This is a genomic window from Bradyrhizobium sp. USDA 4354, assembly GCF_054060315.1.
In genome coordinates this window covers 899,816-1,357,560 of record NZ_JBSSDC010000001.1, presented here as the reverse complement: position 1 = coordinate 1,357,560, position 457,745 = coordinate 899,816, and the positions used below count along the sequence as shown (strand labels likewise).

411 protein-coding genes, 4 tRNA genes, 1 other RNA gene, 11 pseudogenes and 1 riboswitch (2 of these 428 running past the window's edge) are annotated in these 457,745 nt (G+C 64.5%); of the genes and pseudogenes, 241 read left to right on the top strand and 186 right to left on the bottom strand.

Annotated elements, in window-relative coordinates; all coding sequences use genetic code 11:
• A protein-coding gene (locus ACVIIV_RS06380; RefSeq protein WP_456743441.1) for an alpha-amylase family protein crosses the window boundary here: on the bottom strand, nt 1-1,048 show its 5' portion. Its footprint begins 653 nt before the window's first position; only the first 1,048 of its 1,701 coding nucleotides appear in the window; its start codon is at nt 1,046-1,048; its stop codon lies off the left edge, out of view.
• A gap of 276 nt (nt 1,049-1,324) precedes the next feature.
• On the opposite strand from ACVIIV_RS06380, the gene ACVIIV_RS06375 reads away from it, so the two are divergent.
• Nucleotides 1,325-1,813, top strand: a complete 489-nt coding sequence (locus tag ACVIIV_RS06375; RefSeq protein ID WP_456748674.1) for an MmcB family DNA repair protein — start codon at nt 1,325-1,327, stop codon at nt 1,811-1,813.
• Between the two features lie 157 nt (nt 1,814-1,970).
• On the opposite strand, the gene ACVIIV_RS06370 is transcribed toward ACVIIV_RS06375, so the two are convergent.
• A complete protein-coding gene (locus ACVIIV_RS06370; RefSeq protein WP_456743440.1) occupies nt 1,971-2,525 on the bottom strand; it encodes an ActR/PrrA/RegA family redox response regulator transcription factor in 555 nt (184 codons plus the stop codon).
• Between the two features lie 102 nt (nt 2,526-2,627).
• A complete protein-coding gene (locus tag ACVIIV_RS06365; protein WP_456748673.1) occupies nt 2,628-3,950 on the bottom strand; it encodes an ActS/PrrB/RegB family redox-sensitive histidine kinase in 1,323 nt (440 codons plus the stop codon).
• Nucleotides 3,951-4,069: 119 nt separating this feature from the next.
• On the opposite strand from ACVIIV_RS06365, the gene ACVIIV_RS06360 reads away from it, so the two are divergent.
• The 4 genes from ACVIIV_RS06360 (at nt 4,070) to ACVIIV_RS06345 (ending at nt 8,296) form a co-directional block, all read left to right on the top strand.
• The gene (locus ACVIIV_RS06360) at nt 4,070-4,873 is read left to right on the top strand and encodes an ABC transporter ATP-binding protein (protein ID WP_456743439.1); all 804 of its coding nucleotides are present in this window, start codon (nt 4,070-4,072) and stop codon (nt 4,871-4,873) included.
• Nucleotides 4,874-4,973: 100 nt separating this feature from the next.
• Entirely contained in the window at nt 4,974-5,789 is an 816-nt protein-coding gene (locus tag ACVIIV_RS06355; protein WP_456743438.1) for an ABC transporter permease, read from the top strand.
• A 121-nt stretch (nt 5,790-5,910) separates the two neighbouring features.
• The gene (locus ACVIIV_RS06350; protein WP_456743437.1) at nt 5,911-7,239 is read left to right on the top strand and encodes a polyhydroxyalkanoate depolymerase; all 1,329 of its coding nucleotides are present in this window, start codon (nt 5,911-5,913) and stop codon (nt 7,237-7,239) included.
• A gap of 217 nt (nt 7,240-7,456) precedes the next feature.
• Nucleotides 7,457-8,296, top strand: coding sequence for a M48 family metallopeptidase (locus ACVIIV_RS06345; RefSeq protein WP_456743436.1), 840 nt, complete (start codon nt 7,457-7,459; stop codon nt 8,294-8,296).
• 326 nt (nt 8,297-8,622) lie between these two features.
• Here the strand turns inward: ACVIIV_RS06345 and ACVIIV_RS06340 are convergent, their stop codons facing one another.
• On the bottom strand, nt 8,623-10,827 hold the full coding sequence (locus ACVIIV_RS06340; protein WP_456743435.1) for a transglycosylase domain-containing protein: 2,205 nt from the start codon (nt 10,825-10,827) through the stop codon (nt 8,623-8,625).
• Nucleotides 10,828-10,994: 167 nt separating this feature from the next.
• Here ACVIIV_RS06340 and ACVIIV_RS06335 point away from each other — a divergent pair, with 167 nt between their 5' ends.
• The gene (locus ACVIIV_RS06335) at nt 10,995-11,420 is read left to right on the top strand and encodes a DUF1330 domain-containing protein (protein WP_456743434.1); all 426 of its coding nucleotides are present in this window, start codon (nt 10,995-10,997) and stop codon (nt 11,418-11,420) included.
• A gap of 166 nt (nt 11,421-11,586) precedes the next feature.
• On the opposite strand, the gene ACVIIV_RS06330 is transcribed toward ACVIIV_RS06335, so the two are convergent.
• Both ACVIIV_RS06330 and ACVIIV_RS06325 read right to left on the bottom strand, forming a co-directional pair.
• The gene (locus ACVIIV_RS06330; protein ID WP_456743433.1) at nt 11,587-12,813 is read right to left on the bottom strand and encodes an ABC transporter substrate-binding protein; all 1,227 of its coding nucleotides are present in this window, start codon (nt 12,811-12,813) and stop codon (nt 11,587-11,589) included.
• A gap of 134 nt (nt 12,814-12,947) precedes the next feature.
• A complete protein-coding gene (locus ACVIIV_RS06325; protein ID WP_456748672.1) occupies nt 12,948-13,304 on the bottom strand; it encodes a DUF1304 domain-containing protein in 357 nt (118 codons plus the stop codon).
• Nucleotides 13,305-13,386: 82 nt separating this feature from the next.
• Between ACVIIV_RS06325 and ACVIIV_RS06320 the strand changes: the two genes are divergently transcribed.
• Nucleotides 13,387-13,932 carry a methylated-DNA--[protein]-cysteine S-methyltransferase gene (locus ACVIIV_RS06320; RefSeq protein ID WP_456743432.1) on the top strand — a complete coding sequence of 182 codons (546 nt, stop codon included), beginning with the start codon at nt 13,387-13,389 and terminating at the stop codon, nt 13,930-13,932.
• Nucleotides 13,933-14,013: 81 nt separating this feature from the next.
• On the opposite strand, the gene ACVIIV_RS06315 is transcribed toward ACVIIV_RS06320, so the two are convergent.
• Nucleotides 14,014-16,803, bottom strand: coding sequence for a [protein-PII] uridylyltransferase (locus ACVIIV_RS06315; RefSeq protein ID WP_456743431.1), 2,790 nt, complete (start codon nt 16,801-16,803; stop codon nt 14,014-14,016).
• Between the two features lie 188 nt (nt 16,804-16,991).
• Here ACVIIV_RS06315 and ACVIIV_RS06310 point away from each other — a divergent pair, with 188 nt between their 5' ends.
• From ACVIIV_RS06310 to ACVIIV_RS06280, 7 genes and pseudogenes are all read left to right on the top strand, one after another.
• Nucleotides 16,992-17,963: an aliphatic sulfonate ABC transporter substrate-binding protein gene (locus tag ACVIIV_RS06310; protein ID WP_456743430.1), complete on the top strand. Its 972-nt coding sequence runs from the start codon at nt 16,992-16,994 to the stop codon at nt 17,961-17,963.
• A 214-nt stretch (nt 17,964-18,177) separates the two neighbouring features.
• Nucleotides 18,178-19,224, top strand: coding sequence for an IS110 family RNA-guided transposase (locus ACVIIV_RS06305; protein ID WP_456743055.1), 1,047 nt, complete (start codon nt 18,178-18,180; stop codon nt 19,222-19,224).
• A gap of 373 nt (nt 19,225-19,597) precedes the next feature.
• Nucleotides 19,598-20,443 (top strand): annotated as a pseudogene (locus ACVIIV_RS06300) (ABC transporter permease).
• Nucleotides 20,444-20,447: 4 nt separating this feature from the next.
• Nucleotides 20,448-21,233 (top strand): ABC transporter ATP-binding protein, encoded by a 786-nt coding sequence (locus ACVIIV_RS06295; RefSeq protein WP_456743429.1) that lies wholly within the window; start codon nt 20,448-20,450, stop codon nt 21,231-21,233.
• A gap of 55 nt (nt 21,234-21,288) precedes the next feature.
• Complete coding sequence (locus ACVIIV_RS06290) at nt 21,289-21,798, top strand: OsmC family protein (protein ID WP_456743428.1); 510 nt, start codon at nt 21,289-21,291, stop codon at nt 21,796-21,798.
• A 198-nt stretch (nt 21,799-21,996) separates the two neighbouring features.
• Nucleotides 21,997-22,806 carry a hypothetical protein gene (locus ACVIIV_RS06285; protein ID WP_456743427.1) on the top strand — a complete coding sequence of 270 codons (810 nt, stop codon included), beginning with the start codon at nt 21,997-21,999 and terminating at the stop codon, nt 22,804-22,806.
• Nucleotides 22,807-23,205: 399 nt separating this feature from the next.
• Nucleotides 23,206-24,882 (top strand): methyl-accepting chemotaxis protein, encoded by a 1,677-nt coding sequence (locus ACVIIV_RS06280; RefSeq protein ID WP_456743426.1) that lies wholly within the window; start codon nt 23,206-23,208, stop codon nt 24,880-24,882.
• Between the two features lie 114 nt (nt 24,883-24,996).
• Here the strand turns inward: ACVIIV_RS06280 and mutS are convergent, their stop codons facing one another.
• Nucleotides 24,997-27,735, bottom strand: a complete 2,739-nt coding sequence (gene mutS / locus ACVIIV_RS06275) for a DNA mismatch repair protein MutS (RefSeq protein ID WP_456743425.1) — start codon at nt 27,733-27,735, stop codon at nt 24,997-24,999.
• 215 nt (nt 27,736-27,950) lie between these two features.
• Here mutS and pcaF point away from each other — a divergent pair, with 215 nt between their 5' ends.
• From pcaF to ACVIIV_RS06245, 6 genes are all read left to right on the top strand, one after another.
• The gene (gene pcaF, locus ACVIIV_RS06270; protein ID WP_456743424.1) at nt 27,951-29,159 is read left to right on the top strand and encodes a 3-oxoadipyl-CoA thiolase; all 1,209 of its coding nucleotides are present in this window, start codon (nt 27,951-27,953) and stop codon (nt 29,157-29,159) included.
• Nucleotides 29,160-29,310: 151 nt separating this feature from the next.
• A complete protein-coding gene (locus ACVIIV_RS06265) occupies nt 29,311-30,204 on the top strand; it encodes a dioxygenase family protein (RefSeq protein WP_456743423.1) in 894 nt (297 codons plus the stop codon).
• Between the two features lie 122 nt (nt 30,205-30,326).
• Entirely contained in the window at nt 30,327-31,028 is a 702-nt protein-coding gene (pcaH, locus tag ACVIIV_RS06260; RefSeq protein ID WP_456743422.1) for a protocatechuate 3,4-dioxygenase subunit beta, read from the top strand.
• Complete coding sequence (gene pcaG / locus ACVIIV_RS06255) at nt 31,029-31,631, top strand: protocatechuate 3,4-dioxygenase subunit alpha (RefSeq protein WP_456743421.1); 603 nt, start codon at nt 31,029-31,031, stop codon at nt 31,629-31,631.
• A 261-nt stretch (nt 31,632-31,892) separates the two neighbouring features.
• A complete protein-coding gene (locus ACVIIV_RS06250; RefSeq protein WP_456743420.1) occupies nt 31,893-33,581 on the top strand; it encodes a methyl-accepting chemotaxis protein in 1,689 nt (562 codons plus the stop codon).
• Nucleotides 33,582-33,657: 76 nt separating this feature from the next.
• Complete coding sequence (locus ACVIIV_RS06245; protein WP_456743419.1) at nt 33,658-34,722, top strand: phosphotransferase; 1,065 nt, start codon at nt 33,658-33,660, stop codon at nt 34,720-34,722.
• Nucleotides 34,723-34,944: 222 nt separating this feature from the next.
• Here ACVIIV_RS06245 and ACVIIV_RS06240 read toward each other — a convergent pair whose 3' ends face one another.
• Genes ACVIIV_RS06240 through ACVIIV_RS06230 form a run of 3 tightly spaced genes read right to left on the bottom strand, consistent with a single transcriptional unit; the run spans nt 34,945 to nt 38,159 of the window.
• Nucleotides 34,945-36,501, bottom strand: coding sequence for an MDR family MFS transporter (locus ACVIIV_RS06240; protein ID WP_456743418.1), 1,557 nt, complete (start codon nt 36,499-36,501; stop codon nt 34,945-34,947).
• 19 nt (nt 36,502-36,520) lie between these two features.
• The gene (locus ACVIIV_RS06235) at nt 36,521-37,684 is read right to left on the bottom strand and encodes an HlyD family secretion protein (protein WP_456743417.1); all 1,164 of its coding nucleotides are present in this window, start codon (nt 37,682-37,684) and stop codon (nt 36,521-36,523) included.
• Nucleotides 37,677-38,159 (bottom strand): MarR family winged helix-turn-helix transcriptional regulator, encoded by a 483-nt coding sequence (locus ACVIIV_RS06230; RefSeq protein WP_456743416.1) that lies wholly within the window; start codon nt 38,157-38,159, stop codon nt 37,677-37,679. The genes ACVIIV_RS06235 and ACVIIV_RS06230 overlap by 8 nt, the downstream gene beginning before the upstream one ends.
• Before the next feature lie 159 nt (nt 38,160-38,318).
• Here ACVIIV_RS06230 and ACVIIV_RS06225 point away from each other — a divergent pair, with 159 nt between their 5' ends.
• From ACVIIV_RS06225 to ACVIIV_RS06205, 5 genes are all read left to right on the top strand, one after another.
• Nucleotides 38,319-38,813: a Fur family transcriptional regulator gene (locus ACVIIV_RS06225; RefSeq protein WP_456743415.1), complete on the top strand. Its 495-nt coding sequence runs from the start codon at nt 38,319-38,321 to the stop codon at nt 38,811-38,813.
• Between the two features lie 36 nt (nt 38,814-38,849).
• On the top strand, nt 38,850-39,803 hold the full coding sequence (locus ACVIIV_RS06220) for a DMT family transporter (RefSeq protein ID WP_456743414.1): 954 nt from the start codon (nt 38,850-38,852) through the stop codon (nt 39,801-39,803).
• Nucleotides 39,804-39,815: 12 nt separating this feature from the next.
• Entirely contained in the window at nt 39,816-41,099 is a 1,284-nt protein-coding gene (gene ispG / locus ACVIIV_RS06215) for a flavodoxin-dependent (E)-4-hydroxy-3-methylbut-2-enyl-diphosphate synthase (protein WP_456743413.1), read from the top strand.
• Between the two features lie 271 nt (nt 41,100-41,370).
• Nucleotides 41,371-42,267, top strand: a complete 897-nt coding sequence (locus ACVIIV_RS06210; protein ID WP_456743412.1) for a TauD/TfdA dioxygenase family protein — start codon at nt 41,371-41,373, stop codon at nt 42,265-42,267.
• A gap of 209 nt (nt 42,268-42,476) precedes the next feature.
• On the top strand, nt 42,477-44,099 hold the full coding sequence (locus ACVIIV_RS06205; protein WP_456743411.1) for a toll/interleukin-1 receptor domain-containing protein: 1,623 nt from the start codon (nt 42,477-42,479) through the stop codon (nt 44,097-44,099).
• Between the two features lie 186 nt (nt 44,100-44,285).
• On the opposite strand, the gene ACVIIV_RS06200 is transcribed toward ACVIIV_RS06205, so the two are convergent.
• Nucleotides 44,286-45,041, bottom strand: a complete 756-nt coding sequence (locus tag ACVIIV_RS06200; protein ID WP_456743410.1) for an outer membrane protein — start codon at nt 45,039-45,041, stop codon at nt 44,286-44,288.
• 326 nt (nt 45,042-45,367) lie between these two features.
• Between ACVIIV_RS06200 and ACVIIV_RS06195 the strand changes: the two genes are divergently transcribed.
• On the top strand, nt 45,368-45,595 hold the full coding sequence (locus ACVIIV_RS06195; RefSeq protein ID WP_456743409.1) for a hypothetical protein: 228 nt from the start codon (nt 45,368-45,370) through the stop codon (nt 45,593-45,595).
• 3 nt (nt 45,596-45,598) lie between these two features.
• The gene (locus tag ACVIIV_RS06190; RefSeq protein WP_456743408.1) at nt 45,599-46,411 is read left to right on the top strand and encodes an N-acetylmuramoyl-L-alanine amidase; all 813 of its coding nucleotides are present in this window, start codon (nt 45,599-45,601) and stop codon (nt 46,409-46,411) included.
• Nucleotides 46,412-46,484: 73 nt separating this feature from the next.
• Here the strand turns inward: ACVIIV_RS06190 and ACVIIV_RS06185 are convergent, their stop codons facing one another.
• From ACVIIV_RS06185 to ACVIIV_RS06175, 3 genes are all read right to left on the bottom strand, one after another.
• A complete protein-coding gene (locus tag ACVIIV_RS06185) occupies nt 46,485-48,092 on the bottom strand; it encodes a Na+/H+ antiporter (protein WP_456743407.1) in 1,608 nt (535 codons plus the stop codon).
• A 49-nt stretch (nt 48,093-48,141) separates the two neighbouring features.
• A complete protein-coding gene (gene bla, locus ACVIIV_RS06180; protein WP_456743406.1) occupies nt 48,142-48,999 on the bottom strand; it encodes a class A beta-lactamase in 858 nt (285 codons plus the stop codon).
• 213 nt (nt 49,000-49,212) lie between these two features.
• Complete coding sequence (locus tag ACVIIV_RS06175) at nt 49,213-49,587, bottom strand: nuclear transport factor 2 family protein (RefSeq protein WP_061020581.1); 375 nt, start codon at nt 49,585-49,587, stop codon at nt 49,213-49,215.
• 95 nt (nt 49,588-49,682) lie between these two features.
• Between ACVIIV_RS06175 and ACVIIV_RS06170 the strand changes: the two genes are divergently transcribed.
• Together ACVIIV_RS06170 and ACVIIV_RS06165 are read left to right on the top strand one after the other, a co-directional pair.
• The gene (locus ACVIIV_RS06170) at nt 49,683-50,111 is read left to right on the top strand and encodes a GFA family protein (protein ID WP_456743405.1); all 429 of its coding nucleotides are present in this window, start codon (nt 49,683-49,685) and stop codon (nt 50,109-50,111) included.
• Between the two features lie 182 nt (nt 50,112-50,293).
• Nucleotides 50,294-52,111 carry a caspase family protein gene (locus ACVIIV_RS06165; protein WP_456743404.1) on the top strand — a complete coding sequence of 606 codons (1,818 nt, stop codon included), beginning with the start codon at nt 50,294-50,296 and terminating at the stop codon, nt 52,109-52,111.
• Nucleotides 52,112-52,157: 46 nt separating this feature from the next.
• Here ACVIIV_RS06165 and ACVIIV_RS06160 read toward each other — a convergent pair whose 3' ends face one another.
• Nucleotides 52,158-52,850, bottom strand: coding sequence for a DUF1345 domain-containing protein (locus tag ACVIIV_RS06160; RefSeq protein WP_456743403.1), 693 nt, complete (start codon nt 52,848-52,850; stop codon nt 52,158-52,160).
• 9 nt (nt 52,851-52,859) lie between these two features.
• Nucleotides 52,860-53,783: a polyprenyl synthetase family protein gene (locus tag ACVIIV_RS06155; protein ID WP_456743402.1), complete on the bottom strand. Its 924-nt coding sequence runs from the start codon at nt 53,781-53,783 to the stop codon at nt 52,860-52,862.
• Between the two features lie 161 nt (nt 53,784-53,944).
• Here ACVIIV_RS06155 and mtgA point away from each other — a divergent pair, with 161 nt between their 5' ends.
• From mtgA to ACVIIV_RS06140, 3 genes are all read left to right on the top strand, one after another.
• Nucleotides 53,945-54,619 (top strand): monofunctional biosynthetic peptidoglycan transglycosylase, encoded by a 675-nt coding sequence (gene mtgA / locus ACVIIV_RS06150; protein WP_456743401.1) that lies wholly within the window; start codon nt 53,945-53,947, stop codon nt 54,617-54,619.
• 168 nt (nt 54,620-54,787) lie between these two features.
• Complete coding sequence (gene rpmF / locus ACVIIV_RS06145) at nt 54,788-54,970, top strand: 50S ribosomal protein L32 (protein ID WP_456743400.1); 183 nt, start codon at nt 54,788-54,790, stop codon at nt 54,968-54,970.
• 141 nt (nt 54,971-55,111) lie between these two features.
• A complete protein-coding gene (locus ACVIIV_RS06140) occupies nt 55,112-55,762 on the top strand; it encodes a hypothetical protein (RefSeq protein WP_456743399.1) in 651 nt (216 codons plus the stop codon).
• A gap of 228 nt (nt 55,763-55,990) precedes the next feature.
• Here ACVIIV_RS06140 and ACVIIV_RS06135 read toward each other — a convergent pair whose 3' ends face one another.
• The gene (locus tag ACVIIV_RS06135) at nt 55,991-56,251 is read right to left on the bottom strand and encodes a hypothetical protein (protein WP_456743398.1); all 261 of its coding nucleotides are present in this window, start codon (nt 56,249-56,251) and stop codon (nt 55,991-55,993) included.
• Between the two features lie 221 nt (nt 56,252-56,472).
• Between ACVIIV_RS06135 and ACVIIV_RS06130 the strand changes: the two genes are divergently transcribed.
• Complete coding sequence (locus ACVIIV_RS06130; protein WP_456743397.1) at nt 56,473-58,167, top strand: EAL domain-containing protein; 1,695 nt, start codon at nt 56,473-56,475, stop codon at nt 58,165-58,167.
• 239 nt (nt 58,168-58,406) lie between these two features.
• Here the strand turns inward: ACVIIV_RS06130 and ACVIIV_RS06125 are convergent, their stop codons facing one another.
• The 7 genes from ACVIIV_RS06125 to ACVIIV_RS06095 form a co-directional block, all read right to left on the bottom strand.
• Nucleotides 58,407-59,915, bottom strand: coding sequence for a tripartite tricarboxylate transporter permease (locus ACVIIV_RS06125; protein WP_456743396.1), 1,509 nt, complete (start codon nt 59,913-59,915; stop codon nt 58,407-58,409).
• A gap of 4 nt (nt 59,916-59,919) precedes the next feature.
• Complete coding sequence (locus tag ACVIIV_RS06120; protein WP_456743395.1) at nt 59,920-60,405, bottom strand: tripartite tricarboxylate transporter TctB family protein; 486 nt, start codon at nt 60,403-60,405, stop codon at nt 59,920-59,922.
• 190 nt (nt 60,406-60,595) lie between these two features.
• The gene (locus tag ACVIIV_RS06115) at nt 60,596-61,573 is read right to left on the bottom strand and encodes a tripartite tricarboxylate transporter substrate binding protein (RefSeq protein ID WP_456743394.1); all 978 of its coding nucleotides are present in this window, start codon (nt 61,571-61,573) and stop codon (nt 60,596-60,598) included.
• 205 nt (nt 61,574-61,778) lie between these two features.
• Nucleotides 61,779-64,643 (bottom strand): PAS-domain containing protein, encoded by a 2,865-nt coding sequence (locus ACVIIV_RS06110; RefSeq protein WP_456743393.1) that lies wholly within the window; start codon nt 64,641-64,643, stop codon nt 61,779-61,781.
• 324 nt (nt 64,644-64,967) lie between these two features.
• A complete protein-coding gene (locus tag ACVIIV_RS06105; RefSeq protein ID WP_456743392.1) occupies nt 64,968-65,843 on the bottom strand; it encodes an acyl-CoA acyltransferase in 876 nt (291 codons plus the stop codon).
• 41 nt (nt 65,844-65,884) lie between these two features.
• The gene (locus tag ACVIIV_RS06100; protein WP_456743391.1) at nt 65,885-66,865 is read right to left on the bottom strand and encodes an amino acid--[acyl-carrier-protein] ligase; all 981 of its coding nucleotides are present in this window, start codon (nt 66,863-66,865) and stop codon (nt 65,885-65,887) included.
• A 91-nt stretch (nt 66,866-66,956) separates the two neighbouring features.
• On the bottom strand, nt 66,957-68,174 hold the full coding sequence (locus ACVIIV_RS06095) for an acyl-CoA dehydrogenase family protein (RefSeq protein ID WP_456743390.1): 1,218 nt from the start codon (nt 68,172-68,174) through the stop codon (nt 66,957-66,959).
• 358 nt (nt 68,175-68,532) lie between these two features.
• Here ACVIIV_RS06095 and ACVIIV_RS06090 point away from each other — a divergent pair, with 358 nt between their 5' ends.
• The 3 genes from ACVIIV_RS06090 (at nt 68,533) to mtnA (ending at nt 70,996) form a co-directional block, all read left to right on the top strand.
• Entirely contained in the window at nt 68,533-68,805 is a 273-nt protein-coding gene (locus ACVIIV_RS06090; protein ID WP_456743389.1) for a phosphopantetheine-binding protein, read from the top strand.
• A 193-nt stretch (nt 68,806-68,998) separates the two neighbouring features.
• On the top strand, nt 68,999-69,874 hold the full coding sequence (locus tag ACVIIV_RS06085) for an S-methyl-5'-thioadenosine phosphorylase (RefSeq protein ID WP_456743388.1): 876 nt from the start codon (nt 68,999-69,001) through the stop codon (nt 69,872-69,874).
• Between the two features lie 18 nt (nt 69,875-69,892).
• The gene (mtnA, locus tag ACVIIV_RS06080; RefSeq protein WP_456743387.1) at nt 69,893-70,996 is read left to right on the top strand and encodes an S-methyl-5-thioribose-1-phosphate isomerase; all 1,104 of its coding nucleotides are present in this window, start codon (nt 69,893-69,895) and stop codon (nt 70,994-70,996) included.
• Nucleotides 70,997-71,105: 109 nt separating this feature from the next.
• On the opposite strand, the gene ACVIIV_RS06075 is transcribed toward mtnA, so the two are convergent.
• Nucleotides 71,106-71,741, bottom strand: a complete 636-nt coding sequence (locus tag ACVIIV_RS06075) for an HAD-IA family hydrolase (RefSeq protein ID WP_456743386.1) — start codon at nt 71,739-71,741, stop codon at nt 71,106-71,108.
• 109 nt (nt 71,742-71,850) lie between these two features.
• Between ACVIIV_RS06075 and ACVIIV_RS06070 the strand changes: the two genes are divergently transcribed.
• Both ACVIIV_RS06070 and ACVIIV_RS06065 read left to right on the top strand, forming a co-directional pair.
• The gene (locus ACVIIV_RS06070; protein WP_456743385.1) at nt 71,851-72,609 is read left to right on the top strand and encodes a S1 family peptidase; all 759 of its coding nucleotides are present in this window, start codon (nt 71,851-71,853) and stop codon (nt 72,607-72,609) included.
• Nucleotides 72,610-72,734: 125 nt separating this feature from the next.
• Nucleotides 72,735-74,237, top strand: coding sequence for a flavin-containing monooxygenase (locus ACVIIV_RS06065; RefSeq protein WP_456743384.1), 1,503 nt, complete (start codon nt 72,735-72,737; stop codon nt 74,235-74,237).
• A 258-nt stretch (nt 74,238-74,495) separates the two neighbouring features.
• Here ACVIIV_RS06065 and ACVIIV_RS06060 read toward each other — a convergent pair whose 3' ends face one another.
• Together ACVIIV_RS06060 and ACVIIV_RS06055 are read right to left on the bottom strand one after the other, a co-directional pair.
• Nucleotides 74,496-75,422 carry a response regulator gene (locus ACVIIV_RS06060; RefSeq protein ID WP_456743383.1) on the bottom strand — a complete coding sequence of 309 codons (927 nt, stop codon included), beginning with the start codon at nt 75,420-75,422 and terminating at the stop codon, nt 74,496-74,498.
• Complete coding sequence (locus ACVIIV_RS06055) at nt 75,406-78,777, bottom strand: hybrid sensor histidine kinase/response regulator (protein ID WP_456743382.1); 3,372 nt, start codon at nt 78,775-78,777, stop codon at nt 75,406-75,408. The genes ACVIIV_RS06060 and ACVIIV_RS06055 overlap by 17 nt, the downstream gene beginning before the upstream one ends.
• Before the next feature lie 169 nt (nt 78,778-78,946).
• On the opposite strand from ACVIIV_RS06055, the gene urtA reads away from it, so the two are divergent.
• The 9 genes from urtA (at nt 78,947) to ACVIIV_RS06010 (ending at nt 90,183) form a co-directional block, all read left to right on the top strand.
• Nucleotides 78,947-80,206, top strand: coding sequence for an urea ABC transporter substrate-binding protein (gene urtA, locus ACVIIV_RS06050; RefSeq protein ID WP_100235887.1), 1,260 nt, complete (start codon nt 78,947-78,949; stop codon nt 80,204-80,206).
• A gap of 127 nt (nt 80,207-80,333) precedes the next feature.
• Nucleotides 80,334-81,260 (top strand): urea ABC transporter permease subunit UrtB, encoded by a 927-nt coding sequence (urtB, locus tag ACVIIV_RS06045; RefSeq protein WP_456743381.1) that lies wholly within the window; start codon nt 80,334-80,336, stop codon nt 81,258-81,260.
• A 17-nt stretch (nt 81,261-81,277) separates the two neighbouring features.
• Complete coding sequence (gene urtC / locus ACVIIV_RS06040) at nt 81,278-82,420, top strand: urea ABC transporter permease subunit UrtC (RefSeq protein ID WP_456743380.1); 1,143 nt, start codon at nt 81,278-81,280, stop codon at nt 82,418-82,420.
• Between the two features lie 64 nt (nt 82,421-82,484).
• The gene (gene urtD, locus ACVIIV_RS06035; protein WP_456743379.1) at nt 82,485-83,240 is read left to right on the top strand and encodes an urea ABC transporter ATP-binding protein UrtD; all 756 of its coding nucleotides are present in this window, start codon (nt 82,485-82,487) and stop codon (nt 83,238-83,240) included.
• 68 nt (nt 83,241-83,308) lie between these two features.
• Nucleotides 83,309-83,998, top strand: coding sequence for an urea ABC transporter ATP-binding subunit UrtE (gene urtE / locus ACVIIV_RS06030; RefSeq protein ID WP_456743378.1), 690 nt, complete (start codon nt 83,309-83,311; stop codon nt 83,996-83,998).
• Between the two features lie 28 nt (nt 83,999-84,026).
• A complete protein-coding gene (fmdA, locus tag ACVIIV_RS06025) occupies nt 84,027-85,256 on the top strand; it encodes a formamidase (protein WP_456743377.1) in 1,230 nt (409 codons plus the stop codon).
• Between the two features lie 92 nt (nt 85,257-85,348).
• The gene (locus ACVIIV_RS06020; RefSeq protein ID WP_456743376.1) at nt 85,349-85,726 is read left to right on the top strand and encodes an FmdB family zinc ribbon protein; all 378 of its coding nucleotides are present in this window, start codon (nt 85,349-85,351) and stop codon (nt 85,724-85,726) included.
• A gap of 43 nt (nt 85,727-85,769) precedes the next feature.
• Complete coding sequence (locus ACVIIV_RS06015; RefSeq protein WP_456743375.1) at nt 85,770-86,810, top strand: aliphatic amidase; 1,041 nt, start codon at nt 85,770-85,772, stop codon at nt 86,808-86,810.
• A 346-nt stretch (nt 86,811-87,156) separates the two neighbouring features.
• Entirely contained in the window at nt 87,157-90,183 is a 3,027-nt protein-coding gene (locus tag ACVIIV_RS06010) for an autotransporter outer membrane beta-barrel domain-containing protein (protein WP_456743374.1), read from the top strand.
• Between the two features lies 1 nt (nt 90,184).
• On the opposite strand, the gene ACVIIV_RS06005 is transcribed toward ACVIIV_RS06010, so the two are convergent.
• The 4 genes from ACVIIV_RS06005 to ACVIIV_RS05990 form a co-directional block, all read right to left on the bottom strand.
• Nucleotides 90,185-91,012 carry an MlaD family protein gene (locus ACVIIV_RS06005; protein ID WP_456743373.1) on the bottom strand — a complete coding sequence of 276 codons (828 nt, stop codon included), beginning with the start codon at nt 91,010-91,012 and terminating at the stop codon, nt 90,185-90,187.
• Nucleotides 91,013-91,170: 158 nt separating this feature from the next.
• On the bottom strand, nt 91,171-93,387 hold the full coding sequence (locus tag ACVIIV_RS06000; protein WP_456743372.1) for an acetate--CoA ligase family protein: 2,217 nt from the start codon (nt 93,385-93,387) through the stop codon (nt 91,171-91,173).
• A gap of 143 nt (nt 93,388-93,530) precedes the next feature.
• Entirely contained in the window at nt 93,531-94,100 is a 570-nt protein-coding gene (locus tag ACVIIV_RS05995; protein ID WP_456743371.1) for a class GN sortase, read from the bottom strand.
• Nucleotides 94,101-94,193: 93 nt separating this feature from the next.
• Nucleotides 94,194-96,455 carry a marine proteobacterial sortase target protein gene (locus tag ACVIIV_RS05990; RefSeq protein ID WP_456743370.1) on the bottom strand — a complete coding sequence of 754 codons (2,262 nt, stop codon included), beginning with the start codon at nt 96,453-96,455 and terminating at the stop codon, nt 94,194-94,196.
• A gap of 187 nt (nt 96,456-96,642) precedes the next feature.
• Here ACVIIV_RS05990 and ACVIIV_RS05985 point away from each other — a divergent pair, with 187 nt between their 5' ends.
• A complete protein-coding gene (locus ACVIIV_RS05985; RefSeq protein ID WP_456743369.1) occupies nt 96,643-97,413 on the top strand; it encodes a helix-turn-helix transcriptional regulator in 771 nt (256 codons plus the stop codon).
• Between the two features lie 122 nt (nt 97,414-97,535).
• On the opposite strand, the gene ACVIIV_RS05980 is transcribed toward ACVIIV_RS05985, so the two are convergent.
• Nucleotides 97,536-99,086, bottom strand: a complete 1,551-nt coding sequence (locus ACVIIV_RS05980; RefSeq protein WP_456743368.1) for an acyl-CoA synthetase — start codon at nt 99,084-99,086, stop codon at nt 97,536-97,538.
• Nucleotides 99,087-99,354: 268 nt separating this feature from the next.
• On the opposite strand from ACVIIV_RS05980, the pseudogene ACVIIV_RS05975 reads away from it, so the two are divergent.
• The 8 genes and pseudogenes from ACVIIV_RS05975 to ACVIIV_RS05940 all read left to right on the top strand — a co-directional run bounded on the left by ACVIIV_RS05975 (nt 99,355) and on the right by ACVIIV_RS05940 (nt 109,269).
• Nucleotides 99,355-100,492, top strand: a pseudogene (locus ACVIIV_RS05975) (acyl-CoA dehydrogenase family protein).
• Between the two features lie 133 nt (nt 100,493-100,625).
• Complete coding sequence (locus ACVIIV_RS05970; protein WP_456743367.1) at nt 100,626-101,789, top strand: acyl-CoA dehydrogenase family protein; 1,164 nt, start codon at nt 100,626-100,628, stop codon at nt 101,787-101,789.
• Entirely contained in the window at nt 101,789-102,445 is a 657-nt protein-coding gene (locus ACVIIV_RS05965; RefSeq protein WP_456743366.1) for a glutathione S-transferase family protein, read from the top strand. Before ACVIIV_RS05970 ends, ACVIIV_RS05965 begins: the two co-directional genes overlap by 1 nt.
• A 206-nt stretch (nt 102,446-102,651) precedes the next feature.
• Nucleotides 102,652-103,452, top strand: coding sequence for a helix-turn-helix domain-containing protein (locus tag ACVIIV_RS05960; RefSeq protein WP_456743365.1), 801 nt, complete (start codon nt 102,652-102,654; stop codon nt 103,450-103,452).
• A gap of 198 nt (nt 103,453-103,650) precedes the next feature.
• Entirely contained in the window at nt 103,651-104,517 is an 867-nt protein-coding gene (locus ACVIIV_RS05955) for a 3-keto-5-aminohexanoate cleavage protein (RefSeq protein WP_456743364.1), read from the top strand.
• Between the two features lie 114 nt (nt 104,518-104,631).
• Nucleotides 104,632-106,248, top strand: coding sequence for an acyl-CoA carboxylase subunit beta (locus tag ACVIIV_RS05950; RefSeq protein WP_456743363.1), 1,617 nt, complete (start codon nt 104,632-104,634; stop codon nt 106,246-106,248).
• Nucleotides 106,245-108,221 carry an acetyl/propionyl/methylcrotonyl-CoA carboxylase subunit alpha gene (locus ACVIIV_RS05945; RefSeq protein ID WP_456743362.1) on the top strand — a complete coding sequence of 659 codons (1,977 nt, stop codon included), beginning with the start codon at nt 106,245-106,247 and terminating at the stop codon, nt 108,219-108,221. The genes ACVIIV_RS05950 and ACVIIV_RS05945 overlap by 4 nt, the downstream gene beginning before the upstream one ends.
• Before the next feature lie 295 nt (nt 108,222-108,516).
• A complete protein-coding gene (locus tag ACVIIV_RS05940) occupies nt 108,517-109,269 on the top strand; it encodes a hypothetical protein (protein ID WP_456743361.1) in 753 nt (250 codons plus the stop codon).
• 137 nt (nt 109,270-109,406) lie between these two features.
• On the opposite strand, the gene ACVIIV_RS05935 is transcribed toward ACVIIV_RS05940, so the two are convergent.
• From ACVIIV_RS05935 to ACVIIV_RS05895, 9 genes are all read right to left on the bottom strand, one after another.
• Nucleotides 109,407-111,188: an adenylate/guanylate cyclase domain-containing protein gene (locus ACVIIV_RS05935; protein ID WP_456743360.1), complete on the bottom strand. Its 1,782-nt coding sequence runs from the start codon at nt 111,186-111,188 to the stop codon at nt 109,407-109,409.
• A 196-nt stretch (nt 111,189-111,384) separates the two neighbouring features.
• A complete protein-coding gene (locus ACVIIV_RS05930) occupies nt 111,385-111,771 on the bottom strand; it encodes a nuclear transport factor 2 family protein (protein ID WP_456743359.1) in 387 nt (128 codons plus the stop codon).
• A gap of 179 nt (nt 111,772-111,950) precedes the next feature.
• Entirely contained in the window at nt 111,951-112,937 is a 987-nt protein-coding gene (locus ACVIIV_RS05925; RefSeq protein ID WP_456743358.1) for an ABC transporter ATP-binding protein, read from the bottom strand.
• A complete protein-coding gene (locus ACVIIV_RS05920) occupies nt 112,934-113,941 on the bottom strand; it encodes an ABC transporter ATP-binding protein (RefSeq protein ID WP_456743357.1) in 1,008 nt (335 codons plus the stop codon). Before ACVIIV_RS05920 ends, ACVIIV_RS05925 begins: the two co-directional genes overlap by 4 nt.
• Nucleotides 113,941-114,834 carry an ABC transporter permease gene (locus ACVIIV_RS05915; RefSeq protein WP_456743356.1) on the bottom strand — a complete coding sequence of 298 codons (894 nt, stop codon included), beginning with the start codon at nt 114,832-114,834 and terminating at the stop codon, nt 113,941-113,943. The genes ACVIIV_RS05920 and ACVIIV_RS05915 overlap by 1 nt, the downstream gene beginning before the upstream one ends.
• Before the next feature lie 9 nt (nt 114,835-114,843).
• Complete coding sequence (locus ACVIIV_RS05910; protein ID WP_456743355.1) at nt 114,844-115,791, bottom strand: ABC transporter permease; 948 nt, start codon at nt 115,789-115,791, stop codon at nt 114,844-114,846.
• 136 nt (nt 115,792-115,927) lie between these two features.
• Nucleotides 115,928-117,526, bottom strand: a complete 1,599-nt coding sequence (locus ACVIIV_RS05905) for an ABC transporter substrate-binding protein (protein WP_456743354.1) — start codon at nt 117,524-117,526, stop codon at nt 115,928-115,930.
• Between the two features lie 411 nt (nt 117,527-117,937).
• Nucleotides 117,938-119,488, bottom strand: coding sequence for an AMP-binding protein (locus ACVIIV_RS05900; protein ID WP_456743353.1), 1,551 nt, complete (start codon nt 119,486-119,488; stop codon nt 117,938-117,940).
• A gap of 17 nt (nt 119,489-119,505) precedes the next feature.
• On the bottom strand, nt 119,506-120,660 hold the full coding sequence (locus ACVIIV_RS05895; RefSeq protein WP_456743352.1) for an iron-containing alcohol dehydrogenase: 1,155 nt from the start codon (nt 120,658-120,660) through the stop codon (nt 119,506-119,508).
• A gap of 484 nt (nt 120,661-121,144) precedes the next feature.
• On the opposite strand from ACVIIV_RS05895, the gene ACVIIV_RS05890 reads away from it, so the two are divergent.
• From ACVIIV_RS05890 to ACVIIV_RS05880, 3 genes are all read left to right on the top strand, one after another.
• Entirely contained in the window at nt 121,145-122,344 is a 1,200-nt protein-coding gene (locus ACVIIV_RS05890) for an efflux RND transporter periplasmic adaptor subunit (RefSeq protein ID WP_456743351.1), read from the top strand.
• A complete protein-coding gene (locus tag ACVIIV_RS05885) occupies nt 122,341-125,499 on the top strand; it encodes an efflux RND transporter permease subunit (RefSeq protein ID WP_456743350.1) in 3,159 nt (1,052 codons plus the stop codon). The genes ACVIIV_RS05890 and ACVIIV_RS05885 overlap by 4 nt, the downstream gene beginning before the upstream one ends.
• A 296-nt stretch (nt 125,500-125,795) precedes the next feature.
• Complete coding sequence (locus ACVIIV_RS05880) at nt 125,796-126,989, top strand: ABC transporter substrate-binding protein (protein WP_456743349.1); 1,194 nt, start codon at nt 125,796-125,798, stop codon at nt 126,987-126,989.
• A gap of 158 nt (nt 126,990-127,147) precedes the next feature.
• Here ACVIIV_RS05880 and ACVIIV_RS05875 read toward each other — a convergent pair whose 3' ends face one another.
• Genes ACVIIV_RS05875 through ACVIIV_RS05860 form a run of 4 tightly spaced genes read right to left on the bottom strand, consistent with a single transcriptional unit; the run spans nt 127,148 to nt 131,748 of the window.
• A complete protein-coding gene (locus ACVIIV_RS05875) occupies nt 127,148-127,537 on the bottom strand; it encodes an MAPEG family protein (protein WP_456743348.1) in 390 nt (129 codons plus the stop codon).
• 26 nt (nt 127,538-127,563) lie between these two features.
• The gene (locus tag ACVIIV_RS05870; protein WP_456743347.1) at nt 127,564-128,646 is read right to left on the bottom strand and encodes a lipocalin-like domain-containing protein; all 1,083 of its coding nucleotides are present in this window, start codon (nt 128,644-128,646) and stop codon (nt 127,564-127,566) included.
• Nucleotides 128,636-131,098, bottom strand: coding sequence for an ABC transporter permease (locus ACVIIV_RS05865; protein WP_456743346.1), 2,463 nt, complete (start codon nt 131,096-131,098; stop codon nt 128,636-128,638). Before ACVIIV_RS05865 ends, ACVIIV_RS05870 begins: the two co-directional genes overlap by 11 nt.
• Complete coding sequence (locus ACVIIV_RS05860) at nt 131,095-131,748, bottom strand: ABC transporter ATP-binding protein (RefSeq protein WP_456743345.1); 654 nt, start codon at nt 131,746-131,748, stop codon at nt 131,095-131,097. The genes ACVIIV_RS05865 and ACVIIV_RS05860 overlap by 4 nt, the downstream gene beginning before the upstream one ends.
• Before the next feature lie 145 nt (nt 131,749-131,893).
• Between ACVIIV_RS05860 and ACVIIV_RS05855 the strand changes: the two genes are divergently transcribed.
• Complete coding sequence (locus ACVIIV_RS05855) at nt 131,894-133,219, top strand: MFS transporter (RefSeq protein WP_456743344.1); 1,326 nt, start codon at nt 131,894-131,896, stop codon at nt 133,217-133,219.
• Nucleotides 133,220-133,404: 185 nt separating this feature from the next.
• Here the strand turns inward: ACVIIV_RS05855 and ACVIIV_RS05850 are convergent, their stop codons facing one another.
• From ACVIIV_RS05850 to soxX, 10 genes are all read right to left on the bottom strand, one after another.
• Nucleotides 133,405-134,610 (bottom strand): MFS transporter, encoded by a 1,206-nt coding sequence (locus tag ACVIIV_RS05850; protein ID WP_456743343.1) that lies wholly within the window; start codon nt 134,608-134,610, stop codon nt 133,405-133,407.
• Between the two features lie 192 nt (nt 134,611-134,802).
• Nucleotides 134,803-134,961, bottom strand: a complete 159-nt coding sequence (locus tag ACVIIV_RS05845; protein ID WP_456743342.1) for a hypothetical protein — start codon at nt 134,959-134,961, stop codon at nt 134,803-134,805.
• 88 nt (nt 134,962-135,049) lie between these two features.
• Nucleotides 135,050-136,087 (bottom strand): MBL fold metallo-hydrolase, encoded by a 1,038-nt coding sequence (locus ACVIIV_RS05840; protein WP_456743341.1) that lies wholly within the window; start codon nt 136,085-136,087, stop codon nt 135,050-135,052.
• Between the two features lie 326 nt (nt 136,088-136,413).
• Nucleotides 136,414-136,869 carry a DsrE family protein gene (locus tag ACVIIV_RS05835; RefSeq protein WP_456743340.1) on the bottom strand — a complete coding sequence of 152 codons (456 nt, stop codon included), beginning with the start codon at nt 136,867-136,869 and terminating at the stop codon, nt 136,414-136,416.
• Nucleotides 136,866-138,617 (bottom strand): thiosulfohydrolase SoxB, encoded by a 1,752-nt coding sequence (gene soxB / locus ACVIIV_RS05830; protein WP_456743339.1) that lies wholly within the window; start codon nt 138,615-138,617, stop codon nt 136,866-136,868. The genes ACVIIV_RS05835 and soxB overlap by 4 nt, the downstream gene beginning before the upstream one ends.
• A gap of 55 nt (nt 138,618-138,672) precedes the next feature.
• On the bottom strand, nt 138,673-138,978 hold the full coding sequence (locus ACVIIV_RS05825; protein ID WP_456743338.1) for a hypothetical protein: 306 nt from the start codon (nt 138,976-138,978) through the stop codon (nt 138,673-138,675).
• Entirely contained in the window at nt 138,975-139,838 is an 864-nt protein-coding gene (gene soxA, locus ACVIIV_RS05820) for a sulfur oxidation c-type cytochrome SoxA (protein WP_456743337.1), read from the bottom strand. Before soxA ends, ACVIIV_RS05825 begins: the two co-directional genes overlap by 4 nt.
• Nucleotides 139,838-140,149, bottom strand: coding sequence for a thiosulfate oxidation carrier complex protein SoxZ (gene soxZ / locus ACVIIV_RS05815; RefSeq protein WP_456743336.1), 312 nt, complete (start codon nt 140,147-140,149; stop codon nt 139,838-139,840). The genes soxA and soxZ overlap by 1 nt, the downstream gene beginning before the upstream one ends.
• Nucleotides 140,150-140,162: 13 nt before the next feature.
• Nucleotides 140,163-140,654, bottom strand: coding sequence for a thiosulfate oxidation carrier protein SoxY (soxY, locus tag ACVIIV_RS05810; protein ID WP_456743335.1), 492 nt, complete (start codon nt 140,652-140,654; stop codon nt 140,163-140,165).
• A 25-nt stretch (nt 140,655-140,679) separates the two neighbouring features.
• Nucleotides 140,680-140,973: a sulfur oxidation c-type cytochrome SoxX gene (gene soxX, locus ACVIIV_RS05805; RefSeq protein ID WP_456748671.1), complete on the bottom strand. Its 294-nt coding sequence runs from the start codon at nt 140,971-140,973 to the stop codon at nt 140,680-140,682.
• Nucleotides 140,974-141,265: 292 nt separating this feature from the next.
• Here soxX and ACVIIV_RS05800 point away from each other — a divergent pair.
• A pseudogene (locus tag ACVIIV_RS05800) lies at nt 141,266-141,938 on the top strand (DUF938 domain-containing protein).
• Nucleotides 141,939-142,062: 124 nt separating this feature from the next.
• Nucleotides 142,063-143,160, top strand: coding sequence for an ISAs1 family transposase (locus tag ACVIIV_RS05795; protein WP_456742655.1), 1,098 nt, complete (start codon nt 142,063-142,065; stop codon nt 143,158-143,160).
• Nucleotides 143,161-143,347: 187 nt separating this feature from the next.
• On the opposite strand, the gene ACVIIV_RS05790 is transcribed toward ACVIIV_RS05795, so the two are convergent.
• Nucleotides 143,348-145,414 carry a prolyl oligopeptidase family serine peptidase gene (locus ACVIIV_RS05790; protein WP_456743334.1) on the bottom strand — a complete coding sequence of 689 codons (2,067 nt, stop codon included), beginning with the start codon at nt 145,412-145,414 and terminating at the stop codon, nt 143,348-143,350.
• Between the two features lie 208 nt (nt 145,415-145,622).
• Here ACVIIV_RS05790 and ACVIIV_RS05785 point away from each other — a divergent pair, with 208 nt between their 5' ends.
• Nucleotides 145,623-146,870, top strand: a complete 1,248-nt coding sequence (locus ACVIIV_RS05785; protein WP_456743333.1) for an MFS transporter — start codon at nt 145,623-145,625, stop codon at nt 146,868-146,870.
• Between the two features lie 192 nt (nt 146,871-147,062).
• The gene (locus ACVIIV_RS05780; RefSeq protein ID WP_456743332.1) at nt 147,063-148,295 is read left to right on the top strand and encodes an MFS transporter; all 1,233 of its coding nucleotides are present in this window, start codon (nt 147,063-147,065) and stop codon (nt 148,293-148,295) included.
• Nucleotides 148,296-148,419: 124 nt separating this feature from the next.
• Here ACVIIV_RS05780 and ACVIIV_RS05775 read toward each other — a convergent pair whose 3' ends face one another.
• Together ACVIIV_RS05775 and ACVIIV_RS05770 are read right to left on the bottom strand one after the other, a co-directional pair.
• Nucleotides 148,420-148,911: a VOC family protein gene (locus ACVIIV_RS05775; RefSeq protein WP_456743331.1), complete on the bottom strand. Its 492-nt coding sequence runs from the start codon at nt 148,909-148,911 to the stop codon at nt 148,420-148,422.
• Between the two features lie 90 nt (nt 148,912-149,001).
• Nucleotides 149,002-149,547 carry a carboxymuconolactone decarboxylase family protein gene (locus ACVIIV_RS05770; RefSeq protein ID WP_456743330.1) on the bottom strand — a complete coding sequence of 182 codons (546 nt, stop codon included), beginning with the start codon at nt 149,545-149,547 and terminating at the stop codon, nt 149,002-149,004.
• Nucleotides 149,548-149,686: 139 nt separating this feature from the next.
• On the opposite strand from ACVIIV_RS05770, the gene ACVIIV_RS05765 reads away from it, so the two are divergent.
• Nucleotides 149,687-150,901, top strand: a complete 1,215-nt coding sequence (locus ACVIIV_RS05765; protein ID WP_456743329.1) for an acyl-CoA dehydrogenase family protein — start codon at nt 149,687-149,689, stop codon at nt 150,899-150,901.
• 151 nt (nt 150,902-151,052) lie between these two features.
• Nucleotides 151,053-152,192, top strand: a complete 1,140-nt coding sequence (locus tag ACVIIV_RS05760) for an acyl-CoA dehydrogenase family protein (protein ID WP_456743328.1) — start codon at nt 151,053-151,055, stop codon at nt 152,190-152,192.
• Between the two features lie 267 nt (nt 152,193-152,459).
• Here ACVIIV_RS05760 and ACVIIV_RS05755 read toward each other — a convergent pair whose 3' ends face one another.
• The 10 genes from ACVIIV_RS05755 to ACVIIV_RS05710 all read right to left on the bottom strand — a co-directional run bounded on the left by ACVIIV_RS05755 (nt 152,460) and on the right by ACVIIV_RS05710 (nt 163,910).
• Entirely contained in the window at nt 152,460-153,497 is a 1,038-nt protein-coding gene (locus ACVIIV_RS05755) for an amino acid ABC transporter substrate-binding protein (protein ID WP_456743327.1), read from the bottom strand.
• A gap of 87 nt (nt 153,498-153,584) precedes the next feature.
• Entirely contained in the window at nt 153,585-154,178 is a 594-nt protein-coding gene (locus ACVIIV_RS05750; RefSeq protein WP_456743326.1) for a L,D-transpeptidase, read from the bottom strand.
• 366 nt (nt 154,179-154,544) lie between these two features.
• Nucleotides 154,545-155,519 carry a hypothetical protein gene (locus ACVIIV_RS05745; RefSeq protein WP_456743325.1) on the bottom strand — a complete coding sequence of 325 codons (975 nt, stop codon included), beginning with the start codon at nt 155,517-155,519 and terminating at the stop codon, nt 154,545-154,547.
• A gap of 103 nt (nt 155,520-155,622) precedes the next feature.
• Entirely contained in the window at nt 155,623-156,186 is a 564-nt protein-coding gene (locus tag ACVIIV_RS05740; protein ID WP_456743324.1) for a redoxin domain-containing protein, read from the bottom strand.
• 31 nt (nt 156,187-156,217) lie between these two features.
• Nucleotides 156,218-156,916 carry a cytochrome c biogenesis CcdA family protein gene (locus ACVIIV_RS05735; RefSeq protein WP_456743323.1) on the bottom strand — a complete coding sequence of 233 codons (699 nt, stop codon included), beginning with the start codon at nt 156,914-156,916 and terminating at the stop codon, nt 156,218-156,220.
• Nucleotides 156,917-157,319: 403 nt separating this feature from the next.
• Complete coding sequence (locus ACVIIV_RS05730) at nt 157,320-157,931, bottom strand: sigma-70 family RNA polymerase sigma factor (RefSeq protein ID WP_456743322.1); 612 nt, start codon at nt 157,929-157,931, stop codon at nt 157,320-157,322.
• Nucleotides 157,932-158,366: 435 nt separating this feature from the next.
• Nucleotides 158,367-159,104, bottom strand: coding sequence for a response regulator (locus ACVIIV_RS05725; protein ID WP_456743321.1), 738 nt, complete (start codon nt 159,102-159,104; stop codon nt 158,367-158,369).
• Nucleotides 159,105-159,114: 10 nt separating this feature from the next.
• A complete protein-coding gene (locus tag ACVIIV_RS05720; RefSeq protein ID WP_456743320.1) occupies nt 159,115-160,860 on the bottom strand; it encodes an ATP-binding response regulator in 1,746 nt (581 codons plus the stop codon).
• Nucleotides 160,830-162,830, bottom strand: a complete 2,001-nt coding sequence (locus tag ACVIIV_RS05715) for an ATP-binding protein (protein ID WP_456748670.1) — start codon at nt 162,828-162,830, stop codon at nt 160,830-160,832. Before ACVIIV_RS05715 ends, ACVIIV_RS05720 begins: the two co-directional genes overlap by 31 nt.
• Before the next feature lie 84 nt (nt 162,831-162,914).
• Nucleotides 162,915-163,910, bottom strand: coding sequence for a TRAP transporter substrate-binding protein (locus ACVIIV_RS05710; protein WP_456743319.1), 996 nt, complete (start codon nt 163,908-163,910; stop codon nt 162,915-162,917).
• A gap of 294 nt (nt 163,911-164,204) precedes the next feature.
• Between ACVIIV_RS05710 and ugpB the strand changes: the two genes are divergently transcribed.
• From ugpB to ACVIIV_RS05655, 11 genes are all read left to right on the top strand, one after another.
• Nucleotides 164,205-165,530: a sn-glycerol-3-phosphate ABC transporter substrate-binding protein UgpB gene (gene ugpB, locus ACVIIV_RS05705; RefSeq protein WP_456743318.1), complete on the top strand. Its 1,326-nt coding sequence runs from the start codon at nt 164,205-164,207 to the stop codon at nt 165,528-165,530.
• A 224-nt stretch (nt 165,531-165,754) separates the two neighbouring features.
• Entirely contained in the window at nt 165,755-166,714 is a 960-nt protein-coding gene (locus ACVIIV_RS05700) for an aminoglycoside phosphotransferase family protein (protein WP_456743317.1), read from the top strand.
• 363 nt (nt 166,715-167,077) lie between these two features.
• Nucleotides 167,078-168,700 carry an ABC transporter substrate-binding protein gene (locus tag ACVIIV_RS05695; protein WP_456743316.1) on the top strand — a complete coding sequence of 541 codons (1,623 nt, stop codon included), beginning with the start codon at nt 167,078-167,080 and terminating at the stop codon, nt 168,698-168,700.
• A 187-nt stretch (nt 168,701-168,887) separates the two neighbouring features.
• Nucleotides 168,888-169,901, top strand: coding sequence for an ABC transporter permease (locus ACVIIV_RS05690; RefSeq protein ID WP_456743315.1), 1,014 nt, complete (start codon nt 168,888-168,890; stop codon nt 169,899-169,901).
• An 11-nt stretch (nt 169,902-169,912) separates the two neighbouring features.
• On the top strand, nt 169,913-170,812 hold the full coding sequence (locus ACVIIV_RS05685) for an ABC transporter permease (protein WP_456743314.1): 900 nt from the start codon (nt 169,913-169,915) through the stop codon (nt 170,810-170,812).
• Between the two features lie 94 nt (nt 170,813-170,906).
• Nucleotides 170,907-172,757 (top strand): dipeptide ABC transporter ATP-binding protein, encoded by a 1,851-nt coding sequence (locus ACVIIV_RS05680; RefSeq protein ID WP_456743313.1) that lies wholly within the window; start codon nt 170,907-170,909, stop codon nt 172,755-172,757.
• A gap of 30 nt (nt 172,758-172,787) precedes the next feature.
• The gene (locus ACVIIV_RS05675; protein ID WP_198964123.1) at nt 172,788-172,967 is read left to right on the top strand and encodes a DUF4089 domain-containing protein; all 180 of its coding nucleotides are present in this window, start codon (nt 172,788-172,790) and stop codon (nt 172,965-172,967) included.
• A 7-nt stretch (nt 172,968-172,974) separates the two neighbouring features.
• On the top strand, nt 172,975-174,369 hold the full coding sequence (locus ACVIIV_RS05670) for an AtzE family amidohydrolase (protein ID WP_456743312.1): 1,395 nt from the start codon (nt 172,975-172,977) through the stop codon (nt 174,367-174,369).
• 12 nt (nt 174,370-174,381) lie between these two features.
• Nucleotides 174,382-174,777, top strand: a complete 396-nt coding sequence (gene hpxZ, locus ACVIIV_RS05665; protein ID WP_456743311.1) for an oxalurate catabolism protein HpxZ — start codon at nt 174,382-174,384, stop codon at nt 174,775-174,777.
• Nucleotides 174,774-175,526, top strand: a complete 753-nt coding sequence (locus ACVIIV_RS05660) for a GntR family transcriptional regulator (protein WP_456743310.1) — start codon at nt 174,774-174,776, stop codon at nt 175,524-175,526. The genes hpxZ and ACVIIV_RS05660 overlap by 4 nt, the downstream gene beginning before the upstream one ends.
• 100 nt (nt 175,527-175,626) lie before the next feature.
• Complete coding sequence (locus ACVIIV_RS05655; protein ID WP_456743309.1) at nt 175,627-175,836, top strand: hypothetical protein; 210 nt, start codon at nt 175,627-175,629, stop codon at nt 175,834-175,836.
• A gap of 18 nt (nt 175,837-175,854) precedes the next feature.
• Here the strand turns inward: ACVIIV_RS05655 and atzF are convergent, their stop codons facing one another.
• Both atzF and ACVIIV_RS05645 read right to left on the bottom strand, forming a co-directional pair.
• The gene (atzF, locus tag ACVIIV_RS05650; RefSeq protein ID WP_456743308.1) at nt 175,855-177,663 is read right to left on the bottom strand and encodes an allophanate hydrolase; all 1,809 of its coding nucleotides are present in this window, start codon (nt 177,661-177,663) and stop codon (nt 175,855-175,857) included.
• Nucleotides 177,664-177,847: 184 nt separating this feature from the next.
• Entirely contained in the window at nt 177,848-178,354 is a 507-nt protein-coding gene (locus ACVIIV_RS05645; RefSeq protein WP_456743307.1) for a MarR family winged helix-turn-helix transcriptional regulator, read from the bottom strand.
• 138 nt (nt 178,355-178,492) lie between these two features.
• Here ACVIIV_RS05645 and ACVIIV_RS05640 point away from each other — a divergent pair, with 138 nt between their 5' ends.
• Entirely contained in the window at nt 178,493-180,343 is a 1,851-nt protein-coding gene (locus tag ACVIIV_RS05640; RefSeq protein WP_456743306.1) for a feruloyl-CoA synthase, read from the top strand.
• Nucleotides 180,344-180,715: 372 nt separating this feature from the next.
• On the opposite strand, the gene ACVIIV_RS05635 is transcribed toward ACVIIV_RS05640, so the two are convergent.
• The gene (locus tag ACVIIV_RS05635; RefSeq protein WP_456743305.1) at nt 180,716-181,222 is read right to left on the bottom strand and encodes a MarR family winged helix-turn-helix transcriptional regulator; all 507 of its coding nucleotides are present in this window, start codon (nt 181,220-181,222) and stop codon (nt 180,716-180,718) included.
• A gap of 83 nt (nt 181,223-181,305) precedes the next feature.
• Here ACVIIV_RS05635 and ACVIIV_RS05630 point away from each other — a divergent pair, with 83 nt between their 5' ends.
• The 3 genes from ACVIIV_RS05630 to ACVIIV_RS05620 are packed head-to-tail and all read left to right on the top strand — an operon-like array spanning nt 181,306 to nt 184,119.
• The gene (locus ACVIIV_RS05630) at nt 181,306-182,514 is read left to right on the top strand and encodes a cytochrome P450 (RefSeq protein ID WP_456743304.1); all 1,209 of its coding nucleotides are present in this window, start codon (nt 181,306-181,308) and stop codon (nt 182,512-182,514) included.
• Nucleotides 182,515-182,525: 11 nt separating this feature from the next.
• Nucleotides 182,526-182,849 (top strand): 2Fe-2S iron-sulfur cluster-binding protein, encoded by a 324-nt coding sequence (locus tag ACVIIV_RS05625; protein WP_456743303.1) that lies wholly within the window; start codon nt 182,526-182,528, stop codon nt 182,847-182,849.
• 58 nt (nt 182,850-182,907) lie between these two features.
• Nucleotides 182,908-184,119 (top strand): ABC transporter substrate-binding protein, encoded by a 1,212-nt coding sequence (locus ACVIIV_RS05620; RefSeq protein ID WP_456743302.1) that lies wholly within the window; start codon nt 182,908-182,910, stop codon nt 184,117-184,119.
• Between the two features lie 287 nt (nt 184,120-184,406).
• Here the strand turns inward: ACVIIV_RS05620 and ACVIIV_RS05615 are convergent, their stop codons facing one another.
• Nucleotides 184,407-185,669, bottom strand: coding sequence for an NAD(P)/FAD-dependent oxidoreductase (locus ACVIIV_RS05615; RefSeq protein WP_456743301.1), 1,263 nt, complete (start codon nt 185,667-185,669; stop codon nt 184,407-184,409).
• A 308-nt stretch (nt 185,670-185,977) separates the two neighbouring features.
• On the opposite strand from ACVIIV_RS05615, the gene ACVIIV_RS05610 reads away from it, so the two are divergent.
• A complete protein-coding gene (locus ACVIIV_RS05610; RefSeq protein ID WP_456743300.1) occupies nt 185,978-187,150 on the top strand; it encodes an ABC transporter substrate-binding protein in 1,173 nt (390 codons plus the stop codon).
• 204 nt (nt 187,151-187,354) lie between these two features.
• Here the strand turns inward: ACVIIV_RS05610 and ACVIIV_RS05605 are convergent, their stop codons facing one another.
• The 10 genes from ACVIIV_RS05605 to ACVIIV_RS05560 all read right to left on the bottom strand — a co-directional run bounded on the left by ACVIIV_RS05605 (nt 187,355) and on the right by ACVIIV_RS05560 (nt 197,583).
• Nucleotides 187,355-189,226, bottom strand: a complete 1,872-nt coding sequence (locus ACVIIV_RS05605) for a bifunctional sugar phosphate isomerase/epimerase/4-hydroxyphenylpyruvate dioxygenase family protein (protein WP_456743299.1) — start codon at nt 189,224-189,226, stop codon at nt 187,355-187,357.
• A complete protein-coding gene (locus ACVIIV_RS05600) occupies nt 189,223-190,281 on the bottom strand; it encodes a Gfo/Idh/MocA family protein (RefSeq protein WP_456743298.1) in 1,059 nt (352 codons plus the stop codon). Before ACVIIV_RS05600 ends, ACVIIV_RS05605 begins: the two co-directional genes overlap by 4 nt.
• Nucleotides 190,278-191,015, bottom strand: a complete 738-nt coding sequence (locus ACVIIV_RS05595; protein WP_456743297.1) for an ABC transporter ATP-binding protein — start codon at nt 191,013-191,015, stop codon at nt 190,278-190,280. Before ACVIIV_RS05595 ends, ACVIIV_RS05600 begins: the two co-directional genes overlap by 4 nt.
• Nucleotides 191,016-191,025: 10 nt before the next feature.
• Nucleotides 191,026-191,769 (bottom strand): ABC transporter ATP-binding protein, encoded by a 744-nt coding sequence (locus ACVIIV_RS05590; protein WP_456743296.1) that lies wholly within the window; start codon nt 191,767-191,769, stop codon nt 191,026-191,028.
• Nucleotides 191,766-192,764: a branched-chain amino acid ABC transporter permease gene (locus ACVIIV_RS05585; protein ID WP_456743295.1), complete on the bottom strand. Its 999-nt coding sequence runs from the start codon at nt 192,762-192,764 to the stop codon at nt 191,766-191,768. Before ACVIIV_RS05585 ends, ACVIIV_RS05590 begins: the two co-directional genes overlap by 4 nt.
• Entirely contained in the window at nt 192,761-193,636 is an 876-nt protein-coding gene (locus tag ACVIIV_RS05580) for a branched-chain amino acid ABC transporter permease (protein WP_456743294.1), read from the bottom strand. Before ACVIIV_RS05580 ends, ACVIIV_RS05585 begins: the two co-directional genes overlap by 4 nt.
• A gap of 251 nt (nt 193,637-193,887) precedes the next feature.
• A complete protein-coding gene (locus tag ACVIIV_RS05575; protein ID WP_456743293.1) occupies nt 193,888-195,018 on the bottom strand; it encodes an ABC transporter substrate-binding protein in 1,131 nt (376 codons plus the stop codon).
• A gap of 55 nt (nt 195,019-195,073) precedes the next feature.
• On the bottom strand, nt 195,074-195,952 hold the full coding sequence (locus tag ACVIIV_RS05570) for a shikimate dehydrogenase (protein WP_456743292.1): 879 nt from the start codon (nt 195,950-195,952) through the stop codon (nt 195,074-195,076).
• 132 nt (nt 195,953-196,084) lie between these two features.
• Nucleotides 196,085-197,023, bottom strand: a complete 939-nt coding sequence (locus tag ACVIIV_RS05565) for a LysR family transcriptional regulator (protein WP_456743291.1) — start codon at nt 197,021-197,023, stop codon at nt 196,085-196,087.
• Between the two features lie 383 nt (nt 197,024-197,406).
• Nucleotides 197,407-197,583, bottom strand: a complete 177-nt coding sequence (locus tag ACVIIV_RS05560; protein ID WP_456743290.1) for a hypothetical protein — start codon at nt 197,581-197,583, stop codon at nt 197,407-197,409.
• Between the two features lie 168 nt (nt 197,584-197,751).
• Between ACVIIV_RS05560 and ACVIIV_RS05555 the strand changes: the two genes are divergently transcribed.
• From ACVIIV_RS05555 to ACVIIV_RS05515, 9 genes are all read left to right on the top strand, one after another.
• Nucleotides 197,752-198,489 carry a helix-turn-helix transcriptional regulator gene (locus ACVIIV_RS05555; protein ID WP_212379558.1) on the top strand — a complete coding sequence of 246 codons (738 nt, stop codon included), beginning with the start codon at nt 197,752-197,754 and terminating at the stop codon, nt 198,487-198,489.
• A gap of 85 nt (nt 198,490-198,574) precedes the next feature.
• Nucleotides 198,575-199,231 carry an acyl-homoserine-lactone synthase gene (locus ACVIIV_RS05550; protein WP_456743289.1) on the top strand — a complete coding sequence of 219 codons (657 nt, stop codon included), beginning with the start codon at nt 198,575-198,577 and terminating at the stop codon, nt 199,229-199,231.
• Nucleotide 199,232: 1 nt separating this feature from the next.
• A complete protein-coding gene (locus ACVIIV_RS05545) occupies nt 199,233-199,451 on the top strand; it encodes a hypothetical protein (protein WP_456743288.1) in 219 nt (72 codons plus the stop codon).
• Nucleotides 199,452-199,742: 291 nt separating this feature from the next.
• Complete coding sequence (locus tag ACVIIV_RS05540) at nt 199,743-200,660, top strand: branched-chain amino acid ABC transporter permease (RefSeq protein ID WP_456743287.1); 918 nt, start codon at nt 199,743-199,745, stop codon at nt 200,658-200,660.
• Nucleotides 200,657-201,601 carry a branched-chain amino acid ABC transporter permease gene (locus ACVIIV_RS05535; protein WP_456743286.1) on the top strand — a complete coding sequence of 315 codons (945 nt, stop codon included), beginning with the start codon at nt 200,657-200,659 and terminating at the stop codon, nt 201,599-201,601. The genes ACVIIV_RS05540 and ACVIIV_RS05535 overlap by 4 nt, the downstream gene beginning before the upstream one ends.
• Nucleotides 201,594-202,361 (top strand): ABC transporter ATP-binding protein, encoded by a 768-nt coding sequence (locus ACVIIV_RS05530; RefSeq protein ID WP_456743285.1) that lies wholly within the window; start codon nt 201,594-201,596, stop codon nt 202,359-202,361. The genes ACVIIV_RS05535 and ACVIIV_RS05530 overlap by 8 nt, the downstream gene beginning before the upstream one ends.
• Nucleotides 202,354-203,067, top strand: coding sequence for an ABC transporter ATP-binding protein (locus tag ACVIIV_RS05525; protein WP_456743284.1), 714 nt, complete (start codon nt 202,354-202,356; stop codon nt 203,065-203,067). Before ACVIIV_RS05530 ends, ACVIIV_RS05525 begins: the two co-directional genes overlap by 8 nt.
• Before the next feature lie 284 nt (nt 203,068-203,351).
• Nucleotides 203,352-204,083 (top strand): helix-turn-helix transcriptional regulator, encoded by a 732-nt coding sequence (locus ACVIIV_RS05520; RefSeq protein ID WP_456743283.1) that lies wholly within the window; start codon nt 203,352-203,354, stop codon nt 204,081-204,083.
• Between the two features lie 139 nt (nt 204,084-204,222).
• Entirely contained in the window at nt 204,223-206,514 is a 2,292-nt protein-coding gene (locus ACVIIV_RS05515) for a TonB-dependent siderophore receptor (RefSeq protein WP_456743282.1), read from the top strand.
• 49 nt (nt 206,515-206,563) lie between these two features.
• On the opposite strand, the gene ACVIIV_RS05510 is transcribed toward ACVIIV_RS05515, so the two are convergent.
• The 3 genes and pseudogenes from ACVIIV_RS05510 to ACVIIV_RS05500 all read right to left on the bottom strand — a co-directional run bounded on the left by ACVIIV_RS05510 (nt 206,564) and on the right by ACVIIV_RS05500 (nt 210,201).
• Entirely contained in the window at nt 206,564-206,911 is a 348-nt protein-coding gene (locus ACVIIV_RS05510) for a hypothetical protein (protein ID WP_456743281.1), read from the bottom strand.
• Between the two features lie 312 nt (nt 206,912-207,223).
• The gene (locus ACVIIV_RS05505) at nt 207,224-208,660 is read right to left on the bottom strand and encodes a glutamine synthetase family protein (RefSeq protein ID WP_456743280.1); all 1,437 of its coding nucleotides are present in this window, start codon (nt 208,658-208,660) and stop codon (nt 207,224-207,226) included.
• A 181-nt stretch (nt 208,661-208,841) separates the two neighbouring features.
• Nucleotides 208,842-210,201: pseudogene (locus ACVIIV_RS05500) on the bottom strand (aromatic ring-hydroxylating dioxygenase subunit alpha).
• Between the two features lie 114 nt (nt 210,202-210,315).
• On the opposite strand from ACVIIV_RS05500, the gene ACVIIV_RS05495 reads away from it, so the two are divergent.
• Both ACVIIV_RS05495 and ACVIIV_RS05490 read left to right on the top strand, forming a co-directional pair.
• The gene (locus ACVIIV_RS05495) at nt 210,316-211,101 is read left to right on the top strand and encodes an IclR family transcriptional regulator domain-containing protein (RefSeq protein ID WP_456743279.1); all 786 of its coding nucleotides are present in this window, start codon (nt 210,316-210,318) and stop codon (nt 211,099-211,101) included.
• A 65-nt stretch (nt 211,102-211,166) separates the two neighbouring features.
• Entirely contained in the window at nt 211,167-211,499 is a 333-nt protein-coding gene (locus ACVIIV_RS05490) for a PRC-barrel domain-containing protein (RefSeq protein ID WP_456743278.1), read from the top strand.
• 36 nt (nt 211,500-211,535) lie between these two features.
• On the opposite strand, the gene ACVIIV_RS05485 is transcribed toward ACVIIV_RS05490, so the two are convergent.
• Complete coding sequence (locus ACVIIV_RS05485; RefSeq protein WP_456743277.1) at nt 211,536-211,931, bottom strand: group II truncated hemoglobin; 396 nt, start codon at nt 211,929-211,931, stop codon at nt 211,536-211,538.
• A 250-nt stretch (nt 211,932-212,181) separates the two neighbouring features.
• Nucleotides 212,182-213,090 (bottom strand): helix-turn-helix transcriptional regulator, encoded by a 909-nt coding sequence (locus ACVIIV_RS05480; protein WP_456743276.1) that lies wholly within the window; start codon nt 213,088-213,090, stop codon nt 212,182-212,184.
• A gap of 135 nt (nt 213,091-213,225) precedes the next feature.
• On the opposite strand from ACVIIV_RS05480, the gene ACVIIV_RS05475 reads away from it, so the two are divergent.
• From ACVIIV_RS05475 to boxB, 5 genes are all read left to right on the top strand, one after another.
• Nucleotides 213,226-214,767, top strand: a complete 1,542-nt coding sequence (locus tag ACVIIV_RS05475) for a benzoate-CoA ligase family protein (protein ID WP_456743275.1) — start codon at nt 213,226-213,228, stop codon at nt 214,765-214,767.
• Nucleotides 214,768-214,900: 133 nt separating this feature from the next.
• Nucleotides 214,901-215,983, top strand: coding sequence for an ISAs1 family transposase (locus ACVIIV_RS05470; protein WP_456742802.1), 1,083 nt, complete (start codon nt 214,901-214,903; stop codon nt 215,981-215,983).
• Between the two features lie 196 nt (nt 215,984-216,179).
• Entirely contained in the window at nt 216,180-216,998 is an 819-nt protein-coding gene (locus ACVIIV_RS05465; RefSeq protein ID WP_456743274.1) for an alpha/beta fold hydrolase, read from the top strand.
• A gap of 131 nt (nt 216,999-217,129) precedes the next feature.
• Nucleotides 217,130-218,818 carry a 2,3-epoxybenzoyl-CoA dihydrolase gene (gene boxC, locus ACVIIV_RS05460; protein ID WP_456743273.1) on the top strand — a complete coding sequence of 563 codons (1,689 nt, stop codon included), beginning with the start codon at nt 217,130-217,132 and terminating at the stop codon, nt 218,816-218,818.
• Between the two features lie 149 nt (nt 218,819-218,967).
• Nucleotides 218,968-220,419: a benzoyl-CoA 2,3-epoxidase subunit BoxB gene (boxB, locus tag ACVIIV_RS05455; protein WP_456743272.1), complete on the top strand. Its 1,452-nt coding sequence runs from the start codon at nt 218,968-218,970 to the stop codon at nt 220,417-220,419.
• Nucleotides 220,420-220,593: 174 nt separating this feature from the next.
• On the opposite strand, the gene ACVIIV_RS05450 is transcribed toward boxB, so the two are convergent.
• Both ACVIIV_RS05450 and ACVIIV_RS05445 read right to left on the bottom strand, forming a co-directional pair.
• Nucleotides 220,594-221,403 (bottom strand): SDR family oxidoreductase, encoded by an 810-nt coding sequence (locus ACVIIV_RS05450; RefSeq protein WP_456743271.1) that lies wholly within the window; start codon nt 221,401-221,403, stop codon nt 220,594-220,596.
• 169 nt (nt 221,404-221,572) lie between these two features.
• Nucleotides 221,573-222,631 (bottom strand): polysaccharide deacetylase family protein, encoded by a 1,059-nt coding sequence (locus ACVIIV_RS05445; RefSeq protein ID WP_456743270.1) that lies wholly within the window; start codon nt 222,629-222,631, stop codon nt 221,573-221,575.
• Between the two features lie 164 nt (nt 222,632-222,795).
• Here ACVIIV_RS05445 and ACVIIV_RS05440 point away from each other — a divergent pair, with 164 nt between their 5' ends.
• The 13 genes from ACVIIV_RS05440 (at nt 222,796) to phoB (ending at nt 234,760) form a co-directional block, all read left to right on the top strand.
• Entirely contained in the window at nt 222,796-224,190 is a 1,395-nt protein-coding gene (locus ACVIIV_RS05440) for an OmpA family protein (protein ID WP_456743269.1), read from the top strand.
• A gap of 2 nt (nt 224,191-224,192) precedes the next feature.
• A complete protein-coding gene (locus ACVIIV_RS05435) occupies nt 224,193-224,489 on the top strand; it encodes a hypothetical protein (RefSeq protein ID WP_456743268.1) in 297 nt (98 codons plus the stop codon).
• A 101-nt stretch (nt 224,490-224,590) separates the two neighbouring features.
• On the top strand, nt 224,591-225,181 hold the full coding sequence (locus ACVIIV_RS05430; RefSeq protein WP_456743267.1) for a TetR family transcriptional regulator C-terminal domain-containing protein: 591 nt from the start codon (nt 224,591-224,593) through the stop codon (nt 225,179-225,181).
• Nucleotides 225,178-226,083, top strand: a complete 906-nt coding sequence (locus ACVIIV_RS05425; RefSeq protein WP_456743266.1) for a haloalkane dehalogenase — start codon at nt 225,178-225,180, stop codon at nt 226,081-226,083. The genes ACVIIV_RS05430 and ACVIIV_RS05425 overlap by 4 nt, the downstream gene beginning before the upstream one ends.
• A gap of 11 nt (nt 226,084-226,094) precedes the next feature.
• Nucleotides 226,095-226,463 (top strand): GNAT family N-acetyltransferase, encoded by a 369-nt coding sequence (locus ACVIIV_RS05420; protein ID WP_456743265.1) that lies wholly within the window; start codon nt 226,095-226,097, stop codon nt 226,461-226,463.
• A gap of 489 nt (nt 226,464-226,952) precedes the next feature.
• Nucleotides 226,953-228,008: a lysylphosphatidylglycerol synthase domain-containing protein gene (locus ACVIIV_RS05415; protein ID WP_456743264.1), complete on the top strand. Its 1,056-nt coding sequence runs from the start codon at nt 226,953-226,955 to the stop codon at nt 228,006-228,008.
• A 33-nt stretch (nt 228,009-228,041) separates the two neighbouring features.
• On the top strand, nt 228,042-229,334 hold the full coding sequence (locus ACVIIV_RS05410) for an ATP-binding protein (protein ID WP_456743263.1): 1,293 nt from the start codon (nt 228,042-228,044) through the stop codon (nt 229,332-229,334).
• 149 nt (nt 229,335-229,483) lie between these two features.
• Complete coding sequence (pstS, locus tag ACVIIV_RS05405) at nt 229,484-230,497, top strand: phosphate ABC transporter substrate-binding protein PstS (RefSeq protein ID WP_456743262.1); 1,014 nt, start codon at nt 229,484-229,486, stop codon at nt 230,495-230,497.
• 158 nt (nt 230,498-230,655) lie between these two features.
• The gene (gene pstC, locus ACVIIV_RS05400; RefSeq protein ID WP_456748669.1) at nt 230,656-231,645 is read left to right on the top strand and encodes a phosphate ABC transporter permease subunit PstC; all 990 of its coding nucleotides are present in this window, start codon (nt 230,656-230,658) and stop codon (nt 231,643-231,645) included.
• A gap of 1 nt (nt 231,646) precedes the next feature.
• The gene (pstA, locus tag ACVIIV_RS05395; RefSeq protein ID WP_456743261.1) at nt 231,647-232,492 is read left to right on the top strand and encodes a phosphate ABC transporter permease PstA; all 846 of its coding nucleotides are present in this window, start codon (nt 231,647-231,649) and stop codon (nt 232,490-232,492) included.
• A complete protein-coding gene (gene pstB, locus ACVIIV_RS05390; RefSeq protein WP_456743260.1) occupies nt 232,489-233,310 on the top strand; it encodes a phosphate ABC transporter ATP-binding protein PstB in 822 nt (273 codons plus the stop codon). The genes pstA and pstB overlap by 4 nt, the downstream gene beginning before the upstream one ends.
• 11 nt (nt 233,311-233,321) lie before the next feature.
• Nucleotides 233,322-234,038, top strand: coding sequence for a phosphate signaling complex protein PhoU (gene phoU, locus ACVIIV_RS05385; RefSeq protein WP_456743259.1), 717 nt, complete (start codon nt 233,322-233,324; stop codon nt 234,036-234,038).
• Between the two features lie 14 nt (nt 234,039-234,052).
• Complete coding sequence (phoB, locus tag ACVIIV_RS05380; protein WP_008143479.1) at nt 234,053-234,760, top strand: phosphate regulon transcriptional regulator PhoB; 708 nt, start codon at nt 234,053-234,055, stop codon at nt 234,758-234,760.
• 235 nt (nt 234,761-234,995) lie between these two features.
• Here the strand turns inward: phoB and ACVIIV_RS05375 are convergent, their stop codons facing one another.
• Nucleotides 234,996-235,508 carry a GcrA family cell cycle regulator gene (locus ACVIIV_RS05375; protein ID WP_024337097.1) on the bottom strand — a complete coding sequence of 171 codons (513 nt, stop codon included), beginning with the start codon at nt 235,506-235,508 and terminating at the stop codon, nt 234,996-234,998.
• A 459-nt stretch (nt 235,509-235,967) separates the two neighbouring features.
• Between ACVIIV_RS05375 and ACVIIV_RS05370 the strand changes: the two genes are divergently transcribed.
• From ACVIIV_RS05370 to ACVIIV_RS05360, 3 genes are all read left to right on the top strand, one after another.
• Nucleotides 235,968-237,176, top strand: a complete 1,209-nt coding sequence (locus ACVIIV_RS05370) for an acetylornithine transaminase (protein ID WP_456743258.1) — start codon at nt 235,968-235,970, stop codon at nt 237,174-237,176.
• A complete protein-coding gene (argF, locus tag ACVIIV_RS05365; RefSeq protein ID WP_456743257.1) occupies nt 237,176-238,111 on the top strand; it encodes an ornithine carbamoyltransferase in 936 nt (311 codons plus the stop codon). Before ACVIIV_RS05370 ends, argF begins: the two co-directional genes overlap by 1 nt.
• A gap of 208 nt (nt 238,112-238,319) precedes the next feature.
• Entirely contained in the window at nt 238,320-239,327 is a 1,008-nt protein-coding gene (locus tag ACVIIV_RS05360; protein WP_456743256.1) for an Hsp33 family molecular chaperone, read from the top strand.
• A 132-nt stretch (nt 239,328-239,459) separates the two neighbouring features.
• On the opposite strand, the gene apaG is transcribed toward ACVIIV_RS05360, so the two are convergent.
• A complete protein-coding gene (apaG, locus tag ACVIIV_RS05355) occupies nt 239,460-239,852 on the bottom strand; it encodes a Co2+/Mg2+ efflux protein ApaG (RefSeq protein WP_024337101.1) in 393 nt (130 codons plus the stop codon).
• Between the two features lie 211 nt (nt 239,853-240,063).
• Here apaG and ACVIIV_RS05350 point away from each other — a divergent pair, with 211 nt between their 5' ends.
• From ACVIIV_RS05350 to ACVIIV_RS05340, 3 genes are read left to right on the top strand one after another with little or no spacing between them, the layout of a single operon-like run.
• Nucleotides 240,064-241,320, top strand: a complete 1,257-nt coding sequence (locus ACVIIV_RS05350) for an OpgC domain-containing protein (protein ID WP_456743255.1) — start codon at nt 240,064-240,066, stop codon at nt 241,318-241,320.
• Complete coding sequence (locus tag ACVIIV_RS05345) at nt 241,320-242,099, top strand: SGNH/GDSL hydrolase family protein (protein ID WP_456743254.1); 780 nt, start codon at nt 241,320-241,322, stop codon at nt 242,097-242,099. Before ACVIIV_RS05350 ends, ACVIIV_RS05345 begins: the two co-directional genes overlap by 1 nt.
• 12 nt (nt 242,100-242,111) lie before the next feature.
• A complete protein-coding gene (locus tag ACVIIV_RS05340; RefSeq protein ID WP_456743253.1) occupies nt 242,112-243,104 on the top strand; it encodes an SGNH/GDSL hydrolase family protein in 993 nt (330 codons plus the stop codon).
• 76 nt (nt 243,105-243,180) lie between these two features.
• Here ACVIIV_RS05340 and ACVIIV_RS05335 read toward each other — a convergent pair whose 3' ends face one another.
• Nucleotides 243,181-244,368, bottom strand: a complete 1,188-nt coding sequence (locus tag ACVIIV_RS05335; RefSeq protein ID WP_456743252.1) for an O-succinylhomoserine sulfhydrylase — start codon at nt 244,366-244,368, stop codon at nt 243,181-243,183.
• 75 nt (nt 244,369-244,443) lie between these two features.
• Nucleotides 244,444-244,523: riboswitch (SAM riboswitch) on the bottom strand.
• A gap of 81 nt (nt 244,524-244,604) precedes the next feature.
• Here ACVIIV_RS05335 and ACVIIV_RS05330 point away from each other — a divergent pair.
• A complete protein-coding gene (locus ACVIIV_RS05330) occupies nt 244,605-245,741 on the top strand; it encodes a 2'-deoxycytidine 5'-triphosphate deaminase (protein ID WP_456748668.1) in 1,137 nt (378 codons plus the stop codon).
• Nucleotides 245,742-245,789: 48 nt separating this feature from the next.
• Here ACVIIV_RS05330 and ACVIIV_RS05325 read toward each other — a convergent pair whose 3' ends face one another.
• The gene (locus ACVIIV_RS05325; RefSeq protein ID WP_456743251.1) at nt 245,790-247,049 is read right to left on the bottom strand and encodes an IS4 family transposase; all 1,260 of its coding nucleotides are present in this window, start codon (nt 247,047-247,049) and stop codon (nt 245,790-245,792) included.
• A gap of 293 nt (nt 247,050-247,342) precedes the next feature.
• Here ACVIIV_RS05325 and ACVIIV_RS05320 point away from each other — a divergent pair, with 293 nt between their 5' ends.
• The 3 genes and pseudogenes from ACVIIV_RS05320 (at nt 247,343) to ACVIIV_RS05310 (ending at nt 250,523) form a co-directional block, all read left to right on the top strand.
• A complete protein-coding gene (locus ACVIIV_RS05320) occupies nt 247,343-247,756 on the top strand; it encodes a PAS domain-containing protein (RefSeq protein ID WP_456743250.1) in 414 nt (137 codons plus the stop codon).
• 104 nt (nt 247,757-247,860) lie between these two features.
• Nucleotides 247,861-248,914 (top strand): annotated as a pseudogene (locus ACVIIV_RS05315) (hypothetical protein).
• Between the two features lie 166 nt (nt 248,915-249,080).
• Entirely contained in the window at nt 249,081-250,523 is a 1,443-nt protein-coding gene (locus tag ACVIIV_RS05310; protein WP_456743249.1) for an MATE family efflux transporter, read from the top strand.
• Here the strand turns inward: ACVIIV_RS05310 and ACVIIV_RS05305 are convergent.
• The 5 genes from ACVIIV_RS05305 to ACVIIV_RS05285 form a co-directional block, all read right to left on the bottom strand.
• Nucleotides 250,520-251,002, bottom strand: a complete 483-nt coding sequence (locus ACVIIV_RS05305; RefSeq protein WP_456743248.1) for a hypothetical protein — start codon at nt 251,000-251,002, stop codon at nt 250,520-250,522. The two genes, ACVIIV_RS05310 and ACVIIV_RS05305, sit on opposite strands and share 4 nt — an antisense overlap.
• Before the next feature lie 113 nt (nt 251,003-251,115).
• Entirely contained in the window at nt 251,116-251,517 is a 402-nt protein-coding gene (locus ACVIIV_RS05300) for an SRPBCC family protein (RefSeq protein ID WP_456743247.1), read from the bottom strand.
• A gap of 265 nt (nt 251,518-251,782) precedes the next feature.
• Nucleotides 251,783-252,142 (bottom strand): VOC family protein, encoded by a 360-nt coding sequence (locus ACVIIV_RS05295; protein ID WP_456743246.1) that lies wholly within the window; start codon nt 252,140-252,142, stop codon nt 251,783-251,785.
• Nucleotides 252,143-252,198: 56 nt separating this feature from the next.
• Nucleotides 252,199-253,038 carry a helix-turn-helix transcriptional regulator gene (locus tag ACVIIV_RS05290; protein ID WP_456743245.1) on the bottom strand — a complete coding sequence of 280 codons (840 nt, stop codon included), beginning with the start codon at nt 253,036-253,038 and terminating at the stop codon, nt 252,199-252,201.
• Nucleotides 253,039-253,133: 95 nt separating this feature from the next.
• Nucleotides 253,134-253,712 (bottom strand): methylated-DNA--[protein]-cysteine S-methyltransferase, encoded by a 579-nt coding sequence (locus tag ACVIIV_RS05285; RefSeq protein ID WP_456743244.1) that lies wholly within the window; start codon nt 253,710-253,712, stop codon nt 253,134-253,136.
• Nucleotides 253,713-253,886: 174 nt separating this feature from the next.
• Here ACVIIV_RS05285 and ACVIIV_RS05280 point away from each other — a divergent pair.
• The 3 genes and pseudogenes from ACVIIV_RS05280 to ACVIIV_RS05270 all read left to right on the top strand — a co-directional run bounded on the left by ACVIIV_RS05280 (nt 253,887) and on the right by ACVIIV_RS05270 (nt 255,225).
• Nucleotides 253,887-253,960: transfer RNA gene (locus ACVIIV_RS05280), tRNA-Gly, on the top strand.
• 184 nt (nt 253,961-254,144) lie between these two features.
• A complete protein-coding gene (locus ACVIIV_RS05275) occupies nt 254,145-254,726 on the top strand; it encodes a helix-turn-helix domain-containing protein (protein ID WP_456748667.1) in 582 nt (193 codons plus the stop codon).
• A 24-nt stretch (nt 254,727-254,750) separates the two neighbouring features.
• Nucleotides 254,751-255,225, top strand: a pseudogene (locus tag ACVIIV_RS05270) (GNAT family N-acetyltransferase).
• Nucleotide 255,226: 1 nt separating this feature from the next.
• On the opposite strand, the gene ACVIIV_RS05265 reads toward ACVIIV_RS05270, so the two are convergent.
• Nucleotides 255,227-255,754 (bottom strand): DUF1003 domain-containing protein, encoded by a 528-nt coding sequence (locus tag ACVIIV_RS05265; protein WP_456743243.1) that lies wholly within the window; start codon nt 255,752-255,754, stop codon nt 255,227-255,229.
• A gap of 118 nt (nt 255,755-255,872) precedes the next feature.
• On the opposite strand from ACVIIV_RS05265, the gene ACVIIV_RS05260 reads away from it, so the two are divergent.
• The 8 genes from ACVIIV_RS05260 to ACVIIV_RS05225 all read left to right on the top strand — a co-directional run bounded on the left by ACVIIV_RS05260 (nt 255,873) and on the right by ACVIIV_RS05225 (nt 264,599).
• A complete protein-coding gene (locus ACVIIV_RS05260; RefSeq protein WP_456743242.1) occupies nt 255,873-256,916 on the top strand; it encodes a LacI family DNA-binding transcriptional regulator in 1,044 nt (347 codons plus the stop codon).
• 82 nt (nt 256,917-256,998) lie between these two features.
• Nucleotides 256,999-258,453, top strand: a complete 1,455-nt coding sequence (gene xylB / locus ACVIIV_RS05255) for a xylulokinase (RefSeq protein WP_456743241.1) — start codon at nt 256,999-257,001, stop codon at nt 258,451-258,453.
• On the top strand, nt 258,454-259,776 hold the full coding sequence (gene xylA / locus ACVIIV_RS05250) for a xylose isomerase (RefSeq protein ID WP_456743240.1): 1,323 nt from the start codon (nt 258,454-258,456) through the stop codon (nt 259,774-259,776).
• Nucleotides 259,777-259,788: 12 nt separating this feature from the next.
• On the top strand, nt 259,789-260,547 hold the full coding sequence (locus ACVIIV_RS05245) for an ATP-binding cassette domain-containing protein (RefSeq protein WP_456743239.1): 759 nt from the start codon (nt 259,789-259,791) through the stop codon (nt 260,545-260,547).
• Nucleotides 260,547-261,629: an ABC transporter permease gene (locus ACVIIV_RS05240; protein ID WP_456743238.1), complete on the top strand. Its 1,083-nt coding sequence runs from the start codon at nt 260,547-260,549 to the stop codon at nt 261,627-261,629. The genes ACVIIV_RS05245 and ACVIIV_RS05240 overlap by 1 nt, the downstream gene beginning before the upstream one ends.
• A 95-nt stretch (nt 261,630-261,724) precedes the next feature.
• The gene (locus ACVIIV_RS05235; protein WP_456743237.1) at nt 261,725-262,657 is read left to right on the top strand and encodes a sugar-binding protein; all 933 of its coding nucleotides are present in this window, start codon (nt 261,725-261,727) and stop codon (nt 262,655-262,657) included.
• A 109-nt stretch (nt 262,658-262,766) separates the two neighbouring features.
• Nucleotides 262,767-263,744, top strand: coding sequence for an aldo/keto reductase (locus tag ACVIIV_RS05230; protein WP_456743236.1), 978 nt, complete (start codon nt 262,767-262,769; stop codon nt 263,742-263,744).
• Nucleotides 263,745-263,747: 3 nt separating this feature from the next.
• Nucleotides 263,748-264,599 carry an amidohydrolase family protein gene (locus tag ACVIIV_RS05225; RefSeq protein ID WP_456743235.1) on the top strand — a complete coding sequence of 284 codons (852 nt, stop codon included), beginning with the start codon at nt 263,748-263,750 and terminating at the stop codon, nt 264,597-264,599.
• Between the two features lie 64 nt (nt 264,600-264,663).
• Here the strand turns inward: ACVIIV_RS05225 and ACVIIV_RS05220 are convergent, their stop codons facing one another.
• Together ACVIIV_RS05220 and ACVIIV_RS05215 are read right to left on the bottom strand one after the other, a co-directional pair.
• Nucleotides 264,664-265,893, bottom strand: coding sequence for an ABC transporter substrate-binding protein (locus tag ACVIIV_RS05220; protein ID WP_456743234.1), 1,230 nt, complete (start codon nt 265,891-265,893; stop codon nt 264,664-264,666).
• A 115-nt stretch (nt 265,894-266,008) separates the two neighbouring features.
• Entirely contained in the window at nt 266,009-266,935 is a 927-nt protein-coding gene (locus ACVIIV_RS05215; protein ID WP_456743233.1) for a methyltransferase domain-containing protein, read from the bottom strand.
• 131 nt (nt 266,936-267,066) lie between these two features.
• Between ACVIIV_RS05215 and ACVIIV_RS05210 the strand changes: the two genes are divergently transcribed.
• The 5 genes from ACVIIV_RS05210 (at nt 267,067) to ACVIIV_RS05190 (ending at nt 272,477) form a co-directional block, all read left to right on the top strand.
• Nucleotides 267,067-268,104, top strand: a complete 1,038-nt coding sequence (locus ACVIIV_RS05210) for a ligase-associated DNA damage response exonuclease (RefSeq protein ID WP_456743232.1) — start codon at nt 267,067-267,069, stop codon at nt 268,102-268,104.
• Entirely contained in the window at nt 268,101-269,759 is a 1,659-nt protein-coding gene (locus ACVIIV_RS05205; protein ID WP_456743231.1) for a cisplatin damage response ATP-dependent DNA ligase, read from the top strand. The genes ACVIIV_RS05210 and ACVIIV_RS05205 overlap by 4 nt, the downstream gene beginning before the upstream one ends.
• A gap of 324 nt (nt 269,760-270,083) precedes the next feature.
• Nucleotides 270,084-270,389 (top strand): DUF6460 domain-containing protein, encoded by a 306-nt coding sequence (locus ACVIIV_RS05200; protein ID WP_027575165.1) that lies wholly within the window; start codon nt 270,084-270,086, stop codon nt 270,387-270,389.
• A gap of 26 nt (nt 270,390-270,415) precedes the next feature.
• Nucleotides 270,416-271,150: an MBL fold metallo-hydrolase gene (locus ACVIIV_RS05195; protein ID WP_456743230.1), complete on the top strand. Its 735-nt coding sequence runs from the start codon at nt 270,416-270,418 to the stop codon at nt 271,148-271,150.
• 1 nt (nt 271,151) lies between these two features.
• Nucleotides 271,152-272,477, top strand: coding sequence for an MATE family efflux transporter (locus ACVIIV_RS05190; protein ID WP_456743229.1), 1,326 nt, complete (start codon nt 271,152-271,154; stop codon nt 272,475-272,477).
• Nucleotides 272,478-272,601: 124 nt separating this feature from the next.
• On the opposite strand, the gene ACVIIV_RS05185 is transcribed toward ACVIIV_RS05190, so the two are convergent.
• Both ACVIIV_RS05185 and ACVIIV_RS05180 read right to left on the bottom strand, forming a co-directional pair.
• Nucleotides 272,602-273,699, bottom strand: coding sequence for a quinone-dependent dihydroorotate dehydrogenase (locus ACVIIV_RS05185; RefSeq protein WP_456743228.1), 1,098 nt, complete (start codon nt 273,697-273,699; stop codon nt 272,602-272,604).
• Complete coding sequence (locus tag ACVIIV_RS05180) at nt 273,696-274,040, bottom strand: DUF952 domain-containing protein (protein WP_456743227.1); 345 nt, start codon at nt 274,038-274,040, stop codon at nt 273,696-273,698. Before ACVIIV_RS05180 ends, ACVIIV_RS05185 begins: the two co-directional genes overlap by 4 nt.
• 212 nt (nt 274,041-274,252) lie before the next feature.
• Here ACVIIV_RS05180 and ACVIIV_RS05175 point away from each other — a divergent pair, with 212 nt between their 5' ends.
• Both ACVIIV_RS05175 and ACVIIV_RS05170 read left to right on the top strand, forming a co-directional pair.
• The gene (locus tag ACVIIV_RS05175) at nt 274,253-274,909 is read left to right on the top strand and encodes a S24 family peptidase (RefSeq protein WP_456743226.1); all 657 of its coding nucleotides are present in this window, start codon (nt 274,253-274,255) and stop codon (nt 274,907-274,909) included.
• A 126-nt stretch (nt 274,910-275,035) separates the two neighbouring features.
• Nucleotides 275,036-275,788: a carbonic anhydrase gene (locus ACVIIV_RS05170; protein WP_456743225.1), complete on the top strand. Its 753-nt coding sequence runs from the start codon at nt 275,036-275,038 to the stop codon at nt 275,786-275,788.
• Between the two features lie 209 nt (nt 275,789-275,997).
• Here the strand turns inward: ACVIIV_RS05170 and ACVIIV_RS05165 are convergent, their stop codons facing one another.
• The 5 genes from ACVIIV_RS05165 to ACVIIV_RS05145 all read right to left on the bottom strand — a co-directional run bounded on the left by ACVIIV_RS05165 (nt 275,998) and on the right by ACVIIV_RS05145 (nt 280,422).
• Nucleotides 275,998-277,641 carry a lysine--tRNA ligase gene (locus ACVIIV_RS05165; RefSeq protein ID WP_456743224.1) on the bottom strand — a complete coding sequence of 548 codons (1,644 nt, stop codon included), beginning with the start codon at nt 277,639-277,641 and terminating at the stop codon, nt 275,998-276,000.
• A gap of 184 nt (nt 277,642-277,825) precedes the next feature.
• A complete protein-coding gene (locus tag ACVIIV_RS05160) occupies nt 277,826-278,761 on the bottom strand; it encodes a transporter substrate-binding domain-containing protein (RefSeq protein WP_456743223.1) in 936 nt (311 codons plus the stop codon).
• A gap of 220 nt (nt 278,762-278,981) precedes the next feature.
• Nucleotides 278,982-279,572 carry an SCO family protein gene (locus ACVIIV_RS05155; protein ID WP_456743222.1) on the bottom strand — a complete coding sequence of 197 codons (591 nt, stop codon included), beginning with the start codon at nt 279,570-279,572 and terminating at the stop codon, nt 278,982-278,984.
• Between the two features lie 24 nt (nt 279,573-279,596).
• A complete protein-coding gene (locus ACVIIV_RS05150) occupies nt 279,597-279,731 on the bottom strand; it encodes a hypothetical protein (RefSeq protein ID WP_456743221.1) in 135 nt (44 codons plus the stop codon).
• A gap of 169 nt (nt 279,732-279,900) precedes the next feature.
• A complete protein-coding gene (locus ACVIIV_RS05145; RefSeq protein ID WP_456743220.1) occupies nt 279,901-280,422 on the bottom strand; it encodes a hypothetical protein in 522 nt (173 codons plus the stop codon).
• Between the two features lie 265 nt (nt 280,423-280,687).
• On the opposite strand from ACVIIV_RS05145, the gene ACVIIV_RS05140 reads away from it, so the two are divergent.
• The 7 genes from ACVIIV_RS05140 to ACVIIV_RS05110 all read left to right on the top strand — a co-directional run bounded on the left by ACVIIV_RS05140 (nt 280,688) and on the right by ACVIIV_RS05110 (nt 288,121).
• Nucleotides 280,688-282,346 (top strand): FAD-binding dehydrogenase, encoded by a 1,659-nt coding sequence (locus ACVIIV_RS05140; protein WP_456743219.1) that lies wholly within the window; start codon nt 280,688-280,690, stop codon nt 282,344-282,346.
• A 15-nt stretch (nt 282,347-282,361) separates the two neighbouring features.
• Nucleotides 282,362-283,267: an alpha/beta hydrolase family esterase gene (locus tag ACVIIV_RS05135; RefSeq protein ID WP_456743218.1), complete on the top strand. Its 906-nt coding sequence runs from the start codon at nt 282,362-282,364 to the stop codon at nt 283,265-283,267.
• 96 nt (nt 283,268-283,363) lie between these two features.
• A complete protein-coding gene (locus tag ACVIIV_RS05130) occupies nt 283,364-283,714 on the top strand; it encodes a RidA family protein (RefSeq protein WP_456743217.1) in 351 nt (116 codons plus the stop codon).
• 112 nt (nt 283,715-283,826) lie between these two features.
• Nucleotides 283,827-284,192, top strand: a complete 366-nt coding sequence (locus ACVIIV_RS05125) for a nuclear transport factor 2 family protein (protein ID WP_456743216.1) — start codon at nt 283,827-283,829, stop codon at nt 284,190-284,192.
• Between the two features lie 77 nt (nt 284,193-284,269).
• The gene (locus ACVIIV_RS05120; RefSeq protein WP_456743215.1) at nt 284,270-286,846 is read left to right on the top strand and encodes a ligase-associated DNA damage response DEXH box helicase; all 2,577 of its coding nucleotides are present in this window, start codon (nt 284,270-284,272) and stop codon (nt 286,844-286,846) included.
• A gap of 53 nt (nt 286,847-286,899) precedes the next feature.
• Complete coding sequence (gene pdeM, locus ACVIIV_RS05115; RefSeq protein ID WP_456743214.1) at nt 286,900-287,571, top strand: ligase-associated DNA damage response endonuclease PdeM; 672 nt, start codon at nt 286,900-286,902, stop codon at nt 287,569-287,571.
• Nucleotides 287,572-287,689: 118 nt separating this feature from the next.
• Complete coding sequence (locus tag ACVIIV_RS05110) at nt 287,690-288,121, top strand: hypothetical protein (RefSeq protein WP_456743213.1); 432 nt, start codon at nt 287,690-287,692, stop codon at nt 288,119-288,121.
• 131 nt (nt 288,122-288,252) lie between these two features.
• Here the strand turns inward: ACVIIV_RS05110 and ACVIIV_RS05105 are convergent, their stop codons facing one another.
• Together ACVIIV_RS05105 and pyrE are read right to left on the bottom strand one after the other, a co-directional pair.
• A complete protein-coding gene (locus tag ACVIIV_RS05105; protein WP_456743212.1) occupies nt 288,253-289,014 on the bottom strand; it encodes a DUF2865 domain-containing protein in 762 nt (253 codons plus the stop codon).
• A 250-nt stretch (nt 289,015-289,264) separates the two neighbouring features.
• Complete coding sequence (gene pyrE, locus ACVIIV_RS05100) at nt 289,265-289,828, bottom strand: orotate phosphoribosyltransferase (protein ID WP_456743211.1); 564 nt, start codon at nt 289,826-289,828, stop codon at nt 289,265-289,267.
• A gap of 172 nt (nt 289,829-290,000) precedes the next feature.
• Here pyrE and ACVIIV_RS05095 point away from each other — a divergent pair, with 172 nt between their 5' ends.
• Complete coding sequence (locus ACVIIV_RS05095; RefSeq protein WP_456743210.1) at nt 290,001-290,627, top strand: glutathione S-transferase family protein; 627 nt, start codon at nt 290,001-290,003, stop codon at nt 290,625-290,627.
• A 163-nt stretch (nt 290,628-290,790) separates the two neighbouring features.
• On the opposite strand, the pseudogene ACVIIV_RS05090 reads toward ACVIIV_RS05095, so the two are convergent.
• The 3 genes and pseudogenes from ACVIIV_RS05090 to ACVIIV_RS05080 all read right to left on the bottom strand — a co-directional run bounded on the left by ACVIIV_RS05090 (nt 290,791) and on the right by ACVIIV_RS05080 (nt 296,076).
• Nucleotides 290,791-291,427, bottom strand: a pseudogene (locus ACVIIV_RS05090) (LysE family translocator).
• 248 nt (nt 291,428-291,675) lie between these two features.
• A complete protein-coding gene (gene polA, locus ACVIIV_RS05085; protein WP_456743209.1) occupies nt 291,676-294,753 on the bottom strand; it encodes a DNA polymerase I in 3,078 nt (1,025 codons plus the stop codon).
• A 255-nt stretch (nt 294,754-295,008) separates the two neighbouring features.
• A complete protein-coding gene (locus tag ACVIIV_RS05080; protein WP_456743208.1) occupies nt 295,009-296,076 on the bottom strand; it encodes an acyltransferase family protein in 1,068 nt (355 codons plus the stop codon).
• A 192-nt stretch (nt 296,077-296,268) separates the two neighbouring features.
• Between ACVIIV_RS05080 and ACVIIV_RS05075 the strand changes: the two genes are divergently transcribed.
• The 6 genes from ACVIIV_RS05075 to ACVIIV_RS05050 all read left to right on the top strand — a co-directional run bounded on the left by ACVIIV_RS05075 (nt 296,269) and on the right by ACVIIV_RS05050 (nt 303,195).
• Entirely contained in the window at nt 296,269-297,585 is a 1,317-nt protein-coding gene (locus ACVIIV_RS05075) for a UDP-glucose dehydrogenase family protein (protein ID WP_456743207.1), read from the top strand.
• Nucleotides 297,586-297,727: 142 nt separating this feature from the next.
• Nucleotides 297,728-300,202 (top strand): ATP-dependent helicase HrpB, encoded by a 2,475-nt coding sequence (gene hrpB / locus ACVIIV_RS05070; protein WP_456743206.1) that lies wholly within the window; start codon nt 297,728-297,730, stop codon nt 300,200-300,202.
• Nucleotides 300,203-300,329: 127 nt separating this feature from the next.
• Nucleotides 300,330-300,842, top strand: coding sequence for a TIGR02281 family clan AA aspartic protease (locus ACVIIV_RS05065; RefSeq protein ID WP_456743205.1), 513 nt, complete (start codon nt 300,330-300,332; stop codon nt 300,840-300,842).
• 61 nt (nt 300,843-300,903) lie between these two features.
• The gene (locus ACVIIV_RS05060; RefSeq protein WP_456743204.1) at nt 300,904-301,200 is read left to right on the top strand and encodes a nucleotidyltransferase family protein; all 297 of its coding nucleotides are present in this window, start codon (nt 300,904-300,906) and stop codon (nt 301,198-301,200) included.
• Nucleotides 301,190-301,537, top strand: coding sequence for a HepT-like ribonuclease domain-containing protein (locus tag ACVIIV_RS05055; RefSeq protein ID WP_456743203.1), 348 nt, complete (start codon nt 301,190-301,192; stop codon nt 301,535-301,537). Before ACVIIV_RS05060 ends, ACVIIV_RS05055 begins: the two co-directional genes overlap by 11 nt.
• A 158-nt stretch (nt 301,538-301,695) precedes the next feature.
• Nucleotides 301,696-303,195, top strand: a complete 1,500-nt coding sequence (locus ACVIIV_RS05050; protein ID WP_456743202.1) for a phosphomannomutase/phosphoglucomutase — start codon at nt 301,696-301,698, stop codon at nt 303,193-303,195.
• A 165-nt stretch (nt 303,196-303,360) separates the two neighbouring features.
• Here the strand turns inward: ACVIIV_RS05050 and ACVIIV_RS05045 are convergent, their stop codons facing one another.
• From ACVIIV_RS05045 to ACVIIV_RS05005, 9 genes are all read right to left on the bottom strand, one after another.
• Nucleotides 303,361-303,870 carry an Lrp/AsnC family transcriptional regulator gene (locus tag ACVIIV_RS05045; protein WP_456743201.1) on the bottom strand — a complete coding sequence of 170 codons (510 nt, stop codon included), beginning with the start codon at nt 303,868-303,870 and terminating at the stop codon, nt 303,361-303,363.
• A 98-nt stretch (nt 303,871-303,968) separates the two neighbouring features.
• On the bottom strand, nt 303,969-304,886 hold the full coding sequence (locus ACVIIV_RS05040; protein WP_456743200.1) for a sugar kinase: 918 nt from the start codon (nt 304,884-304,886) through the stop codon (nt 303,969-303,971).
• Between the two features lie 13 nt (nt 304,887-304,899).
• Nucleotides 304,900-305,844, bottom strand: a complete 945-nt coding sequence (gene nudC, locus ACVIIV_RS05035) for an NAD(+) diphosphatase (RefSeq protein WP_456743199.1) — start codon at nt 305,842-305,844, stop codon at nt 304,900-304,902.
• A 10-nt stretch (nt 305,845-305,854) separates the two neighbouring features.
• Nucleotides 305,855-306,274 carry an HIT domain-containing protein gene (locus tag ACVIIV_RS05030; protein WP_100236798.1) on the bottom strand — a complete coding sequence of 140 codons (420 nt, stop codon included), beginning with the start codon at nt 306,272-306,274 and terminating at the stop codon, nt 305,855-305,857.
• Nucleotides 306,275-306,550: 276 nt separating this feature from the next.
• Complete coding sequence (locus ACVIIV_RS05025; protein ID WP_456743198.1) at nt 306,551-307,678, bottom strand: muconate cycloisomerase family protein; 1,128 nt, start codon at nt 307,676-307,678, stop codon at nt 306,551-306,553.
• Nucleotides 307,675-308,430, bottom strand: a complete 756-nt coding sequence (locus ACVIIV_RS05020) for an SDR family NAD(P)-dependent oxidoreductase (RefSeq protein ID WP_456743197.1) — start codon at nt 308,428-308,430, stop codon at nt 307,675-307,677. Before ACVIIV_RS05020 ends, ACVIIV_RS05025 begins: the two co-directional genes overlap by 4 nt.
• Nucleotides 308,430-309,236 (bottom strand): amino acid ABC transporter ATP-binding protein, encoded by an 807-nt coding sequence (locus ACVIIV_RS05015; protein ID WP_456743196.1) that lies wholly within the window; start codon nt 309,234-309,236, stop codon nt 308,430-308,432. Before ACVIIV_RS05015 ends, ACVIIV_RS05020 begins: the two co-directional genes overlap by 1 nt.
• Nucleotides 309,233-309,895, bottom strand: coding sequence for an amino acid ABC transporter permease (locus ACVIIV_RS05010; RefSeq protein ID WP_456743195.1), 663 nt, complete (start codon nt 309,893-309,895; stop codon nt 309,233-309,235). Before ACVIIV_RS05010 ends, ACVIIV_RS05015 begins: the two co-directional genes overlap by 4 nt.
• A 124-nt stretch (nt 309,896-310,019) precedes the next feature.
• Nucleotides 310,020-310,877, bottom strand: coding sequence for a transporter substrate-binding domain-containing protein (locus tag ACVIIV_RS05005; RefSeq protein WP_456743194.1), 858 nt, complete (start codon nt 310,875-310,877; stop codon nt 310,020-310,022).
• 185 nt (nt 310,878-311,062) lie between these two features.
• Here ACVIIV_RS05005 and ffs point away from each other — a divergent pair.
• From ffs to ACVIIV_RS04980, 5 genes are all read left to right on the top strand, one after another.
• Nucleotides 311,063-311,159, top strand: an RNA gene (gene ffs / locus ACVIIV_RS05000) — signal recognition particle sRNA small type.
• 95 nt (nt 311,160-311,254) lie between these two features.
• Entirely contained in the window at nt 311,255-313,078 is a 1,824-nt protein-coding gene (locus ACVIIV_RS04995) for a DNA polymerase III subunit gamma/tau (protein ID WP_456743193.1), read from the top strand.
• A gap of 28 nt (nt 313,079-313,106) precedes the next feature.
• A complete protein-coding gene (locus ACVIIV_RS04990; RefSeq protein ID WP_061879603.1) occupies nt 313,107-313,427 on the top strand; it encodes a YbaB/EbfC family nucleoid-associated protein in 321 nt (106 codons plus the stop codon).
• Between the two features lies 1 nt (nt 313,428).
• Nucleotides 313,429-314,031 carry a recombination mediator RecR gene (gene recR / locus ACVIIV_RS04985; RefSeq protein WP_456743192.1) on the top strand — a complete coding sequence of 201 codons (603 nt, stop codon included), beginning with the start codon at nt 313,429-313,431 and terminating at the stop codon, nt 314,029-314,031.
• A gap of 27 nt (nt 314,032-314,058) precedes the next feature.
• A complete protein-coding gene (locus ACVIIV_RS04980) occupies nt 314,059-314,493 on the top strand; it encodes a hypothetical protein (RefSeq protein ID WP_456743191.1) in 435 nt (144 codons plus the stop codon).
• Nucleotides 314,494-314,624: 131 nt separating this feature from the next.
• Here the strand turns inward: ACVIIV_RS04980 and ACVIIV_RS04975 are convergent, their stop codons facing one another.
• Nucleotides 314,625-315,980, bottom strand: coding sequence for an AmpG family muropeptide MFS transporter (locus ACVIIV_RS04975; RefSeq protein WP_456743190.1), 1,356 nt, complete (start codon nt 315,978-315,980; stop codon nt 314,625-314,627).
• Between the two features lie 182 nt (nt 315,981-316,162).
• Complete coding sequence (locus tag ACVIIV_RS04970; protein WP_456743189.1) at nt 316,163-317,359, bottom strand: DNA recombination protein RmuC; 1,197 nt, start codon at nt 317,357-317,359, stop codon at nt 316,163-316,165.
• Nucleotides 317,360-317,530: 171 nt separating this feature from the next.
• Between ACVIIV_RS04970 and def the strand changes: the two genes are divergently transcribed.
• The 3 genes and pseudogenes from def (at nt 317,531) to truA (ending at nt 320,002) form a co-directional block, all read left to right on the top strand.
• A complete protein-coding gene (def, locus tag ACVIIV_RS04965; protein ID WP_456743188.1) occupies nt 317,531-318,058 on the top strand; it encodes a peptide deformylase in 528 nt (175 codons plus the stop codon).
• A 143-nt stretch (nt 318,059-318,201) separates the two neighbouring features.
• Nucleotides 318,202-319,125, top strand: a complete 924-nt coding sequence (gene fmt / locus ACVIIV_RS04960) for a methionyl-tRNA formyltransferase (protein WP_456743187.1) — start codon at nt 318,202-318,204, stop codon at nt 319,123-319,125.
• 138 nt (nt 319,126-319,263) lie between these two features.
• Nucleotides 319,264-320,002: pseudogene (gene truA / locus ACVIIV_RS04955) on the top strand (tRNA pseudouridine(38-40) synthase TruA).
• Nucleotides 320,003-320,138: 136 nt separating this feature from the next.
• On the opposite strand, the gene dapE reads toward truA, so the two are convergent.
• The 11 genes from dapE to rpmH all read right to left on the bottom strand — a co-directional run bounded on the left by dapE (nt 320,139) and on the right by rpmH (nt 329,815).
• Complete coding sequence (gene dapE / locus ACVIIV_RS04950; protein WP_456743186.1) at nt 320,139-321,317, bottom strand: succinyl-diaminopimelate desuccinylase; 1,179 nt, start codon at nt 321,315-321,317, stop codon at nt 320,139-320,141.
• Complete coding sequence (locus tag ACVIIV_RS04945) at nt 321,314-321,958, bottom strand: DUF805 domain-containing protein (RefSeq protein WP_456743185.1); 645 nt, start codon at nt 321,956-321,958, stop codon at nt 321,314-321,316. Before ACVIIV_RS04945 ends, dapE begins: the two co-directional genes overlap by 4 nt.
• Before the next feature lie 243 nt (nt 321,959-322,201).
• Entirely contained in the window at nt 322,202-323,047 is an 846-nt protein-coding gene (gene dapD, locus ACVIIV_RS04940; RefSeq protein WP_260373963.1) for a 2,3,4,5-tetrahydropyridine-2,6-dicarboxylate N-succinyltransferase, read from the bottom strand.
• Nucleotides 323,048-323,282: 235 nt separating this feature from the next.
• A complete protein-coding gene (locus ACVIIV_RS04935) occupies nt 323,283-323,975 on the bottom strand; it encodes a pyrimidine 5'-nucleotidase (protein ID WP_456743184.1) in 693 nt (230 codons plus the stop codon).
• A gap of 14 nt (nt 323,976-323,989) precedes the next feature.
• Nucleotides 323,990-324,976 (bottom strand): DUF1036 domain-containing protein, encoded by a 987-nt coding sequence (locus tag ACVIIV_RS04930; RefSeq protein ID WP_456743183.1) that lies wholly within the window; start codon nt 324,974-324,976, stop codon nt 323,990-323,992.
• 197 nt (nt 324,977-325,173) lie between these two features.
• On the bottom strand, nt 325,174-326,061 hold the full coding sequence (gene argB, locus ACVIIV_RS04925; RefSeq protein ID WP_456743182.1) for an acetylglutamate kinase: 888 nt from the start codon (nt 326,059-326,061) through the stop codon (nt 325,174-325,176).
• A gap of 205 nt (nt 326,062-326,266) precedes the next feature.
• Complete coding sequence (locus tag ACVIIV_RS04920; protein WP_456748666.1) at nt 326,267-326,632, bottom strand: DUF423 domain-containing protein; 366 nt, start codon at nt 326,630-326,632, stop codon at nt 326,267-326,269.
• The gene (yihA, locus tag ACVIIV_RS04915) at nt 326,632-327,285 is read right to left on the bottom strand and encodes a ribosome biogenesis GTP-binding protein YihA/YsxC (protein ID WP_456743181.1); all 654 of its coding nucleotides are present in this window, start codon (nt 327,283-327,285) and stop codon (nt 326,632-326,634) included. The genes ACVIIV_RS04920 and yihA overlap by 1 nt, the downstream gene beginning before the upstream one ends.
• A gap of 114 nt (nt 327,286-327,399) precedes the next feature.
• Entirely contained in the window at nt 327,400-329,250 is a 1,851-nt protein-coding gene (yidC, locus tag ACVIIV_RS04910; RefSeq protein WP_456743180.1) for a membrane protein insertase YidC, read from the bottom strand.
• Nucleotides 329,251-329,266: 16 nt separating this feature from the next.
• A complete protein-coding gene (rnpA, locus tag ACVIIV_RS04905) occupies nt 329,267-329,653 on the bottom strand; it encodes a ribonuclease P protein component (protein WP_456743179.1) in 387 nt (128 codons plus the stop codon).
• 27 nt (nt 329,654-329,680) lie between these two features.
• The gene (rpmH, locus tag ACVIIV_RS04900; protein ID WP_008542748.1) at nt 329,681-329,815 is read right to left on the bottom strand and encodes a 50S ribosomal protein L34; all 135 of its coding nucleotides are present in this window, start codon (nt 329,813-329,815) and stop codon (nt 329,681-329,683) included.
• 349 nt (nt 329,816-330,164) lie between these two features.
• On the opposite strand from rpmH, the gene ACVIIV_RS04895 reads away from it, so the two are divergent.
• The 4 genes from ACVIIV_RS04895 to ACVIIV_RS04880 all read left to right on the top strand — a co-directional run bounded on the left by ACVIIV_RS04895 (nt 330,165) and on the right by ACVIIV_RS04880 (nt 333,480).
• Nucleotides 330,165-331,664: an ATP-binding protein gene (locus ACVIIV_RS04895; RefSeq protein WP_456743178.1), complete on the top strand. Its 1,500-nt coding sequence runs from the start codon at nt 330,165-330,167 to the stop codon at nt 331,662-331,664.
• Nucleotides 331,665-331,926: 262 nt separating this feature from the next.
• Nucleotides 331,927-332,003 (top strand) — tRNA-Arg (locus ACVIIV_RS04890).
• Between the two features lie 84 nt (nt 332,004-332,087).
• Nucleotides 332,088-332,444, top strand: coding sequence for a 6-carboxytetrahydropterin synthase QueD (gene queD / locus ACVIIV_RS04885; RefSeq protein WP_456743177.1), 357 nt, complete (start codon nt 332,088-332,090; stop codon nt 332,442-332,444).
• Nucleotides 332,445-332,577: 133 nt separating this feature from the next.
• Nucleotides 332,578-333,480, top strand: a complete 903-nt coding sequence (locus tag ACVIIV_RS04880) for a hypothetical protein (RefSeq protein ID WP_456743176.1) — start codon at nt 332,578-332,580, stop codon at nt 333,478-333,480.
• A 45-nt stretch (nt 333,481-333,525) separates the two neighbouring features.
• Here ACVIIV_RS04880 and ACVIIV_RS04875 read toward each other — a convergent pair whose 3' ends face one another.
• The gene (locus tag ACVIIV_RS04875; RefSeq protein WP_456743175.1) at nt 333,526-334,317 is read right to left on the bottom strand and encodes a phytanoyl-CoA dioxygenase family protein; all 792 of its coding nucleotides are present in this window, start codon (nt 334,315-334,317) and stop codon (nt 333,526-333,528) included.
• 225 nt (nt 334,318-334,542) lie between these two features.
• Nucleotides 334,543-334,869, bottom strand: coding sequence for a hypothetical protein (locus ACVIIV_RS04870; protein WP_456743174.1), 327 nt, complete (start codon nt 334,867-334,869; stop codon nt 334,543-334,545).
• A gap of 188 nt (nt 334,870-335,057) precedes the next feature.
• On the opposite strand from ACVIIV_RS04870, the gene ACVIIV_RS04865 reads away from it, so the two are divergent.
• From ACVIIV_RS04865 to ACVIIV_RS04840, 6 genes are all read left to right on the top strand, one after another.
• The gene (locus tag ACVIIV_RS04865) at nt 335,058-335,207 is read left to right on the top strand and encodes a hypothetical protein (RefSeq protein WP_456743173.1); all 150 of its coding nucleotides are present in this window, start codon (nt 335,058-335,060) and stop codon (nt 335,205-335,207) included.
• A 233-nt stretch (nt 335,208-335,440) separates the two neighbouring features.
• Nucleotides 335,441-337,582: a GumC family protein gene (locus ACVIIV_RS04860; protein ID WP_456743172.1), complete on the top strand. Its 2,142-nt coding sequence runs from the start codon at nt 335,441-335,443 to the stop codon at nt 337,580-337,582.
• A gap of 2 nt (nt 337,583-337,584) precedes the next feature.
• Nucleotides 337,585-338,736: a glycoside hydrolase family 5 protein gene (locus ACVIIV_RS04855; protein ID WP_456743171.1), complete on the top strand. Its 1,152-nt coding sequence runs from the start codon at nt 337,585-337,587 to the stop codon at nt 338,734-338,736.
• A gap of 59 nt (nt 338,737-338,795) precedes the next feature.
• Entirely contained in the window at nt 338,796-340,355 is a 1,560-nt protein-coding gene (locus ACVIIV_RS04850) for a hypothetical protein (protein WP_456743170.1), read from the top strand.
• 129 nt (nt 340,356-340,484) lie between these two features.
• Nucleotides 340,485-341,738, top strand: coding sequence for a GGDEF domain-containing protein (locus ACVIIV_RS04845; protein ID WP_456743169.1), 1,254 nt, complete (start codon nt 340,485-340,487; stop codon nt 341,736-341,738).
• A gap of 200 nt (nt 341,739-341,938) precedes the next feature.
• Complete coding sequence (locus ACVIIV_RS04840; protein ID WP_456743168.1) at nt 341,939-343,258, top strand: aminotransferase class V-fold PLP-dependent enzyme; 1,320 nt, start codon at nt 341,939-341,941, stop codon at nt 343,256-343,258.
• Between the two features lie 15 nt (nt 343,259-343,273).
• Here the strand turns inward: ACVIIV_RS04840 and ACVIIV_RS04835 are convergent, their stop codons facing one another.
• From ACVIIV_RS04835 to ACVIIV_RS04790, 10 genes and pseudogenes are all read right to left on the bottom strand, one after another.
• Entirely contained in the window at nt 343,274-343,705 is a 432-nt protein-coding gene (locus tag ACVIIV_RS04835) for a TA system VapC family ribonuclease toxin (RefSeq protein WP_456743167.1), read from the bottom strand.
• Nucleotides 343,702-343,947 (bottom strand): hypothetical protein, encoded by a 246-nt coding sequence (locus ACVIIV_RS04830; protein WP_456743166.1) that lies wholly within the window; start codon nt 343,945-343,947, stop codon nt 343,702-343,704. Before ACVIIV_RS04830 ends, ACVIIV_RS04835 begins: the two co-directional genes overlap by 4 nt.
• Before the next feature lie 83 nt (nt 343,948-344,030).
• Nucleotides 344,031-345,053, bottom strand: coding sequence for an LLM class flavin-dependent oxidoreductase (locus ACVIIV_RS04825; RefSeq protein ID WP_456743165.1), 1,023 nt, complete (start codon nt 345,051-345,053; stop codon nt 344,031-344,033).
• 195 nt (nt 345,054-345,248) lie between these two features.
• Nucleotides 345,249-345,716 (bottom strand): hypothetical protein, encoded by a 468-nt coding sequence (locus tag ACVIIV_RS04820; protein ID WP_456743164.1) that lies wholly within the window; start codon nt 345,714-345,716, stop codon nt 345,249-345,251.
• A gap of 213 nt (nt 345,717-345,929) precedes the next feature.
• A complete protein-coding gene (locus ACVIIV_RS04815; protein WP_456743163.1) occupies nt 345,930-346,613 on the bottom strand; it encodes a class I SAM-dependent methyltransferase in 684 nt (227 codons plus the stop codon).
• Nucleotides 346,614-346,640: 27 nt separating this feature from the next.
• Entirely contained in the window at nt 346,641-347,099 is a 459-nt protein-coding gene (locus tag ACVIIV_RS04810; RefSeq protein WP_456743162.1) for an Rrf2 family transcriptional regulator, read from the bottom strand.
• An 83-nt stretch (nt 347,100-347,182) separates the two neighbouring features.
• Nucleotides 347,183-348,053: pseudogene (locus ACVIIV_RS04805) on the bottom strand (L,D-transpeptidase).
• Between the two features lie 733 nt (nt 348,054-348,786).
• Complete coding sequence (locus tag ACVIIV_RS04800; protein WP_456743161.1) at nt 348,787-349,020, bottom strand: hypothetical protein; 234 nt, start codon at nt 349,018-349,020, stop codon at nt 348,787-348,789.
• Nucleotides 349,021-349,361: 341 nt separating this feature from the next.
• Complete coding sequence (locus tag ACVIIV_RS04795) at nt 349,362-349,589, bottom strand: hypothetical protein (protein WP_456743160.1); 228 nt, start codon at nt 349,587-349,589, stop codon at nt 349,362-349,364.
• Between the two features lie 596 nt (nt 349,590-350,185).
• A complete protein-coding gene (locus tag ACVIIV_RS04790; protein ID WP_456743159.1) occupies nt 350,186-351,160 on the bottom strand; it encodes an ABC transporter substrate-binding protein in 975 nt (324 codons plus the stop codon).
• Nucleotides 351,161-351,760: 600 nt separating this feature from the next.
• Here ACVIIV_RS04790 and ACVIIV_RS04785 point away from each other — a divergent pair.
• Entirely contained in the window at nt 351,761-353,383 is a 1,623-nt protein-coding gene (locus ACVIIV_RS04785) for an alpha-amylase family protein (RefSeq protein ID WP_456743158.1), read from the top strand.
• Nucleotides 353,384-353,461: 78 nt separating this feature from the next.
• Here ACVIIV_RS04785 and ACVIIV_RS04780 read toward each other — a convergent pair whose 3' ends face one another.
• From ACVIIV_RS04780 to ACVIIV_RS04745, 8 genes are all read right to left on the bottom strand, one after another.
• Complete coding sequence (locus ACVIIV_RS04780; protein ID WP_456743157.1) at nt 353,462-353,839, bottom strand: PRC-barrel domain-containing protein; 378 nt, start codon at nt 353,837-353,839, stop codon at nt 353,462-353,464.
• 1,312 nt (nt 353,840-355,151) lie between these two features.
• Nucleotides 355,152-355,397 (bottom strand): hypothetical protein, encoded by a 246-nt coding sequence (locus tag ACVIIV_RS04775; RefSeq protein ID WP_456743156.1) that lies wholly within the window; start codon nt 355,395-355,397, stop codon nt 355,152-355,154.
• Between the two features lie 480 nt (nt 355,398-355,877).
• Nucleotides 355,878-356,663 carry a histidinol-phosphatase gene (gene hisN / locus ACVIIV_RS04770; protein ID WP_456743155.1) on the bottom strand — a complete coding sequence of 262 codons (786 nt, stop codon included), beginning with the start codon at nt 356,661-356,663 and terminating at the stop codon, nt 355,878-355,880.
• 327 nt (nt 356,664-356,990) lie between these two features.
• Nucleotides 356,991-357,584: a MarR family winged helix-turn-helix transcriptional regulator gene (locus ACVIIV_RS04765; RefSeq protein ID WP_456743154.1), complete on the bottom strand. Its 594-nt coding sequence runs from the start codon at nt 357,582-357,584 to the stop codon at nt 356,991-356,993.
• Nucleotides 357,585-358,273: 689 nt separating this feature from the next.
• Complete coding sequence (locus ACVIIV_RS04760) at nt 358,274-358,678, bottom strand: VOC family protein (protein ID WP_456743153.1); 405 nt, start codon at nt 358,676-358,678, stop codon at nt 358,274-358,276.
• A gap of 603 nt (nt 358,679-359,281) precedes the next feature.
• Complete coding sequence (locus ACVIIV_RS04755) at nt 359,282-361,300, bottom strand: YgiQ family radical SAM protein (protein ID WP_456743152.1); 2,019 nt, start codon at nt 361,298-361,300, stop codon at nt 359,282-359,284.
• Between the two features lie 190 nt (nt 361,301-361,490).
• On the bottom strand, nt 361,491-362,798 hold the full coding sequence (locus ACVIIV_RS04750) for an amidase (protein WP_456743151.1): 1,308 nt from the start codon (nt 362,796-362,798) through the stop codon (nt 361,491-361,493).
• Nucleotides 362,795-363,835 (bottom strand): LacI family DNA-binding transcriptional regulator, encoded by a 1,041-nt coding sequence (locus ACVIIV_RS04745; protein WP_456743150.1) that lies wholly within the window; start codon nt 363,833-363,835, stop codon nt 362,795-362,797. Before ACVIIV_RS04745 ends, ACVIIV_RS04750 begins: the two co-directional genes overlap by 4 nt.
• A 204-nt stretch (nt 363,836-364,039) precedes the next feature.
• On the opposite strand from ACVIIV_RS04745, the gene ACVIIV_RS04740 reads away from it, so the two are divergent.
• The 6 genes from ACVIIV_RS04740 (at nt 364,040) to ACVIIV_RS04715 (ending at nt 369,999) form a co-directional block, all read left to right on the top strand.
• Nucleotides 364,040-364,981, top strand: a complete 942-nt coding sequence (locus ACVIIV_RS04740) for an ABC transporter permease (protein WP_456743149.1) — start codon at nt 364,040-364,042, stop codon at nt 364,979-364,981.
• 14 nt (nt 364,982-364,995) lie between these two features.
• The gene (locus tag ACVIIV_RS04735) at nt 364,996-365,889 is read left to right on the top strand and encodes an ABC transporter permease (RefSeq protein WP_456743148.1); all 894 of its coding nucleotides are present in this window, start codon (nt 364,996-364,998) and stop codon (nt 365,887-365,889) included.
• Entirely contained in the window at nt 365,886-366,875 is a 990-nt protein-coding gene (locus tag ACVIIV_RS04730; RefSeq protein WP_456743147.1) for an ABC transporter ATP-binding protein, read from the top strand. Before ACVIIV_RS04735 ends, ACVIIV_RS04730 begins: the two co-directional genes overlap by 4 nt.
• Complete coding sequence (locus ACVIIV_RS04725) at nt 366,872-367,930, top strand: ABC transporter ATP-binding protein (protein WP_456743146.1); 1,059 nt, start codon at nt 366,872-366,874, stop codon at nt 367,928-367,930. The genes ACVIIV_RS04730 and ACVIIV_RS04725 overlap by 4 nt, the downstream gene beginning before the upstream one ends.
• Nucleotides 367,927-369,492 carry an ABC transporter substrate-binding protein gene (locus tag ACVIIV_RS04720; RefSeq protein WP_456743145.1) on the top strand — a complete coding sequence of 522 codons (1,566 nt, stop codon included), beginning with the start codon at nt 367,927-367,929 and terminating at the stop codon, nt 369,490-369,492. Before ACVIIV_RS04725 ends, ACVIIV_RS04720 begins: the two co-directional genes overlap by 4 nt.
• A gap of 369 nt (nt 369,493-369,861) precedes the next feature.
• The gene (locus tag ACVIIV_RS04715; RefSeq protein WP_456743144.1) at nt 369,862-369,999 is read left to right on the top strand and encodes a hypothetical protein; all 138 of its coding nucleotides are present in this window, start codon (nt 369,862-369,864) and stop codon (nt 369,997-369,999) included.
• 6 nt (nt 370,000-370,005) lie between these two features.
• Here the strand turns inward: ACVIIV_RS04715 and ACVIIV_RS04710 are convergent, their stop codons facing one another.
• Nucleotides 370,006-370,686 (bottom strand): GntR family transcriptional regulator, encoded by a 681-nt coding sequence (locus ACVIIV_RS04710; protein ID WP_456743143.1) that lies wholly within the window; start codon nt 370,684-370,686, stop codon nt 370,006-370,008.
• A gap of 7 nt (nt 370,687-370,693) precedes the next feature.
• Entirely contained in the window at nt 370,694-372,106 is a 1,413-nt protein-coding gene (locus ACVIIV_RS04705; protein WP_456743142.1) for an FAD-binding oxidoreductase, read from the bottom strand.
• A 178-nt stretch (nt 372,107-372,284) separates the two neighbouring features.
• On the opposite strand from ACVIIV_RS04705, the gene ACVIIV_RS04700 reads away from it, so the two are divergent.
• The 9 genes and pseudogenes from ACVIIV_RS04700 to ACVIIV_RS04660 form a co-directional block, all read left to right on the top strand.
• Nucleotides 372,285-373,169, top strand: a complete 885-nt coding sequence (locus tag ACVIIV_RS04700; protein WP_456743141.1) for a dihydrodipicolinate synthase family protein — start codon at nt 372,285-372,287, stop codon at nt 373,167-373,169.
• Nucleotides 373,170-373,381: 212 nt separating this feature from the next.
• A complete protein-coding gene (locus ACVIIV_RS04695) occupies nt 373,382-375,709 on the top strand; it encodes a TonB-dependent siderophore receptor (RefSeq protein ID WP_456743140.1) in 2,328 nt (775 codons plus the stop codon).
• 2 nt (nt 375,710-375,711) lie between these two features.
• Nucleotides 375,712-376,897, top strand: a pseudogene (locus ACVIIV_RS04690) (PepSY-associated TM helix domain-containing protein).
• A gap of 80 nt (nt 376,898-376,977) precedes the next feature.
• Nucleotides 376,978-378,336: a DUF1963 domain-containing protein gene (locus ACVIIV_RS04685; protein WP_456743139.1), complete on the top strand. Its 1,359-nt coding sequence runs from the start codon at nt 376,978-376,980 to the stop codon at nt 378,334-378,336.
• A 108-nt stretch (nt 378,337-378,444) separates the two neighbouring features.
• Nucleotides 378,445-379,677, top strand: coding sequence for a rhodanese-like domain-containing protein (locus tag ACVIIV_RS04680; protein WP_456743138.1), 1,233 nt, complete (start codon nt 378,445-378,447; stop codon nt 379,675-379,677).
• A 293-nt stretch (nt 379,678-379,970) separates the two neighbouring features.
• The gene (serA, locus tag ACVIIV_RS04675) at nt 379,971-381,215 is read left to right on the top strand and encodes a phosphoglycerate dehydrogenase (protein ID WP_456743137.1); all 1,245 of its coding nucleotides are present in this window, start codon (nt 379,971-379,973) and stop codon (nt 381,213-381,215) included.
• 122 nt (nt 381,216-381,337) lie between these two features.
• Nucleotides 381,338-382,357 (top strand): patatin-like phospholipase family protein, encoded by a 1,020-nt coding sequence (locus tag ACVIIV_RS04670; protein ID WP_456743136.1) that lies wholly within the window; start codon nt 381,338-381,340, stop codon nt 382,355-382,357.
• Between the two features lie 3 nt (nt 382,358-382,360).
• Nucleotides 382,361-383,815 (top strand): GntP family permease, encoded by a 1,455-nt coding sequence (locus ACVIIV_RS04665; protein WP_456743135.1) that lies wholly within the window; start codon nt 382,361-382,363, stop codon nt 383,813-383,815.
• A 96-nt stretch (nt 383,816-383,911) separates the two neighbouring features.
• Nucleotides 383,912-384,339 (top strand): annotated as a pseudogene (locus ACVIIV_RS04660) (tannase/feruloyl esterase family alpha/beta hydrolase); the annotation flags it as partial.
• 51 nt (nt 384,340-384,390) lie between these two features.
• On the opposite strand, the gene ACVIIV_RS04655 reads toward ACVIIV_RS04660, so the two are convergent.
• Nucleotides 384,391-386,115 carry an ATP-dependent Clp protease adaptor ClpS gene (locus tag ACVIIV_RS04655; protein WP_456743134.1) on the bottom strand — a complete coding sequence of 575 codons (1,725 nt, stop codon included), beginning with the start codon at nt 386,113-386,115 and terminating at the stop codon, nt 384,391-384,393.
• Nucleotides 386,116-386,310: 195 nt separating this feature from the next.
• Here ACVIIV_RS04655 and ACVIIV_RS04650 point away from each other — a divergent pair, with 195 nt between their 5' ends.
• The 6 genes from ACVIIV_RS04650 to ACVIIV_RS04625 all read left to right on the top strand — a co-directional run bounded on the left by ACVIIV_RS04650 (nt 386,311) and on the right by ACVIIV_RS04625 (nt 393,534).
• Entirely contained in the window at nt 386,311-386,760 is a 450-nt protein-coding gene (locus ACVIIV_RS04650; protein WP_456748665.1) for a MarR family winged helix-turn-helix transcriptional regulator, read from the top strand.
• 14 nt (nt 386,761-386,774) lie between these two features.
• Entirely contained in the window at nt 386,775-387,545 is a 771-nt protein-coding gene (locus tag ACVIIV_RS04645) for an enoyl-CoA hydratase (protein WP_456743133.1), read from the top strand.
• A 122-nt stretch (nt 387,546-387,667) separates the two neighbouring features.
• Nucleotides 387,668-389,749 carry a methyl-accepting chemotaxis protein gene (locus ACVIIV_RS04640; RefSeq protein ID WP_456743132.1) on the top strand — a complete coding sequence of 694 codons (2,082 nt, stop codon included), beginning with the start codon at nt 387,668-387,670 and terminating at the stop codon, nt 389,747-389,749.
• Nucleotides 389,750-390,170: 421 nt separating this feature from the next.
• Nucleotides 390,171-391,109: a dihydrodipicolinate synthase family protein gene (locus ACVIIV_RS04635; RefSeq protein WP_456743131.1), complete on the top strand. Its 939-nt coding sequence runs from the start codon at nt 390,171-390,173 to the stop codon at nt 391,107-391,109.
• Between the two features lie 347 nt (nt 391,110-391,456).
• Nucleotides 391,457-392,857, top strand: a complete 1,401-nt coding sequence (locus ACVIIV_RS04630) for a selenium-binding protein SBP56-related protein (protein ID WP_456743130.1) — start codon at nt 391,457-391,459, stop codon at nt 392,855-392,857.
• An 83-nt stretch (nt 392,858-392,940) separates the two neighbouring features.
• Nucleotides 392,941-393,534: a hypothetical protein gene (locus tag ACVIIV_RS04625; RefSeq protein WP_456748664.1), complete on the top strand. Its 594-nt coding sequence runs from the start codon at nt 392,941-392,943 to the stop codon at nt 393,532-393,534.
• A gap of 3 nt (nt 393,535-393,537) precedes the next feature.
• Here the strand turns inward: ACVIIV_RS04625 and ACVIIV_RS04620 are convergent, their stop codons facing one another.
• From ACVIIV_RS04620 to ACVIIV_RS04610, 3 genes are read right to left on the bottom strand one after another with little or no spacing between them, the layout of a single operon-like run.
• The gene (locus tag ACVIIV_RS04620; protein ID WP_456743129.1) at nt 393,538-394,236 is read right to left on the bottom strand and encodes a DUF1045 domain-containing protein; all 699 of its coding nucleotides are present in this window, start codon (nt 394,234-394,236) and stop codon (nt 393,538-393,540) included.
• A gap of 18 nt (nt 394,237-394,254) precedes the next feature.
• Entirely contained in the window at nt 394,255-395,448 is a 1,194-nt protein-coding gene (locus tag ACVIIV_RS04615; RefSeq protein WP_456743128.1) for an alpha-D-ribose 1-methylphosphonate 5-triphosphate diphosphatase, read from the bottom strand.
• Complete coding sequence (locus tag ACVIIV_RS04610) at nt 395,445-396,116, bottom strand: transferase hexapeptide repeat family protein (RefSeq protein WP_456743127.1); 672 nt, start codon at nt 396,114-396,116, stop codon at nt 395,445-395,447. The genes ACVIIV_RS04615 and ACVIIV_RS04610 overlap by 4 nt, the downstream gene beginning before the upstream one ends.
• Before the next feature lie 174 nt (nt 396,117-396,290).
• On the opposite strand from ACVIIV_RS04610, the gene phnC reads away from it, so the two are divergent.
• The 4 genes from phnC to phnE (ACVIIV_RS04590) all read left to right on the top strand — a co-directional run bounded on the left by phnC (nt 396,291) and on the right by phnE (ACVIIV_RS04590) (nt 399,901).
• Nucleotides 396,291-397,100 carry a phosphonate ABC transporter ATP-binding protein gene (gene phnC, locus ACVIIV_RS04605; protein WP_456743126.1) on the top strand — a complete coding sequence of 270 codons (810 nt, stop codon included), beginning with the start codon at nt 396,291-396,293 and terminating at the stop codon, nt 397,098-397,100.
• Nucleotides 397,101-397,163: 63 nt separating this feature from the next.
• The gene (gene phnD, locus ACVIIV_RS04600) at nt 397,164-398,099 is read left to right on the top strand and encodes a phosphonate ABC transporter substrate-binding protein (protein ID WP_456743125.1); all 936 of its coding nucleotides are present in this window, start codon (nt 397,164-397,166) and stop codon (nt 398,097-398,099) included.
• Nucleotides 398,100-398,171: 72 nt separating this feature from the next.
• Nucleotides 398,172-399,056 carry a phosphonate ABC transporter, permease protein PhnE gene (gene phnE, locus ACVIIV_RS04595; protein WP_456743124.1) on the top strand — a complete coding sequence of 295 codons (885 nt, stop codon included), beginning with the start codon at nt 398,172-398,174 and terminating at the stop codon, nt 399,054-399,056.
• Nucleotides 399,053-399,901, top strand: a complete 849-nt coding sequence (phnE, locus tag ACVIIV_RS04590; RefSeq protein ID WP_456743123.1) for a phosphonate ABC transporter, permease protein PhnE — start codon at nt 399,053-399,055, stop codon at nt 399,899-399,901. The genes phnE (ACVIIV_RS04595) and phnE (ACVIIV_RS04590) overlap by 4 nt, the downstream gene beginning before the upstream one ends.
• Nucleotides 399,902-400,029: 128 nt before the next feature.
• Here the strand turns inward: phnE (ACVIIV_RS04590) and phnF are convergent, their stop codons facing one another.
• On the bottom strand, nt 400,030-400,758 hold the full coding sequence (gene phnF / locus ACVIIV_RS04585) for a phosphonate metabolism transcriptional regulator PhnF (protein ID WP_456743122.1): 729 nt from the start codon (nt 400,756-400,758) through the stop codon (nt 400,030-400,032).
• A 119-nt stretch (nt 400,759-400,877) separates the two neighbouring features.
• Between phnF and phnG the strand changes: the two genes are divergently transcribed.
• The 9 genes from phnG to ACVIIV_RS04540 are packed head-to-tail and all read left to right on the top strand — an operon-like array spanning nt 400,878 to nt 407,856.
• Complete coding sequence (gene phnG / locus ACVIIV_RS04580; RefSeq protein ID WP_456743121.1) at nt 400,878-401,354, top strand: phosphonate C-P lyase system protein PhnG; 477 nt, start codon at nt 400,878-400,880, stop codon at nt 401,352-401,354.
• 4 nt (nt 401,355-401,358) lie between these two features.
• Nucleotides 401,359-401,967 (top strand): phosphonate C-P lyase system protein PhnH, encoded by a 609-nt coding sequence (phnH, locus tag ACVIIV_RS04575; protein WP_456743120.1) that lies wholly within the window; start codon nt 401,359-401,361, stop codon nt 401,965-401,967.
• A gap of 3 nt (nt 401,968-401,970) precedes the next feature.
• On the top strand, nt 401,971-403,074 hold the full coding sequence (locus ACVIIV_RS04570; protein WP_456743119.1) for a carbon-phosphorus lyase complex subunit PhnI: 1,104 nt from the start codon (nt 401,971-401,973) through the stop codon (nt 403,072-403,074).
• Nucleotides 403,071-403,967: an alpha-D-ribose 1-methylphosphonate 5-phosphate C-P-lyase PhnJ gene (locus ACVIIV_RS04565; RefSeq protein WP_456743118.1), complete on the top strand. Its 897-nt coding sequence runs from the start codon at nt 403,071-403,073 to the stop codon at nt 403,965-403,967. Before ACVIIV_RS04570 ends, ACVIIV_RS04565 begins: the two co-directional genes overlap by 4 nt.
• Nucleotides 403,960-404,757, top strand: coding sequence for a phosphonate C-P lyase system protein PhnK (gene phnK / locus ACVIIV_RS04560; protein WP_456743117.1), 798 nt, complete (start codon nt 403,960-403,962; stop codon nt 404,755-404,757). Before ACVIIV_RS04565 ends, phnK begins: the two co-directional genes overlap by 8 nt.
• Before the next feature lie 8 nt (nt 404,758-404,765).
• On the top strand, nt 404,766-405,464 hold the full coding sequence (phnL, locus tag ACVIIV_RS04555) for a phosphonate C-P lyase system protein PhnL (protein WP_456743116.1): 699 nt from the start codon (nt 404,766-404,768) through the stop codon (nt 405,462-405,464).
• 5 nt (nt 405,465-405,469) lie between these two features.
• Entirely contained in the window at nt 405,470-406,627 is a 1,158-nt protein-coding gene (locus ACVIIV_RS04550; protein ID WP_456743115.1) for an alpha-D-ribose 1-methylphosphonate 5-triphosphate diphosphatase, read from the top strand.
• On the top strand, nt 406,624-407,220 hold the full coding sequence (phnN, locus tag ACVIIV_RS04545) for a phosphonate metabolism protein/1,5-bisphosphokinase (PRPP-forming) PhnN (RefSeq protein WP_456743114.1): 597 nt from the start codon (nt 406,624-406,626) through the stop codon (nt 407,218-407,220). The genes ACVIIV_RS04550 and phnN overlap by 4 nt, the downstream gene beginning before the upstream one ends.
• Nucleotides 407,221-407,244: 24 nt before the next feature.
• On the top strand, nt 407,245-407,856 hold the full coding sequence (locus tag ACVIIV_RS04540) for a pyridoxamine 5'-phosphate oxidase family protein (RefSeq protein ID WP_456743113.1): 612 nt from the start codon (nt 407,245-407,247) through the stop codon (nt 407,854-407,856).
• A gap of 177 nt (nt 407,857-408,033) precedes the next feature.
• On the opposite strand, the gene ACVIIV_RS04535 is transcribed toward ACVIIV_RS04540, so the two are convergent.
• Nucleotides 408,034-408,765 (bottom strand): SDR family NAD(P)-dependent oxidoreductase, encoded by a 732-nt coding sequence (locus ACVIIV_RS04535; protein WP_456743112.1) that lies wholly within the window; start codon nt 408,763-408,765, stop codon nt 408,034-408,036.
• 391 nt (nt 408,766-409,156) lie between these two features.
• Here ACVIIV_RS04535 and ACVIIV_RS04530 point away from each other — a divergent pair, with 391 nt between their 5' ends.
• Complete coding sequence (locus ACVIIV_RS04530; protein ID WP_063693420.1) at nt 409,157-409,378, top strand: hypothetical protein; 222 nt, start codon at nt 409,157-409,159, stop codon at nt 409,376-409,378.
• A gap of 21 nt (nt 409,379-409,399) precedes the next feature.
• Nucleotides 409,400-410,353 carry an aliphatic sulfonate ABC transporter substrate-binding protein gene (locus ACVIIV_RS04525; RefSeq protein ID WP_456743111.1) on the top strand — a complete coding sequence of 318 codons (954 nt, stop codon included), beginning with the start codon at nt 409,400-409,402 and terminating at the stop codon, nt 410,351-410,353.
• Between the two features lie 294 nt (nt 410,354-410,647).
• Here the strand turns inward: ACVIIV_RS04525 and ACVIIV_RS04520 are convergent, their stop codons facing one another.
• The 4 genes from ACVIIV_RS04520 to ACVIIV_RS04505 all read right to left on the bottom strand — a co-directional run bounded on the left by ACVIIV_RS04520 (nt 410,648) and on the right by ACVIIV_RS04505 (nt 414,435).
• Nucleotides 410,648-411,151 carry a DUF6496 domain-containing protein gene (locus ACVIIV_RS04520; RefSeq protein ID WP_456743110.1) on the bottom strand — a complete coding sequence of 168 codons (504 nt, stop codon included), beginning with the start codon at nt 411,149-411,151 and terminating at the stop codon, nt 410,648-410,650.
• A 67-nt stretch (nt 411,152-411,218) separates the two neighbouring features.
• Entirely contained in the window at nt 411,219-412,001 is a 783-nt protein-coding gene (locus ACVIIV_RS04515; RefSeq protein WP_456743109.1) for an alpha/beta fold hydrolase, read from the bottom strand.
• Between the two features lie 4 nt (nt 412,002-412,005).
• Nucleotides 412,006-413,301, bottom strand: coding sequence for an O-acetylhomoserine aminocarboxypropyltransferase (locus tag ACVIIV_RS04510; RefSeq protein WP_456743108.1), 1,296 nt, complete (start codon nt 413,299-413,301; stop codon nt 412,006-412,008).
• A 327-nt stretch (nt 413,302-413,628) separates the two neighbouring features.
• Nucleotides 413,629-414,435 carry an IclR family transcriptional regulator gene (locus tag ACVIIV_RS04505; RefSeq protein WP_456743107.1) on the bottom strand — a complete coding sequence of 269 codons (807 nt, stop codon included), beginning with the start codon at nt 414,433-414,435 and terminating at the stop codon, nt 413,629-413,631.
• 141 nt (nt 414,436-414,576) lie between these two features.
• On the opposite strand from ACVIIV_RS04505, the gene ACVIIV_RS04500 reads away from it, so the two are divergent.
• Genes ACVIIV_RS04500 through ACVIIV_RS04475 form a run of 6 tightly spaced genes read left to right on the top strand, consistent with a single transcriptional unit; the run spans nt 414,577 to nt 419,194 of the window.
• A complete protein-coding gene (locus tag ACVIIV_RS04500) occupies nt 414,577-415,542 on the top strand; it encodes a Bug family tripartite tricarboxylate transporter substrate binding protein (protein WP_456743106.1) in 966 nt (321 codons plus the stop codon).
• Nucleotides 415,543-415,545: 3 nt separating this feature from the next.
• Nucleotides 415,546-416,163 (top strand): flavin reductase family protein, encoded by a 618-nt coding sequence (locus ACVIIV_RS04495; protein WP_456743105.1) that lies wholly within the window; start codon nt 415,546-415,548, stop codon nt 416,161-416,163.
• Nucleotides 416,164-416,215: 52 nt separating this feature from the next.
• Entirely contained in the window at nt 416,216-417,076 is an 861-nt protein-coding gene (locus tag ACVIIV_RS04490; protein ID WP_456743104.1) for a fumarylacetoacetate hydrolase family protein, read from the top strand.
• Nucleotides 417,077-417,079: 3 nt separating this feature from the next.
• Entirely contained in the window at nt 417,080-417,883 is an 804-nt protein-coding gene (gene hpaH, locus ACVIIV_RS04485) for a 2-oxo-hept-4-ene-1,7-dioate hydratase (protein ID WP_456743103.1), read from the top strand.
• 25 nt (nt 417,884-417,908) lie between these two features.
• Complete coding sequence (locus tag ACVIIV_RS04480) at nt 417,909-418,304, top strand: RidA family protein (protein WP_456743102.1); 396 nt, start codon at nt 417,909-417,911, stop codon at nt 418,302-418,304.
• Between the two features lie 14 nt (nt 418,305-418,318).
• Complete coding sequence (locus ACVIIV_RS04475) at nt 418,319-419,194, top strand: amidohydrolase family protein (RefSeq protein ID WP_456743101.1); 876 nt, start codon at nt 418,319-418,321, stop codon at nt 419,192-419,194.
• 16 nt (nt 419,195-419,210) lie between these two features.
• On the opposite strand, the gene ACVIIV_RS04470 is transcribed toward ACVIIV_RS04475, so the two are convergent.
• Entirely contained in the window at nt 419,211-419,939 is a 729-nt protein-coding gene (locus ACVIIV_RS04470) for a helix-turn-helix transcriptional regulator (RefSeq protein WP_456743100.1), read from the bottom strand.
• 171 nt (nt 419,940-420,110) lie between these two features.
• The gene (locus tag ACVIIV_RS04465; protein ID WP_456743099.1) at nt 420,111-421,118 is read right to left on the bottom strand and encodes an LLM class flavin-dependent oxidoreductase; all 1,008 of its coding nucleotides are present in this window, start codon (nt 421,116-421,118) and stop codon (nt 420,111-420,113) included.
• A 214-nt stretch (nt 421,119-421,332) separates the two neighbouring features.
• Here ACVIIV_RS04465 and ACVIIV_RS04460 point away from each other — a divergent pair, with 214 nt between their 5' ends.
• The 4 genes from ACVIIV_RS04460 to ACVIIV_RS04445 all read left to right on the top strand — a co-directional run bounded on the left by ACVIIV_RS04460 (nt 421,333) and on the right by ACVIIV_RS04445 (nt 423,985).
• Nucleotides 421,333-421,836, top strand: a complete 504-nt coding sequence (locus tag ACVIIV_RS04460) for a Twin-arginine translocation pathway signal (RefSeq protein ID WP_456743098.1) — start codon at nt 421,333-421,335, stop codon at nt 421,834-421,836.
• Nucleotides 421,837-421,848: 12 nt separating this feature from the next.
• A complete protein-coding gene (locus tag ACVIIV_RS04455) occupies nt 421,849-422,487 on the top strand; it encodes a ferric reductase-like transmembrane domain-containing protein (RefSeq protein ID WP_456743097.1) in 639 nt (212 codons plus the stop codon).
• 124 nt (nt 422,488-422,611) lie between these two features.
• A complete protein-coding gene (locus tag ACVIIV_RS04450; protein WP_456743096.1) occupies nt 422,612-423,400 on the top strand; it encodes a class I SAM-dependent methyltransferase in 789 nt (262 codons plus the stop codon).
• 108 nt (nt 423,401-423,508) lie between these two features.
• On the top strand, nt 423,509-423,985 hold the full coding sequence (locus tag ACVIIV_RS04445) for a Crp/Fnr family transcriptional regulator (protein ID WP_456743095.1): 477 nt from the start codon (nt 423,509-423,511) through the stop codon (nt 423,983-423,985).
• A gap of 891 nt (nt 423,986-424,876) precedes the next feature.
• Here ACVIIV_RS04445 and ACVIIV_RS04440 read toward each other — a convergent pair.
• The 3 genes from ACVIIV_RS04440 to ACVIIV_RS04430 form a co-directional block, all read right to left on the bottom strand.
• Nucleotides 424,877-425,344, bottom strand: coding sequence for a nuclear transport factor 2 family protein (locus ACVIIV_RS04440; RefSeq protein WP_456743094.1), 468 nt, complete (start codon nt 425,342-425,344; stop codon nt 424,877-424,879).
• A gap of 864 nt (nt 425,345-426,208) precedes the next feature.
• A complete protein-coding gene (locus ACVIIV_RS04435; protein WP_456743093.1) occupies nt 426,209-426,559 on the bottom strand; it encodes a RidA family protein in 351 nt (116 codons plus the stop codon).
• A gap of 68 nt (nt 426,560-426,627) precedes the next feature.
• Nucleotides 426,628-426,702 (bottom strand) — tRNA-Thr (locus ACVIIV_RS04430).
• Nucleotides 426,703-427,018: 316 nt separating this feature from the next.
• Between ACVIIV_RS04430 and ACVIIV_RS04425 the strand changes: the two genes are divergently transcribed.
• The 5 genes from ACVIIV_RS04425 (at nt 427,019) to ACVIIV_RS04405 (ending at nt 431,029) form a co-directional block, all read left to right on the top strand.
• Nucleotides 427,019-427,219 (top strand): hypothetical protein, encoded by a 201-nt coding sequence (locus ACVIIV_RS04425; protein WP_456743092.1) that lies wholly within the window; start codon nt 427,019-427,021, stop codon nt 427,217-427,219.
• Between the two features lie 16 nt (nt 427,220-427,235).
• Complete coding sequence (locus ACVIIV_RS04420) at nt 427,236-428,942, top strand: FAD-dependent oxidoreductase (RefSeq protein ID WP_456743091.1); 1,707 nt, start codon at nt 427,236-427,238, stop codon at nt 428,940-428,942.
• A 128-nt stretch (nt 428,943-429,070) separates the two neighbouring features.
• Nucleotides 429,071-429,379, top strand: coding sequence for an EthD family reductase (locus ACVIIV_RS04415; RefSeq protein WP_456743090.1), 309 nt, complete (start codon nt 429,071-429,073; stop codon nt 429,377-429,379).
• Nucleotides 429,380-429,571: 192 nt separating this feature from the next.
• Nucleotides 429,572-430,081: a hypothetical protein gene (locus ACVIIV_RS04410; protein ID WP_456743089.1), complete on the top strand. Its 510-nt coding sequence runs from the start codon at nt 429,572-429,574 to the stop codon at nt 430,079-430,081.
• Nucleotides 430,082-430,204: 123 nt separating this feature from the next.
• The gene (locus ACVIIV_RS04405; RefSeq protein ID WP_456743088.1) at nt 430,205-431,029 is read left to right on the top strand and encodes an alpha/beta fold hydrolase; all 825 of its coding nucleotides are present in this window, start codon (nt 430,205-430,207) and stop codon (nt 431,027-431,029) included.
• Between the two features lie 176 nt (nt 431,030-431,205).
• Here ACVIIV_RS04405 and ACVIIV_RS04400 read toward each other — a convergent pair whose 3' ends face one another.
• Nucleotides 431,206-431,847, bottom strand: coding sequence for a TetR/AcrR family transcriptional regulator (locus tag ACVIIV_RS04400; protein ID WP_456743087.1), 642 nt, complete (start codon nt 431,845-431,847; stop codon nt 431,206-431,208).
• Nucleotides 431,848-431,934: 87 nt separating this feature from the next.
• Between ACVIIV_RS04400 and ACVIIV_RS04395 the strand changes: the two genes are divergently transcribed.
• The 10 genes from ACVIIV_RS04395 to ACVIIV_RS04350 all read left to right on the top strand — a co-directional run bounded on the left by ACVIIV_RS04395 (nt 431,935) and on the right by ACVIIV_RS04350 (nt 438,277).
• Nucleotides 431,935-432,873: an SDR family oxidoreductase gene (locus tag ACVIIV_RS04395; protein ID WP_456743086.1), complete on the top strand. Its 939-nt coding sequence runs from the start codon at nt 431,935-431,937 to the stop codon at nt 432,871-432,873.
• A 26-nt stretch (nt 432,874-432,899) separates the two neighbouring features.
• The gene (locus ACVIIV_RS04390; protein WP_456743085.1) at nt 432,900-433,559 is read left to right on the top strand and encodes an NAD-dependent epimerase/dehydratase family protein; all 660 of its coding nucleotides are present in this window, start codon (nt 432,900-432,902) and stop codon (nt 433,557-433,559) included.
• 86 nt (nt 433,560-433,645) lie between these two features.
• Nucleotides 433,646-434,089: a DUF2948 family protein gene (locus ACVIIV_RS04385; RefSeq protein WP_456743084.1), complete on the top strand. Its 444-nt coding sequence runs from the start codon at nt 433,646-433,648 to the stop codon at nt 434,087-434,089.
• A gap of 242 nt (nt 434,090-434,331) precedes the next feature.
• Complete coding sequence (gene hisD / locus ACVIIV_RS04380) at nt 434,332-435,627, top strand: histidinol dehydrogenase (protein WP_456743083.1); 1,296 nt, start codon at nt 434,332-434,334, stop codon at nt 435,625-435,627.
• A complete protein-coding gene (locus tag ACVIIV_RS04375) occupies nt 435,624-436,121 on the top strand; it encodes a UPF0262 family protein (RefSeq protein WP_456743082.1) in 498 nt (165 codons plus the stop codon). Before hisD ends, ACVIIV_RS04375 begins: the two co-directional genes overlap by 4 nt.
• A 72-nt stretch (nt 436,122-436,193) precedes the next feature.
• Nucleotides 436,194-436,661: an arsenate-mycothiol transferase ArsC gene (locus ACVIIV_RS04370; protein WP_456743081.1), complete on the top strand. Its 468-nt coding sequence runs from the start codon at nt 436,194-436,196 to the stop codon at nt 436,659-436,661.
• Nucleotides 436,662-436,815: 154 nt separating this feature from the next.
• The gene (locus ACVIIV_RS04365) at nt 436,816-437,445 is read left to right on the top strand and encodes a Maf-like protein (RefSeq protein ID WP_456743080.1); all 630 of its coding nucleotides are present in this window, start codon (nt 436,816-436,818) and stop codon (nt 437,443-437,445) included.
• Between the two features lie 122 nt (nt 437,446-437,567).
• Nucleotides 437,568-437,750, top strand: coding sequence for a DNA gyrase inhibitor YacG (gene yacG / locus ACVIIV_RS04360; protein ID WP_456743079.1), 183 nt, complete (start codon nt 437,568-437,570; stop codon nt 437,748-437,750).
• 186 nt (nt 437,751-437,936) lie between these two features.
• Nucleotides 437,937-438,012: transfer RNA gene (locus ACVIIV_RS04355), tRNA-Phe, on the top strand.
• Between the two features lie 31 nt (nt 438,013-438,043).
• Nucleotides 438,044-438,277: a hypothetical protein gene (locus ACVIIV_RS04350; RefSeq protein ID WP_456743078.1), complete on the top strand. Its 234-nt coding sequence runs from the start codon at nt 438,044-438,046 to the stop codon at nt 438,275-438,277.
• Here the strand turns inward: ACVIIV_RS04350 and ACVIIV_RS04345 are convergent.
• Complete coding sequence (locus ACVIIV_RS04345; RefSeq protein ID WP_456743077.1) at nt 438,243-439,166, bottom strand: LysR family transcriptional regulator; 924 nt, start codon at nt 439,164-439,166, stop codon at nt 438,243-438,245. The genes ACVIIV_RS04350 and ACVIIV_RS04345 overlap by 35 nt on opposite strands.
• A 103-nt stretch (nt 439,167-439,269) precedes the next feature.
• Between ACVIIV_RS04345 and ACVIIV_RS04340 the strand changes: the two genes are divergently transcribed.
• The gene (locus ACVIIV_RS04340; RefSeq protein ID WP_456743076.1) at nt 439,270-440,091 is read left to right on the top strand and encodes an NAD(P)H-dependent oxidoreductase; all 822 of its coding nucleotides are present in this window, start codon (nt 439,270-439,272) and stop codon (nt 440,089-440,091) included.
• Between the two features lie 323 nt (nt 440,092-440,414).
• On the opposite strand, the gene ACVIIV_RS04335 is transcribed toward ACVIIV_RS04340, so the two are convergent.
• From ACVIIV_RS04335 to ACVIIV_RS04305, 7 genes are all read right to left on the bottom strand, one after another.
• Complete coding sequence (locus tag ACVIIV_RS04335; RefSeq protein WP_456743075.1) at nt 440,415-440,585, bottom strand: hypothetical protein; 171 nt, start codon at nt 440,583-440,585, stop codon at nt 440,415-440,417.
• Nucleotides 440,582-442,027, bottom strand: a complete 1,446-nt coding sequence (locus tag ACVIIV_RS04330) for an amidase (RefSeq protein ID WP_456743074.1) — start codon at nt 442,025-442,027, stop codon at nt 440,582-440,584. The genes ACVIIV_RS04335 and ACVIIV_RS04330 overlap by 4 nt, the downstream gene beginning before the upstream one ends.
• Nucleotides 442,014-443,363 carry a TRAP transporter large permease gene (locus ACVIIV_RS04325; RefSeq protein WP_456743073.1) on the bottom strand — a complete coding sequence of 450 codons (1,350 nt, stop codon included), beginning with the start codon at nt 443,361-443,363 and terminating at the stop codon, nt 442,014-442,016. Before ACVIIV_RS04325 ends, ACVIIV_RS04330 begins: the two co-directional genes overlap by 14 nt.
• Nucleotides 443,360-443,962 carry a TRAP transporter small permease subunit gene (locus ACVIIV_RS04320; RefSeq protein WP_456743072.1) on the bottom strand — a complete coding sequence of 201 codons (603 nt, stop codon included), beginning with the start codon at nt 443,960-443,962 and terminating at the stop codon, nt 443,360-443,362. Before ACVIIV_RS04320 ends, ACVIIV_RS04325 begins: the two co-directional genes overlap by 4 nt.
• A gap of 111 nt (nt 443,963-444,073) precedes the next feature.
• Nucleotides 444,074-445,201: a TRAP transporter substrate-binding protein gene (locus ACVIIV_RS04315; RefSeq protein WP_456748663.1), complete on the bottom strand. Its 1,128-nt coding sequence runs from the start codon at nt 445,199-445,201 to the stop codon at nt 444,074-444,076.
• Nucleotides 445,202-445,690: 489 nt separating this feature from the next.
• On the bottom strand, nt 445,691-446,110 hold the full coding sequence (locus tag ACVIIV_RS04310) for a CBS domain-containing protein (RefSeq protein ID WP_456743071.1): 420 nt from the start codon (nt 446,108-446,110) through the stop codon (nt 445,691-445,693).
• 114 nt (nt 446,111-446,224) lie between these two features.
• Entirely contained in the window at nt 446,225-446,695 is a 471-nt protein-coding gene (locus ACVIIV_RS04305; RefSeq protein WP_456743070.1) for an aminoacyl-tRNA deacylase, read from the bottom strand.
• A 690-nt stretch (nt 446,696-447,385) separates the two neighbouring features.
• Between ACVIIV_RS04305 and ACVIIV_RS04300 the strand changes: the two genes are divergently transcribed.
• From ACVIIV_RS04300 to ACVIIV_RS04270, 7 genes are all read left to right on the top strand, one after another.
• Nucleotides 447,386-448,018 carry a DUF1326 domain-containing protein gene (locus ACVIIV_RS04300; protein ID WP_456743069.1) on the top strand — a complete coding sequence of 211 codons (633 nt, stop codon included), beginning with the start codon at nt 447,386-447,388 and terminating at the stop codon, nt 448,016-448,018.
• Nucleotides 448,008-448,859, top strand: a complete 852-nt coding sequence (locus tag ACVIIV_RS04295; RefSeq protein ID WP_456743068.1) for a DUF2182 domain-containing protein — start codon at nt 448,008-448,010, stop codon at nt 448,857-448,859. The genes ACVIIV_RS04300 and ACVIIV_RS04295 overlap by 11 nt, the downstream gene beginning before the upstream one ends.
• Before the next feature lie 286 nt (nt 448,860-449,145).
• Nucleotides 449,146-451,785: a bifunctional diguanylate cyclase/phosphodiesterase gene (locus ACVIIV_RS04290; RefSeq protein ID WP_456743067.1), complete on the top strand. Its 2,640-nt coding sequence runs from the start codon at nt 449,146-449,148 to the stop codon at nt 451,783-451,785.
• A gap of 291 nt (nt 451,786-452,076) precedes the next feature.
• A complete protein-coding gene (locus ACVIIV_RS04285; protein WP_456743066.1) occupies nt 452,077-452,325 on the top strand; it encodes a hypothetical protein in 249 nt (82 codons plus the stop codon).
• A 185-nt stretch (nt 452,326-452,510) separates the two neighbouring features.
• On the top strand, nt 452,511-453,173 hold the full coding sequence (locus tag ACVIIV_RS04280; protein ID WP_456743065.1) for an FABP family protein: 663 nt from the start codon (nt 452,511-452,513) through the stop codon (nt 453,171-453,173).
• Nucleotides 453,174-453,192: 19 nt separating this feature from the next.
• Nucleotides 453,193-453,900 (top strand): RibD family protein, encoded by a 708-nt coding sequence (locus ACVIIV_RS04275; protein ID WP_456743064.1) that lies wholly within the window; start codon nt 453,193-453,195, stop codon nt 453,898-453,900.
• 9 nt (nt 453,901-453,909) lie between these two features.
• On the top strand, nt 453,910-455,181 hold the full coding sequence (locus ACVIIV_RS04270; protein WP_456743063.1) for a flavin monoamine oxidase family protein: 1,272 nt from the start codon (nt 453,910-453,912) through the stop codon (nt 455,179-455,181).
• 54 nt (nt 455,182-455,235) lie between these two features.
• Here ACVIIV_RS04270 and ACVIIV_RS04265 read toward each other — a convergent pair whose 3' ends face one another.
• The 4 genes from ACVIIV_RS04265 to ACVIIV_RS04250 all read right to left on the bottom strand — a co-directional run.
• Entirely contained in the window at nt 455,236-455,547 is a 312-nt protein-coding gene (locus ACVIIV_RS04265) for a hypothetical protein (RefSeq protein ID WP_456743062.1), read from the bottom strand.
• 294 nt (nt 455,548-455,841) lie between these two features.
• Nucleotides 455,842-456,189: a DUF3088 domain-containing protein gene (locus tag ACVIIV_RS04260; protein ID WP_456743061.1), complete on the bottom strand. Its 348-nt coding sequence runs from the start codon at nt 456,187-456,189 to the stop codon at nt 455,842-455,844.
• A 126-nt stretch (nt 456,190-456,315) separates the two neighbouring features.
• Entirely contained in the window at nt 456,316-456,894 is a 579-nt protein-coding gene (locus tag ACVIIV_RS04255) for a hypothetical protein (protein ID WP_456743060.1), read from the bottom strand.
• A gap of 202 nt (nt 456,895-457,096) precedes the next feature.
• On the bottom strand, nt 457,097-457,745 hold the 3' portion of the coding sequence (locus tag ACVIIV_RS04250) for a tetratricopeptide repeat protein (protein WP_456743059.1). Its footprint extends 665 nt past the window's final position; only the last 649 of its 1,314 coding nucleotides appear in the window; the start codon falls outside the window, past its right edge; its stop codon occupies nt 457,097-457,099.

The window sequence follows — 457,745 nt, the reverse complement described above, 5'->3', positions numbered from 1 at the left end:
GCATCGGTGCGAGCCGCCGGCGGATGCCGCGGTCGTAGAGCTGCATGTCCTTGTCGGGGCCGAAGCATTTGAAAACAATGTCCCGCTGCGCCTTGGTCAGGCGCCCCAGATCGAGCTCGTCGTGATTGCGCAGGAACAGGCCCCATTGCGCTGTCGCCGGCCGCGGTTTTGTCGCCTTCAACGCCTTCGCCAGCGGACGCGAATCGGCGGATGCCAGCGCGTAGAACAGATGCTGGTTGACCTGGAAGTTGAACATCATGTGCATGCGGTCGGCGTCGCGGCCGAAATATTCCATGTCCGTCTTCGGCAGCACATTGGCTTCCGCGAGGATGATGGCGTCGCCCTGCCGCCATTGCAGGAATTCGCGGAACGCACGCAGCATGTCGTACTGCTCGACCGGCTTCTTCACCTTCGCGCCCTTGGTCGCGATGACGAACGGCACCGCGTCCATACGGAAGCCGCAGACGCCGAGCTGAATCCAGAAGCCCATGATCTTCAGGATCTCGGCCTGCACATGAGGGTTCGAAGTGTTGAGATCGGGCTGGAAGTCGTAGAAGCGGTGGAAGTACCAGGCACCGGCTTCCTTGTCGCGCGTCCAGGTCGATTTCTGCACGCCGGGAAACACCATGCCCTTGTCGGCGCCGGCCGGCTTCTTGTCGGACCAGACGTACCAGTCGCGATAGTACGAGTTCTTGTCGCGCCGCGCTTCCTTGAACCAGTGGTGCTGGTCCGAGGTGTGGTTGACGACGAGGTCGATGATGATGCGGATGCCGCGCTGCTTGCAGCCATGGGTGAACTCGACGAAATCGCCGAGCGTGCCGTAGCGGGGATCGACGCTGTAATAATCGGCGACGTCGTAGCCGTCGTCGCGGCCGGGCGAGGTCTGGAACGGCATCAGCCAGATCGTGGTGATGCCGAGCCCGTGCAGATAGTCCAGCCGCCGTAACAGGCCCTTGAAATCGCCGATGCCGTCGCCATTGGCATCCATGTAGGAGCCGACGGAGAGGCAATAGATCACGCCGTTCTTGTACCAGAGATCGTCGATCATGCGCGAGCAGCCCCGTGGTCCGCCGAGGCGCGGCGGCAGCGTGATAAGTGCGTGGGGGAGGGGAGGTTCCCGCGCTCTCGCCTCACACTTGCTGTCGTCCCCGCGAACGCGGGACCCATATCGCGTGATCTATCGGTCGTGGGCCGGTCGAAGTACAGAACGACGAGTCTGCACCAAACTTCCCCGCGTTCGCGGGGACGACAGCTGAATATGGGGCCGCAGTTCGCTTCCATCGAACAGTGTCCGCCCCCTACGGAATCGGCTATCCTTCCCCCCATGGACAACACTGCCCGCATCACCCTCGTGCCGTCACCCGACCGCCGCCAATCCGAGACGGCGCTCGCGATCGCGCGTGGCACGGCGCGGCTGCTGCGCTCGCTCGGCTTCTCCTGCATCAGCGAACTGCCGTTGCCGTCGGGCCGGCGCGCCGATCTCGTGGCGCTGAACGAGCGCGGCGAAATCTGGATCGTCGAGATCAAGTCGTCGGTCGAGGATCTGCGCGCCGACCAGAAATGGCATGAATACCGCGCTCATTGCGACCGGCTGTTCTTCGCCTTCACGCAGGATCTGCCGTGCGAGATCTTCCCTGATGACACCGGCCTGATCATCGCCGACGCCTATGGCGCGCACCTGCATTGCGAGGCGCCCGAGCACAAGCTGGCTGCCGCCACGCGCAAGCAGATGACGGTGCGCTTTGCGATGGCGGCGGCCTTGCGGATCAACCGCCTGGTCGACCCGCAGGGGCACGCGGATTTTTGGGAATAGGACGGTCTCGTGTCCCGGACGCGCTGCAGCGTGAAACGCTGCTGCGCGGAGCCGGGACCTAGAAAGCGGCAATATCCCTGAAGTCATGGGCCCCGGCTCTGCAGCGCACCGCTGAAGAAGCGCTGCGCTGCGTCCGGGGCACGAGTGCTACGAAAACTTACCTTGGCGCGCGCTTGGCCAGAATTCGCTGCAAGGTGCGGCGGTGCATGTTGAGCCGGCGCGCCGTTTCCGAAACGTTGCGATTGCACATCTCGTAGATGCGCTGGATGTGCTCCCAGCGGACGCGGTCGGCGGACATCGGGTTGGCCGGCAGCTCGGATTTCTCCGCGCTGGTCGAGAGCAGTGCCGCGACGACGTCGTCGGCGTCCGCGGGCTTGGAGAGGTAATCGATCGCGCCCATCTTCACTGCGGTGACGGCGGTGGCGATGTTGCCATAGCCGGTCAGCACGATCGCGCGCGCATCCGGGCGCTTCTTCTTCAGCGCCGAGACCACGTCGAGGCCGTTGCCGTCGCCGAGCCGCAAATCCACCACCGCGAATGCCGGCGCCGACTTGCCGATCTGGGCCAGTCCGTCCGACACGGTGTCGCATGATGTCACGGCAAAGCCCCGTGTCTCCATGGCGCGCGACAGCCGCTCCAGAAACGGCTTGTCGTCCTCTACGATAAGAAGCGAGCGGTCGCTCTGTTCGTTCAGTTCGGCGATGGCGTTCAAGGTGTTGTCCTCTCTCCAGCGCATTGACATATGGCGTCGCAATCGCGCGGTGCCAAGGCGGCAAATAGTCGGTCCGCCCCGTTGTGCGACGCAAGGCCGCGGCTATCCTATTGTTTCTTCGAGCGTCTCGATAGTCTCAAAACGCTGCCTGGGCCACGTGATCTGAACCACCGCACCGTGGTCCGGAAAGATCCGGTTGGTAAACGAGACCTTGGCGCCGGTGCGTTCGAGCAAGGTGCGCGCGATGAACACGCCGAGGCCCAGGCCACGCCGTTCGCCGCCGCCGTCGTCCTGGGTGCGTCGCCGCGACAGATAGGGCTCCCCGATCCGATTGAGGATATCGGGCGGAATGCCCGGTCCGTCGTCGGAGATCACGAGTTCGATATTGTCCTTGTTCCACCAGGCGTTCACCTCGACGGTGGTGCGGGCGAAATCGACCGCGTTCTCGACGATGTTGCCAATGCCGTAGAGAATCGCCGGATTGCGCGAGCCGACCGGCTCGGCCGCCGCGGCCACTGCGATCCGCACCTTGATATCGACGCCGAAATCGCGGTGCGGGGCCACCACCTCCTCCATCAGCTCCGACAGCTTCATGCGATCGAACGGGGCGCCGGTAGAGGAGAGCTGGGTGATCTTGCTGAGGATGTCGCGGCAGCGCTGGGTCTGCTCCCGCAAGGTCTTCAGGTCGGCGGCAATGGTTGCGTCCTTCACCGTCTTTTCCAGCTCGCGCGAGATCAGGAAGATCGTCGCGAGGGGCGTGCCAAGCTCGTGCGCGGCGGCGGCAGCGAGACCGTCGAGCTGGGTCAGGTGCTGCTCGCGTGTCAGCACCAGCTCCGTTGCGGCCAGCGCGTCCGCAAGCTTGCGCGCCTCCTCGGTCACCTGGAACGAGTAGAGGCTGGTGACGCCGATCGCGAGTGCGATCGAGAGCCAGACGCCGACGAGATAGATCGGCGGCAGCACCAGCGGATCGTCGGAATCCCACGGCAGCGGAAAATGGAAGAAGAACAGGATCGACGCGCAGGCAACCGCGAGCAGGCCGAGCCCGAAGGTGAAGCGGGCCGGCAGCGCCGTGGCCGAGATCAGCACGGGCGCGAGGAACAGGAACGAGAACGGGTTCTGCAGTCCGCCGGTGAAGAACAACAGACCTGCCAGCTCGACGATGTTCAGCGCGAGGAGGCCAGCCGCCTGCATCGGCTCCAGCCGCTGCATCGGATTGGCCGAGGTCTGGAGCGCCAGATTGAGCGCCGCCGACAGGGCGATGATGCTGACACAGGGGACGATCTCGACATTGAACTCCAGTCCCTGTGCCACGATGAAGATCGCGGCGAGCTGACCCAGCACCGCAAGCCAGCGCAGCCGCAAGATCGTGTCCAGCCGGATATGCCGCTGCGCGTGGCGGAAGTCGGAATCGGCAATTTCGGTCATATCGGCCAATGTGGCGGTGCCTTCTAAGGTCACGAACGATGGGCTGACGGAACCACCGGATGACAAGCGCTTACATCAAGCCTTGCGCTCCCCGATGCAATAGCAGAAGAACGGCCAGCATGACCGAGAATGACAAGGCTTCAAGTCGGCCGACTGTCGCGGATCGCAGCTCGTCCGCGGCCATCGCGGTCGATCACCTCGTCAAGGTCTACAAGCAGACCCGCGCCGTCGACGATATCTCCTTTTCGCTTCCGCGCGGCAGCATCACCGGGCTTCTCGGCGGCAATGGCGCCGGCAAGACCACGACCATCGCGATGATCATGGGCCTGGTGCTGCCGACCTCCGGCCGCGTCCAGGTGCTGGGGCATCGGATGCCCGAGGACAGCGCTTCCGTGCTGGGGCGGATGAATTTCGAAAGTCCCTATGTCGACATGCCGATGCGGCTCACGGTGCGACAGAACCTCACCGTGTTCGGCAAGCTCTATGCGGTGAAGAACCTCACCAGCCGCATCGCGAAGCTTGCCGAGGATCTCGACCTCATCGATTTCATCGATCGCGCCAACGGCAAGCTCTCCGCCGGGCAGAAGACCCGCGTTGCGCTGGCGAAAGCGCTGATCAACCAGCCGGAGCTGCTGCTCCTGGACGAGCCGACCGCCTCGCTCGACCCTGATACCGCTGACTGGGTGCGCGCGCATCTGGAGCGCTACCGCCGGGACAACAACGCCACCATCCTCCTGGCCTCGCACAACATGCTCGAGGTCGAGCGGCTCTGCGATCGCGTCATCATCATGAAGCGCGGCCGCATCGAGGACGACGATACGCCGGAAGCGATCATGGCCCGCTACAACCGCACCACGCTGGAGGAGGTGTTTCTGGACGTTGCGCGCGGCCGGGTGAACGGCGCGAAGGAGGCGGCGAGGTGAGGGCTACGGGCGCTGCTTTCGTCATTGCGAGCGAAGCGAAGCAATCCAGAATCTTTCCGCGGAAGAATTCTGGATTGCTTCGTCGCAAGGGCTCCTCGCAATGACGCTGTCCCTTCACCTCGGCATCTCCGTCCATCGCATCGGCGCGATGATCCTGCGCTATTGGTACCTGCTAATGTCATCCTGGCCGCGGCTGCTCGAGCTGCTCTACTGGCCGGCGCTGCAAGTCATCACCTGGGGCTTCCTCCAGCTCTACATCGCCGAGAACGCCAATTTCTTCGCGCGCGCCGGCGGCACGCTGATCGGTGCCGTGATCCTGTGGGACATCCTGTTCCGCGGCCAGCTCGGCTTCTCCATCTCATTCCTGGAAGAGATGTGGGCGCGCAACATCGGCAACCTCATGATGAGTCCGCTGAGGCCGATCGAGTTTCTGCTGTCGCTGATGGTCATGAGCCTGATCCGGCTTGCGATCGGGATCATCCCGATGACGCTGCTCGCGCTGGTCCTGTTTCACTTCAACGTCTATGCCCTCGGCCTGCCGCTGATCGCCTTCTTCTGCAATCTGATCTTCACGAGTTGGTCGGTCGGCATTTTCGTCTCGGGCCTGGTGCTGCGAAACGGCCTCGGTGCCGAGAGCATCGTCTGGACCTTGATGTTCGCGATCCTGCCGCTGGCCTGCGTCTATTATCCCGTCAGCGTGCTGCCTACCTGGCTGCAATACGTCGCCTGGGCGTTGCCGCCGACCTACGCCTTCGAGGGAATGCGCGCGCTCCTGATCGAGCACACCTTCAGGACCGATCTGATGCTGGAGGCGTCGGCCATCAACGCGGTGCTTTTGGTTGCATCTTTTGGGGCATTCCTTGCCCTATTGCGCAGCGCCAAAAAGCACGGCTCCCTGCTCTCGGGCGGCGAATAATGTCACTTTCCCGTGGATTCATGGTGATTTGGCCGTTTCGGCTACGTAGATGTACGGAACCATGCATTGACGCAATATTGCGCATTCGGCAGTATGTTGCGATGCGAAGAGGAATATAACGATGCCCATTGGTGAGTTCGGCGGCGCGCCGCCCCTGGCGGCAGAAGGCAGTCCGGTCCTGACGACGCCGATGTACTGGATGTACGAGATGGCTCACGCCTCTCTCAATCCGGCCCGTGCGGTCACCGACGCGACCAAGCTGCTGTTTCAGAATCCGCTCAATCCCTGGACGCGCACCGAGGTCGGCAAGTCGGTCGCCGCAGCCTGCGAATTGTTCGAGCGCACCACGCGCCGCTACGGCAAGCCGGAATGGGGTCTCAACGACACCGAGGTCAACGGCATCCGCGTTCCCGTCGAAGTCCGTTCGGTCTGGGAAAAGCCGTTCTGCAAGCTGCTCTACTTCGATCGCAAGTTCGCCCGCCCACTGCGCAGCCCGCAGCCGCGCGTGCTGATCGTGGCGCCGATGTCCGGCCATTATGCGACGCTTCTGCGCGGCACGGTCGAGGCTTTCCTGCCGGCGCATGAGGTCTACATCACCGACTGGGCCGATGCCCGCATGGTGCCCTTGAGCGAAGGCCGCTTCGATCTCGACGATTACATCGACTATGTCATCGAGATGCTGCACGTCCTCGGCGGCAACACCCATGTGATGGCGGTGTGCCAGCCCTCCGTGCCCGTCGTCGCGGCCGTCTCGATCATGGAAGCGCGCCGCGATCCGTTCGTGCCGACCTCGATGACGCTGATGGGCGGCCCGATCGACACCCGTCGCAATCCGACCGCGGTGAACAATCTCGCCCAGGAGCGCGGTATCGACTGGTTCCGCAACCACGTCATCACCAAGGTGCCGTTCCCGCATCCGGGCATGATGCGCGACGTCTATCCGGGATTCCTGCAGCTCAACGGCTTCATCAGCATGAATCTCGACCGGCATATGGATGCCCACAAGCAGCTGTTCGCCAATCTGGTGAAGGGCGACGGCGACCTCGTCGACAAGCATCGCGACTTCTATGACGAATATCTCGCGGTGATGGATCTCTCGGCCGAGTATTACCTGCAGACCGTCGACACCGTATTCGTGAAGCACTCGCTGCCGAAGGGCGAGATGACCCATCGCGGAACCCGCGTCGATCCCTCCAAGATCAAGCGCGTCGCGTTGATGACGGTCGAAGGCGAGAACGACGACATCTCCGGTCTCGGTCAGACCGAAGCGACGCACGCATTGTGCAGCGCGATTCCCGATCATCGCCGCGTTCATTACGTCCAGAAGGGCGTCGGACATTACGGCGTGTTCAACGGATCGCGTTTCAAGTCGGAGATCGTGCCGCGGATTCACGACTTCATGGTTTCGGCTGCGAATCCGACTTCGTTGCAGGCACTCGCGGCTGAATAATCGCGTTTTTCGGCTTTCCCGTCGAAAATGTGCCCCCTGTCGGAGGCTCCGGCAGGGGTAAGTTCCCGCCAAATTCGCGGTATTTAGGTAGCCTCATAGGAGTGAGTCGGCACTCACCCCTTGGGGGTGCCGCATGCGTATAGCGGGGGCGAAAATTGATGGTTCCAACCCCAGTCTGTAGGGTCTCCCGGACGCCTGACCGCTGTATATTGGGCAAATGATTTGTTTTTGCGCCGAGCGCTTTCCCTGGCGGCGGTTATGGCAGAATCCGGGCGCTCTCCTGCCCCCCGGACTGACAGACATGGCCACTCGCGCACTCCTCTATCGTCGGCCCCACGAACCGAAGACCCTCGTCATCACCCACGGATCGCAATTTTTTGCCATCCGATTGCGTCGGCACCGCCGCGCGCGCCGCTACACGCTCAGAATTCATCCGAGCGATCGCGAAGCCATCCTCACCATGCCGCCGCGCGGCACGCTCGCGGAGGCCAAGGATTTCGCACAGCGTCACGGTGCGTGGATCGCCGCACGTCTCGGCCGCTTGCCGAAGGCCGCGCCCTTCCAGCCTGGCACGGTGATACCGCTGCGCGGCACGGCCCACCGCATCGTGCATCGCGCCGGCCAGCGCGGCACGGTGTGGACCGAGACGCGCGATAGCGGTGAACGCATCCTCTGCGTCGCCGGCGGTCTCGAGCATGTCGACCGCCGCGTCAGCGACTTCCTCAAGCGCGAGGCGCGCCGCGACCTGCAGCGTTCGGCGGAGGCCTATGCCGCCGAGCTCGGTGTCAGGGTCAAGCGGCTCTCGATCCGCGACCAGTCCAGCCGCTGGGGCTCCTGCACCTCGGCCGGCTCGCTGTCGTTCTCCTGGCGCCTGATCCTCGCACCGCCCTTCGTGCTCGACTATCTCGCCGCCCACGAGGTCGCCCATCTCGTCGAGATGAACCACTCGGCGCGGTTCTGGCGCGTCTGTGGCAAGGTGTGTCCCTCGATGGAGCGCGCCAAGAAGTGGCTCGACACCCACGGGAACGATCTGCACCGGTATGGGGTCGAGGATTAGGCCGGGCTGCGAACCCAGCAAACACTGTCATCGCCCGCGCTGGCGGGCGATCCAGTACGCCGCGGCATCCGTTGTGAATCTCAATGTCTCTGGAATACTGGATTCCCCGCCTCCGCGGGGAATGACAGGAGAGGGTGGTGCGCTGTTCACCGCGTCTCGCTCGATTCTCGCCACACTTCGCGACGATTGCGCCGCGTGCCTGATTTACCCCGCCGCATCAAACGTTTCGAGCGGTCCACCCGCATCGCGCCAGCAATCACCTTCTACTGTGCATGGGGTTGTTTTCGCAGTTTTTGTTTTGAGGCCCCGTGGCTCTCACCCCCAAGCTATCGGTTTCCGCCGAACAGCCGGTCCATCAGCCAGCCGTCCAGCCCTGCTGCCGCTTCCGGCCGCACATTGGCGCGCGTCGGGGGCGGCGGGCGATAGCCGGTATTCGCTGGTTGTCCCGCCGCTGTTGGTGGCGACACTTGCGAGGCCGCCTGCGCGAGATTCGACAGGCCCCAGCCGCCCGGTGCGCTCGGCAAGTTCGCCACCGGCACGCCCTCGTGCGCAGTGCGCATGAAGCGCGTCCAGACTTCGACCGGCAGGCCGCCGCCGGTCGCCTTCTTGGTCGGCGAGTTGTCGTCATTGCCGAGCCAGACGCCGGTGACGAGGTTGGCGGTGTAGCCGATGAACCAGGCGTCGCGGTAATCCTGGCTGGTGCCGGTCTTGCCGGCCGCCGGCCAGCCGGGGATCTCCGCCTTCTTGGCGGTGCCTGATATCAGCGTCTCCCGCATCATCGTGTTCATCATGCCGACATAGCGGGGGTCGATGGCCTGGTTGCGCTCGTCGGGCTGACGCATGTAGAGCAGCTTGCCGCCGAGCGTCCTGATCCTTGTGACGACATGCGGCGCCACTGCGAAGCCGCCGTTGGCGAAGGGCGCGTAGGCGCCGACCAACTCGACCATCGAGACTTCCGACGTGCCGAGCGCGATCGAGGCGTTGGGCTCGAGCTTGGAGGAGATGCCGAGCCGGTGCGCGGTGCGTACCACGTTCTTCGGCCCGACCTCGAGCCCGAGGCGGATGGCGACGGTGTTGAGCGACATCGCCAGCGCCTGCGTCAGCGTCACCGCACCGAAATATTCATGGGTGTAGTTCTCGGGTCGCCAGCCCTTGACCTCGATCGGCGCATCCTGGCGCATGGTATCGGGCGTCAGCCCCTGCTCGAGCGCGGTGAGGTACACGAACGGCTTGAACGAGGAGCCCGGCTGCCGCTTGGCGGTGACCGCGCGGTTGTACTGGCTCTCGGAATAGTTCCGCCCGCCGACCAAGGCGCGCACGGCACCATCGGGCGTCATCGCCACCAGCGCGCCCTGGCTGACATTGAACTTCACGCTCTTGGCCGCGAGCTCGTCGATGATCGCGGCTTCCGCCACGCTCTGCAGTTTCGGATCGATCGTGGTCTCGACCTTGATGCTCTCGTCGATCTGGCCGACCAAATCGTCCAGCACCTCGCCGATCCAGTCGGCGACGTAGTTCACCGTGCCGGCGCCGGCCGGCTTCACGTTGTAGGAGGGATGGCCGATCGAGGCCTTCGCCTGCGCGTCCGTGATGAATTTCGCATCCGCCATCGCCGCGAGCACGATCTGCGCCCGCGCTTCGGCGCCCTCAGGGTTGCGGTTCGGCGCAAGGCGGGACGGCGACTTGACGAGGCCGGCCAGCATCGCGGCTTCCGCGATCGTCACGTTCTTCGCCGACTTGCCGAAATATTTCTGCGCGGCGGCTTCGACGCCGTAGGCGCCGGAGCCGAAATAGACGCGGTTGAGATAAAGCTCCAGGATCTCGTCCTTGGAGTGCTTGCGCTCCAGCCAGATCGCGAGCTCCACCTCCTGCAGCTTGCGCTGCATGGTGCGCTCCTGGGTCAGGAACAGGTTCTTGGCGAGCTGCTGCGTCAGCGTCGAGCCGCCCTGCGAGACGCCGCGATGAAGCACGTTGGTGACCAGCGCGCGCAGGATGCCGACCGGGTCGATGCCGAAATGCGAATAGAAGCGGCGGTCCTCGATGGCGATGAACGCCTTCGGCAGATACGGCGGCAGATCCTTCAGCGCGACATTGGCCCCGGCCATCTCGCCGCGCTGCGCCAGCATGCTGCCGTCGATGCCGACGATTTGGATCGTCGGCGGGCGCTTGGGAATCTCCAGCGACTGGATCGGCGGCAGATGAGCGCCGACATAGATCACGACGCCGATCACGGCGATGACGCCCCATAGGCTCAGCACCGCGCCCCAATAGACCAGGCGACCGATGCTGAATCCTCCCCGCGACTTCGCGCGCCGCTTGGCGCCGCTGCGGCTGGCTTGCGCTTTCCGTTCGCGTGGCGGCTCGTCGCCGGCATCCTCGCTCTTGCGCCTGGCGGATGTTTTCGCAGACTTCTTCGGCTTGTCGTCGCCGCCGGGAACACGGTCCGCGGCCGTCAGGCGCAGATCGGCGAGTGCCGCGGGCAAGCCGAACAGCGGCTCCTTCCGCGCACCCTTTTTCTTTCCCCACGCCATACGCAATACGCCCGGTCAGCCCGCCCCGCCGCACGCTAGCGGTCGCTGTTTAAGGCCCGGTTACCCAGACCTTAACGCGCAATTAGGAGGTAGGGCATTCGCCCGCTGCAGTTCCGCTGCTTTGGCGCCGGAGCTAGGATCGCCCGCATCAAAAAAGAGGGAGCGCCATGGGCCATATCGATCCGACCAAGGAAACCTTCGCGCAATTCCGGGAGAACGACCGCCCGGGCCCGATCCACATGCTCAACCTCGTGCGCCTGCGCAAGGACGCGGCCTATCCGGACGGCCGCAAGGCCAGCGGCGCGGAAGCCTACGCGGCCTATGGCCGCGAGAGCGGCCCGGTGTTCGAACGCCTCGGCGGCCGCATCGTCTGGCAGGGCAAATTCGAGCTGATGCTGATCGGCCCGCAGGAGGAGCGCTGGGACCATTGCTTCATCGCCGAATATCCAAGCGTTGCCGCCTTCGTCGAGATGATCCGCGATCCGGTCTATCGCGAGGCGGTGAAGCACCGCCAGGCCGCGGTGGAGGATTCGCGGCTGATCCGGCACGCCGTGCTGCCGGTGGGGAAGAACTTTGGGGAGATACCAGAGTAGGAGCCGCCCCGAGCGACAAGCTCTACCCGTCATCCCCGCGCAACGGCGAAGCCGTTGTCGCTGGAGGTGCCGAAGAGGCGAGCACCTCAGGGTGACGGTGATGGATCGAGCCAAAAAAATCGGCGGCCCGCAGGCCGCCGATCGTGTCGCGAAATTCAAACAACTGCTAACCCGACGGGCCCGTGTCCTCGATGATCGGTCCAAACAGCTCCCAGCGTTCGCCGTTGAACTTCATCATCTGCATCTGCTTGTTGACGCGATAGTCGTTCGGTCCGGTGGTGATCTTGATGCCGGGCAGCGCCAGGCTCGGCGTGTAGCCCTTGATGTTGGCGACCTGCTTCATCACGTTCTCGCGCGTCAAATCGTCGCCGCATTGCTTCAGCACCTGCACCAGCAGTTCGGCGACCGAATAGGCGTAGGTGTTGACGGTGTTGAGCTTGTCGCCCTCCGGGAAATACTTGTCCATGAAGGCGAAGAAGGCCTTCACGCCCGGATCGTCCTTCCACTGGGGATCGCCTGGATCCTTGCCGTAATTGGTCGAGATGATGCCCTTGGAGATGTCGAGGCCGGCCGGCTTCAGCGTCGCCGACACCGGGCTCGCGTTGATGTCGAGGATGTGCACCGGGCTCCAGCCGAGATCGGCGAGCTTCTTGATCGCCTGCGCCGCGAATTTCGGCGTCGAGGCGTCATAGAACAGGTCAACCCCCATCGACTTCAGCTTGACCACCTGCGAATCGACGGTCGGATCGGTGACCTCGTAGGAGACCTCGCCGACGATCATGCTGGCGGCCTTGTTGCCCAGACCGCTCTTGAGGCCGGCCAGATAATCGCGGCCCATGTCGTCGTTCTGGTAGAGCACGCCGATCTTGGCGTTGGGATGATTGGCGAGAATGTATTTTGCGTAGATCCGCCCCTCGGACACGTAATTGGGATTGTAGGCGATGGTCCAGGGAAAGTTCTGCGGATCGTTGAAGCGCGCGGCGCCGGTCGAGGCGAGCAGCTGGGGGACCTTCTTGCCGTTGAGGTACTTCTGCACGGCGGCGTTCGCGGCCGTGCCGATCAGCTGGAAGGTGAACAGCACTTCGTCGCCTTCGACGAGCTTGCGCACCTGCTCGACGGTCTTCGGCGGCGAATAGGCGTCGTCATATTGGATCAGGTTGATCTTGCGGCCGTTGATGCCGCCCTGATCGTTGATCATCTTGAAGTAAGCGGCCTGGGTCTTGCCGATATTGGCGTAGACGGAATAGGCGCCAGAGAACGGCACGGTCTGGCCGATCTTGATCTCGGTGTCGCTTGCGCCGGTGTCGTATTTCTTCTGAGCGAGGGCCTGGCTGGTCGAGACTGCGAAGGCGAGCGCCGCCGTGGCAGCTATGAAGGCTCTGCGATTGTTCATATCGGGTTCTTCCTCCTGACGGAATTTTCGGCCGATGGTCTTTTTCCGTTGATTGCAACGGTCGCCATCGCTGCCGAAGATTGTGGAGCAAGGTTCGCCGCCGCGCAAGGATCGTGGCGCTGCGCCGTAGCGTTTCAGGCGAGAAACAGTGCCATCAGCGCGATGGCCGCCGGCAGCGCCTGCACGATCAGAATCCGCGTGCTGACGGTCGCCGCGCCATAGGCTCCGGCCACGATCACGCAGAGCAGGAAGAACACCTTGATCTGGAGCGCGAAGGCCAGGTTGCCATGGACGAGGCCCCAGACCAGGCCGGCAGCGAGGAAGCCGTTATAAAGGCCTTGATTGGCGGCCAGCACTTTCGTGATCGCGGCCTTCTCAGGCGAATTCCGAAACACCTTCAGGCCGAGCGGTTTGTCCCAGAGAAACATCTCCAGGACCAGGAAGAAGACATGCAGCGCCGCGACCAGCGCCACCAGGACATTGGCGATCAGGATCAAGGTGAGCTCCCCCAAGCGTCAGCTTTCGGGTGGACGTTAGCACGGCCGGCGTGGCAAGTGCGAAGGAAGTGTTTCGATGCATGGTGCCGCAATGGTCACTCGGGCAAATAAAACGCCTGTCAGCTTCGGCCTCGATCGCCTGGCGACGCCGATCGGGATCGCGCTGCTCGTCACGGATGCCGGGGGCGCGTTGCGCGCGCTCGATTGGGAAGATTACGAGCTGCGCATGCGCGGGCTCCTGCGTCTGCACTACGGCAACGTGAACCTGACGGATCGACCCGCGCCCGCAGCCATACGAGCCGCACTCTCCGGCTATTTCGAGGGCGATCTCGGCCAACTCTCGAGCATCGCATGGCGCATTGCCGGCACGCCGTTCCAGCAAAAGGTCTGGACCGCGCTTGCGCAAATCCCTGCCGGCACCACGCTGAGCTACGGTGCACTCGCCGCAAAGATCGGCATGCCCAAAGCGATTCGCGCCGTCGGCCATGCCAACGGCTCCAACCCGATCAGCGTGGTGCTGCCGTGTCATCGCCTGATCGGTGCGGACGGTTCGCTGGTGAAGTACGGCGGCGGGCTGGAGCGCAAGCGGTGGCTGCTGCGGCACGAGGGTGTGGCGGTCTAGGTCTCTCCCCATCGTCATTCCGGGTGCGCCGCTGTGCGGCGCCCCGGAATGACAAATAGAGGGAGGTGCGCGCCCGTCCGCTCACGCCGCCGGCTGCACCGCCTTGTCGCCCGCCATTACATGGGTCAACGCGCTCTTGATCGCGGCCTGCCGCGTCGGCGCGTTGATCTGCGCGCCCAGGAGGTCGGTGACGTAGAACACGTCGCGCGCGCGCTCGCCGAAGGTCGCGACATGGGCTGAGGCGATGTTGAGATTGAGCTTGGAGATGGCCGTGGTCAGCTCGTAGAGCAGGCCGGGCCGGTCAAGGCCGGAGACCTCGATCACGGTATAGCGGTCGGACCACTGGTTGTTGATGGTCACTTCCGGCTCGATCACGAACGGCCTCGCCTTGCTGCGCACGGTGCGCCGTGCCACGGCCTCGGGCAGGCGCAGCTTGCCCTCCAGCACGTCCTCGATCATCTCGCCGATGCGCGTGGCCCGCCTTCCCTCGTCCTCGTCGCGGTCGTATTCCCTAGAGATCGAGATCGTGTCGAGCGCGCGGCCGTCGGTCGTGGTGTAGATCTGGGCGTCGACGATGTTGGCGCCGGCCGAGGCACAAGCGCCGGCGATGATCGACAGCAGCCAGGGATGGTCGGCCGCGAAAATCGTGAGCTCGGTGACGCCGCGCACCTCGTCGAAGCCGACATTGATCGCCAGCTTGTGGCCGGCCTGCTCGCTGGAGCGGACGAAGCGGGCGTGGCGGATCTTGCGCGGCAGCTCGACCTTGAGCCAATAGGCCGGATAATGCCGGCCGATATAGGCATCGAGCTCGTCCTTCGGCCATTCGGCGAAGGCCATGCGGAATTCGGCGTGCGCAGCCGCAAGGCGTTTTCCGCGGTCGACTTCCGAGAAGCCGCCTGTGAGCACCGGCTCGGTCTCATAATATAGCGAGCGCAAAAGCTGCGCCTTCCAGCCGTTCCAGACGCCGGGACCGACACCGCGGATGTCGGCCGTGGTCAGGATGGTCAGGAGCTTCATCTGCTCGACCGACTGCACCACGGCGGCGAAATTCTCGATGGTCTTGCGATCCGAAAGGTCGCGCGACTGCGCGACCGTGGACATCGTCAGGTGCTCCTCGATCAGCCATGCCACCAGCTCGGTGTCGGCCGGGCTGAAGCCGAGCCGCGGGCAGAGCCGACGGGCCACCTTGGCGCCGGCGACCGAGTGATCCTCCGGCCGGCCCTTGGCGACGTCGTGCAGCAGCGTTGCGATGTAGATCACCGCGCGGTGCTCGGGCCGGGTCTTGCGCATGAGGTCGCTGGCGAGGGCGAACTCCTCGATGCCGCCGCGCTCGATGTCCTGGAGGAAGCCGATGCACCGGATCAGGTGCTCGTCGACGGTGTAGTGATGATACATATTGAACTGCATCATCGAGACGATCTTGCCGAAGGCGCGGATGAAATGGCCGAGCACGCCGGTCTCGTTCATCCGCCGCAGCACGATCTCCGCGTTGTCGGAGGTCAGGATCTCCATGAACAGCCGGTTCGCCTCGGGATTTTCGCGCAAGCCCGCGTTGATCAGGCCGAGCGAGCGCGTCACGTCGCGCATCGCGTCGGGATGGAAGGCGAGGTTGTTCTTCTGCGCGAGGCGGAAGATGCGGATCAGATTGACCGGGTCGTGCTTGAACACGTCGGGCGCGGCGACGTTGATGCGGTTGTTGTCGACGATGAAGTCGTCGCTGTCAGGGACACGCCGCTTCACCGCGCTCGGTCGCAACCGCGCCATCATCCGGCTCAGCACCGGGGCGGGCTTGGCCTGCTGGTCCTCGAGCTTGGCGCAGAGGATGGCCGTGAGGTTGCCGACTTCCTTGGCGACCAGGAAGTAGTGCTTCATGAAGCGCTCGACGTCCTGCATGCCGGGATGCGAGGTGTAGCCGAGCCGTATCGCGATCTCGCGCTGGAGGTCGAAGGAGAGGCGCTCTTCGGCGCGGTTGCAATAAAAATGCAGATTGCAGCGTACCGACCAGAGAAAATCGGCGCAGCGGCGGAAGCTGCGATATTCCTGCGCGTCGAACACGCCGCGCCCGACCAGCTCGTGGGTATCGCGCACGCGGTAGACGTATTTGGCGATCCAGAACAGCGTGTGCAGGTCGCGCAAGGCGCCCTTGCCGTCCTTGACGTTGGGCTCGACCAGATAGCGCGACTGGCCGCCGCGGCGGTGCCGTTCCTCGCGCTCGGCGAGCTTTGCGGTGACGAATTCCGACGCGGTGCCCTGCACGACTTCCTTGTCGAAGCGCTCCACCAGCTCCTCATAGAGCGGCTTGTCGCCGGTGAGGAAGCGCGTCTCCAGGATCGCTGTGCGGATCGTCATGTCGCCGCGCGCCTGCCGGATCGATTCGTCGACCGAGCGCGTGGCGTGACCGACCTTCAGCCCCATGTCCCAGAGGCAATAGAGGATCGCTTCGGCGACCTGCTCGCCCCAAGCGGTCTGCTTGTAGGGCAGGATGAAGAGCAGATCGATGTCCGATTCCGGCGCCATCAGGCCGCGGCCGTAGCCGCCGGTCGCCACGACCGCCATGCGCTCGGCGCCGCTCGGGATCGGCGAGCGGTAGAGATGACGGGTCGCGGCCGAATACAGGATGCGGATGATCTCGTCCTGCACGTGGCACAGCCGCTCGGCGCAGCGGCGGCCGTGGCGGTCCTTCAGGAGGATCGCCTGGGCTGCGGCGCGCGCCGCGATCAGCTCTGCCTTGAGCAGTTGCGCCATCGCCGTGCGGAACGCGTCCTCGCGCCCCTCGTGCTTCTCGGCAAGGGCATCGACCGCGGCGGTGATCCGCGCGGTATCGAAGCGCTCGTCCACCTGTGGCTTCTGCTCAGTCGCGACGCTGTCCATGTCTCACCGGATATAAGAGGTGACAGGCGCTGTCACCCGCCATTCTCTGGCAATAGGCGTTCCATGCTGGAAAGGCGCGGCCTGGGGCAAATCTGTTCTCGGCCGGCGCGCTTTCGGGGGGCGGATTTTCTCGTTGACCTCTAGATATAACTCATTGAAAAACAATGAAGTTTTTCAGGAGGCTGAGCATGGCTGGGATTGCACGACGTATTCTTCTGGCGGGGGTTGTGGCGCTCGCATTGACCCCCGCGGCCAAGGCGGCGGACCCGCTCAAGGAAATCCGCATCGACTGGGCGACCTACAATCCGGTGTCGCTGGTCCTGAAGCAGAAGGGGCTCCTGGAGAAGGAGTTCGCCAAGGACGGTATCACGGTCACCTGGGTGCAGTCGGCCGGCTCCAACAAGGCGCTCGAATTCCTCAACGCCGGCTCGATCGATTTCGGCTCGACCGCGGGCTCGGCGGCGCTGGTCGCCCGCATCAACGGCAACCCGATCAAGTCGATCTATGTCTATTCGCGTCCCGAATGGACCGCGCTGGTGACCGGCAAGGACTCCAAGATCGCTGGCGTTGCCGATCTCAAGGGCAAGCGCGTCGCGGTGACGCGCGGCACCGACCCGCACATCTTCCTGGTGCGCGCGCTGCTCAGCGCCGGCCTCACTGAAAAGGACATCACGCCGGTGCTGCTCCAGCATGCCGACGGCAAGACCGCGCTGATCCGCGGCGACGTCGATGCCTGGGCCGGGCTCGATCCCATGATGGCGCAGGCCGAAGTCGAGGAAGGCTCAAAACTGTTCTATCGCAAGGCCGACGCCAACACCTGGGGTGTCCTCAATGTGCGCGAGCAGTTCTTGAAGGACTATCCCGACATCGCTCGCCGCGTCCTCGCGGTTTACGAGGAAGCGCGCAAATATTCGCTGGCGAATTACGACGAGCTGAAGAAGACCTTCATCGCCGTCACAAAACTTCCCGAGCCTGTCGTCGACAAGCAGCTCAAGGAGCGCACCGAGCTCACCCACAGCCGCATCGGCGCGCCCCAGCGCGAGTCGATCCTCGCCGCCGGTCTCGCGCTCCAGCAAGCCGGCGTCGTCGATGCCAAGGTCGACGTCAAGGCGACGCTGGACGCCCTGGTCGACGACCAGGTCCCGCTGCCAACGAATTGATCTGCGTGGAAGAGGCACACGCGCGCAACAACCTCCGCCGTCGTCCCGGGCAAGCGTAAGCGCAGACCCGGGACCCATGGGCGTGGTTGTTGCGCGAGCGGTCACTCCGAGTCCTCGTAACCACACCTTCCTGTGGTTGATGGTGTGGACGGCCCCCTACGGCATCAGTTGTGCCAGAATGAGGTTGTCACACACTCATTCACAGGAGCCGTCCGTGAGCCAGATTATCCGCATTGGGATGGATACGTCGAAGTATATTTTTCAACTCCATGGCGTTGATGCGTCAGAGCAGATGGTGCTGCGCAAACGGCTCAGCCGCAAGGCGATGCTGGAGTTCTTTGCCAAGCTGCCGCCGACGGTGATTGTGATCGAGGCTTGCGGGGCCGCGCACTACCTGGCGCGGGAGCTTGGCAGGCTCGGGCACACGGTCAAGCTGATCGCGCCGCAACTGGTCAAGCCGTACGTGCCGCGCAACAAGAACGACGGGCGCGATGCGGAGGGACTGTGTGAGGCGGCGAGCCGGCCGCGGATGCGCTATGTTCCGGTGAAGACGGCCGAACAGCAGGCAGCGCTGATGCTGCTGGGCGTACGCGAGCAATTGGTCGCGCGTCGCACCCAGCTCTCCAATACGATCCGCGGTCATGCGGCGGAGTTCGGTTTGATCGCAGCCAAGGGGCTGGACAAGCTCGCTGCGTTCCTGGCGGCGATCAAACAGGACGATCGCGTTCCAGCGCTGGCTCGCGAGCTGTTTGCGTTGCTCGCTCGCCAATATGACCAGGTGCAAGTCGAGCTGAAGGCGGTCGAGGCCAAGCTGCTGGCCTGGCATCGCGCCGATGCCTTGAGCCGGCGCCTAGCGCAGATCCCGGGGATTGGTCCGGTCACCGCCGCAGCGCTGGTCATGAAGGCGCCAGATCCGCACGCCTTCCGCTCGGGCCGGCTGTTCGCAGCCTGGCTCGGTCTGACCCCAAAGGACCATTCCACCGCCGGCAAGACCAGGCTCGGCAAGATTACCCGCGCCGGCGATGAGAGATTGCGTCAGCTGCTGGTGGTCGGAGCGACCTCGGTGGTCAAGCAAGCGACAGCGAAAGGCTCTGGCCCGCATTGGCTCGTCGAGCTCTTGAAGCGCAAGACACCGAAGCTTGCTGCGGTGGCACTCGCCAACAAGATGGCCCGCATCGCCTGGAAGCTGATGACGACTGGACAGGAATATGACAGCGCGCGGCTGGATGCCCGAGCCGACCAAACGGCAGCCGCCGCGTAGTTGAGAGATTCGGCCGACCGGCGGGTTCACCCACCGGCCGAACCGGAGCTGCAAGAGCAGAGGAGATGGTGCGATCGATCGACCGATGATGCGAGCAAATCCGTGGGACCCATTGGCCGATCAAGGTCGCGTGGTTGATTCGAGCTCGTGTCGCGGAAACCATCTTGGCCAGCGGTCTCACACGCCGAACCAACAGGCCGGACATATGGATGCAAGCGATCCGATCAAAACCTTCACAAAGCTCTTGTGCCACGGGGGCCGTCCACATATGGGTCCCGGATCGGCGCGCGCTTAAGGCGCGCTTGTCCGGGACGACACCTGATAGCCTAGCAACAGTGTTGCAATCCCACCCCAGACGCGCTTCCTACCGGCCATGATCTCCGACGCGCCAGTCCTGCAACAATCCTCCGATATGGCCGAGAGCGCCGCCGCGCCTTCGCGGCTGTCGCGCTATGCGCGGCCGGTGCTGGGGCTGCTGCTGCCGCTGACACTCGCGCTGGGTTGAGAACTCGTGGTCTGGCTCGGCTGGTCCAACGGGCGCCTGGTGCCGCCGCCCTCGCGCATCTTCACCACGATCGCTGACCTCGCCCACTCCGGCGAACTGATCCGTCACATCACTGCGACGCTGTGGCGCGTCGGCCTCGGGTTTGCGTTCGGCGTCATCGCAGGCACGCTGCTCGGCGCCATCTCCGGTTACTGGTCGCTGGCGCGCCGGCTGCTCGATCCGACCGTGCAGGCCTTGCGCGCGATCCCCTCGCTCGCCTGGGTGCCGCTGTTCATCCTCTGGCTCGGCATCTTCGAGACCTCGAAGGTCGCGCTGATCGCGGTTGGCGTGTTCTTCCCGGTCTATCTCGGCGTCATGGGCGCGATCCTCTCGGTCGATCGCAAGATCGTCGAGGTCGGACGCACCTTTCGCCTCTCGGGATTCGCCATGATTCGCCGCATCCTGTTGCCCGCGGTGCTGCCGGCCTATGTCGTGTCCCTGCGCGTCGGTCTTGGCCTGGGCTGGATGTTCGTGGTCGCAGCCGAATTGATCGGCGCCTCCGAAGGCCTCGGCTATCTCCTGCTCGACGGCCAGCAGCTCGGCAAGCCCGCGCAGATCCTGGCCGCGATCGTGATCTTCGCCATCCTCGGCAAGCTCACGGATTGGCTGATCGAGGTCGCCGCCGCGCCCTTCCTGCGCTGGCAGGACGCCTTCGGGCGGGCAAAGGGAGCTTGAGGCGATGCTGGCGCTCGACCGGGTCAGCAAGACCTATCCCAACGGCGTTGAGGCGCTGGCGCGCTTCTCCGCCGAGATCAGGCAAGGCGAGATCATCGCCATCATCGGCGGCTCCGGCTGCGGCAAATCAACATTGCTCCGCGCCATCGCCGGCCTCGACCGCGCCAGCTCAGGCACGGTGACGCTCGACAGCGAGGCGATCAGTTCGCCCCATGCCAAGATCGGCATCATCTTCCAGGAGCCGCGGCTCTTGCCCTGGCTCAGCGTCGCCGACAATATCGGTTTCGGCCTTGCCGATCTGCCCGTGGCCGAGCGGCGCGAGAAGGTGGCGCGTGCGCTCGAGCGCGTCGGGCTCACTGACAAGGCGCAGGCCTGGCCGCGCGAGCTCTCCGGCGGCCAGGCACAGCGGGTTGCGATCGCGCGGGCGCTGGTGCCGCAGCCGGAGGTGCTGCTGCTCGACGAGCCGTTCTCCGCGCTCGACGCCTTCACCCGCCGCGACCTCCAGGATCATCTGCTCGACCTCTGGGCTGATACGCGGCCGACGCTCATCCTCGTCACCCATGACGTCGACGAGGCCGTGGTGCTGGCCGACCGTGTGCTGGTGATGCGGCCGCGACCAGGGCGGCTGTTCGATCAGATCGAGATCAATCTCGGCCGGCCGCGCGACCGCAATTCGCAGCTGTTCGAGAATTTCAAGCGCGGTGTGCTGACGTCACTCGACCGTTCGCTCGACCGCAGCGTGCCCGACCGCGACGCAACCCAGGGTCCCGGTCAAGCCATGTGGTGGTGACAATCTCGCCCCGAGCCGGTACATCGACAGGCGTCATGTCCCGGGAGAGAACAAAATGGACGCTGCCCAACTGCGCCAGATGCAAGCCCCGATCAAGGAGCGCTACAAGACCGATCCCAAGGCCGCGCTGATCACGCTGAAGGCCAACGGCTCCACCGATAGCGAAGGCATCGCCTGCAAGGTCGAGACCGGCCGCGCCATCGCGATGGCTGGTCTGCACCCCGCCACCGGCGGCTCCGGCCTCGAGCTTTGCTCCGGCGACATGCTGCTCGAAGCCCTGGTCGCCTGTGCCGGCGTCACACTGAAGTCGGTCGCGACCGCGATCGAGGTGCCGCTCAAGACTGGCAACGTCTACGCCGAGGGCGACCTCGACTTCCGCGGCACGCTCGGTGTCGACAAGGAGACCCCGGTCGGATTCGCCGAGATTCGGCTGCGCTTCGAGGTCGACACCGACGCGCCGCAGGACAAGCTCGATCTCCTGCTCAAGCTGACCGAGCGCTATTGCGTGGTCTACCAGACCATCAAGAACGGCCCGAAGGTCTCGGTATCGATGCAGCGGATGTGACTCTCTTACCCTCCCCTGGAGGGGTCCGGGACGAGCGTAGCTCGCCCGTGGTCGATCGCGCGTAGCGCGAGCGGGGTGGGGTGATCTCTCCACTCGGGCACCGTATCCGTCGAGAGACTGTCACCCCACCCCGTCTCATACTCCGCTGCGCTCCATATGAGCCGACCCTCCCCCTCCAGGGGAGGGTAAGAAGCCGAAATGTCCCTCGATCTCCACTTTCTCCTCTTCCTGCTCTTGCGCATGGCGATCGCGGCGGCGTTCGTGGTGACGGCGTCGATCATCACCGAACGCTCCGGCCCGGTGATCGGCGCGCTGATCGCGACCCTGCCGGTCTCGGCCGGTCCGTCCTACGTCTTCCTCGCGATCGACCACGACGCCGCCTTCATCGCGCAGGGCGCGTTGGCGAGCTTGCCGGTCAATGCGGCGACGATCTTCATGTGCCTCACTTATGTCGTGCTGTCGCAGCGGCACGGTTTCGTCTTGAGTTGTGCAAGCGCTATCGCGGTGTGGATCGTGCTTGCGTCGATCATCCGCCAGTTCGACTGGTCGCTCACGGCGGGGCTTGCCGCCAATCTGATCGCGTTCGGCACCTGCATTCCGCTCCTCGCGGGCTATCGCCATGTGAAGATGCCGCTGGTGACGCGCCGCTGGTACGACGTGCCGATGCGCGCTGCGCTGGTTGCGACCCTCGTCGCCATCGTGGTCTCGACGTCGAGTTGGGTCGGCCCTCGCATCAGCGGCATCATCGCGCTGTATCCAGTGGTGTTCTCCAGCATCATGCTGATCCTGCATCCGCGCATCGGTGGACCGCCGACCGCCGCTGTGCTTGCCAACTCCGCCTGGGGCCTGCTCGGATTTGGCATGGCCGTCGCCGTTCTGCACGTTGCAGTCGTGTGGTTCGGCTCCGCCGTCGGCTTGTGCCTCGCGCTCGGGACCTGCGTGGTCTGGAACCTGACGCTGTGGGGAATTGGCCGGCGCACGGTGCGTAAGGCGCGGCCGACGCCGTGAGACTACGGATATGCGCGACCGACGTCGCGAAAAGCCAATACGGCAAACGCGACTCACGCGAAGACGAGGCGTCTCCCCAAGCCGTTGAATGAGAAGCATCATTTCAAGTCCCGTCTGCTGTTCCGGTCTGAGCTCCGGGCGCCCATCGCGCGGACAGGGTCATCCGCTCCGTCGAATTCCCGACAGTAAAATTAGAACTTTATTCGAGCTTTTTCCGTACAGAGTTAGGCCACGCACTCGCTTCCGTTGCTGTCCGTACGAATTTTGACGGACCTGCATCCAAGTCGTCGGGTCAGCGGGAGACGCCGATTTGGAATACGGCAGCGCTGCCGCAGGTCAGTTCCTTGATACCGATGGGCATATCCCCCTTCGGCTCTATTTCGAGATGGAGATTTCCTGATGTTTGGTCGCAAGTCCCGCGGCGATGCCGACGCAATGCTCGCGGCCATTGGTCGTTCGCAAGCGGTGATCGAGTTCGCAATGGACGGCACGATCCTGAAGGCCAACCAGAACTTCCTCAACGCGCTCGGCTACTCCCTCGACGAGATCAAGGGGAAGAAGCACGCCATGTTCATGCCGGCCGATCAGCGCGATGGTGACGCGTACAAGGCGTTTTGGGCGCAGCTCAATCGCGGCGAGCCCCAGGCCGCCGAATTCAAGCGGATCGGCAAGGGAGGCCGCGAGGTCTGGATCGAGGCGTCGTACAACCCGGTGCTCGACCACGCCGGCAAGCCCGTCAAGGTCGTGAAGATCGCGACCGACATCACCGCGAAGAAAATTCGCGGCATGACCGAAGCCTCCAAGATCGCCGCCATCAGCCGCGCCCAGGCCGTCGTCGAATTCAAGCTCGACGGCACCGTCGTCACGGCCAACGAGAATCTCTGCCGGGCGCTCGGCTATTCGCTGGCCGAGATCGAGGGAAAGCATCACAGCCTGTTCGTAGCCGAGGCCGAGCGCAACAGCCCGGACTATCGCGAATTCTGGGCCGCGCTCAACCGCGGCGACTACCAAGCAGGCGAGTTCAAGCGCATCGGCAAGGGTGGCCGCGAGGTCTGGATCCTCGCCTCCTACAATCCGCTGCTCGACGAGACCGGCAAGCCGTTCGGCGTCGTCAAGTTCGCAACCGACATCACCGCGGAGAAGCTGAAGAATGCCGATCTCGCCGGCCAGATCGCCGCGATCGACAAGGCCCAGGCCGTGATCGAGTTCAACATGGACGGCACCATCATCACCGCGAATGCGAACTTCCTCGCCGCGCTCGGCTACTCGCTGGCCGAGATCACGGACCATCATCACAGCATGTTCGTCGAGCCCGCCGAGCGCGACGGCGCCGCCTATCGCGAGTTCTGGGCCGCGCTCAACCGCGGCCAGTACCAGGCGGCCGAGTACAAGCGCATCGGCAAGGGTGGCAAGGAGGTCTACATCCAGGCCTCGTACAACCCGATCCTCGATCTCAACGGCAAGCCGTTCAAGGTCGTGAAATACGCCACCGACACCACGCGGCAGGTGCTGGTTCGCATGGGCAACGAGCGCGTCCGCGGCATGATGGAATCGGTTGCCGCCGGCTCGGAGGAGCTCAACGCCTCGGTGCGGGAGATCTCCGAGGCGATGACAAAGTCGCGCGAGACCGCGATGAGCGCGGTGGATCAGGTCGCCGCCGCCGACGCCCAGGCGCAGCGCCTCACCGAGGCCGCGCAGGCGATGAGCGGCATCGTCGAGATGATCAACAGCATCACCGGACAGATCAACCTGCTCGCGCTCAACGCCACGATCGAATCGGCCCGCGCAGGCGAGGCCGGCCGCGGCTTCGCGGTGGTCGCTTCCGAAGTCAAGAGCCTCGCCAACCAGGCCAAGCAGGCAACCGACAAGATCGGCGAGGAGATCGGCAGCCTCAACAGCATTTCCGGCGACGTCGTCAACGCGCTCAGCTCGATCAAGCAGGCAATCAACAATGTCAGCGAGTACGTCACCTCGACCGCCGCGGCGATCGAGGAGCAGAGCACGGTGACGAACGAGATGTCGACCAGCATGCAGCGCGCGGCCGCGGAAGCCGCGGCGATCGCAGCGAGGGCGTAGCCAGGACTCGTAGGGTGGGCAAAGGCGCGCACTTCGCGCGCCGTGCCCACCATCCTTCCGCGAATTCGCATTTGCATGGTGGGCACGCTACGCTTTGCCCACCCTACGGCACCGTCACTGCTTCGGCAGCTTGGCCTTCAACGCATAGAGCGCATCGAGCGCCTCGCGCGGCGACATCTCGTCTGGGTGCAGCGCCTTCACCGCTTCCATCAACAGCTCGGCTTCGCTCGGCGGCGCGGCCTCCGCGGCGGCGCGCGATGGGACGGCGAACAGCGGCAGATCGTCCACCAATGCTCGCGCGGTCTGGCCGCGGTCCTGCGCCTCCAGCTTGGAGAGCACCGATTTGGCGCGCGTGATCACCGCGGGCGGCAGGCCGGCGAGCTTTGCGACCTGGATGCCGTAGGAGCGGTCGGCTGAGCCCGGCAGCACCTCGTGCAGGAACACGACATTGCCCTGCCATTCCTTCACCCGCACCGTGGCGTTGAACATGCGCGGCAGTTTTGCCGAGAGTGCGGTCAGCTCGTGATAGTGCGTCGCGAACAATGTGCGGCAGCGGTTGCTCTCGTGCAGATGCTCGATCGCGGCCCAGGCGATCGAAAGGCCGTCGAAGGTCGCGGTGCCGCGGCCGATCTCGTCGAGGATGACGAGCGAGCGCTCGCCGGCCTGGTTCAGGATCGCCGCGGTCTCGACCATCTCCACCATGAAGGTGGAGCGGCCGCGGGCGAGGTCGTCGGCGGCGCCGACGCGCGAGAACAGCCGGTCGACGATGCCGATCCGTGCGCGCGTCGCCGGCACGAAGCTGCCGATCTGCGCCATCAAGGCAATCAGCGCGTTCTGGCGCAGGAAGGTCGATTTGCCCGCCATGTTCGGGCCGGTCAGCAGCCAGAGCTGGCCGGATTTTTGGGCAGGGCTAGGCGAGAGATCGCAGGCATTGGCGATGAACGGCTCGCCGTTGCGCTTGACGGCCTGCTCGACCACCGGATGGCGGCCGGCCTCGATAGCGAAGCTGAGCGAGCCATCGACCTCGGGCCGCACATAGTTCTCGTCGACGGCGAGCTTGGCCAGCGACGTCGCAACATCGAGCAGCGCAAAACCTTGCGCCGCAGCGCGCAGATCGTCGCTGATCGCGAGCGCCTTGGCGCAGAGCCGCTCGAAGATTTCGAGCTCGAGGCCGAGCGCGCGATCGCCGGCATTGGCGATCTTGGCTTCGATCTCGCCGAGCTCGGAGGTGGTAAAGCGCACCTGCCCTGCCAGCGTCTGGCGATGGATGAAGGTGGCGTTCAGCGGCGGCGACATCAGCTTGTCGCCGTGCTGCGCGGTGACCTCGACGAAATAGCCGAGCACGTTGTTGTGGCGAATCTTCAGAGCCTTGACGCCGGTGTCGTCGGCGTAGCGGGCCTGCATCGAGGCGACCACGAGGCGCGAGGCGTCGCGCAGGTTCCGCGCCTCGTCGAGCGCGGGCTCGTAGCCCTGGCGCACGAAGCCGCCGTCGCGCTTAATCAGCGGCAGCTGCTCGTCGAGCGCGCTGGCAAATTCGGATGCGAGCGCGCGCGACGGCCGCTGCAGCGCCGCCATCACTGCCGCGATCTCCTGTGGCGGTTGATCCAGTTCGGAGAGCCGCGTCAGCACCTGGTCCGCAGCGATGATGCCGTCGCGGATGCCGGCGAGATCGCGCGGTCCGCCGCGGCCGACCGAGAGCCGCGCCAAAGCGCGCGACATGTCGGGCGCGCCGCGCAGGATGCTGCGGATGTCCTCGCGCGCCGCGGAATCGGCCACGAAGGCGCTGACTGCGTCGAGCCGGCGGGTGATCGCCGGCGCATCCGTCAACGGTGCCGCCAAACGTTGCGCGAGCAGGCGCGAGCCCGCTGAGGTCACCGTGCAGTCGATGGCGTCGAGCAGCGAGCCGCGGCGTTCGCCTGCCAATGTCCGCGTCAGCTCGAGATTGGCGCGGGTGGCCGGATCGATCGCCATGGTCGCGCCCGAGGCCTCGCGCGCGGGCGGCGACAGCGGCGGATGCTTGCCGACCTGGGTGCGGTCGACATAGGTGACGGCCGCGGCCGCGGCGGTGGCCTCCAAGCGCGTGAGCTGGGAGAGCCCATCCATGGTCGCGACCGCAAAATAGTCGCACAGGCGCTTCTCGGCGGTGGCACCGTCGAAGACGTCGCGGGTCAGCGGCGTCACCGCCGGCAGCTCGCGCAGGATGTGGCCGAGCTCGCTGTCGTTATAGAGTGCGTCGGTGACGATCGCCTCGTTCGGGTTGATCCGCGCCAGCGTCGCCGCGAGCTCGCCGCTAGAGCATTCGGTCACCATGAATTCGGCGGTCGAGATGTCGATCCAGGCAAGGCCGAAGCGGTCGCCGCCCGCGGATGAACGTGCCCGCGCAATCGCAAGCAGGTAATTGTTGGCGCGCGCGTCGAGCAGCGTGTCCTCGGTCAGCGTGCCCGGCGTGACCAGACGCACCACGCCGCGGCGCACGACGCTCTTGTTGCCGCGCGCTTTCGCCGCCGCGGGATCCTCGGTCTGCTCGCAGACCGCGACACGGTGGCCGGCCGAGATCAGGCGGTGCAGGTAATCCTCGGAGCGCTCGACCGGCACGCCGCACATCGGGATGTCGGCGCCCTGGTGCTTGCCGCGCTTGGTCAGGACGATGCCGAGCGTCCTGGAGGCGATCTCGGCATCCTCGAAGAACAGCTCGTAGAAATCGCCCATGCGGTAGAACAGCAGCAGGCCCTGATGCGCTGCCTTGATCTCCAGGTACTGTTCCATCATCGGCGTGACGCGCGCGGCGGCCTCCGCTGGCGGGGCGGGCGTGTCGTCGGGCGGCGGTACGGATATTGACTGTTGCACTGTCATGGGCGGCGCAACCTACAAAATTTCGGCACCTGCTCCTATCAGTTTGGCCGGGAAGGGGAGGTTTTCCACGCTGTCCGCACGGCGGCATGCGCTGAGGGCGCGTACGCTCCACGGAACACGCGCGCATCAGTCAATTGACCTGCCGCGGGCGCCCTCCTAAAACGCCGCCGACATTGAAGAATTTGGCCGGACCGCGGCATTCAGGGAGAACAACGATGCGTGACGTCTTTATCTGCGATGCCGTCCGGACCCCGATCGGCCGCTTCGGCGGCTCGCTCGCCAAGGTGCGCGCCGACGATCTCGCCGCAGCCCCGATCAAGGCGCTGATGGCCAAGCACCCCAATCTCGATTGGGCGCAGGTGGATGAAGTGTTCTTCGGCTGCGCCAATCAGGCCGGCGAGGACAACCGTAACGTCGCGCGCATGGCGCTGCTGCTGGCAGGTCTTCCGGATTCGGTTCCCGGGCAAACCCTGAACCGGCTCTGCGCCTCGGGCCTCGATGCGGTCGGCGCCGCGGGCCGCGCCATTCGCTCCGGCGAGATCGAGCTAGCGATCGCCGGCGGTGTCGAGTCGATGACCCGCGCCCCGTTCGTGATGGGCAAGGCGCAGGAGGCCTTCTCGCGCTCGGCCGAGATCTTCGACACCACCATCGGCTGGCGCTTCATCAATCCGCTGCTGAAGGCGCAGTACGGCGTCGATGCGATGCCGGAGACCGGCGAGAATGTCGCTGAGGAGTTCCAGGTCTCGCGCGCCGACCAGGACGCCTTCGCCATCCGCTCGCAGCAGCGCGCAGGCGCCGCAATCGCAGCCGGCTATTTCGCCGAGGAGATCATCCCGATCACCATTCCCGGCGGCAAGGCGGGCCCCATCACGATCGACAAGGACGAGCATCCGCGTCCCGAGACCACGCTGGAAGGTCTCGCCAAGCTGAAGCCGATCGTGCGCAATCCCGGCACGGTCACCGCCGGCAACGCCTCCGGCGTCAATGACGGCGCCGCCGCGATGATCCTGGCTTCGGAAGCCGCGGTGAAGAAGCATGGCCTCACGCCTCGCGCGCGGATCCTCGGTCTCGCCTCGGCCGGCGTGCCGCCGCGGATCATGGGCATCGGCCCGGTGCCGGCGACCCGCAAGCTGATGGAGCGGCTGGGCAAGAAGATCAGCGATTTCGACCTGATCGAGCTGAACGAGGCCTTCGCCTCGCAGGGTATCGCCTGCATGCGCCAGCTCGGCGTCGCCGATGACGCCGATTTCGTCAATCCGCATGGCGGTGCCATCGCGCTCGGCCATCCGCTCGGCATGAGCGGTGCCCGCCTCGCGCTCACGGCCGTGCACGGCATGGAGAAGCGCGGCGGAAAGCTGGCGCTGGCCACCATGTGCGTCGGCGTCGGCCAGGGCGTCGCGGTTGCGATCGAAAGGCTGAATTGACGGTCCACGCAGTGGACCGTCATCCCGGGGCGGTGCACTGGCACCGAACCCGGGATCTCGAGATTCTCAGGTGCGCAATTGCGCACCATAGTTCGATGCTTCGCATCGCCCCGGAATGACGGCGTTTGTTGTCGCTTCAAGGGACCGTCCCATGATCATCGAGCGCGAGAAGGACGTCACGGCCGTGGCACTGGCGGCGATGGAGCGGACGTCCGATCCGCGGCTGCGCGAGATCATGATCTCCCTGGTCAAGCATTTGCACGCCTTCGTGCGCGACGTTCGCCTGACCGAGAAGGAGTTCCGCGATGCCACGGCGATCGTGGCCGAGCTCGGCAAGCTGACAACCGACACGCATAACGAAGTCGTGCTGATGGCGGGGTCGCTCGGCGTCTCCTCGCTTGTGTGCCTGCTCAACAACGGCGATCAAGGCAATACGGAGACCGATCAATCATTGCTCGGGCCGTTCTGGCGGTTGAATTCGCCCCGGGTCGAGAATGGCGGATCGATTGTGCGCTCGGAGACACCGGGGGCCACGCTGTTCGTCAGCGGCCGCGTCGTCGACAAGGACGGCCGGCCCATCGCGGGTGCCGAGGTCGATGTCTGGCACGCCTCGCCGGTCGGCCTCTACGAGAACCAGGACCCCGAGCAGGCCGATATGAACCTGCGCGGCAAGTTCACGTCCGATTCCGACGGGCGCTTTGTCTTCCGCTCGGTGATGATGGTCGGCTATCCCATTCCGATCGATGGTGTCGTCGGCCGCCTGCTCGAGGCGCAGGGCCGCCACCCCTATCGTCCCGCGCATCTGCACGCCCTGATCTTCAAGCCAGGATTCAAGGTGCTGATCTCGCAGGTGTACGATCCCGACGACCCCCATATCGACAGCGACGTGCAGTTCGGTGTGACACAGGCGCTGATCGGCAAGTTCGTGCGCCACGATACGCCGCATCCGACGGCGAAGGACGCCTCCGTGCCTTGGTATTCGCTCGACCATACCTACCGGCTCGAGGCCGGAGAGGCCGTGCTTCCGCGTGCGCCGATCAGGTAGGAGCGGCCGGCTGCCATGCGCAGGAACGCCGCTAAACCGGCTTTCCCAAATTAGTTATATCCTATAATGATTGGCGGAAGCGTTGACCGGCCGGGACTACAATGGCCGGGGAGGAGTTCGCCATGACATTCATCTATCCTGTCGACAGCAACAAGGCGCATCCGCTGCCGCTGTCGCCCGACTACAAGAGCTCGATCAAGCGCGCGCCGAACAAGCCCTTGATCCCGATGCGCCATACCCTGTCGGAGCTGACCGGCCCGGTCTACGGCCACGAGACCGTGCGCGAGGGCGACAACGACCTTACCCGCCAGCACGCGGGCGAGCCGCTCGGCGAGCGCATCATCGTGCATGGCCATGTGCGCGACGAGGACGGCCGCGGCGTGCCGAACTCATTGGTCGAGATCTGGCAGGCCAATTCCTGCGGCCGTTATGTCCATGTCCGCGATCAGCATCCGGCGCCGCTCGATCCGAATTTCACCGGCGCCGGCCGCACTGTGAGCGATGCTTCCGGCTATTATCGCTTCGTCACCATCAAGCCCGGCGCCTACCCCTGGGGCAATCACCACAACGCCTGGCGCCCCGCGCACATCCATCTCTCGGTGTTCGGCTATTCCTTCGTCACGCGCCTCGTGACGCAGATGTATTTCCCGAACGATCCCTTGTTCCCGTTCGACCCGATCTTCAATTCGGTTCCGGACGAGAAGGCGCGGGCGCGGATGGTCTCCTCGTTCGATCTCGAGAACACAAAGCCCGAATGGGCGCTGTGCTACCGCTTCGACGTCGTGCTGCGCGGCAAGAACGCCACCCCCATGGAGAATCAGTAAGTGCAACAGTCTGTGAAACCCAACGGGATCACCCCATCGCAGACGGTCGGTCCGTTCTTCAAATACGGCCTGACGCCGAACGGCGAGTACGCCTGGAACGACGCGTTCACCAACTCGACGCTGACGCCCGACGTCACGGGCGACCGCATCCGCATCGAGGGCCGCGTGTTCGACGGCGACGGTGTCGCCGTGCCCGATGTCATGCTGGAGATCTGGCAGGCGGATGCGCAGGGACGTTTCGCCGACCCGCAGGACAAGCGTGCGCTACCGAATGCCAGCTTCCGCGGCTTCGCCCGCTGCGGCACCGACAAGGACGGCAACTACGCCTTTGAGACCATCAAGCCGGGCGCGGTGCCAGATCCCGATGGCAAGCCGCAGGCGCCCCATATCCTGCTTGCGGTGTTTGGCCGCGGCATGCTGCGGCATCTCTACACCCGCATCTACTTCAGCGACGAGGCTGGCAACGCCGCCGATCCCGTGCTGGCGCTGGTACCGGCCGACCGCCGTGCCACGCTGACTGCGGTTCGCGAGGCTGGCAAGCCGGTCTATCGGCTCGACCTGCGGCTCCAGGGCGACGACGAGACGGTGTTCTTCGACGTGTGAAGACAAGGCGAGCCGGGGAGACCTGCTCCTCGGCACGCCTATCTCATTCGGCGCATCGAAGCCGGTGCTGCGTTGCCCATCAGACTCTAACGTTGTTTTCCGCGTTTGTGTGTCAGCCTCGCTGACTCAATACCGATGACTTGACGTCCAATTCCCGTAGTTGTGCGGGGCTCGCGCGATACAATTCCGGCGCGAAGCAATCCCGTATTTACCGTATTCGTCTAGGGTGGCGGCAGTTTCGACGCCGACCCGGATTGTTTCATGAAATTTCGTCTGTCCTTGTCCTCTGCGATCGTTGCGTTCGGCATCGTTCTCGCCATTGGATTTGCCGCCGTGGTTTCGACCAGCCTGTACGCCTTGAAAGAGCTCAAGGTCGGCGGTCCGCTCTATTCCGACATCAAGCTCGGCAACGACCTCATCGCCGATATCCTGCCGCCGCCCGAATACGTCATCGAAGCCTATCTCGAGGCGACGCTGGTCATGCGCGAGCCGGACCAGCTGGCCGCCCATGGCGAACGTCTGGTCCAGCTCCGCAAGGACTACGACGAGCGCAAGGCGTTCTGGGTCTCCTCCAGCCTCTCGGCCGACCTGAAGACCGCGCTGGTGTCGAAGTCCGACGCGGAGGTGCAGAAATTCTGGAAGGCGTCCGACCAGCTGCTGTCGGCCCTCAAGGCCAAGGACAGGGCTGCGTCCGAGCGCGCCTATGCGCAGCTCAAGGAGGCCTATACTGCGCATCGCGCCGTCATCGACAGCATCGTCGAGAGCGCCAACAAGCAGAATGCTGCCATGGAGAAGCTGGCCGCGGACCGCGACGGCTCCATTCTCTATATCCTCCTCGGCGTCTCCGCCGCCGTCCTGGCCTTTATTGCCGCCGGCCTTCTCGGTGTTGCCTTCGGTGTGGTGCGTCCGATCGTGCGCATGACCGACACGATGCAGAAGCTCGCGACCGGCGATCTCGCCGCCGACATTCCGTTCGCGCACCGCCAGGACGAGGTCGGCTCGATGGCGGGTGCGCTTCTGGTGTTCAAGCAGGCGGCGGTCGAGAATTCGCGTCTGCGCGAGGAACAGTTGCGGCAGGAGCAGGAGGCGGCGCTGGCCAAGCGCTCCGCCCTGCACCAGATGGCCGAAACGGTCGAGCGCGAGACCGGCCGCTCGGTCGATACCGCGACCTCTGCGACGCAAGGCGTCGAGCGGGCAGCCTCCGGGCTGTCAGAGATCGCGAAATCGCTCTCCGCGCAGTCGCAGGCGGTCGCGGCGGCCTCGACGCAGGCCCTCGGCAGCTCGCAGGCCGTCTCGGCCGCGGCCGAAGAACTGAGCGCCTCGATCCGCGAGATCGCAAACCAGGTCGCACGGACCAGCACCGTCACCAAATCGGCGGTCGCCGGCCGCGAGCAGGCGCGTTCGACCATTCAGGCGCTGGCCGGATCGGTGAAGAAGATCGCCGAGGTCTCCGACCTCATCGGCGGCATCGCGGGCCAGACCAACCTCTTGGCGCTCAATGCGACAATCGAGGCGGCGCGCGCCGGCGAAGCCGGCCGCGGCTTCGCGGTGGTCGCCGCCGAGGTGAAGTCCCTGTCCGACCAGACCGCAAAATCCACCGAGGAGATCACCCGGCTGATTGCCGAGATCCAGACCTCGACGCAGGCCGCGGTCGACGCCGTCGAGGCCATGGGAGGCCACATTGTCGAGATCGACGGCGTCGCGACTTCGGTCGCCGCCGCGATGGAACAACAGGACGCCGCCACCCGGGAGATCACGCGGTCGATTTCCGAATCGGCCTCTGCGGCGAAGGAGGTCTCGGCCAAGATCGGCAATGTCAGCCGCGATGCCGCCTCGGTCAACGAGCGCGCCGCGGACGTCAGGCAGGCGATCGCCGGGATGGCGGCCAATCTCGAACAGCTGCGGTCGGTCGTCGTGCGGACAGTGCGCGAATCGACCGCGGCAGCCTGAGCCCGGCGGCAGCTCGGCCGCTGGTGCCCGGGAGTGTGATCGTGCAGTATAGCGCGGGACAGGGGCATCGTGGTTCATGACATCTCCACAACTGCCGGCGGTGGTTGAGCCCGCCCGACTGACAGCTGCGCTGCGCAGGGGCGGCGTGCTCGACGCCGGCGCCGTGCGCGAAGTGAAGCTGCTGCATCAGCGCGACACTGTCGTGTCTCATATCATCCGTCTCGGCCTGCGCTATGTCGGCGAATCCGCCGGCGCCCCGCAGTCGCTGATCCTCAAGACTCCCAATTCCGACTTCGCCGAGCGTCTCGCCAACGGCGGCCGACGCGAGGTGGACTATTACACCCAGCTTGCGCCGAAGATGCCGCCGGGGCTGGTGCCGCGCTGCTTCGACGGACATTTCGACGAGCACAGCCTCACCTGGCATCTGCTGCTCGAGGATCTCACCGACAGCCACGACATCGCGATGGCCTGGCCGGTGCCGCCGTCGCGCGAGCAGACGTTCGCCATCGTCACCACGCTCGCACGCTGGCATGCGGCTTGGTGGGATCATCCGAGCCTCGGCGATACAGTCGGTACCTGGGCGAGCACGGAGGACAGCGCGCAACGCATGGAGACGTTTGCGGGCCATTATGACCGCTTTGCCGACCTTCTCGGTGATCGCCTCAGCGAGGAGCGGCGGATCCTCTATCGCCGCCTCATCGATCGGTCGGAGCGGCTGTCCCAGCGTTACCATTCACGCCGACACCTCAGCATTGCCCATGGCGACGCCCATACCTGGAATTTCCTGCTGCCGCGCGCGGGCGTTGCCGATACCGCGCGCATCTTCGATTTCGATCTTTGGAGTATCAACGTTCCGACCCACGACCTCGCCTATATGATGGCCATGCATTGGTATCCGGAACGCCGGCAGGCGCTCGAACGCCCGCTGCTGAATCTCTACCACGACACGTTGATGGAAAGCGGCATCACCGGCTACACGCGCGGTGCGCTCGATCGTGACTACCGTTGGGCGGTGCTCTGGCAGATCACGAGGCCAGTCTGGCAGTGGAGCATCAACATCCCGCCGTTGATCTGGTGGAACAATCTCGAGCGGGTGTTTGCGGCCGTGGATGATCTAGGCTGCGAGGAGCTGTTGGGGTAGCGCGCGCAACCCGTTCAGTGTCGTCCCGGACAAGCGCGCCCAAAGCGCGCGCCGATCCGGGACCCATACTCGCAGGCAGGAGTTTTCGCGCCAGCCGGCAACTCCGAATCTTCGCCAAACCCAATCCTATGGCTATGGGTTCCGGATCTGCGCTCCGCTCGAGACAACGCTAAGCGTTGTCGGGAGCTGCGCTTGTCCGGGACGACGACGGAAATTGAGATGCTACTCCATCACCGCGTGCTCCGGCCCCGCCGCCTGCCTGCGCAGCGTGGCCTTCGTGGAGCCGATCAGCAAAGCGAGCGGGATGGTGCAGAGGATGAAGACCATCACCAGCTGGTAGTCGTGCGCAAAGGCGATGATCTGCGCCTGCACCCCGACCATCCGGTCGGCCATGGCGCGCCCGGTGTCGGTGGACAGGTTGATCAGGCCGCTGACGCTGGGCATCTGCAGCGCGTGGTTGAACGGGTTGATGTGCTCGGAGAGGATCGCGTAGGTCCGCCGCGTTCCCTGCGTCAGCTCGGCGATGACGACGGAAATGCCGACCGAGCTTGCGACGTTGCGCATCAGGGTCAGCATCGCGGTGCCGTCGGTGCGCAGCTCGTTCGACAGGGTCAGGAACGCCACCGTCGAGAGCGGCACGAAGACGAGGCCGAAGCCGAATCCCTGGATGACGCTGACGGTGACGATCTCCGGCACCTGGGTCAGGTCGGTCCAGCCGGTCATCTGGAACAGCGAGCCCGCGGTCAGCGTCAGGCCCGCGATGATCAGCGTGCGCGCCTCGAAATAACGCATCATGCGGCCGACCAGCATCATGGCGAAGAAGGTGCCGAGGCCGCGGCTCGCCAGCAGCAGGCCGGCGGTGATGATCGGATAGCCGATCACGTTCTGCATGTAGGGCGAGGCCAGCGCCATGGTCGAGAACAGCACGAGCCCCATCACGATCATGAACAGGCAGCCGGTGACGAAGTTGCGATCCCGGAACAGCGCGAAGCGGATGAACGGGGTCGAGGTCGTGAAGGAGTGCGCGAGGAAGAAGTAGAAGGCGGCGGCCGAGACGATGAACTCCGCCACGATCTCGTTCGATTCGAGCCAGCCCAATTGCTCGCCGCGGTCAAGCGCGAGCTGCAGCGCGCCGATCGCGATCGCCAGCGCGGCGAAACCGAACCAGTCGAATTTGAGGCTGAGGTCCCTCCTGGTCTCGTCCATGAAGACGATCAGCCCGAGCACGGTGATGGCGCCGAACGGCAGGTTGACGAAGAACACCCAGTGCCAGGAATAGGTCTCGGTCAGCCAGGCTCCCAGAGATGGTCCCATGATCGGGCCCATCATCACGCCCATGCCCCAGATCGACATCGCCTTGGCACGTTCCTGGAGCGTGTAATAGTCGAGCATGACCGACTGCGACAGCGGCACCAGGGCCGCGCCGAACACGCCTTGCAGCAGGCGGAACAGCACCATCTGGTTGATGTCCTGCGCGAGGCCGCACAGCACGGAGGCCATGGTGAAGCCGGCCGAGCAGATGATGAAGATGCGCTTGCGGCCGAAGCGGTTGGCGATCCAGCCCACCGGCGCCGTCATGATCGCGGCGGCGACGATGTAGGAGGTCAGCACCCAGTTGATCTGGTCCTGCGAGGCCGACAGCGTGCCCTGCATGTAGGGCAGCGCGACATTGGCGATTGTGGTGTCCAGCGCCTGCATGATGGTCGCGGTCATGGCGCAGATCGTCACCATGTTCCGGCGCAGGCCGGGCACCATCAAATTGGCATTGGGGCCGGACATCGGATCAGTCTTTGTCTTGTCAGTCTTTGTCTTGGCTCGCCGTCGCCGACAGGCCGAGCAGGCCGGCGAGCGAACGCTGATGGCCGGTGTCGATGGTGGCGTAGACGCTCATGCCGGCTTTCAGCTTCCGCACATATTTGTCGGTCTCGTCGAAATAGATGCGGATCGGCACACGCTGCACCACCTTCACGAAATTGCCGGTGGCATTTTGCGGCGGCAGGATCGCGAATTGCGCGCCAGTGCCGGGCGAGAGCGAGCCGATCTTGCCCTTGAAGACGTGGTTCGGGAACGCATCGACCTCGAGCGTGACGGGCTGGCCTTCGGTGACATAGGTGAGGTCGCTCTCCTTCGGATTGGCGTCGACCCAGGGATGTGCGACGTCAATGATGGAGAACACCGGCGTGCCGGCGGCGACATAGCGGCCGAGCTGGATCTGCTCGACCTGCGTCGCCACACCACCCATCGGCGCGCGCAGCACGGTGTGGTCGAGATTGCGCTGGGCATCGTCCAGCTTGGCTTTTGCCTGCGCGTAGGGCGGGAATTGCTCCAGCGGCAAGGCGGAATCGCCGAGCAATTGCGTCTTGGCGTTGGAGAGCTGCTGCTTGATAAATTGCGCCTGCGCGCCCGCGGTGACCAGCGCATTCGAGGCGTTGTCGAGATCGAGCTGCGAGCCGAAATTGTTCTTCACCAGGGCCTGCTTGCGCTCGACGTCGCGCTGCTTCAGCTCGACGCCTTGCTGGGCGAGGTTGAGCATGTCCCCGTAGATCTTGATGTTGGCAACGAGGTTGTCGTAGGTCGTGCGGGCCTGCGCGAGCTGCGCCTTGGCCTCATCCACCGCGTGGCGAAACGGAACGGGGTCGATCTCGAACAGCTCGTCGCCCTGCTTGACGACCTGACCTTCTTTCACGACGACTTTCAGGATCTTGCCGGAAATATCGGGTGTCACCAGCACCTTCTGCGCGCCGACATAGGCATCGTCAGTGCCGACATAGCGGCCGCCATGCAGATAGAAAGTCACACCGCCAATGGCGGCGATGAGAGGCAGCACGACCAGGAGCAGGAAACGGCGATAGCGGCGCAGGCCCGCCACCAGGCGGCGGCGCGGATCGGTGCCGGCCTTCTTGGTCGGCTTGCCGCCGTCGCTCTTCTGCTCGGGCTGGAACTTGAGGACCTGATCAGCCATAGCGCTGCTCCTTACGCGCTTGTTCCGCGCCTGATGTCTGGATCGCGGTCCGCACGTTTTCCTTGATGGTTTCGAGCTGGGTGAGGAGACGGTGGGCATCCGCCGGATTGATGCCGTCGAGCGCGTTGGCGGTGATTTCGGACCTGAGCCCGCTCATCCGGCCAAGCAGCTGCCGGCCGGCCTTCTTCAGGTAGAGGCGCTTGACGCGGCGGTCCGAGGCGTCGCTGCGCCGTTCGAGCCAGTCATTGCCGCAGAGCTTGTCGATCAGGCGCGTCAGCGTGATCGGCTGCACCTCCAGGAGCTCGGCGAGCTCCGACTGTTTCATGCCCTCGCTGCGCTCCACCTTGGCCAGCACCGCCCATTGCGCGCGGGTGATGCCGAACCGCGACGCCTCCTTGTCGGCATAGACGCGCAGCAGGCGGTAGAGCTCGGAGAGCGTGAACAGGAAATTCTGGTCGACAGACCCGCGCGTCATGAGCTTGGTCTCCAATAAGCAGAAGATATAATAAGCAAGCTTATGATTATTTCAGGGCAGGTTTATCGGGTAGCTGTCCCGCAGCGCTGGCATGGCTGGCGGGCCGTCCGCAGTGTCGCGCTTTGGGTTCCCGAGCCGAAATGCTAGAAGGTCAGCCGCATGACACTCGCAAAGCCGGCATTTCCCGCGCCCGATCACGATCACCGCCGCTGCACCGCGGATGCACTCGCGCATGCCGAGGCGGTCTGCGAGCAGCGCGCGCAGAAATTCACGCTGATCCGCCGCCAGGTGCTGGGAGCGCTGCTCTCCAGCCACCGCCCGCTCGGGGCCTATGAGGTGATCGACGAGCTCGCCAAGTCGATGGCGCGGCCGGCGCCGATCACGGTCTATCGTGCCCTCGATTTCCTGATGGCGAACGGCCTCGTGCATCGCATCGAGAGCCGCAATGCCTATCTCGCCTGCGCCGCCCATGACCACGACGCGACCTCCGCGGTGGCGTTCCTGATCTGCGAGCGTTGCGGCCTGGTCGGCGAGATCCCCTCGGCGTCCTTCGCCAAGGACCTCAACGCCGCCGCGCGCAGCTCAGGCTTCGCGCCAAAGCTGTCTGTGGTGGAGATCACGGGCGTCTGCACGCATTGTCAGAAAATGTCTTGAAGCAACAACGGCGCAAAGCCGGATTTTTGGGAAGAAATGTCCGCACCTCAAGCCATACCGTCCGCCGCACGCCCCCTCAGCGCCGGCGCCATCGCCCTGATGCTCATGCTGTGCCTGACCTGGGGATTCAACCAGATCGCGGTGAAGCTGGTGCTGCCGGACATTCCGCCGATGCTCCAGGCCACCATCCGCTCGATGGGGGCGCTGCCGGTGCTGTTCATCATCGGCACCTTGCGTGGCGTCAATTTCTTCGAACGTGACGGCACCTGGAAGCCCGGCCTGATTGCCGGACTGATGTTCGGCATCGAATTCGTGCTGATCTTCCAGGGGCTGCGTCTCACGTCTGCTTCGCGTGCGGTGGTGTTCCTCTACACGGCGCCGTTCTTCGTTGCGCTCGGCTCCTACCAGGTGCTCGGCGAGCGTCTCGGCGGCTCGCAATGGCTGGGATTGGCCATCAGCTTTGCCGGAGTCGCTCTCGCGATCGGCGTACCGCAGCCCAATGTCGATTCGCATGTTCTGCTCGGCGACCTCATGATCGTCGGCGGCGCCGCACTGTGGGCGGCGACCACGCTGGTTGCCAAGGGCACGCGGCTGCGCTTCGCCGCGCCCGAGAAGGCGCTGGGCTATCAGGTCGCGACCTCGATCCCCATCCTGGGGCTGGCGGCTTGGCTGTTCGGCGAATCCATCACGCACACGCCGAGCCCGCTGTCGCTCGGCCTGATGGCGTTCCAGGCGATCTGGGTGGTGGGAACCACGTTCACGCTTTGGTTCGCGCTGGTGAAGGCCTATTCGGCCAGCAAATTGTCCGCTTTTACCTTCATCACCCCTTTGTTTGGCGTCGTCGGTAGCTATTTCATCATGCACGACACCCTAAGCTTGGCGTTCGGGGCGGCAGCTCTCCTTGTAATTGCTGGGCTTTTTCTGGTTAACCGTCCCAGCCAAGTCGCTGCGGCGCCGCGCGATGCATTGCTGAACGTCACCAAAACCTGATATTTGGACCCCATGAACAAGCTCGAAAACAACATCGATTCAGACATCGCGGGCCCGGCGCCGCGGCACCGGACCACCCAGGTCAAGGTCGGCAACGTTGCCGTTGGTGGCGGTGCACCGATCGTCGTGCAGTCGATGACCAACACCGATACCGCCGACGTCGACAGCACCATCGCCCAGGTCGCAGCGCTCGCGCGCGCCGGCTCCGAAATGGTCCGCATCACCGTGGACCGCGAGGAGGCCGCAGCCGCCGTTCCGCACATCCGCGATGGCCTCGCCAAGCGCGGCATCACGACGCCGCTGATCGGCGACTTCCATTATATCGGCCACAAGCTGCTCGCGGCCTATCCGGCCTGCGCCGAGGCGCTCGCCAAGTACCGCATCAATCCCGGCAATGTCGGCTTCAAGGACAAGCGCGACACCCAGTTCGCCGACATCATCGAGATCGCGAACAAGAACAACAAGCCCGTGCGCATCGGCGCCAATTGGGGCTCGCTCGACCAGGAGCTTTTGACCAAGCTGATGGACGAGAACGCAGCGTCTCCCAATCCGCGCGACGTGCGCGCGGTGACGCGCGAGGCCATGGTGCAGTCGGCGCTGCTCTCGGCCGCCCGCGCCGAAGAGCTTGGCATGCCCAAGGACCGCATCATCCTCTCGGCCAAGGTTTCGGCGGTGCAGGACCTCATCGCGGTCTATCAGGATCTCGCCAGCCGCTCCGACTACGCGATCCATCTCGGCCTGACCGAAGCCGGCATGGGCTCGAAGGGCATCGTGGCGTCGTCGGCTGCTCTCGGCATTCTGCTGCAGCAGGGCATCGGCGACACCATCCGCATCTCGCTGACGCCGGAGCCCGGCGGCGACCGCACCCGTGAGGTGCAGGTCGGCCAGGAGCTGTTGCAGACCATGGGCTTCCGCACCTTCGTGCCGCTGGTTGCGGCCTGCCCCGGCTGCGGCCGCACCACCTCGACCACGTTCCAGGAGCTGGCCCGCTCGATCCAGGATTTCATCCGCGACGAGATGCCGACCTGGAAGACGAAATATCCCGGCGTCGAAGAGCTCAACGTCGCGGTGATGGGCTGCATCGTCAACGGCCCCGGCGAATCCAAGCACGCCAATATCGGCATCTCGCTCCCCGGCACCGGCGAAGCGCCGGCCGCGCCGGTGTTCGTCGACGGCAAGAAGTTCCGCACGCTGCGCGGCCCGACCATCTCCGCCGACTTCAAGGCGCTGGTGATCGACTACATCGACCAGCGCTACGGCCAGGGCGCCAAGGTGCCGGCGCCAGCAGCGGAGTAGTTCTACTCCGCTCGCGTTCCACGCTCCGCCGTCTTCCCGGACAAGCGCGCCTCAAGCGCGCGCCGATCCGGGGTGGTTACGACGGGCCGTCACTCCGAGTCTTCGCCAAACCTGATCCTGTGGTTATCGCGACGAGCGCAAGCGCTCGCGCGGAGGTCCCGGCTCTGTGCTTACGCTTGTCCGGGACGACAACTGAGTTTGCGGTGCAGATTGCACATCCGTCTCCGCGCGCTACGATGACTCCCAATCAATAACGATCGGGAGACACGCCATGAGCTCACTCGCCGGCAAGCAGGGTCCGCGCTATCGCCACACGGCTGAGGACGGCGCGCCATACGAAACGCTTCAGGTTGAAAAGCTCACCCCCATCATCGGCGCCGAAATCTCCGGCGTCGACGTAGGCAGGCTCGTCGACGGCGACACCCGCACCAACCGGCAGATGGACGAGATCCACCGCGCGCTCGCCGAAAACCTCGTGATCTTCTTCCGCGACCAGCACATCACGCCGCAGCAGCACCTCGCCTTTGGCCGCAAGTTCGGCGAATTGCATTTTCATCCCGCAGCTCCCCACGAGGACGAAGACCCGGCCTTGATGAAGATCTACGCCGACAAGAACTCGCCGCGCGCCAATGGCGAGGGCTGGCACTCCGACGTCTCCTGCGATCTCGAGCCGCCGATGGGCTCGATCCTCTACATCAAGCAATGTCCGCCGCGCGGCGGCGACACGCTGTTCGCCAACATGTATGCGGCCTATGAGGCGCTGTCGGAGCGCATGAAGGCCTATCTCGACGGCTTGACGGCGCTGCACGATGGCGAGCCGATCTATCGCGGCCTCTATGCGAATTATGGCGTCGCCGACCGTCCCTCCTATCCCCATGCCGAGCATCCCGTGGTGCGCAGGCATCCTGTCACCGGCAGGAAAGCGCTCTACGTCAACCGCGGCTTCACCCGCCACATCAACGGCATCCCGCGTGATGAGAGCGACGCGATGCTCGCCTATCTCTACCAGCACGCCGAGAACCCGCTGTTCCAATGCCGCTTCCGCTGGACCGAGAACGCCATCGCCTTCTGGGACAACCGCTGCACCCAGCACCGCGCGATGTGGGACTACTGGCCGCACACGCGCTCGGGCACACGCGTGACGGTGAAGGGGGAGCGGCCGGTCTAGCCGCCAGCTCCGCAAGTTATGCCCGTCAGCGGTCACAAGCAGAGCCTTGTCACGCCGAGGATCTCTGGCACGGCGCTCGCGCGCGATCCGATAAAACTTGCCGTTCTGTGAACCAGCTTACATTGCCACGGCAGGCTACCGCCTAGGCTCACGCTCGGAAATGGAGAATTGCGCATCAGATCACAATCTTAGGTATTCGGGAGGGTCACATGGCCAAGGCGGGCAAGCAAAAGTCGACAACAGTTGGCAAACGCAAGTCGGCGAATTCCGGCCGAACCCGGCGGGCAAAGACCGCCCGGCCCGAGCAGATCTCAGTCTTCATCAGCTATGTCAGTGAAGACCGGGAGCTGGCCGCTAGCTTCGAGGCGGAGCTGCTGCAATTGTTTGCCGTCGCTGCGTCCCTTCCTCCCGTCAAGGTGTTCCGCGACGTCGGGAGCATCGGAAAGGGGTCGGACTATCGCACCGTGATCACCAACGCATTGGATGAGGCTGACATTCTCCTCGTGATCCTGACGGACCGACTCAAACCAAGCTTCGCGTTTCCGGGCTTCGAGGTCGGCTTTTTTGCAAGGTCGTTGGAGGAACGTCCCAAGATCTATGGCAACATCCCGCGAAGAATTCTTCCGATTTCAATCGGTGCGGCCAATCAGACCACGCTCGACTATCTCCAGGCGATCAAGATCGACGAGGATCACATATTCAAGGTGCCGGGCATGTCTGCCTATACGCCTGGCGCGAGCACGGCCGAGCCATCGGCGAATCCCGTTTTCGCGTTGCTGGCGGATATTTCGGCGACGGCGGATGCCGTGCTCGGCAGGCACGGTGGCGCCAGTGGCGGAGTCAGCAAGCAGGATGAACTCTGGCGGCAGAAGCTCGTCTCGTCTGCTGCCAGGCTCCACAGCTGCATTCAGATATATCTGGAATCGCGCGTCTCCTCGGAGACCTATCCGGAGCGGAAGATCATCCTTCACAGTGATGCGCCTCCGGTGATCGGGACGGACGGAGCCGATCTGTCGAAGTTCAAGATCGAGATGGTCGGAAATTCCTTCCAGGTGTTTGGTTTCCCGGAGGAAAAGAACCGCGTTTTCGGCTGGAAAGCCTTCATCAACAGAATGCCGGTCGAGATGAGCGGGACATGGGCCGAAGGCATCAGGACGCTGGCGACCAATGCGCTCCAGGGCGGCGACGAGAACTATCTTGTCGTCGCGACGTCCAAGGGTGACCATGCGTACCGGCTCTTCGTGTCCCGGGTCGTGACCTATGTGAGCAAGAAGACCGAGATCCACATCTATATCGTCAAGATGATCGTCCGGCATTATGGCGATCCTCTCACGTCCCGCCTTCTGAGTGCCATCAACATCGGTATCGAGTTCAGATTCCTCTTCCTGGAGAGGAACAGCCAATACAGGCCGGCCAGGTTCGATTTCCCATTGGCGCCGGATACGTCCAGGGAGATGGATGCCTGGAAGTCGGCCGTGACCCAGTTGCTCAGCCATATGAACATGATCCTGCGGGAAGCGCAGGATCAGCACCTCATGGACGCGGATCTTCTTGACAAGATCTGGGGTGTCGGCGGTGGCCCACGTGTGCGTCAGATGATGACCGCATGGGAGGGCGCGCGAACCAAGCTCCTATCGGCAGCCCAGCAGTTGTTGGTGTCCGATGCATCGGACTTCCCGGACAGGCAGGAGCCGTTCAGGATCGCATTGCGCGAACTCCACGCGACCACGGAGTCGATGAACCGGGAGTACACGTTGCGCGCGCTCCAGGCGATTGCGGAAGAGGTGGGCGAGCCTCTTCAGCAGACACAATCTCCGCCGCGTGCTGCCTAGGGACGCGCCGAGAACCCGCTATTCCAGTGCCGCTTCCGCTGGACCGCGAATGCCATCGCCTTGTGAGACAGCCGCTGCACCAAGCACGCGCGATGGACTCGGTCGACCAAATCAATCGGTCAGCTTTGCGCAAAAAGGAAAAGCCCCGGGCAATGCCGGGGCTTTGTCTGTCGGAGAAAGAACCGATCAGTACTTGGCGACGATCGGGCCACCGAAGCGGTAGTTGACGCGAGCGGTGACGATGTCGACATCCTGGCGGATCGTATCACCGCGCATGAATCCCGGAACGATGTCCGAGGTGAAGGTGATGTCGCGATGTCCCATGAACAGGTGATCGTATTCGAGCGCCAGCGACCAGTTCGGCGCGAAACCGAATTCGATGCCGGTGCCTACGATCCCGCCCCAGCGGGTCTCGGTGGCGCGATCAAACACCGAACCGGTGCTGGTGATCACGCCCTCGTACTTGTCGTGGGTGACCGCGGCGCCGCCCTTCACGTACCAGAGGACGTTGTTCCAGCTGTAGCCGACCTGGCCGGTGAATAGGCCAAGCGCATCAATCTTGGAGCGGTTGGTGAAGTTGCCGTAGAACAAGCTGGAATTGGAGCCGGTGAAATCGGCCCAGTTGCCCTGCGCCTCAACACCGAACACCCAGCTGGCGGCCTGCCAGCGGTAACCGATCTGACCACCGACGGTGGCGCCGCTCGCATCGTGACAGCCTTCCCGGAAGGCCGGAGTAACGGAGAAGCCGGCATCGTTGTAGATGTCCCAGCACTTGTCGGCCCAGCCACCACCGCCGTTGGCGCCGACGTAGAAGCCGCTCCAGTTGTAGATCGGAGCGATTGCGGGTGCCTTGGTGTAGGGTCGGGCCGCGAGGTCAGCGGCCGAAGCAGCGCCGGTGAGCAGCACCATCACAGCGGCAGTTGCGAACGCGAGTTTCGTCATTGGACCCCCAAGTAGACATTTAACGGATGATTCGAATTCAAAACCTAGGCCCAAAATACCGGCTGATTGCGACTTCGTCCGTCGCTCCTGCGCAACAGTTGCGGACAATCTCCGCGAGCGTGGCAATTCGCGCGGTGCTCAGCACCGCACCGCACGGCAACACGATGAAAATTTACGTTTATTCTCAAGTATTTAGTCGTTGACGCGATGGGCCGCTCGATTCGCTTCCGACAGGGCCGCGTCTGAAGTCCGTTCGCGCGTTGACGCTCGGATTTTCGTGCGTCAAGCTTTACCAAAAGCAAAAAACAAATCGGAGAGGATCCACCATGCTCCGCGCCGAGGACAACAAATTCCTGACCGAGTCCGGCCCCGGAACGGGAATGGACGAATTGTTGCGCCGCTTCCGGATTCCCGTGCCGCTGTCTGAGGAGCTCCCCGAGCCTGACGGCGAGCCGAAGAAGATCATCGTGCTCGGCGAGGAGCTGCTCGCCTTCCGTGGCTCCCGCGGCGTTGCCGGCTTTGTCGGTCATCCGAGGATCGCAGCAGCGGAGTAGCGCTTGAGGCGGCGGCGGAACATCATCGTCGGACTGGTCGCGTCGATCTTGCTGTCGCCGCTTGCGACTGTTGGCAGCAGCGAGGCCGTTGCCGCGCGAAAGACTGCGAGACTCAAGGCCAAGCAGCCGTCACCGGCCAAATGTGAGATGCGTAAATTTCGGATCGTCGTGGATGTCGGGCACACCCCGGACTCCTACGGCGCGTTGAGCGCGCGCAATGATCCGGAGTTCGGCTTCAATTTCCGCCTCGCCAGATTGATCACAGCGAAGCTCAAGTCTGAAGGCTTTGCCGAAACCCGCCTGCTCGTCACGGACGGCAAGGCACGGCCGAGCCTGTCCAAGCGCGTCGGCGCCGCCAACGAAGGCCGCGCCGATCTGTTCCTGTCGGTCCATCATGATTCGGTACCGGACAAGCTGCTCGAAATCTGGGAGTTCGACGGCGCGAAGAGCTATTTCAGCGACCGCTTCTCGGGTCACTCGCTGTTCGTGTCGCAGCAGAATCCGCACTTTGCCACCAGCCTGATGCTGGCCCGGATGATCGGCATGCAGCTGAAGGCGCAGGGCCTGCACTATGCCAGCCAATACACCCTGCCGGTGATGGGCCGCTACCGCCGCCAGCTGCTCGACAGGGATGTCGGCGTCTATCGCTATGACGGGCTCGTCGTGCTGTCGCGCACGCGGAGCGCCGCCGTGCTGCTCGAGGCCGGCTCGATCATCAATCGCGACGAGGAAATGGAGATGAACTCGGCGGAGCGGCAGCAGCTGATTGCAGGTGCCGTGGCAGCCGCGGTAGGGGAGTTTTGCGAGAGGCGGTAGACCGCGCTGGCCGCTGGGCATCCAAAGCGTGATGGGATCAGGATGAATCGTCATCGCGAGCGACTTGCACGCCCTACAGCGGCCCGCCCCGATACTCCCGGTTCGCCAGACTAGCCTCCTCCAGATCCAGATCGCGCTCGATCCGCCGTCGTGTCTCGTCGGTGATCTGGCCGTCGCGCAGGAGGTTGTGGATGAATTTTCTTTCGGCGGCGATCAGGTCGCGGGTCAGTGCGATACCGGCGGCTGAGACGTCGTGGTGGTTGGGATCGAGCGAGTCCGGGAGCTGGTTGACGCGGATATCGTGTCGTGCACGCAGAAGCCGCATCACTTCTTCGGACACTTCTTTCTGCGTGGTCAGCGCGTCGAGCGATTCCAGTGCGGCATCGAGCGCTTGGCGGCGGGCGGCGATCTCGGCTTCGTGCGCGGCGGCGTGCTCGTGGCGGCCGGCTTCGGCGACGCCGAGCCAGCGCACGACCGGCGGCAGCGTCAGGCCGACGCCGATCAGCGTGACGAAGATGACGCCGAAGGCGACGAACAGGATCAAATCGCGATACGGAAAGGCCTCGCCGTCAGGCAGCGTGAACGGCAGTGCCAGCGCGGCCGCCAGCGACACCGCGCCGCGCACGCCGGTGAAGGCGAGCACGAACGGCCATTGCCATGGCGGCGACGGGTCGCGCTCACGCAGCGATTTGGAGAGCATCCGCGGCAGATAGGTCGCGGGATAGAGCCAGGCGAAGCGCGCGATGACGACGATGACCAGGACCACCGCGGTCGCGATGAGAATGTCGTCGAGCGGGAAGGCCTTTGATTTCTCGTAGAGCGCGCGCATCTGGAAGCCGGTGAGCAGGAACAGCATGCCCTCGATCAGATAGATCACGAGATCCCAGAAGAAGATGCCTTGCAGGCGCGTTGCCGACGAGATCAGCAACGGCCCGTTCCAGCTCACATAGAGGCCGCAGGCGACGGTCGCGATCACGCCGGAGCCGCCGACGTGCTCGGGCAGCCAGTAGGAGACGTAGGGTGTGATCAGCGACAGCGTCAGCTCGACCTGCGGATCCCCGGACCATTTGCGGAAGCGTAAGGAGAGCCAGCCGACGCCGATACCGAAGGCGATCTCGCTGGCGACGATGAGGAGGAACTCGCCGGCCGCGAGCGGCAGCGAGAAATTCCCGACCATGATCGCCGCGAGCGCGAAGCGGTACAGGATCAGCGCGGTGGCATCATTGGCCAGCCCTTCGCCCTCGAGGATGACCAGGAGCCGGCGCGGCATGTTGAGCCGGCGCGCGATCGCGAGCGGCGCCACCACGTCGGGTGGCGCGACGATAGCCCCGAGCAGGAAGCCGATGGTCCAGGGCAGACCGATCATGTAGTGCGTGACGGCCGCCACCATCGCCGTGGTGAAGATCACCGCGCCGACCGCGAGCAGCACGATCGGACGCAGATTGTTCTTGAACTCGCGCCAGCTCATGGCGACGCTCGCCGAGTAGATCAGCGGCGGCAGCACCATCAAGAGCACCAGCTCTGGTGGCAATTCCACCGGGGGCATGCCCGGCACGAAGGCGAGGCCGACGCCGGAGAGCATCAGCAGAATGGCAGGCGCGATGTTGAAGCGGCGGGCGGCAAGTGCGGTGCCTGCCAGCACGGCGAGCAAGATGAGAAAAGTCTGAAATTTCGCTTCCATGACGGTCTGTCTTGACCCGGAAGCGCCCGCAAGGTCAATGCGGCGCGGCTTACGCCAGCCGATCGGCGACCATTCGCCCGATTTGCGCAAACACGGCCGCGATCCGCGCCGCACTCGGCGTGCCGCCTTGGACATAGGCCGCGATCAGGATCGGTGTATCCGGCTTGGGCCAGGCGACCGCGATATCGCCCGAGGCGTCCTTGCCGTTGTTGCCGGTCTTATCGCCGATCTTCCAGCTCGCGGGGAGCCCGCCGCGCAGCCGGTTTGCGCCGGTCTTGCAGTTCACCATCCATTCGGTGAGCTGCTCGCGTGAGGCCGGCGACAATGCTTCGCCCGTCACCAGCCGCCGCAAATTTCCTGCCATTGCCGCCGGCGTCGTGGTGTCCCGGGGGTCGCCCGGCGGTGAGCGGTTGAGCTCGGGCTCGTTGTGGTCGAGCCGCGAGGTGGTATCGCCGAGCGACCGCCAGAATGCAGTCAGCGCGGCGGGGCCGCCGATCCGCGCCAGCAGCAGATTGGCGCAGGTGTTGTCGCTGAGCTCGACGATGGCCTTGCACATCTCGCCGACCGACATCTTGCCGGCCACGAGGTTTTCCCTCGCCACCGGTGCGTATTCCAGCAGATCCGCCTGGCCATAAGGGATCATGGCCGCGAGTTGCGCCTCACCGCGATCGACCCGCGCCAGCACGCAGGCCGCAAGCGAAGCCTTGAATGTCGAGCACATGACGAACCGCTCGTCGGCACGCCAGGCGAACTTCGCGCCGGTGGTCAGATTTTCCGCATAGACCCCGATCCGCCCGCCGCTCTCGCGTTCGTAGGTTTCGAGCTCAGGCGGCGTCTCCGCGGCCAGCACGGGAGAGGCGGCCATCCAGCACAGTGAGGCGAGCAGGGAGCGGCGGTCGAGAGGCATGGGGAACCTTCGGGCAAGTGGACAGGGAGATGCAGCCGACGCTTCACCCGCACCGTCATTGCGAGCGCAGCGAAGCAATCCAGAATCTCTCCGCGGAGGGATTCTGGATTGCTTCGTCGCAAGGGCTCCTCGCAATGACGGGTGGCGAGAGTTTGGTTCGCAGTGACGAGAAGAGAGCGCCTCCCAATTCGGGCGGCCGAAGGTTTTGCCCTCTCACTCCCTCAGGTCGTACCGGTACGACTTCGACACGATCTGCCAACCGTCCGCGAGCTTCATCGCCACCAGATAGTCGGTGAAATAGCGCGGGGGCAGTTGGCAGCGCACCTTGATGAAGGCGGTCTTGTCGTCCGAACGGTCGATGGTGACGATGAAGTCCTCGCGCGGCTTGCCTTCGGCCTTGGCCGAGGCGCGCTTGCGAACGCGGTCGAGCCAGTCGGGCACCGTAAGAACCTGGAGCTCGCCCTTCTCGACCCAGCGCAGATCGGCGGAGGGATGGAAGATGGCGCCGAGCTTTTCGGCGTCGCCCTCATAGAGTCCGTCAAAGTAGGATTGCACGACTGCTTCGACGCTCGACCGGTCCTGGCTCATGGGTCATTCCTTTGCATGATGGTTTCGGGGGAACTTAGTCGTAGACATTAAAATGCGCTATGGGTGTCTCTCGCCAATTGTGCAAGGACGCTGGAATGACCGGATCAGAGAATTCGAACGCTCGTATCCTCACCGGCGAATGCTATTGCCGCGCTGTGCGCTTCGAGGTGGCCGACGAATTTTCCTATGCGATGAACTGCCACTGCTCGAACTGCCGTCGCACCACCGGCGCAGCGTTCAAGCCGTTCGCCGGCATCCCGCAGGACAAGCTCCGCATTATCCAGGGTGGGGACCTCCGGATGATTTTCGGCGACGACACTACTCATGACGCGCATTGTGCCCGCTGCGGCTCGCTGCTCTATTCGCGGGTCCGTGAAGGACAATGGGTCCATGTTGCCATGGGAACCCTGGTCGATGCCCCCTCGATCCGGCCGAGCGCCCATATTTTCGTTGGCTCGAAGGCGCCTTGGTACGAAATTACGGACAATCTGCCGCAATATCGGGAGCACATCGGGGTTGTCTGACGGAACCCCGTCCGCACGGCCATTCCTTGGCGAACCGCGACAGCGCTGGCGCGACAAACAAAAGAGGTGGTTCGGCCTGTCGTCGGCGTCCCCTTCGTGACCTCCATCACAAGCGCCGGCGGCGGATGTTGCTAAAGCGGTGCCAAAGGGCCCGAACGGCCCGGAACATCGGAAGTCGTGTCATGCGCAGCTTGCTCAGACTTTGTCCGCTTTTCGTCGCCCTCGGCCTGCTGTTCGGCGCCGGGCCTGCTTTTGCCGGAAAGCGCGTCGCGCTGGTGCTCGCCAATTCGGCCTATCAGCACGCGCCCTCGCTCGCCAATCCCGTCAATGACGGGGCGGTGATGGCGAAGACGCTGAAGGAAGCCGGCTTCGATGTCGTCGAGTCCCGGCACGATCTGTCGGCGCTGGACACGCGGCGCGTGCTGCGGGACTTCGCCGACGCGACCCGCGATGCCGATATCGCCGTGGTCTACTACGCCGGCCACGGCATCGAGGTCGAGGGCTCGAACTATCTGATCCCGGTGGATGCCAAGCTCGAGCGCGACACCGATGTCTATGACGAGGCGCTCTCGCTCGACCGTGTCCTGGTTGCGGTCGAGCCGGCAAAGCAGCTTCGTCTGGTGATCCTGGATGCCTGCCGCGACAATCCGTTCGGCAAGAGGATGAAGCGCACGATTGCCTCGCGCGGCATCGGCCGCGGTCTCGCCCAGGTCGAGCCGACCAGCCCCAACACGCTGATTGCCTATTCGGCCAAGGCCGGTTTCACGGCACAGGACGGCGACGGTGCCAACAGCCCGTTCACCGTCGCACTGTCGAAGCATCTGACCACGCCGGGCCTCGACGTCCGCCGCGCCTTCGGCTTCGTGCGTGACGACGTGCTCAAGTCGACCGGCAACAAGCAGGAGCCGTTCGTCTACGGTTCGCTCGGCGGCGAGGACGTGCCGCTGGTGCCGGTCAAGGTGGCGGCCGTAGCGCCGACGGCGAACCCGCAGGCCGACATGCGCCGCGACTACGAGCTGGCGCTCCAGGTCGGCAACAGGCCGGCGTGGGAAGCCTTCCTCGCCCAGCATCCCGACGGTTTCTATGCGAGCCTCGCCAGGCTCCAGCTCGAGAAAATCGGCGCCGAGCAGGCCCATGCGGCGGCCACGGCGAAGGCGAAGCAGGCCGAGGCGGAGCGCGACCGTCTTGCCGCGCTCGGCGCGCAGAAGGATGCTCAGGCCAAGGCTGTAGCCGAGGCGAAGGCTGCCGAGCAGGCGCAGCTTGCCGCGCAAAAAGCCAAGGAGCAGGCGCAGCAGCAGGCGGCCGCCGCCGAGCAGCAGCGCGTCAATCTCGCTGCTTCAGCCCCGAGCGCTGCGCCGGCCAGCACGGCGGGCTCGCCCGGCACCAACGTCGCCTCGCTGACCCCGGCGACCGTGCCGGCCGATCTCAACCGCTCGGTGCAGACCGAGCTCGGCCGCGTGGGGTGTTACTCCGGACAGGCCGACGGCAATTGGAATACGTCCTCGCAGCGATCGCTGTCGCAGTTCAACCGCTATGCGGGCACCAAGCTCGACGTGAAGGTGGCGAGCACCGACGCGCTCGATGCGGTCAAGTCAAAACCGTCGCGCGTCTGTCCGCTGGTCTGCGAGCACGGCTTCAAGGCCGATGGCGACAAATGCACCAGGATCGTCTGCCGTGAGGGCTATGCGATCAACGACGACAATGAATGCGAGAAGCAGCGTGCGGCCAAGCCGGCCAAGCCCGCGGCCGCGAAGCGCGACGACGGTGATGAACGTCCTGCACGGCAGCGTCGTCAGGCCGGAGGTGGGGCTGCTGGAGCTGCGGGCGGTTATGGTGCCGCCGCCGGCATCGCTACTGCCGCTGGTGCAGGCCGCGCCGCCGCTGGTGGACAGGTCTTCTGCAATAGCGCGGGCTGCCGTCCGGTCAGCCGCGGTTGCCGCCTGGAATATCGCGGCGGCGGTGGCCCCGGCAACGATGCGAATGTAGAAGTGTGTCGTTGAAGGCCGTGCCTGATCAGAGATGTCGTCCCGGAAGGCCGGCACGACATCAGGTCGCAATCGCGCTCGCGGCGATGTTCACCGTCAGTGCCAACAGCGCCGTGTTGTAGATGAACGAGACGATCCCATGTGCCGTGGCCGTGCGGCGGATCGTCTTGTCGGTGATGCCGACGTCGGAGACCTGCGCGGTCATGCCGATCACGAACGAGAAATAGACGAAATCCCAATAGTCGGCGCGGTCTTCCTTGCCGCCACTCGGGAATTGCAAGCCGCCCGGCTTGGCGTTGCGGTAATAGTCATGCGCGTAGTGCAGCGCGAACGTCGTGTGCACGGCCGCCCATGACAGCGCGATGGTGGTGATCGCGATCGTCAGCTCGAGGACGCCGCGATGCGGGGTGCCGAGCTCCGAGACGATCGCCGCGATGCTGGCGAAGGCGCCGGTCGCCGTCACCAGCAGGATCACGAAGCGGCCGTCGTCCTGCATCGCGGCGGCGCGGCGGATGTGCTGGTGGTCGTTGCACAGCATCATCGCATAGACCAGCACGAGATAGACCGCGATCAGCCCATCCCAGCCGAGTAGGAGCCGTGTCACCAGCCGGTATGTCCCCGGCAACAGCAGGCAGACCAGGATGCCGACCGCGAGCGCGATGAAGGTCCGCGGCCGTGCATAGATGAGCCGCATCGGCCGCGACATCTGGCGGAAGCGGACGAGGACGGGATCCTCTTTGCCGCCGGCCGCCATCGACGCGCGTCAGCTCTTCCGCTCGGCGACGAAGCGCGCGGCGGCCTGCAGCACGACGGCCCGGTCGCCGAAGATCGAGACGGCGCTGTCGGCGCGCGCGAGCAGGTCGCGCACGCGTTGCTTGGCGCCTTCGATCCCGAGCTGGGTCACGAAGGTGGTCTTGCCGAGAACGGCATCCTGGCCCGACGGCTTGCCGAGTGCGGCCGCATCGCCTTCAACGTCGAGCAGATCGTCAGCGATCTGGAAGGCTTCGCCGAGCGCGCGGCCGTAATCGTCGAGCGCCTGATATTCCGCATTCGAGGCCTGGCCGAGGATCGCGCCGGCGATGCAGCCATAGCGCAGCAGCGCGCCGGTCTTCATCTGCTGAATACGCGCGACATCGATCGGCTCGTTGCCACCAAAGCGGCCTTCGCCGGCGAGGTCGAGGATCTGACCGCCGACCATGCCGCCGATGCCGGCGCAGCGCGCCAGCGCGCGTGTCAGCAGCAGCCGCACATTGGCGTCGCGATGGATCTCGTCGCGGGTGATGATGTCGAACGCTAGCGTCAAGAGGCCGTCGCCGGCCAGGATCGCGGTCGCGTCATCGGTCTTCTTGTGCAGGGTGGGGCGGCCGCGGCGCAGGTCCGAATTGTCCATCGCCGGCAGATCGTCATGAATTAGCGAGTAGCAGTGGATGCATTCGAGCGCCGCGCCGGCGAGCAGGGCCGCCTCGCGCGGCACGCCGAACACGGCCGCGCTCTCGACCACCAGGAACGGCCGCAGGCGCTTGCCGCCATTCAGGCTCGAATAGCGCATTGCGTCCATCAGTCGCTTGGGCCGGGCGATCTCGTCGTGCAGGATGTCGTCCGACAGCAGGCGCCCGAGCAGGGTCTCGGTGTCATCAGCGGTCTTGTCCAGACGTTTGGCGAAATCGGACGGGGGCGTGCCGGTCATCAAGAAGGGCTCCAGAACTAAAATTCGGCCGGACAATCCTTTATGCGCCCGCCCCAGTCAATCGTTTGGAAGGCCTAAAAACTGCTGGAAAAGGCCCGAATTATCACAGACTTAATGGTCCAGCCCGTGGCCGCGGTTCAGTTTGCGCCGGAAAGGTCGATTTGCGCATCGTCAAAATCCTGCTGGTGGCGCTCGCGGTTGCAGTTCTCGCACCCTATGTGATCGCGCCGTTCTACCGCACCGGCCACCCTGTTTCGACGCTGATGGCCTGGCGAAGTTTACGGGGCGCGCCGATGCAGCGGCAGTGGATCAATCTGGCCGATATGTCGCCCTATCTGCCGCGCGCGGTGGTGGCGGCCGAGGACGCCCATTTCTGCAAGCATCGCGGCATCGACTGGGGCGCGCTGCGCGAGGCGATCGACGACGCGAGGGAGGACGGCACCGCCTTCCGGGGCGCCTCCACCATCACCCAGCAGGTGGCGAAAAACCTGTTCCTGTGGCAGGGACGAGACTTCGTCCGCAAGGCGCTCGAATTCCCGCTGGCACTTTGGATTGACCTCGTCCTGCCCAAGCCGCGGATTCTGGAAATTTACCTCAACATCGCCGAGCTCGGCCCACAAGGGCAGTTTGGCGTGGAGGCCGCCAGCGCCTATGCCTTCGGCAAATCGGCGGAAAACCTCTCCCCCCGGGAGGCCGCGCTTCTGGCGTCGATCCTGCCGAATCCGGTCAAACGCAGCGCCCGGACCCCCGGCCCGGGCGTCCGGCGGCTGGCGGCCACCTATATGGCGCGGGGGCAGGCGAGCTCGCTTGCGACCTGTTGGAGCGAAAATCGCTGATTTTGGCCCGTTCCGGGCGTATTTTCCGGGCCAAGAGCCTAGCTTTACGGTCAGCCTTCCTCTATAAGCGCGGCCTTGATCGGCATTCAGCTCGCCTCGTATTGCGGGTGCTGAGCCGTCCCTTCGCGGACGATGCCCTGATGACACCAATCCCTAGAGGATATTGAAATGGCCGTTCCGAGAAGAAAAACCTCGCCGTCGCGCCGTGGCATGCGCCGCTCGGCAGATGCCATCAAGAAGCCGACCTATGTGGAAGACAAGGACTCCGGCGAGCTCCGTCGTCCGCACCATCTCGACCTCAGGACCGGCATGTACAAGGGCCGCCAGGTCCTGAAGAAGAAAGAGTCCTGACGGCAGGACCTTTCCTCAGGCGGGAGATCAGACCCGCCTGGTTTCGGCCAACCCATGAGATAGACGGTGACGGCGGCGGAGCAAATGCTTCGCCGCTGCATTGTTCTGTCCGGATATCTTGATCGAGAAGGCATCTCGCCGATGGTCGGTTTCCCGCTGCTCCTGATTCCGCTCGCGGTCTACAACATCATCGCCTTCCTGATGCCCAGCGTGTCCTTCTCGGACGTGCTGTTCAAGGTGCCGATGATCACGGGGGAGGCCTGGCCGGTCACGCTCGCCGATCTCCTGCTTGCGCTCGGCGTGGTGCTGCTGCTGCTCGAAGTGGTCAAGGGCGCGCGACCGGGCTCGAAATTCCTGATGGATCACTTGCTGTCGCTGATCATCTTCGGCGCGGCCGCTGCCGAATTCGTGATGTGGCCCAAATTCGGCAACTCCACCTTTTTCCTGCTGGTGCTGCTCGCGATGGCGGACTTCCTCGGCGGCATTGCCCAGCGCACGCGCCGCCGCGTCACCTATGTCGCCGAGACGACGGTGCCGGCGCCGCGCAAGGCCAAGCGCAGGGCCGAAGCGCCGGCGGAGGATGTGGAGTCCGAGCGCAAGTTCGAGCCGGTGATTGCGCCGCAGCCGGCACCGGCGGCGCCGCCCGCCCCCTCGGCGCAATCCGTCGCCGAATCCGTGCTGATGGATCATCCTGCGCCAAAGCCGGTGCAGGGCCCATCCTCGCCGGAGATTCCCTCGCCGCATCTTCAGCCGGGCAACGGCACGCCGTCTTCCGACACGCCGCCGCGCTGATTTCTCTGAATTTGCTCGCATCTCACCGCGGCGGCAGTGTGCTCCCTCGCCCGTTCTTACGGGGAGAGGGATGGGGTGAGGGGCCTCTCTCCGCGGATGAGATAGCCGTGGGACCTGTACCCCCTCACCCGGATCGCGCCGGACGATGCTTCGCATCGTCGAGGCGCTTCTTACCTCTCCCCGCAAGCGGGGAGAGGTAAGAAGCGCCGTCTCACTTCAAGTCCAATCTCAAGCCACCTGCCGCGTCCGCGCGGCGACGCTTCCTAGTGGCCGCTTGCTGCCATAGGCCGTCCGCGCATCTTCGGAAGAGGCGCGGCGGAGCCGGCTGGTCTGGGGCAGATATTCGGCATTGGCGATGAGCTGGGTGACGAAGCTCGGATCGGGGCGCGGCAGCGGCGCCTTGTGAACCCACTGCAACGTCGGCATCAGCGGCACCAGGGCCGTGCCTGTGCCGTTGTCCGCCGCGTCCGATCGATCCGTACTCAACATCGCAATCACCGTTGATCCGGCGAGATTGTCGCGTTTCGGGACGCGGGCGCCGGTGCGAGTCCTGTACTCGCAAGGCCTATGCCGGCCAGGCCGGTTTGGTTCCCCGCGCCGGGGAAACGTGGTTTCCAAATTGTTTATCAACTTTGCCTAGGGTCGGAAGCGAATCTGGCTCTATTCTGGGTCGGCTCAGGACTTCTCCACTGTCCCAAAACGAGGCGATTTTGACTCCTACATTGCCGCAAGCCTCCGACATCCTGGCCGCGCTCGGTCAGGCCGTGTTCGCCTGGGACATCGCCAGCGATGGCATCGTCTGGGGCGAGCAGGTCGCCAGCATCTTTCCCGGTATCCCCGCCGAGCGGCTCGCGACCGGCGCCGAATTCGCCAAGCTGATCGAGCCCGCGCAAACGCTGCGGACCGCGGCTCTGGCGCAGACCTCCGCCGTGCACGGTGCCGACGGCACGCCCTATCGCGTCGAGTACGGCGTGCGCATGAGCGCCGGCGATCCCGTCATCTGGATCGAGGAGACCGGCCGCTGGTTCGCTGGTCCCGACGGCCGCCCCGTGCGCGCGATCGGCTCCATCCGTATCAACAACGAACGTCACGCCCGCGACGAGGAACTGACGAAGCTGGCCCGGCTCGACCCGCTGACTGGCGAGCTCAACCGCTCGCATCTGATCGCGGCGCTAGCCGAGACGATTGAGGAGACCACTCGCTTCCGCTCGACCGCGGCCTTCATGCTGGTCGGCATCGATCATCTCGCCCGCGTCAACGATGCCTTCGGCTTCGACGTCGCCGATGCCGTGATCCTCGACATTGCCAAGCGCATTCGCTCGCGCCTGCGCGGCGGCGACGTGCTCGGGCGCTTCTCCGGCAACAAGTTCGGCCTGATCCTGAAGAACTGTACCGTCGACGACATGAACGTCGCCGCCGAGCGCTTCCTCGCCGGCATCCGCGACGAGGTGGTGCCGACGAAATCAGGCCCGGTCTCGGTCACAGCGTCGATCGGCGCGGTCAGCTTGCCGCGCTATGCCCGCAACACGGACGAGGCCGTCAACCGCGCCCATGAGACGCTGGATGCCGCCAAGCGCCGCCGCGTCGGCTCGTTCGCGGCCTGGCGCCCGGATGCCGCGCGCGACGCACAGCGCCGCGTCAACATTCGTGTCACTGACGAGATCGTCACTGCGCTCAACGAGCGTCGCATCAGGCTCGCCTATGAGCCGGTGGTCTCGGCCGTCTCGCGCGAGCGTGCATTCCACGAATGCCTGGTACGGATGGACCAGGGCGACGGCCAGGTGCTGCTCGCGCCCGACATCGTGCCGGTCGCCGAGCGGCTCGGCCTGATCCGTCTGGTCGACCATCGCGTGCTCGAGCTCGTGGTCGCCGAGCTCGCGGCTGCGTCCGACATCTGCCTCAGCCTCAACATCTCGCCGGATACGACCATGGATCCGGATTGGTGGGCGGGAATCGAGTCGCTGATGCTGGCTCATCCCGGTGTTGCCGAGCGGCTGATCATCGAGATCACCGAAACGGTCGCGATCCAGGACATCGACGATGTTCGCGCCTTCGTCAGCCGCCTCAAGCATTTCGGCAGCCGCATCGCCATCGACGATTTCGGCGCCGGCTACACCTCGTTCCGCAACCTGCGCAAGCTCGGCGTGGATATCGTGAAGATCGACGGCGCCTTCGTGCAGAACGTCACCCATTCCGCCGACGATCGCGCCTTCGTGCAGACCCTGATCGACCTTGCCCGACGCCTCGACATCAAGACCGTGGCCGAATGGGTGCAAGACGAGGAGGCCGCAAACATGCTGCGCGATTGGGGCTGCGACTACATCCAGGGCCGCCTGATCGGGCTGGCGTCAGCCGAGCGCCCATGGGGCGCGCCGTCGGACAGCGCGCTGCCTGCGGCGGGGTAGGTGACTTCGTTTAGTCGTGCGGCGATCTCGCTTCACCCTCTCCCCTTGTGGGAGAGGGTGACTCGCCGCAAAGCGACGAGACGGGTGAGGGGTCTCTCTCGGCGAGTCAATTCTCTCTGGAGTTCTCGGAGAGATGCCCCTCATTCGGCGCCATAGCGGAAGCTTCGCTTCGGCGTCCTCGAGAACGGCGGCCGAAGGCCGCCTATGCCACCTTCTCCCACAAGGGGAGCAGGAAGATCTCACGCCCCCTCATCCAGCGCCACCAGCTCGCGCTTCTTGCGCAGTGACGGCAGCAGCGGCGCGGTCAGCAGCACCAGCGCAAGCACAAGGCACACCCCCGAGATCGGCCGCTGCACAAAGGTCCAGAGATCGCCCTGCGACAGTATCAGCGACTTGCGTAAGTTGTTCTCCATCATCGGCCCCAGCACGAAGGCGAGCACCAGTGGCGCCGGCTCATAACCGAGCTTGCGCATGAAATAGCCGATGATCCCGAACGCGATCATCACATAGACGTCGAACACGTTGTTGCTCGAGCAGTAGACGCCCAGGATCGTGAACAGGATGATCAGGGGAAACAGGATGTTGTAGGGCAGCTTGAGCAGCTGCACCCACATGCCGATCATCGGCAGGTTCAGAATCAGCAGCATGACGTTGCCGATATACATGCTGGCGACGATGCCCCAGAACAGGCCGGGGTTTTGCGTGATCAGCAGCGGTCCCGGCTGCAGGCCGTGAATGACGAAGGCTCCCAGCAACAGGGCCATCACCACATTCGGTGGGATGCCGAGCGTCATCAGCGGAATGAAGGCGCCGCCCGCCGCGGCGTTGTTCGCCGATTCCGGCCCCGCGACACCTTCGATCGCGCCATGTCCGAAACGCTCGGGCGTCTTCGACAACCGCTTCTCCAGCGCGTAGGACGCAAATGACGCCACCACCGCGCCGCCGCCCGGCAGGATGCCGAGGAAGAAGCCGAGGATCGTGCCGCGGCCGACCGGACCTGCGCTCACCTTCCAGTCCTCTTGGCTAGGCAGGAGATGGGTGATCTTGGTGTTGATGATGTCGCGCTTGATCGCCTGCTCGGTGTTGAGCAGCACCTCGGCGACGCCGAACAGGCCCATCACGACGGGCACGAGGCCGATGCCGTCGATCAGCTCCATGCGGCCGAAAGTCAGCCGCGGTTGTGCGGTGATGCTGTCGAGCCCGACCAGCCCGAGCACGACGCCGATGCACGCCATCAGCAGCGCCTTCGGCATCGATCCCTGGGTGAGGAAGGTGAGCACCACGAGGCCGAGCACCATCAGGCTGAAATACTCGGCCGGGCCGAAGGCGATGGCGATGCTGGCAAGCTTCGGGGCCACCAGCATCAAGGCGACCAGCGCAAAGGTGCCGGCGGCGAAGGAGCCGAAAGCGGCGATGCCGAGCGCGGGGCCGGCGCGGCCCTGTTTCGCCATCTGGTGGCCGTCGATGCAGGTGACGACGGAGGCGGCTTCGCCGGGGATGTTGACCAGGATCGAGGTGGTCGAGCCGCCATACATCGAGCCGTAATAGATGCCGGCCATCATGATGATGCCGGATTCCGGCGTTCCCGACAGCGTCACGGGAAGCAGCAGCGACATCGCCGAGATCGGCCCGATGCCCGGCAGCACCCCGACCAGCGTGCCGATGAAGACGCCGATGAAGCAATAGAGCAGGTTGATCGGCAGCAGTGCGACGCCGAATCCATGTGCCACGTTGACAAGCGTATCCATGCGATCAACCGATCCCGAACAGGCCTGAGGGCAACTGGATCAACAGCAGCCGCTTGAGCACCCACCACATGCCTGATGGTACCAGCACGGCGATCGGGACCGCCAGGGTCCAGCGCACCGGATCGATCAGTCGCAACAGCAGCAGCATCAGCGGGATCGACGACAACAGGAATCCCAGCGGCTCCAGCGCGAAGGCGAATGCGGTGAGGCAGGCGATGAGGAGAAGCGGCTTGCTCCAGCGCACATTCTCCCAGCGCGAGGCCAGCGTCGGCCCGCCCTCGGTGACCGCCGAGACGATGATGGCGCCTGCGAACACGCACATCAGGATGCCTGTATAGAACAGCACATAGCCGGAGCCGGGATCGTTGATGGTGCCGAGCTTGAGCTTCAGCCCCGACCAGATCACGAAGCCGCCGAGTGCAAGCCCGATCAGCCCGCCCCAGAGTTCGGAGTTGCTGAGGCGGAGCTTGACGTTGGTTGGGTTGCTCATCGCGATCCTCTCGTGCCCCGGGCGCGCAGCGCAACACCATAAGTGCGTTCACGCACGTCTTTGACGTGCTATGGTGGTACGCTGCAGAGCCGGGGCCCCATGAGTGTGGACGAAAAAGGTGGGTCCCGGCTCTGCAGTGCATCGCTGAAGAAGCGCTGCACCGCGTCCGGGACACGCTGGCGGTTAAACTCTATTTCTTCGCAAGCCCGAGCGTCTCGATCACCTTGCGCTCGGACGCCGTCACCTCCACGATGAACTTCTTGTAGTCCTCGGTGTTCTTGTAGTTCGGCACCATGTCGTATTTGGCGAGCGTGGCGATGACCGCAGGATCCTCGACCGCCTTCTTGAAGGCATCGTGCAGCTTGGCGACGATCTTGGGATCCATTCCTTTCGGCCCGGCGATGCCGAACGGGGAATCATAGACCATGGGATAGCCGAGCTCCTTCAGCGTCGGCACATCGGGATAATTCGGCGATCGCGCGCCGGTCCACACCATCAGCAGCCGCAGCTTGCCGGCGTCGACCAGCGGCCGCCATCCCGTGGAATCCGCCTGAAGCATGGTGTGCTGCCCGAGCACTGCGGCGTTGGTCTCCGCACCGCCTTTGAACGGGACCTGCGTCAGCTTGATGCCGGACATCGCGGCGATCTGCTCCATGCCGATATGCAGCGACGTGCCGGCGCCGGGCGTGGCGTAGGTCACCTTGCCCGGGTTCGCCTTTGCGAACTCCACCACGTCCTTCCAGCTCTTGAACTGCGACTCCGCGCTGGTCGTCACGCCGAAGGTGTAGCCGGTGAGATGGATGATGTAGGTGAAATCCTTCGCCGGATCCCACGACACCTCCTGCATCAGCGGCAGACGGAACACCGTGATCGGGATCTGCGAGATGGTATAGCCATCCGGCTTCGCCGCCGCCGCCATCGTCGCCGGTCCGACCGTGCCGCCGCCGCCGGCCTTGTTGTCGATCACGATCGGCTGCCCCAGCACCTTCGAGGCGCTGTCGGCGATCGCGCGCATCGAAATATCGGTCGATCCGCCGGCCGGCCATGGCACGATCAACGTGATCGGTTTGGTGGGATAGTCCTGCGCACTGACGGCAGTGGAGAGCAATGCGCCCATGACGGCGTGCAGCGCGGCAAATGCGATCGTCTTCAGCCCGTATCCCGACATCGAAACGCCTCCCTCGCGGCGGCCTCTTTGGGACCGCCGTCTCTCGTTCTTGTGAGGCGATTGTTCCTGAATTTGAAGGAGAAGAAAAGCGCATTGCGCAGACCACTGCGCGGCAGTCGGTCAGGCAACGCCGGCAGAGCTGCTACATGCGACAATTCGTCGTTTGGCCGCGTGCCGAGAGACGGAATTTGAGGAGCCGAAGCCGTCAGGCCACGCGCCGGACCATGTTCAGTGTCTCGATGGCGCGGCCGACCTCCGATGCGAGACAGGGCTTGCCGAAATAATAGCCTTGGACCGCGGTGCAGCCGCATTCGCGGACGAAATCGAGTTGCTCCTCGGTCTCCACCCCCTCCGCCGTGGTCTCGACACCGAGCACGGAGCCGAGGCTTGCGATGGTGCGGACGATGGCAACGCTCTCCGGGCTTTCGCCGAGCGTGCCGACGAAGGAGCGGTCGATCTTGATGCGGTCGAACGGAAACTTGCGCAAGTAGCTCAGCGAGGAATAGCCGACACCGAAATCGTCGAGGCTGACGCGCACCCCCAACGCGCGGAGCTGATGCAGGATGTCGATGGTCGCCTCGCTATCGTCGAGCAGCGCCGTCTCCGTGACCTCGAGCTCGAGCCGCTGCGGCGGCAGGCCGGCTTCCGCAAGTGCGCTCGTGACCATCGCCACCAGCCCGCGCGAGCGGAACTGCACCGGAGAGAGGTTCACCGCGACGGTCACGCCGGGCCACGACGCGGCGGCCGCGCAGGCCGCGCGCAACACCCATTCCCCGATCGGAACGATCAGCCCGTTCTCCTCCGCAATCGGAATGAATTCGGCCGGAGAGACGAAGCCGCGCGAGGGATGTTTCCAGCGCAGCAGTGCCTCGAAGCCGGTGAGCTCGGAGGAGTCGAGCCGCATCTGCGGTTGGAACACCAGATGAAACTGATTGGACTCCAGCGCGCCGACCAGGTCCTGCTCCAGCGCGTGCCGGCTGCGCGCCTGTTCCTCCATCTCGGGCTCGAACAGCTGATAGGCTCCGCGCCCCTTAGCCTTGGCCTGGTACAGCGCGAGGTCGGCGCATTTCATCAGCTCATCGGCATCGAGTCCGTGGTCGGGTGCGATCGCGATACCGACGGAGACGCCGACATGGATCGACTGGCTTTCCAGCGGCGGGGGACGGCCGATGATGTCGACCAGGCGGCGGGCGAGCTCCTCAGCCGATTGCGGCTGCGGCCCGCGCTGGAGAACCGCGAATTCGTCACCGCCGAGCCGCGCGACGGTGTCGTGCTCGCCGACATTCTCCTTTAGCCGGGCCGCGACCCAGCGCAGCAAGCGGTCGCCTGCGGCGTGGCCGAGGCGGTCGTTGACGGTCTTGAAATTGTCGAGGTCGAAGCACAGCACCGCCATGGCGCCGCCGGCGATCGCGACCTGGTTCAGTCCCTCGCTCATCTTGTCGTGGAACAGCGTGCGATTGGGCAGGTCGGTGAGCGAATCGTGCCGCGCCATGTGCGCCACCCGGGCCTGGGCCTTGTGACGTTCGGTGACGTCCTCGTAGGTGACGACCCAGCCGCCGTGCTCCATCCGTTTGTGATTGAGCTTGATGATGCGGCCATCGCTCAAATGCCGGTGCAACGTGTGCTCGCCCTCGCGCAATCTCTCGACATAGTCGGCATAGAGCTTGGCGCCGGTCGTGTTCGGATGGATGCCGAGCTCGCAGCTGTGCTCCATGATCTCGCGCATCGAGACGCCAGGCTTCACGATCTCCGGCGACAGTCCGTACATCTCGATATAGCGGCGATTGCAGACGATCACGCCCAGGCTTGCATCGAGCATGCACAGGCCCTGGCTCATGTTGTTCAGGGCCGCGTCGAAGCGGCGATACTGCTCGCTCAGCTGCTCGATCGTACGTTCGCGCTCGGTAATGTCCTCATAGGTGGCGACGAAGCCTCCCTGGGGGAGCGCGCAATAGCGCACCGAGATCACGGTGTCATTCGACATGCGCCGACGCATCGGCGAGGAATCGCGATTCGCGATCCTCGTGCTGGCGGCCTCGAGGAGCTGTTGCGGACTGTATTCGGAGGAGAACGCGCCGTTCGCCATCGAACGCTCGATCAGCTCGGCGAGATGGGTCCCGGGCCGGGTCTCCTCCGGCGACAACCGGTAGATCTTGCGGTAGGTGGCGTTGCAGACTCGAAGCCGCATGTCGCTGTCGTAGAAGGCAAGCCCGTGCGCCATGTTCTCCAGCGCCGCATCGAGGATGACGTTCTGCTGCCTCAGCGTTTCCTCATATTGCAGCTGCTCCGTGACGTCCTCGTGCACCGTCACCCAGCCGCCGTCGGGCAGGAAGCGGGAGACCGCCTGCACCATCCGTCCGTCATAGCGCATCACCAGCAGGGTCTTCGCCTTCCTGCGGCGTACATCTTGCAGCCGGCTCTCGTGAAATTCGTCACCCGACATGCCCGGCAGGTTGCCGCGCGACATCCAGTGCTCGATCACCGTACCATGCGAGACGCCCGGCTTCACGATGTCGGGATCGAGGTCGTAGAGCTTCAGGAATCGTTCGTTGCAGACGACGACGCGGCTGTCGACGTCGTACATGATGAGGCCGTGCGACATGTTGGCGAGCGCATGCTGGCTGCGCTCGGTCTGCACGCGCAATTCCGCTTCGAGCCGGGCGAGGCGGGTGACGTCGTCGCAGATCGTCATCCAGCCGCCGCCGGGAAGCGGCTTCAGCTCGAGCGACATGACGAGGCCGCTCGCCAGCCGTTGCTCGGTTTGGAACGGCTTTCCCCCCGCGATCTGCGCGATCCGCGCCGAATACAGCGCGTCGAGCTCGCTTTCCGGAAAGTTGCCGCGGCTTGCGCTGTGCGCGAGCACCTCACGGTAGCTCGTGCCGACCCGCACAATGTCGGCCGACATGCTGAAAAAGGAGAGATAGCGCTGGTTGATCAGAACGATCCGGTTGTCGGCATCGTAGACGCAAACGCCTTGCTCCATGTGGTCGAGCGCAAGCTGGCTCAGCGCGACCAGGGCGTCCGGGCCCTGCTCGCTGCGTGCACCAGGCTCGTTGTCGCGGGTCGACATCATGGGGTCGGCGGGACCTCGGCAGGCAAAAGACTTAACGCAACCTATTTCAGCCGCCGAGGGTAGCGAAGAGGCCGGAAAATTCCCTTAAGCGCAGTAGTTTACGGAGGGTGACCGGCGATGAAGAGATGTGTGTGTCGCGACCTGCATGGTTGCGTCCCAGGCACCGAGCTTTCACCGTCATCCTGAGGTGCCGGAGCGAAGCGGAGGCCTCGAAGGACGACGGCCCGGCTGCATCTCGGCCGTTCATCCTTCGAGGCTCACCACGCTGCGCGCGGCGAGCACCTCAGGATGACCGTGCTGGAATGTTGCGTGGGGGTCCAACTACGGCCCGTACAGCACGAGCTCCGTGTCGGTGAGGTCGGCGAGCTGTGGCCGGTGCGGTCCCTTGAAATATTTGCGGCCGCGCCGCTCGGTGTAGATGCCGACGAGGCCGGGAACCGGACCGTTGGCGTCGACGGCCACAGAAATCTTGCCGAGCCGCAGCAGTAATCGGCCGATGCGGCCGGCGCATTCGGCATATTCGGCGGCACTTCGGCAATAGATCAGCTTCATTGCGGGCGGTGCGAAGAAACCGCGGCGGATCCGCACCGGTTGCAGGATGAAGGGAAACGTTCCCTTCGGCGTGCGGCAGACGAGGCTGAGGCAATTGTAGCGCGCATGCCGCGTCAGGAGTTCGGACTCCACTTCGGAAAGTCCCTTGATCTCCTTGGCGTGCGGCGGGATGACCTCGATCTCGCTCCAGCGCGGCGCGCGCGCCAGCGCTGGGACGGAGAAGAATATGCCGCGGCAATAGGCGCGAAAGCCCTGCGTCTCGATGATCGGCCAGGTCCACGGCGCCGGGCTGATGTTGAAATAAGTGACGTCCTTGTGCCGCTGGGCGATCTTGGTCAGGAGCGGGGCGTAGTTGCGGTAGGCCGGGTCGACATACCAGCTCGACAAATTGCACCGGATGGCGGTCTCTTCGCCGTCGTTGCGCGCCGTGTAGATCAAGAGCAGCACGCCGACCGGCGTGCCGTCGTCGTCGAGCATGTAGCCGAAGCGCGGATAGCCCTCCGGCACGGATCGGAAGGCCTGCCGGCGCAGGCCCTGAATCCAGTATTCGCGTGAACGGCCGACGAAGCCGCGCGTCAGCAAGTCCGCGATCTTATCGACGTCGGACTCGGTGATCTCGCGGCATCGAACCTTGGTGTGGATCACGTTCGTCTTGCCCGTGGAAATGGTCGGCCTCGTGAGTTGCGTTAGCGCCAGCCTTCGCCGTGGGCACTGGCCGCAACATGCGGCTGCAGGCCCAGGACGTCCCGCACCTTGGCAGGCCAGGCGGAAAGATCGGTGCCGTGGGTGTGGAACATGGCGACTGCGAGCCGGTCCATGCCGAAGGCAACGCAGCCGGTATGGGCCGGCTCGCCGTTGGCGTCCTGGATTCCCCAGGTCGTGCCGAAATGCTCGCGGTGATAGTTGAAGCTCATACAGGCGGTCGGCTGCTCTTCGGAGCGCAACGGAATCAGGAGCTCGAACTTGAGCTGTTGCTGCTTCTGGCTCACTGCCTTCATCTGGCCGACCCGGCCGAAGAAGGGATCGCTGGCATAGTCGACGCGGAAGGTAAGGCCGAGGTCGCGCGCGATCGCCTGTGCGCGCACCATCCAGCGCTCGCGGAAATCGGCGACGTCCTCAGCCGTGCCGATACAGACATATTCGCGCATCCGGAACGATTGCAGCCGATCGAGATGCTTGGATGGCTCGCGGCGGAAGCAGTCGGCGGCGACGTCGAAGCGCAGGCCGCCCTTCGGCAATTGGCCACGGCTCGCCGCAATCGGGTAGACCGGATAGCAGGCTGCCGGCGATAGCACGAGGTCGGCGGGCGACAGTGACGTGGTCCAGTCGCCGCCCGCATCGAAGCGGCTCACTGCGGCGTTGATCTCGCGTTCGGTGCCGTGGAGGCCGCAGACGCAGCCGAGCAGGTTCGGAAAGCTCTTGAGATAGCCGGATTTTTCCAGCTGGGCGCGGCTCATCACCGGCGGGAAGCGCATCACCTCGGTGCCGGTCTCGCGATGGCTGGTGATCAGCCCGGCGAGCTTCTCGACGACGCCTTCATAGAGCGCGGTGCGGGCATAGACGCCCTCGGCGCCCATGCGGTGGAACAGCTTGTCGGCGAGATGATCGAGCGGATCGATCATCTGCGGCGCAGTATCGGGCGAATTGGGGAGGACGGCAATGTTCATGGTTCGATGTCCTGCTATCTCAAAATTGTTCTTTGTTGATTCCGTCGCCAAGGCTCGTCAGTCGCCAAGGCATGTTAGTCACGAAGGCATGTTAGTCACGAAGGCTCGTCGGCACCCCGCTCATCAATGTCGATGTTGCGGCGTTGGCCAGGATCCGGTCGTTGTTGATCATGATCGGCGACGACAGCACGTCGCGCAGATGACGGCCCATGGTGAACTCGCCATCGTTGCGGTAGCCGGAAAGACCCGTGGTGCGCATCGCATGCATCACGGTCTCGACCGCGAGCTCGGAGGCCTGCACCTTCAAGAGCGTGATCGACGACTGGAAGTCGAGCGAGCCGAGCGCGCGCTCGTCATGCTCGGCGCGGGCGAAAGCATCTAAGTTGGCGGCGATCAGCGCGCGCAGCTTGGCGAGCGACATCTTGGCGGCGGTGAAGTGCGCCGCGGCCGGGGGCATCTGGCCGCCGGAAGCGCGCGCCGCCTTGCGGATGAAGGCCTGCGCACGGGTCACGGCCGCAGCGGCGATGCCGGCCCAGGCCGACGACCAGCACAGATGCGCGAACGGCGTCATGGTCTGGGCGTGGATCTTGTCGTAGGCTTCAGGGAAGACGCGGTCGGCGGGGCAGTCGACCTTCAGCTCGAACCCGGTCGAGCAGGTGCCGCGCATGCCGAGCGTTTCCCAGCCGAGCGTCCGCTTCAGCGAATAGTCGTCCTTGGCAAGCGCCAGCAGCACCTGGTCGGAGGCGGCGGCACCGGTGGCGCGGCGGGCGATGGTGACGAGACCGTCGGCCTCGGCGCCATAGGAGATCACGGTGGCGTCGCGCACCAGCGAGACGGTGTCGCCGGCATGGTCGACCGCGGCGGCGCTGGCGCGGATGTTGCCGCCATTCTGGCCCTCGGTGGTGGAGGAGGCGAGCAGCCATTGGTCGCGGGCGACCCGGCGCATCATGGTTTCCATCCAGGGGATGCCATGGCCGTGCCTGATGACGCACGCGACCTTGGTCTGGTGCATCGCGTAGATCATCGCCGTGGACGCGCAGGCGCGTCCGAGCGTGTAGCAGATGTCGGTGATGTCATAGATCGAGGCGCCGAAGCCGCCGAACTCGATCGGAACCATCGCGCCGAGCAGCTTTTGCTCGCGTGCGACCTCGAAGGCTTTATGCGGGAAGCGGGCGTCGCGATCGACCCCGTCTGCGTCGGCCGCGGCCGCAGCGGCGGCTCGGGCGGCGCGCTCGATCAGGGAGGGGCCCTGCTCGAGGAAGCTCGTCTGCGTTTCGTCGACAGTAAGGACCGCTTCACGCACGTTCATGCTCGTCCGCCTCCGGTTTGCCGTTCGAGATCGCCAGCATCATTCGCGATGCCGCTTGAAGCGATCCTCCGGCCATCTTTGCTTGTGAGACGAGGCTACGGATTTAATTCAAATTCGTCGATGAAATAGAGGGTAAACAAAACCCAATTCCGAACGAACAGTTAAGGTCCGGTTGTTTGCATCACCCGATTTTCCGGCATCGCGTTAGGACTCTGGAAGAAGCCCGAATTTCAGACAATCTGAGTCATCGTTTACTAACAAACGCGAAGTATCGGTGCCTCCCATTGCAGGATCGGCAGGCCGTGCCCATCGTAGCCGGCAGTCCGGTCCGACCCGATAGACAGATGGGAATTTGCCGATGCAAGCCTTCGATACCGATTTGCGCAATCGCATCATCAAGCTGGTGAAGGGCATCCTCGAACAGAACGCACTCACCGCCGACGTCACGCCACAGGCCAAGCTCGTCGATGTCGGCCTGACTTCGATGGACATGGTCAATCTGATGCTCGGCGTCGAAGCCGAATTCGACTTCACCATCCCGCAGTCCGAGATCACGCCGGAGAATTTCCAGTCGGTGGAGACGCTGGAGCGGATGGTCGCGACCCAGCTGCAGCCGGCGACCGCGGCTTAATTAAGGGCGCTACTCCCTCTCCGGTGTCGTCCCTGTGCATGCACTAGTGCGTGCGCAGGGACGACACTGAGTGTGAGGCGAGCGCTCCGCGTCCCTCACGACACCGCCATAACCCCTCCACCCCCGTTCCAAATCCGCCGCAAAACTGGCATAGCTTAACCATGTCACACGTGGCTGATACGGTGGAGCAGGCATGACGCAGGCGGTATTGGGCATCATCGGCGGCTCCGGCATCTATGACCTGCCGGGCCTCGAAGGTGCGCGCGAAGAGGTCATCGAGAGCCCCTGGGGCGAGCCGTCGGCGCCGCTGCGGCGTGGCTCCATCGCCGGCCTGCCGATCGTGTTCCTGCCGCGGCATGACAAGGGCCATCGGCTGTCCCCATCCGACATCAACTATCGCGCCAATATCGACGTGTTGAAGCGCGCCGGTGTTACCGACCTGATCTCGCTCTCGGCCTGCGGCTCCTTCAAAGAGGAACTGCCGCCCGGCACCTTCGTGCTCGTTGACCAGTTCGTCGACCGCACCCATAAGCGCGAGAGCTCGTTCTTCGGCCGCGGCTGCGTCGCCCATGTGTCGATGGCTCATCCGGTCTCGCCGCGGCTGCGCATCCATCTTGCGGCAGCGGCTGAGGCCGAGGGCATCGCGATTGCGCGCGGCGGCACCTATGTCTGTATGGAAGGGCCGCAATTCTCCACTTACGCGGAAAGCATGACCTACAAAACCCTCGGCTATTCCGTGATCGGCATGACCAACATGCCCGAGGCCAAGCTCGCGCGCGAGGCGGAGATCTGTTACGCCACCGTCGCAATGGTGACGGATTTCGATTGCTGGCATCCCGACCACGATGCCGTCACCGTTCAGGATATCATCCGCGTGCTGAACGCGAATGCCGACAAGGCGAAGACGCTGGTGACGCGGCTGGCCAAGGATTTCCCGCGCGAGCACGAGCCGTGCCCGATTGGTTCGGACCGAGCGCTCGACACCGCGCTGATCACGGCGCCCGAGGCGCGCGATCCGGAGCTTCTGAAGAAGCTCGACGCGGTGGCAGGACGCATCCTGCGGGCGTGATACGAAAGGCAGAATGCCATGAAGGTCGACGGCAAGCACTTCCGCAGCATCTGGCGCGAGCGTGATGGCTGGTCGGTCGGCGCGATCGACCAGCGCCGGCTGCCGCATGAATTCATCATCGCAAGGCTGACATCGTGTGAAGACGCGGCGGTTGCCATTCGTGACATGCTGGTGCGCGGTGCGCCGCTGATCGGCGCCACCGCCGCCTACGGCATGGCGCTCGCGATGCGTGAGGACGCCTCCGACGCCGGGCTGAAACGGGCCTATGACACCCTGGTCGTGGCGCGGCCGACCGCGATCAATCTGAAATGGGCGCTGGACGAGATGCGCGCGGCGCTCGCGCCGATCGATCCCGTTGAACGGGCGGAGGCGGCCTACGCGCGCGCCGACGAGATCGTCGAACAGGACGTCGAGATCAACCGCGGCATCGCCGGCAAGGGTCTGAAGCTGATCGAGGCGATCGCGGCGAAGAAGCCGGGCGAAGTGGTCAACGTTTTGACCCATTGCAACGCCGGCTGGCTCGCCACCGTCGATTGGGGTACGGCGACGGCGCCGATCTATCTCGCGCACGAACGTGGCATCAAGATCCACGTCTGGGTCGACGAGACCCGGCCGCGCAATCAGGGCGCCTCGCTCACGGCCTGGGAGCTCGGCCATCACGGCGTGCCGCACACGGTGATCCCGGACAATACCGGCGGGCACTTGATGCAGCACGGCATGGTCGATCTCGCCATCGTTGGCACCGACCGCGTCGCCGCCAATGGCGACGTCTGCAACAAGATCGGCACGTACCTCAAGGCGCTTGCCGCGCATGACAACGGCGTGCCGTTCTACGTCGCGCTGCCGTCGCCGACCATCGATTTCGCCGTGCATGACGGCATCCGCGACATCCCGATCGAGCAGCGCAGCGGCATGGAGGTCACCGATATGACCGGCCGCACCGCGGATGGAAGGCTGGAGACGGTGCGCATCGTGCCGGAGAACTCGCCGGTTGCGAACTACGCCTTTGATGTGACGCCGGCGCGGCTTGTCACCGGTCTCATTACCGAACGCGGCGTGCTGAAGCCCGATCGCGCCTCGCTGGCGGCGGCGTTTCCGGAGCGGATCGCCGCGGCGGAGTAGCTCTCGTAGGGTGGGCAAAGGCGCGAAGCGCCGTGCCCACTATCTGCTAGTGGTGGGCACGCTTCGCTTTGCCCACCCTACGGCATCGTGCCTTGCAACGACGGGTTTCCTAGCCCAGCTTCAGCCCCGTCGCCGTCTCGAGGTCCGCGATCGCCTGCGCCCCACTCGTCACCTTGATCGTGGTCATGCCCATTTCGCGCGCGGGCTTCAAATTCACGCCGAGATCGTCGAGATAGACGCAATTCTTCGGATCGACCTTCAGCGTCTCAACCATCAGCTTGTAGATGCGAGGATCGGGCTTGCGCAGGCCGATCTTGGCGGATTCGATGACGTGATCGAACAGCACCATCACCTCGGCGATGTAGAGGGAACGTCCCGTCATGCTGCCGATGGCGTTTGCCGGCAAATTGTTGGTGATGCAGCCCGTCCTGAATTGCGCCTTGATGCGCTTCAACGCCTCGACCATCTCGGGTCGCAGATCGCCCTGCAGCAGCGGCAGCACGTCGCGCCCGCGCACTTCCGCACCGAGTGCCAGCGACTCCTCGGCAAACAGACGATCGAACGTCTCGATATCCACCTCGGCCCGCTCGAACCTGGCCCAGGCGTTTTCCAGATGATTGGCGGCGTTGGTGCGCCGGATGATATCGGCGGGCAGGCCGCGCTCGGTCTCGAACCGCGTGAACGCCTCGAAGGGCGAGCTCGTCAGCACGCCGCCAAAATCAAAGATCACGGCCTCGATCGCCAATGTCCTGCCCTCGTCAATTCCTTCCCAAGAGGGCTAGCATGCGTTATCGGCAAGAGCCAGTCCGAAGCCGTCCCCCTTTCACCGATGCTGACGCCAAAAGCGTGTTCCCATGAAGAAGCTTGTAACTCTCATTCCAGCTGCGCTGCTGCTCGCCACGCCTGCCCACGCCATCGTCGGTGGCGGCACGCCGCAGGCCGATGGTGTCGCGCGCGCTGTCGTCACCATCGTCGGCTCGCGCGGCAATTTCTGCACCGGCAGTCTGATCGCGCCAAAACTGGTGTTGACGGTCGCCCATTGTGTGCAGCCCGGCGCCGATTACAAGATCGTCGATCGCGGCGGCGACGGCCAGCCGCAATTGCTGAACATCCGTACCGTCGCGATCCATCCGAACTTCAACATGCAGGCCATGCAGGCGCATCGTGCCACCGCCGACGTGGCGCTGCTGCAACTGGAAATTCCACCGAAGGGAAAATCCACGGTGACGATCGGCATGCCGACGATTCCAATTCAGGTCGGCAACCGCTTCGTTATCGCTGGCATCGGCGTCACCGTTCGCGGTGAAGGCAAGAGCGGCGGCACGACACGCGTTGCCGGCCTCGTTGCCACCGGTCAGCCCGGCACGCTCCAGATTCGCCTGGTCGATCCCGTAACCAACGGTGTTCGTGGCGGAATTGGCGCCTGCACCGGCGATTCCGGCGGCCCCGTGTTCGAGGACAAGCCGAACGGTCCCGTGCTCGTCGGTCTCATCAGCTGGTCGACAGGGCCGAACGGCGCCGCCGGTTGCGGCGGATTGACCGGCGTGACGCCGCTGACGCTCTATCGCGACTGGATCTTGCAGACCGCGCGGAGCTGGGGTGCGGCACTGTGATTTGACCGCGACTTGATCTATGTCATTTTGAAGCGGAGGTGCGGCGGGTGATCATGCCCGTCGCGGAGGAAGCGCGCCGTCCGGTCAAGGGCGGCCACAAAAGCAAGCAAGGCATAGAAGCAACAATGAATGTCGCTGTTCGCAGTCACGCCACCACCAAGCAGGCCTCGGAACATTTCGACGTGCTGATCGTCGGCGCCGGCATCTCCGGCATCGGCAGCGCCTATCATATCGAAAAGCAGCTACCGGGCACGAGCTACGTCATCCTCGAAACGCAGGCGAGCTTCGGCGGCACCTGGACCACGCATCGCTATCCCGGCATCCGCTCGGACAGCGATCTCCACACCTTCGGCTACAGCTTCAAGCCATGGGTCGGGCCGCCGATCGCGACCGCCGAGGAGATTCTCTCCTACATGAAAGAGGTGATCGACGACAACGATATCGCCCGCCACATCCGCTACAAGCACAAGATCAATTCCGCGAGCTGGTCGAGCGAACAGAATCTCTGGACCATCGAGGCAACGACCACCGATACGGGCGAGGCAAAGACCTTTACCGCAAACTTCCTCTGGATGTGCCAGGGCTATTACCGCCATTCGGAGGGCTACACGCCGGAATGGAAGGGCATGGACCGCTTCAAGGGCCGCATCGTCCACCCGCAGACCTGGCCGGATGATATCGATCTCACGGGCAAGAAGGTCGTCGTGATCGGCTCGGGTGCGACCGCGGCGACGTTGGTGCCGAACATTGCCGATAGTTGCGCGCACGTCACCATGCTGCAGCGTTCGCCGACCTATTTCCGGCTCGGCCGCAACGCCATCGAGATCGCCGAGGAGCTGCGCCGGCTTCAGGTCGACGAAGCCTGGATCCACGAGATCGTCCGCCGCAAGATTCTGTTCGAGCAGGACGCGTTCACGAAGCTCTGCCTCGCCAAGCCCGAGCAGGTGAAGAAAGAGCTGATCGGCCAGATCAGTGCGGTGCTCGGTCCCGACTACGACGTCGAGACGCATTTCACGCCGTCCTATCGGCCGTGGCGGCAGCGCATCGCGTTCGTGCCGGATGCCGACCTGTTCAAGGGCATCGCCAGCGGCAAAGCCTCGGTCGTGACCGACGAGATCGAATGCTTCGTCGAGAACGGCATCCAGCTCAAATCCGGCAAGCTGCTCGAGGCCGATGTCATCGTCACCGCGACCGGCTTCAATCTTGCCGCGCTCGGCGACATCGCCTTCGAGATCGACAGCAAGCCGCTCGCCTTTGGCGACACCGTCACCTATCGCGGCATGATGTTCACGGGCGTGCCGAACATGGTTTGGGTGTTCGGCTATTTCCGCGCCAGCTGGACGCTGCGCGTCGACCTGGTCGCCGATTTCGTCTGCCGGATGCTCGGACACATGAAGGCCAAGGGCGCAAGGAAAGTCGAAGTCAAGCTGCGTCCCGAGGACCACAACATGCCGATCCTGCCCTGGATCGATCCGGAAAACTTCAATCCCGGCTACATGATGCGCAACATGAACCTGCTGCCCAAGCGTGGCGACAAGCCGGAATGGCAGCACAGCCAGGATTACTGGACCGAGAAGGACGAGATCCCGAAGACGGATCTGGACGACAAGGCGTTTGTCTACGGGTGAGGGGGCTGCACGCGTAAGACGGTAAAGCTCGCCACATACTCTGCTGTCGTCCCGGGGCGCGAAGCGAACCCTGGACCCATAACCACAGGCAGAGGTGGTTAGGGGGACTCGGAGTTACCAACTCGCGCCAAACATCACCCTGTGGTTATGGGTCCCGGCGCTCCGCTCTAGACAACGCTGCGCGTTGTCGGGAGCTACGCTTGTCCGGGACGACACCGCTTGTCGGGTGAACGGCGGGCCAAGTCACCTGCACAGCGACTACGAATTCCGTCTCGTCGCATTCGTCGCAATCGCGGCCGCGGCGGTCCGGTTCTCCACGCCGAGCTTGGCGTAGATCTGCTCCAGATGCTTGTCGACCGTGCGCGGGCTAAGGCCCAGGATTTGCGCGATATCGCGGTTGGTCTTGCCTTTGCTGAGCCAGGCCAGCACCTCTCCCTCACGGGTGGTGAGGCCGAGCTCGCTGGTGAATTCGGGCGGCAGCGCGGTGCCGGACTCCCTGGAGAGCCGCAGCAGGAACTCGTTCGGCGCGGTCTCACCCATGTAAAAGAGCCGAAGTTGCGGATTGTCGGGCAAGAAGGCTCCTTGAGACTTCGAGCTGCCCTTGGCCTTGGCCTGTTCCAGCCATTGCAGCAGGGATGGCGGCAGGATGAAGTCGTCGGCCTGTGCGCCGTGATGATCCGATAGCAGCTTCTGCGCCTGCGGCGTCGCCCACAGCACGTTGCCCTGGCGATTGACCGCGAACAGGAAACGACCGGAGACGTCGAGCGCGGCGCGCGCGCTCTGGGTCAGCCGGGCATTGCCGAGATGGACGCGGATGCGCGCCAGCATCTCCTCGATCACGATCGGCTTGGTCACGTAGTCGACGCCGCCGGCCTCCAATCCACGCACGATGTGCTCGGTCTCGGCAAGACCCGTCATGAAGATCACCGGCACATTGGCGAGACCCGCATCGCGCTTGAGCCGGCGGCAGGTCTCGAACCCGTCGATGCCGGGCATCACGGCATCGAGCAGCACGATGTCGGGCGTGATTTGGTCGATGATACGCATCGCCGAGGCGCCGTCGAGTGCCACCATCACCGTCATGCCGGCGCCATCGAGCGCGTCGGTGAGCAGCCGCAGCGTCTCCGGGGAATCGTCGACAACGAGCGCGACATCGCGCTTCTTTGGTTCAATGCTCATAAGCATGCAACGTCTTCAATGTGGCCATGTACCGGTCGAGATCGAAGCGATCGACCAGCGATCGCATCTGCGCGACGAAGTCGGCGTGCTCGGGATGCTCGCTGCCGATCTCGTCCAGCTTCAACTGGATGCCTTTGACGTAGCCGATCCGGCCGAGCCCGATCAGCGCCTCGATGTGCCGCAGCGGCGGCTTCGATCCGGTCTCGGGATGCCAGAGCGGCACCGCGACCTCGTCCGAACCGTATTGCCATTCGATTTTCAGGAGCTGGCGGATCGTCTCCAGGAGCCGCGGGATATCGATCGGCTTCATCAGGTAGCCGTCGTGGAAGGGTTGCGCCAGCGGCGCGCCGTGGGCCTCGATCGCGCTTGCCGAGACCATCAGGATGCGCGCCTGGTGATGGCCGTTCGCGCGCAAGGCTTCTGCAACGGCCCAGCCGTCCATGGCCGGCATCGAGATATCGAGCAGGAACAGATCGGGACGGCAATGTTGCGCGAGTGCCAGGCATCCGGCGCCGTCGGGCGCGCTGAGCAGGATGAAGCCGAGCGGTGTCAGCACCTCGCGCAAGAGGTCGCGATGCACCGGGTCGTCGTCGGTGATCAGGATCGTCTTGCGCGCGCCGTGATAGCCGGAAACCGGCGCCTCCACCGGCGCGATGCGCTGGGGATTGGTGACCTCCGAGAGCAGGATCTTGACCTTGAACGTCGAGCCGGTGCCGACCGTGCTGGTGACCTTGATGTCGCCGCCCATCACGCCGGCGAGCAGGCGGCTGATGGTTAGCCCGAGGCCGGTGCCGGTCTGCGGCTGCGAGACGCCGAGCGCACCGCGCTCGAAGGGCGCGAAGATGCGCTCGAGATCATCGCCCTGGATGCCCGGGCCGGTGTCGATCACCTCGAACTCGGCGACGGGGCTGCGATAGTGCACGACGAACTGCACGCTGCCGGTCTGGGTGAACTTGATGGCGTTGGAGAGCAGGTTGATCAGCACCTGGCGCAGCCGCTTCTCGTCGGCATAGACGACGACCGGCAGATGCGCCGGCCGCCTGAACACGAAATCGATGCTCTTGGCCGCGGCCTGGAGGCGGAACATGCCGACGAGCTGGTCGAGGAATTCGCTTAAGCGCACCTCGTCGCGCGACAGATACAGCCGCCCCGCCTCGATCTTGGAGATATCAAGGATGCCGTCGATCAAGCCGGAGAGGTGGTCGGCGCTGCGGCGGACGACGCGGACCTGGTCGCGCGGCTTGGCGCCCAGCGTCGTGTCCTGCTCGAGCAGCTGCGCATAGCCGCTGATCGCATTCAGCGGCGAGCGCAGCTCATGGCTCAGGCCGACCACGTAGCGGCTCTTGGCGAGGTTGGCGGATTCGGCGACCTCCTTGGCACGCTGGAGCTCGGCGTCGGTGCGCTTGTGCGCGTCGATCTCCTGGATCAGCAGCACGGTCTGCCGCCGCGTCTCGGCCTCGGCGGCGCGGCGGCTCTGCTGGGCGAGCACGAACAGCCAGGCCACCACGCCGATGATGATGCTGAGCGAGAAGAACACCTTCCACAGCACGTTCGAGACCAGCATGTTCTCGCCATGCACGGTCGCCGACGTCTGCAGATAGATCAATGCCAGCACCAGGGCGACCAAGCCGGCGGAGACCACGAACACGCCGATATAGTGGCCGAGTTGCGAGTTGATCCGGGCGTAGATCGGTTGCGGCATCAGCCTGCCCAGCGTCTCCGACACCTGCGCCTGGATTCTTGCGTGCGGCTTGCAGAGATCGTGGCAGCGTGCGTCCAGCGAACAACACAGCGAGCAGATCGGCCCGGCGTAAGCGGGGCAGGAGGCCATGTCCTCGGGCTCGAACGAGTGCTCGCAAATGCAGCACTGGATCGCCTCGATGTTCTGCCAGCTCCGCTTCGGCTTGCGTGCGATGTAGTACTTGCCGTCTGTGGCCCAGGCAATCAACGGCGCGGCGAGGAAGGCCACCGCGAGGGCGATGAAGGCCGACAGCGCCTTCGCGACAGGCCCGAACAGGCCGTAAAAGGCGCTGATGGAGACGATGGTCGCGATCGTCATCGCGCCCACGCCGACCGGATTGACGTCGTAGAGATGCGCGCGCTTGAATTCGATCTGCTGCGGCCGCAATCCAAGCGGCTTGTTGATGACAAGATCGGCGACCAGCGCGCCGACCCAGGCGATCGCGACGTTGGAATAGAGCGCCAGCGTCTGCTCCAGGGCCTTGTAGACGCCGATCTCCATCAACAGCAGTGCCACGATGACGTTGAAGACCAGCCAGACCACGCGCCCCGGATGGCTGTGGGTCAAGCGCGAGAAGAAGTTCGACCAGGCGATCGAGCCGGCATAGGCGTTGGTGACGTTGATCTTGACTTGCGACAGGATGACGAAAGTGCCTGTCAACGCCAGCGCGAGGTCAGGCTGCGACAGCACATAGCGGAACGCTTCGAGATACATATGCGCCGGCTCGGCGGCCTCCTCGGGCGGCACGCCGTGGCTGAGCGCGAAGAAGGCGAGAAACGAGCCGGCCAGGAGTTTCAGCGCGCCAAGCACGATCCAGCCTGGTCCTGCGCTCATCAGCGCCATCCACCAGGAGGCCCTCGAGGCGCGGCGGTCGCGCGGCAGAAATCGCAGGAAGTCGACCTGCTCGCCGATCTGCGCCACCAGCGAGAACACGACCGAGGCCGCAACGCCGAACAGCAACAGATCGAAATGCCCGTTGAGATCGCCGTGCTCGCCCGAGAACTTGCGCCACTCCGTAAAGGAGTGCGGGTTGTGCCAGGCGATCGCCGCGAACGGAATGATGTGAAGGATCACCCATAGGGGCTGCGTCCACAATTGGAAGCGGCTGATCAGCGTGATGCCGTAGGCCACCAGCGGGATGATGACGACGGCGCTGATGAGATAGCCGACCGGGCGCGGAATCCCGAAGCACATCTCGAGCGCGGAAGCGAGGATCACGGCTTCGATCGCAAAGAAGATGAAGGTGAAGGACGCGTAGATCAGCGAGGTGACGGTCGAGCCGATGTAACCGAATCCGGCGCCCCGCGTGAGCAGGTCGATATCGATGCCGCATTTGGCGGCGTAATACGCAATGGGCACGCCGCAGCAGAAAATGATGATCGAGACCACAAGGATGGCGGCAGTTGCGTTGGTGACGCCATAGTTCAGCGTGATGGTGCCGCCGATCGCCTCCATCGCCAGGAACGAGATCGCGCCCAGCGCAGTGTTGGCGACGCGGGCAGCGGACCAGCGGCGCGCGCTCTTCGCCGTGAAGCGCAGCGCGTAGTCTTCCAGCGTCTGGTTGGCGACCCATTGGTTGTACTGGCGCCTGACGCGGTCTATTCGCTGCCGCCCTGCCACTTAACCCCCACTCCCGATACGGACCCGGAGCCCTCGCAAATTCCGTACCAAAAGCCTACGTCGGCATTTTGCGGTGCAGTATACGCGATCTTGCGTATGCTTGCGCTGCATAAATTCGAGCCATCCTCACGGCACCAATCGCGTGTTCTCGAACAAAAGTGGGGTGCTCATGTCAGACGAAGCAAACAAGGGCCTGTTGTCGCCGCTGCGGCGCAAATTGTTGATGGGGATGGCCGCCGTGCCGGCTATCACGATGCTGCCGCGGGCGTCCTTTGCGCAGGCCCCGGCGACCTCGGCGGTCAATACCACGGGCCTTGCGGTCACCGACACCGAGGTGACGGTCGGCATCCTGCACTCGGCGACGGGCACCATGGCGATCTCCGAGACCGGCTCGATCGAGGCCGAAAAGCTCGCCATCGAGCAGATCAACGCCATGGGCGGGGTGCTCGGCCGCAAGATCAAGTTCATCCAGGAAGACGGCGCCAGCGACTGGCCGACCTTTGCGGAAAAGGCCAAGAAGCTGCTGGTCAACGACAAGGTGGCGGCGATCATGGGTTGCTGGACCTCGGCCTCGCGCAAGGCGGTGCTGCCGGTCATGGAGCAGTATAACGGCATGCTCTATTACCCGACCTTCTACGAAGGCCTCGAGCAGTCCAAGAACGTCATCTACACCGGCCAGGAGGCGACCCAGCAGATCCTCGCCGGCCTGAACTGGATCGCCAAGGAGAAGGGCGCCAAGACCTTCTTCTTCATCGGCTCCGACTACATCTGGCCGCGTACCTCGAACAAGATCGCGCGCAAGCATGTCGAGAACGTGCTGAAGGGCAAGGTCGTCGGCGAGGAGTACTATGCGCTCGGCTCGACCCAGTTCAACTCGGTCATCAATAAGATCAAGCTGACCAAGCCCGACGTGATCTTCACCGACGTGGTCGGCGGCTCCAACGTCGCCTTCTACAAGCAGCTCAAGGCCGCCGGCATCGACCTCGCCAAGCAGCCGCTGCTGACGATCTCGGTGACCGAGGACGAGATCGACGGCATCGGCGGCGAGAACATTGCGGGCGCCTATGCCTGCATGAAGTACTTCCAGTCGCTCGACAATCCCAACAACAAGACCTTCGTGCCCGCGTTCAAGAAGATGTGGGGCGAGAAGACCGTGATCGGCGACGTCACCCAGGCTGCCTATCTCGGCCCGTGGCTGTGGAAGTTGACGGTCGAGAAGGCCGGCTCCTTCGACGTCGACAAGATCGCCGCGGCGTCGCCGGGCGTCGAGTTCAAGGGCGCGCCGGAAGGCTATGTGCGCATCCACGAGAACCATCACCTCTGGTCGAAGACCCGGGTGGGGCGCGCCAAGCTCGATGGCCAGTTCGAGCTGATCTACGAGACCGCCGATCTCGTCGAGCCGGACCCGTTCCCGAAGGGCTACCAATAAGCCGCAGCGCCTGTCGCGCCTCCCTCAACTCCAACCGCTCCCTGGCGTGGACCGCAAATCCACGCCCAAGACCCCGCGTCGCGAACCTGCTCGCGACGCGGGACCCTTTCCCCGACGGAGGACATCGATGTTCGGCGACTATTCGCTTGGTGACCTTGGCTCCATCTTCGTCATGCAGGGCTTTGCAGGACTGATCCTGTTCTCGGTCTACGTCCTGATGGCGCTCGGGCTTGCCATCATCTTCGGCCAGATGGGCGTCATCAACATGGCCCATGGCGAGTTCATGATCCTCGGCGCCTACGTCACCTGGATGACCTCGAATGTCTTCCAGTCTTATTTGCCCGGCTTGTTCAGCGGCTATTTCTTCCTTGCGATGATCCTGGCCTTTGTCGCGTCCGGCGCATTGGGGATGCTGGTCGAGTGGGTGCTGATACGGCATCTCTACAAGCGCCCGCTGGATACGCTGCTTGCGACCTGGGGCCTCAGCCTGATGCTGCAGCAGGCCTATCGCTCCGTGTTCGGCGCGCGCGAGGTCGGCGTCGAGCTGCCGCAGTGGATGCTGGGCTCGCTGCACGTCACCGACAGCATCGAAGTGCCGATCAACGGCGTGTTCGTGATGGGTCTCACCGTTCTGATCACCATCGCCGTCGCTTATGTCATGTTCAAGTCGCGGTGGGGCCGGCAGGTGCGCGCCGTGGTGCAGAACCGCATCATGGCCGGTGCGGTCGGCATCAACACCGAAAAGGTCGATCGCTACACCTTCGGGCTCGGCTGCGGCATCGCCGGCGTCGCCGGCAGCGCCTTCACCATGATCGGCTCAACCGGGCCGACCTCCGGACAGCTTTACATCGTCGACACGTTCCTCGTGGTCGTGTTCGGCGGCGCCGCGAGCCTGCTCGGCACCATCGCCTCGGCCTTCTCGATCTCGCAGACGCAATCGACCCTCGAGTTCTTCATGTCGGGCTCGATGGCCAAGGTGCTGACGCTGCTCGCCGTTGTCGGAATCCTGATGCTGCGGCCGCAGGGGCTGTTCGCCCTCAAGGTCCGCAAATAACGAGAAGCAGGCAAGTCATGATCATCAATTCACGCTTCTTCAACCGATCCGAACTGATGGGCTTCATTGCCTTGGCCGCAGTGTTGTTCGTGATCCTGCCGCTGTCGCTGGATGTGTTCCGACTCAATCTGGTCGCGAAATATCTGACATATGCCTTTGTCGCGATCGGCCTCGTGCTGTGCTGGGGCTATGGCGGCATTCTGAGCCTGGGGCAGGGCGTGTTCTTCGGCCTTGGCGGCTATTGCATGGCGATGTTCCTCAAGCTCGAGGCCTCGAGCGTGGAGAACACCAAGATCCAGTCGACGCCGGGCATCCCTGATTTCATGGACTGGAATCAGATCACGGCGCTGCCGTTGTTCTGGCAGCCGTTTCACAGCCTCACCTTCACCATTCTCGCCATCATCCTGGTCCCCGGTCTGTTCGCCCTGATCATTGGCACCGCGATGTTCAAGCGCCGTGTCGGCGGCACCTATTTCGCGATCATCACGCAGGCTGTCGCTGCCATCCTCACCATCCTGATCGTCGGTCAACAGGGCTATACCGGCGGCATCAACGGCATGACCGATCTCCGCACGCTCAAAGGCTGGGACATCCGGCCCGACCACGCCAAGATCATCCTGTACTTCGTCGAGGTGGTGCTGCTGTTCGCCTGTATCGGCATCGCGCAGTTCATCCGCCTGACCAAGCTCGGCCGCATCCTGGTCGCGATGCGCGAGCAGGAGGACCGCGTCCGCTTCTCCGGCTATAGCGTCGCCAATTTCAAGATATTCGCCTTCTGCATGGCCGCGGTCTTCGCCGCGATCGGCGGCGCCATGTTCGCGCTCAATGTCGGGTTCATGTCGCCGTCTTTCGTCGGCATCGTGCCATCCATCGAGATGGTGATCTACACCGCGGTCGGCGGACGGATGTCGATTTTCGGTGCGGTATGGGGCGCCATCCTGGTGAACTTTGCCAAGACCAGCCTGTCGGAATCGTTCCCGCAGCTCTGGCTATTCGGCCTCGGCGCGCTGTTCATCGCGGTGGTGCTCGCTTTCCCGAACGGCCTGTCCGGGCTCTGGGCCGACTACGTGCAGCCACGCATCGATCGGCTGTTCGGCTCGCGCAAGAGGAAGCCGGGCTGGAACGACAATTCGGTCGCCGACGGCGCACCGGCAGAGTGAGGAGGCCATCATGCTCATCGGTCATCACGATGCCGATGCCGCGCTGGCAGTGAGGAGATAGATCATGCTCATCGGTCATCAGCCCAAGGAATTCCTGCTCGCCGTCTCCGGACTGACCGTCTCGTTCGACGGGTTCAAGGCGGTCAACGATCTCTCCTTCTACGTCGAGGAGAATGAGATTCGCGTCATCATCGGCCCCAACGGCGCCGGCAAGACCACCGTGCTCGACCTGATCTGCGGCAAGACCAAGGCGACCTCGGGCTCGATCCAGTTTCGTGGCAAGGAGCTGACGAAAATGAAGGAGAACGAGATCGTGCAGACCGGCGTCGGGCGCAAATTCCAGACGCCGTCGGTGTTCGAGGATCTCACCGTGTTCGAGAACCTCGAGATCTCGTTTCCGCGTGGCCGCACCGTGTTCGGCTCGCTGACCTTTCAGCGCGACCAACTGGTGAAGGACCGGGTCGAGGAGGTCGCGGAGATGATCTTCCTCAAGGACAAGCTCAATACCTACGCCGACGAGCTCAGCCATGGCCAGAAGCAGTGGCTCGAGATCGGCATGCTGCTGATCCAGGATCCCGACTTGTTGATGCTGGACGAACCCGTCGCCGGCATGAGCGTGTCCGAACGCGCCAAGACCGCCGAGCTGCTCAACCGTATCATCAAGAATCGTTCGGTGCTGGTGATCGAGCACGACATGAAGTTCGTCGAGGACATCGCGCACAAGGTCACCGTGCTCCACCAGGGTCAGATCCTCTCGGAAGGGACGATGGAGAAGGTCAAGAACGATCCCAAGGTCATTGAAGTGTACCTGGGGCACTAGCGCATGATCCCGGAAAGTGGCGTCCGGTTTCCGGACAAGATCATGCGCAAGAAATAAGGAGCACGCTGATGCTGGCAATTTCCGATCTCCACGTCGCCTACGGCCAGAGCGAGGTGCTGCATGGGCTCAACGTCAAGGTCGCGCCCAACGAGATCGTCGCCATCATGGGCCGCAACGGCATGGGCAAGACCACGCTGATGAAATCGCTGATGGGCATCCTGCCGGCCAGAAGCGGCTCGGTGACCATGGACGGCGCCGAGCTGGGCAGCCTGCCGAGCTATGAGCGCGTCGCCAAGGGTCTCGCTTATGTGCCGCAGGGCCGCATGATCTTCTCCACCATGACCGTTAAGGAGAACATCGAGACCGGCCTCGTCGTCTCCGGCGGATCGGAGGTGCCTGAAGACATCTACGAACTGTTTCCGGTGCTGCTGGAGATGAAAGGCCGCCGCGGCGGCAACTTGTCCGGCGGCCAGCAGCAGCAGCTCGCGATCGCGCGTGCGCTCGCGACCAAGCCGAAAGTGCTGCTGCTGGACGAGCCAACCGAGGGCATCCAGCCGTCGATCATCAAGGAGATGGCGCGCACGCTCAAGCGCATCCGCGACGAGAAGGGGCTTTCGATCGTCGTGTCCGAGCAGGTCCTGAGCTTTGCACTCGACATCGCCGACCGCGTGCTCGTGATCGAGAACGGCGAGATCGTGCGCGACGATCCGCGCGACGCCGTCGATGCCGCGCAGGTCTCGAAATATCTGTCCGTCTAACCAACCGTAGTAAAAGGGGAGCATCTCGATGCCAGAGACACTGATCAAGGTCGATCTCACCAAGTCGGCTTACGAAAATGACATGGTGCACAACCGCTGGCACCCCGATATCCCGATCGTGGCCTGGGTCAATCCCGGCGACGATTTCATCATCGAGACTTATGACTGGACCGGCGGCTTCATCAAGAACAACGATTCCGCCGACGACGTGCGCGACATCGATCTATCGATCGTGCACTTCCTCTCCGGTCCCATTGGCGTCAAGGGCGCCGAGCCGGGCGATCTCCTCGTCGTCGACCTGCTCGACGTCGGTCCGCTCAAGGAGAGCCTGTGGGGCTTCAACGGCTTCTTCTCCAAGCAGAATGGCGGCGGCTTCCTCACCGACCACTTCCCGCTGGCGCAGAAGTCGATCTGGGACATCAAGGGCCTCTATACATCGTCGCGCCACGTGCCCGGCGTGAATTTCGCCGGGCTGATCCATCCCGGCCTGATCGGCTGTCTGCCCGATCCGAAAATGCTGGAGACCTGGAACAAGCGCGAAGCCGAGCTGATCTCGACCAACCCGACCCGCGTGCCCGGCCTTGCCAATCCGCCATTCGCACCGACCGCCCATGGCGGTCGCGCCAAGGGCGACGTCAAGGCCAAGATCGGCGCGGAAGGCGCGCGCACGGTGCCGCCACGCGAGCACGGCGGCAACTGCGACATCAAGGATCTCTCGCGCGGCTCGAAGATCTACTTCCCGGTCTATGTCCCCGGCGGCGGTCTCTCGATGGGCGATCTGCACTTCAGCCAGGGTGACGGCGAGATCACCTTCTGCGGGGCGATCGAGATGGCCGGCTGGCTGCACCTCAAGGTCGACGTCATCAAGGACGGCGTCGCGAAGTACGGCATCAAGAATCCGATCTTCAAGCCGTCGCCGATCACGCCGAACTACAAGGACTACCTGATCTTCGAAGGCATCTCGGTGGACGAGGCCGGCAAGCAGCACTATCTCGACGTCCACATCGCCTATCGCCAGGCCTGCCTCAACGCCATCGAATATCTGAAGAAGTTCGGCTACTCCGGCGCCCAGGCCTATTCGATCCTCGGCACCGCGCCGTGCCAGGGCCACATCTCCGGCGTAGTCGACGTGCCCAATGCCTGCGCCACGCTATGGCTGCCGACCGAGATCTTCGACTTCGACGTGATGCCGTCGGCGGCCGGACCCATCAAGCACATCACCGGCGACATCCAGATGCCGATCTCGCCGGACAAATGATCCCTGCGCGACGGGATGCGGGACGGTCGGCGTTGGCCGCCCCGCATCCGCCGCAGGTGAGTTGAACAGGCAAGAGCGTGGGGATGATGTAAATGCCGGTCTACGAATATCTTTGTGACGATTGCGGTCCCTTCAAGGACCTGCGCCCGATGGCGGAATGCGACGATCCGCAGAGCTGCCCGCACTGCGAAACGCTGGCGCCGCGGGTGATCCTGACCGCGCCGAACTTCTTCTGCATGCCGGCGGACAAGCGCAAGGCGCACGCCGTCAACGAGCGCAGCACCCACGCGCCACAGACGCTCGCGCAATACAAGGCCTCGCACGGTCCCGGTTGCGGCTGCTGCTCCTCGGGCAAGACCGTGAAGGACAAGGGCTCGACGGACAGGAAAAAGCCGGCGCGGCTGATGACCAAGACCAGGAGCGGCGCCAAGGGCTTTCCGACGGCGCGCCCCTGGATGATCAGCCACTAACCCACGCGATGACTTCAAACGAATAAAGACAGGAACGCTCAAAATGCTTCACGGCGACATCTCCAGCAGCAACGACACGGTCGGCGTCGCTGTGGTGAACTACAAGATGCCCCGCCTGCACACCAAGGCCGAGGTACTCGACAACGCCCGCAAGATCGCCGACATGATCGTCGGCATGAAGGTCGGCCTGCCCGGCATGGACCTCGTGATCTTCCCGGAATATTCCACGCAAGGGATCATGTACGACTCCAAGGAGATGTACGAGACGGCGTCGGTGGTGCCGGGCGAGGAAACCGCGATCTTCGCCGAGGCCTGCCGCAAGGCCAAGGTGTGGGGCGTGTTCTCGCTCACCGGCGAACGCCACGAGGAGCATCCGCACAAGGCACCCTACAACACCCTGATCCTGATGAACGACAAGGGCGAGATCGTGCAGAAGTACCGCAAGATCATGCCATGGGTGCCGATCGAAGGCTGGTATCCCGGCAATTGCACCTATGTCTCCGACGGACCGAAGGGCCTGAAGGTCAGCCTGATCATCTGCGACGACGGCAACTATCCGGAGATCTGGCGCGATTGCGCCATGAAAGGCGCCGAGCTGATCGTGCGTTGTCAGGGCTACATGTACCCGGCCAAGGAACAGCAGGTCATGATTTCCAAGGCCATGGCGTGGGCCAACAATGTCTATGTCGCCGTCGCCAATGCCGCCGGCTTCGACGGCGTCTACTCCTATTTCGGTCACTCCGCGATCATCGGCTTCGACGGCCGCACGCTCGGCGAATGCGGCGAGGAGGATTACGGCATCCAGTACGCCCAGCTGTCGAAGCATCTGATCCGCGACGCGCGCCGCAACGGCCAGTCGCAGAACCATCTCTACAAGCTGGTCCATCGCGGCTACACCGGCATGATCAATTCCGGCGACAGCCCGCGCGGCGTCGCGGCGTGCCCGTATGATTTCTACAAGAACTGGATTAGGGATCCCGAAGGCACGCGGGACATGGTCGAGGCGATGACCCGCTCCACGCCGGGCACCGACGAGTGTCCGATCGACGGAATCCCGAACGAGGCGGCGGCATCGAACTATTAAGCGATTGCTGCTGCCAATCGAATTGAGTGCGGTGCGTGCCCCGGACGATCGACTGCTGATGTGAATGTCCGTCCATAAGCGCAGATGCTCTGACGCATCTTCGTATGCGCGGGATGGGAAGCGTGTACCCGGAAAACCGTGGCGCAGTTGCAACATGGCCCGTTGAATATGCCCAAGTTGCGACCCCATCGACGGATTCGCGGGATACCGTAGTTTTACCGGCCATCCTGATGGCCTAAGTTCCTCGCCGCGCCGCTGGGGGCGCCGGGGTGAGGGGAAGGGCGTGGGGGCTTGGTTGCCATCGAGCGGGCGAGGTTGCCCGCGCCGAAATGCCACGGCAATGCGCATGGCCTTCTGGATGAGCCTTGCCTTGGGAGCGATCGCCGCGACTCCCCCCGCGAGAGCGCAACAATTCTTCAATGGATCACAGACCACGCCGAACGGTGCCGTCAACGGCGGTGGCGGCGTGTGGGACGCGACCACCACCAACTGGACGGACTTTTCCGGTTCGACCAGTACTGCTTATGATGCGTCGGTGGCAGCTGGCACAATATTCGGCAGCGGCGGTCCCTCGACGCCGGCAATGGGCGGCACGGTGACGGTCGCGCCAGGCGGCGTGCAGCTCACGGACCAAGTGGTCTTCGACCTCACCGGCGACGGCTCGATCTATACGATCCAGGGTGGCGATCTCAGGCTGGCCCCGGGTGGCACCACGTTCTTCACCAACGACGTCACCGGCACCGGCGATCCCTCGGCCGCGATCGCGTCCCACATCACTGGCAGCGGCGGCATCAACGTGCAGGGGCCCGGCTTCCTGGCGCTGCTCGGCGTAAACACCTATACCGGCGACACTTTCATCTGCAACTGCGGCTCACTGCAGCTTGGCGATGCGACCCATGCCGCCAGCATCATCGGCGCTGTCACCAATGAGGGCCTCTTCAACATCGTCAATGCCGACATGTCGGGCGTCACGTCGCTCCTGAATGAATTCTCGGGTCTGACGCTGTTCCGCAACGCGACCTCCGCCAGCTCGATGGCGATCACCAACAGGGGCCAGTTGTTTTTCGGAGATCCGGCCGGGGGCGGGACTGATACCGCGACGGCCGGCCGCGCGACCATCATCAATGATGGCGGCTTGACCGGCTTCTTCGGCCGGACCAACGCGGGCACGGCCAGAATCACCAACCAGAATGGTGGCGGCACGATATTCGTCGAACAATCTTCAGCCGGCTCGGCGACCATCGTCAACAAGGATTTCAGCGGGACCGTGTTTGGTGCGCTGGCCGGATCCGATGCCGCGACCGCGGGCAATGCGACGATCATCAACGAGTCGGGCGGCCTGACCAATTTCGGCGCGTTCACCACGGCAGGCAACGCCACCATCATCACTCAGGACGGCGGCAAGACCGAATTCTTCGACAATTCCACCGGCGGCAACGCGCGCTTTGTCACAACCGGGACAGGCATCGTCGATTTCGGGGTGAGCTTGGGTCCGAATGGCGACGGCCGCATCACCGCCGGTTCGATCGAAGGCAGTGGCTTCTACTACATCGGCGGCGGTAACACGCTCGTCGTCGGCGGCAACAACCGCACGACCGAGGTCAGCGGCGTCATCGGCGATTACGATCCCTGCGGCTGCGGTCCCGCCGGTCCGGGGTCACTGGAAAAGGTCGGCAGCGGCACGCTGATCCTCTCCGGCACAAACACCTATACCGGCACGACCACGGTGAACGGCGGCATCCTGCGGGTCGACGGCAACATCTCGCAATCGAGCCTGACGACCGTGAACGCAGGCGGTGCGCTGTTCGGCGCAGGAATCGTCGGCAACACCGTTATCGCCAATGGCGGCATCTATGCGCCTGGCGATGGCGGGCCGGGCTCGAGCATGTGGGTTCAAGGCAACCTCGCCTTCCAGTCCGGTGGGCTGTACCTCGTTCAGGTCGGTAGCGGAACCACCGCGAGTTTTGCCAACGTTTTCGGCAACGTTACCCTGAATGGCAACGTCGGCGTCTCGCTCTATGCTGGCAGCACCATATTGCCCCGATACACGATCATGCAGTTTTCCGGCACTGCTACCGACAATTTTGCCGGCGTTGCCGCACCCGGTGGTCTTGTCGGCACGACCACCGTGGATCCCAGTGGCACTGTCTACCTCAATTTCACGCTCGATTACGGCGCGAAGTACGCGCTCAACGTCAACCAGAAGAACGTCGCCGCCACGATTCAGAATTTCTTCAACGCGAACGGCTTCCTGCGAGCCGAGTTCGCTGGCCTCGGTCCCAACGGCTTGACGCAGGCCTCTGGCGAGTCGGCGACAGGTTCGCAGCAGACGACGTTCAACGCGATGAACCTGTTCCTCGGCCTGCTGACGGATGTCTACGGCTCGGGTCGCAGTGGCACTTCGGGTGCGACACCATATGCCGATGATGCGAGCGCAAGTGCTTATGCGGCGGCTGGCAAGACCACGCGTGGTAAGGACGCGCGCGACGCCTTCGCCTCGATCTACCGCAAGGCTCCGGCTGCGACTTTCGAACAGCGCTGGGATGTGTGGGCGGCCGGCTATGGCGGCTCGCAGACCACCGACGGCCATGCCGCGCTCGGCTCGAACAACACCACCAGCAGTATCTACGGCACGGCTGTCGGCCTCGACTATCGTTTCTCGCCGTCGACCCTCGCAGGTTTCGCGCTTGCCGGCGGCGGCACCAGCTTCGGCGTCAACGGCCTCGGCTGGGGCCGATCCGACCTGTTCCAGGCCGGCGCTTTCGTGCGTCACAGCGCTGGACCTGCCTATGTCGCGGCTGCGCTTGCTTATGGCTGGCAGGATGTCACCACCAATCGCATCGTCACAGCCGCCGGCTTCGACCAGCTGCGCGCCCAGTTCAATGCCAACGCGTTTTCGGGCCGTGTCGAGGGTGGCTATCGCTACGCCACGCAATGGGTCGGCGTCACACCCTATGCGGCTCTCCAGGCCACCATGTTCAGCCTTCCAGGCTATTCGGAGTTCGCGGTGGCCGGCAGCAACGTCTTCGCCCTCAACTATGCCGCCAAGGATGTGACCAGCACCCGCACCGAGCTCGGTCTGCGTGCGGACAAGTCATTTGCCGCGGCCGGCGGCCTGATGACCCTGCGCGGCCGCCTCGCCTGGGCGCATGATTACAACCCGGATCGTACCATCGGTGCGGTGTTTCAGACCCTGCCTGGATCGGCCTTCGTCGTGAACGGTGCCGCGCAGGCGCGCGATTCCGCGTTGACCACGGCCTCGGCGCAGTTGACTTGGATGAACGGCTGGTCCGCGTCGGCGACCTTCGAAGGCGAGTTCTCGAACGTTACCCGTTCCTATGCCGGCAAGGGCCTCGTGCGCTACGCGTGGTAAGCTACCGCTTCTGCTCCGTGGGCCTGCGCGGTGGGCGCGGGGGTGCGGGCGCCGGCGTGCCGCTCATCTTGTTGGCGGCTTCGCTGACGTCGAGCAGCGAGCGGCGAATGTCTTCGAGGTAGCTCGCCGACTTCTTCTTCATGGTCCCGGCAAGCTCGTGCAGTCCCTGGATCTTCTCGAACAGCTCGTCGGCCTTGCCGTCGACGAAGCCCGGCACCGCGCCCTCGATCTTCGCGACCGCCTTGTCGAATCCCGCAAAGGCGCTGTCGGCCTTGGTCATGACCGAATCGATTTCCGCGCCCTTGCTCCTGAGATCGGCGGTGTAGGTCTCGAACGTGCGCAGGCCGTCCTTGATCGCTGGGGCGTTGTTCACGATGGTGCGGTCGACACTGTGCAGGGTTTCGACGATGGTTTCGGCGTCGCTGAGATCGGCCGTCAGCACAGGGATGCCGTCTGCGTCCAGCGGCACCGGTGGTGCAGAGGGGGCGCCGCCGATCAGTGAGATCGCGGCAACGCCGGTGAGGCCCTGGAACTCGATGCCGGCCACGGTGTCCTTGCGGATCGGCGCGGTGTTGTCGAGCATCACCAGCGCCACGATCCTGCGCGGGCTGTCTAGCTTGATCGACAGGATCTGGCCGGCGGGCACGCCGTCGAAATTGACCGGCCCACCGCGGCGCAGTCCGCTGGCGGAGCCGCCCTCGAACACCACACGCAACTGGCTGCGGCTCTGGATCGTGCGCCACTTCTGCACGCCGAGCAGGCCGCCGAACGCCACGGCGATCGCCGCCAGCGTTGCCGTTCCGATCACAAGATTGCTCGCGCGCGCCATAAGGGAAGATTTTAAGGCCAAAGCAGGGAAGTGGGAAGGAGCCCGGATGGAGCTTTGGCCCGCAATATTAGAGCGGGCGGGTTAACGACTTGTCCGCCGTGGTTCGAAGAGAAGGCGGAAGCGTAACCCCGCCGCCGCCTTACGGACCTACGACGCCCTCAATGCCCAGCCGCGCGTCTTGCCGCGGCGTTGTTGAGCACGATCAGGGCATCGACGGCCACGCCCGTCCTGGTGTTGATCAGGAACGGGTTGATGTCGACCGAGGCGATCCGGTCGCCGGCATCCGCAATCAGGTTGGACAGCCCGACCAGCGCCTTCACCGCCGACGCCTCGTGCAAGGCCGGCCTGCCGCGATAGCCCCGCATCTTGATGCCGGCCTTGGTGCGGCCGATCAGGAGCCGGGCTTCGGCCTCGTCCAGCGGCGCGCCGGCGAGCGCAACGTCCTTCATCAGCTCGATGTCGATGCCGCCGGTGCCGAACAGCACGACAGGCCCCATCTCGGCATCGAGCGAGGCGCCGACCACCAGCTCGAGCTCGGCCTTGACCTGCTGTGCGATCAGGATGCCATCAAGCTTTGGCCTGCCCTTCAGCTTCGCCACCCGCGCCGTGATGTCGGCGAACGCCTTCTTCACCTCGGCCGCGCTGTTGAGATTCAGCACCACGCCGCCGATGTCGGACTTGTGCAGGATCTCTGCGCTGACGACCTTTGCCACCACCGGAAATCCGATCTGCTTGGCAATCTTCACGGCTTCCGCCGCGGTCTGTGCGATCGCCTCCTTCGAGATCGGGATGCCATAGGCCTTGAGCAGCTTCTTCGAGGCGATCTCGTCGAGCGCGGCGCCAGTCGCAGATCTCAACGTCTTCTCCAGCATGGCGCGCGCGGCAGGTTTCGAGCTCGAGACGATATCGGGCACCTCTTTGCGCAGTTTCGCGTAGGCCAGCAGCGACTCGATCGCGGTCACCGCGCGGTCCATGCCCTGCAAGACCGCGAGATGCGGCAGCGATTTGCGCAAGCCTTTGGTGAATTCGGTGAAGCCGATCGACATCGCACTGATATAGATCACCGGCTTGCCGGCCTTGCTCGCCATCTCGTTGACGATGCGTAAGTTGCGCTCGCGCAGCTCGTGCGGCGCTTTCGGCAGCTCGGCATCGATGATGACGATGTCGATGTCAGGGTCGTCGATCATCAGCTTGATCGATTTCATATAGACCGAGGGATCGACCACCGCGGCAAAGCCGGCGTCGAGCGGATTGCCGACGATCGAGCCGGGGCCGAGCATCTTCCCCAGCTCCGAGCTGACATGCGGACTCAGTGGCGCGAAATTCAGGCCGGCGGCATAGAAGGCGTCGATCAGCATGCCGCGCTTGCCGCCGGAGAGCGTGACGGCGGCGAGCCGATCGCCTTTGGGCACGGCAGAGTGAACGAAGCATTCGGTGGTCTCGATCAGCTCGTCGAGGCCGCCGACCCGGATCACCCCTTCGCGCGTCGCAATCGCGTCGAACGTCTCGATCGAGCCGGCGAGCGCGCCGGTATGTGCCATCGCCGCGGCGCGGCCACCCTCCGACGCCCCGAGCTTGAGTGCGATCACGGGCTTGCTCGCAGCGCGCGCCGCCTTGCAGGCGTCGCGGAAGGCCTTGGTGTTGCGCACGCCTTCGAGGTAGACAACGATCACCTTGATGCTCGGATCCTCGGCGAAATAGCGCATCAGGTCCGGCGTTTCGAGCCCGGCCTCATTGCCTGTCGTCACCATGTAGCCGACACCGACACCCCGATCTTCCAGCGCCTGGCGGATCGCCATGACGATGGCGCCGGATTGCCCGGCGATCGCCACCGCACCTTGTTCCATGGTCACGACGCGATCGTCGATATTGGTGAAGAGCTTTTCGCCGGCGCTCAAGTTGCCGAGGCAGTTCGGGCCGGTGACTGCAAGCCCCGTCTCGCGCACGGCCGCCTGCAATTCGGCGGCAAGCTTCTGGCTTTCGTCATCCTGCAACTCGCTGAAGCCCGAGGTGACGATAGTGGCCGAACGCGCGCCGGCGGCGGCGGCGTCGCGGATCACCTGCACGGCGAAGCGCGCAGGCACCAGCACTAGGACATGATCGGGCTTTTCGGGGAGGCTCGCAAAATCCTTGTAGCAGGGGACGCCCCAGATGACGTCGCGCTTGGCGTTGACCGGATAGAGGCCGCCCTCGTAACCGTACTTGACCAGATTGTTCCAGATGCGCTCAGCATAATTGCCGGGCTTGTCGGTCGCACCCACCAGCACGATGTTGTGCGGGTGCAGCATGGCGTGGATGCCCTTGACGATGTCGCTGGCATCTGGCGGCGGAGACCATGGAAGGGACGCGGACGCAGCAGACACATGGGCTTCCATGGTGTGACCTCACCTGTTGTTCTTCTTTGGTGTCGCGTCGCTCTGTTCTATGGCGAGTCCTTCGGAGTGGCAACCATGTGGGTGTCATGCCGTGAGGCGGAATGAAGTCCTCATCGGCGTGTCGCACCGCTCCAGCGGGCGATCTATCTGTCAGCTTCAATCAATGTTGCGTGCAGGATGTAGCGCTCGGGGCCGGATGTGACGGCATCGAATGGCCAGCAGGTCGCGAGAACAAGCTCGAAACCCTGTACGATGGGATCGATGCCGGATGCATCGAAGCGAACCACGGCCGACGAATCTGCGCGATAGCGAAAATGTCGACCGTCGCTGCGTGTGACATCGATGACGTCACCCATGGCAACGTTCCGCAGGAAGCGGAAATGAGTGTCGCGATGGGCGGCATAGACGGCAATCCCGCGTTCGCCCGCATCAGCCGTGTGCTGGATATGGCCGGGTCCGAAAGCGAGTGCCTGCCCGCTCGCGCCTTCCAGCACGATGGCGCCGGCGCCGATCCGCTTGACCTCGATCCGCGCGACCGGCCAGGTGTCGGCCCACGACCACGGCTTCACCGCCTGTCCCGTCGCAACGCTTCGGTCGAATGCCCGCTCCAGCAGCACCTGCGCCAGCCATGCCTTGGCGTGGATGTAAGCACCGTCGCCGAACAGGATGAGGCCGATCAGCGCCACTACCAGGGGAGAAATGAGGCGGGGCATTGTTTCCACATTCGTAAAAAAAGGCGCGCGCGGCCGTTTGTAGGGGACGGGCAGCCGCGCGCGCTAACAGAGGAGTTCGGGGGCGCTCCTCTCTCAAGCGGCGTCAGTGAGCAAAGGCCGGCGCCGGTTGAACACGAACAGGATCAGGGCGAGCACGATCAGGATCAGGCCTGCGATCATCTTCAGCTCGGCCGGGGTTGCGGTCTTGGGGAGACGGATCGCGTCGGGCGCGGTGGGGGCAGGCCGCCGCGCGGTCGGCTGGTTGCGCGCATCCGCGCGGCGTTCCCGCAACTGTGCCGGTAATTGCTGTCGTTCGCCGAAGACCTTCTCGAAATCCCAGCCGGCCGGAAGATTGATCGGCAGCTCGCTGAACTTGAGCGGCGCGCCCTCGGGACGGCTTGGCGTCTTGTCGACTGCGACGAGGCTGGTCAATCGCGTGACGATCTGATGGTCGAGCGCCAATGCCAGGATCGCCTTGTCAGCTTCCTCTGGCGTCATCTCGCGCAGGGTGCGCGCCACTTCCGCATCGGCAATCTTGCGCTTGGCCCAGAGCTTTGACAGGCCCTTGCCTTCGGCGGCGCTTTGCAGTGGCAGCGTCACCGACCACGGCCGGTCGCCGACGCGGCCCTTGATCTCGAGCGAGCCTGCAAGCTTGTCGAGCCTGGCCGCCAGCACCAGGGGCTCGTCGCGATAGACGTCGGGAATGATCGCTGGGGTGACATCGGCCGTCGCCTCGGAGAATTTGGCGGTGAGGCCGGTCACGGCCGGATTTTCCAGCTTGGCGAACAGGCCGCGCATACGCTCCTCCACCTGCTCGACGGAACCGATATGGGTGAAGGCGCCGCGGCCGAGCTCGGCGGCGCGGGTCATCAGATAGGTGTTGGGCGCGGACCCGATGCCGACCATGAAGACGCGCGAGCGGCCGCGCATCGTCGTGATCGCATCGAGCAATTGCTGCTCGTTGCCGATCGCGCCGTCGGTCAGGAACACGACCTGACGAACCATGCCGGTGTCGCCGAGCTTGTCGTTCAGCGCCGCTCGCATCGCCGGCACCATCTCGGTGCCGCCGCGCGCCTGCAAGGCGCTGACGAACGAGGTTGCCTCGCCGACATGTGCGGCGTCCGCCGGCACGGAGGCCGGAAACAGCACGTCCATGGTGTCGTCGAAGCGGATCACGTTGAAGCGGTCATTCGGCTGCAGGCGGCCGAGGGCATAGAGCAGGCTCGCCTTGGCCTGAACGATGGAGGTGCCGCCCATCGAACCGGAATTGTCGATCACGAACACGACCTCGCGCGGCAGCGGCTTCTGCGTCGCCTGCTCGACGCTCGGCGGGGTGACGAAGGCGAGCAGGTAATCGGCATCGCCGATACGCTCGCGGAACAGGCCGACCGACGGCGCTTTCTCCGCAGCCGGCTTCCAGGTCAACTCGAAATCGCGGTCGGCGGGAACGCCGCCGTCGGCGAGCGTAACCACGCGGGCCGCGTTATCCGGGCTCTCGATCTTGACGTTGTGATGATGGCTCTTGACCTCACCGAGCGCGAAGCCGGTCTTCAGGCGTACCGTGATGCTGGTCGGATTGACTGGCGCATTCCTGGCGGGATCCAGCACCTGTGGCGAGATGCAGTCACGATCCGGTACCGGGTCTGACATCGCTGCACCCCAGCCCGAGCCGTCCTTGCGGAAGTCGACGCTCTGCACGATCGGCGCCGGATTGTAGCGCGGTCCGACCACGAGCGGCAGGCGCAACGAATATTCGTTCCCAATTTGATGCACCGGCTCCTGGTACTCGATCTGCACCAGCACGGTTTCACCGGGACCGATATTGGCCACCGAATTGGTGAAGATGTTCGGCCGCTCCTGCTCGGTGAGCGCGGCCTTCTGGCCGGCGCGGCGCGCCTCCTCGTAGATCACGCGCGCCTGCTGCCGCTCCTTGATGTCGCCGACGATGACGCGGTCGCCGACCACCATCTTCAGCGTATCGACGGCGCCGCCGGTCGCGAGCGGATAGACATAGGTTGCCTCGACCCAGTCCTTGGTTGGGTTGCGGAAGGCCTGCGTCACGCGGGCGCGCAGCGTCGGACCTGAGACCGTCACGTCAACGTCGATGCCGAGGCGAATTGCTTCCGTATAGGCGTCGCCCTCCTTCAGGAGCAGGGTGCCGGACCTTGCATCGCCCGGCTGGAGCAGGCTGGCCTGTTCGGTCGTTGCCGACCAACTCGTCCCGAAGCTCACCAGCAGGGCGAGGAAGGCGACCAGCATCACTGCGATGCCCTGCGCGAGAAGAAACAGCCCGACCTTGATGAGCCGGCTCAACACCGGGTGTTCGTCGCTGTCGGCCGTGTCGCAGGTGTCCATTTGGCTTGCTCCCGAAGCATGTTTGCTGGCCGTCAGCATCCGTCGGCAGGACGACATTTCGCGAGCAGAATGATCGGCAATGTTCCGCCGCGGCTGGCCCGGACTTGCTTCCGCCGGGGCGGCCATGTGCGGTTTTGTGCTGGCTTGTCCGCCCTGCTAGGATAGCCGTGCTGGAGCAGGGCTAGCGATGCAGACGCAGGATAAACTCACCGACAGGCAGCTTTCGGACGAGCAGAGCCGTGAGATCGCCGAGACCATTCGCGAGGAGCTTGCGAGGCGCCGGATCTCCCGGCAGGCTTTGGCCGAGCAGGCCAAGCTCAGCCTGTCGACGCTGGAGAAGGTGCTCGGCGGCCGGCGGCCGTTCACGCTGGCGACGACAGTCCGGCTGGAGCAGGCGCTCGGCGTCTCCTTGCGCAAAAGCGCCGTCGTGGTGACGCCTCCGGCCGCAAACGATGTCGCGCCCGACAGCCTCGGCTCCTATGCGCATCGCGCCGTCACCTGGCTCGAGGACGTGTACATCACCCTGCGGCCGTCGTTCGGCGACAAGGATGCGATCTTCGCCTATCGCACCGAGATCGTCTGGGAGCCGAAGGTCTCGTCGCTGGTCTTTCGGGAGGGCGATCGGACCGATGCCGCCTACGAGCATTCCGGCGAGGTCGCCGTCCCCCATCAGTCCGGCTTCATCTACCTCGTCATCATCAAGCACGGCCAACATCGCGTGATCACGGTGTCGCGGCCGACGGTTTCCGGCGAGATGTACGGCATCATCTCGACGCTCCGCGCCGGACCCGGCTCGCAGCTCACGCCGATCGCTGCGCCGATTGCCTATGTGCCGCTCAGGAACGTTGCGAAGCCGTCTCTGGGCCGGGTCGCGTCCGGCGATGCCAACTATGAGCTGTACCGAAAGCACCTGCGCCGCACGGTGGAAGAGCCCTTCGCGCTCTTCCTGCCGGCATAACCTCGCGTCGACCTCGTTCAGCACGCCTTCCAACGCGTTGAGGCTTGCGGGCATCGCCGAGCGCCGCTCGAGACGTCGATCACCACATGGGTTCAAAAAAGCGCCCGCAAGGGGCGCTTCGATCAAGCGTTGGCGACCTTCTTGTCGATTTCGGAAGTCACCGAGAACTCCTTGCGCAAGGTCGGCTTGTGGATCTTGCCGGTAGCGTTGCGCGGCAGCGCGTCGACGAAGCGGATCTGGCGCGGGCATTTGAAGCGCGCCAGATTGGCCGCGCAATGGGCGAACACCTCCGTCTCCGTCAGCTTCTGTCCCGGCTTGACTGCGACGATGGCAAGGCCCACCTCGCCCCATTGAGCATCAGGAATGCCGATCACGGCAGCTTCCGCGATGGCCGCGAGCTGGTGCAGGACGTTCTCGACCTCGGCGGGATAGACGTTCTCGCCGCCGGAAATGTACATGTCCTTCCAGCGGTCGACGATGTAGTAAAAGCCTTCCTCGTCGACGCGCGTCGCATCGCCCGTGTGCAGCCAGCCGTCGGTAAAGGACGTCTTGTTCGCTTCCGGCCTGTTCCAGTAGCCCGGCGTGATGTTGGGGCCCTTGACCCAGAGCTCGCCGAGTTCGCCGACATCGGCGTCGCTGCCATCGGGGCGCACGATGCGCACCTCGGTGTGCAGCACCGGCTTGCCGGCGGAGCCGGCCTTGCGCGCCGCATCCTCGCGATCGAGCACCAGCACGGCCGGCGAGGTTTCGGTCATGCCATAGCCCTGCTGAAGCGCGACACCGCGCGCCTCCCAGACCTTGAGCAGCGGCACCGGCATCGGTGCGCCGCCGACACCGCCGACGATCAACCGGCTGAGATCGGTGGTCGCGAAGGACGGGTGCTGCGCCATGAACTGGTAGATCGCGGGCACGCCGAAGAACACGTTGATGCCCTGCGCGGGATCGTTGATCAGGCTGAGCGCCGTGCCGGGATCGAAGGCGCGCATGATCATCACGGTGCCGCCGGCATGCAGCACCGGATTGGTGTAGCAATTGAGACCGCCGGTGTGGAACAGCGGCAGCACGGTGAGCAGCACCGAGCCCGGCCCGATGCAGGCGGGACCGCCGAGATTGACGCAATTCCAGAACGTCATGCCGTGGGTGATGGTCGCGCCCTTGGGATGCCCGGTCGTGCCCGACGTGTACATGATGGTCGAGACGTCATCGAGCGTGACTTCTTCGGCGCGGTCGAGCGGCTTTGCGGCGGCGATGCCGGCTTCATAGGATCCGCCGGCACCGAGCAGCAGGCTCGTCGCAACCTCGCAAAGCTTCGCCACGCTCAGCGCGGTGTCGGCCAGGTCGGCGTCGTGGATCATCACCTTCGGTGCGCAGTCGGCGGTGATGAACTGGAGCTCGGGAACGGTGAGGCGGGTGTTCAGCGGCACGAAGATGGCGCCTAATCGCCCACATGCGAACTGCACCTCCAGCGTATCGGTCGTGTTCAGTGCCAGCACTGCGACGCGGTCGCCGCGCGAGACGTTGAGTGTGTGGCGTAGAAACGAGGCGAGGCGTGAGACACGGGCATCGAGCTGCGAATAGGTGAAACGGCGCTCGCTCGCGAGGTCGATCACCGCAACCTTGTTCGGCGAGCGGCGGCCATGATGGACGATCCAATCGTAATAGCGAACGGTCAAAAACTCCTCCCTCGGCGGCCTTGTGCCGCCCTCTTTCTTGCTGCCTGTGCACCATGCCCGGCGTGGCCCTGGGGCCAGCCGGAGTCTGTGCAGCAACGTTTTTTTTAAGCCAGAGTTGGCCTGTGAGCGGCGAAAATCGTCTTGCGTTGAGTTGCTAGGTTGCTGCCTTGCGCGGAGCATCGGCTCCAGTCAGCCACTCCGCGCAAGTGAGCTGCCAAGGTTCCGTCCATGGTTGACGAGACGAATCCGTCCACGAGGCAAGGGTGCGATGAAGAGCCCGTTCTATACCGCCGAGCATGACGCCTTCCGCGAAATGATGCGGCGCTTCGTCGAGAAGGAGATCACGCCATTCGCCCATGAGTGGGACGAGGCCGGCGAATTCCCGCGCGGGCTCTACCGCAAGGCGGCCGAGATCGGGCTGTTGGGCCTCGGATTTCCCCGAGGAATATGGCGGCATCGCCGCCGATCAGTTCATGAAGATCGTGGCCAGCCAAGAGCTGGCGCAAGCCGGCGCCGGCGGTATCACCGCCAGCCTGATGAGCCATACGATTGGAGCGCCGCCGATCGCGCGCGCGGCGCGGCCCGAGGTGAAGGCACGTGTGCTGCCGCAGGTGCTGTCAGGCGAGAAGATCTCAGCGCTGGCGATCACCGAGCCGGGCGGCGGTTCCGATGTGGCGAATCTTCGTACCCGGGCGCGCCGGCATGGCGATCACTACGTCGTGAGCGGCGAGAAGACCTTCATCACGTCAGGGATGCGTGCCGATTATCTGACCGTTGCGGTGCGGACCGGCGGCGAGGGCGCCGGCGGCGTCAGCCTGCTCCTGATCGAGGGCGACACGCCCGGCCTGTCGCGGACCAAGCTGAAGAAGATGGGTTGGTGGGCCTCCGACACTGCGACGCTGCATTTCGATGAATGCCGCGTGCCGACCGAGAACCTGATCGGCGAAGAGGGGCAGGGCTTCAAGATCATCATGCAGAATTTCAACAGCGAGCGCATGGGCATGGCAGCGAGCTGCACCGCTTTCGCGCGCGTCTGCGTCGATGAGGCGATCGCCTATGCCAAGGAGCGCAAGACCTTCGGCAAGCCGCTGGCCCAGCATCAGGTCATCAGGCACAAGATCGTCGACATGGCGCAGAAGGTCGCGGCCTCACAAGCGATGCTGGAGATGCTGGCCTGGCGCCTCGAGCAGGGCGAGAGCCCGATCGCGGAAATCTGCATGATGAAGAACCAGGCGACGCAGACCATGGCGTTCTGCGCCTCCGAAGCCGTGCAGATCTTCGGCGGTGCCGGCTTCATGCGCGGCATCAAGGCCGAGCGCATCTACCGCGAGGTCAAGGTCAACGCCATCGGCGGCGGCACCGAGGAGATCATGAAGGATTTAGCCTCAAGACAGATGGGGCTATGACAACCGTCGTCCCGGGGCGCGCAGAGCGCGAACCCGGGACCTAGAGATTGAGTCCAACATATCGAGATTCTCCGATGCGCAACGCGCATCGTAGTTCGACGCTTCGCGCCGCCCCGGAATGACAGGGAGAAAAATGCTATTCACCGCCGACCACGACGACATTCGCCGCTCCTTGCAAAAATTCATCGCCAACGAGATCAATCCTCACGTCGATGAATGGGAGAAGGCCGACATCTTCCCGGCGCACGAGCTGTTCAAGAAGATGGGCAATCTCGGCTTCCTCGGGCTGAACAAGCCGGTGGAGTTCGGCGGCTCGGGCCTCGACTACTCCTATGCGCTGATGATGGCGGAGGAGCTCGGCGCCATCACCTGCGGCGGCGTGCCGATGGCGATCGGGGTGCAGACCGACATGGCGACGCCGGCGCTGGCGCGGTTCGGCTCGGACGGGGTGCGCCGTGAGTTTCTGGCGCCCTCGATTGCCGGCGACTACGTTGCCTGCATCGGCGTCTCTGAGCCCGGCGCAGGCTCCGACGTCGCTTCGATCAAGACCAATGCGCGTTCCGACGGCGACGATTACGTCATCAATGGCGGCAAGATGTGGATCACCAACGGCACGCAGGCCGACTGGATCTGCCTGCTCGCCAACACCGGCGACGGGCCGGTTCACCGCAACAAGTCGCTGATCTGCGTGCCCATGAAGAGCAAGGGCGTCACCGTCGCCCGCAAGCTCGACAAGATGGGCATGCGCTCCTCCGACACCGCGCAGATCTTCTTCGACAATGTCCGCGTGCCCAAGCGCAACCGGATCGGCGAGGAGGGCAAGGGCTTCACTTACCAGATGATCCAGTTCCAGGAGGAGCGCTTGTGGGGCGCGGCCGCCTGTCTCAAGGCGCACGAATACATCATCGACCGGACCATCGAGTACACCCGCAATCGCAAAGCTTTTGGCCAGAGCATCCTCGACAATCAGGTCGTGCACTTCAAGCTTGCGGAGATGCAGACCGAGGTCGAGCTGCTGCGCGCCCTGATCTATCGCGCTGGTGAGCAACTCGTGGCGGGCGAGGACGTGACGCGGCTCGCGACCATGGCCAAGCTGAAGGCGGGCAGGCTTGGCCGCGAGCTCACCGATGCCTGCTTGCAATATTGGGGCGGAATGGGCTTTACCAACGAGACGCCGGTCAGCCGCGCCTATCGCGACAGCCGCCTGACCTCGATCGGCGGCGGCGCCGACGAGGTCATGCTGATGGTCCTGTGCAAGATGATGGGCACGCTGCCCGGCAGCAAAGGAAGTGCATGATGATCACGCTCTATCACTGCGACGCCGCGCGCTCGTTCCGTCCGCTCTGGATGCTGGAGGAGATGGGGCTGCCTTATGAACTGAAGATGCTGCCGTTCCCGCCGCGGGTGTTTGCCAAGGACTATCTTGCGCTCAACCCGCTCGGAACGATTCCCTTCCTGGTCGACGGCGAGACGCGGATGACCGAGTCCTCCGGCATCTGCCATTATCTCGGTATCAAATACGGGCCGACGCCGCTGATGGTCGGGGCGGAGGATCCCGCCTATGGCGCCTTCCTGAACTGGATGTATTTCAGCGACGCCACGTTAACCTTCCCGCAAACGCTGGTGCTGCGATACACCCAGCTCGAGCCGGAGGAGCGCCGCAACCCGCAGGTCGCCACCGATTACGCAAAATGGTTCTTTGGGAGACTGCGCGCGGTCGAGGCAGCGACGGCCAATGCTGAAACATTGTGCGCGGGCCGCTTCACCGCCGCTGACATTGTCATCGGTTACGCGCTCCGCCTCGCGAGCACCATTGGGCTTGCCAAGGATTTTGGACCAAATGTCGCAGCCTATTGGGCTCGCCTGCAGCAGCGCGACGGTTTCAAGCGCGCCGTTGCTGCGGAGCAAAAGGCCGGGATCGAGCAGAATGTTGCGCCAAGGGTGAGGGCGTAAGCGAGGCTGTCATTCCGGGGCGCGCAATAGCGCGAACCCGGAATCTCGCGCGACAATCTCCAGGTTCCGGGTTCGGTCCAATGGACCGCCCCGGAACGACGGCGCATGTTTTCATGACAGCGCTATCCCACCGTGACAGCGCCCAAATTTCCGCTAAGGTGACCCACGTCCGCAGCGGCCAGAGAGCCGCGCGAGGAGGACCCCCAATGGAAGATAAAGGTCGCGAATCCGACCATCTGATGCTGATCACGCCGGAGCGGGTATTCTATGCCGGCCTGCTAGGCCGCCCCCGCAAGCGGACCCCCGGTTGCTGCCACGTTTATGTGGCGGTAAAGGGCAATTTGCACCTGACCATCGACGATGCCCTCGCCACCGGTGAGCTGTTCGTCACCCTGCCGAACCAGCGGCATTCCATCGCCAGCGACTACCGCACCGTGATCAGCGTGACGCTGGAGCCGGAAAGCATGCCGGATGGCGTGATCGAGGCCTTGGCCGCGCGGCTGACCGGACCCGATCGGGCCGCCTACGCCCGCAAGATCCTCGCCGCCTACGCGCTGCTGCGTCAGCGCCGCTATGGCGACATCACCACCGCCGAGTTCGACGAGATGTGCTTTGGCGAGGCGCTGCCGCGCCGCGTGCTCGATCCCCGCGTGATGCGCGCGGTCGCCCGCATCGAGCGCTTCTCCGGCGAGCCGGTGACGGCGGACACCTGCGCTGCCGAAGCGGGCCTCTCCGCCTCGCGCTTCCTGCACCTGTTCAAGGAGGAGACCGGCATCTCCTTCCGCTCCTTCCGCGCCTGGAAGCGCGCGCGGCATCTGCTGCACTTCGCCAACCAGGATCTCAACCTCGCCCATCTCGCGCAGGACATCGGCTATCCCGATTCGACGCATTTCAGCCATTCGATCCGCCGCTTCTACGGCCTGAAGCCGCGCGCGATCTTCGTCGGTTCGCGCGACCTTGCGATCTATCGCAGCACCGAGACGGTGCGGCTCGCGGAGGCGAGTTAACGCCGCTGCCGTAGGGTGGGCAAAGGCGCTCTTGCGCCGTGCCCACCATCTCTCTGCAACTGGCAAGATGGTGGGCACGCTTCGCTTTGCCCACCCTACGAAAGCTCGCCGTTTTCCAGCTTCTCCGCGCAAGAAGCCGCATGTCGCGCGTCACATGATCGCAAGCGTTGAATTCTCAACGTGCGAGACATCACTGGCATGAGCGACAAGGCCGTCATCACCTGCGCGCTGAACGGCGTGCTCACCGACCCGAAGCAGCACAACGTGCCCGTGACGCCCGAGCAGATGGCGCGCGAGGCCAAGGCTGCGTTCGATGCCGGCGCGTCCATCATGCACATCCACCTGCGCCAGCAGGCGCCGAACAAGGGGCATTTGCCATCCTGGGAGGTCGCGGTCAGCAAGGAAATCCAGCAGGCGATCCGCGAGGCCTGCCCCGGTGTCATCATCAACCACACGTCAGGCGTCTCCGGCCCGAACTACTCGGGCGCGCTCGACTGCATCCGCGAGACCAAGCCGGAGATCGCCGCCTGCAACGCGGGTTCGCTGAATTATCTGAAGGTGAAGGCCGACAACACCTGGGCCTGGCCGCCGATGATGTTCGACAATGCGGTCGAGAAGGTGAAGGACTATCTCGACGTCATGAACGCGGTCGGCACCATCCCCGAGTTCGAATGCTTCGATGTCGGCATCGTCCGCTGCGTCGGCATGTATCGCCAGGTCGGCATGTACAAGGGGCCGCTCGAGTATAACTTCGTGATGGGCGTGGCCTCCGGCATGCCTGCTGACCCCGAGCTGCTGCCGATTCTGTTGAAGCTGAAGCGCTCCGAGGCGCATTGGCAGGTCACCGCGATCGGCCGCGAAGAGATCTGGCCGCTGCACCAGCGCTGCGCCGAGCTCGGCGGCCATTTGCGCACTGGTCTCGAAGACACCTTCTATCTCGCCGACGGCAAGAAGGTGACCTCGAACGGCCAGCTGATCGAAGCGGTCGCCACCTGCGCAAGGCGCGCCGGCCGCGAGATCGCGTCACCGGCCGAGGCCCGGAAGATCTTTGGGACGAACAGGTAAGGTGTCGCCTCACCCGTCATTGCGAGCGAAGCGAAGCAATCCAGGTTCTCACCGCTGAGGCAGTCTGGATTGCTTCGTCGCTCCGCTCCTCGCAATGACGAGCAGGATCAAGTCATGTCCATTCTCGAAAACACCGTCTCCCCCGGCAGCGTCAGCTACCACGCCAACCGCGACGGCATGCTCGCGCTGATCGACCGAATGCGCGCGCTGGAAGAGCGCACGCGTGCCGCATCCGCCGCGGCAAAGGACCGCTTCCACAAGCGCGGCCAGTTGCTGCCGCGCGAGCGCGTCGCTCTGGTGCTCGATCCCGGCGCACCCTTCGTTGAGCTGTCGACGCTCGCCGGCTACATGTTCGACGTGCCTGATCCGAACAAGAGCGTCCCCGGTGGCGGCCTCATCGCCGGCATCGGTTTCGTCTCGGGCATTCGTTGCATGGTCAGCGCCAGTGATTCCGGGATCGATGCCGGCGCGTTGCAACCTTACGGCCTCGACAAGACGCTGCGTGTGCAGGAGCTCGCGCTGGAGAACAGGCTGCCTTATGTCCAGCTGGTCGAAAGTGCCGGCGCCAATTTGCTGCGCTACCGCGTCGAGGATTTCGTTCGCGGCGGCAACATCTTCCGCAATCTTGCCCGGCTTTCGGCCGCAGGACTGCCGGTCGTCACCGTCACACACGGTTCGTCCACCGCAGGCGGTGCCTATCAGACCGGTCTCTCCGACTACATCGTCATGGTCCGTGGTCGCACCCGCGCCTTCCTCGCCGGGCCGCCGCTGCTGAAGGCCGCGACCGGCGAGATCGCGACCGAGGAGGAGCTCGGCGGCGCCGAGATGCATACGCAAATCTCCGGCCTCGGCGATTATCTCGCTGAGGACGATCGCGACGCGCTGCGCATCGCGCGCGAGATCATGGCGGCGATGGAATGGGAGCGGCCGAGCAGGGCGACCGCGCCATTCAAGCCGCCGCGCTACGACCAGGACGAGCTGCTCGGCATCATGCCGATGGACCACAAACGTCCGGTCGACATGAAGCAGGTGATCGCGCGCATCATTGACGATTCCGACTTCACCGAGATGGCGCCGAATTACGGGCCCGCCACCGTCTGCGGCCACGCCCGCATCGAGGGCCAGGCGATCGGCATCATCACCAACAACGGCCCGCTCGATCCCGCCGGAGCCAACAAGGCGACGCATTTCATCCAGGCCTGCTGCCAGACCCGGACGCCGCTGCTCTATCTCAACAACACCACCGGCTACATGGTCGGCAAATCCTACGAAGAAGCCGGCATGATCAAGCACGGCTCCAAGATGATCCAGGCGGTGACTTCGGCGACCGTGCCGCAGATCACCATCTATTGCGGCGCCTCCTTCGGCGCCGGCAATTACGGCATGTGCGGCCGTGGCTTCCATCCGCGCTTCTGCTTCTCCTGGCCCAATGCCAAGACCGCCGTGATGGGCGGCGAGCAAGCGGCCGAGACCATGGCGATCGTGACCGAGGCCGCCGCGGCCCGCCGCGGCAAGCCGATCGAGAAGGACAAGCTGGAGGCGATGAAGGCGCAAATCGTCGGCGTGTTCGACGGGCAGATGGACGTGTTCTCCACTAGCGCACGCGTGCTCGACGACGGCGTGATCGATCCGCGCGACACCCGCGCGGTGCTGTCCGAAGTGCTCGCGATCTGCCGCGAGGGAGACGCGCGCACGCCCCAGCGCATGCAATTCTCGGTGGCCCGCCCATGAGGAACGGATCAGTGCAGCACCGGCCGTTCTTCAAGGTTCTGGTCGCCAATCGAGGCGAGATCGCCTTGCGCGTGATGCGCAGTGCGCGGCGCTTGGGCTTAAGCGTCGTCGCGGTCTATTCCGATGCGGATCGCGATGCGCTCCATGTCAAGCAAGCCGATCAGGCCGTGCGCATCGGCGAGGCGCTGCCGGCGCAGTCCTATCTCAACATCCCCGCGATGATCGCAGCGGCCAAGGCGAGCGGCGCGGATGCCGTGCATCCCGGCTACGGCTTCCTGGCGGAGAACGAGGAGTTCGCGCGCGCCTGCAAGGATGCGGGCCTCGTCTTCATCGGCCCGTCGCCGCAGGCGATCGAGGCGATGGGCAACAAGGCCGGCGCCAAGGAGATCATGAAGAAGGCTGGCGTCCCCATTGTGCCTGGCTATCAGGGCGCAGATCAGGGCGACGAGGTGATGCTCGCGGAAGCCAGGAAGATCGGCTTTCCCGTGATGATCAAAGCGGTCGCCGGTGGCGGCGGGCGCGGCATGCGGCTCGTGACCGATGCGGCCTCGCTTCCCGATGCGCTGCGCAGTGCGCGTTCCGAGGCGAAGGCCGCGTTTGGCGATGCCACCGTCATTCTCGAGCGCGCGATCCAGAATCCTCGCCACATCGAGATCCAGGTGTTCGGCGACAGTCACGGCAATGCCATCCATCTCGGCGAGCGCGACTGCTCGGTGCAGCGGCGCCACCAGAAGCTGATCGAGGAGGCGCCATCGCCCGCGGTGACGGCGGAGCTGCGCGCGAGGATGGGCGAGGTCGCAGTCGCCGCGGTGAAGGCGTTGCGCTACGAGGGCGCCGGCACGCTGGAGTTCTTGCTCGATCAAAGCGGCGCATTCTACTTCATGGAGATGAACACCCGCCTCCAGGTCGAACACCCCGTGACCGAGGCGATTACCGGCCTCGATCTCGTCGAGCTGCAGCTGCGCGTCGCGCGCGGTGAGCCGCTGCCAGTCAAGCAGCAGGACATCCGTTTTGCAGGCCATGCCATCGAGGTGCGGCTTTGCTCGGAAGATGCCGCACAGGATTTCATGCCGCAGTCCGGCCGCATGGCGCGCTGGCAGGTGCCTGACAGCATCCGCGTCGAGCACGCACTGCAATCGGGCTCGGAGATTCCGCCGTACTACGATTCCATGATCGCCAAAGTGATCAGCCATGGCACGAATCGCGAAGAGGCGAGGGGACGGCTGATCGTCGGCCTGGAGCAGCTCACGGCGTTTGGCGTGACCACGAACCAGGCGTTCCTGATGTCCTGCCTGCGCCATCCCGGCTTTGCCAAAGGCGAGGCGACGACGGCGTTCATCGGCGCACATCGCGACCAATTGCTGGCGCCGCGGGCAGACGCAGCATTCGATACCGCACTGGCAGGCTTGCTGCTCTACGTCACAAACCTGCGCGCGCCGTCCTGGCAGGGCGGGCGGAGCCTCGCCGCTACCTTTCCGCTGCCAGCGAAAATCGAAATCGCCGGCCACGCGCACGAGCTCGACATCACGCGCGAGCGCGACGGTAGCTACATCGTTGCCACCGACGGCCGGCAAGACCGATTCGAGATCGAGCACCTCGATGCCGCCGCCGTCCGCTTTCGCCACAATGCGGTGATGGACAGTGCCAAATTCCTGCGCGACGGCGATCGGCTCTATCTCCAGCACCGGGGTATCCCGCTCGCGGTCACCGATCTCACCCTCGCCGCGCCGAAGGCCGCCGCAAGCAATGGCGGCGACGGCAAGGTTCGCGCAGCCATGAACGGCCGCGTCGTCGCCGTCCTCGTCAAGCCCGGCGACCGCGTCACCGCCGGCCAGCCGGTGCTGACGCTGGAAGCGATGAAGATGGAGCACGTCCACAAGGCCGGCATCGACGGCGTGGTCAGCGCGATCGATGTTGCCGAAGGCGAGCAGGTCACTACGGGACGGATCGTGGCGGAGATCGGCGCGGGGTAGCGTCGCAAACGCGGTCTCGCAGGGTGGGCAAAGACGCGAAGTGCCGTACCCACGAATGTCGATCGTGAGCGGAATGGTGGGCACCTTCGCTTGGCTCACCCTACGGCGCCTCCCGAAACGCCAAAATACCAACGATTTCAATGGGGTTTCCGCTCGCAAAAAGCTTGCGCACAATCTCCATTGAACATTGTTCATTTCGATTGTACAAAATACTGAACTTTGTTCAATTGACCCGGAGCCGAGCATGTTGCACGCCGATGATCCCGCCCAAGCGGCCACTGCCAGGCTCCCTTCAGTGTCTCGCCGTTTCGCGCTTGGCGCGCTGCAAGCCCGCGAAAAATACCTGATCGGCGCCCTCATCAGCCTGACGCTCACCGCGCTCTTCGCGCCCGCCCTGCCGGCCGCCGCCTGGCACATCCCGCATTTCGTCGACGCCCGCACTTGGCTCGGCGTGCCCAACGCCGGCGATGTGCTGAGCAATCTCGCTTTTCTCGCGATGGGCGTCTGGGGCTCGGAGCGGTTGCGTGCCCGCCATGATGCGCCGGTCGGTGCAAGCTGGTTCTTCGTGGGGCTGATCCTCACTTGCCTCGGCTCGGGCTTCTATCATCTCGATCCCGACATGCCGCAACGGCTCGTCGCCGATCGTCTCGGTATGGCGGTGGCCTTCGCAGGATTTCTGGGCATCGCGGCCAGCGAGCGGATCAGCACGCGCGCAGGGGAAGCGGTGCTGGTGCTGACGATGATCGCGGGCCTGTTAGCTGCCTGGGTGGCGCGCGAGAACCTCACGCCTTGGGTGGTGGTGCAGTTTGGCGGCATGGCGCTGGCCGTGGGGCTGGCGTTGACGCGCCCGCGGCCCGGCGCACTTGGCGTGCCGCTCGGTGGCGTGATCGTCTTCTACGTGCTGGCCAAGCTTCTCGAGCTGGGCGATGTGACCGTGTTCGAAGCGACCGGGCATATGGTCTCCGGCCACACGCTCAAGCATCTCGCCGCCGCACTTGCGGCCTGGCCGGTGATCCGGGCGCTGGGATCCAGGCCGTGTACTCATTAAGCGGCTGGCCGCGGCCTGATGTCCGCTTAAGCCCCAGCACCGGCGGAGAGGCTGCAATCTTCCAATGTCGCTGAAGGGCCATAAACGGACCCTGTGCGCGGTGGCAAAGAGAAATCTCATTCGATCACCGTCGGCACCTATCCTTCCGGAACCATCGCTAATCGCATGCCCTCAATGAGGCGTTCGCGTCCGGCACGGTAAGCCGGATTGTCGCTGTTTGCATGGGTGACATCACGGTAGCGTCGTATGGTGAAACCTGGGTCGAGCTCAAGCCCAGCATTCACCGCAGCCCGTGCTTCGTCCAGCTTCCCCAGCCGCGCCAGTAAGGCAGCAAGATCGAAATGCGTGGCGGAATAATTCCGGTTTACCTCGAGGCCGCGACGCAGCCAGACCACTGCCTCGGCATCAGCGTTGAGCTGTGCCTTGGCAAGGCCGACCCAAACCAGCCATCGATGAGCCATGGTGTCGCGGGGAGAAAGGCGGAATGCCTCGTTGATGTGAGATTCGGTTTCTGCGCCCCGACCAAGAAAAAACTTGGCAAGACCGATCATAGCGTGGACGCGGGCCAAATTGCGATCCAACGTCAATGCCCGCTCACATTGAGCGATGCCCTGAGCTGCCCGTCTCGTAAATATTTGCACAGCGCCCAAAATCGCGTGAGCAGAAGCATGGTTCGGTGCAAGGGATAATACCTTGGTTATGGTTGTCTCTGCCGCCGCAAGCCGCGCTAAATAGTGGTCGGTCATCACGGCAGACCCAAGTGAACTATCGACCCGCGCCAAACCAACCATGGCCTCGACATTTTCGGGTTCGAGCGCAACGGCCTTCTCGAAAAAACTGCGCGCTTGTGCCATCCAATCGGGGGTTAGCCCCTTGTTGAACCAACTGTTACCTTGGAAAACCAGGTCCATAGCGTCTGGATGCGGTGAACGCTCCGCATGGCGGGCCTCGGCGTCAATGAGTTCGACATCGAGCGTGTTAGCGAGCCTCGATACGATTTCGTCCTGCATGTCAAAGAGGTCGGCAACGGGCTTGTCAAAACGCTCAGCCCAAAGGTAGTTGCCCGTTTCGGCGTCGACCAATTGCACATTCACCCGAAGGCGGTTGCCGGCACGCTGCATGGAACCCTCGAGCACATACCGGACGTTCAACTCACGTCCCAGCTTCTTTACGTCAACGGGTCTGCCCTTGAAGGTGAACGCGGTGTTGCGTGCAATCACGAAGGCCCCATTGACGCGCGACAAGTCCGTGGTGAGGCTCTCGGTCACGCCATCGACGAAGTAGTCTTGCTCGGGATCGCCGCCCACGTTCGCGAACGGCAGCACTACAATGGAAAGATGGGGTGCTCCAGCTGGGCTTGGGGCGATGCTACTACCCCGTGCGCCAAGTCCATCCCGGACGACAGCATAGGCACGTACCGGACGGACTATGTTCTTAAGTATCTGCTCACCCAGATCGATGAACCGGAGTTCGAGCCTATCCCGGACCTGATCGTGGGCCGAAGACGAAATGCAAATGCCGCCCGGCTCCGCGATGCCTTGGAGACGCACCGCAATATTGACCCCGTCACCAAAGATATCGTTCTCTTCGACAATAATATCACCGACGTGAATACCAATGCGAAATTCGATCCGTTTCTCCTGCGGCAAACCGGTATTTTGTTCTTCCATGCCGCATTGGATTTCGCGGGCACATCGCAGGGCATCTATGACGCTGGGGAACTCAACGAGAGCGCCGTCCCCAGTATTCTTGACGATGCGTCCCCTATGATCAGTGATCTTGGGATCGAAAATCTTCTTTCGAATAGCTTTCAGTTGCGCCAGCGTGCCTTCCTCGTCGGTCCCGATCAAACGGCAAGAGCCCGCGACATCCGCCGCCAGAATAGCCGCCAGTCGCCGCTCTACGTTCTCGCTGCTCATGAGGCTCCCCCCGACTTGGGGAACTGCATGTCCATATACCAGAATTGTGGGGCGATGTCCGGCTAAGCGCACGTCCGATATGGGTAAGAAGCGCCGATTTGACCAGCGGTCGGGCGCTTCCGGTTTACCTCCGACTCCGACAACTCGCCGCGACGCACTAACGGAAGCGATGGGCCACATTCGGACATGTGCGTCGTTAGGCTGACGAAGGTCCTTCAACAATCTTCCAATACGAGTCCTTGCGGATCACCTCGTCCGCGCGAAAAGTGTAAAAGTCACATCCTCGGACCTCGATCTTTTTTCCTTCGCCTGTAGTGCCCGTTAGCGTCCATTTTGAAATGCCCGTGTTTGCTATCGTATCCACAAAATGCTCGGCGTCGCCGTAGTGAACATCCGGTAAGCCTTCAAAGCGCGTCGCGAGCCCGTCTCGTACGTTGCGTTTGCCCTCGAAGCGAGAGCCCCAAGGCTTGCTTCCCCTCGGCATCTCCAAGACACAATCGTCAGCAAAGAACTCCATGATGGAATCCAAGTCGTGCGCGTTGAACGCTTCACACAGCGCCGTCAATTTCGATCGAATGTCCATCCTTCCCTCCATCGAGTTCTCGGAAGGGATACAATAACACAAGGGCACACAGGTGAGTTGAAGGGCCGATTAGACGTCTGGTCGATGTCGCCTTCGAGCCGAGAGCGGTAACGCTCTGCCCCAGCAGAAGATTCCGCTTTTTCCCTCAGGAGCCGACATTGCTTTGACGAGTACACGCCCTAGCGGCCTCGCCCCGTCCCCTCATTGAGCAGGCACGCCACCTGATGCCCATTACTGGCATCCACCAGCGCCGGCCGCTCCGTCTTGCAGCGTTCCATCGCAAAACGGCAGCGGGTGTGAAATGCGCAGCCCGGGGGCGGATTGACCGGGCTCGGCACGTCGCCGTCAACCAGCGGCGCGAGCTTCTTCGCCAGCGGATTGGCAATCGGCACCGAGGCAAGCAGGGCCTGCGTATAAGGATGTCGCGGATTGCGGAACAGTTCGTCCTTATCGGCGATCTCGACGATGCGGCCGAGATACATCACGGCGACGCGGTGGCTGATATGGGCGACCACGGCCAGATCGTGGGCGATGAAGAGATAGGAGAAGCCGTGCTGGCGTTGCAGGTCGATCAGAAGGTTGATCACCTGCGCCTGGATCGAGACGTCGAGCGCGGACACCGGCTCGTCGCAGACGATCAGGCGCGGCTCCAGCGCCAGCGCACGTGCGATGCAGATGCGCTGGCGCTGGCCGCCGGAGAACTGATGCGGGAAATTGCGCATCTGGTCAGGGCGCAGGCCAACCTGTTCAAACAGTCTTGCGACCCTCGCCTCCAGCTCCTTGCCTGCCGCAAGCCCATGCACGGCCAGGGGCTCGCCGACAATATCGCCTGCGGTCATGCGCGGGTTGAGCGAGGCAAACGGGTCCTGGAACACGATCTGCATCGAGCGGCGGTGCGGCCGCAGTGCCGTCTTGGACAGATGAGTGATGTCCTCACCATCGAGACGGATCTGGCCCGAGGTCGGCTCGACCAGCCGCAGCACGCTGCGCGCCACCGTGGACTTGCCGCAGCCGGATTCGCCGACGAGGCCGAGCGTCTCGCCGGTTCCAAGCGCAAACGAGACGCCGTCGACGGCGTGCACGGTGCCGACCTGCCGGCGCAACACGCCGGCGCGCACAGGGTAGTGCTTCTTGAGCTCGGTGACTTCGAGCAGCGTCGCGGTCATGCCACCTCCGCGACTTCTTCCGCGCGCCAGCAGGCGGCGAGATGGCCGCCGCCCCAGTCCGCCAGCGGTGGATATTCGGCCTCGCAACGTTTGATGGCGAGCTTGCAGCGTGGCGCGAAGGCGCAGCCCTTCGGCAGCCGCACCAGTGATGGCACCGTGCCGGGGATTTCGTTCAGCCGCGCCTGCGCAGGCACACCGGAGGCCGGGACGGCGGGGATCGAGGCCATCAGCCCGCGCGTATAGGGATGCTTTGGCGACGCGAACAGCGCCTCCACGCTGGCCTCCTCGACCTTCCGCCCCGCATACATCACGATCACGCGCTGCGCGGTCTGCGCGACGACGCCGAGATCATGCGTGATCAGCACGAGCCCGGTGCCGAGCTCTTTCTGGAGGTCGAGGATCAGCGCCAGGATCTGCGCCTGGATAGTGACGTCGAGTGCGGTGGTCGGCTCGTCCGCGATCAGCAGCGCCGGCCGGCACGCGAGCGCCATCGCGATCATTGCCCGCTGGCGCATGCCGCCGGACAGCTGGTGTGGATATTCCCGCGCACGCCGCGCCGGCTCCGGGATACGCACCAGCCGCAGCATCTCGACCGCGATGCCTTGCGCCTCTTTCGACGAGATGTTCCGATGCAGCCGCACGGCCTCGACGATTTGATCGCCGATTCGCATCACCGGATTGAGCGAGGTCATCGGCTCCTGGAAGATCATGGAGATGCGATTGCCCCTGACGGCGCGCATCTGCGTTTCATCCAGCGCCAGCAGGTCGGTGCCCTCGAGCGAGACGGAGCCGCCGACGATGCGGCCGGGCGGATCGGGCACAAGCCGCATCAGCGAGAGCGCGGTGACGCTCTTGCCGCAGCCGGATTCGCCGACGATCGCCAGCGTCTCGCCGCGCTTCACGCTGAAGGAGAGGTCGTCGACAGCCTTGAAGAGGCCCGAATTGGTGAAGAACACCGTCTTCAGGTTCTTCACATCGAGCACGAGATCGGATTTGTCCGCCATCAGCCGCGCTGCCTCGGATCCAGGATGTCGCGCAGGGCGTCACCGAACAGATTGGCGCCGAATACGGCGAGGCTGATCGCGATGCCCGGGAAGATCACGAGCCACGGCGCGGTGCGGACATATTCGGCGGCGGATTCGGATAGCATGCGCCCCCATGACGGATAAGGCTCGGGAATGCCGAGGCCGAGGAAGGACAGCGAGGCTTCGGTAAGGATGGTCGAGCCGAGCTGCGCCGTCGCCAGCACGATCAGCGGCGCCAGCGTGTTCGGCAGCACATGGCGCAGCGCAATCCGCATCTCGCTCATCCCGATCGACTTTGCGGCTTCGACGAAGGGTTGCTCGCGCAGCGCCAGCGTATTGGCGCGGATGACGCGCGCGACCGTCGGGATCAGCGGAATGGCGATGGCGATGATCACATTTGGCAGTGACGGGCCGAGCGCCGCCGTCATCACCAGGGCCAGCACCAGCAGCGGCAGCGCCTGAAGAACGTCGGAGACCCGCTGGAACACGAGATCGACCCAGCCGGAGAGATAGCCCGATGTGAGGCCGACAAGCACGCCGATGGTGCCGCCGAGCGCGGTCGAACCGAGCCCGACCGCGAGCGAGATCCGCGCGCCGTGGATGATGCGGCTGAACACGTCGCGGCCAAAGGAATCGGTGCCCATCCAGTGCGCCAGGCTCGGGCGCGCCAGCGCGCGGGCGGAATCGACCGTGAGAGGATCATAACGTGCGATGAAGTCGGCGAAGATCGCCGTCAGCACGAACACCGTCATGATGACGAGCCCGGCCGCGCCCAGCACGTGCCGCTGTGCCATGAACAGCACGCGCCGCCAGCCCCCGGTCGCATGCGCCCCGGCCCGCCTCAGTTCAACATCGAAGTCGATCGCGGCCAAGCTGATCTCCTAATCCGTGTACCTGATCCGCGGGTCGAACACCGCGTAGAGCATGTCGACGGTGAAATTCGCGAACACCACCACGACAGCGATGAACATCACGAGGTTCTGCACGATCGGATAGTCCCGCCAGCGGATCGCCTCCACCAGGAATCGCGCGACGCCCGGAATGTTGAACACCGTCTCGGTGACGATCAGGCCGCCGATCAGGAACGCGGCCTCTATGCCGATCACGGTGATCACGGGCAGGATCGCGTTCTTCAGCGCGTGGTGATAGTTCACGGCGGCATCGGAGGCACCCTTGGCGCGGGCGGTGCGGATATAGTCCTGCCGCAGCACCTCCAGCATCGAGGAGCGCGTGATGCGCATGGTCAGCGCCGCGCTGCGGAAGCCGACGGCGGCGGCCGGCACGGCGTAGGTTGCGAATGCCTCGAGCCATGTCTTCGGATTTGGATTGAAGATCGGCATCTGCCCGAACATCGCCACCGACGCGGTGAGGATGAGCAGCCCGAGCCAGAACGACGGCAGCGATAAGCCGCTGAGGCTGACCACGCGCAAGGCGTAGTCGAGCTTTGTCCCCTGCTTCACCGCGCTGATGACGCCGAGCGGAATGCCGATCGATGCCGAAAACAGCAGCGCGAGGCCGGCGAGCCGCGCCGTGATCGGGATCCGCGGCAGGATCTCCTGCAGCGCAGGCTTCTCCGAGACATAGGAGTAGCCGAAATCGCCGCGCAGCAAGCCGCCGATCCAGTGCAGATATTGCGCAACCAATGGCTGGTCGATGCCGAGCTGCTTCTCGAGCTCGGACTTGTCGGCGGGATCGACATAGCCGGCCGCAGCGAACAGGATGTCGACGATGTTGCCGGGCACGATGCGCAGCAGGAAGAAGATGACGACCGAGATCCCGAACAGGGTCACGAGCATCAGGAACAGGCGCCGCACCAGATAGGCAAACACGCATCGCCCTCCGCGCTAAAGCATGATCCGGAAAAGTGCGAAGCGGTTTTCCGGAAAGATCATGCGCAAACAATAACCTAAAGCGCGATGACGATTCATCCAAATCTCATCGCGCTTTGGTCGTCAGCCTCGCGAGCTACTTGTCGAGCCACACATCCTCGTAGCGGAAACCGTTGTAGGAGCTGTTCGACATGATCGTGACGCCCTTGACATAGGGCTGCCAGCAGGTTCCGGCCCGCGCATGGAAGATGATCGGACGGGCGACGTCCTCCTGCAGCTTCTTATCGATATCCCACACCAGGGGCTTGCGTTTGCTCACGTCGGTCTCCTGCGACTGCACGTCGAACAGCTTCTCGATCTCCTTGTTGCAGTAATTGGTGTAGTTCCGTTCCGAGCCGCAGGAGTAGTTCTCGTAGAACGATTGGTCGGGATCGTCGACGGAATTGCCGGTCAGATTGAGGCCGAGCATGTAGTCCTTGCGCGCGACTTTCGGGAACCAGTTCGCGGTTTCCACGACGTCGAGCTCGCCGTCGATATAGATGGTCTTGAGCTGGTCGATCAGGATCACGGCGGGGTCGCGATACTCCGCGATATTCCGCGTCGAGACCTTCACCGCGAGGTGCTTGTCCGGACCGTAGCCCGCCTTCTGCATCAGCTTCTTCGCTTCCTCCCGGTTGGCATTGATATCCCGGCCATAGCCTGGAATGGTCTCCAGCTTGTCCTTGGGCATGCCCCAGATGCCGTGAGGCGACGGCAGCATGGTGCCGCCGATGTCGGCTTGGCCCTCGAACAGGATATCGACGAATGCCTTGCGGTCGAGTGCAAGCGCCATCGCCCGGCGGATGTCGACATTGTCGAACGGCGCGGATGTCGAATTGACGATGATGTTGGTCGAAACGTTGGTCGGCTCGACGGCGCAGACCGCGTTCGGCGCCTGCGACTTGATGTCCTTCAGCAGCGGGATCGTGATGTGCGTCGGAAAGGTCATATCGAACTTGCCGGCGACAAACGCGAGGATCGCGGTCGAGCGGTTGGTGATGATCGTGTACTCGATGCCATCGAGATAAGGCAGGCCCTTCTTCCAATAGTCCGGATTCCGCGTCAGCTTGATCGATTCGTTGGCCTTGAACTCGACGAACTTGAACGGTCCGGTTCCGATCGGATGGGTGCGCATGTCCGCCGGCGAGACGTGACAGGGATAGACCGGCGTGTAGCCGGTGGCGAGCATCGCCAGCAGCGAGGGCTGCGGCCGCTTCAGGTTGAAGGTGACCTCGAATTCGCCGTTCGTCGTGACCTCGTTGACCTCGCTGTACCAGGCCTTGCGCGGATTCTGCCGCAGCTTCTGCTGCGACTTGCCCATCAGGAGATCGAAGCTGCATTTGACGTCGGCCGAGGTGAACGGCTTGCCGTCGTGCCACTTCACGCCCTGGCGCAGTTTGAACGTCAGTTTCTTGTTGTCGCTGCTCCAGGTCCAGCTCTCGGCCAGCTCTGGCTTCAGGGTATCAGGACTGTTCTGCGCGACGTGCTGATCATAGATGACGAGGTTGTTGAACACCCCCATGAACGGCACATTGATCGAGTAGGTCGCGCCCTCGAGGATGGACGCGTTGGCCGGACTGTCGCGGTGATACATCCGCAGGACACCGCCTTGCTTGGGCTCGCCGGCGAGCGTGGCGGTTGAGGCCGTCAGCACAGATAGCGTCGCCATTGCGGCGAGCGCCCACACGCTCCGCATGCTCATCCTCCCTGGACTTCGGCCCTTTTGCGGCCTGTTTGTCAGACGATAGCGAGGCGCGTGCAGCGAGGCAACCCGCAAGGCTAGCTGCGTCCTCGACAATTCGGATGACGGATCGCCACGGGGTTTATCTCTCATCATGCGAGAGTGCAGGTGCGAAGAGGTGGTTCCTGTGCGTGTGCTGTGCGCAGCTGCATTCCGAAAATCCGGTCGTCGTCCCGGACGAACGCGCCCTCAGCGCGTGCAATCCGGGATCCATAACCACAGGAAGACGTTTGGCGAAGACTCGGAGTTGCCAGTTCGCGCCGCAACTTCTCCCTGGGAGTATGGGTCCCGGGTCTGCGCTTACGCTTGCCCGGGACGACAGCAGATTTTGTGGCGCTTGCCGGTGTGCGCTATCCAGCACAACCTTCACACGATCCGAGACGCCTTGTTCCCCCAATACCTGTCCCTGAGCAGCCGCTTGTACAGCTTCCCCGTCGGCAGCCGCGGCAATTCCTTTTCGAAATCGACCGAGCGAGGCACCTTCTGCCGCGACAGCGATTTTGCGCAGAAGGCGATCAGCTCTTCGGCGAGCGCGGGGCCCGGCACGATGCCCGGCATCGGCTGCACCACCGCCTTCACCTCTTCGCCGAGATCGGCATTGGGCACGCCGAACACCGCGGCGTCGGCGACCTTCGGGTGGGTGATCAGCAGATTCTCGCATTCCTGCGGATAGATGTTCACCCCGCCGGAGATGATCATGAAGGTCGCGCGATCGGTCAGGTAGAGGAAGCGGTCCTCGTCGACATAGCCGACATCGCCGACCGTGCTCATGCTGCCGTCGGCCGAGCGCGCCTCCCTGGTCTTCTCCGGATCGTTGAAATATTCAAACGGTGTTGCCGTCTTGAACCAGACCTGGCCGGGCGTGCCGGTCGGGCATTCCTGCATGTTCTCGTCGAGAATGTGGAGGTCGCCGAGCAGCACCTTGCCGACGGTGCCGCGGTGGCTAAGCCATTCCTCGCTGTTGCAGGCGGTGAAGCCGAGGCCCTCGGTGGCGCCGTAATATTCGTGGATGATTGGTCCCCACCATTTGATCATGTCGTCCTTGACCAGGGCCGGGCAGGGCGCGGCGGCATGGATCGCGATCTCCAGCGAGGACAGGTCGTAGCGGCCACGCACCCCCTCCGGCAACTTCAGCATGCGCGAGAACATCGTCGGCACCAGCTGCGTGTGGGTGATGCCCCATTGCTGGACGAGCTGGAGGTAACGCTCGGGATCGAAGCTCTCCATGATGATCACGGTGCCGCCCATGCGGATCGTGAGGTTCACGGCAGCTTGCGGAGCGGAATGATAGAGCGGCGCCGGCGACAGATAGATCATACCCTCGCGGTAGTGCCAGAGCTTCGTCAGGAAATCGAACAGCGGCAGATTGTGCTTCGGCGGCTCCTCCGGCAGCGGGCGCAAGATGCCCTTCGGCCGTCCCGTCGTGCCGGAGGAATAGAGCATGGCGGTGCCGAGCCATTCATCGGCAACCGGCGTCGCCGGCAGACCAGCGGTCGCCTCCGCAAGCCCGACGATGCGCTCGCTCTCGCCCGGGCCATCGGCGACGATGCAGAGCTCGACGTCGGGGCAGGCCTGGATCGCCTCGCGCGCGGTGTCGAGCTTGGCGACCGACGTGATCAAGATTTTCGACTGGCTGTTGACGAGGAGATAGACGAGCTCGCCCGGCGTCAGGAAGGAGTTGATGCAGGTGTAGTAAAGCCCGGAGCGCTCACCCGCGCCGCAGGCTTCCAGATAGCGCGAATTGTTCTCCATGAAGATCGAATAATGGTCGAGCCGCTTCAAGCCGTGCTTGCGGAACAGATGCGCGAGGCGATTGCTGCGTGCCTCGAGCTCGCGATAGGTGACGGCCTCGCCGGTCGCCGCCATGATGAACGCGGGCTGCAGCGGACGCAGGCGAGCATGGTGACCAGTGTACATCTATCCTCCGGCTTGGATCATGCGGCGAGACGCAGGATTTCGTTAATGTCGGCTGGGCCGTCGATCCTGCGCGGGTTGCGCGGAATCCAGTTCGTGCGCATCGCCTGTTCGGCGATTGTCTCGAAATGCTCCGGCGAGACGCGCACGTCCGCAAGGCTGCGCGGCATGCCGAGCGAGCGGATGAAGGCGTCGAGCACGTCGGCGGCGTTGCGGCCGGGATAGCCCATGGCGGCGGAGACAATCATTTGCCGCTCGGCAGTGTCGCGCGCATTCCAGCGCATCACTGCCGGCAGCATGACGCAGGATGTGTAGCCGTGCGGCACGTTGAAGGCCGCGCCAAGCACGTAGCCGATGCCGTGGCTCGCACCCATCGGCACGCCGGCCGCGAGCGCGCCCATCGACAGCCAGGTCCCGATCTGCGCATCCATGCGCGCATCGAGATCGGCAGGGTCCGCCTTCACCCGCGGCAGTGCGTCGGCGAGCATGGCGAGGCCCTTGGCCGATTGCGCGTCGGCATAGGGGTGCGTCTCGCGCGAGCAGATCGCTTCCACGCAATGATCGACGGCGCGGATACCGGTGGAGAGAAACAGCCATTCCGGCGTGTGCACGGTGATGGCGGGGTCGAGGATGGTCGCGCGCGGCACCGTGAGCGGATGCCGCAGCATCTGCTTCACGTTGGTGCTGCGGTCGGTGACGCCCGCGATCGCGCTGAACTCGCCGCCGGCGATCGTTGTCGGCACGCTGATCTGCCGCACGACGGGTGCGTTCATCTCCGGCACGACGCCCTTGTGCACGCGGATACGATCGATGCCGTCGATATCGGCAATTGCGTTAGCAAGGCAGAGCTGCACCGCCTTGGCGCCATCGGTGATGGAGCCGCCGCCGACGGTGACGATCAGGTCGGCGCCCGCCTCGCGCGCCGCATTGGTCGCCGCGATCACCGCCTCGCGCGGCGTGTGCGCGGGCATGGCGTCGAACAGCCCGGCACAGCGCTCGCCGAGCGCGTCCTTGATTTTCGTGATCTCGTCGGTCTGTCGGTTCAGCGTGCCTGATACCATCAGGAAGGCGCGGCGCGTTTCCAGCCGGTCCATCTGCGCGACGACGGCGCCGGCCGCAGGATGGCCGAACACGACCTCCTCGATCGCGCCGAAAACGACACGTCCCTGGTGCACGCCTGTCCTCCCCGGACAATTCGTCTTTGTTTTGTAAGGGAAAGTCTAGCCGAGCCCGCCGCGCCCGTCATGCGCGAAGACGCTGGCTTCTTCCTTACCCTCCCCTGGAGGGGAGGGTCGATCGCGAAGCGCGAGCGGGGTGGGGTGATCTCTCCACTCGGGCACTGCTCGTCGCGGCGAGACCTTCACCCCACCCCGCATCGCATTCCGCTGCGCTCCATGCGCTGCGACCCTCCCCCTCCAGGCGAGGGTAAGAGCAGCGCTCCTTTCATGAGCCCCGCGAATAAGTCCATTCGCGTCTCGTCCACTAATCGATGCGTGCAAAGCCGGCTATCTGCCTATCAACCCGCCACCCGGTCAGGGCATGCGGCGGGGCATTACGCGTGCATTGGTCTTGAAGAGTTCATCTTTGCTACCCATCTTGTGGCGCCCACAGGTAGAGGCGTACCCTGCCTTTTCTGCGGCTTTGATGCGAGGACCTGGGATGAGCGGACCGGACGGAAGCGAGCAGTTTGTCAAAAAGCACGATTTCGTTCAGCTCAGCGCAGTCGCCGGGCTTCTCGCTGCGGCGTTCGCGCTGACCGGCTGCGACAAGCCGGCATCACAGGCTGCTGCCCCGCCACCTCCGCCGGTGACCGTCGCGCAGCCAGTCAAGCGCACCGTCACCGATTGGGACGAGTTCACCGGCCGCTTTGAGGCGGTCGAGGAGGTGCAGGTGCGCCCGCGCGTCGGCGGCTTCGTCAACTCGGTCGAATTCCAGGACGGCGCCATCGTCCGTCAGGGCGATCTGCTTTACGTGATCGACCCGCGTCCGTTCGAAGCGGTGGCGACGCAGGCGGAGGGCCAGCTGTCGGATGCACGAGCCAAAGTGGAGCTCGCCAAGCGCGAGCTCGATCGTGGCCTCAATCTGGTGCAGACTAGCGCGGTCTCCGAGCAGGTGGTCGATCAGCGCCGCCAGGCCCTGCAGGCTGCGCACGCCGCCGAGACGCAGGCCGAAGGCGCGCTCAAGGCGGCCAAGCTCAACATCGAGTTCACGCATGTGACGGCCCCGCTGACGGGCCGCGTCAGCCGCCACCTGGTCAGCCCCGGCAATCTCGTGCAGGGCAGCGACACCGGCACTTCGACGCTGCTGACCTCGATCGTCGCGCTGGATCCGATCTACATCTATTTCGACATGGATGAGGCGACGTTCATCAAATACAGCAAGCTGTGGTTCGAGGGACGGCGGCCAAGCTCGCGCGACACCGCAAACCCGGTGCAGGTGACTCTCGCCGGCGAGACCAAGCCGTCGCACGAGGGCACCGTCAACTTCCTCGATAACCGCCTCGACGTCTCGACCGGCACGCTGCGCAGTCGCGCGGTGGTCAAGAATACGGATCTCTCGATTCTGCCCGGCCAGTTCGGCCGCGTCCGCCTGATCGGCAGCGCGCCCTATGAAGCCTTGCTGATTCCGGACGTCGCGATCGCGACCGACCAGTCCCGCAAGATCGTTTTTGTGGTGAAGCCTGATGACACCGTGGAGGCACGCCCCGTGATGCTCGGGCCGCTCGACGATGGCCTGCGCGTGATCCGCGAGGGTTTAAAGGCCGAGGACCGCGTCATCGTCAACGGCATCCAGCGCGCCCGTGTCGGGGCCAAGGTCGCCCCGCAGACCGCGCAAGCGCCGGCCGGTGGCAAGTCATGAATCTTGGCCGTCTCTCCATCAACCAGCCCATTTTGGCGATGGTGCTGTCGATCGTGCTCTTGATCGTCGGCGCGCTCGCCTACACGACGCTGCCGGTCTCCGAATATCCGCAAGTGGTGCCGCCGACCGTCGTCGTCACCACGCAATATCCCGGCGCCTCCGCGCAGACCGTGTCCGACACGGTGGCAGCTCCGATCGAGCAGGAGATCAACGGCGTCGAGGACATGCTGTATCTCTACAGCCAGGCGACATCGAACGGCCAGCTCACCATCACCGTCACCTTCAAGCTCGGCACCGATCTCGACAAGGCCCAGGTGCTGGTGCAGAACCGCGTCGCGATCGCGCAGCCGCGCCTGCCGGAAGAGGTGCAGCGCAACGGCGTCACCACGCGCAAGAACTCGCCCGATATCCTGATGGTCGTGTTCATGCTGTCGCCGGACGACACCTTCGACCAGCTTTACATCTCCAACTACGCGCTGCTCCAGGTCCGCGACCAGCTGCTGCGCCTCGACGGCGTCGGCGACATCCAGATTTTCGGCGCGCGCGACTATTCGATGCGGCTGTGGCTCGATCCTGACCGGATCGCCAATCTCGGCCTGACCTCGGCCGAGGTACTGGCGGCGATCCGCGCTCAGAACGTCCAGATCGCCGGCGGCCAGATCGCCGAGCCGCCGATTGCGGACCGCGCCTTCCAGCCCAACCTCACCTTCACCGGGCGTTTGAAGGACCAGAAGCAGTTCGAGGACATCCTGATCAAGGCCGGCTCCGACGGCCGCGTCGTTCGTTTGCGCGACGTTGCCCGCATCGAGCTCGGGGCGCTCGCCTATTCCACCAACAGCTTCCTGCTGCGCAAATCGGCGGTTGCCATGCTGGTGACGCAGCGGCCCGGGTCGAACGCGCTCGCGACGGCGAAGAACATCTCCGACACCATGACGAAGCTCAAGGAGAGCTTTCCGAAAGGCCTCGACTACAACATCGGCTACAACCCGACCGAGTTCATCGCGCAGTCGGTCCACGAGCTGATCAAGACCATCTACGAGGCCATGCTGCTCGTGGTCGTCGTCGTGCTGGTGTTCCTGCAGGGATGGCGGCCCGCGATCATTCCGATCATTGCGATCCCGGTCTCGCTGGTCGGCACCTTCGCGGTGATGGCGGCGCTCGGATTTTCCATCAACAATCTGACCCTGTTCGGGCTCGTCCTCGCCGTCGGTATCGTGGTCGATGATGCCATCGTCGTGGTCGAGAATGTCGAACGCCATCTCGAGCACGGCCTCAGTCGTCGCGATGCCGCGCTGAAGACGATGGAGGAGGTCGGCGGCGCGCTGGTCTCGATCGCCCTGGTGCTATGCGCGGTGTTCGTCCCGACCGCGTTCCTGGGCGGCATTTCCGGGCAGTTCTTTCAGCAGTTCGCCGTCACCATTGCGGTCGCGACCGCGATCTCCTGCTTCTGCTCGCTGACGCTGTCGCCGGCGCTGGCCTCGCAGATCCTCACGCCGCACGAAGAGAAGCGGCCGCCGGCCGCCTGGAATGTCATCGCGCGGGCGTGGGGTGCCTTCACGGGCGTGTTCAACCGTGTGTTCGACCGGCTTTCGCACGGCTACGCCGGCCTCGCCAATTTCGTGATCCGGCATTCGGTGGTGATGCTCCTGATCTACCTCGCGCTGATCGGCAGCGCCGGCTGGCTGATCGTGACCACGCCGCAGGGTTTCATCCCCGCGCAGGACCGCGGCTACGTCATCATATCCGTGCAATTGCCGGGCGCGGCCTCGCTGGCGCGCACCACCGAGGTCGTGCGCGAGATCGAGCGCATCTCGCTGGATACGCCGGGCATCGTTCGCGTCGCCGCCTTCGCCGGCTTCTCCGGCGCCACGCGCACGCAGGCCGGCAATGCGGCGGCGCTGTTCCCGGTGTTCGACGAGCCGGAGGCGCGGCTGAAGAAGGGCCTGTCCGCGAACGCCATCACGGCCGAGCTGCGCAAGCGCCTGTCCGCGATCCAGGGTGCGTTCATCATCGTGATTCCACCACCGGCCGTGCCTGGCATCGGCACCGGCGGCGGCTTCACCATCCGCGTCCAGGACCGCCAGGGTCGCGGGCCCGAAATGCTCGCAGCTGCGACCGACGAGCTGGTTGCTGCCGCGCGCAAGGCTCCGACGCTGACGTCGGTGTTCTCGCCGTTCACGGCCAACACGCCGCAGCTCTTCGTCGACATCGACCGCACCAAGGCACAGAAGCTGGGCGTTCCCATCTCCAACATCAACGACACGATCCAGACCTATTTCGGATCGACCTATGTCAACGACTTCAACCTGTTCGGCCGCACCTACCACGTCACCGCGCAGGCCGATTTTCCCTACCGGAAGGAGTCGAGCGACCTCGCGCGGCTGCGCACGCGCAACGCCTCCGGCGACATGGTGATGCTCGGCAGCGTGGTCGAATTTAGGGACGTCTCGGGTCCGGACCGCGTCGCGCGCTACAATCTCTATGCAGCCTCCGAGCTCCAGGGCGAGCCGGCGCCCGGCACCAGCTCGACCACTGCGCTCGACACCATCAAGCAGCTCGCGAACGACACCTTGCCGAGCGGATTCACCTTCGAATGGACGGATTTGTCCTATCAGCAGGTCACTGGCGGCAATGCCGGTCTCTACGTCTTTCCGATCTGCGTCCTGTTCGTCTATCTCGTGCTCGCCGCGCAATATGGCAGCTGGACACTGCCGTTCGCGGTGATCCTGATCGTGCCGATGTGCCTGCTCGCCGCCACCATCGGCGTGCGCATCATGGGCCAGGACGTCAACATCCTCACCCAGATCGGCTTCGTCGTGTTGGTGGGGTTGGCGGCGAAGAACGCGATCCTGATCGTCGAGTTCGCACGCGACATCGAGAACGAAGGCAAGCCGCGGCTGGAGGCGGTGATCGACGCCTGCCGCCTGCGCTTGCGGCCGATCCTGATGACCTCGTTCGCCTTCATCCTCGGCGTCTTGCCGCTGGTGATCTCGAGCGGCTCCGGCTCGGAGATGCGCCAGGCCGTCGGCGTCGCCGTCTTCTTCGGCATGATCGGCGTCACACTGTTCGGGCTTCTGTTCACGCCAATCTTCTATGTGGTGGTGCGGAACCTGGCGGAAGGGCGGCGCGACAAGAAGCCGGAGGTGGTGACCTGATTCATTGTGGTCGCCGGCGTGTCCGCACCTTCGGTGTCGTCCCCGCGAACGCGGGGACCCATAACCACAGGGAGGAGTTTGGGGCGACGCTGGCAACTCCGAGTCTTCGTCAAACCTCTCCCTGTGGTTATGGGTCCCGGATCTACGCGCGCTTGAGGCGCGCTTGTCCGGACGACACCGGTTGTTTGGCGTACGCAGCTCCATACTAACGACCAACGTGAAATCGATGGGAACGCGCGGGGTTCTTCACTACTATCCGCGCGATTTCACAACAGAAGACTGCTGGGAGTTAACATATGAAATCAGCCGTTTTGGCCGCTGTCGCAACCTCTGCCGTACTGCTCGCCGCGCCGGCTTCCGCGCAAGGCGTCAAGATCGGCATCCTTAACGATCAGTCCGGCGTCTACGCCGATTACGGCGGCAAGTGGTCGGTCGAAGCGGCGAGGATGGCGATCGAGGATTTCGGCGGCGAGGTGCTCGGCCGGAAGATCGAGCTCGTCACCGCCGATCACCAGAACAAGCCGGACCTTGCCAGCTCGATCGCACGGCGCTGGTACGACGTCGAGAACGTCGACATGATCACGGAGCTGACGACCTCCTCGGTCGCGCTCGCGATCCACGAGCTCTCCAAGGAAAAGAAGAAGATCGATATCGTCGTCGGCGCCGCAAGCTCGCGTCTCACCGGCGATGCCTGCCAGCCCTACGGTTTCCACTGGGCCTACGACACCCGCGCGCTTGGCGTCGGCACCGGCGGCGCACTGACCAAGGCCGGCGGCAACACCTGGTTCTTCCTCACCGCGGATTACGCCTTCGGCTACGCGCTGGAGAAGGACACCAGCGAGATCGTCACCGCCAATGGCGGCAAGGTGCTCGGCTCGGTGCGCGTGCCGCTCAACTCCTCGGACTTCTCCTCCTTCCTGCTGCAGGCGCAGAGCTCGAAGGCGAAGATCGTGGGCCTTGCCAATGCCGGCCTCGATACCACCAACTCGATCAAGCAGGCGTCCGAGTTCGGCATCGTCTCCAGCGGCCAGAAGCTCGCGGGCCTCTTGATGACGCTCGCCGAAGTCAACGGCCTCGGCCTTCAGGCCGCGCAAGGCCTGGTGCTGACCGAAGGCTACTACTGGGACCTCAACGACAAGACGCGCAATCTCGGCGAACGCTTTCTCAAGCGCACCGGACGGATGCCGAGCATGATCCATGCCGGCACCTATTCGGCGACTCTGAGCTATCTCAAGGCGGTCAAGGCCGCCGGCACCAAGGATCCGGATGCGGTCGCCAAGAAGCTGAAGGAGCTCCCGGTCGACGACGACTTTGCGCAGGGCGGCAAGGTGCTCGAGAACGGCCGCATGGTCCACGACATGTATCTGTTCGAGGTCAAGAAGCCCTCGGAGTCGAAGAAGCCCTGGGACTATTACAAGCTGCTCGCCACCGTCCCCGGCGACAAGGCCTTCTTCACCGCCAAGGAAAGCGGCTGTCCGCTGACGAAGTGACGCTCTCGTGTCCCGGACGCGCTGCAGCGTGAAACGCTGCTGCGCAGAGCCGGGACCCATGCCTCTCCGGGCCTGGGGGCCTGACTGGGTCCCGGTTCAGCGGCGCAGCGTTACACGCTGTGCCGCGCCCGGGACACGGCCACGTGCGATGCCGTACTTCACTTCACCAACCGCAACGTCACCGCCACGATCGCCCCGACCCACAGCGCGATAGCGGCGAGGCTCTGGATCGCGAAGCCCGTGCCGCGCTTGGCCGCCGCCTTCGAATAGCCGACGAAATAGACGATACGGCCGATGATCCAGACCACGCCGATACCCGCCGCGATGGCGTCGCTGATATAGATCGCGAACAGCCACAGTGCTGGCAGGAAGATCGGCATCCATTCCAGCGTGTTCATCTGGATGCGGAAGGCCCGTTCGAAATCCGGATGGCCCGACATCGCAGGCACCTTGACGCCCGTCTTGGTGCGCGAGCGCGACACGTTGATGGCGGTGAAGAAATAAAATGCGATCGCCAGCAGCGTGACGAGGGCGGTGAGATGATGCATCGTTAGTTCCTTCGAAGAATCTCGCTTCAATAGCCGGTCAGCTCGAGATAGCCAACGCCGTCATGCGTGCCGGCGAAACTGATCGGCCCTTCCCAATACGAAAAGCCGGTCCCCATCCAGGCCCTGGGATTGAGCGGCTTGCACAGGATCGAGAATGATCGCGAGGGGATTGCGATCTGCCATTCCACCGGCAACTTGCGTCCGGCAACATCCGCGGTGGCCTTCGGCATCATCTGGATGTCGCTGCCTGTAATCATCTGCGTCTCGCCTGTGGCGCTGATCCAGTTGCCGAACGGATAGTCCTTGCCGTCCTGCTGCCGCAGCCGGTACAGCATCAGCTTGTCGCCGGATGAAAGATGCAGCGAGAGCCAGTCCCAGCCGGTCTGGTCGGCATCGAGCGGCTGGCTGCTCCATTCCCTGTCCATCCAGGCCTGGCCCGAGACATCGACCGGCTTGTCGTCGATGGTGAGCGTACCGCGCGCGCGATAGAACGGCTGGCTGTAATAGTAGGACGCCTGCCCGCGTTCCGACTTGCGGCTGTAGCCGCCATCGCCCTGCAACACCACCGGCTGGTCTGCCTCCAGCGTCAGCGCATAGCTGAAATCGGTGCCTGAGGCCTTCAGCGTCAGCGGCGCCAAGGTGCGATCGTCGGTGCGGTCGAGACTCATCATCGCCCAATCGTCGATCCAGGCATCGAACGGTTTGGCCGTCACGCCGGCCTGCCCGACGCCACCGCGTGAAAACGTTTCGGTGAAGCGGTGAGTGTCGGCCCGTGTCACCGCGGCATGCGCCATCCACACCTGCTGGTTGGCCCAACCTTCGCGTTGCGGGCCCGGCTGCGCCGCCTGGCGGAACAGCGTCCATTGCAGGCCGCAAGCCGCACCACTCGCGTCGACGAGGTTTGCCGTGAGATACCACCACTCGATACGAAACTCCGGATGCGAGCCGTGATCGGCGGGGAAGCTGAATGTCTTTCCGGGCATCACCTTCGCAAATCCGTCGGCGGTCTCGCCGAGCCCGGCGTAGCCCTGCGCGCCGGCGCGGCGCGCGAGCGCGAGGGCGGCAATGCCGCCGGCAAAGGCGCGCCGCGAGATTGCTTCAGCGCTCATTGGCAAACACCTTGACGAGGTTCGCCGGCTGCATCCGCGCCAACCGCGCCATCGGCAGCAGCGCCGCAAGCAGCGAGGCGAGCAGCGCCACCGCGACCAGCTCCACCAGTTGCAGCGGAAACACCTGGAACGGCAGCCGCCAGCCGAACGCTTTCACGTTCACGATTGCGATCAGACACCACGCCACCAGGAGGCCGAGCGGCACCGCCAGCACCGCCGTGAACAGCGCGACAGAGAGCGTCTTGGTCAGCTCGATCGCAGCAAGGCGCGGCCGCGTCAGGCCGATCGCCCACAACGGCGCGAGCTGCGGCAGGCGGGAATTCGCCAGCGTCAGCAGGCTCGTGAGAAGCGCGATGCCCGCGACACCCAGCGTGAAGGCGTTCAGCGCCGATGTCACCGCAAAGGTGCGGTTGAAGATGCGGATCGATTCGGCCTTCACCGTCGCCTGATCGGCGACGCTGCGGTCGTCGAGCCCGAACTGCTTCTGCAGCGCCGCGATCAGGCCGGGAATATTTTCTCTCGCGACGATCAGCCCGATCCGCGTCTGCGGCGTCTGCGGAAACTGCCGGATCAGTGCGGCAACATTCACCGTGAGCTGCCCCTTGGGGTTGCCGTAATCGGCATAGATGCCGACGATGTCGAGCTCCCAGGTCCCGCCCGGCGCCGGCACCTCGACGACATCTCCGATACGCACGTTCAGTCGGCGGCTTAATTGCTCGCTGATGAAGGCGGCGTTGCCCGGCACCAGCCGGGTCCAGGCGCGCGGCGCGGTTTCCAGCAGCGGCCAGCGCTCGCGATACAGCGCGTGATCGGGCAGGCCAAGCAATTCGACCGATTGACCCTGGATTTGCGCCTCGGCACGTCCTCCCGAGAGGGTCGCCTGAACATCGTTGCGATCCTTCAGCCAGTTGCGGATCGCAACGCCCTGCGCATTGTCGGAGGCGCTGATGTAGACGTCGGCGGCGAGCCGCCCGCTGAGCCAGCCGATGAAGGTGCGGCTGAAGGTCTCCACCATGGTAGACACCCCGACATTGACCGCGAGCGCGAGCAGCAGCGCCATCAGCGCGAGCGACAATCCGGAGAGCTGCTGCCGGCTGTCCGCCCAGAACCAGCTCGCAAGCGGTCCCCGCGCGAGGCGCTGGCCCGCGAGCAGGATGATGTCGAGGAACGCCGGCAGCAACAGCGCGGCGCCGAGCATCAGCGCCGCAAGCACGCCGAACCCCGCGATCAACGATTGTCCGTAGTGCAGCAGCAGCAGCGCGGCGGCGAACACGGCGCAGGCCGCACAGCTCTGCAGGACCAGCCAGCGGCGTTGCCGCTGTTGCCAGGCGCGCGGCTGCGCGGTTGCCAGCACCGGCATCCTGATCGCCTTGATCAGGCTCGTCGTCGCCGCAACGAGCGCGCCGGCAACGCTGATGCCGATGCCGGCGAGCCACCATTCGGGTCGCAGGCTGAGCTGCCCCGGGATCTGCGCGCCATAGAGCCCGCGCAGCGATGCCGCGACGTCGGGCAGCAGCGCTGCCGCGATGAAATAGCCGCAAGCGAGGCCGATCAGGCCGGCGATCAGCGCCAGTGCCACGAGCTCGACCACCAGCACCATGTTGACAAAGCGTGCCGAGGCGCCGCAGGCCCGCAAGGTCCGCAGCATCGGCAGCCGCTGCTCGAAGGCGAGGCCGACGGCGGAGTTGACGATGAACAAACCGACGAAGAACGACAACAGGCCGAAGGCGGTGAGATTGAGATGGAAGCTGTCGGTGAGGCGCTCCAGCTCCGTCTCGGCATCCGGCTCGACCCGCTGCAACTGATCGCCAACGATGCTGCTCAGCGGCGCCGGCTTGCCCTTCGGCTTTCCGATCAGCAGCCGCGACACCTGATCCGGCTTGTCGAGGATGCGCTGTGCCACGCCGATATCGACCACGAGCACATTGGGTGCGAGCTGCTTCTGCACGTGCAGCGGCGGCAGTTTTGCGCCATTGCTGATCGCTGGCGCCGCGCCCTCCTGCTCCTGCAAGTCGGCCAGCGTCTCCCACGCCACCAGCGTCTGCCCCGGCGGCGCAACAAAGCCGCTCAGATCCGAGGCGCCAAGGCGCGGCGCGTTGCCGACATCGGCCGGCAGTGTCACCGGCTCGATGCCGAGCAGCCGCAGCGAGCGCCCGTTGATCTGCACCCGTCCCTCTAGCACCGGCGAAACCGGCCACCCGGCGCGGCGGAGCTTTATGAACAGCTCTTGCGGAAAGGTCGCCGCATTGGGAGCGACCAGCATCGCGGTGCGCACACCGCCGAACGTCGCCGCCGCGCGGTCATAGGCGCTACGGGCCTGCTGGTTGATTGCTTGCACGCCGCTCCACAGTGCGGTCGCGGCGATCAGCCCGATCAGCAGCGTCGCGAACTGCATCTTGTGGCGCCGCCAATGGCTGAGCAGCACGGCGAGGATCCACAGCGCGCGCCTCATGCGATGCGCCCCGCATGCAGGGTGAGATGACGATCGAGCGTAGCGGCCAGATGCAGGCTGTGCGTCACCATCAGGAAGCCGCAGCCGGTGCGCGCCACGAGATCGCGCGTCAGCGCCAGCACGTCCTCGGCGGTGGCTTCGTCCAGATTGCCGGTCGGCTCGTCCGCCAGCAGCAGCGAGGGCTTCGTCGCCAGCGCCCGGCCGATCGCGACCCGCTGTTGCTGGCCGCCTGATATTTGTTCTGGATAACGCTTGAGCAGGCTGCCGAGTCCGAGCCGCTCGACAAGCTCTTTGGTCCAGGCCGCATCATGCCGGCCGGCGATCCGCGCCTGGAAGGCGAGATTGTCCGCGACGGAGAGGCTCGGGATCAGGTTGAATTGCTGAAAAACCAGGCCGATGCGGTCGCGCCGCAAGCTGGCGCGGCCGGCATCCGACAGCTTGGTGACCTCGATCTCCTCCAGCCGGATCGTGCCGCCATCGGCGGCGTCTAACCCTGCGATCAGGTGCAGCAATGTGCTCTTGCCACTGCCGGACTCGCCGGTCAGTGCGACGCGTTCGCCTGCCTTGAGGTCGAGATCGACGCCGCGCAGCACATGGACCGGCTCGCCGGCCGAGGTGAAGGTCTTGGAAAGATTTCTGATGCTCAGCACGATGAATGGCGCCGGACGGAATTAACGGAATTGCTGCGTAGCACACCTGCCGGGGAAATGCCGGGTTGCGTTGGTTCCGAAGCCGTTGTTAGCTTCCAAGACGGCCAAATCAAAAATGTGCCAAATAAGAGATACGGGGAGATTCATGAGCGCTCAGGGAACGCCGGCGGTGGCGGGCACGACGACGAGGACGCCAAAGGGCGCCTGGACCATCACCTTTCTTCTGTTCCTCTTCATGCTGGTCAACTTCGCCGACAAGATCGTCGTGGGTCTTGCCGGCGTGCCGATCATGACTGATCTGAAGCTCACCCCCGAGCAGTTCGGCCTGCTCGGTTCTTCCTTCTTCTTCCTGTTCTCGATCGCCGCCATCGTGGTTGGCTTCATCGTCAACAAGGTGCCGACGCGCTGGGTGCTGCTTGCTTTGGCTGTCATCTGGGCGCTGGCGCAATTTCCGATGGTCGGCACAGTCTCCTTCACCACGCTCCTGATCTGCCGCATTGTGCTGGGCGCAGGCGAAGGCCCGGCCTTCTCGGTCGCCGCGCACGCTATCTACAAATGGTTCCCCGACGAGAAGCGCACGTTGCCCACTGCGATCCTGTCGCAGGGGTCGGCCTTCGGCGTCATCCTCGCGGTGCCGGCGCTGAACTGGATCATCGTCAACCATTCCTGGCACTATGCCTTCGGCGCGCTCGGCGTCGTCGGCCTGATCTGGGTTGCGGCCTGGCTCGCGCTCGGCAAGGAAGGGCCGCTGGAGGACACGCAAGCCTCGGCCGCGACCGAGCCGAAGATCCCCTATTTGCAGCTTCTCACCTCGCGCACCTTCATCGGCTGCGTCGCCGCAACCTTCGGCGCCTATTGGGCGCTGTCGCTCGGCCTGACCTGGTTCACGCCGTTCATCGTCAAGGGGCTCGGCTTCTCGCAGAGCGAGGCGGGCTTCATCTCGATCCTGCCCTGGGTGTTCGGCGCCACCATCGTCATTCTCACCGGCTGGATCTCGCAGGTGATGATGGCGCGCGGCTACAACACCCGTACGGCTCGCGGCGTTCTCGGCTCGGTGCCGCTGGTGGTCGGCGGGCTGATCCTGGCGATGATGCCGCATGTCCAGGGCGCGGGCCTCCAGATCGCGCTGCTCGTGGTCGGCTCGGGCCTGTGCGGGGCGATCTATGTCGTCTGCCCGCCCATGCTCGGCGAGTTCACCCCGACATCGCAGCGCGGCGCGATTCTCGCGATCTACGGTGCGCTCTATACGCTCGCCGGCATCATCGCGCCGGCCGTGATGGGGGCGACGATCCAGCGTGCCGGCAGCACGCTCGACGGCTACCTGACCGGCTTCACCATCAACGCCGTGATCATGGTCGGCTCCGGCCTGCTCGGTCTCTTGCTGCTCTGGCCGAACACCGAGCGCGCCAGGCTGACGCGCGGTGCCGCTCCGCAGGCGAGCGCGCTGAAGGGCGCGGTGTCGCCGACGTAAGGGGGGGGGTGCCAGCTCCAACCACAATTGTCGTCCCGGACAAGCGTGCCTTAAGCGCGCGCAATCCGGCACCCATAGCCACAGGGAGATGTTTTGCGACGACTCGGGGTAACCAGTCTCGCGCCGCAATGTCTCCCTGTGGTTATGGGTCCTGCTTTCGCAGGGACGACAGTTGAATTTGTGGCTCAAGCCTTCGCCGGCTTCCGCTCCGTGAACGGCGACAGCACCACGGTCGCCACCATGAAGATCACGGACGCGCCGAACACCCAGTGCGGCGCGCTTTGATCCATGATCCAGCCGAACAGCAGGGGTGAGACGATGCCGCCGAGATTGAAGCCGGTGGAGACGATGCCGAAGGCGCGGCCCGCAGCGCCGGTGGGTGCCGCATTGCGCACCAGCATGTCGCGCGAGGGCGCGATCACGCCGGAGAGGAAGCCCGCGGCCGTCATCGCTGCGGTCAAGGCCCAGCCCGGCAGCGTCATCAGCGCGATCAGCAGCACGATTGCCGCATTCGCCGCAAAGCAGGCCGCCGCGACATAGCCGTGACGTTCGGTGTGGTCGGCGAGGAAGCCGCCCGCGAGCACACCCGCAGCGCTGGCGGCGAGGAACGCGGTCAGCGCGACATTGGCGATCGAATAGGAGGTGCCGTAGCCGCTCATCAGCGCGACCACGCCGAAATTGTTAATGCCGGCGACCGACAGGCTGAGCAACATGAACAGCGCAGTCAGCGTGATCAGCGCCGGCGTGATCACCGCCTGCTTCGGCGCGCTCTCGCCACCCGGCTTCTTCTTGTGCGCGCCCGCCTCGGGAATGCCCATGGCGATCAGCAGCAACGCCACCAGGATCGCGATCGCACCCGACGCGATCAGCGCACCGAGGCCGCCCCACACCGTGACCAGCGCGGCCACGATCGCCGGCGTCACCGCGCCGCCGAGATAGCCGGCAAAGGTGTGCACCGAGAAGGCGCGCCCCATCCGCGCCTCGTCCATGTGCTCGGCGAGGATCGCGTAATCGGCCGGATGATAGACGCTGTTGGCGAGGCCCAGCAGCACGGCGCAGACGATCAGCGCGGCGTAGCTGAGGTGCAGGCCGAGCAGGATCAGCGCGAGCCCGCCGAGCGCGAGCCCGATCAGCAAAATCCTGCGCGCGCCAAAATGGTCGACGAGATAGCCGGTCGGCGCCTGCGTCAGGCCCGAGACGACGGCCAGCGTGGTCAGCGCGAGGCCGAGCTCGACATAGCCGACGCCGAGCTTCTCCTTCAGGAACGGGAACAGCATCGGCAGGACCAGCAGATGGAAATGGCTGACCCAATGCGCGATCGAGATTCCCGTCAGCGTGCGCAGCGCACTATCCGCCTTGCCTTGCTGCGGTGCGGCGAGAACGTCGACCATTGCAGTTCCGTTTCACTCCCGATGGAGGCGCAAACTATCGGGGAGAGCGGTTATTTGTCCATGAACGCAGGCGCATGGCAGCTAGCGCGGGCGGGGACGCTGCAATCTCCAAACTCGCTCACTGGTTCAGCGAGGCGCAACTGCGCCCCCACACGGGGAGGGAACGCACCGTTCGTGAGGGGGCTCACACCCTCACAACGGCTCGTCATCCGGGCCATGTCGGTCGCGCTTCGGCGTTGCGATGTCGCCGTCTTCGTAATCGTCGTCGTCGATCTCGCGCCGGCGCGAGGGCTTCTTTGCCGTGTCTTGCGCCGGCTTCGGCGGCTCGCTCGGCTTTGCGGTCTTGGGCATGGCTGGTCCCGGACGGTGATGCTGCATCCGAATTTACCCGCCAAATATGTGCAGTTCCTGACCTAACTCAAGGCCTGGGACCAGGCCGTCAGTGCACCACCGGCCCGCCCGCCTTCTTCCAGGCATCGATGCCGCCGGCGATATGGGCGGTGTTGAGAAGCCCCGCTTCCTTCGCAGCCGCCACCGCCATTGCCGAGCGTTCGCCGAAAGCGCAGAAGAACACCACGCGGCGCCCCGTCGCGGCCGCGACCTCGCGCAGCATGCCGCCGGGTTTGAGGCTCTCCTCGACCGACGGATAGGGCGTGTGCAGCGCGCCTTCGAGCATGCCGTGCTTCAGCCGCTCGTTGGTCTCACGCAGGTCGACCAGCAGGATGTCGGGCCGGCCGAGGATGCGGATCGCCTCGATTGCGCTAAGCGCGCGACCCTCCTTCTCGAGTTCTTCCTGATGCAGGCCGACATGCATGTTGGCGGGCACCGCCACGTCCATCATCTTCGGATTGGGCAGCTTCAGGTTCGCCATCAGCTCGATATATTCGTCGACCGAGCGCACCTGGAGCCGCGGGTTGTAGCGTTTCTCCTCGCCGATGGTGGAGACGGTGTCGCCCTTATAATCATGCGCCGGGAACACCATCGTCTCGTCCGGCAGCTTGAGCAGTCGGTTGAAGATCGAATCGTATTGCGCGCGCGCCGAGCCGTTCTGGAAATCGGTGCGGCCGGTGCCGCGGATCAGAAGCGTATCGCCGGTGAAGACGCGGTCGCCCATCAGGTAGGAGTAGGAATCGTCGGTGTGGCCGGGCGTGTACATCACGTCGAGCGACAGGCCCTCGATCGTCACCTTGTCGCCGTCGGCCACTCGCATCGCCACCACGTCGGCCTTGGTCTGGTCGCCCATCACGGTCATGCAATGGGTGCGGTCGCGCAGCTCGCCGAGGCCGGTGACGTGGTCGGCATGCAGATGGGTGTCGACCGCCTTGACCAGCTTGAGGTCGAGCTCGCGCAGCAATTGGCAGTAGCGGTCGACCTTCTCCAGCACAGGATCCAGGATCAGCGCCTCGCCGCCGGGGCGGCTGGCGAGGACATAGCTGTAGGTGCCCGAAACGCTGTCGAAGAGCTGGCGGAAGATCATGGCAGGACCCCGGCGTGGAGTGATTTCGAGGATTCTACTACGTCTGGGGGCAAGAAGAGAAGCAATTCACTGTGTTGGTGGGAGTATTTAGAAGATTCTTATTGCGAGGTGGTGGGGATGGTTTGTCCCACCCACCGCTGTCATCGCCCGCCTTGTGCGCACTTGCGCACTGGGGCGGGCGATGCAGTATTCCAAAGACGGCGGGGGGATACGGAGAAGCCGCGGCGTACTGGATTCCCCGCTGGAGCCTGTCATCGGGCTCGCCGAAGGCGAGACCCGGTGGCGGGGAATGACACCGGGTGTGTGGCACGCTGGGTCCCAAAAGCTCAGGGCCGCACCAATGTGTACCCGTTCTCCGCCAGGAACAGGATCTGCCCAACCCCGACCTGCACCGGCGTCGCGCCCGCGATGTACTCCGGCCGCTTGCCCGTCTCGCGCTCGATCGTATCGACCGTATTGAGGCAGATGTCGAAGCGCACGCCTTGCGCGATCAGGCTCTCGACCTGCTTGCGCCGCTCGCTGCCGGCAAGAAGCAGGTCGATGCCGGGGCCGAACACCACCACCTCGATCGCGATCTTGTCGGGGTCGTAGGCCTTCAACAAATTGTTGGCGACGCTCAGCACCAGCGCCTGCTTCTTCGCATCGCCGTCGGAGAGTTGCAGCACGACCTTGTGCTCGGCGAACGGCTTGTCCTGGAGCGGCACCTGTTGCGCAAGAGCGGGCGGGGCCGCCCAGACGAGCAGTGCCAGCATCATCGCGGACAAGATCGGCAGCCGCATCATCCCTGTCCTGCAATGCCTGGATTGCCCTCGACGCCTTTCAGCGTCACGCCGGAGCCGAGTCGCTCCTGTAACATCCGGCCCGAGCGCAGATATTTGCCGACGATGTCCCACACCGGTGCACCCTGTTGGCCGTTGACCGAGGCCCAGCCCGCAACCTTGTAGCGGTGGCTGGCGCTGAGCGCCTTGCCGTTGCTGAGCCTCAGCTCGGAAATGCGGCCGCCGATCGCAGCGTCCGGTGTGCAGGTGTAGCTGAGCCCGCCGGCGCGCACCATGTCGCCGCCCTGTTGGTAATATGGATCGGCGTTGAAGAGATTATCGCAGACGTCTTCCAGCACGTCCTTGATCTGGGCTCCCGTCATGTCCTGCACATAGGTCTCGGGATAGCTGATCGCGGTCTCCGCCAGCACATCCTCCATGGTCAACGCCTGGCCGGACAGCGCGGTGACGCCCCAGCGGAAGCCCGGCGACAGTGCGATCTCGGCATCAAGCTCGGTGCGCAGCGCAGTGCAGATCAGCTCGTCGACAGGTCCGGAGAAATTGCCGCGGCGGTAGAGCAGGCGATCGGGCGTTGCGATCTTCTCCGACCAGTCGCTCACATGCGGCGCGCGCAGCCGGCCGATCAGCTCGGCCATTCCAGGATCGGGCTTCAGCAGCTCGGAATAAACCGGCAGCAGATGATAGTGGATGTCGCTGACCTTGCCCTTGTCGAGCGCAAGATCGAGCACGGCCAGGAATTTCCCGTTGGAGCCGGCATTGGTGACAAGCGTGGTGCCAGCCGCATTCTTCACGGCAATCGGCTGCGGCACGGCATCATGGGTGTGGCCGCCGAGGATGACGTCGATGCCGGTAACCCGGCTTGCGAGCTTGAGGTCGACATCCATACCGTTGTGCGACAGCAGGATGACGGCATCGACCTTGTCGGTGCCGCGCAAGCCATCGACGTGCTTCTGCAACTCCTCCTCGCGGATGCCGAAGCTCCAGTCCGGTGTGAATCTTTTGGGATGCGCGATCGGAACGTAAGGGAAGGCTTGGCCGACGATTGCGACGCGATGCCCGCCGAGCTCCTTGATCGTCGAAGGCTTGAACACGCGTCCCGTCGCCTTGTCGAAGGCGGGGGCGTCGTTGAACGCGGCTTCCTCGGTCAGGAACACGTTCTGCGCCAGGAACTCGCCCTTGAAGCGCTCGAGATTGTCGCGCAGCGCCTGCTCGCCATAGGTGAATTCCCAATGCCCTGTCATCGCCTCGATGCCGAGCAGATTGGCGACCTCGACCATATCGCGGCCCTGCGTCAAGTTGGCGAGTCCCGTGCCCTGCCAGAGATCGCCGCCGTCGATGATCAGCGAACGCCTCTCGCCGACATCGGCGCGTAAGCGATCGACCAGCGTCTTCAGATGGGCGAAGCCGCCGAGCTTGCCGAAGCGACCTGCGGACTTTTCGAACTCGAAGCAGGTAAAGGCATAGGCATCCGCGCTGTCGGGCCGGATGCCGAACCGCTCCAGGAAGGCGCGGCCGACCAGATGCGGCGGCCGTCCCGCCATCTCGCCGATGCCGATATTGACGCTGGGCTCGCGGAAATACACCGGATTGAGCTGCGCATGCGTGTCGGTGATGTGCAGGATCCGCGCATTGCCGAACCGTTCGAGGTCGTAGATGCCAGCGGTGTCAGTGCCGCGGGCCAGCCGCGGCAGGCCGAGCGTTGCGGCGGCAAGGCCTGCACCTTTCAGGAAATCGCGGCGGCGGATGCCCATCTCGAATTCTCCGCGCCCCTTCAACGACGGTCCGACAGTTCCAGTAAGCTCCAGTCTAGCGGATTTCCATCGCCTTCCAGGCTTCTTTTTCGGACGTCGCCTGGAAGATCGACGCCCTCGCCAGTGCTTCGGCCTCTTTCGCAGCAGCCGTTGCGCGGTCGAAATCGCCGCCATCTGCGGCCCTCTTGGCGGCCGCCAGTGCCGACACGGTCACGGTCCACTGATTGCGCATGCCTGCCGCCTCCTTGGAGGCGCCTTCCGCGGCGGCATAGGCCGTCTTGTAATCCGCCTCATTTGCCGCGCGCGCGGATGGCGCAAGGCTCAACGCGAGCAGCATGGCGAGAGCAAGTGACCGCTTCATGGCCGTGCTCCCGGGCCCGAGATCGGCAGTCCGTTGGCGACGTAGGACAGGAAATATTCAACGTCGCGATATTCATCTGATTGCGGCTCCAGCGGAACCGCGCGGGTCTGGCTGTTGCAGGTGACGAAGCGGCGGCTGGTGGTGCCCATGCCGCTCCATTCGGACCGGTAGATCGGCATGGCGTTGACGATGCCGAGCGCCGGCGCCAGGGTCTCGGCGCGGATGCGCTCGCCCGGGCTCTGCACATGGCAGCTCGCGCAGGAGAAGTTCATCTGGCCGCGCCGCGTGTAAAAATAGCGCTTGCCGTTCTCGTACGCCGCGAGCGCGCGGGGGTCATCGGGGATCTTGATGTCCATCAGCTTGCCGCGCGAGGTGTAGGCCATGTAGGCAGTCAGCGAGGCCATCTCGTCCTTGACGTAGGAATAGGGCGCCTCGCCATTGGCCTCGCGGCAGCGGTTGAGCGCGAGCTCCAGCGTGACGACCTTGCCTTCCTTGGTGTCGAAGTACGGATAATTCTGGCGGATGCCGATGCCGCCGTTCGGGAAGCAGTCGGCGTAGGTCTTGCCGTTCTTGAACGGGGTCGAGAACATCTCCTTGCCGGCGTCGAGCGCGAACTCGTAAGGCGGGAATTCCTCCTTCTCCTGCCACTGCCGCTTCATGTCCTCGTTCATGGAATAAGGACCATTGACGAAATCCTCGTGCTTCACGTTCGGAAACTTCTGGAAGAAGAAGGTCTGGAACGCCTTGGCATCGGCGACGGGATCGACCTTGTCGGCCGCGACGACGCGCGTTGCGGCGACAGCAAGCGCCGCGAGTGCGACGAACGTTGAGCCGAGCAGAATCGTAGCGCGCTGTTTCATCACGCGATCTTCGCGGTGGTCGTGTCCGAGCCACCCTTGTTGTCGGTCCAGGAGATCTTGAGCTCGTCGCCCTTCTTGGCACCCTTGAAGCTGAACTTGACGTAGGGATCCTTGGAGACCGCAGTGCCCCAATCGGCGACGAAGACGTCCTTGCCGTTACATTCGAACTTCAGCTCCTGGATGAAATGCGCCGGAATCAGCTCGCCCTTGGAATCCTTGACCAGGCCGGTGTCCATGGGATGCTGGATCAGCGCCTGTACCTCGGTGATGTCGCCGTTGGATGTAGCGCGTACGCGAATGCTTGATGCCATCGGATCGATCCTTCTACCCGCCGCAGCCGCCGACGGTGACCTTCACTTCCTTGGTCGCGCTGTAGAGCTTGCCGTCGGCTTCCACGATCGCCACCAATTTGGTGGTCTTGGCCATCTTGAGGCGGTTGGCGACGCTCGGAATGGTGCCGTCGGGGATCTTGTAGCTTGCCGCGAGCGCGAACGGGTTCTCGGCCACGAAGAACGAGATCGAGGTCACCTTGTCCAGCGTCGTCGTCACCGAGATCGGCACGACGCCACCATTCTCGGCGATCTCGGGCGCATCCAGCTTGACCTTGTCCGACGGTTCGGCGGTCTTGCCGTAGAGCGCCTTGATCGCGTCCGCCTCGCCCTTCTGCTTGAAGGCTTCTTCCGGATATTTGTCGTTCGCCGCCGCGCGCACGGGCGCGGCCGCGAACGGCAGATTGCCGAGGCCGAGCAGCGCGACGGAGGCTGCACCCTGAAGGATCAGGCGCCGCGTCGGATGAGGGCCGGTGGTCGTGGTCATCTCAAATCTCCTGGGCCGCCGGCCGTTACAGGGTCTGCAGGAAATCAACGATGGCGTTGATCTCCTGTTCGGTCAAAATCCGGTTCCGGCCGAACGGCGGCATCATGGTCTGCGGATTGCGCTTGGTCTCGTCGAAGATGATAGCGACCAGCTCGTCGCGATCGGGATATTTGGCCTTGAGGTCCTTCAGCTCCGGCCCGATCGTTCCGGGCAGGTCGCCACCCTTGATGACGTGGCAGGTCAGGCAATTGCCCTTGCCGCGGTCGAAGGCGAGTTTCTGGCCCTCGGCCACGGTGGACTGCGCCCCCGCCGGGGCCATGGCCGCGCCGGCGAGGAGGGCCAGCGCAACAAGCAGGGCGGGCTTGCAAGGAAAGGCGGTCAAGGCATCGTCCCGAGCGTTATGTCGATGATCTCATTTGCGGAATTGTTCAAAAGCACAAAGGGCATCGCCTGACAATCAAGACTATGCACGCGGCAAAATGGAGTTAATATCCTCCGCATTGCAACCGAAGAGATAGTTCGTTCATTGGATCGTCTGTAACTAGCAAACTATTCTCAGGCGTTTGGCCCTTGTGGCCGTGTTTTCTGTTTCACATTTTTGGGGACGTCACTTGGCTGAATATGTCGTCGAATTTGGCAGGGACGGCGGACGGGTCGAGCCGGATGGCCGGCTCGACGCGCCGGCCTTCCACCGCAATCACGAACCGATTTGGGCGGCGCTGGAAAAGCATCTGGCCGGTGCTACCGGCAACGTGGTGGAGCTCGGCAGTGGAACCGGCCAGCATGTGGTTCATTTCGCCCGCCACACACCCGACCTGATCTGGTGGCCGAGCGACCTCAACCAGCGCCACCTCAAGAGCATCGAACGCCTGGCGCGTGCATGCGGGGCTGCCGAACATCCGCTCACCCCTGCGGATCGACCTCACCGATCCCGACTGGTGCCCGGAGATGAAAAGCGGGCAGGGGCCGACGAGTCTTGCGGCCGTGTTCTGCGCCAATGTCATTCACATCGCGCCCTGGGCCGTGGCCGAAGGCCTGTTTGCCGGCGCCGGCCGCTATCTGCGCGCCGACGGCAAGCTGTTCCTCTACGGTCCCTTCAAGCGCGACGGCAAGCACACTGCGCTCAGCAATGCGGTGTTCGACACCTCCTTGCGCGAGGGCAATCCCGAATGGGGCGTGCGCGACGTCGTTGATGTCGAGAAGCTGGCGAAGGCGGTAGGCCTCGGCCTCGTCGATACGATCGAGATGCCCGCGAACAATCTGACGCTGGTGTTCGCGCGCTAAGCCAGGAAGGCGGTGCGCTCCCTCCCCCGCTTGCCAGGGGAATCGCATGTGGGATTCTGTAAGTCATTGCGAAGCGGCGAGAAATTGATTCTGAAGGTAGCTCCTGATTCGGATGGAGCGGCCGATGAACCGATTTGCGGAGTGCTTCGAGGAATTGCCGGACCCGCGCGCGGACAATGCGCTGCACGATCTGACGGAGATTTTGTTCATTGCGTTGATGGCGACGCTGTGTGGGGCAACGAGTTGCACCGACATGGCGCTGTTTGCGCGGATGAAGGCCTATCTTTGGGAGGGTGTGCTGGTGCTCGAGCATGGTCTGCCGAGCCACGACACGTTCAGCCGCGTGTTCCGCATGCTCGATCCGGCAGCGTTCGAGAAAGCCTTCCAGCGCTTCATGAAGGCCTTTGCGGAAGGCGCGAAGATCAAACAACCGAGGGGAGTGATCGCGCTCGACGGCAAAGCGCTGCGGCGCGGCTACGAGCGCGGCAAGAGCCATATGCCGCCCGTCATGGTGACCGCTTGGGCGGCGCAGACCCGCATGGCGCTGGCCAACGTGCAGGCGCCGAACAACAACGAAGCTGCCGGCGCGTTGCAGTTGATCGAACTTCTGCAGCTCAAAGGCTGCGTGGTGACGACCGATGCGCTGCATTGCCATCGCGGCATGGCCAAAGCGATTGTGGCACGGCGCGGCGATTACGTGCTGGCGGTGAAGGAGAACCAGCCGGCGCTGTTGGCCGACGCCAAGGCTGCCATCGGTGCCGCAACGCGCAAGGGAACCAGAGCGACCACCACCACCGATGCCGATCACGGGCGCAAGGAAAGGCGCACTGCCGTTGTCGCACCGGTCAAGGACATGGCGCAAAAGCACGACTTTCCCGGGATCAAGGCCGTGGCCAGGATCACCAGCAAGCGCGGCAAAGACAAGGCCATCGAGCGCTTCTTCCTGATGAGCCAAGCCTACAGCTCCAAGGATGTTCTGCGTATCGTCCGTACTCACTGGACCATCGAAAACGGCCTGCATTGGCCGCTCGACGTCGTCCTCGACGAGGATCTGGCCCGCAACCGCAAGGACAACGCCCCGGCCAACCTTGCCGTACTCCGGCGTCTTGCCCTCAATGTCGCCAGAGCCCATCCCGATACAACTACCTCCTTGCGCCTCAAGCTTAAGCGCGCCGGATGGAACGATGCCTTTCTCTTCGAGCTTCTTGGCCACATGCGATAGCCCTACCCCGCTTGCGGGGGAGGGTTGGGGAGAGGGTATCTCCGCAACGGGATACTCCCCTAGAGGAGAGAACCCTCACCCGCCGTGCGCGGGACGATGCTTCGCATCGCCCGGGCACGCCGACCTCTCCCGCAAGCGGGAGAGGTGCACCGCCCGCTGGGCTCGCGTTGGTCAGATCAAGAGGACGTCACGCCTCATCCCTCCACCCGATCCTTTCCTTCAGAAACCGAAAACCCAGCACCTCAAAACCGGCGCGCTCCTTGTTGTCCTTGCCGTAGCCGTGACCGCCGGCGGCCGGCTCGTAGAACCAGGCTTCAAAGCCCATCGCCTGGAGCTTTGCCGCCATCTTGCGGGCATGGCCGGGATGAACGCGGTCATCGCGCCGCGTGGTGGCGATCAGGATCGGCGGATAGGGCTGGCCGGCCCTGACGTTGTGATAGGCCGAGTAGGTCTTCAGCCACTCCCATTCGTCGGGCTTGTCGGGGTCGCCATACTCCGCGATCCAGCTCGCGCCCGCGAGCAGCTTTGTGTAACGGCGCATGTCGATCAGCGGGATGGTGCAGAACAGCGCGCCGAAACGCTCGGGATAGCGCACCAGCATGTTGGTGATGAGGATGCCGCCGTTCGATCCGCCCTGCGCGGCGATGCGCTTCGCACTCGTCACACCGCGGCGGACGAGATCGGCCGCGACCGCGGCGAAATCGTCGTGTGAGAGCTTCTTGCCGGCAAGTCGTCCGGCATCGTGCCAGCGCGTGCCGAACTCGCCGCCGCCGCGCAAATTCGCCTGCACGGTCGTGCCGCCGCGCTCCAGCCACAGCTTGCCGAGCGAGGCGTTGTAGTACGGCTTCACCGAAACTCCGAAGCCGCCATAGGCGCTCATATAGACCGGCGCATCGCCGGTCTCAGCCGCGGGGCCGGTCTGCACATAGGGAATACGCTCGCCGTCGATCGAGATCGCTTCGTGCTGGGTCACCACGAGCCCGTCCGCGGTGAACGTCCTCGGCGCCTGCTTCAGCACGGCCGGACTTGCGACACCACGCTCGATCAGCAGCAGCGAGGGCGGTGTGAGCGGATCCTGCACATTGGCGAGCAGGTCGCCATTGCTCTCGGAGGGATGGCGATCGAGCGTCCACACATCGACGACGCCGATTCCCGGCAGGCCTGGAAGCATCTCGCGCTTCCAGCCGGACGCGGACGGCGTGCAGATCTCGAAATGCGGTTTGAGCTCGTCGAGGATCGACAGCACCAGCTTGCCAGCGGCCCAGAACAACCCTTGCAGCGCGCGTCGCGGTGTGGGCTCGAACAGGATCGCAAAATCGCGGCTGCCGGCAAGGAAGGCCGAGAGCGAGATGCCGAGCACGGTGTCGGTGGCATAGGTTCGGCCTTCGACCTGCCAGTCCTTGCGCAGCTTGATCGCGAACCAGTCGCCATGCGCCTGCATCCAGACGCCGGTCGGCAAGTCGAGCTTCGTCGTGCCACCGGCCGCGTCACGCAGCCAGATCGTGCCGTTGAAGAAGTCGATCTGATCGACGATCCAGACTCGCGGAGCAGGTCCGGTGTCGTCGGCCATGCCGGAGATCGCCATGTGATCGGCCGCGGTCTCGATGATCGCCTCAGCCTGACCAACAGGCTGACCTCGCCGCCACAGCCGAACCGTCCGCGCATATCCCGAGCTCGTCGCCATGCCCTCGCCATAGGCGCTCGATAGCAGCAGCGTGTCGGCATCGAGCCAGTCGACGCCGCCCTTCGCCTCCGGCAGCGTAAAGCCATCCGCAACGAAGCTCTTGGTGTCGAGGTTGAATTCCCGCAAGGTGACGGCGTCGCTGCCGCCGCGCGAGAGGCCCAGAATCGCGCGCGAGCTGCCGGGCATGGTGGCGATCGAGCTCAGCAGCCAGTCTTCACCTTCGCTTCTCGCGAGCTGGTCGATGTCCAGCATGGTCTCCCATGCCGGATCGGCTTTGCGAAATTCCGCCAGCGAAGTCCGCCGCCACAGGCCACGCGGGTTGGCGGCATCCTTCCAGAGGTTGTGCAGGTCGTCGCCGCGCCGGCTGACATAGGGAATGTTGTCCGGTCGGTCATAGATCGCCGCGAGGATGTCGCGATCGTGCTCGAAGGCTTTGCCGCCGAACGCGGCGAGCGTCAGTTGATTCTGCCGCTCGACGAAATCGAGCGCCTGTCTGCCCTCGATCTCTTCCAGCCACAGCCAGGGATCGTCGTCGGGAGCTTGAAGCGTGGGCCTGTCGTCGACGGACATGAACGTAACTCCCAAGAAATGGCGGCGGATAGGATTTGATCGAGCGCAAGCCGTCAAGGGGGCGTTCCGCTATCATCCCAGCGATTGCGTCAGAGGCATGGCCTGCGTCCGTTTGCGCCGGTTGTCCGCGCTTCCGCGCCCCTCCATAGTGCCGGGAATCAACAAGGCCCCTTGAAAGCCTAAAAAGCCCCTTGGGGCGGAAGTGCCGATGCTGGACGTAACTGCTGTCAATGAGATCGCCGCCGATGCCCGCGTGCGTGCCAATGTAGTGCGCCTTGCCGCCGCGCAGGCGCTGACCGGCGCCAACTCGGCGGTGATCTTCGCCACCGGCGCGATCGTCGGCGCCACGCTCGCGCCGGACATGTCGTTCGCGACCGTGCCGATCTCGATGTATGTGGTGGGGCTTGCTGCCGGCACGCTGCCGACCGGCGCGATCTCGCGCCGCTTCGGCCGCCGCGCCGCTTTCGTCATCGGCACCGGCCTTGGCACGCTTACCGGCCTGCTCGGCTGCTTCGCGATCCTGCACGGCTCGTTTGCGCTGTTCTGTGTCGCGACCTTCCTCGGCGGCCTCTACGGCGCCGTGGCGCAATCCTATCGCTTCGCCGCCGCCGACGGCGCCAGCGTGGCCTACCGTCCCAAGGCCGTGTCCTGGGTGATGGCGGGCGGCGTGTTCGCCGGCGTGCTCGGTCCGCAGCTCGTGCAATGGACCATGGATGTCTGGCAGCCCTATCTGTTCGCCTTCAGCTTCCTGGTGCAGGCCGCGGTGGCGCTGGTCGCCATGGGCATTGTCGCCGGCGTCGACATGCCCAAGCCTGCGCCGGCCGATCTGCATGGCGGCCGGCCGCTGCTGACCATCGTGAGCCAGCCGCGCTTCATCGCGGCGGCGCTGTGCGGCGCGATCTCCTATCCCATGATGAATCTGGTGATGACCTCGGCGCCGCTCGCCATGAAGATGTGCGGCCTCAGCGTCTCCGATTCCAATTTCGGCATTCAATGGCACATCGTCGCCATGTATGGGCCGAGCTTTTTCACCGGCGCGCTGATCGCGCGCTTCGGCGCCCCTGTCATCGTCGCCGCCGGATTGCTGCTGGAAGCGGGTGCCGCCACCATCGGCCTCTCCGGCCTCACTGCGATGCATTTCTGGGCGACGCTGATCGTGCTCGGGGTGGGTTGGAATTTCTCCTTCATCGGCGCCTCGGCGCTGGTGCTGGAGACGCACCGGCCGCAGGAGCGCAACAAGGTGCAGGCCTTCAACGATTTCCTGGTGTTCGGCATGATGGCGATCGGCTCGTTCTCCTCCGGGCAGTTGCTCGCCAATTACGGCTGGTCGGCGGTGAACCTGGTGGTGTTCCCACCGGCGATTCTCGGTCTCGTCGTGCTCTCGCTGGTCTCCTGGGCCCGCCGCCGCAAGGCGCGGCTGGATGCGGCCATGGGCGAGTTTCCGGACGCGGTTTGACGCATGATCCGGAAAACTGCGAAGCGGTTTTCCGACAAGATCATGCGCATAGATGGCAGGAGGCTGTCAGCATCGTTGATGTTTCGATCGCCATCGAAGTGATTTTCGGGAGTGCGGTTGTTACATGATGTTCGTCATCAACAGACGGGCGTGACGCACGGCGCTCGCGGGGGAAACGAAGGACAAGCGCAAATGCTCGACAATCCCCGCCACGCAACTCCCGTCGACGAATCCTCCCTCCGCTACGAAGGCTGGCGCATCGTCGCGGTCTGCTTCCTGCTCGCGACCTTCGGCTGGGGGCTCGGCTTCTACGGCCAGAGCGTCTATGTCGCCGAGCTCCAGCGCGCGCGGGGCTGGCCCACCACGCTGATCTCCGCAGGGACCACGTTCTTCTATCTGTTCGGCGCGCTGCTGGTCGTCTTCGTCGGCGAAGCCGTGCGAAAATACGGCCCGCGGCTCAGCCTGATCGCCGGCACGCTGGCGATGGCGGCGGCCGCGGTCGCGATCGGCGCGGTGCGCGAGCCCTGGCAGCTCTATCTCGCCGATGCCGTGCTCGCCTTCGGCTGGGCCGGCACCAGCCTCGCCATGATTACCAACACGATCAGCCTGTGGTTCGACCACAAGCGCGGCATGGCGATCAGCCTTGCGCTGAACGGTGCGAGCTTCGGCGGCATCGTCGGCGTGCCACTGCTGGTGGCGTTGATCGGCCATGTCGGCTTCGCCAGCGCGATGTATGTCACCGCCGCTGCCATGCTGGTGCTGCTGCTGCCGGTGATCCTCCTTCTCGTCGGCCGGCCGCCCGATCGCCACGGCTGGCACGCGGCCGCGAAGGCAAAACCGCAATCCTCGACGCAGATCCGCGCATGGGCGCTGCGTGACGTCGGCTTCCTCACGGTGACCATCGCCTTCGCGCTGGTGCTGTTCGCCCAGGTCGGCTTTATCGTGCACCTGATCTCGTTCCTCGATCCCGTGATCGGACGCGAGCGCGCGGCGGTCGCCGTCGCGGTGCTGACCGCGATGGCCGTGGTCGGCCGCGTGCTGTTCTCGCTGGTGATCGACCGCCTCAACCAGCGCCTGGCGTCGGCGCTGTCGTTCCTCAGCCAGGCGGCGGCGCTTCTCATCGTCATTAACCTGCACAACGACTATGTGCTGATCGCGGCCTGCGCGGTGTTCGGCTTCTCGGTCGGCAATCTCATCACACTGCCGTCGCTGATCGTGCAGCAGGAGTTCGACTCCGCCGCGTTCGGTGTGCTGATCAGCCTCAACACCGCGATCAACCAGGTGACCTACGCCTTCGGCCCCGGCGTCGTCGGAGCCCTGCGCGATTGGTCCGGCGGCTATTCGCTGCCGTTCTATCTCTGCATCGCGCTGGAGGTGATGGCGGCAGCGCTGATCATGGTGCGGGGACGGCAGTCCCGCGGATGAGCGACGGCGTTTCAACATACTCCGTCATTGCGAGGAGCCCTTGCGACGAAGCAATCCAGAATCCCTCCGCGGAGGGATTCTGGATTGCTTCGCTGCGCTCGCAATGACGAGGAGAGAGCGGAGCTCACGCCTCCCGCTGCCTCAACAACGCCTCCACATCCAGCCGCTTGGTGAACATCGCGAGCTTCCCATCCGGCCCGAACGGCCACTGCTGCTTCGGCCGGTCCCAATACAATTCCACGCCGTTCTGGTCGGGATCGCGCAAGTACAGCGCCTCGCTGACGCCGTGGTCGCTGGCGCCGTCCAGCGCAATGCCGGCCGTGAGCACGCGATGTAGCGCATCGGCCAGCGCTGCGCGCGTCGGATAGAGGATCGCGGTGTGATAGAGCCCGGTCGCATCAGGCGGCGGCGGCGAGCCGCCTTTGCTCTCCCAGGTGTTGAGCCCGATGTGGTGATGATAGCCGCCGGCCGAGATGAAGGCAGCGCCCGAGCCCATGCGCTGCATCAGCTCGAAGCCGAGCACGCCGCAATAGAAGTCGAGCGCGCGATCGAGATCGGCGACCTTGAGATGGACGTGGCCGATCCTGGTGCCGGCGGCGACTGGGCTTTGCGACATGGAATGCTCCGTTGATAGAACTCCACATAAGGCGAGCCTCGGGACAGTGCTATTGCCCATCCCGAAACCCATCGTTTCTGAATGGGAAAACTAAGCGAGCTCCGACACCTCGCCCTCGGGCAGCCCAAATTCAAACGTGTTCAGCGTCATCGACACCAGCGTGTAATAGCCGCACAACCCGATCACCTCGACCACGCCGCGTTCGCTGAGCAGCTTCACCGCCTCATCATACAAGCCCTTCTCGACGCCGTGGCCCTCGTGCAGCGACTTCGCGACATCGTAGATCATCTTCCCCTTGGGATCGTCGAAGTCGGGCGTGCGGCGGTCGCGGATCGCGTCGATGATCTCAGGCTTCATGCCGCCGGCGAGCGCGAGACGCTTATGCGCATACCATTCGTAATGCGCGGTCCAGTGCCGCGCCGTCACCAGGATCGCGATCTCCGAGAGCTTTGCGGGAAAGATCGTGTCGAAGCGCAGCACCTCGCCGAGCCGCGTGGCATGACGGGCCATCTCCGGACTGCTCAGCCAGGCCATCATCGGCGCCGGCGGCTTGCCGCGCTTGCCGGCAATCGACTCGTCATAGGTCTGCCGCTGACTCTCGTTCATTTCGCCAGGCGAAAGAAGTTTGAGGCGCATTGTCGTTTCCTCTTTGTTTTCAAGCACCGCCGTTGCGGCGACTATAGCCGAATGCGGCTCGCGGAAGTGGTTGAATTCCGCGGAGGCTTGGCCCAGAGTCGTGCCCAACAAGTCGAATTTCGAGTGATGGAAACGACCAATGACCGACTCCAAGACCAGCGATTCTGAAACCGCCGATCTCGAGCAATTCCGCGTTGAGACGCGCGCCTGGCTGGAAGCCAACTGCCCGCCGGAGATGCGCAAGCCCGCCACGTCGGACGCCGACGTGTTCTGGGGCGGGCGCAACGCAAAATTCTCGTCCGAGCCGCAGCGCATCTGGTTCGAGCGCATGCGCGACAAGGGCTGGACCGTGCCTGATTGGCCGAAGGAATATGGCGGCGGGGGCCTCAGCGCCGCCGAGCACAAGGTGCTGCGCGCCGAGATGGCGCGGATCGGCGCGCGTCCGCCGCTGTCGAGCTTCGGCATCTGGATGCTCGGGCCGGCGCTCCTAAAATACGGCAACGACGCCCAGAAGAAGGAGCATCTGCCGAAGATCGCCGCGGGCGATATCCGCTGGTGCCAGGGCTATTCCGAGCCGAACGCCGGCTCCGATCTCGCCTCGCTCCAGACCCGCGCCGAGAGCGACGGCGACGACTTCATCATTACCGGCCAGAAGATCTGGACGTCCTACGCCAATTACGCCGACTGGATCTTCTGCCTGGTCCGCACCGATCCCGCCGCGAAAAAGCACGACGGCATCAGCTTCATCCTGTTCGACATGACCTCGAAGGGCGTCTCGACCAAGCCGATCCTGTTGATCTCCGGCTACTCGCCGTTCTGCGAGACCTTCTTCGACGGCGTCCGCGTGCCGAAGTCTCATGTGGTCGGCACCGTCAACCGCGGCTGGGACGTCGCAAAATATCTGCTCCAGCACGAGCGCGCGATGATCTCGGGGATGGGCGAGCGCGGCGTCGGCCGGCCGCTCGGCCAGATCGCGGCCGACTCCGTCGGCACCGATGGGCAAGGCAGGCTCGACGATGCCATGCTGCGCGGCCAGATCGCGCGCTTCGACGTCGATGAGGCCGCGCTCGCGGCCTGCGCCGAGCGCGCGGTCGATCTCGCCAAGGCCGGGCAGGCGCATCCGGCCTTCTCCTCGGCGATGAAATATTACGGCACCGAGCTCAACAAGCGCCGCCACGAGATCCTGATGTCGGCCGGCGGCGTCGATGCGCTAGAATGGGAGAGCGAGCGCTCCAAGCAGGGCGCCCGCCCGCGCGCCTGGCTGCGCACCAAGGCCAACTCGATCGAGGGCGGCACGAGCGAGGTCATGCTCGGCATCGTCGCCAAGCGCATCCTGGATCTGCCGGGGGCCTAACCCCGCCGTCGTTCCGGGGCGGTCCGCAGGACCGAACTACGGTGCGCAATTGCGCACCTGAGAACCTCGAGATTCCGGGTTCGATGCTGCGCATCGCCCCGGAATGACAACAACAAACAGCATTCCGCCAGACGTTAGAGATTTTTGTACCATGGCCCTCGTCCTCACCGAAGAACAATCCATGCTCCGCGATAGCGCGCGCGGGCTGATCAACGACAAGGCGCCGGTCTCGCACCTGCGCCACTTGCGCGACAGCAAGGACCCTAACGGCTTCTCCAAGGAGCTTTGGCATTCCTTTGCCGAGATGGGTTTTGCCGGCTTGCTCGTGCCGGAAGAATTCGGCGGCAGCGGCCTCGGCTTCGTCGAAGCCGGAATTATCATGGAGGAGATCGGTCGCACCTTGATGCCGTCGCCGTTTCTCGCCACCAGCGTCGTCGCGGCGTCGGCGCTGAGCCGCGGTGGCAATGCGGCGCAGAAGTCGGAGTACCTGCCAAAGATTTCCAATGGCTCGCTGCTCGCAACGCTCGCGATCGACGAAGGCGCCAAGCATCGCCCGCTCCAGACCAGCCTGCAGGCCGTGCGCGCCGGCAATGGATTCAAGCTCAATGGGGCCAAGGCGCTGGTGGTCGACGGCCATGTCGCTGATTTGCTCATCGTCGTCGCGCGTACCGCGGGTTCCGCCGGCGAGCGCGATGGCCTGACGCTGTTCCTGGTCGATCCCAAAGCCAAGGGCGTGGCGATCGAGCGCACCATCATGGTCGATGCGCACAACGCGGCGCGGATCGAATTCGCCAATGTCGAGGTCAATGCCGACAGCGTGCTCGGCGAAGTCGATCAGGCCGCTGGCCTGCTCGAGGGCGTGCTCGATATCGGCCGCGGCGCGGTCGCCTCCGAGATGGTCGGCCTCAGCGATGAAGTGTTCAACCTCACCGTCGAGTACCTCAAGAGCAGAAAACAGTTCGGCAAGCTGATCGGCGAATTCCAGGCGCTGCAGCACCGCGCCGCCGAGCTCTATGTCGACATCGAGATCACCCGCGCCGCCACCATGAAGGCGTTGCAGGCACTGGACGCCGATGTTGCCAAGGCCGCATCAAGCGTTGCCGTCGCAAAAGCCCGCGCCGGCACCACCGCCACGCGCGCGGTGCAGGAAGGCGTGCAGATGCACGGCGGCATGGGCATGACCGACCAGTTCGACATCGGCTTCTTCATGAAGCGCGCACGGGTGTGCGAGGAGCTGTTCGGCGACGCGAACTACCACACCGAGCAGCTGGCGCGGGCGCGAGGGTATTGAGCTCGGGCTGAAGGGAGAGTCACACGCGGTGTCATCGCCCGCGAAGGCGGGCGATCCGGTACGCCGCGGCCGCTCCGCATGCGACTGACGTCTCAGAATACTGGATCGCCCGGTCAAGCCGGGCGATGACAGTTGAGAGTGTGGCGAGCGCTCGCCCCAAGCTCGTCATTGCGAGCGCAGCGAAGCAATCCAGAGTCTTTCCGCGGAGGCAGTCTGGATTGCTTCGTCGCTGCGCTCCTCGCAATGACGGCGGAGAGACTGTCCCGCTTACCGCATCGGCGGCGCGTACTGCACGCCACCCGCGTTCCACAGCTGGTTCATGCCGCGCGGGATCTTCAGCTTGGACTTCTCGCCGATATTGCGCTCGTACATCTCGCCGTAATTGCCGACGTGGCGGATGATGCGCGCGGCCCAGTCCTTGGTGAGGCCGAGCTGCTCGCCGTAATTGCCCTCGGTGCCGACCAGGCGCATCACTTCCGGCTTCTTCGACTTCAGGGCCTGGTCGATGTTCTCCGAGGTGACCCCTAACTCCTCGGCGTTGATCATCGCATACAGCGTCCACTTCACGATCATCATCCAGTCGTCGTCGCGCTGGCGCACCACGGGGGCGAGCGGCTCCTTGGAGATCATGTCCGGCAGGATCATGTTGTCGCCGGGCTTGGACAGGTTGATCCGCAGCGCGTAGAGCTGCGAGACGTCGGCGGACAGCGTGTCGCACTTGCCGGTGTCGTAGGCCTTCACGACCTCGTTGAGGTTGTCGAACTTGACCTCTTCATACTTCATGTTGTTGGCGCGGAAGTAATCGGCGACGTTGAGCGCCGTCGTGGTGCCGGCCTGCACGCAGACCTTGCTGCCGGTCAGATCCAGCGAGGTCTCCTTGTTGCGCGAGCGCGGCAGCATGAAGCCTGCGCCGTCGTAATAGGCGACGGCAGGGAAATAGAGATCGTAGTCGAGCTCACGCGCCATGCTCCAGGTCGAGTTGCGCGAGAGGATGTCGACCTTCCGGCTCTGCAATTCCTTGAAGCGCTCGCCGGCGTCGAGCGGAATGAATTTCGCCTTGCCCGGATCGTTGAAGATCGCCGCGGCGACCGCGCGGCAGAAATCGACGTCGAAGCCGGTCCAGTTCTTGTTGTCCTCGGAATATGAGAAGCCCGGCAGGCCCTTGTTGACGCCGCACAGCACCTCGCCGCGGCGAACGGTGCGCTTCAGGGTGCGGGTGTCGTAGAATTCATAGATGATGGCGAGGGCGCCGACCAGGACGGCGATCGCGAGCCCGATCAGCAGGCCGCCACGAAAAGTACGCATGATGTCTCTCTCTCGAAAGGATCGGGAAAAGGAATTTGGAGGAGGGGTCAGAGCATGATCGGTGCGATCATGCTCAAGCCATAGCCCTTAGAGTTCGGGCTTCTGCCGGATGACGACCTTGGTGCCGACAGGGACACGATCGTAGAGATCGGCGACGTCGTTGTTGACGAGACGGAAGCAGCCCGAGGACACCTTGGTGCCGATCGTGTCAGGACGATTGGTGCCGTGGATGCGATAGACCGTGGTGCCCAGATACATGGCGCGGGCGCCCAGCGGATTGCCGGGGCCACCGGCCATGAAGCGCGGCAGATAGGGCTGGCGCTGGATCATCTCCGGTGGCGGCGTCCAGTCCGGCCACTCCTTCTTGTTGGTGATGGTCACCAGCCCCTGCCACTGAAAACCGTCGCGGCCGACGCCGATGCCGTAGCGGATCGCGCGCCCGCCGGGCTGCACCAGATAGAGGTGGCGCTCGGCGGTCGCGACGATGATGGTGCCCGGCGGTTCGGTGGTACGGAAGTAGACCACCTGCTTCTGCCATTCCGGATCGAGCTGGTAGCCGTCGTCGGCGATCAGGCCCGGCTCGTCGCCGCGATCCGGCTGCTGGGCGAAGGCGTGCGGCGTGGACAGGATCAGTCCCATCGCAGCCATCAAAATCCCGGTCAGGCGACGAAAATCCGTCATTTCAAGCTCTCCCCGCTGCCACAGCGCAAATCAATTCGGAACCATCAAACCTGAGGGGCAAGTTCATGGCAAGTTGATGGCGCGCCCTCCTGGCATGTCACGAGAATGCTTTGGTTTTTTGACGGGCTTGGCGCAATGCCACGAACAGGGGATGGCGCGAAAAGCATAGATTGAGGCCGCAGTGGTAGTGCGCTCCCTCCCCCGCTTGCGGGGGAGGGTCGGGGAGAGGGTGTTTTCCGCGATGGGACAGTCCCCAAGAGGAAAGAACCCTCACCCGCGCCTTCGGCGCGACCTCTCCCGCAAGCGGGAGAGGCGCAGACCGAGTTCGCGGAAAGACCACCTCCGACGATGAGCGCTGTGCGCCAATCAGATCTTGTTGCTCTCCGCCGCGATCCCGAGCCGCCGCACGATCTCCGTCGCCACGGCGCGGGCCTCGACCCGCGACCCGATGCGGGGGCTGCGAAACCGTCGGCCGGAATGCAACCGGATCACGACGATGCAGTGCTCGTCCTCGGAGCGGCCACGGCGCTCGACCGTGATCGCCTTCACGTCGGTCCCCTCGATATGGTCGGCGCGCAAGCTGCCGTCGCCCCACAGGCGCTCGACGCGAATATCGTTCTGCCGGATGATCCAGAACGCACCGGTGGCGAGGTTGGCGTAGCGATAGACGGCGAATGCGGCGATCGCGCCTAGCGGCAGCAGCAGGATGTCGACGTGGCTGGGCGCCAGGCCGCGCCAGAGCTTGTAGGCATAGGGAGCGGCGCACAAGGCGACCGCGATCAAGGCAACGATCCGGATGTCCCTTGCGGGAAACGGCTCGAGCGGTTCGCCGAGATGCATCTCGGGATTGCTGGCATCGAGCGGATTGCTGGGTGTCTCGACGTTGGGAACGCCGAATTGCGCGGCGATCCGCGCCACGGTGTCGCGCACATGGGTGACGTCGGAAATCGGCGGGGAGGTCAGGCGTTCCCCGGAGGCCAGCGTGAAGGCCAGCTGGAAACGGGCCTTCACCCTCTTGCTGCCTGGAACCTGCAATCCGCTGATGTCGTCTTTCGGAACGACCCGCGTGCGGAGCTTCCCGAAAGGACGCTGTTGCCCGATCAGGATCTCGTTCGGCGTGATGATCCACACCACCGCCGGCGCCATCATGATGCCGACGACGAATCCCGCCCCCACGAGGAGGGCCATCAGCGAGATGATGATTTCCAAGGTATCGCGCGTGAACAGGCCGGGCGTGAAGCAGAGGGCGACGGCGACCGCAAAGCCGGACATGACCAGCCGCTGCGCGATCGAGGAGCCTTCACGAAGGCGAATGTCGCTATGGCTGGGCGTGTCGTCCATTGTGGGCGGCTGATTGCTTCGCCCGCGAAACTCCACGGACGGGTCCGTGGAGTCAAGCAACAAGGGCGACAACTGAAACCCGCCGCGCGATGTCCGTGCGGTATCAGCTGTCGACGTTCAGCAGCCTTGCCACCGTGCGGTCGATCTCGTCGTAGCGGCCTTCGCCGGCGTGCTGGAACACGATCTTGCCGGTCTGGTCGATGATGTATTGTGCCGGCCAGTATTGATTGCGATAGGCGTTCCAGGTTTTCGAATCGTTGTCCTGCGCCACTGGATAGGTGATGCCGTGGCGCTTCAGCGCGGCCTGCACGTTGGCGGCCGAGCGCTCGAACGGGAATTCCGGCGTGTGCACGCCGACCACGACGAGGCCCTTGTCCTTGTACTTGGCATGGAGCTCGGTGACGTGCGGCAGCGTGTTGACGCAGTTGACGCAGCCATAGGTCCAGAAATCGACCAGCACGACCCTGCCGCGGAGATCGGCGATAGCAAGCGGTTTAGAGTTGAACCAATTGGTGATGCCGGTGAAGTCGGGCGCGGTCTGTTGGACCGCGGCAGCTGTGACGACAGGTGCGGCGCGCGCGGCCTCGTTGCAGATGCCGGGGATCACGGCGCCGGTCACGGCCATGCCGATCAATGCGGCGGAAACGGCGAGCAGCTTGAGGGTCATAGAAGCGTCCTCCGGTGAAGATGAGGGGTGATCACAGGCCGATCTGGCCGGTGGGGTAAAAGCCGGTAAGCCACGCCACGATCAGCGTGTCGTATTGGAAATAGGCGGCGACCGCGAAGCCGATCACGACGACGCCAAAACCCTGCTGCAGCCGCGGCGAGATGCGCGCGAGGCTACGCACGCGCGCCGTCGCGGCCTGTCCGCCATAGGCGATCGCCAGCATCGGGATCGCCGCGCCGATGGCGTAGGCAACCAGCAGCGTCCCGGCCCAGGCAACGTTCTTCGACGTCGCCACCAGCGTTAGGATCGAGCCGAGCACCGGGCCGGCGCAGGGTGTCCACACCAGCCCCAGCGTGGTGCCGAGCACAAGCCCGCCGACCGCGCCCTCGCGCTGCGCGCTGTTCGAGCTGCCGAGACCGAGCCAGCCATTGAGCCGGATCGACAGCCATTCGAACGGGGTCGGCCACAGCATCAACAGGCCGAAGCCGAGCAGCAGGATGGATGCGGCCTCGCGCAGCACATTCGGATCGAAATCGAACAGGTGCGTGATCGCGCCGAGCAGCAGCGCGACGGCGGAGAAGGAAACGACGAAGCCGAGTGCGATCATCGCAGGGCGCAGATGCCCGGCGCGCCCGATCGAGGCGCCGAGCAGGATCGGTAGCATCGGCAGCGTGCATGGCGCGGCGATGGTAAGGATGCCGGCAAGGAGAGCGAGGATCAGGTCGAGCATGAGGCACTCGTGAGGGAGGTCACGAGGGCAGTTCGGGATGGATGCGCGGATCGTTACGCGGCGTCACGCCTTCGTGACGGGGACACTCCCCCAGAGGAAAGAACCCTCACCGCCGCACGCGGGACGATGCTTCGCATCGCCCGGGGTTCGTCGGCCTCTCCCGCGAGCGGAAGAGGCGGGAGCGCGCGTCAAGAGCCTGGCCCCAAATACAAAACGACCCGGACGGGGCATCGTCCGGGTCGCTGGAGGTCTTGGGAGGTTTAACGAAACCGTATGGGAGTTTTATAGGAGGGAAGTTTTTCCGCCTGATGTTGTCGTTGTTTCAATTGTTTCGTCGGCGGTAACACTTCCGTGTCCGGGATAGGGCCGAAAGCTCAGTCCTATCCCTTTGAAGTCATTGTGCTTAAGCGGCGAAGCGATCGACGCCGGCGCCCTTAAGCAAATCGGCGAGCTGCTTGCGGGCGTAGAACATCCGTGTCTTCACCGTGCTCTGGGGGATGCCGATGATCCGTCCGACCTCCTCCACCGATTTCTCGTGGTAGTAGACGAGGTTGATGATCTCCCGATGCGCCGGCGACAGCTTCTGCACGCAGGCGCGCAGGATGGCGCTGGTGTCGCTGCGGTCGAGCGAGGTCTCCGGCGTATCGGTATCGTCGGGAATCTGGCGCACGTCTTCCTGGTCGATGTCCTCGAAGCGGCGCTGGCGCATCGCGGTCAGCGCCTTGAAGCGGGCGATCGAGAGCAGCCAGGTCGAGACCTGCGAGCGGCCCTGGAACTGGCCGGCGGTCCGCCACACGTCCAGAAACACCTGGCTGACAAGGTCTTCCGCCGTTGTGGCATCGCGCACGATGCGCAGGATGAAGCGGTACACTCGCACACTGTGCCGGCAATAGAGAATGTGCATGGCGGTCCGGTTGCCGTCGGCGATGCTTTCGAGCAGCATGTCGTCCGAGGTCGCCTGAGCGGCAATGATGCTCTGGCTGGCTTGGGCGTTGATGGCAATGACGTTCCGCATGGACTTGGCTCCCCGTAGCGCCGCAACCGAGCGGCGTTTCCTTGGACCAAAGTGTTAATGAGCCAACGTTTCGGGACGTCTGCACGAAAAGCGGAAAATGGTTTCGTGCGCTGCCAAATTGTTTCGTCGAAGTTGGGATGGCGAAACATTCGGGGCAAAAAATCGTGGAATTTCAATATACGGGAAATACGGGCGTGGGTGTTTTGGGGCGGACGGGAGCGCCACGGAACGAATCCCGGAGATTTGCGTTCGGTCGCGCTAATCACTCTCCTGTCGTCCCGGGGCGCGAAGCGAACCCGGGACCCATAACCACAGGGAGAAATTTGGCGAAGACTCGGAGTTACCCTTTTGGCGTCACAACCACTCCCTGTGGTTGGGTCCCGGATCATCGCTGCGCTCGTCCGGGACGACGGCGGGGAGTGAGTGTGGCTGCTCTTACGCCTTCTCGCCCGCCGGCGAGAACAGATAGCCGCCGCCGCGGATGGTGCGAATCACTGCCGGCTTTGCCGGGTCGGGCTCGATCTTGCGGCGGATGCGCATGATGCGGAGATCGACGGCGCGATCAAACGCCTCGGCATCGCGCGCATTGGCCAATTCCAGCAGGCGCTCGCGCGACAGCACGCGCTTCGGATTGGCCGCGAACACCTTCAAGAGCCCGAATTCGGATGCGGTCAGCGGATGCTCGTTGCCCTCGTCGTCGCGCAAAGCCTGGGCTTCGAGATCGAGCCATTTGGTGCCGAAGCGCACCAATTGGTCCTTGTCCGATTTCGCCGCCGACGCGTCGGCCGTGGCAGCCTTGGCCGGCCCGCTCCGCCGCAGCACCGAGCGGATGCGCGCCATCAGCTCGCGCAGCTCGCAAGGCTTTGCCACGTAATCGTCGGCGCCGAGCTCGAGCCCGACGACGCGGTCGATCGGGCTCGCGGTCGCCGTGAGCATGATGACGGGCACGTTGATGCGGCTCTTGAGGTCGCGAATGATCGAGAGCCCGTCTTCCTCGGGCATGTTGAGGTCGAGCACGACGAGATCGGGCATGCTGCCCTGGATCGCGGCGCGCAAGCTCTTGCCGCCGTCGCACAGCGTCACGGTGAAGCCGTGCATCTTGAGGTAATCGCCGACCATTTCGCGGGCCGGGGCCTCATCGTCGACGATCATGATGTGCTGGCTTTGGGTCATGGTCTTCAGATCACGGCATCTCGGTCGCGGGAAGGGTGATGGTGAAGGTCGAGCCCTTGCCGGGGCCCTGGCTGTCGGCGGTCACCTCGCCGCCATGCATGTCGATAATACGCTTGACGATGGACAACCCAAGCCCCGTCGAGCTCTCGCCGGCGGTCGGTTTCGCCGACAGCCGCTGGAACCGGCCGAACAGGCGGCCGAGATCCTCCGGCGACAGGCCGGCGCCCTCGTCACTGACGCGGACGATGGTGTCGCCGCCCTCATGGGCGACGACGACGCCGATCTTGCCGCCCATCGGCGAGTATTTGATGGCGTTGCTGATGAGATTGTCGATCGCCTCGCGGATGCGGTCGGTGTCGCACATGGTGACGATGTTGGGCGGCGCGGTGACGCTGATCGCCTGCTGCTTGTTGACGGCGAGCGGCTGGTTGGCCTCGGCGACCTCCTTGACCAGGGCCGCGACGTCGACCGGCTCGCGGCGAATGGTGATGTCGAAGGCATCAGCCATCGCATCCGAGATCAGGTGGTCTACCATCGTGGTCAGGCGCTTGGTGGCGTCGCGGATGTGGTCGACCTGGGCGACCACGCCGCCTTCCGATGCGCCGGTCGAGATCAGCTCCTTCAGCATCTCGGTGCGGCCGAGAATGACGCCGAGCGGGTTCTTGAGGTCGTGCGCGACGGTGCCCAGAATCTCGTTCTTGAAGCCGTTGGCGCGCTGCAGCCGCAGCCATTGCGCCGAGAGCCGGCGGTTGGCCTGCATCAGCGCGCGGGTGCGCTGGGCGACGCGGTCTTCGAGCTGGGTGTTGGCGTCCTGCAGCTGCTGATAGAGGATCACGTTGTCGAAGGCGATCGAGAGCCTGGAGGAGAAGATCTCGACCAGCGAGCGGTCGGTCTCCGACAGCTCGCGCTCGGCCTGGAGCAGCACCACGACCTCGCGGCCGGATCCGGTGCGCAAATAGATCACGCTGCGGTGGTCGGCGAATTCGTTCTTGCGGCGCTGGAACGCGGCCTCCACCATCTCGCGCAGCTCGGGGTCGAGCGCCTTCGAGGATGTGGTGCCGATGAAGCGGCTGTAGCAGCCGCTGCCGGCGAGCACCGAGAGCTCGGGATCGACGCCGCCATTGTCGCGCAGGACCAGGATGCCGGCGCAATCGACGTTGAGGAGCGAAGCGAGCTGGGTCAGCACGCCCTCGGCGAGCCGCTGCATCGACTTGAAGTCGTACAACGTCGAGGCGGCGTCGATGATGATCTCCAGCCCGCGCCGCGTCTGCACCATGCGCTCGAGCTGCTGATAGGAGCGTAGCGCCGCGGTCAGCGAGGTGAACAGCTTGTCGGCGGTGAGCTCGGTCTTGGCCTTGTAGTCGTTGATGTCGTACTGAACGATCACGCGCCGCTCCGGCGCCTGGCCGGGCTGGCCGGTGCGCAGGATGATGCGCACGGTCTCGTTCCTGATCTCGTTGCGGATGTACTCGACCAGCTCGAGGCCTGCGACGTCGGTCTCCATGATGACGTCGAGCAGCACGGCGGCGATGTCGCTGTGCGCGGCCATCAGCTTGCGGCCTTCCGCCGCGGAATAGGCCGACAGGATCTCCAGGCTCTGGCCGTTCAAGCTATAGTCCGAGAGAGCAAAACGCGTGCCGTCGTGCACGGCCGGATCGTCGTCGATGACGGCGATCTTCCATTTTCGGGCGTTGCTATCCTCCGACGCGGTACCGGTATCGTCGATCAGGTGGAGGACATCGTCCTGTTCGGCCATTGAGAAGATCCGTCACTTTCTGTGCTTTGCGCGCCGCCCTTGGCGACCCGGGGCATGATAATGCGAAAAGTAGTGCCTTGTCCCAGCTTGGATTCCAGCATCATGCGGCCGCCGAGCTGCTGGGTGACGAGGTTATAGACGATGTGCAGGCCAAGTCCCGTGCCGCCTTCATTGCGCCGGGTGGTAAAGAAAGGGTCAAAGGCCTGTCGCTGCACGTCCGGGGTCATGCCGGCCCCGTCATCGCTAAAGATGATCTCGATATCGTCGGCCCCGCGCGGCCGCGCCGAGATCGCGATCGTGCCGGCGCGCCCGTCGGCGAAGGCGTGGTTGGCCGCGTTGAGGAAGAGGTTGGTCAGGATCTGGCCGTAGGAGCCGGGATAGCCGTCGAGCAGCAGCCCCTCGGGCACGTCGACCTGAAGCGTGATCGGCGAGCGCTTCAGCACCGGGCGCAGGCTGGCGATGATCTGGTCGGTGGCTTCGCTCAGCGAGAATTGCCGCCGCTCGGTATGGGAGCGGTCGACCGCGACCTGCTTGAACGACTGGATCAGCTCGCCGGCGCGCTGGAGATTGGCGACGAGCTGCTGCGAGGCGTCGCGCGAGGACTGCACGAACTCTTCCAGCTGCGAGCGGCGCAGGCCGCCCTCGCCCTTGAGCTGGGCTTCGAAGATCTCGGTGCGCCGGGCAAAGCTCGAGGCAACTGTGAGGCTGATGCCAATCGGGTTGTTGACCTCGTGCGCGACGCCGGCAACCAGGCCACCGAGCGCCGCCAGCCGCTCGGCGTCGATCAAATTCTGCTGCGCGGTATTGAGCTCGAGCAGTGCGCTCTCGGCCTTCTCCTTCGAGGCGCGCAGCTCGTCCTCGGTCTCGCGCTTGGCGATCGCGTTCTCCCGGAACACCTCCACCGCGCGCGCCATGGCGCCGACCTCGTCACGTGCCTTGGTGCCCTGCACCTCGCGGTCGAGGTCGCCGAGCGTGATCGCGCGCATCGCCGCCATGATCTGCTGCAGCGGCAGGCGGATCGACAGCGCGATCAAGACGCCGGCGGTGAGGATGATGCCGAGGAAGATGATCGCGATCGACAGCACCCGGCGGGAAATGTCGGCCAGCGTGCGATCGAAGGTCTCCTGCGCCTTCTGCTCGCGCTTGCGCATCTTGGTGGAGAGGTCGTCGATGGCGCCGATCGCCTCGGCCTGGCTGGCATCGATGGTGTTGCGGAGCAGCTCGGTGCGGCTCGCCAGCTGCTCGGAGAGCTTTGCAAAGCCCTCCCGCAGCGCCATGGTGCGGGCCGCAAGCCGCCGCAAGGCCATCTTCTGGAGGTCGTTGTCGGCGAGATCGATCATGACCGGAATGGTCTTCTCGATCGTCTCGGTGTGGCGGCGCGCGTCGTCGGCCGCGCCCGATGACTGCGACAGATAATAGGAATTGGCCGCCACCAGCATCGCGGTGAAGGCCTCGCGGGACTTGCCGAGCGAGGGCCAGATCAGCGCGTCGCGATGGCCGGTGGCGCCTTCGATGATGGAATAGAGGCCCGCCATGTCCCTGGCCGGGCCCTGCACCTGCTCCTCATAGGTTTTCGCGATGGTCGCCTGCACGCTGCGCAGCTCGCCGAAGCCATTGAGGAAACGGTCGGTGGTGCGCTCCAGCTCCTCGACCGAGCCCGACAGCATCGGGTCCTTGGCGGCGCGGCCCGTCAGCGTGCCCAACACCGCCTCGCGCAGCAGGAGGATCTCGGCGAACAGGTCCGGGCTCGGCTGGTTGATGTAGCGGTGGATCAGGTTCTGCAGCCGCCCCGTCTCGCTTTCGAGCAGCGCCAGGATCCGGTCGGACTCCCGCACCTGGCGCACGTCGTCCCAGGCCGAGCCGAGCACCTGCGCGCCGTTCCAGATCATTCCCACCAGCACCACCACCACGGCGGAGTTCAGCGCCGCGATCGACAGGATGCGCCAGCGGATCGGTACCGCCCGCAGCATGCCGACGAGTCGCGCGCGCAGCTGCCCGATCGGGCCGGGCGGCCTGTCCGCGTGTTCGTGATGTCCAAGCCCAGCCAACAGGCCTCACTCCACCTTGCGAATGCGTTCGATCAGCGCGGCCGCCGCTGGATCGCGTCCGGCCTTGGCGTAGATTGCGGCCATGGCCTCCTCGAACGGCTTGCGGTCGATGTCCTTGATGATGGTCACGCCCGCTTCCTGCGCCTTGCGCTGCGACTGCTCCTCGAGGTCGCGCCACTTCTCGCGCATGAACCGGCTGGAGCGCTGCGCGGCCTCCTTGAAAATCATCTGCTCCTCCGCCGACAGGCTTTTCCAGGCCTTGAGCGAGATCACCAGCACCTCCGGGCTCATCGTGTGCTCGGTGAGCGTGTAATGGCCGGCATGCTTGAAATGGTCCGTCGTCACGAAGGATGGCCAGTTGTTCTCGGCGCCGTCGATCAGATGGTTGGCAAGCCCGGTGAGCACCTGCCCATAGGGCATCTCGACCGGTTCGGCGCCGAGCGAGCGGATCATCTGGCTCATCAACTCCGACTGCTGCACCCGGATCCGCAGGCCCCGTAGGTCTTTGAGGCTCCGGACCGGGCGGACGCCGTTGTAGATCGACCGCGCGCCCGAATCGTAGAAAGCGAGCCCGACGAAGCCGTAGGGCTCGAAGCTGCCGAGGATCTCGCTGCCAACAGGCCCGTCCAGCACCGTCTGCATGTGCTCGATGGACCGGAACAGGAACGGCATGGCGAGCACGTTCATCGCCGGGACGAAATTGCCGATCAGCGCCACGTTCGTCCGGTTGAGGTCGATCGCGCCGGCCCGGGTCTGCTCGATGGTCTCCTTTTCCTCGCCGAGCTGACGGGAGTGGAACACCTTGATCTCGTGCCGGCCCTTGGTGCGCTCGGCGATCAGGGCGCCCATGTAGCGCAGCGCCTGGACGGTCGGGTAGTCCTCGGCCTGGGTGTCGGCGGCGCGAAATTCGCGCGCAACGGCGCCCGTCGTCCAGACGGCAAGCAGAAGCGCGACGAAGATCACCCCGGTCCGCGAGAGTTCGGCACGGCTCAGCACTGGCACACTCAACCCCTCAGTGGTGGAGTCTATGGCGGAAGGAAAAGGTTCAATGCAATCTAAAGCGTTTTCAAGCGAAGTGGATACCGGTTCGCGTAAAGAAAACGCGTCAAATTGAGAATCGAGAGCCCCGTTCCGATCGGGACGGGGCTCTAGCAGATAGCTAAGGGAAGGCCATCCTGCGCCCGGCCCGCGGACTGATTGTGCGGCGCGGCCGCCTCTCATTCCCGTTGAAACCGTAAATGCCGCGCCTTAAGCAGGGGCAGCCGCCTTTCGTCGTGCGACACGGGAAGAGCCATCGTGACGTCAGCATCGCGCCTTTTGCAGGTTCTCGCCGTCTTCGCGGCTCTCGCGCTGGCCGGCCCGGCGCGCGCCGCCACCGACATCGCGTTGTGGCACGCCATGTCCGGCGAGCTCGGCCGGCAACTGGACAAGCTCGCCGCCGACTTCAACGCCTCGCAGCCCGACTATCGGATCGTGCCTGCCTACAAGGGCAATTACACCGAGACGGTGACGGCCGCGATCTTCGCCTTCCGCTCGCGCAGCCAGCCCGCGATCGTCCAGGTCAACGAGGTCGCCACCGCCACCATGACCGCGGCCAAGGGCGCGATCTACCCGGTGTTCAGCCTGATGCGGGACCAGGGCGAGCCGTTCTCGCTGGGCGACTACCTTCCCGCGGTCTCCGGCTACTACACCGATGCGGCCGGCAATCTGCTGTCGTTCCCGTTCAATTCCTCGACGCCGATCCTCTATTACAACAAGACCATGTTCCGCGAGGCGGGCCTCGATCCGGAGGCGCCGCCGAAAACCTGGCCGGAATTGGGGGCGGCCGCGAAGCGCCTGCGCGACCGTGGCGCTCCTTGCGGCTTCACCACGTCCTGGCCGTCCTGGATCCATGTCGAGAACTTCTCTGCCTTCCATAACCTGCCGCTGGCGAGCCGGGCGAACGGCTTTGCCGGGCTGGACGCGGAATTGACCATCAACAATCCGTCCCTGGTCCATCACATCGCGGCGCTCAGCGAGTGGCAGAAGACCAAGCTGTTCGACTATAGCGGCCGTGGCCAGTCGGCCGAGCCGCGCTTCCAGAACGGCGAATGCGGCATCTTCATCGGCTCTTCGGCGACGCGCGCCGACATCAGAGCGAATTCGAAGTTCGAGATCGGCTACGGCATGATGCCCTATTGGCCGGACATGAAGGGCGCGCCGCAGAACTCGATCATCGGCGGCGCCACGCTGTGGGTGCTGCGCGACCGGCCGCGCGAGGAATACAAGGGCGTGGCGCGGTTCTTCGCCTACCTGTCGCAGCCCGGCGTGCAGGCCGCCTGGCATCAGAACACCGGCTATCTGCCTGTGACCCGCGCCGCCTTCGAGCTGACGCGCGCGCAAGGATTCTACGAGCGCAATCCGGGCTCGGCGATCTCGTTCGAGCAGATCACGCTCAATCCGCCGACGGAGAACTCCAAGGGCATCCGGCTCGGCTCTTTCGTGCTCATCCGCGGCGTGATCGAGGACGAGCTCGAGCAGGCCTTCGCCGGCCACAAGAGCGCGAAAGCCGCGCTGGATTCCGCCGTCGAGCGCGGCAACAAGCTCTTGCGCCAGTTCGAGCGCGCAAGTCCGGAGAGGTAGCGGCGCTTGCGATTAGATCTCGCCGCGACCGCTGAGGAAGTGCGCTCCCTCCCCCGCCTGCGGGGGAGGGTTGGGGAGAGGGTGTCTCCGCAACGGGACAATCCCCAAGAGGAGAAAGCCCTCACCCGGCACTACGTGCCGACCTCTCCCGCAAGCGGGAGAGGTGCACCATCTCCTGGGCTAGCACTGAATCAAACAAAGCGACCTCGCGCGAGCGATTGCGGATGAGCTTTGCGCCGTCGCAACTCCTGCCTCACCTCCCCGACGCAGAAAGCTTCCGCGCCTTTCGTTCCGCTTCCGCGCAATGGCTGCCGGTCGCGCTGGACATCGCACGCGGCCATGGCCTCGATGCCAGCTCGCCGCATGTGTTTGCGACCGGCACCAATCTCGTCGTCGGCCTCGGTGAGCGTCTGATCCTGAAGGTCTTCCCGCCGCTGTTGCGTGCGCAATTCCTCTCCGAGCGCGGCTCGCTGATGCAGCTCGCCGGCCGTCTTCACCTGCCCATCCCCGAGATTGTCGCCCAAGGCGAGCGCGACGGCTGGCCGTACCTGATCGTCACCCGCCTTGACGGCACACTCGGCTCGGAGGTGTGGCCTTCACTGCCCGAAGCCCAGAAGGAACGCCTGCTGCGCCAGATCGGCGAGACGATCGCGGCCGTGCAGCGTGTCCCTCTTGGGGAGCTTGCGCATATCGAGCCGCGCTGGAACGAGTTCATGCGCACCCAGATGCAGGCTTGCCGCGCGCGGCATGAGCGCCTCGGCCTTGCGCCAAAATTCCTCACCGGACTCGACGACCTCCTGCGCGATGCCGCAAAGCTGATTCCGATGGACGCACCGCCGGTGATCCTGATCGGCGAATACATCCCGGAAAATTTCCTGCTCGCCTGTCGCAACAATCAATGGTCGCTCGCCGGCCTGTTCGACTTCGGCGACGTGCTCGCAGGATGGCGCGACTACGACCTCCTCGGCCCAAGCGCCTTCATGGCGGCGGGCCGGCCGGGAAGGGTGAAGAGCCTGCTCGAAGGCTTCGGCCATACGAAGCTCGATTTCGCGCTCAAGCGCCGCCTGATGGCGCTGATGCTGCTGCACCGCGCCAGCGACCTCAACGCGCACATCTGCATCGAGGGCTGGCAGGACAAGGCCAACGACCTGGTCGAGCTTCAGGAACTGATCTGGCCGGGCTGAGTGGTCCGTCATTGCGAGCGCAGCGAAGCAATCCAGATCGTCTCCGCGGAAAGATTCTGGATTGCTTCGTCGCAAGGCTCCTCGCAATGACGAGCTTGTGCGCGAGCCCGAATCCTGTCGAGGCTGCGGCCCGTCTGAACGAGGTGGCGACAAATCGGGCCTCTGACTTCGTCTGCTTATTTTATGTTCAAAATCTCTGCTTTGTATGCAAAGAGCAAGGCTCTTCAGAACTGCCCAGCGAGCCGAATTGAGTTCAATCCCATTATAGATCAATCGTTTAGGTGCGATGTAAGCTTCCGTTAAGCCTTGGCACGAACCTTGCGAATCCGGTTCCAACCAAAAACCTTGTGTTGGAGCGATTTCATGAAGCGCCGCGATTTCCTCAAGTCCGTCTCCGGATTGGCCGCTGGCGCGGCGCTTCCGGCCATGCCATCCGTGATCTCCTCCGCCAAGGCCGATGCCCGTTCGGAGACGTTGCTGATCGTCTCGGAAGGCGGCCCCAACAATCTCGACATCCACGGCGTCGGCACCAACGTGCCCGGCTATGAAGTCTCCTGGAATTGCTACGACCGCCTGATCAGCCACGAGATGAAGAGCGGCCCCGGCGGCGTGCCCTACTACGACCGCGACAAATTCAAGGGCGAGCTCGCCGAGGACTTCAAGATCGACGACATGTCGGTCACCTTCAAGCTGAAGAAGAACGCCAAATTCCACGACGGCACGCCTGTTACCGCGAAGGACGCGAAATGGTCGCTCGACCGCGCCGTCAGCGTCGGCGGCTTTCCGACCTTCCAGATGAGCGCGGGCTCGCTGACCAAGCCGGAGCAGTTCGTCGTGATCGACGACCACACTGTGCGTGTCGACTTCCTGAAGAAGGACAAGCTGACGATCCCCGATCTTGCCGTCATTGTGCCCTGCATCGTCAATTCCGAGCTGGTCAAGAAGAACGCCAGCGAGAAGGATCCCTGGGGTCTCGAGTTTACAAAACAGCAGACCGCGGGCTCCGGCGCCTACAAGGTGACGAAGTGGACTGCCGGCACCGAAGTGATCATGGAGCGCAACGAGGATTGGGTCGGCGGTCCCCTGCCCAAGATCAAGCGCGTGATCTGGCGCATGGTGCCGCAGGCCGGCAACCGCCGCGCGCTGCTGGAGCGCGGCGATGCCGACATCTCCTATGAGCTGCCGTTCAAGGATTTCCAGGAGATGAAGGCGAACGGCAAGCTCAACGTGGTGTCGCTGCCGTTCTCAAACGGCATCCAATATATCGGCATGAACGTGACCAAGCCGCCGTTCGACAATCCCAAGGTGCGGCAGGCCATCGCCTATGCGCTGCCTTATCAGAAGATCATGGACGCCGTGCTGTTCGGCCTCGGCAATCCCATGTTCGGCGCGCCCAAGGACAAGGCCACCGAGGTCGCCTGGCCGCAGCCGCACAAATACAACACCGACATGGAGAAGGCGAAAGCGCTGCTTAGCGAGGCCGGCTACGCCAACGGCTTCGAGACCACGATCTCGTTCGATCTCAACTTCGCCGGCGTCAACGAGCCGCTCTGCGTGCTGGTGCAGGAGAGCCTCGCCCAGCTCGGCATCAAGGCCACCATCAACAAGGTGCCCGGCGCCAACTGGCGCACCGAATTGAACAAGAAGGAGATGCCGCTCTTCACCAACGTGTTCTCGGGCTGGCTCGATTATCCCGAGTACTTCTTCTACTGGTGCTATCACGGCAACAATTCCGTCTTTAACACCATGAGCTACAAGTCGGCGGCGATGGACAAGCTGATCGACGGTGCGCGCACCGCCGCTGCGACCGGCGACAAGGCGGTCTACGACGCCGACGTGAAGGGCTTCGTCGATCTCGCCTTCGCCGAGATCCCGCGCATCCCGCTGTACCAGCCCTTCGTCAACGTCGCGATGCAGAAGAACATCTCGGGCTATCAATACTGGTTCCACCGCAGGCTGGATTACCGCGCGATGGCGAAGGGGTGAGCGATATGGGTGAGGTGAGCACACTCTTCAGGCTCCCTCCCCCCTTGCGGGGGAGGGTTGGGGAGAGGGGTAGCCACAAACTCCGACCTCTCCCGGGGCCACCCCTCTCCCTAGCCCTCCCCCGCAAGGGGGGAGGGAACGCAGCGGAGCGTGCCGGGAGAGTCTTGTCGACCACAGGGAGCACCGCATGCTGACCATGATCGGCAAGCGCCTGATGTTCGCGATTCCCTCGCTGATCGGGGTCGTCATCGTCACCTTTCTGCTGACGCGCGCTCTGCCCGGTGATCCCGCGGCGTACTTCGCCGGTCCCGCCGCAACCAAGGAAGCCGTCGAGCAGATCCGGAAAAAACTCGGTCTCGACAAGCCGCTGATCGAGCAGTTCTTCCGCTACACGAGCGACCTCGCCCATGGCGATTTCGGCAACTCGCTCACCACGGGACAGCCGGTCGCGACCGAGATACGCAATCGCCTGCCGGCCTCGGCCGAGCTGACCTTGCTTGGCCTCTTCGTCTCGATCGTGATCGCCATTCCGCTCGGCGTGTTGGCGGCGACACGGCCGGGATCATGGATCGACCATCTCTGCCGTGTCACGACCACGGCCGGCGTGTCGCTGCCGGTGTTCTTCACCGGCCTCGTGCTGGTCTATGTGTTCTATTTCCGGCTCGGCTGGTCGCCGGCGCCGCTCGGCCGTCTGGACGTGTTCTACAGCGCGCCGCCGACGGTGACGGGCTTCTACCTGATCGACACCCTGATAGCGCGAGATTTTGAAGCGTTCCGCTCGGCGCTGAGCCAACTCATCCTGCCCGCGACGACGCTCGCGGTCTTCTCGCTGGCCCCGATCGCGCGCATGACGCGTGCCTCGATGCTGGCGGTGCTCGCGTCCGAATTCGTCCGTACCGCCCGCGCCAGCGGCCTGTCGCCGGCGACCGTCATCGTCACCTACGCGTTTCGGAATGCGATGCTGCCGGTGATCACCACGCTCAGCATGGTGTTCTCCTTCCTGCTGGGCGCCAATGTGCTGGTCGAGAAAGTGTTCGCCTGGCCCGGCATCGGCTCTTACGCGGTGGAGGCGCTGATCTCGTCGGACTTCGCGCCGGTGCAGGGTTTCGTGCTGACCATGGCGGTCATGTACGTGCTGCTCAATCTCGTGATCGATATTCTCTACGGCGTGATCGATCCGCGCGTGCGGTTGGAAGGGTAGGGGGTCAAGCTATGAGCTCCGTTGCGCCTGCCGTTGAACCAGTCGGTCCCGCCCGCACATCGGGCCTCGTCGCGATCCTCGAACAGACCCGCTACGTCCTCAGCGAGAACAAGGTCACGGGCTTCGCCTTCGCGCTGCTCCTGATCATCGTGTTCGCCGCGGTGTTGGGTCCCTACGTGGTGCCCTACGATCCGCTCGCGTCCGACACAGCCGCAGCACTGAAGCCGCCATCGGCGGCGCATTGGTTCGGCACCGATCAGCTCGGCCGCGACATTTTCAGCCGCGTCATCGTCGCGACGCGCCTCGATTTCTTCATCGCGATCGCCTCCGTCGCGCTGGTGTTCCTGATGGGCGGGCTCGCCGGCATCGCGGCGGGCTATTTCGGCGGCTGGACCGACCGCATCGTCGGCCGCATCGCCGACACCATCATGGCTTTCCCACTGTTCGTGCTCGCCATGGGCATCGTCGCCGCGCTCGGCAACACCGTGCAGAACATCATCCTCGCCACCGCGATCGTGAACTTCCCGCTCTATGCCCGCGTCGCGCGTGCCGAAGCCAATGTCCGCCGCAATGCCGGCTTCGTGCAGGCCGCGCGTCTCTCCGGCAACGGCGAATTCCGCATCCTGCTGGTGCACATCCTGCCGAACATCATGCCGATCATGATCGTGCAGATGTCGCTGACCATGGGCTACGCCATCCTCAACGCCGCAGGTCTCTCCTTCATTGGCCTCGGCGTGCGGCCACCGACCGCCGAATGGGGCATCATGGTCGCGGAAGGTGCGGGCTTCATGGTGTCAGGCGAATGGTGGATCGCGCTCTTCCCCGGCCTTGCCCTGATGATCGCCGTGTTCTGCTTCAACCTCCTCGGCGACGGCCTGCGCGACATCGTCGATCCGCAGCGGAGGACGTGATGACGAATTTTCGTCTAAAATTCCTCAACGATTCCAACGCCGTTCTACTGTGCATGGGGTTGTTTTCACACTTTTTGAGTGTCGGCAGGCCCGCATGACCGCCCAGCCCCTGCTCGACGTCCAGGACCTCACGGTCGAATTCACCACCCGCCGCGGCATCGTCAAGGCGGTGCAGCAGGTCAACATCGCCGTCGCCAAGGGCGAGACGCTCGCCATCGTCGGCGAGTCCGGCTCCGGCAAGTCGGTGACCTCCTATGCGGTGATGCGCATCCTCGACCGCGCGGGGCGGATCGCCGAGGGCTCGGTGATGTTCTCAGGCATCGACGTCAAGGCCGCGACCGAAGACCAGATGCGCGATCTGCGCGGCCGCGAGGTCTCGATGATCTTCCAGAACCCGCGCGCCGCGCTCAACCCGATCCGCAAAGTCGGTGACCAGATCGAGGACGTGCTGCGCACCCATGTGCAGCAGGCGATAGTTTCGGATCACGGCGAGAAGGCGATCGAGGCGCTGGAGCAGGTCAAGATCGCCCGCCCGCGCGAGCGCTATCACGCCTATCCGTTCGAGCTTTCCGGCGGCATGTGCCAGCGCGTCGTCATCGCGCTCGCGCTGGCCTGCAATCCGCAGCTCTTGATCGCGGACGAGCCGACCACCGGGCTCGACGTCACCACGCAGAAGGCGGTGATGGACCTGATCGTCGAGCTGACCAAGCGCCGCGCGATGTCGACCATCCTGATCACGCACGATCTCGGCTTGGCCGCCGCCTATTGCGACCGCGTCGTCGTGATGGAGAAAGGCCGCGTCGTCGAGACCGCCAACGCCGCCGACATCTTCGCAAACCCGCAGCACCCCTACACCAGGAAGCTGATGCGTGCGACGCCGCGGCTCGGCGTGTCGTTGCGTGATCTGCTGCCGGAAGAGGAGGGCTCTCCCTTCGCCTCTCCCCGCCTGCGGGGAGAGGCCGACGCGCTCGGGAGCGCAATTGCGCCCCAGAGCGCGGCGGGTGAGGGGGGCTCTCCCAGCACCGTGCTCGCGGAAACAGCCCCTCACCCCAGCCCTCTCCCCGTGAAGGACAGGGAGAGGGAGCAGGCCGGTGCAAGCGGGGAGAGCAAGCCCCTTCTCCTCGTCGACAAGCTCGTCAAGGAATACCCCCGCCAAGGCGCGACCGCCGTGCTCGGAAAATTGTTCGGGCGCAAGCCACCCGTGGAGCCCGACGTGTTCCGCGCCGTCGACGGCATCAGCTTCGCGATCGGCCATGGCGAGAGTGTCGGCCTCGTCGGCGAATCTGGCTGCGGCAAATCGACGACGTCGATGATGGTGATGCGTCTGCTCGACCAGACCTCCGGCCTGATCCAGTTCGACGGCGAGGCGATCTCCGGCATCCAGCCTGCCGCCTTTGCCCGGCTGCCGCAGCGCAGCCGCATCCAGATGGTGTTCCAGGACCCGACCGACAGCCTCAACCCGCGCTTCACCGCCGCGCGTGCCATCGCCGACCCCATCATGCAGCTCGGCGACATCAGGGGACGCGACGCGCTCCGCGCCCGCTGCGAGGAGCTGGCCACCATGGTCGGCCTGCCGCACAACCTGCTCGACCGCTTTCCGCATCAATTGTCCGGCGGTCAGAAGGCCCGCGTCGGTATCGCCCGCGCCATCGCGCTGCATCCAAAGCTCGTCATTCTCGACGAGCCGACCGCGGCGCTGGACGTCTCGGTCCAGGCCGTGGTCCTCAACCTGCTGCAGGACCTCAAGGCGCGGCTAGGTATGAGTTATCTGTTCGTCTCGCATGATTTGAATGTGGTGCGCTTGTTGTGCGATCGTGTCATTGTGATGCAGACGGGACGGATCGTCGAGGAAGGCTCTTCCGAGCAGGTGCTCAGCGATCCCAAGGACGACTATACCAAAGAGCTGCTGACGGCGATCCCGCATCCGCCGTTGCAGATACACTGAGAGTGCACTGAGAGACTGTTTGGGAGCGTGATGGCCGAGCCGCTGGACGACTATATCGACGCCGTATCGAAAGCGCTGGCGCTGCCGGTCGAGGAGGCCTGGAGGCCCGCGGTGCGCGCCAATCTCGAAGTCTCGCTGCGGCTCGCCCGCCTCGTCGACGAATTCGCGCTGCCGGACGAGACCGAGCCGGCGCCGATCTTCGCGGCCTGATGTTGCCATGACCGCCAAGCCAGAGATGAATGCTGCCGACATCGCGAAAGCGGTGGCCGACGGCCAATTGTCCGCACTCGCCGCCACCGAAGCCGCGCTCGCGCGCATCAAGCAGCACGACGGCATCCTCAATTCCTTCACAGACGTCACGGCCGACCGCGCCCGTGCAAAAGCGCGGGCGGTCGATGCCGACATCACCGCGGGCAAGAAAGTCGGCCCGCTCGCCGGCGTTCCGTTCGCGGTGAAGAACCTGTTCGACGTCGCCGGCCTTTCCACGCGCGCCGGCTCGAAGATCAATCGCGACCTTGCACCCGCCAGGCGCGACGCGACCTTGATCGAGCGGATGGAAGCGGCGGGCGCCGTCCTCGTCGGCGCCCTCAACATGGGCGAATACGCCTACGACTTCACCGGCGAGAACGTCCACGACGGTCCCTCGCGCAATCCGCACGACATGACGCGGATGAGCGGCGGCTCCTCCGGCGGCTCCGGCAGCGCCGTCGGCGGCGCGCTGGTGCCGATCGCACTGGGCTCGGATACCAACGGCTCGATCCGCGTGCCGTCCTCTTTCTGCGGCATCTTTGGCCTGAAGCCGACCTATGGCCGGCTGTCGCGCGCGCGCTCCTTTCCGTTCGTGGCGAGCCTCGATCATCTCGGTCCGTTTGCGCGCTCCGTCACCGATCTCGCGCTCGCCTATGACGTGATGCAGGGGCCGGATGCGGATGACGGTGCCTGCACCACGCGTGATGTCCAACCCGCCACGCCGCTGCTCGGCGAATCCATCTCCACCTTGCGCGTTGCGATCGCCGGCGGGCATTTCCAGAAGAACGTGTTTCCCGAAGCGGTCGAAGCCGTCGGCCGCGTCGCCAAGGCGCTTGGCGCGACGCAAGTGGTCGATATCCCCGAAGCTTCGCGCGCCCGTGCCGCAGCCTATGTCATCACCACCACCGAAGGCGCTTCGCTGCATCTCGACCGCCTGCGCAAGCGCCCGAACGACTTTGATCCGGCCGTGCGCGACCGGCTGATCGCGGGCGCGATGGTGCCGGCAGCGCTGGTCGACCGCGCGCAGAAATTCCGCCGCTGGTATCGTGCCCAGCTCGCCGAGATCTTTAAATCGGTCGACGTGCTACTGGCGCCGGCGACGCCCTGCACCGCGCCAAAGCTCGGCCAGGTGAATTTCAACCTCGACGGCGTCGAGCTGCCGGTACGCGCCAATATCGGCATCCACACCCAGCCGATCTCCTTCATCGGCCTGCCCGTCGTCGCTGTCCCCGTGCCGCTCGAGCCGCTGCCGATCGGCGTGCAGATCATTTGTGCGCCCTGGCGCGAGGACACAGCGTTGCGCGTCGCGCACGCATTGGAGAAAATGGGCGTCGTCGCCGCGCCCGCGCCAAGGGGACTTTGAGAGGATTCTGAGATGGAGATCGATCTCCCCGAGGTGATCGCGGAAGTCAAAGCCGCGTTCGAGCGCTACGAGCAGGCTCTCGTCAGCAACGATGTCGCCGTGCTCGGCGAGCTGTTCCGCAACGACCCCCGCACCTTGCGCTACGGCATCGGCGAGAACCTCTATGGCTATGCGGCGATCTCCGGCTTCCGCGCCGCGCGCTCGCCGGTCGGCCTCAACCGCCGCACCGCCAAGACGGTGATCACGAGCTACGGCCGCGACACCGCCGTGGCGTCCACCTTGTTCTATCGCGATACGGCGCCCGGCAAGGTCGGCCGGCAGATGCAGACGTGGATTCGCTTCCCGGAGGGCTGGCGCGTCGTCGCTGCTCATGTCAGCATCATCGACGAGCCGAAAGTGACCGTATGACGCTTGACGATCTTCCGCCTGGGACATTGCCGGCCGAGCCGGTGGTGCCCCGCGTCGACCGGGCGCTGCCGTCGGTGCCCCGCGTCGACCGGGCGCTGCCGTCGGTGCAGAAGGTCACGCGCGCCGAGGAGCTGCGGCTGCAGCTTGCCGACGAGATCGTGCGGGGAACGCTGGCGCCGGGCTCGCCGCTGGACGAGACCGACATTGCGCGGCGCTTCAGTGTTTCGCGCACGCCGGTGCGTGAGGCGTTGCGGCAATTGGTGGCGAGCGGGCTTGTCGAGGCGCGGCCTCATCGCGGTGCGGTGGTGGCGCAGCCATCCGTCGAGCGGCTGAAAGGCATGTTCGAGGCGATGGCGGAGCTCGAGGCATTGTGCGCAGGCCTTGCCGCCGAACGCATGTCGGCGGCCGAGCGACACGGCCTGGAGGCCATCCACGAGGAACTGCGGGTCCTGAGCTACGCCGGCAATCCCGAGCGCTTCCACGAGGTCAACGAGCGCTTCCACAACGCGATCTATGCCGGTTCGCAGAACGGCTACATCGCCGAGATCACGCTGGCGACGCGCGTGCGCGTGCAGCCGTTCCGCCGCGCCCAGTTCCGCAATCTCGGCCGCCTCGCCAAGTCGCAAGCCGAGCACGACCGCGTCGTCGTTGCCATCATGCGCGGCGACAAGCAGGGCGCCGCCGCCGCCATGCGCGCGCATATCGAGCTGGTGCGCGGGGAGTACGAGATCTACGCGGTGTCGGTGTGAGTTGCGTGTTCACCGCGAGGTGAAGGAGAGGCGTCGGTTCTCAGGAACCCGGCTTAGCCCCGATCGTTTCCTCCGATCGATCCGATAAGGAGAAAACACCATGGCCTCCTCCGAGAAAGATCCCCGTCATCACACCCAGAAGATGAAGCAGCGTCTGCAGGAGACGGTGACTCACCTGCGCGAAGACATCCGCAAGGTCGACGAGCCCCAGCTCACCGCGATGTTCGAAACGTCCGCAGAGGTGCTGTCCGGTCTCGTCAAGGCGTTTGACGATTACGAGAAGAAGAACGAAGCCGCCTGGCGCAAGTAGGCCGGAGGCGGTCATCGTCTACGCCGTCGCAGCTTCCGCCATAAACTTCCGCCAGCCGCCGTAGCGCGTGATGTCGCGGGCTTCGTCCAGTACTTCCGGTTCGACGAGGAATCCCTTCACGCTGCGCCCGTCGGCGAGCCTGATCGTGCCGATTGCCATCGGGGCGGGGATCGCGTTGACGAACTTGCCGAAGGCGGACGACGACAACGACCAGATCTCCAGCTCGATCGCAGCGCCTGTGCCGGCCTCGACGCGCAGCATGCCCGGCTTCGGCGGCGTGGTCTGGAGCGCATAGAGCTTGTAATCGGCGGCCGTCCTGGTGGCCTCGATCAAGCGTGCATTCAGCGCCGTCAGCTCGCCGTTCAGCGCCATGCCAGACAGATGCGCGCCGACCACCGCGAGGGGAATCTCGTCGTCGCTGCTGGTCGGAAGTGGCGCGAGCGGGGCCTGCGCCACACCCTTCGCGCCGACCGTCAATTTGGTATCGGCATGGAAAACGCGACCGATGCTGGCGAGCATCGTATCGCGCCCTGCGGGCGCTAGCAGCGTGATGCCGAACGGAATGCCGTCGCTGCGCATCGAAGCCGGCACGGCGAGGCCGCAGAGGTCGAGCAGGTTGACGAAGTTGGTGTAGGTGCCGAGCCGGCTGTTGAGCTCGATCGGATTGGCGAGCACCTGCGCGGTCGTGTAAGCGGTCGGTGCGGTCGGCAGCACCAGCGCGTCGATGTTCGCAAACGTGCGCTCGGCGATCTTGCGCAGGCCCTGCAGGCGATAGAGCGCCGAGAATGTCTCCGCCGCGGTGAGCCGCGCGCCGGCCGCGGTGATCTCCCGCGTGACGGGGTGGATCGTGTCTGGCGCGGACGCCAGCAGGTTCTTGATCACGAGGTAGCGCTCGGCGACCCAGGGGCCCTCATAGAGCAGCCGCGCCGTCTCGTAGAATGGCTCGAGGTCGAACTCGACCAGCGTCGCCCCGAGCGCGGTCCATCGCTTCAGCGCATCGGCATAAGCGGCTTCCGATTTCTTGTCGCCGAAGAAGATCAGCTGGCCGTTGCGCGGCACGCCCAGGCGCAGATTCGCCGGCATCGGCGTGATCGCGCCAAGCGGCCGGTCGCGCGAGAATGGATCGGCCTGGTCGGGGCCGGCCATCACCGACAGCGCGAGTGCGGCATCGTCCACCGTGAGCGCGAACACCGAGATACAGTCGAGCGTGCGGCAGGCCGGCACCAGGCCTGCGGTCGAGATCATGCCGAGGCTCGGCTTCAGCCCGACGATGTTGTTGAGCATCGCCGGCACGCGGCCCGAGCCGGCCGTATCGGTGCCGAGCGACAGCGGCACGAGCCCGGCGCCGACCGCGGTGGCCGAGCCCGAGCTCGAGCCGCCTGGAATGAGATCCTCGCGGATCGAATTCCGGGGAATGCCGTAGGGCGAACGGACGCCGACGAGGCCGGTCGCGAACTGGTCGAGATTGGTCTTGCCGATGATGATCGCCCCCGCAGCGCGCAGGCGCTCCACCGCGGTCGAGTCGTGCGCCGGCGTGTAAGCGAAAGCCGGGCACGCGGCCGTGGTCGTAAAGCCCAGCGCGTCGATATTGTCCTTTACCGCGACCGGCACGCCATAGAGCGGCAGGCTCGTCGCATCCGGACGGGTGGCGACCTTCTCGGCCTCCGCGATCGCGTCCTTCTCGTCGCGCAGGCTGATGAACACGGCCGGATCGTTGTGGTCGCGGATGCGCTGAAAAGTCCGCGCGATCGTCTCTGCCGGCGTCTTCGTCCCCGCGCGATGCGCGGCCACAATCGCGGCGATCGTTTCAGGCTGCTCGGCCCCCATGGCGTCCAAACTCCGGCAACATGCTTCACCCGGTCCGAAGCAAGCGATGTGCCATTGTGTACACAATCCGGGCAGGGCGCGTGTGCCGGATATTATCGAGGGATCAGTGGCTTGGGGGATATTTCGACGACCGGGCCGGTTGGGCTCGCTTGCGGGCGTGTGCCCAAATCCTAGGCAGATTGGATCAGGTGAAGCCCGCGAGGATCCGAAGCAGCTGCGCCCGGTTCTCCTTGCCGATCTTGGCCTCAACATGCTGCTCGTGCTCGGCGGCGAGACGCTTGAACTTCGCCAGCGCGGTGGCGCCCTGCGCGGTGAGATGCAAAGCGTGGGAGCGCCGGTCCTCCTTCGACTTGATCCGCTTCACCAGCTTGCGCTGCTCGAGGCTGTCGAGCAGATGCACCAGCCGGGCGCGCTCGATGCCGAGGCGCTTTGCCACCGCCATCTGTGACAGGCCCGGATTGGCGCCGATCACGGTCAGCACTGAATATTGCGTCGGCCTTATGTCGACCTCGCCGAGCGTCTTGATGAAGTCCTGAAAGATCCAGATCTGAAAGCGCCGCACCGCATAGCCGGCATGGCCGATCAGTGCGTCCAGGCCGACGTCGTCGGCGACATCGCGAGGCGCCGCGCCGTTGCCGGCGCGCTTGCGGGCGGAGCTGCGGGTGTCGGCCCGGGCTGCATTGGCTGTCACGTCGGTATCTCCTGTCGCGCAATCCTAACGCCTTGGGGGCGCGAGAGAAAGATTGTTGTTGACGACAACAATTGCTGTGCCCAACATTATGGCCAACGTGGCCCGGAACGAGGCTGCGGCCCGGCGAGGAGGAAATACATGACAGTCGCCCCAGGTGGTGACGTTGCAGGCCTGTTCGCAACGCCAAGGACCGTCGCAGAGCATCGCGCCGACGGCAGCATCGTGCTGCGATCGCCAGATCCGTTGCGCGATGGTGCGCGTTGCGTCGGCGACTGGCTGGAGCAATGGGCGCGGCAAACGCCGGATACGATCTTCCTGGCCGAACGCAGCAATGTCGAAGGGCCCTGGACCACCGTCACCTATGCGCAGGCGCTGCGGAAGGTGCGCGCGGCCGCGTCCTGGATCCTGGCGCAGGGCCTCAGCGCCGAGCGCCCGCTCGCGATCCTCTCCGACAACAGCATCGACCACGCGCTGCTCGCGCTTGCCGCCCAGCATGTCGGCGTGCCCTCAGCCGCGATCTCGCCGGCCTATTCGCTGATGTCGAAGGACTTCGACAAGCTCAAGAGCATGATTGCGCTGCTCGATCCCGGTGCGATCTACGTCGCTGCGACCAGGCCGTTCGCAGCAGCGTTGGCGGCTATCAAGCCGCTACACCAAGCGCAAATCATCAGCGGCAATGCTGACGACGCCGATGCGCTGTCGTTCCGCACCATTGCGGCAACGCCCGACACACCGGATGTCGCAAAAGCGTTCGCTGCGGTGACGCCGGACACGATCGCAAAATTCCTGTTCACCTCGGGCTCGACCGGCACGCCCAAGGCGGTCATCAACAACCAGCGCATGCTGACGTCGAGCCAGCAGGCCAAGGCGCAGACCTGGACCTTCCTCGAAGAGAGCCGCGGCAATCTCGTCATTCTCGACTGGCTGCCCTGGAGCCACACCTTCGGCGCCAACCACAATTTCAATCTCGTGCTGCGCAATGGCGGCTCGCTCTATATCGACGGCGGCAAGCCTGCGCCGGGCCTGTTTGCGACGTCACTCGCCAATCTGAAAAGCGTGATGCCGACGGTCTATTTCAACGTGCCGCGCGGCTTCGACATGCTGATTGCGGCGCTGCGCAGCGACGAGGAATTGCGCCGCCGCTTCTTCGGCGAGGTGAAATTCGCCTTCTATGCCGGCGCCGCGCTACCGCAGAATCTCTGGGATGCGTTGGCAGAGCTTTCGACCAAGACCATAGGTCGCACACTGCCGATGGTCTCGGCCTGGGGCTCGACGGAAACCTCGCCGCTCGCGACCGACTGTCATTTTCTCGCCGAGCGCTCCGGCAACATCGGCGTGCCCATTCCCGGTACCGAGCTGAAGCTCGTCACCTCCGGCGACAAGCTCGAGGTGCGGGTGCGCGGCCCCAACGTCACGCCGGGCTACTGGAGGGCGCCCGAACTGACGAAGCAGGCCTTTGACGAGGAGGGGTTTTATCTCATCGGCGATGCGGTGAAGCTTGCCGATAGCGCGCGGCCGGAGCGCGGCCTGTTCTTCGACGGCCGCGTTGCCGAAGACTTCAAGCTCAACTCCGGCACCTGGGTCAGCGTCGGCACGCTGCGCGTTGCCGGCATCGCCGCGCTGGCGCCGCTCGCGCAAGACATCGTCGTTACGGGCCACGGCGGCGACGAGGTGCGCTTCCTGGTGTTTCCGAATATCGCAGCGTGCCGCGCGCATGCCGGGCTGCCCGAGGCCGCAGGCGTGAGCGAGGTGCTGGCGCATGACAAGATCAGGACGGCAATCGCGCAGGGTCTGGCGAAACTGAAGCAGCAGAGCGCCAACTCCTCCGGCCACGCCACACGCGCGCTGCTGCTCGCCGAGCCACCGTCGGTCGACGATGGTGAGATCACCGACAAGGGCTATATCAACCAGCGCGCCGTGTTGACGCGACGTGCGGAAGCGGTGGCGCGGCTGAACGACGATGCGTCGGGTGAGTGGATCGGGTTGTAGCCGCCGAAGCGAGAGCGGTACCGTGCCCCGGACGCAGCGCAGCACGCAGTGATGCGCTGCCGAGCCGGGGCCCATCTCTCGTCTTGGACGTAGCTGCTGGGTCCCGGCTCAGCGTCGCGTCATTTCATGCCGCGCCGCGTCCGGGACACGAGAGCGGGCGGCGCCGATAGGCCAGCAACCCTGCCGCATTATCTTGCCGATTCTTTTGTTGCCTAAGCAACTAATTTGTGCGAACCGTTCCAGACAAGGACGACGGCGGGCGAACCGCTGCTTCCAATTCGGAGGAAACAGATGCTCGGCAGGAATGGTGCCGCGGGCAAACGCGGGCGTATGCCTGAAGACGTCAGAACGGCGCAGGCGCGATGCGGTGTGTCAGGTGTAGCTGCTGTCGGTCACCGCGCCGAGGTTCTCGTGCAGCCGGCGCAGCAAATCGATCAGCACCTCGCGCTCGTCCTTGCTGAGGCAGGACAGCAGCCGCCGCTCGCGCTCGAACGCGGCGACGATCACCTTGTCATGGGTGGCGCGGCCCCTTGCGGTCAGCGAGATCGAATGGGTGCGGCCGTCGTTCGGATCGGTGCGGATCGAGACCAGTCCGCGTTTCTCGAGGCCCGCCAGCGTCCGGCTCACCGGCCCCTTGTCGAAGCCGATGACGTGGCAGATGCGCGAGGCGGGAATGCCGGGCTCGATCGCCAGCAGCGACATGATCCTCCATTCCGTGACGTTGACGCCGAACTGCTTCTGATAGAACGCGGTCGCGCTGTTCGAGAGCTTGTTGGCGATGAAGGTGATGAACGCCGGCACGTAACGCTCGAGGTCGAGCGTCGGCCCCGCATCCGTGGGTGCTGGCTTTTGGCGGGCTCTGGTCGAAGGCTGCGGCATTTCGGGTTTCTGACTCGCGGCGTGCCTGGAGACCTAAGGGCATGCGCCGCCCTTTCACAAGACCCAAATGAGAGAGCACTTCAATGAGCGCACCCGGCTCCGCCGCATCAGGCGTCCCGCATCTCGATGTCGATCCCTTCGACATGGCGTTTTTTGCCGACCCCTATCCCACGCATGAGCAGCTGCGGGAGGCGGGCCCGGTGGTCTATCTCGACAAATGGAACGTCTACGGCGTGGCCCGCTATGCCGAGGTCCATGCCGTGCTGAACGATCCCGCCACCTTTTGCTCCAGCCGCGGCGTCGGCCTGTCCGACTTCAAGAAGGAGACGCCATGGCGGCCGCCCAGCCTGATCCTGGAGGCCGATCCGCCCGCGCACACCCGCACCCGCGCCGTGCTCTCAAAAGTGTTGTCGCCAACCGTGATGAAGCAGGTCCGTGATCGCTTTGCCGAGGCAGCCGAGGCGCGGGTCGATGCGCTGCTGGAGAGGCGCAGCTTCGATGCGATCGCGGATCTTGCGGAAGCCTATCCACTCTCGATCTTTCCCGATGCGCTCGGCCTGAAGCCGGAGGGCCGGGAGCACCTGATTCCCTATGCAAGCGTCGTGTTCAACGCCTTCGGCCCGCCCAATCAGTTGCGCCAGGAGGCGATCGAACGCTCGGCGCCGCACCAGGCCTATGTCGCCGAGCAGTGCCAGCGCGAGAATCTGGCGCCCGGCGGCTTTGGGGCCTGCATTCATGCGCAGGTCGACGAGGGGGCTATCACGACCACCGAAGCGCCGCTGCTGGTGCGCTCGCTGCTGTCGGCCGGTCTCGACACCACCGTCAACGGCATCGGGGCCGCGGTCTATTGCCTCGCGCGCTTCCCGGACCAATGGCAGCGCCTGCGCGACGATCTCTCGCTCGCGCGCGGCGCATTCGAAGAGGCCGTGCGCTTCGAAAGCCCGGTGCAGACCTTCTTCCGCACCACAACGCGCGAGGTCGAACTCTCAGGCGCGAGAATCGGCGAGGGCGAGAAAGTGCTGATGTTCCTTGCCGCCGCCAATCGCGATCCCCGCCGCTGGGACAGGCCCGACAGCTACGACATCACCCGCCGCACCTCCGGCCATGTCGGTTTCGGCTCGGGCATCCACATGTGCGTCGGCCAGCTCGTCGCCCGCCTCGAAGGCGAGGTGATGCTGACCGCGCTGGCGCGGCGCATCGCGAAGATCGAGATCACGGGCGAGCCGAAGCGCCGCTTCAACAACACGCTGCGCGGGCTCGACAGCCTGCCTGTCACCATCACTCCGGCCTGACGAGGAATTTTATGCCCACCATTACGTTCATCCATCCCGACGGCAGATCCGACCTTATCGAGACCTCAGGCGGCGAGAGCGCCATGCAGGCCGCGACCCGACATGGCCTCGACGGCATTCTGGCCGAATGCGGCGGCAATGCCATGTGCGCCACCTGCCACGTCTATGTCGACGACAGTTGGCTCGCGCGCCTGCCTGACATGGCGGATGACGAGGATGCGCTGCTTGACGGCACCGCGAGCGAGCGGCTGCCGAATAGCCGGCTGTCCTGTCAGGTCGAGATCACGCCCGCACTGGATGGGCTCGTGCTGAGACTGCCCGAACGGCAGGTCTGACGTCTGAACCGCACCGGCAACGATCGGCGCGGCAACACATCCAACAGGGGAGGGAATGATGAAGCATCTGAAGTGGGCGCTCGCACTGGCCGCGAGCCTGATGAGTGGCGCGGCGAGCGCCGAGATATCGGACAATGTGGTGCGCATCGGCGTGCTCAACGACATCTCCGGCATCTTCCAGGACACCAATGGCATGGGCTCGGTGGAAGCCGCGCGCATGGCGGCGGAGGATTTCAATGGCGGCGGCAAGGGCATCAAGGTCGAGATCGTCTATGCCGATCACCAGAACAAGGCCGACGTCGGCAACGCGATTGCGCGCAAGTGGCTCGACGTCGAGGGTGTCGATGCCATTGTCGACGTGCCGAATTCAGCGGTCGGTCTTTCCATCAACACGCTGCTGCGCGACAGCCGCATGACCTTCCTGGCCTCGTCCACGGCAAGCTCCGATCTCACCGGCAAGGCCTGCTCGCCCAACACCATCCAATGGGTCAACGACGCCTGGGCGACCGGCAACACCACGGCAGCCGCGATGATGTCGCGCGGCGGCAAGGAATGGTATTTCCTGACGGTCGACTATGCACTCGGCAAAGGTATCGAGGCGGAGGCGCAGAAATACATCGAATCGCATGGCGGCAAGGTGATCGGCTCCTCCAAGCACCCGCTCGGCACTTCCGATTTCGCCTCCTTCCTGTTGCAGGCGCAGAGCTCCAAAGCGCAGGTGATCGGCCTTGCCAATGCCGGCGGCGACACCATCAACGCGGTGAAGCAGGCGGCCGAGTTCGGCATCCAGCAGAGCGGGCAGAAGCTCGTGGCGTTCCTGCTCTTCATCAACGACGTCCACGGCATGGGCATCAAGGTTGCCCAGGGCCTCCAGCTCATGGAGGCCTTTTATTGGGACATGAACGACGACACCCGCGCGTTCGCAAAACGCTTCGCCGCGCGGCCGGGCATGAACGGCAAGATGCCGAGCGGCAACCAGGCCGGCGTCTATGCCTCCACGCTCGCTTATCTCAATGCGGTCGCAGCGACCGGCAGCGACAATGCCAAGGAGGCCGTGCCCGAGATGAAGAAGTTCAGGGGCAAGGACAAGCTGTTCGGCGACACCACGATCCGCCAGGACGGTCGCGTCGTGCATCCGATGTATCTGTTCGAGGTGAAGAAGCCGGAGGAGTCGAAATATCCGTACGACTATTACAAGCTGGTCTCGACCATTCCGGCGGACCAGGCCTTCCGCCCGCTGGCCGAGGGCGGGTGTGAGCTGGTGAAGTAGCAGCCTTCGCCTCTCCCCGCTTGCGGGGAGAGGCCGACGCGCGCAGCGCGGCGGGTGAGGGGGAGCTTCCGCGAGTTTGGTGTCGCTGGGAACGTGGATCTTTCAACGCGTCATTGCGAGCGTAGCGAAGCAATCCAGAATCCCTTCGCGGAGAGACTCTGGATTGCTTCGCTGCGCTCGCAATGACGGTCGCGGAAACATCGAACGCTTCGGCTCTCACCGCGCCCGCGGAGACTCCCCCTCACCCCGACCCTCTCCCCGCAAGCGGGGAGAGGGAGAAGTCACCCCTACACCACCTTGCTTGACCCCTGCGTGATCAACCGCGCCGCGCGCTGATCTCGCGCGTAGATCCAGAGCCAGCTCAGCGCGACACTGAGGCGGTGGCGTAGGCCGATCAGGAAGTAGATGTGGGCGATGCCCCAGATCCACCACGCGATGGTGCCGCGCAGTTTGATCTTGCCGAAGTCGATCACCGCGAGCCGCTTGCCGATCTGCGCGAGGCTGCCGGCGTGCTTGTAGCGGAATGCGCCCTTGTTCTCGCCGCGCAGGCGGGCCTTGATCGTTTCGGCGACGTGGCGTCCCTGCTGCTTGGCGGCAGGTGCGATGCCCGGCACCGGCTTGCCGTCCCAGGCGTTGATGCTGACGGTGTCGCCGATCGCGAAGATCTCGGGATGGCCGGGAATGGTGAGGTCGGCCTCGACCTGCACGCGCCCGGCGCGATCGCTGGGCGCGCCCAGCCATTCGGCGGCGGGCGAGGCGCGCACGCCGGCGGCCCAGATCCTGGTCTTTGCCTCGAGCAGTTGACCGCCGAACACGACGCCCTCACGGTTGATCTCGGTGACGGCCTGTCCCAGCACGACCTCGACGCCGATCTTTTCCAGCGAGGCCTGCGCGTACGCCGAGAGGTCGTCGGCGAAGCCCGCGAGCACGCGCGGCCCGGCCTCGATCAGCACCACGCGCGCCTTGGTGGTGTCGATGTTGCGGAAATCGCTGGGCAGGGTGTGATGCGCCATCTCGGCGATGGTGCCGGCGAGCTCGACACCGGTCGGGCCGGCGCCGACGATGACGAAGGTCAGCCGCGCGGCGCGCTTGGCGGGATCGGTCTCGCGCTCGGCGCGCTCGAACGCCACCAGGATGTGCCGGCGCAGCGTGGTCGCATCCTCCAGCGTCTTCAGGCCGGGCGCGAACTGCTCCCATTCGTCGTGGCCGAAATAGGCGTGCCGCGCACCGGTGGCGAGCACCAGCGTGTCGTAGGGTACCTCGCTGCCGTCGTCGATCAGCACGCAGCGACGTGCCATGTCGACACCGCTCACTGTGGCAAACAGCGTCGTCACCTCGCGCCGGTCGCGCATGAGATGGCGGATTGGCCAGGCGATCTCGCTGGTCGCAAGCGAGGCGGTCGCGACCTGGTAGAGCAGCGGCTGGAACAGATGATGATTGCGGCGGTCGATCAGCGTGATCTCGACCGGCGCGCCCGCAAGCCGGTAGGTCGCCTCCAGCCCGCCGAAGCCGGCGCCGACGATGACGACGCGATGGGAATTTGCGGCCATGATGCACCCTCGAATCTCGCTGCTCTGTGCATTTAAGTGCGGATTGGGCGCCGCCGTCCAATAGCCGTCATCAATGGCCGCATAGATCTGATGTATCGATCCCGCCGCGAAAAAGCGTCGCAGTCTCCGGACCGGCCTCGGCCAAACTGAGTAGAACTATATTTCTTGCCATCGCCGATCGAGGCGAAATATGGTGCAGGAGCGGGCGCTGAGCCATTGGCGGCTCGACAGATTTTGCGTTCAATAGAGACAGGCCCGGGGCGGCGATCACCCCGTTTTCGGGACCGATAATAAGGAGGGAAATGGTTATGAGGACGGCATTTTGGCTGGCGGGCGCAGCGGCGCTGGTGCTGGCAAATCAGGCATTCGCCGGCGACACCATCAAGATCGGTTTCGTCTCGACCTTCAGCGGCCCGACCGCCGTGATCGGCAACGACATGCGCAACTCCTTCGAGCTCGCGCTGGACCATCTCGGCCGCAAGATGGGCGGCAAGCCCGTCGAGGTGATCTACGAGGACGACGGGCAGAAGCCCGACGTCGGCAAGCAGAAGACCGAGAAGCTGGTGCAGTCCGACAAGGTCGACTTCATCGTGGGCTATATCTGGTCGAACGTGCTGTTGGCCTCGCTCAAGACCGCGGTCGATTCGAAGACCTTCCTGATCTCGGCCAATGCCGGCCCGTCGCAGCTCGCGGGCGAGCTGTGCTCGCCTTACGTGTTTTCGACCTCCTGGCAGAACGACCAGACCCCGCAGGCGGTCGGCACTTACATGAACCAGAAGGGTGTCAAGTCGGTGTTCCTGATCGGTCCGAACTACGCCGCCGGCAAGGACATGCTGGCCGGCGTCAAGAGCACCTTCAAGGGTCAGGTCGTGGGTGAGGAATACACGGTGTGGCCGAGCCAGCTCGACTTCTCCGCCGAGCTCTCCAAGGCTCGCGCCTCCGGCGCCGAGTCGATCTTCGTGTTCTACCCCGGTGCGGCGGGCGTGCAATTCCTCAATCAATATGCGCAGGCCGGGCTGAAGAGCACGATGCCGCTCTACACCGCCTTCACCATCGACGAGCTCTCGCTGCCGCTCCAGAAGGAGAACGCGCTCGGGGTGCCCGGCGCGCAGCAATGGGTCAACGATCTCCCCAACGAGCAGAACAAGCGCTTCGTCGCCGACTACCGCAAGAAGTATACCGGCCTGCGCCCGACCTTCTACGGCGCGCAGTCCTATGACGCCGCGAACCTGATCAACAGCGCCGTCGTCGCCGTGAAGGGCGACACCTCGAAGAAGGACGAGATGAAGGCCGAGATGGAGAAGGTGAACTTCAAGTCGGTGCGCGGCCCGTTCAAATACGGCAACAACCACATCCCGATCCAGAACTTCTACCTGCAGGACGTGGTCAAGGATTCCGAAGGCCAGCTCGCGCTGAAGACCGTCGCCACCATCGTCGAGAACGACCAGGATCGCTTCCACGACAAATGCAAGATGAAGTGAGGCTGATGCTTCTCCCTCTCCCCGCTTGCGGGGAGAGGGTCAGGGTGAGGGGGAGTCTCAGCGGGGACGGAGTTGGTCGAATTCCTCAATAGTCCCCACATCGTCATTGCGAGCGCAGCGAAGCAATCCAGAATCCCTCCGCGGAAAGACTCTGGATTGCTTCGTCGCAAGGGCTCCTCGCAATGACGGCGTGGAGAGAGTCTCCTACACCCTTGGCATGCTCGCAGGGCGCACCTCGCGCGCCTGCGCTGCGAGCCTGATGCCGGCGTTGGCCGCACCAAAACCCTGATAATTCCTGCGCTCCACGATCTCGAAGAAGAACCGCTCGTCGAAGATGTGGGTGTAGACCTGGAAGAACTCGCTGTCGCCCTCGCGGTCGTAGAGGATGTGGTTGGCGCGCAGCTGCGCCATCAGCTCGGGTGCGAGATCGTATTTGGCTTCGATGTCGTCGTAGTAATTATCGGGGATATCCAGGAAATCGGCGCCGCGCTGGCGCATCGCGGCAACGGCCGCAAAAATATCCCGGCACGCGAAGGCGACGTGCTGCACGCCCGAGCCGAAGAACTCCGAAATGAAGCGCGCAGGCAGGGTGCGGTTGGCGGAAGAGCCGTTGAGCACGAAGCGCAGGCTCTGGTCGGCGTTGATGATGGCCTGGCTCTGCACGAGGCCTCTGGGGTCGGCGATCTCCATCTGCGGCAGCCGCTTCAGGTCGAGTATGCCGGTGTAGAACAACAGCCAGGATAGCATCTCGTCATAGGGCATCGACTGCGCGATGTGATCGACGGCGAGCAGGGCGTCGGCGCTTGCATCGCTTGTAACAGGCTCGAAATCCGTGTCCCAGTTCTTGCCGGCCTGATCGAGGAAATAGAGCAGGCTGCCGCCGACGCCATGGATCGCGGGAATCTCCAGCTCGCCCGGCCCGACCGGCTGGTAGAAGGTGCGCGCCTTCAGCGTCTCGGCGCGCTGCATGGCAAGGCCCGCATTGTCGACGTCGAGCGCGATCGCGCAGACACCGGGGCCGTGGGTGACGTAGTGCGAATGCGCAAAGCCGTCGGTCTCGCAATTGATCACGAGCTCGACCTTACCCTGCGACCAGCGCTCCACCGCCTTGCTGCGATGCTGACCGGTCTTGCGGAAGCCGAGCTGCGAAAACAGGCGGGCAAGCTCGCCGGCCTTGCTCTCGTTGACGGCAAACTCGATGAAGCCGGTGCCGCGGCTCTTCGCCTTCGGGGCCAGCGGCTTGCCGGCAAAATTCGGCCAATCCGGTGCGAGCTGGTCCTCCAGCAGGATCAGCGAGCGCAGGCCGTCGACCGCGGTCTGCGCGGCCGAGCCGGCGCGGAACTGGTCGTTGAAGATCTCCAGTGACAGCGGCCCGGCATAGCCGGTCGCCGCGATCGCCGCCATGAACTCGCCGACCGGCAGGTCGCCTTGGCCGGGGAAGGAGCGGAAGTGCCGGCTCCACGACAGGATGTCGAGCTCGAGCCTTGGCGCGTCCGCGAGCTGCACCAGAAAGATCCTGTCACCGGGAATCGAGGCCATGGTGCGGGTCGGAAAGCCCGGCGCGAGCGCGTGGAAGCTGTCCAGGATGACGCCGATCGCGGGATGATCGGCGCGGCGCACGATCTCCCAGGCATCGCGGTAGTCGTTGACGTGGCGGCCCCAGGCCAGCGCTTCGTAGCCGACGCGCAAGCCGCGCTTCGCGGCGCGCTCGCCGAGCTCGCGAAAATCGTCAGCGGCGCGGTCGATGCCGCCGAGCGAGGCCGGCGAGACGTTGGAGCAGATCAGCAACAGGTCCGTGCCGAGCTCCTGCATCAGATCGAACTTCCGCTCCGCGCGGGCGAAGTTGCGCGCGCGCTGCGGTTCCGGCATGCCCTCGAAATCGCGGAACGGCTGGAACGCACAGATCTCGAGATTGAGGTCCGCGCACATCTTCGCGATATCGCGTGGGCCTGCACCGAATGACAGCAGGTCGTTCTCGAAGATCTCGACTGCATCGAAGCCGGCGGCGGCGATGGCACGGAGCTTTTCGTCGAGCGCGCCGGAGAGGGAGACGGTGGCGATCGAGCGTTTATTCATGCGACCTGCTCCATGATCTGCCCAGGCGAGATCTTTTGCCCCGTGCGCGCGGCCTCGCTGACGGCCTCGACGACCGCGAGCGTTCCCATCGCGTCCTCGACCGAGATCAGCGGCTGTTCGCGGCCCGCGATCACTGCGCAGAAATGCCGGAGCTGCTCGACGAGGGGATCGAATGTTGCGAGCACGATGGGCTCGCGCGATAGCGGCGCATGCCAGCCCGGGTTTTGCGGATAGGACCATAGCTCCATCGTCGGCACCGACAGCGAGCCGTTCGTTCCGGCGAAGACGTAGCAGGGCTGGTCTTGCCTGGGGTAGACCGCGTTCTCGCCGGCCGTGAGCTCCCAGCTCCACGGCGCCGGCGTCGCATCCGATACGCTCACCGTGCCCAGCGCGCCGTTGGCAAAGCGCAGCAGCAGCGCCGCGGTGTCCTCGACCGCAAAGCCGCGCACGTTGTTCGAACTCTGCGCCTGCACCTCGACGATCTCGCCGCAGACGAAGCGAAAATTGTCGATGTCGTGGATGAGGTTGATCAGCAGCGGCCCGCCGCCCTGCTCGCGTCGCCAGGCGATCTCGAAATAATCGTCGGGCTTCTTCAGCAGCCATAGCCCGACCACGGCTGTGAGCTGGCCGAGCTTGCCGGTCGCGACGGCCTCGCGCGCTGCCTTGATGATCGGATTATGCCGGCGGTGATGGCCGACCAGCATCGGCACGCCGCTGTTTCTCACCGCTGCGCACAGACGCAGTGCGGTCGCAACTGTCTCGGTCACCGGCTTCTCGATCAAGGCCGGCACGCCCGCTTCGGCGCAGTCGAGCGCCATCGGCAAATGTAGCCTGTTGGGCGAGGCAATGATGAGGCCGTCGGGCTTCTCCTCTGCCAGCAGGGTGCGATGATCCGCGTAGCAGGGCACGCCATGCGCCAGCGCATAGTCCTTCGCGGCGGGCGAGGGATCCGCGATGCCGGCGAGCACGCAATCCGGTGATGCCTCGATCAATTCGATATGGCGGCGGCCGATCAGGCCGGCGCCCGCCACGGCGATGCGCATCTGCGCACTCATGCCGCGCTCTCCTCCATGGCGCCGCCGAGGAAGAGCTGGCCGATGCGGGGATCGTTCAAAATGCGCTTGGCCTCGTCGACCATGCGGGTCTGGCCGAGCTCGAGCACGATGCCGATGTCGGAGATCTCCAGCGCCGAGCGCGCGTTCTGCTCGATCATCAGGATGGTGACGCCGCGGTCGCGCAAGCTCTTGAGGATGTCGAAGGTCTGCTGCACCATCAGCGGCGACAGCCCGATCGAGGGCTCGTCGATCAGCACCAGCTTCGGTTCGAGCAGCAGCGAGCGGGCGATCTCGAGCTGCTTCTGCTCGCCGCCCGAGAGCGTCGAGGCCTGCTGTGTCGATTTGCGGCGGAGCGCCGGGAATAGGTCCAGCGCGGCCTCGATCCGCCTGGGCAGGTCGAGGCCCTTGTCGGCGGCGACGCCGCCGAGCTCGATATTGTGGCGCACCGACAGCTCGGGAAAGATGTTGCGGCCCTGCGGCACGTAGCAGATGCCGGCATTGAGCAGCGCGCGCTGGCTCAGATTGGTGACGTCGCGGCCGGCGAAGCTGATCTTGCCCTCGCGCAGCTTCAACAGGCCGAAGATCGCTTTGAACACGGTGGATTTGCCGGCGCCGTTCGGGCCGATGATGGTGGTGATGGTCGCCTCCGGCACGGCGAAGGTCGTGCCGTTCAGGATCGTCATCTTGCCGTAGCCGCCGACGAGGTTGTGAATCGAGAGGATCGGGTCGCTCATGGTTGCCTCCTCAATGTCCGAGATAGGCTTCGATCACGGCGGGGTTCTTGCGGACCTCGTCGGGCCGTCCCATCGCCAGCACCTTGCCTTCCGCCATCACCATCACGCGCGAGCACAGCGACATCACGAATTCCATGTTGTGCTCGATCACGACGAAGGTGGCGTTCTTCTCGCGATTGATCGCGACCAGCCGGTCCTTGAGGTCCGCCAGCATCGACGGGTTGACGCCGCCGGCGGGCTCGTCGAGCAGCACCAGGCGCGGCCCGCCCATGAAGGCCATGGCGGCATCGAGCAGCTTCTGCTGGCCGTAAGAGAGGCCGCCCGCGGGCTCGTCGGCGAGATGGTCGAGCTTGAAGAAGCCGATCATCTGGTTGGCGGCCTCAGTCAGTCCGGCGTCGGAGCGGCCGACCAGGCGCGAGGCCATGTTGCCCTGGTGCTCCTGCCCGGCAAGGATCAGGTTCTCGCGCACCGAGAGTTTCGGAAACACCTGCAGGAGCTGGAAGGTGCGGCTGACCCCGAGCTTGTTGAGCTCCGCGGGCCGCATTCCCGTGACCAGCTTGCCGTCGAGCTTGACCTCGCCGCCTGACGGCGTGAGCTGGCCGAGGATGCAGTTGAACAGGGTCGACTTGCCGCAGCCGTTCGGGCCGATCAGGCCGAGGATCTCGCCCTCGCGCACGTCGAAGGAGACACCGTTGACTGCGTGAATCCCGCCAAAGCTCTTCTTGATGTCGGTGACTTCGAGAACCGCGCTCATTGCACCGTCTCCAGGCGGGATTTTGCGACGGCGCGGAGCGCGGACGCCGCCTTGGTGCGCCGTTCGGCGAGATAGCGGTCGAGGATTCCCAGAATGCCCGTGGGCGACCAGATCAGGAGCAGCATCACGGCCACCGCGTAGAGCATCAGATAATAGCCCTCGGTGAAGCGCAGCCATTCCGGCAGCAGCACCGCGATCATCGCCCCCAGGAACGGACCGAAATAGAAGCCGGCGCCACCGACGATCACCATCATCAAGAGGTCGAGCGAGAGCGACAGGTTGAACGGCACAGGATCGATATATTGCGTCAGCGGCGCATAGAGCGCGCCGGCGACGCCGCCGAGCGCCGAGCCGATCGCGAACGCCATCAACGTATAGCGGCGCGTGTCGACGCCGAGCGACTGCGCGCGCAGTGGATTTTCGCGCAGCGCCATGAAGGCGCGGCCCCAGGGCGAGCGGATCAGCCACCACACGGCGAGCGAGACGATCGCTAGCGAGCCGAGGCAGACATAGTAGAACGGCAGCGGCTTGTTGGTTGCCAGCCCGAAGATGTGCGGGCGCGGGATGTTGGAGATGCCGTAGATGCCGCCGGTCAGCCAGCTCTCGTTGCGGAACACCAGGAAGGCGAGGGTGGAGAAGGCAAGGGTGACGAAGGCGAGATAGTGGTGCTGCACGCGCAGCGCGGGATAGCCCAGCACCCAGCCGACCACGAAGCTCAACACGATTGCAACAAGGATCGCCGCCGGCAGCGGCCAGCCATGGGTGGTCATGATCGCTGCGGCATAGGCGCCGATGCCGACGAAGGCGCCTTGCGCCAGCGAGACCTGGCCGGCATAGCCGAGCGTGAGATTGAGCCCCATCGCAGCAATGCTCATCACCGCCCATTGGCTCAAGATGAACAGGCCGTAGCGGTTGAAGTTCATGGGGACCACGATCAGCGCGGCGATGACGGCAAGGCCGAGCGCGATCTTCAACGGTTTGGCGAAGCCGCTCATACGGTGCGCTCCTCGGCGCGGCCGAGCAAGCCCTGCGGCCGGAACAGGATGACGGCGATCAGGAAGATCATCGGCACGGCGGCGCGATACTGCGTCGAGACGTAGGCGGCCGCGAGATTGTCGAGCACGCCGATCAACAGGCCGCCCGCGATTGCGCCGCGCACCTGGTTGAAGCCGCCGACGATCGCGGCAATGAAGGCCGCCTGGCCTAGCACCTCACCGGACGAGAACTTTGCAAGGTAAATCGGAGTGATCAGAAGCGAAGCCAGCGCGACCAGGAAGGCGTTGATCAGGAAGGTCAGCAGGATCATGCGCTCGACCGGGACGCCGATGATGCGTGCCACCGTCGGGTTCTGCGCCGCCGCTTGCATCTGGTGCCCGAGGGAGGTGCGATTCAGCAGCGTGGTGAGGCCGACCACCGCGAGGATGGCGACGGCGAGCACGCCGAGGCTCTGCAGCGAGACGGCGTGGCCCAGGATGGAGACGTCGCCGGTCGGCACGATCGACGGGAAGGGCGAGGCCTCCGCGCTGAAGAACTGCTTCACGGCCTCCTTGATGCCGATCGCAAGCGCCATCGTCGCAATCGCCAGCGGCAACACGCCGTGACGCATCATCGGATCGACCAGCAGCAGCTTGAAGGCAAGGCCGAGCAGGATCATCGACAAGAGGATGCCGAGAATGATCGCGAGCCAGAACGGCGCGCCCACATGCATCGCCGCCAGCATCAGGAACGCCGGCAGCATCACGAACTCGCCTTGCGCGAAATTGATGGTCTGCGAGGTCTGCCACAGCAGCGTGAAGCCGACCGCAACCAGCGCATAGATCGCACCGGTGGCGAGTCCCGCGACCAGAAGATCGAATAGGTTGGACATGGGTTCTCTTTGATCGTTAGAGCCCGAGTGAACTGGAGTGCCGCGAATTCAGGTCTATCTCACCCTCTCCCCGTTCTTACGGGGAGAGGATGGGGTGAGGGGCTCTATCCGCGAACTCAGCTGTCGCCGTGACTGCGGAAGCACCCCTCACCCCGACCCTCCTCCCCGCGAAGAGCGGGGCGAGGGAGAAGAACTCTCCGCATCCGCCTTCGCTAAAGCTTCGGCGAGAGAGGCGCGGGGAGAGGCGAAGATCACTTCACCTTCGGCATCACCTGCTTCACCACCTGCTTGCCTTCCACGACTTCGACCAGAAAGCTCTGGCGGTCGATGTCGCCGGTGTCGCTGAAGGTGACGTCCATCAGGATGCCCGGCTCGTCCGCCGCCTTGATGGTGAGCCCGTGCAGCGTGTCGGCGAATTTCTTCGGGTCGACCTTGCCCATCTTCTCGGTGGTGGCCTTCACCATGTAGACGGCAAGATAACCCTTCAGGCCGTTATGATCCGGCACGTAATTGTACTTCTTGGAGAACTTCTCGCGGAACGCCTTGATCAGATCGACCGGCGCGTCGGTGGTGAGGCCGACATGGCCGCGTGCACCGTTGGCGGCGTCGCCGGCGAGCTCGATCACCTTCTGGCCGATCAGCGTGGTCTCGCCCATCAGCGGTGCGGTGACGCCCTGACGCTTCAGCTCCTTGAGGATCCGCGCGCTCTCTTCCTCGTTGAGATAGACGAACACGGCATCGGGATTGGCAGCCTTGATCTTGCCGACGTCGGCGGCGAAGTCGGCCTGGCCCGCTTCGGTCGAGAGATCGGCGACAACCTTGGAGCCGAGGCGATCAAGCTCCTTGATGACGACGTCGCGACCGCCGCGGCCGAAGTCGTTGTTGACCCAGACCACCGCGACCGTCTTCGCCTTCATCTCGTCATGGATGTATTTTGCCACCTTCGGCATCGACGACTGCTGGCCGAACGAGGTGCGGAACAGGAACTTGTTGCCTGCCTGCGTCAGCTCGGCGGCCTCGCCGCCCATGATCTGCGCGATGCCGGCCTCGGCCGCCAGCGGCGCGGTCACCTTCACCGAGCCGGAATAGCCGGGCCCGAGCAGCACATAGGGCTCGGCATCGAGCGCCTTCTGCACCTGCGCGCGGGCAACGCCCGGGTTGGACTGCGAGTCGGCGTGGGTCACTTCTAACTTGCGGCCGAGCACGCCGCCCTTGGCGTTGATCTCCTCGATCGCGAGGTCGATGCCGTTCTTCCAGTTGGTGCCGACGGTGGCGCCGCCGCCCGAGAGCTCGGCGACGTCGGCGAGCTTGATCGCCTGAGCAAGGGCGCTCGTTGCGGTGATGGCGGTGAGCAGCGCGCCCACCAGTAGCGTTGATTTCATCGTCCTCTCCTCCCGTTTCAAATCTTGCGAGCAGCCTTGTGCCGGCCGCTTCGCCTCAAGCTGCCTGATAGGCCGCGCTACGCGCAGCCATCACGGCGTCAAAAGCCTCTCCCATGACGTCGGTCGATGGGACAAGCCCGGTGAACAGTTCGAAGGCGTCGGCGGCCTGGTAGATCGCGAGCTCGCGCCCGGTCATGATCCGGGCGCCTTTCTCTCGCGCCGCGGCCAGCAGCGGTGTGATCAGCGGCGAATAGACGGCGTCGGCGACCCACAGGTCGGCCCTGAGCAGCGTCGCCGGCACCGGCGTGTCACGGCTCGGCAGCATGCCGACCGGGGTGCCGTTGACGAGACCGGTTGCGCCGTCGAGCGCGTCCTCGACGCTTGCAGCCACCCTCGCGCCGCTCTGTGCGGCAAGCAGCGAGGCGAGTTTCATGGCGCGCGCCGGCTCGCTGTCGAAAATGCGGATGTCGGCCACTTTCAGGCTCGCCAATGCGAATGCGATGGCCTTGCCGACGCCGCCGGCGCCAATCACGGCGACGGCGTTGCCGGACGGCGCCAGCAATGGCGTCACCGCCCGCGCAAAACCTGTGGTGTCGGTGTTATGGCCGGTCAGCCGGCCATCCCTGACCACGACGGTGTTGACTGCGCCCATGCTGGCTGCGCCCGGCGCCAGCGCGTCGAGCAGCGGCACCACGGCTTCCTTGTAAGGATAAGTGACATTGACTCCGGCAAAGCCGAGCCGCCGTACGCCTTCGAGTATCATGCGTAGCTCGGCCGCGTCGGCGCCTGCGACTTCGATGAGCTGGTAATGGCCGCGCAGGCCAAGCGCCTCGGCGGCGCGCTCATGCATGGCGGGGGACGCGGAGTGCGCGATCGGGGCGCCGATCAGGCCGGTGAGAAGCTTCTTGCTGGCGGCGTATCCGCGCTTCGACATGGTTCGCTATCGTCTCGTTGGGAGCGTCCGGTCCCGGCCATTAGCGGGGAAAATCGCGCAATTCCAGCTGCAACGATAGCCTTTCCCCGGCCTAACACAATTACCCTTTTATCCGACAAACCTAACATCATGTTATTTCTTTCGCCCGCGTGCCAAGGGGGCCTTGCCGTTGCCACGAGACGGCTCGACCGCGCGCATCTCGGTGCGCAGGGATTCGATGAAATACTCCGCATGCAGCGACAGCGGCGTGCCGCGCTTGACTGCGATGTAGGTATCGAACCGCGTCGGCTCTGTGATCTTCAGAAGCTCGATGCCGGGATAGCCGCCATGGGCCACCGTGAACTGGTCGATGATGGCGATGCCGAGGCCCGCTTTCACCAGAGCGCAGACCGTGGTGCCGAAGCGGGCGCGGATGGTGATGTTGTAGTCGAGCCGGTGGCGCGCGAAGATCTCGGCCATGATCCGGCCGTAGGGGTCGTTAGGGTCGATGCCGATCAGCGGATAGCGGGTGATCTCGGCGGCGGAGACCTGCTTGCGGCCGGCGAGCTCGTGACCCGGCGGCACGATGCAATAGAGCTCGCCCGAGGCGAGCGGCATGAAGTCGAGCCCGGAATGCTCGAGGCGATAGCTCATCGCGACGCACTCGCCGCGGCCGAGCAGGAGGTAGTCGATGGCTTCCTCGAGCTTGAGGATGTTGATATCGATGCCGAGATCGGGATAGCGGCGGCGGACGCGCTCGATCGCACGCGGCACCATCACCTGCGAGATGCTCGGCACCGAGCCGATGCGCAGCTCCGACAGACCGCCGCGGCCGATCTTGGAGATGATCTCGGAGAGGTCGTCGACCTTCTTGTAGACGCCATTGATCTGCTCGAAGATGTTCTCGGCTTCCGGCGTCGGGAAGTAGCGCCCGTTCTGGCGCTGAAAAAAGCGGATGCCGAGCGACCGCTCGGTGTATTTGACCAGACGGCTGATCCCGGGCGCCGAGACGTTGAGCAACTTTGCCGCACCGCCGATGGTGCCCGTCACCATCACGGCACGGATCACTTCAACCTGACGCAGCGTCATCATGGCCTAAGTATCCGAAAGACGATCGTGGCGGCGATCATCTCACGAGAGCGGCGATGTCATCCAGCGGCAAGTGTGTTGATGTGGACGCAAGTCCGGCGTCCCGGACGCGCTGCAACGCGTTTGGCATTGCGGCGCAGAGCCGGAACCCAGAAAGCCAGAGAGGAAGTTGCGGATGGATGGGCCCCGGCTCTGCAGCGCATCGTCGAAGAGACGCTGCGCTGCGTCTGGGGCACGCGAGCGCGGCCGCTTCATCAACCCTCTCCACAGTAGGAGAAGGAAGCCAAGCTTCGGTTTCAGAATGTTTCGGCTAAAACCAGCACGTTCAAATGGAAGGGCGTCGTCGCGCGATCTGTGGCTTCGGCGTCGTTTGTTGCGACTGCGTTCTAGCTCGCCGGGCCGTCGGGCGACACGCGGTCATCCAGCTCCGCGCGCTCGCTTTGCAGCACCTCGCGCGCAAACTCGATGATCTTCTGTTTGTTGGCCGTTTCGCGGACGGCAAAAAACACGCGGTTCAATTCCAGGCCGAGCACGCTGTTGAGGGCGATGTCCTCGTCTTGCATCGTGGTTTTCCCGCTTCCGACGCGTTCAGGTGTAACTTGACCTCACTTCTTCCACAAGTAGATTAAATCTTCGGAGCAGACGGAACACCGGCAAACTACGGGAGCAGCAAATTGAGGCAGCCCCCAAATACGTGTTATATGGGAAAGCGAGGTTCAGGAAACGCACCGATGTCCGCCGCAGATGCCGTAGATTATGGCCGGGAGGCGCTCGACTTCATCGAGGGGCTTAGCGCCTATACCAAGGTCCCGGACGCCGTGGATGCGCTTTCGACCGCGTTCGGTCGATACGGCTTCGAACACATCATCGTAACGGGCCTGCCCAATCCCGATCAGCGCTTCTCCCAGATGGTGCTCGCCAAGAAGTGGCCGGCGGAGTGGTTCAGCCTCTACACCCAAAAGAGCTACGACCGCGTCGATCCCGTGATCCGCAAATGCCGGCAGACGGTGAACCCTTTCGAGTGGTCCGAAGCGCCGTATGATCCGGAGCTAGAGCCGGGCGCGGTGGAGGTGATGCGGCGCGCCGCCGATTTCCGCATGTCGCGCGGCTTCGTCGTGCCGATCCACGGCTTGACCGGCTATGAGGCCGGCGTCTCGCTCGGTGGCGTCCATCTCGACCTCAACGCCCGCAGCAAGCCGGCGCTGCATCTGATCGCGATGTATGGCTTTGATCACATTCGCCGTCTGCTTGATCCGACGCCGCATCCGTCGACCCGGCTCACCCCCCGCGAGCGCGAGGTGCTCGCCTGGGCCTCGCAAGGCAAGTCCGCCTGGGAGATCGGCGAGATACTCAACATCACGCAACGCACGGCGGAAGAGCATCTTGCAACTGCCGCGCGCAAGCTCGGCGCCGTCAACCGGACGCATGCGGTCGCGATCGCGATCCGCCACAGAATCATCAGCCCTTGAAATCCTCGCCTACTGGGAAATTTCCCAATAGTCGGCTTTGCCTTTTTCGCTGAGGCTTCCCTCATTTCGAGCCATGGGGGAGTTCATGATTCATGTGATTTCTGCCGTCAACCGGCACCTCTACGAGGGCATCCTCGAACAGCATTTTCGGATTCGTCATGAGATCTTTGTCGAGGAGCGGAAATGGGAGGCGTTACGCAAGCCCGACGGCCGCGAGATCGATACCTACGACAATGAGGACACGGTCTACCTGCTGGCTCTCGCAAACGGCCGGGTGCTCGGCGGCTCACGCCTGTATCCGACCACCAAGCCGACGATGATGAGCCAGGTCTTCCCGCATCTCGCCGCGGTGCGCGGTTGCCCATCGGACCCGCTGGTCTGGGAGTGGTCGCGCTTCTTCGTTTCGCGCGAGCGCCGCGACGGCGTGTTCAATCTGCAATTGATGGCGGCAGCGCAGGAATTCTGTCTCGATCAGGGCATCGAGCGGCTCTGTCTCGTCATGGAGACTTGGTGGTTGCCGCGCTTTCATGACATCGGATTCGTCGTGACGCCGCTGGGATTACCGGCGCTGGTTGAGAATTCCTGGACCATGGCCGCGACGATCGATATCCGCCAGGAGTCGCTTGATATCGTGCGTGACCGTATCGGGATGACGAGCGTCGTCCAGCAGGACGGTCCGCGTATTGACTGCATCGCCCGTGCCAACCTCTGCGGCCTCGCCGCGCAACGAAAGAGCGCCTGAGATGTCGAACATGATGCGGGACAGCCAGATCATGGCGCAAATCCAAGACGAGAATCTCGGCTACATGTCGGACATGGCACTTGAGCTGGCGCAGATGGCGGACGATTCTGGATTGGCGACGCTCGCCTATCTGTTCCGAATGGCGGCACTGGAGGCCTCGACGGCCAACAGCGTGCTGGCCGAGCCGGACGACCTCCCCCGGCAAATGACGTCGCACTAGACTTCCCTGCATTCCGACAACCTTGCACCCTCTCTTCGGCCCGCCGGCGAGAGGGTGCTCGTTTGGGTGCGGCAGGTTGCCCCAGCCTGCACGGCAGCGTTCTTGCAAGATCGATTCGATCGCATGCATCGGCATGCAACAAAGTGCATGTTTGGTGTCGAATCGCTCTTGCCTCGGAACGATACTGCCATTACCCATTTTGCGGCCTTGAAGAGGCAAGGGGAGCTCTTTCACTGATGGCGACTGTGTTCGAACATCGGCGCGACGCTGCGTGCGCCTGAAAGAGTCTTGATGCTACTCGTCGTCGAACAGTTCTTGAACGGATTGCAGTTCGGTCTGCTGCTGTTCCTTCTCGCCGCAGGCCTGACGCTGGTGTTCGGGATCATGGATCTCGTCAACCTCGCGCACGGCTCGCTCTATATGATGGGCGCGTATTTCGCCGCGACCTTTGCAGCCTGGACCGGCAGCTTCCTGCTCGGCGCGCTGATGGCGTTAGGGGCCACGCTGGTGCTCGGTATCGCGCTGGAGGTGACGGCGCTCCGGCATCTCTATGGCCGCGACCATCTCGACCACGTGCTTGCCACCTTCGGCCTAATCCTGTTCTTCAATGAAGCCGTGCGGCTGATCTGGGGTCCGGCGGGCCTCGCGCTGCCGCTGCCGGCCTGGCTCACCGTGCCGGTGCCGATCCTGCCCGGCATTCACTATCCCGCCTATCGGCTCGCCATCATCGCGGTGGCGCTGCTGGTCGCGCTGCTGCTCTATCTCGGCGTGATGCGCACCCGCATCGGCATGCTGATCCGCGCCGGTGCTTCCAACCGCGAGATGATCGGCGCGCTCGGCATCAACATCAAGCTGCTCTACACGCTGGTGTTCGGCCTGGGCGCCGCGCTCGCGGGCCTTGCCGGCCTGATGCAGGCGCCAATTCTCACCGTGCAGATCGGCATGGGCGAGAACATCCTGATCCTTGCCTTCGTCATCATCGTGATCGGCGGCATCGGATCGATTCGCGGCGCGTTCCTGGCCGCGATCTTCGTCGGCATGATCGACACGCTCGGCCGTGCCTTCCTGCCTAACCTGCTCCGCCAGGTGCTGAGCGGCGCCGCTGCCTCCACCGCCGCGCCCGCGCTTTCCTCCATGCTGATCTACCTCTTGATGGCGATCGTGCTGGTGGTGCGCCCGGAGGGGCTGTTTCCGGCTAACCGTCGATGAAGGGTCTGAGCGTGAGCAAGGCCGTCACGGCCCTGATGCTGGCGGGCCTCGTGCTGCTGCCGCTCTATTCGTCTCTGTCCGGCAACATCTTCATCCTGACGCTGTTCACACGCATCATCATCCTGGCGCTGGCGGCGGCGAGCCTCAACCTCATCATGGGTTTTGGCGGCATGATGAGCTTTGGCCATGCCGCCTATCTCGGCATCGGCGGCTACGCCGTCGGCATGCTCGCGCAGGAAGGCGTCGGTTCCGGCTTCATCCAGTTCCCGGTCGCGCTCGCGGCCTCCGCGATCTATGCACTCGTGATCGGCGCGCTCTCGCTTCGCACCCGTGGCGTCTACTTCATCATGATCACGCTCGCCTTCGCCCAGATGGCCTATTACGTCGCTTCGGGCCTAGCGCGCTACGGCGGTGACGACGGCCTCACCATCTACAAGCGCAGCGATTTCTCCGGGCTGATCGATCTGTCGAACCGCACGCAGTTCTATTATCTTTGCCTCGCCTGCCTGTTCGGCGTCATCTTCCTGATCTGGCGCATCGTCAATTCGCGCTTCGGCCTCGTGGTGCAGGGCCTGCGCTCCAACGAGCAGCGTATGCAGGCGATCGGCTTCCCCGCCAAGCGCTACCAGCTGGTCTGCTTCGTCATATCAGGCACCATGTGCGGCCTTGCCGGCGCGCTGCTCGCCAACAACACCGATTTCGTCAGCCCGGCCGTGATGTACTGGACGCGCTCCGGCGACCTCATGGTAATGGTAATCCTGGGCGGCATGGGCACACTGTTCGGCCCGATCATGGGCGCGGTGGTGTTCCTGCTGCTTGAAGAATTCCTGTCGCAGATCACCGAATACTGGGCGCTTATCATGGGCCCGCTGCTGCTGTTGATCGTGCTGTTCGGCCGGGGCGGCATCATGGGCGTGCTCGGGAGGGCTGGCCGTGGCTGAACCCTTGCTCCGCGTCGAAAAGCTGGTGCGCCGCTTCGGCGGCATCATCGCGACCGACAACGTCTCGCTCGACGTCGCGGCCGGTGAGCTGCACGCCATCATCGGTCCGAACGGCGCCGGCAAGACCACGCTGATCAGCCAGCTCACCGGGCATCTCGCGCCGCATTCCGGCAGCGTCTCGCTGGCGGGACGCGACATCACATACTTGCCGGCTTATCGCCGCTGCGCGCTCGGTCTTGCGCGTTCGTTCCAGATCACCTCGCTGCTGCTCGACTTCACCGCCGCCGACAATGTCGCGCTGGCGGCGCAGGCGCATGCCGGCACCTCGTTCCGCTTCTTCGCCAACGCGCGCAAGGAGAAGGGCCTGCGCGATGCCGCGCACGCGGCGCTCGATCGGGTCGGTCTCGCCCATCGCGCCGATGTCGTGGTGAACAGGCTCAGCCATGGCGAGCGTCGCGAGCTCGAGCTTGCGGTCGCGCTCGCGAGCAAGCCGAAGCTGCTGCTGCTGGATGAGCCGATGGCCGGCCTCGGCGTCACCGAATCCCAGCGCATGGTGAAGCTGCTCCAGGAGCTGCGCAAGGAAGTCTCGATCGTCCTCGTCGAGCACGACATGCCGGCGGTGTTCGCGCTGGCCGACCGCATCTCGGTGCTGGTCTATGGCCGCGTCATCGCCTCCGGCGACCCGGCCGCGATCCGCCAGAACGAGGACGTCAAGCGCGCCTATCTGGGCGATCAGCATGTGGTGACGCATCATGGCTGACACGCTGCTCGACGTCGACGGCATCGAGACCTGCTACGGCCTCTCCCAGGTGCTGTTCGGCCTGTCGTTGTCGATCAAGCCGGGCGAGATGGTCTCGCTGATGGGCCGCAACGGCATGGGCAAGACCACGACGATCCGCTCCATCATGGGCCTGACGCCGGCACGCGCAGGCAGCATCCGCTTCGCTGGCGCCGAGGTACGACAGCTTCCGTCCTACAGGATTGCAAAGCTCGGCGTCGGCCTCGTTCCCGAGGGGCGTCAGATCTTCCCGAACCTCACCGTGCGCGAAAATCTGGTCGCGGCCGCGGCGGATCGCTTCAACACCAATAATCCCTGGACGTTCGCCGCGATCTACGTGCTGTTCCCCCGCCTTGCCGAGCGTGCCTCCAATATGGGCAACCAGCTCTCCGGTGGCGAGCAGCAGATGCTCGCGATCGGCCGCGCGCTGATGACGAATCCAAAGCTCCTGATCCTGGATGAGGCGACCGAAGGACTCGCGCCCCTGATCCGCGAGGAGATCTGGAACTGCCTGTCGCTGCTCAAGAGCCGGGGCCAGTCGATCCTGGTCGTCGACAAGAACGTCGACCATCTCGCCCGCATCTGCGATCGCCACTACATCATCGAGCGCGGCAAGACGGTGTGGAGCGGCACCTCCGACGAACTAATGGCCGCGCCGGACTTGCAGCACAAATATCTGGGAATCTGACGCATTCGTTGCCTTGGCTAGCGCAACGCAAGGTCGCTTCGAGCAAATCCAATTTCGAAATCCTCCAAACTGCCCGCTGAGCTCTTGAGCGCGCGGCCGTCAGCCGTCAAAGAGGTCACGGCGTTGTGGATTCGATGCGGGACTTCTACGAGCAAATTGGCGGCCGGCCTCAAGACGACATCGGTTCCGCACAGCAAGGGGCTTCAACGACAGCCCAGTGGCTGGACTTTCCGGGCTGCGTGTTTGTCAGAGGTGCGTTTCGAGCCGACGCCAGCGGCCGCGCGATGGCCGCGCCGGGTCTGTTCATCTCCGTGGCGTTCGACGTCAGTGCAGGCCGCGGCATCCTGACGCGCGCAACCGGCGAAAGGCAGATGACGGCGATTGCCGTGCGTGAATCCCTTGCCGTGGAACGCTTGGTTCGGTGTAACGAGCGACCTGCCATCGGCCTCGCGTTGCCCGAAGCTTCCATCGATCAGCTCGGACTCGGCGCTGAGTTTCGGGCGCTGTTCAAGGATGGGGAGGCCTATGCGGCCATCGTCTCGCTGGCCGCATCTGCGCGCGTGCAGGCCGTCGCGGCGGAAATGTTCTCGCCGCCGGTCGCCGGAAGCGCGGCGCAGTTGCTGTTGTCGGCGCAAGCCGCCGAGATCGTCGTCCATGTGTTGTTCGGCGAGAGCGGCCGGATCGTGGTCGATCCGGCAACAGACCTCCAGCGCATGCGGCTGCAATCGGTCAAGGAGCGGATGGACGCCGATCTTGCCTATCCTTGGAGCATCGACGAGCTGGCGCGGAACGCAGGCCTGAGCCGGCGATCCTTCAACCAGAAATTCCAGATCGCCCATGGCGAGAGCGCCATCGACTATCTCAGGGGCAAGCGGCTCGACGCCGCACGCGCTCTTCTGATTCATCAGCGCTTGTCGGTCACCGAAGCGGCCTATCGGGTCGGCTATGCCCATCCGGCGAACTTCGCGACGGCCTTCCGCAGGCGCTTCGGTCATTCGCCGAGCCGCTGTCGATAGCGGCGACCGATCGGCTGCCTGCGACCTCAGTCTTGAAGGCCTCCACGTGGAGTCAAAGGCGATTTGCACAGTCGCAAAGGCGGCGTGCGCCTCGATCTGGTTACTCCGGGTCGTCTAAAGGCGGAACTCGGGGAAGACGATGAGGCGCGACGACGGACAGACGTTCGGTTGGGAACGTGTGGTGAAGGCTGGTCTGGGCGTGGCCGGTCTGGGAGTGGTGTTGCAGGCAACACCGACCCTTGCACAGGTCTCCGGAACCAATTCGGCATCGACGGCGGCAACGTTGCCGCCCGTCACTGTGGAGGCGCCGAACCAGGCACGTCCGCGTGCCCAGTCTGCCCAGCGCGCATCACAATCGCAGCGCGGCCGCGTCGCGGCGCAACGCAATGCCGCTTCCGGGCAAGCCAGAAACCCGGACGCGCGCGAGGCAGTCAGCGGCCGCGCCAACGTGTCGAGCGAGAACAGCTATGTTGCAAGCAGCAGCTCTGCCGGCACCAAGACCAATACACCATTGCTCGAGACGCCGCAGTCGATCTCGGTGGTGACACGCAAGGAGCTCAACGATCGCGCCGTGCAGACGCTAACCGAAGCGGTCGGCTATGAACCGGGTGTCCGCATCGATGCCTCCGGCTATGATCCGCGTTTCGATGCCATCTCGATCCGCGGCTTCGACATCACCTATAACGGCGTCTATCTCGATGGCTTGCGCCTGGTCGGCGCCGGTCTCGGCGTGTTCAAGACCGAGCCCTATGGGGTCGACAGCATCACCGTGGTCCGCGGCCCGAGCTCGGCGCTCTACGGTCTCGGCTCGCCAGGCGGACTGATCGATCTGCAAAGCAAGCTGCCGACCAGTCAGCCGTTCCACGAGGTGCAGACGCTGTTCGGCGACCGCGATCGCGTTCAGGGCAATTTCGATTTCTCGGGGCCGATCGATCCCAACGGCCAGTTCTCTTATCGGCTCACTGGCTTCGTGCGCGACGCCGACGTGTTCGTGCCGGGGGGCAAGGACAATCGCACCTATGTCGCTCCCGCCGTCACTTGGAGACCGGACCAATCGACGACCCTCACGCTTCTCGGCGCCTATCAGAAATCGAAAACGCCGGGCTCGATGTTCACCTATTCGGCCGGCACCGGGACCACCACGGACATCTTCACCGGCAGTCCGTCCTACAATTCGCTCGATCAGGAGCAGGGGCGCGTCGGCTACCTGTTCGAGCACGCGTTCAACAACGCCGTGACGGTTCGCCAGAAGTTCCGCTACGTCGATCTCGACGCGGTCACCCGCTATGTCGGCTTTCTCGGCGCTCCGGTCGGCAATGTCGTGTCGCGCTATACCGGCTACGTCCACGATACGCTGCAATCGGCCATCATGGACAACCAGGTCGAGGCAAAGCTCTCCACCGGCCCCGTGCAGCACACGCTCCTGGTCGGCACTGACTATACCTCTTCGAAGTTCACCGACAAGCAGGGGTTCGGCTTCGGCGTGTCCGATCTCAATCTGGCCGCGCCGGTCTATGCACCGGAATCCATTCCTGATCCCGCGATCTCCTCGTCCACCGCGCAGCGGCAAACCCAGTCCGGCCTCTACATTCAGGACCAAGCCAAGCTCGACCACTGGATCCTGACGTTGAGCGGCCGTAGCGACTGGGTCCGCACCACAAGCGAGGACCTGTTCGCGCTGACAAGACAGACGCAGTCCGATCAGGCCTATAGCGGGCGGGCCGGCCTGACCTATGTGTTCGATTCCGGCGTGGCGCCCTACGTTGCCTATTCGACGTCGTTCTTTCCCAATCTCGGCGTCGATCCCTCCGGCGCGTTCTTCAAGCCGACCACCGGCAAGCAGACCGAGATTGGCGTGAAGTATCAGCCGCAGGGGACGAGGAGCTTCATCACCGCCGCGGTGTTCGACCTGATCCAGGACGGCGGGCTGGTCACGACAGGTACGGGCGTGACGGTTCAGCGCGGCGAGATTCAAAGCCGCGGCTTCGAATTGCAGGGGCTCGCGAGCCTTGGCAATGGTTTCGACATCACCTCGTCCTACACCTATCTCGACATGGTCACCAAGCAGGCCGGCGACAGCGCGTTGGTCGGCAAGTTTCCGTCGGGCAATCCTCCGCACACGGCAACGCTATGGGGCAATTACGCATTGCCGCTGGCCGGCCCGTTCGCGGGGCTGAGCATCGGTGGCGGCGTGCGCTACATGTCCTGGAGCTATGGTGACGATCTGAACACGTTCAGGAACAGCTCGGTGACGCTGGTCGACGCAGCGCTGAAGTATGATTTTGGCCAGGCGGCGAAGGAGCTGAAGGGGCTTCAGCTCCAGGTCAACGCCAAGAACCTGTTCAATCTGCACTACACGACGTGCCAGGTCGGTTATTGCTACCGTGGCGCGCCGCTAACCGTGATCGCCACGCTCGGCTATCGCTGGTGAGTGCCGTTCCGGCCCCGTTGCGCAATTGCGCACGGGGCGGGGACGATATTCACCAATAGATCCCGTGGCGGTGTAGCTCGCGGATCACGCGGGACTCGACCGACGGTGCGCGCCGCTTCGGCTTGGTCGTGGTCTGGATCGGTGCGGCTGACGCGGCTGTCGTCGCCGTGGCGGTTGGTGTCGTTGCGATGGGGGGCGTCGTCGCTGTTTGCGTGGTCGCAGGCTGTGCCGCTGCCGGCGACTGTGTCGCTTGCGGCGTGCCACCCGTCTGCGTGGCGGGCTGCTCGGTTGCCTGTTGATTCGCGGTGCTCGCCGCAAGGCTCAGGCTGCGCACGCCGCCGGCATAGGCCTGGGTCGTGAGCAGCGACATAGCAGCGATCAGGATGAGTTTGCACATGGCCATCCCCATTATCGGTCAACCAAACTTACCCAATCGCACCCGCTAACGTGCCAGCCGATGCGTACCAATCTCGATCAGGGTCCCCCTGCAGGACCAGCGATAGACCAGCTGAACAATTGACCCAACATGATCGAACTCCACTGTTGATCATGGAGCGGCAGCATAGACCCTGCATCTTTCAGGCGGTTTTCGCCGCGAGCGGAAAATGGCTTCGTCGGACGGGGCGAGATGTCGTCGGGAACAGGGACGACGAAGTCGCTTCACGGGCATGTGAGGGGTGAACCCCTCTCCCCCATTGAGCGGCGGCTTTCAAAACACCTCGAAATATTCGCGATGCTCCCAGTCGGTTACTTCAGACAGGAAGCGATCGATCTCGGCGTTTTTGATGTGGGTGTAGTAGTCGACGAATTCGGCCCCGAGCGTCTCGCGGAAGAAAGGATCGTCCTTCAGCGCGGCGACGGCATCGCGCAGCGATTTCGGCAATGGCGGCGCTTTGGTCTCGTAAGGCGTGTCGGCCGAAGGGCCGGGATCGAGCTTGCGGTCGACGCCGTCGAGGCCTGAGAGAATCTGCGAGGCCATGTAGAGATAGGGATTGGCGGCGGGCTCGCCGATGCGGTTCTCCAGGCGCGTTGCGGCATCGCCGGCGCCTCCGAGCACGCGGATCATCACGCCGCGATTGTCGCGGCCCCAGATTGCGCGGTCCGGGGCCAGCGAATAGGACCGATAGCGCTTGTAGCCATTGATGGTCGGGGTCGTGAACACGGTCGATGCGCGGGCGTGATCAAGCAGGCCGGCGAGATAGGCCTTGCCGAATGCGCTGAGCGGTTCGCCGCCGTCCTTCGTCATGAACAGGTTGTCGCCGCTCGCACGCGAGACGACTGACTGATGCAGGTGCCAGCCGCTCGCGAACACGTTCGGCAGTTTTGGGCGGCACATGAAGGTGGCGTGATAGCCGTGGCGGCGGGCAATCTGCTTCACGGCGCTGCGGAACAGCACCATGTTGTCGGCGGGCTCCAGGCCCTTCTTCGGCGCGAAGGTGAATTCGCACTGGCTCGGCCCGAACTCCACCTCGACTGAGCGCAAGGGCAGTCCCAGCGCGACGATGTTGCGCCGCAAAATCTCCAGCACCGACTCCATCTGATCGAAGCGCTGCTCGGTGAGGTATTGATAGCCGTGGCTGAGCAGGCTGACCGAGGGCGGCGTGCCGGGCTGGCCGGCGTCCTCGGGCCGCATATGCGGGTCGTCGAGCCTGAAGATGTGGAATTCCACCTCGATGCCTGCGACGAAGTCGTGACCGCGCGTGCCAAGTTCATCGAGCACGCGCTTGTAGAGCCCGCGCGTCGCGAACGGCACCTGGCGGCCGTCGTTGAAATAGAGGTCGCACAGCACCCAACCTGTGGTGGGCGCCCACGGCAGCACGCGAAACGTGGTGGGATCGGCGACCATCAGCACATCGGCCGCGCCTTCCATCTCCTTCATGCCGAAGCCGCCGCCTGACGTGAACACCGGAAACACCGTGCGGTGCGAGGTATCCTTGGCGAGCATGGTGGTGGTGATGGAGCAACCGCTTTCCAGAGAGGCGATCGCTTCGGAGGCGACGATGGTCTTGCCGCGCAAGATGCCGTGCTGGTCGGGGAAGGCGAGGCGAATGACCTCGAGGTTCTTCTCCTCTGTGATGCGGCGTATGCGCGTCGCCGCGTCCTTCTGCTCATCCGACCACAGCGCATGGCGCGCGACGAAAGTCACTTTGGAGCTCCTCCAGTCGTGAGGCGCGAAGCATGCGCCACATTCTCCGTCATTGCGAGGAGCCCGCGACAAAATTGCAAGGCAATTTTGCGCTGGTGCGACGAAGCAATCCAGAGTCTCTCCGGAGAGGCAGCCTGGATTGCTTCGCTTCGCTCGCAATGACGAGGTTGGACCGTCACCCTCACTCCGCCGCGGTCAGCCGATGCACCTTGCCTTCGATCTCCTTCGGCGCAGGCGCCGTCCAGGGCGCGCCGCGGCGACGCTTGACGTCGACCTCCATCCAGTAGGTCTCCCAGCCCCGCGTCGGCCCGATGCCGTCCATGGTCGCCGGCCCCTGGATGCTGCGTGCGTTGCTTTTCGTCGAGATGCAGCATCGGCCTCTCGCCGCCCTGGACCTTCTCGATCTCCTGCCGCAGCAGGCGGCGGTATTGCACGATCGCCTTGTCGCTCTGTCCGAGATGCTCCTTGGTGCGGTCCTGGATCGCACCCATCGACTCCACCGCCCATTGGTCGTGGACATTGATATCGTTGCCCATGCCGGTATAGGTCGCGGTCTGCTGTTCGTGCGGATCGAAACCGTAATCGTTGCTGCGGTTCTTGCGTGACTTGTAGTCGGGCAGCTCATAGAGTTCGAGCCGCTGGTCGCGCATCTTCTGCTTGTCGACCGGGTTCGTGTAGCTGGTGAAGATCGCGTACCAGTAGCAGTTCTCGTCGTCGACCGGCACGTGCCACTGCGTGATCGTCATCTCCGTGCTCATGGGAATGACGAAGCCGTGCGGGAACATCTGGTTGGTGACGCGCACGTGCGTCCGCTCCTCGTCGATCTCGCGCAGCGCGATCAGCCGAAGGCCATATTCGGTGTGCTCGACATTGATGATCGGGCGGTCGTATTCGCGCAGGATTTTCGTCATCGGCAGGTCGCTGCCGGCCGAGGCGCCGCGGAATTGCTTGCCGTAGGCGGCGGACGTGTCTTCGTCCTCGAAGAAGCGGTGCAGATAGGAGGCATGCGCGGGATCGATGCCGACTTCCAGCGCCTGCAGCCAGTTGCAGGCCATGTGGCCCTTGAACGCAAAAGTGTGCGGGCCGGGCGCGACGAAACAGTCGATCTCCGGGAATGCAGGTGGCTTGCCCTCGCCGAGATAGGCCCAGAGGATGCCGCTCTTCTCGACCACCGGATAAGAGCGCTGGCGGATGTTCTGGCAGAGTCTTGAATCCTTCGGCTCGGCCGGCGTCTCGATACATTGGCCGGTGGTGTCGAACAGCCAGCCGTGGAAGGCACAGCGCAGGCCGCCATTTTCGAGCCGGCCAAAAGCGAGGTCGGCACCGCGATGCGCGCAGTGGCGGTCGATCAGGCCGTAGCGTCCGGTCTCGTCGCGGAACAGCACCAGGTTCTCGCCGAGCAGTTTTACGGGACGGATCGGCCGCGCACCTTCCAGCTCGTCGACCAGCGCCGCCGGCTGCCAGTAGCTCCGCATCAGCTTTCCGCAGGGGTCCTTCGGACCGGTGCGGGTGATCAGGTCGTTCTGCTCCTGGCTCATCATGACGAGTGCATTCCCTTGTGGAGTGGCGCTTGTTCGTCTATTGAACGAATGGGCGAATTATGACATGCCTTGGATCGGCAGCAAGCACTATTTTGCAGGATTGTCCCTGGCACCATGCCCAAGCTGAAGCGGAGTGAGGCTGACGAGCGCCCGACGGATTTCGTGGAGGCCCTGGACCGCGGCCTGCGCCTGCTTCAGTGCTTCGGCACGACCGCAGGCCCGATGACGCTGAGCGATCTTGCCCGCGCTGCCGACCTTCCGCGCGCGACCGCGCGGCGCATGCTGTTCACGCTGCAGCGTGGCGGTTTTGTCAGCGGCGACGGAAAACTGTTCTCGCTGACGCCGCATGTGCTGACGCTGGCGGCGTTCTACCTGCGATCCAACCAGCTCGTCACGGTAATGCAACCGGTGCTCGATCGCGTCGCCACTGCGGCGAATGAAATCTCCTCGCTCGCGGTGCTCGACGGTGACGAGGTCGTCTTCATCGCCCGCAGCAGCCCGGCGCGCATGTTCTCGGGCGGGCTGGAAATCGGCTACCGCCTGCCGTCCTTCTGCACCTCGGTTGGCCGCGCCATGCTCGGCCGGCTCGACGATGCCGATCTCGCCGCGCGCCTGAAGACGATGAAGCGGGAGGCGTTGACGCCGCAGACGGTGACAGATCCGAAGGCGCTGCTCGCGCGCATCGCCGCAGACCGCGCACAGGGCTATGCGCTGGTCGACCGCGAGGCCGAACCGCATTTCCGCTCGATCTCGGTCCCCGTCCGCCGCTACGACGACGTGATCGTCGCCGCCATCAACATGGGCGCCCATGTCGATCGCGTGCCGGCGCAGGAACTGATCGACCGCTTCCTGCCGCTGCTGCGCGAAGGCGCGGAGGCCGTGCGTCCGCAGCTTCTGTAGCTGCTCCCGCCGCCTCGAAACCGGTGCTATAATAGCCGTAAGCACAAGAGAATAGGGAGGACACCATGAACCACACCATGGTTCCCAGTGATCGCGTGGAGCATGTCGCCGTCTACGGACGCGACGGCACGAAGCTCGGCACGATCGAGCGGCTGATGCTCGACAAGATGAGCGGAATGGTGGCCTATGCCGTGATCAAGACCGGCGGGCTGCTCGGTACACGTCACCATTATCCTCTCCAGTGGAGCGCGCTGAAATACGATCCAGGGCGGCAGGCGTTTCAGATCGAGCTGACGCTGGACGAGCTCAGCAGCGGCCCTTGCGAGTTCGATGGCGACGCGTTCGACTGGGGCGATCGCTCGCGGCCGTACCCGCATCCGCACTATTGGTCGATCTAGCTGCGTCGGAAGTATTGTTAGCCCGGGTGAGCAGCGTCACGGCCGGTTGCGCATCCAGTCGGCGAGGCCCGACAGCGCCTTGTCGAGATCCCGTCGCGCTGCGCCATCTGTCACCGTCTCCTCCAGCGCGCCGCGCATGCAGAGGATCCACGCGTCGCGCTCGGCATCGCCGATGGCGAAGCCGATATGCCGCTGGCGCAGCCTCGGATGGCCCTTCTCGACGGAGTAGAGTCGCGGGCCGCCGGTCCATTCGGTGAGATAGCGCTTCAAGACGTCCCTGATCAGGCCGAGGTCGTCCGCGTGCATGGCGCGGATGATCTGCGCCTCCGGCAGCGTGTCCATCCGCTCGTAGAAGCGGTCGACCAGACGATCAATCGTGGCGCTGCCGCCGATCCGCTCGAACATGGAGATGGTGACGTCGCTATCGGTCATCAGGGGTCCCAGCTGCTGGTTGGCCCCGATATAGTGCCATTATGGCGTGCCCACAAACTCCACTGTCGTCCCGGACAAGCGAGCCTTAGCGAGCGCTGAGCCGGACCCATAGCCACAGGAAGTTGTTTTGCGATGACTCGTGGTTACCAGCTCGCGCAACGACCTCTCCCTGGGGATATGGGCCCGGATCTGCGCGCGCTTGTGGCGCGCTTGTCCGGGACGACAGCGGAGCGTTTGGATACAACTCGCCCTACAGCGCTACGCTGCGCAGACCGAAGCTGCGCGCTTCGTTTTGCAGCACCGGCCGCACCGCATCGATCAGCCGTGCAGCAGCGGCATCGACCGATAGCCCCGCCGTATCCACCACCACGGTCGCGCGCGAGTAAAGCGGCTCGCGGCTGAGCAGGATGTTGCGCAGCTCCGCCATCGCGGAGCGATCATCCGCCATCGGGCGCAGATCGCCCTGGCGGCGCACGCGCGCCATGTGCTCTTCCGGCTCGGCCTTGAGCCAGATCGTGTAGAACGAGGTCAGGATCTGGTCGAAGGTCAGCGGTTCGGAGACGATGCCGCCGCCGGTCGCCAGCACCATCAGCTCGTTGCGCGCGAGCAGCTGTTGCAGCGCCGCCTGCTCCATGCGGCGAAAGCCTTCCTGGCCGTAGAGCGCGATGATCTCGGCGACCGAGAGCCCGTTCTGCTGCTCGACCTCCTTGTTGAGCTCGACAAAGCTCCAGCCGATCTTTTTCGCCAGCATCCTGCCGAGCGTGGACTTTCCGGCGCCGCGCAGGCCGATCAGCGCGATGCCGCAGAATGGCGCGCGCCGCGGCGCGGAGGCACTGCCGCCGGCGAGCAGATCTTTTGCTTGCGCGATTTGCGCCGGCGTCGCCTTGCGCAAGAGATCGCGAAACATCTGCCAGTCCGGCGTTGGATCGGCGCTAGGCAGCAGGTCTTCGAGGTGTGCGCCCATCGCGTCGGAGACGCGGCGCAGCAGCACGATCGAGACATTGCCCTTGCCGCTTTCGAGCTGCGCGATGTAGCGCTCCGAAATCCCCGATACCTTGGCGAGCACTTTGCGCGACATGCCGCGCAGCGCACGCATGGTGCGCACGCGTTGGCCGAGCTGTTCGAGAAATCGGGATTCGGCGTCGGGACTTTCGGTCATGAGCCTTCTTTACGGATGCCTCTTGAAGGATGTCCTGCGGCGCGTTTTAATGAAACATAGTGCCTGCTGGCATTGACAGCAAGCCAATGCGGTGTCTTTCTATGAATTATAATTCTAAATTCGGGGGAGATGTCCGTGAGCGAGGGATCCTATAACGCGGTGACCTGGCTGCTCGACCGTAACGTTGAGGAGGGCCGGGGCAACAAGCTCGCCTTCGACGACACTGTCTCGCGGCTCACCTATGGCGAGCTCCAGCGCGAGACCCGGCGCGCCGCCAACATGCTGCGCCGGCTCGGCGTCCGCCGCGAGGAGCGCGTGGCGATGATCATGCTGGACACCGTCGATTTCCCGGTGGTGTTTCTCGGCGCGATCCGCGCCGGCATCGTGCCGGTGCCGCTCAACACGCTGCTGACTGCGGACCAGTACGCCTACATCCTCGCCGACTGCCGTGCGCGGGTGCTGTTCGTGTCGGAGGCGCTCTATCCTGTCATCAAGGACGTGGTCGGCCGCATGCCGGATCTCGAGCATGTCGTGGTGTCCGGCGCCAAGCAGAATGGCCACAAGCAGCTTGCGGAGGAGATCGCGGGCGAAAGCGACCAGTTCACCACCGCCGCGACGCACCCCGATGAGCCCGCGTTCTGGCTCTACTCATCCGGCTCGACCGGCATGCCCAAGGGCGTGCGCCATATCCATTCCAACTTGCAGGCGACCGCCGACACCTATGCCAAGCAGGTGCTCGGTATCCACGAGAGCGACGTGTGCCTGTCCGCGGCAAAATTGTTCTTCGCCTATGGCCTCGGCAACGCGCTGACCTTTCCGATGTCGGTCGGCGCCAGCGTCATCCTGAACAGCGAGCGGCCGACGCCGGCGCGCATGTTCGACCTGATGAACCGCTACAATCCCTCGATCTTCTACGGCGTGCCGACGCTGTTCGCCGCGATGCTCAACGACGAGTCCATGAAAGCCGAGCGCGGCGGCAAGAGCTTGCGCATCTGCACCTCCGCCGGCGAGGCGCTGCCGGAATCGGTCGGCCTCAGCTGGAAGGCGCGCTTCGGCGTCGACATCCTCGACGGCGTCGGGTCGACCGAGCTGCTGCACATCTTCCTGTCGAACGCGCCTGGCGACATCAAATATGGCTCCTCCGGCAAGCCGGTGCCGGGCTATGCGGTGCGGCTCGTCAACGAGGCCGGCCAGGACGTGGCCGACGGCGAGGTCGGCGAGCTCCTGGTCGATGCGCCCTCGGCCGGCGAGGGCTACTGGAACCAGCGTCACAAGAGCCGCCGCACCTTCGAGGGACCGTGGACCCGCACCGGCGACAAATATGTTCGTGACGCGGATGGCCGCTACACCTTCTGCGGCCGCGCCGACGACATGTTCAAGGTGTCCGGCATCTGGGTCTCGCCCTTCGAGGTCGAGAGTGCATTGATCACGCATCCGGCCGTCTTGGAGGCCGCCGTTGTCCCCGAGGCCGATCCGGAAGGACTGCTGAAGCCCAAGGCCTTCGTGGTGCTGCGGCCGGGCGCAACAACGACGGACTTGCAGGAGATGCTCAAGGAGCACGTCAAGCAGAAGATCGGCCCGTGGAAATATCCACGCTGGATCGAGGTGGTGGAGTCCTTGCCGAAGACGGCGACGGGGAAGATCCAGCGGTTCAAATTGCGGGAAGGGGCGCATTGATGGTGCAGGCAGCGAACTCGCTTCCTTACCCTCCCCTGGAGGGTAGGGGAATCGCATATGGCGTTGGCGGGGTGTTGCCAAGCGGCTGGAACTGGATTCTTTGGGTGTCTCTCGATTCCCGAGGGAGCCCTAAATGCGCAAGCTCAAGCGCCTGTTTCGACCGCTCAAGGATCCGCGCGCCAGCAACAGCCGACACGATCTGGTGGATATCCTTGTCATTGCATTGGCGGCTACGCTGGCTGGCGCCAAGACCTGCACCGAGTTCGAGTTCTTCGGCCAAGGCCGCGAGGAACTGTTGCGGCGATTCCTGGAGCTTAGGCACGGTATTCCGAGCCACGATACGTTCAGCAACGTCTTCCGTGCGCTGGACCCGAAAGGTCTGGAAGCGGTTTTGCGCAAGTTCAGCAAGAGCTTCGGCATCGAGGGCGTGGTCAGCATCGACGGCAAGGCTCTGCGCGGAGCCTTCGCGCGTGGCCGGCAGGCCACGCCGCTGCATATGGTCAACGTCTGGGCGGCCGGCACGCGTATGGCGTTGGCTCAGCGGAAGGCCCCCAATCGCAACGAGGTTGCTGGAGCTCTCGAAGTCCTCGCGCTGCTCGATCTGGACGGAGCTCTTGTCACCGCCGACGCCTTGCATTGCCGGCCCGATACCGCGCAAGCCATCCGCGACCGGAAGGGGCACTACGTGTTGGCCATCAAGAGCAATCGTGGCCGGCTCTTCAAGGCCGCCAAGACGCTGGTCGACACAGCCCGAAAGGCTGCGCGAGCGAGTCAACGAAGGGCCACCGCCCACGGCCGCATCGAACGCCGGCAGGCCATCATCGCGCCGGCGCCACAGTTGGCGAAGCAATACGACTTCCCTGCTATCGCCGCCGTCGGCCGCATCGACAGTTGGCGCGCCAACTCGGGCAAGACCGCCAAGCATACGGTCCGATATTTCCTGGCCTCGCGCCTGCTGTCGGCCAAAAAGCTGCTCGAGGCCGTGCGCGCCCACTGGAGCATCGAGAACAACCTGCACTGGGTTCTCGACGTTCTGTTCGACGAGGACGCCTGCCGCAGCCGCAAGGATCACGCTGCGGAAAATCTCGCTCTTATTCGCAAGCTGGCCATCAATGCCCTGCAGGCAACGCCCGGTCCCGCGCGCATCAGCCACAAAATGCTCCAGGCCAGATGGAATAACGACTTCCTTCTCTCCACTCTCGCCCATATGCGATAGCCCTACCCTGGAGGGGGAGGGTCGCTTCGCATGGAGCGAAGCGCAATGCGAAGCGGGGTGGGGTGATCTCTCCACACGGGCACCGCATCCGCGGAGAGACTGTCACCCCACCCCGTCTCACATCTCGCTGCGCTCGATGTGAGCCGACCCTCCCCCTCCAGGGGAGGGTGCAGACGGAGCGAACAGGAAGAAGACCATGACCAATCTCACCCCCACCGGCTTCCTCAGCATCGGCAGCGCCAGCCTCGAATACAAATGGCTCGCGCCGCTAGTCCCCGACGCCCCCACCATCGTCATGCTGCACGAAGGCCTCGGCTCCGTCGGCCTCTGGGGCGACTTCCCGGAGAAGCTCCAGCAAGCCACGGGCGCGGGCATCTTCGTCTACTCACGCGCGGGCTACGGCCAGTCCAGCCCGGTCGCGCTGCCGCGGCCGCTCGACTACATGCATCGCGAGGCGCTGGACGTGCTGCCGAAGCTGCTCGACCTGATCGGCTTCAAACGCGGCCTCCTGCTCGGCCATTCCGACGGTGCCTCGATCGCAACCATCTATGCCGGGGCGCATCAGGATCATCGCCTGAGCGGCCTCGTGCTGATCGCGCCGCATTTCATCGTCGAGGACATCTCGATCAAATCCATCGCCACGATCAAGACGACGTTCGAGACCACGGACCTCAAGACAAAGCTGGCGCGCTGGCACAAGGATGTCGACAACGCCTTCTACGGCTGGAACGGCGCCTGGCTCGACCCAACATTCCGCGATTGGGACATCTCGGAATACCTCGCCTACATCCGCGTCCCCATCATGGTCGTGCAAGGCATGGATGACCAATATGGCACCCCGCGCCAGGTCGAGATCGCGCAGGAGGAGTGCTACTGCCCGGTCGATCTGACGCTCATTTCAGGCGCGGGCCATTCCCCGCATCGTGAGGCACCGGCGGCGACGCTCGATGTCATCGAGCAATTCGCAAGGGCGGCCCTGCGCGATGATCAGGGCCTGCAAGGACGCGCCGCATGATCGCGGCAAAATGGCTGTCATGAAACAAAGTGCATGCTGCGGCCGTCAAGGGCTAGACGCGCTCCAAAAGATGCATTATTGTGCATCTAACGCTCAAGCCTAAAACGCAAAATCAAGCTTAGGGATGACCCATGGCCGGGGAAGATCGGCGCCTCGCAGGCGGCGCGACATTCATCGATTTCCAGACCGAACCGTCCCGCTACAAGCACTGGAAGCTCGCGGTCGACGGCGATGTCGCGACGCTGACCATGGACGTCGATGAGAACGGCGGCCTGTTCGAAGGCTACCTCCTCAAGCTCAACTCTTACGATCTCGGCGTCGACATCGAACTGGCCGACGCAATCCAGCGCCTGCGCTTCGAGCATCCCGAGGTGAAGGTCGTGGTGCTGCGCTCGGCCAAGAACCGCGTGTTCTGCGCCGGCGCGAACATCCGCATGCTCGCGGGCTCCACCCATGCCCACAAAGTGAACTTCTGCAAGTTCACCAACGAGACCCGCAACGGCATGGAAGACTCATCGGAGAATTCCGGCCAGCGCTTCATCACGGTGGTGAACGGCTCCGCCGCCGGCGGCGGCTATGAGCTGGCGCTCGCGACCGATCACATCATCCTCGCCGATGACGGCTCGTCCGCGGTGGCACTGCCTGAGGTGCCGCTGCTCGCGGTCCTGCCGGGCACCGGTGGGCTCACGCGCGTCGTCGACAAGCGCAAGGTGCGCCGCGACCACGCCGATGTCTTCTGCACCATCGAGGAAGGCGTGAAGGGCAAGCGCGCGGTGCAATGGCGCCTCGTCGACGAGATCGCGCCGAATTCCAAGCTCGAGGCCAAGATCGCCGAGCGCGCCAGGGAATTCGCGGCCGCCTCGAGGCGCAAGGGCAGCGGCAAGGGCATCCCGCTGACGCCGCTCAAGCGCCTGATCGACGAGACCAGCATCCGTTACGGCTTCGTCACCGTCGACATCGATCGCACTGCCCGCATCGCCACGATCTCGATCAAGGCGCCGGAGACGGCGCCGCCCGCCGACATCGACGGCATGATGGCGCAAGGAGCGTCGTTCTGGCCGCTCCAGGTTGCGCGCGAGCTCGATGACGCGATCCTGCATCTGCGCATCAACGAGCTCGAGATCGCGATGCTGGTGTTCAAGAGCCACGGCGACCGGGCCCATGTGCTCGCTTGCGATGCCTTCCTCGAAGCCAACAAGGCGCACTGGCTGGTCAACGAAATCCGCCACTACTGGAAGCGTGTGCTGAAGCGCATCGACGTCACTTCGCGCACGCTGGTGACGCTGGTCGAGCCCGGCTCCTGCTTTGCCGGCACGCTCGCCGAGCTCGTTTTCGCCGCCGACCGCTCCTACATGCTGATCGGCACGCGCCAGGGCGACAACCGCCCGCCGCCGTCGATCGAGCTCTCGGCGATGAATTTCGGCCCGTATCCGATGAGCCATGGCCTGACGCGGCTGGAAGCGCGCTTCCAGGCCGATCCGTCCGATGTGGAGCGCGCCGAGGCGACCCTTGGCACCGCGTTCGACGCCGAGCAGGCGGAAGAGCTCGGCCTCGTCACCTTCGCGCTCGACGACATCGATTGGGACGACGAGGTTCGTGTGTTTCTGGAGGAGCGCGCCAGCTTCTCGCCCGACAGCCTCACCGGCATGGAAGCCAGCCTGCGCTTTGTCGGCCCCGAGACCATGGAATCAAAGATCTTCGCCCGCCTCACCGCCTGGCAGAACTGGATCTTCCAGCGCCCGAACGCCGTCGGCGAGGAAGGCGCGCTGCGCCGCTACGGCAGCGGCCAGAAGCCGAAATTCGATATGACGCGGGTGTAACGACATTCGTGTCCCGGGCGCGGCGCAGCACGAAGTGATGCGCCGCAGAACCGGGACCCAGAGGAACCAGACAATAGGTCCCGCCTCAGCAGTGCAGCACTTCGCGCCGCACTGCGTCCGGGACACGAGACCGATCAAGGAGCACGGCCATGAACATGAACATCATGAACGTCGACTACTCGACCAAGATTCCCAACAACGTCAACCTCGCCGAAGACCGCCAGGTGCTCAAAGCGCTGGAAGGCTGGCATCCCGGTTACATGGATTGGTGGAGCGACATGGGGCCGGAAGGTTTCCAGGAATCGCTGGTCTATCTGCGCACCGCTTACTCCGTCGATCCACGCGGCTGGGCCAAGTTCGACTATGTCCGCATGCCCGAATATCGCTGGGGCATCCTGCTGGCGCCGCAGGAGGAAAATCGCGTCGTGCCTTTCGGCGAGCACTATGGCGAGCCGGCCTGGCAGGAAGTCCCGGGCGAGCATCGCGCCATGCTGCGCCGCCTGATCGTGATCCAGGGTGACACCGAGCCGGCCTCGGTCGAGCAGCAGCGGCATCTCGGCAAGACCGCGCCCTCGCTTTACGACATGCGCAATCTGTTCCAGGTCAATGTCGAGGAAGGCCGCCATCTCTGGGCAATGGTCTACCTGCTCCAGAAATATTTTGGCCGCGACGGACGTGAAGAAGCCGATGATTTGCTGCGCCGCCGCTCCGGCGATGCCGATGCGCCGCGCATGCTCGGCGCCTTCAACGAGGCGACGCCGGACTGGCTGTCCTTCTTCATGTTCACCTATTTCACCGACCGCGACGGCAAGATGCAGCTGCACAGCCTTGCGCAGTCGGGCTTCGACCCGCTGTCGCGCACCTGCCGCTTCATGCTGACGGAAGAAGCGCATCACATGTTCGTCGGGGAGACCGGCATCACCCGCGTCGTGCAGCGCACCTGCGATGCGATGAAGCAAGCCGGCATCACCGATCCCACCGATATCGCGAAGGTGCGCGCGCTCGGCGTCATTGATCTTCCGACCATCCAGAAGAAGCTGAACCTGCACTATACGCTGTCGCTCGACCTGTTCGGCTCGGAGGTCTCGACCAACGCGGCCAACGCCTTCAACGCCGGCATCAAGGGCCGCTATCACGAGACCCAGATCGAGGACGATCACCAGCTCAAGAGCTCCACCTATCCGGTGCTCAAGCTGATCAACGGCGAGGTCAAGCTGGTCGACGAGCCGGCGCTGACCGCGCTCAACATGCGCCTGCGCGACGATTACAGCCAGGATTGCGTCAAGGGCATGCTGCGCTGGAACAAGGTGATCTCGACCGCCGGCTACGACTTCAAGCTGACGCTGCCCAACGTCGCCTTCCATCGCCACATCGGCGAGTTCAAGGACGTGCACGCGACGCCCGACGGCATCCTGATCGACGATGCGACCTGGGCGAAGCGACGGGACGAATGGCTGCCCTCGGCGAGCGACGGCGACTTCATCACGTCCTTGATGCAGCCCGTCACCGAGATCGGCCAGTTCGCCTCCTGGATCTCGCCGCCCAAGGTCGGCATCGACAACAAGCCGGGCGATTTCGAGTACGTGAAGATCGAGTCATAACGGCTTTTCTTAACCTCTCCCCGCCTGCGGGGAGAGGTCGGATCGCATCGAAGATGCGATCCGGGTGAGGGGGTACAGGTGCGGCGGCTATCTCTCCCGTGGAGAGAGGCCCCTCACCCCAACCCTCTCCCCGCAAAGAGCGGGGCGAGGGAGCGGACCGTCTCTGCCTCTCCCTCAGCTATCCCACCCGCTCCCCTTGATCCCCGGGTTCGCATAGACGATCCCGCCATCGACGGCGATGGTCGCGCCGACCACGTAGTCGCCCGCGCGCGAGGCGAGATAGATCGCGGCACCCGCCATGTCCTCGTCGGTGCCGATGCGGCCGGCGGGCACGCGGGTTGCGACCTCGTCGCCGTGGTCGCGCGCGGCGCGGTTCATGTCGGACTGGAACGGGCCCGGCGCGATCGCCGTGACCACGACATGGTCGGAGATCAGCTTCACCGCCATGCGTCGGGTTAGATGGATCAGGCCAGCCTTGCTCGCGGCATAGGAATAGGTCTCCATCGGATTGACGAAGATGCCGTCGATCGACGCGATGTTGATCACCTTCGCCGGCCGTTCCGCGCTTGCTGCCGCGCGCAAGGGACCGGCCAGCACCTTGGTCAGGAAGAACGGCGCCTTGACGTTGAGGTTCATCACCTTGTCCCAGCCGCTTTCCGGGAATTCGTCGAACTCCGCGCCCCAGGCCGCGCCCGCATTGTTGACGAGGATGTCGAGCTTGGGCTCGCGCTTTTTGAGCTCGCTGGCCAGCAGTTCGGCGCCGGCCAGTGTCGAGATGTCGATCGGCAGCGCGATGCATTCGCCGTCATATTGCGCGGTGAGCTCCTTGGCGGTGGCCTCGCACGGTCCGGCCTTGCGCGCGGTGATGTAGACCTTTGCCGCGCCGGCGCTGAGAAATCCCGCCGCGATCATCTTGCCGATGCCGCGCGAACCGCCGGTCACCAGCGCGACACGGCCTTTGAGCGAGAATAGATCGTTGAACATGGTACCTCCCTTGGTTGGCGCTGGTTGTGAGCGGGGCAGGGGGGGGGAGTCAAGGAAGGCGGAGCCAACTCCGCCCTCATCCTGAGAAGCGCGTCAGCGCGTCTCGAAGGATGCGGGCGGGCGCTCCTTCGGAGCGCTCCTCAGGATGAGGTCCGAGCGTGTGGATGGATCAGGCCGCCGCGATGCGGCGAAAACCGTTCCACATCGCGGTCGCGGCGCCCGAGGTCAGCACCGGCAGGATCCGCGTGTCCTGGTAGTTGCCATTGAGCGAGACGCGGGGCAGCGCGGTCATGTGGCCGGCATTCTCCGCGAACAGCATGCCGGGCCGTGTCGTCACTGCGGTCTTGAAGCCGGCGGATGCCGCAAGGGTGAATTCGCGCTCGCCGGCGGCGTCGCGGTCGCCATAGGGATAAGCGAGATGCAACACGGGGCGCTCCAGCGCCTGCTCGATCCGCGCGCGGCTCACGGCCATCTCGTGCGCGGCGATGTCTTCCGCCTGCTTGGCGAGGTTGCAATGGCTGACGCTATGCGCTCCGATCGTGACCAGCGGATCGGCGGCAAATGTCTTCACTTCGGCCCAGGACAGGCACAGGCTGCGGCACAGCGCTTCCATGTCGACGTCGTATGTCGTGCACAGCGCCTCGATCTCGCGCGCCAGGTCGTGCTCGCCCGGCAGCGCGCGCAGCCAGTCGTGCAGGCGGTTGAACGCCGCCTGCTTCGCCGCGGTCGTCGTCGCATCGAGCCGCAGCGCGGAATTGCCGATTCTGACGTCGATCTGCTCGGCTTTGGCGATCACGGCCTCCAGCGCTGTCCACCACAATCGTCCGGTGCCCTCGGCAAAATCGCTTGCGACATAGACCGCCAGCGGCGCGTCAAACTCGCGCAGCACCGGCAATGCGTAGTCCAGATTGTCGCGATAACCGTCATCGAGGGTGAAGGCGGCGAAGCGGCGGTCGAACCGGCCCTGCACCAGCCGCTCATGCAGCTCGTCCATGCTGACGATGTCGATGTCGCGCGAGCGCAAATGGTGCAGCGTCGCACGCAGGAATTCGGGGGTGACTTCGAGATGCCGGTTCGGCTGGAACGCGGCCTCGCGGGCCGGCCGCACGTGGTGCAGCATGAAAATGGCGCCGACACCCGACAAAAGCGGGCGCAACAGGTGGTGCGCCCCGCTGAAATAGAGTGCTCCCAGCCCGGCGCGGATGACGTTGTTACGCAGTTGTTTCATGACCGGCTGGGGGACTCTGGCATTCCGCTTTCAACTTACGGAAGAACCCTTGAAGAAAAAGTTATTCCGATTGTCCGACCCGGGCCTTCGGAATGGCACCATTTCCGGTTTGACAGCCCGCCAAGGGTTTGTTTTGTCTCCGTTTCCAGAGTTCGGGTCGTCGAATGCAGAAGCTTTTCAGGTGGGCCAGCAAATGGTGGCCGGGGCTGATCCCCTTGGCCGTCATGTGGGGATTTGCGGCCTGGAATAATACCTTACCGGTCGAGGCCGATCTGTCGGCCCGCAGCTCTGCTGCGCTGAAGGATACCGTCCTGGACAAGACCCGGATTGCGGTCGATGGCCGCGACGTCAGCTTGGCCGCGGACGCCTTCTCCGAGGAGGGGCGCCGCGACGCAGTGATGGCGGTCGAGACCGTCCCTGGCGTGCGGCTGGTCGACGACCGGACGCGCCTTGTTCCTGAGGCCAAGCCTTTCGTCTGGAACGCCGAGCGCGACGTGGTGCGGGTGACGCTGTCAGGCTCCGCGCCCCTGCCATCGATGAAGGCCCGGCTGACCGAGGCCGCCCGCAAGGAGGTCGGCGGCGTCGAGGTGGCCGACCAGATGGGGCTGGCGCGCGGCGCGCCGCCTCGGTTCGAGGCAGCCGCGATGCTGTTGCTGGATCAGATCGGCAAGCTCAAGGACGGCAAGATCACGATAACGGACACCAAGGTCAACCTGTCGGGCATGGCGCGCGAGCTCGGCGGCCGTGAGGCGATTGCGGCCGCGCTGAAGAACCTGCCGGAGGGTTTTTCGATTGCCGCCAACGAGATCAAGGCGCCGCCCTATATCTTCCAGGCCTACAAGGATCCGGTGGCGGCGACGGTGACGCTGACCGGCTACGTTCCCGACAACAACGTCCACGCCGCGATCGCCACCAGCGCCTCGCGAAAGTTCTTCACCGAAAAGGTCGTCGACAATCTCAAGGCCAGCATCGGCGCGCCCGGCTCCTTCAGCACGGCGGTCGTCGCCGCGCTCGGCGCGCTGTCGCGGCTGTCGACCGGCACGCTCGTCGTCTCCGATCGCGAGGTGAAGCTGTCGGGCGATGCGCTCTACGAGGGCGCCGCCAACGACATCCGCGCAGGCCTCGGCAGGGACTTCCCGAAGAACTGGCAGTACAAGCCGGAGATCACGGTGAAGCCCGCGGCAGGCCCGGTCGACGGCACCGTGTGCCAGCAATTGTTCTCGGAGCTCCTGACCAAGGGCAAGATCCGTTTCGCGACCAAGCGCGCGGACATCGATCCTGACTCGGCCGGCATCCTCGATCGTCTCATCGAGACGGCGCTGCGCTGCCCCACCGCCAATATCGAGGTCGCCGGGCATACCGACGCCGACGGCGAGGACTCCTTCAATCAGGCTCTCTCGGAAAAGCGCGCCCAGGCGGTGATCGACTATCTGGTCAGGGCGGGCCTGCCCGCCAACCGCTTCACCGCGGTCGGCCATGGCAGCACGCAGCCCGTCGCCGGCAACGACACCGATGAAGGCAAGGCGCAGAACCGCCGCATCGAATTTCTGGTGAGGTGACGATGCCCTATCTCGTCTCGTTCCATCTGGGCTGGCTGATCGGCTCGCTGCTGCTGGGCTTCTGCATGGGCTGGATCTCGGTGGTCCAGCGCGGCAACGGCACTTCGAAGGTGACCGCGCGCTGGCTCGCAGTGCTTGCCGCCGCTCTGGTCGCGGCCTCCCTCGCCCATGTGGTCCCCGGCCGCTTCGGCTACTGGCTCGACCTCGGCCTGATCATGTTCGCCTGCTACCTCGTCGGCTGCACCATCGGCGCCTGGCTGCGCGACCGCGTGGTGTCGCGCAGCATGCGGGCAGGCTGAAGCCGCGGCCGAGCCCCCCTCCCTCCGGCCCTCCGAGAGGTCATGAAGCGTCGGGGAAAGGCTGTGCTTGACAATAATACGTACGTGCGTATTATATGGTCATGCCCAAGCCTTCGCTCAAAGACGCCATCCTCGACGCCGGCCTGAAGGTTATGTTCCGGACTGGCTATCACGGTACCAGCGTGCGCGATGTCACCGCCGCGGCGCGCGCCCCGCAGGGGTCCTTCACCAATCATTTTCGCTCGAAGGAAGCGTTCGTTTCGGAGGTGCTCGATCGCTATTTCGAGATCACGAAGGGATTGGTCGCGGAGGCGCTTGAAGACGCCTCGCTGACGCCGCGGGCGCGGCTCAAACGCTATCTCGACATCATCACCGGCCGGCTCGAAGCCGACGGCTACGGACGCGGTTGCCTCATCGGCGATCTCAGTCTGGAAGCGGCCGGCAGCAGCGAGCTGCTGCGCAGCCGCCTTGCCGAGATTTTTGCCGAGTGGCGCATGCCCTTCGCGGCCTGCATCCGCGAGGCGCAGGAAAGCGGCGAGATCGATTCCGAATTCGAGCCCGAGGAGCTTGCCGATTTCCTGCTCGCGTCCTGGCAGGGCGCGATCCTGCGCATGAAGGTCGACCGCACGCCCAACGCGCTCGAGCGATTCAAGACCATCGCATTCAAGACTGTCTTCAAGGAGCCGACATGAGCCAGCAAGCCGAGATCCAGATCCGCAGCGCCTCCGTGCTGGGAAGCACGATGGCCTATCGCGAGACGGGCGCCAAGGATGCGCCGGTCGCGCTCTTTCTTCACGGCAATCCGACGTCGTCCCATATCTGGCGAAACATCCTGCCGCTGGTGGCGCCGGTGGCGCATTGCATCGCGCCCGATCTCATTGGCTTCGGCCGGTCCGGCAAACCCGATATCGCCTATCGCTTCTTCGACCATGTCCGCTATCTCGACGCGTTGATCGACGAGCTCGGCATCAATTCGGCCTATCTCGTCGCGCAGGATTGGGGCACGGCCCTCGCATTTCATCTCGCGGCGCGCCGGCCCGCCTTGGTGCGCGGCCTCGCCTTCATGGAGTTCATCCGGCCGATGCCGACCTGGCAGGACTTTCATCAGGTCGAAGCTGCGCGCGAAACTTTCCGAAAATTCAGGACGCAAGGCGAGGGAGAGGCCATGATCCTGGAGGCGAACGCCTTCGTCGAACGCGTGCTGCCCGGTGGCATCATGCGCACCTTGAGCGAAGACGAGATGGCTCCTTATCGCGAGCCATTTCCGACGCCGGACAGCCGCCGGCCCGTTCTTGCATTCCCGCGTGAACTGCCGATCGCGGGCGAGCCTGCCGATGTCTATCAGGCGCTGCAATCGGCTCATGCGTCGCTCAAAGCGTCCGCCTATCCGAAGCTGCTGTTCGCGGGCGAGCCGGGAGCCGTCGTCGCTCCCGAATTTGCCGAGACCTTTGCGGCCTCGCTGCAGCGCTGCGCGCTCGTCCGCCTCGGGCCCGGTCGGCACTACCTCCAGGAGGATCATCCCGATGCGATCGGCCGATCGGTCGGCGGCTGGATCGCCGGAATCGAAGCGGTGCGTCCACAGCTTGCGGCCTGAAGGAGGACGAGATGTCGATTGTCTGGTCCGACGATCTCGCCGGCATCGACTGGCATGAGCTGTCCGAGCTCTATCGCATTGCCCCGCTCGGCACCAAGGCGCCGGCCGATCTCGCGCTGGTATTCGGCAACAGCATGTTTCGGGCCTTCGCCAGGGAAAATGGCCGCATCGTGGGTGCAGGGCGCGTGCTGGCCGACGGCCGCGACTGCGCCTATCTCTGTGATGTCGCAGTGCACCCGGACCATCAGGGGCGGGGTCTCGGCCGCGACATGATCGAGCGTCTGCTTGCGCGTTGCCGCGGCCATCGCAAGATCATCCTTTATGCCGTGCCGGGCAAGGAAGGCTTTTACGAACGCCTGGGCTGGGCTTCAGGCGGATGACCACGGCCATGGCGATCTTCGAGGATCAAGCCGGCGCGTATGGCCGCGGCTATTTGACCGCGCCTTGAGTGCGGTCTGGGGCCCGCGACCTTCCGGGCGCATCGGACAACCCTCTGCCACGCCTGGATTGCCCTCTTTCAACAGGCGGTGGCGGTCCATAGATTGACGTCGGCTTAAGGCGGGAAGGAACATTGTGCGGCCGAAATCATCAAAACTTCATGGCCCCCTGCGCAGGATCGCCATGGAGATTCGCGCCAGGCCTTGCCGCCGAAAGCGCCAAACCGTGCCCCGGGAGCCGTAACCCTGCCTAAAATATTGAAGGCACGTGTTTTTGTTCGAATTGGCGAATTCCACTTCGCCCGAAAACGCGCTAGTGGAGGGGCAGGGGGCATGCGCGATGCTGGCGTTGGCAGCCAGGGTTCGTTGAATGCCTGCGCGTTCGCCTGTCCGCCGGCCACCCTGGCCGATGAAGCGTTGTTCGAGGTCTAGATGCTGGAAGCCATACGCAGGGCGACGTCGTTTCTGCGCCAGAAGCAAATCCTGCATAAGCTTGGAGTTGTGATCAGCATCGCGGTCATCGGCATCGCTTGCTATGTGCTCTACCACATGCTGCGAGGTATCGATTTCAACGAGGTTCTCGAAGCGATCAAGAGCACCGAGCCGAGCCAGATTGCGATGGCGGCGCTGTTCGTGGCCGCGGGCTATTTCACGCTGACCTTCTACGACCTGTTCGCCACGCGCGCGATCGGCCATGCCCATGTGCCCTATCGCATCAACGCGCTCGCGGCCTTCACCAGCTATTCGATCGGCCACAATGTCGGCGCCTCCGTCTTCACCGGCGGGGCGGTGCGCTATCGCATCTATTCGGCCTATGGGCTGAACGCGATCGACGTCGCAAAAATCTGCTTCCTCGCCGGCCTGACCTTCTGGCTCGGCAATGCCGCCGTGCTCGGCCTCGGCATCTCCTACCACCCGGAGGCCGCGGCCTCGATCGACCAGCTGCCGCCCTGGCTGAACCGGGTGCTGGCGCTGATGATCATCGTGGCGCTGGTCGGCTATGTGGTCTGGGTCTGGACCCAGCCGCGGGTGGTCGGTCGCGGACCCTGGACCGTGGTGCTGCCGGGCGGCCCGCTGACACTGCTCCAGATCGCGATCGGCATCGTCGATCTCGGTTTCTGCGCGCTGGCGATGTATGTGCTGGTCCCGGACGAGCCCAATCTCGGCTTCGTCGTGGTCGCGGTGATCTTCGTCTCGGCGACCCTGCTCGGCTTCGCCAGCCATTCGCCCGGGGGCCTCGGCGTGTTCGACGCCGCCATGCTGGTCGGCCTCTGGCAGATGGACCGCGAGGAGCTTCTCGGCGGCATGCTGCTGTTCCGCGTCCTCTATTATCTGTCTCCCTTCGTCTTATCTGTAATCTTGCTGACGTTTCGCGAAGTTATCATCGGCGCACGTTCGAAGCGCCTGCAGCAGGCGGCGCTCAAGCTCGACCCCGGCCCGGCGCGTGAAGCCGCCTATGCGAGAGAGCGCAGCGACGGCGGCGCCTGACCGGCGCAAGCCCCTCAAGGAGAAGCCGCCCCTATGGCGATCGACGCCCCATCTTCTCCCTCCGCTCAGCCCTGGTCCGACCGGCTGCGGCACTCGACCATCATCCTTATCGCCGCAGCGCTGGCGCTGTCCGTCGTGGTCTCGCTCGGCGAATTGTCGGCGCTGCACGCCGCAATCGTGTTCCTCTGTATCGCGGCGGCTGCTTTGATCCCGTGGCGGCTGCACGATCCCGCCGCCTCCCGCGACGACGTCAGGCGCATCAACCCGGTCGAGAGCGCGGCGGTGGCCGCGGTGGTCGCCGGCATGCCGGATCCGGCCGTGCTGCTCGACCGCGCCGGCCGCGTCATCCACCTCAACGCCGCGGCCGCCCAGCTCGCGCCGGCGCTGCGCAGGAACGAGCTCGCCCAATTCGCGCTACGCTCGCCGGAGATCATCACGGCGCTGCGCGAGGCGATCGCGACCACTGAGCCGCGGCGCGCGACCTATCTCGACCATGTTCCGGTCGATCGCTGGATGGAGCTCATGATCACGCCGGTGCCGGTGCCGACCAGCTTCGGCGGCGCCGACAAATGCATGCTGATGACCTTCCACGACCAGACGCCGCTGCGCCGGGTCGAGGAGATGCGCGCCGACTTCGTCGCCAATGCCAGCCACGAGCTGCGCACGCCGCTGGCCGCGCTGTCGGGTTTCATCGACACGCTCCAGGGCCAGGCCAAGGACGATCCCAAGGCACGCGAGCGCTTCCTCGGCATCATGCACAACCAGGCCACCCGCATGGCGCGCCTGATCGACGATCTCTTGTCGCTGTCGCGGGTCGAGCTGTCGGCCCATGTCCGGCCCGACACCCTGGTCGATCTCGTGCCGATCATCCGCCAGGTCGCCGACGGACTTGAGCCGCTGGCGCGCGAGCGCCAGGTCGAGGTGGAAATCCATCTGCCGGAGCCGCCGGTGATGATCGCGGGGGATCGGGAGGAGCTGCTCCGCCTGTTCGAGAACCTGATCGAGAACGCGCTCAAATATGGCGCCTCGGGCGGACGCGTCATCGTGTCGCTGACCTCGAGCGCATCCACTGACGGAACTCAGGAAATCCGGGTCATGGTCCGCGATTTCGGCCCCGGCATCGCGCCCGAGCACCTGCCGCGGCTGACCGAGCGCTTCTATCGGGTCGATGTTGGCGACAGCCGCTCCCAAGGCGGGACCGGGCTCGGATTATCGCTGGTGAAACATATTCTTAACCGCCATCGCGGCCGGCTTCTGATCGAAAGCGTGCCCAGGCAGGGCGCCACTTTCACAGCCTGTTTTCCCCAGGGTAGGACATCGGCGTGACCTGAAACTCTTGCGATTTCAATCGCTTGAGGGTGTCATCCAGCTGTCACGAAACCTTCGTAAAAGCACAGCCGACCGCTCCTAAAGGGGCGGCACGGGGAGCGCGATCGGGCGCGGATGGCGCTTCGCTCCCCTGTATGGAGACCAGCATGAATTTCCTCAAAACTATCGTCGCTGCTGGCTTGGTCGCCGCATCGACGACGGCAGCCTTTGCGGCCGACATCACGGGTGCCGGCGCGACGTTCCCGTTCCCGATCTATTCGAAGTGGGCTGACGCCTACAAAAAGGAGACCGGCAACGGTCTGAACTACCAGTCGATCGGCTCCGGCGGCGGCATCAAGCAGATCCAGGCCAAGACCGTGACGTTCGGCGCCAGCGACGCGCCGCTCAAGGCCGAGCAGCTCGAGAAGGATGGCCTCGTCCAGTGGCCGATGGTCATGGGCGCCATCGTCCCCGTCGTCAACATCGAGGGCGTGAAGCCCGGCGAAATGGTGTTCGACGGCGAGACCCTCGCCAACGTCTATCTCGGCAAGATCACCAAGTGGGACGATGCCGCGATCAAGAAGCTCAATCCGAACGTGAAGCTGCCGTCGGAGGCGATCACCGTGGTCCGCCGTTCGGACGGTTCGGGCACCACCTTCAACTTCACCAACTATCTCTCCAAGGCCAGCGCGGATTGGAAGAGCAAGGTCGGCGAGGGCACCGCGGTCGAGTGGCCGGTTGGCGTTGGCGCCAAGGGCAATGAAGGCGTATCCGGCAACATCAGCCAGACCAAGAACTCGATCGGCTATGTCGAGTACGCCTATGCCAAGCAGAACAAGCTGACCTACACCGGCCTCGTCAACAAGGCCGGCAAGCCGGTGCAGCCGACTGTGGAAGCCTTCCAGGCGGCCGCCTCCAACGCCGACTGGGCCAAGGCGCCCGGCTACTACGTCATCCTGACCGACCAGCCCGGCGAGAAGTCCTGGCCGATCACGGCGGCGACCTTCATCCTCATGCACAAGGACGCCACCGACAAGGTGGCCTCGCAGGAAGCCATCAAGTTCTTCCGCTGGGCCTTCAAGAGCGGCGGCAAGGCGGCCGAAGAACTCGACTACATCCCGATGCCGGCCAGCGTCGTGACTCTGATCGAGAAGACCTGGGCTGCGGACATCAAGAGCTAAGCAAACTCTCGTGTCCCGGACGCGGTGCGGCATGAAATGCCGCTCCGCAGAGCCGGGACCCACAAACGCCAGGCCCCGGATAGGCTAGCGCCGTATCCGGGGCGCGAGAACAAAAACAAGCGTATATCAAACGGGCACAGGGGATCGGCGTGGCAGAGATGGCCGTTCAGAGCGATGTAATCGACGACGCCGGACCGTATGACCGCGCCAAGGCCTTGAGCGCGTTCAAGCTCGGCGATGTCACCTTTTACTGGATCACGCGGCTTTCCGCTATCTCGGTGCTGCTGATCCTCGGCGGCATCATCATCTCGCTGATGGTCGGTGCGTTCCCGGCGATGAAGGAATACGGCATCTCCTTCCTGTGGACGCAGCGCTGGGCGCCCTCGGCCGATCCGCCGGTGCTCGGCGCGCTCGGGCCGATGTACGGAACGCTCGTCACCTCCTTCATCGCGATGCTGATTGCCATTCCCGTCGGTCTCGGCATTGCAATCTTCCTCACCGAGCTCTGCCCGCAATGGCTGCGCCGCCCGATCGGCATGGCGGTCGAGCTGCTCGCCGGCATTCCCTCGATCATCTACGGCATGTGGGGCTTCTTCGTGTTGGGCCCGTTCCTGGCCAACACCTTCCAACCCTTCATGATCAAGGTCTTCGACGGCGTCCCTGTGCTGGGCGCGATCTTTGCCGGGCCCCCCTCCTATCTCAGCCTGTTCAACGCTGCGCTGATCCTCGCCATCATGGTGCTGCCCTTCATCACCTCGATCTCGGTCGACGTGTTCAAGACGGTGCCGCCGGTCTTGAAGGAAGCCGCCTACGGCGTCGGCTGCACCACCTGGGAAGTCGTTCGCAGCGTGGTGATCCCCTACACACGCGTCGGCATCATCGGCGGCGTCATGCTGGCGCTGGGCCGCGCCCTCGGCGAGACCATGGCGGTGACCTTCATCATCGGCAACTCGTTCCGCATCTCCTCGTCGATCTTCGCCCCAGGCACCACGATCTCGGCGGCGATCGCATCGGAGTTCGCCGAGAGCGACGGCCTGCACCAGTCCGGTCTGATCCTGCTCGGTTTGCTGCTGTTCGTGTTGACGTTCTTCGTGCTCGCAGCTGCGCGGCTGATGCTGATGCGCCTGGAACAGAAGGCGGGGAAGTGACATGAACCCGATTTACGCACGCCGCCGCCGCGGAGACATCATCATCCGCGGGCTCTGCATCGCCGCTGCCGCCTTCGGCGTCACCTGGCTAGCGCTGATCCTAATCACGCTGCTCTACAACGGCCTGGCCGGGCTCAACCTCCAGGTCTTCACTGCTGACACGCCGCCGCCCGGATCGACCGAGGGCGGCCTGCGCAACGCCATCGTCGGCTCGCTGATCATGACCGTGCTCGGCGTCGGCATCGGCGCGCCGCTCGGCCTGTTCGCCGGCACCTATCTCGCCGAGTACGGCCGCAACGACAGGCTGACCTCGGTGATCCGTTTCATCAACGACATTCTCTTGTCGGCGCCCTCGATCATCATCGGCCTGTTCATCTACGGCGCGGTGGTGGTGCCGATGCGAGGCTTCTCGGCGATCGCAGGCGCGCTGGCGCTCGCCGTCATCGTGATCCCGGTCGTGGTGCGCACCACGGAAGACATGCTGCTGCTGGTGCCGAATCCGCTGCGCGAAGCCGCCAGTGCGCTCGGCCTGCCGCGCTCGCTGGTGATCAAGCGGATCGCCTATCGCGCCGCGCGCTCCGGCCTCATCACCGGCGTGCTGCTCGCAACTGCCCGCGTCGCCGGGGAGACTGCGCCGCTGCTGTTCACCGCGCTCTCGAACCAGTTCTTCAGCCTGGGTCTGGACAAGACGATGGCCAACTTGCCCGTGACCATCAACAATTTCGTGCAGAGCCCCTACGCCTACTGGAAGCAGCTCGCCTGGAGCGGCGCGCTGCTGATCACCCTGACCGTGCTTGCCCTGAACATTGGCGCGCGCATCATTGGCGCCGAGAGGACTGCAAAATGAGTGAAATGTCTATTTCCGTCAGCGCGCCGACCGTTCATCCCGGCTCGCAGCCGCTGCCCGAGGCGCCCGCTAAGGTCACCGCGCGCAACCTGAATTTTTACTACGGTGAGCACCACGCGCTGAAGAACATCAATCTGGCGCTCGGTACCAATCGCGTCACGGCCTTCATCGGCCCGTCCGGTTGCGGCAAGTCGACCCTGCTGCGCATTTTCAACAGGATGTACGATCTCTATCCTGGCCAGCGCGCCACCGGCCAGCTGCTGCTCGACCACACCAACATTCTCGACGCCAAGCTGGACCTCAACCTGCTGCGGGCGCGGGTCGGCATGGTGTTCCAGAAGCCGACGCCGTTCCCGATGACGATCTATGAGAACATCGCCTTCGGCATTCGTCTGTATGAGAAGATCTCGAAGTCGGAGATGGACGACCGCGTCGAGAAGGCGCTACGCGGCGGCGCGCTGTGGAACGAGGTCAAGGACAAGCTCAATGCCTCCGGCCTGTCGCTTTCCGGCGGCCAGCAGCAACGCCTCTGCATCGCGCGGACCGTCGCGGTGCGGCCCGAGGTGATCCTGTTCGACGAGCCCTGCTCGGCGCTCGATCCGATCTCGACTGCCAAGGTCGAGGAGCTGATCCAGGAGCTGTCCGAGAACTACACGATCGCGATCGTCACGCACAACATGCAGCAGGCGGCGCGCGTCTCCGACAAGACCGCCTTCATGTATCTCGGCGAGCTAATCGAGTTCGATGACACCAGCAAGATCTTCACGTCGCCGAGCGACCGGCGCACGCAGGATTACATCACCGGCCGGTTCGGCTGAGGAGACGGAACATGGGTTCTGAACATACCGCAAAGGCCTTCGACACCGACCTCCAGGAGCTCACCCGCCTGGTCGCCGAGATGGGCGGCATAGCCGAGCGCATGATCGTCGATTCCGTCGACGCGCTGATCCGCCGCGACGTCGCGCTCGGCCAGCGCGTCGTCGCCACCGACGCCGAGCTCGACGCGCTGCAGAAGCGCATCGAGGAGCGCGCCGTGCTCACCATCGCCCGCCGCCAGCCGATGGCAGTCGACCTGCGCGAGATCGTCGGCGCCATGCGCGTTGCGACCGATCTCGAGCGCATCGGCGACCTCGCCAAGAACATGGGCAAGCGCGTCGCGGCGCTGGAGACGGACTTTCATCCGCTCAAGCTGTTCCGCGGCCTGGAACACATGACCGACCTCGTGCAGCAGCAGGTCAAGTCGGTGCTGGACGCCTATGCAGCGCACGATCTGCCGGCGGCGATGACGGTGTGGAAGGGCGACGAGGAAGTCGATGCTATCTGCACCTCGCTGTTCCGCGAGCTCCTCACCTATATGATGGAGGATCCGCGCAACATCTCGTTCTGCATCCACCTGATGTTCTGTGCCAAGAACATCGAGCGGATCGGCGACCACGCCACCAACATCGCCGAGACCGTGTTCTACATGATCGAGGGCCAGGCGATCACCGACAAGCGGCCGAAGGGCGACATGACGACCTTCGCCACGACGGTGCCGAATACCTAAGGAGCGACGACAACATGGGCGCACGCATTATGGTGGTTGAGGACGAGGAGGCTCTCACCGAGCTTCTCCGCTACAACCTCGAAGGCGACGGCTATGACGTCGAGACGGTGATGCGCGGCGACGACGCCGACACCCGCCTCAAGGAGCACATTCCCGATCTGATCGTGCTCGACTGGATGCTGCCGGGCCTGTCGGGCATCGAGCTGTGCCGGCGGCTTCGTACCCGCCCCGAAACCAAGCAGCTGCCGATCATCATGCTTACCGCGCGCGGCGAGGAGAGCGAGCGGGTGCGGGGACTTGCGACCGGCGCCGATGATTACATCGTCAAGCCGTTCTCGGTGCCGGAGCTGCTTGCGCGCGTGAAGGGCCTGCTCAGGCGCGCCAGCCCCGAGCGGCTCGCCACCGTGCTCGCCTATGGCGATATCGAGCTCGATCGCGACAAGCGCCGCGTGGCGCGCTCGGGCCGGCCAATCGATCTCGGCCCGACCGAATATCGTCTACTGGAGTTCTTCCTGGAGCATCCGGGCCGCGTGTTCTCGCGCGAGCAGCTGCTCGACAGCGTCTGGGGCCGCGACATCTACATCGACGAGCGCACCGTCGACGTCCATATCGGCCGCCTCCGCAAGCTGCTCAATCTCGGCCGCGAGCAGGATCCGATCCGCACCGTCCGCGGCGCCGGCTATGCGCTGGACGATCGCTTCGCGAAGGCCGAGCAGACGTAAGGGGTTTGGGAAGCCTTAGCGACACACTCAGTGTCGTCCCGGACAAGCGCAATCCGGGACCCATAACCACAGAACGTGAATGCTGCGCGGTAAAGATAACTCCGAGTCCGTAACCACATCTCGCGGTGGCTATGGGTCCCGGATCTGCGCGCGCTTTTGGCGCGCTTGTCCGGGACGACATCGGATGTGTTGAGCCGTCATCGTGTGACGACTGCCATCAGCTAGATCAACAAACTCACCGCGTGCCCGGCTTCGCCGGCGCGCGACGGCGATCCGCTGCGGGCTGATAGGCCACGCGCGAATGCTGGGCGCAGTAGGGCAGGCCGGACAGCGCCTTGCCGCCGCAGAAGAAGAAATCCGGGCTCGATGGATCGCCGACCGGCCAGTGGCAGGTCGCCTCGTTCAATTCCAGCAGCGACAGCCGCTGGCTCATCGGCACCACGTTGTCGTAGGTAACAGGCTCGGCCTCCACCTCGACCTCGAAGGCCTGCGCCAGCGCGGTGTTGCCGCGCGCGACCGGGCGGGTCACCCGCATCATGTGCTGCGCGGGCCGCGCCTTGCGCGGCCGGGGCGCTGCCGATGAAGGGCTCTTGGCGCGGCCGGACAGGCCGAGCCGGTGCACCTTGCCGATCACGGCATTGCGGGTCACATTGCCGAGCTCCGCCGCGATCTGGCTGGCCGAAAGTCCGGCCTCCCAGAGCTTTTTCAGCTGCTCGACGCGATCATCGGACCAGGTCAAAACCGTCATTGCACCCTTTCCCTCGCTGCGCGCCTGCCATCCTGGGGCCTTCGCAGCGAATGCCTAAAGCCTTGAAAAACCCGTGCCGCCCGAATCCCTTAAGGCTCGCCGGGCGCGCTCAAGACGCCCGAACGTTTACGCCGGTACATGAGGACTCTTGGGATCAGAACCGCTGCACGAGATGTCGTATCTGACAGGCTAAACGCTACAATATGGCGTGACTCCCGCGCAAGAGTCCGCCGACTCGCTTCCACATGTTCCGTGGTGAAAACCCCGCAAAATCGGCACCGCAAGACTACGGATTGAGCGTTTCGCGAGGCTTTCCGGGCGGCATTGACACCCGTCTTGCCAAGCATAAGATAGTCTTACGTGCCGCCCTTAAAAGGCGGCACGTTTCGTTTTCCGGGCCGGTCGATGGTGCGTTGCGCAATGCACGCGTCACACCGTCCGCAACATTCAAGTGACGTCATGACCAAGAGCGCCGCGCCGCATTTGCTCCCCGTTTTCGCCAGGGCCGACCTCGGTTTCGAGCGCGGCGAAGGCTGCTGGCTGATCGCGGCCAATGGCGATCGCTATCTCGATTTCACCTCGGGCGTGGCGGTGAATGCGCTCGGCCACGTTCATCCCGCGCTGGTCAAGGCGTTGCAGGAGCAGGCGACGAAGCTGTGGCACATGTCGAACCTGTTCCAGAGCCCGGACGGCGAGAAGCTCGCAAGCCGTCTCTGCAACGAGAGCTTTGCGGATTTCGTGTTCTTCTGCAATTCCGGCGCAGAGGCGCTGGAAGGCGTGATCAAGCTGGTGCGCCACCATCACTTCTCCAAGGGACACCCGGAGCGCTACCGCATCATCACCTTCGAGGGCGCCTTCCACGGCCGGACACTGGCGACGCTCGCCGCCACCGGATCTGCAAAATATCTCGAGGGCTTCGGTCCGCCGATGGACGGGTTCGACCAGGTGCCACATGGCGATCTGGAAGCCGTGAAGAAGGCGATCGGCCCGCACACCGCCGGCATCCTGATCGAGCCGATCCAGGGCGAGGGTGGCGTTCGTTCTGCGCTTCCCGGCTTCCTGAAGGCGCTGCGCGAGCTCTGCAACGAGCACGGCCTATTGCTCGCGTTCGATGAGGTGCAGACCGGCATGGGCCGCACCGGCGATCTCTTCGCTTATAGGCGCACCGGCGTCACACCTGACGTGATGTCGCTCGCCAAGGCGCTCGGCGGCGGCTTCCCGATCGGCGCGGTGCTCGCGACTGCGGACGCGGCCGCTGGCATGGGGCCCGGCTCGCACGGCTCGACCTTCGGCGGCAATCCGCTCGCGATCTCGGCTGCGAACGCCGTGCTCGACGTCATGCTCAAGCCCGGCTTCTTCGACCACGTGCAGAAGATGTCGCTGCTGCTCAAGCAGAAGCTTGCCTCCGTGATCGACCGTCATCCCGATATCGTCAGCGAGGTGCGCGGCGAGGGCCTCCTGATCGGTATCAAAGCCGTGGTGGCCTCGGGCGATCTCGTCGCGGCGCTGCGCGCCGAAAAACTGCTCACCGTCGGGGCCGGTGACAATGTCGTGCGCTTCCTGCCGCCGTTGATCGTCACCGAAGCGGAGATCGAGGACAGCGTCGGGCGGCTCGAACGCGCCTGCACTGCGATCTCGTCCAGCCACACCAAGCGGGCGGCAAGCTGATGAGCAAGACGCCCAACAAAGCTCCAAAGCACTTTTTGGACATCAACGAGCTGCCGCTGTCGGAGCTCAAGAGCATGCTCGCCGCCTCTTCCGCCATGAAGGCAAAGCAGAAGGCGCATCAGCCGGTCAGGCCGCTCGAAGGCAAGACGCTAGCGATGATCTTCGAGCGTCCCTCGACCCGCACCCGCGTGTCGTTCGACGTCGGCATGCGCCAACTCGGCGGCGAGGCGATCATGCTCACCGGCGCCGAGATGCAGCTCGGCCGTGGCGAGACCATCGCCGATACTGCGCGCGTGCTGTCGCGCTATGTCGACGCCATCATGATCCGCATCCTCAATCACGATGCGTTGCTGGAGCTTGCGGCCAACGCCACCGTGCCTGTCATCAACGGCCTGACGCGACGCTCGCATCCCTGCCAGGTGATGGCCGACCTCATGACCTATGAGGAGCACCGCGGCCCGATCGAGGGCAAGACGGTGGCCTGGACCGGCGACGACAACAACGTGCTGGCGTCGTGGGCGCATGCCGCCGAGCGCTTCAAGTTCCAGCTCAACGTCGCAACGCCTCCAGAGCTCGCGCCGAAAAAGGCCATGCGCGACTGGATCAAGACGTCAGGCGCGCCTATCGTGCTCGGCACCGATCCGGAAGCCGCCGTGCGCGGCGCCGATTGCGTCGTCACCGATACCTGGGTGTCGATGGGCGACAAGGAGGGTGAGCACCGCCACAACGTGCTCAAGCCCTACCAAGTCAATGCCAAGCTGATGTCGCTGGCCAAGCCCGGCGCGCTGTTCATGCACTGCCTGCCCGCCCATCGCGGCGAGGAGGTCACGGATGAAGTGATCGACGGCCCGCAATCGGTCGTGTTCGACGAGGCCGAAAACCGTCTGCACGCGCAGAAAGGCATTCTGGCCTGGTGTTTTGACGCGGTGAAATAACGCGGCGCGTCTGTTGGCGCTCTTGTCGCCCCACACGCCGATGTCGTCCGGGAACGAGCCTCACACACAGGTGTCGTCCCGGACAAGCTCCGCTTCGCTGCGCTTGTCCGGGACGACATCGAATTTGAGGTGGCTTCGTACAGCTCCACGCGCATTCCGGAACACACACCCCTTCCATTCCCCGCCCTTCGACCCCAGATAACGCCCCATGGTTTCTCAATCTCCTGACATGAAAACCGGGCCAGAAGGCCCGGTTCGCGCACCATCAGCGGTTCCGATCGACGACGCCGTGCTGCCTTATGAGGTCGACGCGCTCGACGTGCGCGGGCGCCTGATGCGGCTTGGTCCGGCGCTGGACGACATTCTCACCAAGCACGATTATCCGGCGCCGGTCGGCAAGCTGCTTGGCGAGGCCATCGTGCTGGCGACGCTGCTCGGCTCGGCGCTGAAATTCGAGGGCCGCTTCATTCTTCAGGCCCAGACCGACGGCCCGGTGTCGTTCCTGGTGGTCGATTACAAGGCGCCGGATGGTCTGCGCGCCTATGCCCGCTTTGATGCCTCGCGCTTGGGCACGGCGAAGGATTCCGGCACGCTGCTCGGCCGCGGTCATCTCGCCATGACAATCGACCAGGGCCCGGACATGAGCCGCTACCAGGGCTTGGTCGCGCTCGACGGTGGCAGCCTGGAAGACGCCGCCCACGAATATTTCCTGCGCTCCGAGCAGATCCCGACCAAGGTGCGCCTCGCGGTCGGCGAGGAGTGGCGCTCAAGCGACGGCGGCAAGCATCGCTGGCGCGCCGGCGGCATGCTGATGCAGTTTCTGCCCAAGGCGCCGGAGCGCGCTCGGCGGGCCGATCTGCATCCCGGCGATGCGCCCGAGGGCACCGAGGTGCACAGCATCGCCGAAGATGACGCCTGGGTCGAGGCGCGCTCGCTGATCGAAACCGTCGAAGACGTCGAACTGATCGATCCCGAGCTCTCGGGCGAGCGGCTGCTGTTCCGCCTCTTCCACGAGCGCGGCGTGCGCGTGTTCAACCCGCAGGTTATCGAGGCGCAGTGCTCCTGCTCGCGCGATGCGGTCGCCTCGATGCTCAAGAGCTTCTCGCCCGACGACCGCGTCGCGATGGTCAAGGACGACAAGGTCGTCGTCACCTGCGAGTTCTGCTCATCGGTGTACCAGTTCACGCCACACGAGGCGGGCGCGGAGAACGCGTAGGTTCTGCATTCTCCGTCATTGCGAACGGAGCGAAGCAATCCAGCCTCTTTCCGCAGAGGGACTCTGGATTGCTTCGCTCCGCTCGCAATGACGATGTTGATGCAGCTGCGTGCCACACCCTACGGCACCGCCCTAATTCAACACCCGCTTGTTGTCCGGGCTGTCGAGCGAGAATGTCGGCACGTCGATCTCGAAGCGTTCGCCGGTTTCGCTGACCATCTGATAGCGGCCGGTCATGAAGCCTGAGGCGGTCGAGAGCGGCACACCTGAGGTGTATTCGAAGCGCTCGCCGGGGGCCAGGATCGGCTGCTCGCCGACCACACCCTCGCCCTTCACCTCCTGCTGGCGGCCGGAGGCATCGGTGATGATCCAGTGCCGCGTCTTGAGCTGCACGGTCTCTTCGCCCGAATTGGTGATGACGATGGTGTAGGACCAGAAATAGCGCGAGCGGTCGGCCGACGACTGCTCCGGAACAAAATTCGGCTCGACGGTCACTTCGATCTGGCGGGTCACGGCGCGGTACATGGCTGCCATCATAGCGAAATCTGCCCCGGGAACCAAACGCCGCGGACGGCTTGGGCGACATCGTCCCGCCAGAATTCGAGGGGAAGGACACCCCCAAGAAGGACACTCCCAAGGGAGGCACCCTTATGTGATCTGGCCGCTTTGCGAGACGACAGCCGGACCATTACACTCCTTCAACGTCGCGATTTGCGGAAGGGTTTTTAGGCCCCCGATGACCATTGCCGACCAAGTGACGGGACCGACGATCGCGGGAACCGCGGGGGCCATGCCCGCAGGGACCAAGCCGCGCACGGCTGCGCCGGCCATCACGCTGCCCGCCATCGGCGAGCGCGAGCTCCGGCTCGATCTGTTCCGCGGGCTCGCGCTATGGCTGATCTTCATCGATCATCTGCCACCGAGTCTGCTGACCTGGTTCACCATCCGCAATTACGGCTTCAGCGACGCCACCGAGATCTTCATCTTCATCTCCGGCTACACCGCCGCCTTCGTCTATGGCCGGGCGATGCTGGAGAACGGCGTCCTCATCGCCACCGCGCGCATCCTGCGCCGGGTCTGGCAGATCTACGTCGCCCACGTCTTCCTGTTCACGATCTTCCTCGCCGAGATCTCCTATGTGGCGACCAGGTTCGAGAACCCGCTCTACACCGAAGAGATGGGTATCATGGACTTCCTCAAGCAGCCCGACGTCACCATCGTGCAGGCGCTGCTCCTGCGTTTCCGTCCGGTCAACATGGACGTGCTCCCGCTCTACATCGTGCTGATGCTGGCGCTGCCCTTGATCCTGTGGTCGATGAAATGGCGGCCCGACGTCACGCTCGGCCTCTCGGTCGTGCTCTATGCGGTGACCTGGGAGTACGATCTTTATCTGTCGGCCTATCCGAACGGCTTCTGGGCCTTCAATCCCTTTGCCTGGCAATTGCTGTTCGTGTTCGGTGCATGGTGTGCGCTCGGAGGTGCGCGCCGCATGTCGCGTATTCTATCGTCACGCGTCACGATGTGGATGGCGATCGCCTATCTCGTCGCGTCGTTTTACGTGACACTGACCTGGTACGTGCCGCAGCTCTCCCAGTTCATGCCAAAGCTGATCGAGCAATGGATGTATCCGATCAACAAGACCGATCTCGACGTGCTGCGCTTCACGCATTTCCTGGCGCTGGCCGCGCTCACCGTGCGCTTCCTGCCGAAGGACTGGCCGGGCCTGAAATCGCCCTGGCTGCGGCCGCTGATCCTGTGCGGCCAGCATTCCCTCGAGATCTTCTGTCTCGGCGTCTTCCTGGCCTTTGCCGGCCACTTCATCCTGGCCGAAGTCTCCGGTGGCGCAGCCATGCATGCGCTGACTAGTCTCTCCGGAGTCCTGATCATGTGGGGCGTGGCCTGGGTCATTTCGTGGTACAAGCGCGTGGCTGACAAGAGCGGTGCGAAAACCAAGAACGCCGTCGGCAACGCCGATCTGGCGGGAGGGGGCTGATGAAGGCGAAGGTTCTCCTGAGCCTGGTCCTGCTATGCGGTGGCCTCGCCGCGCCTGTGGCGCGTGCGGGCGATGCCGCGCCTGCTGATTCTCCAGCGCCCGCGGCCTGCGAATTGCCGTCCTATCTGCTGGCCACCGAAAGCCCGCTGCCCAAGGTCGCCGCTGCCGTCAAGGCCGGCAAGCCGCTCGACATCCTGGTCATCGGCAGCCGCTCGACCACGATTCCGTCTTCGGAGAACAGCTCGTACCCCGCGCGGATGGAGGCGATCCTCAAGGAGAAGCTGCCGCCGTCGGAGGTGGTGCATGTCTCCGTAGAAATACAGAGCAAGAGAACGGCAGAGGAGACCGCCGCCACTTTCGTTAAGCTGATGGAAGCAAAAACGCCTACCTTGGTGATCTGGCAGACCGGGACCGTGGATGCCATCCGAGCCATCGATCCCGACGACTTTCGCAGCGCCGTCACCGAAGGCGTTGTTGCATTGCAAAATGCGGGAGCTGACGTCGTCTTGATGAACTTGCAGTACAGTCCCCGCACCGAAACCATGATTTCGGCCCAACCTTTTCTCGATAATATGCGCGTGGTCGCGCAGGAGCACGACATCCCGCTGTTCGATCGCTTCGCGATCATGCGGCAGTGGAATGATCAGGGTCAGTTCGACCTGTTCAGCCCGTCCCGAGGGCCCGAACTGGCGAAGCAGGTCCATGATTGCCTTGGCCGGGCGTTGGCACAGTTCGTGATCGACGCAGCCCATCTGGAGCCGGCCCAGCAGCAAAATTGAGGTCTAGCGTTAATGAGTTCTCTCCGCCCTTTTTGCCTGACGACATGGCTGGCCGCGCCTGCAGCCGCAGCGCTGTTGTTGCTGGCGCCGGCCCCGCATTCGCATGCCCAGGCTCCAGCCGTTCAGGCCGCACCCGCTCCCGCGCAGTCGGCTGATCCCGCGTCCGCTTCGCCCTCCCAGGCCACCGTCGCCGCGACCTCGCCCGAGCAGCGCGGCATCACGGCGCGTGCCATCGACAAGGTGAAGCAGGCCGCCAAGTCCGCCAGCGACATCTTCAACCGTGTGCCCTGCCTGCCCCCGAAGGGCAGCTCGAAGGCAATGGGCTCGCTGCCGCATGTTGCGGGCAAGCTAGTTGCCGGCCAGCCCGTCGTCATCGTCGCGTTCGGCTCGTCGTCGACGCAGGGATTCGGCGCGAGCTCGCCGGAGTTCAATTACCCCAATCGCCTCGCCGCGCAGCTGCGCCGGCAGTATCCGACCGCCGACATCACCGTCATCAATGCCGGCGTCGGCGGCGAGGATGCCCCCGAGATGATGAAGCGCCTCCAGACGCAGGTGATCGACCTGCATCCGGATCTCGTGATCTGGCAGGTCGGTACCAACGCCGTGCTGCGCAATCTCGATCCCGGCGACACGGTCAAGCTGGTGGAGGACGGCATCAGCCGCATACAGGCCGCGGGCGGCGCCGACATCGTGCTGGTCGATCCGCAATATTCGCCGGCCGTGAACCAGCGCGCCGAAAGCGCCGGCAAGATGGTGAAGCTGCTCGGCAAGGTCGCCGAGCTCCGTCACGTCGGCATCTTCCCGCGCTTCGAGGTGATGCGCGACTGGCACGAGAAGCAGGCCATTCCCGTCGAGGGCTTCGTCATCGCCGACGGCCTGCACATGAACGATTGGGGTTACGCCTGCTTCGCCCAGCTGCTCGGCGACGACATCATCCGTTCGGTCGGCCAGATCAAGCTGGGTGTGAACGTGCCCGCGGATGTGAGGACGTATCGGCCGATGTAGAGGCGAATAGGGAATGGCGAGCAGCGAATAGATCGATCTATTCGCCACTCACTATTCGCCATTCGCCATTCGCTCCTCATGCCTTCTCCAGCGCCGCGGTGAGATCCTCGATCAGATCGTCCGCATGCTCGAGCCCGGCGGAGAAGCGGATGAAGCCTTCGCTGATGCCGAGCGCGACGCGGTCTTCCGGCTTCAAGCGTTGATGCGTCGTCGTCGCCGGATGCGTGACGAGGCTCTTGGCGTCGCCGAGATTGTTCGAGATCTTCGCAAGCTTCAGCTCGTTGAGCACGCGGAACGCTGCCGCCTTGCCGCCCTTGACCTCGAAGCCGACCAGCGTCGAGCCGCCGCGCATCTGCTTCTTCACCAGCGCCGCCTGCGGATGATCGGCGCGGCCGGGATACACCAGCCGCGAGATCTTCGGATGGCTCGCCAGCGCTTCGGCGATGCGCGCCGCGGTGTCGGTCTGCGCGCGCACGCGCACGCCGAGCGTCTCCAGGCCCTTGAGCAGGACCCAGGCGTTGAACGGCGAGATCGAGGGGCCGGTCTGGCGCATGAAATTGTGGATGTGCTCGGCGATGAAGGCTTCCGAGGACAGGATGATGCCGCCGAGGCACCGGCCCTGGCCGTCGATATGCTTGGTCGCGGAGTAGACGACGACGTCGGCGCCCAGCGCGAGCGGGCTCTGCCAAATCGGCGTTGCGAACACGTTGTCGACGACGAGCCGCGCGCCGCCCTTGTGCGCGATCTCGGCGATGCCGGGAATGTCGAGCACGTCGAGGGTCGGATTGGTCGGGCTTTCCAGGAAGAACGTCTTGGTGTTGGGCTTAAGTGCCCGCTGCCACTGGTCGAGATCGAGGCCGTCGACCAGTGTCGTCTCGATGCCATAGCGCGGCAACAGGTCCTGGATGACGTAGAGGCACGAGCCGAACAGGGCGCGGGAGGCCACGACGTGATCGCCCGCCTTGAGCGGCGCTAGGATCGCGGTCGTCACCGCCGCCATGCCGGTTGCCGCCGAGCGCGCGGCCTCGGCGCCTTCGAGCTCGATCATGCGGCGCTCGAACATCGCAATCGTGGGATTGGAGTAGCGCGAATAGATGAAGCCGGGGTCCTCGCCCTTGAACCGCGCCTCGCACTCCTCCGCGCTGTTGTAGACGTAGCCCTGCGTCAGGAACAGCGCCTCCGACGTCTCGCCATATTGCGAGCGCAGGGTCCCGGCATGGACCAGGCGGGTTTCAGGACGGTAATTGGCAGGCGACTTCGACATAGAACCCTCCGACATGACCATCGACGCGCAAATGGTCACAAAAAAAACCGGCCTGGATATCTCCACGGGCCGGGATCACAGAGGTCCCCGGCCTGTTTAGCGAGTTATTTAACGTGGCTGCAAGCCGGCCGGCTCAAATCACCACGGGATAAGTGATGCTCATATTCCGCAATCCCCTTTCCGTCAAGGCGTCCATCGGCTAGCCGTAAATGGCTGGTATTTCCCCGCATTTCGGGATGCGTTTGACCCCTGATGAGGACCCCCGGTTGACGTTCACGGTCGCCGCCGACGCCAATGGTATCCTGCCCGACCGCATGATCGCGGCGATGGCGGAAGAAGGTCTCATCCTGCCCGAATATGACTTCGTCGAGAGCCAGATCCAGCCGGCAAGCCTCGATTTGCGCCTCGGCGACATCGCCTATCGCGTCCGTGCCAGTTTCCTGCCCGGTCCCGGCGCCACGGTCGCCGAGCGCATCGACGAATTGAAGCTGCACGAGTTCAGCCTCGCCGACGGGGCGGTGCTGGAGACCAACTGCGTCTACATCGTGCCGCTGCTGGAGAGCCTGGCGCTGCCGCCGAAGATCGTCGCAGCCGCAAATCCGAAAAGCTCGACCGGCCGGCTCGACGTCTTCACGCGCGTCATCGCCGACGGCACCCGCCGCTTCGACATGATCGGCGCCGGCTATCATGGCCCGCTCTATGCCGAGATCAGCCCGAAGACGTTTCCGGTGCTGGTGCGCGAGGGCTCGCGCCTGAGTCAGGTGCGCTTCCGCACCGGCGATGCCATCCTCAACGCCGACGAGCTCGATGCGCTGCACGCCGCCGAGCGCCTCGTCGACATCGACGATGCAGACCTCTCCGGCGGCGTCGCCGTCTCCGTCGATCTCTCCGGCGAGAAGGCGAATGGCTTCGTCGGCTACCGCGCCAAGCGCCATACCGGCGTCGTCGACGTCGACCGCCGCTCCGGCTATGCGGTGGAGGATTTCTGGGAGCCGATCTCGGCCCGTCCCGACGGCAGCCTGATCCTCGATCCCGGTGAGTTCTACATCCTCGCGTCCAAGGAAGCCGTGCAGGTGCCGCCCGATTACGCCGCGGAGATGGTGCCGTTCGACCCCTTGGTCGGCGAATTCCGCGTGCACTATGCCGGCTTCTTCGATCCCGGCTTCGGCTATGCCGGCGCCGGCGGGCTAGGATCGCGCGCGGTTCTGGAGGTGCGCTCGCGCGAAGTGCCGTTCATCCTCGAGCACGGCCAGATCGTCGGCCGCCTCGTCTACGAGAAGATGCTGGCCCGCCCCGATGCGATGTACGGCCAGCGCATCGGCTCCAACTACCAGGCGCAGGGCCTCAAGCTATCGAAGCATTTTCGGGTGTAGCAGCACACTCTTCTATTATTGTCATGCCCCGGCTTGACCCTAGTTGATTCACACATCGCGAGCGATTCTCCAGCCGCTGAGCATGGCCCTGAGGGCCAATAGGCCCTGGAGGATCGTGATGGGGCCTGGTTTGCTGTAGTATCCTGTCCAGCCGCCGAGGCGCGCGCATACCCACGTTGCGTAGGCAAGCGAACCCGAGGGGTGCGGATTCTTTTGCCGATCGGTTTTGCCTTCAAGGGTTCGGCAAACGGCCTCCAAAGCCGGACGATCCTTAGGATCAAGCATATCGTCGAGCGGTCGGTTTGCTGCACCGTCGCGCTCTCGTACCATTTGCAGGACCTGGATCGCTGCGATCAGCGTTGCCGCGGTCAAGTTCTCGAATGGGCCGCCGTCGACCACACATACGGCTTCGATGTTGAAGCCCTTGGTCTTCATGAGACGGAACAGTTGCTCGATAGTCCAGCGCTGGCGATACAGGTGCGTGATCTGCTGCGCAGACGCCAGTGTTGTCACTTGGTGTGTCGTCAGTAGTCGCCAATGCACCGGCGGGACGTTTGCCGGAGGATCGACCTCACGCGCCTCCACCAGCGTGAGCGTGACCTCCTTCGGCAGTTTGGCCTCTTCACCTGGGCATTTGCGTCTTGGCCACAGCAGGCTGATCTGCCGCGTTCGCAATGCCAATACGGCTTTACGTGCCATCTGGCCCGGCTTGGCCGATACGTCGATAACTTCCCGGCCAAGTTCTGGCACGTCATCGAGGCAGTTGTAGAGCGTGCCACCATCCTTCAGAGCTCGATCGTAATTGGCCCTGATCAGCAGTTCAGTCTCGACAGGTCGGCAGGCAAACTCCTCGTAAATGTCACCCTCGCGGTCGGCAACTACCGTCACACATTCCGCCCCATGAGCTGCCAACTCTGCCGCCGTGAGGGTGGCGTCGAGCCAGCGACGGCTCTCCTTATCCGCAAATGCCCGCACGGCCCGCCGGCGCTTTTTGCCGCCGACATGTTTGAGGAACGTCGCATCGACAAGCCCGAGCAATGCCCCGTCATCGGCATCTACGGCGACCATCGCGTGAAGGTTCAAACTGTCGAGCTTGCCATCGTCTCGCAGGGTCGTGGTGTCCTGGATCGCCAGAACATGGCGACCTCTGACCAGCCCTGCGGTCCGCAACCGGGCCGTGGTCACCATCTCCTCCGGGGTCACCCGCCGATTGCGAAGGAAACGCGTGATGCGGATCTCGCCAGCTCGATCCCCGCCAACCCGCCGAACACTGATCCCAGACTGACCGACGCTGATAAGGCGGGCCAACAAACGGGCACCCCTTTTTCCAGGCGCCGGTCTCCAAACCGTCCCAATCCGCCTTCCATCACTCGCTCCATCGGCACAACGCTCCGATGGATTCAGACTTCAGACGATCTGGCAAGACGCCGCCGGCCCCGAGATGTGTGAATATGCTAGGGCTTGACCGGGGCATCCAGTACGCTGCGGCCTCTCGATCTAGTCACTGCCGCCTCGGGGTACTGGATGACCCGGTAAAGTCGGGCGATGACACCGAATGTGTGCCAGGATGTGCAAAATCCAGCGATATGCGAGGTCTCGTCATGACCGATCCATCCCAGCTCGACGCAAACATCATCGAAGACGTCGCGGACGCACTGATCTATTCCGATCGCTCCGGCACGATCACGCGCTGGAATCGCGCATCGGCCGCGCTGTTCGGCTTCACCGCCGATGAAGCGCTCGGCCAGAATCTCGACCTGATCATTCCCGAGCATCTCCGCGCCGCGCACTGGAAAGGCTTCGAGGCTGCGCTCGCGAGCGGGACGATGAAGCTTGCGGGGAAGCCGACGCTGACTCGCGCGCTGCACAAGAGCGGACGCAAGCTCTACATCGAGATGACCTTCGCGCTCGTGCGTGACACTGACGGCGCAGTGCAGGGGTCGGTGGCGATGGCACGCGACGTCACCGAACGTGTCGAGCGCGAGCGCGCTGCCAGGCTTGCGCAAAATTCGTGATGCGGAATTGACGGGCCGCTGTGCAGGGCGCCCTGCATGAGCATCAGGTTGCCTGTCACCAAGGGCGGTGACACACTCGATCGCAACAATGATCGGGAGTGAACATGAGCACGTCAGCCGACACCGCGCAGGAAGCCCAATGGAAGCGCTGGCGCGCGGTCGCCGACCTCTATCACGCCTATTTCACCGGGCTCATCCTCACCGTGGTCACGCGGCGCGGCACGGCGGATGCCGCGGAGTTCGTGTTCCGCGTGTTCCGCCCGCCAGCAGCAGGAGCGCTTCCTGCCTGGTTTGCAAAAGCTCGGGCTCAGTCATCTGCCGCCGGCAGTGGCGGCCGCGCAATATCATTATCTGTCCAATTGGATCGGCGGCGTGCATGTCGAATACATGTATGAGAGCGACACCAAGGCCTGGATCCGCTATCCGCCGCCGCGCTGGATCTGGAAGGGCACCGCGATCTGCGGCGTGCCGGGCGAGGTCTCCCGCGCGATGCTGCGCGGCTGGCACGCCAACAATGGCGTTGCGCTCGGCGATCTCAGGCTCGGCTTCGTCTGCACCAAGCAGAGCGTCGACGGCCAGGATGGGCTCGAAGGCTATTACCATCAATACGACCATCCGCTCGAGCTGGATCGGCGGCTCGTCTTCGCGCGGCATCTGGAGGCGCCGCTGTTCGACGCGAAGACCGCTCCGGCACTGCCGGTCGCGAGCTGGCCAAAACCGCGGCTCGAAAAAGCCTATCGCAACTATGCGATGGAATATGTCCGCACCGCCACGCCCGTGATGGTTCAGCTGTTCGGCCCCGAGGACGCCGGCTATCTGCTGCATCTCACCGGCAAGCTGATCGGGATGCAGTATTTCGACGAGGTTGCAGCGGCGCTGTCGATGACCCGCGGCGGCGCGAGTGAGTTCGCATCGTTCCTGAGCGCGTTGTTCGTCGCACAGGATGATGCGGCCGAGATGACGCAATCCGAAAGCGCGTTCGAACTACGCCAGCTGAGCTGGAAACTGATGGACGACGTCGCTGACTATCACCCCACCTGCACCAAGATGCTGGAAGGATTGCTCGAAGGTCTCGCTGCCGGATGTGGTCGGCATATCGGCGTGCACCTGCGCCCGACGGCAGGCGGTCGCCTGCCGCTGGTATGGGCGATCGGGTAATTCCACTCATTGAAATGCGCTGCCGCAGGGCACGCCTGCACCCGGCGCAGGAGGAATCGGCGCGCACCGTGCTAACAAGCCCCAGCCGCGCCCTGCGCGCGAATAGATTGATTGGCACACCTGTTCATTGCCGCGCCGCAAATGGCGCTCGTGCCCGGGAGACGACATGTCCGACATCGCCGAGATCCCGGTCGATGAACACGAGCGTCCGCTGCCGCCGCCTCCGCGGCCGGTCAAGAGCGCGCTGACCGACGGGCCGATCCTGCGCACGCTGCTCTCGCTCGCCTGGCCGAACGTGATCGGCTTGTCGGCCGGCATCTGCGTGGTGATCGCCGAGACCTCTTATGTCGGGCGACTCGGCGTCGAGGCACTGGCCGCGATGGCGCTGGTGTTTCCGACAGTGATCCTGACCATGACCATGTCCGGCGGTGCCATGGGCGGCGCGGTGGCGTCCGCCATCGCGCGTGCCCTCGGTGCCGGCGACCGCGAGCGGGCCGGCACGCTTGCCAGGCATGCGTTGCTGATCGGCATCGGCTTCGGTCTGGTCTTCATGCTGGGCATGCTGATCTTCGGGCCCAGGGTGCTCGAAATGCTTGGCGGCCGCGGCGATGTGCTGACGCATGCGATCGCCTACACGCAGGTGTTCTTCGGCGGCGCCGTACTGCCCTGGCTGCTCAACACCATGGCGGGCGTGTTGCGCGGCACCGGCAACATGAAGCTGCCGTCGTTCCTGATCCTCAACTCCGCGGCCTGGCAGATCGTGCTCGGCGGCACGCTCGGCCTCGGGTTCGGACCGGTGCCGCAGCTCGGCATGCGCGGCGTCGCCGCTGGCGCGCTGATCGCCTATTCCATGAACATCTGCATCATGGGCTGGTACCTGTTCTCCGGCCGCGCGCGCATCGCACTGAGGCTTCGGGGCTTGCGCATCCAATGGGCGATGTTCTTCGACATCCTCAAGGTCGGCGCCATCGCCTGCTTCTCGCCGCTGCAATCGGTGCTGACGATCTCGATCTTCACCCACATGCTGGCGAAGTTCGGCACCGCGATCCTCGCCGGCTACGGCATCGGCGCGCGGCTCGAATTCCTGCTGACCTCGATCGCGTTCTCGTTCGGCATTGCCTGCGTGCCAATGGTCGGGATGGCGATCGGCGCGGGCCGCATCGCGCGGGCCCGGCGCATCGCCTGGATCGCCAGTGCCGCCGCCTTCGTGGCAGTCGGCGCGCCGGCATGCCTCGTTGCGATCTTCCCCGATCTCTGGGTCAACATCTTCACCGACAGCGTCGCCGTGCGCGCGGCGAGCCATCAATATCTCTCGACGGTCGGGCCGTTCTACGCCTTCTTCGGTCTTGCAACGACGATGTATTTCTCCTCGCAAGGCGCGGCCAAGGTGGTCGGGCCGGTGCTGGCGCAGACCGCGCGGCTGATCTACATCGCGGCCGTCGGCTGGTGGCTGTCGACGCACGGCGCCACCGCACAGAGCTTCTTCTGGCTGGCCGCGAGCTCGATGGTCGTGCTCGGCGTGCTGTCGTGCTCCAGCGTGGTGTTGACACGCTGGGGGCCGCGCAAGACGAAGGCTGCGATCGGGCCGGCGCTTTCAGCTGCCGACTAGCGGTGCTTGTGGCGACGATGGCCGCCACCGCCGCCGGTATTGGCGAGCCGCATCAGCTGCGGGATCATCGCCATCATGTCGCCGCCACTTGTGCCGCCGAGCATGCCCATGATGTCGCCGCCGCCCATGCCGCCGATCCCGACCGGCATATAGCCGCCGCCCATCGGCGTGTAACCGCCGTAGCTCGGCGCACCGAATCCGCCGCCGAGATTGCCACCGCCGAGGCCGCCACCCATCATGCCGCCGCCGTTCTCCATCATGCGGCTCATCATCGGGCCCATGGTCTGCATCAGCATGGCGAAGCGGCGCTTGCCCATCTTGGCCTTCATCATCTCCAGCATCGGCGCCATCTGGGTCATCATGTCCTCGCCGCCGGCACCGCCGCCGCCGAGGAGCTGCGCCTTTGCCGGCACGCTCGAGATCGAAAACAGCAGCAGCACGGCGGCCGCCTGACAGATCACCTTGTCCGCACCTCTCATGACATGCTCCTCGCGTGCGCGGCGCCGCCGGGAGAGCGGAGCCAACCGGACGCCCGCGAGAATGGTTACGGCTGGCGAGGGTAGAGCTCTGTGAGAAAACGCACAGTGGGTGATCAGGCCGCCGCCGACGGAAACGCCTTGTGCATGGCGACCACGGCCTCCTTGGTTTGCCCCTGCACGTAAGGCGCGAGCTCGTTCGGCAGCATGTCGATGATCCAGACGAGGCGACATCTCGTCTCGCCATCGGCAATGACCTGCACCGAGGCGCTGTAGTGCTTCAGCCGCTCGTTGTTGATCGCATAGACGAGGCGCTGCCGCGCATCGTCGCAATCGACCAGCACCTCGCGCGCGACCGAGCCGTTGGCGAAGGTGACGATGCGCGCATCGCCGTCGAGCGTGCACGCCGTGACGAAGCCCGGCACCAGCCGCTGATGCAGCGCGCCGAAATCGCGAACCGCGTCCCAGACGTCGTGCGCGGGGGCGGGGAGGGAGATGTCGTTGTGGATGGAGGCCATGGGGGTTTCCTTGGTTTCGATAGGTCGACGCCATAAACACCGTCATTGCGAGCGAAGCGAAGCAATCCAGTGATGTTTCCGCGGAGACAGTCTGGATTGCTTCGTCGCAAGAGCTCCTCGCAATGACGGAGCGAGTGGCTAGCTCGTAGGGTGGGCAAAGGCGCGCACTTCGCGCGCCGTGCCCACCATTGATCGACACCGTCTCACGCGATGGTGGGCACGCTACGCTTTGCCCACCCTACGAGTGCTCGTGCGCGGCGGCGGCTCACGGACAAACCGCCTCGACATTGTTGCCGTCAGGATCGATCAGGAACGCCGCGTAATAGGTCGGGCTGTAATCCCTGCGCGGGCCGGCGCCGCCATTATCGCGGCCGCCGTTCTTCAGCCCTTCGGTATGGAACGCCTTGACCGCGTCGTGATTCTTGGCGCGAAACGCGATATGTGCACCATCCGCCTTCCGGCCCTTGTTCTGGTGCAGCCATAGCGCCGGCTCGCCCTTCGGCCCGAAACCGGCATAGCCGTCGCCGCTCGAGCACAGGACATAGCCGAGCGGCGCCAGCACTGCGGTGTAGAAGCGTGTCGCGGCGTCGAGGTCGGCAATGCGCAATCCGATGTGGTCGTACATGTTCGTCTCCATTGCAGAAGCGTGCCGCGAATGGCACGCGCCGGAGACGACCCTAGTCAGTTGAGGGCAAGCTGCTCTTGGAGAATCTTGCGCATGCCCTTCGAGGCCTGGCGGAACTTGGTCGGCGACATGCCGGCGGCGCGATGGAAGGTGCGGACGAAGTTGGAGAGATCGCCGAAGCCGACGTCATAGGCGATGTCGGTGACGGCGATATCATCGTCGGCAAGCCTGCGCGCGGCGTGCCGCAGCCGCGAGCGCACCAGATATTGATGCGGAGTGACGCCGAGCACGCTCGAGAACAGCCGCAGGAAATGAAACGGGCTCAGGCCTGCCTGCTTTGCTGCCTGTTCGAGATCGACTTCTTCATGTGAATTGTCGTCGATCCACAACGCGGCCTCGACCGCGCGGCGCCGGTCGCGGGCAGTGGGCGTCGCCGGCTTGCGCGCCTTGCCCGAGACGACGTCCACAAATCGGCCGGCAAGGATCTGGCCGATCTCGTCGAGGCCGAGGTCGCTGCTGCCGTCTGCTGCCGTCTGGGCCAGCTCGCCCAGCACCATCAGCTCGGGCAGCGGCGGCGTCGCGCCGACCCGCCAGACCTCGCGCCGCCCGCCGAGAGTCTCGACCAGGTCCTCGCTGAGGAAGAAGCCGAGGCAGACGTCGCCGCTGACATGCTCATGCGTGCAGGTGTATTCCTCGCGGGGCGCGCCGATCAGCATCGAGCCCGCCACCAGCTCGAAGAAGCCGGCGCGGCAATGGCAGCCGAAGCTGCCGGAGCGGACATAGGCGATGGAATGGCCGGTGCGACACTCGGCAAATGGCGTGTCATCCGGTCCCGCATCGCAGCGAAATTCGGAGACCGTCATCGATGGCGTCGTCAGCAGTGTGGTCGCGTCCATCCCGCCTATCTAGGCATGATCCGGACAAGTGTGTAGCGGTTGTCCGACAAGATCATGCCCAAAAAACAAAGCTAAGGTGCGATCAGGATCGCGCCTTAGCTGGGAGCGCGCGGCGGGGCAACGGGCAGCAGCACCTCGAACAGCGTCTTGCTGGCGACGGGATGGGCGCCTTCGAGCGCCAGCAGCCGTCGCTTGGAGATGACGCCGCCATAGGGCGAGAGCCGGTCGGTGTAATTGCCTGTTTCCAGCACCCGGTGGCAGGGCACGATCAGCATGAAGGGATTTTTCGAGAGCGCCTGCGCCACGGAATACGCCGCGCCGGAAGCGCCGAGCGCCTTGGCGACCTCGTGATAGGTGCGCGTCTCTCCGCGTGGAATGGTGCAGGCGTACTCGTAGACGCGCCGGTTGAAGCCGGGCACCCCGCCGGCATCCAGGCTGACCTCGGAGAAATCAGGATCGTTGCCTTGCAGCAGGCCTGTGATGCCCTCGATCGCAAGCTCGGCGTTCTCGGACGGGCGCTGCTCGCGCGCCTCGGGATGGACCTGGAAGATCCGGCGGCGGGTATCGATCTCCCGCGCCTCCGGCAGCTGCACGGCGACCACGCCGGTGCTGCTCCAGATGATGCCGCAGCGCCCCAGCGCCGTGTCGAATATCGCGTACGCGCGCCCCACCATGCACACGCCCCACTCAGTGCACGTTTCTCCCCGGAAATTCGATCATAACACCGCCACAATCCGGCGCATCTGGAATCTTACCAGGACGTTAACAACCGTCCGGGCGGACGCGCCAAACCGCTTGGCGGGAGGCGCCGTCTCGGCTAATCAGGAGGGGCGCAAAGCGCGCATCTCGCGGGCGTAGTTCAATGGTAGAACGGCAGCTTCCCAAGTTGCATACGAGGGTTCGATTCCCTTCGCCCGCTCCAAGCTTCCCCGATAGCATTCCATTTCATCAAGCCGTGAGCCGCTCACGCGCTGCGCCAAGTTTCTAATATATTAGCTTCTCGCTCCCGGCACACGCGCCTCGCTGGCCTTAAGCTTACTCTCGCCCCGGCGGGTGCGGTCCTCGTGTCGGGCAATGTTTGGACGAAGGCCAGGGCCCGCAAAGAGATGGACCAGCAGAAGCTCGACCGCGCGATCGGTCGCCGACTGAAGACGCTGCGGACGCAGGCGGGCATGACGTTGAACGAGCTCGCAGCGCGCTCGGGCGTCAGCCGGGCCATGATCGGTCGGGTGGAGCGGGCGCAGAGCAGTGCGACGGCGGCGCTGCTGAACAAGCTCTGCGCGGCGCTCGACGTCACGCTGAGCGATGTCGTCGCGCTGGCGGAGAAGCCGCCGGAGCGGCTGGTGCGGCTTGCCGACCAGCCGCATTGGCGCGATCCCGACAGCGGCTATCGCCGGCGTCATGCCTCGCCGCCGGATGCGGCCAGCGGCATCGAGATCATCGTGGTCGACCTGCCGGCCGGCGCCCGCGTCTCCTACAGTCCCTGGGGCCGCAATGCCTTCACCCAGCAGCTCTTGATGCTGGAGGGCGCGATTGCCGTGCATATCGATGCCAAGGCCGTGCGGCTGCGCGAGGGCGATTGTCTGGATTTCGACGTGATGCGCGCCGTGATGTTCGAGAACGAAACGAAGCAGGACGCGCGCTACGTCATCATCACGCGGCGCGGCGCTTCCTATGGGAAGATGTGAGGGCGTGAAGTGGAGACTATGACGATGCAGATCCGCACCGGCGACACCCATGATCCCTGCGTCATCGCGCTGCTCGATCATCACGTCACGGCGGCGCGGGCACAGACCGCGCCGGGCAGTGCGCATGCGCTCGATCTCTCCGGGCTGCGCGCGCCTGATATCGCGTTCTGGACAGGCTGGGCCGGTGAGACGCTGGTTGCCGTCGGCGCGCTGAAGACGCTCTCGGCATTGCATGGTGAGGTCAAGTCGATGCATACGCTTCAGACCACGCGCCGGCGCGGCTTTGGCGGCCCAGATGCTCCGCCACATCATCACGGAGGCACGTGTGCGCGGCATGACGCGTCTCAGCCTCGAGACCGGCTCGTGGGACTATTTCAAGCCGGCACATGCGCTCTATCTGGCGCACGGTTTCGTCGCCTGTGACCCCTTCGAGTTCTATGTCGAGGATCCCAACAGCCTGTTCCTGACGCTGGACTTGTCGATGCCGGCGCACCGATAGCTCAGGGGCGCGTCTCCTCGATCCTGTCGAGCACCCGCTCGGGCGCAATGTCCCGGGCCGCTTCCTCCAGGTCCCGCTCAGAGTCCGGCTTGACGTCGAGCCGCTCCGCGACTTGGGTGAGGAGACGGGCAACCTTGGTCAGCTCGTGCTCGGCGAGCAGGCTGATCTGGAGATCGAGATCGGCGCGCTTGTCGGCTGCCGCCGTCATGCGGTTCTGCGAGATCAGCACGAAGGTGGAGAGGAAGATCGCTTCCACCGAGGCGATCATCGCCAACACGACGAAGCTCTCGTCCCAGGCTGGGATCCCCGGCAGCCAATGCAGGTTGGCGATGATCCAGAACCCGAACACGGCGAGGTGCAGGTAGACGAACGTCATGCTGCCGGTGAAGGCCGTAATCGCGTCGGCGACCTTGTCCTGGCCTCTTGCCGCCTGCTGCTCCCGGCGCCGCCGCTCGACCAGCGCGTGGATATTGCGTTCGAGCGTCGGGCTCAGGCCCTCGCCGGAATGATGGGTGATGTCGTTACGCACGCCGCGGCAACGACCTGCTGGAGGAGCCGTTCCACAAGAGGCAGCGGCGGATCAAAAACGACCGATGTTCCCTCAAAATGAGTTGCGTACCTCAAAACACCTCTGCTAGCCTTCAGCCATGGCCGAGACGCTCACCCCGACTGCGCTGACGCTGAAGGACATCGCCCGCGAGGCGGGCGTCAGTCTCGCGACCGTCGACCGCGTCCTGCACAACAGGCCGGGGGTACGCCCGGACACGGTCCGGCGCGTCAAGGAAGCCATCGAGCGCAATTCGTTCCAGCCACATGTGGCCGCCGCCGAGCTCGCCCGCGGCCGCGCCCGCCGCTTCGCCTTCGTGATGCCGTCGGGGCCGAACCCGTTCATGCAGCAGATCGAGGCCTATCTCGGCGAGATGCCGGCCTGGCTGTCAGCCCGCCGCCTCAGCGTCGAGATGGTCGCAACCGACGTGTTCGACCCGTCCGCGCTCGCGGCCTCGCTGGAGGCGCTGTCGGGTGACTATGACGGCGTCGCGGTGGTGGCGCTGGATCATCCGAGCGTCCGCGCTGCCATCAATGATCTCGTCGATGCCGGCACCAAGGTGGTGACGCTGGTCTCGGACGTGCCGTCCTCGCGCCGGCACCACTATGTCGGAATCGACAACATCGCGGCGGGGCGCACCGCCGGCGCGCTGGTTGGGCGGCTGGTGGGCCAGAGGTCCGGCAAGGTCGCGATCGTCGCGGGCTCGCAGGGCCTGCGCGACCATGCCGAGCGCATCTTCGGCTTCAACCAGGTGATGGCGACGGAATTCCCCGATCTCGGCGTGCTGCCGGTGCTGGAAGGGCGCGACGAGGACGACCGTTCGGAGCAGCTGCTGGCACGGTTGTTCGGCAGGCATGCTGACATTGTCGGCCTTTACAACGTCGGCGCCGGCACGCAGGGCGTTGCCAAAGCGTTGAGCGAGGCCGGGCGCGACAAGCAGGTGGTGTTCGTCGGGCACGACGTCACCGCGCTGACGCGCCGATTGCTGCTGCAGGGCGTGATGGATGCCGCGATCTCGCAGAACCCCGGACATGAAGCGCGCGCAGCCGTGCGCGTGCTGCTGGCGCTCGCCCGCGGAGAACCGATCTTGCGCGAGCAGGAGAAGATCAGGATCGACATCGTGATGCGGGACAATCTGCCTTAGCGGCAGGTGGATTTCGAATCGGCCCGTTGCGGGGGAAAGCGACGCAAGATCGCTCTACCGCGGCAGGCGAAAGGGAGGATAGGTGTATCTCGGGATCGACATCGGCACGTCCGGTGTGAAAGCGGTGCTCGTGAGCGAAGCCGGCGCGATCGTCGCGACGGCGGCGCGCGAGCTTGCGCTGTCGCATCCCGCGCCGCTGTGGTCCGAGCAGGATCCCGATGCCTGGGTCGATGCGGCGATCGGCGCAGTCGACGATCTCGCAGCGCGCCAGCCGCGCGAGCTTGCGCAGGTTCGTGGCATCGGGCTGTCAGGTCAGATGCATGGCGCGACGCTGCTTGGCGAGGACGGCCGGCCGCTGCGTCCGGCCATCCTCTGGAACGACGGCCGCTCGCAGGCCGAGTGCGCAGCGCTGGAGCGGCGCTGTCCCTCGTTGCACGCAATTGCCGGCAATCTCGCGATGCCCGGCTTCACAGCGCCGAAGCTGCTCTGGGTGGCACGGCATGAGCCGAAGATCTTCGACCGCGTCGCAAAGGTGCTGCTGCCGAAGGCCTATGTCCGCTATCGCCTCACTGGCGAGATGGCCGAGGACATGTCGGACGCGGCCGGTACGCTGTGGCTCGACGTCGGCCTGCGTCGCTGGTCAGCCCTGCTGCTGCATGCCACCGGGCTCGATCTGCACCACATGCCGCGCCTCGTCGAGGGCAGCGCGGTGAGCGCGATGCTCGCGCCGGATTGCGCGCAGCGCTGGGGCATGGCGAAAGATGTCGTCGTCGCGGGCGGCGCCGGCGACAATGCGGCCAGTGCGATCGGGCTCGGCGCCATCGCGCCGGGCGATGCCTTCCTGTCGCTGGGAACGTCCGGCGTCCTGTTCCGCGTCACCGATCGCTTCGCCCCCGCGCCGGCTTCTGCCGTGCACGCCTTCTGCCACGCGCTGCCCGGCCTCTGGCATCAGATGGGCGTGATGCTGTCGGCCGCGGCCTCGCTGGCCTGGCTCGCCGGGGTGATGGAGATGCCGGCCGCAGCGCTGCTGGCGCCGCTCGGCGAGCGCGTCGATGCACCAAGCCCGGTCCAATTCCTGCCTTATCTCGACGGCGAGCGCACGCCGCACAACGATGCCGCCGCCAGCGGCGCCTTCGTCGGCCTGCGCGGCGCGACCGGGCGCTCCCAGATCGTGCAGGCCGTGCTCGAAGGCGTCGCCTTCGCCGCGCGCGACAATCTGGCGGCGCTGAGCGCGGCGAGTGGGCCGATTGCCGAGCTCGATCTCGTCGGCGGCGGCTCGCGCTCATCGCTCTGGGCGCAGATCTGCGCCGACGTGCTCGGCATTCCCGTCCACCGCGTCGAGGAAGGCGAGGTCGGAGCCGCGCTCGGCGCTGCGCGGCTCGGCCGGCTCGCCGTAACAGGCGAGGATCCCGCGGACGTCTGCACGCGCCCGCGGCGGCTTGCGAGCTTCACACCCCGCCCGTCCGTCGCTTCGGCCTATGACGAGGCCTATCGCCGATGGCGCGCGCTTTATCCCGCCTTGAAGGAGTCCGTTTAAGTGAACGCGTCAGCAAAATTCTTCGATGCAAGCCTACCCGTCGCCTTCGGCGGCAAGGAGGCGAAAAACGCGCCCGCCTTCCGCTGGTACGACAAGGATCGCCTCGTGCATGGTCGCCGGCTGGAGGACCACTTGCGCTTTGCGGTCTGCTATTGGCATTCGTTCTGCTGGCCCGGCGGCGATCCCTTTGGCGGCGAGACGTTCCAGCGCCCTTGGCACCATGGCACTGACGCGATGGCAATGGCGCGGGCCAAGGCCGATGTCGCTTTCGAGCTGTTCCGCCTGCTGGACGTGCCTTTCTTCACTTTCCATGATGTCGATGCGGCGCCGGAAGGGGACTCGCTTGCGGAATCCGTCGCCAACCTCAACGCGATCGCCGATCTGTTCGAACAGAAGATGGCATCAAGCAAGGTCCGCCTGCTCTGGGGCACCGCAAACCTGTTCACGCATCGCCGCTACATGGCGGGCGCGGCGACCAATCCGGACCCCGACATCTTCACCTATGCGGCCGGCCAGGTCCGCGCCGCGCTCGAGGTGACGCACCGGCTCGGCGGCCAGAACTATGTGCTGTGGGGCGGCCGCGAGGGCTACGAAACGCTGCTCAACACCGATCTCAAGCGCGAGCTCGACCAGCTCGGCCGCTTCGTCTCGCTGGTCGTCGAGCACAAGCACAGAATAGGTTTCAAGGGCCCGATCCTGATCGAGCCGAAGCCCAAGGAGCCGACCAAGCATCAGTACGATTTCGACGTCGCCACCTGCTACGGCTTCCTCGAACGCTACGATCTCCTCAAGGACGTCAAGCTCAACATCGAGCAGAACCACGCTATCCTCGCCGGCCACTCCTTCCATCACGAGGTCGCGCTGGCTGAGGCGCTCGGCGTGTTCGGCTCGCTCGATATCAACCGTGGCGACGATCTGCTTGGCTGGGACACTGATCAATTCGCGATGAACGTGCCCGAGCTCGCCTTGGTGTTCCACGAGATCCTGAACCGCGGCGGCTTCACCTCGGGCGGGCTCAATTTCGATGCCAAGATCCGCCGCCAGTCGATCGATCCCGACGATCTGATCCATGCCCATGTCGGCTCGATGGACGCCTGCGCGCGCGCCTTCCTCGCCGCCGCCGACATGCTCGACGCCGGGACGCTCACCGCGCCGCTTGCGACGCGCTACGAGGGTTGGGCCGGTCCCGAGGGCCGCGCCATTCTCGGCGGCCAGCGTTCGCTCGCCGATCTCGCCGACCGCGCGCTTGCGCCGGGCTTCGACCCGCAGCCGCGCTCGGGACGGCAGGAATATCTGGAATCCCTGGTCAACCGCTATGTCTGAGGAGCGCCGCTGATGGCAAAGGCTGACGCGACACCGGTGCTCGAGCTCACCGGCATCGGCAAGGAGTTCGGCGCGATCCGCGCGCTGCACGACGTCGATATGCAGGTCTTCCCCGGCGAGGTGGTCGGTCTGATGGGCGACAACGGCGCGGGCAAGTCGACGCTGGTCAAGATTATCGCCGGCAATTTCCGCCCCACCCACGGCGAGATGCGCTTCGCCGGCAGCGCGGTCCATTTCAACCGGCCCGTCGATGCCCGCGCTGTCGGCATCGAGGTCGTCTACCAGGACCTTGCGCTATCGGACAATCTGACCGCCGCAGCCAACGTCTTCCTCGGCCGCGAGCTGAAGCGCAGATTTGGACCCATCGCCTTGCTCGACCACAAGGCAATGGCGGCGCGCGCGCTGGAATTGTTCGGCGAGTTGCGCTCGGAGACGCGCCCCGACGACCTCGTCAAGCAGATGTCGGGCGGCCAGCGCCAGGCCGTCGCGATCGCGCGGACCCGGCTCTCCAATGCGCGGCTGGTGATGATGGACGAGCCGACCGCCGCGATTTCCGTTCGTCAGGTCGAGCAGGTGCTCGGCCTGATCCACCGGCTGAAGGAGCAGGGCGTCGCGGTCATGCTGATCTCCCACCGCATGCCCGACGTGTTCGCGGTGTGCGACCGCGTCGTCGTCATGCGCCGCGGCGAGAAGCGGGCCGACAAGCCGATCCACGAGACCAGCCCGGAAGAGGTCACCGCCCTCATCACCGGCGCGAAGGAGGCGGCGTGATGGCCATGCCCATGGAATCCCCGATCACCTTCACCAATGTCGGCAAGATCCGATGGTGGCAGCGCGGCATCTTCGCCTCCCAAACCGGCTACGTCCTGCTCGCGCTGGCCGTGCTGCTGGTCATCATGCATTTCGCCAGCCCTTACTTCTTCACCCAAGGCAACATGCAGAACGTGGCGAAGAATTTTTCCTTCATCGCCATTGCGACGCTCGGCGTCACCTTCGTCATCATCACCGGCGGCATCGATCTGTCGGTCGGCTCGATGATGTGCTTCTCGGCCATGATCACCTCGATGGTGATGACCGAGCTGTCGGCGCCCGGCTCGCCGGCGGGCTCGCTGTTCGTGCACATGGCGGCTGACGGCAAGACCGTGCTCGCCAATGTGCCGGGGCTGATCCTGCTGGTCTCGATCCTCGCCGGCCTCGGCGTCGCGCTGATCGCCGGCCTCGTCAACGGCTTCTGCATCGCCGTGCTCGGGCTGTCGCCCTTCGTCACCACGCTCGGCATGCTCTCGATCGTGCGCGGGCTCGGCTATGTCGTCTCCAACGGCCGCGGCAGTTTCCCGGGCGGGCCGGATGCCGATTATTTCTATGCGCTGACCTCGGGTGACGTGCTCGGCGTGCCGGCACCGTTCATCTATCTCGTGATCCTGGCGCTGGCGATGGCCGTGGTCTTGCATCATACCTCGTTCGGTCGCCATGTCTTCGCGCTCGGCGGCAACGAGAAGGCGGCGGAGCTGACCGGCATTCCGGTGGTCCGGGTGAAGATCGAGGTCTATGTGATCTGCGCGCTCGCCGCGGGCCTGCAGGGCATCATCATCTCCGGCTGGCTCGGATCGGCGCCGGCCAACATGGCGACATCCTACGAGCTCAACGTGATCGCCGCGGCCGTGATCGGCGGCGCCAATCTCGCCGGCGGCATCGGCGGTCCGCTCGGGGCCATCGTCGGCTGCGTGCTGTTGGAGGTGATCCGCAACGGGCTCGTGCTGGCGCAAGTGAGCTCCTACTGGCAGCAGACGCTGGTGGGCGTGATCATCATTCTGGCCGTGCTGGTCGATCGCATCCGCTCGCGGATGACCTGACATAAACGTCATCTCGGGAAGGCAACGAAAATGCCGCCTGTCCGCTTCCCGGGCACTTTCGAGAGGATGGGCACCAAACAAGGGTGGAGGAGACAATGAGGAAATTTCTTCTTGCCGGTATCGCTGTTGCGCTGATGGCGACGCCGGCGTTCGCCGCGAACTATCGTTTCGTCATCGTGCCCAAGGCGATGAACAATCCGTTCTTCGACTTTGCGCGCGACGGCTGCCTGAAGCGCGCCAAGGAGCTCGGCAATATCGAGTGCATCTACAAGGGGCCGGTCGAGCACGAGCCGGCGACGCAGGCCCAGATCATCCAGGACTTCATCACCCAGAAGGTCGACGGCCTCGCCATCTCCGTCGCGGACGTCGCGGCCATGACCAAGTCGATCGAGGCGGCAACCGCCGCCGGCATCCCCGTCATCACCTTCGATGCCGATGCCCCGGGATCCAAGCGCATCGCCTATATCGGCACCAACAACAAGGAGTTCGGCCTGGCCCTCGGCAAGCAATTGCTGAAAATGCGGCCCGACGGCGGCAAGTACGCCATGGTCTCGGGCGGCCCCGGTGCCAAGAACCTAGCCGAGCGCGTCGATGGCGTACGCGAGGCGCTGAAGGGTTCGAAATGGACCGAGGTCGCGGGCTCGCCGACCTTCTGCAACGACGATCCGGCGCTGGCGGTCCAGCAAATGACGGACATGCGCACCGCTACGCCCGACCTCGCCGCGATCGTTCCCATCGGCGGCTGGCCGATGTTCGCTCCCGAAGGCTTCAAGGCTTTCGCTAGCAGGAACAAGAAGGACATCGATTCCGGCAAATTCACGCTGGTCGTTGCCGATACGCTGAAGATGCAGCTCGAGCTGCTGCGTGACGGCTATGCCAATGCGCTGGTCGGCCAGCGTCCGTTCGAGATGGGCGAGAAGGCGATGGACACGCTGCTCGCCATCAAGAAGGGCGAGAAGGTGCCGGAGATCGTCTACACCGGCCTCGATCTCGTCACCAAGGACAATGTCGCGCAGATGCTGAAGTAGGAGCGCCGCCAGCCCCGTGCTCCTGCGTGCCTCCCCCGCTTGCGGTTTCCGCGAGCGGGGGAGATGATCTTTGAACTGTCGGAATGAAGAATGTTGTAAGGCAATGGGAATGAAACGCTCGCGGCTCGGCCCTCTCGATGTCACCTCACTCGGCCTCGGTTCCGCCCCGCTCGGCGGATTGTTCAGCCCCGTCAGCGATGCCGATGCGGAAGCGACGCTCGCACGTGCCTGGTCGGCGGGAATCCGCTTCTTCGATACCGCGCCGCTCTACGGTTTTGGCCTCGCGGAGCGGCGGGTTGGTGCATTCCTGCGGCAACAGAAGCGGGACTCCTATGCCATCTCGACCAAGGTCGGTCGTCTGCTGCGCGCCCCTGACGGCGCTGCTGCCGAGGATGAGCACTACAAGGGCACATCGCGCGAGCGGCCGGTGTTCGATTTCAGCCATGACGGCGTCATGCGCTCGGTCGAGGAGAGCCTGACGCGCCTCGGGCTCGACCGCGTCGACGTCCTGCTCGTGCACGATCCCGACGACCATTATGACGACGCCGTCACCGGCGCCTTCCGCGCGCTCCAGCGCCTGCGCAGTGAGGGCACGGTCAAGGCGATCGGCGCCGGTATGAACCAATCGGAGATGCTGGTTCGCTTCGCCGAGGCCGTGCCGGTCGACTGCTTCCTGCTCGCCGGGCGCTACACGCTGCTCGACCAGGGCGCGCTGGAGGCGCTGTTTCCGCTCTGCCAGGCCAGGAACATCGGCATCCTGCTCGGCGGGATCTACAACAGCGGCATCTTGGCCAATCCGCGCACGAGCGCGAAGTTCAACTATCAGGATGCCGATGCGGCGCTCGTTGCGCGTGCACTCGAGCTCGATGAACTCTGCCGCAGGCACGACACGGAGCTGAAAGCCGCCGCGCTGCAGTTCTGCATGGCGCATCCGGCGGTGACGGTCGCCGTGCTAGGGGAGCGCAACGCTGGTGAGGTCGCCGACAACATCGCGATGTCGGAGAAGGCGGTGCCCGCCGCGTTCTGGCAGGAGTTGCGTGCACGAAAGCTCGTCGATGCGCGCGCGCCACTTCCGGGCGGAGCGTAAGCCATGATCATCGACAGCCACCAGCATTTCTGGGATCCGGCGCGCGCCGACTACCCCTGGATGGCGGCGGACGAGCTCGCGCCAATCCGTCGCGCTTTCGGTCCTGCCGATCTCGCGCCATTGCTGAAAGCAAACGGCGTCGACGCCAGCATCGTGGTGCAGTGCCGCTCCGCGCTGGAGGAGACCGAGCAGTTCTTGCGCATCGCGCAGGCAAATCCCTTCGTCGTCGGCGTGGTCGGTTGGGTCGATCTGACCGATGGTGCGCTTGACGAAACGCTCGACCGGCTGCGCGCTTTGCCCGGCGGCGGCAAGCTGGTCGGCATCCGCCATCAGGTCCACGACGAGGCTGATCCCGATTGGCTGCTCCGCGAGGATGTGCAGCGCGGCCTCACGGCTGTGTTCGCCCGCGATCTCGCTTACGATTTCCTCGTTCGTGCCCGCGAGCTGCCGTCGGCGATCGCGACCGCACAGGCCTTTCCGCAGGCGCGCTTCGTGCTCGACCACGCCGCCAAGCCGCCGATCGCGGACGGTGGAAGCGACGAATGGTCCGACCGCATTGCCGCATTAGCCGCTTGCGGCAATGTCTGGTGCAAGATCTCGGGGCTCGCGACGGAGGCGGTCTGGAATGACTGGGATGCGGAACGGCTGTTTCCGTTCATCGAGCACGTCGCAAAATGTTTTGGCGAGGACAGGCTGATCTTCGGCTCGGACTGGCCAGTGTGTCTGCTTGCGGGAAGTTACGGCGAGATCAAGACCGCGTTGGAGGCCTGCCTGGCGAGGCTTGGCCCGCGTGTGCGGGACAAGGCTTTTGGTGCAAATGCGGCGCGGGCGTATCGGCTGGCTATCGCAGGTTAGCGCGAAGCGCCGGCGTCCTTCCCCTCTCCTGGCAGAGCAGGAGAGGGGAAGCAATGGCGGAGCCCTACTCCGACATCGGCTTATCGGAGATGTCCCAGTCCTTGCCGGTGAAGGTGGAGATGAACAGCGTCTTCATCGGCGTGTAGTTCTCGGGCGTGTAGCTGTAGGTGACGCCGTCGAGGAAATAGGGGGAATGGAAGCCCGCGAGCGTCGAGGCCTGCTTCAGCACGTTGGCGCGGGTGAGCTCGTCGCCGCAACGGCGCAGGATCTCGCCCATGGTCGCGGCCTGGCCGTAGCCGGCGAAGGCGATGGTGTTGTCGGGGTCGATCGCCGGTGTGTACTTCTTACGCAGTTCCTCGAACGCCATCACGTCGGGGTCCTTCTCCCATTTCGGCAGGCCGACCTCCTTGTTATAGCGGATTGCGACGATGCCGGTGGCGTTCTCGAGGCCCGCGGCGCTGAGGATCGACCGGCCGGTCGAGCCGGCCGAAAGAAGCTGCAGCGGCTTCCAGCCGAGTTCGGCCACCTTCCGGATCGACTGCGACGACGCCTTGCCGGTCGAGATGTTGTAGAAGACGTCGGCGCCGGACTTGGAGAGGTTGATGAGCTGCGAATCGACGGTCGGCTCGGTGAGATCGTAGGTCTGCTCCATGATCACCTGTGCGGTGCCGCCGGCATCGGCCAGCACCTTCTTGAACGGCCCTAAGAAGTCGCGGCCGAAATCGTCGTTCTGGTAGAGGATGCCGATCTTGGCGTTCGGCTTCACGCTGACGACGTGCCGGGCCAGGATGCGCGCCTCGGTCGGATAGAGCGGCAGGCCCGCCATCGTCCATTTGAACTCTTTCGGGTTGTTCCACTTCGATGCGCCCGTGTTGAGCAGAAGCTGCGGCACGCCCTTGGAGTTCAGATATTTGTGCACGGCGGTTTGCGGCGCGGTGCCGAGCGAGCCGTAGAGCGCCAGCACCTCCTCCTGCTCGACCAGCCGCCGCGTCGCCTCGACGCATTTCGGCGCGCTGTAGGCGTCGTCCATGGTGAGGAACTTGATCTTGCGTCCGTTGATGCCGCCCTTCTCGTTCAGCATCTGGAAATAGGCTTCACCGATGCGCCCGAGCACGCCATAGAGCGAGCCGGGACCGGAATGCGGTACGGTCTGGCCGATCTTGATTTCGGTATCGCTGGCGCCCGCATCGTACTTCTTCTCCGCGGCCCAGACGTAAGGCGCAGGCAGAGTCGATGCGGCGATGGTGGCGAGCGCGGCGGCGCTGAAATCGCGCCGCGATGGATTCTTGGTCATTATTGTTTTCTCCCTGGTGCGCGCATTGTGCTGACATCGCAGCTCGGCTCGCAAGTGGGAAGTCGCGGCTTTGCGACGCAATGACGCTCAAATCGCGGGGCGTTAGCGCCTAGACTCAAGTTTTCTCGGCGACGACGACGAGACCGCGCACCGGCTCGTTGTTCTCGTTGCGAGGCGAGGCCGGCTCGAGGGTCAGCAGCTTGAGCCCGGCCTTCGCGATGGCGCCGCGAACATATTCCGCCGAATGGGCATAGCGCAGGCCTTGGCCGAGCACGATACCACTGCCGTCATGCGTCTCCAGCGTGAAGGCGAGCACGCCGCCTGATACGAGCACGCGCCTGGCTTCGCTCAACACCGGTGCGAGATCGGAGAGATAGACGAACGCATCCGCGGCGACGACGAGGTTCGCGCTGGCGTCGGCCTTGCCGCGCAGCCCCTCGATCATGTCGGCGACTTCGAGCTCGGCATAGAGATTCGTCGCGCGCGCCTCCTTGATCATGCCGGGCGACAGATCGATGCCGATGAAATGGTCGACCTGCTTGGCGAACGCGGCGGCCGCAAGACCAGTGCCGCAGCCGAGATCGATGGTGCGCTTGAAGTAGGCGGGTTTTTTGGCGGCGACGCGCGCCGCCAGCACCGCCTTGAAGATCAGCGCGGGGGCGCGATAGCCGAGATCGTTGATCAGCGTATGCTCGAAACGCGGCGCGTATTGATCGAACAGCGCCTGCACATAGGCCTTGGGCATCTCCGCCATCTCTGCGTCCCCGAGCCGCATCAGGTGCAGGCCGGCGCCGTGCTGGTCCTCAGGATCGGAGTCGCGCGCCTTGCGGAAGGCCGCGATGGCCTTATCGCGCTCGCCGAGCTGCTGACGGATTTCGCCGAGCGTGAACCAGGCCGAGGTGAAATCAGGCGCGAGCTCGATTGCCTGCTCCAGGAGGTCCGCGGCGGCGGGCAGGTCGCCCTTGAGCTGCAGGTCGCGCGCGAATTCGAAACGGCGGTCGGCCATGAGATCGCCGGAGGTCAGGAACAGGCGGAGCGGCATGGAACTACTCGTCATTGCCGGGCTTGACCCGGCAATCCCATCAAAAAGAAGACTCATTAAGAAGATGGATGCGCGGGTCAAGCCCGCGCATGACCGCTTAATTTGGAGCGGCCCCTTCCTATATCACTCACATGCGTCCGCAAGACATCCTGCTGCCAACTGCTGCCGGCCTGTGCTGCAAGCCGGGCGGCTTCCATATCGATCCTGTCCGTCCCGTGGAGCGGGCCGTGATCACCCACGGGCATTCCGACCATGCCCGCGCCGGCCATGGCGCCGTGCTGGCGACCCAGGAAACGCTGGACATGATGCGGCTGCGTTACGGCGAGAACTTTGCCGGATCGACGCAAGCGATCCGCTATGGCGAGGAGATCCGGCTCGGCGACGTCAAGGTCAAGTTTCACCCGGCGGGCCATGTGCTGGGATCGGCGCAGATTGCCGTGACGTGCAAGGACACCTGCATCGTCGCCTCCGGCGACTACAAGGACGCGCCCGACCCGACCTGCTCGCCGTTCGAGCTGGTGCCCTGCGACGTCTTCATCACCGAGGCCACCTTTGGGCTGCCGGTATTCCGGCATGGCGATGCCGCCGACGAGGTGAGAAAGCTACTGGCCTCGGTCGCATTGTTTCCGGAACGCGCGCATCTCGTCGGCGCCTATTCGCTCGGCAAGGCGCAGCGCGTGATCGCGCTGCTCCGTGCGGCCGGCTATGACGAGCCGATCTACCTGCATGGCGCGATGGAGACGATAACGCATTACTATCAGAGCCGCGGCATCGAACTTGGCGAGTTGCAGCCCGCGAAGGGCGTGAAGAAGGCGGCGCTCGCCGGCACCATCACGCTGGCGCCGCCGTCGGCCACTTCCGATTTGTGGACGCGACGCTTTCCTGATCCCGTCACCGCCTTCGCCTCGGGCTGGATGCGGGTGCGCGCCCGAGCGCGGCAGCGCGGCGTGGAATTGCCGCTGGTGATCTCCGACCACGCCGATTGGGACGGCCTTACCGCCACCATTGCCGCGACCGGCGCAGGCGAGATCTGGGTCACCCACGGCCAGGAAGATGCGCTGGTGCATTGGTGCCGGAGCAATGGCCTGAAAGCGCAGCCGCTTGATCTCGTTGGCTATGGCGACGAGGAGGAGAGCGAAGCGCCAATTCCAGGCGAGGCCGAAGCATGAACCGCTTCGCCGAGCTGCTCGACCGTCTCGCCTACGAGCCCGGCCGCAACAATAAGCTACGGCTGATCACCGGCTATTTCCGCGAGGTCGGCGATCCCGACCGCGGCTACGCGCTGGCGGCGCTGACCGGTGCGCTCAGCTTCAAGCATGCCAAGCCCGCGTTGATCCGAGACCTCATTGCGGCGCGCACTGATCCGGCGCTGTTCGGGTTGAGTTACGACTATGTCGGCGATCTCTCGGAGACGGTGGCGCTGATGTGGCCGAAGGCGCCGTTCGCCCACAACAACCCACCGCCGCCATCCCTCACCGAAGTCGTCACCACATTGCGCACGCTCGGCAAGACCGAGCTGCCAAGACAACTCGAGCGCTGGCTCGACGAGCTCGACGAAACCGGACGCTGGGCGCTGCTGAAACTCGTCACCGGCGCGCTTCGCATCGGCATCTCGGCGCGTCTCGCCAAGACCGCGGCTGCCGCGCTCGGCGACAAGGACCCGCATGAGGTCGAGTTGATCTGGCCGGGCCTCTCTCCGCCTTATCTCGACCTGTTCGCCTGGCTGGAAGGCCGCGGCGACAAGCCGGTCAACCGCGATCCCGCGCCGTTCCGGCCCGTGATGCTGGCGCATGCGATCGAGGACACTGATTTCGCGGCGCTCGATCCCGCCGACTACATCGCTGAATGGAAATGGGACGGCATCCGCGTGCAGGCGGTGGCGGGCCGCGACGATCGCGGCCACATCACGGCGCGGCTCTATTCGCGCACCGGCGAGGACATCACGGGGAGCTTTCCGGATCTCGTGCCGTCGCTGCACCTGCCCGGCGCCATCGATGGCGAGCTCCTGATCCTGCGCGAGGGCCGCGTGCAGAGTTTCAACGTTCTGCAACAACGGCTCAACCGCAAGGTTGTCTCGCCCAAGCTGATCAAGGAGTTTCCGATTCACTTGCGCGCCTACGATCTGCTCGGTGACGACGAGAACGACCTGCGTGAGCTGCCGTTTGCCGAGCGGCGCGAACGGCTGGAGGCATTCGTCAAGAAGCTCGATGAGACCCGCATCGATCTGTCGCCAACCGTCCCCTTCACGAGCTGGCAAGCGTTGACCGCGGCACGCGCGGATCCGGCGAGCGCCGGCGCCGGCGAGGATGCGGACGCCGTCGAAGGCGTGATGCTGAAGCGGCGCGATGCGCCCTATCTGCCGGGACGGCCGAAGGGCCAGTGGTGGAAGTGGAAGCGCGATCCGCACATCATCGACGCCGTGCTGATGTATGCGCAGCGCGGCCACGGCAAGCGCTCGTCCTATTATTCCGACTACACGTTTGGCGTCTGGACGGCAGGCGCGGGCGGCGATGAACTGGTGCCGGTCGGAAAGGCCTATTTCGGCTTCACCGATGAGGAGCTGCTGCAGATCGATCGTTTCGTCCGTCGTAACACCACCGAAAAATTCGGCCCCGTGCGTCATGTCGTGCACGAGAGCGACAAGGGGCTGGTGCTGGAGGTCGCGTTCGAGGGCCTGCAGCGTTCGCCGCGGCACAAATCCGGCGTCGCCATGCGCTTTCCCCGCATCAGCCGCCTGCGCTGGGACAAGCCACCGCGGGAGGCAGATAGGCTGGAAACGTTGGAGAAGATGTTGAAGGCGGAGGCGGCGGAGATCGATGTTTGAGGCTCGATGCCGCCAAGAAGACGGTGCGCCCCCTCTCCCGCTTGCGGGAGAGGGTTGTCTCCGCAGTGGGATTATCAAGAGAATCCCCTAGAGGAGAAAGCCCTCTCCCGGCGCGCGGGACGATGCTTCGCATCGCCCGGGACGTGCCGACCTCTCCCGAAGCGGGAGAGGTGGCACCGTTCCTGCGGCGCGATCATTCCGTACCCAGGGGCGCCGAGTCCGCTACCGAATTAAACTCCAGTAACCCGATTGACGCCCCGCTCTGGGTTCCCCATGTGCCGCGCTGTGCCTATAATGCGATCGAATCCCCTTGAGGAGTTTGCGATGGTCCAAGACGTCAGAGATTTGCCGGCCGGCCGCAGCGACGGCCTGCACCGCTTTCTCGGCGGCTCCCCGCTGGCAGTCGCGTTTCGGCTGGTCCTGCTCTCGATTCTGGTCGGCGTCGTGCTGGCCGCGATCGGCTTCGACCCCTGGAATATCATCCACAGCATTCGCCTCCTGTTCCAGCGTCTGTGGGATCTCGGCTTCGACGCCGTGAACTGGCTGTGGCGCTACTTCCTGCTTGGTGCGGTCATCGTGATTCCGATCTGGCTGCTCTCGCGCGTCTTCGGCGCGCCGCGCGGCCGATAAGGATTGATTGAGGGAGTGCGCAGCCGATGCAATTGCGTTTCGTCGGCTGCGGTGACGCCTTCGGCTCCGGCGGCAGGCTCAACACCTGCTTCCACGTCTCAGGCCGTGAAGCCAACTTCCTGATCGATTGCGGCGCGTCGGCTCTGCCGGCGCTGAAGCGGCTCGAGATCGACCGCAACGAGGTCGATCTCATCCTGATCACGCATTTCCACGGCGACCATTTTGCCGGCCTTCCCTTCTTCCTGCTCGACGCGCAATTCTCACGGCGGACGCGGCCGCTGACGATCGCGGGTCCGCAAGGCATCGAGATGCGGCTGCGTGAGGTGATGGAGGCTCTGTTCGAGCACTCCTCCAAGACCAAGCAGCGCTTCGAGCTCAACGTCGTCGAGCTCGCGCCGGGGCAACGCAAAACCTTCGGTGCCGTGACCGTGACACCCTATCCGGTCGTGCACGGCGAATCCGGCGGTCCCTTCCTCGCCTACCGCGTCGAGGCCGAGGGCCGCACGCTCGCCTACAGCGCCGATACCGAATGGACGGAGACGCTCATTCCGCTGGCGCATGGCGCGGACCTTTTCATCGCCGAAGCTTATATGTACGAGAAGGTGGTCAAGAACCACCTCAGCCTGAAGACTTTGGAACAGCATTTGCCAGCGATCGGCGCCAAGCGGCTCGTCCTGACCCATATGAGCGACGACATGCTGTCGCGCCTGGGCGAAGTGCCGCATCTCGCTGCAGAGGACCGCATGGTGCTCGTGTTCTGACATGCACGCACCGGTTCATCCCAGGATCGGCTCCCGCCAGGTGTTCGCCATCGCGGGACCGGCGATGGTCGCGAACCTGACCACGCCGCTGATCGGTGTGGTCTCGACCACCGCGATCGGACGGCTCGACGATGCCGCGCTGCTCGGCGGCGTCGCGATGGCCTCCGTCATTTTCGACTGCCTGTTCTGGCTGTTCGGCTTCCTGCGCATGAGCACGCTCGCCTTCACCGCACAGGCGCTGGGCGCCGGCGAGACGCGCGAGCAGGCCGCGATCCTGGTGCGCGGCTTCATCGTTGCCGGCCTGATCGGCACCGCGCTGATCGGGCTGCAACTGCCGCTGACATCGGTGCTGTTCGACCTGATGGGCGGCAGCGAAGGCGTGACGCGTGCGGCGAAGACCTATTTCATGATCCGGATCTGGTCGTCGCCCTTCGCCTTCGCCAATTACGTCGTGCTCGGCTGGCTGGTTGGGCAGGCCCGCGCCAATCCGGCGCTCGCGCTCCAGGTCGTCATCAACCTCATCAACATGGTGGCGACGATCCTGCTGGTGCTGGTCTACGACACCGGCATTGCCGGCGCGGCAATCGCCGCGTTGCTGGCGGAGACAACAGGCTTCGTGCTTGGCTTGATCGTCTGCCGACGCTTTGCTCATGGCGGCTTTGCCGTGCCCCGCGCGACGCTGTTCGATCGGGCCAAGCTGATGCGGCTCTTGGCGGTGAATTCCGACATCATGATCCGCACCGCGGCGCTGATCGCCGTGTTCCTGTTTTTCACCGCCAAGGGCGCGCGCACCGGCGACATCACGCTGGCGGCGAACTCCGTGCTCAACAATTTCCTGCTGGTCAGCGCCTTCTTCCTCGACGGGCTCGCCAACGCTGCCCAGCAGCTCTGCGGCCGCACCTTTGGGGCGCGCGACGCCAGGGGATTTGCGGATTCGACCCGGCTGGTGCTGCTCTGGGGCCTCGGCTTCGCGCTGGTCGTCGCCTTGCTGTTCGCGACGTTCGGCCCAAGCATCATCAACGTCATGACAGCCAGTGAGGACGTCCGCCGCGCCGCGCGCGACTTCCTGCCCTTCATCGTCCTCGCGCCCATCCCCGGCGTGTTCGCCTTCGGCTTCGACGGCATCTATGTCGGCGCGACCTGGGCGCGCGAGATGCGCAATCTGATGCTGTTATCGCTGGCAATCTTTTTCGGCGTCTGGCTGGCGCTGCAATCGTTCGGCAATGCCGGACTGTGGTGCGCGCTGATCGCGTTCTATGTCGCTCGCGGCGGCTTGCAGGGCGCGCGGTATCCGGCGCTGTATCGGGTGACGTTCGCCAAACCATAACCCTCGTGTCCCCGGACGCGCGAAGCGCGAGCCGGGACCCAGAGCGTCGCTACATGGGCCCCGGCTCTGCAGCGCATCACGCCGAAGTTGGCGCGCGGCGCTGCGTCCGGGGCACGAGACCGTCCTACATCCCCGGCCAGTCTTCCGCCGTGAGCGTCGCTGCATCAGCGCCGACGATATCGGACAGCGAATCCCGCCCGGTGCGGAGCAGCGTCGAGGTCAGGTCGCGCTTGATCTCGTCGACCAGACCGAGACCCTTGTAGACCAGCGACGAATAGAGCTGGATCAGGCTGGCGCCGGCGCGGATCTTTGTCAGCGCGGCGCCGCCCGAGTCCACGCCGCCGACGCCGATCAGCGGGAACGCACCCTCGACGCGCACATAGGTTTCCGCAACCATGCGCGTCGACAGACGGAACAGCGGCCGGCCGGACAGGCCACCTTGTTCCTTTGCCCGCATCTGATCACGCAGCGTGCTCGGCCGCGCGATCGTGGTGTTCGACACGATCATGCCGTCGACCCGGCGCGAGCGCGCGACCTGCACGACTTCGTCGAGCTGGGCGAGGCTCAAATCCGGCGCGATCTTGAGCAGCACCGGCGTGTCGCCGGCCTTCTGGCGAACCCGCTCGCGGGCGTCGATCACGCGTGCGAGGAGCTCGTCGAGAAGCGCGCCTTCCTGCAAATTGCGCAGGCCCGGCGTGTTCGGCGAGGAGACGTTGACGGTGAAATAGCTCGCCACCGGCGCAAAGGTCTCGATCAGCTTGACGTAGTCCGCGACGCGGTCCGGCGAATCCTTGTTGGCACCGACATTGACGCCGACGATGCCGCCGTGCTGCGCGCGCGCGGCAAGACGGCGCAGAGCCGCCTCCGCGCCGTCATTGTTGAAGCCCATGCGGTTGATGATGGCCTCGTCGCGCTCGAGCCGGAACAGCCGCGGCCGCGGATTGCCTTCCTGGGGCTTCGGCGTCACCGAGCCGATCTCGACGAAGCCGAAGCCGAGCCGCAGAAGTGCGTCCGGCACCTCGGCGCTCTTGTCGAAGCCCGCGGCCATGCCGATCGGATTGGGAAAGTTCAGCCCGAAGGCGCGCACCGCGAGCTTGGGATCATCGGCACGCGGCTTGATCGGCGGCAGGAAGCGCAGGCCCTGGATCGCGAGGCGATGCGCGTCTTCGGGATCGAGCCAGCGCAGCACCGGCAGCGAAAAGGCGTCGAACGCGCGGATCACGGCAGCAGCTCCGGAACCTCGTGACTACCGTCTGAGCGCATGTTGAGGTTGATCACTGCGATCACGGCGCCGAGATCGAGCTCGCCATAGAGATGCGGGAAGAGCTCGTCATTGCGCGAGCGTTCCCAGCGCAGCTCGCTGCCCAGCGTGTCGCCGTCGACCTCGACCAGGAACAGCGCACGCTGCCCGAAATAATGCTTGCGGAGGGTTTCGGGAACCTGGGCGGCGGTCGAGAAATGGATGAACCCGTCGCGCGAATCATCCGCGCTGCCGCGGTAGACACCCTGCCGTTCCGCCTCGCGCCAGGCCGAGGCCGGACAGATTTTGTAGATCTTGACCACCGCTTACGCAGCCTTGTTTGCTCTTTGAGTCTTTTGGGTTTTTTCGTCTCTCGCGGGTCTCGAAACCCGGGCGCGACCGTAAAGGCCGTCCCTTCCGAACTCAAGACCTAGAGCCTTTTCCAGTCCGGTGAAATCGCCGCCCCTTGCGCGAAAAAAGGAAAACCGGTTGATTTGAGGACAGTTTTCCTGAGTTGCGACGGGCTGGACCTACCATGGTCAGACAGGCCAAAGCGCAGAGGATTCTGACTCACGACCAGATCTGGGCCGCGCTGGATCGGCTGGCGGCGCGCGCCGGATTGTCGCCGTCTGGCCTCGCCAAACGTGCCGGGCTCGACCCCACCACTTTCAACAGGTCCAAGCGCGTCACCGCCGACGGCCGCGAGCGCTGGCCCTCGACCGAATCGATCGCAAAGGCGCTGGCCGCGGCCGACGCCTCGATTGACAGCTTTGCCAAGTTGATTGACGACGACGGCGCGTGCGACGGCCGTTCGGTGCCGCTGCTCGGCTTCGCGCAGGCCGGGACGAGCGGCGCTTTCGACGAGGCCGGCCTTCCATCCGGCAAGGGCTGGACCGAAATCGCGCTTCCCACCGCTGAGGACAGCCACACGTTTGCACTGGAGATTTCCGGCGATGTGCTTGCGCCTGTCTATCGCGACGGCGACATCGTCCTGGTCTCACCCGGCGCGCCGATCCGCAAAGGCGATCGCGTGGTGGTGAGGAGCAAAGCGGGCGAGATGACGGTCGGGACGCTGAAGCGCCGCACCGCAAGGGCGCTGGAGCTCGAGCCGCTCGATGGGACACAGGCCGAACGCACGATGGCGGCGGGTGATGTGGCGTGGATTGCGCGCATCCTGTGGGCAAGCCAGTGATTGTTTCCTACCAAGGCGACGACATCAGCCAGGCCGCGTTTTGTCTGCCGCGACCTTGCGACTCACCTCCCCGCTTGCATAAGTTGCGCACCTATTGCCGACCAAATTCATCGCAGGGGGAATATGATGAATCGCCGTCACGCATTGAAGGCCCTGGCAGGTCTCGCGCTTTGTCCATTGTGCAAGCCGGGCTTCGCGGCCGAAGGCACGCATTGGAGCTATGAGGGCGCCGGCGGTCCGGCCAAATGGGGCGATCTCGACGCGGCCAACAAGGTCTGCACGGTCGGCTTGCAACAATCGCCGATCGATATCGAGGCGACGATCAAGTCGCAATTGCCGGCTCTGAAGCTGAACTGGGGCAAGAACGCCGACACCATCGTCAACAACGGGCATACGATCCAGCTCAACTTTGCCGAAGGCAGCACGCTCACGCTCGGCGACGTCAAGTACAAGCTGCTACAGGTGCACTTTCACCGGCCCAGCGAGCACATGATCGGCGGCAAGAATTTTCCGATGGAGGCGCATTTCGTCCATCGCAACGAGGCCGGCGGACTCGCCGTGGTCGGCGTGCTGATGACCGAGGGCAGGCCGAACGCGGCCTTCGGCAAGATCGTCAAGACCATGCCGGCAGCGGAAGGACCCGCGGTGAAAGCGGATGCGAGCATCGATCCGCTCGCCATGCTGCCAACGAAGCTCGGTTATTACCGCTACCCCGGCTCGCTGACGACGCCGCCTTGCTCGGAAACGGTCGAATGGCTGCTGCTGACCACTCCGATCCAGGTGTCGGCCACTGATATCGCCGCGTTCGCAAAGCTCTATCCGATGAACGCGCGCCCGGTGCAGAAGGACAATCGCCGCTACGTGCTGCGCTCGATTTGAGGCGGCAGCGTCACTCTACGACTTCGCTGTTTGATGCGGTGTCATTCCCCGCCACCGGGTCTCGCCTTCGGCGAGCCCGATGACAGGCTCCGGCGGGGAATCCAGTACGCCGCGGCCTCTCCACTCTACAATGACTGCTCTGGAATACTGGATCGCCCGCCCCAAGTGCGCAATTGCGCACAGGGCGCGCGATGACAGTGGGAGTGCGATCACGCGCTCCTAGCCAGCGCGCCGTCGATCATGTTCACCGCGTTCTGCACGCCGTACACCGCGACGAAGGAGCCGAAGCGCGGGCCCTTCTCCTGGCCGAGCAGGACCTGGTAGAGCATGTTGAACCAGTCCAGCGTGACGCCGGGGCGGCCGTCCTTGCCCTTCTTGACCTGGTCGAGGAACGGCTCGCGGCGGCCGATCTCGTAGACGACGTTCTGGATGTCTTCCGCAGAGGCCTCCTGCGGAAGCTGCGACAGCGCATCGCGCAAATCCTGCAGCGCCGCACGCTCGCTGTCGGTCGGCACGCGGAACTGCTTCGTCGGCGCGACGAAGTCCCGGTAGTAGTTGATGGCGTAGCCGACCATCGCATCGAGCTTCGGATGCGTCTGAGGCGTCACGCCAGGGCGGTAGCGGCCGATGAAGCCCCATAGCGTCTCGGCGTTCTCCGCGTTCGACGACGACACCAGCGTCAGCAGCAGCTGGAAGGTGACGGGCATGTCGCCCTTCGGCGGCTTGCCATTGTGGATGTGCCAGACCGGATTGCCGAGCTGCTGCTTGCCGTCCTGTTTGGCGAAGCCGTCGATGAACTGCTGATAGTCGTCGACGTTGCGCGGGATGACGTCGAAATACAGCCGCTTGGCCGCCTTCGGCTCGCGGTACATGAACAACGACAGCGATTCCGGCGAGGCGTAGCGCAGCCATTCGTCGATGGTGAGGCCGTTGCCCTTCGACTTCGAGATCTTCTGGCCCTTCTCGTCGAGGAAGAGCTCGTAGTTGAAGCCTTCGGGCGGCGTGGCGCCGAGCGCCCTGGCGATCGCGCCGGACAGCTTCACGGAATCGATCAGATCCTTGCCGGCCATCTCGTAGTCGACGCCGAGCGCGACCCAGCGCATCGCCCAGTCGGCCTTCCACTGGCATTTTACATTTCCGCCGGTGACTGATGTCTCGACTTCCTGGTTGGTATCGGGATCGACATAGGTCACCGTGCCCGCAGCGACATCACGGCGGATCATCGGCACCTGCAGCACGATCCCCGTGGTCTTGCTGATGGGGAGGAACGGCGAGTATGTCGCGCGGCGGTCAGGCCCCAGCGTCGGCAGGATGATCGCCATGATCTTGTCGTAGGCGGCGAGCATCTTCAGCAGCGTCGCGTCGAAGCGGCCGGACGTGTAGTAGTCGGTCGAGCTCGCGAACTCGTAGTCGAAGCCGAAATGATCGAGGAAGGCGCGAAGCCGCGCATTGTTGTGGTGGCCGAACGACGGGTACTCGTTGGAGAACGGATCCGGCACCCGCGTCAGCGGCTTGCCGAGATGCTCCGCCAGCATCTCCTTGTTGGGGACGTTGTCCGGCACTTTCCGAAATCCGTCCATGTCATCGGAGAAGGCGAGCAGGCGCGTCTTGATCTTGTCCTCGGTCAGCACGCGGAAGGCGTGGCGCACCATCGAGGTGCGCGCGACCTCGCCGAACGTGCCGATATGCGGCAGGCCTGACGGGCCGTAGCCGGTCTCGAACAGCACCTCGTCCTTCGGGCTTTTCTTCAGCCGCGCGACAATGGCCTTCGCCTGCTCGAACGGCCAGGCGTTGGATTGTTCGGCGAGCGCACGCAGGTCGCTCGGGTTCGCGGCAAGATCGATAACGGACATCAGGGGCCTCCGGGCCGCGGAAAATAGCGATTTCCGGGCAGAATGCAATTTTGTGGCGTCGTGTCGCCGCATACACCGTCATTGCGAGCGAAGCGAAGCAATCCAGACTGTCACCGCGGAAACAGTCTGGATTGCTTCCTCGCAAGGGCTCCTCGCAATGACGGCGGAGGGAGCAGTGACCGGCCTAGAACGGACTCACCGAAAAATACCGCAGCCACAGATCGGTGTAGCGGCCTTTCTCCCAGACGCGGAACATCGCCCAGTTCAGGGCCTGTCGCAGCACGTCGTTGCCCTTGCGCACGGCGATGCCGATGCCTTCGCCGAAGAAGCGGCTCTCGACGAAGGGACCGCCGGAGAAGGCGCAGCAATCGCCGGAATCGGTGCCGTTGATCCAGAACGCCAGAGAGATGGCGTCGCCGAAGATGAAATCGACCTCGCCCCTGCGCAAAGCGGCGCGCATCGCATCGTCACTGGGATAGGCATGCAGCTCGGCGTCGGTGAACATCGCCTTGAGATACGCCTCATGGGCGGAGCCGGCGATGACACCGACCTTCTTGCCCTCGAGATATTCGGGGCGGATCTCCGGCATCACCGCATCCTTGCGCGAGACGAAGCGCGCCGGCACCCGGTAATAGGGATCGGTGAAGTCGACGCGGGCGCGCAGCTGCGGGCTCACCGCCATCGAGGCGATGATGGCATCCCCGCGGTTGGAGGTGAGCGCGTCGACCAGCGTCTCGAAGCGGCGCATCTGCACCGTGCAGGTGACCTTGATCTCCTCGCACAGGCTGCGGGCGAGATCGACGTTGAAGCCGGCCGGATTGCCGTCCGCGCCGGTGAAGTTGAACGGCGGATAGTCCGTTTCGGTCAGAAAGCGGATCACGGTCAGGCGCGACAGGTCCGGCCGCTCCGGGCGCCGGCGCGGGTCCCAGAACCCGGGCACGGCCTGCGGGGCCGCCTGGGGCGCGGTTTGCGGTGTGACTTGGGGTGCTGCGGGAGGCCGCTTGGCGGGGGCTTGCGCGTTGGCCTCGGTGAGCCCGCCGAGCAGACAAAGGCCGGCAGCCAGCCCTGCCAGCAAGCCACGGACAGATTTGAACGATTTCGCCAGTTGCGATGGAGCCATCGGCCGCAAGGAATGAATTTCGTCGGGATCGGAGGGCCTTATAGACCATCCGCCCGGGAACGCGAGCCCGGAATGCAGCCAAGGCGGAGGTGCGCCCCCTCCCCCGCTTGCGGGGGAGGGATGGGGAGAGGGTGTCTCTGCAGGCAAGAACCTTCGGCGCGACCTCTCCCGCATCCGCCTTCGCCAAGGCTTCGGCGGACAAGAGCGGGAGAGGTGAAGCTCAGAGATACTTCTTCAAATCAGCCGCCGCCTCTTCCGGCGTCCGCTTCAAATTGAACGGCGAGACGAACCTCCCGTCGCGGTCCATCAGATAGATCAGCGCGGTGTGGTCCATGGTGTAGTCGCCGTCCTTGGTCGGGACCTTCTTGGCATAGACCCGGTAGGAGGTGATGACCTTGGCGGTCTCGGCGGGATCGCCGGAGAGGCCCTGGAGGCGCGGATCGAAGCTCGACAGGTAGTCCTTTATCGTTGCCGGCGTATCGCGCTCGGGATCCACCGAGATGAAGACGGCATTGACCTTGTCGGCATCCTTGCCCATCGCGCGCAGCACTTCCGAGATCTCGAACAGCGAGGTTGGGCAGACGTCGGGGCAATGGGTGTAGCCGAAGAAGATCAGGGTCGGCTTGCCCTTGAGGCTCTTGTCGGTGACCGTCTTGCCATTCTGGTCGGTGAGCTGGAACGGCCCGCCGATCGCGGCCGGCTGCGCCACCTTGTTGACCCCACCCATGGCCCAGAACATGATCAGGAGCCCGACAATGAGGCTTGCGGCGAAGGCGGTCGCGATCACCAGCGGACGGGTGGCGGGGCTCATGGGCGGAAAACTTCCTGTCGGAGGTCAGAAGCAGGCGGCAAAGCCGGTCCTGATCATTTCGAAGAACACCTGGCTGCCATAGTGGAACCAGAGCGCCAGCGCGCCGATCACGGCGAGACCGCCGATTGCCGCGCCAGCCCACAGCAGCACGGATGACATTCGGCCGGCAGTGGGCGAATTGTCCGATAGCCGATGCGCTGGGTGCAGTGGTTGAGCCATGACAACGAGCGGGACGAAGGCCCCGGTTCCCAGGCTTTCAGATAGGCCTTGCGCCGCCTGCGGGCAAGACGCCGCCGGCGGCGCAAAAGACGCTGTCAGGCTGCGAATATCAGTGGAGAAGCTGGCCCCGAGCGGAATCGAGTTGCTCCGCTTGTGGGAGCGATCGGCGCGACGGCTTGGCCGTCGAGGCCTGCGCGTCCAGGTAGCAGGGCTTGTACATGGCCTCGAGTTGCTTGCCCCTCAGGAAGAGCATGCGCGGGGTAAGCCCGCCCCGCTGGCCGATCCAGCGCCTCACCTGCGAGGGATACATCGCATAGAGCATCTGGGTTGCCTCAGGGTTGGTGACGGCGCGGCCGTTAGCGCCGAAATCCCAGGCGGCGTGGAAGCCGAGCGTCGCATGCGAGGTCACGCAGATCCGATCACGCGGGATGGCACCGAGAACGATGGTGCAGGCCGAGGCACAGAGGCCGTCGATGATCACGGTTTCGCCCGATTGCCTGAGGTCCTGGTATTTGTCGACGTAGGTTCCAATCCGGCCGCCACGGTCATCAGCGATACGAACCACCGCGTGAGAAGCCCCCATGCCCGCGATCAAGAGAACCGCCGCAAGCAACCCCGTCAGAAACTTCATTGTCCCCCGCCCCAGTCGTATTCGAATCTGCGTGTCCGGTGGTGATGCACAGCTAGCGTCTGTCGTAACCAAGGTTTTGTCTAGGCAGGCCGGCTGACGCAAAACAAATTCAAGTCCAGTGTTGCGTCCACGCTGCACCCGGCCTGTCCTTATCCCAATGTGGAACAAGTTAATGAGGTCTTACACGCCATACACTTGATCTCAGTTACAACCGCTGGCTTCAATCCGGGCAATTACAGGGGGAAACTCATGGAGGGGGAGACGCATGGCTGAAGAAACGGACGTCATTGTGATCGGCGCGGGACTGTCGGGCCTCGTTGCCGCCACCGAGGTCGCCGACGCGGGCAAGCGCGTGATCGTCGTGGACCAGGAAGGCGAGCAATCGCTCGGCGGCCAGGCGTTCTGGTCGTTCGGCGGCTTGTTCCTGGTCGATTCGCCGGAGCAGCGCCGGCTCGGCATCAAGGACTCCTTCGAGCTCGCGATGCAGGACTGGCTCGGCACCGCCGGCTTCGACCGCGACGAGGATTTTTGGCCGCGCCAATGGGCCGAGGCCTATGTGGCGTTCGCGGCCGGCGAGAAGCGCCGCTGGCTGCGCGCGATGGGCCATCGCATCTTCCCGGTGGTCGGCTGGGCCGAGCGCGGCGGCTATGACGCGATGGGCCACGGCAATTCGGTGCCGCGCTTTCACGTCACCTGGGGAACCGGGCCGGGCATCGTCGAGCCGTTCGAGCGCCGCGCGCGCGAGGCGATGCAGACTGGCCGATTGATCTTCAGATTCCGCCATCGCGTCGATGCGCTATCCGTCACCAATGGCGCCGTGGATGGCGTCAGCGGCGCCGTCCTCGCGCCTGACGATGTCGAGCGCGGCAAGAGCTCTTCCCGCAATGTCGTCGGCGAGTTCGCGCTGAAGGCGCAGGCCGTGATCGTTGCCGCCGGCGGCATCGGCGGCAACCACGAGCTGGTGCGGCAGAACTGGCCGAAGCGGCTCGGCGATCCGCCGAAATTCATGATCTCCGGCGTGCCCGAGCACGTCGACGGCCGCATGATCGGCATCACGGAAAAGACCGGCGCGCGGCTGATCAACCGCGACCGCATGTGGCACTACGTCGAGGGCATTCAGAACTGGAATCCCATCTGGCCGCGCCACGGCATCCGCATCCTGCCCGGCCCGTCCTCGATGTGGTTTGACGCCACTGGCACGCGGCTGCCGGCGCCGCTCTTCCCCGGCTCGGACACGCTCGGCCAGCTCAAATACATCATGTCCACGGGGTATGATTATTCCTGGTTCATCCTGACCCAGAGCATCATCAAGAAGGAGTTTGCGCTGTCGGGCTCGGAGCAGAACCCCGACCTGACCGGCAAGAGCTGGCGCATGACCTTGCGCCGCGCCACCAACAAGGGCGCGCCGGCGCCGGTGGAGGCGTTCAAAAGCCATGGTGTCGACTTCATCGTCCGCGACAAGCTCGATGAGCTCGTTGCGGCCATGAACAAGCTCGCCGACAACGATCTCCTCAAGCTCGAGCACATCAAGATGCAGATCGAGGCGCGCGACCGTGAGATTGCCAATCCCTACGTCAAGGATGCGCAGGTCATGAACATCCACAATGCGCGCCGTTATATCGGCGACAAGTTGATCCGCACCGCTTCGCCGCACCGCATCCTGGATCCCGCACATGGGCCGCTGATCGCGGTCAAGCTCAACATCCTCACCCGCAAGACGCTGGGCGGCTTCGAGACCGATCTCGATTCCCGCGTGTTCGGGGAAGAGGGCCGTGTCATTCCCGGCCTCTACGCCGTCGGCGAAGCCGCCGGCTTCGGTGGCGGCGGCGTGCATGGCTATCGATCGCTTGAAGGCACCTTCCTAGGCGGCTGCCTGTTCTCGGGCCGCAATGCGGGCCGCGCCGCCGCCAAAGCGGTGGGCTAGATCGTGCGGTGCTGGATGCGCATCGGGACGCTGATCGCTTCATTGGCGGCAGCTTCAGCTGCATCTGCCGATACGATCGACGTCAACGGCGTGAAGCGCTCCTACACCGCGCAGCTGCCGGCCAAGCGGCCCGCGCCGCTCGTGATCGTGCTGCATGGCAAGACCCAGCGCGGCGCCGACATGGTCACGCGGACGGCCTGGCCGCAGGTGGCAAAACGCGAGGGCCTGGCCGTGGTCTTTCCGGACGGGCTCAACAATGCATGGGCGGACGCGCGAACCAAGGCGGGGCCTGCCCTGCGTGGACCACCGGCGGGCACCGATGACGTCGCCTTCATCGCAAAGCTCGTCGAGAAGCTGGTGGCCGACGGCACGGCCGATGCAAAGCGCGTCTTCGTCGCGGGCGTCTCCAATGGCGGCGCCATGGCGATGACCATGGCCTGCGCGCGTGCCGATTTGTTTGCGGCAGCTGCGAGTGTGATCATGAATCTCACCGATGAAGCCGCCGTCACCTGTCATCCATCGCGGCCGCTGCCGATGCTGCTCATGAACGGTACCGCCGACCCGCTGGTCCCCTACGAAGGCGGGCGCGGATCGAGCTATTTTGCCGCAGACGGATTCTGGTCGACCGACGAGACGCTGGCGTTCTGGCGCAGGCTCAACGGCTGCGAGACCGATGACGCGGGGGTGACCGAGATGCCCGACAGGGCGCCCGCGGACCAGTCCACAGTGACACGGATCAGCTCGCGCTGCCCGAACGGGCACGACGTCGTGCTCTATCGGATCAACCATGGCGGCCACCGCATGCCCGGATTCGCTCCGGATGCCCGCTTCCCGAAGGTCGCCGGCAGCCTGCTTGGATCGCAAAACGGCGACATCGACGGCGCCGAAACGATCTGGACGTTCTTCAGTCAATTTCCGTGAACGACGCATGCGTGCCAGGCAACGCATGCGTGCCAGGGGTGGCACACCCCAAATCGCTGGGCTAGACAGGGCCGCCATTCCACCAGGAGATCCCAGATGAGCATTCAGCGTTTTGAAACCGGCCCGCGCATGAGCCAGGTCGTCGTGCACGGCAATACCGTCTATCTCGCCGGCGTCGTCGCCAACAAGGCGGCCGGCGAAAGCGTGACGAAGCAGACCCAGGACATCCTGGCGACCATCGACGGCCATCTCGCCAAGGCCGGCACCGACAAGACGAAGCTGCTCTCGGCAACGATCTACATCACCGACATGAAGACCTTCGGCGAGATGAACGCGGTGTGGGACGCCTGGGTGTCGCCCGGCAACACCCCGGCCCGCGCCACCGTCGAAGCCAAGCTGGCGGCTCCGCAATACACCGTCGAGATCATGGTGACGGCGGCGAAGTAATTTTTGCGAAAACCTCACGCGCGTTGATGACCTCCGAGGTAATCGATCAACGCGCGTGAACCTTCGATAGTCAGGTCAGCCGGACAACACGGCGCCATCGAAGGAGAGCATCATGACCGACCCCGTCACCATCGCCCACCGCTACATCGAGCTCTGGAACGAGCGCACCGCCGGCCGCCGCCGCGAGCTGCTCAGCGAAAGCTGGACGACGGATGCGAGCTATGTCGATCCCGTGATGAAGGGCGACGGCCAGGACGGCATCGAGGCGCTGATCGCAGGCGTGCAGCAGCGTTTTCCCGATTTCAAATTCAAGCTGATCGGCGAGCCCAACGGCTACGGCGATCGCATCCGCTTTTCGTGGGGGCTTGGTCCCGACGGCGCTGACAGCCCGATCAAGGGCACCGATTTTGCCGTGCTAAGGGACGGGCGCATCAGCAGCGTGACGGGATTTCTGGACCAGGTACCGACCGGGGCCTGAGACCTCTTGCCCTTCTCGCCGTAGGCGGGAAGGGCCACCCCTCGACGAACTCGCTCCTACGGCTTACCTGTCATGCCGTGCCGCCCCGTATTCTCCAAACATCGGCCGAGCCGGCCGCGCTGCTGCCGGATCGCTTCCAGGCGTGGTTCGCAGCGCGCGGCTGGTCGCCGCGTGCGCATCAGTTGGCGCTGCTGGAGAAGGCGCGCGATGACGCTAGCGCGCTCCTGATCGCGCCGACCGGCGCCGGCAAGACGCTGGCGGGATTTCTGCCGACGCTGGTGGAGCTTTCGACGCAGCCGGTCGAACGAGACGGGGGCGCGAAGAAGAGCCTCGTCTCCACCGGCCGCAGCGTGCAACGCGCCGGCGGTCTCCACACCCTCTACATCTCGCCGCTCAAGGCGCTCGCGGTCGACATCGCGCGCAATCTGGAACGGCCCATCGCGGAGATGGCGCTGCCGATCAAGGTCGAGACCCGCACCGGCGACACGCCGGTCTCGCGGCGGCAGCGGCAGCGGCGCTATCCGCCGGACGTGTTGCTGACGACGCCCGAGCAGCTCGCGCTGCTGCTCTCCTCCGACGACGCACCGTTCCTGTTTTCCTCCCTCCAGCGCATCGTGCTCGACGAGCTGCATGCGCTGGTGACGTCCAAGCGCGGCGACCTGCTCTCGCTCGGGCTGGCGCGGCTCTGGCGCCTCGCGCCGCAGATGCGCGCGATCGGCCTGTCCGCGACTGTGGCCGAGCCGGATCAGCTCGCGCGTTTCCTGGTGCCGCAGCCCAACGGCAAGGAGCGAGCAGCCGACATCGTCGTTGCCGGCGGTGCCGCGCCGCCCGTGGTCGAGATGCTCGATACGCGCGAGCGGCTGCCCTGGGCCGGCCACAGCGCGCGCCACGCGCTCCCCGAGATCTACGAGCTGATCAAGGCCAACAAGACCACGCTGGTCTTCGTCAACACCCGTAGCCAGGCCGAGATGCTGTTCCAGAATCTCTGGAGCATGAACGACGATGGCCTTGCCATCGCGCTGCATCACGGCTCGCTCGACGTCGCCCAGCGGCGCAAGGTCGAGGACGCCATGTCGGCGGGCCGGCTGCGCGGCGTGGTCTGCACCTCCTCGCTCGACCTCGGCGTCGACTGGGGCGACGTCGATCTCGTGGTCAATATCGGCGCGCCCAAGGGCTCCTCGCGCCTGATGCAGCGCATCGGCCGCGCCAATCACCGCCTCGACGAGGCCTCGCGCGCGGTGCTGGTGCCGGCCAACCGCTTCGAGGTGCTGGAGTGCCGCGTCGCCATCGACGCCATCGCCGAGAATGCGCAGGACACGCCGCCTCTTCGCACGGGCGCCCTCGATGTGCTCGCCCAGCACGTGCTCGGGTGCGCCTGCGGCGAACCGTTTTTCAGCGACGACCTCTACGGCGAAGTCCGCACCGCCGCGCCCTACGCAAACCTGTTACGGCAGGATTTCGACGACGTCGTCGATTTCGTCGCCTCCGGCGGCTACGCGCTGAAGACCTATGAGCGCTTCGCCCGCATCAAGCAGGACAAGGAGGGCCGCTGGCGCGTCGCCAATCCGAAGGTGCGGCAGAGCTACCGGCTGAATGTCGGCACCATCGTCGAGGACGACATGCTCAAGGTGCGGCTGGTGCGCTCCCGCGGCGGCGGTGCAGGTTCGACAGGCGTGATTGCACGTGGCGGCAGGCTGCTCGGCGAGATCGAGGAAGCTTTCATCGAGGGCCTCTCGCCCGGCGATACCTTCGTGTTCAGCGGCGAGGTGGTGCGCTACGAAACCCTGGTCGAGGACCAGGTCTATGTCTCGCGCGCGCATGACAAGGATCCGAAGGTGCCGTCCTACATGGGCGGCAAATTCCCGCTCTCGACCTATCTCGCCGAGCGCGTGCGCCGCCTGCTCGATGACAGCCGCGCATGGGGCGGCTTGCCGGAGCAGGTGCGCGACTGGCTGTCGCTACAGAAGGACGTCTCGCGTGTCCCTGCAGTGCGCGAGCTCCTGGTCGAGAGCTTTCCACGCGCCAACAAGCACTATCTCGTTTGCTATCCCTTCGAGGGCCGCCTCGCGCACCAGACGCTCGGCATGCTGTTGACGCGCCGCCTCGAGCGCTCCCGCGCGCGGCCGCTCGGTTTCGTCGCCAATGAATATGCAGTGGCGATCTGGGGGCTCGGCGATCTCTCCTTCATGATCCGCGACGGCCGGATCGATCTCAACGCGCTGTTCGCCCCTGACATGCTCGGCGACGACTTAGAGGCCTGGCTCGCCGAATCCGCCCTGATGAAGCGCACCTTCCGCAACTGCGCGATCATTTCGGGTCTTATCGCGCGCCGCCACACCGGCGAAGAGAAGAGCCGCCGCCAGGTGCTGTTCTCGACCGATCTCGTCTACGACGTCCTGCGCAAGCATCAGGCCGATCACGTGCTCTTACGCGCCGCGCGCGCCGATGCTGCCACCGGCCTGCTCGATTTGCGCCGCCTCAGCGACATGCTGATGCGCATCCACGGCCGCATCACGCACCGGGAACTCGACCACGTCTCTCCGCTCGCCGTGCCCGTGATGCTGGAAATCGGCCGCGAGTCAGTTTATGGCGAAGCCGCAGACGAGCTTTTGGCGGAAGCCGCCGACGAGCTCGTCAAAGAGGCGATGGGATAGAAGCAGGTTTCGACGTGACGGCAGGCGCGCTGATTTCGGGAGATGTCGAGGACATGCGCGTTTCCAGAGTCACGATCAGCGATGTGACCTTCGCGGCCGATCTCTCCGGCGCGCTGTTCTGGGAGGAGCAGCGCCTGCTGGTCGTTTCCGACCTGCATCTGGAAAAAGGGTCCAGCTTCGCGACGCGCGGCGTGCTGCTGCCGCCTTACGATACCGTCGCGACACTTGGCCGGCTCGCTGCTGTCATCTCCCGCCATGATCCCCGCGTTGTCATCGCGCTCGGCGACAGTTTTCACGATCGCACCGCGCATGAGCGCCTGTCGGCCGAGGATGGCGGCGCGGTGGCCGCGCTCCAGACCGGCCGCGACTGGATCTGGATCTCGGGCAATCATGATCCGGCGTTGCCGCGCGATCTCGGCGGCACCGTCGCCGACGAAGTCGCGATCGGCCCGATCACCTTCCGCCACGAACCGACCGGCGCAAGCGGCGAGATCGCCGGACACCTGCACCCGAAGGCGCGCGTTTCCGCGCGCGGCCGCTCGATGGAGCGCCGCTGCTTCGCCAGTGACGGGATGCGTGCCGTGATGCCTGCCTTCGGCGCCTATGCCGGCGGCCTCAGCATCCGCGATGCTGCCTTCGCCAAGATCTTTCCGAAGAACGGCTTTGTCGCCCATCTCCTCGGCGACCGCCGCGTCCACGCCATTGCGGCCTCGCGCTGCATCTGAGATTTCGACGCCTCTCTAGAACAAATTAAGAACACTTTAGTAAGTCTTTGATATACCATTGCGATTCGGCGTCTCGCCGATACAATATCTAGCGTCTGTCCGATTTTGCGAGGACTACATGTCCACCATCGCCTTCGACCAGTTTGCCCTCACCCGGATCGCCGATTTCGCGCGCTCGCTTTCGCGGCTGCACCAGGCGGCACTGCGCTACGCCGTCGATGACGACCAGTTCGATCGCGAGTTCAACGCGGTGTGCCAGTCGATCTGGGGCTACACCATCGACGACATCAGCGACGACCTGTTCTCGACCGAGGACCATCTGTTTCTCGACACGTTGGACGAGGCGCATGCGCGCATCTTCGCGGCCGGGCAGGGTTATGACCTCGTTGGCGATCAGGGCATGCTGACCGATTGGTGGGGCTTTTGCTGGATGATCTTGGCCGAGAAGCGCGGCCTCCTGACGCCGGAGAACCGCGCCGCCGCGCGCGTCGCGATCGAGGAGAAATATCTGGCCGCCCCGAACGTGATTGGGGTGATCATCGGGAGGTGAGTTCTCGTGCCCCGGACGCAGCGCAGCGCTTCTTCAGCGGTGCGCTGCAGAGCCGGGGCCCCGACAGAAGAGCTGGGTCCCGGCTCAACGCCGCATCGCCTTCGCGCTGCGCCGTCGCCCGGGACACGAGATCAATCCAGTCCCGCCCGCTTCGCCGGCTTCGCGGCGGTCTTCGGCACCGACACATCCGGCAGCGCCTCACGCACGATCTCGGCCGGAGCCGGCGCATCGGCCGACACCGTCTCGGCGCGCACAGGTGCCACCTTCATCTCGCCAAGCCGCGCGCGGACCTGGGCGGTGAGGCCGGGATAGGAGGCAACCGGGGTGAAGTCCGCCGCCTGGTCGTTGCCGACGCGGATGCCGGTATAGGCGACGAGGCCGTCGGTGGTGGCGATCACGTCGCCGGCCTTCAGCGAGGAATCCAGCGCAAGATCCACCGGGGCAAGACCAACCGGCTCACGGCCGTTGCAGGTACAGTCGGCGCGCAGCGCCTTGCGATAGGCAAATGCGTTCTCGCTGTCGGCATAGCGCTCGCCCGCCTGCGAATAGGCGCCGTCGATGCTGGACCCAAAATAGATCTTTGTGGCGGTGGCGGGACAGAACGCCTGACACATCTGCGCCGGTGAGACGACGCCTCGCATCAGCGGAAAATACTTGCCATCGCAGCTGCGCACGCAGAAAGCCGGGCCCGAGCCGGCTGCGGCCGAGCGTGTCGGCGGTACATATTGGGGGTTTGCGGCATTCTGCTGGCCTGTGAAGGGATCGGAGTAGGAGGTTGCCGGCTGTGGCTGCGGCCGCTGCATTCCCCCGAACAGGAAGTCGAACAGGCCCTCGGCCGAAACCGGCGCCGAAGCCGCGAGCATGGGAACCGCAACCATGACAGCCACGAGCATCGCGCGACGCTGCCGCCGCGTATGGGATAACTCTGTACGCAAGGCTCACTCCACCCGACGCTACTGAACCGGCCAAGACCGTTCGAGGTCTCAGCACACGGTTCACCTTAGTTCGCGATGGTAAATGAGCAGTTGCGCGGAGGCGGTTTCAAGACGAGGCGGTGATCTCTTTAAGGCCAGGCGCAGCTTTCGCGGACGGCGTTGCTTCCGGGGCACGCTCAGGCATGTCGTCGGAGAATGTCTCGTCCTCTTATGCCTTCAGGAATTCCGACGCCTTGTACAGCGAGCGGAACGGCAGGCCGGCCGCACCGAACGTGTCGGTGGCGCCTTCCTCGCGGTCGACCATGGTCAGCACCAGCACCACATTGGCGCCGATCTCGCGCACCGATTCCACCGCCTTCATCGCCGAGCCGCCCGTGGTGGTGACATCCTCGACGATCACGACGCGCTTGCCCGCCAGCGTCTCGCCCTTGGGCAGGCCTTCGATCGCCAGCTTGGCGCCGTGCTCCTTCGGCTTCTTGCGCACGAAAAAGGCCGCGATCGGATGGCCCTTGATCCAGGAGATCTGCGCCAGAGCGCCGGCGAGCGGCACCGCGCCCATCTCCAGCCCGCCGATGAAATCGAGCTGGTCGTCCTTGAGCGCCTCGTAAGTCAGCTCGGCGAGCAGCGTCGCGCCCTCTGGGTCGAGCATGGTCGGCTTGAGGTTGAAGTAGAAATCGCTCTTGCGGCCCGACGCGAGCGTCACCTCGCCGCGGCCGAAGGAGCGCCGGCGGATGATTTCGAACAGGCGGGCGCGGGAGGCTGATTTCGACACGGCGGTCCCTCGAACAGCGTTTTTGGTGGAGGCGGAATTTATCCGCGACGGCCGCGACATTCCAGAGGGGTCGTCTCCCGTCAACAGGGATCGGCCATCCCGGTCGGCCGGTTGTGAGGGCGCAACCTTCTGGAGTAGTTGAGGGGGCAAGCCTCTTGGGAAGGAAATGGGAATGACGATCGAGCTGCACACCTGGAACACGCCGAACGGACGCAAGATCTCGGTCGCGCTGGAGGAGATGGGGCTGCCCTACAAGGTGATCCCGGTGAACATCACCAAGGGTGAGCAGATGGCGCCCGAGTTCCTCAAGCTCTCTCCGAACAACAAGATCCCTGCGATCGTCGATCCCGAGGGGCCGGACGGCAAGCCGGTCAGCATCTTCGAATCCGGCGCCATCCTGCTTTATCTTGGCGAAAAGACCGGCAAATTCCTGCCGAAATCGCTGAGCCAGCGGATCCCCGTCTACGAATGGTTGATGTGGCAGATGGGCGGCTTTGGCCCGATGCCGGGCCAAGTGCACCATTTCATCGCGCTGGAGAACGAGCAGGATCGCGCCTACGGCTTGAAGCGCTTCATGGCGGAGACGCGCCGGCTCTACGGCGTGCTCGACCGCCGCCTGGAGGGGCGCGACTTCGTCGCCGACGAGCTCTCGGTTGCCGATTTTGCCATCCTGGGCTGGGCCTGGCGCCACCCTCGCCACAAGGTTGATCTGGCCGACTTCCCCAACGTCAAGCGCTGGTACGACGCCCTGATGGCCCGTCCGGCGGTGAAGCGGGGCATGGAGGCGAAGCTGGATTAGCACGCTCGTGCCCCGGACGCGACGCAGCGCATAGCGCTGCGGCGCAGAGCCGGGGCCCATGCCTCTGCGATCTCGTACTTGGCCTTCTGGGTCCCGGCTCTGCGCAGCAGCGCCAGAGCGCTGCAGCGCGTCCGGGACACGAGCAAGCGGCTCGTGACGTCGGCTACACCTTCTTCGCTTCGACCGCCATCCGCACCGCGAGGCCGGCCAGCACCGTGCCCATCAGCCAGCGCTGCACCAGCATCCAGCTCGGCCGCCTCGCCAGGAACAGTGCGATCGATCCGGCCGCGAGCGCGATCATCGCATTGACGCTGACGCTGATCGCGATCTGGATCGCCCCAAGCACCACCGACTGCGTCAGCACGCTGCCGGGCGGCGGGATCGATGAACTGCGGCAGCAGCGCCAGATACAGCATCGCGATCTTCGGGTTGAGCAGATTGGTGACGAAGCCCATCGCGAACAATTTGCGCGGGCTGTCGATCGCGAGCTTTCTCACCTGGAACGGCGAACGCCCGCCCGGCTTCACCGCCTGCCAGGCGAGCCACAGCAAGTATCCGGCGCCGGCAAGGCGCAGCGCGTCATAGGCAAAGGGAATGGCGAGCAGCAGCGCCGTGATGCCGAACGCCGCGCACAGCATGTAGAACACGAAGCCCAGCGCCACGCCGCCGAGCGAGACGATGCCCGCCGCCGGCCCCTGCGTGATCGAGCGCGATATCAGATAGATCATGTTTGGTCCCGGCGTGAGCACGAGGCCAAGGCAGACGAGGGCAAAGGCGAGCAGGGCGGAGGTGTGGGGCATGAGCGAACCGGTGCGGGAGATGCAATGGTTCTAATATGCGAGGCGAGGTGGGGCCATCGTGCAATTGCTCGGAGGACAATTGAGTTCTCGCGCCGCGAACTCGGTGCGCTCCCTCGCCCCGTGCTTACGGGGAGAGGGTTGGGGTGAGGGGCTCTCTCCACGCGGGCGGTCGTCGATAGACCTGTACCCCCTCACCCGGATCGCAAGAGCGATCCGACCTCTCCCCGCAAGCGGGGAGAGGTGAGAAATCAATGCGCCTCGTCCCAATTGTTGGCCGCGCGCGCATCGACATGCAGCGGCACCGAGAGCAGCACGGCCGGGAACGGCGCGTCCTGCATCACGTGCTGCACCACGGGGAGCGTCGCCTCGACCTCGTCGTCCGGCACCTCGAAGATCAATTCGTCATGCACCTGGAGCAGCATCTGCGCCGACAGCTTCTTTGCGGTGAGCGCATCCTCCACGCGCGTCATGGCGCGGCGGATGATGTCGGCGGCGGTGCCCTGAAGCCGGGCGTTGATCGCGGCGCGCTCGTTGAAGGCGCGCACCGAGGCGTTGGAGGCTTTGATGTCGGGGTAGTGGCACTTGCGGCCGAACAGCGTGGTGACGTAGCCGTGGTTGCGGCAGAAGTCGCGCGTCTCGTCCATGTAGGCGCGGATGCCGGGGAAGCGCTCGAAATATTTCTTGATGTAGGCCGAGGCTTCCTCTCGGGCGATACCGAGCTGGTTGGCGAGTCCGAACGCCGAGATGCCGTAGATGATGCCGAAATTGATCGCCTTGGCGCGGCGGCGGATCTCGCTCGGCATGCCCTTGATCGGCACGCCGAACATTTCCGACGCGGTCATGGCGTGAATGTCGAGTCCGTCGCGGAACGCCTGCTTCAAGACGGGGATGTCGGCGATCTCGGCGAGCAGCCGCAGCTCGATCTGCGAATAGTCGGCCGACACCAGCTTGTGTCCGGGTGTCGCGACGAAGGCGCGGCGGATCTTGCGGCCATCCTCGGTGCGCACCGGAATGTTCTGAAGGTTCGGCTCGTTGGACGACAACCGGCCCGTCGTGGTCGCGGCCAGCGCGTAGGTCGTGTGCACGCGATGCGTCTGCGGGTTGACATAGGTCGGCAGCGCGTCGGTGTAGGTCGATTTAAGCTTGGAGACCTGGCGCCACTCCAAAATCTTCTTCGGGAAATCGTGGCCCTGCTCGGCGAGCTCATCGAGCACCTGGGCGGTGGTCGACCATGCGCCGGTCTTGGTCTTGGTGCCGCCGGGCAGTCCCATCTTGCCGAACAGGATGTCGCCGATCTGCTTGGGGCTGCCGACATTGACCGGCTCGCCCGCGATCTCCTGGATCTCGGCCTCGACGCGCGCCGCGGTCTGCGCGAAGTCACCGGACAGACGCGCGAGCACCTGCCGGTCGATCGAGATGCCGCGCCGCTCCATGCGTGCGAGCACCGATACCAGCGGCCGCTCGAGGGTCTCGTAGACCGCGCTCATGTGCTCGGCGACGAGGCGCGGCTTCAGCACGTGCCAGACGCGCAAGGCGATGTCGGCGCCTTCCGCCGACAGTGGCGCGGCCTTGTCGATCGGCACCTGGTCGAAGGTGATCTTGCCCTTGCCGCTGCCGAGCAGCTCGTTTTCCTTCAGCATGGCATGGCCGAACCAGCGCTCGGACAGCGATTCCAGCGCCTGCGAGCCGCGGCCGGCGTCGAGCACGTAGGAGATCAGGAGCGCATCGTCGATGTTGCGCAGGGTGATGCCGTGCTGCGCCAGCATCACGGCGGTGAACTTGACGTCGAATCCGATCTTGAGAATGCCTGCAGATTCCAGCACCGGCCGCAATGCTTCGATGGCATCCGCGTGCTTGACCTGATCCGGCGCGAGGCCGGTATCGAACAGGCCGGCGCCGCCGCCGGATTGCTTGTGCGCCAGCGGCACGTAGCAGGCCTCGTTCGGCGCCAGCGCCAGCGCGATGCCGCAGAGATCGGCCTGCATCGGATCGATCGAGTTGGCTCTCGTCTCGATCGCGACATGGCCGGCATCGTGGATTCGCGCGATGAAGGCGTCGAGCTCCCCAGGCGTCTTGATGGTCTGGTATTTGCTGCGATCGACCGGAAGCTTGCGCAGCGCCTCCTCGCGCGCAGCGGCGAGCGAGATCGGTGCACCCTTCGGGCTCGCAGCCTTGTCCTCCTTGCCCGCCGACTTGTTGCGTTCGCCCGGCGCGGCTCGCGCCGGTGCGCCGGTCCCCGGTGCGGGCACGACGTCCGAAGGCGGCAGCGGCGAGAATACGCTCGCGCCCTTTGCGTAGCCGGGATCGGCATCGACGTTGGCAGGATCGATCTGCGAATATTCGGCGACACGTCGCGTCAACGTCGTGAACTCCATCGCCTTCAGGAAGGCGATCAGCTTGCGCGCATCGGGCTCGTGGACGGCGAGATCGTCCAGCGGCACCTCGAGATCGACCTTGTCGTCGAGCAACACGAGCTGCCGCGAGATGCGGGCCTTCTCGGCGTTCTCGAGCAGCGCCTCGCGCCGCTTGGGCTGCTTGATCTCGCCGGCGCGGAACAACAATTGGTCGAGATCGCCATATTCGGTGATCAGCTGCGCTGCGGTCTTGATGCCGATGCCGGGCACGCCGGGCACGTTGTCGGTGGAATCGCCGGCCAAAGCCTGCACCTCGACCACCTTGTTCGGGGGTACGCCGAATTTCTCGATCACCTCTGATATGCCGATGCGGCGATCCTTCATGGTGTCGTACATGGTGACGCAATCGGTGACGAGCTGCATCAAATCCTTGTCGGACGACACGATGGTGGCGCTGGCACCACGCTCGCAGGCCTCTCGCACATAGGTCGCAATGAGATCGTCGGCCTCGAAGCCGGTCTGTTCCAGGCAGGGCAGGTCGAAGGCGCGCACGGCCTCGCGGATCAGCGCGAATTGCGGAATGAGATCGTCGGGCGCGGGCGGCCGGTGCGCCTTGTAGTCCGGATAGATCTTGTTGCGGAAGGTGATCTCCGACTTGTCGAAGACGATGGCGAGATGCGTCGGCCGGTTATCCTCGGGCATCTCGCGCAAGAGCTTCCATAGCATGTTGCAGAAGCCGAGCACCGCATTGACCTGGAGCCCGTCGGACTTGCGGTTCAGCGGCGGCAGCGCGTGATAGGCGCGGAAGATGTAGGAGGAACCGTCGACCAGGAAGACATGGTCACCGTTGCCGGCCGCCTTGGCCGCAACCGGTTTGGCAGCAGCTGTCGCAACGGATTTACTCCCCGCAGCCGCCTTCGGCGCGGCCTTGGTGTCAGCTTTGGCGGTGGTCTTCGGAGATGTCTTGGGCATGGCCGCAATGTATGAATTTTTGCGGGCTTTGACAGCCTTGGGAGGTGGATTTTTGGGGCGATTCCCACACCTCTCGTCGTCCCGGACAAGCGCAGCCCTTGGCAACGCGTAGCGTTGTCCAGGGCGGAGCGCCGATCCGGGACCCATACCCACAGGGAGGCGTTTGGCGAAGACTCGTGGGTACCAGCGTTGCGCCGCAACTTCTCCCGGTGGTTATGGGTCCGCGCTTTCGCGGGGACGACACCGAGAGCGCAGCTACTCTGCCGCCTGCAACACCGCTCCCGCTTTCCTCGGCGCAATCCAGAACGCATCGGGCCGCTCGAATAGGAAGCGCGCATTGAGGCGCAGCGCGCCTCGCCAGATCGCAAGCGCTCCGAGCACGCCGGCAATGGTCACGAGCAGCGACACCGTGCCGATGTCGGCTATGATGCCCGTGCGCAGCAGCAGCGTCCGCGTCGCCGCCATCGGCAGGAAGAAGGCGAGGTAGATCACGATCGAATGCTCGCCGCAGAAGCGGAGGAAATTGAGCCACTGCGCGCGCGCGAGCAGCGTGCCCGTCGCGATGATGGCGCAGGCGCCGGCGAAGCCGAGCACGAGCGAGACGATCGCCCACTCGCTGGCGCCCCACGCGACGAGGCCGGCGTTGACCAGCGCCCAGGTCGCGAGCGCTGCAAGCGCGCGACCCGGATGGCTGCGGGCGCGATCCGACAGGGCGAACACGTAAGGCGCGAACAGGTAGCCCGAATAGAAATAGACGAAGCGCGCGCAGAACTCGTCGATGACCGTCCAGCCGGTCGTGATCCGTGCGGTCTCCAGCGCGGCGGCAACGAGCCAGATCGCGAGCGGGGGGACTTTGCGTGTCAGTTTCGTGACGACGAAGAAGACCGGCAACAGATAGATGAACCACAGCGTGCCGAACGGCTCGATGAAGGATTCGAGGTACAGGAAGCCGACCGCGCGCCAGCTGGTCTCCGCGGCAAAGGCCGGCGCCTTGAAGCCGAACTGGATTGTCACCCAGACGACATAGAAATAGGCGAAATGCACCACCTTGCGGTCGAGATAGGTTCGCCAATCCCGATCGATCACCAGAGACAGGAACAAGCCCGAGATCAGGAAGAAATCCGGCATCCGGAACGGCTTTGCGAAGGCCACGGCGACATGCATGAAACCGGTCTGGCCGGCGGCGAGCTCGACCCCCAGCACCGAATGCATCATCACGACCATGACGATGCAGATGCCCTTGGCGTAGTCGACCCAGTCGACACGCGGGGCCGAAGGGGCTCTGGAAAGCCCGGCCGCCGCGATTGTGCCTGATCGTGCCATGGTGTTCCTTTTCGAGGCGCGTTCCGCCGTCCCTGTGCGGGTGTGGGGCAGTTTGGAGCCCAGTGGTTTCCGACTTCTTTACCGGTTCAAATCGCGGGCCGGTTTTTGCATGCGGACTGTTCCATGACCTCGGGAAAATGCTAAACCGCCCCGAATTGGGCTTCCGTTAACCAAGCTGGAACAGGATTTTTCATGCGAATTGCGATGATCGGCACGGGCTATGTGGGATTGGTGTCCGGCGCCTGCTTTGCGGATTTCGGCCACGACGTCACTTGCGTCGACAAGGACGAGAAGAAGATCGCGGCGCTCCATCGCGGCGAGATTCCGATCTACGAGCCCGGGCTGGACGAGCTGGTGGCGAACAATGTCAAAGCCAGGCGGCTGGATTTCACCACCGACCTTTCCAAGCCGGTTGCCGATGCCGATGCCGTGTTCATCGCGGTCGGTACGCCTTCGCGCCGCGGCGATGGGCACGCTGACCTCTCCTATGTCTACGCCGCCGCGCGCGAGATCGCGCAGTCGCTTCAAGGCTTCACCGTGGTGGTGACGAAATCGACCGTGCCGGTCGGCACTGGCGACGAGGTCGAGCGCATCATCCGCGAAGCCAATCCCAAGGCCGATGTGGTTGTCGCCTCCAACCCCGAATTCCTGCGCGAGGGCGCGGCGATCCGTGATTTCAAATTCCCCGACCGCGTCGTGGTCGGCACCTCCGACGAGCGCGGTCGCAAGGTGATGGGCGACATCTACCGCCCGCTGTCGCTGAACCAGGCGCCGCTGATGTTCACCGCGCGCCGCACCGCCGAGATGATCAAATACGCCGCCAACGCGTTCCTGGCCACCAAGATCACCTTCATCAACGAGATCGCCGATCTCTCCGAAAAGGCCGGCGCCAACGTCCAGGAGGTCGCGCGCGGCATTGGCCTCGATAACCGCATCGGCACCAAGTTCCTGCATGCCGGTCCCGGCTTCGGCGGCTCGTGCTTCCCGAAGGACACCAAGGCGCTGATCAAGATCGCGCAGGATTACGACGTGAACCTGCGCATCGTCGAATCCGTGCTGGCGGTCAACGAGAACCGCAAGCGCGCAATGGCGCGGAAAGTGAGCCAGGCGCTCGGCGGCTCACTGCGCGGCAAGACCATCGCGGTGCTCGGCCTCACCTTCAAGCCCGACACCGACGACATGCGCGATGCGCCATCAATCCCGCTGGTCACCGGTCTGATCGACATGGGCGCGAAGGTGAAGGCGTTCGATCCGGTCGGCATGGAGCAGGCCAAGGGCGAACTGCCCGACATCACCTATTGCGAGGACGCTTATTCCTGCGCGCAAGGCGCGGACGCGCTCGTCATCGTCACCGAATGGGTGCAGTTCCGCGCGCTCGACCTCGACCGGCTGAAGGCGACCATGGCGCAGCCGGTCGTCGTCGATCTCCGCAACATCTACCGCCCCGAGGACATGGAAGCCGCCGGCTTCACCTATGAGAGCATCGGGCGCCCGCCGGTGCAGGGCTGATCGGTACACACGATTGTCATACCCCGCGAAGGCGGGGTATCCAGTAATCCCGATCTTCGTGGTGATTGGGATCTGAGTTGACTGGATCACCCGTGCCAGTGCGCAATCGCGCACTGGAGCTGGTGATGACGGATGCGAGATTGTGCCCCGCAGCTTCGACACGCCCCTCCCGATCGACGCCGTGCTCGACGATTTGTCGCGCACGCTGGAGGCGCATAACGCCGCCGTGCTGGTGGCGCCGCCGGGCGCCGGCAAGACCACGCGGGTGCCGCTGGCGCTCCTCGATGCGCCCTGGGCGAAGGATAAGAAGATCATCGTGCTGGAGCCGCGCCGCATCGCCGCGCGCGCCAGCGCCGATCGCATGGCCAAATCGCTTGGCGAGCGCACTGGAGAAACCGTCGGCTACCGCGTCCGCTTCGGCTCGAAGATCTCGCGCGTGACGCGGATCGAGGTGGTGACCGAGGGCATCTTCACCCGCCAGATCCTCGACGATCCCGAACTGTCAGGCGTTGCCGCGATCCTGTTCGACGAATTTCACGAGCGCTCGCTCGATGCCGACATGGGCCTCGCACTGGCGCGTGATGCGCAAACCGGCTTGCGCGAGGATCTGCGCATCCTCGTGATGTCGGCCACGCTCGATGGCGCGCGCGTGGCAAAACTGCTCGGCGAGGCCCCCGTCATCGAAAGCGAGGGTCGCGCCTTTCCGATCGAGACGCGCTATCTCGGCCGCAAGGCGGATGCGCCGATCGAGCGGCAGATGGCGGATGCGATCGCGTCCGCGCTGCGGGCCGATAGCGGCTCCGTGCTGGCGTTCCTGCCGGGCGCCGCCGAGATCCGCCGTACCCAGAATTTTATCGGCGAGCGCGTGCAGGATGCCTCCGTCGAGATCGTGCCGCTGTTCGGCGCGCTCGATGCCGCCGTGCAGGACCGTGCCATCGCGCCGGCGCCGAAGGGCACGCGCAAGGTGGTGCTGGCGACATCGATCGCCGAAACTTCGCTCACCATCGAGGGCGTGCGCATCGTCGTCGATTGCGGTCTCGCCCGCGTGCCGCGCTACGAGCCCGATATCGGCCTGACGCGGCTCGAGACCGTGCGCGCTTCGCGCGCGGCGGTGGACCAGCGCCGCGGCCGCGCCGGCCGCACCGAGCCAGGTGTCTGCTACCGGCTCTGGGACGAGCCGCAGACGGCCTCGCTTGCGCCCTACACCCAGCCGGAAATTCTGAGCGCCGATCTGTCCTCGCTGGTGCTCGACCTCGCGCAATGGGGCGTCAGCGATCCCGCCGCACTGTCGTTCCTCGATCCGCCGCCCGCGCCGGCCTGGAAGGAAGCGAAGAGCCTGCTGACCGAGCTCAACGCGCTCGATGACGGCGGCCGCATCACCGCAGAGGGCAAGAGCCTGCGTTCGCTGGCGCTGCCACCGCGGCTGGCGCGCATGATCGTGGATTCGCATCGTGCAGGCAGCGGCGAGGCCGCCGCCGAGATCGCCGCCATCATCACCGAGCGCGGCCTTGGGGGCGACAGCGTCGATCTCGAGCATCGGCGCGACCAGTTCCGCCGTGACCGCTCGCCGCGCGCCGCGAGCGCGCGCGACCTCGCGCGCCGCTGGGCCGCGCAGGTCGCGGCTTCGGAGAAGGCGGCGCAGCAGGAGGATCTCTCGACCGGCTTGATGCTCGCCTGTGCATTCCCGGACCGTGTCGCGCGCAATCGCGGCAATGGCAGCTTCGTGCTGGCCAACGGCCGCGGCGCTTCCGTCGAGCAGACCTCCTCGCTCGCCCGCGCCCCCTACATCGCGATCGGCGAGATGACGGGGACGGCGGCGAGCGGACGCATCCTGCTCGCGGCGCAAATCACCCAGGACGAGATCGAGCGGCATTTCGCCGAGCATATCGAGACCGCCGACGAGATCTCCTTCGATCGCGGCGCGATGGCGCTGCGGGCGCGGCGCAAGCGCGTGCTGCACGCGATCACGCTGTCCGAGACGACGCTTGCCGTGTCGCCCTCGGACGACACCGCGGGCATTCTTGCCGATGGCCTGATCGCGTCCGGCCTCGACCGGCTGCCCTGGTCGAAGGCCGCCAAGCAATGGCGTGACCGCGTGATGTTCCTGCGCAAGGCCGAAGGCGACAGCTGGCCCGACCTGTCGGACGCCGGCTTGATCGCGCGGCGCGACGACTGGCTGGTGCCGGCGCTCTACGACAAGATCGCGCTCAAGGATATCTCCGCGGGCGATCTCTCGGATGCCCTGATGGCGCTATTGCCGTGGGAGATGCGCGCGCGGCTCGATCGCGAGGCGCCGACCCATTTCGAGGCGCCGACCGGTAGTGCGCTCGCGATCGACTACGAGGCAGAGCAGGGGCCGACGATCGCGGTGCGGTTGCAGGAACTGTTTGGCCTCAACACCCACCCGTCGATCGCCGCCGGCAAGGTGCCGCTGGTGCTGGAATTGCTATCGCCGGCGCAGCGCCCGGTGCAGGTGACGCGCGATCTCCCCGGCTTCTGGCGCGGCAGCTACGCGGCGGTTCGCTCCGACCTGCGCGGCCGCTATCCGCGCCACCCCTGGCCGGACGACCCGGCGAGCGCAGCGCCGACAAGACGGGCGAAGCCGCGCGGGACGTGAGAGCTCGCGACCGGCATTAACCGTCCGCTCATCCTTTTCGTCAAAATAGCATCGTGCTGACCGCGGCGTTGCTCGCGTACGGGCGCGCCGCGTGATGAAATCGAGCTTTCGGCTCGGAAATGGTGTGATGCGTAACATTATGATCATCGCGGCCGTCATGATCGGCCTCGGCACCTTCATGGCGCAGATGGCGGACAAGATGAGCTCGGCTTCCGCCACGTCAGTGCCGCGCACGACGGTCGCGGTTGCGGCCACAGCCCCGGCCGGCGGCCGCAGCTTGGCCGTTGCCCGCGACGGCCGCGGTCATTTCCAGACCGAGGGCCGGATCGACGGCCAGCGCATCGGCTTCATGATCGATACCGGCGCCTCCGTCGTTGCGTTGAACGAGACCTCGGCCGCCCGTTTCGGCCTGCGTCCCTCGCGCAGCGAGTACAACGCCACGGTCTCGACGGCCAACGGGACCATCAAGGCGGCGCGCACCCGCATCGCCTTGCTCGAGGTCGGCGGCCTCATCGTGCGCGATTTCGACGCCATGGTGCTGCCGGACGAGGCGCTGTCGGAGAACCTGCTCGGCCTCTCCTTCCTGTCCCGCCTGAAGCGCTTCGAATACGCCAACGGCCAGATGGTGCTGGAGCAGTAGGTTCGCCTTAAGCTCCTAATAAGGCCTCCCGCCGGGGCAGGCGGGATGCTATATTCCACTCATGAACGGCCCCGATGCGATAGCGGTTCTGCGACAGTTCGAGCCTGCCCTGCGCGCGCGGGGTGTTTTGCATGCCGCGTTGTTCGGCTCAGTGGCGAGGGGCGAAAATCATTCCGGCAGCGATGTCGATATCATGGTCGAGATCGATCCGGATGCGCGGATCACGGTCTTCGATTACGTCGAGCTCAAGGAATATATCGCCAAGCTCTTTGATGAACCCGTTGACGTCGTCAATCGCGACGGCCTGAAATCATACGTCGCTCCAGCTGCGAACGCCGACGCTGTCTATGCCTTCTGATCGCATTGGCGGGGCTCTCCGGGACACCTTGCATCACATCGATTTGGCGATTGAGTTCGCCTCAGGCTTTGATCGCGATGTGTTCGCGGCGGACCTGCGGACGGTCTATGCAGTTACGCGGTGTCTGGAGATTATCTCAGAGGCATCTCGCCGCCTGCCCGACGATTTGAAATCGAGGCATCCAGCGATCGCCTGGAGGCAGATGGCGGCGGCGGGCAATGTCTATCGACACAATTATGAGGACGTTGCTGCCCATTTCGTGTGGGAGACTGTTCAACAGGCTCTGCCGCCTCTCAGGAAGGTCATTGAGGAGGAGGTTGCACGGCTACGGAGTTAGCCCATTCTGGTCAGACATTTATATCGCGCCGCTGGCACGTTCTTCGTTACCAAACTGCCGCAATTATCGGCCATAAGCCTTCATTCCCGCCTTTCGCTGCGGCCCGGCATTCGCTAAGGCTGCAGCAAATCCTGCCCCCTTTTCATGAGATCGTCTCAATGTTCCCGAAGCCGAAATCCGTATTGTTGCCCAACACCTACGCCTTCGAATCCGAGCCGATGGTGAAGCCGACGGGCTTTCGCGAATACGACGCGCGCTGGTTGTTCCAGAAGGAAATCAACCTGATGGGTGTGCAGGCGCTCGGCATGGGGCTGGGTGCGCTGATCGCCGAGCTCGGCGTCCGCCAGGAGATCGTCACCGGGCACGATTTCCGCGGCTATTCGGCCTCGATCAAATATGCGCTGATCTCCGGATTGATGGCTGCGGGATGCAAGGTGCACGACATCGGCCTTGCGGTGACGCCGATGGCCTATTTCGCGCAGTTCGATCTCGACGTGCCCTGCGTTGCCATGGTCACGGCCTCGCACAACGACAATGGCTGGACCGGCGTGAAGATGGGCGCCAACCGTCCCTTGACCTTCGGTCCCGACGAGATGACGCGGCTGAAGGAGATCGTTCTGAACGCCGAGTTCAAGAACAGGGCCGGCGGCTCCTACCAGTTCCACGAGAATTATCCGGCGCGCTACATCGCCGACCTCACCTCTCGACCGAAGCTGACGCGCAAGCTCAAGGTCGTCGCGGCCTGCGGCAACGGCACCGCCGGCGCCTTCGCGCCGCAGGTGCTGGAAGCGATCGGCTGCGAGGTGATCCCGCTCGACACCGAGCTCGACCACACCTTCCCGAAATACAATCCGAACCCCGAGGACATGGAGATGCTGCACGCGATCCGCGACGCGGTGCTGCATCACAAGGCCGATGTCGGCCTCGGTTTCGACGGTGACGGCGACCGCTGTGGCGTCGTCGACAACACCGGCGAGGAGATCTTTGCCGACAAGGTCGGCGTGATGCTGGCGCGCGACATGTCGGCGATCCACAAGGACGCGCAGTTCGTCGTCGACGTGAAATCGACCGGCCTGTTCGTCACCGATCCCGTGCTGCAGAAGCAGGGCGCCAAGATCGCCTATTGGAAGACCGGCCATTCCTACATGAAGCGCCGCACCAACGAGATGGGCGCACTCGCGGGGTTCGAGAAGTCGGGCCACTTCTTCTTCAACAAGCCGTTCGGCCGCGGCTATGACGACGGCCTGGTCTCGGCAATCGCGATCTGCGACATGCTCGACCGCGCGCCCGGCAAGTCGATGGCCGACCTGAAGAACGCGCTGCCAAAAACCTGGTCGTCGCCGACCATGTCGCCGCACTGCGCCGACGAGGTCAAATACGGCGTCATCGACAAGGTGGTGAAGCACTTCGAAGGCTTGCAGGCGAAAGGCGCCAAGATCGGCAACCAGTCGATCCGCGATCTCGTCACCGTCAACGGTGTGCGCGTCACGGTCGAGGACGGCAGCTGGGGCCTGGTGCGGGCCTCCTCCAACAAGCCCGAGCTCGTCGTCGTGGTCGAGAGCCCGGTCTCCGAGCAGCGCATGCACGACATGTTCGAGATGGTGAACAGCGTGCTGCGCACCCATCCCGAAGTCGGCGAGTACAATCAGAAGATTTGATGTGAGCTGACCGCTCCGACGGCACACTCCCTCGCCCCGTTCTTACGGGGAGAGGGTTGGGGTGAGGGGCTTCTCTCCACATGTGAGATCGCCGTGGGACCTGTACCCCCTCACCCGGATTGCTTCGCAATCCGACCTCTCCCCGCAAGCGGGGAGAGGTGAAACCTAAGCCGCCACCACCGCCGGGATCGGCAGCGCGGTGACCGACTTGATCTTCTCCATCGCGAAACGCGAGGTGACGTTCTTCAGCGGCACGGCGCTGATCAGCTTCTTATAGAAGACATCATAGGCCTGCATGTCCGCGACGACGACGCGCAGCATGTAATCGACGTCGCCGGCCATGCGATAGAATTCCATCACCTCGGGCATGGCGCTGACGGCTTCGGCAAACTTCTTCAGCCAGGCATCCGAATGATCGGAGCTTTCGACCGAGACGAACACGGAGATGCCGAGCCCGATCTTGTTCTGGTCGACGAGCGCCACGCGCTTGATGATCACGCCGTCGGCCTCCAGGCGCTGGATGCGCTTCCAGCAGGGGGTCGAGGACAGGCCGACACGGTCGCCGATCTCGGCGACGGAGAGGGAGGCATCGTCCTGGAGGACCATCAGGATCTTGCGGTCGATGGCATCGAGGCGGCGGTTGGTCTCGGGGATCTGGACGGCGGCATCGGTCATTTTGAAGAACTTTGTTCCATTTCACGGGTTCATTTCCCTGATATAGAGAAAATCCTTCCACAGCAAGCCTATAATCTGCGCGTAGCAGTGGAATCGCTCTAGGGATGCCCGCGTAAAAACTGTTCAACTTCAATGCGTTGTGGGGCGGCGAGGCCGCCGCCATGGCGGGTGCATTTCAGCGCTGCGGCGGCCGCGGCGAATCGGAGCGCCTCCCGCGCCCCTTTGCCCTCGGCGAGGCGAAGCGTGAAGGCGCCATGGAACACGTCGCCGGCGCCAAGCGTATCGACCGCTTGGACCGGGAAGGCCGGTGTTTCCTCCGGCTGGCTCGTTTCGTTCAGCCAGATCGTGCCATGCGGGCCGCGGGTGGCCGCGATGAAGGCCGGCGTCAGCTTGGCGAGGCGCCTCAGTGCCTCGCCGTCGTCAGCGATGCCGGCCGTCTCCTGCAGCTGCGCGCTGGCGAACAGCAGATGCGAGGCGGCCGTGAGCAGGCCGTCCTGCAACGCCATCGCGCGATCGACGCCGACGATGACGGGAATGCCGCGCCGGCGTGCCTCGGCGCAGAGGGAGGTTGCGAACGCAGCGCAGCGGCTTTCGACGAGCACCGCCTGACAATCAGCGAGCAGCGCGTCGGCGTCGGGCAGCTTCACGCGCCACAGGCCGGGATCGCGATAGATGGTGAGTGTCCGCTCGCCGGAGGGCTCGATCATGATCGCGGAGACCGGCGTCGCCAGGCCCGGCATGCGCACGATGTGCGCGACGTCAATGCCCTCTTGCGCCATCTGCGCGAGAATGAAATCGCTCGACGATTCCCGCGCATCGCCCATCGGCCCCGCGAAGGCGACGCGGCCGCCGAGCCGCGCGATGGCGATCGCCGCATTGAGCGCGTTGCCGCCGCAAATCTCTGCGAGATGGCTGGCGTTCGCCTTGCTGCCGCGTTCGGGCACGGCCTCGACGCGCAGGAGGAGGTCGCGCACCGGCATGCCGATGCAGAGGACACGCGGCGCCATCTCGGCCATCGGTGGTCTCAGCTCAGGCGCTGCTCTTGTCTTGCACCCAACGGCCGAGCAGATGATGAGCGATGGCGAAGGGATGGGGGCCGGCGAGCCCGTCCGGATGCGTCCGCATCAGCATCTTCGCCGCCTCCTCGCGCGAGAACCAGCGCGCGTCTTCCAGCTCGGATTGATCGACCACGACGTCCTCATTCAGCGCCCGCGCACTGCAGCCGATCATCAGCGACGACGGATAGGGCCAGGGCTGAGTCATGTAATACCGCACGTCGGTGCAGCTGATGCCGGACTCCTCAAGGATCTCGCGGCGCACCGCGTCCTCGATGGTCTCGGCGGCCTCGACAAAGCCGGCGAGGCAGGAATACATGCCGGGCGGAAAATGCTTCTGGCGGCCGAGCAGGCATTTGTCGCCGGACGCCACCAGCATGATCACCACCGGGTCGGTCCGCGGAAAGTGCTCGGCCTTACAGGCCGGACAGTCGCGCTTCCAGCCGCCTTCCTTCATGGCGCTACGCGTGCCGCAATTGGCGCAATAGCCGTGGCGCTGATGCCAGCTTACCATCGATTTCGCCATCGCCACGGCCGAGAGCTCCTCGGGTGGGATCGCGCCCTGCATTGCCATGCCGCGCAGCTCAGTCACGGTATAGTCCTCGCGGCCGACCAGCTTCTCGGCAGCCGCCTGCGACAGGCCCATGCCGAACATAGCGGCGCCGTCGCGCAGGCCGAGGAAGATCGTGCCGGGATTGGCGCCGCATTTCAGCGCCTCGTCGACCCCGAGCAGCGCGCGCACCCTGTCGCCCTCGCGCTTCACCAGCAGCGAGTCGCGATAGACCACATAGGCGCGCGATGACGGCTTCTGTTCCAGCGCGAACAGCTTTTCGTCGTCGCGGCGCAGATGCGCGGCGCGATCGAGAATGTTGGTGACGAAGGCCGGCTGTCCCAGCGGAAATGCGTCGAATGCTGACATTATCGTTCTTTCAACCCAACCAGATCTTGCGGCGAAGCGCGCTGATGAAATTCTGAACCTCCGCGGCGTCATGCGCGAGCGGCGGCATCACGCCCCATACCGGGCGCGGCCAGGCCGCATCACTGGTCCGCCGTGCGATGATGTGGACGTGCAGCTGCGGCACGAGATTGCCGAGCGCGGCAATGTTGAGCTTGTCGCACTTGGTGATCTCCTTCAGCGCGCGCGAGACGCGGGAGATCTCGGTCATCAGCTGCGCCTGCTGCACCTCGTCGAGATCGATGATTTCGACCGCATCGACCCGCCGCGGCACCAGCAGCAGCCAGGGATAATGCGCATCCTTGATGACCAGCACCTTCGACAGCGGCAGATCGCCGATATCGATGGTGTCCTCTTTCAAGCGGGAGTGCAGCGACCAGGCGGGTTCGGGCATAGGTGTTTCCGGATGGCCCGGTGGGAGCGGGCTTGTCTGGGACGACCATACGATACCGATTCCCTGAGGGGAAGGATTGCGCCCCGCTGTCACCGCATACGCGGTCGTCGCTTTCTTCTCCCTCTCCCCGTTCTTACGGGGAGAGGGCGGGGTGAGGGGCCTCTCTCCGCGCACGAGATCGTGGAGAGATCTGTACCCCCTCACCCGGAATTCAAACTTCGTTTGAATTCCGACCTCTCCCCGCAAGCGGGGAGGTGAAGGCGAGCGTGCGGCTCCTTACGCCTCCGCGATCACCCGCGCATTGGCGCGGACGGAGGCTTCGCTGACGCGGATGCCGAGGCCGGGGCCGTCGGGCACCACGACATGACCGGCGCGGTTGGCGACGCGCTCCTCCAGCACGTCCTCGGTCAGCACGTGATGCGGCATGTAGAATTCACAGCCGAGCGAGATGCCCGGTGTGGCCGCGATCAGCTGCGTGCCGGCGGCAAGGCCAATGCCGCCCTCCCACAACGTACCGCCATAGCCGGGCAGGCCCGCGATGTCCGCGATCGCCATGATCGCCTGCGCCTCGAACAGGCCGCCGGCCTTCATCAGCTTGATCGAGACGGCGTCGGCCGCTTCGCGCCGCACCACCTCCATCATGTCGCGGCGGTCGAAACAGCTCTCATCCGCGAGCACGGGCGTCTCCAGCGCCGCGGTGAGCTGCGCCATCACGTCGAGATACTTGCGCGGCACCGGCTGCTCGATGAAGGTCGGCGCGAACTCTTCGACGTCGCGCAGGATCTTGATGGCGCCGAACGGCGCCAGCGCCTGATTGTAGTCCACGCGCAGATCGACCTTGTCGCCGAATTCTTTCCGGATCGCCTCGAGATGATCCAGGTCCTCGCGATGCGGTTTTACTCCGGTCTTGACCTTGTAGATGACGTTGCCCTCGGGGACCATCTTGCGCATGCGCTCGAGGTCGGCGGCGAAATCCGGATCGGCGATCGAGAAGGAGAGGGGAATCGTGTCGCGCACGCGGCCACCGAGCAGGTCGGCGACCGAGAGCCCAGACGATTTGCCGATGATATCGAGCAAGGCCATCTCGATCGCGACCTTGGCCTCGGCATGTCCGACCAGCGCGCGGTCCAGCTCCGCCATCAGCGCGCGGATGCGGCGCACCGGCTTGCCGAGCACGATGGGGCGCAGATAGATGTCGAGCGCGGAGAACGCGGCTTCCGGCGTTCCCGTGAACACTTCCCACGGCGCCGCCTCGCCCCAGCCGATCACGCCGTCGCTGGATGTGAGCTCGAGCAGCACGCGCTTCACGGTGCCCTTGACGTTGCCGACGCCCTGCAGGCGCGCCATCTTGATCGGGCTTTCGATCAGGAACAGCCTGATGCGTTCGACGGTTGCTTCGGTCATGTCAGGCCTCCATTGACGTTCCAGACCTGGCCGGTGACGTAGGACGCCTTCGGGGATGCCAGGAAGGCAATGATTTCGGCGACTTCCTCCGGCCGCCCGCGGCGGCGCATCGGGATCAGCGCTTCGGTCGCGGCGATCTGCTCGGGCGACAGCCGGCTCTCGCTCGGCCTGTCCTTGACGATCAGGCCGGGTGCAACGGCATTGACGGTGATGCCGTCTTTCGCAAGCTCTATCGCGGTGAGGCGCACCAGCGCTTCCAGCGCGGAGCGGCTCGCGGCGGTCGCGGCGAACGGCGCGAATTCGGGTCGGATCGCGTGCGCCACGAAGGAGGAGACGGCAACGATCCGCGCGTCACGCCCGGCGCGCAGTAACGGCAGGGCCGCGTCGACGAGACGCGTGAAGGCCAGCGCCGATTCATCCATGGCCCGGCGGAACTCATCCGCCGGCGTGCCAATGGCGCTACCGCGGCGGGCATGGCCGCCGACGAGAACCAGTCCATCGAGCCGACAGAATGCGGCTTGCGTGGCGGCGATGGCGTCGGTGATCGCCGCTTCCTCGGCGAGATCGCCGAGGCACTTTGCGACCACAGCGCCTTTCGCTTCGGCCTCCGCCGCAGTGGCGTCGAGGCCTTCCGCGTTGGAGCCCGTGTGCAGGAGCAGCGCCGTGCCGGGCGCCGCGAGCAGCTTTGCGGTGGCACGGCCGATGCCGCTGGCAGCGCCGGTGACGAGATAGACGCGACTGATATCGGACATCACGATGCCGTTGTGGCCGGCGGCAGCGCGCCGGTGCGGTGGAAATGGCTGAGGAATGCGCGCGTCGCGCTTTCCTTGGGGTTGTCGATCACCTGCCGCGCCGGGCCTTCCTCGACCACGATTCCGTCGCGCATGAAGATCAGGCGGTCGGCAACCTCGCGGGCAAACGCAATCTCGTGGGTCACGATCACCATGGTCATGCCCTCGGACGCCAGCTGCTGCATCACGCTCAAGACCTCGCCGACCAATTCAGGATCGAGCGCCGAGGTCGCCTCGTCGAACAGCATGACCTCAGGCTCCATCGCGAGCGCGCGCGCGATCGCGACCCGCTGCTTTTGCCCGCCGGAGAGTGTCGCAGGGTATTGATCGGCCTTCTCGGCAAGTCCGACCTTGGCGAGCTGCGCCCGTGCGAGCGTCTCCGCGTCGGCCTTCGCCATGCGCCGCACCGTGACCGGTCCCTCCATCACGTTCTGAAGCGTCGTCATGTGCGGGAACAGGTTGAAATGCTGGAACACCATGCCGGTGGTGGCGCGGAATCTTGCGAGCGTCTTCATGTCGGGCGGCTTTACGCCGTCACCGAACGCAAAGCGCGTGTCGCCGACGCGGACGCGGCCGCCGTCGGGCACCACCAGCAGATTGATGCAGCGGAGCAGCGTCGATTTGCCCGAACCTGATGGCCCGATCAGCGCCACGACACCGCCCTTGCCGACGTCGAGATTGATGTTCTTCAAAACCTCGTTGCTGCCGAAGCTCTTGCGAAGGCCACGGATCTCGATTTTCGAAGTATTCTTGGACGTTTCGCTCATTCGCTGACCGCCAATCGCTTCTCGCCGCGGCGAACGAGGATAGTGAGCGGGATCAGGATCGCCGCATAGGCGACCGCGACCGCGGTGTAGGTCTCCAGCGGCCGGTAGCTGTCATGGGCGGCGACCTGGCTCTGATAGACGAGATCGGGCACTGCGAGCACCGAGACCAGCGAGGTGTTCTTGAACTGGATGATCGACTGGTTCATCAACGCCGGGATCATGCGCTTGATCGCCTGTGGCACCACGATGCGCCGCATGGTCTGGATCGCCGTCATGCCGAGCGCGGCGCCGGCCTCCGACTGGCCGCGCTCGATCGAGACAATGCCGCCGCGGATGATCTCCGAATAGAACGAGCCGCCATAGAGCGAGAGCGCCAGCGCCGACGCCGTGATCGGCGTCATCTCGACACCGGCGAGGATCGGCAGCGCGTAATAGAACCAGATCAGCTGCACCAGGATCGGCGTGCAGCGGAACGCCTCGATGAAGGCGAGCGCAGTCAGCCGCAGTGCCTTGATCCGCGACAGGCTGCCGAACGCCCCGAGCAGGCCGAACAGCAGCCCGCACACCACGATGACCACGGTGAAGCCGACGGTGACGCCGAGCCCGTTGAGAAAGAGCCAGCGATAGCTCCAGAGGATGCCGAAGTCCCACTGATACATGCGTGCTTAACTCGGTCGCGGGTGACGTCATTCCGGGGCGCCCGGAGGGCGAACCCGGAATCCAGAGATTGTAGCGCGAGATTCCGGGTTCTCGCTTCGCGAGCCCCGGAATGACAGTGGAAGCTTACAATGACACACCCGGCGGAATATCCGCTTCCGTCACGCCCACCAGCTCCATATTCGTGATGATCGCGTTGCGGATGAAGCCGAGGCCTTTGTTGAAATCGATCCAGGTGTTGACGTAGTCGCGCCAGGTCTTGTCTGCCTCGCGGCGGAAGCCGGCATTCGACGTGGTGGCGAAGATCGGCGTCGGCAGCACGAGCTGGCCGAGCGAGGGATTCTTCTTCAGCACAGTCAGCGACAGCATGGTGATCAGGCACTGCGCGTCGACGCGGCCGGTCTGCAGCGCGGCGGTGGCATCGTCGGCGGTCTTCAGCCGCGTGATCTGGGCCTTCGGCGTCAGGCGGCTGACGACCTGGTCATGCGAGGAGCCCTGGTCGACCGCGATCTTGATGTCGGGCGAGTTCAATTCGGCCCAGCTCTTCGGCTTGAAGTCTTTCTTGCAGAGGATGGCGAAGGCGTTGTTGAAGACCGGCACCGAGAAGTCGACCACCAGTGCGCGCTTCGGGGTCGGGTTGAGACCGAAGAAGATGTCGATCTTGTTGGCCTGCAGGTCGAGCACCGAATTGCCCCAGGTGGTCTCGGTGATCTCGAGCTCGGCCTCCATGTCGTCGGCGAGGCCTTTGGCGATTTCGATGTAGAAGCCCTTCCACTGGCCGGAGGCGAGGTCCTTCATGTAATAGGGCGCGCCGCCGCCGACCGCGCCGATCCGCATCTTCTTGGTCCGGCGGATGCGGGCGAAGGTCGATTCGTTCGGATCGGCGGTCTGGGCCACGGCGGGCGCGGCCAGCGCGGTCGCGGTCACCGCGCCAAGTCCGACACCGAGTCCGACAATCGATGCAACATCACGACGTGTAACCATTGGGAGCAATCGCTTTTCTGGTTGATTGGAAGTTCCGGCAGGCGTTCTTAGCAAGGTGGTCCGTGCTGCGAAAGCACAGCCTATCGGCTGGGCAAACCGAAAATTGCCCGGATGCTGGGCAAACCCAAGCTGTGCGAGCCGATACCCGCTTGCTTTCCGCTCCCTTTGGCCCCAAATAGGGACCGGGAGATTGGCGGTGGACGAGCCACTCGCCAACCGGGTCAGGTCCGGAAGGAAGCAGCCCTAACGAGGTCCGGATCGGGTCGCTCGTCAGTCTCCTACCTGTTTTTCGAGCGAACCAGCGCCGGCGGCATCAGTCGCCAGCGCGCTCCTTTCCGCAAAAGCCGGCCAAGAGACATTTCATTGCGGATCGACCGATGACCGACGCTGGCGCCCCTCCCAATCCCGACAGCGCCGGCCAGGCCGGCAATGCGCCCTACCGGGTGCTGGCGCGCAAATACCGCCCATCCTCGTTCGATGACCTGATCGGCCAGGAGGCCGTGGTCCGTACCGTCTCCAATGCGTTCGAGACCGGGCGCATTCCGCAGGCCTGGATTCTCACCGGCGTCCGCGGTGTCGGCAAGACCACCACCGCGCGCATTCTCGCCCGTGCACTCAACTACGAGATGCCGGATGGCTCGGTGAAGGGGCCGACCATCCACATGCCGACGTTAGGGGTGCATTGCCAGGCGATCATGGAAAGCCGGCACATGGACGTGCTGGAGATGGACGCCGCCTCGCATACCGGCGTCGACGATGTCCGCCAGATCAATGACAGCGTGCGTTATGCCCCGGCCAGCGCGCGCTACAAGGTCTACATCATCGACGAAGTCCACATGCTGTCGACGGCGGCGTTCAACGCCTTCCTGAAGACGCTGGAGGAGCCGCCGGAGCACGCCAAGTTCGTGTTCGCGACCACCGAGATCCGCAAGGTTCCAGTCACGGTGCTGTCGCGCTGCCAGCGTTTTGATCTTCGCCGCGTCGAGGCGGACGTGCTGATGAAGCACCTCGCCAATATCGCCACGAAAGAAAACGTCGAGATCGAGCCGGAGGCGCTCGGCATCATCGCGCGCGCGGCCGAAGGCTCGGTGCGTGATTCGCTGTCGCTGCTCGACCAGGCGATCGCGCATGCAGCGGGGCAGGTGAAGGCTGACGCCGTCAGGCAGATGCTGGGGCTCGCCGACCGCACCCGCGTCATCGACCTCTTCGAGTCGCTGGCGCGCGGCGACATCGCGGCTGCTTTCAAGGAGTTCCGTGACCAGTACGATGTCGGCGCCGACCCGATCGTCGTGCTCTCGGACCTCGCCGAATTCGTCAATTTCGTCACCCGTGTGAAGGTCATTCCGGCGACTGCCGACAATGTCGCCTATGGCGAGACCGAGCGGGTGCGCGCCAAGGAGTTTGCATCGAAAATTTCGATGCGCGTGCTGTCGCGGATGTGGCAGATGCTGCTCAAGGGGATCACCGAGGTGCAGGCCGCAACGCGCCCCGCCGCCGCGGCCGAAATGGTTCTGGTGCGCATTGCCTATGTCGCCGACCTGCCGACGCCCGACGAAGCCATCAGGATGCTGGAGCAGAACGGCGGCGGCTCGCCGGTCGTGAGCGGCGGAAGTGCGGCGCGCAGCGCGCCTTCCGCGCCGGTCGCGTCCGTAGCCCCTGTCCGTATGCCGACATCCTCGCCGTCCTCGTTTGGCGGCGGCGCTGCCCGGCCGCAGATGGCGGCGCCCGCACCGGATCCGCAAGGTGCAGCGCCGCAACTGCGCATCACCAGCTTCACCCAGCTTGTCGCGCTCGCCGGGCAGAAGCGCGACATCATGACCAAGAGCGCGCTCGAAGGCGACATGCGCCTCGTTCGTTTCGAGGAGGGCCGGCTGGAAGTCGCGCTCGAGCCCAATGCCTCAAAGACCATGATCTCGGAGCTTGCGAAAAAGTTCGAGATGTGGACCGGCCGGCGCTGGACCGTGATCGTCTCCAACGAGCAGGGACAGCCGACGCTGCGCTCGGTGAACCAGGCGGCCAAGCAGGAGCATGCGCGTACCGCCGAGGCCGATCCGCGCGTGCAGGAGGTGCTGTCGCGTTTTCCGGGCGCGAAGGTCGTCGAGGTCCGCAGGCTTGCCCCCGAGACGCCGGAAACCAATATTAACGCCGACTACGGCAGTGACGATCCGCTGGACGGTTCCGACGGCGACGACGATCTCTGAGCCATCTTATTCTAAGGACACGTGAGCTATGGCTGACTTTCTCGGCATGATGAAGCAGGCGGCGCAGCTGCAATCCAAGATGCAGGAGATGCAGGACCAGCTCGCCAACGTCGAGGTCGAAGGCATCTCCGGCGGCGGCCTCGTCGCCGTGCGCATGACCGCGAAGATGGACGTCAAGGGCATCAAGATCGATCCCTCGCTGATGAAGGCGGAGGAGCGCGAGGTGCTGGAAGACCTGCTCGTCACCGCGCTCAGTGATGCGCGCCGCAAGGCGGAGACCGCCATGCAGGAGAAGATGCAGGCCCTCACCGGCGGGCTCGGCCTGCCGCCGGGGCTGTTCGGCCAGTAAGATGGGCGCTGTTGCGGGTCCTGAGATCGAGCGGCTGGTCCAGCTTCTCGCGCGGCTGCCGGGCCTTGGTCCGCGCTCGGCGCGGCGCGCGGCGCTGCATCTGATCAAGAAGCGCGAAGCGCTGATGATGCCGCTGTCGTTGGCGCTCCAGGTCGCGCTCGACAAGGTCGAGGTGTGCAAGACCTGCGGCAACATCGACACGCAAAATCCCTGCACCGTCTGCACCGATCCGAAGCGCGATCCCTCCATCATCGTCGTCGTCGCCGATGTCGCCGATCTCTGGGCGTTGGAGCGGGCCAATGCGACCCAGGGGCGTTACCATGTGCTCGGCGCGACATTGTCGCCGCTCGACGGTGTCGGCCCGCAGGACCTCACCATCGACGCGCTGGTGGCGCGCGCGCATGACCCGCAGGTGCACGAGATCATCCTGGCGCTGAATGCGACGGTGGACGGCCAGACCACGGCGCATTACATCACCGACCTGCTTCAGGACGCCAATGTGAAGGTGACGCGGCTCGCTCATGGTGTTCCCGTCGGCGGCGAGCTTGATTATCTCGATGAAGGTACGCTATCGGCTGCGATGCGGCAGCGTACCCTGTTCTAGCCATCCAGACTTTACGGAACGGACGACATGACGAAACTTTTCGCCACACGCTTGGCTTTGGTCGCGATGATGACTTTGCTGGTGAGCCCGGCCATCTCCGCGCAGCAGGGCGACGAGGCGCCGCCGCCGTCCAAGCCCGGCAAGCCGATCAACACCGGCGATGTGCTCTCCGGCGAGCTCAACGCGATGAAGGTGCGCGACGTCAAGAACGGCAAGCGCGTCGCGACCTACCAGATCACCTCGGAACCGCGCCGCCTGCCGCCGCCGAACGGGCTGTGCAATCTCGAGACCGGACCCGAAACCTTCCAGCTCGTCACCTCCAGCGACGCGCAGGCCACGCAGTTGAAATCCTTCGTCGGCAAGGAGATCTCGGTCAAGGTCGACGAGATCGCCTGCGCCAGCGATGCCGGCCAGATGAGCGAAGCCGTGATCACGAAGTGGAGCCTGATCAAGAAGCAGTAGGGGGCTGCGTGTGTGCCGCTCTCTCCGCCGTCATTGCGAGGAGCCCTTGCGACGAAGCAATCCAGACTGCCTCAGCGGTGACAGTCTGGATTGCTTCGCTTCGCTCGCAATGACGAGGAGAGGTGTGAGGGTCACACCCTCACCGGCTCCAGCGTTTCGAAATGCCCGCGCTTCTGCAAATACGCCAGCAGCATCAAGCTCGGGACGGCGACGACGACGGAGATCGCGAAGAACACCGGCCAGCCCGTCGCCTTCGCCAGATAGCCCGCGCCCGACGACAGGTAAGTACGTCCCACGGCGGCGAGCGCCGTCAGCAGCGCATATTGGGTCGCGGTGTGCAGCGGGTTTTGGCACAGCGCCGAGAGATAGGCCACGAATATCACGGTGCCGATGGCGTTGCAGAAATTGTCGGAGGTGATCGCGAGGGTCAGGGCCCATTCGTTGACGCCGACCAGCGCCAGCCACGAGAACGACAGGTTGGACATCGCCTGCACGATGCCGCCAATCCACAGGCTCGTTGCGAGCGAATAGCGCCGGGCCACGAAGCCGCCGGCAAAACCGCCTGCCAAGGTCGCGACGATGCCGACGCCCTTGACGATCACGGCATAGTCGTTCCGCGTGAAGCCGATGTCGATCACGAACGGCACGGTCATGTTGCCGGAAAACGCGTCGGTGAATTTGAACAGCACGACGAAGGCAAGCGCAGCCCATGCTTCCTTTCGCTGCAAAAACTCTGAGAACGCCCCCAGCGCAGCATGGAATACCCGCGTGACCGCGTCCTCGCCGCGCGTGACGGCCTCGGCGCGCTTCGATTGCGCGGGCTCGGTAGCGGCCAGCGCCGTCACCGTGCCGATCAGCACCAGAGCCGCCATCACCACATAGCCCCACATCCAGGCGGCGCCACGAGGGACGATTGCCTCGAAGCCGGTGACGATGAACAAGGCGCCCGCGGTCGATACCAGCATGCCGATGCGGTAGGCGGCGACATAGGCGGCCATGCCGGCGGCCTGCTCGCTTTCGGGCAGGCTCTCGACGCGGAAAGCATCGACGACGATGTCCTGCGTCGAGGACATCGTCGCGACCAGCAGCGCACCAAGCGCGACAAGCAGGGGCGAACGCGCCGGATCGGTCAGCGCCAGCAGCACGATCGCGCCGATCAGCAGCAATTGCGAAAACACCAGCCACCCGCGGCGGCGTCCGAAGGCCTGCGTGAAGAACGGCACGTGCAGCGCATCCACCAGCGGCGCCCACAGGAATTTCAGCGTGTACGGCGTTCCAACCAGCGCAAACAGCCCGATCGTACCAAGATCGACCCCGGCCTCGGCCATCCACACCAGCAGTGTCGATCCCGACAGCGCCAGCGGCAGCCCCGAGGAGAAGCCGAGGAACAGCACGATCAGCACGCGCGGCTGCAGGTAAACGGCAAGACTGTCGCGCCAGGAGGCGGCGGGAGCGTCGGCAGGCGAGGTCGCGTCGGGTGCGGTCATGAGGAGGTGTTAGCAGATTCTGGCCGTGATGCCTCGTCTCCCTCTCCCCGTTCTTACGGGGAAAGGCGGGGTGAGGGGCCTCTCTCCACACGGGCGGCCGACGATGGACCTGTACCCCCTCACCCGAATTCGATCTGCGATCGAATTCGACCTCTCCCCCGCAAGCGGGGAGAGGTGAAGCGTCACTCCCCCGCCTGGAGCTTCCTTGGGAACAGCTCGCCCGCACCGGTCGCCACCAGCCGCGGGCCCTCGGCATCGCTCTTGCTGAAATCGAGCTCCTCGATCCGTCCCGCCCGCTTCTCGATCTTGTCGGCGGAGATCAAGACCTGGCGGACGTCCTCGTTCACATCGGCAAAATGCTTCTGCAGCTTCAGCACGCGGTCGCGCAGGCGGCCGAGATCGTCGCCGAGCTTGATCACCTCGGTGCGGATCTGGTCGGCGGCATCGCGCATGCGCGCGTCCTTCATGATCTGCTGCATCACCTGGATCGCGAGCATCAGAAGCGAGGGCGACACCAGCACGACGCGCGCGCGATAGGCCTTCTGGATCACGTCATCGAAACCGTCATGGATCTCGGCGTAGACCGATTCCGACGGCACGAACATCAGCGCCATCTCCTGGGTCTCGCCGGCGACGAGATACTTTTCGGCGATGTCGCTGACATGCTTCATCACATCGCCGCGCAGCCGCTGCGTGGCGACGCGCCGCTCCTCGTCGGTGCGGGCGTCGTGCAGCGCGGTCATCGCTTCCAGCGGAAACTTCGCATCGATGCAGAGCGGGCGCTGGTCGGGCAGGAACACGACGCAGTCCGGCCGTTTTCCGGTCGAGAGCGTGAACTGGAACTCGTAGGAGCCCTTGGGAAGACCGTCCTGGACGATCGCCTCCATCCGCGCCTGGCCGAAGGCGCCGCGCGACTGCTTGTTGGCGAGCACGTCGCGTAGGGTGGTCACCTGCGTGGTGAGGTCGGTGAGATTCTTGTGCGCGCTGTCGATGATGCCGAGCCGCTCATGCAGCGCGCGCAGGCTCTCCATGGTGTTGCGGGTCGAATGTTCCATGGACTGGCCGACGCGGTGGGTCACCGAATCCAGCCGCTCGTTGACCGCGCGCGCCATCTCGGCCTGGCGTCCCGCCAGCGCCTGGGTCATCGCGTCAACCCGCCCCGAGGCCTCGCTTTGGGCGTGAAGCACTTGGGCGAGGCGCTCCTCAAGTTCGTCGGCCCGGATCGCGTGTGCCACCGCGAGTTCCGCGCCGCGCCGCCCCGAACGCGCGATCACGACCGCAATCACAACCAGCAGGATGAGGACGAGCGCACCGAAGCCGATCAGCGCATCGACGGTGCGCACCGGCCAGTCGCCCAGCATGACAATGATCTCGTTCATGCCAGCCGTTCTAGCCGATTCGCAGCCTGGCGCGAACGAAGAGAGAACGTCGGCGGTTAACCGCTTCCTAATTTTTACGGTTAACGAAAGGTGAAGTTTTATGGTTAGCGGAAGGTTAACGGGGTTCCTGGCCGCATTGACCGCATCCGGCGCGCGGCTTAAATCGCCGCCATGGCCCTACGAGAAATCATCATCCTGCCCGACAAGCAGCTGCGCCTGGTCTCCAAGCCGATCGAGAAGGTCACGCCGGAGATCCGCAAGCTTGCCGACGACATGTTCGAGACCATGTACGACGCGCCCGGCATTGGCCTCGCGGCGATTCAGGTCGCGCAGCCGCTGCGGCTGATCACCATGGACCTCGCCAAGCGCGATGAGAGCGGCGAGACCAAGCACGAGCCGCGCGTCTTCATCAATCCCGAGATCCTCGCCTCCTCCGCGGAGCTCTCCACCTACGAGGAAGGCTGTCTGTCGATTCCCGAATATTATGAGGAGGTCGAGCGCCCTGCGAAGGTGCGTGTGCGCTTCACCGATCTCGACGGCAAGGTGCACGAGGAGGACGCCGAAGGCCTCTATGCCACTTGCATCCAGCACGAGATCGACCATCTCAACGGCGTGCTGTTCGTCGACTATCTGTCGAAGCTCAAGCGCGACCGGGTGATCAAGAAGTTCGAGAAGGCCGCCAAGCGGGCGGGCGAGTAGGCTCTGCGTCGTTCCGGGGCGATGCAAAGCACGAACTATGGTGCGCAATTGCGCACCTGAGAACCTCGAGATTCCGGGGTCGGCTCTTCGAGCCGCCCCGGAATGACTGTCACTGGATTGCGCCGTTCGCAGGTTTTCGCCACATGCCCCTCCGCCTGATCTTCATGGGCACGCCCGACTTCTCCGTGCCGACGCTGCTCGAGCTCGTCGCGCATGGCCATGACATCGCGGCGGTCTATACGCGTGCGCCGAAGCCGGGCGGTCGGCGTGGCCTGCAATTGCAGCCAACCCCGGTGGAAGAAGCTGCGCGAAAGCTCGGCATTCCCGTGCTGACGCCGAAGACGTTGAAGACTGGGGAGGCGCTGGAAGAGTTCCGCGCCTTCGATGCCGATGCCGCCGTCGTCGTCGCCTACGGCATGATCCTGCCGCAGGCGATCCTCGATGCGCCCAGGCTCGGCTGCTACAATCTGCACGCCTCGCTGTTGCCGCGCTGGCGCGGCGCCGCGCCCATCAATCGCGCGATCATGGAAGGTGATGCCGCGAGCGGCGTGATGGTGATGAAGATGGATGTCGGCCTCGACACCGGCGACGTCGCCATGGCCGAGCGCATCGCGATATCAGACAACATGACCTCGGTCGATCTGCACGATCGCCTGTCCCGGTTAGGTGCCGATCTGATGGTGCGCGCGATGGCCGCGCTCGAACGCGGCGGGCTCCAGCTCAGGAAGCAGAGCGACGACGGCGTCACCTATGCCGCCAAGATCGACAAGGCCGAGGCGCGGATCGACTGGAGCAAGCCGGCGCGCGCCGTGCTGCGCCACATCCACGGTTTGTCGCCGTTTCCCGGTGCCTGGAGCGAGCTTGACGATGCGCGGGTCAAGATCCTGCGCTGTGAACTCGCGAAGGGCTCTGGCATTCCGGGCGAGGTGCTCGACGATCGTCTCACCGTCGCCTGCGGCGAGGGCGCCATCCGCATCCTCGAGCTTCAGCGCGAGGGCAAGGGTCGGATGCAGGCGGCGGACTTCCTGCGCGGCGTGCCTGTGAGGGCTGGATCGAAGTTCACCTGATGCTGTCATACCCCGCGAAGGCGGGGTATCCAGTACGCCGAGGCTTCTCGGTCAACCGGATAGGCTGCGGAGTACTGGATTGCCCGCCCCAGTGCGCAACAGCGCACAAGGCGGGCAATGACAGCGAAACTGGATACAATGCCCCGCTACAAGCTCACCATCGAATATGACGGCGCGCCGTTCTTCGGCTGGCAGGTGCAGGAGACGCTGCCCTCGGTGCAGGGCGCGCTGCAGGCGGCCGTGAAGGCGATGACCGGCGCGGATCTGCGCGTGCACGGCGCCGGCCGCACCGATGCCGGCGTGCATGCGCGCGGCCAGGTCGCGCATGTCGATATTGAGAAGCAGTTTCCGCCGGGCCGTTTTCGCGACGGCCCTCAATGCGCATCTGCGCCCGCATCCGATCGCGGTGCTCGAGGCCGAGATCGTGCCTGATACGTTCGAGGCGCGCTTTTCGGCGGTCAAGCGCCACTACCGCTATCGCATCATCAACACCCGTGCCAATCTCGCGCTCGATGTCGGCCACGCCTGGCGCGTGCCGCGCAAGCTCGATACTGACGCGATGCACGCGGCGGCGCAGCGCCTGCTCGGCAAGCACGACTTCACCACGTTCCGCGACACCGAGTGCCAGGCCAAGTCGCCGGAGAAGACGCTCGACCAGCTCGACGTCATACGCGAAGGCCGCGAGATCACGGTCATCACCTCGGCACGCTCGTTCCTGCACAGCCAGGTGCGCTCGATGGTGGGCTCGCTGGTCTGGGTCGGCGAGGGGCGCTGGACCGCCGACGATCTCTCCGCCGCACTCGCAGCCCGCAACCGCACCGCCTGCGGCATCGTCGCCCCGCCGGAGGGGCTATATCTGATGAAGGTGGATTATTGACGCCTGATGCCGCCACATCGTCATGGCCGGGCTCGTCCCGGCCATCCACGGTCTTTCTTGCCAACGGTGGCCAAGAACGTGGATGCCCGGGACAAGCCCGGGCATGACGGCGGAGGATATGGCGAGCATTGGCGCCCTAACCGAAATACCTCCGCAAAATCCCGCGATACACCTTCGTCAGCTTGTCCAAATCCGTCACCGGTACGCGCTCGTCGATCTGGTGCATGGTCTGTCCGACCAGGCCGAACTCGATCACCGGACAATAGCTTGAGATGAAGCGCGCATCCGACGTGCCGCCGCTTGTCGACAGCTCCGGCTTGCGTCCCGTCACTTCCTCGATCGCGGACACCGCGAGGTCGGTGAACGGGCCGGGCTTGGTCACGAACACGTTGGAGTTCGAGGGCTCCCAGACGATGCGGGCCTTGATGCGGTTGCCGCAGGCTTTGGCGAGGCGCGTCTCGACCAGCTCGCGCAAGCTCGCCTGGGTGTGGTTGTCGTTGTAGCGGATGTTGAACTTGGCGCGGGCTTCACCGGGGATGACGTTGCTCGCCTTGTTGCCGACGTCGACCGAGGTGAATTCGAGATTGGAGGCCTGGAACTGCGCGCTGCCGTGATCGAGCGGCTCGTCGGAGATCGCCACGATCAGCCGCGCGATGTCAGGCACCGGATTGGAGGCGCGGTGCGGATAGGCGACGTGGCCCTGCACGCCTTCGACGACGAGCGTGCCGGATTGCGAGCCGCGGCGGCCGACCTTGATGGTGTCGCCGAGCGTCTCGACATTGGAGGGTTCGCCCAGCACGCAATGATCGAATTTTTCGCCGCGCTCGGCGACCCATTTGAGCAGCTTGATGGTGCCGTTGATGGAGACGTCTTCCTCGTCGCCCGTGATCAGGAACGAGATCGAGCCCGAGCCCGATTTTTGGCCGTCGCTGCGCGGCTTGCCGCCGTTGGCAGCGAGATGCTCCAGCACCGCGGCGACCGAGCAGGCGATGCCGCCCTTCATGTCGACCGCGCCGCGGCCGTGCAGGACGCCGTCCTTCACCTCGCCCGAGAACGCGCCGACGCTCCAGGCGCTCTCGTCGCCCGGCGGCACCACGTCGGTGTGGCCGGCAAAGGTGATGTGCGGGCCTTCAGTGCCGATCCGCGCATAGAGGTTGTCGACGTCGGCGGTGCCGGGCTCGCTGAAGGTCACGCGGTGGCAGGTGAAGCCTGCTGCGGTCAGGGCTTTCTCAAGCACCCCGAGCGCGCCGGCATCGGCCGGGGTCACCGAGGGGCAGCGGATCAGATCGCGGGCAATGGAGAGGGCATCGGTCATGCGCCCCGCTTAACATGCATGCCGCCGGGTGGGCCAGCACTGGGCGGAACAATTTCCATCTCGCGGCTCTGGTCCCAGCTTTTCGTCGGGGGCGATGCGATATCGTCCTCGGCCTTTGCCAGCGGATCGGGGCCGAACCGGTTGTCGCCGGCACTGCCGGGCACGCAGAACATCTCCACGAGGCCCCATAGCCACAGGATCGACGCGGCGAGGCTGAACGGAAGCATCCAATGCGAATCGGGCAGCAGGTCCGAGAACTGGCTGAACAGGCCAGGCACGAGGAAGAACGGAACGAGCCACCAGCCGCTCCTGTCGCGATCATGCAGCCGCTTGATTGCGGTTGCGAGATAGATCCAGAGGAACAGCGACGTGCCGAGCGCCTTGAGGATCAGCGTTGCGCGGTCGACCGACGCCAGCGAACGATAGGCGCGCGGGTCGACGACACCAAAGAGGTCGCCGAGGCCGAAGTCGAAATCGAGCTTCCAGGATAGGATCACCGATCCCTCGGCGCTAACGAGCTGGATCACCTGACCGATCACTCCAAGCAAGGCCGCCAGCATCGCGACGATCAGCAGCGCCTGCCACAGCAAGGCGCGGTTGATGCGGCCATCGAAGCGGAAGAGGTACCAGGTCCAGTCCATGCGAGAGGCTCCGGGCGGCTGGCCGCCCGAAGATTGGTCGCGATGTAGGGAGGGTGGGTTCGATAGGGCTCTAAGACCCGTCATCCTGAGGTGCGAGTGGCGCGATGCAAAGCATCGCGCCGGGAGCCTCGAAGGATGAACGGCCGAGATGCAGCCGCCAGTCGGGCCGTCGGCCCTTCGAGGGCCGCTGAAGGAGCGGCCACCTCAGGGTGACGGGGATAGGTTCGGGTTCGCGGCGCGAACTTAATCCCGCAGCAGCTCGTTGATGCTGGTCTTGGACCGCGTGCGCTCGTCGACGCGCTTGACGATGACGGCGCAGGCGGTGCTCGGGCCGATCTGGCCGTTCTTCATCGGCTTGCCCGGCAGCGCGCCGGGCACCACGACGGAATACTCAGGCACTTCGCCCATGAAGACCTCGCCGGTCTCGCGGTCGACGATCTTGGTCGAGGCACCCAGGAACACACCCATCGCCAGCACCGCGCCCTTGCGTACGATCACGCCTTCGGCGACCTCGGAGCGCGCGCCGATGAAGCAATCGTCCTCGATGATGACGGGCTCGGCTTGCAGCGGCTCGAGCACGCCGCCGATTCCGGCGCCGCCGGAGATGTGCACGCGCTTGCCGATCTGGGCGCAGGAGCCGACGGTGGCCCAGGTGTCGACCATCGTGCTCTCATCGACATAGGCGCCGAGGTTGACGAAGGACGGCATCAAGACGACGTTCTTGGCAATGAACGCCGAGCGGCGCACCACCGCGCCCGGCACCGCGCGAAAACCGGCATCGCGGAAACGGTTCTCGCCCCAGCCCTCGAACTTCGAGGGCACCTTGTCCCACCAGGTCGCCTTGCCGGGACCGCCGGGAATGACGCCCATGTCGTTGAGGCGGAACGACAGCAGCACGGCCTTCTTCAGCCACTGATTGACCTTCCACTTGCCGTCAGCGCCGCGCTCGGCAACGCGCGCCTCGCCCTTGTCCAGGATCTCCAGCGACTGGTCCACGGCCTCGCGCACCTCGCCCTTGGTCGTGGTCGAGATGCCGTCGCGCGCGTCGAAGGCGCTGTTGATGGTGGATTCGAGGGCTGCAAGGGACATCGGGATTTCCTCTGGGGAAGGCGTGGTTTCGTGTGAATTGGTGCGCTTTTTCGGGATTTGGCGGGGAGGAGTCAAGGCATACTCCGCCGTCGTCCCGGGGCGCGAAGCGAGCCCGGGACCCATAGCCACAGGGAGGGGTTTGGCGAAGACTCGGAGTTGCCAGTCTCGTGTGACGACCCGTTGCTGTGGTTATGGGTCCCGGGTCTGCGCTGACGCTTGCCCGGGGCGACAGCGGTTACTCGGGCGACAACTTGCCCAAAAACCCCGTCAGATCATCCGTGACGTGGTCGACATGGGCCGCATCCCGGCCCTCCAGCTCCCAGTCTTCGCGCACCACCTCCTTCGTCCCGTCCGGCACCACCAGCACGGTGGTCATGCCGAGTTGGTGCGGAACGGTGAGGTTGCGGGCGAGGTCCTCGAACATCGCGGCGCGGGTCGGATCGACCGCATGATCCTTTAGGAATTTTTGGTAGGTCTGCGGCGCCGGCTTCGGCTCGAACTCGGCGGCGATGATGTCGAACACGCCGTCGAAATGACTGGCGAAGCCGAGCCGCGCCAACACGGCGTCGACATGATCGACCGAGCCGTTGGTCAGGATCAGCTTGCGGCCCGGCAACTTTGCGATGGCCGCGCCAAGCGCCGGGTTCGGCTCCAGCGGCGAGTGGTCGATCTCGTGGACGTAGGCGAGATAGTCGTCGGCGGAGACGCCGTGCAGGGTCATCATGCCGCGCATCGTGGTGCCGAAGCGCCGGTAATAGTCCTTCTGGATCGTCCGCGCTTCCTCCGGGCCGACGTTCAGCCAGCTGCAAACGAACTCCCCGATCCGCGCATCGACCTGCTGCCACAGATTGACGTGATGCGGATAAAGCGTGTTGTCGAGATCGAACACCCAGGTATCGATGTGGCTGAAGGTGCGGGGTGGGCTCATCACAAGTCTCTCGCTCACGGCACCGCAAAGCGCAGCGTCTTGCCGCCGCTCGACATGTCCACTGCACCAAAGCCCGTTGACGCAAATCCGCGCGCGCCGCAATCGGTCTGCTCGCTGGTCTCGAACTTGGTCTCGCGCGTGCAGAGCTTCCTGTCGCCGCCCCAGTTCAGCGCTCGGTCCTTCAGCTTGACGACGCGGTTGTCGGCGTCGACCGCTTCCGCGAAGCTGAAGATCTGCTTCGGCTGGCCGGTCACGTCGGGGTGCAGGCAGGTCTTGGGATCGATGCGATACCAGCCGCGGCTCGTCACGGACTTGCCGTCGTCGGTCGCGATCGCCGCCATCACCTTGTGCGGCGTGTCGTTGCACCAGGTCAGGCCGGTCGCGGAGGGCGTCTGCACGGCATCGGCCATGGTCTTGAAGAAGTTCGGCGAGCCCACGACGTCCGGCGACAATCCGCGGCTCTTCAGGAAGGCGGCGAGGGCGGCTTGCGTCTTCGGTCCGTCGACGCCATCGATCGGCGCTGCGTCGTAGCCTGCGATCACCAGCAGCCGCTGGATGCCGGCGAGGCGCGCCTGCTCGTCGTCATATTCGGAATCCTCGGCGAGATAGGCGACGAGGTTGCCGTCCGAGCCTTGCGTCGGCGTCACTTGCGTGAACGGGACTTGCGTCTGGCCGCTGCGGCACTGCCGTGCTGCGGCGATGACGAAATTGTCTTGCGCGACGCAGAGCATGTCGCTGCCGCTTTGCGGGATCGGGGAAGCGCCGTAGACGCCGAGCGCGCGGGCGTTGAGCAGGATGCGGTCGGCGGTCAGCGTGCCCTGCACCATCACGCGGCAGGTGGCGGGATCGATCCTGAACCAGCCGCGCGTCGCGGTGGCCGCCTTGTCGTCGATGCCGATCGCGGCCTCGACGACATAGGACATGCGGTTGCAGATCTTGAGGTCGGCAAAAGCCGGCGCGGAGGAGAAGAGGAACGAGACGGCTGCGGCAGGCAGCGTCATCAGGAATCGGGTGAGGGGGGAGCGGCGGGGATGACGCTCTCTCGACTCGTCATGGCCGGGCCTGACCCGGCCATCCACGCCTTGCTTCGGCAAAGAAAGAACGTGAATGCCCGGGCCTTCGCCCCGCCGAAGCGGCTTCGGCCGCGCAGGCGGGTCAAGCCCGGGCATGACGCCCTCTTTTCTTCGCCGCTCCCGCATCACTTGTGGATCAGCGTGCCCGTGCCCTGGTTGGTGAAGAGCTCGAGCAGTACCGCGTGCTGCATCTTGCCGTCGATGATGACGACGCCCTGCACGCCCTGCTCCAGCGCATAGATGCAGGTCTCGACCTTCGGAATCATGCCGCCCGAAATGGTGCCGTCGGCGATCAGCTTTCGTGCGTCTTTGATCGATAGTTCCGGAATGAGCTTCTTCGACTTGTCGAGGACACCGGGCACGTCGGTGAGCAGCAGCAGGCGCTTGGCCTTGAGCGCGCCGGCCACCGCACCGGCAAAGGTGTCGGCGTTGACGTTGAGCGTCTGGCCTTCCTTGGACGTCGCGAGCGGTGCCAGCACCGGGATCAGCTCGTAGCCGATCAGCTGGTTGAGCAAAGTGAGGTCGACCTTCTCTGGATCGCCGACGAAGCCGAGATCGACCGCCTTCTCGATATGCGAGTCCGGATCGATGATGGTGCGCGTCGTCTTCGACGCCTTCACCATGTTGCCGTCCTTGCCCGACAGCCCCACGGCCTTGCCGCCGGCCTCATTGATGTAGCCGACGATCTGCTTGTTGACGGAGCCGGCCAGCACCATCTCGACGATCTCGATGGTCGCGGCGTCGGTGATGCGCAGGCCCGCAGCGAACTCCGATTGAATGCCGAGGCGCTTGAGCATGGTCGCGATCTGCGGTCCGCCGCCATGCACCACCACCGGATTGATCGCGGTCTGCTCGAGCAGCACGATATCGCGCGCAAAGTTCTTGGCGGTCTCCTCGTCGCCCATGGCATGGCCGCCATATTTGATGACGATGGTTTCCTCGTCATACTGCTGCATGTGCGGCAGCGCTTCGGACAGGATGCGGGCCTGGTCGAGCGGGGAGATGTCGGTCATGTCGCGGGTCTCGCTGGCGGGTCGAATGGTGCGCGTTCTATCCGATTGGCGGGGACAGCGCAAAGTGTGGCTGGCATGCGGTCTCGTGTCCCGGACGCGGTGCGGCGCGTAGTGCCGCGCCGCTGAGCCGGGACCCAGAAAGCAGCATGGGCCCCGGCTCAGCAGCGCACCGCTGAAGCGCTGCGCTGCGTCCGGGGCACGAGACCTATTTCCTCGCTGCCACCGCCGCCACACTCACCGCCAGCCAGCTCGCAATCATCACCATTCCACCGGTTGGCGCCGCCATCGGAAACAGCGAGTGCCCGGCATATTGCCGCAAGGTGAGGTCGCCCGCGAACAGTGCGGCACCGATCGCGAAGCCGAATGCCGCCATCAGTCCAATTCCGCCATGCAGAAGGCCGCGCGCGAGCAGGGCGATCGCGGCGAGTATGGCCGTTGCATGAAACAGCAGCATGGCGCTCGCCGAGGCAAGCCGGCTCGCATCGGCGCCATGGGCCGAGGCGGCGGCGAGCGCGACGCCGGCGGCGCCCATCAGGCCGGCAAGCCCAAGCAACAGGCGGTGCGCGAGCATCACGAGGCCCGCTCTTCCAGGAGCTTCGCCATCGCGGCGCGCAAGCTCTCCATGCCGGTCGAGCTGCGCGACGAGGTCGCGAGCACGGTCGGGAACGCGGCCGGATGCTTGGCCAGCGCGGCCTCGGTCTCGGCAATGCGCGCTTGCAGCTCGGCGGCCTTCACCTGGTCGGCCTTGGTCAGCACGATCTGGTAGCTGACGGCGGAGCGGTCGAGCGTCTTGAGCACTTCGAGGTCGACGTCCTTGATTCCGTGCCGTGCGTCGATCAGCACGTAGACGCGCGCCAGCGAGGCGCGGCCCAGCAGGAATTTGTGGATCAGCTCGGTCCAGGACGCGACCTGGCTCTTGGGCGCCTTGGCATAGCCATAGCCCGGCATGTCGACGAGCCGCAGGTCGCTTTTGCCGGGAACCTCGAAGAAGATCAGCTCCTGGGTGCGGCCCGGCGTATGCGAGGTGCGTGCGAGGTTGTTGCGGCCGGTGAGCGCGTTGATCAGGCTGGACTTGCCGACATTGGAGCGGCCGGCAAAGGCGATCTCCAACCCCGCCATCGGCGGCAGCGTTTCGATCGAAGGCGAGGCCCAGATGAACTGCCAGTCGCGGGCGAACAGCTTTCGCCCGGCCTCGATCAGCTTCGCATCTTTGTCGCCGGTCATGCGAAGCCTCGCTGTTTCCTTACGTCATTGCGAGCGAAGCGAAGCAATCCAGAAATGTATCCGCCGAGGGACTCTGGATTGCTTCGTCGCAAGGGCTCCTCGCAATGACGACGCTTACGTCGCCTTCCTCGCGAACGTCGCCTTGAGATTGTCGAACAGCTCCACCTTCACGCCGTTGCGGCGCATGATGTAGCTCTGCTGGACCACCGAGAGCAGATTGTTCCAGGCCCAGTAGATCACGAGACCCGCCGGGAAGCCCGCCAGCATGAAGGTGAAGATCAGCGGCATCCAGTTGAAGATGAGCTGCTGGGTCGGATCCGGCGGCGTCGGGTTCAGCTTCATCTGGAACCACATCGTGATGCCCATGATGATCGGCCAGATGCCGAGCGCGAGGTAATAGCCGAACACCGGAATGGTGGTCGGATCGAACGGGAGCAGCCCGAACAGGTTGAACAGATTGGTCGGATCCGGCGCCGAGAGGTCCTTGATCCAGCCGTAGAACGGCGCGTGCCGCATCTCGATGGTGACGAACAGCACCTTGTAGAGCGAGAAGAACACCGGGATCTGGATCAGCACGGGAAGACAGCCGGCGACCGGATTGATCTTCTCCTTGCGGTAGATCTCCATCATCTCCTGCTGCTGCTTCACCTTGTCGTCGGGATAGCGCTCCTTGAGCGCCAGAAGCTGCGGCTGGATCGACTTCATCTTCGCCATCGAGGCGTAGGACTTGTTCGCCAGCGGGAAGAACAACAGCTTCACGATCACGGTCACGAGCAGGATCGAGATGCCGAAATTGCCGAAGAAACGGAAGAAGAAGTCCAGGCCGAGGAACATCGGCTTGGTGAGGAAATAGAACCAGCCCCAGTCGATCAGCAGATCGAAATGGTTGAGGCCGAGCTCCTTGTTGTAGCCGCCGAGGCCGGCGAACGGAAACACGCCGACCACGCCGGCTTCCTTGGCGCCGGCGAACAGCCGCGCGTTCGCGGTCGCGGTGCCGCCGATCGCGACGGTGACGGGATCGAGCAGATAGTCGGTCTGGTAGGTGTGGAGATTGCCTGATGGGTTCGACGAAAAGCGCGCCTGCAGCTTGGCATTGGTGTCGGGCAGCAGCGCCGAGGCCCAGTACTTGTCGGTGATGCCGAGCCAGCCGTTGGTGACGTTGTTGAAGTTCACCTGCTTGGCTTCATCGACCTTCTTGTAGGCGTATTCCTGCAAGCCCTGGTCGCCGAGATAGCCGATCAGGCCTTCATGCAGGATGTAATAGCCCGATACCTGCGGCGCGCCGTGGCGCGAGATCAGCGCGAACGGGTAGAGCGTGACGGGCGCATTGCCCACATTGCTCACCTCGTCCTTGACGGTGAAGAGATAATGGTCGTCGACCGCAATGGTGCGGCGGAAGGTGAGGCCCTCGCCATTGTCCCACTTCAGCACCACCGGCGTCGTCGGCGTCAGGCTGCCGCTGCCGTCCTGCTGCCAGACGGTCTGGGCATCCGGCATCTTCGCCGTCACGCCCGTCGCCGCCACCCAGCCGAACTCGGCGTAATAGGGCTCCGCGCTGCCCGAGGGCGAATAGAGGATGATCGGCGGCGACTTCGGATCGACGGTTTCGCGGAATTGCACCAGCGCGATGTCGTCGATGCGGCCGCCCTTCAGCGAGATGCTGCCGGCAATCCGCGGCGTCTCGATCTTCACGCGCGGGCTGGCTGCAATGGCGGTCTCGCGGGCAACGACCGGCTGGGCCTGGTTCGCGGCCGGCGTCGACGGTTGAGCCGTGCCGCCGGGCTGCGGCGCGCTGCCCGGGGTCGCGGACGCCGTCGGCTGCGGCGTGGATTTCTGGAGCTCGGTCTGCGCCTGCTGCTGGGCGCGCTGCTTCTCCATCTGCGGCACGTTGTAGAAATACTGCCAGGCGATCAGCACCAGGCCGGACAGAATGACGGCGAGGATGGTGTTGCGATTGTCGGTCATCTCGATTGTCTCGTCATCAATCCGGTTTGCGGCTGGTCGCTGCGGCGTGACCCGGCCTCTGGCCGCGCGCTTTGGCCGTATGCCGCGCGGGCTTCGTGAACGCTATGCGCAGATCGTCGAGCATGGCGGCGAAGTCGCGCGTGAGCGCGTCCCTTCGGCCGACCAGGACATAATCATGATGAGGCTGCATCGACACCGGATCGAGCCGCTTCACCAGTTCGCGAAGCCGGCGCCGGATGCGATTGCGCTCGGGGGCGTTGCCGTTCTTTTTGGTGACGGTGAAGCCGATCCGGATCGGGCCAAGGTCATCGCGGCGGCGGCTCTGCAGGACGAACGCGGGACTATTCACCCGCGCGCCATTGGCAACGGCGAGGAAATCCGCCCGCTGCCTCAGCCGATCCATGATGAAATCCCAAAAAGGGGGTCCGGCTCAGGCGCTCAGACGCTTGCGGCCGCGAGCGCGGCGGGCGGCGAGAACCTTGCGGCCGCCGGCAGTAGCGAGGCGGGCGCGGAAGCCGTGACGGCGCTTGCGCACCAGTTTGCTGGGTTGATAAGTCCGCTTCACGGGTTTTTCTCCGCTGACCGGGCAATTTGCCTGTAGAATTGATGGTAAAGTCCGGAAGATGCGGCCCAAAACGGGCCCTTTCCGGCCCCAAGAGAGCCGCTCCCGGTGTCGCACCGGGTCATCGCGGACAATTCGCGCGGCTTATAAGGGAGCGCCTTCTTTTCGTCAACGCCGCACAAGCGCGCGATTTTCGTGAATATCGCTGTTTGTGCGGGGTTTTTAACCCTTGAGGTGGCGACTCGCGATATCAACGCCTACATCCCACCTTGGTAGATTAGCGATCCGTAATTTGACCGGACTCCGGGCAGGTCGCATCCTCCATCAGCCAAGGCCAACAGGGGCGGATTTCGTGGCATCCACAGATCGCCAGCCGATCCAGGATCTGGATCAGCCGGACCAGCCGGCGATGCGGCCCCGCGGGTCGCGCGGGCTCGGGCTGTCTGGCAAGCTGCTGCTCCTCACCATTCCCCTGGTGATGATCGCCGCCGTGCTGCTCTACGTGCCCGCCATCGCCAATTTCTGGGTCAACCGGCTGAACGACCGCGTCGCGGCGGCCAACACGGCGGCCTTGGTGCTGGATGCGGCGCCCCTCGGCATGGTTCCCGATTCGCTGTCGCGCCAGATCCTGAAGAGCATCAATGCCCGCGCCGTCGCCATCAAGATGGGCCAGCAGCGCCGGTTGCTCGCCAGCGACAACATTCCGGCCGCCATCGAGCATGACATCGACCTGCGCGACATGACCGCCTGGGAGGCGATCACCGGCTCGTTCCGGATGATGCTGGAGACCGGCAACCAGGCCATCCGCATCGTCGGTCCCGGGGTCGGCAATGCCCAGTTCATCGAGATCGTCACCGACGAATTGCCGCTGCGCAAGCAGATGTACCGCTTCTCCCGCAATCTCGTGGTGGTCGCGCTGATCATCGCAGTGCTGACCGCGGGCCTCGTCTACCTCGCCCTTCATTACCTCTTCGTGCGGCCGATGCGGCGGCTGACCGCGAGCTTGGTCGGCTTCCACGAGAACCCCGAGAGTTCGGCCGGGATCATCGTGCCGAGCCAGCGCAGCGACGAGATCGGGGTGGCCGAGCGCGAATTGTCCGACATGCAGCGCGACCTGATGTCGATGCTGAACCAGAAGAGCCGGCTTGCCGCGCTCGGCCTCGCCGTCTCCAAGATCAACCACGACCTGCGCAATCTCCTGGCCTCGGCCCAGCTTCTGTCGGACCAGCTCGCCAGCGTGCCGGATCCGCGGGTGCAGCGCTTTGCGCCCAAGCTCGTGCGCTCGCTCGAACGCGCCATCGCCTTCTGCCAGTCGACATTGTCCTATGGCCGCGCCCAGGAGGCCGCGCCCGACCGCCGCATGATTCTGATCGAGCCGGTCGTGCTGGAGGTGCGCGAGACCGCGGGGCTCACCAACGACGCCTCGATCGCCTGGGTCGCTGCCATCGAGCGTGGGCTCGCGGTCGATGCCGATCCCGACCAGCTGTTCCGCGTATTGCTCAATCTCGTCCGCAACGCCGCCCAGGCACTCGAAAGCCATGCGTCGGGTGAGGGCCGCGTGCAGCAGATCCGGATCATCGGAAAGCGCGAAGGCGCCGTCGCCATTCTTGAGGTCTCCGACACCGGCCCCGGCGTTCCCCAGAAGACCCGCGAGCACCTGTTCGAGGCCTTCCAGACCTCCGGCCGCCCCGGCGGCAGCGGCCTAGGCCTTGCCATCGCCGCCGAGCTGGTCCGCGCCCATGGCGGCGACATCCACCTGGTCGAAGGCACCATCGGCGCCACCTTCCGCATCGTCATCCCCGACCGTCCCGTGGAACTGCTCTCCATCCGCAACGAGCGGCAGAGGGCGTAGTCGGCCAGAGGCCACAGTCTCCGTCATTCCGGGGCCCGCCTAGCGAGAACCCGGAATCCGGAAGGTTTGGCGCGAGATTCCGGGTTCGATGCTGCGCATCGTCCCGGAATGACATCTAAACCGGCATTGCCCTGCAAAATCTCCGCATCCCGGACCTTGCCAACCCCGACAAGAGCGGTTAGTCAGAGCGCTCTTTCGCACCCCTCCCGGCCCTCCGGGAGATGCGTCGCGGGCCATGCCCGCCATCGCTGTTTGCGAAAACGCGCCCGTAGCTCAGCTGGATAGAGCATCAGACTACGAATCTGAGGGTCGGACGTTCGAATCGTTCCGGGCGCGCCATTCTTCGACGGAAAGTCAGGACAAGGCAGCATCTGGTCGCCAGACCGGCTCGAGACCGGATGGCCACGCCGTGTGGGGAGCTGGATGAGGATATCGCAGGCGTTCAAGTTCGAGGCGGCGCATCGGCTGCCAAACGTGCCCGAGACTCACCGGTGCAGCCGGCTGCATGGTCATTCCTATCGGGTCGAGGTCCAGTTGGACGGTCCGGTGGACCCGCACACCGGCTTCGTCGCAGACTTCTTCGATATCGAAAAAAGCTTCGCCGACATCATGGCCGCGCTGGACCACCAGTGCCTGAACGAGGTCGATGGGCTCGCGAACCCGACCGCCGAGAACATCGCGGTCTGGATCTGGGATCGATTGAAGCCGGGCCTGCCGCAGCTGTGGGCGGTCCGCGTCTATGAAACGGCGGACTGCTGGGCCGAATATCAGGGGCGGTGACGACAGCCCGCGCTGACCCGGCGCGGCCGCCCGTAGCTCGGCTGGCTGGAGCCATCAGACTAATCTGGAGACTAATCTGGGGGCGGACGTCCGAATCGTTCCACGCGCGCCATTTCGATAGGAAGTTCGTCCCATGCATACTATCGCTCGTCTGTTCTCCCGCCTCATTCTATTCCTTGCAATCGCAGCCGTGCCGGTGCTTCCCGCGCACGCCGCCGAAACCTGCCCGTTCATCAGCGCCCAGGAGCTCGCCCGTGCGATGCCGGCGCTCAAATGGTCGCTGATCTCAAATCAGGACGGCCGCGGCTGCATCTATCAAGCCGGGCGCGGCGACACGATGATGCTCTCCGTGTTCCGCAATCCCGACAAGGACCGCGCCAGGGAATTGTACGCGACCTTCGTCAAGACGCTTGGCGAGCGCATGCCGCTCAACGCGGTGTCCGGGATCGGCGAGGAAGGCCAGGGCGGAACGAGCGCCGCCGGCGCGGAGCGCCAGGAGGCCTCGGTCGTCGCCCTGTCCGGCGATTACATCCTGCAGATCAGCGTTTATCCGATCGGCCGGCGCGCCGACGATGCGCTGCTCGGACCGGTCACCGAAGCCGCGCGCGTCGCCATCGCAAGCGTGAGCAAGAGCAGCGAGCGGTTCGGCAATTGCGAGTGGCTGACGGCCGCCGATGCCGACGGCTTTCTCGACAAGAGTACGCTGACGGTGCAGCGGACCGGCGCCGGCAGCTGCATGATGTTCGATCGCGAGGCCAACACCATGACCGTCGCGGTGATCGCGACTTCGCGCGACACCGCCATCGGCATGATGAAGCGCGCAGGGCCATGCCAGCACGTGGCGATACCCGAGCTCGGCAGGGATGCATTCGGCGAGCATTCCTGCACCAAGGGCAACGGCAACGCCGTCACCATCTATGTCTGGAAGAACGGCAGGCAGGCTTCGATCCTGTTCGCCCCGGTCAAGCCGCATCCGGAATCCGGCTCGGTCGAGCGCCTGAAGGCGGTCGCCGGGCGGGTCTATGGAAAGCTGTAACGGCGTCATTGCCGGGACCGCTCAGCGGTCCCGGATGTCGTCCGACTACACCGTCAGCCCACAAGCCCGTCGGATCGCGATCTGAACCGGCGAAGGCGTCAATGCCGGATCAAACTCGCTCCTCGGCAGCAGCGGAGGCTGTGCCATGAAGCGCGGCCGTTTCCCGCGGTGGGGTTGCGCGGCATGAACCAGGAACGGATGGCACAGATAGACGCTGCCTGCCGTACCGGTCGCCAGCTCGATCTCGCAATCCGTCGTCGAGGCCCAGTCGTCGGCGGCGAGCTGCCGCAGCGTCGCGCCGGCGTCTCCATAGGGCAGCAGCTCCCGCGCGATGGTGGCATGCGAGCCTTTCCGGATCCGCGTGGGCGCATCATCGTCACAGACATCCGAGAACAGGAAGAGCATCAGGAGCGCCCGTCCGCTGCTCTTCACATTGGCGCGCCATTCCATGAAATCCGCATTGGCGGTGCCAAAGCTCATGTCCACATGCCAGCCATCATCGCCAGGGGATTCCGATGACGGGAAGCGGATCGGAAAGGTTCCGAGGCCCGTGGGCGCAAGCCAGCGCCCTTCGCCGACGAGTTGATCATAGGCCTTGTGCAGCAGCGCCGCGTTCGCGGCTTCAATGAATGGAGGCGAAGCCTTGAACCCCACCCGGACAACGGGCCGGGTCCAGTTTTCGGGTTCGTCCGGCGACAGGCCGATATCCGCCCACAGCTCGTCCCTGCATCGCCTTGCCAGGTCGATGCTGAAGGCATTCTCGAGCTTGACGAAGCCGTCGTCGATGAAGTTCTGGACCTGACGAGGCGTCAGGCCGACCTGTTCGGTCTTGGACATTGCACATTCTCCGTTCGGCTAACGCATCGAGCGCAGCCGTTTGATCTGATTGGCGCAGCTGCGCCGGAACGACGTTCTGCCGTTCAGATCAGCGGGAAGAATGTGGAGATGAACATCTTGGCGAGAACCTATACCGCGGCGGACCGCGGAATCAAGCTACGCCCGATATGGCATCCCGCACAGGGACTTCGCGGGACTCGTCTAGGCATGGCACGGTCCCGGCTTTCACCGCAGGCCCTGTTCGTCGATCAGGATGCGGTGGATCTCGATGCGTTCCGGCAGCTCGATGAGAAATTCCGCATCGCGTGCGAGATGATGGACCTTGGTCGGCTCGCCCTTGGTGAAAGAGGTCATGGCCGCGATGTCCGCCCAATAGGAAATGGTCGTGAACCACGTCTCCTCATCGCGGTCCTCGCGCAATTGCTGCACGCCGAGCGCGGTCTTGAGCAGCGGCGGAATGCCCTCGGCTTGCAGATAAGCCTGGTAGGCGTCGGCGACATGGCGGCGTGTACGGCCGCGCCAGATGCGGGCGATGGTCGGTTTGGTCGGCATGATGGACTCCCTTGCGGCGAACGCCGAGCCCCGCATTTCCGTTCCATGCGTCTTGGTGTCGCTGCAGAATCCGCCGCGGGCTGTCGACAGCGCCGGCGAAACGATCTGCATATCATCGATCTGAAACAATTATCGCGCCCAGGACATCGCTCAAGGAGATCGAGCGGGTCGGCAAGAACAAATACGTCATGGTCGAGGGCTACCGGAACGTCGCCGAGCTGCACAACCTCGAATGCTGGGCGCTGACGGCGGAATCCATCCTGCACACGTCGGAATGGATCTGGCTGTACAGCAAGCTCGGCTACACCGGCGATTACGAATTCATCTATTTCGAGTGACCGTCCCATGGACGTCAAGACAGCCAAGGCGGCGATTCTCGTCGCATCCGGCAAGCCGCTGATCGTCGACGAGTTCACCTTGCCTGTCCGACCTCCTGACACGGGAGGGCGGCACTCGCCGGCTTAATCGGCCGCGACGGCTGCATGCAGCCGTAACCGGCGGTTAACCATGGATATTTACGGTGTAACAAGCCTCTGAGCTATGACAGTCAGTTGATTTCGAGTCCAACCCCATGGCGTTCGGTAGCCGCACATCTCCGCGAAGCATCGCCCCGACGGAGCAAGCGGCTTCGTGGGAAGCGCCGCGGGCTGCGCGGACGAAACCCGACGGCGCCGCGCCGGCGCTGATCAAGGGATCGCTGACCGTTTCCGGAACACTCTCTTTCCTGCGCGAGAACGCCCGGCGCATTCTCACCCTGGCGCTGGCACTGTTCGCCCTCGGCGTCGTCGTTCTCATGGTTCTGCCGGTCCGGTATGCCGCGACGGCCCTGGTCGTGCTCGATCCCCGGGAGCTGCGCATCACCACTGAGCAGGACGTCTTGCCGGGCATCGGCCAGGACGCCGCGGCGCTCCAGAGCCAGATCGAGATCGCCAAATCCGACGGCTTTCTCCGCCCCCTGATCGAGCAGCTCAAGATCGCGGACGACGAGGACGTCTCCGGCGGCTACACCGATATGACACGCCTGCTCGAAAAATTTCGCAACCGCCTCGAGATCACCCGGCGCGGGCTCACCTACGTCATTGCGATTTCCTTCACCTCGAACCGGCCGGATCGGGCCGCTTACTATGCCAATGCCATCGCCGAGGCGTTCGTTGCCAGCCAGGGGCGCGTCCGCACCGAGGCGACGGATGAGGCCGCCGACTGGCTCAAGGACCGGCTGAAGACGTTGAGCGAGCGCCTGCGCGCATCGGAAGACGCCGTCGCCGCCTTCAGGCTCGAGCACAAGATCCTCAATGCCGGCAAGGACTCCACCACGCAGCAATTGCGGGTGACCGATCTCAATCAGCAGGTCTCCGCCGCGCGTCTCCGCACCGAGGAAGCCAAGGCGCGCTATGAACAGGTGCAACGCGACGTCAAGGCCAATGTCGAGGGGCCGGTGAAGCAGGACCTCCTCAGCATGCTGCGCACGCAGCGTTCGGCCCTGAATGACCAGATCGCGCAGAAGAAGGCGGTCTATGGCGACCGCCATCCCGACCTCGCGATCTCCTACAGCCAGCTGGCGGATATCAACCGGCAGATCGAGATCGAGCGGAAGAAGAACATCGACACGGCCAAATCCGAATATGAGGCCCAGCTGGAGCAGCAGAACGCGCTGGAAAAGCAGCTCAAGGCAGTCGAGACCAAGATGCTGGTCGACGGCCAGGCGCTGGTGAAGCTGCAGGAGCTGCAGCGCGATGCCGATGCCAACAGAAACATCTACGAGCAGTTCCTGTCGCGGTTCAAGACCACCAATGAGCAGCGTCAACTGCAGGCGTCCCAGACCAAGATCGCCTCGATTGCCATTCCGCCGCTGCGCTCCACGCGTCCGCCGCTCGCCCTGCTGCTCGCAGCGCTGGCGATCGGCTCGCTGCTGACGTCGACCGCCGCCGTTGCGGTGATGACGAGCGGGTCCGCCGAGGAGCCAGCATCCGTTCAGGCGCCTGCTTCTGTGAAAGCGGAGGAGGCGCCCCGACAAGCCCAGCCTCCGGGCGCGGCCGTGCGCCAGGTCGAGGTGATGCCCAACCTTCCTGTCTGGGCCCGCATTCCCGAGCTGGCGCTAGGGGCGGGGACCAACACAGTCTGGCAAAGACCGATCAGCGCGGCGGCCGAGCTTGATCTCGGCCCCCATCTGCGGCCGCTGCTCGAACGCATCGACCGTGTGCCGGTGCGCGGCTGCAAGGTCGCGCTGGTGCTGTCGGTCGGCAAGAGCGCCGGCGGCAACACGGTCGCGCGCTCCCTCAATCGCGCCGCCGTGAATCGGGGCATGATGAGCGTGCTGATCCGGCTTCAGGCGGAATTCGCAGGTACCCAGCCGCCGGTGACCGAATGGCACGATGGCGCGACCACGGCGGGACTTCAGTCCATCGACGAACTCCTCAGTGCCGGCCGGAAGCCCGATGCGCCGCCCGAGGACGATATTCGGTCGGAGTTCGACCTGATCGTCGTCCACGCCGGCAATCTCGCCTTGCAGCCCGACGCCATCGCGCTGGCCGCGCATGCCGACCTGATCGTCCTGGTGACGCGTGCCGGTGAGCTCGGTTCGGCGGCGATGCGCCGGGTGACCGCGGCGCTGTCGAAATATGCGGCCGTGCCGACCGGCCTCGTCGTCAATCATGTGCCCCCCGGTTCAGTAGCGCCTCACCCCGAGGGGGGTGCACTGGGTCTTGCGGTTTGACGATGCCGGCGTCGCGCCGCCGTCTGCTGGTCGCGGCGATGCTGCTGTCGATCTCGGTCGGCCCGCCGGTCTTCGCCGGCAATTGTGTGCCCTTGCCGTCGCCGGTCGCGCCGGACAGGCTTGCCGCACTGTCTCGCGGCTTCAACGCCGACGGCTGGATCAATGGTGCGCCGCCAAGCCGCACGCTGCTGCAGCAGCTGCGCAAGGCGGGCATGAGCCATGTCCGCTTGCCGGTGCCGGCGGAACGCGTGATGCCGCGCTTCGCCGCGAAGGCCGAGCGCGAGGCGACGCTGCGCGTGCTCGGCAACGCGTTGAAGCAGCTCACCTCGCTCGGCTATTCCACCTCCGTCGATCTTCACCCGGGCGAGCGCTTCAATCGCCTGCACAAGGATGATCCGGACGCGGCACTGCGCGAGATGCAGGAGGCCTGGCGCGATCTTGCAAAGGTCATTCGACCCTATCCGACCGATCGCGTGTTCGCCGAGCTGCTCAACGAGCCCGATATCGAAGCCGACAGGTGGCAAAGAGAGGTCGAGGCGCTGGCCGCGTTCGTTCGCGGGTTGCTGCCCGCCACCACCCTGATCGTCGGCCCGGTCAACTGGCAGCGCGCCGACTCGCTGCCGGGGTTCCGTCCGTTGGCAGACCCTGACGTCGTCTACGCCATCCACTTCTACGATCCGATGGTGTTCACCCATCAGGGCCACTGGGATGAGCAGGATCCGCTGCACGACATCCGCGACCTGCCTTACCCGATCAGTGCCGGAGATTCCGCCGTGCAGGCGCTTCGCCGGGATTTGCAGGACAGACATGCGGCCAAGGCGCTCGGCATGCTCGACACCGCGATTGCCGCCGCCAAGGACAAGCCTGCGGTCGATCGCTGGCTCGCGCCTGGCCTTTCCTGGCAGCAGCAATTTTCACGACCGATCATCGTCAATGAATTCGGCGTATTGAAAGCCGCCGCGCCCAGGGAGAGCCGGTTGCGCTGGCTGGCGGAGGTCACCGCTTATGCTCGCGAGCATTGCTGGGGCTGGGCGCATTGGGAGCTGGCGCAGGGTTTCGGCCTCGTCGACGCCGCCACCGGCAGGCCCGATCCCGGCGTGATGCAGGCGCTGCTCGGCGCGCCCCGAGCTCCCGCCGCGCGCCGCGATCGTTAACGGATCTTTACGCACGCTCCGCTACCGTGCTCCGGCGCGATGATGCCAAAGGACGATCGATGAGCGCCCGGTACTCACCGCAAGGCGAGAGCGTAAACGCCGTGCCATCGCCGCCGGCCTGGCGCGAACTGGTCCCGATCTTTTGCATCGCCATGGCAACGATCGGCTTCGCACCGGTCCTGCACCTCGCCAATCCGGCCCTGGCCATCACCGTCGAGGTTCTCATCGGCATCGCCATTGTCGTTGCGGTCCCGACCTATGCGCCGGCCGTTGCGATCTTCGTCCTGTTCTTCCAGAATCTGTTCGTCTCGATCCTGTCGCCGCTGGTCCTGCTCCCGTCCGATCTCGACTTCATCAAGGGCTACAATTTCCTCGTCTGTTCCGTGATGTGGCTGGCGACGTTCGCCCTCTACGTGCTGGGCCAGCGGAATCAGTCGACCGACGTGAACCGGATCATGCGCTGGGGTATCGCCACCCTGGCCGTGGTGTCGCTGTATTTCGCGATCGGTTTCGGCCAGAACGGACAGGCGGCCGCGGTCTATCTGCGCAACATCGTGCTTCCTCTGTTTCTGTTTCAGTTGTCGCTGCTGACGGCCGCGACCCATGAGGTGCGCATCACGCCGTTCCTGGTGGCGCTCGCGGTCATCCTCATGCTGTGCGGCTACGTCGAGCTCGCATTCCGGGACCTCTGGCTGGCCATCACCAACGGTCATGCGTTCTGGGGCTTCGACGAGCTCAAGGCGACTCATTCGGGCGTCTGGGAAGCCGAGATGCGCGCCACCGGGAACGTGCCCGTCGACCTGAAGGACCGTTTCAGCTTCGACTTCCTGAACACGCCTCTGCTCGAAGGATTCGGCCTGTCGAAGATGCTGCGCATCCACGGCCCGAACATGCACCCGATCAGCTTCGCCTACGGGATCGGCTTTCTCGCCCTGTTCCTGTTCTCGGTGGGGCGTCCGTTCCTGGCCCTCGCGGTCTTGCCCCTCCTGGTCTTTTGCAGCGTGAAGGGAGCGCTCATCGTGGTGATCTTCGTGGCCGCGGCCTGGATGTCGACCCGCCTGCTCGGCGCCGTGGTGACGCTGTTGCTCGGCCTCTTAGGCCTGATCGCGTTCGCGATTCTCGCGATCCGGGTCGGCCTGCAGATCGGCGACTATCACGTCATCGGCCTCATGGGCGGGTTGAACGGATTTTTGGAGAAGCCGCTCGGCCGGGGTCTCGGCGTCGGCGGCAATTTGTCGGAGAGCTATTTTTCGATCGACTGGAGTGCTGCGCAGGCGGCCGGAACGATCGACGGTGCGGTCGAAAGCGCGATCGGCGTCCTCCTGTACCAGATGGGCATCGCGGCCTTCGTGCCGCTTGCCTTCTATGCCGCGATGGCCCTCAAAGCCTGGCGCCTGTACGCGTCGTCAGGATATCTGACGCAGGGCCTCGCCGGCTTCGGCGTCATGGTCGTGCTGCTCAACGGATTGTTTCAGGAAGAGGCCATGTTCGCGCCGCTGGCGCTGGGCCTGATGCTCTCGCTCGCTGGCCTCGTCATCGGCAGCCATGCGAGGATGCAGACGGTTGCCAACGAGGATGCCGGGCTTGAGCAGATCACGCGCTACCAGCCCGTGACGTAGCTCGGCGCGGCCGCCTCCCTGGCCTGTGCGCAGACCGGATTCCGGGGCTCGTTACAACCACGTTTACCAATCATCGCAAGCAAATCGTAGCGGGCGGCTTGGTATAGGCCCGGCGACAGGGTGAGAATCATGCCGCTGCTCTATGTCCCGACGATCTATGTGCTGATGCTGGCAGTCATGGTGCTGCTCGGCGCGCTGACGTTTTTCGCGTGGCTGCAAAATCGCGCGGTTCGCGCCCTTGCCTGGTGGGGTGGTGCCGTGCTGGTCATGGCAGCCGCGCTTGGCCTGCTCTGCCTGCGCGGGGTGATCCCGGATGTCTATTCGGTCGATCTCGCCTACGTCGTCCTGTTCACCGCCTGCGCTCTGATGCTGGAGGGGGCGCGCTGCTTCGAAGGCCGGCGGACGAGCCCATTTCTCCTGCTCGCGGGCGCGGTGACGTGGATCGCGGCCTGTCAGATCCCGGCACTGTACGAGTCAGCCACGGCGCGTATGATCATCGTCTCGGCCGCCATCGGCTTTTATTCGCTCGGCTGCGCCTACGTGCTGTGGACCGGCCGCGCCGAGCCGCTGCTGTCGCGATGGCCGCTGATCGTGCTGACCGCGCTCGGCGGCGGCCTGTTTCTCGTACGCATTCCGCTCGCCGTGGCGCATCCCCTCGCCGCGGCGCCGGTTACGAGCTTCGAGGCGCTGCAATCGTTCTGGTTCGCGATCGTCAGCACGTTCACCCTGCTCTTCTTCATCGCCATCAACTATCTGTTTCTTGCGCTCACCAAGGAGCGGAGCGAGCTCGTGCACAAGCGCGCCTCGATGACGGACGCTCTGACCGGTCTCGCCAACCGCCGCGCCTTTTTGGAATTCGGCGAGCAATGTCTGAAGACGCCTGCGAACGGGCCGATCGCGCTCCTGCTGTTCGATCTCGACTTGTTCAAATCGATTAACGACACCCATGGGCATGCGATGGGCGACCGTGTGCTGCGCTTGTTCGCACAGACGCTGTCCGCCTCTCTGCCGCGAGGCGGCGTTGCGGGCCGGCTCGGCGGCGAGGAGTTCGCCGCGATCGTCAGCGGGCCTGATCGGCAGACGGCGATCGCGGCCGCCGAGCGTGTCCGCGAGAGCTTCGCGGCGGTTGCGCGGGTCGTGGACGGTGCCGTGGTCGCAGCCACGGTCAGCGTCGGCCTCGCACATGCGGACAGCGAGCCTGCCGGCATCGAGGCGCTCTGTGAGCGCGCCGACAAGGCGCTCTACACGGCGAAGGCGCTCGGCCGCAATCGGGTCGAGACCGCGATGGACGAGCTCGTTCCGCTCGTGCCCGACGCGTCGGCAGATCGTCTGATCCCGTCCTCCAAGCACGCGCGAGCCGCAACAAAGCGGGCGGCAGCCTGATCCTGCAATCTGCTTCGCACGATCATCGCATTGTCATGCTCCGGTCATCTTAGCTGCATCGTCCGTTGCTCTTTTCCCGGCGCACCAGAGCCTCTTCCGTTCCGATGACATCGGAGCGGAGCTCTGGATTGTTGTTTGATGCGTTTTCTTGACGCGAGCCGGACGCCACGTCGCTCGAAAACGCTCCGGGGAGAGTTGACATGCAACTGATCAAGACCATTTCGGCTGATCGCCGCTCGATGCTCAAGGGCCTCGCGGCAGCAGCCGTGGTGCCGCTTGCGGCGCCGGCTTTTGCCGCCGAGGGCCTTCCGACGCAACCGAGCGGCTCAGTGGCCGCTGTCGCCACCGACAGGACTTATTGGGCGGCCGTGAAGGGGCTCTATGCCGTCACGCCCGATGTCGTCAATTTCGAGAACGGCTATTGGGGCATCATGGCCGAGCCCGTAAGGCGCGAGTTCATCCGCCAGTCCGACATGATCAACTATCAGAACACCTATTACGCGCGGCTGCGTGCGGGTACGGATTTCGAGGCCGTCCGCGCCAGGGTGGCGGAGGCGGTCGGTGCGACAATTGGGGAGATCGCGCTCACCCGCGGCGCGACCGAAGCGCTGCAGCTCCTCATCGGCGGCTACAACAGGCTGAAGCCTGGGGATGCCGTGCTCTATGCCGACCTCGACTATGATTCGATGCAGTATGCGATGAACGCGCTGAAGGCGCGCCGCGGCGTCGACGTGGTCAAGTTCGACGTGCCGGAGCCCGCCACCCGCCAGGCGGTGCTCGACGCCTATGTCCGCGCCATCGAGGCGAACCCGAAGACGAGACTTCTCCTCCTGACCCATGTCAGCCATCGCACCGGCTTTGTCATGCCGGTCGCCGAGATCGCCCGCATGGCGAAGGCCAAGGGCATCGACACCATCGTCGATGCCGCCCATTCCTGGGGACAGATCGACTTCCGGGTGAGTGAGCTCGAGGCCGATTTCGTCGGCTTCAATCTGCACAAATGGATCGGCGCGCCGCTTGGCGTCGGCTTCCTCTACATCAGGAAGGACCGCCTTGCGGCCATCGATCGCGATATGGGCGACGAGGATTTTCCGCAAGAGGACATCCGCTCGCGGGTGCATACCGGCACAGTCAATTTCGCCACGGTGCTGACGGTGCCAACGGCCGTGGCGCTGCATCAGCAGATCGGCGCGGCGGCGAAGCAAGCCCGCCTGCGCCATTTGCGCGACTATTGGGTGAGGCGCGCCCGCGGATTCAAGGACATCGAGATCCTGACGCCGGATGAAGCCGGCTCATATGGCGCGATCACGTCCTTTCGCCTCGCCGGCAAGACCAGCAAGGCCGACAACGAGGCCATCGTTGCGAAGCTCCGGGACAGCTACAAGATCATGACGGTGCGCCGGGCCGGCGTCGCCAGAGGCCAGTGCATCCGCGTGACTCCGGCGCTCTTTACCGATGAGGCCGATCTCGACCGCTTGGTCGATGCGCTGGCCGTCATCACGGGGACGAAGACGGGGTGAGCGAGCGCAACCGCGTCACGCGGCAAGCGGATTGAGCCAAGTGAGGTCCGGAAATCTCGCGAAGTCTCCATCGGTCGAACACAGAGTGAGCCCGTGCTCGATGGCGAGCGCTGCAAGATGAGTGTCTGGGACGAGATTTCCGTAGATGCCCGGAAGCGCCAAGAGTTTGCCTAAGACAGCGGCGTGGTGCTCAGTCGGCTCCGGCACCCAGACAGTTTCCACAGAGAGCCAGCTCGATACCTGCTCCCACGCGTCCGCCATGCTCAGCGGCCTGCGAAACGCCCTTGGGTTCGTAGCGATACGCAGGAATGCGAGCAGACTTGGCCACGGCAATCCCACGCGAGCCGTTCCATTCAGCTTCTCATCCAGCCACTTGCGGCTCTCGGTGTGCAGATCGGCCGTTGAATTGCAGGCATAAAGAAGAATGTTCGCATCGACAAGGATCACTTGAAGCCTTCGCCTTCGAGATGCGACAGCGCTTCCGCGACATTGTCGATATTGATGAGCGGCTTACCCATATCAAAGGTTCGGGTACGCAAGGCCTCGCGGTTTCGCGGCGCCCGGTTCATGTCCCGCAGGCCCCGCCGCAGTGCTTCGTTAACGAGATCCCTGAATTTCAGGTCACCGTTGCGGCGTAACCGCTTGAGTTGCGCCGCAACGTCGTCGTCGATGGTCAGCGTCGTTCTCATACATCAAGATATTAACATTTGATGTCTTGATGTCAATCGCCAAGCATCAGTGCGCTGCTATCGCTACCGCCTGACGGCCCACCTCACCGCCATCCCAACGCCGGCGCCACATGCATGAGGATCGCCTCGATCGCGTGCGCGCAGTAGTCCACGCCGAGCTGGTTCGGGATCGTCAGCAGCAGCGTATCGGCCTCTGCGATCGCCTCGTCCTGACGCAGCTGCTCGATCAGCACATCGGGCTCGGCGGCATAGGAGCGCCCGAAGATCGCGCGGGTGCGCGGGTCGATGAAGCCGATCTGGTCTTCGCTTGCGCGCTCGCCGCCGAAATAGGCGCGGTCACGATCGTCCACCAGCGCGAAAATGCTACGGCTGACGGAGACGCGGGGCTCGCGGCTGTGCCCGGCTTCCTTCCACGCAGCGCGAAAGCTACGGATCTGCGCGGCCTGTTGCACATGAAAGGCTTCGCCGGTCTCGTCGCTCTTCAACGTCGAGCTCTGCAGGTTCATGCCGAGCTTGGCCGCCCACACGGCGGTCGCGTTCGAGCCGGCGCCCCACCAGATCCGTTCGCGCAGGCCCTGCGCGTGCGGCTCCAGGCGCAGCAGCCCGGGCGGATTGGGAAACATCGGCTGCGGATTGGGCTCGGCAAAACCTTCGCCGCGCAAGAGGTCGAGGAAGACCTCCGCGTGGCGCCGCCCCATGTCGGCATCGCTCTGGCCCTCGGCCGGCCGATAGCCGAAATAGCGCCAGCCGTCGATCACCTGCTCGGGCGAGCCGCGGCTGATGCCGAGCTGCAGCCGGCCGCCGGCGATGAGGTCGGCGCTGCCGGCGTCCTCCACCATGTAGAGCGGGTTCTCATAGCGCATGTCGATCACGGCCGTGCCGATCTCGATTCTGCTGGTCTTCGCGCCGACAGCGGCAAGCAGCGGGAAGGGCGAAGCGAGCTGGCGCGCAAAGTGATGCACGCGAAAATAGGCGCCGTCCGCCCCGAGCTGTTCCGCGGCGACGGCCAGCTCGATCGATTGCAGTAGCGTGTCGGCCGCCGAGCGCGTCTGGGATTGCGGCGAGGGCGTCCAGTGCCCGAAGGAGAGGAATCCGATCTTTTTCATGAGGGCAACATATGGATGATCGGAAGAGTTTGCGAGACGTCGACCGAAGGAAAGGTGGCAACACCGGGCGTGCACCCGTAAGCGTCGTTGGGGAAAAGCAGACTAGGCACGGGTATGGACTGCTGGTGCTTCTGCCTTACAGCGGATCACCACCTCAGATCGTCCGATCTCGATCTGCCACGCCCACAAGCGCACTCAGATTTCGCAGCCGGTCAAATTCAATGCCTTGCGCAAGCCGCCAAACGCCTTGAGCCGACAGGGCTCGGCACCGCTTGCGGTCTTTGAGCGCTGGACATCGGCAGTTCGCTTGACAATTGTTGTCTTCAGCTTCGGCTTGGGACGTTCAGCCGCCGCGATCTTTTTCGGACTTTGCCGATGACGGATGGTCGGCTCCGGCTTGGAAGGGCCGATATCGGTATCTTCCGGCGGAGCAACGCGGTCTTCGACCGAAGCAGTCTGTGTCGGCATCGCGCTGCTCACAGCGGCAATTTCGAGGCGATCGGCCTTCGCCAAGACTTCGTTTGAAGCAGAAATGCCCGTGTCTTGCTCGGCAAGCGGCTGCGCGATCGCGGCTGCGCGACGCGGTGGCGCTGTCAGCTCCATTGCCGACAGCACTCCCGCACTCAACAGGATGAGGAGGCCCAACAACGCCATTCTCAGCATAATGCGCCTCTGACAGAGGTTCGTGCCGCTGAAAATTCTCCGCGCCAATGAGGCAACTTTGTCGACGGCCGCCGACCCCAAGACGAATCATTTGCCGACAGGGTTAACGTCGGTGATGCTCCCGCACCTGCCGGGAATGCCGCTGCCCGTGTTGGTTTCCGTGAGAGATCGTACCTGGTCACGGGCAGCGCCTAATTTCGCGGTCAAAGGAACTCAGGCGTAAGCCACCCAGCCGCGGAAGGTGAAGCCGGTATAGAACAGGGTCGGCTCGGAGAAGCCGGCGTCGCGCAAGATCGCCTCGTCCTGCGCGGGGGTGAGGATTTCGAGATGGTTGGTGACAGCGTCGCGCGCGGCCGCCGCCTTCTCCGGTTCGACGCCGGAAGCAGCCAGGAACGCTGAATACCGCGACAGCCAAAGCGGGCGCTCCTCATCGCCATTGGGTGCGCTCAAATGGGCGACCACGAAGGGAGCGCCGGGCTTGAGGCGGCGGCGGACGTCCGAGGCGATGCGATGCCGTTCGGCGACATCGACGAAGTGCAGGGTCAACAGGCAGGTGGCCCCGTCGAACGGTCCTTCCGGCGCATTGTCGATATAGCCCTGATGCAGACGTGCGCGTGGCGCAAGCGATCCAAGGGTTTGCCTCGCGAGCGCCAGCATCGCCGCGGACGGGTCCACGCCGTCGAAGCTCCAGGCGGGATGCGCCTGCGCAAACGTCTTCAACTCCAGGCCACCGCCGGCGCCGAGGACGAGGATCCGCGCATCGTCGCGTGCGCGCTCAGCCAGGAGGATCGCCGCCATCGACAGCATCGCATTGTAGCCGGGAACGAACCGCGGCGGTCCCTCGGTGTAATTCGCCACGGCTTGCGGATCGGAAAACATGTCTTGAATATTGGCCATGATATTGTCCTTGCTGGACCGGGCTCCTCACGCGCCATGGGCGCGCATGCCTTGATGCTTGCGAGACCCGAGCCGTTTGCGAAAGTCGTCGCCGAGCATCGCCAGCGTCACCTCGCCGAGGCGCGACAGCAGCAGCGCCTCGGCATCGCGAAAGGCCTGATCGAGCGCGGCATTCACCGCCTGCTCGACGAGGCAGCCCGGCGCCTCGGTGCGGTTGCCCATCGCCAGCAGCGACGGACTGCCGAGCGCGGCGTAGACGTCGCGCAGCGTCACCTTCGAAAGATCGCACGCGAGCGTCCAGCCGCCGCCATGCCCCTTCTCGGAGCGGACGTAACCAAGCTCGCGCAGGCCCGCCATGATACGCCGGATCACCACCGGGTTGGTGACCATGGCCTTGGCCAGGGTTTCGGACGTGAACGGGCCAGGCTGCTGCGCCATGTGCAGCAGGACGTGCAGCACGCCGGACAATCGGGAATCGCGCTTCATGTAACTTTATATGTTACATATTTGGGCGAAGGTCAACCGGCTCGAGCGCGTCCTCAGTTGCAGACCGAGGACGGAGGACTGAGTTACTGGACCTCGGCGATCTTCGGCCCGGATGACGGCATCTGCGCGTTGGCTGTCGAGGGCCGGTTCGACGGGGATGCCGGGTCCGGCGATCGGAACGCGGCGTCGGTCGGCGCTCCCTGGGATGGCCTGCGGGCAGCGGCTGCCGGAAGCACGATCACTTTCGCTCCGACTTTCACCCGCTCATAAAGGTCCACGACGTCCTCATTGGTCAGCCGGATACAGCCGGACGAAACCCGCTTCCCGATCGTCTCGGGCTTGTTGGTGCCGTGAATTCTGTATTCGGTCTCGCCGAGATACATCGCCCGAGCGCCGAGCGGGGTTGCCGGGACCGCCCGCCATGAACCGCGGCAGATAAGGCTGACGCGAGACCATCTCCGCAGGCGGGCGCCAATCCGGCCATTCGGCTTTGCGGGCCACAGTCTGCTCGCCCGACCATGCGAAACCTTCGCGGCCGACGCCGATGCCATAGCGCACCGCTTGCGTGCCGTTCAGGACGAAATAGAGGAATGTGTTCTTGGTATCGATGATGACGGTGCCCGGCGTCTGGTGGCTGGCGTAGTCAACCACCTGCCGCACCAATGCTCCGGGACCATCAACGTCGGCTTTTGGTGGTTCGGCCAGAGGCGCCGGCGCCGGAATCGGAGCGGGAGCTGGAGCCGGAGCCGATGCATGAACCGGAGTTGCCACGTAGACCGGAGTTGACGATGCCATGGCTTGGGGCGCTGACGGCTTCCGTGTCGGTTGCACGCTCGCGGGGCCAGACAGCAAACCGTAGCCCAGCGCGGCGATGGCCACGGCGCCAATTGCAACTCTTGCGGCCATCGGCAGTGCGAGCGTCTCCGCCTTTCCACGTTTGGCCCGCTTGCTCATATCTCTCCCCAGGTCACCATGCCTGGAAGAGGTACCCAGCAAAATTTAAGAAACTTCGAAGCGATCTCGCTCGGGCTGGAACCGCTAGCTGTGGTTAACGCTCGGCAACATGACAGTTAGGCGTGCCGCTCGATAGTCAGGTAGCGTGAACGCCGCGCTTCTCATTGCGGAACGAGCCGCGCTGGGGATCGACGCGCTGGGCCAAAGGCGCGATCTCGGTACGGCATATCACCGTGATGATCCCAGATCGCGCATCGTTCGGCGATGCCAAGCCTCGACGCGGCCAAGCGACGATTCAAAGTCGCATGGGACGACTTCAAATGGACGCACGGGCCGAAGAAACTGCAAAAGCCGTATGCCGAGATCGCGCTCGCGGGCGGGGCGGAGCGGTTTCGGCGCCGATCGCTGCGCTCCGCTCTGCCTCAAGCACGCGGGCGCGAAGATTTTCCAATTCGGACAATTGAGACGTGAGCTGTTCCAGACGCTCATACAGCAGCACAGCGGCGTCACCCGCCAGACCATGATGTTCACGCATGTCGTGTAACCCCCAACCAAGCTCTCGAGCAAACTTGGATCATGGCCCGTTGGACCAATCGGGAAGATGATGCAATCGCGACTGAAATCCGCCGACGCTGTTCCAGCATCTACATATGTGAATCGTATGTTGCTTTAGCCGAAAGTTGATTCGGCGCACTGAGCGCCGCCCCGCGGCGAGGCGCAGCTAGCAGATGCGTCACTCTCGCTTGGATCGGGTTTTGAGGGGCACCACCTTGTCCGGCTCAATAGGGTCTGAACCCGCGTTCTGCTGCTTGATCACCAGCTCAAGCTCAAGAGCCTCAATTGCGAGTTCCTCCGCCATGCGTCCGAACAGTTCCCGCTTTCCCGCGTCACTCGTCTGTCTGCTCATGAGGGCGAGATCTGCAGCATCGGCGCGGAGCTTCTCTAACCTTTCCCTGAGGTCCTTCATGGCATTTGGCTCAGGTTCCTAGCCACCTTCCCCGGCACGGATAGCGTACAGAACAACGACAAGAACGCGCCACAGGTTCATGTTCATCGCTTCTTTCATGGTCCGCTGGGTCAACGGGAAAAAGATGCAATCAAAACTGAAATGTGCCGACGCCGTTCCGTCAGATAATTCAAAGCATTCCGATCAGGAGAGCCGATTTCGACCGAGAAGGTCATGGCCACGATGCGACGGTGCGAAACACAGGAGGGGCCATAGCGCCTCGCACATTGCGAAGCCCCGAAGCTTATTAGCCGCCTCCCGATCGGGAATGTTTCAGGTCCGAGCGCGTCAGGCAATGAGTCCTATCGTATCTCGATTCTCTTGACCGCCAAAGCAGCAATGTCCGCCGGATCATGGATATCGGATTGCGCAATCTCGATGACCTTTCTCGCAACGACGTCCGCAAGGGGATCGTGGTCGTCGCGATCCTCGATGCAAAGCGTATGGAGCGCTTGCTTGTAGGCTGCCGTGATGCGGCTGACCATTTCCGGGTCCAAATCGGCGGTTTGTAAACGTAGGAAGGTAGACATTTCTTGCCTCCTATGCCCACGAGGTACCGAACCATAGGATACCACGGGAACTCGGTCGGGCTCGCAAAAATTCAGGTGCGCTGGCCGCGCTGACGGGCAGACGATTCACAAAAAGAACAGCCTCGTCGGAGCAACGCGAGGCCCTTGCGCGTTTAAGGCGGTAGGAAAGCTGCGTGCACACATGAACGGTCGCAGCCATGGCGGACAGCCTATCAACTCGCGCCTATGATTCACCCCCCGATTTAGCGCCGGAGCATCGCCGGGCAATCTGCGATGAGATCGGTCAGCAGCTTCGCGGGACCCTTGCGGACGATCTCACCCCGCTACCATCGCGGCTGGAAAGTATGGTGGAGCGGCTGACCGAATTGGACGCCGACGCACCGCCGCCGGATTGCCAGGACGATGCGCCATCCCGGCCACTCTGGAAATTTGTGTCGGCCCTTTGGCGCGTCCTCCGAAACGAGCCTTGAAGCGCGGGGACGCGCGGCAGCGCCCCCGTTCGCATATTTGCGATTTTCGGTTTGCCATTTCGCTCGGCGGGCTTATCCTCGCGGGAGGTCCGAGTTGGGCCACAGGCGGACTCATGCAGCGCAGCATCATTCGATCACCTCGTCGGCGGTCGCGAGTAGCGCGGTCGGGATGCTCAGGCCGAGTGCGCTGGCAGTTTTGAGATTGATCACCAACCGGAAGCGTTCGGCCTGCTCGATCGGGAGGTCGGCAGCTTTCGAGCCTCGCAACAGCTTCGCAACATAAGCGGCGGAACGACGATTAAGGTCGATGAGATCGGGGCCATAAGCGAGCAGACCACCCTCGATCGCATCTTCTCGCCAGTAGTAAACAGCCGGAATTCGGTTTTGCGCGGCGAGCTCGATGATCTTCCGCCGGTTGGCGGTCCCGATGGGGTCCGCAAGCACGAGCAAGCCCTGGACATCATTCGAAGCCATGGTCTGGAAGGCCCGACCGATGTCCTCGACCGAGCGTTTCACCGCCGGCTGAATACGAAGATGCTGTTCCGCGGCGGCCTTCTGAAGCGCTGCCATCGTCTGCGCATGATAGCCGTTGTCGGGATCGAGGAGGACCGCGAACCGCGATGCCCCCGGCAGCAACTCCACGAGGAGCCCGAAATTCCTGCTGCTCGACGCGACGGCGGTGAGTCCGGTGACGTTTCCGCCGGGCTGCGCGTGACTTGCCGCCAGGCCAACACCAACCGCGTCTGCGGTGGCGGTCACGATCGGGATCGTGCCGGTGACCGCTTTGGCGGCAAGGGCCTCGGGTGTGGTGGGCGCTACGATTACCGCAACGTCCAGAGCGACCAATTCGGCGGCAAACCTTGCCAGTTGCTTCGGATCGCTATTCCAGAACCGGCGCTCGATGATGATGTTCTGGCCCTCGACATACCCCTGCTCGCGCAGCCCACGATCAAAGGCATCAATTCGCTCGTGAGGGACCGACGCCAGAAAGCCGATGCGAGGCAACTTCTTCCTGGTCTGATCGGCGGGCTGCGCGATCAGGCGGCGTGGCCAGACGGCTCCCATGGTCCCGATCAGTGCAATGAACTCACGCCGCTGCATGTGTCCCTCCAAGGGACTTGTGAGATCATGACATTAGCACTTTGCCGGGGGGCGTGTGACCGGGGATGTGTGCAAGGCCAAGGGGCGACTAGAACTCGTCACCGCGGGAGGTCCGAGTTGGGCCACAAGCTGCCTATCCCGTTCAAGACGGCTGACTTCCGCGTTGCCTTGGAAAGCCGACGTCGATGAGCACAGTGAACCAAGATAGGAAGCACTTTGAGCGCGGCGCGGGCAGGGCAAAGTCTGCGGCGGCCATTTCGCAGACCTTTCTGGGGGGTGAGCAGGCGATCAGCGGCGCCATCTTCTGCAGCGCGTCGAACAACGGAACAGCTTGCGCGCGAGACTGGCCGGCCTTCGGATGCTCGCTCCTTCGAATGTCGCAATACTTGCTGTGCTCGGCCGACGCTCGTGCGTTGCGGTCAGGACGCGCCCCCAACGACTTGTCGCGCCCTACCGACGCTCTGCGATGCGTTCGTTGGAGTTGGACCCTAACGGGCATGCCGCCCCAGGCCTCATTGCCACAACTTCCCGGAACGACTGCCGTCACTGGCGGTTACCTGCAAGCCGTTCGATCGCTCGGCCAGCAAAGGAAGTCGGCGCTTGCTCGATCTCTGGTACAAGAACGCAGTGCTCTACAGCCTCAACGTGGCCACCTACAAAGACGGCAACGGAGACGGGATCGGCGATTTCAAGGGACTAACCGAGCAGCTCGATCACATCGCTCAGCTCGGCGTAAATTGCCTGTGGTTGCTTCCTTTTTATCCCAGTCCCGGACTGGACCACGGCTACGACGTCACAGACTACTACAACGTCGCACCGGCACTCGGAACGTTGGGCGATTTCGTCGAATTCAGCCATCAGGCCCGACTACGCGGACTACGCCTGATAGTCGACCTTCCCATCAATCACACTTCGGACAGGCACCCCTGGTTTCAGCAGGCGCGCGCCGACCCGTCGTCGCCGTTTCGGGAATACTACGTCTGGTCGACCAGCGAACCCGAGAATAGCACGGAAGGCGTCGTCTTCCCCGGGGTTCAACTCAGCGTGTGGACCTACGACCTCTGCGCGCAGTCGTGGTACTATCACCGGTTTTACCAACATCAACCCGACCTCAACATTGCCTGCGCTGCCGTCCGCGAAGAAATCTTCAGGATCTTTGGCTTCTGGCTCGAGCTCGGTGTATCGGGATTCCGAATCGACGCTGCGCCGTTCGTCGTGGAGGAAATCCGTCCAGACCGTCCGGCGAAGCGCCGGTACGAGTTCTTCGCCGAGCTCCGCAATTTCCTCTCCTGGCGCAAAGGTGACGCGGTCTTGCTGGCGGAAGCAAATGTAGCTCCCGCGGAGCTTCAGCATTATTTCGGCGATGGATCGCGGATCCACATGCTATTTTCGTTCCTGTTGAATCAGCACTTGTTTCTTGCACTTGCGCGCGAAAGTGCCGAACCGCTGCGGCGCTGCATGACCCAGCTGCCTCGATTGCCGCAATTCGCGCACTGGGCCCAATTTCTACGCAATCACGATGAGCTGGACCTCGGCCGCTTAACTTCCGAAGAGCGCGACGAAGTTTATGCTGCATTCGCTCCAACCCGCAAAATGCAGCTTTACGGACGGGGAATTCGGCGGCGGCTCGCCTGCATGTTCGGAAACGATCGCCGCCGCATCGAGCTGGCATTCAGCCTGCTGTTCAGTCTTCCCGGCACACCGGTCGTTTACTACGGCGACGAACTGGGAATGGGCGACGATCTGACGCTTCCGGAGCGATGGCCTGTACGTACGTGCATGCAATGGACGGACGACGAAGACGGCGGATTCTCCATGCGGCCGGGGCGTCGTTTGCTTCATCATGTGATCCGCGAGGGTCAATACGCGCCAGCCAAGGTGAATGCGATTGCCCAGCAGCGCGACCCGGACTCGCTGTTCAATTGGTTACGTCGTCTGGTCGAAATGCGCCAATCCTGCCCGGAGATCGGCTGGGGTGAATGCACCGTTCTCGAAAGCAACTGTCCCGCTGTCTTGATCCAGCATTTCGCTTGGGAAGGCAAATTCGTGCTCGTGCTGCACAACTTGTCACAGACGAGTTGCAGCACGGAGATCAGAGATATCCCGAAGGGACGGAAGCTGACCGATATATTCGGTAACCGAATTTACGATTCGAAGCCCGGCGCCGACGCCACCGCTATCGAGCTTGATGGCTATGGCTATCGGTGGTTTCGCCTCGACTGAGCAGTGAGCGGCAATGAGGGCCGGCCGATCAATTCAGCCGGCACTCACGATTGGAAGTTTCTGACGCGCCGCCTGGCGTTACAGGCCCCCTCGTCCTTCCCAGTAGGTGGGCGTCCCGTAATACCGGTGGGTTCGCGTTTCCCAGTCTCGATCCTGCCAGGAATCATCGCTGAACTCAGGCGCGTCCCTCAGCTGTTGCTCGGTGATGTTGGTTCGAAAACCGTCAAGCGACGTATCAAATGTCAAAGCGCCCCAGGGAATGGGGTAGTGGCTATGACCCAAACCGACAAATCCGCCGAAGCTCATGACGGCATAAGCGACGCGGCCTGACACCTTGTCGATGATGAGGTGATCAATCTCACCGATGTTCTTTCCATCGGCTCCATACACCTCGGTTCCCTGGATGTCCTCGCTTGAGATGCAGCGATGATCCGGATGGGCTGTTGCGCGGGCCATGACTTGTCTCCTTCGTTTAGGTGGTTTTGCCGGCTTAACTCGGCCGCCACGGCGGCGTTCCTGCCTTAGGAGAACATGTTGCAGCTCGACCACCAACCTACCATCGCCGACATTGATTGTAACAACCCAACTCTGGTCGCTCCGAGGCGGCCTAGCCGCGGCGTCGCGTAACAGCCTGCGCGTCGGACGCGGTGTGAAGCCACGCGGACGATCATCTGCAATAGTCCTAAAAGCTCCAGTCCCTACATGAACCTGACAACGCTTGCGGCCTATAGCGCGGCATTCAGCGTGTAAGAAGTCGAGAGCGGAGATTCACGTTACGACATAGGTCAACGCCACCGTAGAACGCGACGGACAAGCGGCCTGTGAAAGGCAGATGCGCTGTACGATCACCGGTCTAGGTTTGGGACCCATTCCTCCGCGGTTGCATCCCAATGATGGGTGTCATCGAAATGCTTCCAGAGTGGCTGCCTTTGCTTGCTTTCGCCGTTCTGCCGGTTAGCGTGTGAGCCGATGACAAGTGCCACAGCCATCATGACCCATTCGCGAGCACTATGTCGGGAGTTCCATTTGACTGCTGCGAGCATTGGAAGCCTCCGTAAAGTAAGAACCGTTCTTCACATTAGCCCGCGCCAAGTGCGAAGCGATGTAAACTACTTCACAGGCAGTCAAGATCTTCGATATCGGCGCCGGTGATCAGGGCGCAGCGAGCGCGGGCAAAGCTTCGGCTTGCACTTCCCGTTAATCCTCAAGGGCAGCGGTCGGCGGCCCTCGGTGGGGATTCAGGGTATGGGAGCCGCAGGCGGCTCGAAAAGCCAGTCCACCTTCCATTGCAGAGGAACAGATTGAGGCCGACAACTTGTTGGCGTGCGGGCGAGCTTCGGTTTGCCCGGCAGCGCACCTGCAAGTGCCTTTTCCGTCGCAAGATGGAATGGGCCAGGAATAGAAGCAGCAATGCCCGCAACAATAGGCTCTCTCACCGATGTCGCTGCAATCGTGATTGTTACCACAGACATGACGACTACGAGCACATGATTCACAATGCGCCTTGAAAAGTACTTCGTCATGAGTTGGGCCCTCACAACAGAAATAAACTAGCGTGCAGCTACAATCTCAATCGCAGCAAATGGGTATTTGAATGAGTGCTCACCGCACGTGGCGTGCTTGTCGCCTTTGTAGGGCAGTAGTGAACAATGTTGTAGCAGCGATTCAGACCTAGTCCCTGCTCTTGAGTGCGCTTCAAACGTGGCGCGTAGTCCCCGCATTGCTCACCGGGAGACCAATTCGTTGCGCTTTAGGAAGCGCTCGCTCGTCAGTCGCGATAGCCCTTGCACTTGGTCTCTTCTTTGTACTCGCCGTGCTTGCCCCACTTCCGCTCGATCTTGCAGGGGCCTCGGTAATACTCCTGCTTGTATTCGCGGTCGTAGTTGTAGGCGCGGTAAGGACCACGATCATGGCCCCATCGGCCTTTGCCGCTCTCATCCTTCCAGGGGTCGGCGAGCGCAGGTGTCACGATCAGGCCGAGAAGAATTCCGATTGTCGGAAGCACCTGCTTCATGGTTTCACCTTTCAAATAGCTGCCCAGCGCCGGGCAACGAGGAAGGCGCTGGGCTTCCGGCAGCGCTGAGCGTCAACGGAGAAGCCACTCAGCATCGCCCGAACGCTCAAAACCACGGAGCTAGTGTACGACACGAAGAAAATAGTAGCCGACGCCACCGATCACGAGAACCGTAGGCACGGCCCAAAGCAGTACGACTGGCATGGTTTCCTCCTTTTCGGCCCGCTAGCTAAACTGGCGAAGGAGGATTCCGGTTCCGAGGCGAGACGAGCACCGACCTCTTCTTCAAGGGGCGACTCGATGGACTGGAGTCCGCTGTGGGTCAAAATCGGCGGTCCAGACCGCTGCAATCAGTTTCCGCTCCGCACCCGACAGCCGACGCCCAACAAGCATTCCGCTGGGCAGCGATGGGCCATTAGCGTACTTATCTTAACTGTAAGCGACGGCAGATCCGTCCTCGTCAGCCTTTAAGCCCGCGCGCTAACCTCCGTTATTGAGGAGGTGAAGGGCCTGTGCATGAAGACCGGCAGTTGCCGAAGCTAAGACCGGGCCACCTTCCTCGGCCCGCCCGCCATCAATCCGCGTCACCACTCCGCCCGCCTTTTCGATGATCGGGATCAACGCGACGATATCGTAGGGCTGGAGCGAAGGTTCGACGGCGAGGTCAATACGGCCAGCAGCGAGCATTGCCGTGGCATAGCATTCGCCGCCGTAGCGGGTCATCCGGACCGAAGCGGCAAGGCGATCGAAGCCGTGCTTGAGCTCACCATGATAGTGTTCAGGCGAAGTCGTATGCAGGATGGCCCGCGACAGCGTGCCGACGTCTCGCGTGGACAGTCGTTGGCGCTTGCCTGCATGTTCGCACCAGGCCCCATCGGCGGTGGCCCAGAAACGCTCACTCGTGAAGGGCTGGCTCATCATTCCCTGTTCGGCTCGGCCATCGACAGTGAGACCAATCAGCGTGCCCCAGACAGGAAGGCCGCAGATGAAGGGACGAGTCCCATCCACCGGGTCCAAGACCCAGCGGCAAGAACCGCTTCCGGTTAGACCGAGTTCTTCGCCCAGAATGGCATGGTCGGGATATTCGGCTTCGATGGCTGCTCGAATCGCAATCTCGGCTTCCCGGTCAGCCTCGGTCACCGGGTCGAAGTAACCCTCCCCAGCTTTGGAATCGACGGCAAGGTCGGTTCGAAAGCGCGGCAAGGTTTCGCGATCGGCGATATCTGCCAATCGATGAAGGAAATCGGCGCTCGGCAGTTTCGGCATCAAATATCTCCATTCGTGCACGCTCAGCGCCGTCGTATCCGGATGGGCGTCGAATTACACCCTATAAACACGCATAAACAGTCCGGTGATCTTGAAGTTCGTCGCCGGAAACCCCGCCAGACCAGGGCGAGACCAGAAGAATGGACACCGTCAAGGCTGGCTGCGATGTCTCAAACGGGTCACAAGCCGACGGACCGGCGGACGTCGCGGCGGGTCGGCTAAGGGCCACAAGCGGAAATGCCTTGGCTCCGCGTTCCACTCGAGTTCGGGTTTCGTTATGCCTCCTTTGTCGTAGGCGTGAGCGCCGACTTCATCCTTGTCGGAGAACTAGCCGGGGAAAGCGCCGCTCTCTTTACGCTCGAAATTGAAGCACAGAAGATCGATTTCGGATGCGCCGACATTGGCCCGAAAGAATCTGCACGTATATTCAGGCTGCCTTCTGCTCGCACGGCTGGAGGCCGCCTCACTTAGGAAGATGCACTTCCTGCAAATATCCGCATGGTGACGATCCCGGCGTGCGTCGAGTTGCTCCAATATTTGGCGAAGCAAATCACGAAAGTTGTTTGCGCCAAGTTCAAGTGCAGCAATCGCGTGAACGAGCTGTGTGATAGGGTCGCTTAGGAGCAGCTTTTCTCCTCGCGGAGTTACATCGAGAATCACCGAGCGCTTGTCTTGATCAGAATTTCGGCGCTGAAGGTAGCCCTTGTCTTCGAGACGCTTGACTGTCTGAGAAGCGGTAGCACGAGTTGTGCCGACAAACTGGGCTAACGCGGAAGGGGTCCGCGAGAATCTGTTTGCACGCGCGAGAAAGCGCAGGGCCATCCACTCTCGATCACGCAATCCGTTGAAAGCATCGTCAAACTGCCAACTGCCCGCGGCTTGAATTAGCAGGTCGACTGCTTCCTGTGCTGCCGTGATCATCCTCGTCCTCTCGTATGCTCTGGCAATACACTGATCAGAGCTAGCATCGCACGAAGAAAACGACGTCTACATACGAAGGTTTGCAATCAGCACTTGTGCGGCCAAGTTGACGATCATCTGCAATGGGCCATTCCTTACATCAACCTGACAAGGCTTACCGCCTATGGCGCGGCAATTCAGCGTGTAAGAAGTCCACCGGCAGAGATTCACGTCACGCATGAGTCTCCTGAACGAATCACAAGCTCCAACAGTTCAGTGCGCTAGAGCATGGTCCGGAAAAGTGTGCAGCGGTTTTCCGAAAAGATCATGCTCAAACAATAACCTAAAGCGCGATGACGATTCATCCTAATCGCATCGCGCTTTAGACTCGCTCCACAGCCAACGCAGTGGTGAGCGGCCGGATGGTTTCAATTCATCTTGTGCCGCAGCTTCCTGAGAAATTGGCGCTGCTCCTGAATGTCCTGGCGCACCATCTCCCGAAGCTCGTTGACCCGCCTTTGCTTCTGGATCACGAGCTTCTTGTTAGGGATTTTCGGAGCTTTCTTGACCATAGCTTGATGCCATGGCTGCCGGGGACAACGAGCATTGATCTAACTCAAGCAACCAAACTTGAATTGTCCCCTTTGACTTCGCTTTCGAGCCAGAAGCGGCGGTCAGGTCCTCAATTCGAAACCGGAGCGGCCCGCCGGTCAGGATCGAACCGGCTGTCCGATACCAAGAAGATTGCCTTCGCTATCGCGGAACCACGCGCCTCGCTCAGCTACTCCCTTGCTGGCGTAATTGCCGGCTATCTCCGCGATTCCGTTAGCGGTCTTCAGACCAGGCAGGTCATATTCCTCGAACTTGACTCCCCGCGCCCGAAGCTCGCGCACCGTTGCTTCGATATCCTCTACTTCCCAGCCCATCTGCGTATGCGTGCCGGATTGCACCCCGGCCGAGATGAATATCGCAAACTCGCCAGTTGCGCAGACGTAGCGCAATCCACCCTCGCGCTGTTCGACCGGATCGAGACCGAGTTTTTCGGAGTAGAAAGCCCGAGCGCGCTCCAGGTCCTTGGCTGGAAGACGGGCCGCCACTTTTGCGTTTCCTAGCATCCTTCTCTCCTTCTGGATTCTAAGGGTCGGTCGCATCGGCCGCTCAGTCAAGCCGAAGTCCGCTTTGGGGCACAAGCCGCCTATCCCGTTCAAGACGACTGACTTCCGCGTTTCCTTGGAAACCCGATGAACACAGCGAAACAAGATAGCGAGCACTTTGAGCGGCGCGGGCAAGGCAAAGCCAGCGGCGGTATTTCGCAGAAGTTGCTGGGCTCCCTTGTGAGCAGGCGATCAAGGACGTCATCTCCAGCGCCGAACAGCAGAAACGCCTGCGCGGGCGGCACGGTGTGAAGCTTGGGGATGTTGACACGGAGCAGCGGAGGGGGCTCGCCCTATCCTGTTTTTTCCGATGCTGCCATCCTGCCCCTGTTTTGCCCGACGGTGCAACAGTTTCGTAAAATCAGCAAAATGCGCGGCGGTCTTGCGAAAAGATCATGCTCGATCGACGAGCCAAGGCGCGAGGATGATCCATCCCATCTCATCGCGCACTAAGCCGTTGATTTTGCTGCCCCCGGCTACTGTGCATGGGGTTGTTTTCGACATTTTTGTTTTGGAGGTGCGACAGCGCCACGCCGAACCGGGACCTGATCCGGCTCTCGCCCGCTACTTCATCACCCGCAGGCCCTTGGTCGTGAACCGCAGCGTCTTGCCGCCGGGACGCACCGGCCGCTTGGTGCCGGCGGCCTTGCCGGTGCCGGGCGGCTGGTGCGCGGGGACCAGCTGGTGAGGCTGCGAGCCGATCAGGTCGGCCCGGCCCATCTCCTTCAGGGCCTCGCGCAGCAGCGGCCAATTGTCTGGGTCGTGATAGCGCAGGAAGGCCTTGTGCAAGCGGCGCTGGCGCAGGCCCTTGATCGCCTCGACCTTGTCGCTGCCGCCGTGGCGCACGCCACGCAGCGGGTTGACGCCGGTGTGGTACATCGCGGTCGCGGTCGCCATCGGCGAGGGCAGGAAAGTCTGCACCTGGTCGGCGCGATAGCGGTTCTTCTTGAGCCAGAGCGCGAGGTTCATCATGTCCTCGTCGGTCGTGCCCGGATGCGCCGCGATGAAATACGGGATCAGGTAGTATTTCTTTCCGGCCTGCTCGGCCGCCTGGTCGAACATCCGCTTGAACTTGTTGTAAGCGCCGATACCCGGCTTCATCATCTTGTCGAGCGGGCCGCGCTCGGTATGCTCAGGGGCGATCTTGAGATAGCCGCCGACGTGGTGGGTGACGAGCTCCTTGATGTATTCGGGGCTCTCGACCGCAAGGTCGTAGCGCACGCCGGAGGCGACCATCACCTTCTTGATGCCCTTGGTCTCGCGCACCTTGCGATAGAGCCGGATCAGGTCGTCATGGGAGGTGTTGAGGTTGGGACAGATCTCGGGGAAGACGCAGGATGGCCGCCGGCACGCCGCCTCGACCTTCGGATCCTTGCACGCCATCCGGTACATGTTGGCGGTGGGGCCGCCGATGTCGGAGATGACGCCGGTGAAGCCCGGCGTCTTGTCGCGGATCTTCTCGATCTCGCGCAGGATCGAGCCTTCCGAACGGTTCTGGATGATGCGGCCCTCATGCTCGGTGATCGAGCAGAAGGTGCAGCCGCCGAAGCAGCCGCGCATGATCGTCACCGAGAACTTGATCATCTCCCAGGCGGGAATGCGTGCATCACCATAAGAGGGATGCGGCGCGCGCGCGTAAGGCAGATCGTAGACCGCGTCCATCTCCTCGCTGGTCAGCGGGATCGGCGGCGGGTTGAGCCAGAGGTCGCGGTCGCCGTGACGCTGCACCAGCGGCCGCGCATTGCCGGGATTGCTCTCCCGGTGCAGCACGCGTGACGCCCGGGCATAGGCTTCCTTGTCCTGCTCGACCTGCTCCAGCGCCGGCAGGCGGATCACGGTGGCGCCCTTCTGGCGCGTTGCACCCTCGTCGGCGGAATCGAGATCGTCGGCGTGCAGCTCGGTGTAATCAGCAGGGACCTTGCGAAACAGCGCGATGCCCCTGATGTCGTCGAGCTCGCGCGGTGCCTCGCCGGCAGCGAGCCGCTGCGCCACCTCGACGACGGCGCGCTCGGCGTTGCCGTAAATCAGGAGATCCGCCTTGGCGTCGGCCAGCACCGAGCGGCGCACCTTGTCGGACCAGTAATCGTAATGCGCGATCCGCCGCAGCGAGGCCTCGATGCCGCCGAGCACGATCGGGGTGTCCTTGAACGCCTCGCGGCAGCGCTGGGCGTAGACGATGGTGCAGCGGTCCGGCCGCTTGCCGCCTTCGCCGCCCGCCGTGTAGGCATCGTCATGGCGCAGGCGACGATCCGCGGTGTAGCGGTTCACCATGGAGTCCATGTTGCCGCCGGTGACGCCGAAGAACACCTTGGGCTTGCCGAGTGCCTTGAACGGCTCGGCCGAGTGCCAGTCCGGCTGAGCGATGATGCCGACCCGAAAGCCCTGCGCCTCGAGCAGCCGGCCGATGATCGCCATGCCGAAGCTCGGATGGTCGACATAGGCATCCCCGGTCACCAGCACGATATCGCAGGCGTCCCAGCCAAGCGCATTCATCTCGGCGCGGCTCATCGGGAGGAACGGTGCCGGCTTGCGCGCCTGCGCCCGGGCCATCAGCGGCTTTTCGGCGGTGATCTGGGTATCCATGGGGGCTTACGGATAAGACCGCGGGGCCCCGAATTCAACCGACGGCCGCGTGAAAGATCGGGGTTCCCCGGGATCCGGGGTTCCTCAGGGCGTCGACGAGAACGCCTGCTCGATCCGGGCGGCGCAGGAGATCAGGCGCTTCTCGCTGTGGGGCGGGCCGACGATCTGCAAGGAGACCGGCATGCCGGCCTCATCGCGGCCGGCGGGGCACCGCGAGCGCGGGGCAGCCGAGCATCGACCAGACATAGGTGATCATGATCCAGTCGATGTAGCTCTCCGATGCGGTGCCCTCGATCTCGGCCGGCCACATGATCTCGACGGGGAACGGCGCGACCTGCGTGGTCGGGCAGATCAGGATGTCGAAGTCCGTGAAGAAGTCCTGAATGCGCCGGTAGATTGCCGCCCGCTGCTCCATCGCCGACGCGATGTCTCTTGCGGACAGGCTTTCGCCATGTGCGATGTCGCCGGCAACCTCGGGCGTGAAGCGGTCGCGCGACTGCGGCCAAAGTCTGCCCCAACTGGCGAGATAAGCCAGACCGCGCAGCGCGCGGATCGCGCGCGGCAGCCCGGCGATATCAGGTGCGGTCTCGCTCATTTGGCAGCCGGCGCGCTGCAGCCGATCGATCGCGCCGCGGAAGCCGGAACGAATGTCCTGATCGACCGGCAACAGGCAAAGGTCCTCGGACACCGCGATGCGTCCCGCCCATCCCGGCTGTGCGGGGGCGCTTCGAAATGACGCGGGTTGCTCGCGTGATAGCAGATCAGGCGGATGAAAGCCGGCCATCGCATCCAGCATCAGAGCAAGATCGGAAATCGTCCGTGCCATCGGCCCTTCGACGAAGACGGTGTCGAACGGATCGGAGAGCGGCTTTCTCGGCACGAGGCCCGGCGTGGGCCTCAGCCCCGCGACGCCGCAGAACGCGGCCGGCGTGCGCAGGCTGCCGCCGACATCGTTGCCATGGCCCAGATAGATCTGATGCGCCGCCAGCGCTGCCGCCGAACCGCCGGAGGAACCTCCGGAAGTCAGCGCGGGAAAGAACGGATTGCGCGTCGCGCCGAACAGCGCGTTGGTGGTGTTGGCGCCGCCGAGCTCCGACAGATTGCTCTTGCCGACAACGATTGCACCGTTGCGCTGCAGGCGGTCGATGGCCGGATTCGATACGTCCGGCGCAGGGCGCGCCGTCAGCGCGCTGCCGCCGCTGGTCGGCACGCCCGCGACATCGGTGTTGTCCTTGACCGCGAGCGGAAGGCCGCAGAGAAGCGGCCAGTCTTCACCCCCGGCCTTTCTCTCCATCAGCCGCCGTGCTTCACCGCGTGCGGCCTCGAAGCAGCGAACCGGAATCGCGTTGATCGCCGCATCCGTCGTCTCGATCCTATCGATTGCGGCATCGACGACATCGAGCGGTGACAGATGGCCTCTGCGAATCTCGGCAATGGCATCGACGGCGGACAGCGCAAGAGGGCCGGTGCGAGGCACAAGGCCGGATGCAGCACTCATGTCGATGTCCGGATCGCGGCGGTGGACCCGCGCACCACGAGCGCCGGCTGAAGCTGGATCGACCTCGCTTCGTCCTCGGCGCCGGAGCGTCCCTCCGAAATGCGCGACAGCAAGGTCGAGACCGTGGTCTCGGCGATCGCCTCGGACGGCTGCGTTACGACAGTCATGCCCGGCCGCAACAGCCCGGCCCATGGAAGCTCGTCCACCGCGATGACGGAGAGGTCGTCGGGAATCGAGAGCCCGCGCTCGGCAATGGCGCGAAGCAATCCGAGCGAGAGATGATTGTTGGTGGCGAAGATCGCGGTCGGCCGCTGCGCATGGCCGAGGAGCCGCAATGCAGCGGCATGACCGGCGGCCTCGGAAAAATTGTCCTTCTCGATCAGCCGTTCGTCCAGCGTGACGCCGCGCGAGGCCAGGCCGCTTCTCAGTCCATCGAGGCGGTGGCGCGCGATCTGATGCTCGGGCGAACCCATGATCACGGCGATGCGGCGATGGCCGAGATCGTCGAGATGTTCGGCCGCGAGCCGTCCCAGCGCGACATTGTCGGTCGTGACCGAATCGAGGTCGAGCCCCTCGATGCGTCGGTCCACCAGAATGCCCGGCATCGGCAGGTTGGCAAGCGCGGCCTGGCGTCCGCTCCAGCCGCGCCGGGTCGGGATGACGATGGCGCCGTCGGCGCGCTGCGACAGCAGCATGGCAAGATGCCGCTCCTCGCGCTCGGGGTCTTCGGCACTGTTGCAGAGAATGACGGAATAGCCCGCGGCGCTCGACAACCGCTCGATGCTCTCGACGAGCTTCAGGAAATAGGGATTGGCGAGATCCGCCACGAGCAGCCCGAGGATGCGCGTGGCGCCGCTGCGCAGGCTGCGGGCGCTGGCATGCGGCGCATAGCCGAGCTTCTGTGCCGCTGCATTGACGCGCTCCTGGAGCAGTTCGCTGACCTTGCCCGACCGGTTCAGCGTCTTCGACACGGTCGCGACGGAAACGCCGGCCAGCCGCGCGACCTCATGGATGGTGGGCAGCGGCCCTCCCGACATCGGCATCTCCTGTTAAACGATTTCTGTATCGTTGCGATTCGTCCCATGCAAGCAAAATAGCGCTTAAATGGCACTGATCTGTTGCGGTTGACGGACAGTCGTGCTTCATTAGAAAAACGTTTAACTGGCTCGGGAGGCGTCGTTGCGGAGCGTGGATTGCGTCCGGCAATCGCCGGACCGCGTTCGCGGGCCGGAGGGCGCGGCATGACCGGCTATGTGCTCGGCCGGCTGTTCGCCGCGGTGCCCGTGCTGCTCGCTGTCGCGGTATTCGTCTTCCTCCTGCTGAGCCTCGTGCCGGGCGATCCCGCCGTGCTGATCGCCGGCGACTTCGCCTCACCGCAGCAGGTGGAGGCGGTGCGCCAGGCGCTCGGACTCAATCTGCCGCTGCTGCAGCGTTTTCTCGCCTGGGCAGGACGCATGTTGAGCGGCGATTTCGGCCTGTCGCTGTTCAGCCGCATCCCGGTCTCGCAGCTTGTCGCGCAGCGCATCGAGCCCACGCTGCTTCTCTCTCTCATGACGATCACGATTGCGGTCGTCGTCGCCGTGCCGCTTGGTCTCGTCGCGGCCTATCGTCCCAGGGGACTCGTAGCGCGCATGACGATGGCGGGGGCGGTGCTCGGCTTCTCACTGCCGGTCTTCGTCGTCGCTTTCGCGCTCGTCTATACGCTCGCGCTCGGCCTGCACTGGTTTCCGGTGCAGGGCTACAAGCCGCTGTCGCAGGGCGTATTGGCCTGCCTGCATTCGCTGGTGCTGCCCGCGATCTCGCTCTCCTTCCTCTATATCGCCCTGATCGCGCGGGTGACGCGCGCCGCGGTGCTGGAGGTGCTGCGCGAAGATTATGTCCGCACCGCCCATGCCAAGGGGCTCTCGGCTCGCAAGATCGTCGCGCGGCACGTGCTCAGCAATGCTGCGGTCCCGATCATCACGGTCGTCGGCATCGGATTCGCCGCGCTGCTTGGCGGCGTCGTCGTCACCGAGACCGTGTTTTCAATCCCCGGCCTCGGCCGGCTGACGGCCGACTCGATTCTCCGGCGCGACTATCCGGTGGTGCAAGCTCTGATCCTGTTGTTCGCCTTCGTCTATGTCGTCGTCAATCTCGTGGTCGACATTCTCTACGCCGTCGTCGATCCGAGGATCCGGTACTGATGCGGGACGCGCCGATGACGATCACCTCCGCAGCAGAAGGGCTCGCTACGCCGGACATCCGCGGCAACCGGCTTGCGCGGATCGCGAGCCTGCCGGTTCGTCATCCGATGCTGGCTCTAAGCTGCGCGCTGCTGCTCGCCTTTGGCGCGCTGGCCGTGGTCAGCCCGTGGGTCACCGCAGATCCCGCCGCGCTAGACCCGCTGAGCCGGCTTCAATCGCCCTCGCTCGCGCAGCCATTCGGCACCGATCAGGTCGGTCGGTCGGTGCTCGCCCGCGCGTTGTGGGGAACGCGCGTCTCGCTGTCGGTCGGTGTTGCCGTCGCGAGTCTCACCACCCTGATCGGCGTGAGCATCGGTGTCATCGCCGGCTACTTCCGCCGCGTCGACAAGATCGCGATGCGCGCGATGGATGCAGTCATGGCGATCCCCGCGATCCTGCTCGCGATCGCACTCGTGGCCCTGATCGGCGCTTCGCCCCTCGTGATCGTCACGGCGATCAGCCTGCCCGAAATTCCCCGTATGGCGCGTGTGGTGCGCGCCAGCGTCCTGACGTTGCGCGAACGCGTTTACGTCGAGGCTGCCATCACTTGCGGCGGACGTGCCACGACCATCCTGCGCCGTCACATCCTGCCCGGCGCCGCCGGGCCGATCATGGTGCAGTCGACATACGTCTTTGCATCCGCGATGATCCTGGAATCGATCCTGTCGTTTCTCGGCGCGGGCACGCCGCCTGATGTGCCGAGCTGGGGCAACATGATGTCGGAGGGCCGGCAGTTCCTCCAGATCGCGCCCTGGATTCTCGGCTTTCCCGCTTTGATGTTGGCGGTCACGGTGCTCGCCGCCAACCTGCTCGGTGATGCCCTTCGCGATCTGCTCGATCCGAGCCTTGGGGGAGGCGAGCTGCGATGAGTGCGCCGCTGCTCTCCATCGAGAACCTCTCGATTGCTCTCAAGACGCGAGGCGCTTCGGTGCCGCTCGTTCGCAACGTCTCATTCGCGATCGATCCGGGTGAAACGCTGTGCCTCGTCGGCGAGAGCGGTTGCGGCAAGAGCCTGACCGCGCTCTCCATCATTGGCCTGCTCAACCGCAACGTCATGCAGGTCGCTTCCGGCCGCATCCTCTTCGAAGGGCGCGACCTCGTCACGCTCGGCGCTGAGGAGATGCGCAAGCTTCGAGGCGATCGTCTCGCCATGGTATTCCAGGAGCCGATGACCTCGCTCAATCCGCTGTTGCGGGTTGGCGAGCAAATCGCCGAGGTGATCGTGGAGCATCGTGGCGTGTCCGAGGCGGACGCGCGGCGGCAGGCGATCGGGCTGCTCGATCTCGTCCGCATCCCCGATGCGCAACGGCGGGCCTCCGAATTTCCGCACCAGCTCTCCGGTGGGATGCGGCAGCGGGTGATGATTGCGATGGCGCTCGCTCTGCGCCCCGCATTGCTGATCGCCGACGAGCCGACCACCGCACTCGACGTCACGATCCAGGCCCAGGTTCTGACCTTGATCGACGATCTGCGTCGCGAGTTCGGCACGTCGGTGCTGCTGATCACGCACGATCTCGGGGTGGTCGCGGAAATGGCCGACCGTGTCGTTGTGCTCTATGCCGGCAGCATCGTCGAGCAGGCCGGTGTCAACGACATTTTCGATGCCGCGGCCCATCCCTATACCCGCGGCCTGCTTGGTGCGATCGGCCAACTCAATAGCGGCACCCGCGATCGTCTCGCCGAGATTCCTGGCAGCGTGCCGAGCCCGGCCTCGCTCGGCACCGGCTGCGCCTTCCGCCAACGCTGCTGCGAGGCAATGCCGGTGTGTCAGTCCGAGCTGCCGTTGCTGTCGGGCGCAGGCGAGCACCTGGCGGCATGCTGGCTGGGCAAGGCCGGCGCGGAGCGGCCCGCATGAGTGCTGTCCTCGAAGTCTCCGGCCTGACCCAGATATTCACCTCACGGAAGGGGCCGTTCGGCCTGTTCGGCCGGCGCGAACTTCGCGCTGTCGACGACGTCAGTTTCGCCGTCGCGCGTGGACGCACCTTCTGCCTCGTTGGCGAAAGCGGCTGCGGCAAGACCACGATCGGTCGCATGGTCGTGCGCCTGTTGCAGCCGACGGCCGGCTCCGTCCGCATCAATGGCGAGGATTTTGGCGATCTCTCCGGCGAGACGCTGCGGAAGAAGCGCCGGCAGGTGCAGATGGTGTTCCAGGATCCCTACGCCTGCCTCAACGCGCGCATGACCGCGGCGGAGATCGTCGAAGAGCCCTTGCAGAATTTTGGCATCGGCGATGCCATGTCGCGGCAGCGCAAGGTCGCGCGGCTGTTCGACCAGGTCGGCCTGCCTCAACACTTTCGCGCACGTCTGCCGCATCACCTGTCGGGCGGGCAGCGGCAGCGTCTCGGCATCGCGCGGGCGCTCGCCGCGGATCCTGCGCTGATCGTCGCGGACGAGGCGGTCGCCGCGCTCGATGTCTCGATCCGCTCTCAAATCCTGAACCTCTTGAAGGAGGTGCAGCGAGAGATCGGAATCTCCTATCTCTTCATTTCGCATGATCTCGCTGTGGTGCGTTATCTCGCGGACGACGTGGCGGTGATGTATCTCGGCGCCATCGTCGAGCAGGGGCCGGCGGAGGCCGTGTTCGCTGCACCGGCGCATCCCTATACGCGCGCGTTGATCGATTCGGTCCCCGCAATCCACCCGCGCAACCGGCGCCGCCGCGCGGCTCTCGAAGGCGAGGTGCCGAGCGCCGCTTCGCTGCCGTCCGGATGCCGCTTCCGCACACGTTGTCCGTTCACGACGGACATTTGCGCGAAAGAAGCGCCAGCGCTGACCGAGATTGCGCCCGGCCATGCCGTCGCCTGTCACCACGCACAATCGCTGCCGCGCTGCGACGCTTCGCGTCCGGGCTGGGCCGTGGCCGCCGACGCAGTCAACGAGAAACGGTCAACGGGAGGAGTAGGAAAATGAACTGGCCGAACAGAACATTTGCCGTGATGGTCGCAGCAGGTTTGCTGGGTGTAATGTCGCCTGCCGCTGCAGAGACGGTGCTCAAGATCCGCCCCTTCGGCGACCTCAAGCAGATCGATCCCGTGATCACATCCGACTATATGGTTCGTAACCACGGCTATATGGTCTACGACACGCTGTTCTCGCTGGATGAGAAGCTCGTCGCGCAGCCGCAGATGCTCGAGTCGTTTGCGGTCAGCAGTGATCAACTCACTTATACCTTCACGCTGCGCGGCGGCCTGACCTTCAGCAACGGCCAGCCGGTCACCGCGGAGGATGCGGTCGTATCGCTGAAGCGCTGGTGGCAGCGCGATGGCCTTGGCCAACAGCTTGCCTCCGTCAGCGACAGCCTGACGGTCAGGGACGAAAAATCCTTCGAGCTGAAGCTCAAGCGCCCGTGGGGGCTGGTGATCGAGGCGCTCTCCAAGCCGAGTTCCAACGTGCCCTTCATCATGCCAAAGGCGATCGCGGCGACGCCGGCGGATACCGCCATCACGGATGCGACCGGCTCCGGTCCCTTCATCATGAAGAAGGACGAATGGGTGCCGGGCTCCAAGGTCGTCTATGTCAAGAACCCGTCCTACAAGCCGCGCTCGGAGCCGGCGAGCGGGCTTGCCGGTGGCAAGCTAGCCAGGGTCGACCGCGTCGAATGGCATTACATCCCGGATGCGCAGACCGCGCTGAATGCGCTCCAGGCCGGTGAGATCGACATTTTTGAGGAGGTGCCGCCGGATTTCCTGCCGACACTTGCCGGCAACCCCGACATCAAGACCATGCCGCAGGACACGCTCGGCATGCAAATGGTGTTCCGCATGAACACGACGGTCCCGCCGTTCAACAATTCAAAGGTGCGGCAGGCGATCAGCTACATGATCGACCAGGAAAAATTCGCGCGCGCCTATGTCGGCGATCCCAAGCTCTACAAGAATTGCCCGAGCTTCTACATGTGCTCGTCGCCCTATTTCACGGCTGCCGGCTGGACCAAGCCCGATATCGAAAAAGCCAAGAAGCTGATCGCCGAGAGTGGTTATGACGGCACGCCGGTCGTGGTGCTGCACGCGACCGAAAGCGGGCCGACAAACACATTCAGCCTCGTCGCCGAGCAGCTGATGCGGCAGATCGGCCTCAAGGTCGAGCCGCAGGCGATGGACTGGGGCACGCTGGTCGGACGCCGCGCGTCCAGGGAAACCGTCGACAAGGGCGGCTGGTCGTTGTTCATGTCGGGACCGACAGGTGCCGACATGTTCGAGCCGGTCGGCCACCTTGGGCTGCGCTCAAATTGTGACAAGGCCTGGTTCGGCTGGCCTTGCGACGAGCAGATCGAGAAGCTGCGCAACGAATTCGCGTTTGCGACAGATCACGAGCAGAAAAGGAAGATCGCAGCCGACCTCCAGCTCCGCGCTGTCGACTATGTGCCGTATTGGCCGGCTGCGCAGCTTTACCTGGTGCGGGCCGTGCGCGGCAATGTCGATGGCATCGTGAAAGGCGCGGTCCCAGTCTACTGGAATATCACCAAGAAATAGTGCGATCCGGCCAGGCGTCGCAATCTGCGATCGCCTGGCAGCCCGCCTTCAGCCGCCTGCGAACAACTGCCGAATTCGGCGACCGTCGCCGATTCGGCAGTCTCGGTCTCCATCATCCGCCCCCCGGGTTGCGCCGGTCGAGCTCGCGGGCATCGCCTCGATGCGGTGAGCCGAAGTTCCATCCGTGCGACGGGCTGAATATCGGCAGCAGGAACCAACTGCCCGCAGAGACATTCTGATTGAGGGTTCGACATCAGCCCGGCTTGTGCGTGCCTTCACGATCGTGGCGCTCGTGCTTGCAACGAAATTCGCCGGGACGTCAGCCTCGGCCATGGGGGAGCCGTGGGTACGGTCATAGAGAACTTGCTGATGCGGAAGCAGAGGCTCGTTGAGGAACTCGAGAAGGCGCAAGCCGTCGAGGACCGCGACAAGATCGAGCATCAACTCGAGCAGATCAACACTGCGCTGGATTTCCTGGACAGGCCGGGACCGAACGACGGGACGTAACGGCGCTCAGCCGACCTTCAGCGCCTCCACTTTCAGCGCCTTGGCATAGACCACGCCTGAATTGGTGATGTGCGTCGTCATCAGGTCTTCGAAGGCGGCGAACTCGCCGCGTGCGAACAAATCGAGCAGCTTGCGATGCTCGTCGAACGACGTGCGGGTGCGCACGTCGATCGGCGAGGTCAGGTTGGTGCGGAGCGCGGCGACGCGGCCGGAGACGAGTTGATAGGATTCGGCGAGATAGCGGTTGCCGCAATGGGCGAACAGCGCCTCGTGGAAGGCGGCATCGGCGCGGCCATAAGCGATGTTGTCCTTCGCCGTGACCGCGGGCTCCATCGCCGCGATCGCTGCGCTCATCGTCGCAATCGCGCCGTCGCGATCGTGGCGATAGGCGAGCTCGGCCGCCTTGGGCTCCAGCGCGATGCGGAAGGTGCAGAGCGCATTGATGTCCTCCGCGCTCGGCGTGAACACGAAGCTGCCGACCTGCGGCCGGATCACCACCAGGCCTTGCGCCTGCAACAGGCCCATCGCCTCGCGCACCGGCGTGCGGCTGACGCCGAAGGAACTGGCCACCATCTCCTCGGAGATGGCCGCGCCCAGTGCGAACTCGCCGTCGATGATGGCTTGACGCAGCCGCTGCATCACCCGCTGCGCCAGCGATTTCGGCATATCGAGCTTGAGCGATCGCATGATGCTCTCAGATCACCTTGCCGGGATTGAGCAGGTGATCGGGATCGAGCGCAGCCTTCAGGGTGCGCATCAGCGCGATTTCGGCCTCGCTCCTGGCGTGGCCCAGCCACTGCTTCTTCAGCGTGCCGATGCCGTGCTCGGCGGAGACGCTGCCGCCGAGCTCCCGCACGAGCCCGTAGATGATCGCGTCCATCTCTTCCTTCGGCTGCTGCGCGACGGACAGGCCGGTGACCCAGGAGACCAGATGCAGGTTGCCGTCGCCGATATGGCCGTAATAGACGCTCTCGCAGCCCTCGATGCCGTCCGCGAGCGCGGCCTTGCAGCGTGTGACGAACTCGTCCATGCGCTGAACCGCAAGGCCGATGTCGTAGGAGATGTGCGGCCCCAGCACCTGGCCGAACTCGGCGCAGATGTCGCGCACGCGCCAGAAGGCTTGCGTCTGCGCCAGCGATTGCGCGACAGCGGCGTCGGCGAGCAGCCCGCGCTCCATCAGCTCTTCGAGCCAGCTCTGGAAGCGCGGCGCGTCGATACTCTCATCGGTGCCTTGCGCCTCGACCAGCACGTAAAGGCCGTGACCTGCTGCGACCGGCGGCTTCACCCCGGCGCGCGTCGTGATCACGTCCCAATAGTCCGGCCACATCACCTCGAACGCCGACAACAGCGGGCCGAGCCCGCTGCGCGCCGCGCCAAGTAGCGCGACAACCGCGGCATAATCTTTCAGCGCGCAGAGCGCGGCCATGGTCGAGCGCGGCTTCGGGAATAGCTTGAGCACCACGCGGGTGATGATGCCGAGCGTGCCTTCCGAGCCGATGAACAGATGCTTCAGGTCATAGCCGGCATTGTTCTTCATTAGCTTGTTGAGGCTGGTGATGATGGTGCCGTCCGGCAGCACCACCTCCAGGCCCAGCACCAGCTCGCGCGTCATGCCGTAGCGGATCACGCGGTTGCCGCCGGCATTGGTCGAGAGATTGCCGCCGATCGCACAGGAGCCGCGCGAGCCGAGATCGAGCGGAAAGAAGAAGCCGGCCTCGTCCGCAGCCTCCTGGATCGTCTCCAGCGGCGTGCCTGCCTTCACCGTCATCGTTGCGGAGGCGCGATCGATCTCCTCGATGCCGGTCATGCGCTCCAGCGAGATCGCGACCCAGCCCGCTTCGGGCGAAGCGCCGCGGCACAGCCCGGTCAAGCCGCCCTGCGGCACGAAGGGAAGCCGCGCGCGCCGGCAGGTCGCAATCGCATCGGCGATGCCCTGCGCATCGAGCGGACGAATCACCGCCAGCGGTGTCTGCGGCAGGCTCGCGCTCCAGTCGTTGCAATTGCGGGCGGGTACCTCGCTGCCCGTCAGCACCGCGGCCGCGCCGAGCCTGTCGCGCAGGGCGCCGAGCACTTGGTCGGGGCCTTCAATGGGGGTCACCATGTTCATGCGAGACCTCCTCGAGATCTGGCTGCGCCGCTTGCGCGCCGTGGTGTCGGAAATGGTTTGCGCAGGTCTTGTATGTAAGGTACAAGATAAAAAGTAAAGCAAAAACAACGCTCGGTGATGCCTCGTTAGGTCGTTTGAGATCAGAGGCTTAGCCGGGGTCGAGCAAAAGGGCGGTGTGATGACGGAGGCAATTCGCGGATTCTGGGTGGCATCGGCGACGCCGCTGACGACCGACGGCAGCGTGGATTCGGCAAAGCTCGCAGGTCACGCCAAACAGCTCTTCGGCAAGGGTGTCGACGGCGTCGTGTTGTTCGGCACCACCGGCGAGGGTACCTCCTTCAATGTCACCGAGCGCATCGCGACCATCGAAGCCGTGCTCAAGGCCGGCGTCGCTCCGGATCGCATTGGCATCGGCGGCGGCTTTCCCGCCATCACCGACAGCATCGTACTCTCGCGCGCCGTGCTCGGCCTCGGCCTGCGCCACGTGCTGGTGCTGCCGCCCTACTTCGATCGCGGTGTCACGCCGGAAGGTATCGAGGATGCCTTTGCCGCGATCATCGACGGCATCGCCGACGACCGGCTGCGCGCCTATCTCTATCACATCCCGCAGGTCTCGGGCGTCGCGATCCCGACGACGGTCGCCGCAAGCCTGCGCAAGCGCTACGGAACGATTGTCGCCGGCTTGAAAGACTCCAGCGGCGATTTCAAGCAATTCCAGGCGTTCCGCAATGCTGCGCCCGAGCTGGCCATCACCGTCGGCAACGAAGCCGACATCGCCCGTGCGATCGCCGCGGGCGGCGCCGGCACCATTTGCGGCATGGCCAATGTCGTGCCCGAGCTGGTCAAGGGCATGCTCGACGGCAAGGATGTCGAGGCGCGCATGCAGGCCGCGGCCGATGTCGTGGTCAAGACGCCGTCTCTAGTCGCGACGTTGAAGGCGGTCCTCGCGGCGCAGACCGGCGATACGGGCTGGTTGCGCGTGCGCCCGCCGCTCCGTGCTTTGTCCGACGGCACTGCATTCAAGCGGAAGCTCGACGCGCTGATGGCGCCTGCGCTTGCGTGAGCCTGCGCAAGATCGCGACGCGCGGCCGCGAATTCGCGTGCTGCGTGCCGCGCTCGGCATGACGGCAATTGGAGGTTGCTGTTCAGCTCCGGTCCATTCTTAGAACGATTCAACACTAGAGCGATTCAAGTCCGCTTACGGTTCTCTTCATGCATAGCGGCTGTTAGACGCGCGAGCTTCAATGCAGCGTCTAACCTGGAAGTGAATAGAACGTGCGTGCTCATCTGGATGTCCGCGACAGCGGCCATCGGACTCCTGCCGGCAAGAGCCGTGCCGGCCTTCTCATCGGAGCGGCTGTGCTGTTCGCCGAATGCCCCTCCAACATGACGGCCGCACAGGCGCAATCGGCTCTGCCGCCGGTGACGGTGGAGGCCCCGGCGCAGCGACCCAAGCCAGCGCGCGCATCGGAGCAATCGTCACGCCGAGTGCAGGCCGTCGCGCGCCGCCAATCCGCTCGCAATCCTGTCCCCACACCGCCGACCCTCTCGGAGCGGGCCGCCGCAGACGCCGCCGCGCAGCAGGCCGCCAAGCTCGGCTATCGCGCGATGCCGAGTGCAACCACGCTGCGCAGTGGCGCCTCGCCGCTCGACACATCGCAGGCCGTCAACGTCGTGCCCGAGCAGGTGCTGAAGGACCAGCTCCCGCGCAACATCGACGATGCACTTGCCAATGTCTCCGGCGTCACCCAGACCAACACGCTCGCCGGCACCCAGGACGCTGTGATTCGCCGCGGCTTCGGCGACAATCGCGACGGCTCGATCATGCGCAACGGCATGCCGCTGGTGCAGGGCCGCAGCCTCAACCCTGCCGTCGAAAGCGTCGAGGTGTTGAAGGGGCCGGCCTCGCTGCTCTACGGCATCATGGATCCCGGCGGCATCGTCAATACCATCAGCAAGCGGCCGGAGCTCTATCAGCATGGCTCGGTCACGCTGCTCGGCTCGGCGTACAATTCGTCCAAAACCGGTGCCGACGGCCTGCTCGACGTCACCGGGCCGATTGGTGACCAGGGCCTTGCCTATCGCTTCATCGGCTACGGCGTCAGTGAGGACTATTGGCGCAATTTCGGCCGTCACCGCGAGATGCTGATCGCGCCGTCGCTGGCTTGGTACGGCCAGGACACCACTGTCCAGCTCAATTACGAGCACCGCGAGTTCATCTCTCCGTTCGACCGCGGGACGGCCTTCATCAACGGTGCACCGCTGGCAATCCCCGCGACGCGCCGTCTCGACGAGCCCTACAACAACATGTGGGGGACGTCCGACCTGATTCAGGCCTCCGTCGAGCATCGCCTCAACCAGGACTGGAAGGTGACTGCTGCCTACAGCTACAACACCGAGACCTTCAGCGCGAATCAGCTCCGCATCACCGGCGTCAACGCGAAGACCGGCGTCGAGACGCGCAGCAATGACGGCACGCAGGGCTCGCTGAGCAATTCGAGCTATGGGACGTCATACATCTCGGGCGGGTTCTGGCTCGGCAACATCCGCAACGAGGTGCTGTTCGGCGGCGACGGACAGTATCGCACGATCTACCGCGACAACCTGATCCGGCAGGCGGCCCCGTCCTTCAATGTCTACGACCCGGTCTACGGCCTGATCGGGCCGGGCACCACGGTATCGAATAGCGACAGCGCCCAGACCGACAAGCTCGGCCAGTGGTCGCTGTTCTTCCAGGATACGCTGCACCTGACCGAGCGGTTCGCGCTGGTCGGCGGGGTGCGTTACATGGATTACGACCAGCTGGCTGGGCGCGGAAAGCCGTTCAAAACCAACACCAACGTCTCGGCGGATGCGGTGCTCCCGCTCGGCGGCGCCATTTTCAAGCTCACCGACCAGCTTTCGCTCTATGCGAGCTACACCCAGTCGCTGAAACCGAACTCCACCATTGCTCCGCTGAGCAATGGCGGCGGCGTCGTGCTCGGATCGAACATCGCGCCCGAGGAGGGCACGCAGTACGAGACCGGTCTCAAGTTCGATCTCAACAAGCGCCTCTCAGGTACGCTTGCGGTTTACGACATCGAGAAGCAGAACGTGCTGGTCAGCCAGCTCAACACAGCAACCGGTCTCAACGTCTACACCGCGGCCGGCAAGGTCCGCTCGCGCGGCCTTGAGATCGACGTCACCGGCCGGCTCTCCGACAGTTGGAGCATGATCGGAAGCTATGGCTACACCGATGCGCGTGTGACCGAGGACCCGACCTATGCCGGCAAACAACTGCAGAACGTTGCGATGAACACGGCGTCGCTCTATCTGGTCTACGATTTCGGCACGGTGCTTCCCGGCCAGCTCAGGCTCGGCGGCGGTGCACGCTATGTCGGCGACCGGCCCGGCGATGCGTTGAACACGTTCGTGCTGCCGTCCTATGTCGTCGCTGATATCTTCGCGACCTATGAGACGAAGCACCAGGCATTGCCGGTCATCTATCAGCTCAACGTCAAGAACCTGTTCGACACCGTCTATTACACCTCCGCCCAGAACAATCTCGGCGTCGCCATCGGCGATGCGCGGCGCGTCTCGCTGTCGGCGACGGTGAAGTTCTAGCCATGGCAGCGCGGCTGGGACACACCATCAAAGCGGTCCTGTTCCAGGTCCATTCCATCGCGGGCCTCGTGCTCGCGCTACTGCTTGCCCTGATCGCGCTGACCGGCGCGATCATGAGTTTCGAAGACGAGATCGTCGATCATCTCAACGCCGACATCATGCGTGTCGCACCGCGCGAGATGCCGGTACTGATGCCGGACGAGTTGGTGGCGCGGCTGAAGGCGGCGCACGACGTCGGCAAGGTCTCGGCCGTCACCCTGTCGAGCGATCCGTCTGCGGCGGTCTACGTCCGCTTCGCGCGCGACGAGCAGGGCGCGCGGCCGACATCGCTCTATGTCGATCCCTACGACGCGCGCGTGCTGGGTTCGCCGCGCGGCGAGGCGTTCTTCGCCACCGTGCGCAGGCTGCACCGCTGGCTGCTCATTCCCGGTGATGGCAAGGGTTGGGGGCGCCCGATCACCGGCACCGTCGCGCTCGGTCTGATCGTCATGCTGGTTTCGGGCCTCGTGCTGCGCTGGCCGCGTCGCGGCGGCAGCGCAAAGATCTGGCTGAAGCCGAATCTCGGCCTTAGCGGCCGCGGCCTGCATCGGTCGCTGCACACCGTGATCGGAACCTGGGTGCTTCCGGTCTATCTGGCGATGACGCTCACCGGACTGTATTTCTCCTTCGAATGGTACAAGGACGGCGTGACCTGGTTGCTGGCCCGTCCGCACGCCACCGCAGCGAAGATGCCCGCGAAGTCGCCGCGTGCGGCCGGCCGTCCCGAGCCGGCCCAGCCGATCGGATTCGATCAGGCATGGACCACGTTCCAGCGCCAGGAGGGCGGCCGCTTCTCCAAGGCCTTGCTGACGCTGCCGGCCGGCCCGGGCACAGTGATACGGATCCGGTCGTGGGGGAAGGGTAGGACACTCGAGACCACGCGTGACGAATTTCGCATCGATGCGGCGACCGGGCAGCTGGTCTCCGCCGAGCGCTATGACGACAAGCCGTTCGGCGAGAAGATCATCGCGGCGATCTACGACATCCATCGCGGCGAGATCCTGGGATGGCCGGGCAAGCTCGCGTTCATGATTGCCGCTGTCTTGATGCCGCTGTTCTCGGTCACGGGCATCCTGCTCTATCTGTGGCGCCGCAAGCTGCGGCGCCCGGCACAGCCGCCGCTCGGGGCGACTCGTTCCGGGCGAGTGACAGCGACGCGCTAACCGGGACACCAACAGCATCCGCTGCCAGTGCAACGACGCCTGTCGCACACAGCGGACCGGAGCGACTTGCCTGAAGCCTCGCCAAATGGTTCGATTGGCGAAGTCCAGGCGAAAGCTATGGTGATCTCGATGGCGCGATCTGAGCGAGACGAAATCGAACAAACGGCGCGGCCTGCTGTTCTTGTCAGACGCAGTGATCTGCCCGTGCCGCTCACGCACCCGGCGCGGAGCTTCTTCGGCGGACTTCCCAAGTTGCCGCCGCAATTTGATTGGCCGACCGCAGAGGTCAGGGTCATGATAGATCGAGAGTTAGAAAAGGTTGCGCTGACATTCGTGGCTCAAATTGACTTGGCTGAAGTGCCTGGAGCCGGCTGGTCGCCGCTTCCGACGCGTGGCACTCTTTATTTCTTCTGTAGTTCGGTGTTTTGCGGCGAAAGCCATCCACCTTGTCGCGTACTTTATAGCCCGACCGACGGTGACGCGTATCCTGACCGTGCGCCACCGCCCGATCTGATGCCGCTGGCAGGCACCAACGGTGACTACCAAGTCAAATGGCTCGATCCCAATCTCGATTTTCATTCCAAGGTCGAATTCAAGTACCCGCTTTCGTTCCGGCCGTTCCGCGACTTCTACTTTTTCGAGGATGCGGTGGGAGGTGAGCTCATGATCGAGGAATTATGCAGGGCGTTGGGGCCGGGCGAGCCGCCGGAAAGTGATCTGCTCCAATTCCGAAGCGCGGCCAAATACGAGAAAGACGTGGATTGGCCCTTCAACTGGCTCCTCATCACTTATGTGGTTCGGTCGGTCTTGGTGCACGTCCAGAGCGATCTGACGCGCGGTTACTTTGGCGAGCCGCTCACCGACGAGGCGGCCATGGAATTGATGCGCCTTCGCGCTGGTGCAATCGGTTGGCTCGAGCGCTGCCGGGGGCTGACACCGATGGACGACGTTGATCCGGAAACAAAAGCGAGCTTCAGGTCCTGGTGGCTCGACGTTGCGCATGCCTACAAGGAGCTGGCTGGAAAGGTGCCCACATATGCAGTTAGCATCGCGGGCGATCTCGGCAACGCCATCAATCATACGATCCGTTGCATGGCGACCCAGGAGGTCGATATCTCCGACCACGCTCCGTCCAGCTACGTCACGAATCTGGCGCGGCAGAATCACTGGAAGACGCCAACCGTGCACGACGGTAAGTACCGCTACTTCAATACAGCGCTTCATCAGATGCTGGGATATGGCAGCGGTCCGCAAGATGCGACTGAAGAGCATTTGGAAGACACGCTCTTACTCCAAATACAAGGCGAACTTGCGTTTCTCGATTGGCACTCCAATACTGGATGCGTGCTCCATTTCTGGATCGACCGGAATCTTCTTGCGCAACTCGACTTTTCTCAGGTCGTCGCTACGCTCCAATGTGACTAAGGGAATGTTGCGTAGTCAGCCGAAGACCGGCGCTAGTGGCCGGTATGGCTAGCCAACGCCGCAGCAATGGTTCAAAAGCTTCTGGCTCTCTCCTCAAAGGTCTGCGCCATGAAGCTTCCGACCGTCACCCCCGCCGATATCCGCCGCGCCCTGCTCCTGCGCGAGGAGATCGCGCTGCTCGATCTCCGATGTGAGGCCGCTTTCGCAACTGGCCATCCGCTGTTCGCCGCAAACATGGCTGCGGAACGGATTGCAGTGGAGGCCGAGGTGCGGCTGCCGCGCAAGGATGTGGCGATCGTGCTCTATGATGACGGCGAGGGGCTGGTCGCGACCGGAGCCGAACGTCTGGCCGCGCTCGGCTACACCAATGTCAGCACGCTCGATGGCGGGCTGACGGCCTGGCGTGCGGCCGCCTTTGAGATCTTCGAGGACGTCAATTCCTACTCGAAAGCGTTCGGCGAATTGGTCGAGTCGCGGCGGCACACGCCTTCGCTCAGCGCTGACGAGGTTGCAAAGCTCATCGCCGACAAGGCCAACGTCGCCATTCTCGACGTCCGCCGTTTCGACGAATATGCGACCATGAACATCCCGGGCTCGGTCAGCGTGCCCGGCGCGGAGCTGGTGCTGCGGGCAGGGCGAGCCGCCCCCGATCCCGAGACGACGATCATCGTCAACTGCGCCGGCCGCACCCGCTCGATCATCGGCACCCAGTCGCTGATCAATGCAGGCGTGCCCAACAAGGTGCGTGCGCTGCGCAACGGCACCATCGGCTGGACGCTGGCACGGCATGCGCTCGATCACGGTGCTGACAGGCGGGGCGCGATCGGCCCGTTCGAGGGCGGCCCGGCCAATGCCCGCGATGTCGCCTATCGCGCCGGTGTCCGCCATATCGGCTCGGGCGAGTTGGCTGCGCTCGTCGCGCAGACCGATCGCACGCTCTATCGCTTCGACGTGCGCGACACCGAGGAATATGCGGCCGGCCATCTCCCCGGCTTCCGCCATTATCCGGGCGGCCAGCTCGTCCAGGAAACCGATATGGCCGCCCCCGTGCGCGGTGCGCGCATCCTCCTGACCGATGACAGACGCGTCCGCGCCGACATGACGGCCTCCTGGCTGGCGCAGATGGGCTGGGAGGTCTATGTGCTCGAAGGCGGCTATGACGGTGCGCTCGAGGTCGGCCCGCCGCACGTCCTGCCGAAGCCGGATCCGGCACACCGCTACCGCCGCCCCTATGAAGGCACTGACGTGGCCGAAGCTGCGATGCAGGCCTATCTCGACTGGGAATACGGCCTCGTCGAGCAGCTCCGCCGCGACGGCACGCACGGGTTCTACGTGATTTGAGACGAGTGGCCTACGTGATCGCGCCCGAGCACTACTCCATCACCGTCACCCTGAGGCGGCCGCTTCTTCGGCGGCCCTCGAAGGGCGACGGCCCGGCTGCATCGGGGCCGTTCATCCTTCGAGGCTCCCGGCGCGATGCTAGGCATCGCGCCACTCGCACCTCAGGATGACGGAACTAGCAGGGGTGCCAAGCATATCTACCCCGCCATCTTCTCCCCCTATCCAAGCCCTATTGTGCTGCGCATCGCCGGCGGTCTATGAGCTGCGGTAAAGCTGTGACTTACGGAGATCCCATGTCAGCCCCAGGCCAAAGCCCTGAGCGGAGCGCCAAGGCGCTGCTGCTCGAAGGCGTCAATGACAGTGCCGTGGACCTGTTCAGGAGCGCGGGTTTCGCCAATGTCGAGCGGCTGACCAAGGCGCTGGACGGCGAGGATCTGCGGCGCGCGCTCAAGGGCGTGTCGCTGCTCGGCATCCGTTCGCGCACCCAGATCACCGATGAGGTGCTCGCCGCCGCCGACCAGCTGCTCGCGGTCGGCTGCTTCAGCGTCGGCACCAACCAGGTCGATTTATTGGCGGCGCACAAGCGAGGCATGCCTGTCTTCAACGCGCCGTTCTCCAACACGCGCAGCGTCGCCGAGCTCGTAATCGGCGAGATCGTGATGCTGCTGCGGCGGATCTTTCCGCGCTCGGTGTCGGCCCATGCGGGCGGCTGGGACAAGTCGGCGACCGGCAGCCGCGAGGTGCGCGGCCGCACCCTCGGCATCGTCGGCTACGGCAATATCGGCTCGCAGCTCTCGACCCTGGCCGAAGCCATGGGCATGCGCGTGATCTATTTCGACCGCACCGACAAGCTCCGCCACGGCAATACCGAGCCGGTCGAGAAGCTGGAAGAGCTGCTGGCGCAGAGCGACGTCGTCAGTCTCCACGTGCCGGAGACGCCGGAGACTGCGGGCATGATCGGCGAGAAAGAGCTGCGGGCGATGAAGCCGGGCTCGTTCCTGATCAACAACAGCCGCGGCACCGTAGTCGATCTCGATGCGCTCGCGCGCGCCTTGCGCGATGGTCATCTCGCCGGTGCGGCCGTCGACGTCTTTCCCGTCGAGCCTTCGTCGAATGCCGATCGTTTCAAGAGTCCCATTCAGGGCCTCGAGAACGTCATCCTCACCCCGCATATCGGCGGCTCGACCGAAGAGGCGCAGGAGCGGATCGGCGGCGAGGTGGCGCGCAAGCTGGTCGACTATTTCATCACGGGATCGACCATGGGCGCGGTGAACTTCCCGGAAGTGCAGCTGCATCTTCGCCCCTCCGGCGCACGCTTCAGCCATGTCCATCGCAACGTGCCGGGTATGCTGCGGCGGCTGAACGAGGTCTTCCTCCAGCGCGACATCAACATCGCCGCGCAATATCTGGAGACCGCCGGCGACCTCGGCTATGTCGTGCTCGACGCCGATCTCGGTGGTCAGGACTCCAGCGAACTGCTGCAGCAGATCCGCGCCCTCGAGGGTACCGTGGGCGCGCGGCTGGTGTTCGAGCACTAGACGGCGAGAGGCCCACGTTCCGGTTGCATTCCGCCGCCAAGGCTCTCTACACTACGCCATCGACTTCGACACGCACGTGACAAATCGCGTCGAATTTGAGCTTCAGTTGCGTGAGTGCCGCGATGGAACCGGACACCGTACTGATTGATCTCGCGCTTCAAGGCGGCGGTTCGCATGGCGCCTTCACCTGGGGCGTGCTCGATCGCCTGCTGGAAGAGAAGCGGCTTACGATCGCCGCGATCTCCGGGACGTCCGCGGGCGCGATGAACGCAGCCGTGCTGGCGGATGGGTGGACGGCCGGTGGCGCCGAGGGTGCGCGTGACGCGCTCGAACAATACTGGCGCCGCGTTTCGAAGGCGGCGGCCTTCAGCCCGCTCCAGCGCTCGCCGCTCGATCGGCTGATGGGGCGCTGGACGCTGGATACATCGCCGGCCTACATCCTGACCGACCTGATGTCGCGGGTGCTCTCCCCCTACGACCTCAATCCGACCGGTTACAATCCGCTGCATGCGGTGCTGGCTGAGAGCATCGATTTCGAGCGCCTCGCGCGCTCGCCGATCAAGCTGTTCGTCACTGCGACGCGGGTGCGCACTGGGCGAGGACGCATCTTCCGGAACGCGGAGATCACGGTTGACGTGTTGCTCGCGTCGGCCTGCCTGCCAACCATGTTCCGCGCGATCGAGATCGACGGCGAACCGTATTGGGATGGCGGCTTTGCCGGCAACCCGACCATCACACCGCTCATTCGCGAAAGCGACGCGCACGACACCATCCTGGTGCAGATCAATCCGACTGAAAAGCAGGAAGAGCCGCGGACGGCTGCGGAGATTCTCAATCGGCTGAACGAGATTTCGTTCAACTCGCCGCTGATGAAGGAGTTGCGTATGATCGCGTTGCTGCGTCAGGCGGCCGACCCGGGAAGCGGCGAGGGTGCGCGCTGGGCGAAGATGCGGACCCACCGCGTCAAGAGCGACATGCTGGCGAAGTTCGGCGCCTCGTCCAAGCTCAACGCCGAATGGGAGTTCGTCTCGATGCTGCACGGCGAAGGACGTCGCGCAGCCGAAACTTTCCTCGACGAGCACGGCCCGGATATCGGTCGGCGCTCGACCGCCGATCTCGACATCCTGCTGTCGGAGTGCTGAGACGTGGGGCTTCTCGGCATTCTCGTCGGGCTCGGCCTTCTCGTCCTATTCGCCTTTCGCGGCTGGAGCGTTCTCCTGCTGGCGCCGTTCGCCGCGCTCGTCGCGGCGCTGTTCGGCGGCGAGCCGCTACTTGCGAACCTGACGCAGATCTTCATGGTGAATGCTGCTGGATTCCTGGCGCAGTTCTTCCCGATCTTCCTGCTTGGCGCCGTATTCGGGAAACTGATGGACGATAGCGGGGCGGTCACGTCGGTTGCCTCCTTTATGGCGAGACGTCTTGGCGAGCGCCGCGTAATCCTGGCGGTCGTGCTCGCCGGTGCGATGGTCACCTATGGCGGCGTCAGCCTGTTCGTCGCATTCTTCGTGATCGTCCCCATGGCCCGCTCGCTGTTTCGTGCCGCCGCGATTCCGCGGCGATTGATTCCGTCCGCGATCGTGCTGGGCACGTCGACCTTCACGATGTCGGCCTTGCCGGGCACGCCATCGATCCAGAACGCGATCCCGATGCCGTTCTTCGGCACGACGCCTTTTGCTGCGCCCGGACTCAGCGTCATCGCTTCCCTGATCATGGTTGGCGCGGGATTGTGGTGGTTGCGCCGCGCCGAAGCCGCGGCTCGCCGTGCGGGGGAAGGCTATGGCGAGGACATGGAGGGTGCGGCCGAACGTGCCGTCGATGACGAACTGGTCCGCGAATACGCGACCACCGCACGAGAGTTCGATCCGGCCGAGATCCGGCATGGACGGCGCAGCGAAATGTCCGCTCCGGTGGTGAGTGCCATCCTGCCGCTGGCCGTCGTCGTCGCTGTCAATCTCGTGATGTCGCTCCTGGTGTTGCCGCGGTTCGATGTCTCGTATCTGAGCGAGCCGCGCTTCGGCCGTACATCGTTGGCGGAAGTCGCTGGTGTGTGGTCGGTCAGCACCGCACTGGGCGCCGCCATCGTCACGACCATCTTTCTCAATTGGGCCCGGCTTCCCTCTCTGCGGCAGACCATGGACGCCGGTGCCAATGCATCGGTTCTGCCGGCGCTCAGCGTCGCAAGCCTCGTCGGATTCGGTGCGGTCATCGCGGCGCTGCCGGCTTTTGGAACGGTGCGGGACTGGGTGCTTGCGATCGAAGGTGGCCCGTTGGTCTCGCTCGCGGTTGCGACCAATATTCTGGCCGCGCTGACCGGCTCGGCATCCGGCGGCTTGACTATCGCGCTTGACACGCTCGGCCAGACCTATGTCGAGATTGCCGCGCGCCACGGCATCGACCTTGCGCTGATGCATCGCGTCGCGGTGATCGGTTCGGGGACACTGGACATTCTGCCGCACAACGGTGCGGTGGTTAGCCTGCTCGCGATCTGCGGCCTGACCCATCGCGACAGCTATCTCGACATTGTGATGGTGGGCATTGTGACGTCGCTATTGGCGCTGGTGGCCGTGATCGCGTTGGGGAGCGCGCTCGGATCATTCTGATGGACGGCTCGGCGTGAGCGATTGACGGTAGGACGAAGGTTGCATTGGCTGCGGCCAGCCGTCGACGCAACAAATCGAGAAAGCCGGGTGGAAACGATGACGCGAAAGAAAGCGAAGCTGTGTGCGTTGCTTGTAAGCTCGATGGCGACGCTGGGTGCGGGCACGGCGCCGACGGCAACGCTGGCAGAGGATGCCGATGCGGTCTGCAAGGGGCTCGTCAGCGGTACTGACGCCGCAAGATTGATTCCGCAACGTTGCGGGCGCCGTCGCAGCTCGCGGTTGCCGAACGCGGGCCGACGCCGTCCGGGCGCATCACGCCGGCCCATCCGCGCTTCTGCAAGGTGCTCGGCCATATCGACCCCACCGATCCCAAGGCGCCGCCGATCAAATTCCAGGTCAACCTTCCCGTCGATTGGAACGGCCGCTCGCTGCAATATGGCGGCGGCGGTTTCAATGGTGTGCTGATCACGGGGCTTGCGCTGCCGCCAGCCTATCCCTTCGACGAGCCGTCGCCGGTCACGAAGGCGTCGAGCTTCACCTGCGCGCCGTAACAGCTGCGCCGCTCAGACCACGTATCACCCCGCCGCCATGGCCTGCGCGGCACCCAGCAATTGTGCATTGAGCCGGCCGCCGGCGAACAGCATGTCGTCGAGCGCCTCGTCGATATCGGCGGAGATCACGGAGCTGCCGCCATCGCGCGCGAGGCTGGCCTGCGCCAGTCGCCGCGTCAATTCTTTGATGAATGCGCAACTCGTGCCTTCGCTGCGTCGGGCTGCCTCCGCGACGATCGTGTCATCGAGCGGCAGTCCCTTGCCATAAAGCCGGACCAGCTTGCCGCGGCCGGTCTCATCGGGGAGCGGCACTTCAATGGCTTGATCGATGCGGCCGGGGCGACCAGCAAGGGCTCCTTCGAGATCCTCAGGCCGGTTGGTGGTCAGGACGAACAGGATATCTGCGTCCTCCTTCAAACCATCCATCTCGTTGAGCAGCCTATTCAACATGGACTCCTCGCAGGGTCCCATGTCGTCGCGGTCGCGGGCTATGAGATCGACGTCCTCGATCACGACCATCGAGGGTTGCAGTAGCCGTGCCAGGCTCATATAGGCGCCGAGCAGGCCGATTTGCTCGGCCGTGATGATCAGCGTCGTATGCCCGGGCAAATGTGTTGCGAGATAGCGGATCGTGTGGGTCTTGCCAGTGCCTGGCGGTCCGTAAAGCAAGATGCCTTTGCGTGTCGACTGGCCGAGCCGGCGCAACTGGTCGCGGGTGTTGACGAAAGTCAGAACGTTGCGATCGAGCAGCCGCAGGGTCTGTTCCGGGAGGATCACCTCGCTCCGCGACACCGGCGGCAACCGATGCACGGTGATGCCGCGCGAACGGCCGCGATACTCGGAATCGGCGTCGAGCGACAGGATCTTGCCGCGATAGCTGCGCGCAGCTTGCACGGCCTGCTCGAACTCACCAAAACACTTCTGGACGAGGGCCGCGCCTGCAGTGCCTGACGGCACAAGAATCTCAATCCGAATTCCCGGTTCGCGGCTGAATTCGCGGTGAGCACAGAGCAAGACCGCATAACGCAGACTATCCTGCGCGCACAACCACAGGCCGTTATCGAGACATTTGACCGGGCTCTTCTCGCCGACATCTACATCGGAATATTGCAGCGGAGCAATCGCGGTCGCATAGCGACCTTCCCGTAGGAGCCGTGAGATCGACAGCGTTTCGTAGCGCTGTTCCTCGTTCAGCCCGAATAGCCGGATCGACTCGCTGAACAGTCGGTCGATCGCGGCCTGCACGTCCACCCGCATATGACCGGGGAACTGCCGGATAGTGGTCACAAGCTTGCTGCGCGCGACGTCGGCAAAGTGCCAGTTCAGCACGTCGCAGGCGTATTCGAACTCGTTTTCCGGCTCCGGCGTGCTCGTGCTGTCTGCTGCACGAATACAGTCGCTGCACAGCCAGACCGTGCGTTCCCCGATCCGCACTTCCGTCTGTCCTTCAGGTTTGCCGCAGAGCTCGCAAGGGGTCCTGATCTCTTCAAGCGTGATCTTCAGGGGATGCTGGCCGAGCCAGATATATTGCTGGGCTGACTTGAAGAGTGCCTCTGCGACGGATTGCGGGTAGGGACCGCAGGCGGCTTTCTCCTCGCGCTCGATCCGGCCTATCAGCGCGGCGGCTTCGCGCTCCGTCTTACCGAAAACCTGGCGGAGCAGTCCGATGACGAATTCGTCCGGCGTATCGTCGTCATTGTGAATCACCAACTGAGCCGGCTCATGCTCCCCGCACGCACCTTTCGTCATGAAATGACTCCACTGCAACTTGAGCTAGAATGGAACAAATAAGGAACATAAAAGAGAGCAGCCGTCAAGCGGGATGGTCGCTATTTCCATTTGATGCTCGATTCCCGATACGCTGATCCACTCGCGACCTTCCCGCGCCGGGTCGGCAATAGCGTCGCCTTTGACAATCCCAGTCGCCTTGGTTATATACTTCGCATGCGAAATAAAGGAACCGGGGCCAGACACCATCGGCTGATCTACCTGCTGAGTGTCGCGCACCGCCGGTTGCAGCGCTGGATGGCGGCTCGGCCTGAGAGCGAGGTGACGCCGGCGCAGGCGGGGCTGCTCTTCATCCTCGGCAAGCAGGATGGCGTTCTGATCGGCGAGGCGGGCGCGGCACTCGATCTTGGACCGGCCGGCATTTCCGGGCTGGTCGACCGCACGGCGGCCGCAAAACTGATCGAGCGGCAGGCCGACCGCGAGGATGGCCGCGCCTGGCGCATCTGGCTGACGCCGAAGGGGCGCACCGCACTCGCGCAGGCGAAAGCCAGTGCGGCCGAGGTCAACGCGGCGCTGACGGAAGGATTCACGGCCGCGGAAATTGACATCGTCGCGCGCTGGCTGACGAGCATTCAAGACAAGTTTCCAAGAAGTTCAGACGAATAACACGGAGCAGACCAATGACCGAGCACGTCCGGATCGAGAACAACGGTGGAATCCTCACGCTCACGCTGGCGCGCCCCGACAAGAAGAACGCGCTGACCGATGCGATGTACGGCAAGCTGGCGGACGCCATCGAATCCGCCGAGTTCGATCCGTCCGCCCGCGTGATCCTGATCCGCGGTGAGGGCGACATGTTCACCGCCGGCAATGACGTCGGCGAGTTCGCGGCCGTTGCAGCCGGCAAGTCCGAAGGCAGCCGCAACGTCGTGCGCTTCATCCAGTCGCTGGCGCGCTGCACCCGGCCGCTGGTCGCGGCCGTGCAGGGCCGCGCCGTCGGTGTCGGCACCACGATGCTGCTGCATTGCGATCTGGTTGTGCTCGCCGACAACGCGCAATTGTCGACGCCGTTTGTCAGCCTCGCGCTGGTGCCTGAAGCCGCCTCTAGCCTGTTGATGCCGGCGCGCATCGGCCACGCCCGCGCCTACGAGATGTTCGCGCTCGGCGAGACCGTATCTGCCAAATCGGCGCTGGAATGGGGCCTCGCCAACCGCGTGGTGCCGCTCGACAAGCTCGAAGCCGAGGCGCTTGCGCTGGCGCAGCGTCTCGCCCGCCAGCCGGCCGGTGCCCTCATCGCGACCAAGCGGCTGATGCGCAACGGAGAGGCGCTGGTCGCGCAGATGCAGGCCGAAGGCGAGCAGTTCGCGCAGCGTCTGCGCACCGCCGAAGCGCGCGAGGCGTTTACGGCGTTTGCCGAGCGCCGCCCGCCGGATTTCACGAAGGTGGCCTGAAAAGGGCGCAGCCTGTCAGGAGGCGCAGCGGCCACAGCCGCAGGCATTTGATTAAAGTCTTAACCAAACCTTGGCATGTCACCGTGCAAGATGACCGCTCGTGACGAGCAGGTCTTTTGGTCATGTCAATTTTTAAGAAATCGGTAAGCACGCTCCTCCTGGTTCTGATGACACTGCTGGCCGCCGGCGCGCTGACCAGCACGGCGATCCAGATGGTCGGCGCGTTCGGCCGCTACAGCGACAGCCTGGAGACCGAGCGGCTCGCGAACGCCGATAAGGCGATCTTCCATGGCGTGCTCGCGTTACGTAACAATCGCGGCGATGCCCAGAGCGCGCTGCTCGGCGAGGACGATCCGCGCGCCAAGCTCGGCGCCGCCGAGAAGGCCGAGCAGGCCGGTTTTGACGCCATCATCGCGGCACTCACGACCATCGAATTCGCCCGGCGCGACGAGCTCGCGGGCACGCTGAAGCAACGCTGGAACGAAGCCGCGCCAAAATTCCAGTTGTTCTATGACGAGGCCAAGCTGCCGCGTGGCGAGCGCAAGGTGGAACGTACCGCGCCTTGGTACGATGCCGTCACCAAGGTGATCGAGACGGCCAATCTCGCCTCCACCGCGGTGTCGAACCGCGCCTGGATGAACGATCCCTTCATCGCCCGCATGATCCAGGCCCGCCGCCTCGCCTGGCAGGTGCGTGACCGCTACGGCATCCAGTGCTCGACCTTGCGTCCGAACGTCAACAGCTCCAAGCCGCTCGACGAGGCCCAGAAGCAGACCGTAGCTGGCTGGAACGGCATCATCACCGCCGGCTGGACCGGCATGGAGGAGCTGCTGGCTGCGCCTGACGTGACGGCGGATCTCGTCAATACGGCCAAGGAGGCGCGCGCCAAGACCGATGGCGTCCTCAAGCAGATCGGCGATCTCACCAAGAACTTCGACGGCAGCGGCCGTCCGGCGATGCCCGCCTCGGAATGGAATGCGCTATGTCAGTCGCCCTTCGCGTCCATCGTCGCGGTCGCGAACAAGGCGCTCGACCTGTCGATCGCGCGCGCCGAGACGGTGCAGGCGAAGGCCCTGACCAATCTCATCGTGCAGTCCTTCGCGTTCCTGCTCGCGTTGGCGGTGACCCTGGCCGGCGTGTTCGTGGTGCGCAATCGCTTCATGCGTCCGGTGCGCGCCATCCTCGACGCCATCGCGCGCATCAGCGCGCGCGACTATGCGACGCCGGTGCCGCAATCCCGGCATCCCGACGAGTTCGGCACCATGGCTGCGGCGCTCGAAAGCCTGCGCGAGAGCGCGGCGACCGCGGAGCGGCTGGGCCAGGAACGCGAATCGCAGCAGGCGCTCCAGCTCGCCCGCTCCGGCACCGTCGATGCCGCTTGCCGCAGCTTCGACGATACCGTGCAGGCGGTCATCCAGAGCGTCGTGGCCTCGACGCGCGAGCTCGACGCCACCGCGACCGGCGTACGCTCGCTGGTTGCGGAATCGAGCAGCCAGACCGCCGCGGTCTCCTCCGCGGCGGAGCAAGCCACCAACAATCTCGAGACCATCGCGGCCGCGACCGAGGAGCTCTCCGCCTCCGTCGGCGAGATCTCCGCGCAGGTGCAGTCGAGCGCGCGCGAGGCCCGCGAGGCCGTGGCACAGGCCGAGCAGACCAACGCGACGGTCGAGATCCTCGACCAGACCGCAAGCCGCATCGGCGAGGTCGTGAAGATGATCAATGCGATCGCCACCCAGACCAACCTTCTGGCGCTGAATGCCACCATTGAGGCCGCGCGCGCGGGCGAGGCTGGGCGCGGCTTCGCCGTGGTCGCGGGCGAGGTCAAGAGCCTTGCATCCCAGACGGCCACAGCGACGGAAGAGATCTCGCGCCAGGTCGAGGAGATCCAGGGGGCCACCGGCCAGGCCGTCGCCGCGATCCGCTCGATCGGCGGCGCCATTGGCGGCATCGACGAGAAGATGACGGCGATTGCCGCCGCCGTCGAGCAGCAGCGCGCGGCCACCACCGAGATCTCGCGCAATTTCCAGCAGGCAGCCCAAGGCACCCGCGAGGTCACCGACACCATCGGCAGCGTCGCGAGGCTGAACCAGGAGACCGGCAACGCCGGCACGGTGCTGTCGGAGTCCGTCAAGAAGATGTCCGCCGACGCCGATCGTCTCCGCGTCGCGGTCGAGGGCTTCTTGGGAGCGGTGAAGACCGCGTAGTCTCCAGGCCATCGCATATGGCGGACGAGGTTGCCGGACGTGCTCGGCCTGCATGGTTCGAGACGCCCGCTTTGGCGGGCTCCTCACCATGAGGGTCTGATATTTCGCCGCGAAAACGCGACCTCATCCTGAGTCCCCAGCGCCGAAAGCGGGCGCTGCACATGGAACCATGAACCACCTGTCAGATGTCGTCTGACAGGTGGTTCATGGAGAGGGACCGCCGTAGGCGGGCGTCTCGAAGGATGGCCGCAGGCGCGCTTTCCGCCACGTTTTGCTTCATATGCGATAGCCAGTCCCCGCTCTGCTCTCTCATCCAACGTCGCGCGGGCATTGCCGCCGGTCCGCGTGGCGGGTACATCTGTGGCGCCTCGCTCCGCGAGCGCTGCCACAGACGTAAGACATATCAGGGATGGAGAGTTCGATGCCGGTCACCCCACACAAGGCCCAACGCCCCTATCGCGGCGTGTTCCCGGTCGCGCCCACCATCTTCGACGAGCGCGGCGAGCTCGACCTCGAGGGCCAGCGCCGCTGCATCGATTTCATGATCGATGCCGGCTCGAACGGCATTTGCATCCTCGCCAATTTCTCCGAGCAGTTCGTGCTCACCGACGCCGAGCGCGAGACGGTGATGCATGCGGTGCTGGAACATGTGGCCGGCCGGGTTCCCGTGATCGTCACCACCACCCATTTCAGCTCGGCCGTGTGTGCGGCGCGCAGCAAGCAGGCCGAGGCGGCGGGCGCCGCCATGGTGATGGTGATGCCGCCCTATCATGGCGCGACGTTTCGTGTGCCCGAGAAGGGCATCGTTGAGTTCTTCAAGGTGCTCTCCGGCGCGATCGACATTCCCATCATGATTCAGGATGCGCCGGTCGCGGGCACGCCGCTCTCGGTCGAGCTGCTGGCGCGGCTGTCGCGCGAATTCTCCAACATCCGATATTTCAAGATCGAGGTTCCCTTCGCCGCGGCCAAGCTGCGCAGCCTGATCGAGGCGGGTGGCAAAGACATCGAGGGGCCCTGGGACGGCGAGGAGGCGATCACGCTGCTGGCCGACCTCGACGCCGGCGCCACCGGCGCCATGACCGGCGGTGGCTATCCCGACGGCATCCGCCAGATCATCGATCCCTATTTCGCCGGTGATCGCGAGAAGGCGAAGGCCGCCTATGAACGCTGGCTGCCGCTGATCAACTACGAGAACCGCCAATGCGGCCTGATCGCCTGCAAGGTGATGATGCAGGCCGGCGGTGTGATCAAGTCCGAGACGGTGCGGCATCCGCTGCAACCGCTGCATCCGGCGACGCGCGCGGGCCTGCTTGAGCTCGCCAAGGAGCGCGATGCGCTGGCGCTGCGGTGGGGGAAGTAGCTCTCTCCCCTCGTCATTGCGTGAAGCTGTCGTAGGGTGGGCAAAGCGAAGCGTGCCCACCAACTTGCGCGCCGTCGGGAAGAGCGGTGGGCACGGCGCTTTGCGCCTTTGCCCACAAGGCTGCGAGGAGCGACTTGTCCGCCTTCGCTCGCAATGACGAGGGACGCCCATTTCGCCTGAAGGCGTCGAATTAGCGCGCCCGGACCGTTTCCCGCAGCTTCGCGATGGCATATTGTACGCTCGCCAACCGGCCTGCGGAGAATCCCAAGACATCACGCAACACCTCTTCATTATGCCGTTATCCCGAGCCAGGTTGGCGCGAACCGACAGAACAGGGAGGCAGTGCCATGACGATGAGGCCGGATCCCACCTTTCACGCATCGCCCAAGCTTGCGATGGAAGCACCTGCGGAGAACTTTGCTTACACCTTGCTGCTCAGTCCGGATTTCTCCAAGCCGGATGCTCTCGCGGTCATCGACGTCAAGCCGGGATCGCCGAGCTATAGCCAGATCGTCCACACCGTGACGATGCCCAACAAGGGCGACGAGTTTCATCACTTCGGCTGGAATGCCTGCTCCTCCGCCTTGTCGCCGCTCGCCGGACACGCCTTCATCGAGCGGCGCTATCTCATCATCCCCGGGCTGCGCTCGTCGCGGATCTACGTCATCGACACCAAGCCCGATCCGACGAAAGCCAAGATCCACAAGATCATCGAACCGGAGGAGGTCTTCAAGAAGACCGGCTACTCGCGGCCGCACACGATCCATTGCGGGCCGGACGGCATTTACGTGAGTACGCTGGGCGGTGGCGGCAAGGACGGCACCAACGGTCCTCCCGGCGTCTTCATCATGGATTGCGAGACGTTCGAAGTCCTTGGACGATGGGAGATCGACCGTGGCCCGCAGACGCTGCACTATGATTTCTGGTGGAATCTGCCGCGCGACTACATGGTGACGAGCGAATGGGCGTTGCCGCCGCAGTTCGAGAACGGGATCGTCCCGGAAGATCTGCTGTCGAACAAATATGGTCATCGTCTCCACTTCTGGGACCTTCGCGCCCGTCGCAACGTTCAGACCATCGACCTCGGCGCCAATCATCAGATGGCGCTGGAGGTGCGGCCCGCGCACGATCCGGTTCGCGAGTACGGCTTCGTCGGCGTCGTGGTCGACACCACCAACCTCGAAGCATCGATCTGGACCTGGTGGCGCGAGGGTGGAAAATTCCATGCCGAGAAGACGGCGACGATCCCTCCCGAACCCGCGCCCAAGGAGAAGCTTCCGCCGCTGCTGCAGGGATTTGGCGCCGTGCCGCCGCTGGTGACCGACATCGACCTGTCGATGGATGACCGGTTCCTCTATGTCTCCTGCTGGGGCACCGGCGAAATGCGCCAATACGACGTCAGCGATCCCAGGAAGCCGCAGCTTGCGGGCTCGGTCCACATCGGCGGCATCGCGCGCCGCACGCCGCATCCGAACGGCAAGGCCTTTGCGGCCGGCCCGCAGATGGTCGAGATCAGCCGCGACGGCAGGCGCGTGTACTGGACCAACTCGCTCTATTCCACCTGGGACGACCAGTTCTATCCCGACGGGGTTCCGGGCGTGGAGGTCATGGCCAATGTCGGTCGCAACGGCGGCCTCGAGCTCGACAAGGACTATTTCGTGAGCTTCCCCGACGGATATCGTGCGCACCAGATCAGGCTCGAGGGCGGCGACTGTTCGACGGATTCCTTTTGCTACCCGTCGGTCTAGATTGGGGGCATGCGAGCCCGGCACTCGGCTGGCTGTGGCTCGCGCTTGTTGCGAGCGGTCTCTACCACGGGGTCAATCCGGGCATGGGCTGGCCGCTCGCGGTTTCGGCCGGGCTCATGGACAAGAGCCCACGCGCGCTCTTTCGCGCGTTGTGGGCTCTCGCGGCCGGGCACCTCCTGGCAACGCTTCTCGTGCTGCTGCCATTCGCGTTCCTGCTCGTGCTGGCGCAGTGGCAGCGTCGGATCCAGCTGGTCGCGAGCCTTCTCGTCATCGGCTTCGGCGTCTATCGCTTGATCGTTCGGCGCCATCCCCGCGCGCTGGCACGAATTCCGCCGACGCAATTGCTGCTCTGGTCGTTTGCCGTCGCCATTGCTCACGGCGCCGCCTTGATGCTCGTGCCGATCTATCTCGGGCTCTGCCAGGCCTTCGAGCTCGACGCCGGACACGAGGCGGCGGGCGCGCTGATGAAGGCAAACGTCGGGATGGCGGTGCTGGTGTCCGTGGTGCACGTTGCCGCCATGGTCGGCGCCGGCGGATGTCTGGCTTGGCTCGTCTACCGCTATCTGGGATTGAAGTTCGTCTCGCGAAGCTGGTTCAATCTCGATGCAGTCTGGGCGGCCAGCCTCGTTCTGGTCGGAGCGGTGGCGCTCGCCTTCAATCTTGCGAGCTGGCGCTGAGGGCTACCGTGCCAAAGCCCATTCGCCGATGATGCGGAAGCGCGCTTTGGTCTCGTCCTGCTTGAACAGGGCGAGGCGGTCGATCGCCAGCTTGTCGATGCCACGCGCCGCAAATCGTCCCCGCAGCATCTCCAGGATCGGCCCACGCCGTTCCGCGTCCAGCCGTCCCGTCAGCGTCATGTGGAAGCGGAATTCCTCCATCACGTAAGGGTAGCCCCAGCGGTCGAGATAATCGCGCTGGCGCTCGGTGAGTCTGCCGGGCTTCCGCCGCGCGCGATCTTCCGCGGTGAGGGCGGCGCGGAAGGAATCGAATTCACGAACGCAGTCGGCGGCAAATTGCTGAAGCGCATCGACCGGCTCGGCCGGAATGACGGCGATGAAGCCGCTGATTGTATCGACGACAGGGCGGATCACCGGAATTGCCTGCGGCTTGGCGGCGAACGTCGCGCAGGCGGCCATGAGTTCGGCCTCGGTCTTGCCTGATGTCAGCGCCATCGGCGCCTTCAGCGTGCCGTGAAAACCGTATTTGCGGGGGTCGGCGCTGACCTCGCGCCAGTCCGGCGCGATCTGCAGCGCTTCGCGCGGGAACGGCATCTCGTCGCCCGTATGGGCGTCATAGCCGAGCAGCTCGGCGCCGAAGCGGGAGAGGACGCTGTCGGCGCCTGCGGCAAAATAGATCGCGTAGCGGGGAAAACCTGTCATCGACTCAGCATAGCCGATTCACGCTGCCGCGACAGCTTCGCGCGGCGCGACCATTGCTGTGAGCAGCCGCGTCGCATCGGTGAGATGCACGAGCTTGCCGCCTGAGATCACCGCGATCAGCCGCGGCCGCAGCTTCACGCTGTCGTCGACGAGGAGAATGTCAGCGCGGCGTCCCTCTGCGAGGATGCCGCGATCGGTGAGGCCGGTCGCGCGCGCCGGGCCGGCGGAGACCAGATCCCAGGCCTTCGTCAGCGGCAGCACGCCGTCGGCGGCGAGGCGGAATGCGGCGAGCAACTGCGCGGGATAGTAGTAATCCGACGCCAGCACCGAGCAGAGCCGCTTGGCGATCATGTCGGATGCCCTGGTCCAGCCGGTGTGGCTGCCGCCGCGCACGACGTTCGGTGCGCCATAGACGATGGCATCGCCGTGGCTCGCTGCCGCCCGCGCCGTCTCCTCGTTGATCGGAAACTCCGCGATGTCGGCGCCGAGCTCGCGAAACTCCTGTCGCATCGCCGGGGTAGCGTCATCATGCGAGAGCATCCGCACCCCGGCCGCGCGGGCAGAAGCGGCCAGACGCGACACCGAAGCGGGCACCTTGTCGGCGCGCGAGATCACGCGCTCGACCAGCCGGTCGAATTCTTCGCTCGAAAGGCCGGTGCGCTCCACCATCCGGTTGCGCTTGCGCGGCTTGGCCATGTCGGCGACGGTGCCGTCCATGTGGTCGTTGAAGGCGAACAGGTCGACGCGGCCCTCGGCGAGCCACTCGCTGATCTCGGCCTCGGCGTCGAGATTGTAGGTCTCGTGGCGCAGATGGAAGCGGGTGTCGGCGGCGAATTGCGGGCGCTGCCGCTCGATCGCCTCCATCAGGCCGCGTGCATTGTCGGCGCTGCGCAGACCCGGCTCCCAGGAGCAGGTCGTGGCGTGAAACACGGTGGTGATGCCGTTGCTGATCGCCTGGCGGTCGCTGTCCGCGAGCGCGACGTCGATCGGGAAATCGACGCCGGCGCGCGGCATCATCTGGCGCTCGAAGGCATCTCCATGCAGATCAACGATGCCGGGCAGCACCAGCAGATCGCGGACATCGATCGCGAGCCGCGCCCGGCCGCGAGAAGCAGCGACCTGCGCGATGTCCGTTCCGGACACGAGAAGCGAGGTTTCGACGAGCTCGGCGCCGATCAGGGCCCGGCCGCCTTCAAGGAATATGTCTGTCACGCGACCGCGCTTCGTTTGCTGGCAGGCGAATTGGTGAGTGAGCTCGCCCGTGCTTCGTATGTCGACAGAAAATCTTCAATCCCGAGCCTGCGGAAATCGGGCAGCGCCTCGCGCAATTTGTCGTGATCCCAGTCCCACCAGGCGAGCTTCGCGAGGCGCCCGGCGATCTCCTCCGAGAATCGCCGCCGCACGATCCGGGCCGGATTGCCGGCGACGATGGTGTAGGCCGGCACGTCCTTGGTGACGATGGCGCCGGCGGCGATCACCGCGCCGGTGCCGATGTTGCGGCCCGGCAGCACGATCGCGCCATGGCCGATCCACACGTCATGGCCGATATGGACATGATGCTGGCGCCGCCAGTCGAAGAACTCGGCATCGTCGCTCTCACCCTCGAAATAGGCGCTGGAGCGGTAGGTGAGATGCGCCTGTGTCGCGCGATGCATCGGATGGTTGCCTGGATTGATGCGCGTCATCGCCGCGATCGAGCAGAACTTTCCGATGGTGCTGTAGGTGATCTGCGAGTCGTTCACGACATAGGAGTAGTCACCCATCGTCACTTCATGCAGGATCGTGCGTTCGCCGACCTCGGTATAGGCGCCGAGCCTGGTCTCATGCAGCTTGGCCGAGGGATCGATGGTCGGCTGAACCGAAAGGGTTTTGGCGGCCATGTTGCATCCAGAGGTGCGAGGGCGGGCGTCTCTCTTCGAGCGGCTTGATGACGATGTCATGACGCTGAGATGACAGGGGATGAGGTGTGCAGGATCGCCGCACTGCAGCGGTGCTGTCACACAAGTGTTAAGCGCGGGCGTTAGCGGTTGGCTCCAGCTACTCTGGAGCCGTGCATGCTGGTGGTGGATGGTCTGACGTGTCGCTTCGGCGCAAAAGCCGCGGTGGACGACGCTTCGTTTCAAGTTTCCCCCGGCGGCTTTGTCGGTGTGATCGGGCGATCCGGTGCCGGCAAGTCGACATTGTTGCGGACCATCAACCGGCTTGTGACGCCGACCGGGGGGCGCATCCTGTTCGACGGCGTCGACGTCACCTTGCTGCGCGGCAAGGAGCTGCGGCAGTGGCGCGCGCGCTCGGCGATGATCTTCCAGCAGTTCAACCTGGTCGGCCGGCTCGACGTGCTCACCAACGTCCTGATGGGGCGCCTTGCGACGATGCCCGCCTGGCGTTCGCTGTCGCAGGCCTGGCCCGAGCAGGACAAGGCGCTGGCGATGTCGGCGCTCGAGCAGTTCGACATCGCTTCGCTCGCTGCCCAGCGCGCCGACCAGCTCTCCGGCGGTCAGCAGCAGCGCGTGGCCATCGCCCGCGCGCTGGTGCAGCAGCCCGACATCATCCTCGCCGACGAGCCGATCGCCTCGCTCGATCCGCGCAACACCAAGATCGTGATGGATGCGCTGCTGCGCATCAACAAGCATTTCGGCATCACCGTGCTCTGCAACCTGCATTCGCTCGATCTGGCGCGGACCTATTGCGACCGCCTGATCGGCATGGCTGCCGGCCGCGTGGTGTTCGACGGCGTGCCGTCCGCGCTGACCGATCACGTCGCGCGCGAGCTCTACGATCTCGAAGCCGCCGACGTCATGGGCGGCATGCCTGTCCCGGCGCCCGAGGGCGTGCCGGCGCTCGGAACCGCCGCGGCGGCCTGAGCCGCGTCGCATCTTTTGTTGCCAGTATTGCGTCAACCGCCCCCAACCGATGAAGAGGGTACCATGTTTACTCGCAGACTAGTTCTTGCCGGCGCCGCCGCGCTCGCGTTCACAGCCTCCGCCTCGGCGAACGACTGGAAGGCCAAATATCCCGAGTTGACCTTCGCGGTCGTCCCCGCCGAGAACGCCTCCGGCGTCACCGAGCGCTGGGCACCGTTCGTGAGCTATCTGTCCAAGGAACTGGGCGTGAAGGTCACGCTGCGCATCGCCAACGACTACGCTGCGGTCATCGAAGGCCAGCGCGCCGGCAACATCCACATCGCGAGCTACGGCTCGGCCTCGTTCGCCCGCGCCCGCTTGACCGGCGTCAAGACCGACGCCTTCGCCAACGACATCAACGCCGACGGCTCGACCGGCTATTACTCGGTGTTCTTCGTCAAGGCGAGCAGCCCCTACAAGAAAGTCGACGACCTCAAGGGCAAGAACCTCGGCCTCGTCGACCCGAACTCGACCTCCGGCAACAACGTGCCGCGCTTCGAGCTCGACAAGATGGGCATCCACGATGCCGATACCTATTTCGGCAAGGTCGTCTTCACCGGCAGTCACGAGAACGCGATGCTGGCCCTTTCGCAGGGCACGGTCGACGTTGCCGCCAACCAGTGGACCAGCGACGATGATTCCACGCTGGCGCAGATGCTGACCAAGGGCATGCTCAAGAACGCCGACGGCTCGGCGATGAAGAAGGACGATTTCCGCATCATCCACAAGTCGGCGCCGATCATCAACGGCCCCTATGCCTACAACTCCGACCTGCCGGAAGACGCCAAAGCTGCCATCGCCAAGGCTTTCTTCGACGCGCCGGCCAAGGACAAGGCCGCGTTCGACCGTCTCTCCGACGGCCAGAAGAAGGGTTTCCATCCCGCCACCACCAAGGATTGGGATGGCACGATCGAGCTGATCAAGTTCGTCGACGCGCTGCGTAAAAAGAAGGCGTCCTGAGTCTTCGGGACGATGCACCTGAGCCGGGTCCCAAGGACCCGGCTCTTTCTTTGACGGGACCTGTTTCGAGCGATGACGACAGCGGTTTCGATCCTTCCCGAGCAGCAGCTCGCCGCGCTCAACGCTGCCTATCGCCAGGCGGTTTCGCGGCGTCGGCTCCGCCTGCTGTTGGGAGCTGCGATCTTTGCCGCAGCGCTGGTTCTCGCCGCGATCGGCGCCGAAGTGAATCTGCGCACGCTGTTCACCTATTTCGGCAATTTCGTCAGCTATTTCGACCGCATCCTCACGCTCGAGAACGGCCAGCGGGTCTGGACCGATTTCGGCGAGTGGCTCTGGGGCTGGCGCAAATGGCTGAAGATGCTGGGTGAGACGCTACTGATCTCCTATGTCGGCACGCTGATCGGCGCGACGTTCGCCTTCGCCCTCAACTTCTTTGCGGCCGAGAACACCTCGCCCGCGCCGTGGCTGCGCTTCGTGGTGCGGCGGCTGCTCGAATTCGCCCGCACGGTCCCCGGCATCGTGTTCGCTCTGGTCTTCGTCATCGCCTTCGGGCTCGGACCGATGGCCGGCGTGCTCGCGATCGCGATCCACTCCACCGGCGCGCTTGGCAAGTTGTTCTCGGAGATCGTCGAGAATGCCGACATGAAACCGGTCGAAGGCATCCGCTCGACCGGGGCCAGCTGGCTGTCCTGCATGCGTTTTGCGGTCGTGCCGCAGGTGACCGCCGGCTATGCCAGCTATGCGCTGCTTCGCTTCGAGATCAATGTCCGCGAGGCCTCCGTCATGGGCTTCGTCGGCGCCGGTGGCATCGGCCAGGAGCTCGTCGTCGCCATCCGCAAGTTCTACTATTCGGACGTCAGCGCCATCCTGCTCACCATCATCATTACCGTCTTCGTCATCGACATCACCACCGGCTGGCTGCGCGGCCGCCTGTTCGGCAAGGAGGCGCGGACGTGACGAGGCCGCAGGAGGTCGATACGCGCGAGATGCGTGCGCGCTATCCCGATGTGTTCGACCGGCCGGCCTCGGCACGGCTCGCGACACCCGCGATGATCGTCGCTGCGTTCGCGATCCTGATTTACGGTCTCGTCGATCTCGACTTCTCGCCGTCGCGCTTCTTCGCCGGCCTCAGCCAGCTCGGCTGGATCAGCCTGATGATGATCCCGCCGGATCCCGGCTCCTCGCTGCCGGTCTACCTGAAGGCACTGGGCGAGACGCTGTCGATCGCGCTGCTCGGCACCACGCTGGCCGCGGTCTTCGCGCTGCCGGTCAGCCTGCTCGCGGCGCGCAACATCGTGCCGTCGAACATCCTGCGTTTCCCCGTCCGCCGCGTCCTCGATTCGATCCGCGGCGTCGATACGCTGATCTGGGCGCTGGTGTGGATCAACGTCGTCGGGCTCGGCCCGTTCGCTGGGGTGCTCGCCATCGCGGTGGCGGACTTCGGTGCGTTCGGCAAGCTGTTCTCGGAAGCGATCGAGAGCGCCGACCAGAAGCAGGTCGAAGGTATCCGTGCCTCCGGCGGCAGCGCGCTGCACGAGATCCGCTTCGGCCTGTTGCCGCAGGTCCTGCCGGTGATCGCAGGCCAGGTGCTCTATTTCATCGAATCCAACACCCGCTCGGCCACCATCATCGGCATTGTCGGCGCCGGCGGCATCGGCCTCCAGCTCGCGGAGCAGATCCGCGTGCTGGAATGGCAGAAGGTGTCGTTCCTGATCCTGATGATCCTGGTTGCGGTCGCCGCGATCGATTTCATCTCCGGCAAGCTGCGCTTTGCGATCATCGGAAGGCGCGCTGTCGCCTGAGCAAAGGCGCCGTAGAGTGGGCAAAGCGAAGCGTGCCCACCGCTTCTCGCGAATCTTGGAAAGATCGTGGGCACGGCGCAAGTGCGCCTTTGCCCACCCTACGGCTCCGGTTTTGTGGAGAGGGTCCCCTACGACTCCACCAAAAACTCCACCCGCTCCGCGGCGAACCGCGAATGCTTGGTCACCAGCGGCTTGCCCGTGAGATCGTGGTCGGTGGCGTCCACCACCAGGATCGGCCGCCCCAGCGCCAGATCGAGCCGTGCGGCGTCGGTGGCGTCGACGATGCCGGCGGTGATTCGGGTCGCGCCGCGGCGATAATCGCGCACGCCGTAATGTGCGAGCAGTTTCGTCATCGAGCGCGTCGCCGCGAACACGGCGCCCGCATCCGGAAACAGTTCCGCCGACAGCCAGGTGGTGGAAACACAGATCGGCGTGCGGTCGGCGAGGCGGATCGCTTCGATCCGCACCAAGGGCGCGCCGGCCTTCAATCCCAATTCCCGCGCGAGCTCGCGCGTCGCGATGTCATTGCTCGCCTCGATCAGCCGGCCATGCGGCTCGCGGCCATCGGCGCCGACGATCTCGGAAAAACGCGTGCGCGAGCGCAAAGGATAGGCGAGTTTCTGTGCCTCGACATAGGTTCCGCTGCCGCGCTCGGCGCGCACCAGGCCGCGCTCGGCAAGGGCTGCCAGCGCGCGCCGCACGGTGTGGCGGTTGACGCGATAGGTTTCGGCGATCTCCATCTCGCCCGGCAGCTTGTCGCCGGCCGCAAAGCGGCCGTCGGCGATGCCGCGCTCGATGCCATCGGCAACGAGGCGCCATAGCGCCACGCCCGAGGAGGCTGTGTCCTGCATGCTCATGTCGTCGGTCAGCCTAGCCCGAAAATCACATCATTGTCACGAAACAGTCATGGCGCGTCCGTATGAAGTTGTCTATTATCATAGACAACTTCGATGCGGCAAGTTCTGTGAAGAGTTCGGTGGACCAGGTGACGCAGCACAACAACCAGCAAGCCCAGCGCAAGGCCGCAATGGCGGTGCTGGCGCACGCGGAGGCGGGCGAGATCGCCGCTCGCCTCCGCAACTTGGCCTTGGACTCGGCCTTGCCGGCCCATCAGGATCTGCGGGCGCCCGAAAACGGCCTCGTCATGCTGCGCGGCCGGGTCGGCGGCGACGGCGCGCCGTTCAATCTCGGTGAAGCCACGGTGTCGCGCGCCGCGGTGCGGCTTGCGAGCGGGGAGGTCGGGTTCGGCTACACGCTCGGGCGCAACAGTGAGAAGGCGCGGCTGATCGCGCTGTGCGATGCGCTGGTGCAGTCCTGCGATTTCGGCGGGCTCGTCGAGCACAACGTTATCGCGCCGTTGCGCGAGCAGCTGATGGTCAGGCGGAAGCGGGCGGCGGAAGAGATCGCCGCGACGAAGGTTGATTTCTACACCATGGTGCGCGGTGAGGGATGAGGTCATGACCACGATTGCGGAGCTGCCGCCGGGTTTCGCCGACAAGGTCTTGTCGGCGCAATCGACCTTTCGCTCGGTCATGGACGCAATGGCGCGGCCGGGCTCGGTTCAGCGCATCGTGCCGATGGCGGGAGCGCCAGGGCCGATGATGCGAGGCACCGCCGCGATCGCACTGACGCTGTTCGACCACGATACGCCGCTCTGGCTCGATGCGCGGATGGCGGAGAGCTCGGACGTGGTGAAATGGCTGAAATTTCACACGGGCGCGCCGGTCGTGCAGGATTGCTCGATCGCGAGCTTCGCGTTGATCAGCAACGGCGGTGCGCTGCACTCGCTCGAGCGCTTCGCGCTCGGCACCAGCGAATATCCGGACCGCTCGACCACGGTGATCATCCAGGTCGATAGCCTGGTCTCGGGGCATAGCTTCGAGTTGCGCGGCCCCGGCATCGACGGTGTCGCTGCGCTGCAGGCGTCGATCGAGCCTTTCGACCTGTTCGAGCGGTTGCGTATGAACGAAGCACTGTTTCCGCGCGGCATCGATGCGGTGCTGGTCGCCGATGACGTCGTGGTCGCGATCCCCCGCACCACGCGCGTCGTGAGCAAGGGAAGCTGAAGCATGTATGTCGCAGTCAAAGGCGGCGAACGCGCCATCGAGAATGCCCATCGCCTGCTCGCGCATAAGCGGCGCGGCGATCAAGGCGTTGCAGAAGTCACGCTCGACCAGATCTCGGAGCAGCTTGGGCTTGCCGTCGACCGTGTCATGAGCGAAGGCTCGCTCTATGACCGCGAGCTTGCGGCGCTCGCGATCAAGCAGGCGCGCGGCGATCTGATCGAGGCGATCTTCCTGGTCCGCGCCTTCCGCGCCACCCTGCCGCGCTTCGGCGCCAGCGAGCCGGTCGACACCGGCGCCATGCGGGTGCAGCGGCGAGTGTCCGCGACCTTCAAGGACATTCCCGGTGGCCAGATCCTCGGCCCCACCTTCGACTACACCCACCGCCTGCTCGATCCCTCGCTTAGCCAGGGTTTTGTGCCGGAGGCCCCGGCGGCGGCCGAAGCCTCCACCGCGCCGACGCCGCGCGTCACCGACATTCTCGGCCGCGACGGGCTGATCGAATCATCGCCAGAGGCCGAGGACGGCGCCAGCGTCGGCGATCTCACCCGCGAGCCGCTGAACTTCCCGGCCGACCGCGACCTGCGCCTGCAAAATCTGGCGCGCGGTGACGAAGGCTTTCTCCTCGCGATGGGCTATTCCACCCAGCGCGGCTATGGCCGCAACCATCCCTTTGTCGGCGAGATCCGCCTCGGCGAGGTCGAGGTCGAATTCCTCGCGGAAGACGCCGGCTTTGCCGTGCCGCTCGGCGCCATCGCGCTCACCGAGTGTCAGATGGTCAACCAGTTCAAGGGATCGGCGACGGAAGCGCCGTGCTTCACCCGCGGCTACGGCCTCGCCTTCGGCCAGAGCGAGCGCAAGACCATGTCGATGGCGCTGGTCGACCGCGCATTGCGCGCCCGTGAGCTCGGCGAGGAGGCCTTGGCCCCGGCGCAGGACGAAGAGTTCGTGATGTCGCATTCGGACAACGTCCAGGCGACCGGCTTCGTCGAGCATCTGAAGCTGCCGCATTATGTCGACTTCCAGTCCGAGCTTGGTCTCTTGCGCAAGCTGCGTCAGGAGTTCGCCGATGCCAATACGCCCGATGAAATGAAGGAGGCCGCGGAATGAACGCGCCCGCCTACAACTTCGCCTATCTCGACGAGCAGACCAAGCGCATGATCCGCCGCGCGATCCTCAAGGCGATCGCGATCCCCGGCTATCAGGTGCCGTTCGCCAGTCGCGAGATGCCGATGCCCTATGGCTGGGGCACCGGCGGCGTACAGGTCACCGCCGCGATCCTCGGCCCGCAGGACGTGCTGAAGGTGATCGACCAGGGCTCCGACGACACTACCAATGCGATCTCGATCCGAAAGTTCTTCGCCAAGACCGCCGGCGTCGCCACGACGACGGCGACGGACGAGGCAACCGTGATCCAGACCCGTCACCGCATCCCGGAGACGGCGCTGAACGAGAACCAGGTGCTGGTCTATCAGGTGCCGATCCCCGAGCCGCTGCGCTTCCTCGAGCCGCGCGAGACCGAGACGCGGCGCATGCATGCGCTGGCCGAATACGGCCTGATGCATGTAAAACTCTATGAGGACATCGCCCGCTTCGGCCACATCGCGACCGCCTACGCCTATCCGGTGAAGGTCAATGCCCGCTACGTGATGGACCCGTCGCCGACGCCGAAATTCGACAATCCCAAGATGGACAATTGCCCGGCGCTGCAATTGTTCGGCGCCGGCCGCGAGAAGCGCATCTATGCGATCCCGCCCTACACCCAGGTGGTCTCGCTCGATTTCGAGGATCATCCGTTCGAGCCCTACCGCTTCAACGCGCCCTGCGCGCTCTGTGGTGCGGAGAATTCGTACCTCGACGAGATCGTGACCGACGATAAGGGCGGCCGCATGTTCGTGTGCTCGGACACCGATTATTGCGAGGGCCGCCAGGCCGCCGGCCATCACGGCAGCCTCAGTGCCGCGCCGTACAAGGACAAGGCGCAGGAGGCCGCGAATGGCTGATCAGGATGTGATTGACAACGACGAGCCGCTGCTGGTCGCAAAATCCCTCAGCAAGTCGTTCGGCCGCATTAATGCCTGCCGCGACGTCTCGTTCTCGCTCTATCCCGGCGAGGTGCTGGCGATCGTCGGCGAATCCGGTTCCGGCAAATCGACGCTGCTGCAATTGCTGTCGGGCCAGCTTGCGCCGAGCGCGGGGCACGTGTCGTACCGGATGCGCGACGGCGTGACCCGCGATCTCGCCACGCTGGGCGAAGCCGAACGGCGCTTCCTGTTCCGCACCGATTGGGGTTTCGTGCACCAGGATCCCGCGCAGGGCTTGCGCATGGCGGTCTCGGCCGGCGCCAATGTCGGCGAGCGGCTGATGGCCGTGGGCTGGAATCACTACGGCCGCATCCGTGAGACCGCGTCGGACTGGCTCACCCGCGTCGAGATCGATGTCGCGCGCATTGACGATGCGCCGCGCACCTATTCCGGCGGCATGCGCCAGCGGCTCCAGATCGCCCGCAACCTCGTTACCGAGCCGCGGCTGGTGTTCATGGACGAGCCGACCGGCGGCCTCGACGTCTCCGTGCAGGCGCGCTTGCTCGACCTCCTGCGCAGCCTCGTCGCCGAGCTGCACCTCGCCGTCATCATCGTCACTCACGATCTCGCGGTCGCACGCCTGTTGTCGCACCGCGTGATGGTGATGAAAGGCGGTCGCGTCATCGAGACCGGCCTTACCGACCAGGTGCTCGACGATCCCCGCGAGCCCTATACCCAGCTCCTCGTCTCCTCGATTCTACCGCCATGAGCCCTCCGATGACCGCCATGATCGACATCGTCGATGCGCAAAAGACCTTCACGATGCACTTGCAAGGCGGCGTCGAATTGCCCGTCGTCAGCGGCGTGAGCTTCCACGTCAATCCGGGCGAATGCGTCGTTCTGTCGGGCCCGTCAGGCGCCGGCAAATCGTCGATCCTGAAAATGATCTTCGGCAATTACCGTTGCGACAGCGGCCGCATCGGCATCCGCCATCGCGGCACGGTAATCGACCTCGCCACGGCCGAACCGCGGCAGGTCCTCAACATCCGCCGCTCCACCATCGGCTATGTCAGCCAGTTCCTGCGCGCAGTGCCGCGGGTCGCGACCATCGACGTCGTCGCCGAGCCGCTGGTCGTGAACGGTATGAGCCGGACCGATGCACAAGCGCGCGCCGGGGAGCTGCTGCATCGTCTCAACATCCCCGAGCGTCTCTGGCAGCTTCCGCCCGCGACCTTCTCCGGCGGCGAGCAGCAGCGCGTCAACATCGCGCGCGGCTTCATCTCGGACCTTCCGATCCTGCTGCTGGACGAGCCGACCGCCTCGCTCGATGCTGCCAATCGCGCTGTGGTGGTCGAGCTGGTCGCCGAAAAGAAGCGCCAGGGCGTCGCCATGGTGGCCATTGTCCATGACGACGAAATCCGCCATCTGATTGCCGACCGCATCGTCGACGTCACCAGCTTTGCCGCCGCGGCCTGAAGGACATGGAAATGAAGCCGAAGGACACAGTGATCGCCAACGCCAGGATCGTGCTGGCTGACCGGGTGATCGAGCAGGGCTGGCTCGCTCTCGCCGATGGACGCATCGCGGAGATCGGCGATGGGACTGCACCCGGCGGCGCAGAGGATGCCGGCGGCGACTTGATCATGCCCGGCCTGATCGAGCTTCACACCGACCATCTCGAAGCGCATTACGTGCCGCGGCCAAAAGTGTTCTGGAATCCGGTCGCCGCCGTCATCTCCTATGACGGCCAGCTCGCGACCTCAGGCATCACCACCGTGTTCGATTCGCTCCGGGTCTGGCGCGAGGACGGTGCCGAGGAGGTCGACGGCCGCGCCGGCGTGCTCGCCGCCGCGATCACCACCGCGCGCGAGGCCAGCCTGCTGCGCGCCGACCATTTCCTGCACCTGCGCTGCGAAATCCCGATGCCGAGCGTGGTCGAGGAGGCCAAGGAGCTGATCGACCGTCCCGACGTCAAGCTGATGTCGCTGATGGATCACACGCCCGGCCAGCGCCAGTTCCGGGATGAGGTGAAGCTGCGCGACTATTATCGCGGCAAGGGCGGCGGCAAGACCGATGCGGAACTCGACGAGCTGTTCGCAAAGCGCTTCGAATATCAGAGGCTCTATGCAGCGGCCAACATGCGCGAGATCGTCGCGCTGGCGCATCAGTACAAGATCCCGCTGGCGAGCCACGACGACACCACCGAGGAGAACGTTGCGGACGCCGTGCGCGACCGCGTGTCGGTCGCGGAATTCCCGACCACGCTGGAGGCTGCGCGCGGCCTGCACGAGGCCGGCATCGACATTCTCATGGGCGCGCCGAACGTCGTGCGAGGCGGCTCGCACTCCGGCAACATCGCCGCGGTCGATCTCGCCCGCGAAGGCCTGCTCGATATCCTCTCGTCGGATTACATCCCGTCGAGCCTTTTGATGGCCGCGCTGCAATTGCCCGAGCATGTGCCCGCGATCAGCCTGCCGGCAGCGGTTCGCACCGTGACCAAGGCGCCGGCCGAGGCGGTCGGCCTCACCGACCGCGGCGAGGTCGCGACCGGCAAGCGCGCCGACCTGATCCGCGTGCATGTCGCAGGCCACGTTCCGGTCGTCCGCAGCGTCTGGCGCGAAGGAATCCGCGTCGCATGAGCGAAATGGTGACCACGGCCGAGGGCGAGGCGGGTGCGATCGGTCCCGGCCGGCTCGTGCTCGTGGTCGGTCCCAGCGGCGCCGGCAAGGACACGCTGTTGCGGCTGGCGCAAGCGGCTTGCGCCGATGATCACGACATCGTCTTTCCGCGCCGTATCGTGACGCGAGAGTCCTCCGCGGCGGAGGACAATATTGCCGTCAGCCCTGATGAGTTCCGTCACGCGCGCGATCACGGCGACTTCGCCGTGCACTGGGAGGCGCACGGACACGCCTATGCGCTGCCGCTCGAAATCAACGTCGACATCCACGCAGGCCGCGCGGTCGTCGTCAACGTCTCACGCACCGTGATCGCCGCGTTGCGCCGGGCCTATGCCAATGTCGTGGTGGTCGCGATCACGGCGCCGCCGGACGTATTGGCGCAGCGGCTTGCCGCGCGCGCAAGGCACAGCGACGGCAATATCTCGGAGCGGCTGTCGCGCAGCGTCGATGACACCTCGGCGCAGGCCGATGTCACTATCCTCAATGCCGGCAGCGCGGACTATCACAGCCGCCAGCTCGTTCGCGTGATCAGGAATGAAGGCTGGCAGGAGTAGTTGCCGGCAAATATGGAGAGTGGAATGTCGGTGATCGAAACGGTCGAACAATTAGAGGCCATCTACGGCGCCACCAATGACGCCTCGACCGTGAAAGTCGCCGACCATGTCACGCCGCTCTATCGCATCTTCATTGAGAAGGCGCCGTTTGCCGCGCTGGCGACCATCGGGCCCGAAGGCATCGACTGCTCGCCGCGCGGTGACCTGCCCGGCTTCGTCCGCATTCACGACCCCAAGACGCTGATGCTGCCGGACCGTCGCGGCAACAACCGGGTCGATTCGCTGCGCAACATCGTGCGCGACCCGCGCGTGTCGCTGATGTTCCTGATCCCCGGCTCCGGCAATGCGGTTCGTGCCAACGGCTGCGCGCATCTGTCGATCGATCCGGAGCTGCTGGCCTCGTTCAAGGTCGAGGGCAAGGCGCCGCGCAGCGTCATGGTGATGAACGTGGAGGAGATCTACTTCCAGTGCGCCCGCGCCATCGTCCGCTCCGACCTCTGGAACCCCGACAAGCGCGTCGATCCCAAGACGCTGCCGACGCCCGGCCAGATCCTCGCAGAAATGAGCGAGAACAAGGTCGGCGGTGCGGAGTACGACCGCATCTGGCCCGAGCGCGCGGCCGCAACGATGTGGTGAGCCCGGCTCTCTCGTCTCCCTCTCCCCGTTCTTACGGGGAGAGGGCGGGGTGAGGGTGGCTCTCTCCGCACGTGAGATCGCAGTGAGACCTGTACCCCCTCACCCGGATTGCATCTTCGATGCAATCCGACCTCTCCCCGCAAGCGGGGAGAGGTGAAGCAAGCCCGCCGCTTCGCTTCAATTAAACGCCATCCCGCCGCTCAGCGCGACCGTCTGTCCGGTCATGTACGCATTGCCGACCAGCAGCATCACCGCTTTCGCCACCTCGTCCGCCGTGCCGAAGCGGCCGAGCGGGATGCGGCTGACGAGCTGGGGCTGTCCGCTCATCATGTCGGTCTCGATCAGCGACGGCGCCACCGCATTGACGGTAATGCCTTCCTTGACCAGCCGCGCTGCATAGCCTCGCGTCAGGCCTTCCATGCCGGCCTTGGATGCATTGTAGTGCGGACCGATCGAGCCGGCACCGCGCGCCGCGCCCGAGGAGATGTTGACGATGCGACCCCATTTCCGCGCGCGCATCGACGGCAGCACCGCCTGCGTGCACAGGAAAGCGGATTTCAGATTGACCAGTATGGTGCGGTCGAAATCGTCCTCGGTGAGATCGTCGATGCCGCGCGTGATGGCGATACCGGCATTGTTGACGAGGATGTCGATCGGCCCGAGCCCGGCCGTGACGCGTTCGATCATCGCAGCCACAGCCTCACGCTGCGAGACGTCGGCGGCGACCACGATGGCGCGGCCGCCCTGCTTGCCGATCTCGCCGGCCAGCTGCTCGGCCTGGCCGATTTTCTCGCGGCAGTTGATCGCCACCGCTGCGCCGGCTTCGGCCAACGCACGACAGACGGCCGCGCCAATTCCGCGCGAGCCGCCGGTCACGAGCGCCGTGCGCCCCTTCAGAGCATCCGCCATGCCTGGAACCTCCCAAATCGTCGGCCTTGTGGTGCATCGAGCGTATCACGCTTGCTGCTCGCGCGCGTTGAACTCATCGCGAGATGAATCCGTCTGTCCGTGCTTGCGGCGGGAGAAGCGCCCCAGCGCGCGCGCCGCAAATATGGATAGCCATTTCATTGACCAATCGCGCCAATCGCTCGATATTCGGAGCGTAGAGACTGCTCCTCGAGCCCAAGCCGCACCATGAGAACCGATCGCCAGCGCAAATCGAATGACATGCATGTGTGCATGACGCGGCGCTGTTTCTCGGCGGCAACGGGCGCCTGTTGTTGTTGCTGACCGTCTCCTAGCAGCACCTCACACCGAAAATCCCAAGACAGGAACGCCGAATTCCGGCGAACGAGCAGTCATGTCCCAGACCCAGTCGAACGCCTACATCATCGAGATCCACGACCGCGCCGCCGGCATCATCACGAGAGATGAGCGCGGCTTCCGCTTCTTCTCCTCCGAGCGCCTGTTCGACAGCCTTGAAGGCCGCCAATTCCGTTCGGCCCGCGAGGCCGAGCGCGCCGCCCGTGCCGTGTTCTCCGAGCGTAGCCGTCGCGCGAGCTCGCAACTTTTCGCCAACTGATCCCACCGAAAGGACCGCGTTATGATCAACCGACGACACATCCTGGCAACGGCGCTGTTGCTTGCGACGGCCCTGGCTGCACCCGCTCGCGCCGAGGACAAGCCGGCGGAAATCCGCATCGGCACGCAGAAGGGCGGCTTTTTCCCGGCGGTGCGTCAGCGCCAGACGCTCGAGAACGCCTTCAAGCCACTGGGCATCGAGATCAAGTGGGTCGATTTCCAGTTCGGTCCGCCGCTGCTGGAAGCCATCAATGTCGGCAGCGTCGATTTCGGCTATGTCGGCGACTCCCCGCCGATCTTCGCGCAAGCCGGCGGCGCCAAGATCCGCTATGTCGCCGCGGTCAAATCGGAAGGCAACACCCAGGCGATCATCGTGCCGAAGGATTCGCCGATTCACTCGCTTGGCGATCTCAAGGGCAAGCGCGTCGCCTTCGGCAAGGGATCGAGCGCGCACAATCTGCTCGTCGCTGCGCTCGAAAAGGCCGGCCTGTCCTGGTCCGACATCACGCCGGCGCCGCTCGCGCCGGCCGATGCGACCGCGGCCTTCGTGAAGGGATCGGTCGACGCCTGGTCGATCTGGGATCCATATCTCGCGCTCGCCGAATTGAAGGAGAACGCCCGCGTCATCGCCTTCGACAAGGACGTGCACAAGCCGAATGCCTTCTACATCGCCAACACGGATTTCGTTGATAAATATCCTTCGCTGGTCGCGAAGCTCAACACCACCTTCGCGTCCGAAGGCGTCTGGGCCAACGAACACCACGAGGACGTCGCCAAAGCGCAGGCAAACGCGACCGGCGTTGACATCGAGGCCGTCAGGCGTTTCGTGGATCGCTCCAACTTCCGCGTGGTGCCGCTCGACGCCGAGGTGGTCAGGAGCCAGCAGGCGGTCGCCGATCGTTTCGCGAAGCTCGGCCTGATCCCGAAGCCCGTCAACGTCTCCGACATGGTCTGGAAGTGGATGCCGGGCTCCTAAGGGAGCAGTTCGCGTGCGCCTCGTCCTTCGAGACGGCGCCGACGTGCCTCCTCAGAGTTTGTGAATCTTTTGGATTTTCGTCGTTTTTGCGAGTGCTAAGTCATTGATTTGACTCGCATCGAAAAATCGCAAAATCGATAGATTCACAGGCTCTCAGGATGAGGCTAAGCCACACCGGCGCCGTTCATCTTCCGCCCTCATCCTGAGGAGCCCGCCCAAGCGGGCGTCTCGAAGGATGGACCGCAGGCGAGCTGCTCTTCGCATCCGAATCTCAGGCTGAACCGGCGCGACTGATCAGCGCCTGCGGCGCGCCCTGGTGCGCGCCGCCTTCTTTGCGGCGGCGGAGCGGACCTTGGCGCCCTTGGTGTGGCTTGCTTTCCGCGCGGCGGCGGAGCGGGACGCTGCGGTTCGGCGGCTTGCGGCACGCTTGGCCTGTTTCGACAGCGCGCCGCGCGATGCGGTCGAGCGCGGCTCCTTCTTCAACACGCCCTCGACGGCGCGCGACACGCGCGGGCGGCGTTTCGCGGTGCGCTTGCCCTGGCCGACCTCATAGGCATATTTGGCGCTGCGGCGCGTTGCCTTCTTGGTGCGCCCTTTGCGCGGCGGCGGCAGATCGACGCCGGCGCGACGCGCCTCGGACAGGCCGATCGCGATGGCCTGCTTGGTCGAGCGCGCGCCATGCTTGCCCTTCCTGATCTTGTCGATCTCGTCCTTGACGAATTCGCCGGCCTGCGTGCTGGCCGACTTGCCGGCACGCTTGTCCTGCCTGGCTTTGCGGATGACTTCCTGTCTTGGCATGGTCGAGTTCCCCTTCTGATTCAGAGGGATGTCTGACCGCAACGCGCAAAACAGAAGATCGATCCGCTTAGTTCCTCAGCGCCGCCAGCAACTCGTCCGGCCGCTCGGCCATGATCATGTGGCCGGCGCCGGGCACCACGACGGTCTTCGCATGCGGGATCGCGGCCGCGAGCGCCTTGCCCGCCTTGGCCGGTGTCATCATGTCCCGCTCGCCCAGAATGAGCGTCGTCGGCACCTTCACACTCGCGGCAGCGGTCAGCGCATTCGCGTAGGCATTGCAGGCCGACAGATCCTTGAAGAGGACCCCCGGCTCGCAAGCCCTCAGCACCGCCTGCGCACCGCCATGCATCCACAGGCCCGGCGCCAGGCTGCCGCCGAGCTCGGCGTTGAAGCCGAGGCCCCAGATCGAGACCATGTCGTTGGCATCCTGTGAATTGGCCTCGGCCGCCTTTAGGAGATCCGGGCCGACCGACATGGTCGCGGCGGTGCCGATCAGGCTCAGCGCGGAGACCTTGTCCGGATGCCGCGCGGCGGTCTCCAGCGAGATCAGCGATCCCATGGAGTGACCGATCAGATGCGCCTTCGCAGCTCCCGCCGCATCGAGCAGCGCCGCCGTCCAGTCAGCCATCTCCGCGATGGTCGAGAGCGACGGCCCGGCCGAGCGGCCGTGGCCGGGCAGGTCGGGCGCGAGAACGGAAAAACCATGATGGGCGAACCAGCGCGTGTGCAGCGCCCAGGTCGAATGGTCGAAGCCGGCGCCGTGGATGAAGACCACGGTAGGCAGGGACTTGTCGAAGTCGCGGCCGCCGGTTGCGACAAACACATCGGTGCCGTTGACGGAAAGCTTCATGGTGTCAGGCCTTTTGCGAGATGCGCAGCGCTTGGTTGAGGTCGTCGATGATGTCGCTTGCGGTCTCGATGCCGACCGAGAGCCGCACCAGCTCCTCGCCGACGCCGGCCGCCTTGAGCTGCTCGGTGTCCATCTGCTGATGCGTGGTCGAGGCGGGGTGGATCACCAGCGTCTTGGCATCGCCGACATTGGCGAGATGGCTGATCATGCGCAGGGATTCGATGAACTTGCGCCCCGCGGGCCGCCCGCCCTTGATGCCGAAGGAGACGATCGAGCCGGCGCCGCGCGGCAGCAGCGTCTTGGCGAGCTGATAGTCGGGATGGTTCTCCAGTGACGGGTGCAGCACCCAGTCGACAGCCTTGTTCGACTTCAGCGCCTCCAGCACCAGATGCGTATTCTGCATGTGGCGGTCCATGCGCACGCCCAGCGTCTCGACGCCCTGCAGCAGCTGGAATGCGTTGGTCGGCGACAGGCAGGCGCCGAAATCGCGCAGGCCCTCGGTGCGCGCCCGCATGATGAAGGCGGCGGTTCCGAACTGCTCGTCGAAGACGATGCCGTGATAGCCGCCATAGGGCTCGGTCAGCACGCCGAACTTGCCCGATGCGCGCCAGTTGAAGCGGCCGCCGTCGACGATGGCGCCGCCGATCGCGATGCCGTGGCCGCCGATCCATTTGGTCGCAGAATGCATGACGATGTCGGCGCCGAGCTCGATGGGGCGGCTGAGATAGGGCGTGGCAAAGGTGTTGTCGATCAGCAGCGGAATCTTGGCCTCATGCGCGATCGCCGCAACCTTGGGGATGTCGAGCACCTCGAGGCCAGGGTTGCCGATGGTCTCGCCGATCACGAGCTTCGTGTTCGGCTTGATCGCCGCGCGGAATGCGTCGAGATCGCGTGGTTTCACAAACGTCGTGGTGATGCCGAAGCGCGGCAGCGTGTGCGCCAGGAGGTTGATGGTGCCGCCATAGAGCGAGCTCGACGCCACGATGTGGTCGCCGGCATTGAGCAGCGTGGCGATGGCGAGGTGCATCGCCGCCTGGCCGCTCGCGGTGCAGATCGCGCCGACGCCGCCCTCGAGCGCAGCAAGCCGCTCCTCCAGCACGCCGGTAGTCGGGTTGGAGATGCGGGTATAGATGTGGCCGGCGCGCTCCAGGTTGAACAGCTCCGCGGCGTGGTCGGAATCCTGGAACACGTAGGACGTGGTCTGGTAGATCGGCACCGCCCGGGCCCCGGTCACGGGATCCGGATGCTGGCCCGCATGCAGGCTCAGGGTCTCGAAGGCAGGCGGTTTTGGCGCGGGCATGCGTGGCCTCGTTGGTCGGTCGGTGATGGCGGCCGTTGTGCCATAAAATGGAGCGGCACGTCAGCCCATTGACAGCGCGGCGCGGCGACGTGCAGCGCGAAGTGTGACGTGAGCCGTGGCCGCATCGGCGGTGCGCTCCCTCGCCCCGTTCTTATGGAGGCGCGACGAGCTTCGCTCGCGCTGAGAGGGTTGGGGTGAGGGGCTCTCTCTCCGCAGAGACAGTGACAGCGAGTTTGCGGAGACCCCCCTCACCCGGAATTCAAGCTTCGCTCGAATTCCGGCCTCTCCCCGCAGGCGGGGGAGAGGCGAAGAAGCGCCGTCCGTGCGTCAACCCTTACCCCCGATCGCCTGCTCGATGCTGCGCGCCTCCCGCAGCAGGATCTCCGCGACCTCCTGCTCGCGGCGGGGGCCGAGCCTCGTGCGAACGGCGGAGACGGTCATCGCCGCGGCGGGCTGCCCGTCCGGAGTCTTGATCCAGGTCGAGATCGATTTCGTCCCCTGCACCAGGCCGATCTCTCTCATGCCGTATCCCAGCCGTCGCGCAGCGGTGACCTCGCCGAGCACCGTCGCGACGTCGGTCCGGTAAGCCCCGAACCTCTTCTCGTTCGCCGCGATGATCTTTCGCGCCTCCTGCGCCGGCATCGCGGCGAGGATGGCGACGCCGGCGCTGGAGACGCCGAGCGGCCGGCGTGCGCCGACCTCGATCGACAGCACCTGGATCGGATAGACGCCGATGCGGCGATCGACGCACAGCGTGTCGTTGCCGGTGCGCACCGTCAGGAACAGCGTGTCCCCGATCTCGGCAGACGCGCGCTGCAACGACGGATTCGCCGCGACCAGCAGGCGCGACGGCCGCGGCCGCGCCAGCGCCAGCTCCGGCACCTGGTTGCCGATCGCGTAACGGCCGCTCTTGCCATGTCGCTCGACGATGCCTTCCTCGATCAGCACGTGGATGATGCGATGCACGGTCGGGCGGGTGAGGCCCGTCGCCCGGATCACCTCGGCCAATGGCACACCGTCTTCGCGGCCTGCGGCAAGGATGCGCAGCACTGCGAGCGCGCGCCGGATCGCCTGCGCGCCCTGCCGCGGTTCCACGGCGCTGCGAGCGGACTTCGCTGAACGTCTCTTGTCCATAATATGGACAAGAACGCCACAATTCACTCGACAGGGCAAGCGCGCATCTGGAGATTGCGCTCCGATCGGAATGCCTTGTGAGCTGTCTTGCGCGACGCCAGGGCATTCGACGTGAGTTGGAAGCGCCGCCGGGAGGTTAACATGAGATTAATCTGGATTGCCATAGCTGCCGTCACTGCGATGCTGGCCGCGCCGGCCTCTAGCCAGCAATGGCCGGCGCGCAACGTCAAGCTGATCGTGCCCTATCCCGCCGGCGGCAATGTCGACAGCGCCGCGCGCATCATCGCCGACAAGCTCCAGGAAAAGCTCGGCCAGCCCTTCGTCATCGAGAACAAGGCCGGTGCCGGCGGCATGATCGCGGGTGAAGCCTTCGCGAAGTCGGCGCCCGACGGCTACACGCTGTTCGTCGGCGCCAACGGCCCGGTGCTGTTCGCGACCGAGATCAACAAGCGCGACGCCTATAACTGGAAGAAGGATTTTCTCCCCATTTCGACGATCTCGATGACGCCGCTGGTGCTCGAGGTTCATCCCTCGGTGCAGGCGACGACGTTCAAGGAGTTTCTCGATCTCGCCAAGCGCGAGCCCGGCAAGCTGACCATGGCTTCGCCCGGCCCCGGCACCACCAATCATCTGCTCAGCGAGCTGATGCAGTCCAGCCTCGAGCTGCAATGGGTCACCGCGCATTACCGCGGCAACGCGCCGGCCATCAACGATCTCTTGGGCGGCCAGGTGCAATTCGCGTTCGACCAGCTCACGGTCAGCCTCCAGCACATCAAGGCGGGGCTGTTCCGCGCGCTCGCCGTCACCTCACCGCATCGCTTGAAGTCGCTGCCCGACGTGCCGACCTTCGCCGAGCTCGGCTACAAGGACTTCGACGGCCAGACCTTTACCGGCCTGTTCGCGCCCGCAGGCACCCCGGCGCCTGTTATCGAGAAGCTGCACGAGACGCTGGTTGCGATCCTGAAAGACCCCGCCGTGATCGACAAGTTCGAGAAGCTCGGCGGCGAAGCCACCCCAATGTCGCCAGACGAGTTCAAGGCCTATCTCGAGCGCGAGGACGCCAAGTGGATTCCGGTGGTGCGCAAGGCCAATATCAGGGCGGACTGATCGATGCGGATCGACCCCACCGAGCTCGGCGCCGAGCGCATCTACCGGCTGATGACCGGCATCGTGGTGCCGCGCCCGATCGCGTGGGTCACGAGCCTTTCAGCTAAGGGCGTGCTCAATCTCGCCCCGTTCAGCGCCTTCACCTTCGTCTCGCAGAAGCCGCCGATGCTGGCCATCAGCGTCGGCCGCAAGGGCGCCGATTACAAGGACACCGCGCACAACATCCTCGATACCGAGGAATATGTCATCCACATCGCCGACACGCCGCTAATGTCTGCGGTGCACGACAGCTCGGTCGAGCATCCGCCCGAGATCAGCGAGGTCGAGCATCTCGGGCTGGAGACGCTGCCCTGCGAGCGCATCAAGGTGCCGCGGCTGGCCGCCGCGCCGGTCGCGATGGAGTGCCGTTTCCGGCAGTGCCTCGAATTCGGCGATGCCAAGAGCCGGCTCATCGTCGGCGAGGTCGTCATGTTCCATTTGCGCGACGGTCTCGTGAACGACGGCAAGGTCGAGACCAAGGCACTCGACCCGATCGCGCGCATCGGCGGCCCGCGCTACGCCCGCCTCGGCGAGATCGTGACGCTCAATACCGTCTTCCAGACTCCCAAATCGAAGGACTGAGTGCGCGGGCCTGTCTCGGGCCCAGCTGCCTCAAGATCATTGGAGGAATACAATGCGACTCCTGAGCTATCTCCTGGACGGCGAGCCGCGCTACGGCGCGCTCGTTGAAGGCGGCGTGGTCGATCTGACCAAGCGCATCGGCCGCGACTTCTCGGATGTGAAGGCGCTGATCGCGGCGAATGCGCTCGCCGACGCGCAGGAAGCAGCCGCAGGGCAGAAGCCCGACTATGCGCTGGACAAGCTCGTCCCGTTGCCGCCGGTGCTGGCGCCGGAAAAGCTCTGGTGCATCGGCGTCAACTACGCCGAGCGCAATGCCGAATATAAAGACAATTCGGACCTGCCCAAATATCCCAGCCTGTTCGTCCGCAGCATGTCCTCGATGACCGGCTCCGGCCAGCCGCTGGAGAAGCCCAAGGTTTCGGACCAGCTCGACTATGAAGGCGAACTCGTCATCGTGATCGGGCAGGGCGGCCGTCATATCCCGCGCGACAAGGCGTGGTCGCACATCTTCGGCATGACGCTGTGTAACGAGGGCACCGTCCGCGACTGGCTGCGCCACGGCAAGTTCAACGTCACGCAAGGCAAGAATTTCGACCGTTCCGGCAGCATCGGCCCGTGGATCGTCACCTCGGACGAGCTCGATCCGCGCGGGCCGCACGACATCATCACGCGCGTCAACGGCGAGGTGCGGCAGCAGGACACGACCGAGCGGCTGATGTTCCCGTTCGACTTCCTGATCTCTTATCTCTCGACCTTCGCGACCCTGAAGCCCGGCGACATGATCGTGACGGGCACGCCGACCGGAGCGGGCGCCCGCTTCGACCCGCCGCGCTGGCTCAAGGTCGGCGACGTCGTCGAGGTCGAGTCGAGCCGCATCGGCGTGCTGCGCAACACCGTGGTCGCGGAGAGCTAAGTCATGCTGGACACTGCCACGATCGAACGCCTCGCCGCGCGCCTCGATGAAGCCGAGCGCACCAAGGCGCTGATCCCGATGTTCTCGAAAGAGTATCCGGATTTCAGCATCGAGGATGCCTACGCCATCCAGCGCGCCTGGACCAGGCTTCAGCTCGGCCGCGGCCGCGTCATCAAGGGCCACAAGATCGGCCTGACCTCGAAGGCGATGCAGAACGCGGTCGGCATCAACGAGCCCGATTATGGCGTGCTGTTCGCCGACATGTTCTATGCCGACGCCACACCTGTTCCGTTCGACCGCTTCCACGCGCCGCGCATCGAGGTCGAGCTCGCCTTCGTGCTGAAGGCGCCGCTGCGCGGGCCCGATTGCACCATCTTCGACGTGCTCAACGCCACCGACTACGTCACGCCCGCGCTGGAAATCCTGGAGACGCGCATGCATCGCGTCGATCCGGAGACGGGCAAGACGCGGAAGGTCATGGACACGATCTCGGACAACGCCGCCAATGCCGCGCTGGTGCTCGGCGGCCGGCCGATCCGCCCGATGGATGCGGATCTGCGCTGGATTGGCGCGCTGTTGTTCCGCAACGGCGAGGTCGAGGAGACCGGGCTTGCCGCCGGCGTGCTCAATCATCCCGCCAACGGCATCGCTTGGCTCGCCAACCGCCTTGCGCCGCATGAAGAACATCTCGCCGCAGGCGAGGTGGTGCTGGCGGGATCGTTCACGCGTCCCGTCGACATCCGCCGCGGCGACACGTTCCACGCCGACTACGGCGCCTTCGGCTCGGTGTCGTGCCAGTTCGTCTGAAGCAACAACAAGCAGGGAGCGCACCATGAGTGGTCAAAAGCGGCGCAAGAGCATCCACATCGGCGGCTTCAAGCACGTCAATCCGATTCCGAATGCCTGCCGCATCGGCAATCTCGTGATGTCCGGCGTCATCCTCGGCCGCGATCCCGCGACCAATGCGATGCCGGAGAGCCTCGATGCCCAATGCGCCAACGTGTTCGCGCATATGAAGGCGACGGTGGAGGCCGCCGGCGGCACCACCGACGACATCATCAAGATGACGGTGTGGCTGAAGGACCGCTCGCAGCGCGGGCCGGTCAACGTCGAGTGGCTGAAAATGTTTCCGGACGAGCATTCGCGGCCCGCGCGCCACGCGCTGCCGATGGACAACATGGATGGCGGCGCGCTGGTGCAGTGCGATTTCACCGCCGTGATCGACTGAGGGAGTTGTTGCGCATGCCGACCTATCTGCCGTTCGATCCCAATCCGCGCCGCCCGGTGAAGGCGCCGCCACTGAGGACCATCGACAGCCAGTTTCACGTGCTGGGTCCCGTCGAAAAATATCCGGAACGCCCCGGCGCCGCCTATCGGATGCCGACCGCAACCTGGGAAGCGGCACTGCGCATGCACAGGGCGCTCGGCATCGAGCGCGGCATCATCGTGCAGACCACGACCTATGGCGCCGACCATGCCGTCGTGCTCGACGGTCTTGCCGCCATGGGCCCGAACTATCGCGGCTGCGCCAATGCGCTGGTGTTCGCCGAGGCGGGCGATGCCTACCTCGCCAAGCTGCATGACGCCGGCGTGCGCGGCGCGCGGTTCAGCTTCCGCCAGGAGCTCGGCGCGGTGCTGTCGGACGCCGATTTCGCCCGCGCCATCGCCCGCATCCGCGAGCTCGGCTGGTACGTCAAGATCCAGCCGGAGAAGGACGGCATCATGTCGAGCGTGGCAAAGTATGAGAATCTCGACGTGCCCGTGCTGATCGACCACATGGCGCGTCCTGATCCCGAAGCCGGCAAGAACGATCCGAACCTGCGCAGGATGCTGGAGCTGCTCGAGAAGGGCAATTTCTGGGTCATGCTGTCGCTCGGCGAGAAGACCTCGAAGACGGGCGCTCCCTACGACGACGTGATTCCGATCGCGCGCGCCTATATCGAGGCGGCCCCCGACCGCTGCGTCTGGGCCAGCGACTGGCCGCACCCGGTCTCCGTCAAGCAGCCGCCGAACGATGCCGATCTGCTCGAGCTGATGTACCGCTACGCACCAGACCAGGCGGAGCTGGAGAAGATCCTGGTGCACAATCCGGCCAAGCTGTTCGGCTTTCCGGACTAAAGCATAGCGCGACCGATCAGGGCGAGATGATCCGATCGCGCATGGCGATCATCACGGCCTGCGTGCGGGTGGTCGCGCCGAGCTTCTTGCAGCAGCTCTTGACGTGCGCCTTCACGGTGCGCGCCGTGATCGCCAGGGCGTCCGCGATCTCCTCGGTGGAACGCCCGATCGCCGCCAGCGTCAGCACCTCGCACTCGCGCAGGGACAGCGCAAGCTTTCGTGGCTCGGGCTGGCCGCGCAGTGTCAGCGCCCGGTCGAAGGCATAAAGCGCCATGAGATGGAGAGCCGGCAAATCGCGCTCCGGCAGATCGATTTCGCGGCCGCCGAAGAACACATGACCGATGCGGTTCGCAGGTGAAGCGATCGGGACCATCACGCCGTCGACCAGCCCGAAGTCGCGGGCGCGCCGCACCAGTTCGACCGCGCGCGGCTCGCGGGTCGGATCGAACGGTGCTTCCCTGAACCATCGGAACGGGCGCAGCGTCGTCTTGCAGTAGCGCAGTGCCGGATCGTCCCAGACGAACTGCTCGGTGGAATACATATCCAGAAAGCCGGGCGGCAGCCGATGGGCGAGAACGGCCTCGCGCGTGGCTTCGTTCGAGAGCGGGGCGACATAGGCGCAACAGAACTGGTCGGGGCCGTACTGGCCGAGCATGCGTCCCATTGCGTCCAGGACACTCGCGGTGTCGGAAAGCTCTTGGACCGTCTCGATGAACTCGAATGCGCGGCTACGGATCACATCCACCGCCGATCCTCCGATCTGATCTTGAGGGATCGGCGCTACGCTACCCTTTCATGTCCCGAGTTTAGGACACCACCGCGAGGCCTGCAATCTCACGCATGTTCCAGCCGGAGCCGCGCGCCGGTGCCTGGCTGTCGCGGGGCCGGGCGCGTTCAGCCTGCATCCGCACTGGGTTCAGCGATCGGGCGACGCCGCCAGCCGGTCGCGCACCTCGGCCGCGATCTCGAATGAGCGCAGCCGTGCGGCGTGGTCGTAGATCTGCCCCGTCGTCATCAATTCGTCCGCGCCGGTCTCGGCGATGAGCGTCCTCAGCTTCTCTTCCACCACGTCAGACGAGCCGACCGCGGAGCACGACAGCGCTTGCGCAACGCCGGCCTTCTCCGCCGGCGACCACAGCGCATCCATGTCGCCAGTCGGCGGCGGCAGCGGCCCCGGCGTGCCGCGGCGCAAGTTGATGAACTGCTGCTGGAGCGAAGAGAACATCCGCCGTGCCTCCTCATCGCTATCAGCCGCGAACACGTTGACGCCGATCATCGCATAGGGCTTGCCGAGCTGCGCTGACGGCTCGAAGCGTGCGCGATATTCGCGCAGCGCCGGCATCATCATCTGCGGCGCGAAATGCGAGGCGAACGCGAACGGCAGCCCCAGCATCGCGGCCAGCTGCGCGCCAAAGGTGCTCGATCCCAGGATCCAGAGCGGCACCTTCGTTCCCAGGCCGGGCACGGCGCGGATCGCCTGGTTCGGCTGCACGTCGCCGAGCAGCGCCTGCAATTCCAGCACGTCATGCGGAAAATTCTCGGCAGCCGTGGCGAGATCGCGCCGCAGTGCCCGGGCCGTGAACTGGTCGGTGCCCGGCGCGCGGCCGAGCCCGAGATCGATCCGCCCGGGATAGAGCGATTCCAGCGTGCCGAACTGCTCGGCGATGACCAGCGGCGAATGGTTCGGCAGCATGATCCCACCCGAACCGACGCGGATCGTCCTGGTCCCGCCCGCGATATGCCCGATCACCACCGACGTCGCCGCGCTCGCGATGCCCGTCATGTTGTGATGCTCGGCCAGCCAGAACCGTTTGTAGCCCCACTTCTCAGCATGCTGGGCGAGATCGAGCGAGTTGCGAAACGCCTGCGACGCGTCGCCGCCCTGGCAGATGGGTGCGAGGTCGAGCACGGAGAAGGGGATCATGTGGGGAAACCTGACGTGAAAGGATCTGTGCGGTGATGCGCGTAGGGACATATGTAGTGTCGCGACGACACCGTCGCTCAAAGGTTCGAGCAGCCCGCGTCGCCGTTCACAACACTGTTATTGCGCCCCCTGGCGCCCTTCGTCGCAACTGGGCGTTTTGCGCCTGTTGCTGTAGCTTGCGGAAGCAATCGCGGGGTTGCCAGGAGGAACCGAGATGACCACGGTCGTATTCAACCGCCGAAGCCTGCTCGCCGCCGGCGGCTCCGTTCTCGCAACCGGGCTTTTGGCAACCGGGGTTTCCGGTCTGCTGCTGCCGGCCCGTGCGGCAGGCCTCGCGCCGACCGAGTCGATGTCGGGCGGGGCGAACAATTACCGCAAGGGCGCGGCGGTCGTGGAGCGGATCGGCAAGGGCGGCTTCTGGATGAGCGGCACCGTGCGCCGCGCCGGCGACGGGGCTCCGCTCGCCGGGCAGCGCATCCAGATCTGGGCGCACACGGTCGAAGGGCAGGAGCACGAGCCGCAGAGCCATGGCGCCACGCTCACCGACAAGGACGGCAAGTTCCGCCTCGAGATGCCGCAGATCATTCCCATCTTCGGCCAGCCGCATGGCCACCTCGCCTATGATAGCGGCGAATTCAAAACCGTCTTCCTGCGGCCGGTGATGCGGAGCGCAAAGGAAACCAGCCTCGAGGCGCACTTCGTGCTTCAGCCGGCTTGAGCCGAATTGCACATGAAGGGATGGCGACTGGCCCGGGTGATCCTGATCTGGGCTGCCCTTGCCTTGGCCATCGGCGCGCCGATGGCGATTGCTGCGGAGAGTGAGCTGCTTGCATGGCGCGGTCCGGTCTACATCCTTGCCGGATTTGCCGGAATTGTTGCCCTTGGTCTTGTGCTTGTTCAACCCCTGCTGATCGGCGGATACCTGCCGGGATTGTCGGCCTATCGCGGCCGGCGTGCCCATCACTGGACTGGCGGCGCGCTTGCTCTGGCGATCGTGATCCACGTCGCTGGCCTCTGGGTCACCAGTCCCCCTGATATGATCGACGCGCTGACCTACTCATCGCCGACGCCGTTCTCCCCCTTTGGCGTGACCGCGATGTGGGCCATCTTCGCTGTTGCGCTATTGGCTCCCTTGCGTCGGCGGCTGGGACTGCGGCCGCGAACCTGGCGCTACGTTCATATGCCGCTGGCGATCGTCATCGTCGCAGGCAGCGTGGTCCATTGCCTGCTGATCGAGGGGACGATGGAGACGATCTCGAAGGCGGCGCTGTGTGCGCTTGTCCTCGCGGCAACCGTGAAAGTCATGATTGACCTGCAGGTGTGGCGAAAGCGACGGACGTTGCGCGGGGAGAGCGTTGCGCGGCAGTAATCCGGGCGGACCAGGTCACATCCGAGACTTCCCCGATTCCATCCTTTGTGTGCAGAATGGCGCGCGCCAAGGATCGTACCAAGGATCGTACCAAGGATCGTCATCGGGCCGGGAGGATCTCGAAATGGCTGAGCAGACAATTCACTTCGACGACGGTGCTGCCTACGAGCAAATGATGGGAGTTTGGAGCCGGTCCGCTGGCGAGATATTCCTTGACTGGCTGGCACCTCCTGCCGGCTTGCGGTGGATCGACATCGGTTGCGGCAGCGGGGCCTTCACTGAGCTCCTGATCGAGCGCTGCAGCCCCGTCGAGGTCCAGGGCATTGACCCCTCGGCAGAGCAGCTTGCTTTTGCGCGCACGCGACCTGCGGCGCGCGTGGCAAAGTTTCGCCAAGGTGATGCCATGGCGCTCCCTTTCGCCGACGGCAGCTTCGATGCGGCTGTGATGGCGTTGGTTCTCGTGTTCGTTCCGGATCCCGCCAAGGGCGTCAGCGAGATGGTGCGGGTCGTTGTCCCCGGTGGTGCGGTCATGACGTACATGTGGGATATGTTGGGTGGCGGCTTTCCGCTTGATCCGATCTACGATGCGATAAAGGCAATGGGCCTTGCGGCGACCCGCCCACCACGGATGGACGCCTCTCGCATGGGAACATTGCGCGAGCTGTGGACCGGAGCAGGTCTCGAGGACGTGCAAACGCGAGAGATTGCGGTGCAACGGACTTTTTCAGGTTTCGATGACTTTTGGGCGACCAGTCTGAAGTCTCCTGCGCTTCGGCCTGCCGTTGCAGCGATGAAACCGGCAGACGTCGAGGCTCTCATCTCGCGGGTTCGCGCGCGCCTGCCGGCGGATGCCGATGGTCGCATCACCTGCAGTGCGCGCGCACACGCGATCAAGGGACGCCGGCCCAAATAGCTTGCGGCGCGGAGGATGGGTAGAGCACTTGCGAAACCCATCATGCCTCCGCGCAGAAAGCGCGATGGGTTTCTTGCCGCAGTCAGCGACGGGGCGTAACCTCACGCGATGACTGTCACGGTTCCCGATCTGAAAGCGTTTCTGCTCGCGACGCCGTTCTTCGGCGGTCTCCCGGATCCAAGCCTCGACCTCCTGATATCGATGCTGGTCGAGCGCCGCTTCGATGCCAACGCGACCGTCGTGGCGGAGGGCGAGCCGGGGCGCTCGATGTTCATCGTCAAATCCGGTCGGCTGGCGGTGAGCAAACGCACGAATGCGGGGCGCGTCATTCCCATTTCCCGTCTGAATCCCGGCGATTTCTTCGGTGAGATGACGCTGATCGAAATGCAAAACCGCTCCGCCACGGTCGTCGCGGAGAGTCCGACTGTGCTGTACGAGCTGACGGCCCAAAAGCTCTACGCCTGCTACAAGGCCGACATCCACGCCTATGTGATCGTCCTGCAGAACATCAATCGCGAGCTGTGCCGGCGGCTGCGCCGGGCCGATGATCGCTACGCGGCACTGCAGATCGATGGCGACAATTGATGGTGCGAGGCGATAGAGCAGTTACGAAACCCTCATGTTTCGTCACTGAGCAGCGCGTACGATGGGTAGAGCGCTTGCGAAACCCATCATGTTTTCATCTTCGAGCGAAGGATTTGATGGGTTTCGCTTCGCTCTACCCATCCTACGCTACTGTCGATGAATGACGACAATTGATGGTGGGTAGGGGATAGAGCAGTGGCGAAACCATCATGTTTTGCCATTGAGCAAAGGTCTCGATGGGTCTTGGCAATCACGACTTATCGTGCGCGTACTTCTCCAGGACCAGCCGATTATACTCATCTCTGACGGCTCTTCGGGAAATATGCCCCTTCCGGTCTTTGGCGATTTTCAGAAGATCAGGGTCGGTCGGTGCCTTCGATTTCCGCCGAAATCTCGCAAAGAGAGGGGTCGTCGGCTCCGACATCCTTCCAAACAGGCGGTCGAACCATCCCATTGTGTCCTCCCGGACAGGCCGCGAGCTGAAAGACTATCACCATCAAATAAGGGGTCAACGTGCAGTGCAACTGCATCTTTTCGGAAAGGCGCGCCAGCACAGTTTGCAATGGCCGCAGGCTTGAGCGACACAGGTCAAACGTCTGGCGCCTTGGACGTCCGCGAAGGGGTGATCTTTGGGCTGGCCAGCACCCGCCTTCTCCTCAGCCTGCGAACTGGGCGAGAGCTTACGTCGTGCCACAGGGGTGCTCAACGCCCGATTCGGGGTCAAAGCCAAGCGATGCCACCAAGGGCCAAGAGAAGACATGGCCCGCCCGGTTGTTCACCCAGAGCGGCCGCGCTCCATCGAACGTAGAGCGATCAGCTCTTCTGGCTCGCTTGATGAGCTCCGAGCAAATTGGCGCCGTTGTTCCGAAGCATTCGGCAAATAAACTTGGTCTATGGCTGAGGCGCAGGAATTGGAAGGATGCTCGTTATCTTCCAATCGTCGCCTGTTTTCACCAGCACTTGATTCATCAGGAACCGTGTCGGCTGCGCAGTCTGTCCAGGCGGTGAAATCATAAAGGTTACTGGCACATAGAGTTGCGCCACCCCCGTCTGCAATTCGATGACCTTCAGTTCGTCCATTTTCGGGTCAAGGGACCAAGTGCCTTGATACAGGGTCTCGAAGCGCTTGATTGCTGCGGCGTGACCCCAGACAGGGGCGCCGCGCGTGATCCACAAGAACTGAGCTGAGTCTTGCAGAAGCTCACCAACCTCCTTGAGGTCATGAGCGTTTTGTGCGGCAACAAATCTTGTGAAGAGAGCCTTCACTTCGTCCTCGCTGCCCGCGCGAACCGCGTCAGCCGTAGTCAGAAGCAAGAATGACGCGAAGAAAGCAAGATGACTTCGTGCGCGGAAGGTCATGATCGTCCTCCCTTGATGTCGCGGCGAAATGGTCCGCTCGCGGTTATCAGTTGCAACAGAAAATTACCCCAACGAGGGTCCAAAGACCACGTGATTTCAGGCGGCATGTCCGGTGGTAGGATTTCCGCATCGGGTCAAAACCCCGATATTGACTGCAACGCTTCTGACCCGTCGGGCAAAACACCCCGCCTCCTGTCAAAACCCGTCAACCCCCTCCCGCAAAAATATTCCACTTTACCGAAATTCGGATTTGCGGCACTATCCCGCCATCCCGGCCCAAGGAGAGGGGCGATCGTACGTCGTCACGAACGTGGGCTGGGGTGCGGTGGACGCGGCAGCGCCGGGCACGCGAAGTGGGACCAGGGCGAGATGAACCTCGTGAGGTCCTCACCCCGTGCGGACGGACGGCGCTGTGTCCGGCGAAGCTACTAAAGCGAAGCCGGGCCGACGCGTACGGCTAAACCGTGTGGTCCTGACCGTCGTTGCTACGGTCAAGCCTTGCGGAGATGGTTTTGGGCTCAACCGGGCCTGGAGGCATCGCCAATTCGCGAGGTGACGGAGGCCAGAAGGAACTCGGCTCCGGGGAGAGCAGGCATAGGCCGTGAAAACCATCGCGCAGGGAAGGCCGGGTGTTTTCCGGCCCACCTGTCGTCCCGCCTGCGCATTTGCGTGTGCAAATTTTTCGCGCGGCGGATTGCGGGTGCCAGCCGGCACCCGGCCTTCCCTGCGCCCTCTTCACAGAAGAGGGACAAGGAAACCAGCAAAACTCGGGCGTTTCAGGCCGCGAGAATGCCGAGCCATGTGTCGAGCACTGGTGCTGTTGAAACGACCGAGCTTTCTCGCCTCGTCGGTGTCGCTTGTGTATCAGCGGCGAGCGGCGATCGCCGTCAGCTCGAGCTTGACGCCCGGACCGAGATCCGCAACGCCAATGGCGGCACGCGCCGGCAGATGGTCCGCGGGGAAATAGCGCTTCCACACCTGGTTGAGCGCCGCCTTGTCGGCGAGATCAGCCAAAAAGATCGTCACCTGCAGAACGCAGGAGAGATCGGAGCCGGCCCCATCAAGCAGGGCCTTCAACTGGCGAAGCACATCGTCGGCCTGGCCTGCCATGTCGAGCCCCGCATCCTCGGGAACGATGCCGCCGAGATAGAGCACACCATTGTGCTCAACGATCTCGTGGAGCAGTCCTTCATAGGGTAGGGAACGTTTGATCACGATGGCGTCTTCGGCTGTTGCGGCGGGCACGCTGGCGAAGCGGAGGGCTCGCCTCGATTGGGGAAAGCTGGTGCTGCCAGACAGGATTGAACTGTCGACCTCTCCATTACCAATGGAGTGCTCTACCACTGAGCTACGGCAGCATGTGCTGGGATCAGAATCGGCCGCCACAGGGGCCTACCAAGCGGGCCGATATCTGCCACAAGCCCCCCTCCTGTGCAAGCTTGCAAGCCCCGCCAAAACGAGAAAATCGGGCCGATATCGAGGCCAAAATGCCCGTTTTCGCGCGAAACCACCGACTTCCCGCCGATTCGGGGGCCGATATCCCCGCCCAACTGGCCAGTTGGCCCGGGGCCCGGATTCGATCCATTTCGCGTTTCGCACGATCGGATCGAGCTCGCCTCTTGAGCTGCCATGTTCGTTGGGCATGTTATGGCCGATCGCTGCGATGGATCTTTGATGACGGACCGGAACGACAAGAGCGCGAGCCAGAATTCGAAACAGGGCCGGGCGTCCCGTGACGACCGGCTGAAATCGGCGCTGCGCGAAAACCTGAAGCGGCGGAAGCTGCAGGCGCGCGAGCGCGCCGCAATCGCCGAGCCCTCGCAGAATGAGGATGGTTCCCTAAATGAGGGGGCCGCCGGCAAGACCGGCAGCTAGAATGGAATGAGTGACGATGGCACAGGACGAGGTGCAACGAACCGACAGGGAGGCGCTGATGGCGCAGTTCACGCGTCCCGAGCAGACCTTTCCGACGCTGACACAAGTCGAGATCGAGCGCCTGCGCCATTTTGGCGAGCTCAGGCAGTATAAGGACGGCGAGCTGCTGTTCGAGACCGGCAAGCAAGGGCCGGGCATGTTCGTGGTGCTGGCGGGCCAGGTCGCCATCACCCAGCGCGACGGCCTCGGCCACGTCACCCCGGTGATCGATCAGGGGCCGGGTCAATTTCTGGCCGAGCTTGGCCAGCTCTCCGGCAGGCCGGCGCTGGTCGATGGCCGCGCCGAGGGTGAGGTCGAGGTGCTGCTCGTTCCGCCGGACCGGCTGCGCGCGCTGCTTGTGGCCGAAGCCGAGCTTGGCGAGCGCATCATGCGCGCGCTGATCCTGCGCCGGGTCAATCTGATCCAGGGCGGCATCGGTGGCCCCGTGCTGATCGGGCCGTCGAACTCCGCCGGCGTGGTGCGCCTGCAGGGCTTTCTCACCCGCAACGGCCAGCCGCACCATCTGCTCGATCCCAACAGCGAGCATGACGCCGCCGAGCTGATCGCGCGCTATTCGCCGAAGCCGGAGGATTGGCCGCTCGTCGTCACGGCCGGCGGCACGGTGCTGCGCAATCCCAGCGAGACCGAGCTCGGCCGCGCCATCGGCATGATCGGCGGTGCCAAGGACGGCCGCATCTACGATGTCGCCATCGTCGGCTGCGGACCGGCGGGGCTCGCGACCGCGGTCTATGCGGCGTCCGAAGGCCTCTCGGTCGCGGTCGTCGACACCCGCGCCTTCGGCGGCCAGGCCGGCGCCAGTGCGCGCATCGAGAATTATCTGGGTTTTCCGACCGGCATCTCCGGCCAGGCGCTGGCGGGACGCGCCTTCACCCAGGCGCAGAAGTTCGGCGCGGACATCATGATTCCGATGTCGGTGAGCTCGCTGGATTGCTCGCGCGCCAACGGCACCTTCGCGCTGGCACTGGATTGCGGCGACACCTTGCGCTCGCGCGCGGTCGTGGTTGCGAGCGGCGCGCGCTATCGTCGGCCCGAAATCGCCGATCTCGACAAGTTCGAGGGCCGCGGCGTCTGGTATTGGGCCTCGCCCGTGGAGGCGAAGCTCTGCGCCGGTGAGGAGGTGGCCCTGGTCGGCGCCGGCAATTCGGCAGGGCAGGCCGCGGTGTTCCTGTCGGGCCACGCGAAAAAGGTGCTGATGATCATCCGCGGCGGCGGCCTCGGGGCCAGCATGTCGCGCTATCTCATCGAGCGCATCGAAGCGACGCCGAACATCGAATTGATGTTCAACACCGAGATCACCGCACTCGAAGGCGACGAGACCTCGCTGCTGCGCCGCATCCGCTGGAAGAGCCGTCTCTCGGACGACGAGGATTCCGCCGACATCCGCAACCTCTTCCTGTTCGTCGGCGCCGATCCCGCCACCTCCTGGCTCGACGGCTGCGGCGTCACGCTCGATCGCGGCGGTTTCGTCGTGACCGGCGCGCAGTCCGAGCAGAACCAGGGCAAGCTCGTGGCACCGCTGGAAACGTCCGTGCCCGGCGTCTATGCCGTCGGCGACGTCCGCTCCGGCTCGGTCAAGCGCGTCGGCGGCGCCATCGGCGAGGGCGCGCAGGTCGTCGCCTCCCTGCACGGCTATCTCGGCGACGCCGCAAAACCGGCGCTTTAGGCAAGCAGAAGGCAAGGGAATGGCAAGCGGAATGGGACTTGCCATCGTGCCGCGTCGTGCGGACTATCGTGGCACCCGCGAGGCGTATCGTCCGCGGAACGAACAAGAGATTCAATCGGGAGGACTAAATGGCTGAAGTCGTCGTGCTCTACAAGACACCCAAGGATGCTGCCGCCTTCGACAATTACTATGCCGAAACGCACATCCCGCTCGCCAAGAAGCTTCCCGGCCTGAAGAAATACGCCGTCAGCAAGGGGCCGGTCGCATCTCCCGCAGGTCCTTCCGGAATCCATCTCGTCGCCATTCTCACCTTCGACAGCGTGGCCGACATCCAGGCGGCATTCGCCAGTCCGGAAGGCAAGGCGACCGGTGCCGACGTGCCGAAATTCGCCAGCGGCGGTGCCGACATCTTGATCTTCGACACCAAGGACGTGTGAAGGATCGCTTCAACTTTCGTCGAAAGCCTGCTGTCGTGCGCGACAGCGCTGCAAATAATTCAGCCATGCGTTTGTCGATTCGCACGATGACGCATGGCTTCGCGCATGCATGCGACGACAACGCATGTGGCAATCTCATGAGGACCGTAATACTACTCTCGTTGTCTCAATGCGGAGAGTAGGAGAGATGTCATGGTGCTTGGGTTGAGCCTGCCCGCCCTCACGCTGATCCATGTGGTCATCAGCCTGATTGCCATCGTCGCCGGCCTCGTCGTGATGTTCGGCCTGCTCGGCTCGAAGCCGATGCCGGGTCTCACCGCGATCTTCCTGCTGTTCACCATTCTCACCAGCGCCACCGGCTTCCTGTTTCCTTTCAAGGAGCTGCTGCCCTCGCACATCATCGGCATCATCTCGCTGGTGCTGCTCGCGATCGCCTGCATCGCGCTCTACGGCATGAAGCTCGCCGGCGTCTGGCGCCCGGTTTACGTCGTGACCGCGATGATCTCGCTCTATTTCAACGTCTTCGTGCTGGTAATTCAGTCGTTCCTGAAGGTGCCGGCGCTCGCCGCGCTCGCGCCTGCCGTGCCGCCGGCGCCGCCATCGGGTCCGGTGTTCGCCGTGGTGCAGGGCATCGTGCTGGTGTTTTTCGTGGTGCTGACGATCGGCGCCTGGCGCCGCTTCCGGCCAATGTCGTTTGCCTGATCACACGATCCTCAACGTTCGCAGGTGATGCGAGGCATCGCATTCGGGACGTTTCATAACCATCTGCGGATCGTCGGCGCGTGCCTGTTTGCGCGTAACAATTCTACCGAAAGAGAGTAATCCATGCCCACCATCACCACCAAAGACGGCGTCGAGATCTTCTACAAGGACTGGGGCGCGGGCCAGCCGATCGTGTTCAGCCATGGCTGGCCGCTATCGTCGGACGACTGGGACGGGCAGATGTTGTTCTTCGTCACCCGTGGCTACCGCGTCATCGCCCATGACCGCCGCGGCCACGGTCGCTCGGCGCAGGTCGCCGACGGCCACGACATGGATCATTATGCCGACGATCTCGCCGCGCTCACCGCGCATCTCGACCTCAAGAACGCCATCCATGTCGGGCATTCCACCGGCGGCGGCGAAGTCGTGCACTACATCGCGCGCCATGGCGAGAGCCGGGTGGCGAAAGCCGCGATCCTCTCCGCGGTGCCGCCGCTGATGGTCCAGACCGCGGCCAATCCGGGCGGGCTCCCTAAGAGCGTGTTCGACGGTCTGCAAGCTCAACTCGCGGCCGGCCGCGCACAGTTCTATCGCGACTTCGCCGCCGGCCCGTTCTACGGCTACAACCGCCCCGGTGCGAAACCGTCGGAAGCCGTGATCCAGAACTGGTGGCGCCAAGGCATGATGGGCGGCGCGAAGGCCCATTACGACGGCGTCGTCGCGTTCTCGCAAACCGATTTCACCGAGGACCTCAAGAAGATCAACGTGCCCGTGCTGGTGATGCACGGCGACGACGACCAGATCGTGCCTTACGCCGACTCCGCCCCGCTGTCGGCCAAGCTGCTGAAGAAGGGCATCCTGAAGACCTACAAGGGCTTCCCGCACGGCATGCCGACCACGCACGCCGAAACCATCAACGCCGACCTGCTGGCGTTTTTCAGGGAGTGAGTGACTCTTACCCTCCCCTGCAGGGGGAGGGTCGATCGCGCGCAGCGCGAGCGGGGTGGGGTGATCTCTCCTTGCAGGCACTGCTTCGGTGGAGGGACTGTCACCCCACCCCGCTATGCATCCCGCTCCGCTACATGCATAGCGACCCTCACCCTCCAGGGGAGGGTGAAGCCAACTCACTTCAATATCGCCCTGATCGCATCGAAGATGCGCTTCACGAAAGCCTCCGGCTTTTCGCGCGCGCCTTCGCCGATCCAGCTCTCGCCGCCGACGCGCATCGCGCCGGTGGCGATCATGGCGACGAGCCGTGCCTTCGATCGGTCCGATTTGGTGCGGGCGCGCTGTGCCAGTCCGTCGGCCAGCGCGCGCTCGAGCTTTTCGTATTTGAGCTGGTCGCGCGCCTGCAGCGCGGGATTGTCGCGCTTGAGCCGCGACATCGCTGCAGCTTCCGCCGGGTCGAGCCGTTTGACTGCCGCCGCGATCGCATTCTCCGCCGCCGTCAGCATGGATTCGTCCGCGGGCCGGGCGACGATCTCGGCGACCAGCGCGCTCGCCGCGCCCTCCTGCCAGGCGGCGACCACGTCCTCCTTCGACGCGAAGTAATGGAAGAAGCTGCGCCGCGACACCTTCGCCGCCGCTGCGATGTCGTCGATGGTTGTGGCCTCGAAGCCGCGCTCCAGGAACAGGGTCATCGCCGCGCGGGTCAGCCGCTCGCGGGTCTCTTGCCGCTTGCGCTGGCGCAGGCCGGTGGTGGCGAGAAAATTTCCTCCCGCAGACAATGACTTGACGCTTTTCCCGCCAACCTTCGAAGCCTTCAAGTCATTTCACCTCTTGCAAACTTGCACTCAGTGCACATTTAGACCGGTCGCGGGCCTTTTCGACCCTGAAAGCCGCGGAGACATGGCATGACCGACTGGACCACGGCAGACATCCCCTCACTCAGCGGGATAACCGCGGTCGTGACCGGGGCGACGGGCGGGCTCGGTTACGAGACCGCGATGGCGCTGGCGGGCGCCGGTGCCATTGTCATACTCACCGGACGCAATGACGCAAAGGGCCTGCGCGCAATCGAAGGCATTTGCGAGCGGTTTCCCGACGCGCTGATCGCCTATGAGCATCTCGACCTCGCAAGCCTTGCCTCCGTCGCCGATTTTGCCCGGCGCTTTGCCGCCGACAACGAACGGCTCGATCTCCTCGTCAACAATGCCGGCGTGATGGCGCTGCCGAAGCGGCAGCAGACGGAGGATGGCTTCGAGGTGCAGCTCGGCACCAATTATCTCGGTCACTACGCCTTGACGGCGCGGCTGTTGCCGCAGCTTCGCCGCGCCAAGGCGCCCCGCATCGTCAATCTCTCGAGCCTTGCCCACCGCTCCGGTGCGATCAATTTCGACGATCTGCAAAGCAAGCATTCCTATCGTCCGTGGCGCGCCTACTGCCAATCCAAGCTGGCGATGCTGATGTTTGCGCTGGAGTTGCAACGTCGCAGCCTCGCCGCCGGCTGGGGCCTGGTGAGCCTTGCCGCCCATCCCGGCTACGCGCGGACCGACCTCATTGCGAACGGCCCCGGCGCCAATAACTTTCAGTGGCGGGTCGGCCGGCTGCTGCAGCCGTTGATCAGCCAATCCGCAGCCGAAGGCGCGCTGCCCACGCTGTTTGCGGCGACCTCTCCGGAGGTCGAGCCCGGCGGCTATTACGGCCCAAACGGGTTTTACGAATTGAAGGGATCACCGGGGCCGGCGAAGATCATGGCGCGGGCGAAGGATCTCGCTGCGGCGGCCATGCTGTGGGATGCCTCGGCGACGCTGACCGGTGTATCCTTCGACGAGATCGCGGCCGCCGCATGAGCCGCGAGAGCGTTGGGATCATGCCGATGCAGGTCATCATCTTCGGCGCGACCGGCATGGTCGGGCAGGGCGTTTTGCGCGAATGCCTGATCGATCCCGGCATCGATCGTGTGCTCGTGGTCGGCCGCAGCCCGACCGGCGTGCGCAACGCCAAGCTCACCGAGATCATCCACGAGGATTTTCTGAATTATTCGGCGATCGAAGCCCAACTCACCGGCTACGACGCCTGCTTTTTCTGCCTCGGCGTCTCCTCGATCGGCATGAGCGAGGAGCGCTACCGCCACCTCACCTATGATCTCACGCTCGCTGTTGCGACGACGCTGGCGCGCCTCAATCCGCAGATGATCTTCACCTATGTCACCGGCGCCGGTACCGATTCCACCGAGCGGGGCTCGCAGATGTGGGCGCGGATCAAGGGCAAGACCGAGAACGACCTGCTCAAGCTGCCGTTCAAAGCCGCCTACATGTTCCGGCCCGGCGCGATCCAGCCCCTGCACGGTGCCCGGTCCAAGACCGCCTGGGTGCGGGCTGTCTATGCCGTGAGCGGGCCGCTCTGGTCGGTGCTGCGCCGGATCTCGCCTTCGCTCATGACCTCGACCGAGCAGATCGGCCGCGCCATGATCCGCGTTGCCCGGGAGGGGTATCCGCGCAAGGTGCTGGAGATGGAGGATATCAATAGCCTCTGACCTGCCGGCCCGTTGTACAGTTTGCACGGAAATATCGGGGCCCGCGCGCGTTGAGCCCTGTCCACTCCGAAGGAGAAGCGTCGGCGATGTCGCCCCAGCTCAAACTGATTGCGCTCGACGCCGACGATCTCGCGGTGATCTCGACCCATGTCCAGGACGCTCGCGTCCAGACGTCCGACATCATCTGGCGCCAGAGCGAGAAGCGGCTTGTGGTCGGAATGAGCCGGCTGGACTGGGAGCAGACACTGGAGGGCGAGACCGAGCCACGCCGGCTGGTCGCCGCACTCCGCTTCGACCGTGTGCTCGCCTGCAAGTCGCGCAACATCGACCTCGCCGCGCCGGACAAGGTGCTGGATCTCGTCGGCATTGAATTTCACCCCCAGGACGGCCGCCATGAGGAGCCCGGCGGCAGCGCCCTGCTTCTGTTCGCCCAGGGCGGCGCCATCCGCCTGGACGTCGAGTGCCTGGAATGCGAACTGACCGACCTCGGGGCCAACGCGCTGGGAACGGGACTGGGCGTCGAGGAATGAGGCGGTATACCAGCAAACCGGTGTCGTCCCGGCGCACGCCGGAATCCATAGCCACCGGAGGTAATTATCGAGCACAATCGGGGCCCCATCTCGTTTCAACAACATGACCCTGGGGTTATGGGTCCCGGCGTCCGCCGGGACGACATCTCGCAAGGGTTGACGGCGGGTGGCCGCCGCGCCATTGAGCAGGGGACCTGGTGCGCCGATCCGCCCCTCAAGACCAGCCAGAAGCCAAGCGAGATATGCCCGTTCGCCTCGACCGCAGCAGCGCCGACTTTGACCAGCGATTCGCCGCCTTCCTCGCCGCCAAGCGCGAGGCTTCGGCCGATGTCGAGGCCGCCGCGCGCGCGATCGTCGACGACGTGGCCAAGCGTGGCGATGCCGCCCTGCTCGAAGCCACGGCAAAGTTCGACCGCTTGAGGCTGGATGCTTCGGGCCTGCGCGTCTCCGCCGCCGAGATCGAGGCCGCCGTGAAGGCCTGCGAGCCTGCGACGCTGGATGCGCTCAAGCTCGCGCGGGACCGCATCGAGACCTATCACCTCCGTCAGCTTCCGAAGGACGAGCGCTTCACCGACCCGCTCGGCGTCGAGCTCGGCTGGCGCTACACCGCGATCGAATCCGCCGGCCTCTATGTGCCCGGCGGCACTGCCGCCTATCCGTCCTCGGTGCTGATGAACGCAGTGCCGGCCAAGGTCGCCGGCGTTGCGCGCCTCGTGATGGTGGTGCCCTCGCCCGACGGCAAGCTCAATCCGCTGGTGCTGGCGGCGGCGCATCTCGGTGGCGTCACCGAGATCTATCGCGTCGGCGGCGCGCAGGCCGTCGCCGCGCTTGCTCACGGCACCGCGACGATTGCACCGGTCGCAAAGATCGTTGGCCCCGGCAACGCCTATGTCGCCGCCGCAAAGCGGCTGGTGTTCGGCAAGGTTGGTATCGACATGATCGCCGGTCCTTCCGAGGTGCTGGTGATCGCCGACGACACCGGCAACGCCGACTGGATCGCCGCCGACCTGCTGGCGCAGGCCGAGCACGATGCCAGCGCGCAATCGATCCTGATCACTGATTCAACGCGGCTCGCCGCCGATGTTGAAAAAGCCGTGGAGGCGCAGCTGAAGACGCTGCCGCGCGCGGCGATCGCAGGCAGCTCCTGGGCCGATTTCGGCGCCGTCATCATGGTGAAGAACCTCGATGACGCGATCCCGCTCGCGGACGCCATCGCGGCCGAGCATCTCGAGATCATGACGGTTGACCCCGACGCGCTGGCCGCAAAGATCCGCAATGCCGGCGCGGTGTTCCTCGGGCCTCATACGCCCGAGGCGATTGGCGACTATGTCGGCGGCTCCAACCACGTGCTGCCGACGGCGCGCTCGGCGCGATTTTCCTCGGGGCTCTCGGTGCACGACTTCATGAAGCGCACCTCGATCCTGAAGTGCGGACCCGATCAATTGCGTGCGCTCGGTCCGGCGGCGATGACGCTCGGCAAGGCGGAGGGGCTGGACGCCCATTCGCGTTCGATCGGAATGCGCCTCAATCTGTCATGACAAAGCCGCCCGAACAGGACGACTCGACCAATCGCATCGTCGGCGTCACGCTCGACGAGGACTCGATCGGCCGTTCCGGGCCTGATATCGAGCATGAGCGGGCGATCGCGATCTACGATCTGATCGAGCAGAATTTGTTCGCGCCCGACGGCGCGGAGGGCAAGGGCCCGTTCACGCTGCATATCGGCATCACCGGCAACCGGCTGATGTTCGACATCCGCCGCGAGGACGGCTCGCCTGTCGTTGCGCATCTGTTGTCGCTGACGCCGTTCCGGCGGATCGTGAAGGACTATTTCATGATCTGCGACAGCTACTATCAGGCGATCCGCACCGCGACCCCCGACAAGATCGAGGCCATCGACATGGGCCGCCGCGGCATCCATGACGAGGGATCGCGCACGCTCCAGGAGCGGCTGAAGGGCAAGGTGCGGGTCGACTTCGAGACCTCGCGCCGCCTGTTCACGCTCATTACTGTCCTTCATTGGAAGGGGTGAGCGCGCATGATCCCGAGAAGTGGGAACCGGTTTTCGGATCGGATCATGCGCAAAAACAAAAGAGCGTAAGCGATGGCTGCGCCCCCACGCGCACGCGATCCGCAATCGGTGCTGTTCGCCTGTGCGATGAACAGCGTGCGTTCACCGATGGCCGAGAGCCTGTTGCAGCACATGTTTCCGCAAGGCCTCTACGTGAAGTCGGCCGGCACCAGGAAGGGCGAGCTCGATCCATTCGCAGTCGCCGTGATGACCGAGCTCGGCCAGGACATCTCGGCTCACAAGCCGCAGACCTTCGAGGAGCTGGAGGACTGGGAGGGGCTGAATTTCGACCTCATCATCACGCTCTCGCCCGAGGCGCATCACAAGGCCCTGGAGCTGACGCGGACACTCGCGGCCGAGGTCGAATACTGGCCGACGCAGGATCCCACCACCATCGAAGGCAGCCGCGACCAGAAGCTCGCTGCCTATCGCGAGGTCTGCGATCAGCTCTTGATGCGCATCCGGCGACGCTTCGCCAAGGTTGGCGCGGCGAGCGGGTAGCAAGCAGCGTTTGTAACACCCGCGTCACAGGGCGCAGGCAAAGCCATGCCGGAAGCCTCGAATCACCAAACCTCCGGTTCCCGGGTTGTGAAATCAGCCCCCTTCCGATAGGTTCCGCGCGCAATTCACCCCGCTTCATCCCCCAAATCACCTGATGCTTGGCCGCCCCAAATTCGTACTTGCCTCCGGTTCGCCGCGTCGGCTGTCGCTGCTCAACCAGGCCGGCATCGAGCCGGATGCGCTCCGGCCGGCCGACGTCGACGAGACGCCGAAGCGGGGCGAGCTGCCGCGCGCCTGCGCCAATCGGCTCGCGAGGGCAAAGGCCGATGCCGCACTGAAATCGGTGCAGCTCGACGACGAGCTGCGCGGCGCCTTCATCCTCGCCGCCGATACCGTGGTGGCGGTCGGCCGCCGCATCTTGCCCAAGGCCAATCTGGTCGACGAGGCCGCGCAGTGCCTGCGGCTGCTATCGGGCCGCAACCACCGCGTCTACACCGCGATCTGCCTCGTCACGCCGCGCGAAGCCTTCCGCCAGCGCCTGGTCGAGACCCGCGTGCGCTTCAAGCGTCTCTCCGAGGACGACATCCAGGCCTATATCGGTTCCGGCGAATGGCGGGGCAAAGCCGGCGGCTACGCCGTGCAGGGCATCGCCGGCTCGTTCGTGGTGAAGATGGTGGGGTCCTACACCAACGTCGTCGGCCTGCCGCTCTACGAAACCACGACGCTGCTCGGCGGCGAAGGCTTTCCGATCCGCTTCGGCTGGCTCAACGCCACCGCGGTCTGAGCGCGGCAGCCAAGCCGGCGGAGTCCGCTCCGGACACCCGCGGAACGCGTTCGTTGCTGTCTAGGGAACCCCTTTGCCGACCAGCGCTTGAATTCCTTCACCCCATGTAAGCTGCCGACGTCATGGACGACGAAGTCAAAAAACCCGCCAGCCCGCGCAAGACCTGCCCGATCTGCGGCAAGCCGCAGTCGCAGGCCACCCGCCCGTTCTGCTCCTCGCGCTGCCGCGACGTCGATTTGAACCGGTGGCTGAAAGGTTCCTACGTCATCCCTGGTCGCGACGACGATGTGGATGATGTCGAATAACTACGTAAAATCAACGCATTATGCGTGAGGTCGGTGCGCCGCGCGTAAGCCTTGGCAGGAAGGCCCGACCTTGTGCACAGCCGGGCCGTGCCCCGCGAAGCCAAAGGCGAAGCGTGGGTGGACAGGCCGCTTCTAGCCCACTATAAACCGCCCGCTCGATGGGCTTTGGCCCCTCTCTTGGAGCACGCCCAGGTAGCTCAGTTGGTAGAGCATGCGACTGAAAATCGCAGTGTCGGTGGTTCGATTCCGCCCCTGGGCACCATGACTACGATTTTGTGCGCCAGACTACGATCTTGTGCGACGGCATGGCGGGCTGCTGTCCGGACTACATGCCGGACGTTCTGACGGCACTTGAGGCCGCGCTGGACCCGCTCTTCACCATCCATGGCTTGCTCTGCACGACGTGCTTCTCGAGTCCGATCATCATCGTAAATGGACCCGTCGCCCGAGAGATCGGGATGAATTTCGGCATCAAGCAACAGATCTACGGGTTCACCGGCGCCGGCGCGCGCCGGCTTGAGCGTTGATCATCGACACGATCGTCTCTCGGATCCAGCGTTGACCGCTGTGTCCGTGACTGCGCTCGTGCCACACCATCCCGACTGCGAACCCATCTATGGGGAATGGACAGTCGATCAATTTGAGCTTGTCGGCGCGGCCGACGACCAGCCGCTCCGGCACCAGGGCCACGAAGTCGGACCGGGCCACGATCTCGGGAACGAACAGGAATGAAGCGGCCGACAGCACCACTCGTCTTTTCTGTCCGAAGGCCCCCAGCGCGTCGTCCACGGGTGTGACGAAGTCGCCCCCGCGAAGCGACACGATCACGTGCTCCAGCTGGGCAAACTCCTTGACCGTGATCTTGCCGCGAAGTCGCGGGTGATCGCGGCGGCCAATGAGCACATACCGCTCGTCGAACAGATGTCTGGTGCGAAGCCTGGGCGGGGCATCTTGCGGCGTCATAAGCGCGAGGTCCACGTCGCCCCGCTCCATTTGTGTTTCCAGCTGCAGCAGATCCAGATTGCGGATCGCTACGCGTACCCCCGGCGCTCTCGTCCTGAGCTGCATGACCAGCGGTTCGACCAGCGCAGCCTGCAAATAATCCGTGCAGGCGATCGCGAAGCTCAACTTCGCTTTGGCAGGATCGAAGTGCCTGTGTGTGGCCACGGTGGCGCGAACCTGATCCAGCGCCTGGCGCAGCGGATCGAGCAGTTCGATGGCCTTGACGGTTGGCGTCATCCCTCGCTGGGCAGGGATCAGCAACAAGTCATCGAATTCATTCCTGAGGCGATTTAGCTGGGCGCTGACTGCGGGTTGGCTCAGGTGCAGGCGGGCGGCGGCTTTAGTCACGTTCTGCTCCACGAGCAGCGCCTCCAGCGTGACGAGCAGATTGAGGTCGAGGCGGTTGGTATTCATGCTGTGGCTAGTAGCCGAGCATTTCCGTGATTTCAAATATAGCTGACGGTGGTGTTCTCTTGCCGGGACGAAGGTTCGTCTTTTCCGCTTGGGAGCTCAGTCCATGAAAATTCTGCTGGTTTTCGCACATCCCGAACCGAATTCACTCAACGGAGCGCTCCGCGATATTGCAATCGAGGAGCTGAAAGCGCAGGGGCATGAGGTGCGCGTCAAGGACCTGTATGCCGACCGCTGGAAGTCGGAAGTCGACCGCGCTGACTTCCCGGCGTGGCCGCCCGGCGAGCGCTTCATCGCAGGCCAGGCCTCCAAGAAGGCTTTCGAATCCGACACGCTCACTGCGGACGTGAAAGCCGAAATCGAGAGCCTGCTTTGGGCAGACATGTTGATCCTTCAGTTTCCGCTGTGGTGGTACAGCATGCCGGCCATCCTGAAGGGATGGGTCGAACGAGTGTTTGCATACGGGTTCGCTTACGGAGTTGGCGAACACAGCGAACAGCGTTGGGGTGATCGTTTCGGGGAAGGCACGCTGGCCGGCAAGCGGGCCATGTTGGTGGTGACGACCGGTGGTTGGGAGGACCACTACTCGGATCGCGGCGTCAACGGTCCGATCGACGACCTCTTGTTTCCGATCAACCACGGGATCCTGTATTATCCGGGCTACGACGTGCTGCCGCCGTTTCTCGTCTACAAAGTGGATCGTTTCAGCGATGGTGAATTCGATCGCGCGGCCGAGCGCCTGCGCGGGCGCATGAGAACCATCGAGACAACGGCGCCGATTCCCTACCGGCAACAGAACGGGGGCGACTACTTCATCCCCAGCATGCAACTGAAGCCCGGGTTTGAGGACGCAGGTGCGTCGGGCTTTTCGCTGCATGTGAGCCGCGCCAGCGCGACGGAAAGTTCGGGAGCCAAATCGGCCGCTTGAATCCGCCGCTTGAATGAGAAAGAGGCGTCGCGCCCTACGTCAGCAATGACTTGGTCCGCGCGGAGGATCGCCGCGAAGGCGCTCGCGGATTTCTCTCCGTAATAGAGCTCTGTACGTTCAAATCCAGACTCGCAACCACCGATTCTAACGGTATCGGCGCAGGCTCCTGCTGCCGGCTCGAGATCGCGCCGACGATTGGACCGGCTGCGCGAGCTACGGAGCTGCGCAGGAGGAGTGCATTGAGAGGTCGCCGCTTTCGGAGGGGCCGGCAAGTGGAAGCGCCCGGGGGAACACGCGCGCCACGTCGAAGCGCGCATCATCAGTCAGCGAAGCACGCCGTTCGCCCGTAGCGAACGCACGAAATCGATCACCGCCAGAATCATCACGCCAACAACAATGACGATGAGCGGGATGGCCTTGATCCAAACCACCAGGATTCCAAGAAATGCCATCACAAGCGCGAGGCCGATGATTCCGGTGATCAGATTGGTCATCGCACTCTCCTTTTCTCCGCGCCGGGGCCCGATTGCGACCCAGGGCTCGGGACTTTGCGCCGACCGCCACGACGAGTGTGCTCGACATTATTGGCGAGCCAGTGCGCCGTGCGTAAGAGGCGGGCATCGTTGCCGCGACGGCCGACGAGCTGAACGCCCAGCGGAAGGCCGGTTCCGGAGCTCATCAACGGCAGGCTGATGGCGGGCACACCGAGATAGGTCCAGGTCGTGCAGAAAATCGGTGTGCCGGTCGTCTCAAGTCCGGGCGCCTCGCCTGGCGCCGCGGGCGTCAGGATGGCGTCGTACTCGTCGAAAACATGGTCCAGGCCCTGGTTGAGGGGTGTAATCCCGGCCAGGGCATTGCAATAATCCACCGCGAGATGTGTGCGGCCGCGCTCGATCGCCTGCCGCAGCCGAGTGCTGAGCTCGTCGCCGCCTCGCTGGTAGTCACGCCGCAGATTGTGCGCCATATCAACTTCCATGATGATGCGGTGCATATCGACGACCTTATCGAAGCTTGGACCAAGCTCGACTTCGCTCGAAGCCTCGCCCAAAGCCTCGACAAGCTCAGCAAAGGCTTCACGCGTCACCGGCTCGGCCTGATCCCAGACCGCAGAGCGCACAAAGGCAAAGCGCGGTGGCAACGGCGGCTCGCTCGCCACTACTGCGGAGAATGGCGGATGCGCAACGGGCCGCGTGTCCAGATCCTCCTGATCGAACCCGACCAATACCTCGGCCAGCAGCGCCACGTCCTCGACGCTGCGCCCGAACACGCCGACATGATCGAGTGTGCGCGACAATTCGAGCGCGCCACTGCGCGGAATGAGGCCGTGCGTGGGCTTGAAACCGACCACGCCGCAGAAAGCGGCAGGACGGATCACCGAGCCGTTGGTCTGCGAGCCGATGGCACCTGGCACCATCAGCGCCGCAACGGCTGCGGCGGAGCCCGAGGACGATCCGCCGGGCGTGTGATCCCGGTTGTGCGGATTTCGAGTCTTGCCCGGATTGTAACATGCGTACTCGGTGGTCACCGTCTTGCCGAGGATCACAGCTCCTGCCGCGCGCAGACGTGCCACGGCCGCGGCATCGCGGCGCGGCGTGCGTCCGGCCCAAAGACTTGATCCGAATTCCGTCGGCATGTCGCCGGTGTCGAAGATATCCTTGATGCCGATCGGGACGCCGTGCAGCGGCCCCGTCGCCTTGCCTTGCTTGCGATGATCGTCGGCGGCCTCGGCCTGCCGCATCGCGTGGTCGCGATCGAGGAACGCCCACGCATGGATATCGCGATCGACCTCATCGATGTGCCTGAGGCAGTCGCCGACGAGCTCCGCCGAACTGAGCCGGCCGTCGCGGATGCCGGCCGCCGCTTCCATGAGGCCGAGCGCGTTGAGACTCATGCGCAGCCTTTCGTCGGTTTGCCGGGCGCGCTCATCGCGATCCATAGAGATAGCTCGGCAGCCATAATGCGATCTCCGGGAAGATGTAGACCAGTGCCATGGTGAGGAAGACGAGGCCGACAAAGGGAAGTGCGCCGGAGAAGATGTCGGTTAGCTTCACCTGCGGCGGTGCCACGCCCTTCAGATAGAAGGCGGCCATCGCGACGGGCGGCGTATTGAAGGCCGTTTGCGTGTTCAGCGCCACCAGGATGCCGAAGAAGATCGGATCGATGCCGTACTGGGGAAGCAGCGGCAGGAAGATCGGCACGAAGATGATGATGATCTCGGTCCATTCCAGCGGCCAGCCGAGCAGGAAGATGATCAACTGGGTCAACAGCAGGAACTGGACCGGCGAAAGGTTCAGCGAGGTGAAGAACTGCTCCACCACCGACTGTCCGCCAAGGACGGCAAATACCGCCGAAAACGTCCAGGATCCGATGAACAGGTAGCAGACCATCGCTGTGGCGCGCACGGTCAGATACACGGATTCGCGTATCATCTCGTAGTTGAGCGAACGATAAGCGGCCGCCAGCACGATGCTCATGAGGGCTCCCACCGCGGCCGCTTCCGAAGGCGTCGCGAGTCCAAACAGGATTGCGCCGAGCACCGAAACGATCAGCAACGCAAGCGGCAGGAACGACGTGACAAGCGCCCAGACGACCTTGGTGATCGGCACGTCGGTCTGCTCGGGCGGCAGTTTCGGCGCGAGCGCGGGATTGATGATCGCGCGGGTCATCGCATAGAGGACGTAGAAGCCGGCCAGCATGAACCCCGGAAAGAACGCGGCCGCATAAAGCTTGACCGCCGAAACCCCGGCGGTGGCCGCATAGACGATCAGGAGAATGCTCGGTGGAATCAGAATGCCGAGGCAGCCACCGGCGCAGACCACGCCTGCCGACAGCTTGGTGTCGTAGCCGGCTCGCAGCATCGCCGGCAATGCGAGCAGGCCCATCAGCGTGACAACGGCGCCGACAATACCGGTGGCGGTCGCGAACATCGCGCAGGTGATCAGCGTGGCCACCGCAAGCGCGCCCGGCACGTTCTTCATCGATAGCTGCAGCGAGAAGAAGAGGCGGTCGAGAATGTTGGCGCGCTCGATCAAATAGCCCATGAACAGGAACAGCGGAACCGCGACCAGAACGTCGCTGGATGTGACCTCGAACGTCTTCTGCACCAGCAGCGTGAAGATGCGATTCTGGAAGAAGTCCTGACCGGGGGTGTAGTAGGCATAGTAGCCGAACGAGACCCCCATCGCCATCAGCGTGAAGGCTATCGGGAAGCCAAGCATGATGATGAAGATGAAGAGGCCCAACATCAGCATGCCGAGTTGAGGATCGGTCATGCGTCTGGTCCCTTCTCGCGCTGCGGCTCAACCGCCTGCTGCTGATGCTCGCGGATGACGAGGCTCTCGGTTTCTTCCACGTCGTGCAGGCGCTGCGGCCATCGGCCGGTGCGGATGCACAGCACGCAGCGAATGATTTCAGCGAACCCTTGCAGAAACAGAAGGAAACCGGTGAGCGGGATCAGCGCTTTCAGCGGAAACACCGGCACGCCAGCCGGACTGAAGATGCTGACCTCGCGGAAGCGCACCGACATCTGGGCGTAATTCCAGCCCGAATACATCAGCGCCGCGATCGCCGGCAGGAAGAACAGAATATAGAGGACGAGGTCCATCGTCGCCTGGGTGCGCGGCGACCATAGGCGGTAGACTACATCTGCGCGCACATGGCCGTTGCGTGAGAGGGTATATGCGCCGGCCATCAGGAACATCGCGCCATAGGTGATATAGCTGATGTCGAAAGCCCAGGTGGTCGGCGCACGCAGCACGTAGCGCACGAACACCTCGTAGCTGACACCCAGCGTAAGAACAAGAATCAGCCAGGCGAACGCCTTGCCGATCCAGGTGCTGAGCTCATCAATGAAGAAGAGAAATTTCGTCATGCGAGCTGAACTCGCCGCGAGCAGCACATCCGGATGTCCCCCTCCCAATTCGTGGGCGGCACTTCAGTTGCGCCGCCCGTCATCATACAGCGTCAGCGATGCCCCAAGCCGTCAGACCTTGAGCACGCCCGGGAAATGATGCTCGAAGGCGCCGCGGTAGTCCGTCGCGTTGTACGTGTTGTAGTAAACCACGCGGCGCACCCATTCCTTCTGCGAGTCCATCACCTTCTTCATGAATGGATCCGAACCGAGCTGGGCAATCAGACCGTCCCATGCCTTGATCTGCGCGTCGAACACCGACTTCGGTGTCCGCAGGACGTTGACCTTGTCCTTGTTGATCAGCTCCTGCAGGTCCTTGGAGTAGTAGTCCATGCCTTTCCATTCGTTGGCGGAGGAAGCAGCTTCGGCGGCGTATTGCAGGATCGCCTGCTGTTCTTTCGGCAGACCGTTGAACTTCGTCCGGTTGAACATGATCTCGAAGTATTCCGTCGCCTGATGGTGGCTACCCATCATGTAGTTCTTGGCGACATCCTGCGCGCCGAAGCGCCGGTCCGAGGTCGGATTGTTGAACTCGAACCCATCGATCACGCCGCGCTCCATCGCGGGTACGATCTCGCCGCCGGGAAGCTGCGCGACGGATGCACCCATCGCCTGGAAGAGATCGGCGGCAAGTCCCACCGTGCGATACTTCAAGCCCTTAAGATCAGCGTCGCTGGTGATGGGCTTCTTGAACCAGCCGAGCGGCTGGGTCGGCATCGGCATGGCGAAGAAGCTCTTAATGTTGACGTTCATGATCTTGGTTTGTAGTTCCTCGAACAGCTCCTTGCCGCCGCCGTTGTGAATCCAGCCGAGGCCTTCGTTGGCGTTGAAGCCGAACACGGGGCCTGTTCCGAACAGCGATGCTGCCTTGTGCTTGCCGTACCAGTAGACGGTCACCGTGTGCGCCGCATCGAGCTGGCCGCCATGCACGCCGTCGAATACCTGAAACGGATGCACGACCGAGCCGCCGACCAGATAGTCTATGCGCAGCCGGCCCCCGGCCATATCGTTGACTCGCTTCACATAATCTTCCGCCATCTCGTTGAAGACATCGGCCTTGCCCCACGAGCCCTGCATCCTCATGGTCACCGTCTGCGCCCGGCTGACTTGCGGCATGGCGATGGTGGCAGCGCCGGCCGCGCCGGCGGCCAGCAAGAATTTGCGACGAGTGGTTCGGGTCTTTTCAGATTTGGCGGTCATGAACGTCCTCCCTGGCGGCATTGTTATTCGAACGCGTTTCGGTACGCTTTTCGTTGATAACCGCTGGAGGTAGGCCGCATTCCAGCGACTTTGATCGGAGTTTGGACGCATTGCCGGCATCCGACAAGCTACCCGATGTCGCATTTTAGTCTTAGGCGATCCCATTCGGGCTCTAAGCAACCGGATATTCACGCGTCCGTCGCAGCGCAGCAAAGATGCAGGCGGACTTCTGCCATTGGGGCGGCGTCCAGCCCGCCCGACGAGTTGCTGCAGGATTGAGCGCGCGGCCGACCCATCAGATACGAAGTGCAACAACGAACCCGAAAGAGTTCTGTGGCTCCCCAACTGTCTCTCTACGGGAATTGACGCAGTGCGAACACTCGCCGCCGAGTACGGCGAAGCCGAACTGCGGTCACACTGCACTCGATGCACGCTCGCGAGAGCTCCGCGGCCGCGGGGGCTGCGAGCTGGAATTGGGCCGGCGTAGCCTCAATGGTGGGCCGACACGCCCTTGACGCATTGCGTCAACAGATCTGCGGTGGCGGATTGCCCGACATCACCCAGGCTGATCATGCCGACCATCCGCTTGCTCCTGTTGATCACAGGCAGCCTGCGGATCTTCAGCGTCTCCATGTGGTGCACGGCTTTGGCCAGATCGTCGTCTTCCCGGCAGCAATGGATGCCTTCAGTCATCACGTCCCGGGCTGTCATGCCCGCGGCATTGAAGTCCTTGCGCGCAAGACCTTTGCAGACGATGTCGCGATCAGTCACCATCCCAATCAAATGGTCGTCTTCGCCGATCGGAATGCAGCCGATGTCGTGCCCTCGCATCAACTTCGCGATCTCGGTGATCGGGGTGTCGGGGCTGACCCAATCTACTCCCTTGTGCATCACGTCCTTGACTTTCATGGAGGACCTCCGTTGCGAACGCAGCCCCCGCGATGAGACTATACAACGAACCGGGCGCGACCGCACGCGTCGCCGCGACGGTCGTGCCGGGAATCATCCTGCTGTCATGCCGCGTCAGTCGTGCACACTGAAGCGTCCATGCGGTGCACTGGCCGTCAGGCGCGCGAACTGCGCATGGGTGAGCTGAAGCAGCGTCTCGTGATCGCCGGCTTCGATATAGACCTGAGGCTGGGCGCGGATGCTGTCGTCGACGACGAGATCGAGCCCGTAGCACCGGCCGACCGCCGGAACGGCTCCGTGTGCGCAGTCTGCGAACAGCCGGTTGATCTCGGACTCGTTGGCCATCACAAGATCCTCGCCGAGCCTTTCCTTCAAGTCCGGCAGGTTGAGATGGTGCGATGCCGGCACGACCGCCAGCATGTAGCCGCCGTCATGCCGCAGCACGACGGCCTTGGCGAGGTGATCGCCCGAGACGTGGCAGGCCTGCGCCGTGCGCGCGGATGACGTGGTGAGAGCGTGCGGAATCTCGGCATACTCGATGTTCTCGGCAGCCAGATATCGGTGCAATGTGGGGGCAATGGTCATGGCGTTGCCTTTCGGATGGGTGTGCGAGCCATCCACCGTGAGGCTGCCCCCGCCGCACGATGGGCGGCCGCGTGATTGCCGGGCTTCAGCATAGGCCTCGCCCTCGAATGCCGCAATCAGAGCTTTTTTCCAGCGAAGTGGACACCGGTTCGCGCGAAGACAACGTGCAAAGCAAGCATCTAGAGCCCGGTTCCGATTCAATCGGAGCGGAAACGGCTCTTGGACGTTCGAAGCGCGCCGCCCGCATCTGGTGCTGGTCTCGTCGGACGATGGTGGTGTGGGCCGCGCGCTAGAGCCAGTACCGGTGCACTGGCGCTACACCGGCGCAATCCATGCACGCTGTCGCTGCTGGCAAGGGCGGGGCGGCGGTCGGTTTGTGGCTGAATTGTATTGATATTTCAATTGTGTAGGAGTTCGTAGGCTTGTTTTGAATGGGGCGCCATGTCCCTGACGTCGGACATCCCCGAGATGTGGCCGCTCTGAGCCACTACCCTCACTCACTGTACGTGCTCGGCTGCCGCTGATATGATCCTGGGACGGTAAACGGCAGCTCGCCACCATACTTTTCTGCGATGCCGGCCTTCTGATCGGACTCGATCCCGCTCGCGCCCTTTCGCATTGCCTCGACAAGAACGCTGAACAAATTCGTCAAATGCTGCCGTAATCCCCGCTCACATTGGGAGATGTGCCATGGCTGCATCGGACTGGCGTCTCGAAGGCGAATGGATGAAGAATTGCACCTGCGCGTTTGGCTGCCCCTGCGATTTCAATGCGCGGCCGACCCAAGGCTATTGCAAGGGATTGGTCGCCATGCGGATTGCCAAAGGACATTTCGAAGGGACCAGGCTCGATGGTCTCTGCTTTGCGATCACGGTCGATTTCCCGGGGCCGCTTCATGAGGGCAACGGGACGATCCAGCCCATCATCGACGAACGCGCCACGGCGGAGCAGCGTCAGGCATTGTTCGAGATCTTTTCCGGCAAACATTCGGCCGAGGGGACTCTTTTCCAGATCGTCAGCATGATCGTCACCAAGATTCACGATCCGGTCTTTGCGCCGTTCGAGTTTTCCTTCGACAAGGAAGGACGTGTCGGCAAGCTCGTCGCCATAGGCGTGCTCGAGACTGATGTCGAGCCAATCAAGAATCCGGTGACGGGTGATCCGCACCGCATCCAGGTGGTCATGCCCGAGGGCTTCGAGCACAGGGCTGCCGAGATCGCGTCCGCCAACATCCGCTCGACCGGTGCGATCTCATTCGAGACTCAGGGCACGCACAGCTCGCTCGCCAATGTCGTGCAGACGCCCGAGGGCGTTGCGGCGTGATGCGGCGCTGACACCGAGACAACATCCCGGTCAGCTCCTCATCGCTATCTTGGACAAATCGATGCAGGGGCGCCTGATGTTGGAACACCTGCTCCACCGCGATCGGCTGATCGTCGCGATCGGGACCGCCGCAGTGGTGGCGCTCGCCTGGGCCTATCTCGCTGCGGGCGCCGGCATGGACACCGAGATGATGGCCGACATGCCGGACATGGCGCCGATGCCATGGACGCCGCTCTATGCAGTGCTGCTGTTCGTGATGTGGTGGGTGATGATGATCGCGATGATGGCGCCGAGCGCGGCGCCCACCGTTCTCTTGTATGCGACCGTCAAGCGCAAGCAGGAGACTGCCTCCCGCGCCGCGATCGATACCTGGATATTTCTCGCCGGCTATCTCGTGACGTGGGCCGGATTCAGTCTCGCTGCGGTCCTGGCGCATGGAGCGTTCGAACGCTTCGGGTTGCTGTCGATGGCGATGGCAAGCACCAGCGCGATTCTGGGCAGCGGCGTTCTGATTGCCGCAGGGCTTTATCAGTTCACGCCGCTCAAACAGGCCTGCTTGCGCTACTGCGAGAACCCGCTGTTGTTTCTCAGCAGGCATTGGCGGCCCGGCACGCGTGGGGCATTCCGCATGGGGCTGCGCCACGGCAGTTACTGCGTGGGCTGCTGTTGGTTTCTGATGGTCTTGCTGTTCGTCGGCGGCGTGATGAACCTGGTTTGGATCATCGCTATCGCGCTCTATGTCGCCGCGGAGAAGCTGTTGCCGTTCGGCCGAGGATTGAGCTATGCGGCAGGCGGGATCCTCATCCTGTCCGGCGCGATCGTTCTCGCGCGCGCGGTGTGAGGCCCGAAACTGCGGGGGGCTGCTGAGATACCGCCTCCCCAATATGCCGATACCGCCCGGGTTGCTCAAAAACGGCTGACCTCCGTGATCATACGGACGTCGGAAGCCGAAGAACTGAGCTTTGCTCCAACCGAAACTTAAGGCTGTTCTGCCTAGCTTCGGGCCATGGACAGGCCCGCGTGCCGTTTCCGGCCGTGGCCGTCCCTGTGCAATCGAGGCGGAGAGAGGCGGTGCTGTTTTCGGCGATGAGCACTGTTCTGCCCCTGCGGCTGATGCGGGAGTGGGCATGACGATGCTCGCGAGATCGATCCGCAGGGCGGCGCTGACGATTCTGCGCAATGCCCCGCTGCAGGTCGCATTGTTCTTCCTGCCCCTGGTTTGGATCGGCTACTTCGCGATCACGTCGTCGGAGCGGGCGGATGCGGTCGAGCAGGCGCGGTCGCACGGCGACAGCGTCGCCGAATTGTTCGAGGAGAACACCGAACGCATCTTTGAGCGCGTCGATCAGTCATTGCTGGTGGTGCGAGCGCTCTACGCCCAGGATCCGCTCACCTTCAGCCTGAAGTCATGGTCGGACAAGGCCCGCATTGCGACCGGCGACGTGGTTCAGTTCGCACTGATCGGACTGGACGGCTACATGCTCGAGACGACCACGGGCTATTCCGGCCCGCCGCTCTATCTTGGCGATCGCGAGCACTTCGTCAATGTCATGGCGCAAGCCGATGACCGCCTTTACGTCGCCAAGCCGGTGCTGGGGCGGGCATCGCACAAATGGACCATCCAGATCGCGAGAAAGCTGCTCGACCTCGCCGGGAATCCGCTAGGCGTGGTCGTCGGCTCGATCAGCGTCGACGTCGTCGGCAGGTTCTACGACACCGCAAAGCTCGGCGTCGGAGGAACGCTGGTGCTCAGAAATGCGAACCACGTCGTGCTCGCCGCCCGGGGCATGGACCAGAGCTCCGTGCTGGGACAACGCGCACCGAACCGCGTCGAGGGCGAGCTGGGGGACGGCTTCTATGTGCAATATTGGAACGAGAACCGACCGAACCGCAGCGACCGGCTGATCACCGCGCGCAGGTCGCGCGCGTTTCCCCTGATCTTCACCGTCGGCATTTCGGAGCAGGAGATTTATTCCCGCGCCGCCTTCAGGCAGAAGGTCTATCTCGGCGGCGCGCTGCTGCTTACGTTCATCATCCTGGCTGCGACGGCATTCCATTGGCGGCGGCAGCAGGCGCTGGATCGCGCCCACCGTGAGCGGCGCGATTTTGCCAGCAAGTTCGAGGATGCGCTCAGAAACCTTCCCCAGGGCTTGAGCATGTTCGACGGCCGTGACCGCCTGATCGCGTTCAACCGGCAATGGCTCGAACTCTACGGGCTGGTACCAGAAGACATCCGGATCGGCATGGACTTCCGGGAGGTGTTCGCGAAGCAGACCGCCGTGCTCGACGTTGAGGCGTACCTCGTCGACTTGAAGAACCGGCTCGCCCAGTCGGAGCAGATCTCGAACACCGTGCAGTTTCCGGATGGACGGGTCGTCTACATCTCCTACGGCCGGCGCGAAGATGGCGGCTGGGTTGCTACTCACGAGGACATCACCGAGCGCCAAGCGTCGGCGGACCGCATCGAGCGGCTGGCGCATTATGACAGCCTGACCGGCCTTGCCAATCGCAACCTGTTCAAGGAGCGCATCGACGAGGCGCTGGTCCGCTCTCGCCGGCTGGAGCCCGGGTTCGCGGTACTCCTGCTCGATCTCGACAAGTTCAAGTCCGTCAATGATGCGCTCGGCCATCAATGCGGCGACGCGTTGCTGAAACAGGTTGCCGACCGGATCAGGTCGCAGATTGGTGACGCCGATACGGCGGCACGAATCGGCGGCGACGAGTTTGCCGTGATCGTGGCGCCGGGCCGGGTCGCGATGCGCGACGGCGCTGCGAGCCTGGCGACGCGGCTGGTCCGGGCCATCGCCGAGCCCTATCACGTCGATGGCCATCCCGTCGTGATCGGCTGCAGCATTGGCCTTGCGCTCGTGCCCGAGCACGGCGCGCGGGTCGACGAGATCCTTCGTAACGCCGATCTTGCACTCTACAGGTCAAAGAATGCCGGCCGAAGCTGCTTCCACGTCTATTCAGCGGAGCTCAAGGCCGAAGCGGATCAGCGCAACGTGCTCGAGATCGAGCTGCGCGAAGCGATCTGGCGCGAGGAGATCGAGGTGTTTTATCAACCCGTGATCGAGCTCGGCACCGGTCGGGTAAAATCGGTCGAGGCCCTGGCGCGCTGGGATCACGGCACCAAGGGCTACATTCCTCCGGCAGAGTTCATTGCGGTTGCGGAGGCGGGGGGCCTGATCGTCGAGCTCGGCAATCAGGTGCTCGCCAGGGCTTGTCGCGACGCGATGAGCATGCCGGCCGACGTCAAGGTCGCTGTCAATCTCTCCGCCCTGCAATTTGCCGGCACCAATCTCGTCGACACCGTGACGTTTGCGTTGGCGCAGAGCGGCCTTCCGCAAACCCGGCTCGAGCTCGAGATCACCGAGAGCGTATTTCTCGCCGACACCGAGGAGAACCTGAAGACGCTCCAGCGCCTCAAGGCGCTCGGCGTCTCCATTGCCCTCGATGATTTCGGTGTCGGTTACTCGTCATTGTCCTATCTGACGGCGTTTCCGTTCGATAAGGTCAAGATCGACAAGTCATTCATCGACAGGATCGATCGCAGCGAGACCGTCGCCGTGCTGAAGTCCATCGTGCAGCTCGCGAAGACGTTGAAACTGTCGATCGTCGCGGAGGGGGTCGAGTCCTCCGAGCAGGTCAGACGGCTCCAGTCACTCGGCATCCCGCTCGGCCAGGGATTTCACTTCAGCAAGCCCGTGCCGCTCGCCGGCCTGTCCTGGCAGGGCCCCGCGGCGCGCCGGAAACGGCGGGCGGCGTGAGCTGAATGCCTCCGGCGTCATCATGGCGCGCCACTGCAGCCCTTGCGCCCGAGAATAGGAAGCTGAGCAGGTGGTCTTCTTTCGTCTAAATTACCTCGCATTATTAATAGCTTAGAAGAATAAGGCCTGGTCGGGTCCCCGGCAGTTCGCTTCCGCCGAAGCCGAAGCACCGCGGCGCGCCGAGCTGATTCCCGAGCCAGATCGCGGCCCGCCATTCCTGGCACTCTGCTTGCTCAGTCAGGACCCAAGTCCAGGTCTCGGCGAAGAGGCCGTTTCAGGTTGAGGCAAGCGATGCAGGAAGTGTCCCGTTCTGGTGCTGCTGATGAACTCCGGCTCGACGCGTTGATCGCGGATCTGTGGTGGCGGGTTCGACTGATTAACACCGACATTCTCGAGGAAGAGGCTCGCGCCGGGGTGTTCGACGCGCATCAGCCGACCTATCCGCTGCTCGCGCTCAACCTTCGCGCCCGACGCGACAACCTGGTCGCCACGATCGGCATGCTCGAGCAGCGTGCGAGATCGACGTCGCAAGCGGCTTGAGAGTGGCTCGCGGCTTACACCGGCAACGTCAGCAACCGCGCCAGCCGGCTGGCTGTCGCGGCGAGGGACGGGAGGGGATGCAACGAGCGTCATCGCATGGCTCGAATGCTTGTCAGAGGCATGAGTTGAATTCACGCCGCGTCTGCCTGTGATATTGCTGGTCTCGACAATCCCGCGAGGCCTCCATGCTCCCCATTCCCGCCGATATCTTCACCGAGCCCGAGGACGTGTTGCCCGACGGACTTGCCAATCTCGGCCCGCTCCGCCGTCTCGCCGGCGTCTGGCAGGCGGACAAGGGCATCGACGTCAATCCGAAGGCGGAAGGGCCGGAGCGGCGAACCTTCATCGAGCGCATCCGCATGGACCCGATCGATCCGCAGGCCAACGGGCCGCAGCTGCTGTACGGGCTGCGCTATCACATCCACATCAACACGCCCGAGGAAGACATCACCTTCCACGACCAGGTCGGCTACTGGCTGTGGGAGCCGGCGACCGGGTTGATCATGCAGACGCTGGCGATCCCGCGCGGGCAAGTGCTGCTGGCCTCGGGTAAGGCCGGGCCGGATGACAGGACAATCTCGGTCGCGGCCAAGCGCGGCGACACCGCATACGGGATCTGCTCGACCGATTTTCTGGAACAAGCCTTCCGCACCGATGCTTACCGCTGCGACATTACCTTCAACGACGACGGCAGCTGGACCTATCTGATCCAGACCGAGTTGTTCGTGCGCGGCGCGCCGTTCAATCATCACGACTCCAACACGCTGCAGCTCGTGGCGCCGCCAGAGCTCAATCCGCTGGCGGTGATCGTCGGCGATCGCGCCAGGCGCGGCGGATCGGCGGCCTGAGCGTTGCCCGGAGAATTGCATGAAGCCCTACGTCATCTGTCTGATGCACTCCAGCCTGGACGGTCGCACGCATCCCAGCCGTTGGCGTCCGAAGGGTGCCGGCACGGATTGGTTCGAGAAGATCCATGATGAGCTCGGCGGCGATGCCTGGGTGATCGGCCGCGTCACAGGGTCGGAGTTCGCCAAGGGCAAGTCCTATCCCGCGACGGACGCAACGTTCCCGCGCGAAAACTGGTTTGCGCGACGCGATGCGAAGACCTATGGCGTCGTGCTCGATGCGCAGGGCAAGATCGGCTGGGGGCGCGCGGAAATCGGCGGCGATCCGATCGTCGTCGTGCTGACCGAGAACGTCCCGGATTCGCATCTCGCTGGCCTCCGCGGCGAGGGCGTGTCCTACATCTTTGCCGGCAAATCCGAGATCGACCTGGTCCTGACGCTGGACACTCTCAGCCATGAGCTCGGCGTGAAGCGTCTGCTGGTCGAGGGCGGCGGTGTCGCCAACGGCGCGTTCCTGCGCGCTGGCCTCATCGACGAATTCGATCTGATCCTCAGCCCCGCAATCGACGGCGCAAAGGGCGCACCCTTCGTGTTCGACTCGACGGAGGCGGACAGCGACCGGCGCGCGCCGATCACCGCGATGACGCTGGAGAGCACGCGCCAGCTCGGCAGCGGCGTCCTGTTGCTGCGATACTTGATCAAGAACGATCCGCAAGCCGTGAGCCGGTAAGGCGCGGCCATGTCCGATACATCCGAGCACATCGTCATCGTCGGTGCCGGCGCGGCCGGCCTGATGGCTGCGCGCGAGCTGGCGCGCGCCGGCCGGAAAGTGACGATCCTGGAGGCGCGCCAGCGCTGTGGCGGCCGCATCCATCCGCTGCCGGCCTCGGAGTTCGGCTATCCCGCCGATGGCGGCGCTGAGTTCGTCCATGGCGAGGCGCCGGTCACGCGCGCCCTCGTGCGCGAGGCCGGGCTGTCGCTTCAGGAGATCGAAGGTGAGCAGTGGAGCTTTGACGGGACGAAGCTCTCCCGCGAGGAGCGCCTCGATCCCCATGAGGCGGAGCTTCAAGCCGTGCTGGGGGACCTGAAGGACGACCTCACGGTCGCCGACTTCCTGCGCCGGCATTTCGCCGGGGACGACTACGCGCCGATGCGCCATTCGATCGAGCGGATGGTCGAGGGTTATGACGCGGCCGATCCTGAGCGTGCGTCCATTCTGGCGCTGCGCGCGGAATGGATGGAGGGCGGACACGCCCCGCAGGCGCGCATCGATGGCGGATACGGCGCCATGATCGACGTGCTGGCCGCCGACTGCCGCAGGCACGGCGCCACCATCCGTCTCGGCAGCGTCGTGTCGGCCATTGCGGAGGAGGGCGGCGCGGTGACCGTTCGCTGCGCCGACGGCGATGTGCACGCCTGCGATCGCGTGATCCTCACCGTGCCGCTGCCGCTGCTGCGCGAGATCGCGCTGCCGGCGGGGACGCGCGCGAAGCTCGCTGCTGCCGACGACATCGGCTTTGGCAACGTCATCAAGATCCTGCTGCGCTTCGTGCGGCCGTGGTGGCGCGAGCGGAACGACAATCTCGCGAACATGACTTTCCTCTTGTCCGACCAGGCGATCCCGGTGTGGTGGACGCAATATCCGAGCCAGCATGCCGTGCTCACGGGCTGGTTCGGCGGCCCGCGCACGGCGGAGCTGGAAAGCCTCGACCCGCAAGCATTGATCGATGCCGGGCTCGGCTCGCTCGCCGCCGTCTTCGGCCTGCCGCGCGATCACATCGCGCGCGAACTGGTGGCGTCCGCCGCGATCAACTGGGCACATGATCGCTTCGCGCGCGGCGCCTATTCGTGGGCGACGCCGCGGACGCGGGAGGCACAGGCAATCCTCGCACGTGCCGACGGGCGCGTGCTGTTTTCCGGTGAAGCACTCTATCGCGGCCGCGACATGGGCACTGTCGAGGCGGCACTCGCGAGTGGCCTGGAGGCGGCGGTGACGATCTTGCACGGATAACAAAAAGGCCCGCATCTCTGCGGACCTCTTGTCTTGTGTCTTCAGCTCTGTGTCTTACCAGCGTCCGCCGCCGAAGCTGAACGTCACGCCGGGGCCGCCGCCATAGTACCCATAGGGGCCGCCGCCGTAATAGCCGTGGCGCGGGTAATAGCCGTAGCTTCGGTAATAGGGCCGGTAATAGCCGTGATGATGCCGCCAATGATGGTGGTGACCATGCCAGCGGTAGTGCCTGCGGTGCGCGCTGATGTCGGTGGATTGGCTTTCCTGCGCGGTCTGCTTGGCGCTTACGCTGCCGGCCGCGTTCGCCGCCGATCCGCTGGCAAACGCCGCCGCGCCGAGGGCGATCGCAGCAATGAGATATTTCATGTCATCACTCCAGTTGAATGTCGTGTGACAACACATGAGCATCCCGCGCGTTCCGGCCAGTGCGGGCGTCGAAACGACGCAGATATCAGTTCCGATGAACGCTCGTTAACGTTTGTGAACGATCAAAGGGCGCGCGTTCTATTGTCGCATGCCGAGGCATCGCTTCGTTATCGCCCGGATGTCACGCCCACGCTTCGTCTTGCCTGTAGCCCGGATGAGCGAAGCGATATCCGGGACTCATCTGCCGAAATATTCCCGGATGTCGCTCCGCTCATCCGGGCTACGGATACGCTGTCACGGATGCGGATCGGGAAAGCCGTGCCGCTCGGAGAGCGCAGCGAGGATCGCGTCCTTGTCTGCGATGAAGGCGCGGCCATGATGGCTGCCAGTCTGATGCGGCGAGGTCGCGCCAGTCGCGAGCACGAGCAGCGGCAGCGACTGATTCTCTTCGCCAACCAGCGCGATCACGGCTTGCCGTGGCCGCGGCCATGGAATCCGCTCGACATCGAGCTTTTCGGCGAGTTGCGGAAACGAGGCCAGCACGCCTTCGATCAGCGCGCAGTGCCAGCAATAGAAGCATTGGCCGGGAAAGGCCGGATCCTCGAACCCGGGACGCAGCAGAAACAGGCGATCGCGCGTCATGAGTCGCTCCGAAGCACGGCGGCAATGTCACCGGGGAATCAATGACGTTGTGACAAGCCTGGGCATGACGAGCTCTCGTGAATGTTCATTTGCGACTGCCCTGTCGCAAGCGGGCAGAGCGAGAGCCTACTTGAACGGGTCCTGAATCGACGGTGCCGACTGGCGGATGCGGCGCACGCTGACCGGCGAGCCGTCGGAGACGAACAAGAGCTCGTATTTTCGGCCCTCGTTGTCGGTCGCCGAGCAGGTGACGTCGTTCACCTTCCTGGCGGCAAAATTGCCGGTCTGGCGGCAGAGACCTGTGGAGGTCTGCTCGGCCGGCACCGGCAGGCCGTCGACCCTGGGGCGGTCCTTGGAGTTGAGCAGCATGCGGTCAATCGGCAGCTCGTAGGAATTGTCGTCGGCGCGCTTGCCGTTCTCGCCGGAGAACGACACGACGTGGCTGTCATCGGAGGGGTCGTCGACCGCGACCGCGAAATTGACCCGGCCCTTGTCGCCATGGGCATAGGCCACCGTCTTGCACGGGAAGGTGCGGCCCGCGACCCTGAGTGTCTTGCAGTGGCCGGACATCAGCGCCAGCAGATCAATGAAGGCGTTCTGCTGCAGCTGCGGGTTGTTGACCGGAATAGGCTTGGAAGTCTCGGCAAAACAAGGACTTGCCAAGGCCACGAGCAACGCGGCGAGGACCGGTCGGCAGAGGCGCATCGTCGGGCTCATGTGCCAGGAGGCCGTTGCGGCGGAAAGGCTCCGCACCATAACCATCGAACCGTAAATTGGTTGCGATCCCGTTTGTTGTGCAATTCCGGTCTGGAATACCACCGCGTCACCCCCGACGACGATTCGTCCAAATCGCCAACCCGTCCGCCCGGGCACATGCCACCAGGGCGGTGTTTTTTTCGTGGCGGAGCTAGCCTATTGCCGCCTGCCAGCGCGTATCGCGCAGGGACGGCCGGCGGTGCAGGCGGGCGTCCAGCAGGGCACGGGCGCGGGGCAGCTCACCGCCGCGCATGAGCGCGACGATGAAGGTGTCCTCGATCAGCTCGCGCTGGGCATGGCTGCCGCCGATGCGCACGACGTCGCCGAGGACCGGCGCGAGCATCTGCACGCAAGCCCCGTAATCCTCATCGGCGAAAGCCGCGAGCGCCCGGAAGATCGCCGGCACCACGGGGCCGGCCGGCAGCTTACCGTCAGCGAGCCGCTGCTCGATCACCGCAAGGCGGGCGGCGAGCGCTTCGCGATTCTGCGTCGCGGCCGCGAACAGCGCCATGTGGACGTCGGCAAAGGACAGGCTCGACTTCGGAAACAGTTTTTGCGCGGCGGTGTCAGCTTCCAGCCACAGTGCCTTCGGCACGGCGTGGCCGTAAGCAGACAGGCGCCAGAGCAGGGAGGCGCTGTCGGTGATGACGTTGAGTGGCGGCGCCTGCGTCGCGGCGGGCCGAAGCACCTCGGCATAGATCGCAAGCGCCCGTGCGGCGTCGCCATGTTCGAGCGCGCCGAGCGCCTGATGCCAGCGGATATGGCCGTGCAGGATTCCGGCGCGGTCGTAAGTCGGGATC

Coding starts and splice junctions, on each gene's coding strand:
- ACVIIV_RS06375 (WP_456748674.1), top strand. CDS start 1,325: ATGGACAACACTGCCCGCATCACCCTCGTGCCGTCACCCGACCGCCGC.
- ACVIIV_RS06365 (WP_456748673.1), bottom strand. CDS start 3,950: ATGACCGAAATTGCCGATTCCGACTTCCGCCACGCGCAGCGGCATATC.
- ACVIIV_RS06360 (WP_456743439.1), top strand. CDS start 4,070: ATGACCGAGAATGACAAGGCTTCAAGTCGGCCGACTGTCGCGGATCGC.
- ACVIIV_RS06355 (WP_456743438.1), top strand. CDS start 4,974: ATGACGCTGTCCCTTCACCTCGGCATCTCCGTCCATCGCATCGGCGCG.
- ACVIIV_RS06350 (WP_456743437.1), top strand. CDS start 5,911: ATGCCCATTGGTGAGTTCGGCGGCGCGCCGCCCCTGGCGGCAGAAGGC.
- ACVIIV_RS06345 (WP_456743436.1), top strand. CDS start 7,457: ATGATTTGTTTTTGCGCCGAGCGCTTTCCCTGGCGGCGGTTATGGCAG.
- ACVIIV_RS06340 (WP_456743435.1), bottom strand. CDS start 10,827: ATGGCGTGGGGAAAGAAAAAGGGTGCGCGGAAGGAGCCGCTGTTCGGC.
- ACVIIV_RS06335 (WP_456743434.1), top strand. CDS start 10,995: ATGGGCCATATCGATCCGACCAAGGAAACCTTCGCGCAATTCCGGGAG.
- ACVIIV_RS06330 (WP_456743433.1), bottom strand. CDS start 12,813: ATGAACAATCGCAGAGCCTTCATAGCTGCCACGGCGGCGCTCGCCTTC.
- ACVIIV_RS06320 (WP_456743432.1), top strand. CDS start 13,387: ATGCATGGTGCCGCAATGGTCACTCGGGCAAATAAAACGCCTGTCAGC.
- ACVIIV_RS06315 (WP_456743431.1), bottom strand. CDS start 16,803: ATGGACAGCGTCGCGACTGAGCAGAAGCCACAGGTGGACGAGCGCTTC.
- ACVIIV_RS06310 (WP_456743430.1), top strand. CDS start 16,992: ATGGCTGGGATTGCACGACGTATTCTTCTGGCGGGGGTTGTGGCGCTC.
- ACVIIV_RS06295 (WP_456743429.1), top strand. CDS start 20,448: ATGCTGGCGCTCGACCGGGTCAGCAAGACCTATCCCAACGGCGTTGAG.
- ACVIIV_RS06290 (WP_456743428.1), top strand. CDS start 21,289: ATGGACGCTGCCCAACTGCGCCAGATGCAAGCCCCGATCAAGGAGCGC.
- ACVIIV_RS06285 (WP_456743427.1), top strand. CDS start 21,997: ATGTCCCTCGATCTCCACTTTCTCCTCTTCCTGCTCTTGCGCATGGCG.
- ACVIIV_RS06280 (WP_456743426.1), top strand. CDS start 23,206: ATGTTTGGTCGCAAGTCCCGCGGCGATGCCGACGCAATGCTCGCGGCC.
- mutS (WP_456743425.1), bottom strand. CDS start 27,735: ATGACAGTGCAACAGTCAATATCCGTACCGCCGCCCGACGACACGCCC.
- pcaF (WP_456743424.1), top strand. CDS start 27,951: ATGCGTGACGTCTTTATCTGCGATGCCGTCCGGACCCCGATCGGCCGC.
- ACVIIV_RS06265 (WP_456743423.1), top strand. CDS start 29,311: ATGATCATCGAGCGCGAGAAGGACGTCACGGCCGTGGCACTGGCGGCG.
- pcaH (WP_456743422.1), top strand. CDS start 30,327: ATGACATTCATCTATCCTGTCGACAGCAACAAGGCGCATCCGCTGCCG.
- ACVIIV_RS06250 (WP_456743420.1), top strand. CDS start 31,893: ATGAAATTTCGTCTGTCCTTGTCCTCTGCGATCGTTGCGTTCGGCATC.
- ACVIIV_RS06245 (WP_456743419.1), top strand. CDS start 33,658: ATGACATCTCCACAACTGCCGGCGGTGGTTGAGCCCGCCCGACTGACA.
- ACVIIV_RS06240 (WP_456743418.1), bottom strand. CDS start 36,501: ATGTCCGGCCCCAATGCCAATTTGATGGTGCCCGGCCTGCGCCGGAAC.
- ACVIIV_RS06235 (WP_456743417.1), bottom strand. CDS start 37,684: ATGGCTGATCAGGTCCTCAAGTTCCAGCCCGAGCAGAAGAGCGACGGC.
- ACVIIV_RS06230 (WP_456743416.1), bottom strand. CDS start 38,159: ATGACGCGCGGGTCTGTCGACCAGAATTTCCTGTTCACGCTCTCCGAG.
- ACVIIV_RS06225 (WP_456743415.1), top strand. CDS start 38,319: ATGACACTCGCAAAGCCGGCATTTCCCGCGCCCGATCACGATCACCGC.
- ACVIIV_RS06220 (WP_456743414.1), top strand. CDS start 38,850: ATGTCCGCACCTCAAGCCATACCGTCCGCCGCACGCCCCCTCAGCGCC.
- ispG (WP_456743413.1), top strand. CDS start 39,816: ATGAACAAGCTCGAAAACAACATCGATTCAGACATCGCGGGCCCGGCG.
- ACVIIV_RS06210 (WP_456743412.1), top strand. CDS start 41,371: ATGAGCTCACTCGCCGGCAAGCAGGGTCCGCGCTATCGCCACACGGCT.
- ACVIIV_RS06205 (WP_456743411.1), top strand. CDS start 42,477: ATGGCCAAGGCGGGCAAGCAAAAGTCGACAACAGTTGGCAAACGCAAG.
- ACVIIV_RS06200 (WP_456743410.1), bottom strand. CDS start 45,041: ATGACGAAACTCGCGTTCGCAACTGCCGCTGTGATGGTGCTGCTCACC.
- ACVIIV_RS06195 (WP_456743409.1), top strand. CDS start 45,368: ATGCTCCGCGCCGAGGACAACAAATTCCTGACCGAGTCCGGCCCCGGA.
- ACVIIV_RS06185 (WP_456743407.1), bottom strand. CDS start 48,092: ATGGAAGCGAAATTTCAGACTTTTCTCATCTTGCTCGCCGTGCTGGCA.
- bla (WP_456743406.1), bottom strand. CDS start 48,999: ATGCCTCTCGACCGCCGCTCCCTGCTCGCCTCACTGTGCTGGATGGCC.
- ACVIIV_RS06175 (WP_061020581.1), bottom strand. CDS start 49,587: ATGAGCCAGGACCGGTCGAGCGTCGAAGCAGTCGTGCAATCCTACTTT.
- ACVIIV_RS06170 (WP_456743405.1), top strand. CDS start 49,683: ATGACCGGATCAGAGAATTCGAACGCTCGTATCCTCACCGGCGAATGC.
- ACVIIV_RS06165 (WP_456743404.1), top strand. CDS start 50,294: ATGCGCAGCTTGCTCAGACTTTGTCCGCTTTTCGTCGCCCTCGGCCTG.
- ACVIIV_RS06160 (WP_456743403.1), bottom strand. CDS start 52,850: ATGGCGGCCGGCGGCAAAGAGGATCCCGTCCTCGTCCGCTTCCGCCAG.
- ACVIIV_RS06155 (WP_456743402.1), bottom strand. CDS start 53,783: ATGACCGGCACGCCCCCGTCCGATTTCGCCAAACGTCTGGACAAGACC.
- rpmF (WP_456743400.1), top strand. CDS start 54,788: ATGGCCGTTCCGAGAAGAAAAACCTCGCCGTCGCGCCGTGGCATGCGC.
- ACVIIV_RS06140 (WP_456743399.1), top strand. CDS start 55,112: ATGGTCGGTTTCCCGCTGCTCCTGATTCCGCTCGCGGTCTACAACATC.
- ACVIIV_RS06135 (WP_456743398.1), bottom strand. CDS start 56,251: ATGTTGAGTACGGATCGATCGGACGCGGCGGACAACGGCACAGGCACG.
- ACVIIV_RS06125 (WP_456743396.1), bottom strand. CDS start 59,915: ATGGATACGCTTGTCAACGTGGCACATGGATTCGGCGTCGCACTGCTG.
- ACVIIV_RS06120 (WP_456743395.1), bottom strand. CDS start 60,405: ATGAGCAACCCAACCAACGTCAAGCTCCGCCTCAGCAACTCCGAACTC.
- ACVIIV_RS06115 (WP_456743394.1), bottom strand. CDS start 61,573: ATGTCGGGATACGGGCTGAAGACGATCGCATTTGCCGCGCTGCACGCC.
- ACVIIV_RS06110 (WP_456743393.1), bottom strand. CDS start 64,643: ATGTCGACCCGCGACAACGAGCCTGGTGCACGCAGCGAGCAGGGCCCG.
- ACVIIV_RS06100 (WP_456743391.1), bottom strand. CDS start 66,865: ATGAACATTGCCGTCCTCCCCAATTCGCCCGATACTGCGCCGCAGATG.
- ACVIIV_RS06095 (WP_456743390.1), bottom strand. CDS start 68,174: ATGAACGTGCGTGAAGCGGTCCTTACTGTCGACGAAACGCAGACGAGC.
- ACVIIV_RS06090 (WP_456743389.1), top strand. CDS start 68,533: ATGCAAGCCTTCGATACCGATTTGCGCAATCGCATCATCAAGCTGGTG.
- ACVIIV_RS06085 (WP_456743388.1), top strand. CDS start 68,999: ATGACGCAGGCGGTATTGGGCATCATCGGCGGCTCCGGCATCTATGAC.
- mtnA (WP_456743387.1), top strand. CDS start 69,893: ATGAAGGTCGACGGCAAGCACTTCCGCAGCATCTGGCGCGAGCGTGAT.
- ACVIIV_RS06070 (WP_456743385.1), top strand. CDS start 71,851: ATGAAGAAGCTTGTAACTCTCATTCCAGCTGCGCTGCTGCTCGCCACG.
- ACVIIV_RS06065 (WP_456743384.1), top strand. CDS start 72,735: ATGAATGTCGCTGTTCGCAGTCACGCCACCACCAAGCAGGCCTCGGAA.
- ACVIIV_RS06060 (WP_456743383.1), bottom strand. CDS start 75,422: ATGCTTATGAGCATTGAACCAAAGAAGCGCGATGTCGCGCTCGTTGTC.
- urtA (WP_100235887.1), top strand. CDS start 78,947: ATGTCAGACGAAGCAAACAAGGGCCTGTTGTCGCCGCTGCGGCGCAAA.
- urtB (WP_456743381.1), top strand. CDS start 80,334: ATGTTCGGCGACTATTCGCTTGGTGACCTTGGCTCCATCTTCGTCATG.
- urtC (WP_456743380.1), top strand. CDS start 81,278: ATGATCATCAATTCACGCTTCTTCAACCGATCCGAACTGATGGGCTTC.
- urtD (WP_456743379.1), top strand. CDS start 82,485: ATGCTCATCGGTCATCAGCCCAAGGAATTCCTGCTCGCCGTCTCCGGA.
- urtE (WP_456743378.1), top strand. CDS start 83,309: ATGCTGGCAATTTCCGATCTCCACGTCGCCTACGGCCAGAGCGAGGTG.
- fmdA (WP_456743377.1), top strand. CDS start 84,027: ATGCCAGAGACACTGATCAAGGTCGATCTCACCAAGTCGGCTTACGAA.
- ACVIIV_RS06020 (WP_456743376.1), top strand. CDS start 85,349: ATGCCGGTCTACGAATATCTTTGTGACGATTGCGGTCCCTTCAAGGAC.
- ACVIIV_RS06015 (WP_456743375.1), top strand. CDS start 85,770: ATGCTTCACGGCGACATCTCCAGCAGCAACGACACGGTCGGCGTCGCT.
- ACVIIV_RS06010 (WP_456743374.1), top strand. CDS start 87,157: ATGGCCTTCTGGATGAGCCTTGCCTTGGGAGCGATCGCCGCGACTCCC.
- ACVIIV_RS06005 (WP_456743373.1), bottom strand. CDS start 91,012: ATGGCGCGCGCGAGCAATCTTGTGATCGGAACGGCAACGCTGGCGGCG.
- ACVIIV_RS06000 (WP_456743372.1), bottom strand. CDS start 93,387: ATGGAAGCCCATGTGTCTGCTGCGTCCGCGTCCCTTCCATGGTCTCCG.
- ACVIIV_RS05995 (WP_456743371.1), bottom strand. CDS start 94,100: ATGCCCCGCCTCATTTCTCCCCTGGTAGTGGCGCTGATCGGCCTCATC.
- ACVIIV_RS05990 (WP_456743370.1), bottom strand. CDS start 96,455: ATGGACACCTGCGACACGGCCGACAGCGACGAACACCCGGTGTTGAGC.
- ACVIIV_RS05985 (WP_456743369.1), top strand. CDS start 96,643: ATGCAGACGCAGGATAAACTCACCGACAGGCAGCTTTCGGACGAGCAG.
- ACVIIV_RS05970 (WP_456743367.1), top strand. CDS start 100,626: ATGCTATTCACCGCCGACCACGACGACATTCGCCGCTCCTTGCAAAAA.
- ACVIIV_RS05965 (WP_456743366.1), top strand. CDS start 101,789: ATGATCACGCTCTATCACTGCGACGCCGCGCGCTCGTTCCGTCCGCTC.
- ACVIIV_RS05960 (WP_456743365.1), top strand. CDS start 102,652: ATGGAAGATAAAGGTCGCGAATCCGACCATCTGATGCTGATCACGCCG.
- ACVIIV_RS05955 (WP_456743364.1), top strand. CDS start 103,651: ATGAGCGACAAGGCCGTCATCACCTGCGCGCTGAACGGCGTGCTCACC.
- ACVIIV_RS05950 (WP_456743363.1), top strand. CDS start 104,632: ATGTCCATTCTCGAAAACACCGTCTCCCCCGGCAGCGTCAGCTACCAC.
- ACVIIV_RS05945 (WP_456743362.1), top strand. CDS start 106,245: ATGAGGAACGGATCAGTGCAGCACCGGCCGTTCTTCAAGGTTCTGGTC.
- ACVIIV_RS05935 (WP_456743360.1), bottom strand. CDS start 111,188: ATGAGCAGCGAGAACGTAGAGCGGCGACTGGCGGCTATTCTGGCGGCG.
- ACVIIV_RS05930 (WP_456743359.1), bottom strand. CDS start 111,771: ATGGACATTCGATCGAAATTGACGGCGCTGTGTGAAGCGTTCAACGCG.
- ACVIIV_RS05925 (WP_456743358.1), bottom strand. CDS start 112,937: ATGACCGCGACGCTGCTCGAAGTCACCGAGCTCAAGAAGCACTACCCT.
- ACVIIV_RS05920 (WP_456743357.1), bottom strand. CDS start 113,941: ATGGCGGACAAATCCGATCTCGTGCTCGATGTGAAGAACCTGAAGACG.
- ACVIIV_RS05905 (WP_456743354.1), bottom strand. CDS start 117,526: ATGCGGAGCGTGTGGGCGCTCGCCGCAATGGCGACGCTATCTGTGCTG.
- ACVIIV_RS05900 (WP_456743353.1), bottom strand. CDS start 119,488: ATGTACACTGGTCACCATGCTCGCCTGCGTCCGCTGCAGCCCGCGTTC.
- ACVIIV_RS05890 (WP_456743351.1), top strand. CDS start 121,145: ATGAGCGGACCGGACGGAAGCGAGCAGTTTGTCAAAAAGCACGATTTC.
- ACVIIV_RS05885 (WP_456743350.1), top strand. CDS start 122,341: ATGAATCTTGGCCGTCTCTCCATCAACCAGCCCATTTTGGCGATGGTG.
- ACVIIV_RS05880 (WP_456743349.1), top strand. CDS start 125,796: ATGAAATCAGCCGTTTTGGCCGCTGTCGCAACCTCTGCCGTACTGCTC.
- ACVIIV_RS05875 (WP_456743348.1), bottom strand. CDS start 127,537: ATGCATCATCTCACCGCCCTCGTCACGCTGCTGGCGATCGCATTTTAT.
- ACVIIV_RS05870 (WP_456743347.1), bottom strand. CDS start 128,646: ATGAGCGCTGAAGCAATCTCGCGGCGCGCCTTTGCCGGCGGCATTGCC.
- ACVIIV_RS05865 (WP_456743346.1), bottom strand. CDS start 131,098: ATGAGGCGCGCGCTGTGGATCCTCGCCGTGCTGCTCAGCCATTGGCGG.
- ACVIIV_RS05855 (WP_456743344.1), top strand. CDS start 131,894: ATGAGCGCTCAGGGAACGCCGGCGGTGGCGGGCACGACGACGAGGACG.
- ACVIIV_RS05850 (WP_456743343.1), bottom strand. CDS start 134,610: ATGGTCGACGTTCTCGCCGCACCGCAGCAAGGCAAGGCGGATAGTGCG.
- ACVIIV_RS05845 (WP_456743342.1), bottom strand. CDS start 134,961: ATGCCCAAGACCGCAAAGCCGAGCGAGCCGCCGAAGCCGGCGCAAGAC.
- ACVIIV_RS05840 (WP_456743341.1), bottom strand. CDS start 136,087: ATGATCTTCCGCCAGCTCTTCGACAGCGTTTCGGGCACCTACAGCTAT.
- ACVIIV_RS05835 (WP_456743340.1), bottom strand. CDS start 136,869: ATGATGCGGCTGCCGATCTTGTCCGCGATGATGCTGGCACTGCTCGTC.
- soxB (WP_456743339.1), bottom strand. CDS start 138,617: ATGGGCATCCGCCGCCGCGATTTCCTGAAAGGTGCAGGCCTTGCCGCC.
- ACVIIV_RS05825 (WP_456743338.1), bottom strand. CDS start 138,978: ATGAAGCGGTCACTTGCTCTCGCCATGCTGCTCGCGTTGAGCCTTGCG.
- soxA (WP_456743337.1), bottom strand. CDS start 139,838: ATGAAACAGCGCGCTACGATTCTGCTCGGCTCAACGTTCGTCGCACTC.
- soxZ (WP_456743336.1), bottom strand. CDS start 140,149: ATGGCATCAAGCATTCGCGTACGCGCTACATCCAACGGCGACATCACC.
- soxY (WP_456743335.1), bottom strand. CDS start 140,654: ATGACCACGACCACCGGCCCTCATCCGACGCGGCGCCTGATCCTTCAG.
- soxX (WP_456748671.1), bottom strand. CDS start 140,973: ATGGCCCCGGCGGGGGCGCAGTCCACCGTGGCCGAGGGCCAGAAACTC.
- ACVIIV_RS05795 (WP_456742655.1), top strand. CDS start 142,063: ATGAACCGATTTGCGGAGTGCTTCGAGGAATTGCCGGACCCGCGCGCG.
- ACVIIV_RS05790 (WP_456743334.1), bottom strand. CDS start 145,414: ATGTCCGTCGACGACAGGCCCACGCTTCAAGCTCCCGACGACGATCCC.
- ACVIIV_RS05785 (WP_456743333.1), top strand. CDS start 145,623: ATGCTGGACGTAACTGCTGTCAATGAGATCGCCGCCGATGCCCGCGTG.
- ACVIIV_RS05780 (WP_456743332.1), top strand. CDS start 147,063: ATGCTCGACAATCCCCGCCACGCAACTCCCGTCGACGAATCCTCCCTC.
- ACVIIV_RS05775 (WP_456743331.1), bottom strand. CDS start 148,911: ATGTCGCAAAGCCCAGTCGCCGCCGGCACCAGGATCGGCCACGTCCAT.
- ACVIIV_RS05770 (WP_456743330.1), bottom strand. CDS start 149,547: ATGCGCCTCAAACTTCTTTCGCCTGGCGAAATGAACGAGAGTCAGCGG.
- ACVIIV_RS05765 (WP_456743329.1), top strand. CDS start 149,687: ATGACCGACTCCAAGACCAGCGATTCTGAAACCGCCGATCTCGAGCAA.
- ACVIIV_RS05760 (WP_456743328.1), top strand. CDS start 151,053: ATGGCCCTCGTCCTCACCGAAGAACAATCCATGCTCCGCGATAGCGCG.
- ACVIIV_RS05755 (WP_456743327.1), bottom strand. CDS start 153,497: ATGCGTACTTTTCGTGGCGGCCTGCTGATCGGGCTCGCGATCGCCGTC.
- ACVIIV_RS05750 (WP_456743326.1), bottom strand. CDS start 154,178: ATGACGGATTTTCGTCGCCTGACCGGGATTTTGATGGCTGCGATGGGA.
- ACVIIV_RS05745 (WP_456743325.1), bottom strand. CDS start 155,519: ATGGACGACACGCCCAGCCATAGCGACATTCGCCTTCGTGAAGGCTCC.
- ACVIIV_RS05740 (WP_456743324.1), bottom strand. CDS start 156,186: ATGACCCTCAAGCTGCTCGCCGTTTCCGCCGCATTGATCGGCATGGCC.
- ACVIIV_RS05735 (WP_456743323.1), bottom strand. CDS start 156,916: ATGCTCGACCTGATCCTCGCTCTCCTTGCCGGCATCCTTACCATCGCC.
- ACVIIV_RS05730 (WP_456743322.1), bottom strand. CDS start 157,931: ATGCGGAACGTCATTGCCATCAACGCCCAAGCCAGCCAGAGCATCATT.
- ACVIIV_RS05725 (WP_456743321.1), bottom strand. CDS start 159,104: ATGACCCAAAGCCAGCACATCATGATCGTCGACGATGAGGCCCCGGCC.
- ACVIIV_RS05720 (WP_456743320.1), bottom strand. CDS start 160,860: ATGGCCGAACAGGACGATGTCCTCCACCTGATCGACGATACCGGTACC.
- ACVIIV_RS05715 (WP_456748670.1), bottom strand. CDS start 162,830: ATGCTGCGGGCGGTACCGATCCGCTGGCGCATCCTGTCGATCGCGGCG.
- ACVIIV_RS05700 (WP_456743317.1), top strand. CDS start 165,755: ATGAGCTTTGCGCCGTCGCAACTCCTGCCTCACCTCCCCGACGCAGAA.
- ACVIIV_RS05695 (WP_456743316.1), top strand. CDS start 167,078: ATGAAGCGCCGCGATTTCCTCAAGTCCGTCTCCGGATTGGCCGCTGGC.
- ACVIIV_RS05690 (WP_456743315.1), top strand. CDS start 168,888: ATGCTGACCATGATCGGCAAGCGCCTGATGTTCGCGATTCCCTCGCTG.
- ACVIIV_RS05685 (WP_456743314.1), top strand. CDS start 169,913: ATGAGCTCCGTTGCGCCTGCCGTTGAACCAGTCGGTCCCGCCCGCACA.
- ACVIIV_RS05680 (WP_456743313.1), top strand. CDS start 170,907: ATGACCGCCCAGCCCCTGCTCGACGTCCAGGACCTCACGGTCGAATTC.
- ACVIIV_RS05675 (WP_198964123.1), top strand. CDS start 172,788: ATGGCCGAGCCGCTGGACGACTATATCGACGCCGTATCGAAAGCGCTG.
- ACVIIV_RS05670 (WP_456743312.1), top strand. CDS start 172,975: ATGACCGCCAAGCCAGAGATGAATGCTGCCGACATCGCGAAAGCGGTG.
- hpxZ (WP_456743311.1), top strand. CDS start 174,382: ATGGAGATCGATCTCCCCGAGGTGATCGCGGAAGTCAAAGCCGCGTTC.
- ACVIIV_RS05660 (WP_456743310.1), top strand. CDS start 174,774: ATGACGCTTGACGATCTTCCGCCTGGGACATTGCCGGCCGAGCCGGTG.
- ACVIIV_RS05655 (WP_456743309.1), top strand. CDS start 175,627: ATGGCCTCCTCCGAGAAAGATCCCCGTCATCACACCCAGAAGATGAAG.
- atzF (WP_456743308.1), bottom strand. CDS start 177,663: ATGGGGGCCGAGCAGCCTGAAACGATCGCCGCGATTGTGGCCGCGCAT.
- ACVIIV_RS05640 (WP_456743306.1), top strand. CDS start 178,493: ATGACAGTCGCCCCAGGTGGTGACGTTGCAGGCCTGTTCGCAACGCCA.
- ACVIIV_RS05635 (WP_456743305.1), bottom strand. CDS start 181,222: ATGCCGCAGCCTTCGACCAGAGCCCGCCAAAAGCCAGCACCCACGGAT.
- ACVIIV_RS05630 (WP_456743304.1), top strand. CDS start 181,306: ATGAGCGCACCCGGCTCCGCCGCATCAGGCGTCCCGCATCTCGATGTC.
- ACVIIV_RS05625 (WP_456743303.1), top strand. CDS start 182,526: ATGCCCACCATTACGTTCATCCATCCCGACGGCAGATCCGACCTTATC.
- ACVIIV_RS05620 (WP_456743302.1), top strand. CDS start 182,908: ATGAAGCATCTGAAGTGGGCGCTCGCACTGGCCGCGAGCCTGATGAGT.
- ACVIIV_RS05615 (WP_456743301.1), bottom strand. CDS start 185,669: ATGGCCGCAAATTCCCATCGCGTCGTCATCGTCGGCGCCGGCTTCGGC.
- ACVIIV_RS05610 (WP_456743300.1), top strand. CDS start 185,978: ATGAGGACGGCATTTTGGCTGGCGGGCGCAGCGGCGCTGGTGCTGGCA.
- ACVIIV_RS05605 (WP_456743299.1), bottom strand. CDS start 189,226: ATGAATAAACGCTCGATCGCCACCGTCTCCCTCTCCGGCGCGCTCGAC.
- ACVIIV_RS05600 (WP_456743298.1), bottom strand. CDS start 190,281: ATGAGTGCGCAGATGCGCATCGCCGTGGCGGGCGCCGGCCTGATCGGC.
- ACVIIV_RS05595 (WP_456743297.1), bottom strand. CDS start 191,015: ATGAGCGACCCGATCCTCTCGATTCACAACCTCGTCGGCGGCTACGGC.
- ACVIIV_RS05590 (WP_456743296.1), bottom strand. CDS start 191,769: ATGAGCGCGGTTCTCGAAGTCACCGACATCAAGAAGAGCTTTGGCGGG.
- ACVIIV_RS05585 (WP_456743295.1), bottom strand. CDS start 192,764: ATGAGCGGCTTCGCCAAACCGTTGAAGATCGCGCTCGGCCTTGCCGTC.
- ACVIIV_RS05580 (WP_456743294.1), bottom strand. CDS start 193,636: ATGTCCAACCTATTCGATCTTCTGGTCGCGGGACTCGCCACCGGTGCG.
- ACVIIV_RS05575 (WP_456743293.1), bottom strand. CDS start 195,018: ATGAAATCAACGCTACTGGTGGGCGCGCTGCTCACCGCCATCACCGCA.
- ACVIIV_RS05570 (WP_456743292.1), bottom strand. CDS start 195,952: ATGTCGAAGCGCGGATACGCCGCCAGCAAGAAGCTTCTCACCGGCCTG.
- ACVIIV_RS05565 (WP_456743291.1), bottom strand. CDS start 197,023: ATGATGACGCTGCGTCAGGTTGAAGTGATCCGTGCCGTGATGGTGACG.
- ACVIIV_RS05560 (WP_456743290.1), bottom strand. CDS start 197,583: ATGCAAGACGAGGACATCGCCCTCAACAGCGTGCTCGGCCTGGAATTG.
- ACVIIV_RS05555 (WP_212379558.1), top strand. CDS start 197,752: ATGTCCGCCGCAGATGCCGTAGATTATGGCCGGGAGGCGCTCGACTTC.
- ACVIIV_RS05550 (WP_456743289.1), top strand. CDS start 198,575: ATGATTCATGTGATTTCTGCCGTCAACCGGCACCTCTACGAGGGCATC.
- ACVIIV_RS05545 (WP_456743288.1), top strand. CDS start 199,233: ATGTCGAACATGATGCGGGACAGCCAGATCATGGCGCAAATCCAAGAC.
- ACVIIV_RS05540 (WP_456743287.1), top strand. CDS start 199,743: ATGCTACTCGTCGTCGAACAGTTCTTGAACGGATTGCAGTTCGGTCTG.
- ACVIIV_RS05535 (WP_456743286.1), top strand. CDS start 200,657: ATGAAGGGTCTGAGCGTGAGCAAGGCCGTCACGGCCCTGATGCTGGCG.
- ACVIIV_RS05525 (WP_456743284.1), top strand. CDS start 202,354: ATGGCTGACACGCTGCTCGACGTCGACGGCATCGAGACCTGCTACGGC.
- ACVIIV_RS05520 (WP_456743283.1), top strand. CDS start 203,352: ATGGCCGCGCCGGGTCTGTTCATCTCCGTGGCGTTCGACGTCAGTGCA.
- ACVIIV_RS05515 (WP_456743282.1), top strand. CDS start 204,223: ATGAGGCGCGACGACGGACAGACGTTCGGTTGGGAACGTGTGGTGAAG.
- ACVIIV_RS05510 (WP_456743281.1), bottom strand. CDS start 206,911: ATGTGCAAACTCATCCTGATCGCTGCTATGTCGCTGCTCACGACCCAG.
- ACVIIV_RS05495 (WP_456743279.1), top strand. CDS start 210,316: ATGCCCAAGCTGAAGCGGAGTGAGGCTGACGAGCGCCCGACGGATTTC.
- ACVIIV_RS05490 (WP_456743278.1), top strand. CDS start 211,167: ATGAACCACACCATGGTTCCCAGTGATCGCGTGGAGCATGTCGCCGTC.
- ACVIIV_RS05485 (WP_456743277.1), bottom strand. CDS start 211,931: ATGACCGATAGCGACGTCACCATCTCCATGTTCGAGCGGATCGGCGGC.
- ACVIIV_RS05480 (WP_456743276.1), bottom strand. CDS start 213,090: ATGACCGAAAGTCCCGACGCCGAATCCCGATTTCTCGAACAGCTCGGC.
- ACVIIV_RS05470 (WP_456742802.1), top strand. CDS start 214,901: ATGCGCAAGCTCAAGCGCCTGTTTCGACCGCTCAAGGATCCGCGCGCC.
- ACVIIV_RS05465 (WP_456743274.1), top strand. CDS start 216,180: ATGACCAATCTCACCCCCACCGGCTTCCTCAGCATCGGCAGCGCCAGC.
- boxC (WP_456743273.1), top strand. CDS start 217,130: ATGGCCGGGGAAGATCGGCGCCTCGCAGGCGGCGCGACATTCATCGAT.
- boxB (WP_456743272.1), top strand. CDS start 218,968: ATGAACATGAACATCATGAACGTCGACTACTCGACCAAGATTCCCAAC.
- ACVIIV_RS05450 (WP_456743271.1), bottom strand. CDS start 221,403: ATGTTCAACGATCTATTCTCGCTCAAAGGCCGTGTCGCGCTGGTGACC.
- ACVIIV_RS05445 (WP_456743270.1), bottom strand. CDS start 222,631: ATGAAACAACTGCGTAACAACGTCATCCGCGCCGGGCTGGGAGCACTC.
- ACVIIV_RS05440 (WP_456743269.1), top strand. CDS start 222,796: ATGCAGAAGCTTTTCAGGTGGGCCAGCAAATGGTGGCCGGGGCTGATC.
- ACVIIV_RS05435 (WP_456743268.1), top strand. CDS start 224,193: ATGCCCTATCTCGTCTCGTTCCATCTGGGCTGGCTGATCGGCTCGCTG.
- ACVIIV_RS05430 (WP_456743267.1), top strand. CDS start 224,591: ATGCCCAAGCCTTCGCTCAAAGACGCCATCCTCGACGCCGGCCTGAAG.
- ACVIIV_RS05425 (WP_456743266.1), top strand. CDS start 225,178: ATGAGCCAGCAAGCCGAGATCCAGATCCGCAGCGCCTCCGTGCTGGGA.
- ACVIIV_RS05420 (WP_456743265.1), top strand. CDS start 226,095: ATGTCGATTGTCTGGTCCGACGATCTCGCCGGCATCGACTGGCATGAG.
- ACVIIV_RS05415 (WP_456743264.1), top strand. CDS start 226,953: ATGCTGGAAGCCATACGCAGGGCGACGTCGTTTCTGCGCCAGAAGCAA.
- ACVIIV_RS05410 (WP_456743263.1), top strand. CDS start 228,042: ATGGCGATCGACGCCCCATCTTCTCCCTCCGCTCAGCCCTGGTCCGAC.
- pstS (WP_456743262.1), top strand. CDS start 229,484: ATGAATTTCCTCAAAACTATCGTCGCTGCTGGCTTGGTCGCCGCATCG.
- pstC (WP_456748669.1), top strand. CDS start 230,656: ATGGCCGTTCAGAGCGATGTAATCGACGACGCCGGACCGTATGACCGC.
- pstA (WP_456743261.1), top strand. CDS start 231,647: ATGAACCCGATTTACGCACGCCGCCGCCGCGGAGACATCATCATCCGC.
- pstB (WP_456743260.1), top strand. CDS start 232,489: ATGAGTGAAATGTCTATTTCCGTCAGCGCGCCGACCGTTCATCCCGGC.
- phoU (WP_456743259.1), top strand. CDS start 233,322: ATGGGTTCTGAACATACCGCAAAGGCCTTCGACACCGACCTCCAGGAG.
- phoB (WP_008143479.1), top strand. CDS start 234,053: ATGGGCGCACGCATTATGGTGGTTGAGGACGAGGAGGCTCTCACCGAG.
- ACVIIV_RS05375 (WP_024337097.1), bottom strand. CDS start 235,508: ATGACGGTTTTGACCTGGTCCGATGATCGCGTCGAGCAGCTGAAAAAG.
- ACVIIV_RS05370 (WP_456743258.1), top strand. CDS start 235,968: ATGACCAAGAGCGCCGCGCCGCATTTGCTCCCCGTTTTCGCCAGGGCC.
- argF (WP_456743257.1), top strand. CDS start 237,176: ATGAGCAAGACGCCCAACAAAGCTCCAAAGCACTTTTTGGACATCAAC.
- ACVIIV_RS05360 (WP_456743256.1), top strand. CDS start 238,320: ATGGTTTCTCAATCTCCTGACATGAAAACCGGGCCAGAAGGCCCGGTT.
- apaG (WP_024337101.1), bottom strand. CDS start 239,852: ATGTACCGCGCCGTGACCCGCCAGATCGAAGTGACCGTCGAGCCGAAT.
- ACVIIV_RS05350 (WP_456743255.1), top strand. CDS start 240,064: ATGACCATTGCCGACCAAGTGACGGGACCGACGATCGCGGGAACCGCG.
- ACVIIV_RS05345 (WP_456743254.1), top strand. CDS start 241,320: ATGAAGGCGAAGGTTCTCCTGAGCCTGGTCCTGCTATGCGGTGGCCTC.
- ACVIIV_RS05340 (WP_456743253.1), top strand. CDS start 242,112: ATGAGTTCTCTCCGCCCTTTTTGCCTGACGACATGGCTGGCCGCGCCT.
- ACVIIV_RS05335 (WP_456743252.1), bottom strand. CDS start 244,368: ATGTCGAAGTCGCCTGCCAATTACCGTCCTGAAACCCGCCTGGTCCAT.
- ACVIIV_RS05330 (WP_456748668.1), top strand. CDS start 244,605: ATGCGTTTGACCCCTGATGAGGACCCCCGGTTGACGTTCACGGTCGCC.
- ACVIIV_RS05320 (WP_456743250.1), top strand. CDS start 247,343: ATGACCGATCCATCCCAGCTCGACGCAAACATCATCGAAGACGTCGCG.
- ACVIIV_RS05310 (WP_456743249.1), top strand. CDS start 249,081: ATGTCCGACATCGCCGAGATCCCGGTCGATGAACACGAGCGTCCGCTG.
- ACVIIV_RS05305 (WP_456743248.1), bottom strand. CDS start 251,002: ATGAGAGGTGCGGACAAGGTGATCTGTCAGGCGGCCGCCGTGCTGCTG.
- ACVIIV_RS05300 (WP_456743247.1), bottom strand. CDS start 251,517: ATGGCCTCCATCCACAACGACATCTCCCTCCCCGCCCCCGCGCACGAC.
- ACVIIV_RS05295 (WP_456743246.1), bottom strand. CDS start 252,142: ATGTACGACCACATCGGATTGCGCATTGCCGACCTCGACGCCGCGACA.
- ACVIIV_RS05290 (WP_456743245.1), bottom strand. CDS start 253,038: ATGGACGCGACCACACTGCTGACGACGCCATCGATGACGGTCTCCGAA.
- ACVIIV_RS05285 (WP_456743244.1), bottom strand. CDS start 253,712: ATGGTGGGGCGCGCGTACGCGATATTCGACACGGCGCTGGGGCGCTGC.
- ACVIIV_RS05275 (WP_456748667.1), top strand. CDS start 254,145: ATGGACCAGCAGAAGCTCGACCGCGCGATCGGTCGCCGACTGAAGACG.
- ACVIIV_RS05260 (WP_456743242.1), top strand. CDS start 255,873: ATGGCCGAGACGCTCACCCCGACTGCGCTGACGCTGAAGGACATCGCC.
- ACVIIV_RS05245 (WP_456743239.1), top strand. CDS start 259,789: ATGGCAAAGGCTGACGCGACACCGGTGCTCGAGCTCACCGGCATCGGC.
- ACVIIV_RS05240 (WP_456743238.1), top strand. CDS start 260,547: ATGGCCATGCCCATGGAATCCCCGATCACCTTCACCAATGTCGGCAAG.
- ACVIIV_RS05235 (WP_456743237.1), top strand. CDS start 261,725: ATGAGGAAATTTCTTCTTGCCGGTATCGCTGTTGCGCTGATGGCGACG.
- ACVIIV_RS05230 (WP_456743236.1), top strand. CDS start 262,767: ATGAAACGCTCGCGGCTCGGCCCTCTCGATGTCACCTCACTCGGCCTC.
- ACVIIV_RS05225 (WP_456743235.1), top strand. CDS start 263,748: ATGATCATCGACAGCCACCAGCATTTCTGGGATCCGGCGCGCGCCGAC.
- ACVIIV_RS05220 (WP_456743234.1), bottom strand. CDS start 265,893: ATGACCAAGAATCCATCGCGGCGCGATTTCAGCGCCGCCGCGCTCGCC.
- ACVIIV_RS05215 (WP_456743233.1), bottom strand. CDS start 266,935: ATGCCGCTCCGCCTGTTCCTGACCTCCGGCGATCTCATGGCCGACCGC.
- ACVIIV_RS05210 (WP_456743232.1), top strand. CDS start 267,067: ATGCGTCCGCAAGACATCCTGCTGCCAACTGCTGCCGGCCTGTGCTGC.
- ACVIIV_RS05205 (WP_456743231.1), top strand. CDS start 268,101: ATGAACCGCTTCGCCGAGCTGCTCGACCGTCTCGCCTACGAGCCCGGC.
- ACVIIV_RS05200 (WP_027575165.1), top strand. CDS start 270,084: ATGGTCCAAGACGTCAGAGATTTGCCGGCCGGCCGCAGCGACGGCCTG.
- ACVIIV_RS05195 (WP_456743230.1), top strand. CDS start 270,416: ATGCAATTGCGTTTCGTCGGCTGCGGTGACGCCTTCGGCTCCGGCGGC.
- ACVIIV_RS05190 (WP_456743229.1), top strand. CDS start 271,152: ATGCACGCACCGGTTCATCCCAGGATCGGCTCCCGCCAGGTGTTCGCC.
- ACVIIV_RS05175 (WP_456743226.1), top strand. CDS start 274,253: ATGGTCAGACAGGCCAAAGCGCAGAGGATTCTGACTCACGACCAGATC.
- ACVIIV_RS05170 (WP_456743225.1), top strand. CDS start 275,036: ATGAATCGCCGTCACGCATTGAAGGCCCTGGCAGGTCTCGCGCTTTGT.
- ACVIIV_RS05165 (WP_456743224.1), bottom strand. CDS start 277,641: ATGTCCGTTATCGATCTTGCCGCGAACCCGAGCGACCTGCGTGCGCTC.
- ACVIIV_RS05160 (WP_456743223.1), bottom strand. CDS start 278,761: ATGGCTCCATCGCAACTGGCGAAATCGTTCAAATCTGTCCGTGGCTTG.
- ACVIIV_RS05155 (WP_456743222.1), bottom strand. CDS start 279,572: ATGAGCCCCGCCACCCGTCCGCTGGTGATCGCGACCGCCTTCGCCGCA.
- ACVIIV_RS05150 (WP_456743221.1), bottom strand. CDS start 279,731: ATGTCATCCGTGCTGCTGTGGGCTGGCGCGGCAATCGGCGGTCTCGCC.
- ACVIIV_RS05145 (WP_456743220.1), bottom strand. CDS start 280,422: ATGAAGTTTCTGACGGGGTTGCTTGCGGCGGTTCTCTTGATCGCGGGC.
- ACVIIV_RS05140 (WP_456743219.1), top strand. CDS start 280,688: ATGGCTGAAGAAACGGACGTCATTGTGATCGGCGCGGGACTGTCGGGC.
- ACVIIV_RS05135 (WP_456743218.1), top strand. CDS start 282,362: ATGCGCATCGGGACGCTGATCGCTTCATTGGCGGCAGCTTCAGCTGCA.
- ACVIIV_RS05130 (WP_456743217.1), top strand. CDS start 283,364: ATGAGCATTCAGCGTTTTGAAACCGGCCCGCGCATGAGCCAGGTCGTC.
- ACVIIV_RS05125 (WP_456743216.1), top strand. CDS start 283,827: ATGACCGACCCCGTCACCATCGCCCACCGCTACATCGAGCTCTGGAAC.
- pdeM (WP_456743214.1), top strand. CDS start 286,900: ATGCGCGTTTCCAGAGTCACGATCAGCGATGTGACCTTCGCGGCCGAT.
- ACVIIV_RS05110 (WP_456743213.1), top strand. CDS start 287,690: ATGTCCACCATCGCCTTCGACCAGTTTGCCCTCACCCGGATCGCCGAT.
- ACVIIV_RS05105 (WP_456743212.1), bottom strand. CDS start 289,014: ATGCTCGTGGCTGTCATGGTTGCGGTTCCCATGCTCGCGGCTTCGGCG.
- ACVIIV_RS05095 (WP_456743210.1), top strand. CDS start 290,001: ATGACGATCGAGCTGCACACCTGGAACACGCCGAACGGACGCAAGATC.
- polA (WP_456743209.1), bottom strand. CDS start 294,753: ATGCCCAAGACATCTCCGAAGACCACCGCCAAAGCTGACACCAAGGCC.
- ACVIIV_RS05080 (WP_456743208.1), bottom strand. CDS start 296,076: ATGGCACGATCAGGCACAATCGCGGCGGCCGGGCTTTCCAGAGCCCCT.
- ACVIIV_RS05075 (WP_456743207.1), top strand. CDS start 296,269: ATGCGAATTGCGATGATCGGCACGGGCTATGTGGGATTGGTGTCCGGC.
- ACVIIV_RS05065 (WP_456743205.1), top strand. CDS start 300,330: ATGCGTAACATTATGATCATCGCGGCCGTCATGATCGGCCTCGGCACC.
- ACVIIV_RS05060 (WP_456743204.1), top strand. CDS start 300,904: ATGAACGGCCCCGATGCGATAGCGGTTCTGCGACAGTTCGAGCCTGCC.
- ACVIIV_RS05055 (WP_456743203.1), top strand. CDS start 301,190: ATGCCTTCTGATCGCATTGGCGGGGCTCTCCGGGACACCTTGCATCAC.
- ACVIIV_RS05050 (WP_456743202.1), top strand. CDS start 301,696: ATGTTCCCGAAGCCGAAATCCGTATTGTTGCCCAACACCTACGCCTTC.
- ACVIIV_RS05045 (WP_456743201.1), bottom strand. CDS start 303,870: ATGACCGATGCCGCCGTCCAGATCCCCGAGACCAACCGCCGCCTCGAT.
- ACVIIV_RS05040 (WP_456743200.1), bottom strand. CDS start 304,886: ATGGCCGAGATGGCGCCGCGTGTCCTCTGCATCGGCATGCCGGTGCGC.
- nudC (WP_456743199.1), bottom strand. CDS start 305,844: ATGTCAGCATTCGACGCATTTCCGCTGGGACAGCCGGCCTTCGTCACC.
- ACVIIV_RS05030 (WP_100236798.1), bottom strand. CDS start 306,274: ATGCCCGAACCCGCCTGGTCGCTGCACTCCCGCTTGAAAGAGGACACC.
- ACVIIV_RS05025 (WP_456743198.1), bottom strand. CDS start 307,678: ATGACCGAAGCAACCGTCGAACGCATCAGGCTGTTCCTGATCGAAAGC.
- ACVIIV_RS05020 (WP_456743197.1), bottom strand. CDS start 308,430: ATGTCCGATATCAGTCGCGTCTATCTCGTCACCGGCGCTGCCAGCGGC.
- ACVIIV_RS05015 (WP_456743196.1), bottom strand. CDS start 309,236: ATGAGCGAAACGTCCAAGAATACTTCGAAAATCGAGATCCGTGGCCTT.
- ACVIIV_RS05010 (WP_456743195.1), bottom strand. CDS start 309,895: ATGTATCAGTGGGACTTCGGCATCCTCTGGAGCTATCGCTGGCTCTTT.
- ACVIIV_RS05005 (WP_456743194.1), bottom strand. CDS start 310,877: ATGGTTACACGTCGTGATGTTGCATCGATTGTCGGACTCGGTGTCGGA.
- ACVIIV_RS04995 (WP_456743193.1), top strand. CDS start 311,255: ATGACCGACGCTGGCGCCCCTCCCAATCCCGACAGCGCCGGCCAGGCC.
- ACVIIV_RS04990 (WP_061879603.1), top strand. CDS start 313,107: ATGGCTGACTTTCTCGGCATGATGAAGCAGGCGGCGCAGCTGCAATCC.
- recR (WP_456743192.1), top strand. CDS start 313,429: ATGGGCGCTGTTGCGGGTCCTGAGATCGAGCGGCTGGTCCAGCTTCTC.
- ACVIIV_RS04980 (WP_456743191.1), top strand. CDS start 314,059: ATGACGAAACTTTTCGCCACACGCTTGGCTTTGGTCGCGATGATGACT.
- ACVIIV_RS04975 (WP_456743190.1), bottom strand. CDS start 315,980: ATGACCGCACCCGACGCGACCTCGCCTGCCGACGCTCCCGCCGCCTCC.
- ACVIIV_RS04970 (WP_456743189.1), bottom strand. CDS start 317,359: ATGAACGAGATCATTGTCATGCTGGGCGACTGGCCGGTGCGCACCGTC.
- def (WP_456743188.1), top strand. CDS start 317,531: ATGGCCCTACGAGAAATCATCATCCTGCCCGACAAGCAGCTGCGCCTG.
- fmt (WP_456743187.1), top strand. CDS start 318,202: ATGCCCCTCCGCCTGATCTTCATGGGCACGCCCGACTTCTCCGTGCCG.
- dapE (WP_456743186.1), bottom strand. CDS start 321,317: ATGACCGATGCCCTCTCCATTGCCCGCGATCTGATCCGCTGCCCCTCG.
- ACVIIV_RS04945 (WP_456743185.1), bottom strand. CDS start 321,958: ATGGACTGGACCTGGTACCTCTTCCGCTTCGATGGCCGCATCAACCGC.
- dapD (WP_260373963.1), bottom strand. CDS start 323,047: ATGTCCCTTGCAGCCCTCGAATCCACCATCAACAGCGCCTTCGACGCG.
- ACVIIV_RS04935 (WP_456743184.1), bottom strand. CDS start 323,975: ATGAGCCCACCCCGCACCTTCAGCCACATCGATACCTGGGTGTTCGAT.
- ACVIIV_RS04930 (WP_456743183.1), bottom strand. CDS start 324,976: ATGACGCTGCCTGCCGCAGCCGTCTCGTTCCTCTTCTCCTCCGCGCCG.
- argB (WP_456743182.1), bottom strand. CDS start 326,061: ATGACCGACATCTCCCCGCTCGACCAGGCCCGCATCCTGTCCGAAGCG.
- ACVIIV_RS04920 (WP_456748666.1), bottom strand. CDS start 326,632: ATGCTCGCGCACCGCCTGTTGCTTGGGCTTGCCGGCCTGATGGGCGCC.
- yihA (WP_456743181.1), bottom strand. CDS start 327,285: ATGACCGGCGACAAAGATGCGAAGCTGATCGAGGCCGGGCGAAAGCTG.
- yidC (WP_456743180.1), bottom strand. CDS start 329,250: ATGACCGACAATCGCAACACCATCCTCGCCGTCATTCTGTCCGGCCTG.
- rnpA (WP_456743179.1), bottom strand. CDS start 329,653: ATGGATCGGCTGAGGCAGCGGGCGGATTTCCTCGCCGTTGCCAATGGC.
- queD (WP_456743177.1), top strand. CDS start 332,088: ATGAGGATATCGCAGGCGTTCAAGTTCGAGGCGGCGCATCGGCTGCCA.
- ACVIIV_RS04880 (WP_456743176.1), top strand. CDS start 332,578: ATGCATACTATCGCTCGTCTGTTCTCCCGCCTCATTCTATTCCTTGCA.
- ACVIIV_RS04875 (WP_456743175.1), bottom strand. CDS start 334,317: ATGTCCAAGACCGAACAGGTCGGCCTGACGCCTCGTCAGGTCCAGAAC.
- ACVIIV_RS04870 (WP_456743174.1), bottom strand. CDS start 334,869: ATGCCGACCAAACCGACCATCGCCCGCATCTGGCGCGGCCGTACACGC.
- ACVIIV_RS04865 (WP_456743173.1), top strand. CDS start 335,058: ATGGTCGAGGGCTACCGGAACGTCGCCGAGCTGCACAACCTCGAATGC.
- ACVIIV_RS04860 (WP_456743172.1), top strand. CDS start 335,441: ATGGCGTTCGGTAGCCGCACATCTCCGCGAAGCATCGCCCCGACGGAG.
- ACVIIV_RS04855 (WP_456743171.1), top strand. CDS start 337,585: ATGCCGGCGTCGCGCCGCCGTCTGCTGGTCGCGGCGATGCTGCTGTCG.
- ACVIIV_RS04850 (WP_456743170.1), top strand. CDS start 338,796: ATGAGCGCCCGGTACTCACCGCAAGGCGAGAGCGTAAACGCCGTGCCA.
- ACVIIV_RS04845 (WP_456743169.1), top strand. CDS start 340,485: ATGCCGCTGCTCTATGTCCCGACGATCTATGTGCTGATGCTGGCAGTC.
- ACVIIV_RS04840 (WP_456743168.1), top strand. CDS start 341,939: ATGCAACTGATCAAGACCATTTCGGCTGATCGCCGCTCGATGCTCAAG.
- ACVIIV_RS04830 (WP_456743166.1), bottom strand. CDS start 343,947: ATGAGAACGACGCTGACCATCGACGACGACGTTGCGGCGCAACTCAAG.
- ACVIIV_RS04825 (WP_456743165.1), bottom strand. CDS start 345,053: ATGAAAAAGATCGGATTCCTCTCCTTCGGGCACTGGACGCCCTCGCCG.
- ACVIIV_RS04820 (WP_456743164.1), bottom strand. CDS start 345,716: ATGCTGAGAATGGCGTTGTTGGGCCTCCTCATCCTGTTGAGTGCGGGA.
- ACVIIV_RS04815 (WP_456743163.1), bottom strand. CDS start 346,613: ATGGCCAATATTCAAGACATGTTTTCCGATCCGCAAGCCGTGGCGAAT.
- ACVIIV_RS04810 (WP_456743162.1), bottom strand. CDS start 347,099: ATGAAGCGCGATTCCCGATTGTCCGGCGTGCTGCACGTCCTGCTGCAC.
- ACVIIV_RS04800 (WP_456743161.1), bottom strand. CDS start 349,020: ATGAAGGACCTCAGGGAAAGGTTAGAGAAGCTCCGCGCCGATGCTGCA.
- ACVIIV_RS04795 (WP_456743160.1), bottom strand. CDS start 349,589: ATGTCTACCTTCCTACGTTTACAAACCGCCGATTTGGACCCGGAAATG.
- ACVIIV_RS04790 (WP_456743159.1), bottom strand. CDS start 351,160: ATGCAGCGGCGTGAGTTCATTGCACTGATCGGGACCATGGGAGCCGTC.
- ACVIIV_RS04780 (WP_456743157.1), bottom strand. CDS start 353,839: ATGGCCCGCGCAACAGCCCATCCGGATCATCGCTGCATCTCAAGCGAG.
- ACVIIV_RS04775 (WP_456743156.1), bottom strand. CDS start 355,397: ATGAAGCAGGTGCTTCCGACAATCGGAATTCTTCTCGGCCTGATCGTG.
- hisN (WP_456743155.1), bottom strand. CDS start 356,663: ATGCCGAAACTGCCGAGCGCCGATTTCCTTCATCGATTGGCAGATATC.
- ACVIIV_RS04765 (WP_456743154.1), bottom strand. CDS start 357,584: ATGATCACGGCAGCACAGGAAGCAGTCGACCTGCTAATTCAAGCCGCG.
- ACVIIV_RS04760 (WP_456743153.1), bottom strand. CDS start 358,678: ATGCTAGGAAACGCAAAAGTGGCGGCCCGTCTTCCAGCCAAGGACCTG.
- ACVIIV_RS04755 (WP_456743152.1), bottom strand. CDS start 361,300: ATGGATACCCAGATCACCGCCGAAAAGCCGCTGATGGCCCGGGCGCAG.
- ACVIIV_RS04750 (WP_456743151.1), bottom strand. CDS start 362,798: ATGAGTGCTGCATCCGGCCTTGTGCCTCGCACCGGCCCTCTTGCGCTG.
- ACVIIV_RS04745 (WP_456743150.1), bottom strand. CDS start 363,835: ATGTCGGGAGGGCCGCTGCCCACCATCCATGAGGTCGCGCGGCTGGCC.
- ACVIIV_RS04740 (WP_456743149.1), top strand. CDS start 364,040: ATGACCGGCTATGTGCTCGGCCGGCTGTTCGCCGCGGTGCCCGTGCTG.
- ACVIIV_RS04735 (WP_456743148.1), top strand. CDS start 364,996: ATGACGATCACCTCCGCAGCAGAAGGGCTCGCTACGCCGGACATCCGC.
- ACVIIV_RS04730 (WP_456743147.1), top strand. CDS start 365,886: ATGAGTGCGCCGCTGCTCTCCATCGAGAACCTCTCGATTGCTCTCAAG.
- ACVIIV_RS04725 (WP_456743146.1), top strand. CDS start 366,872: ATGAGTGCTGTCCTCGAAGTCTCCGGCCTGACCCAGATATTCACCTCA.
- ACVIIV_RS04720 (WP_456743145.1), top strand. CDS start 367,927: ATGAACTGGCCGAACAGAACATTTGCCGTGATGGTCGCAGCAGGTTTG.
- ACVIIV_RS04715 (WP_456743144.1), top strand. CDS start 369,862: ATGCGGAAGCAGAGGCTCGTTGAGGAACTCGAGAAGGCGCAAGCCGTC.
- ACVIIV_RS04710 (WP_456743143.1), bottom strand. CDS start 370,686: ATGCGATCGCTCAAGCTCGATATGCCGAAATCGCTGGCGCAGCGGGTG.
- ACVIIV_RS04705 (WP_456743142.1), bottom strand. CDS start 372,106: ATGAACATGGTGACCCCCATTGAAGGCCCCGACCAAGTGCTCGGCGCC.
- ACVIIV_RS04700 (WP_456743141.1), top strand. CDS start 372,285: ATGACGGAGGCAATTCGCGGATTCTGGGTGGCATCGGCGACGCCGCTG.
- ACVIIV_RS04680 (WP_456743138.1), top strand. CDS start 378,445: ATGAAGCTTCCGACCGTCACCCCCGCCGATATCCGCCGCGCCCTGCTC.
- serA (WP_456743137.1), top strand. CDS start 379,971: ATGTCAGCCCCAGGCCAAAGCCCTGAGCGGAGCGCCAAGGCGCTGCTG.
- ACVIIV_RS04670 (WP_456743136.1), top strand. CDS start 381,338: ATGGAACCGGACACCGTACTGATTGATCTCGCGCTTCAAGGCGGCGGT.
- ACVIIV_RS04655 (WP_456743134.1), bottom strand. CDS start 386,115: ATGACGAAAGGTGCGTGCGGGGAGCATGAGCCGGCTCAGTTGGTGATT.
- ACVIIV_RS04650 (WP_456748665.1), top strand. CDS start 386,311: ATGCGAAATAAAGGAACCGGGGCCAGACACCATCGGCTGATCTACCTG.
- ACVIIV_RS04645 (WP_456743133.1), top strand. CDS start 386,775: ATGACCGAGCACGTCCGGATCGAGAACAACGGTGGAATCCTCACGCTC.
- ACVIIV_RS04640 (WP_456743132.1), top strand. CDS start 387,668: ATGTCAATTTTTAAGAAATCGGTAAGCACGCTCCTCCTGGTTCTGATG.
- ACVIIV_RS04635 (WP_456743131.1), top strand. CDS start 390,171: ATGCCGGTCACCCCACACAAGGCCCAACGCCCCTATCGCGGCGTGTTC.
- ACVIIV_RS04630 (WP_456743130.1), top strand. CDS start 391,457: ATGACGATGAGGCCGGATCCCACCTTTCACGCATCGCCCAAGCTTGCG.
- ACVIIV_RS04625 (WP_456748664.1), top strand. CDS start 392,941: ATGGGCTGGCCGCTCGCGGTTTCGGCCGGGCTCATGGACAAGAGCCCA.
- ACVIIV_RS04620 (WP_456743129.1), bottom strand. CDS start 394,236: ATGACAGGTTTTCCCCGCTACGCGATCTATTTTGCCGCAGGCGCCGAC.
- ACVIIV_RS04610 (WP_456743127.1), bottom strand. CDS start 396,116: ATGGCCGCCAAAACCCTTTCGGTTCAGCCGACCATCGATCCCTCGGCC.
- phnC (WP_456743126.1), top strand. CDS start 396,291: ATGCTGGTGGTGGATGGTCTGACGTGTCGCTTCGGCGCAAAAGCCGCG.
- phnD (WP_456743125.1), top strand. CDS start 397,164: ATGTTTACTCGCAGACTAGTTCTTGCCGGCGCCGCCGCGCTCGCGTTC.
- phnE (WP_456743124.1), top strand. CDS start 398,172: ATGACGACAGCGGTTTCGATCCTTCCCGAGCAGCAGCTCGCCGCGCTC.
- phnF (WP_456743122.1), bottom strand. CDS start 400,758: ATGAGCATGCAGGACACAGCCTCCTCGGGCGTGGCGCTATGGCGCCTC.
- phnH (WP_456743120.1), top strand. CDS start 401,359: ATGACCACGATTGCGGAGCTGCCGCCGGGTTTCGCCGACAAGGTCTTG.
- ACVIIV_RS04570 (WP_456743119.1), top strand. CDS start 401,971: ATGTATGTCGCAGTCAAAGGCGGCGAACGCGCCATCGAGAATGCCCAT.
- ACVIIV_RS04565 (WP_456743118.1), top strand. CDS start 403,071: ATGAACGCGCCCGCCTACAACTTCGCCTATCTCGACGAGCAGACCAAG.
- phnK (WP_456743117.1), top strand. CDS start 403,960: ATGGCTGATCAGGATGTGATTGACAACGACGAGCCGCTGCTGGTCGCA.
- phnL (WP_456743116.1), top strand. CDS start 404,766: ATGACCGCCATGATCGACATCGTCGATGCGCAAAAGACCTTCACGATG.
- ACVIIV_RS04550 (WP_456743115.1), top strand. CDS start 405,470: ATGGAAATGAAGCCGAAGGACACAGTGATCGCCAACGCCAGGATCGTG.
- phnN (WP_456743114.1), top strand. CDS start 406,624: ATGAGCGAAATGGTGACCACGGCCGAGGGCGAGGCGGGTGCGATCGGT.
- ACVIIV_RS04540 (WP_456743113.1), top strand. CDS start 407,245: ATGTCGGTGATCGAAACGGTCGAACAATTAGAGGCCATCTACGGCGCC.
- ACVIIV_RS04535 (WP_456743112.1), bottom strand. CDS start 408,765: ATGGCGGATGCTCTGAAGGGGCGCACGGCGCTCGTGACCGGCGGCTCG.
- ACVIIV_RS04530 (WP_063693420.1), top strand. CDS start 409,157: ATGTCCCAGACCCAGTCGAACGCCTACATCATCGAGATCCACGACCGC.
- ACVIIV_RS04525 (WP_456743111.1), top strand. CDS start 409,400: ATGATCAACCGACGACACATCCTGGCAACGGCGCTGTTGCTTGCGACG.
- ACVIIV_RS04520 (WP_456743110.1), bottom strand. CDS start 411,151: ATGCCAAGACAGGAAGTCATCCGCAAAGCCAGGCAGGACAAGCGTGCC.
- ACVIIV_RS04515 (WP_456743109.1), bottom strand. CDS start 412,001: ATGAAGCTTTCCGTCAACGGCACCGATGTGTTTGTCGCAACCGGCGGC.
- ACVIIV_RS04510 (WP_456743108.1), bottom strand. CDS start 413,301: ATGCCCGCGCCAAAACCGCCTGCCTTCGAGACCCTGAGCCTGCATGCG.
- ACVIIV_RS04505 (WP_456743107.1), bottom strand. CDS start 414,435: ATGGACAAGAGACGTTCAGCGAAGTCCGCTCGCAGCGCCGTGGAACCG.
- ACVIIV_RS04500 (WP_456743106.1), top strand. CDS start 414,577: ATGAGATTAATCTGGATTGCCATAGCTGCCGTCACTGCGATGCTGGCC.
- ACVIIV_RS04495 (WP_456743105.1), top strand. CDS start 415,546: ATGCGGATCGACCCCACCGAGCTCGGCGCCGAGCGCATCTACCGGCTG.
- ACVIIV_RS04490 (WP_456743104.1), top strand. CDS start 416,216: ATGCGACTCCTGAGCTATCTCCTGGACGGCGAGCCGCGCTACGGCGCG.
- hpaH (WP_456743103.1), top strand. CDS start 417,080: ATGCTGGACACTGCCACGATCGAACGCCTCGCCGCGCGCCTCGATGAA.
- ACVIIV_RS04480 (WP_456743102.1), top strand. CDS start 417,909: ATGAGTGGTCAAAAGCGGCGCAAGAGCATCCACATCGGCGGCTTCAAG.
- ACVIIV_RS04475 (WP_456743101.1), top strand. CDS start 418,319: ATGCCGACCTATCTGCCGTTCGATCCCAATCCGCGCCGCCCGGTGAAG.
- ACVIIV_RS04465 (WP_456743099.1), bottom strand. CDS start 421,118: ATGATCCCCTTCTCCGTGCTCGACCTCGCACCCATCTGCCAGGGCGGC.
- ACVIIV_RS04460 (WP_456743098.1), top strand. CDS start 421,333: ATGACCACGGTCGTATTCAACCGCCGAAGCCTGCTCGCCGCCGGCGGC.
- ACVIIV_RS04455 (WP_456743097.1), top strand. CDS start 421,849: ATGAAGGGATGGCGACTGGCCCGGGTGATCCTGATCTGGGCTGCCCTT.
- ACVIIV_RS04450 (WP_456743096.1), top strand. CDS start 422,612: ATGGCTGAGCAGACAATTCACTTCGACGACGGTGCTGCCTACGAGCAA.
- ACVIIV_RS04445 (WP_456743095.1), top strand. CDS start 423,509: ATGACTGTCACGGTTCCCGATCTGAAAGCGTTTCTGCTCGCGACGCCG.
- ACVIIV_RS04440 (WP_456743094.1), bottom strand. CDS start 425,344: ATGACCTTCCGCGCACGAAGTCATCTTGCTTTCTTCGCGTCATTCTTG.
- ACVIIV_RS04425 (WP_456743092.1), top strand. CDS start 427,019: ATGACGGACCGGAACGACAAGAGCGCGAGCCAGAATTCGAAACAGGGC.
- ACVIIV_RS04420 (WP_456743091.1), top strand. CDS start 427,236: ATGGCACAGGACGAGGTGCAACGAACCGACAGGGAGGCGCTGATGGCG.
- ACVIIV_RS04415 (WP_456743090.1), top strand. CDS start 429,071: ATGGCTGAAGTCGTCGTGCTCTACAAGACACCCAAGGATGCTGCCGCC.
- ACVIIV_RS04410 (WP_456743089.1), top strand. CDS start 429,572: ATGGTGCTTGGGTTGAGCCTGCCCGCCCTCACGCTGATCCATGTGGTC.
- ACVIIV_RS04405 (WP_456743088.1), top strand. CDS start 430,205: ATGCCCACCATCACCACCAAAGACGGCGTCGAGATCTTCTACAAGGAC.
- ACVIIV_RS04395 (WP_456743086.1), top strand. CDS start 431,935: ATGACCGACTGGACCACGGCAGACATCCCCTCACTCAGCGGGATAACC.
- ACVIIV_RS04390 (WP_456743085.1), top strand. CDS start 432,900: ATGCAGGTCATCATCTTCGGCGCGACCGGCATGGTCGGGCAGGGCGTT.
- ACVIIV_RS04385 (WP_456743084.1), top strand. CDS start 433,646: ATGTCGCCCCAGCTCAAACTGATTGCGCTCGACGCCGACGATCTCGCG.
- hisD (WP_456743083.1), top strand. CDS start 434,332: ATGCCCGTTCGCCTCGACCGCAGCAGCGCCGACTTTGACCAGCGATTC.
- ACVIIV_RS04375 (WP_456743082.1), top strand. CDS start 435,624: ATGACAAAGCCGCCCGAACAGGACGACTCGACCAATCGCATCGTCGGC.
- ACVIIV_RS04370 (WP_456743081.1), top strand. CDS start 436,194: ATGGCTGCGCCCCCACGCGCACGCGATCCGCAATCGGTGCTGTTCGCC.
- ACVIIV_RS04365 (WP_456743080.1), top strand. CDS start 436,816: ATGCTTGGCCGCCCCAAATTCGTACTTGCCTCCGGTTCGCCGCGTCGG.
- yacG (WP_456743079.1), top strand. CDS start 437,568: ATGGACGACGAAGTCAAAAAACCCGCCAGCCCGCGCAAGACCTGCCCG.
- ACVIIV_RS04345 (WP_456743077.1), bottom strand. CDS start 439,166: ATGAATACCAACCGCCTCGACCTCAATCTGCTCGTCACGCTGGAGGCG.
- ACVIIV_RS04340 (WP_456743076.1), top strand. CDS start 439,270: ATGAAAATTCTGCTGGTTTTCGCACATCCCGAACCGAATTCACTCAAC.
- ACVIIV_RS04335 (WP_456743075.1), bottom strand. CDS start 440,585: ATGACCAATCTGATCACCGGAATCATCGGCCTCGCGCTTGTGATGGCA.
- ACVIIV_RS04330 (WP_456743074.1), bottom strand. CDS start 442,027: ATGGATCGCGATGAGCGCGCCCGGCAAACCGACGAAAGGCTGCGCATG.
- ACVIIV_RS04325 (WP_456743073.1), bottom strand. CDS start 443,363: ATGACCGATCCTCAACTCGGCATGCTGATGTTGGGCCTCTTCATCTTC.
- ACVIIV_RS04320 (WP_456743072.1), bottom strand. CDS start 443,962: ATGACGAAATTTCTCTTCTTCATTGATGAGCTCAGCACCTGGATCGGC.
- ACVIIV_RS04315 (WP_456748663.1), bottom strand. CDS start 445,201: ATGACCGCCAAATCTGAAAAGACCCGAACCACTCGTCGCAAATTCTTG.
- ACVIIV_RS04310 (WP_456743071.1), bottom strand. CDS start 446,110: ATGAAAGTCAAGGACGTGATGCACAAGGGAGTAGATTGGGTCAGCCCC.
- ACVIIV_RS04305 (WP_456743070.1), bottom strand. CDS start 446,695: ATGACCATTGCCCCCACATTGCACCGATATCTGGCTGCCGAGAACATC.
- ACVIIV_RS04300 (WP_456743069.1), top strand. CDS start 447,386: ATGGCTGCATCGGACTGGCGTCTCGAAGGCGAATGGATGAAGAATTGC.
- ACVIIV_RS04290 (WP_456743067.1), top strand. CDS start 449,146: ATGACGATGCTCGCGAGATCGATCCGCAGGGCGGCGCTGACGATTCTG.
- ACVIIV_RS04285 (WP_456743066.1), top strand. CDS start 452,077: ATGCAGGAAGTGTCCCGTTCTGGTGCTGCTGATGAACTCCGGCTCGAC.
- ACVIIV_RS04280 (WP_456743065.1), top strand. CDS start 452,511: ATGCTCCCCATTCCCGCCGATATCTTCACCGAGCCCGAGGACGTGTTG.
- ACVIIV_RS04275 (WP_456743064.1), top strand. CDS start 453,193: ATGAAGCCCTACGTCATCTGTCTGATGCACTCCAGCCTGGACGGTCGC.
- ACVIIV_RS04270 (WP_456743063.1), top strand. CDS start 453,910: ATGTCCGATACATCCGAGCACATCGTCATCGTCGGTGCCGGCGCGGCC.
- ACVIIV_RS04265 (WP_456743062.1), bottom strand. CDS start 455,547: ATGAAATATCTCATTGCTGCGATCGCCCTCGGCGCGGCGGCGTTTGCC.
- ACVIIV_RS04260 (WP_456743061.1), bottom strand. CDS start 456,189: ATGACGCGCGATCGCCTGTTTCTGCTGCGTCCCGGGTTCGAGGATCCG.
- ACVIIV_RS04255 (WP_456743060.1), bottom strand. CDS start 456,894: ATGCGCCTCTGCCGACCGGTCCTCGCCGCGTTGCTCGTGGCCTTGGCA.